The organism is Gemmata palustris (genome assembly GCF_017939745.1).
Taxonomy (GTDB): Bacteria; Planctomycetota; Planctomycetia; order Gemmatales; family Gemmataceae; genus Gemmata; species Gemmata palustris.
The window spans coordinates 3387557-3848929 of sequence record NZ_JAGKQQ010000001.1 but is presented as its reverse complement, the minus strand read 5'-3'; the positions used below and the strand labels follow the sequence as shown (position 1 = coordinate 3848929).

Genomic DNA, 461373 nt, shown 5'->3' with positions numbered 1-461373 from the left:
CACCGTGGTCAACGGGTGCGGCGAGCTCCTGTTGCTGGAACTGGCGGCCGATGCCCCGACCCGGCCCCTGGTCGAAGACATCGTTCGAGCCGGCGCGCGGGGCGCGTCCCTGACCCGACAGTTGCTCGCGTTCGGTCGCCAGCAAATGCTCCGGGTTGAGGTGTTCGATCTGAACCAGGTGCTCCAAGACACGGCCAAACTGCTCACTCGTCTGCTGGGGGAAGATATCGCCCTGAGGACCGTTCTCGGCCCGGAATCGGGGCTCGTAAAGGGCGACGTGGGACAGGTCGAGCAGGTGGTGATCAACCTGGCAGTGAACGGGCGAGACGCGATGCCGCGAGGCGGAACCCTCGTCATCGAAACGGCCCCAGCGGACGTAACCGACGCGACCCTTCCCGACTCCCCCGACGCCCGCCCTGGGCGGTACGTGCGACTGTCCGTCACCGACACGGGCACGGGCATGGGGCCGGACGTCCAGGCCCGGCTGTTCGAGCCGTTCTTCACCACGAAGGACATCGGCAAGGGAACCGGGCTGGGACTGGCTATGGTGTACGGTATTGTCAGCCAGTCGGGCGGGTTCCTGACGGTACTGAGCGAGATCGGTCGGGGCACGACGATCGCAGTTTACCTCCCCCGGTACGAGGACAAACCGTCCGAGGAACCGAAATCCGCTCTGCGCCCGGCCCCGCGGCCGACCGGAAGCGAGACCATCTTGGTGGTCGAGGACGACGAGGCCGTGCGGGCACTCACGACCACCGTCCTGGTGAGACAGGGGTACCGGGTCGAAGCGGCCGAATCTGGGACCGCCGCCCTGGCGACGTGCGCCCGACTACCGGTCCCACCCGACCTGGTGCTGACCGACGTCGTTATGCCGGGAATGAGCGGGCGGGAGTTGGCCGAAGTGTTGACGGTTCAATTCCCAAGGATCAAAGTCGTCTTCCTGTCCGGGTACACGGCAGACGCGGTCCTGCGGCACGGGGTCGAGGAGAAGCAGGTGGCGTTCCTTCAAAAACCGTACACACCGGATGCCCTGGCCCGTTTCGTTCGCGGTGTACTGGACAGGAAATCCGGCGACTCGGTGTGAAACTCGTGTCTCGGTAGCACTGGATCGCTCGTGCGGTAGTCCCGCAGCACTCACCTTGTTGACGTAATGGGAATTTGCGTCCTGAAGTACTGGAAGTAAACAGAGAGAGCGGCACTGTTAGAGCCGCTCCCCCTCGCTCGCGTCATCCCCAGAAGTACCCGTCTTTTGTTGACTTCTCAGAACTCGGTGAACCCCCGTTGTCGTTGTTGCCGAGCCGGTCGAGCTCGTGGGCGTGCCCGTTGGAGCGGCCGTTCTTCCATTCGCGAGCGGCCGCGGGTCGAGGTTAAGTCGCCGGGGCCTGCTTCGGGCGTAGGGTCGCGCGTCTGTCGTGGCTGAGCTTGATCGGATTGCACCGGCGAGCAGCTGGTGCTGCGGTTGGAAGGCGGCCGTGCCGGGACGGGTGGTGCGCGGGAGGCTAACCGATTTGGCCAGTTGCTCCGGACTTGCCTGCGGCAGTAGGAAAACTCTGATGAACGACTGGCGCTCAAGATGCACCGGTCCTCCCAAAGCCTACCAGCGCGATGTCGTCCTGCTGGCTGCGGCCAGCGGCGAACTGTTTCACGACCTTGACTACTTGCTCTCCCAAAGCTTTGGGAGAGTACGCGCCCCCACGCACCGCGGCATACACTCCTTTCATCTGCAACTGAAGATCCTGAACATCCGTGGCCTCTGTGACGCCGTCCGTGAACGCCAGAATGCTGTCGCCCGGCTCCAGGTGAACCTGACATGACGTGTACTCGAAGCCGTCGAGGACACCGAGAGGTAAGCCAGCCACCTCGGTACTGATTGCTTCTCCCGCAGTGCGCGTGCCCCGGTGGTAGATCAGGGGTGATGGGTGGCCGGCGTTGACCAGCGTCACGGTATGTCGAACGGGGTCGAGGACGGCCGCGACCAGGGTCACGAACCGGTCCGCGAGTCCGGACTTGATCATGAGGGCGTTCAGTTTGGTGATCGCGGCCGCGGGGTCGGGCTCCGTTAACATGCAGAACCGCGCGTCGGCGCTGAGCTTGGCCATCAGAAGGGCCGCAACCACCCCCTTGCCGGCGACGTCACCCAATAAGACGGCCACGCGCTGGCCGGTCAGTGGGATGAAGTCATAGTAGTCACCGCCGACCTCGTAGGCCGACTCGTAATGGGCGAAGAACTCGTACCCTGAAACGTCGGGCAAGAACAGCGGCAGGAAGTCGCGCTGTACCTCGCGGGCCAATTCCAGATCGAGCTTCAGCCGCTCGCGCGCCAACTCTAAATCGCGGCTGTATTCTTCGAGTTCGAGTTGGAGCCGGCGGAGCTTGAGATGGGTCTCGACGCGGGCGTGCAGCTCCTCCATCTGGAACGGCTTGGTCAGGTAGTCCACCCCGCCGACCGCGAACGCCTTCACCTTGTCCACCGACTCGGCCAGGGCGCTCAGGAAGATGACCGGGACGCCCTTGAGCTTGTCGTCGGCCTTGAGGTGCGCGCACCTCGTACCCGCTCATCTCGGGCATGTTGATGTCCAGCAGGATCAGGTCCGGGGCTCGCGCCGGGCCGCCAGCAGCGCCAGCTTGCCGCTCGGGACCGGGCGCACCTTGTACCCCCGGTCCTTGAGCATCCCAGCCAGAACCTGCAGGTTCGCCAGCGTGTCGTCCACTACCAAAATACTGGCCGGATATTTTATGCCGCTGTCGGGCTTCACGGGAGTCATGGGAGCTTAGATCCTTGATGAGTCGGGCAGATCGAGTATGGAGTTGGAACATCACCGCTTCTGTTACCTGTTGAAGCGCGCGGTTCGCTTCTGCCTTCGCCTCGGCAATACGTCCTTCAGCATTGAACGGACCAAGCTGACCGAGATCGCAGCGGCCAACTTTCATCGCTTGTCGAGCACCTTGCGGACCTTTTTGCCAGCGTCAACGGGGTGTACGGCTTTTGAAGAAAGGCGACTTCCGCACGGAGGACGCCGTGTTGGATGACGGTGTCGTCGGTGTAGCCACTCAGATACAGCACCTTAAGTTCGGGATACCGAAGGCTCAGTGTCGCGCTCAGCTCTCGACCGCTCATGCCCGACATGTCCACATCCGTCACGAGCAGTTCGATGCACCCCTGGTGTCTCTCGCTGAGCAGTAAGCCCTTTTTCCACTCTCCGCCTGCAGCACGCGGTAACCCTGGGATTCCAGCGCGAGCACGGCAATGGCGCGCACGGCGTCCTCGTCCTCAACCACGAGAACCGTTTCGGTCCCGCCCGGGACGTCTGATGCGCGTCGATCGTAGGGAAGGGGGAACAGTGGCTCGTCAACGGCCGGGAGGTGGATTTTGAAGGTCGTGCCGCGGCCCGGTTCGGTGTCGAGAACGATGCCGCCCCGCTCTGCTGTACGATCCCGTGAACGGTCGCCAGCCCCAGCCCGGTACCCTTCCCCGGCCCCTTAGTGGTGTAAAACGGCTCGAAAACGTGTGGCTTGACGTCGGGCGTCATACCGGTCCCAGTGTCGCGGACCGAACACACCACGTACCGGCCCGGTTTACAATTGTGGCACTGGGCGTCGTCGTCGACTTGGACGTTTGACGTCTCGATGGTGAGCTTCCCGCCTTGGGGCATCGCGTCCCGGGCGTTCACGGCCAGATTCATAAGCACCTGGCCGATCTGGCCGGGATCGGCTTTGATCCGACTCACGTTCGGGTCGAGAACAGTCGTGAGCCAAATATCTTCTCCGATCACCCGCCGCAATAATTTCTCCGTGTCTGCTACAACCTCATTGAGATCCATCACCTTTGGCTCCAGGATCGCCTGGCGACTGAACGAGAGCAACTGGCGTGTCAGCGCCGCGGCTCGCTCACCGGCGTCACTGATCGCTTTGACGGCGTCCCACTTGGGATCGTTCGGGGAGCGTGCCGAGGAGCAGTTCGCTGTAACCGGAAATCACCGTCAAGAGGTTGTTGAAGTCGTGCGCCACCCCGCCCGCGAGTTGGCCGACCGCGTCCATCTTCTGCGCTTGGTGGAACTGCTGCTCTAGGAGCTTCAGCGGGGAGACGTCGGTGAGCACCCCGACGAAGTGCGCGACCCGGCCGTCGGCGCCGGGAATGGGCGAGACCGACAGCCCGTTCCAGAACGTCGTGCCGTCCTTGCGGTAGTTCAGCAACTCCACCAGACAGGGGTGGCTTTCGCGAACCGCGGACCGGACACGCTCGGTCGCTTGCGGGTCCGTCTTCGGCCCCTGGAGGAACCGGCAGTTCCGCCCGATCACGTCCTCGCGGGCGTAACCGGTGAGCGCAGGAAGCTGTCGTTGACGTAGATGATCGGGTTGTCGGGTCGGGTCGGGTCCGTAATGCACAACCCCTGGATCAACGACTCGATGGCCCGGTCGCGCAACTGCAGCACCTGCTCGGCCTGCTTTCGCGCGCTGATGTCCCGGGTGACGTAGGCGAAGCCGATGTGCCGCCCCATGGAGTCGTGGACGTTGGTAATGGTGGCTCGCGCCCAGAACGGCGACCCGCACTTCTTCACCCGCAGGCCCTCTTCCTCGAAGTGCCCGCCCTCCAACGCGATCCGCAACCCCGCTCCGGCTTGCCCGCCGCCGCGTCCTCGGCGGTGTAGAAGCACGCGAAGTGCCGGCCGATGATTTCGGCGGCCGTATACCCTTTGCTCTTCGGGCGCCGGGGTTCCAGGTGGAGACGTTCCCGTCCGGGTCGAGCATGAAGTTGTCGTAATCCTGATACGCTTCGAGTTCGAGTTGGAGCCGGCGGAGCTTGAGATGGGTCTCGACGCGGGCGTGCAGCTCCTCCATCTGGAACGGCTTGGTCAGGTAGTCCACCCCGCCGACCGCGAACGCCTTCACCTTGTCCACCGACTCGGCCAGGGCGCTCAGGAAGACCGGGACGCCCTTGAGCTTGTCGTCGGCCTTGAGGTGCGCACACCTCGTACCCGCTCATCTCGGGCATGTTGATGTCCAGCAGGATCAGGTCCGGGGCTCGCGCCGGGCCGCCAGCAGCGCCAGCTTGCCGCTCGGGACCGGGCGCACCTTGTACCCCCGGTCCTTGAGCATCCCAGCCAGAACCTGCAGGTTCGCCAGCGTGTCGTCCACTACCAAAATACTGGCCGGGCGTCCGGTGCCGCCGTCGGGCTTCACGGGTTTCAAGCGAGCACCTCTTTGGTACGGAACAGGTCGAGCAGGGTCGGGTACTGGAACCCTTCGGCGAGGCGGCGCAGCCCCCGGGCCGTGCGGGGGTCGCGGACTTCAACCTCTTGAATCCGTGCCAGCAACTCGTCCAGATCGGCCGTGATGACGGCCTCGCGCATCGCGTTGATCAGGTCTTGCGACCAGCCGGCCAGCGACTCGGGCGTGAGTTCGGTCGTTTCTTCGGGGACCGCGGCGGGCGGATCGGCGTAAACGTACTCGACGCCGACGTGGTCGTGAATCATCTGGAACAGCTCGGTGTCCCGGAACGGCTTCCCGATGAAATCGTCGGCGCCGATGTCCATCAGCTCGTGTCGGTTCTCGTCCATCGCGCTGGCCGTCACCGCGATGATCTTGGGCGCGCCGCCGCCGGCCAGCGCCCGGATCCGGCCGATCGCCTCCCGGCCGTCCATCACCGGCATGCGGAAGTCCATCAGGATCAGTTGCGGGTGCCACGCCTCGAACTCCCGCACCGCCTCGGCCCCGTCGGTCGCCAGCCGGATCTCGAAGCCGACGAGACCCAGGAGTTGCGACAGCAGTTGGCGGTTGTCTTCGATGTCGTCGGCGATCAGCACCCGGCACGTCTGTCCGGGCTGCAGCCTCAGAACGTGCCGCGGTTCGTCCTTCACCTCCACCCCGTGAGCGTCCCCTTCTTTCAGCGGCAGTTGGATCACGAACACGCTGCCCTTGCCGACCTGACTGGTGAGCGTGATGGTCCCGCCCATCAGGTGAACGAACTCGCGGCTGATGGCCAACCCCAGCCCGGTCCCGGTGCCCGCTTCTTGTCCGGTCTTGGTCTGCTCGAAGTGCCGGAACAGTTTCTCCTGTTCGTCGGACGAAATGCCCGGACCGGTGTCCCGGACCTCGACGCGAAGTACGGGTTCCGGCTCGCTCTCGCGGTCCGCGCGCACGCACAGGACGATGCCGCCCCGCTCGGTGAACTTGACGGCGTTGCCGACGACGTTGATGAACACTTGGCGCAGCCGGTTGATGTCGGTCACGAAGTACTGCGGCACCTCGCCGATCACCTCCACCGAGAACGTCAGGTTCTTCTCGTCGGTGCGCCCGCGGAACATCATCTCCACGTCCTTCAGCAGGAGGCGCAGGTCGAACGTGGACGGGTTCATGGTCGTCCGGCCGGCTTCGATCTTGGACATTTCCAGGATGTCGTTGATGAGCGCGAGCAGGTGCTCGCCGCTGCGGTTGATGGTCCCCAGGTACTGGCACTGCCGGGGGGTCAGGTCGTGGTCGCGGAGCATCAACTGCGAGAACCCGAGGATGGCGTTCATCGGGGTGCGGATTTCGTGCGACATGTTGGCGAGGAAGGCGCTCTTGGCGTGGTTGGCCTGCTGGAGCGACTGCTCGTAGCGCTTGCGCTCGGTCATGTCGCGGGCGGCGGCGAACACGCCCTGGAGCTTCCGCTCGCGGTCGTAGAAGGTGGACGCGTTGTAGGACACGACGGTTTCGCGGCCGTCGCGTGCGCGGGCGGTGAGTTCGTAGTCGGTGAGTTTGCCCTCGCCGAGAACGAGTTTGACGCCGGCCTCGGCGCGCTCCGGGTCGGTGAAATAGCCCTTGAACGGGGCGCCGATCAGTTCGTCCCGCGTACACCCGGTGAGGGCCTCCATCTGCCTGTTGACGTCGGTGATGATGCCGCGCGGGTCGGTCGCGATCAGGGCGTCGATGTTCGACTCGATCAGCGAGCGGGTGTAGAACTGCTGGTCGCGCACCCGCTGGTCGAGGAGCATGCGCTCGGCTTCGATCTGCTGGCGCGCGGTGTTGTCGGTGCCAATAAGCAGGTACCCGATGATCCGCTCCCCGGGGTCGCGCAGGGCGGTGACCGACACGATGGCCGGGAAGCGGCTCCCGTCTTTGCGGATGTAGGTCAGTTCGTAGATGTCCTCGATCCCGCGCGAGGCCTTGAACACCAGCGCCTCGAACCCCGGGGTGATCACGGTCCCGAGTTCGGCGCTCAGGGCTTTGGCGCGCGAGATCACTTCCTGCGGGTCGGAGATGTCGGCAGGCGTGTTCTTGTTCAGCACCTCGGCCGCGGCGTACCCCAGCATCCGCTCCGCGCCGACGTTGAAGATCTGAATGACCCCCCTCTCGTCGGTAGCAATGCTGGAGAAGTTGGCGCTGTTGAAGATCGCGCTCTGGAGCGCGCCGGCCTTGTGCAGCGCTTCTTCCGCCTTCTTGCGCGCCGTCACGTCGTCCATCGCCAGAACGAGGAGTTCGCCGTGGAACCCGGCCTGCAGTTTGCGCGCGTTGAGCAGCATCACCCGGCGGCCGATCACCGGGAACGTGTGATCGAGCTCGAAGTCGTTGAAGACGGAGCTTTTGGGCACAATGTCTTCGAGCAACGTCCGGAGGTCGGGGATGTCCCACTGCCCGTTGCCCAGTTCGTAGATGAGGTGGTTTTCGGTCTCTTCCGGGGTGACCTGGAAGGTCTGGTAGAACGCGCGGTTGGCGGACCGCACGCGCAACGTCGCGTCGAGGATCAACAGTGGGTCGCGCACCGTATCGACGATGTTCATCGCGTAGTTCTGGATGTCTTCGACGCTCGGCTCAGTTTTCATCCGCACGGCCTCTGCAATGTTTCTCGACGTCGAGTTCGTCGGGTCCGCTCGCGAGCGGCTCGTGGATTTGGGTCTGGAGCGCACGACGGACAAATGAACGCGAGAGCTCTCTTCGGGTCGAGCACGCATCTTGGGCCGCTTAAGCGCACGCTCGCTATTAGCACGGGAATCGCAAAACGGTGGAGGATCGCAACAATACGATTCGTCGACAGCAATCCTTTTTCGATCGAACACTTTCCATTGAAAGGCAACTGTGACCTTTTCGCGGAACACAGCGGCGACCAATATCTCGAGAAGTAACTCACCCGGGCTAGCTGCACGAGCGATTGCGTTCATGCTCGAAGGGGCAGGGGCTGGATCGACCACCGAGCTGCCCACATCATCATCGAGCGTCTCCGACTTGATCCTGTCAACTGCCTCAATAGTCTGGAGGCGCTGGCAGGCCAGCCAGGCTTGCAGGCCTAGTTTTTACGTGGATGCTGCGGCCAGCGCCCTCAGCACGGGCATTCGGTTCACCACCCAGTCGATGAGTTGACCGTAGGTGGCCTCGTACTCCGCGAGCGATGCGCCCACCACCGTGATGTGGGAGGAATCGTCGCCCGTTGCGTGCTCCGTCACTTCGACGGCACAATCGTCCGCGACGAACCGGAACACGTCCTTCAAGGCGTCCGGGGATTCTTCGGTGCGGATCGTGACGACCCAGGACAGGTAGCATCGCGTCGGATCGATGTGGGCCAGATCGGGTATCGCGTCGGGTGCGGCGGTGACCTCCAGTACGTCGCCCCGCTTTCCCAGGTTGCGGAGCAGGAGGAGCGGGTCCATCCCGTCCGTCAGGAGCCCCGGGCCGGGCGTCACCGCGACCCGGTACACCCGCAGCCCGGTGGGCGCTGCGATTACGGCGGCGTGTACGACGGCCCGGTGCTCGACCCCGGCCGCCGCGTTCAGCTCTCGGACCATTTCTTCGGGGGCCTCAGCAGCGAGTTGACCCGCGCGCGCCGCGGCAAACATCCCATTCAACCCGTCCACCGCGCGGAGCAGCAGGTCGATCCGATCGCGTGTCGTGGGCAGTTGGCCCTTGCGCAGCCGGTCCAGGAGTTGTTCGAGCGCGTGCGTCAGTCGGGTAATCGCGTCGAACCCGAACACCCCGCTCCCGCCCTTAAGCGAGTGGGCGGCCCGGAACACCGCGTTCAGTAGCTCCAGGTCCGGTGGGCCATCGCCCACCCGCAGCAGTCCGCTCTCGAGGGCGGCGAGGTGCTCGTCCGCCTCGTCCAGAAAGGTATTCAGCAACTCGTCCATTTCGACAGGCATACCGCCCTCGCATTACGGGAGCAGGTCGGAGACGACCTGAATGAGGTGAGCGGCTTTGAACGGTTTGACGATCCACCCGGTCGCCCCGGCCGCTTTCCCCTGCTGCTTCATTTCGGGCTGCGACTCGGTGGTGAGCATCAGGATCGGGGTCTTTTTCAGTTGCGGTTGCGCGCGGGCGGTCTTGACGAACGTGATCCCGTCCATGACCGGCATGTTGACGTCACTGATGATGATGTCCACCCGGGCGCCCTTCAGCTTGTCCAGCGCGTCCTGCCCGTTACACGCCTCGATCACCGTGAACTTGGCGTCGGTTAGGGCCATCACCACCATTTGGCGGAACGTCAGCGAGTCGTCGATAATCAGTGCGGTCTTCGCCACGAGTGTTCTCCTCAAAAGAGTTCAAATGATCCCGGGGCGGAATCCCCTTGGGCTCCCGCGTCATCGGAGCCGTCGGCCGTCATTTGGTCCAGCAACAATCGCTCGGACTGCATGGTGGCCCGCGCCCGCAACTGCCCAACAAGGTCGTCCGCACGGGAGGTGTCCCCGGCCCCCAAGGCGTCGCGGGCTTCCTTCAAGGCCGATACCACGTGTTCGATTTGCTGGTTGACCGCGTCCTGGAACTGGAGCGCGGTCATCGCCTCCTCAATGTCCTCGGCCAACCGCTCGGAGTTCGCCGCGGCCTCCGCCACCTGCCCCTGCATCTCCGCGTGGGCGCGGGCCAAGGCGTCCAAGGCGCGCGTTCCCTCTTCGCGGCTCAGGTCTGCCGCGCGGCTCAGATCGGCTGCCGTCTGGCCCTTTTGCAACCCGGCGCGCATCTGCTGGGTACTGTCCCGGACTTCCTGCCACAGACCGTTCACCATCCCGCGAACCGAGCGCGACGTTTCGCGGATCGTGTTCGCCAACACGCCCGTTTCGGACGCGACGACCCCGAACGCGTTGCCCCGATTGCCGGCACGGGCCGCCTCGATCTTGGCGTTCAGGGCGAGAATCCCCAGCGCGTGGGCGACCAAATCGACCTCCGCGAGCGAGTCTTGAATGCGGTTCACGCGGGTCGCGATCGCCTCGATCCGGCGCAACGTTTCGGCCGACGTGTCGGCGGCCCGTTGGACCTGGTCCATGCGCCCGAGCAAGCCCGAAATCGTGGCCCGGGCGGTGGCCAGGGCGTTCCCGTCGGCCCCGCTCGCGTGGGCCGCGGCGCCGGCCGCGTTCGCTTTCGTCCGGCGCGCGATGCTGGCGAAGCTGGTGCAGACTTGCGCGACCGATTTCTCGACGTGCGCGGCCGTATCGCCCAGCTGAAGGGACAACACATCGAGCACTAGCGCGACCCCGGTGGGACCGCTGGGGCTGGTGCCGGAATTCATGTCGGCCTTAGCCATTAGGGGATTCTGTTGGAGGGACACGGGACACCTCTACGAGCGCAGGATCGCGTCCAGCCCCGCTAGCCGCAGGTACGCGACGGCAGATTCTTGGATGCCTTCGACGACGAACGGGTGCCCGCGCTCGCGGCACGCCCGCTGAAGAGCGATGAGAATCTGGACGGCACCGGTAGGTAAAAAGGCCGGGGCGCTGCAATCGACGCGAACGCCGCTCTCGGAATCGGACGCCGCCCGAGCGGTGACGAGAAACTCAGAGATTTCGGCCAGTTCCAGGCTCTCACCGAGCGTGATCCCGTAAGGCGCGTTGCCCTTACCTTCCGTGTCGGGGCCGGCGGCAGTTTCGTTCATAGTTGAGCTACTACACACTCGACATTGTGGGGCACCGGTCGCGGCCTCGCTAAAGGTATACGTGCGCATTTGGCGGCGTGAAAATCAATTTCTGCCGCACAAAAATTACTTTAATTTGAAACTTTTAAATCAAAGAATTTTTATGTTGTTTATTGGTATTCATTTAAAAATTAACAATTTCTTTTATTTGAGCTTTTTTAATTCAAAATATAAATGTCTTTTCACTAATATTTGTCGGCCCTGAATACAGTGTCCTAGAGTCGGTCATCTCGCCGCGAGCGCACCGCTGCAACCCCAGCGGACCTCTTAGCAAGCGGATTCAGCCGGGCGACGCACCGGCACGTCCTCGTTTCCCTGTCCCCATCCCCACGCTTTGTTCGCACCGGAACGCCGGTGCCGCTCGGAACTTATTTCAGAGGCACGCACATGGCTCGGCTCGCTCCCTCGAACGGCTCCCCGAACAACGGGCACGGCGGCCCGCCCAACCGGTTCGCCCCTACGATCAGTGAAGCGGACGCGCCGCGCCAGCGGGACCAGGCCCGCGACCGAGCGAAGGAGAAAGTCGCGGCCCGGACCGCGGCCAAGCGGCAGCAAGCGTCCGAGCGCATCGCGACCGCGACCGAGCAACTCGCGGCGGGCGTGACCGAGGCGAGCGCCGCGGTCACCCAGCTCGAGCGGCAAATGGAACAAATCGCCAGCGGCGCGGTCGAATCGTCAAAGGCCGCCGAGAGCTGCTTGGCGGCGATCGAGGAGATCAACGCGGCGGCGACCCAGGCGGTCGCCGCCGCCCAGCAGTCGCAGCGCAAGGTGACCAACATTCAGGAGATGGTCCGTGCGGCCGGGGCGGACATCGAGTTGGTCATCCTGGGGGTCGGGGCGTCGGCCAAGGCGAACATGGAGTCGGCCCGGTTGATCGGGGAGCTGGAGCAACAGAGCAGTGAGATCGGGAACATCGTCGAAGCGGTCGTGCGGATCGCGGACCAGACCAACTTGCTTGCCCTGAACGCCGCTATCGAGGCGGCCCGCGCCGGGCAGCACGGCAAGGGGTTCGCGGTCGTCGCCGACGAGGTGCGGAACCTGGCCGAGACGAGCGAGAAGTCGGCCCGGAACATCCGCGATCTGGTGGAGAAGATCCAGGCCGACGTGAAGCTGGTCGCGGCCGACGTGGAGCGGTCCGGCAAGGCCGCGGCCGAGGAGGCCGAGAAGGCGAAGAAGATCACCGCCGACCTGAAGCAGGTGACGACCGAGACCGCCGAACTGCAGCGGGCGTGCGTGGCGGTCAACGAGAACGCCAAGGAATCTGCGACCGGGGCCGAGCAGTTCCAGCAGGGGACTCAGGCGGTCGCCAGCGCGGCCGAGGAGGCCAGTGCAGCCGCCGAGGAGGCCAGCAAGGCCGTCGGCGAGCAGGCCAAGGCGCTGGAGGAAATGACCAAGGGGGCCGATAGTCTCAGCGGGATGGCGGAGGACCTGAAGACCTCGACCAACTCGGAGAAGTCCAGTGAGGAGTTGGCGGCCGCGGCCGAGGAGCTGTCGGCCACGGTCCAGGAGGTCAACGCGTCGTCCGGTCAGATCATGGCCGCGATCCAACAGATCGCCAAGGGGGCCGAGGTCCAGGCCGGGGCGACCAACCAGTGCGGGGCCGCGGCCAAGCAGATCGAGTCGGCCGCCCGCTCGATGCAGCAAAAAGCGACCGAATCGATGGACCGGGCCGACGCGCTGGTCAAACTCTTGGCCGAGAATAAGGCCGGGGTCGAGGCCATGGTTCACGGGATCGTCGAGGCGGCCGAGGCGTCGGCCAAATCGGCGGCCAGCATCAAGGCCCTGGAGGGCCGCACCCGGATGATCGACAAGATCGTGGACGCGATCGTGAACGTCACCATCCAGACGAACCTGCTCGCGGTGAACGGCGGGATCGAAGCGGCCCGGGCCGGCGAGTACGGGCGCGGGTTCGCCGTGGTCGCGGCCGACGTCCGCAACCTGGCCGGGGAGTCGAGCGAGAACGCGGACAAGATCAAGGACCTGGTGCGGAACATCCAGCAGCAGATCGCCGCCGTCGCCGGGGACATCGCCGCGTCCGGGCGGAACGCCGCGGCCGAAGTTCCGAAGGCGAAGAAGACGGCCGCCGACTTGGAGCGAATCGCGGCCGACTTCAACGAGGTCCGGCGCGGGGTTGTGGAGATCAAGACCGGGCAAGACCAAGCACTGCTCGCCATCCAGACGGCGGCCGCAGCGGTTCAACAGATCGCCAAGGCGGCCGAGGAGGGGAGCGCGGTCGCGACCGAGGCGTCGTCCGCCGCCCAACAGGCCGCGAAGGGGATGGAGGAACTGTCCGGGGCGGTCGAGGAGATTTCGGCCCTCGGCGACGAGCTGCAGAACTGATCCACACCCCGAAATGAGGAATCGCTATGTCGGAACAACAGGGCGCCGCGCCCGCACGGGCTGGAGAAGACGAAGGCGACCCGGGGCAACTCGTACCGGACGTCAAACACCCGATCCCCGGCGCCGCGGTAGACGAGGACATCGAACTGGTCACGTGCGTCCTCGGCGGGGTCGAGTTCGGGCTGGACATCAACGCGGTCCAGGAGATCGTGCGGCTCCCGAAGATCACCCCGGTGCCGCGCGCACCGGGGTACGTCGAGGGCGTGGCCAATCTCCGCGGCAACCTGCTCCCGATCATCAACTCCCGCGCCCGGTTCGGGCTGCCGGGGGCGTGTGCCGCGGACAGCAACCGCGTGGTGGTGGTCGAACTGAACGGGCACCCCACCGGTCTGATCGTGGACGCCGTTCGGGAGGTCATGCACGTCAAGCGGAGGGACGTGGAAGACGCCCCGGCCGCGGTCCAGAGCGTGGACGCTCGGTTCCTCAAGGGCGTGGTGAAGTTGAACGGCGGACAGCGCCTGGTACTGCTCCTCGATCACAACTCCATACTCGAGTCCCCCGCTCAGCCGACCGACGCGGGCGCCGCGCCCGGCGCGACCGCGGGCGAGCGACCGGCGGCGGCGGCGGGCGCCGCGACCGAGGAGCACGAGCACCTGGTCACGTTTCGGATATGGGAGGAAGAGTACGGCATCCCGATCATGGAAGTTCAGGAAATCATCCGGGTGCCGAACATCAGCACCATCCCGAACGCCCCGGCCGGGGTCGTCGGGATCGCCAGTCTGCGGAACCGGATCCTGCCGGTAGTGGACCTGCGGACCAAGTTCGGGCTCCGACCACTGAAAGCGGAACTGGAAGCCTTCTGTATCAGGATGCGCGAGTTCGAGCGGGTCCAGGCCGAAATCGTTGAAAAATTGCGGCTCGCCCTATCTTACGGCGGGCATTTCGATCAGGGATTGCTCCGCGCGTCGCGCGACTTCGAACGCGGGCAGGAAGGGATGGCCACGAGCGACCGGCTGTTGCAATCCCTAGTAGCTCCGGTCCGCGAGGCCCTGAAGGACGCGACCGCTCATCTGCGAGCGGCGGTCGCGTTGCTAGGGACCGGGGACGCACTTGCCGCTCGGCACGAAGCCGACGGCCCGCTCCGTCGGGCACATGCCCGCCTCGCTGACGCGTTCGAGAAGATGTACGTCGGGGTCGCGCGCCGGGACGACGAGCGGTGCCTGGTCGTGAGCGTCAACGGTATTTCGCTCGCCCTGCGCGTGGACGCGGTCAATCAGGTGCTGCAGGCCCCGCGGAGCTCGGTCGAGGGACCGCCGGAAATTGTCGCGGGCACCGGCGACGGGCGGGACCAGCTCCGCGGGATCGCCAAACTGAACGAGGGCAAGCGGCTCATCATGCTGCTGGCCGTGGACAAGTTGGTCACCCGATTGGAGGCGACGAGCATGAAGCAACTGACCGATCGCGCGGCGGACGCGGGCGAGCGCGGGCGGGCCGTCGGGGGCGGCGAGTCGGACGAGCGCCAGCTCGTGACCTTCAAGGTCGCGAACGAAGAGTTCGCGGTCGACATCATGCAGGTCCAAGAAATCATCCGCCTGGAGAAAGTCACTAAGGTACCGCACGTCCCGGCGTTCGTCGAGGGCGTTGTGAACCTGCGCGGGAACGTCCTACCGGTGATCGACCTGCGGAAGCGGGTGCACCTTGCGAGTAAGGAGTACTCGGACGCGACCCGCGTCGTGGTGATGGACTTCAAAGGCGTGAAGACCGGGATCATTGTGGACGCCGTGTCCGAGGTAATGCGAGTCCACGGCCGGGACATCGAGCCGGCCCCGGCAATCGTCCGTAGCCGGTACGGTGACAACATCATCGAGGGCGTCGGCAAACTGGACAAGGGGGACCGGATGTTCCTGCTGCTGCGGGCCGAGGAGCTACTCAAGAGCGACGGCGCTCCGACCGACCTCCCGGCGTAACCACCGCGGACCGGTAGCGCCCCGGCTCGCCGTCACTCTCCCCAAAAAGGCTGGACCGAAATGAGGACATACGACCCGACCCGACCGATCCGGGTCGTGCTGGCCGACGACTCGGCGCTCATGCGGAAGAAGATCCGCGAGATCCTGGAGTCGGACCCGGGCATCAAGGTGGTGGCAAGCGCGCGGAACGGCGCGGAGGCGGTCGCCGCGGTCCGGGAGCACGACCCGGACGTGGTCACCCTCGACATTAACATGCCGGTGATGGACGGGGTGACCGCGCTCCAGGCGATCATGCACGAGTTCCCGCGCCCGGTGCTGATGATCAGTTCGCTCACTAAGGAAGGGGCGCTCACCACCTACGAGTGCCTGGAACTCGGGGCGGTGGATTTCGTCCCCAAGATCGGCGGAACGATGTCCGCCGAAATCGAACAGCAGGGTCAAGAGATCATCGCAAAGGTAAAGTCGTCGGCCCGCGCGCGGGTGCGGCGCCCCGGCCGGGTGCCCGCTGCTCCCGCACCGAAGTTGGTGTTCCCGGCGGCCCCGACCGCCGCGGCCCTGGCCGACCGCGTGGTCGCCATCGGCGTGTCCACCGGTGGACCAAAAACCCTTTTGGACGTAATCCCGCTTCTGCCGCCGGACCTGCCGGCCGCGGTCGTCATCGTTCAACACATGCCCGAGTCGTTCACGGCGTCGTTCGCCCGCAGCTTGGGAAAGGCCAGCCGGGTACCGGTGAAGGAAGCCGAGGCCGGCGACGTGCTGTTAAACGGGCACGTCTACGTGGCCCGCGGGGGCAAGCACATGGTGTTCTCCAAGCGGCGGGCCGGGGGGGGGGTGATGGCCCGGTACGTGACGCAGCCGTCGGACTCGCTGCACACTCCGTCGGTGGACGTGATGATGCTCTCGGCGCTGGAGGCCTTCGGCTCTCGGATCGTCGGGGTACTGCTGACTGGTATGGGGGCCGATGGAGCGGACGCGATGGTCGCGATCCGCAAGGCCGGGGGGGGGACTATCGCCGAGGCCGAGAGCACGTGTGTGGTATTCGGGATGCCGGCCGTGGCCATCGCCAAGGGCGGGGCGGAGTACATCCTGCCGTGCGACGCGGTTACCGCGAAGGTCGTTTCACTGGTTCGAAATATCCGCTGACGCCGGAGCTGCAATTAATCTCTCAATGGACGACTTCGTATTGATCCGGGACATGCTCTACGAGCGCACCGGACTGATGTTCGAGGACAAGAAACTAGCCTTCCTGCAACCCCGCGTCGCCCGCCGGGTGAGCACGACCGGGGCCGCGAGCCCGCGGGATTACTACCGGATGCTGAAGTACCAGGATCCGGGCGGTCGCGAGTTTCAATCGCTGGTCGAGCAGGTGACGACGAACGAGACGTACTTCTTCCGCGAGTTTCCGCAGCTCGAGTCGTTTGCCAACGACGCCCTCCCCAAGGTGGCCGAGGCGAAGCGGGCGGCCCGTGACTACACCCTGAACGTCTGGAGCGCGTGCTGCTCGACCGGGGACGAGCCGTACACACTGGCGACCATCCTGAGCGCCTGTCTGGACGATTTCCCGAAGTGGAAGGTGCGGCTGCTGGCCACCGACATCGACACCGCGGTGCTCGACACCGCCCGGGCCGCCGAGTACGGCGAACGGAACGTGAAGGACGTTCCGCCGCCGTACCTGAAAGAGTATTTCACCCGGACCCGGGCCGGGTACCGCGTGAAGGAACCGGTCCGCAAGATGGTCACGTTCGAACACCTGAATCTAATGGACAAGGCGGGAATGCGGAAGCAAAAGGGGTTCGACTTCGTGTTCTGCCGGAACGTCCTGATCTACTTCGACGACGTCTCCCGGAAGCAGGTGCTCGGGCACTTCTACGACGCCCTGGTGCCCGGCGGGTTCGTGTTCCTGGGGCACTCGGAGTCGGTCGGGCGCATCAGCGCGGCGTTCGAGCCGGTAGCGCTGGGCGGCGGGGTGATGTACCGAAAGCCGACGGTCGTTCGGGCAGTACCAGGGGGAACGCGATGACGACAGTGGTGTCCGGGCTGACCCGCGATCTGACCGACCCGGACGAGGCGGTCCGGCGGCACGCGGCCGAAGACCTCGCCGACCTGCGCGAACCGGCCGCAGTGGTGGCCCTCGTGAGCGCGCTGAGCGACCCCTCGGCAGCGGTCCGCGAATCGGTTGTGGACGCGCTCGTGGCGGTCGGCGGGGAGGAAACTGCGACCGCAATCCTGCCGGCCCTGAGCAGCGAAAATCCGGCTCGCCGGAACGCCGCGAGCGAAGCCCTTCGGGGCATTGGTGTCGCGGCCATCGGGCCGTTGGAACACACGATTTTGACCGGTGAACGGGACGCCCGGCTCTTCGCGCTCGACGTCCTCGGACTGATCGGCGGGCCGGGGGCCGGAAAAGTTCTTCCGGTGGCACTGCGCGACCCGGACCCGAACGTGGCGGCCGCGGCCGCGACCGCCCTCGGGCGGGTGGGCGGTCCGGGCGCGGTGCCCGATCTGGTGGCCGCCCTGGCCGTCGACCCGTGGGTGCGCTGCGCGGCCGCAACCAGCCTCGGGCGGATCGGCGGCCCGGCCGCCACGGCCGCGCTGATAGGGCTCCTCGGCGACCCGGACGAAACCGTGGCATACGTTTCTGCCCAGGCGCTCGGCGAGTGCGGAGGGTCCGTAGCGGTCGCCCCGCTCGCGGCGGCGACCGGGTACCAGAGTGTGGCGCTCGCGTTGACCGCGCTGGACGCACTCGACCGGGTGGCCGAACGGCTGACTGCGGCGGAGGTCGAGGCGCTGCGGGACCGGGTCCGGCTCGGACCGGTTCGGGCGGCCCTCTCGACGGACGACCGGGCGGTTCATTCGCAGGCCGTTCGCGTGCTCGGCCGGTTGAGCGCGAAGGGGGCCGGCGACTCGAAATACATACCGCCGGGCGTGCGAGCGCCGGGCGCGCAAGGGGGCGGGTAATGACGACGCGCGTACTCGTGGTCGACGACTCGGAGATGGTCCGGAACCTTCACTCGTTCATGCTCCGCGGGGGCGGGTTCGAGGTCCGGCAGGCCTCGAACGGCAGCGAGGCCCTGGAGGTGCTCTTGACCGAGCGGTTCGACGTGATCGTGTCCGACGTGAACATGCCGAAGATGGACGGGTTGGAGCTAACCCGTCGGATCCGGACCACCGCCGGTTACCAGGACACCCCTGTGATCCTGGTTTCGACCGAGGCGGAGGCGCAGGACCGAGTGAACGGGTTGCGGGCCGGGGCGAACGTGTACGTGGTAAAGCCCGCCCGGGCACCCGACCTGCTACTCAACGTGCGCATGCTGTTGGGCCGCTGACCACCCCAGGATCGAACCCGATGACCCCCGCTGAATCATCCCCCGGGCTCCCCGAAGCCGCGGCGCGGCTCGAACCTCTTACTCCGCGCGATCGAACCCCCGTCGGCCCCCTTGGGCCAGTCGCGGACCGGCTCGAATCTCTTGCCCGCGACTTGTTGAGACTCGAGGATCGCGCGGACCCGGCCACCGCGGTCTCCGCCGCGGACAACTGCGCCTGCCTCGCCCGAGCGACCGCATACGGGCCACCGTTAGTTGCCCGCCTCGCCGCGGCGCTCGCGGCCGCAACGGCCGACATCCGCGACGGGCGGATCGTTTGCAGTAACGGCCTGCCCGAGGCATTAATCGCGGCCTCGGACGCTCTCGCCTCGGCCCTCGGATTGGCCGGCGAAGAGCCCGTCGATGCGGGCGCCGAGGTCGCGCGCACCGCGCTGTCCATTGCCGTGGAGAGGGCGTCCGCCGCCCCCCCCCAACCCGGACCGTCGAACCCGCCCACGGACTGGCCGGCCCCGGGCCAAGGGCTGGCCCCGGACCTGCTCGCGCAGTTCACGACCGAGAGCGCCGACAGCCTCCAGGAGGCGGAGGGCGCGCTGCTCGAGCTGGAGGGCCAGAGCGACCACGCGGACGCGATCAACCGCCTGTTCCGGGCGGTTCACAGTATCAAGGGAACGGCCGGGTACGTCGGACTGAACCAGATCCGCGTTCTGAGCCACAAGCTCGAGAACGTACTGAGCCTCGTCCGCAGCGGCCGCCTGCCACTCGCCGGCGGAGCGTCCGAGTTCGCGTTCCAGGGCGTCGATCACCTGAAGGGGATGGTCGGCGCCCTGACCCCGACCGGTGAACGACCAACGGACCTTAGCGAGTTCATCGCCGTGCTAGACGTACTGTGCGGGCAGGCGACCGAATCCGTCGGCAGTAGCGGGGGCGCCGGCCCCAGTCCCGAGACGGTCTTTCGGGACGCCGCGAGCCAATACTTGGAAGGACTGACCGACGGGCTGAATTCGATCGCCAAGGGGGATTGCACGAACGCGGTCCTGGCGCTGCTCCGCCGATCGGCGACCTCGCTCAAGACTTCGGCCGCGTGCGTCGGCCGAGCGGACATCGGTGCCCCGGCCGACGAGTTGCTTACCGTGCTGGCGCGCCTCACGTCCGCCCGCGACCGGCTCGCCGCGGCTATCGGCGGCCGTGATTCCTTCTCGGCCCCGGCGGCACCACCCGCGCCCGCGCCCGCAGCTCCGACCCCGCCCGTACTCGATGCACCACCCGCGCCAGAAACGGTCCCCTCCCGGGCAGTCAAACCCGCGACGAGCGACGCCGGCCCCGGAGCACGTCCGGCGCCCGGCGGGAAGACGATGCGCGTCGATCAGAGAAAACTTGATGAATACGTGAACCTGGCTGGCGAACTGGTCATCGCCCGCAACTCGCTTGTTCACGCGCACCGCCTGTTCCAAACGGACCGGTCCACCACTCGCGGGCTGAAGGACGCGGTGGACAAGGTGTGCCGGATCATCGGGGACGTGCAGAGTAACGCGATGGGGATGCGGATGGTCCCGGTCGGCACGGTTTTCCAGCGGTTCCCGCGGCTCGTCCGAGATGTCGCCAAGACCCTCGGCAAACAGATCGAGTTGGAACTTCACGGGGAGGACACGGAACTCGACAAGCAGGTAGCGGAGGCCCTGAGCGACCCGCTGGTTCACCTGGTGCGTAACGCCGCCGATCACGGGATCGAGTCGCCGCAGGCGCGCCGCGAGGCGGACAAGCGCGAGGTCGGAGTGATCGCGCTCCGGGCCGGGCGCGAGGGGAACGTGATCGTGATCGATATCCAGGACGATGGCGGCGGGATCGATGCCGAACGGCTCAAGGCGAAGGCCGTGTCCACCGGCGTCATCACCGCGGAGCAGGCCGCGGTGATGACCCGCGAGGAGTCACTTCAACTGATTTTTGCCGCCGGCCTGAGTACGGCCCAGGTGGTCAGCGACCTGTCCGGCCGCGGCGTCGGAATGGACGTGGTCAAGAACAACATTGCGGCCCTCGGTGGGTCGGTCACGATCCGGTCCGAACCGGGACAGGGAACCTGCATCAGATTGGCCCTTCCCCTCACCCTTGCGGTCACGACGGTCGTTCTGGTCGAGGCCGGCGGGATGACGTTCGGTCTGCCAATCGACGTCGTGCAGGAAACCTTAAAAGTTGCACCCGATTCGTTCCACCAGTTGCGCGGCGTGCGCGCGGTAGCCCTTCGGGGAGACATCATTCCGGTGAAGCCCCTGGGCCAGTTGATCGGATTGCCCCCGCCCTCAGTCGAGACCCGTGCCGAGTGCGAACAAACTAACCGCGTGCCGGTCGTCGTTCTGACGGTTGCCGGAACACGATTCGGCGTGGTCGTGGACGCATTGAAGGGGCAACAGGAAATCGTGCTAAAACCGGTGCCGCGCCAGTTGGGTCAGATCGACGGCATCGGCGGGGCGACTATTACGGGGGACGGCGGTATCGTCCTGATCCTCGACCCGGCCGGACTGTATCGAAGGGCGGTGAGCGACAGCACTTCCGTCCTTGACTCACTTACTAAAAGCCAGGGGCCGCCCATCGCCGCCTGCTGAATTCGCTCTTGCAGTTACATCGGCGAGAAGTTCGTGCTGCCACCAGTGAGAGGGGATCGGAGGGGCGTTGCCGAGCAGTATGAGGAAGGAAGAGTGGGAGCCCATTACACCGCCAACAGGGGGCTCAAATGCCTCGAATCCTAGTCGTTGACGACGATCCAGTCCTGCGGAAGGCTGTCCGCCGAATGCTCGAACCCGAGGGCTTTGAGATCGAGGAAGCCGAGGACGGCCGGGACGGGTTGCGGAGGTTTCGCGCCCGGCCGGCCGATCTGGCCCTGTGCGACCTGTTCATGCCCGAGCGAGACGGGCTGGAGTTCCTCCGCGAACTCTCACGCGAGTTCGTTGGGGGGAAGGTCGTTACCATGAGCGGCGGTAACGGCCACGGCACCGTGGACCTGCTACCCCTAGCCAAATTCCTCGGGGCCGACGGCACGCTCTACAAGCCGTTCAAACAAGCGGACCTTCTCAAGGCGATACGACACGTGCTGTCATCGATCCCGAACTGAAATTTATATTTATCACTGTGCCTTTGAATGTTCGTGTACAATCCATTCTCCTCTTGTGAATTCGTCAACTCATTATTTAGGCTCTAGAAGTCCGTGACCCGCATTTCTTTTGCGATTCAGGTCCGCACTTGGCGCCCGGCCACATCGTTCAGTTCGTGATCGAATCCCTAACGATTTCTCGCCCAAGACACTGCGGAACTGGTGTGCTCCTCGTCCCGGCCCGGTCTGTGGGGCGCTGACAGAGGTGAGGAGGCGCGCGCTCGATTCCGCATTCCACAGGCGGGCGGCGCTCCCGGCCCGTGAATGCGAATATGTTCCCGTCGGTCGAAGTCGGTGCGTCACGGTATCGAACGTGCTGGGTAGCTTATCCCGGCCGTCCCGAAGATTTGTCATGGACAATAAAACAATGGCTCTCGAACGGCTGGCCGACACGAAAGACGCACTCAAATCGAGTCAGAAGTGCGAGGATCCAGAGCAGAAATCTCGCGAACTACTGCACTCTTCCGAAGCCGCGCGCCAATTAACCCTTGCTGCAATTAGTGAGCGTGTTGAGTCGCTGAAACAAGAAGCCCACGATCTGGCCGCGGCCGTTGAGTCCACGCGGCTAGATACCAAATCACAGTCGGATCGTAATACGGCCGCGCTGGAACAGAAGGCCCGGGATCTGGCCGAGTACGTCGAGAACTTGCGGGTCCGTACACGATTGCTATCGGACACCAAAATTGCCGAGCTGGGGCACTCGGAGCAGGCTACCAGCAGGCTCAACGAGGAACTGGAACGACGTGTAACGGAACGTACGGTGCAGCTCGAGGCAGCGAATCGAGAACTAGAGGCGTTCTGCTTCTCGGTCAGCCACGACCTCCGGGCCCCGCTACGGGCGCTGGACGGGTTCAGTCAAGAGTTGCTCCAGGGGTATTCCGATAGACTGGACGAAACAGGCCAACACTACCTGCGTCGGGTCCGCGCGGGGACGCAACGGATGGGCCAACTGATCGACGATCTCTTGAAACTGTCCCGGGTGACCCGGTCCGAGATGCGGCACGAACGCGTGGATCTGACGGCAATGGCCGGGGACGTAGTTGCCGAGCTGCGCGAGCGCGAGCCGGGCCGGTCGATCTCCTTCACCGCACGGCCCGGGCTGTCTGCAGTGGGCGACCCGCCGCTGATCCGCGTGGTTCTCGACAACCTCTTGGGGAACGCCTGGAAGTTCACCGCAAAGAACCCAACGGCGACGATCGCGTTCGACTGTGTAGAAGTGCAGGGGCGGCCGGCACTCGTCGTGCGGGACGACGGGGCCGGTTTCGATATGGCATTCGTCGGCAAGCTGTTCGGGGCGTTCCAGAGGCTCCACTCGGACCGGGATTTCTCCGGGACCGGGGTCGGTCTAGCGACCGTTCAGCGCGCCGTCCGGCGGCACGGCGGGGAGATCTGGGCGGAGGGCGCGATCGGTCACGGCGCCGCATTCTTCTTCACGCTACCTGGCATTGAGGACCTCACGTGACCGGGAAAACTATTCTGTTGGTCGAGGACAATCGGGACGACGAAGAGCTCGCCTTACTTGCCTTCAAAAAGGGACAGGTGCTGAACGAGGTGGTCGTCGCCCGGGACGGTGTCGAAGCGCTGGACTACCTGTTCGCCACCGGCCCCCACACCGGACGCGACGTGGCCCTGCCGCAGTTAATGCTGCTCGACCTGAAGCTCCCGAAGGTGGACGGATTGGAAGTTCTGCGACGGGTCCGGGCCGCCCCTCGCACCCGACGGCTCCCGGTCGTGATCCTGACCTCGTCCCGGGAGGAGGAAGATCTGGTGAAGGGGTACGACCTCGGGACCAACTCGTACGTCCGGAAGCCGGTGGATTTCGTTCAGTTCGTCGAGGTGATTCGCCAACTGCAGGTGTACTGGCTCGTGCTGAACGAACTCCCGCCCGTCGCACAAGGGTGAGCACCTATGGGACGGGCGCTGCGCGTACTCATCGTCGAGGACATACTCGACGACGCCGACCTGATGATCCTCGCCCTGCGGCGCGGCGGACTAGACCCGAGCTGGGAACGGGTCGAAACCGCCGCGGGGTTGCGCGCGGCCCTCGCCGCGGGTCCGTGGGACGCGGTCCTGGCGGACCATACCCTTCCGGAGTTCTCTGCGACTGCCGCCCTCAAGGTGGTTCGGGCGTCCGACACGGACCTTCCGTTCATAGTTGTGTCCGGGACGGTGGGTGAAGAGGTCGCGACCGCGATAATGCGGGCCGGGGCGAACGACTACGTCCTCAAACCGAATCTCGCCCGGCTCGCCGCGACCCTGGACCGGGAACTGCGGGAAGCCGACAACCGGCGCGCCCGGCGCGCGGCCGAGCACCAAGCGCACCAACTCGCCGCGATCGTGGATTCTTCCCAGGACGCGATCTTGAGTACGGGCCTGGACGACCGCATCGCGTTCTGGAACCCGGCCGCCGAGCGCCTATTCGGGTACGCCGCTGCAGAGGTGGTCGGTCAGTCGGCGTATCTGCTCGTGCCCCCGGACCTGTTCACCGAGTCGCGCGCGCGGCTCGAGCGCGTTCGCAACGGAGAGCCCGTTCCGCCCTTTGAAACGGTGCGACTACGGAAGAACGGAGCGTCGGTCCCCGTCTCCGTGTCGTTGTCGGCCGTTCGGGCCGGGGACCGGGTCGTCGGCCTCGCGGGGATCTACCGCGACGTTACCGAAAAGAAACGGGCAGAGGAAGCGTTGCGCGAGAGCGAAAATCGACTGCGGCTCATCATCCAGACCGAACCGGAGTGTGTGAAAGTCGTTTCGCGCGACGGTCAGCTCGTCGAGATGAACCCGGCGGGTTTGGCGATGCTCCAGGTCGGTTCACTGGCAGAAGCCCAGCGCCAACCGCTCCTCGAGTTCGTCGCGCCAGCACACCGTGCCGCGTTTCGCGACCTGCACAAGCGCGTCATCAACGGCGCCGACGGGGCGCTGGAGTACGAGATCATCGGTGCTAAAGGAAGGTGCCGCTGGCTCGACACGCACGCCGCCCCGCTGCGCGACGATGCCGGTCGGGTTCAATCGCTGCTCGGTATCACCCGCGACATTACAGAACAAAAGTCCGCCCAAGACACGCTCCGAACGAGTGAGCAACGGTACCGAACTCTTGTCGCCGCGACCGCCGCGATCGTCTGGAACTCCCCGGCGTCGGGAGCGTTCGATTCGGAGCAACCTGGGTGGACGGCGTTCACCGGCCAGACGATCGCGGAGCACCGGGCGCTCGGGTGGCTGGACGTCGTCCACCCGGACGACCGGGAGCACACCGCCCGGGCGTGGGCGGTGGCAATCGCGGAGCGGAGCGCGTACCAAGTGGACCACCGGCTCCGACGGGCGGACGGGGAGTACCGCCACATGTCCGTTCGGGCCGCACCGGTCCTCGACCCGGGCGGAGCGATCCGGGAGTGGGTCGGGGTCCACACCGACGTTACCGAACAGGCGCGGGCCGAGGACGCACTACGACTGCGGGACCGGGCCATCGGGGCCGCGACCCAGGGGCTCATGATCACCGACTCCGCGCCGCCGGACAATCCGCTCGTGTACGTCAGCCCCGGGTTCGAGCGAAACACGGGATACGGGGCGGCCGAAGTGCTCGGCCGCAACTGCCGGTTTCTCCAGGGCAAGGACACCGACCCGGCAGCGGTCGCCCGGATCCGGGCCGCGATCCGGGCCGAGGAGCCGTGTACCGTCGAAATCTTGAACTATCGCAAGAACGGCACCCCGTTCTGGAGCGATTTATCGATCTCTCCGGTCCGTGACACCTCCGGGAGACTGACCCAGTTCGTTGGTGTTCAAACGGACGTGACCGCGCGGCGGGATCTGGAAGGGCAGTTCCATCAGGCCCAGAAGATGGAGGCCATCGGACAACTCGCGGGCGGGGTGGCGCACGATTTCAATAATCTGCTCACCATCATCAACGGGTACAGTGACCTGCTCCTCCAGAGACTCCCCCCGAGCGACCCGTCCCACGAACTGATCACCGAGATCCTCAAGGCCGGGGAGCGGTCGGCCGCGCTGACCCGGCAACTCCTGGCATTCAGTCGCCGACAGGTTTTGGCCCCCCGCGTGCTAAATCTGAACGAAGTCGTGGCCGACACCGACAAGATGCTCCGCCGGTTGATCGGAGAGGACGTTCGCTTGAGCACCACTTTGGCTACCACCCTCTGGGCCGTAAGGGCCGATCCCGGACAGATCGAGCAGATCCTGATGAACCTGGCGGTCAACGCCCGCGACGCGATGCCCCGCGGCGGTCGAGTGACGATCGAGACCCAGAACGTCGAACTGGACGAGGCGTACACTCGGACCCACGCGGACGCGCACATCGGCCCCCAGGTCCTTCTCAGCGTCACGGACACCGGGAACGGGATCCCACCGGAGGTAAGGGCCAGAATCTTCGAGCCGTTCTTTACAACCAAGGGACCCGGCAAGGGAACGGGGCTCGGTCTGGCCACGGTTTACGGCATCGTCAAACAGAGCGGCGGTCACGTTGCCGTGTACAGCGAGATGGGGATCGGGACGACGTTCAAAGTGTACTTTCCACGTGCAGAACTGACGGCCGGTGGCTCGAAGATCCAGACCGGGCTCCGGCTCCTGCCCGGGGGGGCGGAAACGGTCCTGCTAGCCGAGGACGAGGGCGCGGTGCGGGCCTTGATTCGCCGCATTCTGGTCGAACGCGGGTACACGGTACTGGAAGCCGCCGACGGGGACGAGGCGGTACGAGTGGCGGCCGGACACGACGGGCCGATCCACCTTTTGATCACGGACGTCGTTATGCCGGACGTGGACGGGCGGGCCGTTGCGGAACGGGTAGTGCGCGACCGTCCCGAGTTGCGGGTGCTATTCGTGTCCGGGTACACCGACGACGCGGTCATCCGGCACGGCGTGCTGCGCGAGGGCGTGAACTTCCTCCAGAAGCCATTCTCCCCGCTCGTTTTGGCGCTCAAGGTTCGAGATGTACTCGACGCACCGGCGTGACCGACCACCGGACCGCTTGGACTCGACCATGTTTCGAGCCGCCCTGCTCAACAAGCCCTGGCGACTACCGCTCGGGGATGACGAGGTGGTCAAACGGCACCCGGCCAACAGAGCGCGGCTTGTCGAGCCGATCAGCACGGGACATCGCACCGCTAATCTGCTGACACTATAAGTGGATTTGCGGTGTGAGCGACACGGGTGGTCTCACAAACTCCGCGATCCAACTTCACGGTTCACATCCCGACCGGATCGTACCGATGGCCGCACGTAGGGAGGCCGGCGTCCGCGTTTTTTCGAGCCGGTCAAGAAGTCGGGCGCCGTACCGTAGCCGGCACGAGACCGGCCCAAAGCATCACGCTCCCGCTCAAATAGTAGCCGGTTTTTGTGGCACGCGCAACGCAAATGGGGCCGTTTCGACGCTTGCGCCCCGATTCGTCGTCCGGCGAACGACTACTTCAATATTCTAATAAGAACCGACCTGGTTGACTAAAAATTCTCGCGAACGAAACTCGCTATTCGTCACCCCTCTACCTCGCGCAAAACGGTCGCGATGAGTATGGTCACGCCAGCCATTCGCGACCTCGAGTGGCGGCTCATCGCCGTTGAAGCGGCGCGGATCAGCGACCGGCACCGGGGGCATGGTGGGGTCCGTGATCGGGGCGGAGATGCATCTTGCATGTCAGCAGGTTACCGACATCCCCACCAATGGGCTAATACCGCTGGCGTGACACGTGTCACATCACCTCTGCAACCAACTGCCCCGCGCAATTCCGATCGTCCGCCTTACCGGATGGACCCGCGGGGGATCGGGCGCGCACGGTGGCCGATCCCGCACTAACTATAGTGTATGTTGCAACTCAGCACCCAGAGCACCCTGGGCTCGGATGTGTCGGTACCGGGAAAGCACCCCACCAGCTTCAGCGAGATTATCGAGATCAGTACTCACATACAATGCGTTTCTGTGGGCGAACGATTCGATCGTTACTCTATGGTCTCCCCGCCTTCGTTGTGTAGGAAGGTTCGCTCGTGGCCGCTCGGACCGACCGGTACCCGTGCCTACGAGGGCCTGTGAGGGCCAGTTCCAGAAAATGAGACGAATACGCTTGATTGGATAAAATATGTACACTAGTATGCCTTCCGGTCGGTTTATTCGGTTTGTCCGGCTCGGGAGGATGCTGTGGCGCGCCAGTACGCTCCGAAGGCCGTTCTGCGGCACCTCCCGCTCGACCTGATCCGCACGTTCCTCACCCAGAGCGACATCGCCACCGGTACCGATTGGGCGTGCCTGGTCGAGGGCGACACGCGCGCCCTGTGCCAGGCGTGGCTGGATCTCGCGCCCGGGCCGCGCGAGCGCGTCGAGGAGATGCTGCGCCACGTCCACGACATGGCGTCCGACGCGGGCGTCCGCGCGCTCATCGCCGAGATCCTGTACCGGGGCCGGGACGTCACCGAGGATGTTGCCCACCTCCCCGGGCACCACGCCCGCGCCCTATGGGTGCTCCTGAACCACGGCCCCGCGTTCCACACCGCGCGCCAACTGCTCGCGGCCGCGTCCCCGCTGGGGCGGTACTGGAACCTGACCACCGGGTTCGGCGGGCACCCGTATGATGCGTCCCCCCAGGCGGTCCAGCAGCTCCGACTCGCGGTCGCGCGCCTGTACCGGGAGCAGGGGCGCGGGCACCAGTGCTCCCTGGACCGGTACGAGCGCCATGGCTCCCTGTACCTGTTCCTGTACCTGGACGACTACACCCAGACCCACATTGGGCACAACGAGCGCGGGCACCTGGTCCGGTACCCCCTGCGCCCCGCGTTCGAGGTCGTGTACGTGTACGACCGGGTCGAGGGCACCCTGGACCAGTACACGCACGGGGACCGGCGCTGGCGCCACACGGTGCGCGACCTGTTCTGCGAGTACGTACTGCACCGCGACCCACCGCTCGCCGCCCCCGGGCGCCGCTCGTACCAGCTCAACGGGCTCATCGACCGCACGTTCCCGGTGGCACCGGACCCGGCCAACGGGATCAACGGCGTCGCGATCCGGCGCCTGCGCGTCGGGTCCATGTGGACCCCGGAGCGGCGCGTGGTGCTCGAGGCCGACCCGAACCGCGCGGGGGACGTGTACGACATGCTCGACCTGCACTTCCCGATCGACCGCTTCCCGCGCGACGATTTGCGGGTGAGCCAAGTGACGTTCACGGTCCGGTACGTTCCGGCCGGTGCGGAGCGCGAGCGGTCCCGGACGTTCGACGTGTCGGCACCGGACGCGTGCAACCTGAAGAGCATGCCCGACGACCAGCGCGCGATCGGGGAGCGGTGCCTGCGCCGATGGGGCATTCTGGGGGACGCCCGTGACGACGAGTCCGATGACGGCGATACTCGCCCGGGCCGAGTGGCCTGAACCGGTACTCGACGCGCGGGCGGTGGCGCGGTGGCCCACGGGCGCATTCGACGAATTGGTCGCGCGCGGGTTGCTCGCCGAGGTCGGGCCGGCCGGGGCCGTGGTTTGTGATGCGTGCGCCAGTGATCACGTAGAGCCCGTGCGCTGGGTGCGCGCCCCCGACCTTCCTCCGCGCGCGTGCATTTCGTGCCCGGAGTTCGGTGTGGTCTGGTTCGACCCGGCCGACCTGCGCCGGTGGGTCGTTCGGCTCCGGACCCTGGCGCGGCTCGTCTCGGGAGCGCTCGGTGCATCGGGTGAGGTCGTCGAGCGGGTTCCGGGCCGGGTGTGGAAGCTCGGAACGGTGCGCGCGAGTGGGCGGTCTTGGACCGGGTTCCTGGCCGTTGGCCTCACCCGCCCCGACGCCGCGGCGGTCATCGAGTCCGTGCCGGAGCTGTGGTCCCCAAACGCTCTTGTATTCGTCCCATCAGCCGTTCCCGCTTCTTCGCTGTGGGCACCCGACCCCAAACCCACGGTGCTGGCCCTGTGCGATCTACTCGCCCCCGGAACGGACTCGTTCGCACTCGATCGGGATACGTTCACAGCGGCCCTTCCGCCCGGCGAACGGTCCAAATTGAAGGGGCCGGCACGCACGTTCGTCGCGCCGCCCGGCACCACCTGGGACCGGGTCGAACTGCTCGTCGGGGAGCACGACGTCCGGGTCCGGGCCGGCCACCGTCGAGCGGTTCGGGTTCGCCGAAGCCGGGTTCGAGGACGGGCGCAAGCGGACGTGCCCGATGACGTGTGGGCCGTGCTCCGGGTGCTCGCGCGGCTCGGCGGGGCGCTGGGGACCGGGGACCAAATCACCACCAAGGGCAACGACCTCAAACAGAAGGTGAGCACCCTGCGCGAGCGCCTGCGGGCGCTCGTGGGGCTCGACGGCGACCCGTTTCACCGGACGCCCCGCGGGCGCCCGTACCGCGCCCGGTTCGCGATCCGCAGCGCCGGGGCGGCTACGTTCCCCGCCCCGCCCGGCGCGACCTGGGACGACGTCACCGTCACCGAAGTGGAACCCGGAATCCTCGCGATCGCGGTGGCGATTGAGGCGCGGGACCGAGTACGTTCGGGGCGAAGAAGACGGCGATCCCGGCCGGTGGGAAGGCGCGACCGGCGCGCGCGACCACCAGATCCACTACACGCTGGCGGATCTCGGGCTCACTGATCCCAGCGACACCGTGGGGCCGGCCGGCGAAGCGCTGTTAGAACTTTTGCGGCCGCGGGCGGTTACCGCGACCGGCCGGGGACGAGCCTGAGTGCCCTCGGGGACGCCCTGGCCCGATTCTTCCGGTTCGACGGCCCGCCGTTCACGTTCGATCGGAAGCGGCACCAGTGGACCGCCCGGTTCGAGGCCGCGTCACTCGTGCCACCGTTCGATCGGTAATCAATTACCGACGGCCGGTCCGCGTCCCGCCGCATTTTCCCCATTTCTCTGCCGGCTGATTTCGCACTTTTCCCCGGATTTTTCGCTCCGCCCGCGGCCCCGGGCGGCTTTTTTTCTATGCCGGCAAGCCTGACTGGTGGTGCAGAAGGCGTTGAGTGATGATGGGTTGCGCCTCCACGGAGTGTTCGTATGGCCCGTCGCACCTGTCGTCCCGCGCCAACCGCCGAGCAAACGCTGACCCCGGTCGCCACCGCGTGTGTGGCGTGCGGGCATCACCTGTACCTCGACTACTCCAACTTCCGCACCGTCACCACGCTGGCCGGCGTCGCCCGGTACACACTGCGCATCGGCCGCTGCCGTCACCGCCCGTGTGACCTGTATTCGGTCCCGTTCCGACCCGAGGCCGAAGGCCGAATCGCCCTCCCGCACCACGAGTTCGGGCTCGACGTCGTCGCGCACGCCGGCAACCGCCGGTACACCGCACCGGACCGCGCCCGAGATCCACGCCGAACTCGTTGCCCGCGGTGTGGCCCTGTCAGTTCGCACGGTCACCAACCTGCTCCACCGGTTCGACGAGCTGCGCACCTTGGGTGCCACCAACCCGGACCGGATGCGCCCGGCGTTCGAGAAGCAGGGGCGGGTATTACTCGCGCTCGACGGGCTCCAGCCGGACGTCGGGCACGAGGTGCTGTGGGTGATCCGCGACGTGCTCAGCGGGCGTGTGGTCCTGGCCAAGTCGCTGCTGTCGGCGTGCCGGGCGGATCTGGCCGCCTTGCTGGCCCAGGCCGCCGAAGCCGTCGGGGTGCCGATCGCCGGGGTCGTGTCCGACGGGCAGCACTCGATCCGCAACGCGGTGGCCCAAGCGCTGCCCGGAGTGCCGCACCAGTTGTGCCAGTTCCACTACCTGCGGGAGGCGGCCGGGCCGGTTTACGAGGCCGACCGGCACGCCAAGAAGGAGCTCAAGAAGCGCGTCCGCGGGGTGCGCGAGGTCGAGCGTCGAGTCGAGGACCGGAGCGATGCGGAGGCGGAGGTCGTGCGGGTACTGTTCCGCGGTCCGCAGCGCGCTGACCGACGACGGGCGTCCGCCGCTGGACTCGGCCGGGCTGCGGCTGCGCGGGCGGCTCGACGACGCGGTGGCGGGGAGCCTGAAGAAGCTGGGCGCGGGGAAAAAGGGGCGGGCCGGGAGCTGACCCGGTTGCACGGAATGATCACACGCGGGCTCGAAGGGACGGCGGCACTGTTCGCGCCGGTGAAGGAGCTGTTCGATCGGGTGTACCGGGTCGCCCACGAGCTCTCGAACTACGACGGCCGGACCGGGGCCGGGGTCCGCGCCCGTGGGACGAACGGGTCCGGGAGATGGACGCGATGAGCCGACAGCGCCCCGACCTGTCCGAGCCGCTGGATCACTTCGTGAAGGTGAGCCGCAGTTACGAGCCGGGCTTGTTCCACACCTACGACGTGGGGACCTGCCGCGGACCAACAACGACCTGGAGCAACTGTTCGGGAGCCACCGGCACCACGAGCGGCGGTGCAGCGGTCGGAAAGTGGCGTCGCCGGGGCTGGTCGTGCGCGGGAGCGTGCGGCTGGTGGCCGGGCTGATGACGCGGCTGGGCGAGGCGACGGCCGAGGAGTTGGCACCGACGTCGGTGCTCGCCTGGCGCGAGTTGCGAGGAGCTCGGGTTTCGTGAAGCGGCCCGGACCCAACAGCGGCAGTTCCGACGCGATCCCGCCAGCTACCTCAAAAGCCTGGAAAACCTGGCCCGCCAGTCAGGCTTGCCGGCATTTTTTTTGCGCCGTGCGTGATTGATCACCGGTAATTCGCACCGGCCCGCACGCGGCCCCACCCGGTGGCACGCGCCACCGCTCGGGTGCCGAGTACCGCCGCGGGACCGGGTTCCATTTGAGGAATTTTAAGTCATGACGCACGCGACCGACCCGGGAACTGAAGCGCCGACGCCCGGCGCGGAGGGGCTGTTGATCGACATTGGCCAACTGGCGGTGTTGTTGCGCCGCTCGGTGGCCTCGCTCGAGCGCGACCAGGCGGCCGGGCGGCTCCCGGCCCAGGTGTACGTGGGCGGCTCCCGGCGCTGGCGCCGGGCCGAAATCGTGGCATGGGTCGCGGCCGGGTGCCCGACCCGGGACCGCTGGAACGAGATGCGGATCGCGGAGGGGAAATAATCGTGGCCGCCGAATCAACACCGAACCACGAGGACCGGACGAGCCCGCGCCCCGTACCGCCCGCAATACCCGCGCGCCGGAAGTCCCGCCCCCCCGGGCTGCTCCGGCGCGTCGCTGCGGCCCGGTTCTGCGGGGTCGGGGCCTCGACCTGGGACCGCTTGAGTGCGGCCGGGCTGACCCCGGCCCCGATCCGCCTGGGCGGGTCCGTCGGGTGGTCCCGGCGCGCGCTCGCGCTGTGGATCGACCACGGGTGCCCGCCGCGCGCCGAATGGGAGCCCGTCTGGACCACAATCCTGCGCGCCCTCCGGGCCTCCTGACCCGAACCTTTCACCCGAACGAAGCAACAACGGGCCGGGTGCCCGCCAAGACGCCCCGGCCCGTTGGATAGGAACCGACTATGGATAGTGTACCCAACGATCGGGGTTCTGAGGAGCACGGAAGCCCGGCGCTGCTCCCTCAACACCTCGGCGATCTGCGCGCGTCGGGGCTGTCCGACGCGCAGGTCCGGGCCGCGGGCGTGTACTCGGAACCGGACCCGGAGGCCGTCGCCGCACTCCTCGGGTGGAAGCACCCGGCGGCCGCGCTCGGCCCGTGCCTGTGCTTCCCGTTCTTCGACCCGAGCGGAACACCGGTCGGGCACGTGATGGTCAAACCGGACCACCCGCGCCAGAAGAATGGGAAGGCCATCAAGTATGAGTCCCCGCTCGGGAAACCGCTCCGCGCGTATTTCCCACCGAGCACGCGCGCCGCGCTCACCGACCCTTCGATCCCGCTCCTGGTGACCGAGGGAATGAAGAAGGCGCTCAAGGCGGACCAGGACGGATTCCCGTGCGTGGGCCTCGCCGGTGTGTACGGGTGGTGCCGGAAGCGCACGGTGGGACCGGACGGGAAGAAGACCGGGGCGCGGGAACTGATTCCCGATCTGGCCGCGGTCGCGTGGCGCGGTCGCGCGGTCACGATCGCGTTCGACTCGGACCGCGCGACCAACCCGGACGTGGCCCGGGCCGAGCGCCACCTCGCCGAAGCCCTGACCGCGGTCGGTGCCATCGTGCGGGTGGCCCGGCTGCCGGGCGCGCCGAGCGGGGCCAAGGTCGGGCTGGACGACTATTTGGTGGCGCACGCGCCTGACGACCTCCGCGTGCTGATCGACGCGGCCCGCGCACCGGTCGAGCCCGCCGACACGAAGGACGAGGGCGCCAAGCCCCCGAGCACGGCCGACGTGCTGACCGCGATCGGGTTGGAGTTCGAGTTGTGGCACGACCCGACCCGGAGCGCGTTCGCGAGCGCCGGGCCGCACTCCCACGCGGTCCGATCCAAGGGGTTCCGGCACCTGCTGGTCCACGCGTACCGCGTGCGCACGGGCAAGGTGCCCAACGCCGAGGCCCTGTCCGCGGCCCTGGCCGGGATCGAAGCCGCGGCCCTGTTCGACGGACCCGAGCGCACGGCCCATGTGCGGATCGCGGGGCACGCGGGGCGCGCGTACCTACACCTCGCGGACCCGGACGGCACGGTGATCGAGATCGACGGGGACGGGTGGCGCGCGTGCCCGGACCCGCCGGTCCGGTTCCGCAAGCCGGCCGGAATGCTCCCCCTGCCCGCACCCGAGCCCGGGGGCTCGTTGGACGACTTGCGCGCGTTCCTCAACGTCCCGGACGAGAACGGGTTCGCGCTGGTACTCGCGTGGCTCGCCGGGTGCTTCCGGCCCGACGGCCCGTTCCCGGCCCTGGTGCTCCTCGGGGAACAGGGGAGCGCCAAGACCACCACCGGGCGCGTGGTCAAGCGCCTGATCGACCCGAGCGCGGCCCCGGTCCGGTCCGAGCCCAAGGAGGCGCGCGACCTGATGATCCACGCGCGCAACGCCTGGGTGCTCGCGTTCGACAACCTGTCCGGGCTCCCCGGGTGGCTCAGCGACGCGCTGTGCCGGTTGGCGACCGGGGGCGGGTTCTCGACCCGCGAGCTGTACACGAACGACGACGAGACCATTTTCGACGCCAAGCGCCCGCTCGTGGTCAACGGGATCGAGGACTTCATCACCCGGGCGGACCTGCTCGAGCGGTCCGTGCTGCTCCGGCACCCGCCGATCTCGGAAGACAAGCGGCGCCCCGAGTCCGAGTTCTGGGGCGCGTTCGAGGCGGCGCACCCGAAACTGCTCGGTGCGCTGTTGGACCGGGTTTCGGGCGGGTTACGGGAGCTGCCCCGGGTAAAGCTGGACCGGTTGCCGCGCATGGCCGACTTCGCGTTGTTCGCGGTGGCGTGCGAGCGCGGGGCCGGGGAGCCGGACCAGTTCCTCGGGGCCTACGCGGACAACCAGACCGGGGCCCACGAACAGGCCCTCGATGCGTCCCCGGTCCCGGGCGCACTCGTGGCCCTAATGGACGGGCGCACGAGCTGGGAAGGAGCCCCGGCCGAGTTGTTCGTGGACCTGTCCCGGTTCGCACCGGTACCGGTCCCGAAGGATTGGCCCAAGAAACCGAACGTGCTCACGAACAAGTTGCGCCGACTCGCCCCGAACCTGCGCCGGGTCCACGGGCTGTGCGTCGAGGACGGGCGCGCGAGCGGGGGTGCGTCGGGCGGGAAGCGGTCCCGGTTCGTCCACATCACCCGGGTTCCCGAGAGTGGGCGGGAAACATCGTCCCCCGCGTCCCCCGGCAGTCCATCTCGTGGAGATACGTGCGATTCACAGCGTTCGGGCGGGGACGATCCCGGGGGACGGTGCTCCGCCCCTGACGCCGACACCGTCCCCGCGGACCGTCCCCACGAACAAGCCCGGGATCACAGCACCGCGCGCGTCCATCGGGACGACGGGGACGCGGGGGACGATGTTTCCCGCCCACTCTCGGGTCGGCGCTATCGGAACAACGATACCCCATACGAGGCGCGCTGAACCATGAGTACCACCACGATGACCGTATGTACGGCTCGCGCCCTGCTCGAATCGCTCGGGCCGTGTGCGCCGGCACTCGACGGCCCGGACCTGGCACTCGGGCGCGACCCGCCGGACGCGCTCGAGCCGCTGTTACGCGTGCTCCACACAGGCGTTCGTGCCCAACTCGCCGGGCGCACGTGGTACGGGTGCGCGGGCGATACGGGGCGCGTGATCGAGTTGAACCCGGGCCAACCGATTCCGGACGGGATCACGCTCCTGTGCGTCGCAGGCGATGACCGCTGGGACCGGATGAGCCCGGCGGCTCGCATCGACGCGCCCGAACTGTTCGCCCCGTCCGGGTCGTTAGGTTCTTCCCGGCGCTGGCGCGGGTGACACCGTACCGGGAACAGTCCGGGCTAGAGACACAGTAACGGTCCCCACAAGGTCCGAAACAAACTGTGTCCCCGAGCCCGAGTGTTCCCCGTGCGGGCTCATCGTTCCGCCCTCGCGGAAGGACCCGCGAACCGCTACACACCTGGCGCGCACCGTGCGCGTCGGGTATACTCCAACAACCTTTGGTCGGCGTCGGTGGGGTGCGACCTGAGAACCGCACCCACCGCGCCGACCGTTCTCAGAAAGGTACTCGCCACATGGCCTCGCTGTTCAAGCCCACCCGCCCGTACCCGTTGCCCGCGAACGCCGAGATTGTCGAGAAGGACGGCAAGCCGCACGTGCGCCTCAAGGAGCGCGGCAAGTCCGTGCTGTACCCGGTGTCGGAGAGCGGCACCCAGTACCTCAAGCCGGCCGCGAAATGGGCCGCGGACGTGCGGTTCGCGAACGGCCGGCGCAAGCGCGTCCGGTTCAGCCCCAACCGGGACGCGTCCGCCGTTATGCTCGCCGACCTCCTCAGAAAGATCGAGAACGAAAAGGCCGGGGTTCGTGACCCCTTCGAGGCGCACCGTAAACGCACACTTGCTGAACACCTCGGTGAGTGGCTGGCGAGCCTCCGGGCAAACGGGCGCGACGCCGAGTACATCACTTTGAAGGCCAGCCGCGTGCGTGCGGTGCTTGAGGGGTGCGATTGGGTATTCCCGGGTGATGTGACCGCCGATCGCTTGGAAACCTTTCTCGCCGATTCTCGCGCCAGCCGCCCCGTGCTTCCGGCTATCCCAGTCGGGGTGGAGTGGTTTACCGTCAGTGAAGTAGGTCGGTTGCTCGGTGGCGTGGGGGCTCAGGCTGTTGCGGCCCTCGTGCGCCGGCACCGGTTGTCGGCACGGGGCAACGGGCGGGCGCGAAGATTTCCTCTGGAGACAGTGACGTGCCTCCGAGACTTAAGGGACCACGGGCGCTCTTCCCAAACCTCGAACCACTGGCTCCAAACAGTTCGCCAGTTTGCCCGTTGGATGGTCGCCAATTACCGCCTCGACCGCGACCCTTTTGCCCGACTGAAGCCAATGAACGTCAACTTGGACCCGCGCCGACGGCGCGGCGAATTGTCCCCAAACGAACTCCATTCGCTACTCGCAGCCGCGAGCGGAAGTGCGACCGAAGTTCGTGGGTTGACCGGAGCCGACCGTGCGATGCTCTACCGTGTTGCCGTCGGGACGGGGTTCCGCGCCAGTGAACTCGCCGCGTTGGTCCCCGCTTTCTTCGCCCTTGATGCGTCACCGCCCGTTGTGGTTCTCCCCGCCGAGCACACGAAGAACCGCAAGGGCGCGACGCAACCGCTGCCCGCTGCGTTGGTTGTTGAGTTGCGGGCGTACCTCATTGGCCGACCCGGTAAGACGGCCGTGTGGCCGGGGAATTGGTTCGAGAAGGCCGCCGATATGCTGCGGATCGATCTCGCCGTTGCCGGTGTGCCGGTCGAAGTGGATGGACCAGAGGGGACCGAGACGCGCGACTTCCACGCGCTGCGGTCGGTGTACATCTCGAACGTCATCCGCGCGGGGGCGGACTTAAAGCAGGCGATGACTCTTGCCCGCCACTCGGACCCAAAGTTGACCGCGGGTCGATACGCCCGCACTCGGTTACACGACCTCGGCAGTGTGGTGGACAAGCTCCCCGAATCGACCGTGCCGCAGAACCAACCGGCGGTTCTGCGGCTGACGGGGACGGACGACAACGGTGCTATTCAGGAGCAGCCGGGAGCAGCAACGGGAGCAGCAGCGGGCGGTAGCCGGCAGTTACGATTGAGGACGGATGAAGATTCGACCCACCGCCCAGTAGGAACGCAACAAGGCATTAACTTCCCGGATTTACAGGGAATTGGTGGCAAGCGAGAATCTCTGAGTGCGAACGGGGAAGTACCCTCGGCGCGATTCGAACGCGCGACCCCCGGTTTAGGAAACCAGTGCTCTATCCCCTGAGCTACGAGGGCTAATGTCCTTTTTTCCTAGAATTTTCGCAGAAGCCAGTTCCTGCCAGATCCGTGTTTGACACCACTTCTGACACCCGCTATCCTCGCAAGTGGCCAAGGGCGCTAGTAACACCCCCGGCCGAGTCACAACAACCGTTTTCGAGGAACGGCAGCCGTGTCTAAGAGCGATTCTACTTCGGACGGGTTCGCGAGCAAGCCGAACAAGCCCCATCCCGATTTCCCCTTATTTCCGCACGCTACAAAGCGTTGGGCGAAGAAGATCCGCGGGAACATGTGCTACTTCGGGCCGTGGGCCGATCCCGACGGCGCCCTCAAGAAGTACCTCGAGCAGAAAGACGCCCTCCACTCCGGGCGCCGGCTGCGGGAGGTGTCAACAGGTGTCACGGTCAAAGCGCTGTGCAACGCATTCCTGAACCACAAGAAGAGCCTTCTGGACGCGGGAGAGCTCGCCTCGCGCACGTGGATGAGCTGCGAGCAGACCGCAAAACTCATCGTCTCTCAGTTCGGAAAAGGGCGCCTGGTCGCGGACCTCGGCCCGGATGATTTCGCGGAGCTCCGAAAAACGATGGCTAAGACCTGGGGCGCGGTCCGGATCCGGAACTTCGTTCAACAGGTCCGGAGCGTCTTCAAGTTCGGCTACGAGAACGAAATGCTCCCCGCGCCCATGCGATTCGGCCCGGGGTTTTCGGCGCCGAGCCGGAAGACGATTCGCCTCGCGCGGGCCGAGAAAGGCTCCCGGATGTTCGAGGCGGCCGAGATCCGTGCGCTGCTGAACGGGGCCACGGTGGAAGGGAAGAGCGGTGAGAGGACGGTGCGGGCCGGTGTCTCATTGCGTGCGATGATCCTGCTCGGCGTCAATTGCGGTTTCGGCAACGCGGACTGTGGCACACTGCCCACCGTCGCGCTGGATCTCGTAGGCGGTTGGGTGAACTATCACCGGCCCAAGACCGGGATCACGCGACGGTGCCCGCTCTGGCCCGAAACTGTCGCGGCGTTGAAGGACGTGCTCGCCGCGCGAGTTGAACCGACAGATCCCGCCGATGCCGGGTTGTTCTTCATCACCGTGTGGGGCGGAAGCTTCCACAAGAAAATCGACGACAGCCCGGTGTCGAAGGAGATGCGGAAGTTACTCAACGCGCTCGGCATCGGGGGTAAGCGGAACTTCTATGCACTGCGGCACACGTTCGAGACGATCGGCGGGGAGGCCAAGGACCAGGTCGCGGTGGACCACATCATGGGCCACGCGCGCGACGACATGGCCAGCGTGTACCGCGAGCGCATCAGCGACGAGCGCCTAAAGGCCGTCAGCGACTTCGTGCGGAAGTGGGTGTATGGGGAGAAGGAAGACGTGGAGTTGAAGACCGCGTGAAATTGGGAGCGGCCCGGCGCCACCCGTCCGCCGGGCTACTTCTTGGGAGGCTTCTTCTTCGGGGCAGGCTCGGCTTGTGGCTGCTTGTCATCATCCTCGGTGGTGTCAAACTCGTCGATTGAAACGCCGAGGGCATGAGCCAACTTCTTGACCGTCTCCCAGGACGGATCTCCGCCACCCGGTTTCTCGAGCTGAGAAATGGTTTGTTGAGAAACGCCCGACACTTGTGCGAGGCGGTACTTCGTCATCTTCGCTTTTTCGCGAAGTGCTTTCAGGCGATCGCCAAAGGTGTTCGGTTCGGCCACAAGCACCGGAATGCCCTCCCCCCGAAGACGCACAGTGAAAGCCATTGAAAAGGTACTGACGCGCGCGGTGGGATCAATGATCCTCATCGGCATACCGAATAACTTACTTGAATTCCGCGTACTTCGGAGTTATTTAGTACATCGGAAGTCCGAAGTAGCCGAAAAAGAGAAAGCCCGCCAGGGGGTACAAGCTCCTGGCGGGCCGGTCTGAGTGTCCCCACCCTGCAACAGGAGTGAACGACCCATGCCCGCAACTGTACCCGCCTCCGCGATGCGGGGCAAGCCCCCTCGCGCACCCGCGCCCGATCTCGCCTACGCCCTCAAGCTCTGGCGGGCGCTGGCCAAGTCCGATTTCATGACCGACGCGAACGTGATCGCGAAGGCCGCGAAGGAACTGCTCGGGGTGATCGAGCGGTTCATGGAAGAGCACACCCCGGGTTCGCTCATCCATGAACTGAACCGGTCCGGGGTTCGCCCGACGACCGATGACAGTTACCCGGCTTCCCTGGCGAAGAACGTGCTCGGCGACTTGGCCGGCCTCGCCTGGTGCCTCGAGTCCGCGGCCGCGTTCATCACGGCCGAACTGCTCGAGGAACCGCCGGCCGAGCTGAAGGGGGGCGCACGTCATGGCTGATGTCATCCCGTTCGCCGGTGAGCCAAACGCGGCCCCGGCTGATCCGACGCCGTTGCTCGCACTGGCCCGCGCTCCGCTCTCACGGCGCCGGTACTTCCAAGAGTTCTCTCCCGAACACCAGGAGGCGGAAGTTCAACAGCACGCGCGCGGCCTCGCTATCGCGGCCAGCGACATCGGGAAGTCGGCTGCCCGGATCAGCACCGCGTTGCGACTGCTCACCACCGAGGTGCGCCGGTTCCTCGAGCAGTGGCCCGACGATGCCGCGGCTGAAGCTGCGCGACTCGCCGCCATCGTCGCGGCGGGACTGAATCCCAATTCCGAACGGTCCCTTACTGGTTGCGGCCCGGAGCACATTCAGCACACGGTGGAAGAGCTCCGGATCTGGCAACCGGTGCTGAACATCGTGCGGGAGCGGCTGGAGGCCTGCGAGCATCTTGACGTGGTCGGGAGTGAACAACAACGGGACACATCCGACCGGAGGGCAGCATGAAAGCCAAAGTGAAGAAACCAGTGGAACGGAAGCCGCGTTCGCGCGCGGACGTGTTCAGTGCGAGCGGCTCGAACCTCATGGGCGCCGAACTGTGCCAGCTCATCCTCCAGGTCCGCGACAAGCTCAAGGACTTCAAGGAACCCGAGGAGCGAGAGCGGCTCAGAGAAGAGCTCCGCGACGCCGGCCTCGCCCCGGAACTGACCGAGGACGAGGGCATTCGGCTGGACGACATCTTCCGGGGCGCTGGAGCGCTACGCGCGCTGCTGCCCATGATCTACGTCACGATCTTCGACGTGATGTGGGAACTGCCCAAAGCCCCCGACACGCCGAAGAGCAAACCGCGGTTCGCGCGGTGAGCGGGTTGAGTGTAAACTGTGCGAAAACCGCGCCACCGGGAGTAGCTACCCGGTGAAGGCGGCGGCCGAGGAACGGCGGTCTCGTACCCGCCTGCCCGAGGCCGCCGCCGGCGCGGCCACCCTGAAGTACGGGAAAAGATCATGTGGGATGAGTTTGATACGCGCGAACACTTCGTCGAGTTTCCGACATGGGATTGGGGGAACGGTATTTCGAAAACGATTTCCTTCTCCGAGATGATTCGAGAAACCAATCAGTTCGGTCGGCGATTCGGTATCGCTTGCCAGCAAGTGATGCGGGTTGGACGCATCATGAGCGCTTTCGGTTACGATCCAGGCGACTTCTGGCGTATTCCGGATTTGGTTTTTCCCAACTTACGACTTGCGAGAATGAGGTCGGTCCTATACTGGATTGATGATTTCCATTTTCCGCACTTACGCGACTTGTATGATCTTCTTCATGTCTGTCGCGATCACTTCTACTACTACGTAAGTCCAGGAATAAACTGGTATTACGATTCCAATCGCGATGATGCAATTAATGCGGATTTTAAGAAGCTTAGCTTCCTTCTTGATCCAATGCCACCGACCAGCAAACAGGCATCCCGTCTACTGAAATTGCACAAGCGAAGTAAGCGTGCGCCGAGCTCATTAGATCTTGACCTGGACGACGAAAAGCGAGTGCCGCTTTCCGGTGAAATTCAGGAAGCTATCGCAGACATGCTAACCAGTAGCCGCTTTGCGATCCCTAGGCCGCTCGAACTCGGGAATAGGTCACTCGATTTTGGTATGTATCTAATGGTATTGAGCAATTGGGTCTCAGACATAAGAGCAAAAATGCCACTAGACCAGACGATACTTTTTGACCCACAGTTTGAAGAGGAAGAGAGCGAAATCCTGCGATTCGAGTCGCGAGCTTACTTGCGTGGTAGCGCCCGGAACGAGCAATTGCCTGCAACAGCGGCTTTGCTTTCCGACGGCGGAGGTCCCTTGATGACCGCTACAGATCTCGCTCGCGCGGCGGGATGGCCAAGCGGAGCCAAGGATGTGAGCACTTGGCTTTCCCGGTTTCGCAGGCAACCCAAGAATGCCGGTTGCGCGGTTGAAGTGGAGGCGGGCGAAGGTGTCAGGCGATCGCGATTTCTGTACCACCGTTCGATGGTCTGGGACGCGCTCCTCGACTTCGTGAGCAACAGTGGGAAGGCTTCCGCAACTTGCGGAAGAGTTGCGGAAGCAGAAAAAGATCCGGCACAGAAACTCAGTAATTCCTAGGGGTTTCATCTTGCCGCATTGCTGAAGAGTTGCGGAACAAGCTCGTGATCAAGACCACAGTGTACTCTTCGAGCATGAGCAAAAACACTCCATCACTGAAGCTCGCCGACATTCCCCTTTGGCGGTTGCTCATTCACCTCGACGACGCGGAAAGCCGCCTCGGCAGTTCTGCGGACTCGGTTCGCATCTTAACTGCCGAAGTACAAAGGCGATTGCAGCAAGAACGGCCCAAAACTGCTCGCCGCCAGAGTGAGGCAATCGGCGACCACCGCTGAGATACAGGCACACCACGTAGCCCCCTGAATGAACCAAGAACGCGGCACCGACCGCGATCCGGTTCGGATTGATCGATAGGTAATGACGATCGATCATGGGAATTCGATCGGAAAATAAGATGGAGGTCGGTTGTGAACAAGGACGCCAGCCCGAACCACCGCGGCCGCTCCGACTTCGCGGCGTTCATCCCGGCGATTGTTGAGGCCGTGCGTGCGGCCGGTTACGTCACCGGGCGCGGCTTCACCGTCGCGGACCTGGCGAAGCGCTACCGGGTGAGTGAGGACAAGGTCCGCGCGTGGATTCGCGCGGGACTTCTGAAGGGCATCAATACCGCGGACGTGGCGTGCGGGAAGCCGCGCTACATCGTGCTGCCCGAGGCGCTTGCCGACTTTGAGCGCACCCGCTCGACGGCACCACTTCCGAAGGTGCCGCGCCGGCGCCGACCGACGGACCAAATCGACTTCTTCCCAGATTCCGACGCGACATGAAACACCGCAGCCCGTGGGGGTGAGCCCACGGGCCGCAATGCCAACACTATCCATCGAGACACCGCGATCATGGCCCGCAGTTCGACGACGTGCAACCACGGCACCGCCAATTCCGCTCACTTCGGTGGCGCGGGTGGGAGGGTCGCGCCGTGAGTGACGCTCAATCCCGATTCGACAAGTTGAACGCATTCATCGACCACGGGCAGGCACCGCTCCGCGCGGCCGGGTGCGGTGCTGCCGCCGGCCTGTGGCTCACGATCTGGCGGTTCGAGCGTGTGCCGTCGGACTCGGCCTGCGTGAGCGTGCGCACGCTCGCGGAGTGCTACGGCTCGGACACGAAGGCCGTCCGCCGCATGCTCGACCAGCTCGAGGAGCACGGCTACCTGGTGACGCTCCGGGCCGGTGACGTGCGACTCAGCCAGTCGGCCGTGTACCGCCTCGTTGCCAACCCGGGCCTGGGGGCGAGCTGCCCCCAGGGTGATGTCAAGCCTGAGGGCACAGTGCCTCCAGCCCTGGGGGCGCCCTGCCCTCAGCCCTGGGGGCACCCTGCCCTCAGCCCTGGGGGCACAGTGCCCCCAATTCAGAAAGAACAGAAGAAGAATAAAGACAAAGACCCCCTTACCCCCGCAAAGCCGGGGGGACCGGTTTCCGAACGCCGCACCGAAAAATCTGCACGGGGCAAGAGCCGACGAGCCACGCGCACCGAGTCCCTCTCGATTCCCATCCCGGGCATCCTCGACACGCCCGCATTCCGCGAGTGGTGGGCCACGTGGCTGGGGAACCGCAAGAAGCCGGTCACCACCTTCGCTGCAAAGCTCCAACTCGACGACCTGGCCCCGTTCGGGCCGGAATCCGCAGTCGCGGCCATCAAAGCCTCGCTCGCCGCCGGCTGGACCGGGCTCTTCCCGAAGAAACTCGAACCACACACCGCGAGCACCAGCCATGCACCGCACACGCGATCCGGAGCCGGTTCCCTTGGGGGAGGCCATCGCGTCGAGCCTCAACCGGGCAAGTACGTCCGACCTGCCGCCCCTGGCCTGCAAACTCGACGGCCGATCGTACCCGGTGCGATCCGTGCGCCCGAATCATCCACGGGGCCGAGAGGGGCTTTTCCCGGAGCTACTCACGGTGATGCGGGAGCTGACGAGGGGACTTCGCCCGTGGCCGCTTTACCTCTGGAGCCCCGGACCCGGGACCGGGAAAACGTCGGCCGCGCTGACGCTGCTTGACCACTACGGCAGCTCGCACAGCGGATACTCCCCGGACGTGAGCGAGTTCATGAACTACTTCGCCGACTTTGCCGCCCTGCCCGACGTGTTCCGGAGCGCCGAGAAGGGACGGCACTACCGCTCGACTCCTCACGGCTGCGTAACGGTTTGGTCGTCGGACCTGTGGAGCGTCGTGCGACGTGCTCCGATTTTCGTGCTCGACGACATGCGGAAACCGAGCGACCGGGAGCAACGCCTGGGGGACGATCACTACGGCCTGTTCAAGCGCATCCTCGACGATCGCGTCGCGCGCCCGCTGGTGATTACCAGCAACGTCGATCCTTGGGAACCGCCCGGCGGTGGCGTCCCGGAGCTGGTCCGACTGTTCGACGATCGCATCGCGGACCGCATCGTGTGCGGCACCGTGTTCGAGCTCGCCGGCCAGTCGCGCCGGCACGGATGATTGACCAGAACCACCACGGAGCCCGACACCATGCCCGCCGTCCTGACCGTACCGTCCGTGTTCGTTCTGTGGTTCCGCCAGCGCCGCGGCCGGCCGTGGGAGATGGTGGCGCACGTCGGCAGTGAACGTGAGGCGTGGGCGATGATCGGCACCGGCGGGCGCAGGAACGGTGACTGGCTCGCGCTCCCGGCCGATCGGCAGCCGTAACGCGATCCGACACAACCCGTGCTATCAACAACAATTGCAACCGGGCCAGCAGCAAAGGGGAACCTAATGTCGAACGCCAGAGCATCCCTCGCTGAACGCTCCGGCGCTGGTCTATGGGTCCTTCCCCCTCCGGCCCGAAGGGTGCCCCCACGGGGAACAGTCGAACTCGCACACAGAGTAGCACCACAGACAGTCAGACAGACACCGAGGACGTGAGATGACGACAAAATCGAAGCTGACGGACACCGAGCGCGAAATCCTCACGGCCGTGCGCGACCGCATGACCGAAGTGGCGGCCCTGCCCGATCCGCCGAACTGGAAACACTGGCAGGTCGAGGAACTCCGCGAACTCCGCGAGTACGGTCCCCGGTACGCGCCGGCGGACTGGTTCGGGGGCGGGAACCCACTCCCGGAGAAGGTGCGGGTCCGGTACCTGCGTGCGATCAACAAGCTCATGGACACGGGATTCCTCGACGGCACCACAACCGACGGCGGGCGCCTCGCGTGGCTGAAGCTCACCCCGGCCGGGGAGCAGGCCATTACGGGAGGGAAGTGACCATGACCGTCGAACCGACCGACAGCCCGGCAACAGACGCCCCGGTCCCCCCGGACGGGATCGCGTGCCCGCGGTGCAAGGGGACCAAGTGGAAGGTTTGGATGACGCGCACGATGGTGAGCCGCACGGTTCGGGTGCGCGACTGCTCGAGTTGCTTCCTGCGCGTCCGTACCCGCGAAGTGATCGAATCCGTGGTCGGCGAAGCGCCCCGCCGCGCCATCGTCCACTAATGGACGTATCCGGCTCAATCCGTTCCGCGGGCCGGGTTCCGCCCTTCCGACTCACCGGTCGGAGGGTACCTTCAACGTGTCACCCGTTCACACCCTTCACCCGAGAGACCACCGCAATGCTGAACCTCCTGACCAAGATCCACGACGCCGCACGGGGCCGCCGGGCCAACGCCGAGGCGCGCTACACCGCGGCCGTGCGCGAAGCGGCCGAGGGCAAGGAACTCGATCCCGACGACGTGCTCGAACTGCTCCTCGAGCTGGACCGCGGCCCCGAACAGTTCGCGGCCGACACGCAAGCGATCGCCAACCGCCTCGAGCTGCAGGCGAAGCTCGACACGGTACCGGCACTCAAGAACGAGTTCGCCAAGTACGAGAAAGAGACCGCGGACCGGATCGCGGCGTTCAAGCCGATCGAGAAGGAGTACTACGAGCGGATGCGGTTCCTCCAGTTCCACCGCGACCGCGTGGAGAAGCAGATCCGCGAGGCCGAGGGCGCGAAGCAGGAGCTGTACCGGTCGTGCCGCGACCCCGAACTCCTGGCCCGTGCCAGTACGATCCGCGGGGCGATCGACGACCTGGCCCAGCAGCAACAGCAGTGGAGGAAGAGGATCGAAGACAACCGGGCGGCCCTGGAGACCGCAACGGCTCGCAACGAGAGGACGAACACCGGCTTGTACGCCGAGGATATCGCGAACGCGCGCTTCCGTCTGGAGAACGCCACGAGCAAGCTGGCCGAGTTGAACGCCCAGATGGCCCGCCTGGTCGCGGCGATGGAAGCCAACGACGAGGCCATGCGGAAGGTCTGAGCGAACGCCGACCGTGTTCCCGAGGTGAGCGAACTAACGAGGGCCGGGAATGAGCGCGCGACGAGTGACACGACAACCGGTAGCGATCCGCGGCACGAGCGCGGGCACGGGGGCCAATCTCTCGCGCGGCCCCCGGCCCGCCCTGTTCGGCGTCGCTCACGTGTTCGGGACGGACGGGTCGTGCCCGTTCCAGGCGAAGGACGGGACCGATGTGTTCGTGCAGATCGCGAGCGGGGCGTTCAACACCTCGCTCCAGGCGGTCCGAGAGTACAAGCAACCCGGGATACTGTTGCTGATCGATCACGACTACAAGCAGGCCCTGTGCGGCACCTCGGACGGGAGCCTGATCGTCTGGGCGGACCAGAAGGCGGTCCGGTTCCAGGTGAACCCGAACACACCGAACGGACGCCGGGCGATCGAGGCGGCCCGCGCCCGGCCCGACCTGCGCGAGTTATCGATTGGGGCCGTGTCGATCCTGGGTAGCCGTTTTGACCGGCCGGGCCAGCACCCGCTGGTCCTGGCGAACGCATGCACGCTCAAGGAAATCAGCCTGTGCTCCGTGGGCCGCGCCCGTTACCCGCAGACCCGGGCGTTCGTGGCCCGTGACGCATCGTCCTCACGCCCATCACATTCACCGAGGCCCTCTCACATGAACAGTCGTGATCCGAGCCCCGAAGACCGCGCCCTGGTGCGCATCCTGGCCGCCGAGTCCGGGCGCATCGAAACGTCCGTGATGGACGATGGCACCGTTCACGCGCTGATCGCGGCCGGGCTCGTCACCGCGGGCCGCGGTTTGCGGCTCACGAAGGCGGGCCGAGCCCGGGCGCTCACGCTCCCCGGCGCGTCGCAGTTCCGCACCGCGGCGCGCAGCCCACTCATCCTCACCTGACCAACGCTCGCGCCCTTGCGGTGCGCGGGCTCCTACACCTGGGAGATCGATCATGGCCAATTCCGCTGCCGACGTTCGGGCCGGGGGCGCGTTCTACGAACTCTACGGCAAGGACAAACTCACGCCCATGCTCGAGACGGTCAAGAAGAACGCCGAGTCCCTCGGCGGGTTCATGAAGAACGCGGGCAAGAAGGCCGGGGCCGGGTTCGATGCGGTGTTCGGGGGCCTCAAGGGTAAGGCCGCGGAGCTGGCGCTCGAGTTCGTGAAGTTTCAAATCCGGGCCGTCGGTGAGCTGACCACGGACGTGGACAAGCTCCGCAAGGAGTACGAGAAGACGGGCCGCGCGATCGAGCAAGTGAACCAGGCCACGGAACGCAACATGAAGAAGCGCGGGGAGTTGATCGAGGCCGAGATCGACCCGAAGAAGAAGGCCCTCGCGATCGAGAAGGAGATCGCCAAGATCGAGAAGGAGCGCGCGGCCGCGCAGGTCCTGAAGGACCAGTTCGAGGACCAGAAGGACCGGCTCGCGGTGGCCGGGAAGAAGGGCACACTCAAGGAGCGATGGGAGGCCGCGAACATCCAGGGCCACGGGGGGATTTTCGGCGGCCCGGGGCTCGAGGGCATGATTAACGACGTGCAGCAACAGATCGACGCGCAGAACGCGATCCGGGACAAGGCGTTCGCGCAGCTGCAAGAGTTGAGCGAGCAGCGCGGGCGCTTGCTCAACCCGGACAACGACCCGGAGAAGATGAAAGCCGTGGCCGAACTCACGCGCGAGCTGAAGAAGCAGGCCGACACGTTCGGGCAAACGGCCGAACAGATCAAGCTCGCGGAGATGGAGCTGGACAACTTCTCCAAGAAGCAGATCGCCGCGATCGCCGCGGCGCAGCAGCAGTTCAAGTTGCAAATGACCCTCGGCGGGGCCGCGGCCGAGCTCGCCACCAGCGTCGGCGGCACGGCGAAGGATCTCACGGACGAAGTGAAGGAGACCACGAAGGCGCTCCGGGAACAGGCCGAGACGTTCGGCCTGACGGCCGAGCAAGCGACCTTGTACAAGCTCAAGCTCAAGGGGGTGCGTGAGGAGGCACTCGCCGGGGCGCGGGTCGAGGTGGGGCGGATCGAGCTCCTGAACAAACTGGCCGGGGCCGCGGACGCGATCGCGAACGGGGTGGCGTCGGCCGAGCGGCTCACGCTCGCGAGCCCGGGCACGTTCGATGCGGGCAACGCGGCGCAGCGATTCGGTAGCGACACGCTCGCGAAAAAGACGATCAAGGCCGCCGAGGAAACGGCGAAGAACACGAACGCGATGGTCAAGGGGTTGGTGGAGCTGGCGAAAGGGCTCCGGTTCAAGTAATCGCCCGTCTCACCCCGTGCCCCGGAGGGCGCCGCAGCATGACCGCACCCGAGGTCAACGAACTCGTCGAGCAGTGGTGGCCCCTCGCCGGCGGGGTAGCGCGCAAGTGGGGCACCCGGTTCCCGTGGCTCGCGCACGACTTCGAGAGCGCGGCCGGGTACGCCCTGTGGCAACTCGCACGAAAGGTGAGCGGGGAGTCCGACCCGGAGCACGGCGGTCGGTTCGCCGGCCTGGTCCGCCAGGCGGTGCGATGGGCCGTCATCCGGCGACTCGAGCAGGAGCGCGCGAGCAACCCGGGTGCGTTCCAGTCGATTCCGAGGGCGATCGATCCGAAGACGGGAGAAGGCCTCGATCCGCTCAAGAACGCGAAGGGGCGTGAGCGCGAGACCGGGGCCGCGCTCGCCGCTGCGGACGAACTGGCCACGCTGTTCGATCGGGCCGAGCTGTCCGAGCGGTACCGGGACGTGGTGATGCGGCGCCTCGGGCTCGAGGAGCCACGGGAGGAGATTGCGGCGGACCTGGGCGTCAGTGGAACCCGGGTCCGAGAAATGGTGACGATCGCGCGGGGGAAGCTTCAGGCCGTGGCCGAAGTCGGCTGAGTGGCGTGATCGAGTGTGAAGCACGACGGGCCGCCTCAGTGAGGCGGCTCGTGTTCGTTTGAGGCAGACGTTCGCGCTTGCCCCGGGCGCCGGAACGGTCATACTGGGAGCGGTTCCAGAGGGCGACCGATGACCGAAGCGGACTGGTTGTCTTGCGAAGATCCTATGCCGATGCTGAGGCTTCTTGATGGTTGCGGCACGGAACGCAAGCTCCGACTCTTCGTAATAGCTTGCGCGCGACTGGCATGGGATCACCTTACCGATGATGTGATGCGGGAGGCCATCGTTGCGGCTGAACGATGTGCGGACGGGGAGCCGTGGGAGTCCGAGCTGAGACAATTCAGTAACGCCATGTACCGGCTACCCGTCGAGCGCAGCCGTGCATCCGGCGTGAACGGGTTTACCCTCTGGACCCGGGACGAGCGCGCCGCGTACTTCACGGCCTTAAAGACGACCGCTGCCGGATGCGGCCTGGCGAATCTTCCGTCCAGTGTTTATTGGCCGGAAGCGGTTGCCCTCACTGGGGCGCGGCAGCCGGCATTGCTTCGGGACGTTTTCGGGAACCCTTTTCGCCCCGTCACCTTCTCCCCCTCGTGGCGCACTTCCATCGCAGTCGCACAGGGATCCAAGATGTACGAGTCGCGGAACTTCTCCGCGATGCCGATTCTGGCCGACGCGCTCCAGGACGCCGGGTGCGACCGCGCCGATGTACTCGACCACTGCCGCGGACCGGGGCCGCACGTGCGCGGGTGCTGGGTTGTGGACCTGGTGCTCGGGAAGGAGTGAGGGCGCTTGCGGGTTAGAGTGGGGGTGGGTACAGTGCGATTGGCCACGAAGAACCCGGCTCGGACCGCCAGGAGGATTAAAGGTGCGTGCGATTATCCCCGCAGCGATAGTAATGTTGCTCGTCCTCGCCCCCCGGGCGACACCAGACACACCGAAGAGTAACGATCTTAGTGACTCCTTCTTTCACCTGCCTCCAGCCGAGATCGAAGCGGCAAAGTTCGAGAAGTGGCGGGAGGAAACTTCGAAGGAGCGGGGCGTCACATGCACCCGCGTGGAATACGACAAGAAGGTGTTCTGGGTGGTGGACTCCCATACTGGTATGGGGAACTCCTACAAGAAAATCGCCGTCTACGTCCCCAAGAAAGATGGGACGTTCCGCCGGGGTCTACTGGTGGACTTGAAAGGGGCCAATAGTCTCGCCGTCGCGGTGGACCCGAAGACCGGGGTGCTGGAGTGGCGGGAGCAATCGAACAGCGACCTCAAGGGCGAGGTGGTACTGTCCATCAACCTGAAGGTCGCCGGTACCGGCCTGTCACCTTGAGGCCGTATCGATCGCTCCAAATCGTGAAACGACACGGGCCGCTTCAGTGGGCGGCCCGTGTTCGTTAAGGTGAGGGTTCGCGCTTGCACCGGGCGCAGGACCGGCCGTGCTGGATGTCGCTCCAGAGTGCCACGAAAAATTGCTACTGGACCACATGTGAAGAGCGCTCCAGCAGATGCGCGGCGAGAGTTCGCAATAGGTCGGTCAGCACGTCAGGGTCAACGGGTTTAATTAGGCAGTGATCGAACCCCGCCTCCGCCGCGTGCGCCCGGTGCTCCGGTGTGCACCAGCCGGTCATGGCCACAAGCAGGCCGCACCCTGTTGCCCGAACCAGTGGGGCGAGTTCGTACCCGCTCATGCGGGGCATCGCGAGGTCCAGGATCGCCACGTCCGGGCGCCACCCCTCAATCAGTGTCATGGCTTCGGCGCCACTCTCTGCGGATCGGGCCTCGTGCCCGTAGAGCAAGAACAGCTCACGGAACGATTCCGCCGTGTCGTGGCAATCGTCCACAATGAGTACACGGAGAGGGCGCGGGTCCGCGCGCATGTCGGTCCTTCCTAAACGGAACGGAAACCGACATCTCCCGCCCAAGAGCGGGAACGTGGTGCGGGCTTGCGTTAGACTGGTCGTGATCTGTGAGGAAGTGTGTATAGTAACCGGATTCCACCGGGAGTGTGGAAAGATTCCAATCATTTACCGCCTAACACCGCAATCACCGCCGCAGTCCCGGCCCGCACGTACGCAAGTGCCAGGGAAAGAGTCGCGGGCGAAGATTCAGTCGCTCGAATGTCGGATGTTCTCGCCTAGGCGCCGCGGCGAAATTCGCGTATGCGCGAGTAGCTGCAATGCTCGCCCGGTGACCGGGGCGTCAGGCTTCGCATATTAGCCACTGTCATGGGGTCCGGCGTGAGTACCCAACGGTCCCGCACGGGAGTCGCTCCCGGCCCGCAACCGCGCCAGTCCGAGCGCTCCTACACCTTGGGGCGGCTCCGGCCTCTGCCCGGCGGTCGGGCACAAGGGATAACCCAGCCGTTTTCTTCCTGAGAGGTGACTCCGGCCGGGGAATAATCTCTGGCCCATGTTATTGCGTTGGGGCTTGCATTTTATTTTAGCGGGCCAAAACCGCTTGCAATCAGCAATTAAACGGTTGTATGCTGGTTTGGCATGGAAGATTCAATTTGCCCCTTGGTTCTTGTGGTGGATGATGAACCCTCAGTGCGCGAGGTGTTCGGCGTAATGCTCACGCACCTCGGGTACACTCCGCTGTTAGCAAGCAACGGCGAGGAGGGGGTAGACGTGTTGCGCACACGTGCTGGTCGCGTGGCCGTCGCGCTGCTCGATGTACAGATGCCCGGTATGGACGGACCGGCCACTATGGACGCTCTCCATACTCTGGAGCCCGATTTGCCGTGCGTGTTTGTTTCCGGAGAGACCGGCCTTTACACTTCGGCGGCACTGATCGCCCGCGGGGGATTCAGCGTGCTCGCCAAGCCGGTCTTTCTGAAGGAACTCAGGCGGGTATTCGCGCTTGTTACAAACGAAGCCGACTTTATGGGCGCCCACAAGCCTTTTTTCAGCGCGGATTAGCCTCCGGCCGCGAAACGATGAGGTAGTTGCGGTGCGGCTAACGCTATGGGCCGGGGATGATCCCCGGCCCGCTCTGTTCCCGTGGGGTCTACTTCCCGACCTGGGGCGCGGAACGCTTACGGCAACACCAACTCACCCTGGCCGTGGGTGCCGACTCGGGCGCCACGATGAGCCAGCGTGCGACGATCGCGTGAACAACAGCATTTGCATCAGTGGGCCGGAGCGGATTTTTCATCTCAGCGCATCAGGTGTGGTGTGGCGTCGTGCTATTCGCCAGTAGTCCGGGGTGAAGCAGGGGACTTGGGACCCGCCCGGTAGTCGCCAGAGGCGGCCCTCCCACTTGACCCTCAACCACCGGTCCGCCGTGAGCGTGTCTAAGATCACGCCTTCCGGAGGCATCGCAACGGCGATCGGTGTCCAGTCGGACGATGCATCATCCGTGGGCGCCGGTTCCCGTCTCGCTTCGTCGGCAAATGTGTCCTGCCAATCGGGGTCGGTCCACCTGGCCGGGTCTACAGCAGGCGGGCCGCCGTCGTCGGTCATCTGGTGCAGGTCACTGTCGAGCGGGTACCCACCGTCCGCTGGCGGGCTCCGAGTCATGAGGCGGGCCATCTGTGCTCCTGTGTGGGCGCCCCAGCACCGGGGCGGCTCACTGCGTTCCCTTCATACGTGTGGATTAACTTTAATAGCATTCCAATACATAACAATGTCAATCATATCAATTTGAAATTTATCGCATTTGTTTTCATCTTTACGCCAGATGCCGAGTACCATCACATTGCCCACACGGGCCGCCCGGTGTCAGGGACGTCTACTTCCCAACTTGAGCGTTCCGCACTCACGTCCAACAGATCAGCCCGCAGTCCGGGCACTCGTTCTGCTCGACGCGACCGCCCCGTTCCCCAGGCAGAGTGCCGCGACCGAGTCGCGGGTGAAAGCACCTCGCCTGGAGGGCAACGAGAAGAGCGGCCAGCCGGGCGCGCTCCCGATCGATGTTTTCTAACCCCGCGTTGATCTCCAGGTAGCAGTCGCGAATCTCGTCCTGCTCAGGCGTCATCTGTTCCTCTGGGATCGGGAGGCACCCGCGTGCCGATCCTGGCGTTCGGACGCATCATCGTTCTGTCGCGGAGCGACGAACTAAACGCAACTGCGGAAACGGGGACAGGGTAACCGGGTGCCGAGAAGGGCACAAGCGACTTCACGAGTCTGACACCCGTTGACACCCGCGCGAGGGTGCGACGTAGGGCAACTGGTGTCACTAAGAAATGCAAAAACTCCGGGATTCCCGGGGTTTTAAAGCATTTTCGAGTTTTAGGAAACCAGTGCTCTATCCCCTGAGCTACGAGGGCTAATGTCCTATTCCTCAATAATTTGCAACTTTCGGCTCACCTCCAGCTCTCATGCTCGACACCTCGGTACGGACACCCGCTATCTTCGCAAGTGACCACAGGTGCTAGCAACACACATGGTCAAGCCACACCGACCGTTTGTGAGGAACGGCCGCCGCGTCTAAGACCGATTCTACTTCGTCCGAGTTCGCGAGCAAGCCAAACAAACCATACCCCGGATTTCCCACTATTTTCGCACGCTATGAAGCGCGGGGCGAAGAACCCACGGGAAGATGCATTACTTCGGCCCCGGGAACGATCCCGGCGGCGCTCGAGAAATACCACACCCAGAAAAATGCCCTCGCGGGGACTGGTGGAGGATGGCCTTGAGCGGGTCCGCTTTCGTCTCACCAAGTACGGGCCGGGCGTTCTTGGGTCCGCGGGTCTTCTCGGCCGAGCCGTCGGCGCCCTCCTTCTCGAAGGTGTGGATCGTGTTGTGGATGGTGCCCACGGCGCATCCGACGTGCGCGGCGATCCGGGACGGTCGTTGGCCCTCGGCGCTGGCCAAGAGGATCGGGGCGTCGGAGCGTGACCCACTCGCGGCTCCGAAGTCCCGCTTGGAGCGCTCGGCACTCGGCGTCGGACAACTCCCGAACGAACAGAACTGGTTTCATGACCCGTTATTCGGGGCCAACCACCGATTGCCAAGTAACTGAATGAGACTTCACTAGCGCATCGGAGCGGCTTCGACCTCTGCCCGGCGGCCGGGCACAAGGGGCAATCCAGCGACTCTTCACTCCGCGAGCCACCACGTGTGCCGATCTGAGACACAGAAAATTGAGTGGGCGGTAAAATCCCTGGAGTGAAGGGATTCAGGTTGTTTGAAGCCATGGGAACTGGCGAATATGTATTTCTTTCGTCAGATCGTAATGTAGTTAAAGGGGCGGTGAATCGCTTGGAAATAAAGGTGGTTGAGATGATGCTCGGACAACATAGAGAGCGTTTCTAGCGATCATGCAGCGTTAGTGCATACCGAACTGGCTCCCGACGCGCAGCGGACCGATTGGGGCCGAGCCGCACGAGCCGACGCCGCCCCGTACCGGCAACCCGTTCCTCGCTCCGGGTCGAACGAGCCGAGGTGAAAGATTGCGGCGACTTCGTGAACGGCGCATCGCGGAGCGCAGCCGTACCACGTTATCCGCGCCCGCGGATAAGATGCACGCGCCGGGCCGTGTGGCAGTTGAAGAGTGCGACTTCGGCGAGCGACGGTATACTGTCCCGCAGTCGTTCGGCTGGGTAACTCACCGCGGGCGACGCGCGAATCACGTTCCTCAAACGGGAGGGTACCATGACCCGGGTGCTCGTCGTGGGGCTGGTAGCAGCAGTTGGTTGGTGCGCGCCGGCCGGGGCGCTTCAGGGGGCCGAATCTGTCGCGCGGTACGCGGTCGTGGTCAACAAGGACGTCGCGGCCGGGCCGTGGGGCAAGGTCGTCAAGTTCCTCGAAACCAAACACAAGGCGAAGACGTTCGCATACGACAAGTCCCCCGAGGACGTCCGCAAGAGCGTCGGGACGTACCACCCGCGGTACGTCTGTTTCGTGTGCCCGCCGACCGAGAACTTCCCGGCCTTTGCCGTGGTCGCGAACAAGTTCTGCCGCACGCTCGACGACGACCCGTATGTGGACGCAATCTGGGGCATCCTCACCGGGTTCGACGAGGAACACGCGCTGGAACTCGCGAAGGCGGAACCGGTGGTAATCAAGCGCGCGTTCACCAAGACCCTCGGCCCGTGGTTGAACTGGGTGCCGGAGGGGGACTACGTGACCGAGTGGACCCGGGATCGGGGCGAGTTGGGGGGGAAGAAGGCGGGCGCGGACTTCGCGCTGAAATCCGGGGGGCCGACGAGCGACGCGGACGATGCGAAGTACGTTCACACGCTCCTGGCCGAGGACAAGTTCGACCTGATTATCGGGTCCGGGCACGGCGGGCACCACAACTGGATGCTCATGTACCCGAGCGGCAAGGGGTTCCTCACCGCGAAGGACGGCAAGCTCGCCATGACTGCGCCAGGGGTGGACCTGCCGCTCCGCGCGAAGCGCCCCAAGGTCTACTGGGCGGTCGGTAACTGTCTCACCGGGGTCGTGAACGCGGGCCGGAACAACTTCAAGGACTCCTACGCCCTGGCGTGGATGAAGAACGGGGCCTGTCAGTACGTCGGAGCGGTCCAGTCCACCTGGTACGAGCTGAACTGGAACATGGCCGACTGGTTCCTGAAGCAGGAGGGGCGCTGGACGTTCTCCGAGTCGCTGTTTTTGCTCCGTCAGTGGTCCCACTACCTGCTGGCGGAGAACGTCGTGACCGGGCGGGACAAACAGGGCACGGAGTTCACCGACGAAATCTTCGTGCTGTACGGCGATCCGGCGCTGGAAGCCCGCGTAGAGAAGGCCCGCGAGCCGGCCCTGACGGAAACCCTTGAGGTCAGCGAGACCGGGGACAAGGACGTCGTTCGGATGACCTACAAGGTGAAGGTGAACTTCGTCGGAGAGGGGAACAAGCGGACCGCCGAGAAGTACGGCGGGTGGCGCATCTTCTGCCACCTGCTGCCGTACCAGGTGACCGACGTGAAGGTGGAGAAGACCGACTTCGCGAAGGTCGTGTGCCCGGGGGAGACGCTCATCTGGGACGCGGGCAAGGGGCTGAAGGTGGGCGACGAGCGGAGCGTTACCTTTACGGCCAAGCGCGTGAAAGACTGAGAGCCGGCAAGTTCGGGCGCTCCCGGGTCGGTCACTTGCCGGTCCACTCGAGCACGGTGAGCACGGGCCGGTGATCGGACGCGACTTTTTCCTCGATCACCTTCGCCTCGAGCGCCTTGAACGTGCCCCGGAACAGGACGTAATCGATCTGGTGCTTGGGCACGTCCGAGGGGATCGTGAGCAGCCCCTTCGCACCCGGTTCGGTCGCGAACGTCCAGTTCTTCGCGAGAACCTTGATCGGTGCGCTGTCGGGCCGCGCGTTCAGATCACCGGCCAACACAAATGGACCGTCCGCCGTCCCGAACAGTTCGTCGATTTTGGCGACCTGTTTCTCGCGCGTTTCCCCGTCGTCGTGTTGGAGGTGCGTGTTCAGGAACGTGAGTGCGGGGAGCCCGCGCCCCGGTTCGATCGCGGCGCGCATAACAATCCGCGCCTCCTGTTTCTCTTTACCGGGCAGTGGGTCGGTCTTCGTGCTCTTGATCGGGAACCGCGACAGGATCGCGAGGCCGTACTCGCCGCCCTGGAGGTCGATCGCCTTACCGAACGCGACGTTCATCCCGGTCAACTTCCCGAGCTCCGCCGCCTGATCGACCTTCCGGATCCGCGTCGTGTTCCGATCCACTTCTTGGAGGGCGACGAGATCGGGCCTGGTGCCCTTGATGACCTCCGCGACACGTGGCAAATCGAGTTTGTCGTCGGTCCCTTCGCCGTGGTGGATGTTGTAACTCAACACGCGGAGCGATTTGGGCTCGGCTTTGTCAGCGCCAGGGACGAGCCCCACCGAGCCCAGCAAGAGTGACACGACCAGCGCGCGCATGTGACGGTCCCAATTGGGTGGGCGAACGATTTGCTTGATACTCCCGCGCCCCGAATGCAGTTGGGGCGCCTGGATGATATCTGTGGGTATTCCGTATTCAACGGGCACGCGAGTGGAGGTTCGGCAGCAGGGCCGTGAGCAGGCCGATGAGTGGCAGGAACGAGCACACCTTGTACACGTACCCGATGCTCGTCTGGTCCGCGAGCCACCCGAGAACCGCGGCGCCGACCCCGCCCATGCCGAACGCGAACCCGAAGAACAGCCCGGCCACCATTCCCACCCGGCTGGGCAGCAGCTCCTGCGCGTACACCATGATGGCCGAGAACGCCGACGCCAGGATCAGCCCGATCGGAACCGTCAGCACCGTCGTCCAGAACAGGTTCGCGTAGGGCAGCGCCAGCGTGAACGGCAGCACGCCGAGGATCGACCCCCAGATCACCGCCTTGAACCCGATCCGGTCCCCGACCGGGCCGCCGAGGAACGTCCCGGCGGCCACCGCCCCGAGGAACACGAACAGCCGGAGTTGTGCGTCCGCCACGCCCACCCCGAACGAGTCAATCAGGTAGAGCGTGTAGTAACTGCTCAGGCTCGCCATATAAAAATACTTGGAAAAGATCAGACACAGCAGCACCCCGATTGCGAACGCCGCCTGCTTTGTCGAGACGGGCGGGAGGGCAGCGGGTGCCTTCTTCGCCCGCCGGTCCGCCAGGTGCGCGCGGTACCAGCGCCCGACCCGGAACAGGATGACCATTGCGGCTACCGCGGCTACCGCGAACCAGGCGAGGCTGCCCTGGCCCCACGGCACGACCACGAACGCGGCCAGCAGCGGCCCGAGGGCGGAACCCGCGTTCCCGCCCACCTGGAACAGCGACTGGGCGAACCCGTGCCGCCCACCGGACGCCAGCCGCGCGACCCGCGACGCCTCCGGGTGGAACACCGCGGACCCGACCCCGACCAGGGCCGCCGACAGGAGGATCGCGGGGAAGGTGTCCGCGACGGACAGGAGCAGCAACCCGCCGAGGGTGACGCTCATCCCGACCGTCAGCGAGAACGGGAGCGGTCGGCGGTCGGTGTACAGGCCGACGAGCGGCTGGAGCAGGGAGGCGGTGAGCTGGAACGCGAGAGTAATGAGCCCGATTTGCGTGTAAGTGAGGGCGTAGGACTCCTTCAGCACCGGGTACACGGCCGCGATCAGCGACTGGATCGTATCGTTCAACAGGTGCGACACGCTGAGCGCCGCCAGCACCGCGAACGTTGTCACCGCCACGGGTGCCGCTTGTTTCTCTTCCGTCACGACCACCACTCGCCCTCCACAAGAAAGACTGCCCCGCTCGGACACCGCCACGGGCGCCGAAGTTCACCGGAAGCACAAGGATACTCTTTCGCGGTGCAAGAGTTTACAGCCGGAGTGGTATCCCGTGTCGCCCGGCGCTATGAGGAACACCGCGATGGCGCTCGATTGCCTCCCCCTCGGGTATTGCACCAACGTGCACCCCGCTCAGACCTTCGCCGAACTCCTCGGCGGCCTCGACCGCTACACCGTGCCCGTGATGCGCCGCGTCGGGCGCCCGATGGCGGCGGGGCTGTGGCTCGCGCGCCCGGTGGCGGACGAGGTTCTGGTCGCGCCGGACGGCCCCGCGCGGCTGGCCGCCGAACTGAGCGCCCGGGGGCTGACGGTCCACACACTGAACGCCTTCCCGTATGGCGACTTCCACGCCGCGCGGGTGAAGGAGAACGTGTACCTGCCGGACTGGGCGTCGGCGGAGCGACTGGTGTACACGGAGCGGTGCGCCGCGGTGCTCGCCGGGCTCCTCCCCGAGGGCGGGGCGGGTTCGATCTCCACGCTACCGATCGGCTTCAAGGGGTTCGACCGCGCGCCCGGCTTCCTACAAGCCGCCGAACACTTGACCGACTGCGCGCTGACCCTCGCCCGGATCGCCGGGGGCACCGGGCGCACCATCCGCCTGGCGATCGAACCCGAGCCGTTCTGCCTGCTGGAGACGACGGAAGAGACGATCGAGTTCTTTCACGTGCTCTGGGGCGTGGCTTCGGCCCGAGGCGCGGAGGACGTCGTGCGGGAGCACATCGGGGTGTGCTACGACGTGTGCCACCAGGCGGTGGAGTTTGAAGACCCGGCGGCGTGCGTCGCCACCCTGGACCGGGCCGGGGTGCGGGTGAACAAGGTGCAGGTGAGCTGCGCCATCGAACTGAGCGACCCGGCCGATAACAGTGAGGGCCGGGCCGCACTGCGCCGGTTCATCGAACCGCGGTACCTGCACCAGGTGTTCGCCCGGTTGCGCGACGGGCGGACGGTCGGGGCGGTGGACCTGACCGCCGAGTTCCTGGACGCCCCAGGGCCGGAGTTCCGGGCCGCCGAAACCTGGCGGGTTCACTTCCACGTCCCGGTGGACGCGGAGCGCATCGGGGCGCTCGGTACCACCCGGTCGGCGCTGCGGCCCGCTCTGGCGGCGATCGCGGACCTGAACTACGCTCCGCACGTGGAGGTGGAGACGTACACGTGGGCGGTGCTGCCCGGAGAAGGGGCTCACGACTTGGTTACGGGCCTGGCGAACGAAATCAACGCGACGCAGCGGCTCATCGACGAGATTCCCGTTCGATCTACCGGATCGGGCCGGGCCACCCCGGGTGTCGCGGCGCCCTCTTGAACGCCCCGCGCCGGTGCCAGCCGAGATCGTCCGTTTCCAACTTCTGCGGTGGGTCGGCCGTTCGCGGTATTTGTGCAGCGCGCGACGCGAAAAGGAATACGCAAGGCTGGTTGAACCGGCTCAGAACTCGGTGAACCCGTCGCCGCCGCTCCCGTTGCCGCGGCGGTCGAGTTCGTGCGTTTTGCTCAACGCGCGGGCGACCGCGGGCCGGGGCTTAGGGTTCGCGGACTTACTCCGGGGCGCCTTCACGGGTTTTGGGGCGGTGCGTGCCTCGTCGTGCCCGAGCTTGAACCGTGCGACGAGGTCACGCAGTTGAGCCGCCTGATCGGTCAGGGTCTGTGCGGTGGCGGACATTTCTTCGGTCTGTGAGGCGTTGCGCTGGGTGACGGTGTCCATCTGGGACACGGCCTTGTTGACCTGGTCGATGCCCGTGGACTGCTCCTTGCTGGCGGCCGCGATCTCGGTGATGATGTCGGTCACGCGCTTGACCGAGGTCACGATCTCGCCGAGCGTGGAACCGGACTGGTTCACGAGGTCGGTCCCGGCGCCCACCTTCTTGACCGAGTCCTGGATCAAGGCTTTGATTTCCTTCGCCGCCGTCGCGGAGCGTTGCGCGAGGTTGCGGACCTCGGACGCGACGACCGCGAACCCGCGCCCCTGCTCGCCTGCACGAGCGGCTTCGACGGCCGCGTTCAGGGCCAACAGGTTCGTTTGGAACGCGATCTCATCAATCGTCGTGATGATGTCCGCGATCTTCTTGGACGACTGGTTGATCTCGCCCATCGCCTCGACCGCGTGGCTCACCACGGCCCCGCCCTTCTCGGCCACTTCCTTCGAGCTGCTGGCGAGTTGGCGGGCCTGTTGTGCGCTGTCCGAGTTCTGCTTGACGGTCGCGGTGATCTCTTCGAGTGTGGAGGCGGTTTCTTCGAGGCTCGAGGCCTGTTCCTGGGCGCCCGTGGAGATCTCGTCGCTCGCACTGGACAGTTGACCCGACGCATCCGCCAACTGCTCCGACACCTCGCGCACGCCCTCCAGGGCGGTGCGCACCGAGTCGATCGCCTTGTTGAGCGCGACGGCCATCTGGCCCACCGTGTCGGTCCCCAGGTCCGGGGCCTCCTGCGTGAAGTCCCCTGCGGCCAGTGCGTTCACCGATGCCGTGATCGCCGCGACCTTCTGCTGCAGTTCGGCCGCGTCCTCCTTCACCTTCTGTTCCATGTTCTTGGCCGGGGTGATGTCGGTGGCGTACTTGACCACCTTGTAGGGCGTGCCGTTCAAGTCGAGGATCGGGTTGTACGAGGCCTGAATCCACACCTCCTTGCCCCCCTTGCCGATGCGCTTGAACTCGCTCGCGACGGACTCACCGCGGTTGAGGCGCGCCCAGAACTCCCGGTACTCGGGGCTGGACGCGAACGCGGGTTCGGCGAACATGCTGTGGTGCCGGCCCTGGATCTCCGACAGGCTGTAGCCCATCGTGCGCAGGAAGTTCTCGTTGGCGCTCACGATGGTCCCGTCCATCTTGAACTCGATCACCGCTTGGGCCTTACTGATGGCCGCGATCTGGACCGCGAAGTCCGCGTTCTGCACGCGCTGCTTGCCCACTACGTCCCACTGGACCTTGTCTTGTTGGAGCGCCGTGTGGATGCCCTGGACCGTGGCGTTCAGGGCCACGCCCATCTGCCCGAACTCGTCGGTCGAGGTCACGTCGGCTTTCTGGGTCAGATCGCCCGAGGCCACGGCCTGGAGCACTTTGGCGGTGGCGGTCAGTGGGCGCACGATTAGAGATCGGAAGAAGACCCCGAGCGCCAGGGCCGCGAGAACCGCGGCCCCGATCACACCGAACATGGTGGTCCGGGCCGTGGTGTATGCGCTTCGCGCTTGGGCGGCGTCCTGCTCGCCCGCTTCTTTCTGAAGGTCGATGAGGGCGTTCAACGTGTCGCCCATTTTGGTCGCTTGCGCCATCGAATCGAGGCACCGCTTTTCGGCCTTTTCGAGGTCGCCGGCTTTGAGTGCCGCCATCGTCACTTCGTGCGCGCGGCGGAACTCCTCGAGTTGCGGCCGGAACTCGCTCCAGAGGGGCTTCTCTTTCTCGCTCATGGGGAACGATTCGTACCGCGCGTACCCGTCTCGGATGGCGACCCAAGCTTTTTCTAGGCTGGTCGCGGCGCGCCGGTAGGTCTCCTCGTTCTTGCTCCGGGTCGCCAGGATCAGCGTCCGCTCGTTCCGCTGGATCGTGTAGATCCCCTTCGCCCGGATCTCGTTCAGCGCGTTGATCGACGGGATCAGGTTCGCGTTCGCGTTCTCGAGGGCCTCATTCATCTGGCTCATGGACTTGAGCCCGCAGTACCCGACGCCGACGCTGGCCACCGCGAGAAGGAGGAACCCCCCAATGAGTCGGGTACCGATCCCGAGATTGTTGAACTTTGTCCACATGAGAGCTGTGCCTTATATCTGTGCCCCGAACTGCGGTGCGGCCGGTGGCGAAATAGTCAATTTGGCGAGTCTAACAAAATATCTAGTTCGCAATCACTCATGCAACCGAGCCATTCGGTCCGATTGGCGAGTTGTGTTACTGAGGCCGCTGATAAATGAGTTGTGACACGAGCGCCGGGCCATTTGGCGCCGGCGCTCGTGTCACAACACGGTGTCGGGGCGGGTGCTTCCCCTGCTCCCGAAGTTCCAAGCGCCCACCGTATGATACACGATGGGGCGGACATTAGAACTCGGTAAATCCGCCGTCCCCGCCGCTCCCCATGCGGTCCAGGTCGTGCGTCTTGCTCAGCGCGCGGGCGACCGCGGGCCGGGGCTTGCTGCTCGGTTTGCCCCGGGAAGCCTTGGGCGCGGGGCGCGGGGCCATGCGTCCGCTGTCGCTCAGCTTGAACCGGGAGACGAGGTCGCGGAGTTGGCCGGCTTGGTCCGTGAGGGTCTGAGCCGTGGCCGACATCTCCTCGGTCTGCGAAGCGTTCTTTTGGGTCACGGTGTCCATTTGGGAGACCGCCTTGTTGACCTGCTCGATGCCCGTGGACTGCTCCTTGCCCGCGGCCGCGATCTCCGTAATCAGGTCCGTCACGCGCTTCACGCTCGTCACGATCTCGCCGAGCGTGACCCCGGACCGGTTCACGAGCTCGGTCCCGGCGTCCACCTTCTTGACCGAGTCCTCGATCAGGGACTTGATCTCCTTGGCCGCCGTCGCGGAGCGTTGCGCGAGGTTGCGAACCTCGGACGCGACGACGGCGAACCCGCGCCCCTGCTCGCCCGCACGGGCCGCTTCCACGGCCGCGTTGAGGGCCAGCAGGTTCGTCTGGAACGCGATCTCGTCGATGGTCGTAATGATGTCCGAAATCTTTTTGGACGACTGGTTGATCTCGCCCATCGCCTCGACCGCGTTTCCCACCACGGCCCCGCCCTTTTCGGCCACCTCTTTGGAGCTGCTAGCCAACTGGCGCGCCTGTTGCGCGCTGTCCGCGTTCTGCTTCACCGTCGCCGTGATCTCTTCGAGCGTGCTCGCCGTTTCTTCGAGGCTACTCGCTTGTTCCTGAGCGCCCGTCGAGATCTCGTCGCTCGCACTGGACAGTTGACCCGACGCATCCGCCAGTTGCTCGGACACTTCACGCACGCCCTCGAGTGCGGCACGCACCGAGACGATCGCCTTGTTCAGCGTCACCGCCATCTGGCCGACGGCGTCGGTTCCCAGGTCCGGCACCTGTTGGGTGAAGTCCCCCGCCGCCATCGCGTCGACCGTCATCACGATCGTATCGACCTTTTGTCGCAGTTCCGCGGCCAGGGCCGCGTCGCGGTCGGCCTGCTCTTGCTTGATCTTGGCCTCCCGCTCGGCCTGCTCGCGCTTGGTCGCGGCTTCCTTCTCGGCCCGTTCGCGCTCCTTCTCGACCTGGACCCGCTCGACTTCTTTGGCAGCCACGAGCGAGCCGATCGCGGTGTTCAGGGCCACTGCCATGCGCCCGACCTCGTCTTGCGAGTTCACTTCAGCCCGTTTAGTGAGATCGCCCTTGGCCACGCCCTCGAGGACGGCTACCGTCTGCCCGAGCGGGCCGGTCACCGACACCGAAATGGCCAGCCCGAGCCCGATGGCGGCGAGGACGCACCCAGCGATGGTCGCGAAGAGGGTGGACCGCGCCGACGTGTACGAACTGTTGGCCTGCTTGTCCTCATCTTTCGCTATCTCTTCCTGTAAAGCAAGGGCTTCTTGGAGGGAGTCGTTCATTCGGTTGGCCGTTTTTAGCTCACGGAGGGACGCATCCTCCGCCTTTTCATACTCGCGCCGGTCCACGAGGCTGACGATCTCTTCGTGATCGCGCTTCCAATCAGTGAGGGCACTTTGGAGCTCCTTCCAGAGTGCCGCCTCCTTATCGCTCATCGGGAGGGAGCCGTATCCCTTCATGCCTTCTGCGAGCATCTTCCACCCGGCGTCAATGTTACCCCGGGTGGCTTGGACCAGTTTCTCATCATTCCGCTTCGCGACAACAATCAGCGTGCGTTCCCCTCGCTGTACCCGGAGCGCTCCGGCTCGGAACTTGTCGAGGTTGAGAGCCGAGGGCACGAGGTTGGTGCCGGCGTTCACCTGGAACACCCGGATTTCGCTGAGCGCGCCGAGGGCTGTGTACCCGAGGAACGCGCACCCGCAGGCGACGAGGAGGAACCCGGCAATCAGCCGGGGGCCAATGCGAAACTTCATGAGGAAGGCGAGGAGGGGCTGGGGCATGTGCAAGTCATCCTAGGCATGTGGCAACCCGGTGCCGGATCGCGGAATGCGTCGGCTCCCGAATCGAGCAGTCGTATGGGTCAGGAAGCAGATACCGGTGAACCGACCGCGCGCGGCTACCTCCCGCTCGCCCAGTCGCTTTCCGTCGGGTACACGGTGACGTCGCGGCTCGGCGCGTACCCCGAGTGCTACGCGATCGCCCCGTCCGGGGCGGCCCCGGCACAGGTCGGCCCGCAGTTCTACTACAACGGTGGGCTGCTGTACCAAGTCACGCCCAACTTCCTGCTCGACGCCCGGTTCGGCGTGGGGCTGAACAAACAGGCGGACGACTTCTTTACCGGGGTCGGGTTCGCGATCCGGTACGGAGCGCGGCACTCGGGTCGTACTTTTCACGTATTTTGGGGAGCGAGTCTTCCCCATGCTCTTATCGAAACTATAAAACAAGATTTGCGTCGTAACGTCGAAATGTGCCGGTTTTTGTGCGTACAGGTGTGCTGCACAGGCCCGTGCTATAACGAAAATAAGTAGCACTGTTCCAAGTCTGTTTTTATCCAAATGTCCACTTCCGTATAATTGCGCGTGGATCAGGGACGCGGCACGCAACACGGACCCCTTCGGGCGGGAATGGTCGGGATGACGTGTTAGCCAGAGCGGGCGGAGGTGAGCCAATTGTTAGCCAGAGTTAGCCCGCAGCATGGTGATGACCGGGAGAATAACTGTGTCAAAACCCTGAAATCCCAGCAGTTGTTGCGTGTTTCACCCGGTGCGGCACCCAGAAATCTCCCCGCGGGCCGAAAATGTTAGCGAATGTTAGTGCGGCTGGTAAGCAAGAGCGCACAGGGCTTCCGCCCGGTGCTACGAACGCCGGCCCTCCGGGGCGAAGAACGATACCTTCCGGCGCGGAACCCCTAATGCAACATTCAAAGACCACCATCGGGGCCGTGACGCCGTAACTTACTCATTGGGCGGCTGACCCAATGGGAAGTTTGCTTCGGAGTCGATGATGTTGCCACTCGTTCTCGTTCTCACGCTCTCCGCGCCGCCGGGACCGCCCGCGTTCACGGTCGTCGGGAGCGGCGATAGCACACCAACCGGGAAGCTCACGGCGGTGTCGCTCGCGCTCGGCGCGCAGGTCGCGACCCCCGACGGGGCGCAGACCGTGCAGGGATTGGTCGCTCTGCGGAAGCCCGGTGCGGTTCTTCCGCCGTTACCAACGGGAGCACACATCGTCACCGCGGCCGGGGATCGCGTGCCCGGAAAGGTGACCGGCGGCGACGCGAAGGCCCTGCGCTTTACCCACGCGACCAGCGACGAGGGGTGGTCGATCGCGCTCGACGCGGTCGCGGCCGTGTGGCTGAAACCCCCGCCGGCCGATACGCCGCCCGATCCGGCCAAATACACTTGGCTGGCCGGCACGCCGACGCGCGACGTACTGCTCTACCGCAACGGTGACGCCGCACGCGGCACGCTCACCGGGTTTACCGAAACGGGCGTGAAATTCACCCCGGACGGCGGAACCGCGCGTGACGTACTACGGACCGATCTCGCGGCCATCGGCTTCAACCCGCGCTTCGTCCGCCCGCGCAAGCCGAAGGGACCGTATGCGCACCTCGTGCTCTCGGACGGCACGCGACTGAGTGTGAACGACGTCACGTTGAAGGACAACGCGCTCGTTTGCAAAGCGCTCTGCGGCCCGGCGATCGAAGTGCCGCTCGCAAAGTTAGTCGCGCTCGATGTGTTTCAAGGCTCGGCGGTGTACCTCTCGGATTTGAAGCCGAAGAAGGCGGAGACGGTCGGCTTCCTCGGCGACGGCTGGGCGTGGACCGCGGATCGCACCGTTCGCGGCCACCCACTGCGCCTCCTGTCGGACGACGGCGAGGACACGTTTGATAAGGGGCTCGGCACACACCCGAAGACGGTGCTCACCTACGATCTCGCGGGAAAGTACAACCGCTTCGAGGCGATCGTCGGGCTCGATGCCGCAACGGGTCAACGCGGGCGCGCGGACGTGCGCATTCGCGTCGATGGCAAAGAGGTTCCGCTTCCCGAACTGAAGGTGCTCGCGGCCGGAAATGCGATTCCGCTGAAGATGGACGTCCGCGGCGCGAAGGAACTCACGCTGGTGATCGACTTCGGGCCGGCCGGTGACGTGCAAGCGGACGTGAATTGGGGCGGGGCACGACTGGTGGACTAGTACGAAGTCGTGTGTCTTGGCGGCCGGCGTGAGCCGGCTGGTTCTTGCTCCCGTAACGCCAACAGCCGGCACGAGAAGGCTGGTAAGAACTTGGCGCAGTTTGTTGCGCCGGTCTCTCACCAGCCGGCTCACGCCGGCCGTTCGCCGAATACCCGTCAGCGGCCACTCGTGAGAGTGCGTTACCGCTTCGAGAACTGCGTCCCACGGCGGGCGCCGCGGAGACCGTACTTCTTACGTTCCTTCATGCGGGCGTCGCGGGTGAGGTAGCCCGAGTCGCGAAGCTTCTTCACCATGCCACCGGCGACATCGGCCGGGGACGCGGGAGCGGCCGGCGTGGTGGTCGGGATGAGCGGCGTGAGCGGCGCGCCCTCGGCGGGAGCCGCGGCAACGGGAGCGGCCGGCTTCGGCGCGATGGCCTTGGCCTTGGCTTGCTCTTTCTTCTCGTCGCGGAGGGTCTTGATGACGGTCGTCGTACCGAAGACCTTCGCCTTTTGTTCGTCCGCGGGGCTGAACATGGTCTTCATCGCGCGGGCGAGGCCCTGCGACACGGCCCCGGCCTGGCCGGTGATGCCGCCGCCCTTGGCGCTCACGAACACGTCGACCCGGCTCAGTTGGTCGGTGATCTTCAACGGGCCGAGGACCGCGGCGCGGTCCTTGTCCTCGTTGAAGTATTGGTCGAACGGCTTGCCGTTGATGAGCACCTGGCCCTTGCCCTCGGTGACCCGGACCCGGGCCACGGCGGTCTTGCGCCGACCGGTGGCGATGTAGTAGGTGCGGTGGACCTTTGCGGCTTTCGCGGGCTTCTTCTCGGCCATTGTCGGTGAGTCCTTGAACGATGCCGGTGGAGTATCGTGGAGGTCGGAACCGGGCCGGGTTGTTCACCCGCGCCCGCCGAAATCACTTGATTTTGAGTTCTTGCGGTTGTTGGGCCTGGTGCGGGTGCTGGTTGCCGACGTACACCTTCAGCTTGCCGAGCTGCTTGTACCCGAGCGGGCCGCGCGGCATCATGCGCTTCACGGCGCGGCGGATGATCTCTTCCGGCTTCCGGGCGAGCATCTCTTTCGCCGAGGTGATCTTCTGACCGCCCGCGTAGTGCGAGTAGTCCTGGTATTCCTTCTGGTCCCACTTCTTGCCGGTGAACTGCACCTTCTCGGCGTTCACCACGACGACGAAGTCGCCGGTGTCGCAGTGCGGGGTGTAGGTCACCTTGTGCTTGCCGCGCAGGACGTTCGCGATCGTGACCGCGAGGCGGCCGACGACGAGATCGGTGGCGTCGATGACGACCCAGTTCTGTTGGACGGTCGCCGCGTTCGCGAGAGTTGTGGACATCGTTTACAATCCGCTTCCGGCCCGGGCCGGGGTGACAAAAACAGAGTACGCGACGCTTCATCGGCGCCGGAAGACTATCATGCTACGGCACCGGCTCCGGCCGTCAAGTCCGCTACAATGGGTAGTTCCAAGTTCCGAGTTCCGGGTCGAAACGCACGCGCCCCGGCCCGAAGGCCCACGCGGGGTGCTCGAACGCGCCGACCGGAACTCTGAGATTGGAAAGGTTCGATACCCGCGCCCGAATGACTGAGTAGTCGTCCCACCGCGACCCGCTAACGGTCGCCAGGAGTCAATCATGGCCGCTGCGCCCGCTCTCGCTCCGCCGCACGAGTACCCGACGTTCGGCCTCCCGTCGGGTTCGGTCCGCGGCATCTTATCGGTACTGATCTGCTCGTTTTTCTGGATCGTGCTGCTGCACCCGGCCGGCTCCGTCGTCACGGTCCCGCTGGGGCACTTCTTCCTACTCACGCTGGTGTTTTTGGCCTTCGCGTCGCACCCGGGAACGGACTCGCGGACCTCGGCCGTGCTCCCGTGGCTGATGCGCGTGATCTTCGTGGGCGGTAGCGCGGCAGTGGTCGGGTTCGCGATCTGGACCGACACGCACGTGACCGCGGCCCGGCTCACCCCCGGTGCGGCGGAGATCGCGCAGTGGCCGGTGCTCTTGGGCTGTCTGGCGGGCGGGTTCGGGTTCGGGCTGTTCCTCCGGTTCGTGATCGGGCGGAACCACAACCTGTTCCTCACGATCCGCGCCTGGGTGGGGATGGTCGCGATACTCTTGCTGTGCGTGGAAACGATCCTCCAGTTCCTCGTGCTCCCGAACATGGCGGAGAAGAACCTGGAAGCACTGAAAATCTGGGAGGGCATCATCATCGCGGCCGTCGCCGGGTACTTCGGATCGCGCGCCTGACCAGCGTGGCGTGCGGCGTGCGGAACGTGGAGTGAAGGCAAAAACCGGGTCCGCGTTCCGTACTCCACGCTCCGAACTGTGGAGTTTGCGTCCCGCCTGAAACTGTTCTAACGTTGGGCGGAAATCACGTCCCCGCCCGAACGGAATTCCGGGCGGCGGTGTCCCCGCACGCACGGTGAGCGATGTCCGTACCCTCCTCGGTTGAAGAGCTCCTGCAACTGATCCGCAAGAGCGGTATGGTGGACGAGGCGAAGCTCTCCATGTACCTCCAGCGGCGGAACCTGACCCGCGGGGTGTCGGCGGACCCGCGCGAGCTCGCGGACGAACTCGTTCAGGACGGCATCCTGACCTACTTCCAGTCCGAACAGTTCCTGCTCGGGAAGTGGCGCGGGTTCACGATCGGGAAATTCAAGCTGTTGGAGCGCGTCGGCGTGGGCGGCATGGGGCAGGTGTTCCTCTGCGAGCACATGTTCATGCGCCGCCGGGTCGCGGTGAAGGTGCTGCCGCCCGCGAAGGCCGAGCAGCCCGCCGCGCTGGGCCGGTTCTACCGCGAGGCCCGCGCCGCCGGGAGCCTCGACCACCCGAACATCATCCGCACGCACGACATCGACCAGGACGGCAACCTCCACTTCATCGTGATGGACTACGTCGACGGGCCGAACCTGCTCGACGTGGTGAAGAAGTTCGGCCCGATGGACCTCCGGCGCGCGGTGAGCTACGTGCGCCAGGTCGCCGGGGGGCTCGAATACGCCTTCCGCAACAAGCTCATTCACCGCGACATCAAGCCGGGCAACATCCTCATCGACCGCAAGGGCGTGGCGCGCATTCTGGACATGGGACTGGCCCGGTTCCTGAACGACCACACGGACCAGCTCACCATCAAGTACGACGACAAGATCGTACTCGGCACCGCCGACTACGTGGCCCCGGAACAGGTCGCGAACAGCCACTCGGTGGACATCCGGGCGGACATCTACGGGCTCGGAGCGACGTTCTATTTCCTGCTCGCCGGGCACCCGCCGTTCCCTACGGGCACGGTGTCGCAGAAGTTGCTCTGGCACCGAACGAAGGAGCCGACCCCGATCCGGCAGATCCGGCCGGAAGTGCCCGAGGGGTTGGCCGTCATCGTCGGGAAGATGATGGCGAAAGACCCGAAAGCGCGGTACCAGACGCCGGCCCAGATCGTCGCCGAACTGGAAGCGTTCGCGTCGGCCGTGGTGCCGCTCCCGGCGGCCGACGAGATGCCGGTACTCAGCCCGGCCGCGATGGACGGAGTGGCCCACGAAGAAGAGTGCGAAGCGGTCGTTGAAACGCCGCTCAACACGGCCGCAACGCTGAACGCGCCGTCGGGCATTCAGGCTAAAGGGGCGACCGCGGTGATGACCCCTCCGGCCCTGAACCCGTTCGGTGCGCCGAGCGCGTCGCCGTGGGGGACCGGCCCGCGCCTCCCTCCGGTGAACCCGCTCGCCAAGCCCGGTTCGCGCCCCGTCATGGCCCCGCTCCCTTCAGCACCCGCGCGTCCTGATGCGGCCGAGGCGCAAGCGCCCCCGGCTTCGCGCCCGGGGCTGTTCCTCCCGGTCAATCCGTTCGGTGGCGAAGCGAGCTCACAAGCCACTGAACCGCCGGTGAAGAAATCGCCGTGGGCCGTTCTCGGCGCCGGTGCCATCATCGGTGTCGCGATTGTAATCGCCGTGGTGCTCGCCAAACTGTTGTGAGTGATTGCGTTCAGCCCCGCCTCGGCCCACCACTTGAGGCGGGCGCGGGGCCGTGGCGCGCCGTTCGGCCCTCCACATCGGCCCGTGATAATCCGCTCAATCACCCCAACCTTCCGCGCGCGGCTCACGTTCGCACAGATTAGCCTTCCTCGTTTGCCTCTTCGCGCAGTAATCTTTACCCATCCCACCTGCTTTCTCTCGCGCTTCTTTTCGCGGAGACCTTCCTGCCATGCGCACACTCTCCCTTGCGTCACTCGTACTCGTTCTCGCGGGGTTAACGCCTCACGCTCCAGACGCGACCGCGGCTCCCCCACCGGCCCCACCAGAGTTCGCACCCAACCAATCACCCGCGAAGCCGGAACCGTTTCCGGTGAAGATGGTCGACCAGGGGCAATTCGACCCGAAACTCAAAGGCACGTATCTGCCCGAGGGCTTCAAAGCGGAAATCGTTGTTGATGCACCGGACGCGATCAACCCCGTCGGCATGACCTTCGATCCCGAGGGCAACCTGTACGTGATGGAATGGCGCCCCGACGCGGTGACCGGCGACAAGTGGTTCGAGGTGAAAGAAACCTTCCGCTACCGCGACGGCACCGTCAAGCAGGTCGCGACGATGAAGAAGTTCACCACCGACCTCATCAAGATGTTCAAATACTCCCCGAGCACCGGGACGTTCGAGAAGCCGCAGATCATCATCTCGGAAGAACTGCCGTCCAGTATCCTCTACCACGAGGGCTGGCTCTACGTGACCGGGCGCGGGACCGTGCGCCGGTGGAAGCAGTCGAAGCCGAACGGCCCGTGGGACGTGCGCGAAACGATCGCGCAGGGGTTCTGCGGGTTCCACCACCACCAGGTGTCTGGCCTCACCATCGGGAACGACGGGCTGCTCTACCTCACGAGCGGTGACGACGACAACTTCGTAGAAGGCTCGGACGGGAGCCGCGCGACCGTGCTCCGTACCGGTGCGGTTTTCCGGTGCCGGCCCGACGGGTCGAAGGTGGAGACCTACTCCATCGGTTACCGGAACCCGTACCGCGACATCGCCTACGACGACAAATTCAACCTGTTCCACACCGACAACGACCAGGAAGACGGGAGCAAGTTCCAGGGCTGCCGGATCATGCACGTGGCCGAGGGCTCGGACTTCGGCTGGCGCCTCCGGATCGGCGCGCGGTGTTGCCAGACGGACTTCGTTCGCACCGCGGTCGCGGGCGAGTTGCCGGGCAAGGTGCCGCCGATGATTAAGACCGGGCGCGGGTCGCCGGCCGGGATGCTCATCTACCACGACACGCGCATCCCCGAGCAATACCGCGGGCTGATGTACTACCCGGACGTGTACCGGAAGCTGGTTCGCGCGTACAAGGTCGCGCCGGACGGGAGCACGTTCAAGATCACCAACGAGCTCGAGTTCATGAAGAGCGACGACCCGCTCTTCCGCCCGTGCCAGATGATTACCGGGCCGGACGGGGCCATCTACGTCTGCGACTGGCGCACCAACTCCGGCGGCGCCGGCAAGCTCTCCGGCGACGGCATCAACGGCCGGATCTATCGGATCACCTGGGCCGGTACGTCGGACAAGCCCGCACTCGCGCGCCGGGGAATGGATTCGTGGGCGAAGATCGGCAAGCAGTCCGATGCGGACTTGCTGAAAACGCTCGCGGCCCCGGACCTGACCGACCGCGTCGAGGCCCGCAAGGAACTCGTGCGCCGCGGACCGAAGGCGCGCGACCTCGTGTTGAAGAAGTTCGTTTCCGGGGCACTCGACGGCGACGCGCGGATCGTGGCGCTCGGCGTGCTGCAAGCCAACTGGTCGCCCGAAGTCGAAGACCTGTTCCGCCTGCTGATGAACGACGATTCGGCCGACGTGCGCCGGCTCGCGGTGGACGGGCTCGCGTACAACGCGAAGCCGAAAGACCAGCGCGTGTACGAGGCGATTCTGAAGGCGCTCGGGGACCGCGAACCGGCCGTTCGCCGGGCGGCCGCGCTGGGGCTCGGGCGCCTCGGGGCCGACGGCTCCGGGGAAACGCTCGTCAGCTCGCTGCGCCAGGACGCCGAAGCCGACGTGTACCTGAAGGACGCCTACGTCCGCGCGATCGAGCGCCTCGGCAAACCCGGCATCGACGCCCTGCTGACGCTCGCGCAGACCAGCGACAAGGGCACCGACCTCGCGGTCGAAGTGTTCCTCGGGATGCGGACCAAGCCCGCGGCCGACGCGATCCCCGAAATCATGCTGCACCCGCACGTGACACCCGCCCAGCGCGAGGCCCTCGTGCGGTCGTACACGAACTACCACCTCGACCCGCCCGTTTCGCTCGACCCGCTCGCGGACTACCTCACGAAGCGCCCGAACGAGCCGGCGAACGTGCTGCTCGCCGCAGTTGATGTGTTCACGGCGAGTGGCGCTGCCCTTGCTCCCCGTGCGGTGAATCTCGTGCTCGATTTGCTCTCCCGCCCGGACGAAATGACCCGCCTCTCCGCGATCCTCGCGATCGAATCGGCCCGTATCAAGGAGGCGACCCCGAAACTGATCGAGTTCGTCGGCGATTCCAACCGCACGCAGGTCGAGCGGGTCGCAGCGGTGAAGGCGCTCCGCGTACTCGGCGACAGGGCCGCCGTCGGCCCGATCAAGACGGTTCTCGGCGGCCAGCACCCCGCGCTCCTGAAAGCGGAAGCGCTCCGGGCGCTCGCCGCGCTCGACATCGCGTCGGCACGGACCGCGGCGGAACCGCTGCTGGATCAACCCGACCCGACGCTGCTCACGGAAGCCGTCACGGTTCTGGCCGCGACCAAGCCCGGTGCGAAGCTGATCGGCGAGCGGTTCGTGGCGAAGAAGTTGCCCCGCGAGTTCTTCGCGCAGGTGAATGATGCGCTCAACAAGTTCGCGGACGACCCCGCGTTCGCCAAGCTCCGCGCGGACGTGCTCCGCGGCGGGCTGCTACTTTCGCTGGAGCCGGGGCAAGTGGATAAGATCCGCGTTCTGGTGAACTCGAAGGGCGACGCGAAGAAGGGGAAGGAACTCTACCTCAACACGAAAGTGCTCGCGTGCGCGACGTGCCACCGGGTCGAGGGCGTGGGTGGCGCGGTCGGCCCGGACCTGACGCGCGTGTGGGACACGCACACCGTTGAGAAGTTGCTCGAATCGATCGTCGACCCGAGCAAGGAAATCAAGGAGGGCTTCCAAACGTACCGGCTGACGACGACCGACAGCAAGGTGTACACGGGGCTGAAGGTCAAGGACGACGCGAAGGAAGTCATCATCCGCGACGCCAACGGGCGCGACAACCGGGTCGCGAAGGACGAAATCGAGGCGCTGGCACCGAGCAAGATTTCGCTGATGCCGGACAACGTGGTGTCGCAGATCACGTTCGATCAGTTCATCGACCTGCTCGCGTTCCTGAAGAGCAAAGCCGAACAGGAATCGTTACGCGGACTGGTGGTCGATTCGACTGTCGCGGGACCGTTCCCGGCCGATATGACGGGCAGCTCGATCGATACCATCGCGGACGACAAGTGGAAGCCCCTCGCGGCGGAGCCGAACGGCAAAATGGACCTGCGGGCCGCGTTCGCGCCGACGAACACCCCGGCCGTTTACGTGCGGGCCTACGTGTTCGCGCCGAAAAAGCAGAAGGCGGTGGTCGCCCTCGACAGCACGAACCCGTGGCGGGCGTGGGTCAACGGCTCGACCGCGTCCCCCGTGCAATCGTTCGAGGTCGAACTGAAGCAGGGCTGGAACGTGGTCCTGGTGAAGGTAGCGAACAGCGGTAAGCCCGCGACGCTGGGCGTGCGCGTGACCGGCGACGGCCTGCGCACCGCGGCGCGGCCGGACGCGCTACCGAGCGGTGGCGCGGGCGGGCAGTAAACCCCGTTTCGAGTTCCCGTGTCGTGTTCCCCGGAAGACACCGAGCCGTTGGGCTCGTGTTTCGGGAAACGCGACACGGAAAGCTACAAAAACTGGCTTAGTAGATACCGCCGTGGATGCGCTCGGGCGTCAGGTGGCTGGGCTGGTCGTTGAACCAGAACCGGCGCCACTCGTTCTGGATCTGGCGCAAGTCTTCCGATTGATACAACAGTTGTTGCATCCGGATGTTCGGGTCGCTGGAGTACTGGTTGAGTAGGCACCCGCTGTTAGCCGTCAGCGCGGTGGCCGCGATCAACGCCAGCAGTAGTTTGCGGAAGATGAGCTTGCGGACCATGTCCGGCCTCCGTGCGCTGTGTACTTTGCTCGCCGCGTGGCGTCCGCGTCCCCCACGCTGACAACCACCCGGCGAGCCGTGCCCTACTTATCGGCGCCACCCGTCCGGTCCTTGAATCCAATTTTGTTTTTCTGACCCGCGCAATCGGAACGCATTGGGCTCGTGGCGCAAGAGCCACAGGTTCGGGCGGATTTCAGCGCCCACGATCCCGCCACACCAGTTCGCGATCCGTCCGGAGTGGGCCGATCCCGTGAACGCGCGAAAGAACGACGGCTCCCGACCCAGCTTCTCGGAATTCGTTACGCTACCCAAATAGCCAAACAGCCGCTATTTCGCGACCGTTCTCATCAGCGGTGGATTCTGCCGAGGTCGAGCTGTTACGATCACCGGCAGCATTGTCCGCAAAGTGAGGGGCCACTTTCGGTCCAGATCGAACCGGCGGGGAGGGGATATGCTGCTACACGAGAAAGCCGACCAAGCCCAATCGCTCTTGGCCGAGACCGGGCTGGACTGCTGGCTGACCTTCGCGCGCGAGACGGAACTGCACCCCGACCCGGGTATCGAACAGGTTGTCGGAGCGGGCGTGGTACGGAACTCCGCTTTTCTCTTTACGGCCGGCGGCGCGCGCGTCGCGATCGTCGCCAACTTCGACACGTCGGCGATTCGCGCCAGGGGAGTGTTCCGGGAGGTGGTCGGCTACGACGAAGACATTCGTGGACCGCTCTTGGCCGCGCTGCAGCGGCTCGGCCCGATGACGATCGGGCTGAACTACAGCACCGACGACGTGACGGCCGACGGCCTGACCCACGGCCACTGGCTGCTCCTCCAACAACTACTGAGCGGCACCCCGTACCTCGACCGGTTGACCAGCGCCGCGCCGCTGCTGGCCCGGTTGCGCGGGCGCAAGTCGCCGGCCGAGGTCGACCGAATTCGCCGCGCCGTGACCGTGACCGAACGGATCGTCGGCCTGCTCACTCCGCGAATTCGGCCGGGGCTGAGCGAGCGGGAGTTGGCCGCGCTGGTCCACGCGCACTTCGCTAAATTGGGCGTGGCGCCGGCCTGGGCGCTCGAGGGGTGCCCGATCGTCAACAGCGGCCCGGTCTCTGATCTGGGCCACACGTACCCGTCGGACGCGGTCCGCATCGAGCCGGGGCACTTGGTCCACATCGACCTGGGCGTCCGCGTTGACGGTTACTGCTCGGACCTCCAGCGGATGTGGTACGTCCGGCGCCCGGGCGAACCGGGACCGCCCGCCGACGTTCAACGGGCCTTCGACACGGTCGTGCGCGCGATCGACGCCGGGGCCGGGGTTCTGCGCCCCGGGGTGCGTGGGTTCGAGGTGGACGCCGCCGCCCGAGAGGTCGTGGTGGGGGCCGGGTACGCGGAGTTCAAGCACGGGCTCGGGCACGGCCTGGGCCGGGCGGTCCACGACGGCGGCACCATGCTGGGACCGCGCTGGCCGTGCTACGGCCGCAACGTGGAAGCCGCGGTCGAGGCGGGCAACGTCTTCACTCTGGAACTGGGCGTGCCGACCGGGGCCGGAATCGTCGGTTTGGAGGAGGACGTGCTGGTCACCGCCACGGGGTGCGAGTTCCTCTCGTCCCGGCAGCGCGAGCTGATGCTCGTGTGAGGCACGGGAGCTATGTGTGTGCCACTGCGAACGCGATCGCAAGTAGGACAGCTTCATACGTGTGGACGCGGCCGGTTGGCGTGGGAGCGGGTGGAGGTACGGGTTCGTTTTACAAACGCCACAGCATCAAAGGCGAAACCGGCTGCCGCCGATGTGGAAACAATTGCGGAACCCAGCCTCGAGGATTGCGTGAGCGGTTCCATCAACTGGAGAGGCCCGGAAATATTGGAGTTGAGCGAGGTACGGGCTACTGGCCAGCGCTTGTGCGCCGGTCGCATTGATCTCCACGCCCCAGAAATCAAGGACATCAATGTGCGCCGCAGCCGGCCACGTAGCCAGCGCACGGGCGCCCTCTGCACCGAGCTCGGATTCGCGAAGCACGAAGCACGCCGGTGCCCGATCGCCGAACCATTTCAGTAGTGCGCCAAAGTCCTCCTGTGCCAGATTGGTGCCGGCATCAAAATACACGATATCGGCCGGGCGCGGCTCGTTTACCCCGCTACGATGATCCCGAAAGCACTCTAACTCAAGGGGCGACGCAGCGTTGAGTCGGCACTTTGGGAACGCTGCAATGCGCAACCCGCGCGCCATCGAATGTGCCAGTGACTGGTACTCGATGGCCTTCGACTCGATGTGCAGCACAGTCAACCCACACAGCGCCAACGAAGCGAGCAACGCCCCGATCCCGCGGTCGGCGATGCCCGTATCTCCGATGTGCAGTTCGCGAAGAGCGGCAAGCCCGGGCGCGTTTGCGAGTTCCACGGCCTCGCCGTCACCCAGCGCGCCATCAAAGAACGCCAAGACGCGCAACCTCGGTAGCGGGCAAAGCGCCTCAATAGTCGGAGCGGTTCCGCGCCCGTTGAAGCATGCTGCCCGTAACCCGCGGAGGTGTGGCGCGCGGAACAATCGGTCCCGCAAGTCGGCCGGCAACTCGACCGCGGAGTGAATTGATAGCTCGTTCACCCCCGACCAGTGCGGCGAGTCGGCGATCGCGGCCAGCGCCCGCGTACCGTGTTCGTCTCTGGAGCTCACAAAGAGCTTTCGCACGCCTGCCGCCTGTGGGGACGCGGATAGTGCGACGAGCATGTCCGCATGCTCGGGCTTGCTCACATGCACCGACAGGTCGCGGCACCATGCCGCGAGGCCCTTTATGGCCTCGTGCCCCGTCGGCACCAGATCGAAATCGAAGTCGACCCGCACCCGCGGGCACGCCGCGGCCAAGGCCGGTAGCGCCGCGCCGAACTTCTTCCAGTTCCGCACCGTCACCCGAGCCGGGAATCCACGGTCCGTGTCCTCGTCCCAGACGATTCCCGCCGCGCCCGACTTCGGTAGCCCTTTGGTACGAGCTTTTGCCGAAAGCGGCCGCAAGCGCTCGGCGGCGCGGTACAACTCCGCGCGACGCGCCACCGCCGGGAGCGCGCGCGGCCAGCGCACCCAATCGATTGCGAGACGATCCATGCGCTCGCAGTAGTCGAACACTTTTGCCGCAGCGGAATCGTCGTCCCGAAGGCGCGCCAGTTCGCACTCGGTGCGTATGAGCGCGGCCCATGCCGACGGCTCGGCGGTGCTCCGTTTCGCGTCAGGTTCGTTCTCGTCGAGCCAGTCGGCGAACACGAGTCGCGGAGTGTCATCGCCGGGGTGGGCACAGATTGCGGCGAGGAGCGCGCTTCGATCGGACACGGTTCACCGCCGTTCGTAGAAGTTGCCGGGCAGTCGGCGCACAACTTTCTTCAGTTCCAACTGCATGAGCACGCGCGACAGGTCGCCGACCGCCAAACTCAGTTCGCGCGCCAGTTCGTCCGCGTGGCGCTTGGTCGCGAGCGCATCGAACACCCGCTGGTGAGTGGGTTCGAGCATCGGTAACGGGGCAGGGGGTGGGGCTTCGCTGGGCGCTGGGGCCGAACGGGTTCCCCCTTCCGATTTCTGCGCTCTGGCTTCGGAGATCCGGTATTCCGGCGTCGAAATGCCCTTCAGGTCTTCGATCACGTCGTCCGCGTTGCGCACGAGTCGGGCGCCCTTGCGAATGAGTTCGAGGCTGCCCGCGCTGGCGGAACTGTCCACGGCCCCCGGCACGGCAAATATTTCGCGCCCCTGCTCCGCCGCGTGCGTCGCGGTGATGAGCGCGCCGCTCTTCGCGTTCGCTTCCACGACGATGATCGCGCGACCCAGCCCGCTGATGATGCGGTTCCGCGCCGGGAACATGCCCGGCTGCGGTGCCACCGTCATCGGCGTTTCCGTAACTAAACATCCTTGCTTTGAGACTTCGTCCGCGAGTTCGGCGTGTTCCGGCGGGTAGATCGCCGACAATCCGCCCGCGAGCACCGCGATCGTCCGCCCGCCCGCGTCGAGTGCCGCCCGGTGCGCGACACCGTCGATCCCGCGTGCGAGGCCGGAGACGATCGTGAAGCCCGCTCGGACGAGGTCGCGCGCGAGTTGTTCGGCCAGTTTCCGCCCGTAAGCGGTGCAGGCGCGCGAGCCAACAATGCCGATCGCCCTGGTATCGGCTTCCACCCACGCCCCGCGGAAATACAACAAGGGGGGCGGGGCGACCACGGCCGCGAGTGGTGCGGGGTACCCCGCGAAGCCGAGCGGCACCGGTGAAACGCCGTGCTTTTCGAGGAGCGCGCGTTCGGGGCCGGTGTCAATGGCCCGGAGCGCGGCCGCGAGCGCGCCGGCCAGTTTCTCCCCGATGTGCGGTATTTGCAGCAGTTCCGGCGCGGTCGCGCGGAGCGCTGCGGCCGGGGAGCCGAACCGCTCCAGAAGCGCGGCCGTTAACTTCGGCCCGAGTCCGGGCACGAGTGCCAGCGCCAAGTGGTCGTTGAGATCGGACATATCGGCGTGAAATTGAGGGCGTTGGGGCGGCAACGCGCTCGGGGCGAGCGGGCCGGCTTGGGGTTTTCACGATACCCGATAGCCGATATTCCCGACACACCCGATTTTGGTACCCGACGCACCCGATTCCGATTGGGCGCTGGCGGTTGTGTTCCTCGTGGCGCATAATGCGGTTCCGGGCCGTGCCCCGAACCAATTCAGGAGACGGCCGTGTTCGGCAACGGCAACAATCACAAGCTCAAGATCTTCAGCGGGCGCGCGAACCGGCCCCTGGCCGAGGGCGTCGCCAAGGTGCTCGGCGTGCCGCTGGGCAACATGACGCTGGGTGACTTCCCGGACAAGGAGACGAGCGTCCGCATCGAGGAGGACGTGCGCGGCCGGGACGTGTTCATCGTGCAGCCGACGTCCACGCCGGTGAACGACCACCTGATGGAGCTGCTCATCATCCTCGATGCGTTTAAACGGGCGAGTCCCGCGCGCATCACCGCCGTGCTGCCCTATTACGGCTACGCCCGGCAGGACCGCAAGGACAAGGGCCGCGTACCGATCTCGGCGAAGCTCGTCGCCAACCTCATCACAAAAGCCGGGGCCGACCGCGTCCTCGCCCTCGACCTGCACGCCGCTCAGATTCAAGGCTTCTTCGACATCCCGGTGGACCACCTCTACGCGGTCAAAGAAATCGCCAAGCACGTCCGCAGCCTCGGCATCGACCAGAGCGAACTCATCGTGCTCAGCCCGGACGAGGGGAGCATCAAAAAGGCGCTCGACTTCCAGAAGAACGTCGGCGGGAAGATCTCCGTTGCCGACAAGCGCCGGACCAGCGCCACCGAGATCAAGCACGGGCACCTGATCGGTGCGCCGGTCGACGGCAAATCGGTCGTGATCTACGACGACATGATTTCAACGGCCGGGACCATCGTGGGCGCGGTCAACGTGGCCCGGCAGCACGGCGCGAAAGCGGTCTACGTGTGCGCCACGCACGGCGTGCTGTGCGGCCCCGCGATCGAGCGCTTGGGGTCCGCGAAAATCGATCAGATTGCCATCACCGATAGCATCCCGCTCCCGCCGGAGAAGCAGCTCCCGAACATCAAGGTGATTTCCGTCGCGTCGCTGATCGCCAACGCGATCCAGCGGATTCACGGCAACGAGTCCGTCAGCGAGCTGTTCAAGGACGAACCGCCCATCACGCGGGAAATCAACACGAAGTAAAGAACCGGGGGACGAGACGCGGAACTCGTTCCCGGAACTCACTTTTTCTCCCAGTTCCTCACTTCACCAACTCCAATGCCCAACATTCAGGTCACGTGCCCGGAGTGCAAATCGGTGCTGGAGATCGGCGCCGAGTTCGCGGGCCAGGAGATCGAGTGCGGGAGTTGCCTGCACGTGTTCGTTGCGGAACCCCCGCCCGCGCGCCCGGACAGCGCCGGCCGGTCCGGTTTGGGTTCCCGGCGGCGCAACGAAGAGGTGCCCGAAGACCGCGAGCGGAGCCGGTCGTCACGGAGTTCCCGGCGCCAAGACGAGGACGATTACGACCGTCGCCCCACGCGCCGGCGCCGAGACGAGGATGATGAGGACGGCTACGAGCCCCGGCGCCCGAGCACCGGTCCGGGCGCGGCCTCCATTTTCGCGTTCGTGCTCGGCCTGTTGAGCAGTCTCGCCATCCCCGTCACCTGTTGCGGGTGCTGCTCCATGCTCACGTGGCCGATCACGGTTCCACTTGGCATTGCCGCGATCATCACCGGCGCGTTCGGGCTCAAAGATCCGAAGGGTAAGCCCCTGGCGATTATTGGCATCATCTTCGGCGCTGTGGCGCTCGCCTGCGTCTTCCTCCAACTCGTGATCGGTTTCGGTCCGCTTATGGTGCCCCCCGGTGCGCGATAGCTCCGCCCCCGGCGGTGAGTGGTGTGGGATCGGTACAATGCCCGAAGCCCACCCACTGCCGTTCAATCGAGGCGCCTCATGCTCCGCTTCTGTGTTCCGCTCGCGGCTATTGCACTCGCGTTCTGCGGGTGCTTCAACGACCCGAAGCCGGCCCCGACCGCGTTCAAGTCGGAGCCGCACGAGCACTCGCACGAGTTGGAACACATGATGGTCGAGGACGCGGGGCACTACCACGCCGCGCTCACCGCCCACCTCTCCAGCAAGGACGGCAACGAACTCGACGTGTTCTTCCTCGCCGCCGATGACCTCAAGAAATCTGTCGCGTTGCCGATCGCGAAGTTCACCGCGACCGCGAAGACCGCCGACGGCAAAGAGCACAAACTGGAGTTCGAGCCGGCCCCGATGGACGAGCGCAAGGACGATCCCGCCGGGAAGTGTTCGCACTTCGTCGCGAAAGCCGGCTGGATGCAGGCCAAAGACGTGCTGACCGTCTCGACGACGGTGACGATTGACGGCAAACCGACGCCGATCGAGTGGAAAGACTTCAACCCGAAAAAGTATGCGCATCACGAAGATTAGTATTCGGTGGCGTGTTTCCGGGCCGCTCCGCGGCGGCGGGATATAAAACACTCTGCCCAAAACACCAAACACGAAACACCAAGCTCTCCATGCCGCCGCGCGTACTGATTGCTGACAAGTTGGAAGCCCCGGGGATCGAACTGCTTCAAGCAGCCGGGCTCGAAGTGGACAACCGGCCCGGCCTCAAGGCCGACGAACTCAAAGCCGCACTTCGGGGCGCCGACGCGGTCATCTGTCGCTCTCAACCCAAACTCAGTGCCGAATACTTCGAGGACACCGGCAGCCTGCGCGCGATCGCGCGCGCCGGCGTCGGCGTGGACAACATTGATGTCGCTGCGGCTACCCGCAAGGGCGTCGTGGTCATGAACACACCCGGCGGAAACACCGTTTCCGCCGCGGAACACACCATCGCGCTGCTCCTCGCGCTCGCCCGGCGCGTCCCGGTCGCAGATGCCACCATGAAGGCCGGCGGGTGGGACCGCAACAAGTTCGTCGGGACCGAGGTCGCGGGGAAGACGCTCGGCGTCGTCGGGTTGGGGCGCATCGGGCGCGAGGTCGCCCGCCGCGCGAAGGGTATGGACATGAAGGTGATCGCCCTCGATCCCTTCGTCACCGCGGCAAAGGCCGCCGAACTCGGGTACGAGACGGCCGCGAATTTGGACGACCTCTTACCGAAGGTCGATTTTCTCACGCTTCACGTTCCGCTTGGGAACGACACCAAGAGTCTCATCGGGGCGCGCGAACTGGGACTGATGAAGAAAACCGCCCGCGTGCTGAACGTCGCCCGCGGTGGCATCGTGGACGAGAAGGCCCTCGCCGATGCACTTGCCGCGGGCACCATCGCCGGCGCGGGCATTGATGTGTTCACCGTGGAGCCGATCGTCGCGGACAACCCGCTTCTGAAGGCACCGAACATCGTGCTCACGCCGCACCTCGGCGCCTCCACGCTGGAAGCTCAGGAAAACGTCGCGATCGAAGCGGCGCAACTCATCGCCGACTTCCTGCTCAAGGGCCAGGTCGCGAACGCGGTCAACATGGCGGCCGTGAACCCCGCGGAACTCGCGGAGGTGCGGCCCTTCGTCGATCTCGCGCGCCGGCTGGGGTTACTCCAGGCGCAAATCGCCCAGGGAACGATTCGCCGCGCATCGCTCACCTATCGAGGTGAACTCGCGGGTCAGAAGACGCGACTGCTTACCGCCGCGTTCACGGCGGGGATGCTCGAGTACCGCTTGAGCGAGGGCGTGAACCTCGTTAACGCGGAAGTGCTCGCCCGCGAGCGCGGGATCGAGATCGCGGAATCGTCCAACCCCAAGAAGGGCGACTTCGCCGCGCTGCTCCACACGGAAGTCGAAACCGAAAAGGGTACGACGGTCGCTGCGGGCACGCTGTTCGGCGACCAGTACCTGCGGCTCGTGCAACTCGGGCCGTACCGCATGGAGGGGTACCTCGACGGCGTGCTGCTCGTGTTCCTCCACCGCGACGTGCCGGGGCTAATCGGGTTCGTCGGCACGATCTTCGGCACCCACGGGGTGAACATCGCGCAGATGACCGTCGGCCGGCAGGCCCCCGGGGGCGAGGCGATCGGCATCCTGAACCTCGACAACCCGCCCTCGGAGGCGGCGCTCGCCGCGGTGAAGAACCACCCGCAAATCAGCTCGGTTACGATCGTGAAATTACCCGCGGCGGGCGAACTCCCGGCGTGGCTGGGCTGAGCACGAACACCCTCGGAGCCGCCGGCCCGAAAGCCCGGCGGCTCCGAGGGGCGCCTCTTCATTTCACCGGCCGGGCGCCCACGCCCCTGTTCGTCACTCGAATCGGCGCGGCAATTCCGCAGAACAAACTATTGAGCGCGGAACACCAACCCCAGAAGCTCCCATGCGCCAATTTCTGTCTACTGCGTGTTTACTCCTCGCAGGCGCGCCGGGCGCTCTGGCCGCGGACGAAGCGCTCGGCAAGTTGTCCGAGAAGTACGAGTCCGGCGGGCGCGGACCCGGTACCGTTTCTACGGGTAAGGGCGACCCTGGCGGCGTGTCGTATGGCACGTACCAACTCGCATCGAAGATCGGCCGCGCCGACGAATTCGTAAAGAAGCACTACCCCGAAGAGTTCAAGGGACTGAAGGGCGGGAGTGACGAGTTCACCAAGAAGTGGAAGGAACTCGCGGCGAAAGACCCAAAGGCGCTGCACACCAACGAGCACGCCTTCATCAAAGAAACGCACTACGACCCGCAAGTGCGGCGGCTCGAGCGCGACCTGAAACTCGACGTGACCAAGCGCAGTGCGGCGTTCCGCGACGTCGTGTGGTCGGTCGCGGTGCAACACGGGCCGAATACCGACGTGATCGTGACCGCGGTGAAGCCGCTGTTGAAAGACGCGAAGGTTGAAGACGTGACGGACGAGGCGATCATTCGCGCGGTGTACGCGGAGCGCGGGCGCAAGGACAAGGACGGCAAACTCGTCCGGTTCAAGAACGTGGGCGAAGCACTGATTCCCGGACTCACCAAGAGATTTGAGCGCGAGCAGACCGACGCGCTGGAGATGCTGAAGAAGTGAACGAACGGCACGACAAACGATTGCCGCGCGACCCGAACCGGCGCCGGGCGCTGACCAACGTGGGCGGCGCGATCGACACCGAGGGCGACCGCGCGGACGCGGACCGGCTCGCACACGCGCTCGCCGTCCCTCCGGCCACGGACGACGACAACGACCCGGCGCGCTCCCACGTTCACGGGTTCCACACGTACCCCGCGCGCATGCACCCGGGCACGGCCGCGCGCCTCGTGGGGGCGTTCGTGCCCCCGGGCGGGCGCGTACTCGATCCGTTCTGCGGGTCCGGGACCGTGCTCGTCGAGGCCCTCATTGCCGGCCGGAACGCGATCGGTACCGACCTGAACCCGCTCGCCGTGCGCCTCGCGGCCCGCAAGACGCTCCCGCGAACCGCGAACGAACTCGCGCACCTCACCACGCGCGCCGCCGAGTGCGCGGAACACGCCGACACCCGGCGCAAGGCGAAGACCGGCGCGAGTCGGCGTTTCTCTACGGAAGACATGACCATGTTCGAGCCGCACGTGCTGCTCGAGGTCGATTCGCTCCGCGCGAAGATCGAAATGTTCCGTGACGATCCCGCCCGCGCCGATCTGGAACTGGTGCTGTCGTCCGTGCTGATTAAACTCTCGCGCAAGACCGGGGATACTTCTGCCGGGATCGGCACGCGACGCACCGCGGCCGGGTTCGCGGCGCGGCTGTTCGTGCAGAAGGCGCAAGACCTCGTCGCCCGGCTCGCGGCCCTCGGCCGGTTGCTCCCGCAAGCGCCGCCGACCGTGACCGTGATTTCGGACGATGCGACGGTGCTGAAGCATTTGCCGCCCGCTCCGATCAACGCTATCATCACGTCGCCGCCCTACGCGGCCACTTACGACTACCTCGCGCACCACGCGCTCCGGTTGCGCTGGCTCGGGCTCGATGCCGCGCCCCTCGCGCACGGGGAGATCGGTTCGCGGACGGCGTACTCGCGGTTAAAGCCAAAGGACGCGCGCGGGGCCTGGAGCAAGGAACTCGAGCGCTTCTTCCGGGCCGCAGCGCGCGTGCTCCCCCCGGGGGCACCGCTCGTCCTCATGATGGCGGATTCGGCCGTCGGCGATGTGGCGATTCGCGCCGATGAAGTGGTCGCCGAAGTCGGCCGCGTGTGCGGCCTGAATCCCTCCGCTCGCGCGTCCCAGGCGCGCCCGCACTTCCACGGCCCCACCGCGCAGGCGTTCCAAGCCCGCCCGCGGTTCGAGCACGCCCTTCTCCTGCGCAAGTAGGAATAGGAACACAGGGCGCGAGCCCTGTGTACTTTCTTGTGGGCGGTTCGCACCGAATCGGAGTTATTCCCATGCTCGATGGCTGGACGCGGACCACCATCGGCGGGAAGCCGGTCGATGTATTTGATCCGCCCCACGCACTTCCACAAGCACTTCTCTACCTTCACGGTCTCGACGAACGCACCCCCGTAACCGATGTAGCCTTCACCGCGACGCTCCGCGCTCATCGATTGCGGTGCGTTGTGCCCCACGGTGGACAGTGCTGGTGGGCGGATCGCGTGTGCCCCGAGTTTGATGCCGGTCTCGCGCCCGAGGGCTATCTACTGGACGTACTTGCACCGTGGGTGGGCGCCGCGTGGCATTTGGGGCCGCGTGCGCTCGCGGTCGGTGGTGTGGAAATGGGCGGGCAGGGGGCGGTGCGACTCGCGTTCAAACACCCGGAGCGGTTCCCGATCGCCGCGAGCGTCTCGGGCGCGTTTGATTGCCAGGACTGGTACGGGCGCGGGACGCCGCTCGATGAAATGTACGACAGCCGCGAGCGGTGCCGGCAAGACACGGCCGTGCTCCACATTCATGCCCACCGCTGGCCGCCGCACCTGTGGTTCTGTTGCTCCCCAACAGACGCAGCGAATTATCGCGGTAACGATCGGCTGCACGAGAAACTCACTGCGATCGGCGTTCCGCACGCGGTCGATCTCGACACACGGGCGAAGCCCGGAGCTCGATACGAAGAACAGATGGGCGCACCGATGCTCGCGTTCATCGCCGATGCTCTCGCCCGAGAAGCGAAACGGCTGGTGTGAGCATTGGACCTCCGAACACGGCTCAAAACACCGCGCTGGAGCCGCCGCGGGAGTGCGGAGCGTCGTGGGTTTCGGGTGGCTTCGGCGGCGGGATCGAGGGGGCACGAACGCCCGCGAGTGCGGAACGCGGAGCGCCTTTTAGCCCCGCCATCGGCCCGGGCGTCGGGCGGATCTGGTCCGGGTTCGCGCCGTTCGCCCACAGCAGCACGCGCCGGGTCACGTCGGCCGCGATCTTGCTGTTGGTCGCCGGGAGCTCGCCCGGGGGCAACCCCAGTTCCAACCCCAATACGTTTTGCAGGATGGCCGCGACGGAGAGCGCCATTTCGCGGTTGGGTTGGCGCGCCAGCCCGCGGAGCACGTCCACGCCGTCCGGGTCGTGCGGGTTGATGCGCAGCATCTGTTCCGCAGCGAACAGGCGGATCGGACCGGGCTGGTCCATGTTCGTGAGCCGGTCGAGCAGATCGACGGACAGCAGGTTGTGGTCGCGCAACAGGGCCGCGAGTTCGACCCGCAGCGACGGGGCCGCGCCCGTATCGAGCATCATCGCGGCGAGCTGGCTCGCGAGTTCGGGGCGGTCACCGTCGGTCAGGTCGCGGTGGTATTGCTCCATGAGGGTGAGGATCGCGCGCGGCGCGAGCGGGGCGTGCTCTTCGGCCCAGGTAATGAGGTCGGCCAGGGCCGCGGCCGGTAGGCGCCCGGAAGCGAACACCGGGCCGTCGGTGGCGAGGCGCGGGTCGGCGAGCGCGTCGCGAACGCCCTCCCGGGTGAACGGCCACCGCGCGTCCGCGTTCCACAGGAGCGATTCGGACGCGGCGAGCCGCACCTCGGCGGCCGGGTCGCGGAGCAACCGCGCCAACCCGCCGATCAGGTCCGCGGACCCGACCCCGGCCAGCGCGTAGGCGGCCGCGGCGCGCACCGCCGGTTCCGCGCTCTCTTCGGCCGTTTTTAGCACTAACTCAGCTTCCCCCGGCTGCCACTGCGGGCGATACTCCAGCGCCCCGAGTGCGGCGCACTGCACCTCCGGGCGCGGGTCCGCGAGGAGCGCGAGGACCGGGCGCACCTCGTCGAGTGCGGTGGCCCGCAGCGCGACCACTTCGGGCAGCGCGCGGCAATCCGCGAGCTGGAGCGGCCAGTGCGTGCGGGTCACGAGGCGCCCGCACCATTTGTTCGCCCGGCGCAGCGGTTCCGCACCGGTGCGAATGAGGTCGTGAACGGCGGCGAGAGCAACAGCCGTCAGGAGCAGAACGGACTGGCCGACGTGAACCGCCCAGTCGGGCGCCCCGCGCGTCGGGAGCCACACCCACGCGAGCGCGATGAGGTACAGGATGATGAGCGACGCACTGATGGGGGGCCGCCACACGGGGTGCGAGCGCACGAACATCAATACGAAGAGGCCCTGCACGCCCGCACCCGCATACAGCGGGAGCAGTTGCGTGCGGTAGCCGAGGCCGCCCAGCACGGCGCAGGGTAGCAGTAACAGCGCGAGGCTCACGACCCGACCCAAAGGGCCGAGATCGCGGCGCGGCGCCGAGGTAGACCAAGCCATAGCGACCTGACCCGACCGGAGTCGGGGTGACGCTGCGCGGTGAGGGGGCGCACAGCGACCGACCGAACGGGACTTACGGTTCGGCGCGTCAACCCAATTTAACTCGTGTTTCAGCCCGGGGCAAACTTCGCGTCGGAAGTCATAAAGTCGGGAGTCGGAAAAGTCGGCACGGACCGGCTCGATATCTTACGATTTAAGACTTCCGATCCGGGACGGAGGGGACAGGCATGCTCGCCGTGTTCGAGTGCGTGGCGCTGGCGATCCGCGACAAGGGGCTGCGCGGGCTCACCGAACTCGTGCCCGGCGGCCCCTACGTCTTCGAGGTCGCGCAGCAGGCGTACAAGTTGATGCGCGAGCGCCAGAAGGCCGCGGCGCTGCGCGAGGAGATCGCAAAGGTCGCGGCGGCGAGCGCGGAAGATGCGAAGAAGATGGCCGAACAGGTCGCGCGGGAAGTCGTGAACCAGGGGCCGATCGAGGACCGGCTCACGCTCGAACTGTACCTCACACAACTCCCCGGCGCGGTGCGCCAATCACTCAAACGCGCGGACGACCCGACTGGGAAGACCGTGCCGCCAGATTTCGCGGTGGACGAGGCCGAAGACCTCGTCAAAATGCTCCCCGCGCGCGTGCCGCACTTCCGGCCCGGGGGCGACCTGCCCGGGCGCCCGGGCTGGCGCCTCGAGGAACTCCTCGGCGCCGGCGGGTTCGGCGAGGTGTGGCTCGCGCGCCACTCGTTCATTCCGCAACCGCGCGCCGTGAAGTTCTGCACCGATGCGAAGGTGCGGGCCAAACTCACTTCGCACGAGGGGCGCGTAATCGCCCGCGTGATGGAGCAGGGGAACCACCCGAACGTCGTGCCGCTCCTGGACGCTGTTCTCGACGGCGAAACGCCGTGGCTCATGTACGAGTTCGTTGGCGGCGGGAACCTGACCGACCTCATTCACCGCTGGCAGAGCCTTCCCAATGGTGAGTGCGAAGCGCGCGCGGTACTCGCGCTCAAACAGCTCGCGGTGGCCGTTGGCACCTTCCACCGGCTCGCGCCCTCGATCGTTCACCGCGACCTGAAGCCGGCGAACATCCTTTTTCACGTCGAAGGCCACAACGGTTCCGGTCAATCCGAGGATTTTCGACTGCGCATTACCGACTTCGGCATCGGCGGGGTCGCCGTGGACTACCTGCGCACGAACGCGGCCGGGATGTCGATGATGACGGGCTGGCTCGAAACGTCGTTGCGCGGGTCGTACACGCCTCTGTACGCTTCGCCCCAACAGTCGCGCGGCGCGAAGCCGGACCCGCGCGACGACGTTCACGCGCTGGGCGTCATCGCGTTCCAGATGTTGACGGGCAAACTTACCGAGGCTCCCGGAACGCGGTTCGAGCGCGAACTGAAGCGCCGGAACGTGACGGACGCGCTCGTCGATCTCATCGGCGACTGCGTGGACACTGAGCCGAGCGGCCGGCCGAAGGACGCGGTCGAACTCGCGGAGCGCTTGAGCAAGCTCAAAGAGCCGGCGACGCAGAACCTGGCGCCCAAACCGCCGTCTCCAGAAAAGAAGGGAGAGCAAACACCTCCGGTTTCCCCGCCCGCTCCCCAGACGGGTAAGGGGAGCGCTCCCGGAAACGGGGCGGCACCCAAAGCGCCCGCGCTTTCCGAAAAGGGCGCGTTGGATGGCACGTCGGCGCCGGTCACGATCGTCGCCCACGCGGTTCCGGCCGAACCGGAGAAGTGGCTCGTTCCGCTTCGAGGAACGTGGTTCTCGCGCTCGACCGCGACCGCCGATGCGCCCTGGGTTTTGAGTAACGCGAAGCTGCCCGGTGAGGTCGTTGCGAAACCGGGCGAAGCGTACCGCCTCGCGCTCAACCCGGACGCCACCGGCGATGCCGATCTCGCCAAGCTCAAGCCACTCTCCCGGCTTCCGGGCCTAGAAGCCATCGACTTGTCGGGGTGCGTTCGGGTCACGGATGCCGGGGTCATGCACCTCGCGAATCTCCGCGGTCTGAAAGCGGTCGGTCTGGCCGACACGCAGGTGACCGATTCCGGCGTAACGCTCCTCCTCACGCGGTTCCCCGATCTGGAAGCGGTCGGCCTCGCGGGGGCCGCGAACGTGTCGCAAACGGTGGTGCCGTACCTCGCGCGCCTGCGCAAACTGAAGCTCCTCGCACTCCCCCCGCGCGCGGACACCATTGATGTCCGCGTCGAGTTCACGAAGCGCCGCCCCGCGTGCCAGTTGGTGTGATCTGATGGGCGCAGCATCGCGCCCACCGTGTCGGGTAGTCGCACAAAGTGCTACTGGTCAAAGACCACACGAAAACGGAGCACTGAGATGCGGGTGCCGTTTTTTCGGAATGGTGGCGATGAAACCCCAATCGCGTGGTGGGAGTGGTTGTTTTTCCCGTTCTTGGCCGGAGGAGTCCTATTGATTTTGGGCGTTCTGGCGCTGTGTGCGATTCCCTTCCTCGCACTCTACCCCGACCTTCATTACACCAGATATGATGAAGGAACAGAGCGACAGCAGGAAGTGATTCGTCGGTACCGTCGGTTCACCTCCCGCGTCACATTCTGGCGCCGATGCCGGCGATTACTGGCGCGAGTATGGCGGAAGCCACCGGCGAGAACCCCTCGGCGCTGTTTGCGCAACCACCCCAATTAACAGTAAATGAATCGTCTCGGTGCCTAACTTCCTGGTAACCTGGCGCCATGACCAAAACACTACTCGATGATGAGAAGGTGTTTGCGATCGCGGACTTTCTCACCGCGGAGGAGTGCGCGGCGTTCGTCGCTCAGAGCGAGGCCATCGGGTACGGGGACGCGCTGTTCGGTGGCGAAGTCGTCAAGAGCTTCCGCGACAACGAGCGCGTTTTGCTCGACGATCCCGCACTCGCCGAGCGCCTGTTTCTCCGTGCCCAGCCGTTTTTGCCACACGCCATCGGGGAACGCGAACTCGTCGGCTTCAACGAGCGGTTCCGCTTCTACCGCTACGATCCCGGTCAGACGTTTAAGCCCCATTTGGACGGCGCCTACTACCGCATCAAACAGTTCGAGGTCAGCGAACTCACGTTCATGGTTTACTTGAATGATGATTTCACGGGTGGGCACACGAACTTCTTTTCCGACGGCAACTCCTTCCTCTTGTTCGGTGGAGCCCCGCGCCTCCGCGTGAAGCCCGTCCGCGGGACGGCGCTGGTTTTCCTCCACCGGCAGTGGCACGAAGGGGCCGCGGTGGAAACGGGGCGGAAGTACGTTCTCCGCACCGACGTGATGTACGGCCCGGGTGCGAAGTTCGGAACCACCTGACGGCCGGCGCTCCTCAACTGGGTAAATTGGGTAGCCCACATCTTCCCGGGGCGCGTTCTTCTCGCTGTTCACCTCAACTCGAGCAAACTGTGTGGTCGATACCGTGCGTGTCGGATGTGCCGGAGTTCCGGGTTCTGCACGGGTGCGCTAATGCACGGATCAGCACGCTGCCTCCCCTTCGTTGCCGCGTTCGCCCTTCTCGCCCTCCTCTTCGGGCCGGGGTGCTCGCGCTACAACTACCGCGAACGCGCCGATAAGGACGTCGCCGGGATCATTTCGCAGAAGAACGTGTTCCCGGACTGGCAGGTGAAGAAGGACTGGCACGTGTACCCGGACCCGCGGGCGCGGTTCGCGGACCCCACCAACCCGGACCGCCCGCCGTACCCGCCCGATGACTACGCGGCCCGTTCGCTGTCGCCCAACCCGCAGCGCCCGACGAAGAAGTCCGGCGTCGGCCGGCAGGACGGCGACGGGTACGTTTCGCTGCTCCAGCAGTGGGACTCGGAGAACCGGGCCGATGACCCGAACACGTCCACGCGCGTGGCCGCGGCGGGCGCTCCGATCGCGCCGGAACGTGCCGCCGGTCCGCAAAGACCAAACGCCGCCAAGACCACACCGTCCTTTTTCCCGACGACTACGGGGGCGCCCACCGTTGCGCAAGGCGAGCGCCCCGTGCGTCACAGTGTCCCGGCCGCGCTCCCCGGATCGGGGCCGTCCAGCGGACCGGCCCAGGCCGTTCAGACGACTCCGGCCGCGAAGCCCATTACCAACGAGGTCGGGCCGTGGGTCGCGGCCGCGAAACGCGGACCGCAAAATCCGGTTGCTACCAACAACAGCAACAGCGTACCGGCCAAGACCGAATTGCGCCCGCCCGTTGTGACCGTGATTTCCGGCGACGCAGAGTCGACCGGGAAAGCGGTGCCCGCGGTCGCGCTGGTCCCGGTACAACCCGTTCCGGTTCCTCCCATTGATTCTCTACCACCGATCCCGCAGCCGGTTCCCGATCCCAAGCCGCTCGATCTGAAACAACCCCCTGGCCCCGTTGGGCCGGGTAAACCCGTCGACCCACTGAGCAAGGGGCCGCCCGAGCTATACCCGCCGATCCTGACGACCGGTGCGGACCCGGCCGCCGAGTACCTCAAAGCGCTCGAATCCGGGCAGACCGGGTACCGGCTGAAACTCGACCAGACCATCGAACTCGGGTTGTTTAACGCACGCGAGTACCAGGACCGGCGCGAGGACTTGTACCTCACCGCCCTGCCGGTCACACTGGAGCGGTTCAACTTCGCCGCGCAAGCGTTCTTCACGGAGCAGGTGGTCCGCGAATCGACCGGGCGTCAACTCGCCAACGGCGGCGAACGCTGGTCGCTGAACACCGCCGGGGGCATCAACAAGCTGTTCCCGACCGGTGCGATGCTCATGGTGAAGCTCGCGAACCAGCTCACGATCGACCTGTCCGGGGACAAGCCGCAGACGAGCATCAGCAACCTGTCGCTCAGCCTCGCGCAGCCGTTCCTCCGCGACGGCGGGTTCGCGGTCACGCTCGAGGGGCTCACCCAGGCCGAGCGCACGCTGGTCTACGCGATGCGCTCGTACACCCGGTTCCGCAAGCTCTTCTACGTCGCACTGGCGGCCGGCGGGTCCGGCGGCGGGTACACGAACAACCCCTACGGCCTCCAGGGGCTCTCGCCGAACCTCGGGCGCGGCATCGGTGGGAACCTCACCGCGCCGAACGTGGGGTACCTGCCGCTCCTGCAGCAATCGGCGGTCATCAGCAACCAGCGGAAGAACGTCACGTCGCTGGAGCGCCTGCTCCAGTTGTATCAGGCGTTCCGCGAGGGCGGCCAGCAGTCCGATTTGCAGGTCGGGCAGGTGGAAGTGCAGCTTTTGACCAGTCGCTCCCAGCTCCTCGGTTCGTCGAACAGCGGGACCAGCCAGAGCGGGGTCCGCGGGTTCCTCGATTCGCTGGACAACTTCAAACTCCAGCTTGGCCTGCCGATTACGGTGCCGCTGGAACTCGACGACGGCCCGCTGCGCCCGATCCGCCAGCAACTGGGGCGCTACGAAGAGGTCTATGCTCAGGTGCAGCAGACGGAACTGGCCGCGGCGAAGTACGACCCTGCGGCGCCGGTCGCGCAGTTCCGCGCCCGGTGGCGCACCCTGCTCACGGAGTCACCGCTGGCCAAGGGTACGCCGTTCGCGAAGTCGATCGGCGAGCGCCTGGACTCGTGGGCGCCGGCGAAGCTGACGGACGACCAGGCGGCGGCGCGGTTGGCCCAGATCCGCGAGGAGCGGCGCAAGTTGCTCGCCGCTCGCGCCGAGCGGCAATTGAAGGGGCAACCGGAGCCGGAAGCCGAAACCCGGAAGATCGCACTCCTGGAGGACGACATCGACCTGGGTGATTTCGATCGTCTGGTGCGTGTGTACGAGGCCCAGCCGTGGGCCAAACTCATCAACGCCCCCACTCGCCTCGCGGCTCAAGCCGGTGCGTTCCGCGATGTATTTAACGCGTTCTACTTGTTGATCCTGGAGGCGCGGAACGATCGGTTGGTGCTCGTTCGTGCCCAGTGGCCGGACCTGCCGCCGCTATCTATGGGCGACGGCGGGACCGACGCCCTCGCCGCGCCGCTCGACGATGCGTACACGGCGGCCATTCAGACGGCTCTCACAAATCGCCTCGACCTGATGAACGCCCGCGGACAGGTGGTGGATGCGTGGCGCCAGATCGCAATTCAGGCAAATTCGTTGCAAGGCGTGTTCGATGTTCGGTATGATCTAAGCAGCAACACACCGGCCGGTCGGAACAATGGTCTCGCGTTTGCGGCCGACCGCAGTAACCACCAGCTTACATTTAATGCGGAATTGCCGTTAATTCGCCGGGCGGAGCGCAATAATTACCGGGCCGCGCTGATCGGTTATCAGAGGCAGCGCCGCACGCTAATGGCGTTCGAGGATAACATTACCAATGATATCCGGAGCGACCTCCGGGAACTGCGAACCCTTGCCCAGTTGTACCGCATCCAACAGCGGGTGGTGGAACTGGGGTACTCGCAGGTGGACAACGCCCAGGCCATCCTCCTCGCTCCGCCCGCGCCCGGTGCCGCAACCGATGCCGGTAGTGCCGCGGCCCTGACCCAGCAAGTGTTGTCGGCCCAGAGCAATTTGGTGAGTGCCCAAAACACGCTCTACCAACTTTGGGTCGCCTACCAGACCGGCCGGATGCAGTTGTACCTCGACCTCGAACAGATGACCCTCGATGACCGTGGGGTATGGATCGATGAGTTCTTCAACCGAACCGATGCCCAGAACCGATCTCCCGCCGACGGGCAACGGCCCGGCGAACGGCTCCATGCCCCCCAGCCCGTCGGGGCCGGGAAGTAAGCAGCGCAAACTCCCGGCGCGCCGGGGCGGTGGGCGGCTCCTGCCCTTCGCCCTCGCCGGGGCGCTCTTGGGCGCTGCGGGTATCGCCGGTGGGTGGTACTTCTTCCTCCGCGCGGCCCCCGTTCGCGCGGACGTCCTCCTCCACAAAGTCAAGCGCGAGCCGCTCGTCGTTACCGTCGCCGAGAAGGGCACGCTCGAATCGGCCGACAACCGCGACATCGTGTGCGAGGTGCGGGCCGGCACGAAGGGCTTCGCCAGTACCATCAACTGGGTCATCGACGACGGCTCCCGGGTCAAGCCCGGCCAGTTGCTCATGATCCTCGACGACTCTGCGCTGAAAGACCAGGAGGACGAGCAGCAGATCAAGGTGGACACGGCCGACGCCAACAAGGTCAAGGCGGAGAACGACTACGACATCGTGGTCAAGCAGAACGAGATCTCCGTCGCGACCGCGAAGAACGCGCTGGTCCAGGCCGAGATCGACCTGGAGAAGTTCACCGGGCTGAACTACGACCCGACACTGGGCACCCTGGCCGCAGTCGGCGGTGGGATGGCGGCGCTGTCCGAGTCCGGCTCGTTCCGCCAACTGGTGGACGACCAAACCGGGCAAGTAAAACTGACCGAGAGCAACCTCGAACAGTACCGCGAACGGTCCGCGTGGGCGGACCGGATGGTGAAGCTGTCCTACATGAGTGCGGCTCAAGCCCAGGCCGAGCGATCGAAGGTGGAAAGCGCCGTCGAGGACTTGCGCAGCAAACGAGCCAAACTCGCTCAGATGCTCAGCTACGACCGCAAGCAGCAACTCACCGACCTGCGGAGCAAGCGGAACAACGCGCTTCTCGCATACGAGCAGGCGGTGCTCCAAGCGGACGCGAACCTCGCCAAGGCGCTCGCCGAAAAGAAGCGGGCTACGTCCGAGTACATCCAGCAGGACGATAAACGGCGAGACATTGTCCAGCAGCGGACTAAGTGCAAGATCACGGCCCCGGACACGATCGAGCCGGACTCGATGGTCGTTTACTTCCGGAACGAATCGAACCGGTTCGGCAGCAGCACCCAGGGCATGATCGAGCAGGGGGCGCAGGTCAAAGAGGGGCAGAAGATGCTCCGCATCCCGAACTTGCACCGGATGCAGGTGAACACCAAGGTTCACGAAGCGATGGTGGCCCGCATCCGCGGGGACGTGCGAGTGCCCACCTACTTTGTGGACGGCCTCCAGAACACAATGCTGTTCAACACCGATCCGTTCAGCCGTGTGGTGAGTCAGAAGCAGGAGATCATCGACCGGCTGCGTGAAAAATACCGTAACTCCGAGTACAAGAAACTGTCCGACGGGCAGAAGGCCAGCATCCGCGTGGACGCGCTGCCGGACCGCGTGTTCGAGGGCCACGTCCGCACGGTCTCCGCGGTCGCGAGCCAGGCCGATTCGTGGATCTCGGACGTGAAACTCTACCAGACGCTCGTCATGGTGGATTTCGAGTTGCTCCCCGACGGTACCAAGAGGCGGATCGACAATGAACAGCTCAAGCCGGACATGACCGCAGAAGTCACGATCACCGTGGACACCGCGACGGCGCCCGTGCTGACTGTACCGGTCCAGTCCATCCTCGGCGGCACCGAGATGGGGGCCACGCGCAAGATCTACGTCAAGACGGCAACCGGGTACGAAGAGCGTGAGATCAAACTCGGCCTGTACAACGAGAAGTTCGTCGAGATCCGCGAGGGGCTGACCGAGGGCGACGAGATCGTCATGAACCCGAAGGTGATGCTCACCGCGGACGACAAGACCCGGACCCGCGACGGCGACGGCAAGGGTGGCGGGAACAAGGGCGAGGGCGGTAAGGCCATTGAGGGCAAGGGTGACGGAACGAGCGGCGGCCCGGGCGCCGGTGGGGGTAAAGGTGGTGGCGGCAAGAAGAAGGGCGGCGGGGGCGGGCCGCCCCCGGGCGCCGGTCTCTAATCGTCAGAGCGCCGAAGTCAGAAGCTCGGGGCGGAGGTCAGAAGGCAGTGACACTGAGCTTCTGATCGCCCCCGGTTTCTGACTTCGGTCTTTTGATCTCGCGCTCCTGTCCTTTGTCCCCTGGGTTTCTCCCGATGCCTGCCATCGTCAGTGTCGTCGATCTGGTCAAGAACTATTACATGGGGACGCAGACCGTTCACGTCCTCAAGGGACTGAACCTGTCGTTCGACGAGGGCGACTTCGTTGCACTGATGGGGCCGTCCGGGTCGGGGAAGTCCACGCTGCTCAACGTCCTCGGCTGCCTCGACCGCCCCACCAGCGGGCACTACTACCTCGGCGACGTGGACGTGTCCGAAATGGACGACGACCAACTCTCCGAGGTCCGCAGCACCTACCTCGGGTTCATCTTCCAGTCGTACAACCTGCTGCCGCAGTACACGGTCGTCGAGAACATCGAGTTACCGCTGCTCTACCAGGGCATCAAGCTCGACGAGGCGACGAAGGCCCGGTGCGTCGCGCTGGCGGAACTCGTCGGCCTCGGCGAGCGCCTCGACCACCGGCCCCTCCAACTCTCCGGCGGTCAGCAGCAGCGCGTCGCGGTGGCGCGGAGCCTGGTGAACGACCCGCACCTGATCCTGGGCGACGAGCCGACGGGTAACCTCGACTCGAAGACCAGCGTCGAGATCATGCAGATGCTCCGGGAACTGAACCGGACCGGCAAGACCATCATCATGGTGACGCACGAGAACGACATCGCGGCCTGGGCGCGGCGCGTCGTGCGCCTGCGCGACGGGCGCGTCGAATCGGACGTGCGCAACGACACCCGCACCGTCATGGAGATCGGCTGATGTTCGGGTTCAGTCTCTCCGGCAATACGGTCCTGATTATTATCGCGTCGGTGTTCGGGGCGCTGGCCGCGCTGGTGGCCCTCGCGTTCGTGACCGGGGCGACGACGCACCTGCCGTTCGCGGCCAACACCGCGAAACTGCAGCGGAGCGTGTCGCTCGCGGTCAAGAGCCTCTGGCTCCACAAGTTGCGCTCGGTCCTCTCGGTCCTCGGCATCATCATCGGTACGTGCTCCGTCATCTCGCTGATGTCGTTCGGCGAGGGGTCCATGCAGGACGCGCTCGACGACATCAAGCGCCAGGGCGCGACCAACATCATCGTGCGCAGTGCCAAACCGCCGGACGACTCGGCCACCGCGTCGAAGGGGTTCGTCACCAGTTACGGTTTGGTCCGCGACGACCTAGAGCGGTTCAGCACGCTCACCTCCGACGGGGCCGTGACGCGGATCGTGCCCATGCGCGTGTTCCCGAGCGAGGCGCGGTACCTGGAGCGGCTCGTGAACGCCCGCGTGATCGGGACCGTGCCCGATTATCAAATCGTGAACAAACTCGAACTCTCGCGCGGCCGGTTCCTCACCGACAACGACGACAGCGATCTGGAGAACTACTGCGTCCTCGGTTCGGAGGCGGCCGACAAGCTGTTCCCCTACGAGGACGCGCTCGGCCAGACGGTCGGGATGCGCAGCCACTTCTTCCTCGTCGTCGGCGTCCTGAAGGAGCGGATGCCGACCGGCGGGTCCGGCGGGAGTCAGGCCGCGGAGGACTACAACCGCGACATCTACATCCCGATCCGCACCAGTCGGCGCCGGTTCGGGGAGGTGATTTCGATCCGCACGGCCGGCGCCCGCATGAACGAGAAGGTCGAGTACAGCCAGGTCACGCTCACCGTGGACGCGGAAGTCGATACGCCGGCGGGTCGCGCGAAGGTGCAGGCGGTCGGCAACGAGATCAAGGGGATGCTGGAGCGCAAGCACCCCAAGAAGGACTGGGCCGTGACCGTGCCGCTGGACAAACTGGAAGAGGCCGAGCGCGCCCAAACGCGGTTCACGCTCCTCATGGCGATGATCGCGTCCATCTCGCTCCTGGTCGGCGGCATCGGGATCATGAACATCATGCTCGCTACGGTGACGGAACGTACCCGCGAGATCGGGATTCGCCGCGCGCTCGGGGCGAAGCGGAAGGACATCGTCATGCAGTTCCTCGTCGAAGCGGTGGTCCAGACCACCATCGGTGGGCTGTGCGGGGCGGCGCTGGGGGTCGCCTCAGTGTACGCGGTCCCGGCCGTTTGGGACGTGCTCCGGGGCTGGTGGCCCGGTAGTGCCGCGCTGCCGGCAAAGCTCCACGTTCTGTCGATCTTCCTGTCGGTCGGGGTGTCGATCCTGGTCGGGATGTGTTTCGGGCTGTACCCCGCGTGGCGCGCCGCGAAGCTCGACCCGATCGAGGCACTGCGACACGAGTAACCCGTACCCGGCGCGGCACCAACACCGCGCAAGCTTCCCAGCTTAAACCGTTAATCTCGCGGGCGGGGTTGTTCTCCGCCCGTTTCCGCTGGCGGAGGCGCCCGGTGCAGGGGAAACCCGGCCGGGCGTCTCCGTTTTCGAGTTCCGGTAGGTTCACAGGGCTTCTGCCCGGTGCTACGAACGCCGGCCCTCCGGGGCGGAAAGGCATTAGAGGGTATCCATTAGAGGGTATCGGTCTTCGCCCCGGAGAAGCCGCCGGCCGAGGTGCCCATTCCGCGGCAGTGGATGGGTTTTCGGCCCTGGTTCACAGGGCGGAAGCCCTGTGAACCAGGGCCGAAAACCAGTACCTGCAGTGCCTTTCCGCCCCGGAGGGGCCGGCGTTCGTAGCACCGGGCGGAAGCCCTGTGCGCTCTTGTGCGCCCGACGAACCTTCGCGCCCTGTTCGCGGCTGGTACAATTCCCCTGTCACCCTCACCCGACCACCGAACAGGAGCACCCTCATGCCCGCGACCGCGACCGACCGCGTGCCCGTCACCGTACTCACCGGCTTTCTCGGCGCCGGCAAGACCACGCTTCTGAATCACATCCTCACGGCCAACCACGGCAAGCGGATCGCCGTCATCGAGAACGAGTTCGGCGAGGTGGGCGTCGATCAGGATCTGGTCATCAACTCGGAAGAAGAAATCTTCGAGATGAACAACGGGTGCATCTGCTGCACCGTGCGCGGCGACCTCATTCGCATCCTCGGCAACCTGATGAAGCGCCGGGACAAGTTCGACTACATCCTCATCGAGACGACCGGCATGGCCGACCCCGGTCCGGTCGCCCAAACGTTCTTCATGGACGACGAGGTGCAGGCGAAGACCATGATTGATGGCATCGTCACGCTCGTGGACGCCAAGCACGTCCTCTTGCACTGGGACTCGCACGAGGTGCAGGAGCAGATCGCGTTCGCGGACGTGATCCTGCTCAACAAGATCGACCTCGTGACGCCCCACGAACTGGAGAAGCTCGAAAAGCTGATCCGCAAGATGAACGCGACCGCGAAGATCCACCACACGAAGAACGCGGAGGTGAACCTCGACCGCGTGCTGAACGTGAGGGGCTTCGACCTCGACCGCATCCTCGAACACGAACCCGAATTCCTCAAGAACGGTGGTCACAAGCACGAGCACCACGAGCACGCGCACGACGCCAAGGGCCACGAGAACTGCGACCACGATCACGGGCACTGTGAACACGAACACGCGCACGAAAAGGATCACGCGAAGTGCGATCACGATCACGGGCACTGCGAGCACGAACACGACCACGACCACGGTAAGACGCACTCCCTGAAGGTGCACGAAGAGGAAGTGCCGGACCACGTTCACGACTCGTCGGTGTCGAGCGTGGGGATCACGGTCGCGGGCGAGTTGGACGCGAAGAAGCTGAACCGGTGGATGAGCGAGCTGCTCCAGGCGAAGGGGCCGGACATCTTCCGCATGAAGGGCGTGCTGAGCATCAAGAACGAGCCGAACCGGTTCGTGTTCCAGGGCGTTCACATGCTGTTCGACGGCAAGCTCGACAAACCGTGGGGCAAGGCCCCGCGCTCCAATAAACTGATCTTCATCGGCCGCAACCTCGACCGCGAAGCCCTCACGGAAGGCTTCAAGAGTTGCCTGGCGTGATCGGATGTTGATTTCGGATTTGCGCCGGACGGTCGGGAGCGAAGTCGCGCCCCTTTTGTTCCCCACCGTCCGGCGCGAATCTTCATTCTGAAATCTCGGGGCGATATGGCTCGCATCAGCATTTTCGGCAAGGCGGAGAACCGGCTGCGCCCGGTGTGGCAGGCCGCGGTGCCGGACCACGTGATCGCCCTCGCGTGGGCGCCGGACGCCGCGCGGCTCGCGGTCGCGACGGTGAGCGGCCCGGTCACCATTTTCGACGCCAACACGGGTAAGCCGCTCCACGAATTGAAGGGGCACGGGTTCGGCACGGCCGCGCTCGCGTGGCAGCCCACCGGCAACCTGCTCGCGTCGGTGGGGCAGGACAGCAAGGTGCGCGTGTGGGACGGCACGACCGGGGAACCGGCCCAGACGCTCGACGCCGGGGCGTCGTGGGCCGAGAAGGTCGCGTGGCACCCGTCGGGGCAGTTGCTCGCGGCCGCGGCCGGCAAGAAGACGCGGGTGTGGACCGCGGGCGGCGAGTTGGTCCGCGAGCTCCCGGCGCAGGCCGGCACGGTGATGGACCTGAAGTGGCGCCCGGGGACGAACCACCTCACGCTGCTCGCCTACGGTTCGGCCACCACCTACGACCCCGGCGCGAGCGCGGAGCCGGTGCGGGTGCTCGCCTGGAAGGGCTCGCCGCTGGCGATGGCGTGGAGCCCGGACGGGAAGATCCTCGCGCACGGGAACCAGGACTCGACCGTTCACTTCTGGTACTACGACGCCTCGCGCGACCTCCAGATGTGGGGCTACAAGACGAAGGTGCGGGAACTCGCGTGGGACTACACCTCGCGCTACCTCGCGACCGGCGGCGGCCCGGTGGTGTGCATCTGGGACTGTCAGGCGGGTACCAACGGACCCGAGGGCTCCAAGCCGACGATGCTCGTCGGTCACGACGAGGACGCGAACCTGACCGCGCTCGCGTACCAGAACCGCGGGTTCCTGCTCGCGTCGGCGGCGCTCGACGGGAAGGTGCTGCTGTGGCAGCCGACCAATCGCAAAGGCACGCAGGTGGGTGAGTTCCAGTTCCCGGGCGGGGAATCGTCCGCCCTGGCGTGGTCCGCGGACGATAAGTCGCTGGCCGCCGGGTGCGGGACGGGCGCGGTCGCGGTGTTCCGGGCCGGGTGATAAAGAAGACGAATGAAGAAAAGAGCCGCGGATCACGCGGATAAACGCGGATCAGACAGAAAGCCGATTTTAAATCAATCTTCTGTCTGATCTGTGTTATCTGCGTGATCCGCGGCTCTTTCTTCTTTACTTCCACACTCACGTCGCGCTGCCGCAGCGCACTTCCACGCTGCCGTCTGCTGCTTGGACCATGATGGTGTGGGCCATGTTCACGAACAGCCCGGTGCCGACGACGCCGGGAATCGCGAGCATCTTCGTTTCCGTTTCCGCCGGGTCGATGATCGCGGTCGTTTTGCAATCGAGGATGTAGTTCCCGTTGTCGGTCACGACGATCTGCCCGTCTTTCATGCGCGGTCGCGAGGGGTAGCCCATCTCTTCGAGGTGCTTGCGGCACGGCGTCAGTGCGAACGACACCACTTCCACCGGCAGCGTCCCGCGCTCGCCCAACACCGACACGACCTTTTCGGCCCCCGCGAGCACGACGAACTTGCGCGAGTACGCCGCGACGATTTTCTCGCGCACGAGCGCGCCGCCGTACCCTTTGATGAGGTCGCCGTTCGGGTCGATTTCGTCCGCGCCGTCCACGGTCACATCAATGCGGTCGATGTCGTCGAAGGTCACGAGGGGGATGCCGAGTTTCTGCGCCAGCACCGCGGACACTTCGGACGTCGGCAGCCCGCGAATTTGTAAACCGGCTCGCACCTTCGCACCGAGTGCGTGAATGAACGCGGTCGCCGCGCGCCCGGTCCCGAGCCCGACGACCGTGTCCGGGGCAATGAGTTCGACCGCGCGGGCGGCAATGGCGCTGGTGTCGGGCGTGCTCTCGGCCATGAGGGTGGTCCTGGCGGCGTGTGGCGGGACGGAGGGTCATTCTCGCCGCTGGTCGGCGCGGGAACAAGAGCGCCGACCAGCGGCGAACAAATAGACGCTCGTGCCCGCCCGGTATTCGCGCCGGGCGCTGTGACGACGTGCGAGAGTGACGGCCCCAACAGCCAAAAACGTGAAATTGCTCGGTATCGCGACAACGTACTACGGTAGCAGATCGGCGACGCGAATCGTCGCGTTCGGCGCGGCCAGGGGAGAAATGGTGTCGTTCGGGCCGAGGACGGTGTGCGCGCGGTACACTGTTGCGCTCAACTTGGTGGGAAGAGGTTGCGGGGCACGGAAGACGTGGAGTTGTCGGTTCGCCACATCCAACACCCAGTAGTCCCTGATCCCGGCGGTAGCGTAGAGTTCGGCTTTCTCGGTGGTATCTGTGTCGAACGTCGTATCCGATACTTCGATCACGAGAGCGGCCGTGGTCGGGTGATCCAGGTTACCGGTGAGTACACCCGCGATGATAGCGACGTCGGGAACCGGGTCGGTGTGCAGATTGAGCACGAGCGGGAGTTGGATGCGGAACCGCCACCCGGTGCCGAACGCGAGGCGAACCGCGGTGTCCGTGCGCTCGACACCGTTCGCGTGTGGTGCGTCCATTGGACCCTGCTCCAGAATCACCCCGTCCAGAAGGATCGGGCGCCGGCCCGTAAACAGCCCCAGTCTGCAGAGGCGGTGGAATTCGGGAACGGTCCACCGGTGCGGCTTCAGGCGTCGCGGCGCAGCGGGTGTTGCGACTGTGGACATACTTCACCTCCAAATGCAGCGTACCGTCATTTCTTGTCGAGTACGAGGTCAACAGCCCAGCACCCGCGGACGTGAACCTGCTTCGGGTCGCGGCAGTGGGTCAGGATGTCGTCGTTGTCGCACCCGGCGTCCTGGAGCGCGTCCGCGAGGATTGGCATCGCGCTAAAGTCACGCGATTCGTACATTCCGCGCGCGAGTGAAACCGCGGTGCCTGTGTGCCAGCGCTTGTTGACTTTCACAGGGCGAAACGGGTTGCCGAAGATGTCGCGGAGGAGGGCGCAGATAAGCGTATCGGCTTCCTTTTGACCGCCGCGGTGACCGGCAAAGGCCATCGGGTATGCCGTCACACCGAAAGCGGCCGAATAGGGCTTCACGAGCGTGGTGGATACGACCATTGCGACGGCGGCATGGATTTGGGCGTTCGGGTCATCGTCCGAAAAGTCGTGAGCGTTCCTCGGAATCGTGGCCTGCGCGACCGACCCTGCGGCACTCAATTCGGTCGCGGTCGCTTGTCCGTCCGCGAATCGTTCCGCGACCTCCACGGTGTCCCGCAGGCGCGAGTCATCGAGTTGCGGCCAGATGAGCCGGCAACAACCGCAGGCGAAAAGCCGGAGCTTCCGTCGCCCGATTTTCGTTCGGGTGACCGAGGTACCCCCGAGTTGCCAAACCAACTCTTGCGCGTGGGGGTGTTCCTTGAGCCAGTTCGCTTCGCTCATTGCATCACCTCCAACACGAGCACACCAAACGAACGCGGCCGGGTGTCACCCCGGCCGCGTTCTGACTCGCACTCACATCACTTCCCGATTTCCGGCTTGAAGTCGAGCGTCTTCACGAGGAACGCCCACTGGTCGGCGACTTCCTCGATCACCTTCGCGGTCGGCTTCCCGGCGCCGTGCCCGGCCTTCGTCTCGATGCGGATCAGCACCGGGTTCGGGCCGGTGTGGTTCGCTTGCAGCGCCGCTGCGAACTTGAAGCTGTGTCCCGGCACCACGCGGTCGTCGGTGTCGGCCGTCGTCACCATCGTCGGCGGGTACGCCTTCGCGCCGTTCTTCAGGAGCACGTGGTACGGGCTGAACTTGTACAGTTCGTTGAACTCGCTGCTGCTGTCGCTCGAACCGTAGTCGTCCACCCAGAACCGGCCCGCGGTGAACTTCTGGAACCGCAGCATGTCCATCACGCCCACGGCCGGCAGCGCTGCGCCGTACAGGTCGGGCCGTTGCGTCAGGCACGCGCCCACGAGCAGCCCGCCGTTGCTGCCGCCCTGGATCGCGAGCTTCTTCGGCGAGGTGTACTTCTCTTTCACCAGATACTCGCCGGCCGCGATGAAGTCGTCGAACACGTTCTGCTTCTGGAGCTTCGTCCCGGCGCGGTGCCACTCGTCGCCGTACTCACCGCCGCCGCGGAGGTTGGCAACGGCGAAGACGCCGCCCATCTCCATCCACTGCAACCGCGACACCGAGAACCCCGGCGTCAGCGAGATGTTGAACCCGCCGTAGCCGTAGAGCAGGGTGGGGTTCGTGCCGTCCAGTTTGATGCCCTTCTTGTGGGCAATGAACATCGGCACCTTGGTGCCGTCCTTGCTCGCGTAGAAGATCTGCTTCACTTCGTACAACGAGGGATCGAACTTCACCTTCGCCTGGCGGATCAGCTTGCTCTCGCCGGTCGCGGGGTCGTAGCGATAAATGCTCGTGGGCGTGGCGAAGCTGGAGAACGTGTAGAACGTTTCCGTGTCCTCGCGCTTGCCGTTGAAGCCGGTCGCGGTGCCGATGCCGGGCAACTCCACGTCGCGGACGAACTTGCCGTCCACTTCGTGGACCTTCACCGCCGTCTTCGCGTCCTTCAGATAGCTGCAAATGAAGCGGTTACCCACCAGGTCCACGCTGTCGAGGACTTCCTTCGCCTCCGCGATGATCGTCTTCCAGTTCTTCTTGTCGGGGTTCTTGGTGTCGATCGCGATGATCTGGTTCTTCGGCGCGTTGTAGTCGGTCTTGAAGTAGAACACGCCCGCGTCGTTGCCCAGGAAGCTGAACTTGTTGTCGTGGTTGTCAACGAGCTCGACGACCTTGCTGTCGGGGGCGGTGAGATCCCGGTACGCGAGGCGGACCTTGTTGCTGGTGGTGCCGTCGCCGATGGAGATGATGAGGAACTTGCCGTCCTCGGTCACGCCGCCGCCGATGGTCCACTTCGGGTTGTCCGTGCGCTCGTAGACGAGCTTGTCTTCACTCTGCGGCGCGCCGAGCTTGTGGTAGTAAAGCTTCATGTCCACGTTCAGGTCCTGGAACGCGGCGCCGGTCTTCGGTTCCGGGAACCGACTGTAGTAGAAGCCCGCGTTGTCCTTCGTCCACGACGCGCTACTGAACTTCACCCACTTCAGTTCGTCGGCGCGGGGCTTGCCGGTCGCCACGTCGAGCACCTTCCACACGTTCCAGTCCGAGCCGGCTTCGGCGGTGCCGTAAGCGATGAGCTTTGCGTCGTCGCTCACTTCCAGTCCGGCGAGGGCGACGGTACCGTCTTTGGTCCAGGTGTTCGGGTCCATGAGCATCTTCGCGTCGCCGTCGAGCGTGTCCTGGACGTACAGCACGTTCTGGTTCTGGAGCCCGTCGTTCTTGAAGAAGAAGTACCGGCCGCTGTGCCGGGACGGGGCGGAGATCTTCTCGTAGTTCCAGAGGTCGGTGATGCGCTTCTTGATCGCCTCGCGCTCGGGGATCGATTCGAGGAACGCGGTGGTCACCTTGTTCTCGGCTTCGACCCACGCGGCCACGTCCTTCGACTTGCGCACGTCGTCCTCGAGCCACCGGTACGGGTCGGCGACCTTCGTGCCGTGGTACTCGTCTACGACCTCGCCCTTCTTGGTATCGGGGTACTTCAACTTCTTCGGCTCCTCGGCTCGGGTGGTCGAAACCAGTGTCGCGGCGAGTGCCGCGATCGTCGCTGTCATGGCCCAGCGTGTCAGGCGCATGGGATCGCTCCTTTAAAGAGATGAAAGAGAGGATGGGAGAGATTATACGCGGCGCGCGGGAGAAATCGCCCGCGCTAAAGGCTCGCCTTGAGACATGCGGTGTTGAAATCGTGGCGAGCGAACGGCGCGGCGTAAGCCCGCCGGTGGTTTTAGCCACTACCGGCGGGCTTACGCCGCGCCGTTCGCAAGGGTTCAACACAACACGCGAAGCACAACGGGTGGCGGAACGGATCACGTGCCGCGCTCTTCGGCCTCGGCGCCGAGTAATCCGTCGAAGGCCTCGCGCATGATCCACGCTTGGCGCGTGACGTTTAACACTGTGCTCGCGTCCGTGAGGGCGCGGCGCAGGGTGTCTTTGACAGTGTCCGGCGCGGCGGGGCTGTTCACCAGCAATCGGGCGGTGCAGGAGTAGACCTCGTAGCACCCGCGGTGGTCGCCCGCGTTGAAGGCCGGCGCCCCGATGGAGATGGCCATCGAGAGCAGCGCGAGTACCTGGCGCGGGGCGATGTCGCCACCCCCGTCTCCCATTTCGCCGATCGCGTCGAAGGCGTGCCGCATGGCCCACGCTTGCGCGTCCGGGTCGCTCAGCTCGAGGCACTTCGCGAGCGCGTCGCGGAGCTGCGCGGCCGCCGGTTCCGGGAGCTGGTCGACGGTGGCCAGAACCGCCCGCGCGGTGCAGGAGTACACGTCGAAGCACCCCTGGTGGTCCTCGGTGTTGTACGCGGGGGCGCCGATGGAAATGGCCCGGCCGATGAGCGCCTGGGCCGCAGCGAGCGGTTCGGCCGGGAGCGCCCCGTCGGGCGCTTCGGCGTCGCCGAACAGGGACTCGATCGCGTCCCGGAGCGCTTCGTTTTGTGCGTTCGGCGCGCTCTCGTTCTCGGCCTCATCGAGCGCGCGTTCGAGGCGGAAGTCCGCGATTTCGCTCAACCCGCGCACCCGGCGTGCGAGGCGCACGGCGCAGGCGAGCAGGGCGTAACTCCCGGCGTGGTCGCCGGCGCCCGCGGCGCGGGTCGCGAGTTCGCTCGCCGCCGTCAGGAGCGGGCGCGCCGGCCCCAACGGGTCCGGGCCGTCGTCTTCGAAAGATGCCATTGAGGGGCTCTCGTGAACGCGGTCGGGCTCGAACCGCTTCGGGTGACGGTACATCTTACGCGGGCGCCCCGCTCCCGATGGCGGAACTGCGGTTCGGTTCGCCGTGCCAGTGCCCGGAGATTCGAGTCGAGTTGGGTATCAGTTGGGATCGTGGGCGCGGATCGCGGCGCGGACCGTTTCGAGCAAGCGGGCCATTGGGAACGGCTTTTCGAGAAGGGGTTCGTCGGGCGGGAGCGGTTCGGGCGCGAGTTCGGGGCCGCCGGGGAACGCGGACATGAAGAGGACCGGCAGCCTCGGGCGCAGGGCACGCACCCGCGCGGCCAGTTCCACGCCGGTCGCGAACGGCATCACGACGTCGGTGAGCACGAGGGCGAAGGCGTCCGGGGTGGCGACGAACAGGTCGCCCGCGTCGCGCCCGTTGGTCGCGGTGGTGACGGCGAACCCGGCCTGCTCCAGCACGATGCGGACGAACTCGCGCACCGCGTCGTCGTCGTCGGCGACGAGGAGCGCGCGCCGGGACGCACCCGGTTGCGGAACGTGTGGCGCGCGGCTTTTTCTGGGCGGTGGGGTCTGATCAGACGGCATCGCTCACCCGAACTACGTCGTGCTGTTGGGTCGGCGTCGCGGATCAAAAGGCGAAAAGACGAAGCGTGCGTTGTATTCGTATGAAGAACGGGTCCGTCGCGGCAACGGACCCGTTCGAGAATTCATGAGATTCGTTCAGGCGTCAGCAGCACTCACCTAGGATCGCTGCGACGGAGGCCGCGTCCGGGTAGCGCGCGGCGGGGTCCTTCTGGAGCAGGCGCAGGATCATGTCCTCGAGCCAGTCCGGGACCGTGGGGCGCAACCGGCACGGCGGGTCCGGGTCCTTGGTGCAGACCGCGTTGAACACGGCCGCCACGGTCTGGCCCGGAAACGGGACGCGCCCGGTGACCATGTGGTACATCACGCCGCCGAGCCCGAACAGGTCGGACCGCGCGTCCGCGCCGCGCCCCTGGATGGTCTCGGGGGCCATGAAGAACGGCGTGCCGATCAGGGTGCCGTCGGCGGTCACCTTCGCGTCGTCGATCACGCGGGCCAGACCGAAGTCGGTGATCTTGGCGCGCCCGCTCTCGTGCTCGATCAGAATGTTCGCGGGCTTGATGTCCCGGTGGATGATCTGCTTGGCGTGCGCGGCGGCGAGCCCGGCGGCGATCTGGCGCGCGGCGCTCAGTGCGAGCAGGACCGGCATCGACCCGTGCTGCTCGACCCGCGTCTCGAGGCAGCTCCCGCCGACGTACTCCATCGCGAGGTACGGCACCCCGGCCGCCTCGCGCACGGCGTGAATCCCCACCACGTTCTCGTGCTGGATCGAGGCCGCGACCCGGGCCTCGCGCGCGAAGCGCTGGCGCGCGACCGGGGCGGAGGACACTTCGGGCGCGAGCATCTTGATCGCGACGAACCGGTGCAGGCTCGGCTCGAACGCCTTGAACACGATCCCCATCGCGCCGCGCCCGAGGATGCTCTGCAACTCGTAGTCCCCGAGCTTGCACCCGCCCTCGGGCAAGTTCTTGACGAACTCGGGGCGGAACTCGACGGGGCCGGTGGTGCCGCCCGAAGCCGGCACCGGGGTGCGCGGGGGCGGGACGGGCTTCGGTTTGAGCCGCGTCGACTCGTTCGGGCGCATGGTCGTGGCTGATGCGGCCGACCCGCCCAGCCGGTTGCGGCTGTTCTCGACCGTCAGGTTCACGAGCTCGGCGGCGCCCGCGGCGAGCGCCGCGGCGTAGTTCGGGCACTGCCCGATGTCCTGGTTGAGCACGGTCGCGAACGCCTCGATCTTCGGCGCGACGTTCTGGAGGAACGCGATCAGGGCCGGGCGCGGCAAGTGGAACCGGTCCTTCGCCGTGTTCAGCACGCGGTCGAGGAGCTCCGGGTTCTGGGCGACGGTGTCCAACTGAACGAGGTAGTTCGCGAACTGGAGCAGCTCGGCGCGGTTCTGGTGGACCTTACCGCCAGTCGCGGCCAGCGCGGGCTGGTGGTGGTACCGGATCGGCTCCACGATGTCGGGCGGCAGCTTCCACTGTTGAAGGATCTCGGCCGTGATGTCGGCGTGGTCGATCCCGAACGACTCGATCTCCAGGCCGCACGGGTCCTCGACGAGCCGGTCCCCGTAATACTCGACGTGCTTGGCCCAGGTGTCGGGGTACATCTGGCGCAGGAGCAACTCGCCCAGGTCGCGGAGCAGCCCGGCCACGAGGTCGTCGTCGGGGTTGGCGCGGCGGACGAGCACGGCCAGTTCGCGCGCGATGATGGCCCCGCCCACGGAGGTCATCCAGTAGTCGCGCATCGCCGATTCCGCCCCGCGCCCGAACTTCACGGCGGGGATCGAGAGCCCGAGGGCCAGCGAGCGGACGGTGTTCAGCCCGATCACGTGGACCGCCCGCGCGACCGACGCGATCGGCTGCTTCAGTCCGTAAATGCACGAGTTCACGGCCCGGAGGAGTTTTCCGCACAGGGCCGAATCGAGCGCGAGCAGGGTAACGATTTCGGACGGTTCGCAGTCGGGGCGCGACGCCGCGGTCACGACCTGGAGCGCGACCGCGGGGGCGGCGGGCAGCCGCGTCGGGTCGAGAACGGCCGCGAGCACCTCTTCCCGCGCGGCACGGTGACGCGGGGGGAGCTGAGTTATGGGCGGGGGATAGATTGTTGTCGACACCTGACCATCCTTGTGGATTTCGCCCGTGCAGGGGGCTACGGGTCGAAGGATAGCACTGAAATCTGGGTCACGAACGGGGGCGGGTCAAGTTAGGCCGGGTAACTCCGTGGCAATCGGCCGAGCGTCTGCTTTTTCCCGGGGCACAGCGCGCGTGATCGGGGCTCGTTTTGGCGCGTTTGTCGTAACTTTTGCGAGGTTCGGCGCGAAGCCGCCGGCCGCGCTCTTCCGCGTCGCGCCGAATTTTGGGAATTCGGGCCGGGCCGCGCTCCCGTGCCGAAACGAGGTTGCCGGGAACCCCGGGACTCGTAACGGTAATCGCGTTGCACCTCCCGTTTGCTGGGTCCGCAAAATGACGCCCTTCCGTACCAGTCGGGGTCGCCCGCTGCCGCTCGGTCCGTCGCTCACGCCCGACGGGGCGAACTTCGCGCTCCTCTGCCGGCACGGGCAGCGCGTCACGCTCGTCATTCTCCCGGCCGGAGGGGGGAGCACCCCGCTCGCGGAGTTCCCGCTGGACGCCCGCAAGAACCGCACCGGGGACCACTGGCACATCCGCGTTCACGACTTGCCGGAAGCGTTCTGCTACGGCTGGCGCGTGGACGGCCCGCACGGCCCGCGCACGCGGTTCGACCCGTCGCGCCTCCTGCTCGACCCGTCCGCGGTGATGCTCTCGGACGGCGCGGACTGGGCCGGCACGTGCGAAACCGACCCGCAGCGCACGAGCCGCCGGAGCCTGTACCGCCGCGGCACGCGCTACAACTGGGAGGACGACACCCCGCCGCTCACCGAGTACGAGGACTCGCTCATTTACGAGGTCCACGTGCGCGGGTTCACGTGCGACCCGTCGAGCGGGGTCGCGGACCGGGGCACGTTCCGCGGGCTGGTCGAGAAGATCCCGTACCTGAAGTGGCTCGGCGTCACGGCGGTCGAGCTGATGCCGGTGTTCGAGTGGGACGAGTGCGACTGCCCGTTCTTCAACCCGGAAACGGGCGAGAAGATGACCAACTTCTGGGGGTACAACCCGGTTGCGTTCGCGGCGCCGAAGGCCGCGTTCGCGGCCAGCGCCAAACAGTACGGCCAGACGCACGAGTTCCGCGACATGGTGAAAGCCATGCACGCGGCGGGCATCGAGGTGATTCTGGACGTGGTGTTCAACCACACCGGCGAGGGCAACGACGCCGGGCGCACCTTCAACTTCCGCGGGCTCGACAACGAACTCTATTACTTGATGGACGAGCAGGGGAACTACCTGAACTATTCGGGCTGCGGGAACACGGTGAACTGCAACCACCCGATCGTCCGCGACCTCATCATGACGTGCCTGCGGTACTGGGTCGGCGACATGCACGTGGACGGGTTCCGGTTCGACCTCGCGTCCATTCTCGGGCGCGACCGGAAGGGGAACGTGATGGTCGAGCCCCCGGTGATCGAGAGCATCACCGAGGACGGGGTACTGGCGGACACCAAGCTCATCGCCGAGCCGTGGGACGCGGGCGGGCTGTACCAGGTGGGCCGGTTCCCGTTCGGGCGCCGGTGGAGCGAGTGGAACGGGAAGTACCGCGACGACGTGCGCCGGTTCTGGAAGGGCGACCACGGCATGACGCCCGCGCTCGCGGACCGCATCTGCGGGAGCGCCGACCTGTACCAGTGGAGCGGCCGGCTCCCGCGCCACTCGGTGAACTTCGTCACCGCGCACGACGGGTTCACGCTCAACGACCTCGTGAGCTACAACGAGAAGCACAACGACGCGAACGGCGAACAGGGCCGCGACGGGGAGAACAACAACTACTCGTGGAACTGCGGCGCCGAGGGCGAAACGCCCGACCCGGCCGTCCGCGCGCTCCGCGAGCGGCAGGCGAAGAACATGATGGCGACCCTGATGATTAGTCAGGGCGTACCCATGTTACTGGCCGGCGACGAGTTCCTGCGCACGCAGCAGGGGAACAACAACGCCTGGTGCCAGGACAACGAGATTTCCTGGGTGGACTGGAAGCTCGCGGAAACGAACAAGGGGTTCCTGCGCTTCGTGCGCGAGCTGATCCACTTGCGGAAGCGGCACCCGGCGCTGCGGCGCCGGCGGTTCTTCGTCGGCGAGTTCATGCGCGACCCGGCCCGCGAACAGCTCGCGTTCCCCGCGATCACGCCTCCACCGGCCGCGGCGAGCGATTCCGCGAAAGTGGGGCACGGGGGCGACGTGTTCCCGTCCGCCGGGCCGGTGCGCCCGGGCGACGCGGGCCTGCCGCCGGGCGCGGACGCGCACACGTTCGGCGAGTTCGCCCGGGCCGGGCGCGAACCCGTGCCGGGCGTTCTGCCGACGCTGGCCGACATCCACTGGCACGGGACGGAGCCGTACCAGCCGGACTGGGGGTTCACGTCGCGCGCGCTCGCGTTCGCGCTGGACGGCCGGTTCACCGGGCGCGAGCACGACCCCGATTACCACATCGACAACGATTTCTTCGTCGCGCTGAACGCCTGGAGCGAGCCGCTGAAATTCCGCATCCCGCCGGCCCCGACTCGGCGGCGCTGGCGCCGACTGATCGACACCGCGCTGCCGAGCCCGGACGACATCGTCCCGACCGAGAACGGCCCCGCGGTGCCGGAAGGGAGCGTGTACACGGTGGCCGCGTTCAGCACGCTGGTACTGATTTCAGAGGCGTGAGAACGGGCCTATCAGTCTTTCTGATCGAAGTACTCCCGCTCGATTCTCACGTTGTGCCCGCGGCACTTGCGGCACGCCTGTTCGAGTAACTCGCAATACAAGCCAATACTGGAAAGCCGTTTCAGAGACGTCATCCGCGGAGCGGCTTGGGCCAGTTTCTGGGCACCTTCCGGTGAAATGCCGCAGTCGCTGAGTTTGAGAACCTTGAGTTGTGGCAATAGCGGCGAGTTAACGAACGCCTCGACACCAAGGTCGTCGAACACGAGGCTCCAGTCTAATCGGTCGAGGTGGTCGTGTTCGTGAGTGCCCGACGTCCACACTGACAGGTCGAGTGTGTGAAGCGACTTCAGGCGCGGGGACGCCATCAGGTGTTGCAAGCTCCGCCCCGTGAGGTGGCCGTTGAGGTGCAGGCGCTCAACGGTTTCGAGAACGGGAGACGCGGCGAGAGCGACGACTCCCGTGTCCGTAAATTCGTCGGCGAGACTCAACTTGCGAATACTGCGCAGATGATTTGCTTCTGCGAGAGCCTTGAGCCCGTCGTCGCTGAACCCGGCCCACCAGAGTTTGAGGTGGGTTAACTTCGCAAGGGCCGGATTCTCCGCAATTGCTTTCAGACCTCCGTTACCAATAGTAACGAGTTCCTCCCCGTCCCAACCTTGCCCTCGCGCTTGCTCGGTGATGGTGATCCGCCGGAGGTTGACGAACCGACCTTTTTTGAAAAGCGCGATACAGTTCGCTTCGCCAATCGTTTTTTCATCGCCATTGCGGTAAGACACCCAGTAATTGACGCCGGGGGAGGAAACAAGTTGAACGCACTCTGAAGAAGGAGTTCGCTCGTTCTGATCACGACCAAGTGATACGCCGTCGATAACTACCGGGCCGAGTAAGGCCCAGCCTTCTTCGTCTCCTGCGTTGAGCAATTTCGCATCGAACACGTACCCCCAACTCTCGACAAAGCCGCGCTCAAAATCAGCCTCGCCGTGGTTGTCTTCGAGTGTGAAGCCACGCTGGGCGAAGTAATCGCGTATCACCTGCTGGAGTTTCCGATCGCGCTCGTTCATTCCGTCCGGTGGAGTTTCCTTCTCGCGTTGGTACCGTGCGAGTTCGCATTGCAGGCGAATTAGTTCTGCGCGGAGGCGGCTCAGCTCGTCACCGCGCTCGTCGAGCCAGTCGGCAAAGACCAAGCGTGGGGTGTCGTCGTTCCAGTTGTCCATGATCGCCTGATAAAAGGCGCTGCGCTCGTCGGCTTCGGACATTGTGGATGCTCCCTTTCTCGCGCGATTCCTTGCCTCGTGCGCACGGGCGGATTATCACTATGCACGTACCAGAGGCGCCAATCTTACCAGGAGTCCACCCGTGTCGAGCACCCCAGAGAAGCGCGTTCAGGAACTGCACCTCACCCTTCCGCCGGCCCCGAAGCCGGTCGCGGTGTACAAGACCGCGGTCAAGTTCGGTAACTTGCTGTTCGTGTCCGGGCACGGCCCGCTCAAGGCCGACAAGACGCTGATTACCGGGCGCGTCGGCAAGGACCTGAACACCGAACAGGGGAAGGAAGCCGCGCGCCAGACGGGGCTCGCCATTCTCGCGACCATCAAGGAGCAACTCGGCTCGCTCGACAAGGTGAAGAAGCTGCTGAAGACCTACGGCATGGTGAACTGCACCGACGACTACCTCGATCAGCCGAAGGTCATCAACGGGTTCTCGGAACTGATGAAGGACGTGTTCGGCGAAGACGGCGTCGGCGCGCGGAGCGCGGTCGGCCACAACTCGCTACCGGGGAACATCGCGGTCGAGATCGAGTGCATTTTTGAAGTGGAAGCGTAATTCAGGTGTTTCAACACAATCGGCCGGCGCGGGTCGGCTGATAAGAACCACGCGCCCCAGCGCAGCGAGTTCTCATCAGCCGACCCACGCCGGCCGATCACTTGTCCGAAATCAACTTACGACATCGCGGTGACGAACCGACCCACGCCGTCGGCCTCGGTCACGAACTTCGCACCGACGAACTCGGCGAACTTCTCGCGGCCCGCGGTGCGCTCCGCGCCGACCACCACGACCTTGAGGTCGGGGAGCGTTTGCCGCAGTTTCACGCACGCGAGGTACCCGCTCTCACTGCCCGTTTCCGGGATCAGGATCGCGTGCGGATCGGTCTCCGCGGCGGCGGCGTGAACGTCGTGATCGGCGGTAACCGTGTGAACTTCCCAGCCGAGTTTGCGGAAGTGGTCGGCCACCTTCGCGCCGAGCGCGAACCGACCGGCCAGAACGACCCGCTTGGCGGACCGTTGCGGGGCGAGCGTCGCGGTGCATTTGCTACCGATGATAGTCATGATCCTCGTTTCCTTTCCTACCGACTCCAACCAGACAGACACGGTAGTTTCCCATTAGTTCGCGTCCGGTCGGATTAACTTGCGCTCGGCGGCCGAAAATTGGCATTTCTTCGTCCGGATTGTTGCCGTCGGGCGCTTGGGCGTGAAATCGGCGTGCGGTCCCCGGTTACTTCTTGCCAGCGCTGAAAGTCCGGGCTAGAACCGAACTTCCGGCGTCCCCTATCTCATCGCGATTGTCTGTCGAACGCACCAGCATAGAACAGAGTCCCACGCAGAGGGAAAGAGGAACATAGTGGGTGCAACAAGGCGAGTCGAGGTCGGATGGTTTGAGGGACGGCCGCTATAATCACTTACACCGGGTAACCGTTACGCTTCTCCCAATGTAACCAGAGGTTCCGTCATGGCGAAGGCTCGCATCTCGATCGGCACGTGGGCGTATTTATTTAACCAGGAACAGCCGACGAACGACTTCCACGTGATCCTGCACAAGCTCCAAGACCTCGGTTACGACGGCGTGGAACTGGGCAGCTTCGGCCCGCACCCTAGCCCCGTATCGCACCCGACAAAGGCCAGCCGGCAGAAGCTCCGTAAAGAGATCGCCGACCACGGGTTAGCGCTCTCCGGGATCGCGGTGGACCTGTGGGCGTTCAAGAACCCGGGTACCTCTATTGTTGACGAGAACCCGGCCGCGTACCTAACCGCGTTCCTCGGGTGGTGCGCGTTCGCCGCGGACCTCGATGTTAAGACGATCCGGGTCGATACAGTGATTGCGCCGGATTACTTTGAAAAGGACGGAAAAGACCTCGGCGCGGAAAAGGGCCTGGAGCGCATCGCGTCCGTCTGGGACAAGGCGAGCAAAATGGCCGCGGATTACGGCATGAACATTTGCTGGGAATTCGAGCCGGGGTTCGCGTTCAACAAGCCGTCCGAGATCGTGCGCTTGGTGGATCTGGTGCGCGCGAAGGGGAACAACAACTTCGGCGTGCTGTACGACACCTGCCACGCTCACATGTGCGCTGTGGTTGCTGCGAACCAGACCGGTACGAAGGAAACGCTCCCGGGCGGCGAACTGGAGCTGCTCGAGAAACTGAAGGGCAAGATCACCCACGTTCACGTGATCGACAGCGACGGCAGCCTGAACGAGCACAACACCTCGACGCACAACCCGTTCGGCACCGGCAAACTCGACTTCGACAAGCTCGCGCCGGCGCTGCTGAAGGCCGAGGTGCCGCACGACTGGTGGTGCGTGGACCTGTGCTTCTGGCCGCACGCCTGGGACGTGACCGCGCAGAGCAAGAAGTACCTCGACAAGCTCCGCGATAAGTTCGCCGCGGTGTGATACAATCGGGGCCGGCGAGCGGGGGCGTCAAGCCCCCCATTTCTTTCGTTTCGAGGGCCAGCGGATGGCGACGGCGACCGAGGCACCGTATTCCTTCGCAGAACTGCACGCGCGGCTCGGTGGCATCCCGTTGAACCGCATCCGCATGCAGCCGCCACCGAGCTGTGCGACCGAGAGCGATCTGGAGCGCGCGGGCAAGCCGATCTGCGAACTGATCGACGGCGTCCTCGTAGATAAGCCGATGGGGACGTTTGAATCGTTCCTCGGAGTGGAGCTTTCCCGGCCAATCGCGAACCACGTCGAAGCCAACGATTTGGGCGTCACGCTCGGTGAAGCCGGCTTCATCCGGCTCGGTCCCGATCAGGTCCGCGCGCCCGATGTGACGTTTATTCCGTGGGGCGAGTTCCCGAACGATGAGATCCCCGCGGACGAAGCGTTCTGGACGGTCGCGCCGGGGTTGATCGTCGAGGTGCTTAGCCCCGGAAACACGACAGCCGAGATCGACCGGAAACTTGCGGAATTTTTCGCGGTCGGGTGCAAGCTCGCGTGGACCATCGACCCGCGGGCGAAAACGGCGCGGGCCTACACATCTGTGAAGAAGTTTAAGGAACTGGACGAGGCCGGTATTCTTGATGGCGGGAAGGTGCTGCCGGGGTTCACGCTCGGGCTCGCGGACCTGTTCGCTTCGGTGAAGCGCAAGAAGAAAAAGCCGCGGTGAACGGGCTGTAACACGCGGTGGTCGTTCGGCCCGTGCGTTTCAGCTCTCCCGCCGTTGCCGAACGGCGCACGGGTTCGCATACTCGCTCTAAACTACCTCTCTTCACACCGCGATTCGGGCCGTCATGCACCGGGCGTATCACCGCTGGTGGAGTCCGTCACTCCACCGCGACATGGAACTGCTTGAGTTCGGGCACGGCGGGGCGCGGGTGATCGCGTTCCCCACGTCGCGCGGGCACTTTTTCGAGTGGGAGAACCGCGGGCTGGTCCGCGCGCTCGGGCGCGCGCTCGAAAACGGCTGGCTGCACCTCGTCTGCGTGGACGCCGTGGACGCCGAGAGCTGGTACGCCTACCACGAGCACCCCGGCGCCCGGGCGTGGCGCCACGAGCAGTACACGAACTACGTCATGAACGAGGCGCTCCCCTGGGCGCGCGGGCGCAACGACCACCCGTTCACGATCTTCGCCGGGGCGAGCTTCGGGGCGTTCCACGCGCTCTCGATGGGCCTCCGGTTCCCGGACCGCGTGAACCGCATCCTGAGCATGAGCGGGCTGACCGACATCAAGATGTTCACGAGCGGGTACCACAACGAAACCGTGTACCTGCAAAATCCGGTGGACTTCATTCCCAACGAGCACGATGCTTGGCGCCTGGACCGGCTCCGCGAACAGAACCTGATCCTCGCGGTGGGGCGCGAGGACCGGCTGTTGAACCAGAACCGCGAGCTGTCGAGTAAACTGTGGGCCAGGGGGATCGGGAACGCGCTGCGCGAGTGGGACGGCATGGCCCACGACTGGCCCGTGTGGCACGACATGGTGAACCGCTACATCGGTGGGCACGACTGAGCGCCCGGGTGCGGTCCGGGTGGCGCGTGTTTTGTAGGTTTTTGTAGGGTGGGTCAAGGCTCTGCGCAGGCCCACCGTCTTCGTGTCGCAAAGGTGGGCCTGCGCAGAGCCTTGACCCACCCTACAAGAAGGCATCCATGAAACGTGTCGGCGTCATCGTGGGTCGCGAGTGGTCGTTCCCGCCGCGGTTCATCGACGAGGTGAACGGGCGGAACGCGGGCGTCGTCGCGGAGTTCGCCAAGCTCGGCGGCACCAAGATGGACGAGCGGGTGCCGTACAGCGTGATCGTGGACCGCATCTCGCACGAGGTGCCGTACTACCGGAGCTACCTGAAGCACGCCGTGCTCGAGGGCGCGACCGTCATCAACAACCCGTTCATGTGGACGGCCGACGACAAGTTCTTCGGCGCGTCGCTGTGCGCCAAGCTCGGGCTCGCGCACCCCAAGACGATGGCGCTGCCGAACAAGGACTACGTCCCCGGGATCGTGAAGACCGAGAGCCTGCGGAACCTCGAGTACCCCATCAACTGGCAGGGGATCGTGGACTACGTCGGGCTCCCGTGCATCCTCAAGGACGCGCACGGCGGGGGCTGGCGCGGGGTGTACGTGTGCCATAGCGTCGAGGAACTGATCCGCTACTACGACAGCTCCGGGCTGCTCACGATGATCGCCCAGGAGTTCATCCAGTGGGACCAGTACGTCCGGTGCATGTGCCTGGGCCGGAACCTCGTGCTCCCGATGCCCTACGACACCAACAACCGCCGGTACATCCCGGACGCGAACTACCTCACCCCGGCGCTCCGCAACCGGGTGATCGACGACTCGCTGAAGCTCGTGGACGCGCTCGGGTACGACATGAACACCGCGGAGTGGGCCATCAAGGACGGCGTCCCCTACGCGATCGACTTCATGAACCCGGCGCCCGACATGGACGTGAACTCGCTCACCCCCGAGTACTTCGAGTGGGTCGTGAAGCACATGGCCGATCTGGTCATCGACCAGGCGCTCAACCCGCGCCCCCAGCTAACGGAACTGAAGTGGAGTAAACTGTTCTGAGACCGACAGAAAAACAATGATGGCCACAAAAAAGCACAAAGGGCACAAAAGAAAACCAAGGGCAGAGAACGGAATTTGAATTCGATCTTTCTCTTCTGTTTTCTTTTGTGCCCTTTGTGCTTTTTTGTGGCCAACCCTTCTTCGCGTTTTGGGGCGAATCATGTCCGACGCCGTTTCCTGCTACCACGATCTGCTCGCGTCCGGGTCGGCGCTCGCGGCCGATTCGCAGGCCGCGCTGGAGAAGGTGCAGCAGATCCGCGGGCTGCACTTCGGAACGCGCCCCGTGTGTACCGTGCTGCGCCCGCGGTTCCTGACGCCGGCGCAGTACCACTTGCTGCACGAAACGGTGAACGTGCTGCTCCCCGCGTTCCACGCGATGTACGAGCGCGCCCTCGCCGACCCGATCTTCCGCCAGCAGTTCCGCATGCTCGACTGGGAGGAGCAACTGCTCGGGATCGATCCCGGGTTCCGCGACCCCAGCCCGACGAGCCGCTTCGACACGTTCTTCGCATCGGACGACGAACTGCTGTTCACCGAGTTCAACACCGAGACCCCCGCCGGGGCCGGGTACTCCGACGCGCTCGCCGAGCTCTTCTACGGCGTGCCGGTGTTTCAGGAGTTCCAGCGCCGGTTCCGCGTGAACCCGATCCCCGCGAAGCCCGGCGTGCTGCACGCGCTCACGGACTCCTTCAAACAGTGGCAGGGGCACACGTCCGACGCGCCCCGGATCGCGATCCTGGACTGGCGCGAGGTGCCGACGTTCAGCGAGTTCGTGCTCTTCTACGATTACTTCAAGGCGATGGGCATCGAGGCCCGGATCGTGGACCCGCGCGAGGTGGAGTACCGCGCCGGCAGACTCATGGCCGGCGACTACCACATCACGCTGATCTACAAGCGCGTGCTGATTAGCGAGCTGATCGAGCGCGGCGGGATCGATCACCCCGTCGTGCAGGCGGTGCGCGACCGCGCGGTCTGCATGGTGAACTCGTTCCGGTGCAAGATCCTGTTCAAAAAGGCGTCGCTCGCGGTGCTGTCCGACGAGCGCAACGCAGCACTATTCACACCAGTACAGCAGGCCGCGATCGCGCGCCACATTCCGTGGACCCGCGTGGTGGAATCGCGGAAGACTACCATTGAGGGCGCGGAGATCGACCTCGTACCGTGGGCGTCGGCGAACAAGGACCGGCTCGTGCTGAAGCCGAACGACGACTATGGCGGGAAGGGGATCGTGCTCGGCTGGCTCGTGGACCAGCGCACCTGGGACGACGCGATCCAGACCGCGCTCGCGCTGCCCTACGTCGTACAGCAGAAGGTGAAGCTCCCCTACGAAGCGTTCCCGAGCTTCGAGAACAACTCGCTGCAGGTCATCGACCGGATGCTGGACACGAACCCCTACGTCGCGTTCGGGGCGTTCATGCACGGGTGCCTCACGCGCATCTCGACCGAGGAACTCGTGAACGTCACCGCGGGCGGCGGGTCCACCGTGCCGACGTTCCTGGTCGAACCGCGATAGCGCAAAGAGCAGAAAATCCGCCGCAGATGAACGCCGATAAACGCGGATCAGACAAGAATCGAGCTGAAGAGCAGTAGCATTTCGCCTCGCGGTTTTGAACAATCTCTTCTGTCTGGATCGGCGCCTTTCGGCGTTCATCTGCGGCGGATTTTCTGTTTTTTCTTTTGCCCGGGACACTCATGAAAGCCCCGTCGCTCACGCTCGGCATCGAGGAGGAGTACCAGATCATCGACCCCGCGACGGGGGAGCTGAAGTCGTACATCACGCAGATCCTGGACGAGGGCAAGGTCACCCTGAAGGAGCAGATCAAGGCCGAACTGCACCAGTCGATGGTGGAAGTGGGCACCGAAATCTGCCAGACCCCGAACGACGCGCGCAACGAACTTGTGAAACTGCGCCGGAGCATCAGCGAGCTGGCGGGGCGGCACGGGCTGGTGATCGCCGCGGCCGGCACGCACCCGTTCTCGAACTGGGAGAAGCAGGAGATCACGCCGTTCGAGCGCTACCTCGGCGTCCAGAACGACATGCAGGATCTCGCGCGCCAGTTGCTCATTTTCGGCACCCACGTTCACATCGGGATCGAGGACCGCGACTTCCTCATCGACGCGATGAACGTGTCCCGGTACTTCGCGCCGCACATTTTGTGCCTCAGTACGTCGTCGCCGTTCTGGACCGGGCGCAACACCGGGCTGAAGAGCTACCGCTCGATCATCTTCCGCCACTTCCCCCGGTCCGGCGTCCCGCCGCTGTTCACCGACTGGAGCGAGTACAGCGGCATGGTGGACACGATGACGCGGACCGGGTGCATCCCGGACGGGTCCAAAATCTGGTACGACGTGCGCCCGAACCACCGCTACCCGACGCTCGAGTTCCGCATCTGCGACGTGTGTACCAAGGTGGACGAGGCGGTGTGCATCGCGGCGCTGTTCCAGGCGATCATCGCGAAGTTGTGGAAGCTCCGGCGCGACAACATGACGTTCCGCGTGTACCCGACCGAGCTGATCGAGGAGAACAAGTGGCGCGCGGTGCGGTACGGTCTGGACGGCAAGTTGCTCGACCTGGGCAAACAAAAAGAAGTGCCGGTCCGCGAGCTGATTCACGAACTGATCGACTGGTTCCTGCGCGACGTGATCGACGAACTCGGGACGCGCAAGGAGATCGAGTACGCCTACAAGATCATGGAGAGCGGTTCCAGCGCCGACCGCCAACTGAAGACCTACACGCACACCGGCACGACGCGGGCCGTGGTCGATCAGTTGGTGCGGGAGACGCAGGAGGGCGTCGAGTAGTCGCAGTCGTAACGCGCGAAGGCGCCCGCCGGTTTACGACTCGCGGCCGCAGAACTTGTAACTGAAGCAGACACGCCGAAGAACAACGGAATCGATCTCCGGAGCTAAGGAATGGCCGCAAAGAGTTTCCTGGACAGCCTGACACCGACACAGCGAGTCATAGCCGGTGTCGTGATTCTCGTTGTCGCCGGTGTCGTTGCGCTGGTGCGCTCGCGCCAGGAGGGGCACCCACCCGGTCCGCAGGGCGATCAACTAACGCTCGAAAACCGCAACGTGCGGTTCGGGATGCCGGCGGACGCCAAGCACGATCCGGCGAGCCGCGAAGCGTACCTGATCGAGCGCCCGCAGTACGTCCTCTCGTACAACGACGCGACGCGGAACCCGAACTGGGTGTGCTGGAACCTGTCCGCGGGCGACATCGGGACCGCGGAGCGCGACACGAGCTTCGAGCCGGACCCGGACCTGCCGAAAGACTTCTACCGCGTCAAACCTTCGGATTACACCGCGTCCGGGTTCGACCGCGGGCACATGTGCGCGTCGAAGGACCGCTCGAACTCAAAAGAAGATAACGAAATCCTGTTCTACATGACGAACATCGTTCCGCAGGCGCCGAGCAACAACCAGAAGGGCTGGCGCCTGCTGGAAGAGCACTGCCGCTCCCTCGCGAAAAAGGGAGACGAACTCCACATCGCGTGCGGGCCGCACGGTCAAGGCGGGTTCGGCAAGGATGATGTGAAACACCTGACGATCGGGAAGGCGCACCCGATCGCGGTACCGGAGAGCGTGTGGAAAGTGGTTATGGTGCTGCCGAACAAGACCGCGGTGCCGAACACCGATACGCAGGTCTTCGCGGTGTGGATGCCGAACGACCAGACGGTCGGGAGCGACTGGAAAAAGTACGTCGTGCCCGTCAGCACGGTCGAACAGCGCACCGGCTACAAGTTCTTCCCGCTCGTGCCCGACGACGTAGCCGGTCCCATCAAGAATCACGCCGATCGCGTTCCGTAAGCGTTCGCCGGTGTATCACCAACCCTCGTCCATCGGCGGCGGGACGTAGGCGCCGGGCTTCAGGCGCTCGCCGTACCGGTTCAACTGGCGCCAGTACAGAATGCCGCAAACGAGCGCGATCGGGAACGTGAGGAACGCGGGGTAGAACCACATCCCGGGAATCAGAAGGGCCACGGTCGCCAGGCCATAGCCGCGGCCGTAGCCCTCGTCGGGAGCGTCCATTCCCCGCGAGCGGAACTCGTTCCGCAGCGACTCCGCCACGCGCTCGACCGTGACTGCGGCCCACACGAGGTTGAAGACCGGGATCAGGTTCAGCCACACCTGCGCGGGCTCCATCCGCCGGTTCTCCGGTGCCACCCGGCGCAGCGCCCGCCCGATCGCCGACAGGAACGAGAGCGAAAGGGTGAACGTCAGCACGAACGCGGTGACGCCGACCCCCAGCACGAGCAGTATTTCGAGAAACTGGTTACGGTACATTCGCCCCTCGTGCCGCACCCGGTACGCACGCGAGTAAGACGCCTACCGGTTCCCGCGATCCCACGGTTTCCGGTCGCCGCCGCGATCGTTATCGTCTTCGTCGTCGTACCGATCGTCTTCGCGGGGCCGGCGTGTCGGTCGGTCGTCTTCGTAGCGCTCGTCATCGCGGTCCCGGCGGCGCGGCGCGGGGCGGTCGTCTTCGTCGGCGTACCGATCGTCCTCGTCGTACCGGTCGTCGTATTCCCGGGCCACGAGTTGGCCGCTGTAGCCCGCGATCTTCACCCAGTACATGATCCAGCAGACCAGCCCCGCGATTGAGAATATGGCACCGCAGTACGGGATGACGCCCGCGACGAACAGTGAACAGTACGCGACCCCCAGGCTCTTGCCGTAATCCTCCCCGCGCCGGTGCCGGCCCCGGTCGTAGAACTCGTTGTCCAGCGATTCGGTAATGCGCGAGACGGTGATGAACATCCACACGAGGCCGAAGAGGGGGATCAGGTTGAGCCACACCATTCCCGGTTCCATCGTCCGGTTCCGCCGCCGGCACCGCGAGAGCGCCTTCTGGAGCGTGAGGAGGTAAAAGATCTGGGGCAGCAGGCCCACGAGGACGAGGGCGATTATGAACACGACCAGGAAGAGGACGAACGCTTCGGGCGCTCCCCCTTGTGCTTGCGCGAGAACGAGCGACGGTGACATCGTGGGCCTCGGTTTGGCGTTCCAGGAGCAGCGGCCCCGCTCGGGCGCGCGGGGCCGGTGGATTTACTTCGCCGCGAGCAACTGTCGTAGGACGTAAGGCAGAATACCACCGTTCTTGTAGTACTGCACCTCTTGCGGCGTATCAATTCGGCACACCGCCTTGAACGCGACCGTCGTCCCGTCGGGGCGGGTGGCGGTCACGGTGAGTTCGCGGCTCGGGCCGTCGAAGTTCTTGTCCAGGCCCGCGATCAGGCCGTCGATGTTGAACACCTCTTCGCCGGTCAGCCCGTGGCTCGCGGCCGACTCACCCGCCTTGAACTGGAGCGGCACCACGCCCATGCCCACGAGGTTGCTGCGGTGGATGCGCTCGTAGCTCTCCGCGAGCACGGCCTTTACCCCGAGCAGGTTCGTGCCCTTCGCGGCCCAGTCGCGCGACGACCCGGACCCGTACTCCTTGCCGCCGATCACCAGCAGCGGCACGCCGTCCTTCTGGTACGCCATCGCCGCGTCGTAGAGGCTCACGACCTCGGCGCCCGGCAGGTGCCGGGTGAACCCGCCCTCCACGCGCGACCCGTCCTCGCGCGGGGGCACCAGCAGGTTCCGTAGCCGGACGTTGGCGAACGTCCCGCGCATCATCACCTCGTGGTGCCCGCGGCGCGCCCCGTACTGGTTGAAGTCCTTCTGCTCGACGCCGTGGGCGAGCAGGTACTTGCCCGCGGGCGCGTCCTTCTTGATGTTGCCCGCGGGCGAGATGTGGTCCGTGGTGATGCTGTCGCCGAGCAGCGCCAGCACGCGCGCCCCGGTGATCTCGGCGATGGCCGGCGGCATCACGCCCATCCCGCGGAAGTACGGCGGGTTGGCGATGTACGTGGAACTCGCGCTCCACTCGTACAGATCGCCCGTGGGCACGCGCAGTTCCTTCCAGCGCGAATCGCCCTCGTACACCGCGCCGTAAATGCGCTCGAACGACTCCTTCTTGATCGAGCTCCCGACGGCCGTTGAAACTTCTTCGTGCGTGGGCCAGATATCTTTGAGGAAAACGGGAGTCCCGCTCGGGTCCGTGCCCACCGGCTCGGTGTCCCAATCGATGTCGACGCGCCCGGCCAGGGCGTATGCGACCACGAGCGGCGGCGACGCGAGGTAGTTCGCCCGCACCTCGGGGTGAACGCGGCCCTCGAAGTTCCGGTTGCCCGAGAGCACCGCGGACACGACCAGCCCCTCGCCCGCGATCTCGCGCGACACCGCGTCCGGGAGCGGCCCGGAGTTCCCGATGCACGTCGTGCAACCGTACCCGACGACGTTGAAGCGGAGCTTTTCGAGATCGGCCAGCACGCCCGCATTGGTCAGGTAGTCGGTCACGACCTGCGAGCCGGGCGCGAGGCTCGTCTTCACCCACGGTTGGGTGCTCAGGCCGCGGGCGACGGCCTTCTTCGCCAGAACGCCCGCGGCCATCATGACCGAGGGGTTCGAGGTGTTCGTGCAGCTCGTGATGGCCGCGATCACCACCGAGCCGTCGTGGAGCGCCCCGGCCGGCACTTCGGGCGCGGGCGCCGGTTCCTTCGCGCCGAACGGCCCCGACGCGGGCGCGGGGGCCGCGGCCACCGGCAGCGGGACCGAGGTCGGCTTCTTCACCCCGGCCTTGAGTTTCGGCAGCGCCTCCGCGAAGGCCGGCTTCATGTTCTTGAGCGCGATCCGGTCCTGCGGGCGGGTCGGCCCGGCGAGGCTCGATTCCACGGTCGAGAGGTCGAGCTCGAGGGTGTCCGTGTAGCTCGCTTCGGGCGTGTTGGCGTCGTGGAACAGCCCCTGTTCCTTGTAGTAGGCCTCGACGAGTGCCACGAGATCGGCCGGCCGGCCCGTGAGCGCGAGGTAGCGCAGCGTTTCCGCATCGACCGGGAAGATGCCGCACGTCGCGCCGTACTCGGGCGCCATGTTCGCGATCGTCGCGCGGTCCGCGAGCGGCAGGTCCGCGAGCCCCGGGCCGAAGAACTCGACGAACTTCCCGACCACGCCCTTCTTGCGGAGCATCTGCGTGACGGTGAGCACGAGGTCGGTCGCGGTCGCGCCGGGCGCGAGGCGCCCCGAGAGCTTGAACCCGATGACCTGCGGAATGAGCATCGACACCGGCTGGCCGAGCATCGCGGCCTCGGCCTCGATCCCGCCGACGCCCCAGCCCAGCACGCCCAGGCCGTTAATCATGGTGGTGTGACTGTCGGTGCCGACGAGCGTGTCCGGGTACGCCGCGCCGTGCGCGTCCACGAACACGCTGCGCGCGAGGTGCTCGAGGTTCACCTGGTGGCAGATCCCGGTGCCCGGCGGGACGACCTGGAAGTTGCGGAAGGCGTTCTGCCCCCAGCGCAGGAACACGTACCGCTCCTGGTTGCGCTCGTACTCCAGGTTCACGTTGTCCGTGAAGGCGTGCCCGGTGCCGTACTCGTCCACCTGAACGGAGTGGTCGATGACCAGTTCGACCGGCACGAGCGGGTTGATCCGCGACGGGTCGCCGCCGAGCGTCTTCATCGCGTCGCGCATGGCCGCGAGGTCCACCACGCACGGCACGCCGGTGAAGTCCTGCATGAGCACGCGGGCCGGCGTGAACGCGATCTCCACGTTCGGTTCGGCCTTCGGCTGCCAGAGGGCGAGCGCGTCGATGTCCGCCTTGCGCACCGCGAGGCTCACGCCCTCGTTGCGCAAGAGGTTCTCGAGAAGAATTTTGAGCGAGAACGGGAGCTTTTTCGCTTGCGGGTGAACGGTTTCGACGGCCGCGAGCCGGTGAATCGTGTACGGCTTACCGCCGACAGAAAGGGTGGAGAGGCTTCCGAAGCTATTTGGCATGAGAGTACCCGCAAACAGGAAGGATTCGCGCTGATTCAGGTATTGTTGGAGTTGTGAAGGGGTAATCAAGACGGGCGGCGCGTTCGGTGCGGAACCGCGCGCCCGCGGGGCGCGCGTTCGGTGGGGCAAAATCGCGCCCCGGCGCCCGCACGCGCTTGTTGCCGGGTCCGGGCCGTTCGTACCCGGTGGCGCGAGGTGTTAATCTGATTTTTACATAATCAATACGGCCGTGCGACCAAAGGCGTGTGTGGGGTAGTGGGACGGCGGAATATTAGAATGGCGGAGAAACAGACCGCTCTTGTCGATATGTGCATTTTTGAAGTATTTTCTCTTGCTCCTTCGCCGCCGCTAGGCGAAAGTGAAGGGGTTCTCTTTCGGTGGCGCCCGCTCTAATAAAAACGGTGCCACCGCCTTTCTTGTTAGTTCCATTCTGTTTCGGTCAAGGAGTCTCCCCTCGTGCCTGAACTGAACGTCCGCAAGGGTCGGCGTGGATTCACGCTGATCGAACTGCTGGTGGTCATCGCCATCATCGCCATTCTCATCGGTTTGTTGCTACCCGCCGTGCAAAAGGTGCGCGAAGCCGCCGCACGCATGAGTAGCCAGAACAACGTCAAGCAGCTCGGCATCGCGGTCCACAGTCACAACGACGCGGTCGGGTTCATCCCGGCCAACTGGGACAGCTACGGTGCGGGCGGCAACTGGTCCCAGCACGGGCGCCTGCTGCCGTACATCGAACAGAGCGCGGTCGCGAACGCCGGGCAGACCTGGTCGGTCGCGAACGGGAACCAGGACCCCCACAACACCGGCACCTACGCCTCGGCGGTCATCAAGACGTTCTGCTCGCCGCTCGACTCGTCCACCCCCGGGTACCTCGTTTACGGGTACTGGGCGGTGTCCAACTACGCCGCGAACCACGCGGTCTTCGGTGCCCCGAACATCAGCTGGAACCCCAAGCGCCGGCTCCAGTCGATCGGCGACGGCACCTCGAACACCGTACTGTTCGCCGAGAAAATGGGGACCTGCGGCGGGAACGGCAGCCTGTGGGCGCACGGCACCTGGAACTGGCCGTGGATGTCGATCTTCGCGATCAACGCGGACAACCAGACGCCGCAACCGCGCCCGACGGTCGCGGCCTGCGACCCGGGGCGCCCGCAAGCTCTGACGGCGGCCGGCTGCACCGTCGGGCTTTGTGACGGCAGCGTTCGGACCGTCAGCACCAGTATCAGCCTCGCAACGTGGACGAACGCCTGCTACACGGACGACGCCAACGCCCTCGCCAGCGCTGGGTGATGGGGCGGTAAGGTTTTTTCGGGGGGGAGGCGCGCGACCGGGTCGCGCGCCTGCCTCATTTGGTCCGATCTTATTCTTTACTCGTGAGGTTCTCCCCGTGCCGCTCCGCCTGACTCGTTTCGTCCTGTTCCTGCTAGCCGTATGTGCCTGTTCGACCCTGGGGTGCTCGGGAAAGAAGACCGCCACCGTGAAGGGGACCGTGAAATATAAGAACGAGCTCCTGAAGTCCGGCACCGTAAAGTTTTTCGGCGCCAACGACGCCACCTCCTCCTGCACCATCCTGGGCGATGGCACCTTTACTTGCGAGGGCGTGCCGATGGGTGAGGTGCGGGTGACGGTCGAGCAGATCACCGGGGGGCTGCCCGGGGGCCTGAAGGACGCCGGGAAGAGTGGGCTCTTCATTCCGGGCCAGGACAAAAAATCGACCGGGGGCGGTCCGCCCCCCAAACTCGCCGTTCCCGAAGGGGCGTCGACAATCGGGAGTAGCGCGAACTTGCCCGCCACGCTAAAGAATCCGGACACGTCCGGACTCAAATACACGATCGATGTCCAAATCAAGGACATCGAAATCATCATCCCGTAACGCCCCGCGCCCCGCACGTGCGGGGTGCCGACTCGTGCCATTCCGAGCCCCGCTCCCGCACTTCGCCCATCGCCCACACCTCTGTCGCCCGTGCCCGCCGGCGCCGTGCTCGTCGGGCGTCACCCGCGCAAGAGCTTCAGGTACTCCCGCATCCAGGCGGGGTTGTCGTGCCAGGTGCGGCACGTCACGAGGTTCCCGCTCACGACCACTTCGCGGTTCACATAAATTCCGCCCGAAAATTCACAGTCCAGTTGGCACTTCGCGACCGTCGTCACCTCGCGCCCGCGGATCACGTCGGCCGCGGCGACGATCTCGATGCCGTGGCACACGCTCGCGACCGGCTTGTTCGCCGCGAACAGCGCTTTCGTGATGCGCATCAGGTCCGGGTCGTACCGCAGGTACTCCGGGGCGCGCCCGCCGGTGATGACCATCCCGGCGAGCGCCCCGGGGTCCACGTCGCGGAACGCGATCTCGGCGGCGAGCGCGTACCCGGGCTTCTCTTGCGTGACGTCCCACCCGTCGGGGCGCTCGTGCAGCACGAGGTGGTAGGCCCGCTTCTCCGGCCCCGCGACGAGCACCGTGTACCCCTCTTCGCGGAGCCGGAACAGGGGGTAGTACGTGTCCAGCACTTCCGCGGCGTCGCCAATTGGCAGGAGAATAGTTTTCACACCGCACCCGTGGAATGAACGAACGCGGGGCGCCCAATGTGTCGGGTTTCGCCGCGGCCCACGAAGAGTGTAGCCGAATTTCGCGTCTTTTCCCGGCGCGCGGGCCGTTTTAAAAGTAAGCACCCCTAGGTGCGGATCGGACGCACGTCGCCCGGTTCGATCAGAAATTCCAGTCGCGAGTGAAACGTTTACATTGCATACTCTGAAGTGATTGCAATGGTGAATATGTGATTAAACCCAACGGCCTCTCATAGTTTTATCTTTTTAATTATTGTGTGCGATCCGCGGAACTTTTTGGACCCGGGCGTTTTCAAACAGTAACGGCGCATTGCCGGCGCGGGGATCGGGCGGAGCGCCCGGGACCGCGTTCGCGCCCGAGTCACGTGTTCCGATACCCGCTCGTGCGGCGCGAGCGGAGCGCCACTCAAGTGGCACCGGCCCTGTACCCCACGGGGCCGTGCGCTCGTTCCTTTCTGTTACTTGGTTCGACCGAGGGAGTCTCTCCATGTCTGTGTCGAAGGTCCGTTCCGGGCGACGCGGGTTCACACTCATTGAGCTGCTGGTGGTGATCGCGATCATCGCCATCTTGATCGGGCTCCTGTTGCCCGCGGTGCAGAAGGTGCGCGAGGCGGCCGCGCGCATGTCGTGCAGTAACAACCTCAAACAATTGGGGCTCGGCGTTCAGAACTACGCCAGTTCGTACTCGGACGCGCTGCCCAACATCACCACGGCCGTGAACGGGTCGCCGCAAGCGCAAACGCACGGGGGGTCGATCCACTTCTACCTGCTGCCGTTCATCGAGCAGGACGCCATTTATAAGGCCGGGTTCGCTCCGATCGTCGGGACGTACAACGGGACGTCGTACAGTTCCCCGTGGGAGGGGCCGATCGCGGGCAACGCGAGCAAGCCCCAAGTGCTCTACCAAACCGTCAAACCGTTCCTGTGCCCGTCCGACGCGACCCTGAACAGCGGGTACCCGAGCAACCGCGGCCAGGACTGGGCCGGCACGAGCTACGCGGCCAACTACGCGCTCTTCGGGAAGACCCGTGTCAACAACGCGGACCAGGCGGGGTTCAAAATTGGCAACATCCCGGACGGCACCTCGAACACGCTGACGTTCGCGGACAGCTACGGCGGGCGGACGTCCGACCACGGGCAACTGTGGGCGTACCCGGGGTGGGACTGGGCGGGCGACGGCAAGTACTCCGCCGTGTTCGGGTGGGGCGGGGTGAACGGCAACCGGTTCGGCGCCAACGCCGGGTGGGGGAGCTGGAACCAGCCGCCACTGTTCGGGGTTACGCAAACCGCGGCGACGGACCGGTCCCGCGTGTACGCGAACCACACCGGCGGCTGTCTGGTCGCCCTGGCCGACGGCAGCGTCCGCAGCGTCAGCTCCGGCGTGTCGCAACTGTCCTGGCAGTACGCACTGACCCCGGACGACGGTCAGGTTCTGTCGAGCGACTGGTAAACCGAGCCGCGCGTTTCGGCTCGAACGAGCCGCGACCGCAAGGGGGCGGGAGGCGCTACCACGCTCTTGGCCGTTCAACGTACACCGGGAGCCCCGCTCCCTCGCGGTCGCGGCTCGTTCGAGCCGCTCGAATTACCGCCCCCGCCCGCTTTTTCGGGCGGGGGCTACGATTCCATACGCTTGCTCCCACCCATCAGGAATACCCATGCCTCACATCATTACTCTGCCGAAGGTTCCGTTCGCGGGCCGGTGGTTACCGGTGCTCGGCCTGTTTTGCGTGACACTCGGTCTCGCGGGCTGCGGAAGCTCGGGGGATAAGGGCACCGTCACGGGGAAGTTGACCGTGAAGGGCGCGGCCCCGGCGCCGGGAACGCTCATCAAGTTCATTGGGGCCGACGGCAAGGAATCGAGTTCGATCGTCAACGCGGACGGTACTTATACCGTCAACGAAGTGCCGCCTGGAGACACGAAGATCGTCGTCACAGGCTCGGGGCCGGTCAAGGTCGTCGGCCAAACGGCGGCGATGCCCGGTATGCCCGAAGCCGGCAAAGGTGCGGCCATCCCGAAGAAGTACGCGACGGCCGGCGCGATCCCGAGCTTCGCGGTCAAGAAGGGCAGTAACACGCACGACGTTGACCTGCAGTGACGCGCCGACTTGGGCGGCGCTGCAGGTCAACGTTCTCGCACAAGGCCGCTCGTTCACACTCGCCGTTCACTTGAGATTGTGACGAATGGCGGGCGTTAACGAGCGAGTAGGTACCTCACGAAAACTCAGCGACGTAGGAGTGCAGGGCCAAATTGAGTTGATTTTGTTAATGTGTACACTATAATCTATCCGTGGCCCTGGCGAGCCGCGAAGGGTGAATGGGAGCTTGCTTGAGTAAGGGTCGGAGGGCACCAACATTCGTGGTGGGAACTATTCCAAAACCGGTAAAAACTGGCTCCGGTGTCAGCAAATGTTAGCCTCCGACACGGGGCCAGAAAGCGGCAGGATCGCTCTAAGGTATTGCCGGTGAAGGAGATTCGTGCCGCACTCGCGCGGTAGGTGGCACGCGCCGGCCAAAATGTTAGCAAATGTTAGTCGTGCCCGCGTGGGGCGCTGGGGTGAGTCATTTCTACACCGTTAACCGGCCCTTCAGGACGCCGCCCTTCAGTCCGCAAACGGTCAAGAGCATCTGCCTCTTCACTGGTGGTATCCACGGCATCAGCGGGAGCGCGATGTCGCGTCCACAAGCCAGTACGCGCCAGCCGGACTGGAAGAACGGCGATAGGAGCCACGTGATGGTGGAGTAGTACCGCAAGTAGTCACGCTGCGCTTTGACGAAAGCCGTGAACGCAGCGGCCGGCGAGTCCGCGGTCCGCAAGCACGCGGCCAGGCGCCACGCATCCACCAGCGCGAGGTTGATTCCCTGACCCAAGTGCGGGCTCATCGCGTGGGCCGCGTCGCCGATGAAGATCACGCGCCCGTCGTGCGTGCGCCGGAGGTGAACGTGCCGGTAGGTCGTGTGGATGAGCTGGTCGAAATCGTGGAGGAAGTCGAGGGCCGGTTCTGCTTCGGGGCAGAACGCACGCATTTCGTCCTTCAAAGCGTCCAGCCCGCGGGCTTTCACCGCCGCGACCGTGTTGTTCGGTAGCCCCCAGTACAGACTCACGAGTCCGTCACCGAGCGGGAGCAGACCGAGCAACTGGCTTGTTCCGCGAACGACCTGGAGCAACTTCCCGGGCTCGCCCGTGCCGGGTGCAGTAACCCAGAGCGTGCCGTGGTCGTATTTCAGAACCGAAGCCCGGAAGCCGAACACTTGGCGCAGGTGGGAGCGCGAACCGTCGCCGCACACGACGCAGTCGAACGGGCCGTGGCTCCGGCCGCGCGAGTCGATAAGCCGGACTTCGCCGAAGGGCGTCCACTCGCGCGCCACGACTTCGTGGTTGAGGCGCACATCGACCGGTTGCGTGTGAACGAGATCCCGCACGGCGCGGAACAGCACCCCGCGATGCACACCATAGGCGCGGAAGCCGGGCGCGTAGTCGCCGTAGCGCGTGCGGACGAGCGTGCGGCCCCCGGGCGCGTGCCGCGCGTGGAGTTCTTCGATGGGGGCGCTGTGTGCAAGTACCTGATCGAGAACGCCGAGGTGGTCGAGAACGGCCTGACCGGAGCGCTGGAGCAGCACGCCCGCGCCGATGGGATCGGCCACGGGCGCGCGTTCGAGCAGGGTGACCGCGTGGCCGTCGCGCGCGAGCAGGTACGCGGTGGTCGCGCCCGCGATCCCGAAACCGACGACCCCGACGCGGAACTTTCGGGCCACGGGCGACCTCTTGGCGGACGGCCCGTCACTCGATTGGGCGCGGGGCCACCAATTCAATGGTTGAGTGGCGCCACGATTGTGGACGGCGTAGGGGAGTTGTACTCGGGTATTTACGGACTTTGAAGCCGGAACGAGCTACTTCTTGGCAGCGGTGGCGGTGATCTGGAGCATCGCGCGGGTTTCCCGCAGAGCTTCAATAACCGTTTTGGAGAGGGATTTGCGGATCGACTTGATCGTCTCGAGGCCCGCGCGCTCGTGGAGCCGCAAGAAGCCGGGGCATTTTTCCATCTGGTAGTTGGTCAACTTCCGCTCGCGCTGAACGTGGTTGGCGAGCCCGTCGGCCGCCGCCGTCAGCGCGACGAGGAGCGGGTGGTCCTTCTCCGCTTGGGGGAAGTGGTGGTTCAGGATCGCGTTCGTGATCGCCGGCGAGAGCTTGTTCGCCTTGGCGAACCGGACCCCGATCTCGCAGTGGTCGAGTTGCAGCACGTCGCGCTCGCGCCCGAGCACGCCGCCGTCCTCCTGGAACGTCATGGGATCGGCACACGCGAACGCTTCGGGCGCCCGAACGCACACGATCACCCGGCCGATGTCGTGGAGCAACCCGGCGGTGAACTCTTCCCCGCGGAACCCGAGGTTCCCCGCGGTATTCAACCGGGACGCCAGTGTAGCCGTGAAGAGCGCGTGCCGCAGCAGCCCTTCGCACATGATGCCGGCTTGGGGCGTACTGTACTTGAAGACCCCGCCCACCCCGACGGCCGCGATCACCTGCTGGCACCGGCGCATGCCCAGGCGCACGGTTGCTTGCTGGACGTTCTCGGTGGCGCGCTTCCCGCGGAACGCGGCCGAGTTCGCGACCTTGAGCACGGACACGGCAAGAACCCCGTCCCGGCGGACCAGTTCGGCCAGGTTCGCGAGGGTTGCGTTCGGGTCGCTCGCGAGAGCCAGCGCGCGCACGGTCGTATCGGAGAGCGTCGGGAAGGACTCGACCTTTCCGAGATCCCGGACGAGCGCGGGCAGAGCCAGCAAGTTCGGCGTCTCGCGGCGGAGGAGCCGCGTAAAAGCTTTAAAGAACATGGAAGGCTCGGGAAGCGGGAGCGGGTATCTGATACCTTCCTATAGGACGTGAATTGACCTTCTGTCGGCCAATAGAGATTATCGGCTACATGTGAGAGTTCAGGCCGGCGAACGGAAATTCGGGTTGTGGCATGAAGATCGGCGGTATCGTGCTGTGTGGCGGGAAGTCGTCGCGTATGGGGCGGCCCAAAGCGTGGCTCCCGTTTGCCGGGGAATTCATGCTCCAGCGTGCGGTTCGCGTTCTGCGCGAAGTCGTCGACCCGGTCGTCGTGGTCGCGGCCCGGGATCAGGACGTACCGCCGCTCCCAGCAGAAATAGTTCTCGTGCGAGATGAGATCGATGAAAACGGGCCGCCAGCGGGTCTCGCCGCAGGGCTCGTCGCGCTCGCGGGGACGTGCGACGCGGTGTACTTGTCCGCGTGCGACGTGCCGTTTCTGAAGCCCGAGTTCGTGCGCCGGGTGATTGCGTTTTTGGGGGAACCTAACCCCCTAACCCCCTTCCCTAAGAAGGAAGGGGGAACAGAACCATCGGCTGTTTTAAGCCCCTCTCCCCTTGGGGGAGGGGTAGGTGCGGCGGTTCCGCGTGTCGGCGGGTTCCTTCACCCGCTCGCTGCGGTGTATCGCGTGGACGTCTTGCCCGTGGTACGCGCGATGCTCGCTGAGGGGCGCCTTCGCGCTGTGGACCTCTTTGACCGCGTGCCGACGCGCGTGATCGAGCCCGAAGAGTTAATTGATGTGGACCCCGAACTCGTCTCTCTCCGTAATCTGAATTCGCCGGGAGACTACGAAACCGCGTTGCGGCTGTTGCTGACCGGTTCCGAGGAGCGCCCGTGAGTCCGCGTGCCGGTCTCGCGGTGCCGGTTCCCGAAATTCTGTCCTCTGACTTCTGGTTTCTGATATGCACCCACACAAGCCGCACTACGATCGCCATGCCGGTACCGACGCGAACAAGGACTTCTTGCACCGGATCAGCCGCGAGCGGATCGACCCGCCGGCGGTCGCGGGCGGCGCGAGTGCGGCCGACCTGATCGACGGCGCGTTCCTGTCTTACAACAGCGGCCGGCTGCGCGAGGGCTGCCAGTTGTTCGTGCGAAAGATGCTCGCGAACAACGGCACCATCGGCCTCGCACTCTCCGGGGCACTTACACCCGCCGGGTTGGGGATGTCGTGCTTGGTGCCACTCGTGGAAGCCGGCTTCGTCGACTGGATCGTTTCGACCGGCGCGAACCTGTACCACGACACGCACTACGCGCTCGGGATGGACCTGTACCAGGCCGGGCCGAGTTTGCCGGACCTGGAACTGCGAGAGAACCAGGTCATCCGCATTTACGACATCATTTTCGACTACGAGAACCTGCTCGGAACCGACAAATTCTTCCGCACGCTCTGTCGCGGCGAAGCATTTCAGCAGACAATGGGGACGGCCGAGTTCCACAACCTCGTGGGCAAGTACCTTGCGGAGCGTGAAGACCAGACCGGGCACCGCGGGAAGAACCTGCTCGCCGCCGCGTACCGCCACGGGGTGCCGATTTTCACCAGCTCGCCCGGCGACAGCTCGATCGGCATGAACCTCGCCGCGCTCATGCTCGAAGGCGGGAAGCTCCGAATCGACCCGTTACGAGACGTGAACCAGTCGGCCGCGGTGGTGTGGGACGCGAAGGCGTCGGGCGGTACGAGTTCGGTGCTCATCCTCGGAGGGGGAAGCCCGAAGAACTTCATGCTCCAAACGGAGCCGCAAATTCAGGAAGTGCTCGGGCTGCTCGAAGCCGGGCACGACTACTTCCTACAGTTCACCGACGCGCGCCCCGACACCGGCGGCTTGAGCGGCGCGACGCCGAGCGAAGCGATGACTTGGGGCAAGGTCGATCCCGACAAACTGCCGGACTCGGTCACGTGTTACGTCGATTCGACGATCGCACTTCCTCTCCTGACCGCGTATGCACTGACGCGCACTGAGAAGCGCGTGCCGAAGCGCCTGTTCGACAAGTTCCCGGAGTTGACCCGCCGCCTCGAAGAAGGGTACGCTCGGACGGTTGCCAAGCGCGAGGAGTGACGGAATGCGACCACGTCTCATGACAGGAACCACCGTGCGCCGGGCCTTCCTGCCGGTGGTGTTCGTTACGTTTGCGTTTGCCGCCCCCGCGCCGGCGCAGCAGTTGCGAACGGAAGCGCCGCGCGAGCCGAAGTACATCGACGACGATGAAATGTACAAGCAGTTCTACGACAAGCTCGAAGAACTCGCGAAGGCCGGCAAACTACTGGCGCACGACAAACTCGTCGCCCGAATGAAGTCCGGCCCCGCGAAGGTCGCGACCACCAAACCCGGCGACAAGGTGCTGGCGCCGGAAGACGTGTACAAGGCCGCCGTTCGCAGCGTGTTCATTGTCGGGAGCGTCTACCCGGACAAGGACGGGAACTGGGAGAGCGGCACTTACGCGACCGCGTGGGTCGCCGCGGCCGATGGCGTGCTGGTCACCAACTGGCACGTGTTCGAGGATCTGAAGCCGGACGAAGTGTTCGGCGCTGCGGACCGCGACGGGAACGTGTACCCCGTCACCGACTTCATCGGCGGCGACAAGACGGCCGACATCGCGGTGTTCCGCATCGCGGCGAAGGGGCTCACCCCGCTGCCGGTCGCGTCGGGGCACGCAGAGGTCGGATCGTGGGTCGGGGTCATCAGTCACCCCGGCGATCTGTTCTACTTGTACACGCAGGGGACCGTCACGCGGTACAGCACGAACACCAACGAAGACGGCAAAACCGAGAAGTGGATGGGTATTTCCGCCGAGTACGCGAGCGGATCGAGCGGCGCGCCGGTGCTGAGCAAGTACGGCGCGGTGGTCGGCATGGCGGCACTCACACTCAGCCTCGACGCGGGCGACGACGGCAAGAACCCGGCGCGCCGGATTCGCGCACTCAAGGTGCCCAAGAAGGGCGCCTCGCGCGCGGACGATAAGAAGGGTGACAAGAAGGACGATAAGCCGAAAGACCCGGCCAAACCCGAACCGCACCCAAAAGGCTCCACGCTCCAGATGGTGGTGAAGATGGTCGTTCCCGGTTCCACAGTCCTCAAGTGGATCGGCAAGCAAGAATGAAGCTGAATTCAAAAGGCAGATTGGCCACAAAAAAGCACAAAGGGCACAAAAGGAAACCAAAAGCGCAGAACTGAGATCATTCAGGTTTCGCTTCTACTCTTCTGTTTTCTTTTGTGCTCTTTGTGCTTTTTTGTGGCCAACCTGCCTTTTGAATTCACGAAGGTTCCTACTTCTCCTTGATCCACTCCGCTCCGAATCGCGCCAGCGTGAGTCGGCCGTAGTTCGTGCCCTTTTCGCCGGCACGCTCGTAGAAGAGCAGCACGGTTCCGTCCTTCGCGAGCGCGAGGTCCGAATAGGCGCTGAAGCCGGTTTCGACGCTGCGCTTCGCGGTCCACGTCTTGCCGTCATCTTCACTCAATCGCACGGTCACGTTCTTGCGATCGCGACCGCTACCGGGTGTGGGCGGAGCTTTTGCGCCGGCCTTTTCCAAGTTGTCGGGATTGCTGAAGAGTAACAGCGGCTTCTTGCCCGGGACCGCGAGCAAACTGCCCACGCAGACCGGTTCCGTGAGTGCGTCGTCGAACGCAGGCTTGCTCCACTTGGTCGCGCCATCAGCGCTCAGTGTCACGAGCCGGCGGTTGTTCTTCGATTCGCTCCGCGCGTTCAGCATCACGGTGCCATCGGACAGTTCCGCAACGCACGACTCGTTGGGGTTCACTGACTCGGCCGCGTGTGGGATCGCGATCTCGCCGGGCTTCCAGGTTTTGCCCAGATCGTCGCTGTAGATCGTGGTTACGATGCTCGGTCGGTGGGCGTGGCCGCCGGTGCCGAGCGAGAGCCACACGGGGCAGAGCAGCCGACCGCTTTTGAGTTGAATGCCGTGGCCGGGGCCGGTGGCGAGTACCTTCCAGTCGTATCCCTTCTTGATGGGATCAAACGCGCTCGCGGTGATCTCGACGGGTGCGGTCCACGTCTTGCCGTCGTCGTTGGATCGGGCGTAAAAGCACCGCATGTATTCGAGGCAGAAGAGCAGGTGAACCGCGCCCGATTTATCCGCGATCATGACAGGGTTGTTGTACGTCACGTCGTCCTTGTTCGCGAGTTTCTGCGCGAGCGCGACGGGGTTCTTCTCCTTCGGCCCGGGTACGTCTGCGATCTTCTTCGGCTCGTCCCAGGTCTTACCGCCGTCTGTGCTGCGCCGGAGCAGAATGTCGATCGCGCCCCAATCACCGCGTGTGCTCTTGCGCGCTTCGCAGTACGCAAGCACAGTGCCCGATTTCGTGACCACGATTCCGGGGATGCGGTACTGCTTGTACCCGCCCCGGTCGGCTTCAAAGAGGTCGATCTTCTCTGGTTCGATGGCAAACACGGGCGAAGCAAATGCAAATAACACGAGCGCGAGAGCGAGAGCGAGACGGATCACGACGCAATCTCCACGAATTCGATACAACCAGAGCAACTCGCAGGGCGGCTCTAAAGCACCTCAATTACGAGTTCAAAGTGCTCTGGACACCGGCACATCGCGACCGGAAAAGTAGAATACCTGCCCGGTCCTCAAGAGGTTATGCCGATGTATCGAGTGCTGTCTCTGATCGCACTTTGTGCGCTGCCGACGGTAAGTTTCGCACAGCCCACTGCCGCACCCTCCGCTCCCGGGCTGAGCGGGAAGTGGTCCGGGTACTGGGTCAGCGACAAGAACGGCCACACCGGGCCGCTGCACGCGACGTTCACCCCGCTCGGTGATGATGCGTACCGCGTGAAGTACCGCGGGCGGTTCGCGAAAGTGATCCCGTTCCGATACACGACGACGATGGACGTGGTCGGAACGGGGGACGGTGTGGTTGTGCTCTCGGCCGAGAAACCGCTGGGACCGTTCGGCACGTTCCGCACAACAGCTACCGCGACGAACACGAACTTCGACGCGACGTTTACCAGCCGCCGCGACTCCGGCCGGTTCGTGTTGAACCGACGGTGAAGCAAACCCCGCCCGCAAGGGCGGGACGGGGGCACCCGACTTCAGCCCACCTTCTTCAGCAGCGTGATGCGTCCGGTGCTGACCCACTCGACGACGAAGATGTTGCCGTCCTTGTCGAAGGCGGCGTCGTGCGGGTGGACGAACTTGCCCGGGAGCCACTCCTTCGGCTGTGAGCGCACCTTGAAGCCATCGAGCACCTTCTTCCGCCATTCCGCGTCGTCGCCCAGGTGAACGATCGGCTTGTTCTCCTTGTCGAACAGGCTCACGCGGGCGTGCAGGTCGGGGACCAGGAGCACGTCGCCGCGCGTCTTCGCGTGCGCGGGGAACAGGACCACTTTGCCGGATTCGGTGGCGTCGATCGGCGTGCCGTCCAACTGGAAGCGGCTGAGGCGCGCGTTGGCGCGGTCGCACACCACGAGCACCGGCTTGTCCTTCACGCGATCATCGACCCACTGGCCGTGCGGCGTTTGGAGTTTGCCCTTGCCGTTTCCGCTGCCGCCGAACACCTTCACGAGCTTCCCGTCCTTGTCGTAGTTGAGCATGTAGTTGGAGCCGTACCCGTCGCCGACGTTGAACCCGCCGTCCGGCAGCCAGCAGATGTTGGTCGGGTTGTACGCGGGGGTGACGGTTTTGGTCGCGTCCTTCGCGTCGGGGCGCGGGGCGTATTCCGGGCACTCCGGGCGCCCCTTCTCCCACACCGTTTCGCCCTTCAGGTTGGTCTTCACGAGTTTCTTGGTTCCGGTCCAGGTGTTCGAGAAGTAGATGAACTCCTCGCTCCCCTCCTTGCGGATCTCGACACCGTGGCCGCCCTCGTGCCAGTCTTTGCCGAACGAGCGGATGTACTTGCCCTTCGGGTCGAACACGAACACCGTGTCCATGCCCTTTTTGTTTTTCAGCCCCTGGTGCGTGATGTACACGTTGCCTGCGCCGTCGAGCGCGACGTTGTGCGTCGTCTGCCACTCGAACTCGCCGGGCAGTTCGCCCCAGTTGTGAACGCACTCGTACTTGTGGCCCTCGACGCCGATGACCGGCTTCTTCTCTTCGGCCTTCTTGGTCGTGCCGAGCAAGATCGGTCCGGTGGATGCGACGGCAGCGGTAGCGATGAATTCGCGGCGATTCATTGTGGAGAGTGGGTGTGAGGTACGGGCGGGGGTAACGAAGCGTTGAGTTTACGCAGGCGAACGGCCGAACGCAACGAGGCATCTTGAGGCTCGGGGGATCGAGCCGTTAAGCTCTCGTGAGTGATGGAGTTCATGGTGCTCGGGCGAACCGCGAGTGCCAATAAGCGGGTGAAGTAACACTTTTGGTTTGAGATTGACCGCGTGGGGCGTTGCGGTCATACGGCTCGACATTCCGCACCGCCACGTTCGTTGCCAAAGCGCCAAGCCCGAGAGGGGACATGAACCGAGCTCGCGCCCTCGTTGTTGGCGGTTTTTTGGCGCTCGCGGTAAGCGGGTGCGCAACCGCCATCGAAAATTCGATCGTGTTCCAACCGCGAAAGTACCCCACGGGCGATTGGGCGCCGACGCCCGGCATTGAGGACGTGTGGATCGAGTCGTCGGACGGGGTTCGCCTGAACGGGTGGCTCGCGCGCGCCGAGCGCCCGCAAGCGGTCGTGCTGTACACGCACGGGAACGGCGGAAACATCACGACCCGGCGCGAGGTGCTGCGGCTCTTCCGCGACCAGCTCGGCGCTTCGGTCATGGTCTTTGATTACCGCGGGTACGGTAAGAGCGGCGGCGCCCCGACCGAAACCGGGGTACTCGACGACGCCCGCGCCGCCCGGCGGTATTTGGCCGCGGCGTGTGGCGTTCGCGAGAGCGATGTGGTGCTGGTGGGGCACTCGCTCGGGGGCGGAGTAGCGGTGGATCTCGCCGCAGCAGACGGCGCACGCGGGCTGATTCTGGAGGGCACCTTCACCTCTCTGCCGGACGTGGCCGCGAGTCACGTCCCGCTGCTGCCGGTGCGCGCGGTGATGCAGTCCAAGCTCAACTCAGTGGACAAGATCCGGAACTATCGCGGTCCGCTCTTCCAGGTTCACGGGGACGCCGATCGCATCGTTCCGTATTCGCTGGGCCAGAAACTCTTCGCTGCTGCAAACGAACCAAAGCAGTTCATGACGATCCCGGGCGGCGGGCACTCTGACCCACCGACCCCGGAGTACGTTGCGGCCTTGAAGCAATTCCTCGCGACACTTCCGTAACACGATTCCGTTCGCTCGATCGCGCTTCTACCTACTCTGGGAGCACGCAGAACGACTTTGTGGAATGCGGCCCGAACCGCGCCGTCTTACTGGACGAACGGGCCAATGAGCGGTCGACAAACGAAGATGCCATGTTCTACATTTCCTTGCCCTTTGCCCTGATTGTTCTGTTGGCTGCGCACGCCGCAGCTCGCCCGCACCCGCACCCGATTCGCTGGGCTCGGTTCGCTCTGGGAAGTATGTTCCCGGCCTTCTTCTGCCTCCTTGGTCTTTTGCCGGTGGTAGCCGGGTTGTGCTTGCTACTGGCTATGGCCCTTGGGGTGTGGCCCCGGGTGCGTCGGCGTGTGCCCACCTTCTTACCACTCTCGACTGCGGCTGCGCTAACGGCCTACGGGATTGCCGGGTGGTTTGCCTTGGAGGATCAGGCGACTCGTGACCGCCTCCGACAGAAATACCCGTTTGAATCAATGGTGGATCGAGTGGCCGAGCCATCGGGTACTTTTCGGCGCCCATTGATCGGCACCACGGCCGAGCAGTTGGACGGGTTTGAACAGGCGGTGCAGAGTGAAGCCGGTGTCACGCTTCGGGAGTACCTGTTAGGACGACTGCACGAGGATACCGTTGAGGCGTTCGTCAACAGTCCCGGCTTCGGGGTGGCGCGGGGGGTAGGTTTCCCGACGGAGGAAAGGCTAAAACCCCGGTTGGAGCGGGGGGATACTCCAGTTCAGCCCGGGCCGCCGGTGATCTGGGGGTACGGGGAGCCGTTTGGGACAGTCCCGGACACGGACCAGAAGCGCCTCGCCGGATTGCATGCGAGCGGGCTACTGGATTTTGTGAACGCGCGGGAATGGGGGTACGTTCAGTCTCGGTCGCGCGTCGCCGGGTTCCTGTCTCACCGGTTCAGCCGAGTACCCGAAATCGAAACTTGGCGGGTGCAGCGAATCGAGTTGGTTGGCCTTCTGAAGCACCCGGAGCCGGTGGTGTACGTGTCCGATCGGCTCCCGGCGATGATCGAACTGCCGAGCGTGCCGACGCGCCCGTTAGACACGTTCGAGGAAGCGGGGTTGGGAGCCGTTCGCCGCGGGGAAGACGGCTTCGCCGCTCGGCGGGGAGATGTGATCCGGTTTGTGGGTGGGATTCGTAGCGCGCGACAGTGTGTTGAATGTCACGGGGGTGAGCGCGGTGACCTGCTCGGCGCGTTCTCTTACGCGCTCCTACCGGCCAGAACGCGCCCGTGATTCGTTCACTTACTTGCTCGCGAGTTCGACCCACCGGGCTTCGAGGAGTTCGGAATACTCCATCGATTCCAGACCGTAGGGGTTGAGCGAATAACCATCGTTCACTTCTACCAGCACCGTCCGGCCGGTCGTTAACACACCGAAATCGATGCCGTAACCGGCCGGGGCGATGGGGCCGTGGTCCGCAATCGCGTTCTTGATGATTTGCGGATCGGGGTAGCGAAACACGTCGCCTTGATAGCGGCACACGTCGAGCACCTGCCCGCTGCGCACGAAACACCGCCACTCCGAAACGAACGTGACGTACTCTGACACGAGCACCTCGTGGCCGTCGGGCAGGCGCACCGCGTCCGGCATGTCGTCGGCGTCGTAGACCGCGACCGAGGGGAAGCCCTTGTTCCGACGCAGTGGCTTCACCCAGAGCGGTTCGCTCAGCGCCTTTTGGCCGTACTCGGAACGCAGTGTGCCCCACGTCGAGGGCCAGACCTTGCGTCCGCGGTACTTGGCCAAACACGCGGGGAGATTGTCCGCCACGGGAACCGGTACACCGAGTTTTGTCAGTGCGGCTTCAACGATTGGCACCCCACCGGCTACCAGTGTGTCGCGTGCGAGCGGCAGTGCTTCGAGTTGCGACGGCTCGAACAACTCGCACCGGACGCCGCGTTTGCAGAAACCGTCCCACGCACGGTAGAAGGAGTCCGTTGCGGGAATACCGTTCTGGGACTGGATGTAAACGAGCTTGATTGACATGGAATCGTCCTCCGGGGCGTTCGGAATCGTCCGTCGTGGTCATTGTACCGGCTTCTTCAACCCGAAAATCAACACGGCCCGCCGAATGGATTTCGTTCCACTCGGCGGGCCGCGTGCAGTTTACTGTTGCTGTTTTCGGTCCCGATTACCCCGGAATCCACGGGAGGAAGACGGTCGTCACCCCGGGGCGGCTGATAACACCGCTCGCGGGATTCAGGAAGGTGTTTTGCGCGGGATTGAAGTACAGCCCGGTGCCCGGAGCGTAGGCGCCGGTAAAGGTGGGCAACCCGCTTCCGGGAACGCGGAAGAACGTGTTGCCGTCCGCGGTGCGGGCAATCCCGCTGAGCGGCCTGTAGACCGTGCCCGAGATCGGGTTCACTTGCAGATCCGGTCCGCGCCACATCAATTGACCGGGTTGCTGGATCGCGATCGGCGGTGTGGAGGTCGCGAACGGCCTGAACGGGTTGTTGAACGGATTAATCGCAAACGGGTTGTTGAATGCGTTCGGAACAAACGGGTTCGGTGCAAATGGGTTATTGACGAACGGGTTGTTCGGCGCGAACAGCGGATTAAACGGGTTCAGCACGAACGGGTTGTACGGCACAAATTGGGTCTGGTTCAACCACGGGTTGTTGAGTGCCGGGTTGAAGAACGGACCGGGGTTAAACGACGGCGGATAAACCACGGACGCGGGGATGCCCGGCATCGTGTTGATTTGCGGGTGAACGATGACGGCCGGCGCCTTTTGGCCGGCGTTCGGTTGCGGGCGGAACCCCCCGCCGACCTGCGGCTGAACTTGCTGCGCCTCAGCCCGCGTTGCGGGCGCGACGGCCGCGAGTGCAGCGAGCACGCGGAACGACCACTTGAGAGCGATCATGGCAGTCCTTTCGGTGCAACTCTTCCCCAGACGCTTGAACGCGCTTCGGGCCGTGGCGTTTGTAACTTGATGTGGCGCTACCTGATGGGTGGTAGACCCGCGCCTGCCACCCACTCATGAAACGCTCGGAGCGGTCCGACTTGCGCGCCGATAGAGAAACAGTTTGACGAGCCCGAACGCGACCAGCCCCGGTCCCTCGCCCGCGGTCCACCACCAGGGGACGCCCGCGTTCAGATCCACGATCAGCAACCCGACCCCCAGAACGGCGTGGAGCCACGCGAGGACCGGCACGAGTGGTCGGTAGCGCTTCCAGTCGAAGGTGATCGCGAGCACAATGGCCCCGTGCATCGCGTACACGAGCGAGAGCGACCGCGTCATGTACCGCGTGATGACGGCGTCCGGGAGCGGACCGAGCCCGAGCCAGTCGCGGTGAACCGTGTCCATCCACTCGAACGGCAGAAACGCACACGGAAACGCGCACAGCACGACGCCCGCGTCGATCCGCATGAGCCATATCAAGAGTCGGTCGGCGGTCATGGAGACCCAGTAGAAGCGGTGAAGTGGAAGCGCTCACCGAACCGGGCGCGGAGCGCGTCTACCGTTTCCAACGAAAGCGGATTGTAATTGAGCCAGAAATTTTCCATCTTTTCGGGATCGATTGCGTCGGCAAGTGCCAACGCACCAGTGTCGGTGATGTTGCTACTGCACAAGCAGAGGTCGGTCAGTCGGGGAACGAGCGGTAATAAACTCCGCACGCCCGCGTCAGTGAGTTGATTGTACCCGAGGTCCAGTGATCGCAATTTGGGCCACACGACTGCCGCAAGTGCCCGTGTCCAGTCGCCTTCGAGGTAGCCCAGGGACAGATTCAGCTCTTCCAGGTTCGGCCGAAAGGTAGCGCTGGCGATAGCGCCGGTTGCTTCGGGCGTCAGGCGACCGCACGTGCGGAACCTGCGAAGGTTCGCGATTTGAGGTAAATGAGTGAGTGGGCGAATGTCGGGCTGTTCGATCATTAAGGATAGTGAGTGGATGTTGGACAAGAGCGGCGAATGAGCCAATTGCTCAATGCACTCGTGTGATTCCGGTTGGAAATGGTTCCCCGCGTGCCAGAGCCCCAGGTGCTTAAGCCCCGACCAGTGCTGACCGTGGAGGATATCTTCGACCACTTTGATGGTCTGTCGGTTGCGCTCGTTTGACATCTCAACGGTCAACGATTCCGAGCGAGCGAGACAGGGCTTGTTTAGGCGGCTCCATTGGTCGAAATTATCGGCGGCCGCAATCCGTAGACTGTTTACCGGCTCTCGTCGGAATGCGGCAGCAATGTCGCGGATCGGGAGCCGCGCCTCGAGAGAAATCTGCAAAGAACTGACGAAGCCACTCCACAAGTCGAGAGTTCTAATAAGCTCGTCGGATCTCCCTTCAATGCAGACACGGCCGAAGTGCAAATACTTAAACAGTTCACCCACTTGATCTGTCTGGCTGCCAGTGACGCGCCGCCACAAGCGCGACGACCAGGGTTCCCGGCGCGCGGGTGGGAATTCCGCTCCGAGTGCCTGGTAGAACGGTCCGAGCCAGGTCGCGCCGCACGACGTGAATAACTTTTGGATGCGATTTTGCAGCGTTAGGAGATGTTTACTTGGTTGCCGAATACCCTCCAGCTCGCGCTGCCCCGTCATCAGTTCGTGTAACAGGCGCACGAACTCGGCGCGGTCCTCTTCGCCGTTCTCCTGTAGCCAGTCGGCGAACGCCAGCCGGACGGTGTCGTCGGCCGGGTTCGCCGCGATCGCTTCGATGAACGCCTCGCGCTCAGTCACGGCGCCACCTTTCCCCCGGAGCCGAACCACCGGCGGAGTAAGGCGTGCTGTTCGCTCACTTCGCGGTCCTTGTAGCCCGTTGTAATGCTGTCGCGCTCAGTTGTGGTGAGGTACCAGTTTAGTGAAGCCGGTCGGCGCAGTTCCAGCCACGCGGTGTAGAAGAACTGGCTCGTCGCGGGCATATCGCCTGGACAGGTGTTGAACGCCCGGTGGAGCGTTTCGACCTGCTCGGCGTTGCGGAAGAAGGCGGCGTTGGCGCGGGCGGAAAACAGCGCTTCGGCCGGCGCGCTGGCGGACGCCAGGATGTCGGCGAACAGGTCACCTTTAAGCGGTTTGGCCACGAGCTTGCCGGTGTCCGGGTCGAAGGACGCGAACTTGTTCCGGGCGTCGTGGAGCGGGAACGCGCGGATCTGCACCAGTGCGACCCCCGACGTGTACTTGAGGACCGCGTCCTTGTTCTTCAGGAGCCACAGCGCGGCCACGTTCACCCCGTAGTTGTCGTAAATCCCGGCGTCCACGAGGCGCCGGGGCGGGACGGTCGGGAGACTCACGGCCGGGCTGATGACCGGGAACGTGGCGTTCATCCGGGCCGCGGTCACCACGCGGAAGTCCGCCGACGAGCGGAGTTTCCCCACGGCCTCGCGCCGCGGGTCGGAAGCCGATTCACCGGGCGGGAAGTATTCGAGAAACTCGTCGGGCGGCAGGTCCGGGAAGAGCCGGTGGAACTCGACCGCCGAGCGCCCGGCCGTTCCGTGCGGGCCGGTCGCCACGCTCACGTCCGCCAGGTCGGTCGGGTCGTCCAGCCCGCTCAGTTCCAGGTTGCTAATCAACAGGCGCCGGGAGTCTTCGACCATGAGGGGCGAGTAGATCATGGACGGGCGCTTGCCCTGGCGCTCCAGCACGCGCAGGTCCGCGAACGTTTTCCGCCACGGGTTCTGCCACGCTGTGCTCGCGTCTTTCTGGAGGTGCTGTGCCGCGTTCAGTTCCCACATCCATTCGAGGGTACGCCCGCGGTCCCAGGTGGCGTGGTTCCAGGGGGGGACGGCAATGGTGTTCCACGTCATGTCGCGCAGGACGAGCGACTGGCCGGTGCGCGTGAGCGAGTCCTCGGCCAGCGCCTTGATGTGCCCGTCCCCGAACCCGGCCGGGTTCTCGAAATCGGCGACGTACAAGGTCGCCCCGACCATTCCGCCACTCGCCCCGGTGAACAACCGGATGTGGTCCCGGAACCCGGGGAGGGCGGAGTCTTTATCCAGTTCGTTCAGCACGACACCGGTCCAGACTGCGGCCCGAATCCCGCCGCCGCTCGTGCAGACAATCACGATCTTCGGTTTTTCCTTCTCGCGGCCGGGTTGCGCCTTCCATCGCTCGCACATTTGCCGGAGCGGTTCGTCCGCGGGGATCAGGTACGCTTCCGCGTAGTTGCTCGTGGCGTCGAGCACCGCCTCCACGTCGCGCCCGCCGTTTTTCTGCTTGGGATCCCACAGTGGCAGGTTCACGCCCTCGTTCTCGCGCGTTCCTTCCAGTCCCGGGAATTGCAGCTTGAAGTGGTTCCTGCCGTAGCCGTCCCCTGCCTTGAAGAAGTCGGTCGAGTTCCACACGAGGAGCAGGAGGGCGCCCCCGATGAACGCGAGGCGCTGGACGCGGAAATGGGACTCGAAGAACCCGTACAACATGCTCATCACGATGAAGATCAGGCACACCAGCGAAATAAGACCGGTGAGCGAGTAGCCGGGTGCCCAGCGGTCCAGCACGTACACGATCGCGAGCAGTGCGACGATAATGGCCAGTGCCATCCCCATGACAAGCGTCGCGATCCCGTGGAGCGAAACGGCCTCTTTGGGAACCGGGTTGCGATCCCGCCCGATGAGGTACTCGCGCACCGTGTCCCAGGGCGTGCCCGACGGGGAGGTGATACCGGGTGGGATGATGCGCAGGTCCAGCAGCCAGTCCCGGAGCGCCGGGCACGCGGGCGCCCGGTGCCCCTCATCGAAGTAGTACGTCACGCGCGCGAACAGCCCCGCCAGCACATACCCGAGCACGAACGGGAGCAGCCAGAGCCGGTCGTTCAGGTAGTCCAGCCAGGGGCGCTGGGGTGCGAGTGCTGCGGCTTCGCCCTCGACGGCGCCGGTCGCCGGCGGCGCGGAGGCGGCTGCGAACAGTTTCGGGACGACGATCAGCGCGAGGACGAGGAGCATCCCCCACAACAGGAACCGCCCGAGCACGCGCACTTCCGCGTCCGCGCTGGGAATGAGCGTTCCGGGGAACCGGAGGAGAATGCCGGGGCGCTTCGGGTCGGGCGGGTAGGCGCCCACGAGCCAGTCCGGGCGGAACAGGATGTAATTGAGGAACAGGAACACGCCGACGAACAACCCGACCGAGACCCCGGTGCCGAGTTGGACCAGCGGGCGCTCGTGCCAGAACAGGTGCTCGGCCCCGAGGTCGCCCCCCACAACGCCCCACGCCGCGAGCACCAGTACGACCAACTGCGCCAGAAACAGTGGGTACGCGGTGAGCCACCGGAGCACCGCTTCCAGTGCTTCCAGGGTGCCCGCGCCGAGGAGAACGAGTTTGCGGAACCACCCGGGGGGCGGCGGAGCAGGGGGGCCGGGCGGCGTGCCCGTTTTTGGCGGCGGGCCGGGGTCGTTTCCCGAGGCGCTCGCACTCACGTTCTGTGGGGCGACCATAAATCCCTCGCGCGCGGAAGATGCACAAAGTCCAATAGTCTTTCGCCGAGTGTACCATTCGGGCGCCGGGAATCCCACGTCCGAAAGCGGCGATTTCACCGGCGCGCTTGCCCGGCGTTTCCGCTGTGCGTAAAGTCTGCGGTGCGTCCCCGATTGACTCACACGAGCGTAACCTCTTCCCCAGTACGAGGCAGACCGATGGGATTCGCGCAGACCGTAGACAGCGAGGGCAAGCCCGCTCACCGGCCCGGTAAGGGCAGTTACCACCAGATCGGCCTCGTGCGCGGGCAGTTCGGGGGCGTGCCGGAGGCCGAGTGGATCAAGTTCATCGCGGGCGCCGGGTTCGACGGGTGGGAGGAAGCGTCCTGGGAACTGGATTTGCGCCGGTGCGACACCGACGCGGGCGCGGCCGAATACGCAAAGGAGCGCGTGGCCCTCGCCAAGCCGCACGGGATGGAAATCTTCACCGTCGCGACGCACCTCCAGGGGCAGGTGCTGGGCGACGAGCCGAGCGCCAAGACGCTCAACTTCTGCTCCGGTAAGGGCGAAGCGAAGGCCGCGTACAAGGCCTGGCGCGCGGCGGGCAACAACCCGCCGCGGACCGACCCGTTCTTCGTGCCGGCCGAGGTGGGCAAACTGATGCACGCCGAGGCGAAGAAGGATCTTCTCGCGGCGACCCGGTACGCCGGGCACCTCTCGAAGCTCCAGAACCGCAAGGTCGCGCTGCCCGGGTTCGTCGGCAGCCCGGCGAACTGCTGGAGCCACTGGTTCCTGTTCCCGCCGTTGCCGAGTTCGATGGAGGGGTACGACATCCCGGACGTGTGGAAGGTGTCGCTGGAGCTGATCGCCGAGCGGTTCGGGGACGTGTGGAAGCTGTGCAAGGAGTACGGGGTCACGTTCGACCTGGAGTGCCACCCGTCCGAGCGCGCGATGGGCGACCTCGAGAGCGCCGGCGACTACATCTCGTTCATGAACAACGCCGGGTTCGAGGGCACGGTCGGGTTCAACCTCGACGGCTCGCACATGGAATGGCAGAACGTGTCGGTGATCCAGTTCATCCGTGAGTACGGGAAGTACATCCACTGCGCGCACGTGAAGGGCGTGCAGGTGGAGCGCGAGCACTGCCGCGGCGGGTTGCTGGGCGGGCACCGGTGGATGGGCCACTGGACCAACGGCTGGAAGTTCGTCACCCCCGGCACCGCGCGCGACGCGAACAGCCTCGAAGAAATCTTCATCGAGTTGAACCGCGTGGGCTTCGAGGGCGCGGTGTCGATCGAGTGGGAGGACAACGACGCGGACAAGTTCTCGGGCGCGAAGGCCGCGCTCGCGAACTGCCGAAAGGCGGACCTGCCGCCGAGTTGGGGCAAGCACGACGACGCGCTGAAGGGCTGATCGGCGGGATTCACAGGGTTCTCGTAGCACAGGGCTTCCGCCCTGTGCTACGTCCGCCGGCCCCTCCGGGGCGGAAAGGCATTGGAGGTATTGGCCTTTGCTCTGAAGGGCCGGCGGACGTAGTGCATCGACTTCGGGTGGTTGGTGGTTTTTGCTTTCGCCCCGGAGGGGGCCGACTGACGTAGCACAGGGCGGAAGCCCTGTGAACCCAAGGATTCCCGCCCGAGCCGCGCCCTTCCCATCCCGCGGTCGGCGGGGTACTCTATCGCTTCTCCGAACCCGCCAGGAACTCCGCGGCATGTTCCCTACGCTCGATAACATTAGCGGGCTCCAGGGCGCGCTCAAGAATGATTTACTCGTATTCTTGCCGGAACTCGCGATCTGCGGGGGGATCGTTGCACTTCTGCTCGCGCGGCTAATTCCCGTACTGGACCGCGTTCACCTCGGGAGCGTGGCGCTTGTTGCGCTCGCCGTTTCACTGTTCGCGGGCGGGTACCAGGTTCACGACGGCTCGTGGGCCGGGCCGTATTTCGGGGGGATGCTCGTCGCCGATGCGTGGGGCGGGTTCGTGCGCCTGATCGTGCTCGCCGCGGCGCTGATTACGGTCATCCTCTCACTACTCACCGGCATTCCCGATAAGGACGACTCCGCGGATTTTTACGTGCTCCTCCTCGGTGGCACACTCGGCATGACGCTGATGACGTCCGCGGCGCACTTGCTGATGGTGTTCATCGCGGTGGAGATGGCGAGCTTGCCCGGGTACGCGCTGGCCGGATTCCTGAAGGGAAAGCGGAGCGGGAGCGAGGCCGCGCTGAAGTACGTGGTTTACGGTGCCGCGGCGAGTGGGGTGATGTTGTACGGCATCACGCTGTTGGCGGGCACGTTCGGCACCGGAGCGCTTCACGATGTAGCTGCTGGTATCGCGCAACGCGGACTCGATTTGCCCGTGCTCGCGGGCCTGGCGTTTGTGCTCGTGGGTTTGGGGTTCAAGCTCGCCGCGGTGCCGTTCCAGTTCTGGTGCCCGGACGTGTTTGAAGGCGCTGCCGCGGAAGTGGCCGGGTTCTTGTCGGTCGCATCGAAGGCGGGCGCGATCGGGCTGACCGGCCGCGTATTGCTCACGCTGCACGCGGAACAGCACGGCGGTTGGGCGATTCCCGCGAGCCTCGGTATCGGAGTTGCTGTCGTTGCGATGATTACGGTCACGTTCGGGAATCTTGCCGCGTTCGCTCAAACGAACCTGAAGCGACTGCTCGCGTACTCAACCATCGCGCACGCGGGGTACATGCTGATGGCCCTCGCGTGCGTGACGCCCGAGGGGGCGTCGGCGGTGTTGTACTACCTCGCGGCATACGTCGCGATGAACCTCGGCGCGTTCGGCGTTGTCGCTCTGGTGCGGAACGCGACCGGCAGCGAGGAGATTAGCGCCGTGCGCGGGCTTGTGCGCCGAAGCCCACTGCTCGCGGTCGCGATGACGGTGTTCCTGGCGAGCTTGCTCGGGCTCCCGCCTCTGGCCGGTTTCGCGGGTAAGTTTCAGGTGTTCGTCGCGGTGTACCAAGCCGCGAAAGCCGCGACCGCGTCCGGTCCGCCGGGACTCGGTGTGGTGCTCTTCGTGCTGCTCGTGGTGGGCGCTGTGAATACGGCGATCAGTGCGTACTACTACCTGAAGATCGCGCGCGCGATGCTCCTGGACGACCCCGCGGAAGGCACGGCCGCGACCGCAACGAGTTCCCCGGTTGCTGGGCTGTTTTTCGTTGCTCTGGTGGCGTTCCTGTTTGCGGCCGGTGTGATGTGGGATCCGCTGATGAGCGAAACGGTCCGCGCCGCGAGCGCGTTCGGCGTGAAATGAACCCACGGGCTCGCTGCGAAATAGAATGCGTGTTTATTCTCTGACCACCCACATTCGCACCATTCATGCTGATCGATACCCACACGCACCTGTTCGATGACCGGTTCCGTAAAGACCTCCCGGCGGTGCTGGAGCGCGCGGCCGCGGCCGGGGTGGAGCGCGTGATTTGCCTCGGGATCGACCTCGAATCGTCCCTCGCGGCCGTTGAGATCGCGAACACTTACCCGCTCGTTGTTGCCGCGGTGGGCATTCAGCCGAACCACACGTCCGAAGCCAAAGCCGGTGACTGGGACGCCATCGTGAAACTTGCGGGGAGCGAACCGCGTGTCGTCGCGATCGGTGAGACGGGGCTCGATCGCTACTGGGACCGCGCGCCGTTCCCGGTTCAGGAAGATTACTTCGCTCGTCACATCCAACTCGCACGCGACCTGGGAAAGCCGTTCGTGATCCACTGTCGTGATGCCGAAGCGGACGTGGTGAAGGCTCTACGCGGGCAGGAGGCCAACGGACCGCTTCGTGCGGTGATGCACTCCTTCAGTGGCGACGCGGCTACCGCACGCGAGTGTTTAGAGATGGGGCTATATGTGTCGTTTGCGGGGATGGTAACTTATCCGACAGCGCAAAATTTGCGCGACATCGCGAAAGACGTGGCGCTCGACCGGCTCCTCGTGGAAACCGACTGCCCCTATCTCGCTCCGCAACCGGTCCGCGGGAAGCGCAACGAACCTTCGTATGTCGCGCACACGGCCGCGCTACTCGCCCAGGTGAAGGGAGTGAGTGTCGCCGAGATCGAAGAGCACACCACGCGGAACGCGAAAACTCTTTTCGGGCTGTAACCGCAGATCTGGGACCGCGAGTTTTGGTCCAGTGAGACATTTCCTTCACTCCGATCTCATGTCTGTTTCTTGAATCGGTGGCATTCTGATATCGGTTGCTGAGCGGAACCTTCGCCCTTGTGCGGGGGTTGGATCTGGTATCGTTCGCTCGCACCCGTGAGGGTTTGCCAATGCGGTTCCGTCCACTGGCCCTGTTCGCGCTAACCGCCGGATTCGTTGCGCTGATCGGCGACTTCTCGCCACTCGACGCGCAGGAGAAGCTCGGGAAGAAGGGCAAGAAGTTCGTGCCGCCCGCACGCCCCACTACCAAGCCCGAAGTTAAGCCGGTTGCCGAGAAACCGACCACACCAACACTACCGACTCTCGCGACGCCGAAAGCCAAGGACGCAGTCGCGCTCGCAAAAATTATTGACACCGAAATCAATCGTCAACTCGCGGACGCGAAACTGACCGCGTCCACGCAGAGTTCGGACGAAGAATTCCTGCGCCGCGCGTCGCTCGATATCACGGGCGTCATCCCGTCGGCGGAGCGGGCGAAAGCCTTCCTCGACTCGAAAGAGGCCGACAAGCGGGCGAAGCTCGTCGACGAGTTGCTCGCCGATCCGCACTTCGGCCGGCGCATGGCGGACATCTGGACCGCAAAATTGTTCCCGCGCGACTCCGGGAACCGCTTCGTTCTGAAAGACCCGCTCTACAAGTGGCTGGAAGACGAGTTCAACAAGAACCCCGGCTGGGACAAGCTCGTGACGGGCCTCGTTACCGCGACCGGAACCGTTGCGGACAACCCCGCGGTGACGTACTTCCTCGCGAACCGCTCGGTGGACAAGCTCACTGACACCACCACGCAGCACTTCCTGGGTGTCCAGCTCCAGTGCGCCCAATGCCACAACCACCCGTTCACGTCGTGGAAGCAGACGGAATATTGGGGGATGGCCGGCTTCTACAGCAAGGTGAAGGCGGACAACCCCAGGAACGGGAACAAGGGCGGCGACAATACCACGATCGGCGTGACCGAGGGCAACGGGCGCACGCGCCAGCGGGACTTCTTCCCCGAGTCCGCCAAAACCGTGCCGACGAAGTTCCTCAGTGGCGAGGAGCCGAAGCTGGGTGCCAGTGAACCGTACCGCCCGGCGCTCGCGAAGTGGATGACCGGCCCGAGCAACCCGTTCTTCGCGAAGGCGCTCGTGAACCGCACCTGGGCGCACCTGTTCGGGCGCGGGATCGTGAACCCGGTGGACGACATGCTCCCGGAGAACGAGCCGACGCACCCGGACCTCCTCGCCGCGCTCGCGCACCACGTTTCGACCGCGGGCGAGTTCGACCTCAAGTACCTCTTCAAAGCGATCTGCCTGAGTGATGCGTACCAGCGGACCAGCAAGCCCACCGCGGACAACAAGAACGACAAGGCGCTCTACAGCCACATCGCGGTGAAGGTGCTCTCGCCCGAACAACTCTACGATTCCCTCGCACAAGTGACCGGGGGCGCTCGTGTGGTAGACATGCGGGGGGCGCGAGGTATGGTCGGGGCCGCACGCGGGGCGCGAGTGGGCGGGCGCGATCAGTTCGTGAACTTCTTCCTCGCGGGAGCGGATTCGACCAGTGCCCTCGATTACGAAGCCGGTATCCCGCAAGCGCTTCGGCTGATGAACGCGCCGATCGCGAACAGCCCGGCCGCGGCGCGGGGAATTATTGGCTCGACGACGAATCCCGAAGAAGCGATCGAACGCATCTACCTCGCCGCGCTCTCCCGGCGCCCGACGAGCGAGGAAACGAAGAACCTGACCGCTTACGTGAAGCGCACCGGCGCCCAAACCGCTTACAGCGACATCCTCTGGGCGGTGTTGAACAGCAGTGAATTCACATTGGTTCGTTAGTTCCTGGTGCCGACGAGCCGCGACCGCAAGGGAGTGGGAGGCGCTACGAGCTACGTGAAGCGCTTCGCGTGGTCTCTGGTTCAGTGGCACGGTCCCCTTGGCCTGTGGCGCGAGTAACACCGGGAGCCACTGCTACCGCTCCCTTGCCAGTAGTTTCAAGTGATTTGGCAGTGCCGCATGGGAGTTCCTAAGTTCAAGGTTCTCAGGCACTTGAACGGGAGCCTCCCATGCGACGTGGTTACTCTACGATCACCCCGGCGGTGGTCCACGCACTGACGCGCCGAACGTTGGAACGGGCCCTGGGTTGGACCGACTACAAGCGGTCGGTCACGCGCACCCAGTTGCTCGACCTGGTGCTGTTGATCGCGGGCACCACCCGCACGTTGTTCGCGGTAGTGACCCGGTACTTCGGGTTCTCCCACGAGACCGCGCGACAGGCGATGCACGCCAACCGGGGTTCCCGGGACCAACTCACGGCCCGGTTGGTGGATGCCCTTCACCAGGTGGCGGGGTTCACGCGCCGGGACCGGAGGCGCCGGTGGACGTGTGCCATCGATGTGCATTACGTCCCCTTTTATGGGGATCGCAGCACCCCGGGGATCATCGGCGGACCCAAGAAGGCCGGGACCTCGTTCTTTCACGCGTACGCCACCGGGGTACTGATTCACAAGCACCGGCGGTACACCGTGGGGCTGATGAGCGTGACGAAAGGAACCAAGCCGCACCAGCAGGTGCAGACCCTTCTGGACCAGGTGGCGGCCCGCGGGCTCACGGTCCGCGGGGTGGTTCTGGACGCCGGGTTCGACAGCGGGGAGACCCTGTTGCTGTTGCAGGAACGGAACCTGAGCTACACGGTCCCGATGCGCAAGAAGGGCACCGGTACCAACCGCCGCAACGCCAGCTACACCCAACCCCACGGCACCATCACCACCATGGAGTGGGTCACCGAGAAGAGCCGCAAGGCGGTATCGACTCGGGTGCTCGTGTGGCAACGGAAGGGCGAATCGCACGCCCGGGTGTACGCGTTCCGCGGGTGGGGCGATGCGACCGCCGTGTCGGAGGCGAACCGGGCTCGGTTGGGGCGCCGGCGGTACCGAGAGCGGTTCGGGATCGAGACCAGCTATCGGCAGAAGAACCAGGCCCGCGGGTGGACCACCAGCACCAACCCCGAGTACCGGTTGCTGCTCGAGGGCGTGGCCCTGCTGTTGCGCCAGGTGTGGGTGTACCTGACGCTCCGGATCGCTCGGGCACGCGGGCTCGCGCCGACCGCCTGGGTCGCCCAGTTCCCGTTGGCCGAGATGCTCGACTGGCTCACGCAACGGATCCGCTCACGATACCCACGCACACGATGTATTACCCTGCCACACAATACACTTACAACCAACGCAACGCCTTGAAACTACTGTTGCGGTCGCGGCTCGTTCAAACCGACCGAACCTTACCCTACCAGCCGGTATCAGCCGGCCGTTCGCCCAACATCAAATATTCGGAGACGGTCATGTTCTCGACGAAACTGCAAGAGAAGACCCGGCGCGACGTGCTGAAACTGGCCGCGGCCGGTGTGTTCGCGCCCTCGCTGTCCGGTTGGTTCCCGGCGCTGGCGAAAGCCGCTCCGACCGGCGGGAAGGGGAAGGCTAAGTCGTGCATTCTTTTGTGGATGGACGGCGGACCGAGTCACAAGGACACCTGGGACTTGAAGCCCGACAGCAAGGGCGCGGGCGAGTTCAAGGCGATCAAGACGGCGGCCCAGGGGGTCGAGATTAGCGAGCACCTGCCGAACGTCGCGAAGGTCATGAACCACGGCCTCGTCGTTCGCGGGATGACGACGCCCGAAGGCGCGCACCCGCGTGCGAAGTATTACATGCACACCGGCTTCCGCGAGGGGCAGGGGGGCGTCACCTATCCGTCGCTCGGCTCGATCGTGGCGCAGGAAGCGGGCAAGTCCGACAGCCCGATGCCGAACTTCGTTGCTATCGGTGGGCGCACTTACGGTTCCGGGTTCCTCGGGCCGAAGCACCAACCGCTCCTCGTCACCGATCCGAACCGCGGTGTGGAAGACCTGAAGTCGGCCGTCTCTGCCACACAACTCGGGAACCGCGTGGGGCTACTCGAACAAATGGACAAGGCGTTCCACCGCGAGTACGGCGCGGATTCCATCACCGACCACAAGACGACCTACGAGCGCGCGGTCAAGTTGATGCAGTCGAAGGAGGCGAAGGCGTTTGACATTTCGTCCGATTCGACCAAGAGCAAGTACGGTTCCGGGCGCTTCGCCGAGGGCGTGTGCATGGCCCGCCGGTTGGTCGAGGTCGGGGTGCCGTTCGTCGAGGTTGCGCTTGGCGGATGGGACACGCACCAGGACAATTTCCGGCGCGTGAAAACGCTCTCCGAGCAAGTTGATTCGGCGCTCTCGGCGCTGGTCACCGATCTGAAGGATAAGGGGCTACTCGATAGCACGCTGATCGTGTGGATGGGCGAATTCGGGCGCACCCCGAACATCAACACGCGCGGCGCGAACCCGGGGCGCGACCACTTCCCGCGGGCCTGGAGCCTCGCGATGTTCGGCGGCGGGCTGAAGGGCGGTCAGGCACTCGGTAAGACCGACAAGGAGGGCGCGAGTGTGGTCGATCGTCCGACCACCGCTCAGGATTTCCTCGCGACCGTGTGCGAGTTGATGGGCATCGACCACACCAAGAAGAACGAGACCCCGACCGGGCGCCCGATCCAGATCGTGGAGAAGCCCAAGCCGTTCACGAAGGACGTGGTGTAAGGGTTGTGAAGCCGAAACGACACGGCCCGCACCGAAGTGCGGGCCGTGTCGTTTCGGCGCTCGTGTCGCTTCGTTATCGGTTCTGGAACAGCACATCCATCGGCTTGCCGGCGCAGACTTGCGACGGGCGGTTCTGCGAATCGCGGATCTCGCTGTCCGGGGCCACTCCGAGCGCTTGATAGATCGTCGCGCCGATATCGAACGGCGTGTACGACGTGGTGACCGGTTGTGCCCCGACGCGGTCGGACTTGCCGATCACCCGTCCGCCGACCACCCCGCCGCCCGTAAACAGCCCCGAGTACACGTGTGCCCAGTGGTCCCGGCCCGAGATCTTCTCTCCGGGCAGCGTGGAGATCTTCGGCGTGCGGCCGAACTCGCCGGACACCACCACGAACGTTTCGTCCAGCAGTCCCTGCGTATCGAGGTCGTCCGCCAGTGCGGTGATCGCCTGGTCGAGCCACGGGAGCAACCGGGTCTTCAACACCCCCCAGTTATCCACGTGCGTGTCCCAGGTCTGCACGATCCCCATGTTGGCCTGCACGATCGGTACCCCGGCTTGCGCCAGGCGCCGGGCGAGCAGCAACGACTGCCCGAACTGATTCCGGCCGTAGCGGTCGCGGACCTTCACGGGCTCGCGATCGAGCTTGAAGGCGCCCGCGATCCGCCCAGAGGCGAGTAGCTCGAAGGCGTGGCGCTGGTGCTCGCGGAACGCCGCGTCCCCGCGCCCCGGGGACTCCAGCCGTTCGAGAAGGCTACGCCGGTCGTCAACGCGGATCTGGTCGATGCCGCCCGGGAGGGCGAACGTATCCATCGTAAAGGTCGGGGAATTGGGGTCCTGCGTCACCAGCATCGGGTCGTGGGTCGGCCCGAGGAACCCGGCGTGCTGTCCCGGCCACGTGAGCGGGCCTTCGATGAGCGCGTGCGGCAGCGTGACGCCGTTCGGGATGCCGTCCTGTCGCGGTCGGATCTGGTTTAGGGCGGCCGCGTAGCACGGCCAGTCGCGCCGCGACAGCACGTTGTCGAGGTCCGTTTGCCGCTGGTTCGGCATCGTCGCGCCGGTTAACAAACGGTGCGTACCGGGGAGGTGGCCGTTCTCGCCGTGCGAGAGCGACCGGACCAGCGCCCACCGGCGCATTTGGGCCGCCAGTTGCGGGAGGTGCTCGCAAATCTGGATGCCGGTCACGGCGGTCGAGATCGGCTTGAACTCCCCGCGGATCTCGGCCGGCGCTTCCGGTTTCATGTCCAGCGCGTCAATGTGACTCATCCCGCCCGTCAGATTGACGAGGATCACGGACCGCGTTTTTGTCTTCGTGCTTCCGCGATCCGCTGCGGCTTGTGAGGTACCCGGCGCGCGGAACCCGAGGCCGATCGCGGCGCTGGCCCCGATCTGGAGGAACTCGCGGCGTGCAGGTAGTGATGAGATGGGCATCCGGTGCTCTCGGCGTGGAAAGAGCTAACAGGCGGGCTGAGGTAGGCAGGTGTGGGTATGGTACCCGGAAGGAGACGATCGGAGCAAGCTTTTTACGTGTTGAGATCGGGTGCGGAGGTCATGAACGGCTTTGCCATGTGAAGTTCGCGTGCGTAGATCGTCGGGGACGAATCCTCGGTTCGGTTCGGTCGTAACTCGCTGAGAGGACGCATCATGGCCCGTCGCTCGTTCGGTGACACGGCCCGGGACTCGATGCCGACTTCGACATGCTGGAGCAAATCGCCCGGCCGTGCCTACCGCCGCCTGACCACGCACAAAGCCGTTCATGACCTCCTGTTCCGGTCCACGGACCGGAACAGACGCGCGTAATGGGCCGGCTCCAGTTCCTGAAGTTTTACGTTAGTGGCCACCTGGCGGAGCCCGCGCTCCGCATGTGCGCTCTCGCGGTCCGCGGGCCGTGGATGGAGATGCTCTCGTTGATGCACTTGAACGCGCAGGGGCTACTTGCTCGCAGCGACAGAACCCCCGGATCGTTAACATGGTGTCCGATAGCGGTGCTGGAACAGTGGCCCCCGCGACGAGTGGGGCGGAATGCGCTCGGCTGACGCAACATCAGCCCGTCGCTCTGCGACGGGCTAAACCGACCACGGGAACAACACACCGTCTACTGACTTAGAACCGAATTGAGAGCTTCCAGTACCTGCGTTACTTGGTTCTGCCAGTTCAACACCTGCTGAGTGTACCTCGGGCTCTCGTCCGAGGATTGCATTTTCGACTGAACAACTAGGAGGCTCAGCCCGTTCACCAGCGCCGCCTGGAGGTGCAGAGACAGCCTTTCGTACTCGGTCATGCCCGTCCCCTTATGATGAGCGTCTCGAAACTGGCATGGCCCGCGCATCATTGCAGAATCCCCGGACGATAGCTAGACGGTAGGCCTCGTTCTGGGCGCACGCGACTTGGCGGGCCTCGGGGCGCCGCTGTACGGCGCATTCAAGCAGCAAGCGCGTTGCCGATAGGTGTTACGCAGTCCGCATGTTTGGGAAGCAAATATGAGGTCGCGTGAGGTAGCTGCGGACCGCGTCTCGAATGATGGCGGTCTTGGCTTCCACCCAACTGACGCCACGGGCGAAGCAGTGGGCCTCGAACCGGAGGAACGCGCGCAGGGCCAACCCGATGTGGTTCCGCTGCGCGCGGGCCGTTCGGCACTGGCACCGCTCGATCCCGGTGCATTGTTTGATCCCTCGGTGGTAGTTCTCGATGGCCCAGGAGAAGTCCGCGAGCTGCAACCGCGCCAAGTCCGTCATCGCCAAATCGTTGGTGGCCCAGTACGCGGTGCCACCGTTTGGGATGGCGATCCCGAATACCTTCACCAACCCGAACCCCGGCAGCCACACCTCCGTGCCCGTGGCTGCAATGGCCGTGTCCGCCAGGGCTCGCGTGCCCCGACGGTCGAGGTTTACCAGCCGGTTCGACTTGAGCCGGGTGAGCCACGTCCACCCGCAGTCGCGTATCAATTTGAGGTTGTCCAAACTACTGTACCAGCCGTCGAATACGACGCACCGGGGCTTGAACCGGCGCGCGTAGGCGGTCCGGATCATGTCCCCGAAGTGGTCGTTCTTGGTGCGCCCGTCGCCCGTGTCGTACACCCGGTAATCGCACGGGATATGGCGATCCCCGTCGGTCCACAGCAAGGACACCAAGTTGATCCCCTGGACGACCGCGTGGTGCTTGCCGGACCAGTGCCGGGTCACCAGTTCGATGGCCTTGGCGTAAGGCTTGTCGAGGGTCGAGTCATCTATGACAAGGACACCGCCGGCGCGCCGGACTTGGGTTGCGGCTTCGGCCCAAAGGGTGCTCGGGTCCGGCTCCAATCGGGTCAGCAGGCGAGTGAAGGCGTCGTGGGCCGGCGGGTCCGGGACCGCCGGCTGCACCCGCGCGGCTTCCGCCCCCGAGCACGCCTTCGGGGTCGCGATCAGGAACTCGATGTAGTCGCGCGGGAACACCTTGGGTACGCTCATGGGCCGATCGTAGTACCACACCGGCACCCGCGCAAGCCCCAAAAACGCCGCACTGCGTAACACCTAGCCGAAAGAGCATTGTGGAAGAAGCGATCAGCCACAGGTTATTATCCTCTGTATCGAACCCAGGAAACGGCACGATCGCTACCGGCCTCTCCTTTCGATCAGCACTCGTCGAGGGCTCCCGACTCATGTGGAATTCCCTGCGCTCCGTGTCGCGGCGCGACTTCTTCCGGGCAACAGCGGTGGGCGGGTCCGTGGCCGCACTCCACCTGGGCGGGTTCGCCCAACCGGGCGGTGGGCCGCGCGCGGACGAGTCGTCCACTTCGCGCTCCGATTCGGGCGCCGAGTTCATCACACCCGAGACACAATCGGCCATCGACCGCGGGCTCGCGCTGCTCGCACAGAGCCAGGGAGCCGACGGGTCGTTTGGGAGCCACATTACCGGGGCCGCGGCGGGCATCGCGGGGCTGAGCGGGCTGGCCCTGCTCGGGGCCGGGCACCAGCCCGGGCGCGGGAAGTACGGGAAGAACGTGAGCCGGGCGGTCGATTACGTCACGGGGCTGGTGGCGGGCACCAACCCCGGGTTCCTGAGCGACACCCCACTCGCGCGGGTCAGCACCCAACCCCGCGCGATGTACAGCCACGGGTTCGCGAGCCTGTTCCTCGCGGAAGTGTGCGGGATGCTCCCGGAGGCCCAGCGCCAGAAGCGCGTGCGCGCGGTGCTCGAGAAGGCGACCGCGTTCGGAGCGAGCACGCCGAACACCGAGGGCGGGTGGCGGTACGAGCCCAACGCCCCGTTCGCGGACGTGTCGGTGACGGTCGCGATGATGATGGGCCTGCGCGCGGCCCGGAACGCGGGCGTGTTCGTGCGCAAGGACGTCGTGCGGCGCGGCGCGAAGTACATCCGCGAGTGCCAAGTGGCCGACGGCGGGTTCTGCTACATCAAGGGCGCGGGGCCGTCGGCGTTCGCGCGGAGCGCCGCGGCGGTCGTCGGGCTGTACAGCGCCAGCATCCCCGAGGACGAGCGCGTGAACGGAAGGGCCATCGAGCGCGGGCTGCAGTACCTGCAGCAGTTCACGCCCAACCACTCGTTTAACCCGCGCCCGGCGATACCGGCGGACTATTACTACTACGGCCAGTACTACGCGGCCCTGGCGATGTGGTCGGCCGGGGGCGACTACTGGCGCACCTGGTTCCCGGCGATCCGCGACGAGCTCCTGGGCCGCGCCCGGGCCAACGGCGGCACCTGGGGCGATAACCGCCACGGGTCCGCATACGCCACCGCCATGAGCCTGATCGTGCTCCAGTTGCCCAATAACTATCTTCCCATCCTGCAGAAGTAACCGCGGCCACTTATCCGGCAATCACTGGATGAAAATTAAGGGCGCGGCGCTCGCTCGCAGTCGCGCACACACGGCTGCGAGCAGGTACCGCCGTCGCACAGACAGATTGTGTCCTGTTCGTTCTGCGTAATATTTGACTACATGGCCGGCTTTGCGCCGGGGTTGAAAACTCGAACTTCGCTTGCAATCGGCCGCTTTACCCGCGTCGCAGGGCGGACTTTCGGGGCCGAGCGATTTGTTTTCCTACCGGCCATGACTTAAGTACAGATTGCTTAACGGTCACCCCGACCTCTGCCCGAGCCCGCGCGCGATTCGAGCGCGCGGGTTGCTCATTTGCATGCCCAACGGAGTTCTCGATGCTGCTGACGCGCTGGATGAAAGCCCTGGTCGGAACCCCCTCACTGTCCCCGAAAGGAGCGCCGACGCGGCGCGGTAAGTTCTGGGTCGAGGTTCTCGAGGACCGGGCACTACTGACCGGCAACTTCGCCACCGGCGCTGCGTTCGGTGAGGCCCCGATCGTGCGCGTGTTCGACGGGAACACCCAGCAGCAGGTCGCGACCGTCCAGGTCTTCGACACCGGGTTCAAGGGCGGGGTGAACGTGGCGATGGGCGACGTGACCGGGGACGGGGTGAACGACGTCATCGCCGGGTCCGCGCTCGGGTTCTCGCACGTGAAGGTGTACGACGGGGTCACGTTTCAAGAGGTGCGGAGCTTCCTGGCGTTCGCCGGGTTCACCGGCGGGGTGAACGTCGCGGCCGGCGACATCGACGGGGACGGTAAGGCGGACATCGCCGTCGCCGTGGCGAACGGGGGCGGGACGCACGTCAAGGCGTTCAGCGGGGCGGACAGCTCGGAGCTGGCCAGCTTCTTCGCCTACGGCCAGGGGTTCGTCGGCGGGGTCCGGGTGACGCTCGGGGACGTTGACGGGGACGGCAAGGCGGACATCGTCACCGGGGCCGGGCCGGGGTCCGGCGGGCACGTGAAGGTGTTCCAGGGCGGGACCGGGACCGAGCTCCGCAGCTTCCTCGTGTTCGACGGGTTCTCCGGGTCCATCGACCTGGCCGTCGGCGACCTGAACGGGGACGGTAAGGCCGAGGTTCTGGTCGGGGCCGGGCCGGGGGCCGGGCCGCACGTGAAGGCCTACGACGGCGCGACCGGCGCCCTGAACGAGAGCTTCTTCGCCTTCGCCCAGGCGTTCCTCGGCGGCGTGTCGGTCGGCGCCGATGCCGACGGCAACATCCTCGTGGCCGGGACCGGGCGCGGGCACGTGAAAACGTTCGACGGCGTCACCGGCGCGGAGCTGACCAGCTCCCTGGTCGCCGGCTCCGCGAGCGGCCGGCTCGGGACCGCCCCGGAACCCACCCGGCCCCTGGTCATCACGTCGGGCGCGACGGCCAGTGCCGCGGAGAACCAGACCGCGGTGACTACGGTCACCACCACCGGCGGCGCCGGCGCGGCCGTGACGTACAGCATCGTCGGCGGGGCCGACCAGAGCCTGTTCGCCATCAACCCGACCACCGGGGCGCTGACGTTCCTGAGCGCGCCCGATTTCGAGGAGCCGGCCGATGCCGGCACGAACAACGTGTACGACGTCACCGTACAGGCGTCCGACGGCACCCGCACCACGACCCAGGCCGTCACCGTCACCGTCACCGACGTCAACGAAGCCTCGCCCCTGGTCATCACGTCGGGCGCGACGGCCAGTGCCGCGGAGAACCAGACCGCGGTGACTACGGTCACCACCACCGGCGGCACCGGCGCGGCCGTGACGTACAGCATCGTCGGCGGGGCCGATCAGAGCCTGTTCGCCATCAACCCGACCACCGGGGCGCTGACGTTCCTGAGCGCACGGAACTTCGAGTCTCCGGCCGACGCCGGCACGAATAACGTGTACGACGTTACGGTTCAGGCGGCCGACGGCACCTTCACCACGACCCAGGCCGTTGCCGTCACCGTGACCGACGTCAACGACGCCCCGGTCGGTGTGGCCAACTCGGTGATCGCGTTCACGGATGTCGCCTACCCCTTCTCGGCGTCGGACTTCGTGTTCACCGATGCCGACAGCGACGCGCTACTGGCGGTGAAGATCACCACCCTGCCCTCACTCGGCACGCTGACGCTGTCCGGGGCGCCGATCTCGGCGGGCGCCGTCATCGCGGTAGCGGACATTGGCACTCTGCAATACAACCCGCCGGTCGGCGCGTACAGCGGGCTCATGACGCCGTACACCACCTTCACCTTCCAGGTGCAGGATAACGGCGGCACCGCGAGCGGGGGCGTCGATCTGGACCCGACCCCGAGGGCCATGAGCATTTATATCGACGCCGTGTAACCGCCCGGCACTTGCGGGAACCCGTGGGGTGCTCCGATACGAAGATCTGGAGCGCCCCCACGATTAAGGGGCGCCGTTCTGTGGTGCGCCCGCCCGAACCTCTTACCACTTGTGAGGGAACGCCCGTCTCGGCCGCGCGCGAGGTACAAGCTCCGCACGTTCCATGTAACGAAATCCGGGTTCCTTGTTGATCTTCCCTTCGTGGTGCGTCCATAGTGGTAAGGGCTTTCGTTCTTACTGGGGCCACCAATGCACGCCGCAGCCGCCGCCATTGCTCTCGCGGTCCTGGCGACACCCGCGCCCGAGCAGGGCACAAACGATGCCGTCCGAAACGGGCTGAAGTGGCTCGCCGCGCAACAGAAAGATGACGGCACCTGGGAGGGGCTCAACGGCGTCTCCCCCACCACGATTACCACGATGGCCGGGCTCGCGCTCCTGATGGAGGGCAGCACGCCGAAGCACGGCGCCTACGCGCCGCACGTCCGCAAGACGGTCGCCTGGCTGGAGGCGAACACGAGTGACAAGGGGTTGCTCGCCAGCAACTCCCCGAACGAGATGTACCAGTACATCCAGAGCCACGCCCACGCGCTGCAGTTCCTCGCCTGCGCCTACGACGCGGACGACGACACCGACCGCCGCAAACGGCTCGTGAACGTGCTCGACAAAGCGACCGCGTTCCTCACCGAGCGCCAGCACGCGAGCGGCGGGTGGGGGATCGTCGCCACGAGCGAGAACGGCGGGTACAGCGACAGCCAGTCCACCGCGCTCGCGCTCCAGGCGCTTCTCGCCGCCCGAAAGGTCGGCATCAGCGTGCCGAAAACCGTGACCGACAAGGGGTTCCAGTACCTCGCCCGGGCGACCAACAAAGAGGGCGGGATCGTTTACAGCATCGCGAACGGAATGCTCCCGGCGGGTAACGACGGGCAACCGATGTTCAGCGCGATGGCCGCGGCCGGGGTGCTCATGCAGGACGGGGGCCGGCCCGAGTCCCTGACGAAGTGGGTGCAGAACGCGAACAGCACGAACGCCACACAACAACTCCGCTTCCTCCGCGACGGCGGGGTGTACGCGATGTTACAGCAGTACCAGTTCGCGCGGGTCGCGTTCGCACTGGGCGAGAACGGGCACCGCAAGATCGACGCCGATACGGGCGCCCAAAATCTTCTGCGCTGGTCGACGACCCGCCCCAAACTGTTCAAGGAACTCAAGAACATGCAGGCCAAGGACGGGAGCTGGGCCGACGCCAACTTCGGCCCCAACTATTGCACCGCCGTCGCGCTCGTGATCCTGCAACTCGACAACGACTACCTCCCCGCGCTCGCGCGCTGAGCGAAACGCGCAAGCGGTCACACCACCACGAGCGAGAAGGCGAGGGGATCGGCCACCAAAAAGCGCGCGGGGCACAAAAGAAAGTCGAGGAAAAGAGTTGTCCTGATTCCGCTCTTTGCCCACGGGTTTCTTTTGTGCCCCGCGCGCTTTTTGGTGGCCGATCCCCTCATCTTCTCGGAATCTGCCTTTGGCATTGAACGAGTCCGCTCTTCACGATTCCTTCAATTCCCTTGCTTTCCTCCCGCCCTCCGTGAAGAATGACCACGGAGTTCAAGGATCGATTCATGTTCATCTACCCGGCAATTGATCTCCTTAATGGCCGCGCCGTGCGGCTGAAGCAGGGCGATTACTCGCAAAAAACCGAATTCTCGGACGACCCGGCCGCGGTCGCGCGCCGGTGGGTCGAACTCGGCGCCGACCGCATCCACGTTGTCGACCTTGATGGCGCGAAGGCCGGCAAGCCCGTCAACGGCGCCGTCATTCGTGCGATCGTCGAGGCCGCGGGCGTTCCGGTGCAACTCGGTGGCGGCTTGCGCACCGACGCGGACCTCGAAACCGTCTTCGGGTGGGGCGTGCGGTGGGCGGTGCTCGGCACCCGGGCGCTCCAGGCGCCGGACTGGACCCGCGCGGTTGCCACGCGCTACCCGGACCACATCGTTCTGGGCGTGGACGCGAAGAACGGGTTCGTCGCGACCGAGGGGTGGCTCGAAGTTTCCCAGGTCAAAGCCATCGACCTCGCGAAGCAGGTCAGTGACGCGCCGCTCGCCGCGGTCGTTTACACGGACATCGCGAAGGACGGGATGATGAGCGGCCCGAACTTCGCCGGGCTCGCCGAGATGAAGGCCGCGGTCCCGCTCCCCGTCATCGCCAGTGGAGGTGTTTGTACTCTCGATCACGTGCGCCGACTGATTGATGAAGGGATTCCGGGCTGCATTATCGGCCGCGCACTTTACGAAGGGAGTCTGGACCTCGCAGCCGCTCTCGCACTGACGCGGCCACCTCAGTAGAGGCGACCACTTAACGCGCCAGTGTGCTCCTCCTCTCTCCAATTGGAGTTCACGTCATGGCCGTAAAACATGTGGTGGAAAACGTAAGGGACATTGCACTCGTCGGGCACCGAGCCGCGGGCAAGTCCAGCCTGGCCGATGCCCTCCTCTTCGACGCCCACGCGGTCGACCGACTCGGGAGCGTGGACGACGGGACGTCGGTCGCCGACTCCGACGACGAGGAACACAAGCACCACTTCTCCATCGACACCCACGTCCTCCACGCCGACCACGACGGCAAGCACCTCAACATCCTGGACGCCCCCGGCTCCCCGGACTTCATCGGCGCCGCGCTCGAAGCGCTCGCGGCCGTCGAGACCGCGGTGATCGTCGTCTCCGCGGTCAACGGCGTGGAGATGAACACGCGGAAGATGTTCCAGGAGGCGACCGCGCTGGGCCTGTCGCGGGCGATCGTCATCAACAAGCTCGACGCCGACAACATCGACCTGCCCGGCCTGGTCGAGGGCATTCAATCGGCGTTCGGGAAGAACTGCGTGTTGTTCAACATCCCGGACCGGACCGGACCGGGGATGCGCGAGATCCACTGCCTGCTCGACCCGCGGCAGATCCTCCCGCCGTCCGTCCCGGTGGACGCCGCGGCCGCGCGGAGCCAGCTCATCGAAGCGGTCGTCGAGTCCGACGAGGCGCTGCTCGAGAAGTACCTGAGCGAGGGCAAGGTCACACTGGCGGAACTGGAGGCCGACATCACCCGGGCGATGGACACGGGCACGCTGATCCCGATCTTCTGCGCGTCCGCGAAGAAGGACAAGGGCGTGAAGGAACTGCTCGACGCGCTCAGCCGCTACGGGCTGTCGCCGACGTTCTCCCGCAAGCGCCTCGAGGGGCTGCAGATCGGGTCGAACGGGTCCACGCACCAGCTCGAGCCGACCGAGTTGGAGGATTTCGTCGCCCAAGTGTTCAAGGTGGTCAACGACAAGTTCGTGGGGCACCTGAGCTTCGTCCGCGTGCTCGCGGGTAAGCTCCAGCACAACCACAACGTCGTGAACCTGCGCAGCGGGCAAACGCTCCGCGTCGGGCACCTGCTCGAGGCCCAGGGCAAAGCGACCACGCAGGTCCACGAGGCGGGGCCGGGCGACATCGTCGCGATCGCGAAGGTCGAGGGGCTCGAGATCGGCGACACGATCGCGTACACGAACCACGCGCCGAAGCTCCCGCTCCCGCACTTCCCCACGCCGATGTTCGGGCTCGCGATCGAGCCCAAGACGCGCGGCGACGAGCAGAAGATTTCCGTCGGGCTGCACAAACTCGCGGCCGAGGATCCGACCGTGAAGGTGAAGCAGGACGCCCAGACGCACGAGCTCGTCATCAGCGGCGTGAGCCAACTGCACCTGGACATCATCCGCGAGCGCCTCAAGGCCCGGTTCGGCGTCGAGGTGAACACGAAGGAGCCGAAGATCCCGTACCGCGAGACGATCAACGGCGAGGCCCCGGGCGACCACAAGCACAAGAAGCAGACCGGCGGGCGCGGGCAGTTCGCCGAGGTCCACATCCGCATGTACCCGCTGTCGCGCGAGATCAAGGACCAGGCCCAGTGCGAGTCCGAGTTCGCGAACAAGAGCCGCTTCGAGAAGCTCCGGAGCGTCCACTACGACCCGGCGTTCAACTTCGCGTTCATCGACCACATCGTCGGCGGCACGATCCCGAACAACTTCCTCCCCGCGATCGAGAAGGGGTGCAAGGAGATGCTGGAGCGCGGCGTTCTGGCCGGGTACCGCATCCAGGACTGCGCCGTGGAGGTCCACTTCGGCAAGTACCACGACGTGGACTCGTCCGAGGCCGCGTTCAAAACGGCCGCGCGGCACGCCTTCAAAAAAGCCTTCATGACGGCCCGGCCGTCGCTGCTCGAGCCGATCGTGAAGCTGGAAATCACCGTGCCCAGCAAGTACACCGGTGCGGTTCTCGGTGACCTCCCGACGAAGCGGGCACACGTCGAGAACCAGGACAGTTTGCCCGGCGACATGACCGTGATTTACGCGCGGGCGCCGCTCGCCGAGGTCGCCAAGTACGCGGCGCAACTGGGCGGCATGACGCAGGGGCAAGGTTCCTACGCGATGGAGTTGAGCCACTACGACATGGTGCCCGCGAACGTGCAGCAACAAATCGTGAGCAAAGCGCAGCTCAAGGACGCCGAGGAGGATTAGTCCGGTTTCGAGCCGCGGCCGCACGGTCGCGGCTCGTTCACCCCGCTTCGCCGATGTGATCGGACCAGTGCCCGCGCCAACCGACAACGCGCCATCCGCGCAACCCGCGCCGGCGGCACGCGGTCGGGTCACGATGAAACGAAACACTTGTGGAAGACCCCGCCGAAGAACGATAATCCTAGATGTACCTCACGTCGCGCGCACCCTGGGAACCACCCGCATGAACGCGGTTTACGATTTCTTCATCAAAGAGTGGTACTTCTCGATCCCGCTCGTGATTATGTCGCTGATCGCGGCGGCGCTGGTCATCTGGCGCCTGTTGCTGAACAACACCGCGAACACGGACATGGACGACTTCCTCCCGCTGTTCCAGCAGACGCTCCGGAAGGGCGGGATCAAGGCCGCGGTAGCTCTTTGCAAAGAAGAGAAGGGATTGATCCCGAACCGGCTCTTCATCGCGGGCCTGGAAGCGGCCGACCAGGGGGCCGCGGCGATGCGCCGGAGCATGGCGAACGAGAACGAACTGGAAATCGTCCCTCGACTCCACTTCCTCCTGGCGCCGATTCTCGCGATCGCGAAGATCGCGACGATGGTGGGGCTGTTCTTCACCGTCATCTCGATGATTAACACGTTCAACGCGATCGGCGAGGGCGCGTCGAGCGGGAAGGCGAAGGAGATCGGCGGCCACGCCTCCAAGATCGGGCTGGCCCTGTTCGCCACCGCGCTCGGGCTGTTCACCGCGATCCCGCTCGTGTTCAGCCACGTGCTGTTCAAGGAGTGGATCGCGAAGTTCGAGATCCGGGTGAAGGCGTCGTCGCAAAAACTCATCACGCTCGTGACCAACTACAAGAAGGACCCGAAGCTCCTCGATCAGAAGGAAAAGGAGCCCGAAGACGCCGATGATGACGATGAAGAGGACCGCGCGCGCCGGGCCAAGCGGAGAGCGCGAGCGGATTAAGGCTCCCGGGCCAACGCCCGCCGGTCACGTCCCGTTGTAGCTCAGTGAATCCCTTGGTGCGACGAGCATCAAGGCGCTCCGCCGCGGTCCCGAGATTACCAGCGAGTTCCGCCAATGGCCGCGATTCCGAAGGCGTTCGACGTGTGGTTCGTCGCCGCGAACACGGTCTACAAGGCCGTCCCGTACAACATCGTCGCCGACTGGACGCAGCAGGGCCGGCTCTCCCGCTCCGACAAGGTGCGGCCGGCCGGCACGACGACGGCGTGGGTCGCGGTCGGCGATAACGAACTGCTCGCCGACTACCTCGCGCGCCCGTCGGCCGCGATCACCGCGCCCGCGGCTCTCCCCGTGCCCGAATCTGAAGATGCCGCGCCTGCGGAGGCGCTGCCCGCGGAAGCCGCGCCGGTCGAACTGCCCGACCCGGAACCGGGGGCGCGCGTCCGCCGGCCGGAAGACGATGACGAAGTGGACATGATCCCGCTCATCGACATCAGCATGGTGCTGCTCGTCTTCTTCATCATGATCCAGGCGTCCGGCGCGCTCGCGCCCGTGGACGTGCCGGAGATGAAGTACGCGGGCCAGCTCACCAACGACCCGGACGCGATCACGATCACCATCGAGAAGCTCAACACCGAGGACGTGTACTACTCGGTGCGCGTCGGCAACGTGGCGCCCAAGCCGAGCCAGGACATGCTGCAGCGGCCGGAGGACGCGCTCAAGGCGCTCAACGAGGCGCTCGTCGGCACCACGCGGCCCCCCGAGGTGCGCATCGCGTGCCGCAAGGATTTACCGCGCGAGCGCGTCTACGAGTTGCGGCGCGAGCTCGAGCCGCTGCGCAAAAAGGGCATCATCAACTCCACCGTCGCGACCGTCGTTGAGGCACCCGAAAAATGAGCGCGTGGCACGTGCGCAAGGAAGGTTCACCGGACGTACTCGCTCTCCCGACCGCGGGAGAAGTCCTTACCGGGCTGCGGGACGGGAACTTCCTCCCCACCGACGAGGTGCGGGGTCCGACCGACATGGTGTGGCACGCGATCGAGGTTCACCCCACCTTCGCGGAGGCGGCCCAAGACATCGACCCTCCTCCGTCGGAGGAGGCCGACGACACGCACCTCGACATGAACCCGCTCATCGACGTGTGCCTCGTGCTGCTCATCTTCTTCATCCTCACGATTACCTATGCCTCACTCGAGCGCGCGCTCGACGTGCCGCCGGACTCGGCCGAGGACAAGGGCATCCCGCAAATCTCCAAAGAAGAGTTGAAGGACCGCGTGTTCAAGGTGATCGTGAAGATGGACGGTGAGCGCCCGGTCATCAAGATCGAGGGCAAGGAGGTGAGTCAGGAGCAGATATTCACCGAGATGCAGAACGTCATCAACGCGACCGGGCGGAAGGAGATCCTCCTCGACATCGATAAGAGCGTCCCCTGGGGCGTCGAGACCGCGATCCTCGACGCCGCGAAGGGCAACAAGGTCCACAACATCATCAACAATCAACGCAGCCGGTAACAGGTTCTCACCGCGACCCATTTTCCCTGCGGTACCGGAGCTCGCCCAGCTTCGCGCCTCCGATCCGCCCAATCCGCAAAATCGGCTCAAGTCTCCAGGCCCGACCGGTCGATTACTGGCGATAGGGGGACGGAACCGGCTTCGGGAACCGGTTCCCGCTGGTGGCGCGACTGGGGAGAGGTGCCGTGAGCGATACGCGAGGTCTGCTCGATCGAATTTCCGCGTTCCGGCAACGGCTCGACGCGACGCCGCAACTCATCCCGGACGCGCTCCTAGTCGACCCGGGGGACCACATCGGGATCGTGTCCGAGGCGGAGACGTTCCGCTTGTCCCTCAAGCGGATCGCGGGCGGCGACCCCGAAGTCACCGAAAAGCCGCGGCCGCAACCACAATTCACGGAACGCGCCCAGCGGCTCCTCGCGCGGGCGAAAGAGCTCCTCGACCGCCAGCGCAAGTTCACGGAAGACCCGCTGTTCGCCGCGTATGCCGGTGGGACCGAGCCGGACGCGCTGGTGGACTACCACCGGGAAACGGTGGGCGTGCTCGATTCGAGCGTGCGGCTCGCGCAGGCGTTCCCGGACTCGGCCGGCGCGCAACTGAAGATGTGCGAGGGGCTGACCGGGTTGCTCGCGGTCGTCCAGGACCGCTTATCGATTCAGGAGCGTGTCCTCGCCGAGCGCCGACGGGATTCCGACCGCATCGACCGGCTCGCGGGCTTCTTCGCCGCGCTCCACTGCAACCTCCCGACTACTCTGGAGGCGGTCGCGGCGCTCGCGGAAGAGGTGCTCGAGGACGCCCGGCTCGCGAAGCCGATCCGGTTCGTGTCCGCGCCGGTCGATTCGGCCCACGCGCCCGGCGGCGCGGTCGCGTTCCCGGTGCCGGCCCGGTTCGTCGCGGCCCACGCGCTCAACGTCGCGCAGGTCGTGGCGCGGATCGTGCCGTTCGACTACGAGTGGGCCGCGCGCCCGCTCGCGCCGGTGGTCGCCGCGCTCCTCATGGACTGCGGAATGGTGACCGTGCCCTCCGCGCTGCTCGCGAAGACGGACCCGCTCACGCCCGACGATCGCCGGGTTCTGGAAGCGCACCCGAAACTCGGTGCGGAACTGCTCCTCTGGCGGTTCCCGAACCTCGCCGGCCCGCTCGCCGCGGCCATCGCCACGCACCACGAGCGCGCGGACGGGACCGGGTACCCGGGCGGGCTGCACGGGTCGCAGGTGCCCCCGCTCGGGCGCCTGCTCCGTGTCGCAGACGTGTACGCGGCGCTCAGCGAGAACCGCCCGCACCGCCCGGCGGCCGACCCGCGCGCCGCGCTGACCGAAGTGCTCCTGATGGCCGAACAGCGGCAGATCGACCGCGACTTCGCCGAGTACCTGCTGAACCTGTCGTACTACCCGGTGAACACCGTGGTCGAGCTCACCGACGGGCGGACCGGGGTCGTCGTCGCGAACCACGCCAACCGACTCGACCCGCGCGCGCCGGGGCGCCCGGTCGTCGCGGTTCTAACGGACGCAGAGGGGGCGATGCTGCCCCGCGCCGAGCACCTGGACTTGTCGGCCGCGGACCACGGCAGCATCGTGAAAGCAGTCCCCGCGGCACGGCGCCGAGAACTCCTGGGGAGCCGGTACCCCGACTTGGTTTAGGGGGCGGACGGCGGGCGGCCGAGGCAGTGCGCTGTCTTTGCCGCTAGCCGGCCGCCGTCTTTCGACCCATGAAGTCTTACCTCTTGGCCACGCGCCACCCGTGGGTGTGCTTCCTGTTCCTGGTGCCGCTCCTCGTGGCCTACGAGGGCGGGCTGTTCTGGCTCGGCGGGGACCAGGCCGCGCGGTTCCGTAACGGCGCGGACGCCTGGTTCCGCTGGGCGCTCGAAGTGTTCGGCGCGGGCCACGTCTTGATCGCGCCGGCCATCGTTCTCGGCGTGATGCTCGTGTGGAGCTGGTGGCGCTGGGCCGACCGCCCCGAAGACCCGGTGACCGCGTGGTTCGGGATGGCGTTCGAGAGCGTACTGTTCGCGGTCGTGTTGTGGCAATTCAGCCGGAACTTCGGGCCGATCATTGACGGCCTCGGAATCAAACTCCAAATCACGGTCCGCACCGCCCCACCGACCCAGATCCTCACGTTCATCGGCGCGGGCATTTACGAAGAAGTGCTGTTCCGGCTCGGCTTGTTCGGCGGGCTGGTGCTCGTGCTGCGCACCATCGGCATCCCGGGACTCGTTGTGGTTCCGGCGGCCGCGTGTGCGGCGGCCCTGGCGTTCGCCGCGGCCCACCACATCGGCCCCTACGGGGAACCGATGCGGGCGGACTACTTCGTGTTCCGAACCACCGCCGGGCTGTACTTCACCGTCTTGTTCGTGGCACGCGGGTTCGGGATCGCGGTCGGCGCGCACGCGGGGTACGACGTGCTCGTGGGCGTAGTGGTAGCGTGACCGCTGTGCGCCTTTACGGGAATAACTTTTTCACCTGATCGAGCAAGTCGGCTTCGGTTTTGTCCGACCACGGGTAGATCACGGGCAGCCCGACAGCGGACGGATCGGTGCCGGGCAAGCGCGGCCGCTCCGCGAGCAGGTACGCGTCCCGGTTCCCTTCAAAGTGCGAGGCCGCGTCCTTATTCAACAGGAGCAGGTACCGCCCCGGCCCCGCGTACCCGACGCAGTCCGGCAAATTCGCGACGCCGATCTGAGCCTCCGGCGCCGGGCCGTCCTTGAGCGACTGGAGCACTTTCACGACGATCGCCGGCCGGTCGGCCTTCTCGCTCAGCGCCAGCGGAAACGCGCCCTGCTGCGGAACTTGGCGGATCAGGTGAACGACGCGGCCGTCCTCACCGGTCGTCAGGTCGGCCACAACGACGACGGTCGCCCCGGCCGCTTGCGCGCGAGAGATTATGGGGGCGTGGCTCTTCGTGAGGGCCGTAGCACCCAGCCACCCGAGCCACCCGACGAAGAGAACCGCGGCGACGATCAGCCGAATCCGTTTACTCATGATGGCTGCCACAAACTCCGCCAAAGGAATACGAAACCCCGCCGACCGGCTCACCGGTCCCCGCGCTTGGCCACGTCACCGAGCGTGATCTCGAACCCGTCGCGGAGCGTTTGGGAGATGTCGAACAGGTCGTGGAAATCGTCCGGGTCGTCGCGGTCGGACTTGCTCAGGCGCTGCACTTTGATGAGCTTGAACACGATCTCGCCGACGTGGTCGGTGGTCTTGATGCCCCACTGCTTGAACACGACCTGGGCCATCATGCCGAACTCGCGGAGCGCGAGCGCGCACGTGCCGTTGAGCAGTTCCGAGCCGCTCACGTGCCGGTCGTCGCTCTCCTCGTCGTGCTCCACCGCGGCGCGGCCGAGACGGTCCTGGGTGAACGTGACCGCGTCGCAGACGAACTCGTAGGCTTCGTAAGCGAACCGCGGGTCTTCGCGGCACAGGTCAAGAATCCGAGGGTCCACAGTTTCTCCTGCTGACGAACGGCCGGTGGGCACCGACCGATGAAACCGACGCGAACCCGCTGGGCGATGTTCTCACCGGCGACACCATCTTACAACCTTGTCAGCACCTCGTCGGCGGCAACGGGGAGCCGGCGCCCGTCCTCGAACTCGATGAGCAGCCGGCGCGCGAGGATCTCGTGCGCCAGCACCTTCCCCTGTCCCTTCGCGGTGACCACGCGCACGCCGATCGGCGGCAGCTCCTTCTGGAACTCTTCGTAAACGTCCTGCTCGAACCGGAGGCAGCACTTTAGCCGCCCGCAGCGCCCGGAAATCTTCGTCGGGTCGAGCGTGGACTTCTGCAGTTTCGCCATCCGCATGCTGACCGGCGGCATCACCACCATGTGCGTGTTGCAGCACACCGGCTTACCGCAATCGCCGTAGTCCGCGAGCAACTTCGCTTCGTCGCGCACCCCGATTTGACGCAGCTCGATGCGGGTGTGGAACTCGCGGGCCATGCTCTTCACGAGTTCGCGGAAGTCCACCCGCCCCTCGGCGAGGAAGTAGAACACGAGCCGCTCGCCGCCGAAGATGTACTCCACGTCCACGATCTGCATCGCGAGCCGGTGCTGGTTCACGAGCTTGGTGCCGGTCTCGTACTGCTGCTTCTGTTGGAGCGCAATGTTCGCGATCTTCGCCCGGTCCTCGACCGTGGCCACACGGACGAGTTCCCCGTGCGTCGGCTCCGGGATCGCGGCGAGGGCTTGCGGCGTGGCCGGGCACAACACTTCGCCGCTCTCCAGCCCGCGCTCGGTGCGCAGAATGGCCACGTCCGCGCGGCGCACGATCGCGTTATCGGGCGCGGTGAACGCGCCGATGAACCGCATCGACCCGTGCCGGACGAGGTAGGGCGTCGGCGGTGCAGTGGTTGGAGTCATGACGATATCATCGCGCGAGAGGTCGGAAGTTTCAACGCGAAGCCCCTCATAGGCGCACAGGGCTTCCGCCCTGTGCTACGGAAGCCGGCCCCTCCGGGGCGGAAACGCACTGGCAGTACCGATCTTCACCCCGAAGGGACGGCCCACTGTGGCCGTTGGTATTTTTGCCTTCGCCCCGGAGGGGCCGGCTTCCGTAGCACAGGGCGGAAGCCCTGTGCGCCCTCTTACGTGTGTAACTCAACCACGTCCTTGTCGTGCAGCACGTGGTCGCGGCCGACGGTCTGGCCGTCGTGGACCGCGGTGCCCCACACGCGGGCCGACTTCACCGTGTCTTCGAGGTCGCGGTGGACCTTGCCCGCCAGTTCCGCGACCGTTGCGCCGATCGGCGGCGTGAACGGGCTGGTCATGTCCGCCGGCTTACCCGGTTGCTTCGTGTAGATCCGCATCACGCCGAGGGCGCCGTAAATCGCCTTGCGGAGTTCCTCCAAACCGTCGCCGCGCTCGCTCGAGACGACGAACAGAGGGAACTGCGTGCCGAACTCCTCGCGTGCGATCTCCAACCGAATGTCGGCGGCCTCGTCATCACTCTTGTTTGCTACGAGCATCGCGGGAATCGCGTACACGGTGGGGTCGTCGATGGGCGGACTTCCCGGCGGCACGAGTTCCCGGCGCGCAAGTTTTAGTCGATCGATGGCTGCACGAGTCGCGGCCGGGCCGTCGTCGTCCGCGAGGTCGAGGAACAACAGTGCGGCGTCCGCGGCGCGGGTGATGTCCGTGACGAAGGTCTCGTAGTGGTCCGCGGTGATCGGCGGCAGGTCGATCAACTGCACGCGGACGTCCTCGTAGTCCATCATCCCCGGCGCCGGTTCGCGCGTCGTGAACGGGTACGGTGCGACCGCCGGCGTCGCCTTCGTGAGCTTCGTGAGCAACTGCGACTTACCCGCGTTCGGCGGACCGAGCAACACCACCTGCCCCGCCCCCTGGCGCGGGAACTTGAACGTGCCCGGCGCGGCCTTTTTCGGCCCCTGCTTGGCCTGCTCGATCTGGTCCGTGAGTTCGGAAATCTTGGTCTTGAGTTCGGCCTGAACCTTCTCGCTCGCCTTGTGTTTGGGCAGGAGCACCCACATCTCTTTGAGCGCGACGAGTTTGTCTTCGGGCGTTTGAGCCTTCTTGTACCGAGCGTCGGCGTCGTGATAGTGCGGCGGCAAGTTGACTGCCATGATTACTCCGGTCCCTGTTCCCGCGGTGGCGATGCGAGAGTCAGTGTACGATCCGGCCGAAGTGCGGGTGCCCGGTCCCACCAACCGACCCGGGCGCGGCTAACATTCGCTAACATTTTCGGGGGCCGCGATTGTTAGCCAATCGACGCAATTGTCTGCGAAACAAGGCGTTGCGAAAAGCGCTCTCAACTCGTCGAAACCGTGTTTCAGACGCAGAAGGCCCGCGCGACGAACTGCTCCAAAGACAACCTACCCCCCGTCCCCCTCCCTGAAGGGAAGGGGAGCAGGCGCGCAAAACCTCTGAGCTTGGTATCACGCCAGTTGGCTGTGAACCGCCTGCACCCCTTCCCTTTAGGGAGGGGGACGGGGGGTAGGTTCTTCACCCTGCACAAGTGTGCGATTACCCAGAATAATACCACATACTGAACACACGAACAAGTTCTTTGTACCTAATCCGCCCCGGAATTCGCCGCCGCTAAGCGCGAGGGGGATCGTACAACAACACCCGACCCCACACCCGGAGCCCCCATGTCCACCGCGCTGTACGACCAGATCCAGGAAGCCGCCGCGTTCGTTCGGGCGAAGTGGAAGCACGCGCCGACCGCGGGCATCATCCTCGGCACGGGTCTGGGCAAGTTCGCCGAAGACGTGGAGACGGACGTCGTCATCCCTTACGAGGAGATCCCGCACTTCCCGCGCTCGACCGCGCCCTCGCACAAGGGGCAACTCGTTTGCGGCACCCTTGCCGGCAAGAAGGTCGTGGTGATGGAGGGGCGGTTCCATTTTTATGAGGGGTACTCGCTGCAACAGGTCACGTTCCCCGTGCGCGTGATGAAGGCGCTCGGGGCCAGCGCGCTGGTCGTGAGCAACGCCTGCGGGGGGATGAACCCGCAGTGGGGTCGCGGGGACATCATGCTCATTGAGGACCACATCAACTTGCTCGGCGACAACCCGCTAATCGGGCCGAACGACGACCGGCTCGGCGACCGGTTCCCGGACATGTGCTTCCCCTACGACCGGGAGTTGCTCAAAATCGGCCGGCGCGTCGCGCTGGAAGAGCAGATCGTCTGTCACCAGGGCGTGTTCGTCGCGGTGAGTGGGCCGAACCTCGAAACGCGCGCTGAATATCGCTTCCTACGAACCATCGGCGCGGACGTCGTGGGCATGTCCACGGTGCCCGAGGTGATCGTCGCGGTTCACGCCAAGATGCGCGTGTTCGGGATCTCCGTCATAACCGACGTGTGCCTCCCAGATTCGCTAGAGCCCGTCAGCCTTCCCGAAATCATCGCGACCGCAAATGAAGCCGAGAAGAAATTGCGCGTGTTGGTCCGTCGCGTGGTAGCTGAAATTTAAAAAATGGCGCGAGTTCGTGGCGGAGTGGTGAGAAGCGAACTACGCTTGGACAGAAATCCGTAGTCCCTGCCCTTACTGCTCCTTTTCGTGACGCGAACAACACCACACACAACCGACAAGTTGCGCTGCGCCGGGTGGTACCTGGCGGGCGTGTTCGCGGTCGCGATCGCGTACTACGCGACGGCCCGGGTCGGGTTGCTGTTCTCGGTCGAGGGCACGCACGTCGCGTTCATCTGGCCGCCGACCGGGATCGCGGTGGCGGTGCTGTCCCGCGCCGGCCGGAAATTCTTTCCAGGAATATTCTTAGGCGCAATCGCGTGCGAGTTTCAACTGTTCCCCTGGTGGGTCGCACTGTGTGTTTCGGCCGGTAACGCGGTCGGGCCGCTCATCGCCGTCGAAATCCTCCGCCGCTTCCGGTTCAACCCGACGTCCGCCGGGCGCCGGGACCTATACGCATTCCTTCTGGCCGGACTCGTGGGGATGACCGCGACGGCGACCAACGGCGCCCTCTGGCGCATGCTCGGCGGCCTTCCCCCGATCGAACTCGTTCCGGCATGGCTCGTCTGGTGGCTCGGCGACACGGCCGGGTTGCTCATCGTCGCGCCGCCTCTCCTCACCGCGGTCCGCCCGCGTATGAACCGCAGCGCGATCCGCCCCACACTCGTATTGCTCCTCACCACCGTGCTGTGCGGGATCGCGTTCACGAACGCGGCCGCGGCCCCGGTGCGCAGCTTGATGGTGTTCCCGCCGTTCATGCTCCTCATCTGGGTGGGGATGAACGAGCGGCTCCGCGTCGGGTCGCTGCACGTGCTCATCCTGGCGGCCTTCGCGGTCGCGGGCACGTCCGAAGGGGTCGGCGCGTTCGGGCACCTAGCCCCGATGACCAAGATGCTCATGGTTTGGGCGCTCGCGATCACCGCGGCGCTCATCACCCTCGCGATGACGACCACGCTCGCCGAGCGCGAGCGCGCGGAAGCGGCCCTCACCACCGCGGCGCGCGAGTACCAGAACCTCGTGGACAGCACCCCGGCGGCCATCGTGCGGTACACGCCCGAGGGCAAACTCACCTTCGTGAACGAGACCCTGTGCCGGTTGCTCGGGTACCCGCGCGACCTGCTGATCGGGCAATCGGTGATGGAATTCATCCCCGAGATGCCGCGCGAGGAAATGGTCGCCGACCTGCCCGTACCGCAACCGATTACCGGCCCCGCGTCGGGCGCGTCCGGGATGATCCGCAAGCCCGACGGCTCGTGCCTCTGGTACCGCTGGACCGCCCGGCACATCACCACCGGTGACGGGCGGAGCGAGATCCAGGCGGTCGGCATCGACCTCACCGAGCGCCGGCTCGCGGAAGCCGAGCGGACCGCGCTCGAGCGCAAGATGCAGGACACGCAGCGCCTCGAAGCGCTCGGCGTCCTGGCCGGGGGCGTGGCACACGACTTCAACAACCTGCTCGCGGGGATACACGGGCACGCGGAACTGGCGGCCGGTTTGCTCCCGGAGGGGCACCCGGCCCGCGACCACCTCGCCACCGTGTTGAGCGGCGTCGCGCAGGCGGGCGGGCTGACGCGCCAGTTGCTCGCGTACTCGGGTAAGGGCCGGTTCCTGCTCCGCACGATCGACCTGAACGAGCTCATCAGCCAGACCACGGAACTGCTGCGGGTGACCCTGCCCAAGAAGGTGCAACTGAACCTGCACCTGTCGCCGACGCTCCCGCTTATTACGGGCGACGACGGGCAGCTCCGGCAGGTTCTGATGAACCTGCTCATCAACGCCGGCGAAGCCATCGGCGACCGGGCCGGGACCGTGACCGTGACCACGACCGCGCACGACCTCGCACTCGAGGCGGTCAGCGGCGGGGTGTACAGCCCGGCCGCGCCGGGGCAGTTCATCGAACTCATCGTGTCGGACACCGGGTGCGGGATGGACGACGCGACGAAGGCCCGGCTCTTCGACCCGTTCTTCACCACGAAATTCACCGGGCGCGGGCTCGGGATGTCCGCGGTCCTCGGGATCATTCGCGGGCACGGCGGCGGCATCCGCGTGGACAGCCGCGCGGGATTCGGAACCCGGTTCACCGTCCTGCTCCCGGTAACAACCGAAGCGCTGCCCGAAGCCGTGACCACGCCCGCGCCGATGGACCCGCTGCTCCGCACCCCGCTCGAATCCCCCCCGCGCCACCGCCGCGGGCGGCGCACCGAATCCATTCCGCGGCCCCAACCGCGGGCGACCCCGGCCCCGGACCCCCGGCCCGCGCCGGCGGCCGTCGCCGAGGCGCGCGGGCTCGCGCTCGTCGCGGACGACGAACCGATCGTCCGGCAGGTCGGTGAACTGATGCTGAAACAGATGGGGTACGAGGTGCTCACCGCGTGCAACGGCGCGGAAGCCGTGGCCCTGTTCGTGGCCCACGCCGATCTCGTGCGGGTGGTGCTGCTCGACCTGATGATGCCCGTCATGGACGGGGCGGAGGCCCTCGCCGCGATCCGCGACCGCTCGACCGTTCCCGTCATCCTGTGCAGCGGGTACACCGCCGAAGCGGTGCCCGAAGACCTCGCGAGCGACTCGGCCACCGGGTTCTTGCAAAAACCATACGCCCGCGGCGATCTCCAATCGGCGCTCGCGGCCATCGGCGCGTAACGCGACCCCTTCAACGGTTCGCGGTCAACCCCAGACCGATCCCGGCCCCCACGAGCAGCGTTCCCGCGGCGCGATCGGCCGTGGCGTGACACCGGGGCGCTTCGCCCAGTGCGACAACCGGCCCGCCGCGAACCCGTACCCTGCCAGCACAACGAGCTCCGAGGCAACCGACGTGAGCGCCAGGAGCGCGATCTGAAACGGCACGTTCCAGAGGCCCGGGCCACGATACAAGTTTCAGCTAGCCTTACGACTTCGCGGCGCCCTCTTTCTTCGGGCCGCGCAGCTTCATGTTGACCATTTCCACGATCAGCGCGAACGACATCGCGACGTAGATGTACCCCTTGTCGATGTGCTGCCCCAAGCCCTCCGCGACCAGCATCACGCCGATCAGGATGAGGAAGCTGAGCGCCAGCACCTTGATCGTCGGGTGCTTCTCCACGAAGTGCGCGATCGGCCCGGCAAAATAGAGCATCACGAGCATCGCGATCACCATCGCCACGATCATCACCCACACCTGCTCGACCATCCCGACCGCGGTGATGACCGAGTCGAGCGAGAACACGATGTCGATGACCGCAATGGTCACGATGACGCGGGCGAAGCTTACTACTTTTGTGGGCGCCGACGGCGCGGCCCCGTCCTGTTCCGCCTTCGCGTGCTCCATCTTCTCGTGAACCTCGAACGTGCTCTTCCCGATCAGGAACAGCCCGCCGGCGAGCAAGATGAGGTCGCGCCACGACACCTCTCGGGCCTCGAGATCGTGCAGGAGCCCGAGTTCCGGGAGCGTGAAGAGCGGCGTCGTGAGGCCGAGCAGGAACGACAGCGAGAGTAGTAACAGGAGGCGCGTGCCCAGTGCCGCGGCGAGGCCGATCTTGCGCGCCCGCGGGCGCTGGTCGGCGGGCAGTTTGTCCGCGACGATGGCCAGGAAGATCACGTTATCGATGCCCAGCACGATCTCCATTGCGGTGAGCGTGAGGAGGCCCAACAGGATCGCGAGCAGCGAGAGGTGCTCGTCGCGCACGACCTTGATTTCGCGCACGTCCGCCTTCTTCCACGGGGCGTCGACGCCGTCCACTTCGACCACGAACTGTTCCGCGGTCACGTGCCCCCTCACGATGGACTTGTCCGCGAGCTGAACGGTATCGTTCGATTTGCTGTCCGGGTCGCCCTGAAACGTGATCCGCTTGACGTGCTGCATCCCGATGGTCGTGGTGCCGGTCTCGGTCCTCAGCGTGACCGCCGAGAGCTTCAGCTTCCGCGTGGCCGTGGGGCCGGAAACGGGCTTGATCTCGACGGTGGGGTACTGAGTCGGGTCGTCCGCCGGCACCGCGTCCGCGTGCGCGAACACGGGGCGGAACGCGGTGAACAGTACGAGACCGACCCCGACCGACAGAACGATGAGCGGGAACGGGCGGCGGCGCATTGGCAGCGTCCGAATTGAGGATTGGGCGCGGGCACGACGTGAGAAGTGTATTCAAGGCGCGTGCCGGGCGGGAGTCGGCACCGGCATTTCAGCCCGCGCCGGGGGCTCGGCTCGGCCCGAGGAACCGGCGCTCGACGACCCGGTGGAAGGCGTACCCCAGCCCCGCAGCCGAAACCATACAAAGTGGCAGCGTGACGAGAACCGTCAGGGCGGGCGTGGCCACCCCGGCACGGGAGCACATCCACGCGATCGGCACCGCGACGAGCGGGTGCGTGAGGTACAGGCTGTAGCACATGCGCCCGCAGAACCGGAGCGGGGCCGTCCATCGGCTTGTTGCCAGGGCCGAGTCGAAGCGCCTGAGCCGGCACAGTAACACGGCGAACCCGCACGCGACCGCGTTGTATTTCGCGAGCGTCTGGCGCGTGTCGAACGGGTCCGCCTCCCCCGCGAGCGCGGTGGCTCCGAAAATCAACAGCGCGAACTCGATGCTCGCGCCCGTTGTGGCCGGCGCGTGGATCAGTCGGTAATACACCGCGACCCCGGCCGCGAACGCGATCCACAAGCCGTCGGTGAACAGCCCGGCGGGTCTAACCGGGTACGGGGTCAGTGACGACAAATTGAACAGAACGAGCGCGGTCACCAGCCAAACCCCGGGGAAGAACCAGCGCCGCGCGATCAGGAGAATCGCGCCCATCACGATGTAAAACTGCTCCTCGTAGCACAGCGTCCACAACTGACCGAGCACGTAACCGGTCGGGCCGCCCGCGAGCGCGGCGCGCCACGATTCGGTGAGCGTCGCGTTGCCGACCCACTGCCACACGGTCAGGTGCGCGGGCGGCGCCAGCGGAACCGCTCCTTCGGACGTTGGGGCGGGCTGCGCGAAGGGGGGGAGCAGAAACATTACCGCGACCGCCAGTACGAGCGCGGCCCATAGTGGCGGATAGATGCGGCGCGCCCGGCGCACGAAGTAGCGCCCCACGCCCCCGGGCCTCGCGCGCACCGCATCGGCACTGGCGGCGATGCAGTAGCCGCTGATTACGAAGAACAACGGGACACCGATCCACAACCGCCCGGCCGCGACGAGCACCCATTCAAAGACGGACCCGCCTTCGGAACGCACGCGCGCGTCAAAACTTTCGTTCGCCGAGTACACCGTCGCGTGAAGCGCTACGACCAACAGGCACGCGGCGCCGCGCCACACGTCGAGCGATTCGTACCGGGAGGGGGACGGTGGCGGTGCCATGCCCCAACAATAGTTCACGGTTCGTGTTGCGTCCAAACTGAGCGGGACCGTTGCCGTTTGGCCCGAATTGCGGAAAATCCGCTGCATGAGCCGTGAACAAGATTTGCAGCGCGTGACCGATTGCGGCATCGTCGCTGTCGTTCGTTTCTCCTCCCCGGAACCGCTCGTCGAGGTCGTGAAGGCGCTCGCCGACGGGGGCGTGACGGTGGCCGAAGTCACCCTCACCGTGCCGAACGCGCTCGACGTGATTCGCGCCGCCAAGAAGCACCTCGGCGACCGCGTGCTGCTCGGTGCGGGCACCGTGCTCGACCCGGAAACGGCCCGCGCCGCGCTCCTCGCGGGCGCGGAATTTATCGTCGCGCCGAGTTTGAATCTGGACGTCATCAAAATGTGCCGGCGCTACGACAAGCTCGTGATGCCGGGCGCGTTCACCCCGACGGAAGTGCTGGCCGCGTGGGAGGCGGGTGCGGACATCGTGAAGGTGTTCCCGGCCGATGTGGTCGGTCCCGCGTTCTTCAAAGCGCTGCGCGGGCCGCTCCCGCAAGTGAAGCTGATGCCCACGGGCGGGGTCGATCTGACCACCGCGCCCGAGTTCCTGAAGGCCGGTGCGGTGTGTTTGGGCGTCGGCTCGCAGATGGTGGAACCGAAGGCGGTCGCGGCCGGCGACTTCGCCCGTATCACGCAACTGGCGAAGCAGTACGTCGAGGTCGTGAAACAACACCGGAAGTAAACTCAGAAGCGCACAGGGTGGAAGTACGCGCCGCGCGACGGCAGACGGTTCCCTGCCTCCGCCCCGGAGGGGCCGGCGTTCGTAGCACAGGGCGGGAGCTCTGTGAATCCTCGATTTAAACGGCCCGCGGGACGGGAGATGAAGAGTCGAATGTGAACGGCGGATCAGTTTGTTCGGGACCGTTTCATATGCGGCCCCGGTCCGGTTCCAATGCCCCAGGACCGGCCGCCGGTGCCCTTCTGAAGACCTCGGCAGGGGTACGACTTCACCCGGTGTGACGAGCAGATATCGTGGGGCGAAAGGCGGTTCAGAGGGCAAGCGATGACCGAAGCGGAATGGCTGGCCGCGACCGACCCGCAACCAATGCTGGAACATGTGAAGCCCGACGAGGAGGCCCGAAAGACTCGTCTGCTCAAGTGTGCTTGCTGCCGGTATGTTTGGCACTTATTGACAGACGCTCGAAGCCGCAAGGGGATTGAAGTAGCAGAGCGTGCCGCAGACGGTTCGGCCGACTCGGTAGAAATTGAGCACGCCGCCCACGGGACAAACGCAGTGAAGGAGAGCGAGCGGTTCTGGAATTGTCGCGGGCCGCATGACCCCCTGTACGCACTACACACGGCCGCCGATGCCGCAGACTCCGCCACCCGGAACACGGGATTCATTGCTTTGGGTATTGTCCGGTGGGTAGGCAATGCGGCGGGGAGTGAAGCTGAGGCGGCGGGAAAAGGCAGACCATACGGCAAGGAAGGCAAAGCACGGTTTGAGAGTGCCAAGCAGCAGGCGTTCTTTACTATCGCTTCCCTATTCCGCGACATCTTCGGCAACCCCTTCCGTCCCGTCGCCGTTGAATCGTCTTGGCTCACGTCCGACGTGCGCCCCCTCGCAGAAGGCATCTACCAAGACCGCGCCTTTGATCGGATGCCGATCCTGGCCGACGCGCTTCAGGATGCCGGGTGCGATAACGACGACATCCTGAACCATTGCCGACAACCGGGCGAGCATGTGCGGGGGTGCTGGGTGGTGGACATGCTCACTGGGCGAAAGTGATCGAGTCGCACAGGTTTTTGACCGTGACACCCGCGGACACCTCGCGCGGCTTCCGCCCGGAGTGGGGCGCGCCTTTTTGTTCCTCGTACTTCTTGAAGACACCGTCGTGGGCGCTCCGGGGCCGAAGTAATTCATCTTCCCGCGAATCTTCTTCGCCCAGTGATTCGTGGCGCGGGCGAAGAGCGGGAACGCCGGGCGCGTTTTGTGTCGTTTCTTTGGCTTGTTCGTGAACCCGGGCGCTATAGAATCGCTCTTAGACATGACCGCCGGGCCTCGAAAACGGTTGTTGTGTTCACGGTCACGGGTGGTTAAAACACTCACGGCGGGGTTCAGACAACGAGTCGCGAAAGACTTGGAAGTAAAGGATCTTGCTCGCGTAGCTCAGTGGTAGAGCAGCGGTTTTGTAAACCGCTGGTCGTGGGTTCAACTCCCTCCGCGAGCTTTTCACTGCTGCAGTCGGGTCATACAATCAGGAGAGCACGCGAGTCGGAGTTGGTGACGGTTCACGGGTAGGTGGCAGAGTGGTCAATTGCACCAGACTGTAAATCTGGCTCCTTCGGGATTCGGGGGTTCAAATCCCTCCCTACCCACTGGTTCGTGTGGTTCTGAGTGAGAAAGGGCGCGACGGGAATAGAAAAATAGGGAAGAAGGCGAGTCGGGTTCGCGAGTTCGGTCGGGTGGGCCTTCTTTTTTGGCTCTGTTCTTTCCGCTCGGTCTTCGCGTGTGCGGGTGTAGCTCAGCGGTAGAGCTCTTGCCTTCCAAGCAAGATGTCGTGGGTTCAAATCCCATCGCCCGCTCTGGCCGGGGAACTGGAACGGGAAAAAGTTCAAAGGAAAGTGCCGCCCCCGGTCGTCCGCCCCCTTCACTTTCGGTCCGAATCTTTTACCCTTTACCTGGGTATGCTGCTGTAGCTCAGTTGGTAGAGCACCTCCTTGGTAAGGAGGAGGTCATGGGTTCAAGTCCCATCAGCAGCTCTCTCGGACCGAAACGGGAAGACGGCCGTTCGGCCGCGACCCCTGCAATCACCACGTTTAACCGTCGAGGAGTGAGGAGCGATGGCAAAGGGGACATTCGAGCGCACCAAGCCGCACGTCAACGTCGGGACGATCGGTCACATCGACCACGGCAAAACGACCACGACCGCGGCGATCATGGCTCGCAACGCGTATGTGAACAAGATCAAAGAGTTCAAGACCTACGCGGAAATTGCCAAGGGTGGCATCGTTCGTGACGCGAACAAGACTGTCACCATCGCCGTCTCCCACGTCGAATACGAATCGAACGACCGCACCTACGCCAGCCAGGACGCGCTGCCGTACAAGGATCTGCTCGACTACCCGGGCATGGAGAAGATCGACTACTCGCAGGCGATCAAGGGGCGGCACTACGCCCACATCGACTGCCCCGGGCACGCCGACTACATCAAGAACATGATCACCGGTGCCGCCCAGATGGACGCGGCCATCCTGGTGGTCGCCGCCGACGACGGCCCCATGCCGCAGACCCGCGAGCACATCCTGCTCGCCAAGCAGGTCGGCGTGCCGAACATGGTCGTGTACCTCAACAAGTGCGACAAGGCCGACCCGGAGCTCATCCCGCTCGTCGTGATGGAGCTCCGCGACCTGCTCAATAAGTACGAGTTCAAGGGCGACGACATCCCCATCGTCTACGGTCGGTCGAAGGAGGCCCTCGAGAACGCGACCTCCGAGAACCAGGGGTCGCTGTCGGTCGACGCCCTCATGTTCGCGCTCGACACCTACGTGCCGCTGCCGCAGCGTGAAGAGGACAAGCCGTTCCTCATGTCGATCGAAGACGTGTTCTCGATCAAGGGTCGTGGGACGGTCGCCACGGGCCGCGTCGAGCGCGGGACCGCGAAGGTCGGCGACGAAGTCGAGATCATCGGGCTCCGCAAGGACAACGTGAAGACGGTGCTCACGGGCATCGAAATGTTCCAGAAGACGCTCGACCGGGCCATCGCCGGCGACAACGTCGGGGCGCTGCTCCGCGGGATCGATCGCGACGGGATCGAGCGCGGTCAGGTGCTCGCCAAGCCGGGCAGCATCACTCCGCACACCAAGTTCGAGGCCAACATCTACGTGTTGTCCAAGGACGAAGGCGGGCGCCACACGCCGTTCTTCAAGGGCTACAAGCCGCAGTTCTACTTCCGCACCACGGACGTGACCGGTTCGATCACGCTCCCGGCCGAAGTCGAAATGTGCATGCCCGGTGACAACGTGAAGATCACCGTGGAGTTGATGGACGGGATGCCCGTCGCGATGGACGAAGGTCTTCGCTTCGCGATCCGCGAAGGTGGCAAGACCGTCGGTTCCGGCGTCGTGACGAAGATTCTTGTCTGAGCCGTTGGTCGTTAGCTCTCGCTGCTACCCGAGTCGGGCGAGATCGGCGCGTGTCGCTGTCCCCTTTTGGTTAGCAGCGAATCGTCGAGAGCTAACGGCGCCTACGAGCGTAGCTCAACGGTAGAGCAACGGTTTCCAAAACCGTCGGTTGGGGGTTCAAATCCCTCCGCTCGTGCTGTCGCGGGGTTCGGTTCGAGTGCGCTCCTCGCGGGGCTGCGAACGGCGGGTGGCGGAACGGCGAGGGGAGACGGGTGGAGCCCGGCAACCTTCGAGCAGCGGTCGATAATTAGCGGGACGATTTAGGCGAGTGGGCGAGGCGTCGGGCCGTTGATCTGAATGGTCGCGGAATGAGTGGATCGCGGCGCCCGAAGTCTCAGTAAATGCAGTCGATACGCAACCGGCCGCCGAACAGGGGATTCGCCCGGTTCAGCGGCCGGTTGGCTCATGTGGACCGGTTCGAGACGCCGGCGGACACACAGGACACGAACGAAACACGCCCGTTCCCGTTGCGACAATGCCTCGCAATTCAGGGACGCACCCAAGACGGGATGGAGAGGACGGAGCATGGCGACCGCCATTGAACCCAGTTCCGCGCCCAGTACGCCGGGCCAGTCACTGAGCCTGCCGATCGCGAGCCTCTTCGGTGCGATCTACGTTTGCGCCGCACTCGCGATCGTGTTTTACCTGCTCCCGGTGACGTGGGCCGAATACGTAACGCCGAACCTCGGCAACAAGCCGGCGGATTACTTGTTCTGGTTCATCGCCGAGGTCGCTGCGATTGCGGCGCTGGCGTGGTTCGGCTCCAAGATTGCCGGGGACGCGCCGAGGGGCGTACACGGCGGCATCTTCCTGATGATCTCCGCGATTATCACGATCTTCTTCGTCGCCCGAGCGTTCGCGATGAACATCGAGGGCACGGCGGGGATGGCCGTCAGTGGCGCGGTTGCCATCGGGCTCGCGTTCCTCGCGGTGCGATTTTTTACCAGCACGACCGGTTCGCGCTGGATGATCGCGATGGAAGAACAGGGGTGGTTCTCGTCGCACCAGTACAAGCGATCGCTCGGGGTGAAGGTGCGCCGGATCACCATCCTCGGCGTCCTGCTGATCGGCGGGTCCGGGGCGTGGTCGCTTTACGTTAACGGGCTCGTACCGGCGCAGTTGACGCTCGCGATGCCGTTCGGGATCCAGTCGATCCCGCTAATGAACGGCTTCTTGCTGAGCATCGGGGCGAAGGTCGTGGTGCTCGTGCTCATCATCGCCGTCACGTTGTGGATCGGGTTCCGGGCGGTGAACGTGCCGGACTTCGCCGAGTTCCTCATCGCGACCGAAGCGGAAATGAACAAAGTGTCGTGGTCCACCCGCAAGCGGTTGGCCCAAGATACCGTCGTGGTGCTCATCACCACGCTTCTCATGACGCTGTTTCTGCTCGCGGTCGACCTGTTCTGGGGTTGGTTGCTGAGTCGTCAAACGGTCGGTGTGCTCCCGGCCCGCGTGACCAACCCGGACAAGGCCGGTCAGGTTCAACAAGAACAAAAGTGGTAACGCGGGACTCCGCGAGGCAGCCGTAAGGCTGATCTAACATGACCGAAGAAACCGCCGCAGAAACGCCACCGATTGACGGGGCCAATCCCGCCGATCCGGTTGTCGATGCGAACACGAACGATGCCGTTTCCGCTCCCGCTCCTTCCGAGAGCGATGTGCAGGCGTTGATTGAGCCCGGCGAGTCTCCTTCGGAGTCGCCGGAGACGGAGGAGGCTGCCGAGAGCGAGGCTGCGGACGAGGGCGAAGCGTCGTCCACTACCGCGAAGAAGTCTCGTGGCACCCGATCGAAGTCCGATGCGGATGCGGAACCTGCGGTCGCGTCGGGCGATGACGAGCCGGCGGCCGAGCCAGCGCCTGAGACCAAGAAGAAGTGGTACGCGATCAAGGTCCAGAGCGGCCGCGAAGACACCATCAAGGCCGCGATCCTGCGCAAGGTCGCGATCGAGGGTCTTGAAGAGTATTTCGGCCAGATCATGATCCCGTTTGAAGAGGTGATCGAGAAGAAGGCGGTCAAGGTCAAGGACAAGAAGACCGGCGACACCGTGACGGTGGAGCGGAAGGTTACCCGGAAACGGAAGAAGTTCCAGGGGTACCTGTTCGCGGAGCTGGAGTTCAACGACCGCATTCTGTACCTGTTCCGCGAAACGAGCGGCGTCGGTGACTTCCTGAACTTGCGCAACAAGTCCAACGAGTTGCCGACCCCGGAGCCGATGTCGGAACACGAAGTTCAGCAGATGCTCACCGGCGAAAAGCAGGCCGGCGGCCCGGACAAGGGCAAGAAGATCAAGATCGAGTTCGAGAAGGGCGATCGCGTGCGCATTCGCGAGGGCTCCTTCGCCAACTCCGAGGGCGAAGTGACCGCGATCAGCGAGCCGAAAGACCCGACCGACGCGCCGAAGATCACGGTGGTCGTCACGTTCTGGGGGCGGCCGCTGCCCGTCGAACTCGAATACTGGCAGGTTGCCAAAGTGTAACGCGCCGGCCCGCCGCGCCCGTGCTCCGGGGGCGGTTGTGGACACTGCCGCGTGCGAACGCTACAACAGTTAATTCTACAAAGACCATCCGTTCTAGGTGCAGCAATGGCGAAGCAGGTGACGGGCCAAGTGAAGCTCCAGTGCCCCGGCGGGTCGGCCACGCCGGCGCCGCCCGTCGGCCCGGCGCTCGGTGCCCACGGTGTGAACATCGGTATGTTCGTGAAGCAGTTCAACGACAAGACGAACAAGCCCGAAATGAAGGGGCTGATGCTGCCGGTGGTCATCACCGTGTACTCGGACAAGAGCTTCGAGTTCAAAATCAAGAGCCCGCCCGCCGCGATCCTCCTGAAGCTCGCGGCCAAGATCCCGCACGCGAAGAAGGCCGGCAAGGAAGTGATCCCCGCCGACTCCAAGAAGGGCGGCAAGTACAAGGGGTTCACCGTCACCAAGAAGCAGGTGAAGGACATCGCGACCCAGAAGCAGGCCGACCTGAACGCCCGCGACGTCGATCACGCCTCCCGTATCATCGAGGGCACGGCCCGGAGCATGGGCATCGTGGTGGTCGAGGGCTAATCGGCTCTCCGTGAAACGGTTCGGCGGAATGAGCACGTGGCTCGTTCCGCTGTGCTTTTTCCCGGACCGCGGAAACTGTTGTCAAGAGAAATCCGGCACGTCCCCGTTGCCGACAATCGCTTCGTGTTGTAATCGTTATCTCCTCACTCACTGCCGCGCCCCGAGTGCGGCGGTAGGGGCCGTAGTCGCCAATCGCGACGAACCCCGACTCGAGAGGTTTTGGGATCATGGCAAAAGAAAATGACCAAGAGTCGGCACCGGTGACCGAGCCGACCGCGGCTCCCGTAGCCGAGCCCGCAGCGGTCGTCGCCGCGGCTCCGGCCCCGGTCCCCGTTGCGGCCGAGAAGAAGATCGACGTCGCCGAGACGCCGCAAGTCAAGAAAAAGCCCGGCATCCCGCCGCGCCGCGGTAAGAAGCTCCGCAACCACCTGAAGAACGTGGTGAAGAAGCTCCACGACGCGGGTCCGATCGGCGTGAAGCAGGCGGTCGCCGAACTCAAGAAACTCAAGCGCGCGAAGTTCGACGAGACGGTCGAAATTCACATCAACCTCGGCATCGACCCGACGCAATCGGACCAAATGGTCCGCGGGGCGATCCCGCTGCCGCACGGTATCGGTAAGAGTGTCCGCGTCGCGGTGTTCTGCCAGGGCGACAACGTCGAGAAGGCCAAGGCCGCCGGTGCGGACGTGGTCGGCGGGGCGGACCTCGTCGAGAAGGTGCAGAAGCAGGGGTTCCTCGAATTCGACGTGGCACTGGCGTCCCAGGACATGATGGGCCAGGTGTCGCGGCTCGGTAAAGTGCTCGGGCCGCGCGGCCTGATGCCGACCCCGAAGGCCGGTACCGTGGTACCGGCGACCGGCGACCTCGCGAGTGTGGTGCGCGAGTTCAAGGCCGGCAAGGTCGAGTACCGGTCCGACAAGACCGGGCAGATTCACGCGGGCGTCGGCAAGATGAGCTTCGACGAGCAGAAGCTCATCGAGAACATCACCGCGTTCGTCGAGCAGGTGCGGTCGGTCAAGCCGTCCGGCGTCAAAGGCAACTTCATCAACGGGGTGGTCCTTTCGGCCACCATGTCGCCGGGCATCCGGCTGGCGATCTGAGTTGTGTTCGCGTTTAGTGCTTGGTGCTTCGTGTTCGGGAAGAGGTTCGGGGCCGGGTTTTCGGCCCCGTGGACGCTCCCAAATGCGAACCGCTGAGGCTAAACACCCACCACTAAACACCAAACACGAGCCGACGCGATGAGCAAGAAGATCAAAGAGCTGGAACTGAACGACCTCCGCAAGACGTTCGAGGGCGTGCGGGACTTCGTCCTGCTCGAGCCGCTGAAGCTCGATTCGGCCGCGGACTACACGCTGCGGAAGGGTCTGCGCGACAAGAAAGTTCGCGTGAAGATGGTCAAGAACAGCTTCGTCAAGAAGGTGTTCGGCGAGAACGGCATTACGGTCGAAACGGGCTCCGGCCCGACGCTCCTCTGTTGGGGCGCGGACAGCGTGAAGGCGCTCAGTACCGCCGTCGATACGGTGCTGAAACAGCTCCGCCCGGACCCGAAGCTGCCGGCCAAGATCAAGGAAAAGACTGCGGTCGCGGACGGCACGCCGGTCACGCTCGAAGAAGCCAAGAAGATCCCGACCAAGCAAGAGGCGATCGCCAGCCTCGTGTCCGCGATCCTGGCCCCCGGGTCCGCGCTCGCGGGCGCCCTGGATGCTCCGGGTGCGCAACTGGCCAGTATCCTCAAGACCATCGAAGACAAGGTTCCGGCCGCCGCGGAAGGTGCTCCGGCTCCTGCCGCGGGTTGAACCCGCTCGCCGGTTCTGGCGTCTGTTGTTATCCGGGGCGGTGCCCCGGACTGAGAAATTGAGCGGATCGCGACCTTTCGAGGTCCGATTCCGCGGCCCGGAAATGCCGGGCTTTAACCCGACCAGCTATTACGCTCCTAGCCGGATTGCTTCACCCGGCGCAGCTTTTTAAAAGGAACTCTAATCATGGCTAGCATTGCTGAACTTGGTGAACAACTCGCCGGTCTGACCCTCATTCAAGCCGTTGAGCTGAAGAACCTGCTCAAGGACAAGTACGGCATCGAGCCGGCCGCTGGCGGCGTTATGATGGCGGCGGGTCCGGCGGTTGCTCCTGAAGCCAAGAAGGAAGAGCCGACCGAGTTCAACGTGATCCTCGAGAGCTTCGCCGACAAGGTGAAGACGATCAAGGTCGTCCGCGAGCTGACCGGCCAGGGCCTGGGTGAAGCCAAGGCGACCGTCGAAGGCGCGCCGAAGTCCATCAAGGAAAACGTCGACAAGAAGACCGCTGAAGATGTGAAGAAGAAGCTGGAAGAAACCGGCGCGAAGGTCACCATCAAGCCGGCCGGCTGAGTATGAACCAGCGTTCCGTCTGTAAAGACTGGGCGTTTTTGGTAGACTGCAAAAAAAATGCCCAGGTGGGGTGACTTTTCGGTCCCGCCTGGGTATTATTATTTTACAGCGGGTTTCCCGCTTTCGCTCTGTTACGACCCTAGCGTTCCCGCTCCGCTCTCTCTTCTTCACATGATGTGCAGGAAGCGGGTGAAGTGGGGCGATTCCGCGTAGCCAGTGGTGAAAATGCACACAACCCACTCGCTCCGATGTGTCGTACCTTCTCGATTCAACACCATGCCGATGCCCGTTGACATCCCTCATCCGAACCCGACAGCTACTGTGGCGGGTCTGTATGGGGGAGTCGTGTTTTTTGTGCCCCCAATAGGCGCGACGCGCGCCGGGGTCGCCTACATCGTCATTCAATAACGCCCGCTGCTCAACGACGCAAGGCCCGTTGCCACCAGGGGCGACGGTGGCCCATACGTCGCGCCATCGTTTCAACCTGGGTAAGGAGCACACCGATGCCGATCCCGGCCCAGCGGATCATCACGCCGGAAACCGTTCGCAACTTCGGTCGTTTCGGCGACGCCGTGGACGTCCCCGATCTCACCGACGTGCAGACCCGGTCCTACGACCGGTTCCTGCAGCTCGACACCTCCTACGACCGGCGCACGCATACCGGGCTCGAGGGCGTGCTGCAAGAAATTTTCCCCATCGAGAGCTACGACAAGCGGATCTCGCTGGAGTACCTGCGGTACGAACTCGGCAAGCCGCGCTACGACGCCGACGAGTGCCGCCAGTTACGCCTCACCTACGGGCGCCCGTTCCGCGTGTGGCTGCGCCTGCGCAAGACCGAGGGCGAGCCCGTCGAGGAAGAGGTCTACCTCGGCGACATGCCCATCATGATCGGGGGCGGCGAGTTCATTATTAACGGGGCCGAGCGCGTCGTCGTATCTCAGTTGCACCGCTCGCCCGGTGTGGACTTCGTCGTCTCTCGCGAGGCCGACAAGGACCTGCACTCGTGCCGGATCATCCCGGAGCGCGGGAGCTGGATCGAGATCAACGCGACCAAGAAGGACACGCTCGGGGTCCGCATCGACCAGTCGGGCAAGTTCTCCGCGGTCACGCTGTTGCGCGCGATGGACCCGTCGTACTCCTCGACCGAGAGCATCCTCAAGGAGTTCTTCGCCGACGCCATCGAGAAGGTGAAGGTCCACACCAAGGAGGCCCGCGCGAAGCTCGTGGGCGACCCCGAAGCCAACGTGATGCCGTACATCGCGGTGGAAGACGTGATCGACCCGGAGAACGGCGAGGTGTACCTCGACTCCGGCAAGCCGTTCACCTCCGACAAGTTCGACAAGATCTCGGCCTCGCAGGTCGGCACCATCCAGGCGATGCCGTACCCGAAGGACCCGATCATCCTCAACGCGATCACCGAGGACGTCGGCACCTCGCACGACTCGAAGGACTCGCACGAAGGCGCGCTGCTCAAGATCTACCAGCGGCTCCGGCCCGGCAACCCGCCGCAACTCGAAAAGGCCAAGGAGCTCTTCAAGGAGAAGTTCCAGGACGCGAACCGCTACCGCCTCGGGCGCGTCGGGCGGTTCCGCATCAACCGCAAGTTCGACCAGACCGTCGCCGAAACGGAGATGACGCTCCGCAGCGTGGACTTCGTCAACTCGGTGAAGTACCTGCTCGACCTCCGGGCCGGTAAGGGCCACGTGGACGACATCGACCACCTGGGCAACCGGCGCCTGCGCACCATCGACGAACTGGCCGCCGACGAGCTCCGCAAGGGGTTCCTGAAGCTCCGCCGCACCGTCCAGGAGCGCATGGCGATCCGCGACCAGCAGGACATGAGCCCGCGGTCGCTCATCAACCCCAAGAGCGTGTCCGCCGCGATCGAGTACTTCTTCGGGCGGTCCGAACTGTCGCAGGTCGTGGACCAGACGAACCCGCTCGCGCAACTCACGCACGAACGGCGCCTCTCGGCCCTCGGGCCGGGCGGTTTGAACCGCAAGCGCGCGGGCTTCGAGGTGCGCGACGTTCACATCTCGCACTACGGCCGCATCTGCCCGATCGAAACGCCGGAAGGGACGAACATCGGTCTCATCTCGTCGCTCTCGATCTACGCGGAAATCGACGAGTACGGGTTCCTCATCACGCCGTACAAGAAGGTCAAGACCAAGAAGCTGACCGACGAAGTGGTGAAGCTCCGGGCCGACGAAGAGGCCGACGCGGTGCTCGCCCCGGCCGACACGCCGACCGAGGGCGACCGGGTCACCGCGGAGCGCGTCAGCGGCCGGCAGAGCGGCGAGTTGATGATGATCCCGGCCGAGAAGGTCGAGTACATCGACGTGTCGCCGAAGCAGATGGTCGGCGTCTCGGCCGGGCTCATCCCGTTCTTGGAGCACGACGACGCGAACCGCGCGCTCATGGGGTCCAACATGCAGCGCCAGGCGGTGCCGCTGTTGATCCCGGAACCGCCGCTCGTGTCCACCGGGCTCGAGATCGACGTCGCGCGCCACTCCGGGATGCTCGTCCGCGCCCAGGAAGAGGGCACGGTGGTGTTCGTGGACGCGGAGCGCATCAAGCTCGAGGAGAAGGACAAGATCGTCCGCGAGTACGTGCTGCGCAAGTACCACGGCCTCAACGAGCGCACCTGCTTGAACCAGAAGCCCATCGTGAAGATGGGCCAGAAGGTCAAGAAGAACGAGATCATCGCGGACGGCGCCGCCACCAAGAACGGCGAGCTGGCCCTCGGGCGCAACGTCCTGGTCGCGTTCATGTCCTGGGAAGGGTACAACTTCGAGGACGCGATCATCATCTCGGAGCGGCTCGTCAAGAACGACACGTACACCTCGATCCACATCGAGGAGTTCGACATCGAGATCCGCGAGACGAAGCTCGGCAAGGAAGAGTTCACGCGCGACATTCCCAACGTGTCGCCGAAGGCGCTGGCGAACCTGGACGAGCACGGCGTGGTCCAGATCGGGACCTACGTGCGCCCCGGCGACATCCTCGTCGGCAAGGTGTCGCCCAAGTCGCGCTCGGAGCTGACGCCCGAAGAGAAACTCCTGCACGCGATCTTCGGCCGCGCGGGTGAGGACGTGAAGAACGACTCGCTCGAGGTGCAGTCCGGCACGGAAGGGATCGTCATCGCGGCGCACCGGTTCAGCCGCCGGGCGCACATGACGGAAGACGAAAAGAAGCAAATCGACAAGGAGCGCAAGGACATCGAGACGCAGTTCAACAAGAAGATCGCGGAGCAGTTCCGCGAGTTCGTGAAGGCGCTCGAAGAGGTGCTCGACAAGAAGGAACTCAAGGACCCCAACACCGGCAAGCAGCTCGCGTCCGACAAGGACGACAAGGTGGTGGCGGAGCAGGCGAAGGAGTTCAAGCTCGACAAGCTCGACATCCGCTCGCCGGACAACCAGAAGAAAGCGCACAAGATCCACGGGCGCCACTGGGAGCGCATCCAGTTCTTCATCGACGAGCAGGAGCGCAAGCTCAACTCGCTCAACCGCGGGGACGAGCTGCCCAGCGGCGTGCAGCAGATGGTGAAGGTGTACGTCGCGACCAAGCGCGTGATCTCGGTCGGCGACAAGATGGCCGGGCGCCACGGGAACAAGGGCGTCATCTCGAAGGTGCTGCCGGAAGAGGACATGCCGTACCTGAAGGACGGCACGCCGGTGGACATCCTCCTGAACCCGCTCGGCGTGCCGAGCCGCATGAACGTGGGCCAGATCCTCGAGACCCACCTCGGGTACGCCGCCGCGAAGCTCAAGTTCAAGGCGGTCACGCCGGTGTTCGACGGCGCGAGCGAGGAGGAGATCACGGCCTCGTTGGAAGAGGCCGGCATCCCGACGACCGGCAAGAGCGTGCTGTACGACGGGCGCACCGGGGAAGCGTTCGACCAACCGGTGACGGTCGGCTACATCTACATGCTCAAGTTGCACCACTTGGTTGATGACAAGGTTCACGCCCGGGCCACGGGGCCGTACTCGCTCATCACGCAGCAGCCCCTGGGCGGTAAGGCCCGGTTCGGCGGCCAGCGGTTCGGTGAGATGGAAGTGTGGGCGCTCGAGGCCTACGGCGCCGCGTACATCCTCCAGGAGCTGCTCACGGTGAAGAGCGACGACGTGGAGGGGCGCACCAAGATCTACGAGAGCATGGTGAAGGGCGAGAACACCCTGGAAGCCGGCACGCCCGCCAGCTTCGACGTGCTCACGCACGAGATCCGCGGCCTGGGATTGAACATGTGCCTCGAAAAGAAGCGAGTGTAACCACGGGTGCCCGGGGCGCTGCCCCGGGCCGAGGAGCCTCGCCCCTTCGGGCCTAAAAATACGCCGGTGCGGGCTGTAAGCCCGCGATTTCTCAGCCCGGGGCCGCGCCCCGGGTTTGGGTACAGAACGCGACCTCCTGCCGCAAAGGGGATTCGATATGTCCACCGTGAACAGCAAAAGCGCCGACGCTTCTGAGGGCACCAGCTACGAGCGGATCAACGATTTCGGGGCCGTGCGCATCTCGCTCGCCAGCCCGCAGGACATCCACTCGTGGTCCCACGGCGAAGTGAAGAAGCCGGAAACGATCAACTACCGCACGTACCGGCCGGAAAAGGACGGGCTGTTCTGCGAGAAGATCTTCGGGCCGGAAAAGGACTGGGAGTGCTCCTGCGGCAAGTACCGCGGGATGAAGTACAAGGGCATGATCTGTGACCGGTGCGGCGTGAAGGTCACGCACTCGCGCGTGCGCCGCAAGCGCATGGGCCACATCCAGCTCGCCGCGCACGTCGTCCACATCTGGTTCTTCAAGGCCATGCCGTCCCGCCTGGGGACGCTCCTGGACATGAAGACCACCGCCCTGGAAAAGATCATCTACTTCCAGGACTACGTCGTCATCAACCCGGGCGACACGGAAGTCACCAAGCTCAAGGAGCGCGAACTGCTCAACGAGGAGCAGTACAAGGAGAAGCGCGGCGAGCACGGCGACATGTTCGAAGTGGACATGGGCGCCGAGGCGATCAAGAAGCTCCTCGAGCGCCTCGACCTCGTCAAGCTCTCGGTCGACCTGCGCGAGCGCCTCGACAAAGAAGTGGCCCGCGGCGAAAAGAAGTCCAAACAGCGCGAAAAGGAACTGGTCAAGCGCCTCAAGACGGTGGAGGCGCTGCGCGACAGCTCCAACAAGTGCGAGTGGATGGTGCTCGAGTGCATCCCGGTCATCCCGCCGGACCTGCGCCCCCTCGTGCTCCTCGACTCGGGCAACTTCGCGACCAGCGACCTCAACGACCTGTACCGCCGCATCATCAACCGGAACAACCGGCTCAAGAAGCTCGTCGACCTCAACGCGCCGGAAGTCATCATCCGCAACGAGAAGCGGATGCTGCAGCAGTCCGTGGACGCGCTGTTCGACAACAACCGGTGCAAGCGCCCCGTGCTCGGGAGCAGCAACCGCCCGCTGAAGTCGCTCACGGACATGATTAAGGGTAAGCAGGGCCGGTTCCGCGAGAACTTGCTCGGCAAGCGCGTGGACTACTCCGCGCGGTCCGTGATCGTCGTCGGCCCGGAACTCAAGCTCCACCAGTGCGGGCTCCCGAAGAAGATCGCGCTCGAACTGTTCCAGCCGTTCATCATCCGGCGCCTCAAGGAGCTGAACCACGCGGACACGATCAAGTCCGCGAAGAAGATGCTCGAGCGCAAGGACGACGTGGTGTGGGACATCCTCGAAGAGGTGACCCGGAGCCACCCCGTCATGCTCAACCGGGCGCCGACGCTGCACCGGATGGGCATCCAGGCGTTCGAGCCGGTGCTCATTGAAGGGAACGCGATCCGCATCCACCCGCTCGTCTGTAAGGGCTTCAACGCCGACTTCGACGGCGACCAGATGGCCGTTCACCTGCCGCTCTCGATCGAGGCGCAGGTCGAGGCGACCGTGCTGATGATGTCCACGAACAACATCTTCAGCCCCGCGAACGGCAACCCGATCATCACGCCGTCCCAGGACATCGTGATGGGGTGCTACTACCTCACCGCGACCCGCGGGGCCGAGGACGAGGCGGTCGAGGCCGGCGACGGGATGGTGTTCCACAGCCCGCTCGAACTGTTCCGCGCGCACGCCGAGCACAAGCTCGGGATGCACGCGAAGGTCCGCGTGCGCCTGCCGATCGAGAAGAAGGTCATCAGCGAGGTGAAGGACGAGAAGGGCAACCCGCGGGCCGAGGAGCTCCCGCGCAAGCCCAACGGCCTCGTCCGCACGACGGTCGGGCGCGTCATCTTCAACGACATCCTCAACGCGAAGATGGCGTTCTACGACCTGCCGCTCGGGACCAAGTACCTGAGCCGCATCATCGCGGACTGCTACCAAATACTCGGGCGCCGCGAGACCATCTCGCTGCTCGACCGGATGAAAGAGACGGGGTTCCGCCAGGCCACGCGGAGCGGCCTGTCGTTCGCCTCGAGCGACCTGCGCACGCCCGAGAACAAAGAGGGCGTGCTCCGGGACAAGGACAAGGAAGTCGAGAAGGTCCGCAAGAACTTCGACCGCGGGATCATCACCGAGGTCGAGCGCTACAACAAGGTCATCGACTTGTGGATGGAGGCCCGCGACCTCATCACCAAGCGGATGATGACGGACCTCCGCGACGACCGGCGCATCGACCAGGTGACCGGCAAGATGGTGCCGTACCTGAACCCGATTTACCTCATGGCCCACTCCGGTGCCCGTGGCGGTATCGAGCAGATCCGCCAGTTGGCCGGTATGCGCGGGCTCATGGCCAAGCCGAGCGGGGCGATCATCGAGACGCCCATCAAGTCGAACTTCCGCGAGGGCCTCACGGTGCTGGAGTACTTCTCCAGTACGCACGGGGCGCGTAAGGGCTTGGCCGACACCGCGCTCAAGACCGCCGACTCCGGGTACCTCACGCGCAAGCTGGCCGACGTCGCCCAGAACGTCGTCATCACGATGCACGACTGCGGCACCACGCAGGGCATCAGCAAGGGCGTGATGTACAAGGGGGACGAGATCGACCGGTCGCTGTCCGACGCGATCCGCGGGCGGGTGAGCCGCAACACGATCACCCACCCGACGACCGGGGCGGCGCTCCTGGCCGAGAACGAGATGATTACCCCGGCCAAGGCGAAGGAGCTGGAGAAGATCGGGATCGACAAGATCACGGTCCGCAGCCCAATGACCTGCCAGGCCCCGCTGGGCGTGTGCCGGTTGTGCTACGGGATGGACCTCGCGACCGGGACCATCGTCGAAGACGGCATGGCGGTCGGGATCATCGCGGCCCAGTCGATCGGCGAACCGGGTACGCAGCTCACGATGCGCACCTTCCACATCGGTGGGGCGGCCCAGTCCCGCGGGAACGTCGGCGACAACGAGCACAAGTCGAAGAAGGGCGGGATCGTCCAGTTCGAGCGGGTCAACATCGTCACCAACGACGGGGGACAGAGCATCGCGCTGGCCCCGCGGACCGGTGAGGTGCTCGTGCTCCGCGGCAAGGACGGCCCGATCTCCGAGCGGTACGGCGTGCCCCACGGGGCCGAACTGCTCGTCACCGAGGGCCAGGAAGTGCTGCCGGGCACCGCGCTGGTGAAGTGGGACCCGCACTCGGTGCCGCTCATCGCCGAAGAGTCCGGGATCGTCCGGTTCAAGGACATCAAAGAAGGCGTGACCGTCCGCAAGGAACTCGACCGCGCCACCGGCGTCGAGCGGTTCACGATCATGGAGCACAAGGGCGACCTGCACCCGCAGATCGTCGTCGAGACCGGGAAGGGCAAGGACGACCGGGTGTACTACATCCACGAGCGCGCGAACCTTCAGGTGGTCAACGGCCAGAAGGTGTCGGCCGGGTCCATGCTCGCGAAGACGCCGCGCGAGGTGTCGCAGACGCAGGACATCACCGGCGGTCTGCCGCGGGTCACGGAGCTTTTCGAGGCCCGGCGCCCGCGCAACCCCGCGGTGATGGCGGAAGTGGCCGGGCGGGTGCGCATCGACCCGACCCGTAAGCGCGGCAAGCGGATCATCGAGATCATCCAGGAGACCGAGGACGGGAAGTCGCAGGGCTCGGCCCGCGAGCACCTGGTCCCCGCAAGCGCGCACGTCCGCGTTCACCCGAGCGAGTACGTCAAGGAGGGCGACGCGCTCGTCCACGGGCCGCTGGTGCCGCACGACATCCTGAAGATCCGCGGCGAGGTGGAGGTGCAGGAGTACCTGGTGCGCGAGGTGCAGTCGGTGTACCGCTCGCAGCGCGTGGACATCGACGACAAGCACATCGAGATCATCGTCGCGCAGATGCTCCGCAAGGTGAAGGTGATCGGGACCGGCGACACGGGGCTCCTGCCCGGCGCGGTCATGGACAAGTTCGCCTTCGACGAGGTGAACCGCCGGCTCACCGAGGAGTGCGTGAAGGTGGTCAGCGAGGGCGACACGACGCTGGTCCCGGGCCGCGTGTACAGTCGCGAGGCGTTCGAGGAAGAGCGGGCGCTGATCGAGAAGGACAAGAAGAAGAAGCAGCCGACCTTCACGACCCCGGAACCGGCCGACCGCGAGGTGCAGCTCCTCGGGATCACGAAGGCCGCGGTCCAGTCGGACAGCTTCATCAGCGCCGCGAGCTTCCAGGAAACGACGAAGGTGCTGACCGAGGCCGCCCTCGCCAGCAAGGTGGACTACCTCGTCGGCCTCAAGGAGAACGTGATCCTGGGGCACTTGATCCCGGCCGGTACGGGGTTCAAGACCCACCAGGAAGCCGAAGTGAAGATCAACGCCCCGGGCGAACTGAGCCCGGCGCTGGCCGCGACCAGCGCGCCGCCGACCCCGGACTCTTCGGGGGCGTGATCTTGAGGAACGGGGAGTTCGGATCGCGGAACGCGGAACTGGAGACAAAACGTTCGCCGACGTGTGCCTCATTCGTTCCGCGTTCCGAACTCCTCGTTTCGCGCTTTTTTGAGTGGGGGACTTCCCGCTCGCGGGCGGGACACTAACATACTTATTCCCGTTCGGCCGCCGCCGACGGTTGAACAGGACCAGACGAATGCCGACGATCAACCAGTTGATTAAATCCCCGCGGGTTCCGCAGCGGTCGAAGCCGAAGCACCCGGCCATTCAGGGGTGCCCGCAGAGGCGCGGCGTGTGTACCGTCGTCAAGACGATGACCCCGAAGAAGCCGAACTCGGCCCTCCGGAAGGTGGCCCGCGTGCGCCTGTCCAACGGGATCGAAGTCACCGCGTACATCCCCGGTGAGGGGCACAACCTGCAAGAGCACTCGATCGTGCTCGTCCGCGGCGGGCGCGTCCGCGACTTGCCGGGCGTCCGGTACCACATCGTCCGCGGCGTGCTCGACTCGCAGGGCGTGCAGGACCGTAAGCAGGCCCGCTCGAAGTACGGCACGAAGAAGGAAGGCAAGTAACTGCGGTAGGGTGGGTCGAGCCGGCTTTGCGGCGAAGGCCCACCAGAACCGTTGACGTGGATCGGTGGGCCTTCGGCTCGAAGACTCGCCTCGACCCACCCTACAACTGAGAAGATAATGGGCTCCAAAACACGCACGGCCAGCTACGACAAACTCGCCCCGGACACCCGCTACGGGTCGCTCCTGTTGAGCAAGTTCATCAACTGCCTGATGCACGACGGCAAGAAGTCCGTCGCGACGCGGGTGGTCTACGACGCGCTCGACCAGATCAAGAAGCGCATGCCGGACGCCGACCCGATCCAGGTGTTCACCGAGGCCCTGGGTAACGTCAAGCCGTCGCTCGAGGTGCGCTCGCGGCGCGTCGGCGGGGCCAACTACCAGGTGCCGATGCAGGTGAAGCCGAAGCGGGCCGAGAGCCTCGCGATCCGTTGGATCCTGTCGGCGATCCGCGCGAAAGCGGGCCGCCCCACGCACCTGCGGCTCGCCGAAGAACTCATGGCCGCCTACCAGCGCCAGGGCGAAGCGATGAGCAAGCGCGAACAGACCATCAAGATGGCCGAAGCGAACAAGGCGTTCAGCCACTTCGCTTGGTAATCTGCGGGGCCAGCTATCAGTGGTCAGTGGACGGTGCCGCGAACCCGGTGCCGACCACTGACCACTTTCCTTTTGTCCGCTGTGGCTCCGTAAACTGAGAACTGGGCACTGAGAACCGAACACGGGTGCTGTCATGGCCAAAAATACGGGTGTTGACCTGACCCGCGTGCGGAACCTCGGGGTCATCGCGCACATCGACGCGGGCAAGACCACGACCACCGAGCACCTGCTGTACTACGCCGCCGCCAAACACAAACTCGGCGGCGTCGACGAGGGCACGACTGATACCGATTACGACCCCGAAGAACAGGCCCGCGGGATCACGATCTACTCCGCGTGCGTGCCGTTCGAGTGGGCCGGGCACACGATCAACCTCATCGACACCCCGGGACACGTCGACTTCACCGCGGAAGTCGAGCGCTCGCTCCGCGTGCTCGACGGCGCGGTGGTCGTGTTCGACGGTCAGAAGGGCGTCGAGGCGCAGTCCGAAACGGTGTGGCGCCAGGCGAACCGGTACGGCGTCCCGCGCATGGTGTTCGTCAACAAGATGGACGTCGTGGGCGCGAACTTCGCGCGCACGCTCGATTCCGTGCGCTCGCGGCTCACGCCGAACCCGGAAGAGCAGGGGCGGCCCGTTCCGATCATCATCCCCATCGGCTCGGGGGGCGCGGCCGACAGTCGCACGCCGTTCAGCGGGGTGATCGACCTCATCGAGATGAAGGCCAAGTTCTTCGACGCGGGCGATCTCGGGAAGACCGTGCGCGTGGCCGACATCCCGGAAGAGAACCTGGACGAGGCCCAGGAGTACCGCGAGCGCCTCTTCGACGCGCTCACCGCACACGACGACAAGGATCTCATCACCTCCGCGGTCCTCGACGGCAAGGACCCGGACCCGGTGAAGGTGCGGCAACTCGTCCGCGAGCAGTGCCTCGCGCGCACGATTTACCCCGTGCTCGCCGGGAGCGGGCGCGAGCACATCGGCATTCAGCCGCTGCTCGACGCGGTCACGCTCTACCTGCCGAGCCCGCTCGACCGGCCGGCCGTGGTCGGCACCGACCCGAAGGGCAAGGAGCAGAAGCGCAAGCCCGACCCGAAGGAGCCGTTCTGCGGGCTGGTGTTCAAGGCGTCCTGGCACCCGAACGGCAACCGGTTCTTCGTGCGCGTGTACTCCGGCGTGATGAAGCCGAACATGCGGGCGTACAACCCGGGCAAGGACATCAAGGAGAACGTCGCGAAGCTCTTCCACGTCCACGCGGACCCGGCCCGCGGGCTCGAAGAGGTCGAGAACGGACCGGCGGGCGACATCGTGTGCGTCGTGGGGCTGAAGGACACGGTCACGGGCGACACCCTGTGCGAGACCGCGCACCCGATTCTGCTCGAAGCGATCACGTTCGCGGAAGCCGTCGTGAGCCAGTCGATCGAGCCGGAGAGCGGCGCGGACAAGGACAAACTCGCGCTCGCGCTCGAAGTGCTGCAACTCGAGGACCCGACGTTCAAGCTGAAGGTGAACGAGGGGCAGACCGTGATGAGCGGGATGGGCACGCTCCACCTCGAAGTGAAGCGCCACCGGCTCGAGCGCGACTTCCGGCTCAAGGTACGGGCGTACCCGCCGCGCGTGAGCTTCCGCGAGATGCTGAAGGCCCCGCGGACGGTCGACGCGAAGGTCGAGAAGCTCGGCGACCGGCCCGCGTCCGCGGAACTGAAGGTGTCGTTCACCAACTTCAAGACCGACAAGCCGGTCGCGGTGTTCAACGTCGTGAACACGGACGCGAACCCGATCCCGGTGGCGTTCCTCGCGGCGGCAGAACGGGCGCTCTTCGATTCGCTCCAGACGGGCGAACTCGGGTACCCGATGGTGAACGCCCAGGCCCGGATGCTGGACGCGAAGTTCGATCCGCAACTGTCCACGGAAGACGCCTTCGTAGCGGCGGCGATCAAGGCGTACCGCGAAGCGACGCAGGGGAACGTGCAACTGCTCGAACCGATCATGAAGGTGACGGTGACGACGCCGAGCCAGTTCGTCGGCTCGATCCTCGGCGACCTCACGCGCCGCGGCGGGCAGATCGACGCCCAGGAGATGAGTCCCAATGGCGACATGGTGGAACTCATCGCCCGCGTTCCGCTGCGCGAACTGTTCACCTACGCGAACGAGGTGCGCAGTTTGAGTCAGGGCCGCGCCGCGATGGGCATGGAACCGCACAGCTACGAACCGGCCCCGGACGCGGTCCTGCGGCAACTGATGGGCGAGTAATCTCACGTCATACGACGTAGCGATCGTCTGCAACCGGTTACTGCTTGGTTGTGAGTAACTGTGGTTCTTGGTCTGGTGGCACAGGCCTCTGGCCTGTGTGAGCGCCTCCACAGGCCAGAGGCCTGTGCCACCAGCAAAAGCACAAATCCACAACACCTTCGAGAGAGGCGAACACCGATTTGCCGTCTCGCGTTTGCGCTCACTCCGGCCGCTCCGCAAGTAACAGCCAGCCGTAGGCCCGCAGCGCTCGGGGCCAGCCCGCGCGGCGCCCGTCGATGGTCAGCGGGAGGCCGTCGAGTGTGCGGAACCCCGCCTCCCACAACATCGTGACCGCCTCGCGCTTCATGAAGTGGTGCAGCGTGAGCGGCGCGCCGCCGTAGGCTTGCGACATTGAGATGTCGCCGGCGGACGGGCGCCCGAACAGTGTGCTAAAGAACTGCCCGCACACCCGGGATAGCCCCAGCCCGCGGAACCAGCGGTTGTGGACGTGCAGCACGAACCGGCCGCCGGGCTTCAGTGTGCGGAACACATTCGCCAGCACTTTTGCCCGGTTTTCTGAGCCGCGAACCATACCGAGCGTGCTGAACAGGCACGCCGCGAAATCGAACGACGCTTCGGGTAGCGCGGACAAATCGACGAGGTTCGCGTTCCGCCATTCCACGTTAACGTTCGCGGCTGTTGCGTTCACTCGGGCCTTCGCGAGCATTTCGTCCGATAAATCCACGCCGACGCAGTCGAACCCCTTCGCCGCGAAGTGCAAACACAGGCGCCCGGTGCCGCACCCCAAATCCACGAGCTTTCCGGGGGCGGGGAAGCTCCGCTCGCAGAACGCGACGTCCGCCGACGCGAGCGGCGAGGCGCGCATCTGCTCGTCGTAGTTCGCCACCATGTCGGCGGCGTGGAAGTAGTCCCACAATCCTCGGTCCACGCCCGGGGGAAGTTGCCACTCGGGAACACTCATTGGCCATTAGTCCTTTGTCCGCGGTCGGTCCGTGCGCATACTGAGCAATGTACCGGCCCCCCTCCCTCCGGTACACGGGACCAACGACGAAGGGCCAGTGACGTGCGCAGCACCGATATTCGTATCCGCGACGTGTACTTCGAGTACGAGGACTTCCGCTACCGCTCGCCGATCAAGTTCGGCGGCATCGCGCTCGACCGGGTGACGATTCTGAACGTGCGAATGGAGGTCGAGAGCGGGGCCGGGAAGACCGCCATCGGCTCCGGTTCGATGCCGCTCGGGAACGTGTGGGCGTTCCCGTCGCGCGTGCTCACCTACGACCAGACGCTCGGCGCGATGCGGTACCTGGCGTCGCGGGTCGCGGCCGATTACAAGCAGTGCGGGCTGAGCGGCCACCCGATCGACATCACGCACCGGCTGGAACCGGAACTGTTACTCGCGGGGAACGACTTCACCGCGCTGCACCAGTGGCCGGAACCGGTGCCGAAGCTCGCCGTGCTCGTCGTCGCGTCCACGTTCGATGCGGCCCTTCACGACGCTTACGGCAAGCTCCACGGGCTGAACTGCTTCCACACGTACAGTCGGGAGTTCCTGCCCAACGACCTCGATCACTACCTCGGCGCGGAGTTCGACAACCTGCACCTCAACGATTTCGTGACCCGAGAACCCAAGCCCGGGATGCCGCTGTACCACCTCGTCGGCGCGCTCGATCCCGTGACCCCCGCGGACGTGACGAACCCGGTCGGTGACGGGTTGCCCGAGCACCTCGGGGAGTGGATCGCGCGCGACGGGCTCACGCACCTGAAGATCAAGTTAAACGGTGACGATTTGCGGTGGGACGTGGATCGCGTAGCGGCCGTTCACCGCGTCGCGCAGGAGGTGCAGCGGAAGCGGGGCGTGTCGAAGTGGTGGTACTCGCTCGACTTCAACGAGCGGTGCAAGGACGTGAACTACCTGCTCGACTTCATCTTGCTCGCCAAGATCGGCATGAGCCAAGAGGGGTTTGAGCGCATCCAGTACATCGAGCAACCGACCGCGCGCGACCTCAAGGCGCACCCCGAGAACAAGATGCACGCCGTGGCGAAGGAAGTGCCCGTGGTGATTGACGAATCGCTGCTCGATCTCGAATCGTTGAAGCTCGCGATGGAGATGGGCTACACCGGCGTAGCGTTCAAGGCGTGCAAAGGTCAAACCCAGACGTTGTTGCTCGCCGCGGCTGCGCAGAAGTACGGGCTGTTCCGGTGCGTGCAAGACCTGACGTGCGTGGGGGCGTCGCTGATTCATTCCGCGAGCATCGCCGCACACATTCCGGGCGTGGCCGCGATCGAATCGAACGGGCGCCAGTATTGCCCCGCCGCGAACGAACCGTGGAAGTTGAAGTTCCCCGGGGTGTTCGCCATCAAGGACGGCGTAATGAACACCGCGATCCTCAACGGCCCGGGGCTGGGCGCGACGTGAGAACTGTTATTCCTTGCGCTCGCGGGCGCGCCCGTCGGGGATGACGGTCCAGTTTTCAGCGTCCCGCGCGATCGTCTCGCCCCCGTTTACGGTGAGGGCGGCCCGGAGTGCTTCGGGTGTGGTTTCTTTAGACAGACGAAGGATCGAGCCTTCGGTGGTGACGACCCCGGGCTTTTTGTACCAACTGCTCACGCCTTCGGGTGTGTCGACGCGGAAGTCCATCGTGTCGAAGGTGAGGTCGCGTGGTTCCATCCAGTGGACGCCGAGCCCGTTGTTCTCGGCGATCAGAATCGTTTGGCTCGTATCGTCTTTGATCTCCTCGCGCTTGCGCCCCTTCGTGCCCGGCCACATCGTATTCGTGCCCACGACCGCGAGGTAGTTCGTTGTTGTGGTCGGGAGTTTCGTGTCGTGGAACACGAGCGTTTTTGGTATTCGGAACGCGAGCTGACTGTTGTTCGGCCCGTTCCACGGCTCATTGAACCGGTACGACTCGAAGAGCCCGTTTTGCTCGATGTACGGCAAGATGAGGACGCGCCAACTGTGCCACGGTTTCTTGTCCGGGCCGAGCGTGTACGCAGGTGGGAAGTGCCCGTTCGCGTCTGTGTAGTTGGCGACCGCCAACCCCAGTTGCTTGAGGTTTCAAAGGTCCGACGTGCTGCGGGCGGCGTCCCGGACTTTCTGCACGGCGCGGACTAGTCCGTACCCGCCCGCGCCGAGGGCACCAGTGACCGATAGCCCGATGAACTGCCGGCGCGAGATCGGGAGCGACATTAGTTGACCCCTGGAGCGAACCCGGGGCCATTATCGCGTTTGTCGGATCGTCGGTCAATCCGTTGGGGCGGGTGATTCAGGGCGTTGGGTTGTGTTGAGAACTCCACCCGTTCGTTGACACGCGCGGTTCGCCTGGAACCTCTCGGCGAAGCGCGCGTGTCAACGAGCGGGTGGTTCCCGTCCCGGCCAGCGCTCACCCTTACTCAACGTCGAGGATCAGGTCCGGTACCCAGCACCCGGGCGCGTGCGCGCCCTCGTGCGGGTCGCGACAGTGCGAAAGGATCTGTTCGTCCTCGCACCCGGCGTCCTGGAGTGCGTCCGCCAGAATCGGCAGCACGCTGAAGTCGCCGAGTTGGGCGAGCCGCGCCAGTGCGAGTACGTCCTGTGTGCGCCACTCGGGGGCGAATGCGGGTGCGGTCTCGGATCGGGCGATTGCCGCCCGTGCCCAAACCCACTTCGCGGGGACGGGCGGAGCCGCTCCCCCGATCCCAAGTGCCCACTGAACGGCCCCGGCCGCGGTGTGTGCTCCCCGAGACGCTTCGCGCGCGTCGCCCGCCCGCAACCCCTCGAAGATGCTCCAGACGTCCGAAACGGCCCGTCGGCCGGCTTCCGTCGCGCCCGTTTCGGCCACGCGCAGTGCCGCCACGAGCGCGGAGAGCGGGGCGAGTCGGTTGCTGTAGGCGCGGCCGACGTCCAGCAACTTTCGCACGCGGTAGTCGGTGTACAGCCCGAGCGCGTGCCCCGCGCACCGGCACGCGATCGCCATTCGTTTGCGCTTGGTCGCGAGCGGGCCGTATTCGCACAGCGCGGTGTGCGCCTCTCGGTCGCCGGCCTTCCGGCCGGGTGTCGTTGGTGCGAGTAACATGTCAGCGCCTCCGTTCCCACACGCGGCGCGGGGCCGCAGTTGCGCGGGAAGAACCCGAGGATGGGAAAACCGGAACGGGCGCTCACGCGCCGCACCCCGGAAACGGGTTAACGGAAGGCTCTAACAGCGCAGACGTGCGCAAAGTGCGGCAACGGAGGTGTGGCGCGTGCTAACGTCGTCGCGGACAGAACGGGCGCCGTGGGCCGGGGCGGAACGCGCGGGACTGTTGCAATCGAGAGCGGGACGTTCGGTATTGAGGGCTTGGCGGCCCGTCGGCGCGGCGAGTTCGACCTCGCGGCCGTCGTCCTGGTCTTCGTTCGGGGCGGATTCTGAGGTGGTGTGCGCCAGCGGTTCCGGCGCGGTCAAAATGACCGACGGGACCAGGAGGACCAGAGCCAGCGCGATTTGCGCGAGGCGGTACAGCCAGGGAGAGGGCATATCTAATTATCGGCGCGCATATGTCTCATGTCTAATGGATTCGTTTGGAAATCGCCGATCTTGAGCCGGATCGCGAGAAACTTGGGTTACACGCGGGTTGCAGTAATGATTTTTAGAGCGAGCGGTACTTCGTGATTAGCCCGCACCGGCCCGCGACCTATGGTATCGGGTTGGTTTTACCGATCCCCGCTCGTATTTTTTGCTGTGGGGCTACCTCTCTCGGCCCCGCGGAGAGCCGATACTTCAATGAGTACGCACCTGCCAGGGACCGGCCTCGACGACAAGCCCGTCACTGAGAGCGACCTGATCGATTACTTCCGCGAGGGCGCGAAACCGCCTTCTGCGTGGCGCGTCGGTGCGGAATTCGAGAAGATCGCCGCCGATCGTTCGACCGGCCGGCAAATCGGCTTCGACGACGGCATCGAAACGGTTCTGCGCGCGCTCGCGGTCCTATTTTCCTGGGAACCGCATTACGAATCGGGGCGGCTCACGACGCTCACGCGCGGTCGATCTACAGTTTCCGTGGAACCCGGCGGGCAGCTCGAACTGTCCACCGCGCCCTCGGCACACCTCGCAGAATTGCGGTCGGAACTCGACACCCACTTGAACGAACTGCGGGCGGTGACCGACCCGGCGCGGGTCGCGTGGATCGCGAGCGGCGTCACGCCGGTCAGCACGGTGGCGGAGATCCCGCTGAACCCGCGCCCGCGGCACCGATTGATGGCGGAGTACCTGCCGACCCGGAGTGCGTTCGCGCTCCACATGATGAAGGCGACCGCGAGCACGCAGGTCACCTTTGATTACGCAGATGAAGCGGACGCCGGGCGCAAGTTCGCGCTGGCCCTCCGGCTCGGCCCCGTTGTGAACGCGCTGTTCGCGAACGCTCCGATGTTCGCGGGGCGGCACACGGAGTTCGTGTCGTACCGCGGGCACGTCTGGCACGGCATGGACCCGGACCGCAGTGGGCTCCTCACCAACCTGCTCGCGGGCGAAGTCACGTTCGCGCGCTGGGTGCAACTCGTTCTCGACGTGCCGCTCCTGCTGCTCACCAGCGGCGAATCGCTCCTCCCCGCGCCGGGCGTGACGTTCCGCACGTTCCTGAACCGCGGCATCGACGGCCGGTTCCCGACGCGGCACGACTGGGACGTTCACCTCTCGACGATGTTCACCGAAGCGCGCCTGAAGCGCTTCCTCGAGGTGCGCGGCGCGGACGCGACCCCGGCCCCGCTCGCGCTGGCGGTACCTGCGATCTGGAAGGGGCTGCTCTACGACGCGGACGCACTCGGCGCCGCGACCGAACTCGCGCGGCACTTCAAACCCGAAGAACTGCGCCCGCTTTCGGAACTGGCTTCGCGCGCGGGATTGCGTGCGGAATACCGCGGGAAGCCGCTGACGGACTGGTGCCGCGAAATCGTGGCGATCGCGGACGCGGGTCTGAAGCACCAGGGCGAGGACGCAACGTTCCTCGACCCGCTCCGCGCGGTGCTCGCGTCCGGGCGCTCGCCGGGCGACGTGTGGCCGAAGGGTGGCGCGCCCGAGGTGCTCGCCGCGTGCGAATATGGGGGGTGATGGCCCGAACCCGTTGGGGAACCGGATGCCTCGGCCCCGAACCCAGGGCGTTGCCCCGTCCGTCGCGCCCGGGGGACCGCCCAAACCTGTGTGTGTGATATCCCCGCCCGTATCCCAGGGCGTTGCCCTGGGCTGGGGAATCCCACCCCGTTGGGGTGAATTATCGGGCAGGCCGAAGGCCTGCGATTCCCCAGCCCAGGGCAACGCCCTGGGTACGGGCGGGGACATCGCCTCGGGGATGCGGGGCCGGGAACAACGCCCTGGGTTCCGGGCCGGGCACCACACACGGATTTGGGCGAGGTGCGGGCAATGCCCCGGAACACGGGGGCAACGCCCTGGTTTTCGTGTGGGTTGGCGCCACAAACAATATCAATCCCAGACGGCCCGTTCGTCACATTCCTCGCCGGCGCGGTGGAGCAGGCCGCGGAATTCGTCCTGGAATGGCTGCTCGGCGTGGTGCTGCGGCTGGTTCGCGATGTACGCGGAGACCCGCGGCACGTTCTGCGGGCTGACCGAGAACGCGCCGTAACCGTTCTGCCAGTAGAAGTTGCTCGGTCCACCGTTCTCCTTGGCCCACTTCGATGATTGCTTCTTGAGTTCCTCGACCGCTTTGCACAGCGCGACCGTTTTGTGCAGCGCGAACAGAATGTGAACGTGGTCCGCGATCCCGCCCGCGATGATCGCCGGGCAGTCGATCCCGTTCGCCGCGCCGATCAGGTACGCGAACATCGCCGGGTACAGGTCGCCGGTGATGAGCGGTTCGCGGTACTTCGTGCTGAACACCAGGTGAATCAGGTTGCGGGCGACGGATTGCGACACAGCGTTGGTCCTCGCGGGAACCTGGAACCCAGAGCGTTGCCCTGGGCTGAGGAATCGCAGACCTACGCCCTGCATTGGAGGGCGTTATTCGTCCTTCCACACCGCGATTTGCCCGCTGCGCACGGATTGGTTCGCGAGGTGGGCGGCGCTCGCCGCGCTCACGCCCGCTTCCGCGGGGCAGGCCACCCTCTTTGACCGGTCGCGGATGCACTCGATCCAGTTCGCTAAGTGGAGCAGTTCGCCGTCTGGTTTGTCGTAGAAGTCCAAACCCTTGCGCGGATCAGTCCCGAGGACCAGTGCCGACGGCTCGGGTTTCTTCTTGTCGCGGTCCGGGATGATCTCGTAGCGTCCGCGGTCGAGGTACAGAGTGCCTTCGGTGCCCATGAATTCGCACATCGAACCGTTGCGGTTGTTGCTGAACGTCCCCTCGAAGTACACCTGCGCCTCTTGCTTCGGGTAGCGCAGAAGTGTTTGCACCGTGTCCGGCGTTTCCCACACGTTCTTCGCCGCGAACCAGTCGCCCACGCTCGCGGCTGACGCCGGGTGATCGAGGTCCAGGAACCAGTGGACCACGTCGATCCAGTGAACCATCAGGTCGGTGAAGATCCCGCCACCGAAGTCCCAGAACCAGCGCCACTGGCGGAACTTGTAAGCGTCGAAGTCCTGGGCCTTTGCTGCGCCCAGGAACCGCTTCCAGTCCACCTTGCCGGCGTCGAGCGGGTCTTTGCCGCGCTGGAAGCGGTTCGCGTTGCGGTTCCAGGTGCAGTGGACCTTGTGGACCTTCCCGATCGTACCGGCCTTTAGCAACTTGTAGGCTTCCAGAATGTGCGTCATGCTCCGCTGCTGCGTCCCGACTTGCACCACGCGATTGTTATCGTTTTGAGCCGCGATCACGGCTTTGCCTTCAGACAAATCGTGCGTGAGGGGTTTCTCAACATACACGTCCTTGCCGGCCTTGCACGCATCCACCGTGAGCGGGACGTGCCAGTGATCCGGGGTGGCGATCAGCACCGCGTCCACGTCCTTGCGCGCGAGCAGTTCTTCGTGCTTCTTCGTGGCGAACGCTTTCGGGTCGGCGAGTTTCCGGGCCGCGTCGAGGTTGTCGTCGAACACGTCGCACACGGCAGTGATCTTCACGTTCGGCAGCGCGGGGAAGGACTTCAGCAAGTGCTTGCAGCGCCCGCCGACCCCGATCAGCCCGACCTGGAGCGTGTCGTTCGCGGCGAACCCGCGCGAGCCTTCGACGAGCAGGCCGGCGGTGGCGAGAGCGGAAGAGGTGAGGAACGTGCGGCGGTTAGAAGACATCGGCGCAACCTCAGTGGGGAGAAGGTGCCCCCACAATACGCCGCGTCGTGTGCCGGGAAAAGAAAAACCCCCGCGGGCAGGCCGCGGGGGCTCGGATGAAGGCGACCCATCCGTTGAATGGGGAGAATAATCTGTCTCACTTATAGGAAGACAAATCCCTGAATGAAATCGGGCAAAACAAATCCGAAGTTCGGCACTCCGGGCGGTGATTCGCTGGCAGGCGAGTCAGCAAATAGTAGCTACTTCCTTCTTACTTCTCGATCTGTCGAATAGTTTCACGCACTTTCATTTTCGCTGGAAAAGACGGATCAAACTATTCGATTGTGAAGGAGAAATGAGATCGCAGCAGAAGTGTTTTCTAATGTGTCGCGGCGCCCGCGGATTTCCGTTTTTGGCGGATTGTTGATTCGCGCGGGCTTATCGCTCAACTGTGTAGCTCAGAAGCCGAACTTCTTTTTGAGTGCGTCTGCGGCCCCCGCGAGCGGATTCCCACCGTCCCCGCCGCCGGACAACAATCCCTGGAGTTGCTCGCCGACGACCGGCACTTTGTTCTTCACGAATTCCACCACGCTGTTCACGGCGGCTTTCGCCTGTTCCGGGTTGATGCCGGCCTTTTCGCTCACGGTCTTGATGAGTTCGTCCACGGCAGACCTCCAGATGTGTGGCTACTACCAGCACCGGTGCCGAATGCACCGGCGGATGATCGCTTACTCTTTGGGGAACCGTTTGCTCGCGGTCGCGACGGGCTTCTCGTCCTTGTCCAGCACCACGATGTAGGTCGCGGCGCCGGGGGTCTCTTCGACGAGTTTCAGAGCCTGCTCGGGTGGGAGCACGCTCACGGCTTTGGTCATGCTATCCGCCGCGGTGCCGTTGGGCGCAATTACTGTCACGCTGCGCCGACCCGTGAGCCCCAAGCCGGTCTTCGGGTCGAGCACGTGCGAGTAGCGCACGCCGCCGATTTCGACGAACTGTTCCAGGTCGCCTGATGTGGAGACGGCCGCGTTCGCGAGCTTAAGTGGGCGCGGTTTTTGGCTCTTCGCGATGGGGGCGATGTCCACCTTCCACCCGTCTTCGCCCGGCGGCGGATCACCGCACGCGATGTCACCATACGCGGCAACGAGAGCCTGTTTGATGCCGAACTTGTCGCGGAGCAGTTTCAGGGCTTCGTCGGCCGCATAACCCTTCGCGATGCCGCCGAGGTCGAGCTGCATTCCCGGTATCAGGAGCTGCACGGTCTGTTTCGTCGCGTCCAGTTTCACCTTCATGTAGCCGACTTTGTCGCGTGCGGTGGCGAACTCCTTCGGGTCGGGTAATTGCTGCGTGCGCCGGGCGAGCCGCCAGAGTTGCACCACTGGCCCCACCGTCACGTCGAACGCACCGCCGGACTTCTTCGACAACTCGTCCGCCTTGCGCAGCACGAAGAACAGATCGTCGCCGACCTTCACCGGGGCGCTGACTTCCGTTGCGAACGTCTTGCACAGAAGCATGAGTTCGCTGTCTTTTTTGTAGTCGCTCATGATGCCGTCGAGTTCGCCCACTCGCGCGAACGCGGCGTCCGACGCTTTCTTGGCCGCATCTTTGTCGGGCGCGTACAGCACGATGCGGAACGTTGTGCCCATGTGCTTCGACTCGAACTCGAAGCGGAGGGGGGCAGCAGAACCTAACCCCCCAACCCCCTTCCCTAGAAAGGAAGGGGGGGCAGATCCGAAAACCGCCGCTGATTGTTTTGTGTCTGCTGCATTTGGTTCTGTTCCCCCTTCCTTCTTAGGGAAGGGGGTTAGGGGGTTAGGTTCTGCTACTGCCCCCACCGCGCCGGAAAGGGGTTGGGGGAGGGCGGCCGCCGTCATAAGATGGCACAGTATAGCGCCCGCTACGCAGTAGTTCATTTTCAACCCAATCGTTGACAGTAACTCTCTCTTCGGAGAATCTAGCAGAATGCCGCTCCGAAACACCTTCGCCGTTGTGCTCTGTGCCGCGGTCCCATTGTTCGCGGTCGCCACCGCACCGGACGAGAAATCCGCGAACAAACCGGCAGACAAGGCACCCGAAACTCCCAAGCCGGCCAAACTGGAGCCGAAGAAGAACTTCGTCGAGAAGACGAAGGGCTTCAAGACCGTCGTGGACGACCCCGACAGCGAGCCGCCGAAGACGCACCGGGAAGACCTGAAGGCGCAGTTCGAGATGGTCTGGGTTCCGGGCGGCGAGTTCACGATGGGTAGCCCCGACGCCGAAGTCGGGCGCGAGGCGCTCGAAGGCCCGCGCCACAAGGTGAAGGTCAACGGGTTCTGGATGGCGAAGGTCGAGTGCGGCTGGGACGAGTACGACACCTTCTGGTACGACGAAAACTACCTGAAAGCCGACGACACCGCGGCGAAGAAATTCGGGCCGGACGCGATCACGCGGCCGACCAACGCCTTCGTCGACGCGACTTACGGCCACGTGCGCGAGGGGCACCCGGCCCTCTGCATGACGCACCACGCCGCGATGATGTATTGCGAGTGGCTCCGCAAAAAGACGGGCCGCGCGTACCGCCTGCCGACCGAAGCGGAGTGGGAGTACGCGGCCCGCGCCGGGAAGGACGATGCGTACAGCTTCGGCACCGACCCGAAGGGCCTCGGCGAGTACGCCTGGTACAAGGACAACTCGGCCACCGACGCGAAGCCGGCCGGCACCACCCACAAGAGCGGCACCAAGAAGCCGAACGCCTTCGGCCTGTACGACATGCACGGGAGCGTGTGGGAATGGACCCTCGATCAGTACGATGAGAAGGCCTACGAGAAGGGCGCGAAGAACCCGCTCAGCCTGCGCCCGGTGACGGTGCCAACCGACGAGAAGTGGTCGCACGTCGTTCGCGGGGGCTCGTGGGCGGACAAAGCCGACCGGTGCCGCAGCGCGGCGCGCCGGGTGTCGGACAAGAGTTGGATGAAGTGGGACCCCCAGGAACCGCAGAGCATCTGGTGGCTCACGCGGATGGACGTGATCGGGTTCCGCGTCGTGCTCGCAGAGGAAGAGCAGCCCGAACTCGCCGACCTGAAGCCCAAAGTCATCAAGAAGTCCGAGTAAATTTCTTGCGGCGAGCGCGAACGCGCCCGCCGATACTGAAAGCACCGTTGATGCCATTTTTCGTGGGGCGGGCTGCCCGCCCCACAATGCCTTTCCCGGCGGTGGGCGCTGCCCACCCTACTCAAGAGGCTCTCCCCATGTCGAATCGTCGTGACTTCCTGAAAGCGACCGCCGCGGTGGGCGGGGTCGCAGCAGCCAGCAGTTTCGCGAGCGCGTTCGCCGGCGGCGGCGACACGATCAAGGTCGGTCTCGTCGGGTGCGGCGGGCGCGGGATGGGGGCCGTCAAGGACATCCTGAACGCCGAAGAGAAGATCAACGGCTCCGCCGGGAAGGTCGAAATCGTCGCGGTCGCGGACGTATTCAAGAACAAGTCCGAGAACGCGGTCAAGACGTTCACCAACGAGAAGAGCAAGGACTACGGCCGGTTCACGAAGAACGTGAAGCTCACGCCGGACACCACGTTCAGTGGGCTGGACGCCTATCAGAAGCTCCTCGCGACCGACGTGAACCTCGTCATCCTCGCCACGCCCCCGGGCTTCCGCCCGTACCACCTCGAAGCCGCGGTGAAGTCCGGCAAGAACATCTTCTGCGAGAAGCCGGTCGCGGTGGACGCCACGGGCGCCCGCAAGTGCTACGAGTTGGTGGAAGAATCGAAGAAGAAGAACATCGCGATCGTGGCCGGGACGCAGCGCCGGCACCAGAAGGGCTACATCGAGACCCTGAAGCAGGTCCGCGACGGCGCGATCGGCGACATCCTCTCCGCCCGGTGCTCGTGGAACGGCAACGAGCCGTGGTTCCACAAGCGCCCGGAGGGCATGGCGGACAGCACGTACCAGCTCTACAACTGGTACCACTACCTGTGGCTGTGCGGCGATCACATCGTCGAACAGCACGTCCACAACCTGGACGTCATCAACTGGGCGATGGGCGGTCCCCCGGTCCGGGCGGTCGGGTTCGGCGGGCGCGCGGTCCGGCACCCCGGTGCCCCGAAGGACGCGGGCCAGATCTGGGACCACTTCGCGGTCGAGTACGAGTACAAGAACGGCGTGCGGCTCTCGAGCTACTGCCGGCACCTCCCCGGCGACGACGACGTGTCCGAGACGCTGTACGGCTCGAAGGGCACGTGCTACACGCGCGACGGGTACTACGAGATCAACAAGAAGCCGTCCGGCTCGGACAACATCTCGGCCTACGTGCAGGAGCACATCGACCTGCTCAACAGCATCCGCGCCGGCGCCCCGCTGAACGAACTGAAGAACGTGACCGACTCCACGTTCACCGCGATCTTCGGCCGTAACGCTTGCTACGGCTGCAAGACGTTGAACTGGGAAGACGCACTCGCGTCGTCGGAAGACACGATGCCGAAGGACTACGCGCTCGACAAGCCGCTGGACGCGACCCGCGCCCCGGTCCCGGGCACGTGGAAGCTTCCTCCCCGAGCGTGAGCTCCGCAGCATTAACGCAATAAAGCCCTGAAGGGGCGGCAGAACCTCTCTTGAAAGGTGTTCTGCCGCCCCTTCAGGGCTTTGTCCGCTGGAGAATCGCACAGGGCTTCCGCCCTGTGCTACGTCAGAACGGCCCCTCCGGGGCGAAGACTAGTACATTCAATGCCTTTCACGCCGCGGAGCGGCCGGCGTTCGTAGCACAGGGCGGAAGCCCTGTGCGCTCTTGTGCTAGATCAAAGACCCAGGACTTTGTCCATTTGCGCGGAGACCTTCTTGAGGTGCTCCTCGCCGCCCCCGCCGACCTCGGACGTGGCCCAGCCGTTGTAGCCGATCTCGGCGAGCGCCTTCAGGATCTCGGGCCAGTCCTCGTCGCCCTCGCCGATCGCGACCCACTGCTTGGTCTTGCTGTAGCCCTTGAAGTCGAACTTGAGCATCCGCTTACCGAGCTTCCGAATCCAGTCCGCGGACGGGACGCCGTACTTGACCATGTTCGAGCAGTCGAAGTACGCGCCGACGAACTCGCTCTTGAAGTCGTCGACGTACTGAACGAGCTGCTCGGGCTTCGTGATGAAGTTGTTCCACACGACCTCGATCGCGATCTTCACCTTCAGCTTTTCGGCGAGCGGCAGCACCTTCCGCACTTCGGCCTGGGAGCGCTCGTAGCACTGCTCGTAGTTCACCTCTTTGTTGACCACGCCGGGCACGAGCAGCACCGTGTCCGCGCCGACGGTCTTCGCGTCTTCGAGCGCGCCCTTGAGCGCTTCCAGCCCCTTCGCGCGGACCTTCTCGTCCGGGCTGGAGAGCGTGTCGGTCCAGTGGACCGAGTCGATGACGCCGTGGACCGCGACGCCGGTGTCCTTGCTCGCTTTCACCAGTTCGTCGAGCTTGGTCGTTCCCGGGCTGTCGATTTCTACCCCCAGGAACCCGCACTTCTTGGCGAGTTCGAGCCGCTCCTGGTGCGTCCCCTTGAGCTGAATCATGCCGTACTTCACGGCCTTTTTCAGTTTCGGCTTCTTCTGCTCGGCCGAGAAGAGGTACGACCCGGTGACCGCGGTGGCGGTCACGGCCGCGGTGGTGTGCAAGAAATCACGGCGCCCGAGTGGACGGTTCATAATAGTGGTCCCGTACCAAGGTTTGCGGCGTCCGTTCCGTGTCTCTCCGTCGCGAGTAAATGGAGACGTCCCGGCGCTCCGCACCGGTTGGCCGAATTGTGACGGTTGCAAGAGCGTTCCGCAAGCGCCAGGTTAGAGAAATTAGGTTGGTGCCAATCCGGGTGGTTTAGGTGAAGCCGCCGGGGGCCGGGTTCACGCACGCCACTCGACCGTTGCGGACTGCCCGGGGGCCTCTTCGACCTCGACCCGCAGCACTTCCGGCGTGAAGTTCTCGTTGGTTCGGAGTGATTCCCAGAGGCGCCCGGCGATGTATCGCGCGAGCAGTTCGGCGGTAGTGTTCTCGATGGGGAGCAGGATACAGTCGCCGCGCGGGAACTGCCACTCGCGGTCCTCGTATTTCACGCGCACGCACCGGGGCGTGTCGTCGACCGCGATGACCGGGTTGCGCGTGGCGAGTAGCATGTGGTGATCGAGTTCGTCGGTAATTTCCTTCGTGCGCTTTTTGAGGGCGATGAAGTCGAAGACGTAGTAGTCCTCTTGCAGCACCCCCTCGACCTCCACCGCGGTGCGATAGTTGTGGCCGTGGAGCCGCTCGCACTGGTGCCCGCGGTAGCTGATGAAGTGCCCGCAGCAGAACGTCAGGTGGTCTTTCGTAACGCGGACTTTGAAGCGCTCGCTCGGCATGATTACAACCAATCCGGAACGTGCCACCGGAACGGGGCGGAGGGAGTCACCTTATTCTCCCGCAACGCGACGAACAGGCACGCCGTAATCAGGTCGGCCGTTGTGCCGGGGTTCAGCTTATTGCCGTCGCTGCGCAAGTGCTTGTCGAGGGCCACCCCCACAGCGCGCCCCTCCGGGGTGGCGATCCCACCCACACGCAGCACTTCTGCCGCCCGCTTTTGCACGTCTTCGGCGACCGCGGGGCCGTTTTTACGTGCGATCAGCGAATCCGGGTACTGCGCGAGCCACCGCAGTTGCGAATCGATGATGGCCTCTTCGACGCTGCCGAACCGCGCGAGCGCGTCCAGGAACGCGGGCACGCCGAAGTCGAACACGTCCGCGAAGTCGTTCGCGTACTGCCGCGCGACCATGTCGCGGTCCGCGGCCAGTTTCATCGCTTCGAGCAGCGTGACCGTGGGCTCGTCGCGGACGTCTTGTTCGGGCGCGTCGCCCAATCCACCGGGCTTCGCGATGCGGATGGCCTCGTAGACGTGTCGCGCATCTTCGATCGAGAGTTTCGCGAGAACCCGCGCGAGTTCCGCGCGCCCCGCCGGTACGTGTGTCGCTTCCCAGGTCGATGCCAGCGGCGCGAGGAGGAGAATGATCCCCAAGTTGGTGTTGGTCCCAACGGCTTCGCGCACGTGCCTTACGGCGAAATTGATCGTCTCCCCGACGCACCGGGTGCTCGGAGCGTTTCCAAAAACACCCATGATCGCGCCGGCGGACAGGACGAAATCGAGGTAGCTCGTATCGGCGAAATCCGCGAACCGGTGGACGTTACCAATCTTCCGGCTGGTGGCCTCCCAGACGCAGGCCGTGTGAACGGAAATTTCTATCCGTGTGCGGTCGTACACGCCCATCTCACGTGCCCTCCGCCAGGAACCGCACGACTTCCTTCGCGACGTCCACCCCGCACGTCGGCGCGAGGGCCTTCCAGCCGGGGACCGCGTTCACTTCAATCACGAACATTTCGCCGTTGGGACCGGGGAGTAAATCCACGCCCGCGATCGGGCAACCAACCACTTCCGCCGCACGCAGCGCGAGCGCCGTATCGCTGGCGCTCAGCACGACCGGTTCGGCGGTGCCGCCCTGGGCCACGTTCGTGCGCCAGTCGTTGACGGCCGTTCGGCGCATCGACGCGACCACGCGGTCGCCGATGACGAACGCGCGGAAGTCTCGCCCGGGGTGCCGGACGAACTGCTGAAGGTAAATCACCTGGCCCGTTTGTTCCAGCACGCGGAACGTGCGCCACGCGGTTTCGGGGTCGGTGATGCGACACATCCCGCGCCCCTCGGACCCGAACAGCGGTTTCAGCACCACGTCACCACCCAGGTCCGCGAAACAGGTCATCGCGTCGTCGCTCTTTTGGCACACGGCGGTGGGGGGAGTCGCGATGCCAGCGCGAGCGAGGCGGGCCGTCGTCAGGTACTTGTCCACACACACTTCTATCGCGCGCGGCGGGTTCAGTACGGGCATTCCGCGCGCTGCGGCCTCGTGTAACAGGTCCATCCGCAACACGACCTGCTCAAGCGACCCAGCCGGCATCGTGCGCACGAGTACCGCGTCGAACGTCGCGAGCGCATCGCTCGCGCAATTCACGCCCGCGGACAATCCGCGGAAGTCGAGGGGGCGCGCGTCGTGCCCGAGTTCGCCCGCAGCGCGCACGAGATCCTGAACGTGCCAGCCGGTTCCGCCGGAGAGGATGGCGATCTTCATTCGCTGTACCCGAACGACTTGCGCAACAGCTCGGGCTCGATTCGGCCGAACCGGTGACAGCGCCCGGTCTTCAGGTTTCGGAACTCGATCTCGGCGGGTGAGAACAATAGCGGATCGATCTTGTAGAAGTCGCCGTTGTAGCGCGCGAACACCTCCGCGAACGGGCTCCCGTGGTCCTTTGACGCGGACGAGGGCACTTTGGGGCCGATGTGTTCGAGCATCTCGTCGTCCGCTCGCACCCAGAGCACGACCTTCGCGCCGTAGAGAATCGCGTCGTTCGTGCGCCCGATGGCCTGAACGAAGTCGGTCGCGACCGGCGGGAGCGGGGCGATGCCGTACCCGCTGACGACCTGGTTCACGTCGAACTTCAGTTCGTGGAGCTTGTGCAGGGCCGTTTCAACCGATCGCGCGACGATCTGCGTCGTGCCCGCGATGCTGGTGGTGGGCGCAACGAGTAGCGTGAGGTGTTCCGCGACCAGCGGCAACTTCGCGACAATGGTCGCGATCACGTCCTCGGTCGGGTGCTTGTGCGTTTCCAGCACGCCGACCGCGAACGGGGATTCTTCCTTCGCCGAGATGTGTTGGAAGATTTCTTCGCGGGCCGCGAGTGCCCGCATCGGGCCGGACCCCATCGCGAAGAACTTGCCCGCGGTCACCTGCCAGCCCGCGTACTGTGACGCGAGACACGCACGCACCGGATCGTCCGTGGTCACCTGGACCGCGGGGCCACCGATCTCGGGCACCGGGTAGGGGACGTAGGCGACCTCGCCCGCGTCCGCGAGGCACGCCCGCGCGAGCAGCAACCCGGCCGCGAGGCTCCCTTGAACCGCGCCGCCGCAATCGATCACGCGCGCGCCAGCAACTTTCGTCACATGCACGCGCAGCCGGACGGCGTTGCGTTCGACTTCGTCGGCGATGAGTTGGGCGCGTTCGTTGAGTGTCATGGAGAGTGCTCCGCGAAGAGGCGATCGAGTTCCATCGCGCGTGATTGTAGCCGCTTGCGGACCTCGGCGGGTGTGCTTCCGGTCACAAAGAATGTGAGCACGGGCCAGCCCGTTTCGATTGCGCTGCCCGGTTCGGGGATGTCCGCGAAGCCCGGCACGCGCCAGGGATCGAACACGCCCGCGAGGTCCGCGTCCCACGACCCCCGGGGAGGGAACGTGATCGCGCGGGGGGCGTAGTAGATCGCTTTGCCGATGGTGGGCGAACCTACCCCCCCGTCCCCCCTCGCTCCTGGTGAGGGGGAACCCCCTGCGGGTTCCCCCTGCGGGTTCCCCCTGCTAGGGAAGGGAGAAAATCCAAGACAACCTACCCCCCCCGCCCCCCTCCCTAAAGGGAAGGGGGAGCAGGCACGCGATATCGCTATCGCTGTGCTTGAGTCTGTGTCGGCCGACAATTCTTTCTCCCCCTTCCCTTCAGGGAGGGGGGACGGGGGGGTAGGTTGTCTTTGTCTCTTCCCTTCAGGGAGGGGGGCCGGGGGGGTAGGTTGCCCCCACTCCAGCACCTCGACCGCGGCCGTGTAGCGCGGGTTCACTTCGAGTGGGAAGGGCACGGCCCCTGCAAGAATGAAGTCCAACCCCCAGGTGCCGCGTAACTCCATCTCAGTGGCGAGCACGTTACCGAGGCGCGCGATTACGCTTACCGCCTGCGAATCGATGGTGATCGGGCCGATATTCCCGCAATACGCGAATGGCGCCGCGTGCAGCCACGGTTCGCCGATGAGCTGCTGCGTGACGCCGATTAGTTCGCCGTCGGTGTAGATGGCAGATAGTGCCGGGCCGTCGATGAATTCCTGGAAGTAGTGGTGTGGTGATGAGGGTTCGCCCGGTTGGGCGAAGCGAATACCGAGCCCGCCGCCCGAGTGTAATGGCTTGCGGAGCCAGCGCCCTTCCGATGGACACGGTTCGCTGGATGGGATGAGTCGGGGTACCGCAAAGCCGGCCGCCGTGAGAGCCACGGACAGCGCGAACGGATCGCGGACGCGCGCGAGAACTTCGGGCGGGTTGCCCCAAAGTTCGCGCGTGCGTGCGATCTCCGCGACGATGTGCGGATGGTTTTCGAGGCCGCCGGTGTAGAGGACCGGGCCGGGCGGGAATTGCGCTGCGAGCTCCGGCAGCGCGTCGGGGTAGCGGTCGTGCGGGCAGACCGCGCACGCGGCGACGCGCTTCAGGTCGCGGTCGGCGAACTGATCGACCGCCCACGCGCGAAAACCGGCGCGGGCGAGCGAATGGACCGCAGACCGCGCACTCGCTCCGATGACGCCCACCACCGTCACCGTTCCACCGGCGTCTTGAGCCCGAAGAATTTGCGGACCGCTTGAAGCTCCGGGATCATCATCACCCGCATCACGTCGGCGAAGTCATCGGTCCACGCGGGCACGTCGGGGTTCAGTTCCACCGAGCGGAACCCGAACCCGGTTTCCTCTTGCAGCACGGTCATCGTCGTGGCGAACGCCGTGTGCTTGCGGACCAGGGCCGCGTACTGCTGCGACTGCGCATCGGTCCGCTTGTCGAGGTACTCGAGCACCACGTCCTGCTGCTTGAGCGGGGAGCGGTCGAGGATCGGGCCGAGTTCGGGATAGATGACCCGCAGGACGCGGACCAGTTGGGCGCCGCTCCCGTAGGTGTCGACCAGTTCCGCGAGCGGCGAGCCGATCCGGTCTCCCAGGTCTTCGGTCTTCCGGGCCAGGACCACCCAGCTCGAACCGGTCTTCCCCGGGCGCCCCTCCGCGTCGTCGGCCCACACCCGGGCCACGAGGTTGTGCTTCTCGGCGATCGCGGCGACGACCGGCTCCAACTTCACGTACTTGTTGGAGATGTGCAGCGCGAGGATGCCGTCGTCGGTGAGCCGGTCCAGGTACAGTTGCACGGCCTCGGTGGTCAGCAGGTGAACGGGGATCGAGTCCGAGCTGAACGCATCCACGAGCAACAGCGAATACTTACGGTCCACGTCCTCTTTCAATTTGAGCCGGGCGTCGCCGAGGCGGAAATCGAGCTCCGCGCCGCGGGTCCGCGCGTCCGTGACGTAGGTGAAGTATTCGTCCGTGTCCGCGACCAGGCGCTTCACGGCCGGGTCGATTTCGTAGAAGGTGAGCTTCTGACCCTTGACCGCGTAGCACGACACGCTGCCGGTGCCGAGCCCGACCATCGCGACGTGCGACCGGGCGTCGGCCCCGCCCTTGCGCGTGCGCAGTTCGCTGAATATCGCACCCACGGGGCCGGTACGGTGGTAGTACGTCAGCGGCTCTTCGCGCATGTTGAAGTTCGTGAGCGTCCCGGTCACCGCGATGTTGTTCCACGGGTCCAGCGTGGACATGAACAGCAAGTCTTTGGGGCGGTTGCTCAGCTTCTTGGCCTGGGTGCCGTGCAGCGTCGTGCCGTGGACGAGACGCAGGTACTCGAACCCGCCCCCGTAGATCGGCTTCCCGTCCGGGTCTTTGAAGGATGACTCAAAGTACGTCTCCTCCTTATCGATCTTCAGAATCCCGAAGAAGCTCCGCTCGGTGCGCACCACGTCGCGATTGTTCTCGCGGGCCACGCTGATGCCCAGGATCGCGCCCACGCAGAGCGCGAACCGCAGCGGGCGGTCCACGAAGAAGAAACAGACCATCACCGGGAGCGCGAACGAGAAGATGACGTGGATCGTGTTGTCGCTGATTTCCAGGGACCGGGCCAGGCCCCGGACGGCGTTGACATACGTCTGAAACCCGCCGGCCTTTTGCAACTGCCAGAACGCGAGCGCGACCAGCCCCGGGATCACGATGTCCAGTATGAGCCCCGTGCGCCGGGTGCTGTAATTCGGATCGCCCTCTTCTTCCGCGGCCAACCGCGGCACCATGAGGCACGAGACGATCAGAACGAGCTTGTACTCGTAGTCGTCGGTGAAGAGGATCGGCGCGAGGAGCGAGTTGAAGATGCCCCCGAGCACGCCCCCGAACGACATGACGAGGAAGTACGTCGTGAGGTGCTGCGGGCTCGGTCGGTCGCGTGCGAGCTCGTAGTGGCACATCAGGGCGGCAGCGAAGAACGTGAGCAGGTGCAACAGCAGGCTCAACCCCACGCCGGGGTTCACGCCCGAAATGAGCAGGAACACCAGCAGCAGGATCATCACCGGCGCGAGGTTCCCGATCAGGATGCGGAACCACGCGGGGACGCGGCTGAACGCGATAATGAACGTGACGAGGTACAGCGCGAGCGGGCCGACCCACAGGAGCGGGATGCTCGCGATGTCGGTCGTCATGTGGAACGTGACCCCGAGCATCAAACTACTCGGCACGAACGCCAGTGCGGTCCACTTCGCCATGCGCGCCCAACTCGGGGGCGGCTCGCCGGCGGCTCGCGCCGTAACGGGAGCGGCGGGTTTTTCAACGATTTTCGCGGTCGGGGGGACGCCGAGCGGGTTCGCGGCAGCCTTTCCGCAGAGCGCGATCAGCCCGGCGAGCGCGATGAACCCGACGGCCCAGAACCACGTCTGCGCGCCCTGCGCCATGTACGGCTCGATGAAGAACGGGTAGCCGAGCAGCGAGATCAGGCTGCCGAAGTTGCTCGCGGCGTAGAGAAAGTACGGGTCGCGCGCGGACGGGTGCCCGGTGTAGGTGAACCACTTCTGGAGCAGTGTCGCGGTCGTGGAGCAGACGAAGAACGGGATCCCGATCGCCACCGTGAGGATCGCCAGCACGCTCACGATCGGGCTGGACCCCTCGTTCGGCGCGAGCGCCTCGATCACGGCGATCGGGGTGTGTTTGGAGCTGAACAGGGCGGCGAGCACGAACGCGATCACGGGGAGCGCGAGCACCACGAGGTGGATCGCCCACTGCTCGCTCGTGCTGGTGCGCCGGGTGAGGCGGTCGGCGTACAGGTAGCCCAGGAGCAGGAGCGCCTGGAAGAACACCATGCACCCGTTCCACACCGCCGGGCTGCCGCCCAGGAGCGGCAGAACGGCCTTGGCGACCATCGGCTGGACCATGAACAATAGCGACGCGCTCACGAACATCGTGACGGCGAACAACAGCGGCACGGGTGCAACTCCGGGAGCGGGCGCGAGTACGCGAGGCGGATTCCTCGAAGTGTATCGAACCCCCGAACGTGCGAGTAGTTTCGAGAAGTGAGAAGCCGCGATTGGGGGCGAGGTCACTCCACCCGCTCGTGAACACTCGCGGTTCGCCAAGAGACTTGGGCGAACGGCCGGTGTGAGCCGGCCGGTGGAGCGGCAACCAGACGCGAAACGCTGGTTGTTGGTGAACCCCGCCCGCAAGAGCGGCGGGTCGTTCGGCCCCCACTCGGTTCGGTGATCGTGTCCGGTACGTCCACCCGTCGCCCTTGCGGGCGGGGTTCACCAACAACCTCGCCCGCAAGGGCGACGGGTGTTCCCCGGCCGGCTCACACCGGCCGTTCGCCCGATTAGTATCGGTTCCGCCGCCGGGCTACTGTCCTACCGTCGCATCGTTTGGCACGTGCGTGCAACCTGTGCGTCCGCACGTGTCAAACATCGAGCTGACCGGCACTGCGAACCACCCGCGGCGTAGCGCCGCAGAAAACGCTAACTCCAGTGACGGCGGAACCGATGTTTCAGGAAGCACAAGAGCGCACAGGGCTCCCGCCCTGTGCTACGAACGCCGGCCGCTCCGCGGCGGAAAGGCATTGAACGTATTGCTCTTCGCCCCGGAGGGGCCGTCTTCCGTAGCACAGGGCGGGAGCCCTGTGCGCCCTCGGCGCGGGTGTCTCAAAAAGGTGCCCCGACCGCACCGGCTACTTGCTTCGTACCGCAGTTGAATGCCCATATGCGTAGCACTGCGAAGCAAGCGGGCATTCAACGGAAACCGTCGGGCACCAGAACTCGTCCGCGGCGTAGCGCCGCAGGAACCGCTAACTTCGGGTGCGATCGGGGCATTGACTGTGAGCCGTTCGCGGCCGGCTACTTTCGTCCTTCGGCACGCCTCCCGGCATGCTGCTGATCTGTAGTAGCGGGCCAGGAGGACAATTGAACTGGTCGGCACTGAGAACCACCCGCGGCGTAACACCGCAGTTTGCGCTAGCTCGTGCGACCGCGAACGACTCGATTTTCACTCTACCCGCGATTTCCGCGTCCGCCAACCCGGGTGGGTAAATAAGTCGGCCGCGCCGTGTAGATACGGGTAAGAGATGGGATACGCGGCCCGTTCGGGACCGATTGACGGCGCCGGTGTACACGTTCCGGAGGAGATCCCGTGAACCAATTGCTGTCAATGCTCGGAATCCGTCTGCCGATCATTCAGGCTCCGATGGCCGGCGTTTCGACCCCGGAGATGGCCGCCGCCGTGTCGAACGCGGGCGGGCTGGGTTCGATCGGGGTTGGGAACGTGGACGCGGGTGGCGCCCGGGCCATGATCGCGGCCGTTCGCGCTCGAACCGCCGGCCCACTCAACGTGAACCTCTTCTGTCACGCCCCCGCCGTCTCGAATCCGGCACGAGAGGCCGACTGGCTCACCCAACTCGGGCCGCACTTTACCCGATTCGGCGCGACACCGCCTGGAGCGTTGCGCGAGATCTACAAGAGCTTCGTCGAAGACGACGAAATGCTCGCGATGCTCCTCGCCGAGCGCCCCGCGGTCGTGAGTTTCCATTTCGGGCTGCCGTCGGCCGACCGGATTCGCGCACTGAAGCAGGCCGGCATCCGGTTGCTGGCGTCGGCCACCAACCTCGCCGAAGCGCACGCGATCCGTGACGCCGGCATCGATGCCGTGGTCGCTCAGGGTTACGAGGCCGGCGGGCACCGCGGGGTGTTTGATCCGCACGCACCGGACGAGCGACTCGGAACGATGGCGCTCACGCGCTTACTCGTCACGAACCTTTCGCTTCCGGTTATTGCGGCCGGGGGGATCATGGACGGGGCCGGGATCGCGGCCGCGCTCGCACTGGGAGCAGAGGCCGCGCAACTCGGGACTGCCTTTGTCCTCTGCCCGGAGTCCGCGGCCGATCTCGGCTACCGACGGGCGATGACCGAGCGCCCGACCCGATCCACTATCGTGACGAGTGCCATTTCCGGTCGCCCGGCCCGCTCGCTGTCGAACCGATTCACTGCGTTGGGCGAGGAACTCGGTCGCGACGGTGTCCCGGACTACCCGATCGCTTACGACGCCGGGAAAGCGCTCCACGCGGCGGCGAAGTCGACGGGCGAGTACGGCTACGGCGCTCAGTGGGCCGGTCAGGGCGCGGGACTGGCGCGAGAGAAACCCGCGGGCGAACTCGTCGAACTGCTGTGGCAGGAGGCCCGAGGCGCGATCGCACGAATGACCCTCATCGAGAACCAGTGACAGGACGGTCCTTTGATTCACGAAATCGCTACACTTCTCGCCGGTCCGGTGCCGCGCCCGGTTCGGCCCGGCTCCTCAATCCGTGACGTTAATCCATGACGTTTGCGATCATGTCCGCCAGTTCCTGGGGCGAACACCACTCACGCGACTCGGCGCAGACCTTGGTTAACCACTCCCAGATGTTGGAGAAGAGTTGGTACGATGGCCAACCGGGCGACTCGGCCCGACCTCGCCATGTCAGATGGGCTACGCACACCTGTACGGTGACAGCCCCATTCGCGACCACGAACCCGGCCACCTCGTCCATGTGTTGAGCTTCGGCGAACGGAAGGAAATCTTGAACCGGGATTGACCCACCATCGACTTCGGCGAGGAACTCCCGCCGCAGTCCGGTCGCCCGGTCAGCGGTGTCCAGGCAGTGCCACGGAGTGAAACCGCGGAACCCATGAGCCCGAAGCCAACGGTAATCGGTTGGGTAATCGTGCCCGCTGAGCGACAGCAGGCACCGCTCGTAGTCATGCCGGAGGTACACCGGTCGCATCCTGTTGCCTCCTGTTGCCGAACAACCAGGCTACCGGCCTGGCCCGGGATACCAACCAGCCTACACGAGCAACCGGCGAGCGGCGGGAAACAATTTACGTGGCCGGGTCCGGTGCAGCGTCCGGTTCGGCGCGACCACTCGCCCCGTAGTTGAAATTGCCGATAGTCAGGTGCAACGGTGGATCGGGGCACCGCGGCAGGCCCAACGTCTCGCGGACCGCCAGTGCCTCTGGGCACTCCACCGGGCACCACACGAACCCGCCGGTCTCCCGCACTACCGAGTCGTACTCGAACTCCACTGCGGCCCCATCGAGCTGACCCCATGCTGCTGGGTCGGGCGGCTCGTTCCCCCGAATCACCGAGATATGTGGTCCCCACAGCGGTTGCTGCAGCGACCGCGTCCGGTAGTGTCCGACGGTGAATAGGTGCCGCAGGTATCGCCCCAGGTCCGGGTCGCAGTCGATGATCAGCCACCACCGGGTGCTCCCGCCGTCCCGCCGGCCGTGCGACCCCGTGCGGACTTCGGGGCTGAACCGATATGTGCCGATTGACCGCATGGGAACTCGCCCGCCGCCGAACACCACGCTCACCTGCTGCGGGGACAGCAGAAAGCGGTGAAGATTCAGAAATCGGTCCCGCCCCCGCAGTCAGGTGCAGCGCCCGGTTCGGCATATGGGGCGATGGGGATGTGGGTCAGCCCGACGAGCGCCGGTCGCACCTCCCACCTGAACTCTCCGCCGCTGAATATACACCTCACCGGCCGCGCACGCCGCGACACAGTCTACCAGTACACACTCTACAGCGGTCCGGGAAAGTGTAGCGGTGGTGGTTCACGCCGGATTTGAAGGGCGTGATATTTTGTTCGTATTTTGTCGGGAAAGATATTGCTAAACCGAAGTAATTTTGATAATTTGTCCACTATGTGGCGGGAGGGCGTCTCGCCTGTATGTGACGCACCGTGCGCGGCGGGTCGTCGAGCTGTGCTCGACAGGATTTCTGCGACAAAATGTGGGTGCGTACTTCGTGACGGCTCGACGCAGAACTACAAGCCCCGGAACTGTGAAATTTTGTAGCGCAACCCGTCCAAAAACGACGCGACCGACGGGTTTGCGGTGCTTGAAAGGGGCGAAATCAGGAGAGATGTTACCCAATGTCAGTGGGCGAATTGCGTTTTCCCGAGGATTTCTACTACCAGAGCTTGGTCTCCAGAAATGTTAGCGAATGTTACCCGGGGCCGGTCCCGGTCCGGGAGGTCGGAGGATTCACCCGGAATTCGCCGCTGATCGCTGGTTCGCAGAGGCGTCGCGCTTGCTTCTGGCCGCGTGCTGTTCGATAACTACGCCACACGCTTTCGCCGGAGAGTCATCGACATGGTGCGCATCGGTATCGTCGGCATCGGGTTCATGGGCCGGATTCACTTCCTCGCGAGTCAGCACCTCACGGGCGCGAAGGTCACGGCCATTTGCAGCCGCGACGCGGCCAAGCGCGCGGGCGACTGGCGCAACACGCGCGGGAACTTCGGTCCCGAACCCGGGCAGGTCGATCTGAGCGGTGTGAAAGCCTACGCGGAACTGAGCGAGATGCTCGCGGACCCCGACATCGATCTCATCGACGTGTGTACGGTCACCGACCAGCACACGCCGATCGTGCTCGCGGCACTCAGGGCCGGCAAGCACGTGCTCGTCGAGAAGGCGATCGCGCTGTCGCCACAAGACGCCGACGCGATGGTGGCCGCCGCGAAGAGCGCGGGCAAGCTCCTGATGGTCGCGCACGTGTTGCCGTTCTTCCCGGAGTTCCGGTTCGCGGCCGAGGTCATTTCCGGCGGGCAGTACGGGAAGGTGGTCGCGGCGCACTTCAAACGGGTGATCGCGAAACCGGACTGGTCCGCGGACATCGGCGACGCGGCGAAAACCGGCGGACCGGCCGTTGACCTGCACATCCACGACACGCACTTCATCGGCCTCGTGTGCGGCGTGCCCAAACACGTGTTCTCGGTGGGCACGGTCGAGAGTGACGCGGTGACGTACCTCACCACGTCGTACCTCTACGGTCCGGGCGGTCCCGCGGTGACGTGTTCCAGTGGGGCGGTCAGCATGAGCGGTCGCCCGTTCGCTCACGGCTACGAGATCTATTTGGAGAAAGCGACCCTGCTGTACGACTCCGGTGGCGTTCCGCTGACGCTGCTAACAGCGGACGGGAAGTCTACGCAACCCGCGCTGTCCGGCGGGGGCGACGCGCTCTCGGCGTTCTCGGACGAACTTCAAACCGCGGTGACCGGCGTAACGACGGGGAAGGAGCCGGCGCTGTTGAGCGGGCAACTGGCGCGGGACGCGCTGGTGTTGTGCCACCGGGAAATCGAGTCCGTGAAATTGGGTAAGCTGGTCGCCATCAGTTAGTTACCCAGAGTACCCATTTGCGGTAACCGTAACGAACCGCGCCGGTTCTGTGATATTGCGACTTGTTAAGCTGCAACGGTTCTCGCGGTCTCGCGAGTTCTGCCGATCTGAAGAGGCAGAGCCGAAGAGTCAAGCGCGAGGGACCGGTGATGAATAAGCGCTCCTGGGTAAGTGGTGCGATCCTGGCAACCGTGCTGGCGAACACCGGGTGCGTTTTGTGCTGCACCAAGGGGTACGAGAAGTCACTGAAGAACGGTGCGGATTTCGACCTCCCGACGCAGTGCCGGAACGAAGTCCACGTGTTCATGATGCACGGGCTCACGCCGTCCACGGATTGCGGACTGAACGCGCTGCGGTTGAAGCTCGGTGACAACGGCTTCGCCAAAGTGGGTATGGGCGAACTGTGTCACGCGGGGTGGGTGAAGTCGGAGATCGATTGCATTCGGCGCAACGACCCGGACGCGCGGTTCGTGCTCCTCGGCTACGACCTCGGGGCCGCGACCGCGGTTTCGCTCTCCCGCGACCTCGCCGCGAAGGGAATCCCGGTTGAGGCCGTCGTGCTGCTCGACCCGATGGGCTGCTCCGCGGAGCCGTGTGGTGCCCGCACGCTGCTCATCACGAGTGGAATGGGTGCCGCGAGCGTCCCGCACTCCGGGCGGGTCGTGGTGGCTACCGCCAGCCACTTCGGGCTACCCGCGCACCCAACAACGGTGGCGGTCATCACCGACCTACTCAGCGATATCGCGACTCAAAACTGTGAGCCGCCGCTGGAGATGATCCCGGACCGTAACGACCCCAATGCGGTCGCCCGGCGCGCCCCGAACCAACAGTCGGGCGGCGAGTGGGGCTTCCTCTCCGACCGCGGTCCCGTGCGTGCGATCGGCGCCCGCGTGACCGCTCAACCGGCACCGTCGGCTCCGGGTGCCGTTGTGTTGAAACCGTGATTAGGCTCGTCCGGTTTCCGGAACGAGCCGCGACCGCGAGGGAGCGGGTGGCGCCCACTCGTTTCACTGGAACCGTTGCCATCAGGGAGTGCTTCCCGCTCCCTCGCGGTCGCGGCTCGTTAGCCCCTGAAATGAGATTAGGCTCGTCCGGGTGTGGCCGCGCTGCTTCAATGAGCACATGAAACTGAAGCAGCAGCCGGAGGACTTCCGGGTCGAAGAACTGACCGACACCGTGCCCGCGGACGCGGGCGACTTTGCTCTCTATCGGCTCGACAAGACCGGTTGGACCACGCCGGATGCGCTCGCCGCGATCCGCCGGCGCTGGCAACTCGACCTCCGCCGATTGAGCTACGGCGGGCTAAAGGACCGGCACGCGGTGACGTCGCAGCACATCACCGTGTTCCGCGGGGCGAAGCGGAGCCTGTCGCACGAGCGCGTGACGCTCACGTACCTCGGTCAGTGCGCGGAGCCGTTTACCGCGGCCAACATCCGCGCGAACCGCTTCACGATCGCGCTCCGCTCCCTGAGTGCGAGTGCCGTTACCCACGCGGAAGGGGCGCTCCGCGAAGTCGCCGGCGCGGGGCTGCCGAACTACTTCGACGATCAGCGGTTCGGCTCGGTCGGGGAGGCAGAAGAGTTCGTCGCGAAGGAGATGGTGTTCGGGCGGTTCGAGCGCGCACTGTGGCTCGCGCTCGCGGCCCCCTACGAGTTCGACCGCGCGGACGCGAAGCGCGAAAAGGCCACGCTCATCGAGTTCTGGGGCAAGTGGCCCGAGTGCCAGGCCAAACTCCCGAAGGGCCACGCCCGCAGCTTGGTCAGCTACCTCGCCGCGCACCCGACCGACTTCAAGGGTGCCGTCGCACGACTGCGGCCGGAACTTCAGGGGCTTTACCTCTCCGCGTACCAGAGCTACCTCTGGAACAAGATGCTGGCCGCGTGGCTCACTTCGACGCTCGGCGCCGAGAATCTCACTACGGTGGAACTGAAGCTCGGTCGCGTGCCCGCGCCGGTGCGCGTGTTGGAGGAGCACCGCGCCGCGTGGGAATCGCTCACACTTCCGCTCCCCTCCGCGCGCGTGAAGCCCGACGCCAATGCTCCGTGGTTGCCCACCGTCGAAGAGATGCTGAAAGCAGAGGGTTTGACGCTCGCGGAACTGAAAGTAAAGGGGATGCAGAAGCCGTTCTTCTCGAAGGGGGATCGCGCCGCCAGTGTGCGCCCGGAGAACCTGAGCCACACTGCGGAGGCGGATGAACTGAACCGGGGGCGCAGGAAACTCGTGCTCCGTTTCGATCTCCCGCGCGGCAGCTACGCGACGATGCTGGTGAAGCGCGTTACTTCCCCTTCACCAACTCCTTGAACGCGCCGCAGATGATGGGAGCGGCCTCGGGACCGACGCTGTTCATCTCGCCGTACTGTGACTTCTTCAGCCCGTAGCAGAACGGCGCCTTGTCGTCCCACTGCCGTTTCGGGATGAAGTACCCCAACTCGTCGTTCGCGAGGCCGATCAGCATCCGGTGCTTGCCCTTCAACTGCTCATAGATCGCCGGTTCGATGGGGGCGTCGGGAAAATCCGCTCCGGGATCGGCCGGGTTCTGGACCTTCCCAAGCACCAGTTCGGGGTAGATTTCGCCCGGTATCGCTGCGACTTCGAGTTCACCGAGCTTCAGGTACCCCACTTCCGTTTTGACCGCGACCGGCTTCGCGATGTCTTTCGTCGCAACGAACTTCTTCGGTGTGGGCGTTCCTTCCCAGGAGTACATCGTGCGGTCGAGCGTGCCGAAGGACCATGCGAGCCGGTAAACGTTGTTCTCGACCGGCACCAAGAGTTCCTGTGTGCGGATCGCGAACGGCGTCAGCGTAACGGGTGCGGCATCCTTCAGTGCCTTTTCTGCAAGCGCTCCCACGAGCCGACCGTAGCGCTCCGTTTTCTCGAACGTGCCGTCGGCAAGTTCCTTGCCCTTTTCGTCTTTGATCGGCAACTTCAAGGTGGTCATCAACCCACCAACCGTACCGGTGAAGTACGCGACGGGGCACTTTTGCGACTCCCGCAAGTGCTTCACCGTGTAGTAGATGAAGTCCGCGGAGACCTCCGTGTTTCGCGAATCGAGCGATTCCGGGTGGCAGTTCCACTGCACCAGTACGCCGAGTGGTTTGTCGGTCTTTGGCTCGCGAAACTGCAACACCACCAATTCGTCGTGCTTCACGACCGGCTTACGGTTGTCGAGGAGCAACTCGGGGGCACTTGCCTTCCCGATGCGCACGGTGGCCGGTGTACGGGCTTTGTCTGCGGCCCTGACCGCGTTCGCGCAGCCCGTTTCCACTTTCTTCTGGTAGTCAGCGTCGATTCCCGTTTGAATCGGCGTCGGCCCCCAAAGCCCGAGCGTATCCGGACCTTCGTGGTTGTGGGTCGCAGAAACGAGTATGTACTTGAACCCGGTCACCTTCTCGCGGATTCGCTCGACGCTCGGGAGGAACAGCCCGATCACGTCGACCGATACGAACGCGATTTTCTCGTCGCCGTCGCCCATCACGACGGCCCGCGCCGTGATCGGGTCGTGGACCTTCGTCGCCTTGCGGTTCTGGCCGAACCCCGCGAGATACACCGGTTTCTTCCCGACCTCGGGCGTGACGTCCACTTCACTGAAGCCCACACTGAACTCGCCCGCGGAGGCGTGAAGGGCGAAGGAGAGGAGCACGCACAGCGCGGAGGCGAATCGCATGAGAAGTCTCTTCCAAAGGCCGGAGGCGGAACCGCGGATCATGCAGATAGCGCGGATCAGAACAGAAGACAGAGATCAGAGGCCAGAAGGCAGATTGGCCACAAAAAGGCACAAAGGGCACAAAAAAGAACAGAAATCAGAAGGCAGAGATCAGAGAGCAGAACGCGGAAGACAGTAGGGCAGAAAGCATAGATTTAGCCTCGAGTGGGGCTAGAAATTGTTTCCTCATCTGATCCGCGGAATCTGCGTGATCCGCGGTTCTGCCTTCTGTCCGCTGTTCTCTGTTCTGCGGCTCTTCGTAACTTCCTACCCCGCGCATTCGCGCATGTAGCGGATGCTGTCGCGGGCGATGGTATCGGGGTCGGGGGAGTAGTCGAATACCTCGACCGATACCCAGCCGGTGTAGTTCACATCTTTGAGTGCCTGGAAGATGGGCTTGAAGTCGGTACTACCGAAGCCCGGTCCGCGTTTGTTCGGGTCGTTGGCGTGGAAGTGGTGCATGTACTCGCGGTTGGCGCGGATCACGTCCGGCGTGGGTGATGATTCCGCCGCCATCGCTTTCACGTCGAGGTGCAGTTTCACGAACGGGTGCGCCAGTTTCCGCGCGAGGCTGACGCCCTCTGCCGCGGTGGTCATGAAGTTCGTTTCCGCCGGCGTGAGTGGTTCGAGGCACAGGTACACGCGATCGCGTTCCAGTGCCGGGAGACAGTGTTTTAGCGTATCGAGAGCGAACTCCTCGCCCTGCTCGCGCGTGATCCCTTCGCCGAGGTTGCGCTGGAAGGGCGAGCCGAGTACGAGGATATCACCATCCATATCTGCCGCCGCGTGCGACAGCTCGGCGAGGTACTCGCCCGTCCGCTTGCGGGTTGCGGCGTCGGGCGAAGTGAGGTGGAAGCCTTCCGTTTTCGCGAGCAGCCAGTGGAGCCCGATGAGCTGTATGCCCTCGACCTCGGCTTGTTTGCGCAGTTCGGCGCGCTGAGTTGTGCTCACGTCCGTGATGCGCGGGGCCAGCGTGAACGGTGCCACTTCGAGCCCGGTGTACCCCAGTTCCGCGACACGGGCGCAGACGCGGGCGTGCTCCCAGCCCTCGAACGTTTCGTTGCAGATGGCGTACTTCATGGGAAGCTCACTTCGCGCTCCGGGCGCTTCGCTTCGGTCGGGTCGATAACGGTCAGTTTGATGGCCTTTTGCCCCTTCGCGGCGGCGTAGAACTCGCCGGGGCTGGTCACGGCCTTCCCGTTTATGTGGGTAATAAGCCACCGCTTCTGCGGCTCGTCGCCGAGCTTCTTGAACGCGGTCTCGGCGGGTGAATTCGGTGCGACCTCGTAGATCGATACGCCCGACGGGACGTTCTTGGGGGCGGTGATTGGGGCTTTTTCACCGACGGTTTGCGCGAGGATACTGTCGTGATCGACTCGCAGGCCGAACACAGGATCGGGGCGCACGGACGCGATCACCGGGCGCGCGTGCTGCCATTTACCGAGGGTGAGGGCGACGTCGCTCGTGTGGTTAATGGTGAGCGTCACTTTCGTACCGGCGAGCGCGGACCCGATGTGGCCCAAGAGCTCGTCGTAATTTTTGACCGGCGCGCCGTTGACGTGTGTGATGACGTCGTTCGAGAGGACGCCGGCTTTTGCGGCCGGACCGAGCGGGACGGTGCCGCGCACCCGGACCGATTCCGAAGCCGTATCCAGTGAGACACCGAGGAAGCCGATTTCGACCTCTTCCCCGCGCCGCAGGACGTCGATCACGCGGAGGCGCTGGTCGGTCATGGGGAACGCGTACTCGGGCTGTTTCTCCCCGACCCCCGGAACCAGCGCGGTCGTCGTCAGCCCGATCATTTCGCCATCAAGGTTCAGGAGCGCGGCGCCGCTGATACCCGTATTCAATTTGGCCTCGTGCTCCAGAAACGGGCCGTACAAGTAGTAATTATCGAGCCGCCGGAGCTGCCGATCGAGCCCCTCAATGGGGAGGTGGTGGCGCACGTTCGTCACGCTGCCGAGCGCGACACTGGGCTTGTTGATCGGGAAATTCGGCACGTAAGGGCTCGCGACCAAAACCGTGAGCTTGCCGACCGCGACGTTACCCCGTTGCCCACCGCGCTGCGGGAGCCGCACGTCTGCGAATTTAATTGCTTTCAACCCGGCGGGCGGGGTGATGAGCCTCAGCGCCGCGAGGTCGTTGCACGCATCAGCCGCGTGAATATCGGCGTAAGACCCGACGCCACCGGATAAATGAACGTAGATCTTGGTCGCGCCCTCAACGACGTGAAAGGGGGTGAGAACGAGCCCCTTGTTATCGATGATGACGCCACACGCGAAGCCGTGGTCGGGGATGCTATCCGTTCGCGACAGATCGAGTAATTTCGCGAGTGCGGCGCTCGCTTGAGGTTGGTCTTTGCGGAACTGCACCGGGTCGAAGGCACCGAGTGTGCCCGGCACGTCGCTCGCGCTGGCCGGTTTCGGGTACTTCTCGCTCCGCGATACGACCACGCACGCGACGCACGGCCCGGCAGTTTCGTTCGCGGCCTGGAGCTGCTTCTCGATTGCGAACAGGAGTTCGTTTTTGGTCGGTTCCCGGTCTTGGGCGGGGGCGACCACCGTGAACGCGGACAGCGCCAGCAGCAACGACACAGCAAATCGCATGGACCGCCTCCGGGCGGAAAGGTGACTCCGTTGTAACCGCCCGGGGGCACGAATGCCAGAAGCGTCGGCGCCTACATCCCTGCTCGCGCCGCGTTCACGTAGGCCTCGAAGTTCGCGACCGGCGTACCCTTGTCCACACCGTGGTTCAGGTTCATGATGTGGCGCTCCCCGCCGCCGGCCCGGAGGCACGCCTTCACCGCGTCGCGCACTTGGTCCGGGGTGCCGCCGCGGAGGATCTCTTCATCGACGTTCCCCTGGAACGCGAGGTTGGGGTACTTCTGGCGCGCGGCGGCGAGATCGTGAGTGCTCCCCAAACTGATGACTTCCGCGCCCGAGTCGCACATCCGGTCCAGGTACGGGCCTTCCTTCACGAAGAGGATGCGCGGGACGCCCGTGGCACGGGTGATGATGTCCGCGTGGAACGGGTGCGCCCAGCGGTCGTACTCGTCCGGCGCCAAGCCGCCGGCCCACGAGTCGAAGAGCTGATAGGCGTCCGCGCCGTCGGCGATCAGCGTGCGCAAGAACCGGACCGTGGCCCCCGAGAGGCGTTCGAGTAGCCCGTTCCACACGGCGGGTTCTTCCGCGGCGAAGCGCCGGGTCGCGTCCATGTCTTTGCCCGTGCCGATGCAGTACGTCGCGACCGTGAACGGCGCCCCCGCGAACACTAGCACCGGCAGATCGCCTTGCAACTCGTCCTTGACGCGCTTGAGTAGCGCGCGGATGTGTGCATAAGACTCCGGCTGTGGGTGGGGCTCGAGTCGGTCGAGGTCCGCGCGCGTGCGGATCGGGCGGTCCGGCACCGGTCCCGCGCCGGGCTGCAACTCGAACGGGAGGCCCATTGCGAGCGGCAGCGTGGTGATGTCGTAGAAGAGGATGATCGCGTCTACACCGAAGCGCCGCGGGCACAGGGACGCCCGGGCGGACGCCTCGACGTCCGCGGAGAACTCGTAGAACGTTTTGCCGGCGCGGATCTTTTGGAACTCCGGATCCCAGCGCCCGGCCTGGCGCATGGCCCATACCGGCGGCCGCTCGACGCGCTCCCCGCGGGCCGCGCGAACCAGAAGGTGCTTGTCGTGGAATGAATCGGGCATGAGTCTTTGGTGATTGTAACGGGGCGGGTGGGCGCGGCCCGCTCACACTCGCGGTTCACCCGGCCCGGCATCCCAGGCGCGCGCCGGCTTTACACCAACATACAGAGTCGCGACCCCGAAGGTGAACGGCACGTACTTCACCTCACCCAATCCCGCCGCGCGCATCTTGTCCGCGAGCGCGTCGTAGTCGGGAAATTTCAGCACGCTCGCGGGGAGGTAGCGGTACGCGCTTTCGCCGCTGCGCGAGATCAGTTGCCCCACCAGCGGCAGTAAATAACGGAAGTACCAGCCGTAGAGTCGGCCCAGGATCGGGTTGCGCGGTTTCGAGAACTCCAGCACCGCGACGCGCCCGCCCGGGCGCGTCACGCGGACCATTTCGGCCAACCCCTTATCGGTGTCGGTGATGTTCCGCAGGCCGAATGCGTTCGTGACGAGCTGAAACGTGTCGTCGGCGAACGGCAGCGCCTGGGCGTCGGCCTCCACGAACCGCACCCGGGCGCTTGCGCCGGCGTTTTCGGCCTTCTTCGCCGCAAGAATCAGCATCTCATGGGCGAAATCGGCCCCGATGACGGGCACCGCGCCTCGGGCGTCGCGGTCGTAAGTGAGCGCGAGGTCGCCCGTGCCGGTGCAGAGGTCGAGAACCGGACCGAGGCCCGCGGGTCCGGGCGGGACGAGCCGCGCGGTGCGGTCCCGCCACTGCTTGTCAATGTTCAACGAAAGCAAGTGGTTCAGGAAGTCGTACCACGGCGCGATTTGGCCGAACATGCGCCGGATGCGAACTTCCCGCTTGTCGAGCAGTTGTGAAGACACGTTGTGATCCCGGAAACGCCGGTAGCCTTGAGAGCGCTGGTTTATAACTTCAACCGAGATCCGGCTCCCGTGATAACACCCGCCACTCGAGGAGTGCTCCGTGCTGGAACGGGAGACGCTGGTCGTCAAACAGAGGGTGAAGACGTTTTCCTCACGCGCCTCGTTCGAGATCCTTGACGAGAACGGCACGGTGGTCGGCACCGCCGAACAGTCTACAAGCGCGCTCGCGAAGGTCGTGGGCACGGTACTGGGAGCGCCGGCCACGCAGATCGAGTTCCGCGAGAAGCCGGACGATTCGCTCGTGTTCACCGTGCGGCGCCGGGGCCTGCTCCTCAAGAAGGTCGAGGTGGTGGACTCGCAGGGAGCGGTAATCGGTCTGTACAAGGCGAAGAAATTCAGTCTGGCCGGCGGGTTCCACGTGTACGACGGGGCCGGCAAGCACGTCGCGGAGATCCGCGGTAAGATGCTGAAGTCGGAGTACACGTTCTTCCAACCGGACGGGAAGACGGAAATGGGGAAGGTGTCGAAGAAGTGGGCCGGGGCGATGAAGGAGATGTTCACCTCAGCCGACACCTACGCGGTCCAGATCGCCCCGCAGTTCGCGGACCAGCCGACGGTGAAGATGTTGATCCTCGGCGCGGCCGTCGCGATCGACTCGCTGATGAGCACCAAGGGCGGCGGCAGCGGGGGCGGGGAGAGCGACGACGAGTAAGCTTTGGGCGCTGTAGTTAACGCGGTGTTGCGTCCCGAATCGCGCGGTTCTTCCTGAGCCGTGCGATTCGGGGCCGGTTCGATGTTCGGGGTCACACGTTAGGAAGATCCACCAATGCTCACCGCCGAAGGTTGCAAAACACGCCGCCAGCGCTTTCTGGAGCGCTTAAAGCCGTCGCACCCGGTCGTGCTCGCGGACCCGCTTCACCTGCGGTACTTCGCTAACTTTTACGTTGACGGCGTCAGTTCGAGCGCCGACTTCGGCGCGCTGTTGGTGATCCGCGAAGACGGACACGCCACGCTCTACCACGACAACAAGCTCCCGAAGGGCGTCGAGTTCGCGCAGGTCGATGAGCGCAAGCCGCTCGCATGGTACAGCGGCCAGGAACCGGAACTCGCCCCGCGCCGGCTGGTCCTCAAGCCCGCGCTCGAAGCCAACGGCGGGCGCATCCACGATTCCATCGCCGATCCCCTCGGTTCTCAGGTAATCGGTATCATCACCGACCTGCGCCGGCGGAAAGACCCGGACGAAGTCGCGCTGCTGAAAACGTGCATGAAAGCGTGCGACGCGGGGCACGCCTGGGGGCGCGCGAACATTCGCCCCGGGGTGACGGAACTCGAAGCGTACTCGGGCGTCGCGAGTGCGGTATTCGCCGCGCTGGGCCACTGGGCGGTCGTGTACGGGGATTTCACGATATCGGTCGGGGGGAAGAAGCGCGGAGGGCCGCCAACGCCACACAAACTTGAAGCGGGCGAACTGTTCATCCTCGATTACTCGGTGATCGTGCAGGGCTACCGCAGCGACTTCACGAACACGATCTGCGTGGGCGGGAACCCGACCGCCGACCAGCAAAAATTGATGGATTTGAGTTTGTCCGCGATCGCCGCGGGTGCGAAGGAACTGAAGGCCGGCGTGACGTGTCAGCACGTCTACGACGCGATGCGGAACGTGTTCTCGGGCGCGGGGATGGCTGATTACTTCACCACGCACGGTGGGCACGGTTTGGGCATCTCGCACCCCGAACCGCCGTACATCGTGCGGCACTCGACCGAAACGCTGGTCGCGGGCGACGTGGTGACGCTGGAGCCCGGGCTTTATGTTGACGGCGTGGGCGGGCTCCGCATCGAGCACAACTACCTGGTGACCGATAACGGGAGCGAGCAGTTGAGCAACCACACCATCGCACTGGTGTAGTCGAAGGGTGAACCCCGCCCGCAAGGGCGGTGGGTAGTACGCGAACGGAAGATCTGGCACTGCTCGCACCCGCCACCCTTGCGGGTGGGGTTCGCCAACATGTTTCCCGTGGGTCGTTCGCAACTTCGCTCAAGGTGTCGCTGCCGGTAGTTATTTCAGCTTCTTCACCATCACGTCTTTGAAGTGAACCTCCGTGCCTTCCGATTGCAGCGCGATGCGCCCCTTCGTCAAGTTGCCGTTCTTGCCTTCGTTCACCTTCGTGCCGTTAATCACGAGAGTAATGTCGCCGCCCTTGCAGGTGATTTCGTACTCGTTCCATTCACCCAGCTTCTTCTCGACCGGGTCTTTCGTTTCCAACCGGAAGAACTGGCGATCGACCTTGGGGTTCTGGCGGCTCTTGTCCGCGTCGAGTTTCGCACCGGGCGGGTTGGTGAGGAAGATGTCCCCGGCGCGGCCGGTAAGGAGCTGTGCCTCAATGGACGTCGGCCAGTATTTTTCGTCTTGGACGTGGAGCAGCACGCCCGTATTGCCGCCTTTACCGTCCGCGGGGAAGCGCCACTTCACACGCAGAACGTAGTCCGAAAACTCGTCCTTGGTCACCATGCAGCCGTTCGGTTTGCCCGTGCAGCGGATGGTACCGTCGGTCACGCTCCAGGTGGTTTTCGGGTCGGCTTTCTTGCCCTCTTTGTCTGGCTTCACGATGAACGTCCAGCCGTCGAGCGTTTTGCCGTCGAATAGTGGTGTGAAGCCGTCGTTGTCGGCCGCGGTTGCGGGCGCAGCGAGCGCGAACACGGCAAAACCGAGCAGAGTGCGCATGAAGAAATCCGGTCAATGGAAGAGTTTCGTGATCGGGGTGCCTGTAACCGCGCGGTACGGGCGGTCGGTGGCATCGGTGTAGTGCGCGTCCGGTTCGACGCCGAGGGCGTGGAACATCGTCGCCGCGAGATCGCCCGGAGTGGTTGGCTCCGCTTGAGGGTAAGCGGCGATGCGATCGGATTTCCCGTACAGCGCGCCGGGCACGATCCCCGCGCCTGCCAGTAGTACCGAGTAGCACGCGCCCCAGTGCTTGCGCCCCGGCGATCCGCGCCCGGCGAATGACTTTTCCACGGCCACGAGCGGCGCGCGCCCGAACTCGCCCATCACCACGACGAGGGTGCTTTCCAACAGTCCGCGAACCGCCATGTCTTCGAGGAACGTGGACACCGAGTGATCGAAGCGCGGGAGCAGGTGCGCTTTCAGTGAATCGAAGATGTCGTTGTGCGTGTCCCAGCCGTACTCGTCGGTATCGTCGGGGTGGTCGTCCTGCCCGCGAATGCCGTGGTTAAAGAACACCGTGGTCCACGGCACCCCGGCTTCGACCAATCGGCGGGCCATCAGACACGCTTGCCCGGAACGGTGTCGACCGTACCGGTCGCGGAGTTTTTCGGGTTCGCGGTCGAGATCGAGTGCCGCTCGGACGCGCGGCGCGTTGACCAACTCGAACGCCTTCCGAGTGAGTGGATCGGCTTTCGTGCCGGGATCGAGTTTGGCGAGCAGATCGCGGCGCGAGTGGAGGCGCTCGACGGGCACGTCCGGGGGTAAACTGAGCGACGCGACCAACCGATCGGTGTCGGTCACGTTGCCGAGTTCGGCCGGCTCGTACCCGCGCCCGAGGAACCCGCCGTACTGCCCCGGGCTGACCTCGATCGGCGCGAGCAGCGGACCGTTGACGTGAACTGCGGTGTGCGGGAAATGCTCCGCGGGCCGGATGCGCTTCAACACCGCGCCGAGGGCCGGGAAGTCCGTGGGGCGCGGGGGCGGGTTGGATGACCTCTGCGGGTGGAACTGGCCCGTGAGCGCGAGATAGCAGGCGGAGCCGTGGTCGAGGTCGTTGTGCGTCATGGACCGCAGCACGGCGAAGCGGTTCGCGAGTGCGGCCATCCGGGGTAAATGTTCGCAGACCCGCAGTTCCGGGTTGGCCGTCTGAACGGTGCGGAACGCGCCGCGAATTTCCGCGGGGGCGTCCGGTTTCGGGTCCCAGGTGTCGAGTTGGCTCTGCCCGCCGCTCGTGAAGATCACGACCACGGACTTCGCGCGGCCGAAACCGGGACCGGTCGTTCCGGCAGACGGTTTCGCACCCGCCCTCGGGAGCGTCAGCCCGAGGGACGCGGAAACGCCGATCCGCAGCCAGTCGCGGCGCGACGGTAGAACCGAATTGCGGGTAACGGCGGGTTCGCGGGGCATGACTCCGTTATCTCTGATACCGGGCGGTCACGGCAAGCGGTTTCTTCCCGGTCGCGTTCTTATAATCTCGGAATGCTGTTCGACCAGATTACCATCATTGGCGTCGGGCTGATCGGCGGCTCGGTCGGTCTCGCTACCAAAATGCGGGGCGTGGCCGGGCGCGTCGTGGGCGTGGATCGCGACGAGGCGACACTCGCGAAGGCGATCCAACTCGGCGCGCTCGATGCGGGAACCACAAGCATTGCCGAGGGCGTCGCGAACTCGTCTTTGATCGTCGTGTGTACCCCGGTGGACCGGATCGCGGACGTGATTCTGGCCGCCGCGCCGCACGTGCGCCCCGGCACGCGCTTCACGGACGGCGGGAGCACGAAGGCCGGTATCGTCTCCGCGCTCCACGGGAAACTGCCGCCGGGCGTGGAGTACATTGCCGCGCACCCGCTCGCGGGTTCTGAAAAAGCGGGCGCGGAGCACGGCCGCGCCGATATGTTCCAAAACCGCGTGACGGTTGTCATTATCAGCAAATTCGGCGCGGACTGGGAGCGGACGGTCGCGGTGGGCCGGTTCTGGGAGGCGCTCGGTTCCCGCGTCGTGCTGATGAACGCCGAGGAGCACGACCGGACCGTCGCGGTCACGAGCCACTTGCCGCACGCGGTCGCGTCGGCGGTTGCCGCCGTGACGCCGACCGACTGGCTCCGCCTTTCCGCGGGCGGGTTCCGCGACGTGACCCGCGTGGCCGCGGGCGACCCGCAACTGTGGGCCGCAATCTTTGAAGCCAACCGCGACGCGACCCTTTCCGCGCTCGCCGCGTTCACGGACCGATTAGACGCATTCCGCAAGGTGCTCGAAGCCGGCGACCACGCCGGACTCGTGCAGTGGTTAACCGAAGGGAAAAAGGTACGCGATGCTCTGGGAACTTGAAATTCGCCCGCTCGGTAAGGACGGCGAGCGCGAGCGCGTGTGTGACGAGTTCGACCTGCTCACGCACGCGGAGCGCGGCGGCGACCACATCAGCGCGTCCGCGCGGGGGTTCTTGCTCGAGGGCGACCTGACCGACGAGCACCGCGCGCGCCTGACGAGCGAGGTGCTCGTCGACCCGCTCGTAGAAGTGGGCGAATTCGCCCCGATCGGCACGCGGGCCGCGCACTCGTACACGGTGCTCCTCAAACCCGGCGTGATGGAACCGGTCGCGCAAACGGTCCTCGAAGCGGTCCAACTGCTCGGCATCCCCGTAACTGCGGTGCGCACCTTCCGCCGTTATTTCGGCCCACCAGAACTCCCGTCACTCGATCGCGACGTCCTGTTCCGCAAGGTGCTCGCGAACGACGCCATCGAGCAAATCGTCGTCGGTCCGGTCAAGGCAGATCACCTCGGGTTCGGCGCGCCGTACAAGTTCGAGCTGCGCACGGTACCGGTCCGGGATCTCGATGACGTGGGGCTGGTAAAGCTCAGCAAGGACAACACGCTCGCGCTCTCGCTCGACGAGATGAAGGTGGTTCAGGCGCACTTCCGCGACTTGAACCGCGAACCGACCGACGCGGAACTCGAATCGATCGCGCAGACGTGGTCCGAGCACTGCTCGCACAAGACCCTCAAGGGCACCATCACGCTCCGCGATCACTCCACCGGCGAAACGCGCACGTACAAGAACCTCCTCAAAGAGACCGTGTTCGGCGCGACGCAGACCATTCGGCAGCAACTCGGTGCGGACGACTGGTGCGTGAGCGTGTTCGCCGACAACGCGGGCATTGTGAAGTTCGATGACAACTTCCACATTTGCATCAAGGTCGAGACGCACAACCACCCGTCCGCGATTGAGCCCTATGGCGGCGCGAATACGGGGCTCGGTGGGGTCATTCGCGACCTGCTCGGGACCGGTCTCGGGGCGAAGCCGGTGTGCAACACCGACGTGTTCTGCTTCGCCCCGCCGGACTTCGATCCGAACCAGCTCCCGCAGGGCGTGTTGCACCCGCGGCGCGTGATGCGCGGCGTCGTGGCCGGGGTGCGCGACTATGGCAACCGGATGGGCATCCCCACGGTCAACGGCGCGATCTTGTTCGACGAGCGCTACCTCGCGAACCCGCTCGTGTTCTGCGGCACCGTCGGCACGATCCCGTGCGATAAAGCGTTCAAGAAGGTTTACGACGGCGACCTGATCGTCGCGGTGGGCGGCCGCACCGGGCGCGACGGGATTCACGGCGCCACGTTCTCCAGCCTGGAACTTACACACGAGTCGGAAACGGTGAGCGGCGGGGCGGTGCAGATCGGCAACGCGATCACCGAGAAGAAGGTTCAGGACGTCATCATTCAGGCGCGCGACCGCGGGCTGTTCACCGCGATCACCGATTGCGGCGCGGGCGGGTTCTCGTCGGCCGTCGGGGAGATGGGAGCGGACCTCGGTGCGACGGTGCATTTGGACAAGGCGCCGCTCAAGTACGAAGGGTTGAGCTACACCGAAATCTGGATCTCGGAATCGCAGGAACGGATGGTGCTGTCCGTGCCGCAGGAGAAGTGGCCGGAACTGCAAGCACTGTGCGAGAGCGAGGACGTCGAGGCCGCCATTCTGGGCACGTTCGAGAACAGCGGGCGCCTGAAATTGTCGTATCGGGGGGACGTCGTCGCCGATCTCGACATGCACTTCCTTCACGACGGGCGCCCCACCGTCGTCAAGAACGCGGAATGGGCGCCGGCGGAACCGGTCCCGGCCCAGCCGAGCGCCCCGGCCGCACAAACGCCGCAAGACGCGCTCGTCGCGATCCTGGGGCACTATTCGGTATGCTCGAAAGAATGGGTCATCCGCCAGTACGACCACGAGGTGCAGGGGGGCAGTGCCATCAAGCCCCTCGTGGGCGTGATGAACGACGGGCCTTCGGACGCTTCGGTCGTGATACCGGTGCTCGGTTCCTGGACCGGCGCCGCGGTCGGGTGCGGGATCAACCACCGGTTCGCCGATCTCGACCCGTACTGGATGGCGGCAGCCGCCATCGATGAAGCCGTGCGCAACGTGGTCGCGGTGGGTGCGGACCCGAAGCGGGTCGCGATCCTCGACAACTTCTGTTGGGGGAACATCCACGATCCGAAGGTGCTCGGCGCGCTCGTTCGCACCGCGGAAGCGTGTCGCGACGTGGCGGTCGCGTTCGGTACGCCGTTCATCAGTGGTAAGGACAGTCTGAACAACACGTACACCGGCAAGAACGGCGAGCGGCTCGACATCCCGCACACGCTCTTGGTGACCGCACTCGGGCGCGTACCGGACGTTCGCAAGTGCGTCACAATGGACCTGAAAGAAGCGGGCAACGCGCTCTATCTCGTGGGCGCCACGAAGGACGAACTCGGCGGTTCGCACTTCAACCTCGTGACCGGGCGCACCGGGGGGAATGTGCCGAGGGTCGATCTCGCCGGTGCGCCCAAACTGTTTGCCGGCGTGCATTCGGCCATCGCTCAGGGACTGGTGCGATCGTGCCACGACTTGAGTGAGGGCGGGTTCGCGGTCGCGGCGGCAGAAATGGCGTTCGCGGGCGGGATCGGGGCCGACATCAATTCGCTGCCCGGGAACCTGTCCGATGAGGTGAAACTGTTCAGTGAGTCGCCGAGTCGCTTCCTCATGGAAGTGAAGCCGGAACACGCTCCGGCGTTCGAGGCGTCTTTGGCCGGTGTGCCGGTTACGCGGGTGGGTACCACCGTGTCGGACCCCCGATTGCGCGTCGCCGGCGCCAACGGCGAATGGCTCCTCTGGGTTAAACTGGGGACACTCAAAGAAGCGTGGCAGAAACCGCTGCGGTGGTGAGTGTATAATGGGCGTTAAAGTCGACCCGGCCCTCCGAACCCGCCCGGCGAATGCGGGGGCGCGGAGGGCGGGCTGTTGGCGCCCGGAGGTTCCCGATATGACCCGTTCGCTGTTGGCCGTTGGCCTCGCGCTCTGCGCCGGGTTACTCCTCGTTTCCCCCACGCCCACCGTTGCACAACCCGCGCCGCCCCCGCCGAAGGCCGCGAACCCGGACGGCGAACTCGTCGACAAGGTGAAGACGGCCATCGATAACGGCGTGGGGTTTCTCAAAAAAGAAGCCGCGAAGAACAACGGGAACTGGGAGGGGCTCATCCTCAAGTCCCTCGTGGACATGGACGGCGGACCCACCGCGCTGGCCGTGCTCGCGCTGCTCAACTCCGGCGTCAAAGTCGATGACCCGACCGTCAAGGGCGGACTCGACTACCTCCGCAAACTCACCCCGGCCAAGACCTACGTCGTCGCGCTCCAAACGATGGCGCTGGCCGAAGCGATGATCGCCTCGCGGGACAAGAAAGACCTCCCCAAACTCGCCCAGAACGTGGAGTGGTTCAAGGACAAGGCGCTTCGACGGGGGGGCAAACTGGAGGGCTGGAGCTACCCCGGCAACCAGATCGCCGACAACTCCAACACGCAGTACGCGCTGCTCGGGTTGTACGCAGCGAAAACCGCGGGGGTGAAGATCGAGGACCAACTTTGGAAGGACATTCAGGGGTATTACTCGCGCACGCAGCAGCCGGACAAGCTGAACCCGAAGGCCGGGTACTGGATGTACCACAACGCCGGCGGGGAGGGGCCGAGTTTCACCATGAGCGTCGGCGGCGCGTGCGGCCTGCTCATCGCCAACATGGGCCTGGACCAGAGCGAGCAGGAACTCAACCCCGCGACCGGCGTCGCGGCCAAGTGCGGGATCTACGCGGACAACACCGAACTCGCGAAGGGCATGTTCTACATCGGGGCCAACTTCAACTTCGAGGAAGGCAAGTCGTACTTCTACAACTACTACGGCATCGAGCGCCTCGGGCGCCTCTCGGGGCAGCGGTTCATCGGCAAGATGGACTGGTACCGCGCGGGCTGTGTGTCGCTCTTGAAGCTGCAGCAGATCGACGGCTCGTTCGCGTACACCGGTAACACCGCCAAGGGCATCGACAGCAACTACCCGGTCATCACGACTGCGTTCGCGCTGCTGTACCTGTCGAAGGGGCGCACCCCGGTGCTCGTGAGCAAGTTCGCGTGGGGGAACCACATCCGGGGCGAGGTGGGCAAAAGGGACCAGGCGATCCTCACCGAGCGCAATCCCGATGACACCATCACCAGCGTCCCGAACTGGAACCGCAAGCACAACGATTGCCGCAACGTGGTCGAGTTCGCCCAGCGCGAGATCTTCGACGGCGCCCCGCTGTCGTGGCAGGTGTACGACCCGCGCCTCCAGGACCTCTCGACGCAGGAGAAGATCGACTCCGAGGTCGGGCTGCTCCTGCAATCGCCCGTCGTGTACCTCAACGGGCACGGCCCGATGCCGTTCGTGACGCGCCCGACCGATGCGACGCTCTCGGTCTCCGAGCAGATCCTCAAGCGGTACGTCGAGGAGGGCGGGTTCTTGATGGCCGAGGCGTGCTGCGGGGACAAGGAATTCGCGGCGTCCTTCGAGGGCCTCGTGGGGCGCATCTTCCCCGGTAACGCGCTGAAAAAGGTGCCCCCGGAACACGCGATCTGGCAAATGTTCCCCGGGGTGAGCCCGGGCGACTTCCCGGACCTGATGTACCTGGACCGCGGGTGCCGCACGGTCGCGATCTTCAGCCCCAGCCCGCTCGCCGGGTACTGGGAGGAGCGCCGGTTCATGCCGGTAGACGGGCGCGACCCGAAGAACCGCGGAGAGAAGGCGTTCTGTTTGGCTCGCAACATCATCGCCTACGCGACCGGGATGGAACTCCCCAAGCCGAAGCTTACGAAGACGATCCTCGTGGCGGCCGACAGCGGGGGCATCGCGCGCAGCAAGTTCCGCGCACTGCAACTGAAGTACGTCAGCGACGCGAGCGTGCAGCAACCGCCGGCGTCGGACGCGCTGCGGAACCTGATGTCGTACCTGGGGCAGCACGCGAAGCTCGATGTGGCGCTCACGAGCGAGGTGCTCGCGCCGTCCGACGACAAGGTGACCAAGTTCAAGTTCATGTACCTGCACGGGCGCAAGCCGGTCCAGTTCACCCCGGACGAAGCGGACAACGTGAAGGCGAACCTGCAAACGGGCGGGCTGCTGCTCGCGGACGCGGCGTGCAACGACATCAAGCAGTGGCGCGCCTTCGACCTGTCGTTCCGCGATTCAATGGGGAAGATGTTCCCGGGCCAGAAGCTCGTCCCGATCCCCCCGTCCGAGCCGCTGTTTCAGATCGCGACGCAGGCCGGAATCGATTTGCGCAGCGTGAAGTGCCGGCGCGAGAACGCCGAGGGAACCGGGCCGGAAAAGGAACTCCGGACCTACCCGGTGGAACTCGAGGGCATCAAGCTCGACGGGCGCTGGGTGGTGGTGTACAGCAAGTACGACATCGGGTGCGCGATCGAGGGGCACAAGTCCGCGGACTGTCTGGGCCACGACAAAGAAAGCGCGCTCCGCATCGCAAGTGCGATCGTGCTGTACTCGCTGCGAAGGTGAGTGAGGTGAAACCGCGCGAACCGCGCGGCGAATGCTCACTGGCGTTTGAGGCGAACGGCCGGTGTGAGTGATACGATCTCGTTTTGATTTTCTGTAGCCGGTCTCCGTGAGGCCGAGATATCCACGGTCGGTGGCTCCCCGGCCTCACGGAGGCCGGCTACAGAAGACAAGTCATCCGCACGATTCGGTATGAGATCGAAAGAAGACTTCTGACAAGATGAACGGGATGAACAGGATTTAGAAAGCATCTCGTGTTGAGTTCGCATCGGGTTCCGATGGGGCTTCGCCGGGTTCGACTTCGCTCGCGACGTCCGTTCGCAAGCGCTACGATTTCAGCGCCGCGAATTCACGCGCGATTGTTCCTAATCCTGGGCGGTTCCCGCTGCTGCATGAAACGCCAGCCACACGGTCGGCCGCGTCTCGTCCGTCCATTCGACGCGGTGCCGCAGGTGGGCCGGGAGGAACACCCAATCGCCCGGTCCGAGTTCGCGCGCAGTGGGTTCGCCCTCGATATGAAGGCGCGCTGCGCCCGCGAGCAGAATCACCCATTCGTCGGTGCGTTGGTCGAACCACTCGCCGGGCGCTGTTGCGTGCCCCCACGACGTAATGCGCTCGATCTTCCAATTCGGGTGCTGCAGCAGCGTCTCGAACAGCTCGCCCGCGGGCCGTTCTGCAGGTAAATCGGCGAAGATGTTTCCGGCGTCTCTCATCGGTGCTCACTCGCTCGGCGCTCGTGCCCGGTTCGGGCTCCCCCGCGGGACCGGGCTCGCGAATTCACTTACCTGACCACCGCCACGCGCTCAGCCCGTTCAGGTCGCGAATGAAGATCTCGTTGCCACAGACCGCGAGGTGTGCCCAGGTCTCGGATTCCGCGACCTTGCGTTTTTCGATCAGATCGAATTCCTTCGCATTGGCCTTTAACAAGTACAGTATCCCGCGGCTGTCGAGGGCGAGAATTCGGTCCTTGTTCGCGATCAAGCTCCAATAGTCCCCGAACCGGTCGTCGGTGCTCCACGCCTCCTTGCCGGTCTTCACGTCGACGCACACCAGGCGCTTGTCCTTGCCCAGAACGTAAGCGTGCCCGTCCACAACGACCGGCGTGGACATGTAGCCCTCGTACCGCAGTGCCCACGCATCACTCGTGTCGAACTTCCCGTCCGCGCTTTTCACGCGCACCAGGCGCGTGTTGCCGCCGTAGGTGCTGGTGAGGATGCCGTCCGCGCCGACGGGCACCGGCGTGAGAATGTTCATCCCGCGGAACGACGGAACCTCCTTGGCCCACAGTTCCTTGCCCGTGTCCCGCTCCACGCCGGCGAGTTTCGTCCGCGTCTGCACCACCACCTGATCCGCGCCCGCGAGCTTGGCGAACACGGGCGAGGAGAAGGCCGAGCCCATCGTCCCGCCGCCGTCCTTGAGCACGCGCCACAGAACCTTCCCGGTTTTCTTGTCCACCTTCACGAAGCTGCCGCCGGCCTGCACGTACACGCCCGCATCATCGACCAGCGGCGAGCACACGAACCCGAAGTCCGGCAACGGAGTGCCGAACTCTTTGACGAAGTCGAGCCGCCACGCTTCCTTTCCGGTGCCCCCGTCCAGCGCGACTAGCACGTCCGTGATGCCCGCGATGAACAGTGTTTTGCCGTCGAACGCGGGCGTCGAACGGATCCAGCTCCCGTTCTTCGCGGCGAAGAACGGGACCGTAATGGAGCCCTCCCAGCTCGCTTTCCACAACTCCTTGCCGGTCTTGCGGTCGTGCGCGGTCACGACTTCGGTTTTCTTGTCCACGGTCTGCGTCGTGAACACGCGGTCCGTTGCAACGATCGGCCCGGAGTAACTGGGGCCGAGTTTCTCGACGCGCCAGACCCGTTCGAGCGCACCACCCTCGAGCTTGTCCGGCCACGCCGGGCCGGTAACGGTGCCGTCGCGGGCCGGGCCGCGCCACTGCGGCCACTCGGCCGGGTCCGCGGCGGGCGCGAGTGAAGTGAGCAGGAGTACGGCCGCGAGCGCGCGTATGGGGTACATCTGGTGCCCGAGGTAATGGGGTGAATCGTCAGCGGGACGAAAGCTCTACGCACCAGACACTGGTGCGGATTCACTCATTCCGCTGTCACGGGAAAAGCCCGTTCTGCGCCGCGCGTTCTTCATGTCCCCATCAAATTTCATTTCGGGGCCTCGCGGCACCTCATCACGGTCTGCGGCTGAGTCACAGGGAGCCACAGCATTTTCCTCCCCAGACTCGTTCATTGTGTCTGTCCCGCAACAAATTCCTCAGCCTATTCCTGAACATTCTCGCGACGGCGCAATGCCGCGGCTTCTTGACCCATGTTCACAGTTAATTACACCTTCGCTCCCTTCAATCGCGCGTGGCATGAACTACGGTCCGGGCAGACTCGTGACATGCGCCCGGTCCCGCCCTCGGCCACCGACATCGCTGTGAACACACCGCAGTGGTCGACATCGTGTCAGAAAGTGGTTAACGAGATGAAGTGGATTAACTCGATTCTGCAGCGCCTTGGCGCCCCCGCCCGTCTCAACCGGAAGAGCCGTCGGGTGCTCGCGCAGCGGCTCTCGCTGACCTGTTTGGAAGACCGCGTCACGCCGAGCACCGTGACGTGGACCGGCGGGGGCGGTGACAGCAACTGGACGACCGCCGCGAACTGGGGCGGGATGGTCCCCACGGCCGGCGACGATCTGGTCTTCGCCGATCTGAGTGCGCCCGTAACCACGGTCAACGACTTCGCCGGCGGGACCAGCTTCAGTTCGATCACCGTCCAGGGGGCCAACTACACGATTGTCGGTAACGGAATCGATCTGAGCGGGGACGTGAGCACGACCTACACGTCGGGCTTTTCGGCCTTCTTGCTCGATACGGTTCTCGGTGGCGGGGACGTGGTCGTCGCGTCGGGCGGGGCACTCGATTTCGGTGGGGCTATCTCGGGTGTGGCGGGTTTGACCGTTTCCGGCGGGGGGACGCTGCTGCTCTCCGGGAGCGGGAGCAACACTTACACGGGTACAACGCTCCTCACCGAGGGAACGCTCGGACTGAACAAGACCGGCGCCACGGCCGTGGCCGGGGACCTCACCGTTGGGGACGGGGACGGCGGCGAACTGGTTCAGCTCCTGGCCGCGAACCAGATCGCCGACGGCGCGACCGTGGCCGTCGGCGAGGGCGCGGTCTTCGAGCTGAACGGCATGTCCGAGGCGGTCGATGCCCTCGTTATGCAAGGGTCCACGGTGAGTATTGGGACGGGGGGAACTCTGACTCTCTCTTCGAGCATTTCGTCCTTTGACGCAGGTAACGACACTACCGCACTGATCCAGGGGGGCACCCTCGACCTGAACGGATCAGCAGCGTTCTCGATGGTCGTGAACGACGATCCCTCGAACTCGACCGAGATGCGGATCACTTCGGTGATCGCGAACGGCGGGATCACCAAATCGGGCACCGGTACTCTCGCGCTCGCGGGGGCCAACACTTACGCGGGTGCGACCGCGGTGAACGCCGGTGTGATTCAAGCGGAAAGTAATGCCGCCCTCGGAACAACGGCCGCCGGCACCACCGTGGTCAGTGTCGCCAGCGTGTTCTTCAGCGGATCGAACCTGACCATCGCGGAAGGGTTTGCGGTATCCGGCGACGGCTACCTGTCCGGGGGCGTGCTCGCGGTTCTCAACGGGGCCGCGACGATCACCGGGAACGTGAACCTCGTACTCGGCAGCCGGATCGGGGCGCGGGCCGGTGCGACGCTGACGATCACCGGTGTCATCGGCGACGGTGGCGGGGTGTCCGACCTCGTTGTTTCTCAAACGGGTGACGGCCGAACGGTCCTGAGCGGGGCCAACACGTTCGACGGGAACGTGGTCGTCCTCGGGGGCTTCCTGCGGGCCGCCAGCGCGAGCGCGCTCGGTGCCCCCGGCACCGCCGCAACGATCGACGTGGGCTACGGAGCGACTCTCGAACTCTCCGGCGGGATCACAGTTCCCGTGACCAAGACCCTCGACATCTCCGGGGTTCCCGTCCCGGCCTTCAGCAAGATCATGAGCGTCGCGGGCGCCAACACGATCCTGGGCGATATCGGGATCACCGGCATCAACAACGTGGCCTTCGATGTCGCCGCCGGCACGACCTTGACGCTCCCCGGCGCCATCAGCGGCTCGTGGGACTTCGACAAGAACGGCCCCGGCACGCTGGTGCTCACGGGCACGAGCACGCACACCGGGACCGTAAACGCCTACGGCGGCGAGTTGATCGTTAACGGCTCGCTCGCTACCAGTCAATTGGCCATTGTCGAGAGCACGCTGAGCGGTTCGGGCACGCTACCGGCCGTGAGTACCGGGTCCGGTACCATTGCCCCGGGCGGTCCGCTGGGGATCATCAGCACGGGCGGTTTGACCTTGGATTCGGGCGCGACTGTGAGTGTGGACCTGAACGGCACCGCGGTCGGCACGCAGTACGATCAGGTGAGCGTCACCGGTTCGGTGTCCCTGGACGGAACGCTCTCGGTCACCCTCGGCTTCACCCCGGCCCTGGGCAGCACCTTCACGATTATCGCGAACGACGGTACCGACGCGGTGACCGGAACGTTCATCGACCTCGCAGAAGGGGCCGTTTTCTCCGTCAGCGGGCAGGCCTTCCGGATCAGCTACGCCGGTGGAACCGGTAACGATGTGACCCTGACCGCCCTCGAATCTCCCACCGCGACCGTGACGTCTTCGGTGAACCCGGCGGTCTTCGGACAACCGGTGACGTTCTCGGTGACCGTCGCGGGGAGCGGGGCCACTCCAACAGGGAACGTCACGCTGGTGATCGACGGTTCGACCGTTGAAACGGTGGCACTGATCGGTGGGACCGCTACGTTTACGGCAATTTCTTCACTGAGCGCCGCCGCGCACACGGTCGATGTGAACTACGCGGGGGCGGGCATTTACGACACCTCTTCGGGGAACTTGAGCGGGGGGCAAATCGTCTCCCAGGCGAGTACGACCTTGACGGTGGTGTCTTCGGACCCGACGACGGCATTCGGTGAGGCGGTGACGTTCACCGCAACGATTACTCCGGTGGCCCCGGGAGCGGGCGCGCCGACCGGCTCGGTCTCGTTCTTCGACGGGGCCACACTGCTGGGCGCCGGTACCCTCAGTGCGGGCGTCGCCACACTGACCACATCCACCCTCTCGGGCGGATCACACACCGTCACTGCAGTCTACGGCGGGGACACGAACTACGCGGGCAGCACATCGGCACCGGCGACGCAGGTCGTGGCCGCCGGCGGCACGACAACCGCACTGACCACGAGCGATTCGGAAACCGACTTCCGCGACGCGATCACCTTCACGGCAACGGTCTCCTCCGCGAGCGGCGCGCCGACCGGAACCGTAACGTTCAGTGTCGACGGTACGGTTCTGGCTACGGTCAGTGTGAACGGGTCCGGGGTGGCCACCTTCTCGACCGCGGCACTCGCCTCGGGCACGCACACGATCACGGCGCGTTTCACCCCCGTCGGTGGCAACTTCCTCGCCAGTGTGGGAACGGTGACTCAAACCGTTCGGCCGACGCCCGGCAACGATGTGAACGCCGACGGCCGCGCCGATATCATCGTCGGCACGGCGAACACGAGTTCGCACATCAAGATCTTCAGTTCCGCGGACGGTTCCCTTATTCGCAGCTTCCTCGCCTTCGACGGGTTCCAGGGCGGGGTGGCCAGCGCGGGCGGCGACACCAACGGTGACGGGTTCACCGACGTAATCGCCGGGACATCGGCCACGGGTTCGCACGTCAAGGCCTTCGACGGGGCCACCGGGTCTCTCCAGCGCAGCTTCATCGCGTTCCAGGGTTTCCAGGGCGGGGTCGATGTCGCCAGTGGTGATGTCGATGGCGACGGGTTCGACGACGTGATCGTCGGAACCCGGACGGGCGGTTCGCACGTCAAAGTGTTCAGCGGTGCCGACGGGAGTGAGATCGGCAGCTTCATTGCCTTCCAGGGCTCCCGGGGCGGGATCGATGTCGCCAGTGGTGATGTCGACGGCGACGGGTTCGATGACGTGATCGTCGGCTCCCGAACGGGCGGCTCGCACGTCAAGATATTCAGCGGGCGCGACGGTTCGTTGCTCCAGAGCTACTTCGCTTTCCCGGGCTACCTGGGCGGGGTGACGGTCGCGGCGGGCGATCTGAATGGCGACGGTCGCGTTGATGTCGTTGTCGGGGCCGCAACTGGTAGCTCGCACGTGAAAGTGTTCAGCGGGCTCGATCAGTCCGAACTGCGGAGCTTCCTGGCACTGCCGGGCTTCACGGGCGATCTCACGGTCGCGGTCGCCGACGTGAACGGGGACGGCGTTCTCGACATCGTTGCTGGCTCGAGGACCGGAACGTCGAGCGTCACGTCGGTCGATGGTACCAGTATGGACGCGACCGGCTCGTTCCTCGCGTTCGGTGGCTTCCTCGGTGGCGTCGAAGTGGGCTAATTGGCCGTAAGCACCAGGGCTCAACATTATCTCAGTGGCTCGTTGGGATGAACTGATTATTGGAAAATTGTAGCCGCTATTCGCGCTGCCTGGGTAGGCTCCCGGAGTAAGACCAACCTTATCCGGAAGCTTCGTAAGTACACGGGCGTGAACTGCTAATGGCCTGTTTAATCGATACCGCGGCGTTTCCGCCCACAGGTCGATACCGCCACACGGTTCGACACTAACATTTGCTAACATTTCGGGCCGGAGGGGACTGCGTGACACGGAGCGGTGGCCGCCCGCGCTCGCAAACTGCTTGGTTTTCAAGTTAATTAACACCGTCTCCCCCTCTCTACTACCCGCCCGAACCGCCGATTGGGGCTAACATCGGCTAACATTTTCGCGCTTCCGCACCCGTGTTTGTACCCGAACTGCAAATTCCATTACCCGACACGTGGTGCGCCCACTCCATTATACGCGATAGTGGTCAAAAGTACAAAATTCAATGTCAAATGTGGCCGCGAATTGCACGCGGAGACAGTGCTTTGACACGGCGCCGTTCCTCTTAAGACGCGCGAACCGGTCGGCGAGTGTTGCCCAGCGGATCGGGTTGATCTCCTCTGGGGTCTGCGCCCGAACCTGCGCGGGCGAGTAGTCCCGGCTGTTCACCCAGTGAACGGTGCCCCGAAACGAAGCGAACCGTGCGGGCGCGTCCGCGGGGTGGAATCGTCGGAGGTGAATGGGGGCGCTCATCGTGACCTGCCTTGCTCTTGTGGTTCTGGCGAGATGTCGCGTGCGGTACGGTGCCCGCGCGGTACGGTGCCCGCGCGGGCCGTTCTTCGGGTAACCACGTGCCTCACCTACCGAGATTACGGTGCCCCCAAGCCGGCGTTAAGATGACGGAATGGGGGACGCGCGTATAGATGCGGTCGGTCGGGGATCGAACCTCCGACCAATCAACCGATTTGATAGTACATCAAGGGTTTCAGCGCTCGACGTGATCGAACCGGACGCCGACGATCTTGCGGCCCTGTCGAATCCGGCCACGGAGTTCATTTCGGACCGCACCAAATCCGTCGTCTCCGAAAACGATAGCCCCGATGTCGGCTTCCGTTACAGTTTGAACCCGTACCGCGGGTGCGAACACGGGTGCTCGTACTGCTACGCGCGCCCGACGCACGAATATTTGGGTTTCGATGCGGGGTTGGGGTTCGAGACGAAGATCGTCGTCAAACACGATGCGCCGAAGCTGTTTCGTGCGTTTCTGGCGCGCGACGGGTGGGTGCCGGAGCCGATCGCGCTTTCGGGGGTGACCGATCCGTACCAGCCGTGCGAGCGCCGGTTGCGACTCACGCGCCGGTGCCTCGAAGTCGCGGCCGTCTCGAGCCAGCCCGTGAGCATCATTACTAAAAACGCGCTGGTGCTGCGCGACCTCGACCTGTTGGCTCCGATGGCCGCCGACGGGTTGGTTCACGTGAACATCAGCGTTACGACGCTCGATGCCGCACTCGCGCGGTCAATGGAACCGCGCGCGTCCGCGCCGCTCGCCCGGCTTCGAGCGGTCCGCGAACTGTCGGCCGCCGGGGTGCCCGTGCGGGTACTCGTGGCTCCGGTCATTCCGGGCCTCAATGATGCGGAGATGCCGACCGTTTTGGAGGCGGCTAAAGTCGCGGGCGCGGGGGCCGCGGGGTACGTGATGCTGCGGCTACCGCTGGCCGTTGCGCCGGTCTTTTTGGACTGGATGGCGAGAACGTTTCCAGAACGGGTGAGCCGCGTTGAGGGGCGCGTGCGGGACGCACGAGGTGGTCGGCTCAATAACAGCGCGTTCGATCAGCGGATGACCGGAACGGGTGAGTACGCGGGCTTCATTCGGAAGGTGTTCAAGGTGTTCTCTCGGCGGCTCGGTCTGGACGGCGGGCTACCGCCTTACGATTGCTCGAAGTTTCGGCCGCCGCCCGACGCGAACGGGCAGGGGCGGCTGTTCTAATTCGGATACGATATCGGCACTTTGCGTCGCCAGTGAACGGGCTCAATCGCGGATCGCGATTCCGCACCGGTATACCTTTGGTGTTCGGGCCGCGTGCGACTGTTTCCGCTGGTAGTGATCGGCACAGTAGAAGCGTTCACCCGCCAACCGAACCGCCGGCGCGTTGCAGCGCACGCACACGCGACCAGCGAACACCTCGGTCATCCGCGCCTTCGTTTCGGGGGCCAGTTCAAAGCTGGCGTAGTGATTGACTTCGTACATGGCCCGATCCTCTGGGTCGATGTGAGTGGGGGAATGAGAGCCGACTTATGCGGCCGGTTCCAGCGGTGTACTCGCGCCGGACGGGGTGCAGAACGCATCGTCCTCTTGCGAATCGTCCGCGGCGACGGCCATCAGCACTTCGACGAACAGCACCTTCGCGAGTTGGTCTTCAGCGCGGGCAACAGACATGGGTCGTTCCTCTACTCGGCACGTGGTCGCGTGTGCCTCACCTGACTGTTAAGCAACGGCGGTGCCGTTCGCGTGCGTGAGCGCGGCTCGGCGCAATTTCACTGGGGCGGGCGTGGAGAACTGGCGCGACTGGATCAATTGTTAGGCTGCACGAGGCGAAGCGTATTTCACTCCAAGTAGGTTGGCCGGCCTTTGACTCGGCCCCGGGAGCGATTACCCGGCACACTTAGGCAAGTTGAGTTGAAAAGTGGGACCGCGGGTGCCCGGCGTGCGCGGCTTTCTGCGCGGATTTGGGACGATATTGCTCTGACGGTAGGCTTCATTTACCCGGTTCGGGAGATTGATCCTCGCGTGGGGCTGGGATTTTTACCGGTATTGGTCGTTTGTGCAGGAGAGATGTACCCAGAGTGTCATTCCGATAGAGTCCGTCACCGAAGCCTTGTGTATCAATTGCACGAGACCACCGCGGACCAGGACCGCACGTGCGCGAGCGCTGGGTGATCGATTTGGTGCTGAGGAAGCAATAGTCGGTGTCGAGAATACGTTCGTTGTGCGGAGTGAGGTGCGGGTACGATGTACGGTGTCCTCTCTCCAGGAGCCCACAATGCAACGCGACTGTACCCGCTGCCGGCGCCCGTTTACCCTCACCGATCTCAGCCGCGAAGAGACGGGGAACTTGGAGTCTCAGCGAAAGGCGAACGGGCTGGAGGGGGTCAAGTTCTTGTACTTCCACTGCCCCGCCTGTGAGATGAACGACATCTTTGTGGCCATCCTCCCGTTGGCGACGGAGTTCGCCGAGGACTACGAGGCGCGGCGCGAGGCGATGGAGAAGGTCGTTCGGGATTTGCACGCTACCGATGTCGAAGCGGTCGTCGTCCCGCTCAAAGTGCCGTAAACACCCGCGCCACCCGGCCGGCCTTCCTCTTCGCCCGATCTCAACCGCACGTCCACATCCTTTCGCCTCTCGCGACACTCGTCTAAAATCGCGCCCGGAGTGGCTGGACTGTGCGCTCCATACTGGCTGCCATCGGTCAAGAAGCAACGGCGCGTAGCGCTCGATGCTACGCGCCGTTGCTCGGGAAGAGCATTCTGGAAGTCGGCTACCGGCGCTGCGCAACAACTCTTTCAACCAGTCCGAATAGTGCTTCGATCGCGATCGCGAGGAGCGCGGCGGGGATCGCCCCTTCGAGCATGAGGGGGATGTCGAATTTGTCGATCCCGCGCAGGATCGGTCGGCCGTACCCGCCCGCGCCAATGAACCCACCGAGGGTCGCGGTTCCGACGTTGATGACCGCGGCCGTTCGCACGCCGGCCAGGATCGTCGGGGCCGCGAGCGGCAATTCGATTCGCCATAGAATCGCGAACGGCGGGAGCCCCAGCGCCTCGGCCGACTCGCGGAGCGGCGCCGGGATGCCGGTCAACCCGGCGTAGGTGTTACGGACGATCGGGAGCAAGCTGTAGAGGAACAGCGCCGCGATTGCGGGGGGGGCGCCGGTACCTTCGCCGACCAACCACATCATCACCGGGATCATGAACAACAGGAGCGCTAACGAGGGAATCGTCTGGAGCACACCGGTGGCCGCGAGAACGACTTTACCTAATACCGGATGGCGCACGGCGAGGATGCCGAGCGGTATCGCGGCGAGTACCGCGGCCAGGAGTGATGGGACGACGAGTCTGAGGTGCTCGTAAGTGGTGACGAGCACGCGCCCGGTGCGGGTACCGTCCGAAGAACTGGTGCTGATGCCGAGTTCGGCCTTCAGGAAATCGCTCGCGACCGCGCCCTCTTCCTGCTTACTCTCTTGCACCGCGGCGTTCATCCGCTGCATCATCGGTTCGGTGATGCGGCCCTCGAGCCGCCGGAGCTGATCCACCACGGCCGGGTGGCGCTCGCCGAGGTCCGCGCGGTACAACCAGACCGCTTCGTATGTGGGGAAGAAGTGCCGGTCGTCTTCGAGTACCAGGAGGTCGTACTGGGCGATCTCGCCGTCGGTGGTGTACAGCTCGGTCACGTCGATCGCCTTATCGACGAGCGCGCGATAGGCGAGCGTGTGGTTCATGCTGGCGACGTTTGTTTGCGGTAGACCGTAGTGCTGCTTGAGGCCGGGCCACCCGTCCGGGCGGTCGAGGAACTCGTGGGTGAACTTGCCCCTCAACTCGGGGTGCGCGCGGAGATCGGAGATTTTCGAGATGCCCTTTGCGACCGCCACATCCTTTCGCATACCGAGCGCATAATTGTTCCTGAACCCGAGCGAGCGACTGACACGGACCCCGTGCGCGGCCAGGGCTTCGGTGAGGTCGGCCGGGTCATCCTGCAGGATCTGCCGCTTGATGGTGCCGGTGTATTCGACATAGGCATCAATGTCGCCCTGCTCGAGCGCACGCCACAATACCGGCGTACTCCCGAGGTCGTCGCGGCGCGCCTCGGCGCCGGAATGACGCGCGAGCTGGGTACCCATTTCTGCGAGGATGACCGACTCGGTGAACTTCTTCGCGCCAATCACCACCGGCTTGTTCGCCGGCCGCGAGCACCCGGGCACGAGTAGGATCATTACGGCGAGTGCCGCGCACACGGCCACCGGAACAGCGGAGAGTACGTTCGGCCGACTCACGCGGGCACCTCTGGCCCGCGCTGGGCCTGAACGAATCGGGTGACGAACGGGTCCGCGGCGCGGTGCCACAAGTCTGCGGCGCTGCCCTGTTGAACGATCCGCCCGTCGCGCAAGAGCACAACGCGGTCGGCGAAGAACGCCGCTTCGCCCAAGTCGTGCGTCACCATGACCACGGTTTTGCGGAGCGAACGGAAGATGTCGCGTAGTTCCGCTTGGAGATCCGCGCGCACGAGCGGGTCGAGCGCCCCGAGCGGTTCGTCGAGCAGGAGCGCGTCCGGGTCCAGCATCAAGGCCCGCATCAACCCGACGCGCTGGCGCTGGCCGCCCGAGAGCTGGTGCGGGTAGCGGTCCAATCCGTCCGCGGGGAAGCGCGTGAGTTCGGCGAGTTCGTTGACTCGTGCTTGGATCGATTCTTGTGGTCGGCCGAGGTGCCGGGCCATCAGGGTGACGTTCCCGCGTGCGGTGAGGTGCGGAAACAGTCCGCCGTCCTGGATGACGTACCCGACCCGCAGCCGAACGGCGCGGGCGCTATCCGGCGTGACCGGCGCGCCGTCGAAACGGACCGTACCCACATCCGGCTCGACCAGCCCGATGAGGAGCCGCAAGAGCGTGGATTTTCCGCACCCGCTCGGGCCGATCAGCACCGTGGTCCGGCCGGCCGGGACGTCGAGTGAGAGCGGGCCGAGTGCCGCGCGCCCGGCGAACACTTTCGAGACGTCGGTCAGCGCGAACATCAGGCGGTCACCGTTACGCCCTTCCAGAACGCGATGTAACCGGCGATGTTCTGCGCCTCGGCCTTCGGGTCCGGGTAGTACCACGCCGCGTCCGGGTTCCGCTGGCCGTTTGCCACAACGGTGTAATAGCTCGCGGTCCCCTTCCAGGAGCACACGGTGTGCGTCGCGCTCGGCTCGAAGTGCTCCGTGCGGATCGCGGTCGGCGGGAAGTAATGGTTCCCCTCGACCACAACGGTTTGGTCCGATTCGGCCAGCACGGTCCCGTTCCACGTCGCCTTCATAGTGCGTTCTCCGGGGGGCGCGTTTGTTATCGTGCGGTCAGGTACAGCACGGCGAAGTAGTTCTGGTCGTCGGTCCACGTCTCGTCCAACCGCAACCCGCACGCGGCCGCGCGCGCCGCGAACTCGGGCACGGCATACTTGTACGAGTTCTCGGTGTGGATCGATTCACCCGCGCGGAAATCGAACGCCGCCGACCCGACGCGCACGCGCTGGGCGGTGGTGCTCACGAGGTGCATTTCGATCCGTGATAGTTCGTGGTTGTAGAACGCGCGGTGCCGGAACATGGCGGGATCGAAGTCCGTGCCCAACTCGCGGTTGATCCGCACCAACAGGTTGTGATTGAACGCCGCGGTCACGCCGGCTGCGTCGTTGTACGCCCGCTCGAGGACGGCGGGGTCTTTACGCAAATCGACCCCGAGGAGCAGTCCGCCGCCCGAGCCCACCATTCGCGCGACGCGGCGGAGCAGGGCGTCGGCTTCATGGGGATCGAAGTTACCGATGGTCGAACCGGGGAAGTACACCACGCGCCGGGCGGCGGATACCGGCGGGAGATCGAAGGGCGATGTGAAGTCCGCAACGACCGGCGCAACGTCGAGCGCGGGGTAATCCGCGGCGAGTGCGGTCGCGGCCGCGCGGAGGTGCTCGCCGGACACGTCCACCGGCGCGTACCCGGCCGGTCGATCGAGCCGGTCCAGCAGCAGGCGCACCTTTGTTAAACTGCCCGCGCCGAGTTCGATCAACAGGCACCGCGGTCCGCACCGCGCGGCCATCTCGGTGGCGTGCGCGGTCATGATGCCGAGTTCGGTGCGCGTCGGGTAATACTCCTCTAGCTCCGTGATCTCGTCGAACAGCCGCGACCCGGCCGCGTCGTAGAAGTATTTGGCCGACAACCGTTTCTGCGGAAGGGACAGGCCGGAGAGCACATCGGCCCGGAACCGGCGGTTCGGGCACGCGAGTCGTGGGGTGTTCGTCATGTGAGAGCGTCCTTCGCGAGTCGGAGGCCGGAGAACTGCCAACGGGCGTCGGGCGGGAAAAAGTTGCGGTACGTCGGCCGGACGTGACCCGCGGGCGTAACGCACGACCCGCCGCGGAGTACCATCTGGTTGCACATGAACTTCCCGTTGTACTCGCCCAGCGCGCCGGCCGCCGGGCGGTAGCCCGGGTACGCCACATACGGGCTGGCGGTCCACACCCACGCGCCGCCGTACATCGAACCGTCGTTCACGGGGTGAAAGTAACCGGACTCGAGGAAAGTTCCGCGCACCTCCCGCGCACGCGCTGCGGTTTCCCATTCGGCCTCGGTCGGCAGGCGAGCGCCGGCCCAGCGCGCGAACGCATCGGCCTCGTAGTAGTTGATGTGACACACCGCTTCGTCCGGAGCGAGCGCCCGCGCCCCCCGGAGCGTGAACAGCTCCCACGAATTCCCCTCGCGGTGCCAGTGTAACGGTGCGGTCCACCCGTTTTGCTGTCGCGCGGCCCAGCCGTCCGAGAGCCACCATTCTGGACGGTCATACCCGCCGTCTTCAATGAACCTTAAGAACTCGCCGTTGTTCACCGCCCGCGACGCGATCTCGAACGCGGACACGAACACGTTGTGAACCGGCCCCTCGTTGTCGAACGCGAACCCGGCGTTGCCGTGACCCATCTTGCTCACCCCTGTTTCATACGGTTCCCATTTCAGTGGGGGCGCGGGTTCACTCGGGGCGGTAACGCGCGGCGGGGCGTATGCCGGGCGCAGCGGGTTCAACCCGAAGGCGTGCTTGAGATCGGTGAGTAGTAGTTCCTGGTGCTGCTCTTCGTGGTTCGCCCCGAGTTCCAGGACCGGAGCGAGCGCCGCGAGCACGCGGTCATCGGCCGATGCGATCAGTGCAAGGACGTGCTCATCGACCGCGTGGCGGTAGGCGTACACCTCGGCGACCGTGGGGCGCGAGAGCAGCCCGCGTGCGGGGCGCGGCCAGCGGGCACCGACGGCGTCGTAGTAGGAGTTAAACAGGTAGCCGAAGTGCGGGTGATACGGGCGGTAATTCGGTACGTGTTCAGCGAGTACGAACGTCTCGAAGAACCACGCGGTGTGCGCCAGGTGCCACTTCGGTGGGCTGCAATCGGGCATCGACTGGAGCTGATAATCTTCCGGCTCCAACAGCGCACACAACGTCTCGGTCGCTCCGCGTGTGGCGCGATAGCGGGTCGCGAGCGCGTGTCGGCCGGCCGGTGAGTGGTCGGGCATCCGCCCTCCTGGGAATCGGTCACGTCCGCGTCGGTGTTACCGGTCGGGAGCGATTCGCCCTGAGAAGCAATATACGCGCCGGAGCAGAAACCGTGTTCACGTGTGCCGTGCGAAGGGACGGGATTGCGGACCCGCTGTGAGACGCGCGGACCGGAAGTGAGTTACAGAAAACAGCGCGACGCGGTCACGGTACCCGCGGATGGCGAACGGTTTCCGATGGGCGGCGCCGGAGGTTACGGTTTGTTGTTGGGGACCGGGGATTGCCGGAACTGCACCGCCAGTGCCCGCACGTCGGGGTCCGGGAGCAGGTTCGTCGCGAGCACATCGACCTGAGACGAGTTCCCGTCGCGGAGCAGGAACCGGGTGCTAATCGCGAGGCGCTCACCGGGAGTGGCCAGAACCAGCTCCAACCAGGCGGTTACGTCCTTGCGATCGTCCGGGTGGACCGAGCCCCAAAGGTCCGTGCCCGAAAGTTCCTCGACCGCGAGCCCGAGCAGGCGCGCGGTGGCCGGGTTCGCGTACCGCACCGTCCCATCGGCCCCAACAAGAACTTCGCCGTCCGGGTTCCGCTCCACTAACCCCCGGAACAATAACCGCGTCGTTCGGAATTGTTCCATCAGGCGCTTCGAGTCATCAATGTCCGTACACGTGCCGAACCACCGCACCACGTTCCCATCGAAGTCGCGGACGGGCTCGGCGCGGATCAGGAACCACCGGTACTCGCCGTCGTGCCGCCGGAGCCGGTGCTCGACCTGGTGCGGCGTGCCCGCGCGAACGGACGCGGTCCACACTTCGAGCGTTTCGGGGAGGTCGGACGGGTGAACGACCCACCCCCAGTCCCAGCCGAGCAGGTCGTCAATGGGCAGGCCGGAGTATTCCGCGCACCGGCGGTTCAGGTACTCGAGGGTCCCGTCCGGGCCGGCAACCCAGACCAATTGCGGGAGCGCATCAATGGCCTGACGGTAGTGGGAGGGCTCGGTCATGAGGAGAGGTCCAGATGGGGACGGGAGAATTAATCATAGACCATTCGTCTGACTACCGTGAGCGGAATTGCCGGCGGCGGTGTCGAACCCTGTGAAGGGACCGCGAGAGCTGAAACGTATCGGTCTTGCTTATCGAGCGAGAAAGTTGCGCGAATTTGTGTGAAGGGTATTGACAGGCGCAAACGGGTCGGGGAGACTGGCACTACTAACCCGATGACCCCTCACCCAAAGAGTGCGGAATCGGGAACAAGGCGGCCCGGGAACTCTCTCACCGGACCGTAAAATACGCCACCCGGGCTTGTGCCAGTCTCTCCCTACTGACACAAAACCCGGGTGGTGTTTTTTATAGTCCGATGGACTTTGTTTTTGAGCCCGGCCCGTCGTGCAGAACGCCTCTCCCCTCGCCCTACACGACGAACCGTCTCGTAACGAACGAATGTAAATGCAGGCCCCGCGCCAATACCTTACACGCCCCGATAAATTTGTCGCAAAGCCTTGTGGCCGCTGAGTTTCGAGTATCGATATTTTTCGACCGACCCGGGCCGCCGGGTTTTCACTGCTTGCAATTCTCGCATCCACGAATCCCGCTGCCCGTTGTCACGGCATCCGACGCCGCACTGTCAATCGAATGCTTTCGTCTCTGGTGCAGTAGCAACAGCACGAATTGGTCTCGCCTAACTTTGTTTTTCAGGTCCACTCAATTCGTGCGGCGCAAGAGGTGTGAATTTTTCACCGACGGGAGCGAGGAGCGACGGGTGATGAGAACGCGATGGGAAGTCGGGGCGACGGGTGCCCGGCCATCAGGAACCGGCTAAAAATGAGGGGATAACCCTCGCCCCGAGGTTCTGATGCGCACGCTGCTTTCCGCAACGATAACTTTGTGGCTGTCACTTCCGGCTCTCGCCGCGCCAGTTCCCGCACCCGCGCCGCGACCCGTCGTGCAAGCCGTGGTTGAATCGTCGCTCACCACCGCGGGGGGCCGGATTCGCCAGTTCGCGTTCGACGGCGACCCGTCCACGTACTTCGCTTCCGAGCGCAACCCGACCAAAGCCGACCACCTCACGTTGACGTTCGATCGCCCCGTTACTCTGAAATCGGTCGCCGTTGTGACGGGTCGGCCGAACGGTGACGACGCGCTCGCCGACGGGGTGCTGGAAGTGTCCGTTGACGGGACCGCGTTCGAGTCCGCCGCCACGTTCGAGAAGGGGAAGGCCACGGCCGACGTCGGCCGATCGGTCAAAGCGGTTCGTGTTCGCCCGACCGCGGACCTGAAGACGCCGCTCGTCGTCCGTGAGATCACGATCAACTCGGAGGCCCGTGTCGCCACGTTCCGGTACCCGGTCGAGTTCACACTGGACGTGACCGATGCCCCGGAGATGCGGGAGTGGGCCGAAAAAGTGGTTCGGGTCTGCGAGCGCCAGTACCCGATGATCTGCGACCTACTGGCGAGCGACGGGAACCGCCCGCCGACGCAGATCCGAATGACTTTCCGTGCGAGCTACAACGGGGTGGCCGAAGCCGGCGGCGGGCGGATCACCGGCTCGGTGAAGTACTTCAAGTCTCACCCGGAAGACGTCGGCGCAATGGTCCACGAAACCGCGCACTGCGTTCAGAACTATCGCGCACGCGGGCTGCCGGGGTGGTTGGTCGAGGGGATCGCGGACTACGTGCGGTTCTGGAAGTTCGAGCCGGGCACGGCCGGCCGCTTGAACCCCGAGCGGGCCAAGTTCGATGCGAGCTACCGGACGTCGGCCGCGTTCCTGGCGTTCGTGGCGGACAAGTACGATTCGCAAGTGGTGACCAAGTTGAACGCGCTCATGCGCGAGGGGAAGTACAGCGTGGGGGCGTGGAAGACATTGACGGGCAAGACGGTCGAGGAACTCAACCAGGAGTGGCGCCAGTCGCTCGTCCGGTGACGCGGGTGATGCGGCGCGGGCGATTCGAGAGCGTCCATGCTTCGTTTCGTCCGCGCCGCACGGCGATTACTATTTCTTGGGTTTCTCAGACTTCTCCGCTTCTTCCGCGCTCAGCAGCCCGTCCTTGTCGAGATCGAGCTTGTCGAACACATCGGCCGGCCCCGTGAACTCGCGCCGGGACACGTCCCCGTCGCCGTTACGGTCCATCGAGCGGAACCACGCCGGTCCGCGGCGCGCGTCGAGTGCCAGCGTTTGCGGGTACCCGCGACTCGCGGCGACCAGGAGCACGTTCGGCAGCGCCTTCGGGTCGAACGCACCGGTGGTCACGCACCCGGCACTTTTCAAGCGATCCCACGCGCCGCGGAGTTCGCGCGACGACAGTGCGCCGTCGTGGTTCGTGTCCAGTAACTCGAACAACCCCGCGCCGTCGAGAACGGTGAGCAGCACTTGACCGCGGGCGACTTGCGCCTGGAGATCGAGCCACGCATCGAGTTCCTTGCGGTCGAGATTCCCGTCCCCGTTTAAGTCAGCGATCGGGGCGAGCCAGGCCAGACTACCGCCGCGCCGTCGGGCGCCGGCGCCCTCTTCGGGTGCGGGCGCATCGAGTTGGGCGACGATCTGCTTGCTCGCGGTCGCCAGGGCCTCGCTCACTTTTCCGCTCGCGATCCAACCGTCCACGCGAAACCGCCCGCCCGTGAACGCGAACCGCTCCGGGGTGCCCGGCTTGTCGGAGAGCTTGACGACCCAGCGCGCGTCCGGCTCGCGCTTCCGCCATGCGGAGAGTTCCGCGGCCTTGAAGTGCTTGTTGCGCTGGGCGATCTCGGTTGTCCAGTGTGCGTCCTTCGGGTCGGCCGGGAGCAGCACGAGCGGGAGCTTCGCGAGCACATCGGGAACCGTGGTGTTAGCCGCTGGAGGTGTGAGCAGAACCGTTCCCGCCGCGCCGGGGTAAACCACCTTCGGCACGAGTTCGCCCGCACCGATCAGTTCGTCGTCGTTCTTGTCGAGCTTCTTCAGCACATCGGCGGCCGCGCCCCACTCCTTCTCGCTCACTTTCCCGTCGCCGTCGGTGTCGAGGTTTTTGAGCAGCGCGGCGGCGAGTTCCGCACTCGCGGGCAGCCGGCCGACGCCGATCTGCACGGTCCCGGCGCCGGCCGCGCGGTAGCACGCGGCGAGTTCCTCCGGCGTCACTTTCCCGTCGCCGTTGCGGTCCAGTTCTGCAAACGTTGGTGCCGCGCCGACGGGGGGCGTGAACCCGTTACCCATCGCCTGCCGGAGCGCGCGCACGGACGGGAGCCGCGCGGCTTCCTTGGTGTCGAGCGCGCCATCGTGGTTGCGGTCGAAGAACGCAAAGAGCTTGGCGAACGTTTCGTCCCAGATCGCGGAAACCGAAACGCCGTCCAGTTCGGCCCGGAGTTCGATGCGGGCGAGTTTGTCTTCGCCCAGGAGTGCGAATTCGAGTGGTACGGTCGGGCGCTTTGTGGGGGCCGGGTCCGCCGCGGGGGAAAATCCGAACGCGGCGAACGCCAGAGCTAGCGTGCAGAGAGTCGTGCGAATCACAGTAGCTCCTTGATCGGCTTGGCGACCGGGTCGGCGAGGCGGATGGGCCGGCTCACGTTCGACATGTTCTGCTTCATCGGGTCGAGCCCGATGGCCTTTACGACAGTCGCGATCAGGTCCGGCGTCCGGGTCGGTTCGCTTTCGACCGCGGTGCCGTCGGCGCTCGTCTTACCGACCACCTGCCCGCCCTTAATTCCCGCACCGGCGAGCACCGCGGCCCACGACGTGGGCCAGTGGTCGCGCCCGGTCTGGCCGTTGACCTTCGGCGTGCGGCCGAACTCGCCCTGGCACACCACGAGCGTGCTATCGAGCAGCCCGCGGTCCTTCAGGTCGGCCAGTAGCGCCGCGAATGCGGTGTCGAGCGTGCCGGAAAGCGTCTTCACGCGCTCGAAGTTGTTGTTGTGCGTGTCCCACCCGTCGAGCGTGACCTCGACGAACGAGACCCCGCGCTCGACCAAGCGCCGGGCGAGCAGGCACCCCTGTGCGAACGTGCCGCGGCCGTAGGCTTCGCGCACGGCGGCCTTCTCGTCCTCGAGTCGGAACGCGGCGGCCGCTTCCGGGCGCATCAGGCGCACGGCGCGGTCGGTCGCGGCCTTCATCGTTTCCGCGACCGGGTGCCCCTTACCGGGCGCGAAATCCTTCTCCAACCCGGAGAGCAAGTCGAGGCGCTTCGTGTGGACCTCGGTGGTGACGCCCGCGGGGCGCTCCAGGTCCGGCACCTTCAGTTCCGTGGCCGGGGCGCCGAAACCGCGGTCGCCGCCCACGACGAGCGGCGCGAACCGCGGCCCGAGGAACCCGCCGCCGATGTCGCCCGTGCGCCCGCCGACGCTCACGAACCCCGGCAGATCGGCTCTGGGGTCGTCGAACTCGTGCGCGACGAGCGAGCCGAGCGCGGGGAACTGAATCGCGCCTTGCGGCGTGTACCCGGTCAGGCCGACGAGCCGGGCGCGGGCGTGATCCCCCTCACGGGTCGCCATCGAGCGGACGATCGCGAGTTCTTTCGCGCGCTTCGCCAGGTTCGGCATGTGCTCGCTGAACTTCACCCCGGGCGCGGCCGTGTCGATTTCCTTGAACGGCCCGCCGTTGTCGTGGCCCGGCTTCAAGTCCCACATATCGATGGTGGCCGGTCCGCCGTTCATCCACAGCAGAATGACCGACTTGTGCTTTTTCGGGGTGGCCGTGGCGTCGGCCGCGAGCGCTTGCAGCCAACCGGATTGTGACGCGCCGATGGCACCAAGAGCGGAGAGGCGCAAGCAGTCGCGGCGCGACGGCCCGGCGCGAAGGGCGGAACGCGGGACGCGGAGTGAAAACATGAAATCGCTCCTCATTTGGTTCAGTTATCAGTGCGGAATCGCGGGCGTCAAACCCTCGCGGTTCCGTGCTGGCGGTTAATGATTCGTGTTGAACTCGGTGCTGTTGACGAGCGCCCAGAACACGTCGCCGAGGGCGCGCTCGCGTTCCGATTCCGTGGATCCTTCAACGAAATCGATCATGGTCTTCGATTCCTTCGCGGTCGGCTCGCGCCCGATTGCCGCCAGGAACAGTGTTTCGACCTTGCCCCGCGTGTCGAGGAACGGGGCGCTGGCCACCCCGCCGAGGGTCGGGTTCTTCGTGAGGTCCGTGAGGTCGGTCGTGAGTCGGCCGTTCATCATCGAGAGGGCCTGTGTAATCGACCGCTCGGCCGTCACCGGGCGCTCGACGCGGAACTGCGCCGCGAACCTCTTACGTCCCTCCAGACCCAGTCCGCGCCCCGTATCCGCGCGCTCCGGCGGGAGCCCCGCGGCCGTGCGGAGGCTGTCGTAGAGCTGCTCGCCCGTTAACCCGCGAATGGGCATTCGTGCGAACAGCCGCGGGTCCGCGGGGGCGTCTTCGCGGGTCAGTGCGGAGAGCTGGTACGCTTTCGTGAGCACCAGCGCGCGGGTGATGTACTTCAGGTCGAACCCGCTGGTCGCAAACGCATCGGCGAGTTCCTTCAGTAGTTCCGCGTGGTAGCCGGTGTTGCCGCTGTCGCCGCTCAGGTCGTCGAGCGGCTCCACAAGCGCCGTGCCGTAAATGTGCGCCCAGAGGCGGTTCACCGCGTTCCTGGCGAAGTACGGATTGTCCTTCGCGGTCAGCCAGTCCGCGAGCAGCTTGCGCCCGGTGTCGGACGCCAGTGCCTCCGGCCACTTCACCTCCGCGCCGTCGAGCAGTTCGGGCGCGAGTGACTTCTTCGTGTTGGGGATCATCAGTTCCGGGGGCACCGCCTTGCCGGACTTGTCCTTCGTCGGCGGGGCGAAGAACGCGGCCGTCTGCCAGAACTGGTCGCGGGTCCAGCGCGCGAACGGGTGGTTGTGGCACTGCGCGCAATCGAGGTTCACACCCAGGAAGGACCGCGTGGCGTTGGCCGCGAGGTTTTCCGGCTTGCTCTCGCTGGCCGCGTAGAACCCGACCGGGGTGACCGCGCCGCGCCGGTTCCCGGCGGACTCGGGGAGCGTGAGCAGCTCGCGCACGATGCGGTCGTAGGGGGCGTTTTCTTGCACCCGCGCCGCGACCCACGACTCGAAATCGTCCGCGAGCCGCGCGAACTCCGCGGTGTCGGCTTGGGGCACCCAGGTGCGGCGCCAGAACGTGGCCATGTGGCGCGTGTGGCCGCCGGAGTCGATGAGCCGGGTGGCGAGTTTCGCGCGCTTGTCGGGGGAAGTATCCGCGAGGAACTCGCGCACTTCCGCCGCGGTGGGGATGCGCCCGCTCAAATCGAGCGTGGACCGGCGCAGAAAGGCCGCGTCGTCAATGACCGGTGCGGGCTTCACGCCGGCCTTCTGCCATTCGGAACTCAGGCGCCCGTCAATGAGCGCCGCGAGCTTCGCCGGGTCCGGTGGTTCCGCCGCGCCGAGTGCGGCCGGCCACGCGACCGCGGCGACGAGCGGGAGCAGGTATCGGTGGTATCGCATTGGTGCGCCGGTCTCCGGTTCGCCAGTGGAGTGCATCGAAGTTAGAAATCGTTCGAGACTGAATCGCGTTTAACGAGCCGCGACCGCAAGGGAGCGGTCTGCGACTACGAAGTACCTGAATCGCGTTCAACGAGCCGCGACCGCAAGGGAGCGGTCTCCGACTACGAAATACCCCGCTCCCTTGCGGTCGCGGCTCGTTCGGTCGACGCCGTTTCCGAACGCGCACTAGTAGTCGTTCGGGGAGATCAGGTGCCCGTCGTCGCGGAGCGTGAGGTACGCGAACGTGAGCGGGTCGAGCTTCGTGCCGACGAACCGCACGGCCCCGTCGCACATCAGCACGTTCGCCCCGGCGGTGTGGAACCCGTAGACCCCGAACCAGTTGTTGCAGTTGACCGTGCAGTCGGTGGAATCCCCCCGGCCCGGGTTCTCGCCGGTTTTCGCGTCGGCCGGCCCGAACGCGATCGACCCCCACCCGGCCCACGCGCCGCGGGCGTTCGGGCTCATCCCGAACTGGCCGTCGCTGTCCTTCTTCTTCCCGTTGCGCCACACGTTCGGGCGCCCGGCTTGTTCGATCAGGAGCAGCGTACACGACAACCCGTCGGTGACCTTCGCGAGCGGCACGAAGTCGTTGTCGCTCATCGGCTGGCGCTGGTTGCCGATCATCTGGTCGGTGGTGTTCGCGTTCAACCCGTACCCGCCGCGGGTCATCAGCACGCCGTTGGACGAGATGTAGTCGCACGCCGCGGCCTTCGTGGTAAAAACCGTGTCCTTGTCCGCGTTCTCGGACTTCGTGGACGCTTGCGACTGGATCGTGATCGTGCGCTCGCCGGGGGACGCGGGGCACAGGAACGGCTTCACTTGCGTTTCGGCCGCGGCCTTGTTCGCGGGATCGAAGAAGTCGACCTTGGGGTTGTACTTCTTCGCGACGGATTCTTCGCCGAGGTACGGCAGGATGTAGGCCCCCCACCCGCTGTACGGAGCGCCGTTGTTGAACCCCCCGCGGCGCGGGGGCAACCCGCCGTGGACCTTCTCGAACTCCGCGAAGCCCTGCCCGAGTCTGCGGAGATTGTCCGTACACTGGGTGCGGGCCGCGTCCGCACGGGCCGCCTGCAACCGCGGCAGGAACAAGCCCGCGCTTAGAAGAAGCATCCCCGTCGTCGCGACGAGTTCGATTCGAGTGAGACCTCTGCGCATCGTTCGTGCTCCCGTAATACTTAATCGATCTTGAACGGCTCGAGCTGGTTGTCGCCTTCTTTGATCGTGATCTTCCACTTGCTCTTGGCCGGGTCGTTGTACTTGTTCCGCCAGCGGTCCACCTGGAGGTCGCCCTCGTCCGGGTTCTTCGTCGGTTCTGGCCACGTGAAGGTGACCGCGTACTCGCCGACCGGGGCGCCGTCCGACGGGCCGGCCGAGCCGAGTTGGAACCGCCCCTCTTTATCGGTGGTCGCCCCGGGCGCGAACTTCACCGCGCCGACATCGAACTGCGGGTGGAACACCACGCGGGCGCCCGCAACACCTTTCCCCTGCACCAGAATCTGTCCTTTTACTGGCGTCGTCGCGGGCGTGGGCGGCGCTTTGGAATCGCACCCGAAGTTCGTGAGGATCGCGCACCAAATCACATTGCCGAACAGTCGCCTCGTCATTGAGGAATGCCCCACAAGCGTTAGAAGTTATTGAGGACTTCGCCGTCGTCGCGGATGAGCAACTGGCCCATCGTGCGCCCGCTCACGCTGGAGTTCAGGAAGCGCACCGAGCCGTCGCCGAGGAGGACGGTCGCCCCCTGGCCGTGGAAGGAGTAAATGCCCTGCTGGTTGTCGCAGTTGATGACGCACGAGAGGAGGTCGCCGGCCGTGGGGGAGTTCGCCGAGGTCTGTGTCATGAGTCCGGTTGTGGCGTCCAGGCTGCCGGGGTTGTAGGTGTAGATGGCGATCGACCCGTAGCCGGCCCAGGTGCCGCGGGTGTTCGACCCGGCCGGTGAGGTCTCGTCGCCGTACTTCTTGCCGCGCTGCCACTTCTGCGGGCGCCCCGCCTGCTCGAACACCACGACCGTGTTCGACAGCCCGTCGCTGATCTGCGAAATCTTGATGTAAACGTCGTCGTCAACGGCTTGGTGTCGGTTGGAACTGACGGTCGGGTCCCAGCCGGTTCCGTAGCCGGTGGTCGGCATCGTGAACCCGTTGGACGTCATGTAGTCGTTCGATCCGGCGGTGGCGGTGTAGACCACGCCGCCGTCGGTCCCGTACCGGGCGGACGCGGCCGTGGCCTTCGCCGAGATGCTGACCTGGCGCGGTCCCGGCGCGGTGGACGGGCACTGGAACGTCTTGATCTGGGGCGTGACGAGGTTCGCGTTGATCGGGTCGTAGTAGTCGTACTTCGAGTTGTACGCCTGCGCGATCGCGTTCTGCTCGATGTACGCGAGGATCAACAGCCCCCACCCGCCGCACGCATGTTGTGTCGCGCCGGAAGGTGAGCCGGAGCCGAAACCGAGGCGCCGGGAGGGGAACCCGCCGTTGGTGCCCTCAAAGTTGTGAAACGCGAGGCCGATCTGCTTCATGTTGTTGCTGCACGACATCCGGGCCGCGGCCTCGCGCACCTTCTGGACCGCGGGGAGCAACAACCCGATGAGGATCGCGATGATCGCGATCACCACCAATAACTCGATCAGTGTAAACGCGCGGCGATCGGGCCGATTCATGAGCCACTCCACGTCACGAAAGACGACACGGGGTCCGTCGAGCTGCGTTGCGGGACGTGGAAGCGTCCGCGGCGGAGCAAACTCTCAAATGGTGAATGTTCTTGGTTGAATGCAAACGCCGGACCAACCCCGCTTACGAGCAAAGGGCTGGTTTTCGGCTCGTTTCTGAGCCACCTCCGAAATCACTCGGCCCTCTGGCGGGCATTATTTGCCCACTGCTGATTTCCGCACATTCGGTACTCTCCGACGGAAACTTCGGTCGCGTGGAGCCGCGAGTTAGTAGTTCCCGGTCACTTCCCCGTCGTCGCGGGTCACGAGTTGGGCGAGCGTCCGCGGGGAGAGTGACGACGTGACGAAGTGAACCGAGCCGTCGGCGAACACGACGTTCGCCCCGCCCGTGTGGAAGGCGTACACGCCCTGGCTGTTGTTGCAGTTGATCGTACACGAGAGCGCGGACCCGAGCCCCGGCTGGCTTCCAGATGTGATTAACCCGTCCGCGGTGTACGTCCAGTAGGCGTGCATGTTGAACGACGCCCACATGCCCCACCAGTCGGCGTTCGACAGCCCCGTGTTGGTCGCCTGTTTCTTGCCCAGGATGTAGTGGTCTGGGCGCCCGGCCTGTTCGGACACGAGCCAGGTGTTCGAGGTGCCGTCCGAGATCGCGGTGAGCTTGCAGATCACGCCGTCGTTCATCGCTTGCCGCGTGTTCTGGCTGTACGGCCAAATCGGGGTGCCGTCCGAGTTGTTGCCGATGGCGACGCTGTTCGGGGCGAAATAGTCGCTCGCGGCGCCCGTGCAGGTCATGGGGGTGGACTTGTCGGGGTTGGCGGACGGTGCGGACGCGGCCCGCACGAGCGTAACGGTGCGGGTCCCGCCCGGAGCGGACGGACAGAAATAGAGCTTGAGCGGGTTCACGACGGCGGCCTGGTTGACCGTGTCGTAGAAGTCGTACTCCAGTTTGAAGATGTTCGCGAGGTTGCCCTGTTCGATGTACGGGAGGATGATCGACCCCCACCCGTGGTTCGGTTTGTTTCCCCACCCCGGGGCGAGCCGGCGCGGGGGCAACCCGCCGTTGGCCGACTCGTAATTGTGCATCGCCAGCCCGATCTGCTTGAGATTGTTCTGGCAGCTCATCCGGGCCGCGGCTTCACGAACCTTCTGGACCGCGGGCAGGAGTAAGCCGATGAGGATCGCGATGATCGCAATCACTACCAACAACTCAATGAGCGTAAAAGCGCGGCGAGTACGCCGATTCATGAGCCACTCCACAAAAACGATGGTTCATCAAGAGCTGCATAGCGGGACGGGGGAGGCGTCCGGGGCGGAGCAAACTCGATCGGGTCAGGCGAGTCATGAAGGCAAACGCCGGACCAAGATTTCCCACGAGCAAAAAGCCTGATTTTCAGACGCTTTCAACGCCACGATTCTGTGGGGTGCGGCGTCGCGTGCGCACTGTTTTTCCACTGCTGGCTACGGAGTATCCAGGATCGTCGGGCGACTTCTCCCACTAATCCCCGCCTCGCCAGATCCCACAGAAGCCCCGAAACGCGGGTTTTGCGTTTGCACAGGTCAATTTACCCCGGTCGGTTTATCTTTTGGGATCAGTGCATTCGGCATCAAGGAGCGGATCGGCGCAATCCGATTAATCATTAAACGTGGAGTTTCGTGCGGCTGGAGAACCGATGATGGCGAATCGGAAGTGGTCGCTGCGGGCCGTTCAATTGGCCGGGGCCGCGGCCCTGACCGCGACCGGCTGCATGTACCGCACGCCGCCGGTCGGGTACCTCCCGGACGCGAGTTCCGGGTTCGATGCGAGAACGGCCGCGCTTCTTGCGCCGGGCTCCGCGCCGAAGATGACGCCGCCCGTACCGCCGGGCGGGGAACCGGGGAAAGTCCCCCGCGCCTTCGAGTTGCCTCCCGGGTTCCCCGGCACCGAAGTACCGCCGTTGCGCCCGCCGAAGCTCACCAAAGACACCCCCCCCGCGGACCGGCTCAAACTGGTGCGCGAGGCGTACCCGGAGGCCGTCCCCGTTGGGAGCATCGAAGCCCCGGGCGGCGCGCCGCTCACTCTGGCCGATCTCCAGCAAACGGCACGTGCGAACAGCCCCGTTCTGAAACGCGCGAGCGCCGACGTCGGGGTCGCGTATGGTCAGATGATCCAGGCCGGGCTCCACCCGAACCCGACCCTCGGGTACGAGGCCGACCAGGTGACTCCCGGTCCGCACGCCCCGGCGAACAACGCGGGGCAGCAGGGCGCGTTCGTGAATCAGCTCATCAAGTTCCCCGGCAAACTGAGCCTGGCGCAAGCCGTGGCCCGGTTCGACTACATCAACGCTTACGTCGCCGTCCGCAAGTCCGAAATGGACGTGTCCACGGCCGTCCGCTCGAGCTACTTCCAGGTGCAACTGGCCCGCAAGGGCATCGAAGTGAACACGGCGCTGGTCGCGATGGCCGACGAAGTGTACCAGCTCCAACTGCGCCAGGTGGCGGCCGGGGAAGCGGCCGGGTACGAGCCGCTCCAGTTGTACGCACAGGCGGTTCAGGCGCGGAACGCACTGGCGCTTGCCAAAGCCAATTACCGCGCGAACTGGAGGCAACTGGCGGCCGCGCTGGGGCAACCGGACCTGGCCCCGGCCGCGCTGACCGGGTCGGTCGACCTGCCGCCCCCGGTCATTGACGCGGCCGCCGCCCGCGTCCGTATCGCGGAGGCGCACACGGACATTCTGACCGCTCGCAACCGTCTGCTCCAGGCGCAAACTAATCTTCGGCTCCAGCGCCTCAACCGGGTGCCGGACATCGCGACCAACCTCGTCGTCCAGTACGACAACCTCGCGCGGTTGAATCAGTTCAACCTCCAGGTCGGGTTGCCGATGCCGGTGTTCGACCGGAACCAGGGGAACATTCGATCGGCCGAGTTCCAGATCGCGTCGAACACGGCCGCGCTCACCGCGACGGAAAACGACCTCGTGAGCCGGCTGGCGGACGCGCTGGGGCGCTACGAGTCGAACCGGGTCGCGGCGGCGAACCTGCGCGAGAAGGTGCTCCCGGCTCTCACGCAGGTGTACCAGGGGGTGATTCGCCGGTACCAGCAGGAACCCGACGACGTACCCCGCGGGAAGATATCCTTCAACGACATCGTGGTGGCGCAGCAGAACCTCGTTCAGGCGCTCCAGAATTACCTCACCGCACTGACCGGGCAGTGGCAAGCGGTGGTGGACGTCGGGAACCTGCTCCAGTCGGACGAACTGTACTTTACGCCGCCAGGCCCGCGCCCCGAGGCGAGCGAGAAGAAGTAACCGCGGGATGACTGTTGCGCGGTGGCGTGACGATCTCGCGAACCGCGCGCCATTTCTGCTGTCGCGGCCGGGTCCGCGTGTTTGGCGCTGGGACGGTCGAGTGCGGGTGAAGGAATTGCGGTCAGAACTGCGGGTACCGAAAAGGCGCCGGCGGGATGGGGCCGCGCCGGCGCCTGCCGACTGAACTCGCCTCCCAGCCGGCGCGTAAAGGTACTACGGATTCTCGCCGCGTATCAACCCCTATTTGATTCCGGTTGCCGTGTCACCGTTGGACGACGCGCCGGACGGTCTTTTGAGTCGGCTTCAACTCTCCACTTGTCACTTCTGGTCGAATACCCGCTGAGACCGATTGCGCTTTAACTGTCGCTAGCAGGGGCGATGATTAATGAAGCCCCGGTAATGACTTGCGTTCGCGGGTGCGGCCGCAATTTGAGCGCGGACCCGGCTCTCGCGGGGCCGCGTCAAAAATTCCGTAACACTCATTCGGGCGTTCCGCTCAACCAAGTAGACCGGGCACTCCGCTCGGTCTCACTGAAAATAAAAGGAGGAAGTCCGATGAGGACTTTACTTGCAAGTTTGCTGGCAACCGGGATGGTTGCTGGGACCGCGGCGGCCGGCTCAAAGGGCTCGAGTGGCGGCGGGGGCGGGCACTCCGGTCCGATCGGGATCTCCAAGCCGTCCGGGGGATTTAAACCCGGGGGCAGCCCGTTCGGGGGGCAGGGCCGGCCGGTTCAGTCGATCGGGAACCATCACCAGACGTTCGGGAACTACCACCAGAAGTACGGTAAGTCGTTCGGCGGCGGGTATTACTACCCCGGTCGATCCCACTCTCACTGGTCGTATTGGGGCTACTCGCAGCGGTACGGCTGCAACTGTTACTGGTGCCCGTCGACGAGCTGCTACTACTACTGGTGCCCGTCGGCGTCGTGCTACTACCCGGTTAGCTACTACGCATCGGCCCCGCCCGTCGCGGTTGTCGCGCCCGTGCCGGTTCCGGTCGCCGTCGCCCCGGTGGTAGCCCCGGTTGCAATTGCGGCACCGGTTGGGATTCCGGCCCCGATCCAGGTCCAAACGCAGACCCAGACGCAAACGCAAACCCAGACCCAGACGCAAGTGCAAGGGCCTCCGGTCGGCGTTCCCCCGCTGCCGTAACCGTCGCGGCCTCGTGCTCGTGGTTGCGTAGGCTCTCGATCAGTTTCGTTCGGGATTGACCGGCACACGACACGAGATCGCTCCGCCCCTTCCAGATTGGCAGGGGCGGAGCTTCGCGCGCGGTTCGGGATCGGCGTGTGGTCAGGCTTCCTCGCCCGGGCCGAGTAGTTCTTGCAAGCGGTGAACGAGGCGCGTGAGCAGTACCCGCGTGGCAACGTCCGATTTGTTCAGCCGAGCGGCCACGTCTTTGGTCGGGAGGCCCTCGACGTACCGCAACCGCAGCGCTTCGCGGTGCTCTTCCGGTAAAGTCGCAATTGCCGCCCGGAGCCGGACCTCGCGCTCGTCGCGCACGACCGCTTGGGTCGGGGTGGTGATGCTGGCCGCGAGGAGGGCGATGAGATCCGGGCTCCCCTCGCCGGCCGGGACGTTTCCGGGTTGCTCGCGCTCGGCGGCCCGTTTGGAAGCCGCGAAGTGCCGGTGGGCGTCGATCACGCACTGTTCGGCCAGGTGGCACAGCCACCCGAACGGGTCGCGATCGCCGAGTTCCGTTTGGGGCAGTTCCCGCAGCGCCTTGATCGCGACTTCCTGGGCAATGTCCTGCGGGTCCAGTTTGCCGCGCAGGGTTGCGCCGAGGCGCCCTTCAACGAACGCGACCAGGGCCGGGCGCCGGTGCTCGAGGAACGCGGCGAGGGCCGCCGGGTCGCGGTGGAGAACATCGGAGAGGGGGACATCGCTCATGGCGGAAGCTCCGGGGCGGGTGGCGGCCGTTCCTCTCGGGGGCGATCGGGTGTATTGTAACCGCTCGCCCGCGCCGCGGCGCCGATCTGGGTCCACCATGCTCTCGACCACCGGGCACTCGTTACCCGCTTCAACGACCCGAATCTGGGACGTGATTACGGAGCGCCTCGAGGCCTTCGCGCGCGCGTGGGAGTCCGCCGGCGCGCCGCCCGAGCTCGCGGCATTTCTCCCGATCGGGTGGCCCGACGCGCGCGGGTTGCTCCTGGTGGAACTCATCAAGTTCGATCTCGAGACCCGGCTCCAGCGCGGGCTCGACTGCGCGCTCGAAGACTACATTCGGCAGTTCCCCGAACTGGACCGCGCCGGGCCGCCGGCGGACCTGTTGTACGAAGATTTCCACCTGCGCCGGCGCGCGGGGCGCGCCCCCCAACCGAGCGACTACTTCGACCGCTTCCCGGACCGGGCCGACGAACTGGCACGGCTCCTGGGCGGTACCGCGGTGGCCCGTTCCACGTCGGTGCTCGCGTCGCGGACCGCGGTCTCGGTTCGGGCGGGCGACCGGCTCGATGATTTTGATCTGCTCACGCTGATCGGGGAAGGGCAGTTCGCGAAAGTATTTTTGGCCCGTCAACTGACCATGCAGCGGCTCGTTGCTTTGAAAGTAACGGCCTCGCGCGGGATGGAGGCTCAGACTTTGGCCCAATTGGATCACCCGCACATCGTCCGGGTGTACGACCAGCGGGTGCTGAACGAGCGCGGGCTCCAGTTGGTGTACATGCCGTACCTGCCGGGCGGGACGCTCCTGGACGTGATCGCGCACGCCCGGACCGTTCCCGCCGATCAGTGGACCGGGCGCACGCTCCTCGACGCGATCGACGCGGTCCTGGTGCGGCGCGGCGAAGTCCCGTCCGCGGCGTCGCCGGTGCGCCGGCTGTGGGCGGAGCGCGACTGGGCGACGACCGTGTGTGCGATCGGCGCGAAACTGGCCGCGGCCCTCGACTACGCCCACGCGCGCGGCGTGCTGCACCGGGACGTGAAACCCGCGAACGTGCTCCTGGCGGCCGACGGGGAACCGCTGCTGGCGGACTTCAACGTCGGGTGCTGCTCCAAACTCGACGGGGCGGGACCGGTCGTCTTGTTCGGCGGCAGCCTGGGGTACATGGCGCTCGAACACCTGGAAGCGTTCGACCCCTCGCACCCGCGCGCGCCGGAAACTCTTGACGGGCGGGCCGATGCGTTCAGCCTCGCCGTTACGCTCTGGGAACTGGCCACGGGGAGCCGCCCCTTCGGGCCGGAGCGCGTGACCCCCGACCGCCAGGAAACCGTGAGGGGGTTGGCCGCACAGCGGCGGACCGGTCCGCCGCCGGAAGCCGTGGCCGCGTTCCCGAGCGGGGGCGCGCCGGGGTTGCGCGACGTGCTGCTCTCGTGTTTGCAGGCCGATCCGGACCGGCGACCGGCGACCGTTGGGGAATTGGGGCGGGAACTCGAACTGTGCCTCCGCCCGGCCGCGCGCGCCTTGGTCCGACCCGCACCCGGCGGGTGGCGCGAACTCGTTTGCCGGTACCCACTGCTGACCGTTTACCTGTTTGCGGTGATCCCGAACATGTTGGCGTCGGCGTTCAACATCGCGTACAACCGGGCCGAAATCATTGCGCAGTGGTCCGCCGCCGAGAGCGTGTTCGATCAGGTGATTTTGGCCGTGAACGGGGTGTTCTTCCCGCTCGGAATGGTCGCGTCCTGGTTGGCACTGCGGCCCGTGTTGCGCGGGTTGCGGCACGTTCGGCGGGGGAACCGACCGGTGCCCGACGATCCGGCCCGCGGGCGCTGCCTCCAGTTCGGCGCGATGACCGCGGGGATCTCTGTGGTGTGCTGGACGCTGGCCGGGGTGCTGTGGCCCATCATTTTGCGCGCGACGGCCGGTCCGCCGCCGCAAGGCGAGGAGGCTTACGTTCACTTCCTGCTCTCGCTCATCGTTTGCGGACTGATGGCGGCCGTGTACCCGTACTTCATGGTGACGTGTTTGTCCGTGACGGTCCTGTACCCGGCCCTTCTCGGCTCGAGTGGCTTCGGCCCGGACGATCGGGCGGCCCTCCGACGGGTCGAGAACTCCCTCGGGCGCTACCGAGCGGCTGCGACGGCGGTCCCGCTGATCGCCGTCGCGATTTTGGCCTCCCGCGGGGCCTCGAACCCGCCCGCGGTGGCCGCCATGAGTGTGGCGGGGTTGGTCGGGGTGGCCCTCGCGTTTATGCTCGAGAGCCGGACCCGCGCGGCCCTTGCCGCGCTGATCGATTTGCCGGCCCGCGAGCGCGACTCGTGATCGGTGCGCGGCCCGCGGCCGGTACGAGAATGTGTGGGTTAGAGGGAGCGCATCGGCCGGCGTTATCGCGACCCTCGTGAGCTCGTGTGGGGGAGTGATTTTCAGTTGCTTCCGGCGGCGTGCTTGCGTAGATTCGGAGTGTTCGAGCCTCGCGTTAAGAATTTGATGCTCTCCCACTCTCTCATCCGCCGTTGCGGGTGGGCCGTCGCGCTCGTCGCGGTCGCCTGCCTGTCTCCGACCCGTGCTGAAGCGCGGTGCGGGGGGCATTCGTCCGGGGGATTCTCGCCCCTCATCGAATTGGAATCGCAATCCGCACAATCCGGGCCGGCCGAACGCCACAACTCGGCGCCGTGTCGGGGGCCGAACTGCTCCGGTGCTCCGGTGCGCGAGTCGCTCCCGGTGCCGCCGGTTCCGTCCGTATCGACACAGGTGAAGGACCAAGTTCGGTGCTTCACTCTGTCCGAAGGCGGTGCTCCGGCTCCGTCCTTTGATCGCGAATCGTCATTTCCGCGACCGATTCTTCGGGCGCCCTCGGTCTTCCACCCACCGCGACTCGGCTGAACTCGTCAACTGCGCCCGTGTTGCGCGCTCCCACGCCCACTGCACGGTGTGGCGCTTTTGACGGTCGGTGTTGGCACGCATTTGGTGCCGAAGCGTAGCCAACCTCGGCGCGCCCGTTGGGGCGCGCCCAATCGCTGTTGGTGTCTTGTACTCATTCTTCCCAAGACCGAGCCCTCATCATGGATCGTTCATTCGCCCGCAGAGCGGGCTTTACGCTGATCGAACTCCTCGTCGTTATGGCCATTATTGCGATTCTCATTGGGCTATTGCTCCCGGCCGTTCAGAAGGTGCGCGAGGCGGCGGCCCGGATGAAGTGCCAGAACAATCTCAAGCAGATCGGGCTCGCGCTGCACAACTTCCACGACACCGCCGGCAAGTTCCCGAGCGGCGGGCTCGCGCCGACCGTGACGCCCGGCTCGCAGTTCTCCGCGCTGACCCAGATCCTGCCGCAAATGGAACAGGACAACGTGTACAAGCTGATCGATTTCCGCGCGCCGCCGACGGACGCCGCGAACACCACCGCGCGCAACACGGTGATCGGCGGGTTCCGGTGCCCGTCGGACCGCGACAACCCGATCCCCGCGTCCGGGGCCGCGACCAACTACATGGCCAACACGGGCACCATGCCGTTTTTCGTGATCCCCAACCCCGCACTCTACAACGGCGTGTTTTACGTGAACACGGCCGTCGGGTTCGGGGACATCACCGACGGAACGAGCAACACCGCGTTCTTCAGCGAGCGGCTACTGGCCGACGGCAGCAACGGGATCATCAGCCCGATCGAGGACGTGTTCTTCAACCCCAGCGACCCGGCGAACGCGGACGCGGCCCACGCCACGTGTTTGGGCGTGGACACGGCGAACCTCGCCAACCAGTTCCCGCTGTTCATGGGGGCGCCGTGGATGCACCACCAGCACCGGTACCAGCACATCTCGCCGCCCAACGGCCGCTCGTGCGGGTTCTTCGTGGTCGGCAAGTCGACCATGCCGCCGAGCAGCCGGCACACCGGCGGGGTGAACGTATTGATGGGCGACGGCGGGGTGCGGTTCGTTCGCGACAGCATCGATCTGCAAACGTGGCGCGGACTCGGCACGCGCGCGAACGGGGAGGTGCTCGGTGATTTCTAAACTCGCGCGCTGCGCGGTATTCGTGCTCGCGTGCTGGGCCGCGGTCGGGTGCTCGAACGGCCCGCGGCGCGCTGCGCCCGTGGAGTCGGACAAGGCGCTCGCCGCCCTCCGCACCGCGCTCGACGCCTGGAAAGCGGGGCAGAAGATCGAGTCCCTGGGCCAGTCGACGCCGCCCATTGTCGCCCAGGACTTCGACTGGATGGCCGGGGCGAAGCTCACGGAGTACAAGCTCCTGAGCGACGGAACGCCCGAGGACGCGAACCTGCGCGTGCAGGCCCAAATCACCGTTCGCGACGCGCAGGGGCGCGCCGCGACCAAGACCGTTACCTACATCGTCGGCACGGACCCCAAACTGACGGTGTTCCGCGCGATGGAATGACCGCGCCCGTTCGTCTCGATCACCCGGAGGTTCATCCCATGCGGACTCGATTCTTCGCAGCGCCGGTTCTGGCCGCGCTGCTCATCGCACCGGGGCCGGCCGCGGACGCGCCGAAACCGGTGGTACTGCCGAAACTCGACCCGGACAAACTCGGTGACGCGAAAGAGGCCGCGGCCGCGGTGGAACTCGTCGAGAAGCACTTCGCGGGCGCGCCGCAACCCGAAGCGGCGCGGATGCTCGTCGCGATCCTGAAGGGGTCGCAGTTGAACGGTACCGACGGCTGGTTCGGCCCGTCCGAGTCGCGGTACACCTGGAAATGGCTGGTCGAACACAGCGGGCTCGACGCGAAGATTACTGCGATCCCGCGGGACAAGTTCCGCGGATCGGCGGCACTGTTCGATGCGCTCGACCGCGACGGCGACGGGAAGATCGCCCCCTCCGACCTCGACTGGTCGGACCGCAGCCCCTACGTGCAACAGGCCAACATGCTCTCGCGCATGTTCCGCCGGTTCGATGTGTCCGGTGACGGGCGCCTCACGCGCGAGGAACTCGACGAGGTGTTCAAGCGGCTCGCGAGCGGGAAGGACCACTTCACCGCCGACGACTTCCGCCGCGCGATGATCCCGCGCGGGCCGGCCGGGTTCGCTCCGGGCGACGGCCCGACGGTTCCGGTACTGGTGAAGGGGCTGTACGCGGGCGAGATCGGGTCCATCCAGGAAGGGCCGAAGGTCGGCACTCTCGCGCCGGACTTCACGCTCAAGTCGGTGGACGGCAAGGAAACGGTGCAGCTCTCGAAGGAGACCGGCAAGCGCCCCGTCGTACTGGTGTTCGGGAACTTCACCTGCGGGCCGTTCCGCGCGCTCTACCCGGACGTGGACGCGCTCTTCGAGCGGTACAAGGACAAGGCCACGTTCATCATGGTCTACGTGCGCGAAGCGCACCCGACGGACGGCTGGAAGATGGAATCGAACGCCCGGCTCGGCGTCGCCGTGAAGCAGCCGACTACCACCGAAGAGCGGGCCGAAGTGTGCGCGCAGTTCCGCAAAAAGCTAAACCCGGGACTGCCCGTGTTCGTAGACGAGATCAGCGACCCGGTCGGTAATGCGTACAGCGGGATGCCGGCGCGCCTGTACGTGATCGACGCGGGCGGGAAGGTCGCGTACAAGAGCGGGCGCGGGCCGTTCGGCTTCAAACCGGGCGAAATGGAGCAGGCGCTTCTCATGAGCCTCATTGAATCCGCGCCCGTGAAGGCGCCGAAGACCGATGTCGGCGTGATTCCCCTGCCGAGTGATAAGGACACATGGGCGAAGCTGCCGAAGGTCGAAGCGGGAGGGGACGGACCGCTGCCGAACTGGGTGAAGGCGGTCGCCGGGCACTTACCGCGGACCGCGGCCGCGATGCTCGTACTCGACGAGGCGCACCGGACGAAAAGTCCGCTGGACCCGGCGCTCCGAGCGAAAATGCGCTGGGCCGTCGCCCGGGCGAACCGGTGCGAGTACACCGAACTGACCGCGCTCGCCGACCTCAAGCGAGTGGCCGGCGCCGAGGCCGTAACTGTGCTCACGGGCGCCCCGGCCAAGTGGCCGACCGAGGACCGGGAACCGCTCGAGTTCGCCCGGTTGTTGACGCTCGCCGCGCCGACGATCACGGACGAGCAATTTGCCACGCTGCGGAAGCGGTTCGGCGACAAGAAGGTCGCGGCGATGGTGCTGCTCGCGGCTTACGGCAACTTCCAGGACCGACTGATCCTCGGGCTGGGCATCCCGCTGGAGGCGGACGGGCCGGTGGCCCCGCTCGGCGTGAAGTTCGCCGCTGATGCACTGCAAGTCGCTCCGATTCTGCCCGAGCAGAAGGAACTTCCCGCGCTCCTCAAATCGGGCGAGACGGTCGTCCCGCGCGACCCGGAGTGGTCGAAGCTGACGTTCGACGACCTCCAGAAGCGCCTGGAAAAGCAGCGGGACCGGACCCCGCGGTTGCCCGTCCCGGAGTGGGAACAGGTGAAGGCCGCGCTGCCGCCCGGGTACGCGACGCGGCCGACGAAGATCGTCTGGAGCCTCGTTTGCAACGGCTACGTGCCCGAACTGGCCGTCCCGTGGAACGTCGCGACGCGGACCATGTGGGCCGAGTCGAAGCAGGACCGCGTGTTCGAGGAGAGCCTGTTCTGGGTTCAGACCCGGAGCATCCAGTGCAACTACTGCATGGGCCACTGCGAAATGCTCCTGGAAGTGGCCGGGCTGGACAAGAAGGCCGTCGCCGAGCGCACCCGGCGCCTGGCCGGGGACGACTGGTCCTGCTTCCCCCCCGCCGAGCAACACGCCTACGCCTACGCGCGGAAGCTCTCGCTCGCTCCGTGGGATCTGAACGCGGCCGATTACCGGACGCTGGAAAAGCAGCTCGGACCCGATAAGGCTCTGTTCACGTTCTGGTGGCTGTGCCGCGGACTGTATATGACCCGCATTTCCGACGGGTTCCAACTGCCGCTGGAGCGCGAAAACGTGTTCGCCAGCCCGCCGAAAAAGCCCGAGGAGAAATAGGAGTAACCGGGCGAACGATGTTTGAGTGTGATAGAGTGGGCGCGTTTCGCAGGGACGCGCCCACGCCCGAAGGTGGCGCAGCACTCGCACTGCGTGCCGTCGGTTCGGGTGCGAATCGAACACCGGCTCCCAACCCGGAGCGGGTCCGGGTCCGCGACATCCGCGGCCGACCCGCCGGGAGAGCATATTCACCAGGAGATTGGCAATGGCGAACGACGAAGTACTCGCGAACCAACGAACGATTCTGGGGAACCAGCAGCAGATCTTGACCAACCAGGCGAAGATCGAGGCCAACCAATCGGTGATCCTGGCTAACCAAGCGAAACTCGACAAGATGTTGGCGAACCAGGAAACGATCCTGGCGAACCAGGAAAAGATTCTCAAGAAGTGACCGCGCCCCGCCCGTCGGAACGGCTCCGGCGGGCGGTATCATGACACGGGTACTCAACGGCCGCACCACACGAGACTTCACGATGACCAGTACACCCGCGCCCCGCCGGCCGCGCACCCGGTTCCTTCTCGCGGCGCTGTTCGGCGCGGTGGGACTCGCGCTCCTTCCGGTCGGGTGCGGCAAGAGCGACTCGACCGGCGGCGACCCCGGCAAGATCAAGGTCGCGTACCTCGGGCTGACCTGCGAGGCGCCGATCTTCGTCGCCCAGGAAAAGGGGATGTTCACCGAACAGGGCGCCGACGTCGAGATCGTGAAGACGGACTGGGACGGGCTGCGCGAGGGGCTCGCCAGCGGCCAGTTCCACGCGAACCACACGCTCGTGATGTACATCCTCAAGGGCGTCGAGAAGGGGAGCGATTTCAAGATCACCGCGGGCGTCCACACCGGCTGCCTGCGGGTGCAGGTGCCCCCGAACTCTCCGATCAAGAGCGTCGCGGAACTGAAGGGCAAGCGGATCGGGGTGCCGTCGAACATCGGCAGCCCGCCGGCCATGTTCGCCAGTCGCACGCTCGCCGCCGTCGGCATCGACCCATCGGTCGAGGCCAAGGAGGTCACCTGGGTCGCGATGGAACCGGGGCTGCTCGGGCAGCGGCTCCAACAGGGCGAGCTCGACGCGATCGCCACGGCCGACCCGATCGGCACCATCCTGGAAGGGAACAAGATCGTCCGAACCATCGCCGATCAAGCGACGGACCAGCCGTATGCCGACGAGTATTGCTGTGCGGTGGTCGTGAACGGCGAGTTCGCGCGCAAGTACCCCGCGGCCGCGGCGAAGGTCACCAAAGCCATCCTGAAGGGCGCGAAGTGGGTGCAGGAGAACCCGAAAGCCGCGGCCGAATTGGGCGTCGAAAAGAAGTACATCGCGGCCAAGGTCGATATCAACACTCAGGCGCTGATGCAGTTGAAGTACATGCCGGGTGTGGCGAAGGGGAAACGGAGCGTCGAGCAGGCGGCCGAGGACATGAAGAAGGCCAAGCTGCTCGGGGCGTCGACGGACCCGGCGGCACTGGCGAAGCGGGCGTGGATCGATCTCGAAGGGGTCACCGACGAGTGGGTCAGCGCCCAGAATGTCGAGCACATCGAGGGCGCCCGCCCGCTGCGGCTCAGGCCCGATCTGTTCGCGGCGCTGTTCGACGGCGGGAAGGGGAGCTGCCTCTGCTGCACCCGCTGTTGCATTGAGTGACCGGTCCGACACGGTTTTGTTCTGGAGATTGCTTGATGGCTTCAAACCTCGCCGACCCTCAGGCGGGTGTCGCCGCGCCGGTAACCGACCGGCGCGGCGCCGGCACCATTGGCCCGACGCTCAGTGTTCTCTCCCCCGTCTTCGTCGTCGCCGCGGCCCTGGTCGTTCACCAGTTCCTACCCACCGAGCAGCTCCCGCCCCTCACGTGGTTGGACGCGCTCCCGGAGTGGCGCCACCCCTATCCCGTGGCCCTCGCCCTGGTCGCACTCGGCGCTCTGCTCGCCGCGCTCGCACACGCGGTGGTCCCGGCGCTGCGGGCGGTGGTGCGCCACAACGCGCCGCTCGTCGCGGGGGCGGTCGGCGTCGCGGCCGTATGGGAACTCGTGACGACGAAAATGAACTGGCTCCACCAGCCCTTTTTCCCGGGTCCGAACGAGGTGCTCGGGGCGATCATTGAGGACCGCGTGCTGCTGCTCGAAAGCGCGTGGCACTCGCTGCGGCTGCTCCTCGCCGGCTACGCGGTCGGGGCCACCGCGGGGCTGGTCACGGGGATCGTCGTCGGTTGGTTCCCGCGCGTGCGCTACTGGGCCATGCCCGCGCTGAAGTTCATCGGCCCGATTCCCGCTACGGCACTCATCCCGCTCGTGATGACCATCTGGAAGGACTCGTTCACCTGCGCGGTCGCGCTGATCGGGTTCGCGGTCTGGTTCCCGATGACCATTCTCACGTCGTCGGGCATCGCCAACGTGCGGTTGTCGTACCTCGACGTCGCGCGGACGCTCGGTGCCGGGCGGTTCTACCTGATCTTCCGCGTCGCCGTGCCCGCCGCGATGCCGAACATCTTCATCGGCCTGTTCATGGGGCTGGGCGCCTCGTTCCTGACCCTGATCGTCGCCGAAACCGCCGGCGTACCGGCCGGCCTCGGGTGGTACCTGAGCTGGCAAAAGGGGTACATGGAGTACGCGAAGATGTACGGCGCGCTGGTCCTCAGTGCGGTGTTCTTCTCCACCCTGATGACGCTCCTGTTTCAAGCGCGCGACCGGGTTCTGAAGTGGCAGAAGGGGGTCATCAAGTGGTGAGCGACGCGGTCGGAGCGGGGGAGGGTGCGGCCCTTCGTGCCCGTTCGCTGGGTAAGACGTTCGCCACCGCTGAGGGGGGGCACGTGGTCGCACTCGATAGCGTGGCGCTCGACGTCGGGGCCGGGGAACTGGTGTCGCTGGTCGGGCCGAGCGGGTGCGGGAAGTCCACGCTCCTGCGCCTGGTCGCGGGACTGGATCGACCGACCGGGGGCGAATTGTGGGTCGGCTCCGAACCGATTACGGGGCCGAGCGCCGACCGGGGCGTCGTGTTCCAGGACCCGAGCCTGTTCCCCTGGCTGACGATTCGGCGGAACATCGAGTCCGGGCTCGTGGCCCGCGGCGTGCTTCGGAGCAAGCGGCACGAAGTGGACGAGTACCTGCGGCTCGTCGGGCTCGAGGGGTTCGCGAACGCCTACCCGCACCAGCTCTCCGGCGGGATGGCGCAGCGGGCGGCGCTGGCCCGGGCACTGATTAATCACCCCCGGGTGCTGCTGCTCGACGAGCCGCTCGGCGCGCTCGATCAGTTCACCCGGATGCGGATGCAGGACGAGATCCTGCGGGTGTGGCAGGCGCGCGGGACGACGATGCTACTCGTCACCCACGACATTGATGAAGCGCTCTACCTCAGCGACCGGATCGCGGTCATGACCCCGCGCCCGGGGCGGATCGATCGGGTACTGGACGTGGACCTCCCGCGCCCGCGCCAGCGCAACGACCGCCGGTTCCTCGAGTACCGCGCCCGGCTCCTCGAGTTGCTCCAACTCACCGGCGGAATCGAGGCCCCGTTCGACCCGGGCGCGTAGTCCCGGTCCGGTTCGCCGCGATCACGTTTTCGTCAAAACGGCCGGTGCCATTGCCGGTACCGGTTCGGACACCTCTTCGGGCGCGGGTGCGACCGCGCGTTTGGCGCGCCGCTTCCGGGCGCGGTCGGCGTAAATCTCCACCAAATTGGCCGCCGGGCCGACGACGAACAGCGCGTGGTAGAGCGAGTGAACGTCCTTGAACACCAGTCGGAAGAACGTCTCGGCCGCGGCCACAAGGACCGCGACGAGAACCTGGGGCCCGCGCCCCCGGACGGTCGTCTTCGGGTCGGTAATCATGAAGAAGATGTAGAGCTGGAACATCGGGCTCGTGATCGGCGCGAGTTCCGCCTGCCATTTGTGGCCGGTGATTTCGCTCCGCAGGAACGCGAGCGGGACGAACGCGATGATGAAGGCCAGGGGGATGTGGAACCGGCCGAGCTTGTACATAATCATGCCGCCGAGCACCCAGATCGTCGCCACCGCCCAGCCGTTGTTCCCGGCCTGGACGCTGAGGCTCGCGACGTACTGCGGGGCCAGGAACAGCATCACCGTCATCCCGAGGTTCGTGGGGTTCCACAGGTGCCGGTTGCTCACCCGCAGAACGTACTTCGAGGTGATCGAGATCAGCCCGCACAGGACGAACGGCCACAGGAGCGACGACTTCACCAGGATGCCGGCGCTGATCCCGGAGATGTACGCGCTCGCGAGGTTCGGCCACTTGCCCCACATGAACCGCCCGAGGATCAGTTCGCACAGCACCGTGGCCGCCATCGTCAGGAACGTGGGGGAGTATTCCAGGACCATCCCGTCGGTCCACGACACGAGCCACGGCGGGGCGGGGTGGTTCTCCAGGAGCCCGAACGAGGCGTCGCTGAGCGCGAGGATGGCGGTAATCAGGATCGGGGCGTGGAACCGCGGGTCGCGCGACACGACCTGCCACCAGACCGCGAGCAGCGCGACGAGCAGGAGCGAGATCGCCGCCACGCGCGTGGTCGCCGGGTCGCCGGCCCCGGCGAAGTGCTCCAACAGTGCCCCGCGCGCGATGTAGAAAACGCCGACCAGGGCCGCGGTCGCGCCGGCGCGCCACGCCAAACCGGACCAGGATTGGGCCGGGCCGTGCGGGGGGCGGGGACTCACCGGGGGGAGAGGGGGAGTCATGATCCAGGTTCCTCGACGCGATGGATAATGCCGGCCTTCGGAGAATGAATCGTTTGAGTTCGGCCCGAGGGCCAGATGATGTCGGCCTTCTCGATCCTGGCGCCGGTGCCGAGCCCGAAGTGCAGGCGGAACATGTTCTGCGAGGCGTAACCGTCGCCGGCGGTGATGACCTGGAGCTGTTCCTGGAGCGGCCCGTCGCCCTGGCGCCACGCCAGGCGCACCTGGGCGCCGATGGCGCTGCGGTTGCTCCACCCCTTCTCGCGCCCGGGGCGGGCGCCGCCCGTGAGCGCGAACTGGACCCAGCCGCGGCCCGGGGCCACGGTGTTCTTGTAGAGCAGGAGCGGCCCGTTTTGGTTGGCGACCGCGACGTCCACGACCCCGCGGTTGAACAGATCCCCCAGCGCGACCGCCCGGCCGTCGAACGTGTCCGCGACGCCGACCGCGGCGCCCACATCCGTGAAGCTGCCGCCCTTATTGAGCCAGAGGCACTTCTGCTGGTAGCCGCTGAGACTCTGGTCGCCGATCGGGGGCCAGAATTGCGCTTCGCGGATCAGCCCCTTCAGCCCGCCCGCGATCTTGCCGTAGTCGTACCAGTAGCTCTTCCCCTTCGCCGCCGAAACGTAGCCGTTGGTCAGGTACAGGTCGAGTCGGCCGTCGTTGTTCAGGTCGCCGAACTTCGCCCCCCAACTCCACCCCCCCTGTTCGACGCTGAGGGTACCGGCCTGATTGAGGTAGCGGGGGCGCCCGGTCCGCGTTTTCCCGGTCGGCACCCACAAGTTGTTGCCCTGAACGAGGTTCCCGGCCTCGGTGATGTTCGAGATGTAGATCGCGAGCTGGCCCTTATTCAGCACGTCACCCAGGGTCGCGTTCATCCCGCTTTTCGGGGCTAGACCGATACCGGTTTCCTGCCCGACTTCCTCGAACCGCTCTCCGCCCTTATTGGCGAAGAACTCGGAGATGCCGTAGTCGTTCGCCAGCACGATGTCCGGGTACCCGGTGCCGCACAGATCGGCCGCGACTACGCCGAGCGTCCAACGGGTGCTCTTGATGCCCACTTTCGCCGTCACGTCCTCGAACGTGCCGTCCCCGCGGTTCCGCAACAGGTACTTGCGCCCGCCGTTCTCGGCGAACTCGAACGATTCGGGCATCACCTGGGTCGTTTTCAGGTTCCACAAGTCGATGCCCTCGGGCCAGTACCCGGCGATGAACAGGTCCGGTAACCCGTCCCGGTCGTAGTCGAGCCAGCACGCGGAGTTCGCGTTGACCCACGCCGGCAGCCCGGCCCGGTCGGTGACGCGCTCGAACCCCTTCCCCTGCTTGTTCCGAAAGAGTTCGGGCTTGCCCCACTTGTAGACGAACAGGTCCGGGAACCCGTCGTTATCGATGTCCGCCCAGATCGCGCCCATGCACGCGCCGGTTCCGGGGCGGTTCAGGTCGGCCACGCCCAGCGCGCCGGCCACGTCCTCGAACGTCCCGTCGCCGCGGTTGCGGTACAGGTGGTTCGGCTTCCCCTCTTTGCTGTTGACCGCGTACACGTCGAGCAAGTCGTCCCCGTCGAAGTCGACGAGCGAGACGCCCGCCCCCATCGCGGCCACGATGGGCATGATGTGTCCCAGCTTCGGGTCGAGGACCGGGGACTCGTGCCGGAAGGTGATCCCGGACCGTTCCGCGGACTCGGTCAGGTGGAACCCGTACCGCTTGAGTGATTCCTCCGCGGCGAGCTGCTCCTCCGAGGGCCGGTTGGTGCGGTTCAAGACGACCACCAGCCCCAGCATGCCGATGAACAGGACGGTCACAATGATTTGCTTGATCGCATTCATGGTTGTTCCCCCCGGCGCTTGAAGGCCCGCAGCCCGCGCTCGTAGGCGTCCGGGGTCACGTACCGGGTGTGGAAGTCGGTCCAGTCTTTGCGGTGCCGGCGGTACACCGGATCGTTCTCCAGTGTGGTCGGCGGGACGTCGTAGCCCGCCATGTTGTGCGCGGGGAGCGGCAGCACCGTCTTCCCGAACCGCGTGTTGAGGTCGCCGTCCTTCACCCAGCCGTCGCTGACCCAAACGAAGTCGCGTTTCCAGCCCTGGGGCGGGTCGGGCGGGGCGGTGAACCGCAGCACGATTTCGTCACCCGCTGTGAGGATTGCGTACCGGTCGTCTGTTTTCGTGAGCAGTTCTCGGACGTCCCCGAACCGCGTGTGGTACCCGATCAGATCCCGCCACGGCTGCCCTTGCGAAACGAGTCGGTCGTAGTGGGGCAACTCGGGCGAGCTGCGGTTGGCCTGCGTCATAGCCACGATACCACGGAACCGCAGGTCCGCGACAGTGGGGAGCAGCTCCTTCTCGGCGAGTTGCGCGTCACCGGCGCCGCGCGCGTAGTGCAGCGCGTCCCAGAAAATCTCCATGTTCGTGCGGAGCCGGAACCGCCGGGCGACGCCCGGGCCGTCCAGTCCGTCGAGGCGCAAGAGGACACTTTTATTCTTCCCGGCCGGGAAGCCGATTTTGTCGCGGGCCACCTTCCAGCCGCCCTTACCGTCGGGCACTTCCAGCGTCAACGCCCGCGGGCGCGTGTTCTTCCCCTGTTCGAGTGCGAAGTTCACCGAACTGTCGGTCGGGTGAATCCACCCGTGGGCGACGAGCCAGACCGGTCCCTCGGTCGGGGCGTCGGCCCCCAGATCCACCTCGACCCAGTGGTCGTTCGTGATGCCCTGGTACAGCCCGCGTCCGGCGCGGTCCAGGTACTCGCCGTCGACCGCGCGCACGATGCCGGTCACGTCCGCGCCGTGGTGGTCCCGCGCCTGGGCGACGGGTCGGGTCGGGTGCGTGAGGTGGAACGCGGGCTTGGACGGTTCCAGTGCGAACCGCTCGTCTACGTACAGATCCGTATTTTGTGGGTGATCGATAACACGCAAAGAAAGGTGGTCGAAGTAGTGCGTCTCCCAGAGGTTCGCGTTCACCCGGACCTCGTAGTGCCCGTCGCGCGGGACGAGCTGGTCGCCACGGATCTTCACCCACTCGGTCGTTTGCAGGAACCCGCCCTTGTCCTGGGCGTTGATGTACATGCCCAGCGGGGTGCTCCACATGAAGTCGGTCACGAAGACGAACCGCTCCCCGTTCCAGGTGAACAGAAACGGGCACGACCCTTTGAGGCGCTGTTCGGCGACCACGGTCTGGTCGATGCCGCGCGCGAATTCGAGTTGCGGGGTGCCGTTGGGCCACTGGATGCGGAGCACATCGCACTTGGTTCGGGTTCCCAACCCGAAGTGGATCCCGGGGCCGGTAATCGGGCGCTTCACGACGCAGGTGCCGGTGCGGAACTCGATCTCGCCCCCGACGCCGAAGGTGTTCATGCGGTTGTCGCCTTCGGTCGGCCCCGGTGCCGCACGGAACCGAACCGTTTGCCAGTGGTAATCCTTCTTGCCGACAATGCGGGTGCGGACGGGGTGCCCCTCCGCGTCGAGTGCGAGCAAATCGAGCCGCCCGGTGCCGGCGAGGTCCGCGACCGCGCACACACGCGGGGGAAGAGCCGCCGGCAAGCGCTCGAACTTTCCGCCCCCGGAACCCAACCACGCCGCACCGCCGGCCGACCCTGATACGATCAAGTCGGGCACCCCGTTGTTGTCGAGGTCCGCGGTAAGTACGTGGATGGTGCCGAGTTCCGCGCCGGCCACGTTGTCCCAGCGCCCGAGTTCGGCCACGTCCCAACTCGTCCGCTTGTTTCGGTCCGAGATGCGGAGGAGTGTTCCGTCCGCGCGGAGCGCGACGAGATCCAGCACCCCGTCATCATCGGCGTCCGAGATCGCGACCGCGCGGAACGATTCGGCCGGTGGTTTCACGGGCCACGGCTTGAACTGTCCCGAGCGCTCGCTGGCGAAGACGTGGAGCCGGCCGGCGGCGTCGAGGACCACGGCGTCCGGGGCGCCGTCGTGGTCGAGATCGGCCCAGGCGAACGCCCGTGCGTCGGCCACCTCCGGGAAGATCGGCACCACCGCGAACGTGCCATCGAGGTTGTTGCGCAGGAGGACCGGCGCGCCCGTTCGTCGGGCGAGGATGATGTCCAGGTCGCCGTCCAAGTCGACGTCGGCCGCCAGCGCCGCGGCGAAATCGCCCTTGAGTATTTCGGGCGGGAGCTTGGTCTTCGCGGTCACATCGGTGAAATTGCCGTCCGGCCCTTGTTCGTAGAACAGCACCCCTTTGGGGCCGACGAGGAGGAGATCGGTGCGGAAATCATTGTTCCAGTCGAGCGGTACGAGGCCATCCGGCGCGACCGGGATCGAGGGAAGGGTGGCCGGCGAACCGACGCGCCGCAACTCGCGCGCGTTGGCCACGAACACGACGGGCGCGCCCTCTCCCGTCAGCCAGACCGGGACCGCGACGTCCCAGTGCCCGGCGGGCGCATCTGTCAGAGGCTCGGGGGCGAATGTCAGTTCGGTATCCGGTGCGGCGGGGGAGTGGCGCGCGGGGGCGAGCCGGCGGAAGGTGTGGAGCGGGTTACCGCGGAACCCTCCCGGCGGGCTGACCTCGTTCGCGTCGCGGGCGTACCCCGGCTCGGCGCGGAAGAAGTTCGTGAAGACCTGAATGGAACCGAGCACGGCGTCGCCGAGCGGCCCGGCCGCGGCCTGTTCCAGTTCCCCGAAGAGGGTTCGGGTCTCCTCGCGCCCCCAACTCGGCGCGAAGGCCCGCAACCGAGCAAGCGTATCGTTGACGGCCGCGCGATCGTCCCGCCGCGCCGCGGTCCGCAACCGTTCGGTCAGCACGTGCCGGTTGGTGGGCCGGACGGCGAGGACGTCTTCCATCAGACGTTGGTACTCCGCGTCACTGTCCGGCTTCTGTTCCTTGTTGATGACCTGGGCGAGAAAGTAGAGCGTTTCCACGTCTTCGGGGTCTTTCGCGGTCCCCTTGCGGAGGCTCGCTACGGCCTCGGCGAACCGCCCGCGCCGCTCGTCCAGCACGCCGCGCAGTTTCGCGATGTCGGGGTCGTCCGGGGCGAGGCGCTCCGCTTCTTTCAGGTCGCGCTCGGCTTCCGGGAGCCGGGCCGTTCGGAGGTTCAGCAGCGCGCGGTTCGCCCACGCCGCGGGTTCTTGTGGGACCAGCCCGACCGCTTGATTGAGGTTCGTTTCCGCCACGTCCCAGACGTCCACGTCCAGGGCCGCGCTCCCGAGTTCAAAGGTTTCCACGAATTGTTCGTAGACCGGCTCGCCCGGAGCGGGCAGGCGCGACTGGCGCTTCCACGTGAAGAACGTCGCAACCGCGCCCGCCACGAGAAGAACGAGAACTGCGGCAATCAGTTTGGACCTGTGCCGGCGCAAAAATGAGGACATGACACTTCCGTTGACGGGTGAAACTCAACGAAGCGGGGAGAGGCTTCCGGTGTACGGGTACATGTTGCACCGGTCGGGATCGCACAACCCGCACGAATTGTACGGCGCGAGCAACTCCCGAACTTCGGCCGCGAACCGGTCCGCGTCCGCCGCGGGGAGCCCGGCGCCCTTACGGAATATGTGTTCGGCGACCGCACGGTACTCCGCGTGGTCGGTCAGCAGGAAGGCGTCGTCGGGGGTGGCGAGACCGGCCCGTTCGCGCTCCTCGCAGTAGATCGCGGCCACGAAGTACAGCGCCGCGACCGACACGAGTACGGGGAACCGATCGAAGCAGGCGAAGCACGTCCCGGTGATCTCGTCCACCCACGCGAGTTCCCGCAAAACCGTTCGGCCGTACTCGTTCAGGCGCTGTTCGCGCCCGGGGCCAGCGCGCTCTTCGGCCAAAATGCGCCCGAGCCGGTTGACCGCGAAGAGCGTTTGGGCGATGCCCGGGCTGAGCCAGGCGTCCAGAAACCCGGCGCCGTGTGGGAGCAACGCCCAGTCCGCGCCGGCCGCTTGCGAGAGCCTGCGCTGCAACCGGCCGGTGCGCACGAACGGGCGCACGGGAACGGCCCGCGCGAATTGCCGTGCGAGCGACGGGTACGTGTTCAGTAACCGCGTCCACTCGGCTTCGGGGGATTCGCCGGGAACCACCGGGTGCGCGCTGGGGTCGAGGGAGAACCCCGCGCTGGTGATGCCGTTCTCGAAGCGGAGCACCCACATCCAGCCGTTATCGATGATCTGGTGGAGCGCGGCGGCGTCGCACGGGAACGGGTGCCCGGCGGTCGCGGCCGGTCCGTACTGTTCTTCGAGCACGGATTGCCAGGGCGCGACGCCGGTGAAGTGCGAATACAACGCGCGCGATTTAGCCCGGAGGTTCGTGGGATCGACCGATTCGATCCCGAGCGCGCCGGCTATCACTTGCCCCGTCCCGGTCGCGTCGATCAGCATCCCGGCGCGGACCGCGACGGCCTCGGCGCCCCGGGTGCCGTCCAGTTCCCACCCGCCGGGGCCGTGGCGCACCGCGTGCGTTTCCAGGTTGTCGAGGTACGGAACTCCTGCTTCCACCGCGCGGTCGACGAGGTGCGAATCGAAGTCCGCTCGAAACCAGTGTGTATCAGCCGTCTCGTTGTTGGGGCTGGCCGCGACGATCAGTGTGTTCGCGTTGTCGTCCCGCGGGGTGAACGGCTGCCCGCGCTCGTGGCGGAAGAAACTGAACCCGCGCTTCAAACCGCACGGTAAGTGTGGGTTGGTCGCTTTCCAGGGGCCGTATTTGGCGAACGGTCGGAGCCAATCGAGTCCGAACCGGTTCGCGATGTCCGCGAGTTTGAAGTCGGCGAGCGGGGTCGAGGATTCCCCGATGGCGAACCGCGGGTGTTGGCCGCGCTCGAGCAGCGCGACCGAGTACCCGAGCTTCCGGGCGATGATGGCGAGGAGCGTGCCACCGAACCCGGAGCCGAGAATCGCGAGATCACAGTCGAATCGGGTCACGGTACCGGTTCCGGATCAAGGCTCGAGGCGCTGCGACACGTTCATTCGGGCGAGTCGGGCCACCCGCGCGGCGCGATCGGGCGCATCGGGAGAGACTTTGGCGATGTCCCACAAATCGAGGAACACGCGCCCCGCGCGCAGCGCGAGGCCGTACTCCAGGGCACGTTCCAGTGTTTCCAGGGCGGGCGGCGCAAAGTGCCCGGCCCGAGCGAGTTCTTCCATTGCCCCGTTGCCGTCGCGCGTAGGAATCAGGCTACAGCATTCCGCGCCGTGCGCGAACGCGAAATCGAGCGAGCGCTTGGCCCACTCCAGCCCCTCGTCCTCGGTAAGAAACGGCGGGCGTACCATAATGAAAGCCCGGACCGCGATCCCCTCGGTCCGCAACGCGCGGGCCGCCTGCGCGAAATCGTCCGTCGTCATTCTTTTGTTCAGTCGGAGCAGCACTTCGGGGTGGACCGTCTCCAATCCGAGCGCGACTTCCAACTTCACCCCTCGGTCCGCGAGCAGCGCGTTGAACGCCCAACACCGAGTACCCACGAGTTTGGGGTGGCACTCGACGATCACTCGCTCGAACGGGGCCGCGAGTCGTGCGATTGCGGGATAATCCTCCGGTGGAATCGCACGCGGATCGAAGAAGCTCCCCGCGTTGTAGAGCTTCAGGTGCTGCGCCGGCGGTAGTTGCGCGAGTGCCCAACGAATCTGTTCGGGTATCTGGCCAACAGCGACCGATTCCGGGAGCGTGTTCTTCCACAAATCGCACATCACGCAGCGGAACGGGCACTCGCGGTTGGTCAGGAACAGGGTCGCGACGTCCACGAGCCGCCCGGCGCCCGCCGGTTCGGGTTCGACGAGCCAGGCATACGGGCGGTCCGCAGGCAGCGAATTCCGGGCGGGCCGGTGGGCCAGCACCCAGTCATCCGTGAAGAGCGGCACCGGCGTCATAGACCCTCTGGAAGATCCGGCGGTACGCGGCCGGGCTCGTGGGGAACAGATCCTTGGGCTTGGTCGTTGCGCCGTGCTGGAACCGGCGCTTCGGGAACACCGGCATGTCCAGACCGGTCACAGCTTTAACGCCCGCCGCAACGACTTGGCCCTTCAGTGCGTAGAGCTTTTCGTGGTCCCAGTTCGTCAGTTCGATGAACGGAATCCCCTCCGCCACTTCAATCACCGAGGGGCACACAAAGGGACTGAGGCCCGTGAAGCCCGTGACCGCGAGCGGGGCGTAGGTCCGGGCGTACCCGCGGCTCTGCCCGCCCGAGTACGTCAGCGAGTGCTTGATCGCCTGGACGCCCCAGCCCTCCTGGTACAGCATCAGGTTGTTCAGCACGCTCCGAATGGTCAGTTCCGGGTTGTCCTCGATCGGGTAGTCCTTGAGGTTCTCGTCGCCCCCGTCGCCGTCGAGTAGGTACTTCCATTCCGGGTACCGTGCCCGGATGCCGCGGCACATCGCCAGGGCCATCGCCGCGGACTGCACGTCGAGCGGCTTGTAGTCCTCGATTACCCGGATCGCGTCTTCGATCTGTACGTCCGCTCCGCGGACCGAGATCGGTTCGAGGAAGAGGTCTAATCCGAGCCGGCCGAGGAACGCGCGGGCCTGTTCCAGGTCCGGGCTGGCGCCGTCCACTTCGAGCGTGAACGCTTTGAGGCGAGACGGGCTGTCGCCGCGCCGGAGCAGCGCGTGGTAGGTGAGCAGGAAGACCGAGCCGCTATCGATCCCGCCGGAGAAACAGACGCCGATCGGTTCCCGCGCCGGGACGCGATCGAGCCAGCGGACGATTTCGTTGTAGGCCGCGCCGATGTAGCGCTCGCCGATGGCGGTCGGGTCCGCGGGGAGCGAATTGCGTGTCGGGGCGAAGAAGCGGTCGCAGGTGGGGCTCGGGTCGGGGCACCCAACGAGTTCGAGCCGCATGAGGTGGTGCGCGGGCACCATCCGGGTGTAGGACGGGTGGAACTGGTCGCCGAGCCCCAGCTCGTTCAACTGGTCGCGAATGGCGTCGATCCGGTCGGCCACGATCAGGATCGGCCCGTCGTGCCATTTGGCGATGAAGTACCGCAGCAGGCGGCCGATGGTGCGGGCGAAGAACACCGTGCGCCCGCGGTGCCCGAAGAGGGCGAACTCGCCCTCGATGCGCCCGACCGCGGTGGCGTCGCCGCTGGCAACGAGTTCGCGCGCCTCGTCCACCGTCATGTTGTAGACGCGGTTTCCGTCGGCGCTGGTGAGGTCGATGATCCGCGAGAGGGGGAGAGTGCGGTGCATGCGTCCGGCCTTTGATGAGCCCGCAGATGAATCACAGTAGCCAATATAGCGGTACTGAGACGGTGACAAGAGTGCGAGATCGACCGCCGCTGCGGTTCGTGTCGGGTATCTGTATCGGCGACTTCGTTCGTAGTGGAATCAGCTCAGAACCTCTTTCACGACCCTGCCGTGAACGTCGGTGAGGCGGAAATCGCGGCCCTGGAACCGGAACGTCAGTTTCGTGTGGTCCAGGCCCATCTGGTTGAGGATCGTGGCCTGAAGATCGTGGACGTGGACCTCGTTCTCGACCACGTTGTAACCGATCTCGTCGGACTTGCCGTACAGCGTGCCGGGCTTGAACCCGCCCCCCGCGACCCACATCGTGTACGCATCAATGTGGTGGTCGCGCCCGATCGTCTCGCGGCTCTCGCCCATCGGCGTGCGGCCGAACTCGCCGCCCCACACCACGATCGTGCTGTCGAGCAGTCCGAGGCGCTTGAGATCCTTGATGAGCGCGGCGCACGGCTGATCGACTTCCTTGCAGATGGTGTCGAGTGGCTTGGTGAGGTCGAGGGGGCCGCCGTGGTGGTCCCAGTCGGTGTGGTACAGTTGGATGAACCGCACCCCGCGCTGCACGAGTCGGCGCGCGAGCAGGCAGTTCGCGGCGAAACTCGGTTTGCCTTTGACGGCGCCGTACAAATCGAGCGTCTTCTGGTCCTCTTTCGCGAGGTCCATCAGTTCCGGCGCGCTGGTCTGCATCCGGTAGGCCATTTCGTAGGCCGCGATCCGCGTTTGGATCTCGGGGTCACCGGTCTGTTCGTGCCGGAGCTTGTTCAGGTCGTTTACCGTATCGACGAATTCGCCCTGATCTTTCGCGCTTACTTTCGGTGGCGGGGCGAGGTCGAGTATCGGATTCGGGCCTTTGAGGAACGGAACGCCCTGGTACACACTGGGCAGGAACCCGGAGCCGTAGAGCGATGCGCCCCCGCGCGGACCGCGCGGACCGGACTGGAGCACCACGAACCCGGGCAGACTGTCGCTCTCGCTCCCGAGCCCGTAGGTGAGCCAGGCCCCCATGCTCGGTCGGCCGAATTGCGGCGACCCGGTGTTGATGAAGCACTTCGCCGGGCCGTGGTTGAACACGTCCGTCTTCATCCCGCGGAGCCAGCACACCTCGTCCGCGATCTCGCGGTGGTGCGGCAGCAGTTCGCTGATGTCCATGCCGCACGTACCGGCCTTCTCGAACTTGCGCGCGGACCCGAGCAATTTCGCGTCGCCCTTGATGAACGCGAACCGCTTGCCCTTCGTGAACGATTCGGGCACCTTCTGGCCGCTGAGCTTGTTCAGTTCGGGCTTCGGCTCGAACAGTTCGAGTTGGCTCGGCGCGCCGGCCATGAAAAGGTAGATGACGGCTTTCGCTTTGGCCGGGAAGTGTGGCTTCCGGGGCGCGAGCGGGTCGGTTCGCTCTTTGGCGTGCGTGTCGCGCGCGAGCAGCGAGCCGAGCGCCATCGCGCCGACCCCCAAGCCGCAATCACGGAAGAAGTGCCGCCGCGTGCGTGCGAGGGTTAGGGCACTGTCAAGGGTGTGTGGGGTCATTCAAAGCTCTCGCGTCCGGTACCAAGTTTGCAGTCGCCGAATGCGCGTTCCAACAACTCTGAAGTTAAGTCCGGGCCTTTGGTGCGCCACCAGTATGGCACGTCTTCGGTTGGCTGCATGTAGTCGCGAATCGCCACTAAACCAAGGAGTTCGATCGGGTTGTCTGCACAGAAGTAGAAGTCGTCTTTTTCGGCAATCCAATGGCAATCCGTGGGGTACTGCCCCTCTTCTATCACCTCGCCGGTTACTCGAAGTGTGTACCCACGCGCGTCCAGGATACGCAGGCAGGTGTTGTGAACGTTTGAGTGACTGGCGAGTCCCATAGCTCCCTCACTCCCGCGTGATGAACTCGTCCAAATTCATCAGCACGCGAGCGACGGTCGCCCATGCGGTTTTCGGGTCGGCTTTGCGCCTAGCGTCGAGGTATGTCTGCACGCGAGCCGCTTCGATGGTCGTCGGCGTGCGCGCGAAGCATACGCGGAACGCGAACGCGATTCGCCCCGCGTCGTCGGACGGGCCTTCCGATTCGATGCGCGTGCCGAGGGCGTTGGCGAACTCCACGAACACCGGGTCGTTCGCCATGTGCAGCGCTTGCAGCGGCGTGTTGCTGCGGTTCCGCTTCGTGCAAGCGACTTGAGCGTCGGCCGCATCGAACGTGGTGAGCAGCGGGTGCTGCGACTGCCGCCAGATGTACGTGTACATCCCGCGCCGGTAGCGGTCCGGTCCCTTGCTCTCCACCCACGGGTGGTTGCTCTGGGTGAACGCGAACACTTCCTTCGGTTGCGGCGGGAAGACGCCCGGTCCACCGAGCGTCGGGTTGAGCACCCCGCTCGCGGAGAGCGACACGTCGCGGATGATTTCGGCTTCGAGTCGCAGGCGCGATTGTCGGCCGAGGAGCAGGTTACGCGGGTCGCGCTCGGTGACGTCCTTGCGCATCGCGGAGGACTGCTTGTAGGTCTCCGCCGTCACGATGAGCTTGTGGAGGCGCTTGAGCGACCAAGAACCTAACCCCCCGGCCCCCTTCCCTAAGAAGGAAGGGGGAGCAGAACCAAATACCGAAGGTGGCGCAACGGCTTCGGTTTTAAGCCCCTCTCCGTTTAGGGGAGGGGTTGGGGAGGGGTTCACCCATTCCACCGCGAGCCAATCGAGCAGTTCCGGGTGGGTCGGGAAGTTCCCTTGCAGCCCGAAGTCGTTCTCGGTTTCGACCAGTCCGCGCCCGAAGAACTTTTGCCACTCCCGGTTCACCGTCACGCGGGCCGTGAGCGGGTTCTCCGCGCTCGTGAGCCACTTCGCGAGATCGAGTCGCGTCAGGCGCTTGGCCGCTGGTGCTGCGTTGATCGCGCTCGGGTACGCGGGCTGAACTTCGTCACCCTTGCGAAGAAAGTCGCCCCGAACCTGCACGAACGTTTGACGCGGTTTCGGCCGCTCGCGCATCACGAGCGTCGTCGGCGCTTGGCCCTGAACTTTCTTGAGTTCCGCGATGAGTTTCTTCGCGTCCTCGTCCGTACCCGCGAGTCGCGCCGCCGCTAACTTCGTCTGAACGTCCGCGATCTGCTTTTCCAGGTCGGGCGGGCCGCCGAGCGGGAGCGTCGGTTCGTCGCACGAGTCGAAGAAGGCGTACAGCCGGTAATAGTCCTTCTGCGAAACGGGATCGTACTTGTGGTCGTGGCACTGCGCGCACCCGGCCGTGAGCCCGAGCCACACCGCCGCGGTGGTGTTCGCGCGGTCCACCGTGCGCTCGACGCGGAACTGCTCCGCGTCGGTGCCGCCTTCCTCGTTGAACGAGGTGTTCCGGTGGAACCCGGTCGCCACCTTCTGTTGTGTCGTCGCATTCGGGAGGAGATCCCCCGCGAGCTGTTCGATCGTGAACTGGTCGAACGGCACGTCCGCGTTGAGCGCGCTAATGACCCAGTCGCGGTAGGCCCAGATTTGTCGCGGGCCGTCGATGGTGTAGCCGTTGCTGTCCGCGTAGCGCGCGAGGTCGAGCCAGTGTCGCGCCTGGCGCTCACCGTAGTGCGGGGACGCGAGCAATCGATCGACGACTTTCTCGTAAGCTTGAGGCGATTCATCCTTGAGGAAGTCGTCCAGTTCTTTGGGTGAAGGTAGAAGTCCCGTGAGGTCGAGCGTGACGCGCCGAATCAGCGTCGTCTTATCTGCCTGCGGTGACGGCGCGAGCCCTTCTTTCTCCAGTCGCGCGCGAATGAACGCATCAATCGGATTCGGAGCGGGTTGTTTTGCGCTTGGTGGGACCGGGCGCTTGGGAACCACGAAGGCCCAGTGCGGTGTGTACTCCGCGCCCTGATCGATCCACGCTTTCAGCTTCGCGATTTGGTCCGGCGAAAGTCGGTCCGCGACGCCCACCGGCGGCATCCGGCCCTTCTCGTCGTCCGCGAGCAGCACGCGCACGAGTAGTTCGCTGTCCGCGTGCTTACCGGGAGTGATCGTGCCCTTCTTGACGGCCGCGTCGCGCTCGTCGAGGCGCAGTTTCCCCTTCTGCACGGCCGGGCCGTGGCACTTGAAGCAACTGTTCGACAGGATCGGGCGGATGTCGCGCGCGAAATCGATCTTCTCCGCGGGCGGCGCGGCGCGGCCACTCTGCGGAACGAAGGCGGAGAGCGCGAAGATCGCAAACAGAGCGCGGGTCAATGGCATGACGGCTCCGGTGGCAGCCCGAAGCAGGAGAGCTTCTGAGGTGGTGTGATTGTCGCTGATTTAGCCGGAGAGGGCAAGCAAAAGGCGCGGGTTATCAGGCCCGTTTGATGTGCGAATGTAGGGTGGTTGCTCCACCCGCTCGTTGACACTCGCGGTTCGCCAAAAGACGCGGGCGAACCGCGAGTGTCAACGAGCGGGTGAGGCTTCCCACCGCGCAAAGGCTAACTCAGGGCGCACGCGGCACGAATGTCTCGTCGACACTCGGGCGGTTTTCCGCGCCGCGCTGGAGGCGCTCTTGTTCCCGAACGGCCTTGTCTTCGGGGTTCGATTTGAAGAGCTGTGCCCCGGGGATGAAGTCGGTCGCGTTCCTGAACACGTCCGCGGTGACGTGGCCCACGTCGTTGATCCGGTCCGCGATCGCCCCGCAAGTGGACTTCGTGCCCTCTTTGAACCGTTGCAGCCCTTCGGGGATACCGGTGCGCTGGACGAAACTCCGGGTCTCGGCTTTTGTGGAGGCGATCTTCTTGTGGGCAGTCTCGCCCGCGTTGGTGGATTGCGAGTACCGCACGCGCGGGTTCCCGCAGTGCCCGAAGACCAGCGTCACCGATTGCGGGCCGAAGTCGTAGCGGATCGAGTCGTCGGTGTACGTCACGCGCGGCGCGCCCGGCGGGAGCGTGACCGGGACGTACACGCGCTCCAGTGTCTTCGGGTGGTTGGTGGACACGATGACCGGTCCACCGGTGAGCATCGGCCCCTGGAACGTGCGGTTCCCTGTGTAGTAGAACTTGTGAACGAGTACGGTTGGCGGGACGTCGATTTGTTGCTGCGGCGCGGACGCGGGGAGCACGGCACACCCCGGCGCCGAGCCGAGCGGCGCGAACGAAGCCAATCGGACCGTGGGTTTACCGGTCGGGTCCACGTTGGGGTCGAGGATCTCGATTTCTTGCCCCGGCGGGACCGGCGCCGAGGCCGCGCGCAGGGCTTCGCCGGGCCGCCGCGTTTTCACGCTGGTGGCGTCGGTCTGCGTCGCGCACCCCGATACGGTCGCGACGAACAGTACCGCGAGCCCCCTCCACCCGCGCCCGTGCCTCCGCATGGCCGCTCCTTCGTCTCGCCGGGCTCGCGGGGCGCTGTTGGCCGACCAACAGAATCGCTACCCGCGGGCGCCGGAATTTACTTGTACGTGAACTCGACTTCGATCCGGTCGATCAGTGGGAAATACTTCGCCACTGCCGCCGCGTTGCCACTGAACGTCTTGCTCGCCGGTTCGCCCCGCTGGACCACGAACTCCATCGGCGGGAACTCCACGACCACCGGCGCGCCCGGGAACAGGTTCGGCCGGGCCTGGTTGATCGGCGCGGCCGCGAACCCGCGAACCTTCACAATGAACGTGTTCCGCTTCAACTGCGTCGTCTGGAGCGGCACGTCGAGCCGCTCGCCCGGTTTCAGCGGCGAGCGGATGTCGTCCCCCGGTTGCGGGTTCTGGTCCGCCCGGAAGCTGATCTGGAACTCGCCGTTCTCGTGGAACGCCACCGCCACCCGCGACAGGAAGCAGTGGTCCACCTGCATCCGCGCCTGAACCAACTGGTACGCCTGTGTCGCTAGCCGCGCCGGTTGACTGGGCGCGGGCGCCGGGGTCGCGTTCACCTTTTCCAAACTGACCGCGGTCGCCGTGGGCGCCGGGCGCACCTCGGCCGGTCGGTAGTCGTACCCGGGTATACCGGGCAGTGGCTTCGGCTTCGCCACGTGCCGCGGGAACTCCGCACGCCCCGCCGACGCGCACGCTCCCGCGCCCAGTGCCACCCACGCGAACGTTTTCAGTGCCCGCCACCTCATGGTTCGCCTCCGTTGCCGGGGTTCTCGTCCCGTCCGGCAACTTCGTCATCCGCGGCCCGGGGCGCCCGCTCTATATCCTCGAGTTCGCGCGCCCCGCGGGGCCTGGTGCTGGCAGTGATGCAAGATTCCCTACAGTCGTTACTTCCCCCCCGTTGGGGGCGGTGTGGGGGCCGGCAACTGGGGCAATGTTGGTGGTCGGGTCGGTGCGAGCGGCTGTTCTGGCGTCGGGGGCGCGAGCGGCATGGGGTACGTCGCCGGCGTGCCCAGGTTAATGACCGGCGGTTGGCTCGTGGCCGGGAGCTCGGTCGGGCGCGCCGCGGGCGTCGTTACCGGTGGCGTTGTGGGTTGCGTTATCGTCGGTATCGGCGCTGTGAGTGTCGGTGTTGGCGCAGCGGGTATTGGTGTCGGAGCTGCGGGTGTCGTCGTCGGGGGCGTTGTCGGGAACGACGGCGCGTACGGTACGGGTTTCCCAACGCCCACGGGTCCGAAACCCGGGACAACCATTGTGGACGGCCCCGGTCCCGACTTGATCGGCGTCGGGGCGCGAAGGCCGGGGGGGCGTGCGTTCCCTTGGTACGGCGTGCCCGGGGGCGGTTGCGGGATCGTGTGCGGCGGGTCGAAGGCCGGCGCGCCATACGGCGCGTTCGGGTTGTAGGGCTTGGAGCGCCCTTCCGGAGAGGTTCCGGGCGCGAACTGCGTTTCGGGGAACGCGACGGTCGGATCGTAGCCCTCTCGCAGAATGCCGTCGTGGAGCCGCAGACCCACGCCGCTGTAGCCGTTCGGGTGGCGCCACGGGAGTGTCATCGGCGGGTAGTACAGATCGTACCGGCGCTCGCCGGTGGGGGTCCGGAGCGCGTCATCCACGCGGGTGGCCCCGATGCCGTAGATCCGCTGTTCGACGTCGAGGCGCCGGTACCGGGCCGCGAACTCGGCCATCCGGTCCGCGAGCGGGTCCAGGTCCGCGACGGCGGGGGCGTACCGCAGGCCCATCAGGTCGAAGAGCGTCGGGAAGATCGTGGCCTGGGAGTAAATCAGGTTCTGCTGGAGCGACGCGCTGGCGCTCGGGAGCGGCCGGAACAGCACGCCGACGCCGGGGAGATCCTGAAGCAGTTGCACGCCGCGGCCGGTGCGCGCGACCTTGATCGACACCATGTACTTGCTGATTTCGCGTAGCTCGAAATTGCCGAGCTGCACGTCGGTGTGGAGGAAGTGCCGGCGGACGCGGCCGAGGTGCTTTTCGTCGGCCCGCACGGGTTCGCGCACGTCGGTCGTGTACAGGTAATCGAAGCCGAACACGACCGCCTGCCCGTCGGGGCTGAGAACGGGCCGGATCTCGTAGCCGGTGCCGGTCTCGAACTTGTAAATCGCCGGGTCCGGGATCAGCCCGTCGAGCGCGGTCCCGAACGGCTTCTGCCCCGGTCCCGCTTGCGTCATCATCCGCTCGTCGGGCGTGGTCCCGAGCCCGGGGAGCACGTTCCGCACCGCCGCCAAATCCCCGCCGCCGCCCTGCATCATGGACAGCGGGTTGCCGCTGTAGATCTTGGCCAGCGCGAGGAACGACGGGTCGTTCATCAGCGCGCCGTACTCGTCGAACAGGGCCTTCGCGGACCGGAACCCCTCGGTGAGGAGCACGTCGCGCTTGGGCAGGTCGAACTCGAACGACGCGGCCGGCGACACCTTGCCGAGCGCCCGGTTGTTGGTCAGCACGGACGTGGTTTCGATCTGCGCCAGGGTCACGTCCCAGAACCGGCTCGCCTCGCGCGCCCGGCGGAACGACGGCAGGTAGTACTGCGTGTTGAAGTCGTCGTCGAGCGCGGTCGTGACGCTCTTGAGGTAGTTGTCCACGTTCGAGGTGCGCGCCCGCATCCCCTCGAGGATCTCGACGTACTTGTCCTCCATCTCGTCCACGAGCAGGTCGAGCAGCTTCTTCTCGTCGAGCGGGCGCCGGGCGTCGCGGGCGTTCTTGAGCGCGACCTGGTGGTTGACGACCGCGGCGGCGAGGGTACCAAAGACCGGGTCCGTTTGACTGAACAGGGTGCTCGCCTTCGTTCGGTAGGGCTGCCCGACGCGCAGTTTACTCAGCAGGTCGTCGCGGAAACTCGTGTACAGGGCCTGGGCCCTTGCGGGGTCGGGTTGGGTGCCCGTTAGTTGGGTGTTGATCGCCTGGATTTGTGCTTTCGCCGCAGCGCCCTCGCGCTGAAGGATGGCTAGCAGGGCCGTAACGATCGCACGGAATTCCTTCCTGTCGTCGGTGGTCAGCACGGGGTTTTCGCGGAACTCGTCCATCAGTTTCTTGTATTCGTCGTAGACCGCCTTTGTCGCGGGGCTCAGGTAGTTGAACTCGTCCGCGATCCTCTCGACGCGGTCGAAGGTCTCGAACAACTCTTTGGGAATATCAATGTTCCCGCTCGGGCGCCGAACGAGTTTCCCGGACGTTTCGCGCAACGTAACGGTCACGTCGGGGACGCGAGCGTCCGCGAGCCGGTCCAGCGCGTCGAGTACCACAACGAGCTGCCCCGTGGACTCTTCCCACGCGCCCAGTGCCGCGAGGATCGTTTGGATCGCGAGCGTCGCCTGTGCGGAAGACTTTTGGAGCGTGTCTTGGACCTTCGCCAATTCGCCCTTAGCCATGTCCTCGAGGGCCTTCGCTTTGCGCAGCTCGTCGAGGTAGTTCGTGTTGATGCGCTCCTCCAGGAGCGAGCGCTCCATCACGCGCTGGCGCAACTGCATCTCGGTCACCATCTGCGCCTTGAAGATCTGCGCGAGGCGGATGAACTCGCGCTGGAGCGGGTTGAGCGTATCGGACCCGGTCACCTGGGCGTTGAAGAACCCGACGAGCGACTCGAAGGGCGAGTTGCTCGCCAGCAGGTACTCCCTTTTGTCCTTGCACGCATCGCAGTGCTTCGGTTGCGAGATCCCGATCGTGTAGTACCGGGCCTCCGCTTGGGGCAGGTCGCGCTGGACGGTCGCCAGGAACTCCTGGACGATCTCCGCCCGCACGTCGTTCTTCGCCAGGGCCATCAAGAACAGCGCCGACGACAGGCTCGTGCTGTCCATCGAGTTGAGCGCGAGGAGCTTGTTGCCCGTCTTGAGGAACTCCGAGTCGAGTTGCGTCAGTTCGTCGGTAAAGTCCTTGCCGAAGAAGGCGTACAGGTACTTCTGGTCGCGGTCCCACTGGGTGCAGCCGGGGGCCAGCGTCGCGGCGGCTTCCGCGGCCTTGCGCCCGGCGACCGACGTGACCGCGTTGCGGAGCATCTGGCTCGATTGGGCCGTGAGGAACCGCGAGTGGTCCAGGTACCGCTGGATGTTGGCGACGACCTTTTCCATGCGGTCGGCGCGCTCGCCGTTGACTTGCAGGGTGTGGACGGCCACGCGCACCTGGCCCACCGGCGCGTCGATCTGGTTCAGCATCGTGCGGATGACGTTCAGCCCCTTGACCGGCCCGCGGAGCTGGATCAGCCCCTCGCCGATGACCGCGACCGACACGCGCATCACCGGGTCGTCGGAATCGGGGCGCCCCGGCGCGTAAGTGTCGGGGTCCGCGGTGGACGCCGCGACCTCGACGCGGAACTGGTTCTCCCGGAGCCGCCGCTCCTCGAACTCCTTGACCATCCACGCTTCAACGGCTTTGGCTTCCATCTCGCGCTTCGCCGCGACGTTGCCCTGGGCGCGGGCGATGTCGGCCGGCCCCTGCCGGTCGATCGTGTCCGCCGCGGTCAGGGCGCGCTCGATGGTCTCCGCGTCGGCCTGGAGCCCGGCGATTTCGGCCGCCGGGCGTCCCAGCCGTTTGGCTTCTTCGATCTCGTTCCGCTTCTGAGCCAGGCTCCGCCGCGCTTGTTCCGCGGTGCCGCGTGCGGCCCCGACGCGGTTCTGAAGGTTGTTCAGTTCGGCTTCCGCGGTCCGGGCGTCCTGTGCGGCTTTAACGGAGAGGAACTCGAGGCGCTTCCGCTCGTCCTCGGCTTTGTTGGCGTCGTCGCGCCCCCGGTTCGCCGCGCGGCGCTGGACGTCCACGGCCGCCGAGTTGTACGACTTCACGGACCGGTTGATGAGCTGCGCGACGCGGTGGGCGTCGCGGTAGTAGTACAGCCGCGCGACCCGGGACTCGACCCGGTCCGACGGGTTGAACCCTTCGTCGTACACGGGCGGTTTGAGGAAGATGCGGAAGTCCACCGGCGGGCCGGTCTGGAGCGTCACGCCGGGCGTCTGGACCGGGACGGCTTTGTCCGCGCCCGCGCCCTGGGTCGAAACGACGGCCTCGAACGAGTTGGCCCCGTCCTGGACGTCCGGTGAATCGGGGAGCGCGTTCCCGAACACGTCGGTGATCTTGTTCTTCAGGATCGCGACCGTGTACGTGCCGGGCAGGATCTCGCTCACGTTGAGGGTGACGCTGTTGGTCAGCTTGTCGTACACGGGCGTGCCGATTTTCAGGGTGCCGCGCTGGGCCCGGTTCTCGTTATGGGACACCCGGAACGTGTCGGGTTTGAACGCGGAATCGAGCGGGCTCTTGTTGCTGAAGCGGACGACGATCTTTTCGGTCCCGACCCCGTTCGACTGACCGAACCCCGGTTGCGGGGCCACGCTCTCCACCACCGGCACCGCGGTCGAAACCATGAGCTTGACCTGCGCGGCGTCGCCGACGAACGCGCCGCGCGCCGCGGCGACGCGGATCACGTGGTCCCGCCCGCTCCCCACGTCGAGCTTCTGGAACGCGACCTTGCCGTCCCCGCCCGGCGCGGAGGGGGCACTCGCTCCGGGGAAAATCGGTGCGCTGTCGACGAAGGCGACCAGCACTTGCGCGTTCCGCGGGGGGACCGCTTTCAGATCGAACTTCGTTCCGTTCGAGTAGTACGCCGGGAGCCCGGGCGTGGCGAAATCGATCGCGGGGGAAATGACCTTCCCCTCGGACGACGCGGGCGCGTCGAGGGCCGGGGCCTCGATCGATTCGGGGATGTAGTTGAACCGGAGCGGGACCGGGGCCACGAAGTACAGGCGCGAGTTGCCGAACTCCACACGCACGAACAATTTGGCTTTCGCGAGATCATCGAGAACCGGCAACCGCACGCGCGCGTCCCAGGCGCCCGCGGCGTTGTGCCCGATGTCCGCGTCCACTTCGGTCGCGGTTCCGGCATCGGGCTGCAGCACGAACCGGAAGTTCGCCGTGCCCCTCAATTGGCCGAAGAGCCGCAAGTACGGTTCGTACTGGATTTTGCCGTAAACATCGGCCGGGGCCGATGCGGTGAGCCCGGAGACCGGGGACGGGCGCAGGTACGGCGACGTCGTGTACTCGGTCACCTGACCCGAAATGGTGTCCGAGGGCTCCGACGGGGGCAGGATCGTGAACTTGTACGGGTCGGACGTTTGGGGGCCGACACTTTTCACGCGCAACTCGAAGTTGATCGTGCCGTCGCGGGCCTTCATTTTTGTCAGGTCGAGGGCGACGACGGTCGCGCCGTTCTCGTCGGTCCGCTTCGCACCCAACACTTCTTCGATCGGCTTTTCCCGGAGGTCGTCGGTGCTCAGGAGGAGCTGGTCCGCAACGACGCGCTCCAACCGGACCTTCACGATGGTTCCGAGCGCCGCGATACCCGTGGGGGGGGCTTTACTCAGATCCCATACCACCCCCTGCGCGTCTTCGAGCCGGACGCCCCGGACCGCGTCGGGTTTCGTGTCGTCCGTGAGAGCGCTGGCTTGGCGCACGTTGCGGTCGCGGCGCGCGGGCTCCCCGGCGCGGGGCTTCGCGACGAGATCGGGGGGCAGTGCCCCCGGGGGCGCACTGGGCGCGCCGGTGCCCGTGGCTTTCGCGTCGGGGGCGGCCGGTTCCACGCGGATACGAAGATTCGTGCTGCCGTACATGACGACCGCACCCAGGGCCAGACACAGGAACATTACCCCGGCGTTGCGAACCATGCCCGTCGCCCCCGTGTCACTCGCGGCGCAATGCGCCCGGCGAGCGTGTACGGAACAATCTCTGTGCGAGTTATCGACGGGCCAATAATGCCGACTTTACCAGTTGCGCCATCTTTCCGGGTCAGCGCGAATTTGTGGAAATGACTCAACCGGATGAGAAAATGAGACGACCGCGGCGCACGGGGCCGCGGTCGGATGTGAGGGCGGGGCGCTCAGCGGTTCGGGTCTTCGATGGCCACCGGCGTTCCGAACCGAGCGGTCCCGGTGCGCGTGATGACCCACTTATCATCAATCTTCGCCTTGAGAGTCGCCGTCTGTCGGTCCCACTGCTTGGGGGGGATCGCTTGCTTCGGGTCGACGAACAGACTGGAGTACCCCCGGTGCGCGACGTGGAACGTCCGCGGGGCCGGGTCACCGGGTTTGGCGTCGCGGGGCGGTTCCATTCGGATCATCGGGAGCGTGAGCTTGTACTCCTCCTTCCCGTCCGAACTGGTGAGTGTCAGTTGCAGGCGCAACAAGACCGGCATCGCGGGAACGGTCGCGGTGAACGTCAGGTCGTAGTTCCCGCTCTTCGGGTCCACGTGGAACCGCATCCCTTCGTAGATCACCAGTCCGTCACCCTCGACGGGGCAGCCGTTCAGATCGTACCGCGGGTACGGGACGTGCGCCGCGGAGTGAAACTCCTTGACCCAGGTGAGGCCCTTCGTGGCCCCGCTGGCTTCCGAATCGCACGTGCAGACGGCCACCGGGCAGACTCGCGGCTGCTTCTGGAACGGCTGGAGCGCCGGTCCCGCGCAGTGGCCGGTGGGGAACATCCGGTCCCACGTCGAAGTGGCCGGGACGGGAGGGGTGAGCGGGCGCCCGGAGAAGTCGGGCGCACCAAGCGGCGGGCCGAACGGGTCGCTACCGGGAGCGGCGAGTAGCAAGAGAAGTGGAATCATGGCCGTCCTCCGTGACGCGGGTGCAATGACCAAGTGTTCCCGCGCCATTGTGAGCGTGCCCGACCGAAGCGATTCGCGGGGCGTTTCCCGCTTCGTCTCAGGGCATTCCACCCGCACAGGCGCTACGGCCGGCCGCCCGCCCAAAAATCTCCCGTAATATCTCCCGCGTAAGCGGTACACTTCATCTGTATCGCTGCACCGCGCCCGGAGCACACCGTGACCCTGCTCGCGTCGTTCAAGTTGGCCAAGCGCGTTCTGCTGGAAACCGACAAGCGGCTCCTGTGGAAGCTCGCTTACAACATGGGCTTTAAAGGGGCTTTGTCCGTTCACCGGCACAAGTTGCGCCTGAAGCGCGGGCAGGTGTTCCCGCCGTTTTTGTACGTCAGCATCATCAACACGTGCAACTTGCGGTGCCAGGGGTGCTGGGTCGATGTGAGCATGAAGCAGGAGACGATCAAGCCGGCCGCGTTCCACCAGCTCGTGCGCGAAGCGAAGCAGATGGGGAACGTGTTCTTCGGGATCGTCGGCGGCGAGCCGTTCATGCACCCGAATTTACTGGAGATGCTCGCGGAGCACCCGGACTGTTACTTCCAGATCTTCACGAACGGCCACTTCATTACGCCCAAACGCGCCAAACAGATGTGGCGCCTGGGGAACGTGACGCCGCTCATTTCGGTAGAAGGCACGGAGATCGTTTCGGACGAGCGCCGCGGGCGCGGGAACGTCCTGAGCAAGACGATGCAGGGGCTCCACAACGCGCTCGACGCGGGCGTGTTTACAGGCGTTTGCACCAGCCTCGCGCGAAGCAACATTGATGACTTGCTCCGCGAAGAGTGGATCGACCGGCTCGTGGAAATGGGCGTGCTTTACACGTGGTTTCACGTGTACCGACCGATGGGGCCGAACCCGAACCCGGCGCTGTGCCTGACGTCCGAGCAGGCGATTCGGGCACGGAAGTTCGTAGTGGAGATGCGCGCGAAGAAGCCGATTGTGATCGTTGATGCGTACCACGACGGCGAGGGCAAAGCGCTGTGCCCGGCCGCGACCGGGATCAGCCACCACATCAACCCGTGGGGCGACATCGAGCCGTGCCCGATCGTGCAGTTCTCCACGGAATCGATTCACTCCACGACCGACACGCGACCACTGAAACAGAAGTTCCTGCGGTCCGCGTTCCTGGCGGACTTCCGCAAGCTCGCCGCCGAAACGACGCGCGGGTGCATTGTGTTGGAGCGCCCCGACCTGCTGAAGAAACTGGTCGAAGCTCACGGGGCGAAGGACGCGACCGCCCGAAAGACCGCGCTCGCCGAACTCGACGCGATGACGGTCCGCACGTCGCAATACGCCCCGGGAACGGAGATCCCGGAGAAGAACGTGTTTTATCGGCTGGCGAAGCGGCTGTTCTTCAACGATTTCGGCGCCTACACCGGGCACGACGCCCGCCACGCGCAGGACTCGGCCCCCGCAGTGCTGGGAAGATAAGATCGAACTATCAAATTCGTAACTGTGGTTCCGAAATGACAGAGCTTGGGGCAGGCTTTTTGCGACAGCCTACCTCAATAAACCCACCGAGTCACCGCTTCACTCGTATCATCGTGCCGCTCCCACTGCTCCCGTTGTGCTGCCAGGTGAACACGAGATTGGCCCCCGAGAGTTTGACCGCGATGGTTGCCCCGCTGGGCCACGGTCGGGGCGGTTGTTTATCGAAGTTTTGAACGAACGTGAGGGTGCGGCCGGACATTTGTGTGTCCGAACCGACGAAAGTTCCGACCTCCTCCACGCCGTCGAATAACCGGCCCTCAATTTCCCATTTGCCGGCAACGGAGCGAATGGTCCACACGTCGATCAGGCCGTCAACTTGGCGGGTCCACTGGCCAACCAAACTGGCGCCGGATGGGGGCGGGGGCAGGTCCGGTGCATCGACAGCGGGCGGCACCGCACGCGGTGCGTCCGCTCCGTGATCGGCGCCGACGGGAGGCCGGACACCGGCTCCGCCTGGCGTGGTCCCTCTCGCCATCTGACGGCCGTGGTCACCGGTCTTCTGTTGTGCCGAATCCGCTCCTCTTCTGCTCCCGGTTACGATCAGTACCACGATTAAGGCACCAGCGATCAGCGTGCCGATCGCGCCCGCGATGATGGCAATGATCGGCCCGGTGTGGTCGTCCTTTCTCCTCGCGCTCCTGTACTGTCGCCTCGGCCGGTCAAAATATTCCACTTCGGGGGCTTCGTACTCCCTTGGCGGGTTCCTTTTACGGGGCTTCCTCCGTGGTTCCTCCCAGAGGGTGCCGGACGAAATAACCGTGCCGCCCGTGCCCGGCGCGCCGGCCGTTCGCGGCTCCTCGTCAGGTGGCTCGGCCGGCCTAACGGTGACGACCGGCATCGAGTGGAGTACCCGCGGTTCGCTTGGCGCGGTCGGTGGCACAGCCGGCGGCGCGGCACGGTACCCCCCGCGCGAACCGGGGCCTTTCAGCGCGCGGGTCACCCACGGATCGGAGGCTTCAACCCGCGCCCCGGAGGGAGGTGGCACGCTCGGCGGTGCGACCGAGGACAGTCCCGTGGGCAGTTCCAGGATTTCGTGCAAGTGGTTGGCGACTTCCGCCGCGGTCTGCGGCCGCTCCGCTGGCGACTTCGCAAGCAGCCAGTGGATCAGCTCCCACAGCGGCAGGGGCACGTTGGGATTCAGCACGTACACGGGCTTCGGCTCCTCGGTGCCCAGTGCCATCAGCACGGCCACAACGCTCGCCCCTTGGAAGGGGAGCTGGCCCGTACAGAGCCAGTAGAGGACCGAGCCCAGTGAGAAGAGGTCGGTGCGGTGGTCCACCCGCTCGCCGAGCGCTTGCTCCGGCGACATGAACGCCGGTGTGCCGATCACGGCGCCGCTTTTGGTGAGTTCGTTGTCCACACCGTCGGGCCGGGCCAGGCCGAAGTCGAGCAGCTTCACCCGGCCCTGGGGCGCCTCCAGCCACAGGTTCGCGGGCTTGATGTCGCGGTGTACAACGCCGAGCCGGTGCGCCGCGGCCAACCCCAGGGCCGCCTCCCGCGCGATCCGCACGGCGCTGCGCAGCGAGGGCGCGCCCTTGAGGGCAAGGAAGGCGTCCAGCGGGTACCCCCGGAGGAGCTGCATGGCGATGTACGGCGTGCCGTTGCGCTCGTCGGCCTCGTAGACCGTGACGACGTTGTCGTGGTCGATCCGGGCCGCGGCCTTTGCTTCACGGAGGAACCGTGCCCGCCCCTCCGCGTCGGCGGCGAACTCGGGCCGCATCACTTTCAGCGCGAGGCTACGGTCCAGGCGCGTGTCCAGCGCCTCGAAGACTGCGCCCATACTGCCTCGGCCCAGTTCTTGCACGACGCGGTAGGGGCCGAGCGTTCCCACTTCGCCTGCCACCGCGGGCGGGCCGAAATCGAGTGTATTTTTTGCGACGGAGGGGGAACTCGCGCCGAATGGCCCCCGCGCGGAAACCAGCAGGCTCCCCAGGCGCGGGTCGATAATCTGCGGCGGATCGTTCGGATCGGGCATGGGCGATTCCGGGGGCGGACCGAATCTGTAAGCCCAGCCCGCTCGTCGCGGGTAGGGGCGATTACCTTTTAATGTTTTCCCGCCTTTTTGGGAATGTCTAAATTTACAATGATACTGTTTGTCAACGCAGTAATGTCCCGCTTGTCACAAACTCGCACTTGTTAGTATCTTTTATTGGTACTGGCCACGCGGTCATAATGTGCCATATGCGGCGCAGTTAGAAGAGCGGAGAATTCAAACCGATAGGGCTGCCGATTTGACCACTCGGGTGGGGTACGGATCGTTTTAGGAGATGCTGCGCGAACAACGGTTTTATTCGTCGTTCGCGTCTTCAATGGTGCCGGAAGACGTGGCCTTACACGTCCAGCGTGAGCAGCGCCTTACTGGTGTGCGGGTCGAAGGGCACCGAGCAGTGCTCGTGGACGATGCGCCATTCGCCCTCGACCTTCCGATAGCACCCGGTCAGGCGCATCCAGTTCTGCAGCGCGGGGTGATCCTTGTCCGGGCCGGTGAAGCGGAACAGCCAGTGCGCGAACGCGGCGGTGCCGCTCACCGTCAGGTGCAGGTCGCGCGCTTCGATCGCGAACGTTTCTGGGAAGTGCGGCAAGCACGACGCCCACGTTTGGCGCCAGGCGTCCGCGCCCTTCGTCTGGAACGGCGGGATCGCGTCGAACGCGACGAACTCGGCCGCGTAGGGCCGCATCAACTGGTCGATGTTCTTCGCGCAGATGGCTTTCATCTGGTCCGCGATGAGTTGCCGAACCACGGCCTCGTCCGTGAGGGCCATCAGGTAGTCGTCCATGCAGTCGAAGCTGGAGTTCCACCCGCCCTCCACGCCCATCGCCGCGTGCTTGTTCTTGTCCTCGATGGTCGCGTGGCTGATCGTGAGCGTGAGCCGCGTTCGTGTGCCGAGCGCATCGAACACCGCGGTCGCGACGATACCGCTCGGCAGGTCGATCGGTTGCGGCGGCTTCCACCCCTCATCGAACTCGTCCGTTGTCACGATCCGCTGCGGCGGAATCACCTCGCGGAACACCCCGCGCACCGGGTACTCGGCCCCGTCCGGGCCGTGCATGACGTAGCGCCACTTACCGCCGGGTCGCAGGTCCATCTCGGTGACGGTCGTGTTGAACCCGCGCGGCCCCCACCACTGCGTGATGTGTTCGGGCTGCGTCCACACCTTCCATACTAACTCGCGCGGCGCAGCGAACTCGCGCGTGATGACGATTTCGCGGTCCGACGCCGAATCTTGATTCGTGGCCATGAGATCGGTTCCTGTGAAGTTGAAACGGAATGCCGGTTGAGGACTATCGCAGTGGGACGAGAGCCCGGAGGCGCGGCTTGCGCAGGTACAGCCCCAACCAAACCAGAACGCCGAAGCCGACCCCGAAGGCGATGGAGAACGCACTGCCGCCGACCCGAACGTGAGTGGCGACGGCCCCACCGAGGTAGCCCGTGAGCAGGATCGCGCCGAGGACCGCCGTCCGCGGAATCAGGTAGAGGACCGAGCACGCAGCCAGTGTGATCCCGAGCGGGACGATCACGTCCTCGGGGTACCCGAGTTTCACCGTGCCCTCGACGACCTGCACGGGCTTGAACAGTTTGGCGACGCCGTCCAGGAGCAGGAACGCACCGACTAATCCGCTCAGGACGTGCCCGGCCCAGCGCGCGCCCTTCGATGGCGGCGCGGGCGAGTGAGTTGACATCAGCTACTTCCTCCGTGTGGGGAACTGGAGCCCGGCGTGAGGACTCATCGCACTCGCGCCGACTACGAAATCACAGCGATGCGAGGTGCGCGGCGAGCCGGTCAAAGTTCTGCTCGTTCGCCGGGACGATGAAATCTTTGACTTTTGCGAACTCCGACGCGGACTCGAAGACCATGCGCCAGGTGAGCCGCGTTCGGTCACCTTCCGCGGCGAAGGTCATTTCCATTGTGAACCGGTGAACCGGCTCGCGGTGCTCGAACACGACGCGCTCCGGCACCGACACCTCGGTGAAGACGCTCTCGTTGTGGTAGTCCGCGCCGTCGGGTCCGTGCATGGTGAGGCGCCAGGTGCCGCCCGGGTACAGCTCGAACTTCTCGATCGTGTTCGCGAACCCGTTCGGTCCCCACCAGTATTTCAACTGGTCCGGGTTCGCGAATGCTTGGAACACGCGCTCTTGTGGCGCTTCGATGATGCGCGTACTGGTGATCGTGCGGTCCGAAACGGTTCCGGTTGATCCGGCGAGGTGCTCGGCGAGCCGCGCCAGTGTTTGCTGGCCGCCCTCGACGGCGCCGTACTCCCGCGCCACGCGGTCGCGCTCCTCGGCCGACGGGAACACCGCCCGCATCGTGACGCGCGTCTTGCCGTTCACTTCGGTGAAGGTCACGGTCGTGTGGAAATCGACGGGTTCGAGTTCCACTTCGCCGCCGTGCTTGTAGACGAGGCGCTCGGGCCGCGCGACTTCGAGGTACGAGATCCTGTTCGGGTAGTTGCGCCCGTCCGGGCCGTGCATGATGAACCGCCACTCGCCGCCCGGCCGCACGTCCATTACGTGTGTGGTCGTGGTGAAGCCGTTCGGCCCCCACCAGTTCGAGACGTGCTTCGCATCGGTCCACGCCGCGAACACCAGCTCGCGCGGCGCGTCAAAATCGCGCGTGGTGACGATCTCGCGGTCCGCGGTGTGTGCCGCGGGTTTGCTACTCGCCGTCATTCGGTTTCTCCTGTGACTGGAGTTCCTTGAGGTACTCGTCCAACCGGTCCAGGCGCTCGTTCCAGAGCCGCTCGTAAACCTTGACCCAATCGTGAATCGGTTTCAGCCCCGCGGCGTTCAGCGCGTAGAACCGCTGGCGCCCGGACCCGCGCACGTTCACCAGCCCCACTTCTCGCAACACGGCCAGGTGCTTGGACACCTGCGGTTGCGTGAGTTTGAGAGCCGCCACCAGGTCGTTCACCGACCGCTCGCCCCGCGCGAGCAGGTCGAGAATGTCCCGGCGCCGCGGTTCGGCGACCGCGTTGAACGCATCCGAGGTAGTGGGTGACCGGGCCATGAGGAATATATATTCCCATATCGGCATATCTCAAACTCAGTAGCTACTGCGAGTGCGCTTTTCTTGGCGTCGGGGGAAGGAGAATGCGATTCGTTCGCTACACGCGACCGGCGCGGGCGAGTTCCGACAAGAAATCCGTTCGCGGTTGGCTCACTGTTGCACTCGGTCCGCGGATCGGGTCGAATATGGCGACGCCAGCCTTCCGCCGAACTCGCCTCCTGTGACTCGTGCCCGCGAAGCACTCGCGTGAAGTGCTTTCCACCCGCCTGCTTTGACCGTTACGCGAGAAAATCCATGCCAGCCCCCACGCGCCGTCACGCGCTCGCGCACCTCAGCGCGGCAATCGCTCTCGGAGAGGCGACACTTTCGGCAGGTGCGAGTGACCCGAAGCCCGGAGGGACGCGCATCAAGATCGGGCAAATCGGCGTCGGGCACGCCCACGCGAGCAAGCTGTCGGTGTACCGTGCCTCGCCCGATTACGAAGTGGTCGGCGGCGTCGAGCCGGACGCGGAACTCCGCAAGCAAGCCGAGAATTCCCCGACCTATCGCGACCTGAAGTGGCTCACGCGCGAACAACTCCTCGAAACACCTGGGCTTCAAGCGGTGCTTGTGGAGACGCGCGTGCGCGACCTGCTCGACAACGCCGAAGCGTGCGTTTCTGCCGGGATGCACGTGCATATCGACAAGCCGGCCGGTGAATCGCTGCCGCAATTCAAACGCATCCTCAGCGCTGCAGCCAAGAAGAAGTTGCTCGTGCAAATGGGCTACATGTACCGCTACAGCCCGGCGGTCGTTCTGCTCCGCGAGTTCCTCAAGAAGGGCTGGCTCGGTGAGGTGTTCGAGGTCCACACCGTGATGAGCAAGGTTGTTGCGCCGGCCGAGCGGAAGCGGCTCGCCGAGTACCGCGGCGGGATCATGTTCGAGCTGGGCTGTCACGTCCTCGACTTGGTGATCGGCGTGTTGGGCAAACCGAAGGACGTCGCATCGTTCCCGCTGCACTCCTCAACGCTCGACGACAAACTTCTCGACAACACGCTCGCGGTACTGAGTTACCCGCGTGCGACCGCGAGCGTGAAGTCGAGCGCGATCGAGGTCGAGGGCGGCGACCGTCGGCACCTCGTGGTGTGCGGGACCGAGGGCACGTTCCACATTCAACCGCTCGACAACCCGGCCGCGCGCGTCTCGCTGTCGAAAGCACGCGGGGAGTACAAGAAGGGCACGCAGGACATCACGTTCCCGAAGTACACGCGGTACGTCGGTGACGCCGCGGACATGGCCCGCGTCATTCGCGGAGAGAAGGGCGCCGATTTCTCTTACGAACACGATTTGACCGTGCAGGAAACGCTCCTGCGCGCGAGCGGGCTCCCGCTGAAGGATTGACCGGCCCGGGTAGCGACTTCGTGAGTGGGAACAGCGTGCAGTCGGCTCGCCTTGGGTCATCAGTGAGGGTGCGGTCATGATGCGTCCGGTTCTGCTCCTGTACTTTGCGTTCGGCTTGCCCGGGTGCGGGGAACTGAAGCCGTCGACAAACTCCCCGGCCCCAATCGCACCTCCACCAACACTCCCAGAACCGGCCAAAGCTGGGGCGCTCTTCGCCGGGGTCGCGAAAGTCGAGATCACCAACAAGAAGATCCTTCCGCTCAACGATCCGCTATTCGTAAAGGCTCTCGTTCTCAAGAACGGCGCGACGACGGCGGTCCTCATCACCGTCGATGCCGTTGCCATCGGCGAGATTGGTCACATCGGCAACGACTACCTCGGTAACGTGCGCGCCCGGGTTCAGAAGGAACTGAAGATCGCGCCCGAATACGTAACGATTAACGCGAGTCACTGCCACGGGATCGTCTGCGCTGATGTCGGTGAGAAGACGTTCGAGGCCGTGAAGATCGCGACCGAGAACATGGTTCCGGTGAACGTCGGTGGGGGCGTGGGGAGCGAGTCCCGCGTGTCGGAGAACCGCCGACTCAAACTGAAGAGCGGCAAAGAAGTGGACGTTCGACACGCCTACGCACTTCCCCCTGATGAGGAGGTGGCGAGTGTCGGTCCCATCGATCCGCAGATCGGAATCCTGCGCCTGGACAAGAAGGACGGGCAGACGCTCGCGGTGGTGTACAACTTCGCGTGCCACCCGATCATGGGCGTTCTGGGGGATGGGAACACCGCGGACATTGTTGGTTTCGCGTCGAAGGTGATCGAGGACAATCTGCGTGCGGGCGCGGTCGCCCTGTTCGTCCAGGGGTGCGGCGGGGACATCAACCCGGTGCGGTACAAGGACGTCCACCAGCCGCGCCATGCCGAACCACTGGGCGACATGCTCGGTCTCAGCGCGCTCCAGGCGATCCGGAAGATCACGTGCCGCGCCGATGCGCCGTTGAAGGTACTCAACGAGACGATCCAGCTCCCGCGTGCGGACCATTCTGAGCGCATCGAAGCGCTGATCGCGGAACAAGCGCGCTTGGTGAAGTCGCTCCAGGGAACGAGCCTGAACTTCAAGACGTTCCTCGAACTGGCGGGGAAGTACAACCTGTCGAAGGAGTTCCCCTCATACTCCTCGCACCTCTACCTCACGGAGAAGGCCCAGGGGCGCTCCGACCTGCTCAAGCTCGACGACACGAACCGGAGGAACCTGCGCGCGTACCTCAGCAACATCGAAGTGATGGAGCAGATCACGCGCGTGCAAACCAACCTCGCGCTCCTTCAGAAGCACCAGGCTGCGAACCTCGCGGCCGGGCGCAAGCCGCTCGAAGTGGAAATGACCGCCTTGTGCGTCGGCGACTTCATACTCGTCACCTTCCCCGGCGAACTGACGGTCGAGATCGGGCTGAACGTCAAGAAAACCTCGCCGCACAAGTCGACGTTCGTGGCCGGTTACACGAACGGGTACATCTACTACACCCCCACGGCGCAACAGCTTCGGAACGTGGGCGGCGCCCAGGAAGACAGCGATTGTCGGCTCGCCCCCGAATGGGAACAGCTCTTCTACGCCAAAGTCACGGAACTGCTGAAGAAACTGTGACACGAGAAAGGACCACATGCTCACGCGACGAGATTTCCTGGGTGCGGTCGGGGCCAGTGCTCTCGGTGCCGGCGCCTTCAGTGCGGACCCGGGTCCGCGGAAGAAAATGGCGGTCGTCACGACCGAGTGGCGTGACCGGTCGCACGCCTGGCACATGGCGGAGCGGTTCCTGGCCGGTTACCCCATCAAGGGGAAGTGGCGCCGGCCGGCGATTGACGTGGTGGCCGCGTATGTCGATCAGTTCCCGAAGAACGACCTGAGCCGGGACCGCGCCCGCGAATCCGGGTTCACGATCTACAAGTCCGTCGCCGAAGCCCTGCGCTGCGGAACGGACAAGCTCGCGGTCGATGCGGTGCTGATTATCGGCGAGCACGGGGACTACCCGGACAACGAGTTCGGGCAGAAGAAGTACCCGCGCTACGAGTTCTTCAAGCAGGTCGCGGAGGTCTTCAAAAAGGACGGCCGCGCTGCGCCCGTGTTCAACGACAAGCACCTCTCGTGGAAGTTCGCGTGGGCGAAGGAGATGGTCGATACGGCGCGCGAACTCAAGTTCCCGTTCCTCGCCGGATCGTCGCTCCCGGTGACGTGGCGCATGCCGGCGGTCGATATGCCGCTCGGGGCCGAGGTCGAAGAAGTGATGTGCGTGGCGATGGGCGGCGTGGACAGTTACGACTTCCACGCGCTCGAGGTGATTCAGTGCATGGCCGAGCGGCGGAAGGGCGGCGAAACGGGTGTGGTTGCGCTCCAGGCGCTGCGCGGCGACTCGGTTTGGAACGCGCTGGAAGCCGGTTCGTGGAAGGCGGGCGGGTGGAACCCGCAACTGTTCGATGCCTGCCTCTGCCGCAGTCAGACGCTCGCGCAAGCGCCGACGTACAGTCACCGGTTCCCGACCGTGAAGCAGATGCGCGAGTGGGTGAAGGTGCCCGTCGCTTATCGTTTCGAGTACGCCGACGGACTGAAGGCCACGATGCTCCTGATGAACGGGCTCGTCGGCGATTTCACGTTCGCCGCGCGCGTGAGGGGAGAGGCCGAACCGCTCTCGACGCTGTTTTATCTTCCGCCGAACCCCAACGTCGTCTATTCGGCCGCGCTCATGTCGAAGGTCGAAGAGACGTTCCTGACCGGGCGGGCGCCGTACCCGGTCGAGCGGACGCTGCTCACATCGGGGCTGGTCGAAGCCGGCACGCACTCGCTTTCCAAGGGGCAGAAGCGCCTGGAAACGCCGCACCTCGCGGTGCGGTACCAGGCCCCGCGCGAATCCACGTTCTGGAAAGATTGAACCACGGAGGTCCGCCATGATCCGCAGCGCGAGCGCCAGAATGTTCGTGAGCCTGCTCGGTGGGATATTCACACTGACGCACTGCGTACCCGCACGCGGTGCGGAGCCCGCGGTTCCGCTCATCGGGTACACGGAGCTCAAAACGAACCTCCCCGGCGGTCGGCACGCGAACGTGCGCACGATGCGCGCCGCGGTCGTCAAAGCCGACGGCACGGGTCCGCGCCTGGTCGCTGAAGAACTGGCGAAGGAACCCGACACCTGGACCCAGTTCGCGGGCTGGGCGCCGGACGGTAAGGCCGCAATCATCGGCGCCGGCTGGCAGTCGCCCGAAAATGCGAAATGGGAAGACGAGAACAAACAATTCCGCATGGAAGAGGGCAAGTGGAAGCTCGATTCGTGCTTGCTCGATCTCGCTTCGGGGAAAGTCGCGAACGTGACGGGAGTGGATCGCGTCAGCCACTACAACGGCGGGCTGTTCTTCCTCCCGGACGGGCGCGGGCTCGGTTTCACGCCGCTCATTAAGGGCGTCTCAAAGCCCTATCTCATGGACCCGGACGGGCGCAACAAGCGCGACGTGTCGGGGAAGGGCGGTGGGTTCGCTTACGGGTACAGCGCGTCGCCCGACGGCAAGTTCATCTGCTACCACGAGAACTACCAGCTCCACGTTTCCGACGCGGACGGCGCGAACAAGAAGCACATCAAGACGGGCCACGCATTCGACTTCGCCCCGAAGTGGGCGCCGGACGGGAAGTGGCTGCTCTTCGTGAGCGGCGAGCACTACAACTGCCACCCGCACATTGTGCGGCCCGACGGCACCGGGCTGAAGAAGCTCGCCGATCGCGGTGGGTATCGGGGCGTGATCGAGTTCCTGGACGTGTTCGATTTCCACGGCGGCAGCAGCGATACGCCGGTGTGGTCCGTTGACGGCGCGCTGGTCTATTTCACGGCGAAGGTCGGCAAGAGCGTGGAGCTGTTCCAGACGACACTCGACGGCACGGCCACGCAACTCACCAAGTCCGCCGACGGTTCTTTACACTACCACCCGCAGCCGTCGCCGGACGGGAAGTGGATCATCTACGGCTCGATGCGGGACGGGGTTCGCAACATTTACGTCATGAACCTGTCCGATCGAACCGAAAAGCGGATCACAGGTTTGAAGGCCGGCGCCGGCGCCATGTGGCCCCACTGGCAACCGGTCGGCGCCGGGCGGTAAGCTCTCCCAGGTGAAACGATGTCGAATACCAGTTCCGAGATTCGGTACCAAGTTCGTGATCTGATCGAGTACGCCACCGCACTTTTTGCCGCGGCCGGCTGTGACGGCGACAAGCCGGCCGCCATCGCCGCGGGGCTGGTCGAGGCCGATTTACTCGGCCACACCACGCACGGGTTGCAACTGGCCCCCACTTACCTCGGCGAATTGGAATCCGGAGGGATGATCCCACGCGGCGAACCGGAGGTGGTCGCGGATCGCGGTGCAACCGTGACCTGGGACGGGCGCCGGCTCCCGGGTGTGTGGCTCACCGCGAAGGCCGTGGACCTCGCGGTGGAACGCGCGCCGACCTACGGGGTCGCGACGATCGTCATTCGGCGGAGTCACCACATCGGTTGTTTGGCCGCGTTCCTTCAGCGTGCGACCGATCGCGGGCTGATGATTACGATCGCCAGTTCCGACCCTGCCGTGGCCAGTGTCGCTCCATTTGGCGGGCGAAAAGCGGTGTTCACCCCGGATCCGTTCGCGGTCGGCATCCCGACCGATGCTGACCCGATCCTGATCGACATTAGTGCGTCGATCACCACGAACGGAATGGCGGGTCGGCTCCGGCGCGAGGGGAAGACGTTCCCCGGTGCGTGGGCGCTCGATGCCGCGGGCGCGCCGACCGATGACCCGAACGCCCTGTTCTCCGACCCGCCGGGTTCGCTTCTTCCGCTCGGGGGAGCCGAATACGGGCACAAGGGTTTCGGGCTGGCGCTGATGGTCGAGGCTCTCACGCAAGGGCTGAGCGGCTTCGGCCGGGCCGAGGCGCCGACGCAGTGGGGTGCATCGGTGTTCGTCCAGGTGATCGACCCCACCGCGTTCGGTGGACGTGATGCGTTTCAGCACGAAACCGGGTGGCTCGCGAATGCGTGCCGCGACAGCCCGCCGGTCCCCGGGGTCGATGCGGTCCGCGTACCGGGCCAGCGCGGTCTCGCGCACAAGAAACGCGCACTGGCAGAAGGCGTTGTGCTCTATCCCGGCATTGCGGACGCCCTCGCCCCGCACGCGACACGCCTCCGCGTAACGCCCCCGCGCCCAATTGGGGCGTAAATCGTGCCGTATTTGCGTTATTTGCGCGGGCACTTGTTTCGGCGGATACCAGCCTTCCAGCCCGATGCGCCCCACCAGTTTCGGAGCTGTTGACAGGCGGGCGGAGGGAAGTGGCGCGAGAACTTCAAACTGATGCGCCCGCCCTGGCGCACCACGGCCCAAACGGTCCCCGTGGCGATGCGGTGTTCGGACGCGACCTCTTGGACCCGCTGGAGGAACGGCGCGGTCACGGTTCCCGTAGCGGACCGTGCTTCACCGCGTGTAATGCGGACCGCGAAGTACGGGGCCGGCTGACCCGCACGCCAGAGGCCCCAAACGACCGCTCCGACGATAACGAGCACCAGACCCTGGGCGAACAGTTCCATGCGGCCCCCGAACGCGGCTCAACCGACCTCGGGTGTGAATGTTAAGCCGAATCGGACGGGAGTTCAACAGTTCGATGACTCGGGCGCTCGTGCGGTGCCCGGCCCGGCTCATATGCCGCCGTCGCCCATGTTGACGTCGGCGATGTAGCTCTCGTAGCGGTTGTACTCTTTCCGCCACGTGAGCGTGATTTCGCCCGTCGGTCCGTTGCGCTGCTTCGCGATAATCACCTCGAGGACGTTGTCTTCCTGGCCCTCGAACTTGCCCGGGCGGTGCAGCATCATACAGGTGTCGGCGTCCTGCTCGATCGAGCCCGATTCGCGGAGGTCCGAGAGCCGCGGCTTGTGGTCCTGGCGGTCCTCGGACGCCCGGTTCACCTGGGCGAGCGCGATCACCGGGATTTTCAGCTCGCGCGCGAGGAACTTCAGCCGGCGGCTGATCTGCGCGACCTGCTCCTGGCGCGGGTCGCGGCGGTTCTCCGGCTCGATGAGCTGCAGGTAGTCGATCACGATGAGCTTCAGCCCGCCGTCCCGTTCGTGCTTCTTCTGCAGCCGCCGGGCGCTGGCCGCGATCTGGATCATCGTGCGGCTCGGCGTGTCGTCGATGTAGAGCCGGCACCGGCGGAGGATGTCGCCCGCGTCCATCAGTTTCTGGAGGTCGTCCGAGTTGAGGTGTCCCTTGCGCACGTTGTGGCTGCCCACGCGCGACTGGCAGCACAAGAGGCGCTCGGCCAGTTCGATCCGGGCCATTTCGAGGCTGAAGAACATCACCACCGGCGACTGACCTGATGAGACCCCTTCGACGATGATGTTTCTGACGACGTTCAGTGCGAATGCCGTCTTACCGACGGACGGGCGCGCGGCGATGATGACGAGTTCGGTGTTGTGCAGGCCCGCGGTCATGTTGTCGAGGTCGACGTAGCCACTGGGCAGCCCGCTGATCGCGAGGTTGTCCTGGCCGATGCGCGAGTCGAGCCGGTCGAACGCTTCCTTGACCACGGTCGAGAGCACCGCCGTTTCGCCCACCATCCCCTGCTTCGCCACCTCCATGATCTTGCGCTCGGCCTGCGCCACCAGTTCGTCGCCCGACTGTGTGCGGTCGTAGGCGTCGCGCAGGATCTCGTTGCTGGCGTGGATCAGCCCCCGCACCATTGCGGTGTCCTTAACGAGTTTCGCGTGGTACTCGGCGTTGGCCCCGGTCGGCACCGCCTCCCACAACTCGACCAGGTACGCCTGTCCGCCCACGTCTTCGAGCTGCTTGTTCTTTCGGAGCCGGTCGTACAGCAGCACGAGGTCGATGGGTTGCGCGTCGGTCGCGAGGTCGCACAGCGCCTGATAGATCTTCTGGTGCGCGTCGAAGTAAAAGTTGTCCGTGACGATGTGCTGTTGCACGGTCGGCAGCGTGTCGGGGTCGCGCAGGATGCCGCCGAGGACGCCGCGTTCGGCGTCGCGGTTCTGGGGCGGGAGGCGGTCGGTCAATTGTTGATCGTTGGACATTGCGAGTAGCTCACGACTTACGGCGAATCAGGCGCGCGGGCTCGGGAGCACGCACTCGGGGTCAGCGCGATTGATAACGGACGGCGCGGAAAAATGGAAGGCCGCCGCCGCTGGGTTGGGAAAGGGATGGTCGCGGCGCGGAATGGGTCGTCGGGGCGGGGCCGGAAAGTACGGGAAGGGCGCTTCCGCGGGTGCGCGATTACTCGGCACCCAGTGCTTCGATCCGCGCCCACAGATCATCCGGCACGGGCATCACGGAGAGTCGCGCCTGCTTCACGAGTTCCCACGAGGCAAACGCCTTGTCCGCTTTGATCGTGGCGAGCGTAACGGGTGAAGCGAGCTTGCGAAGTGGTTTGACCGTCACCGCGACGCACTTCCCGGCGGGGTCGGCCGGGTCCGGGGTCGGGTCGGCGGTCACCTCCATCACGCCCACAACCGACTTCAACTTGCCGGTCGCGTAGAAGAACACGTGATCGCCCTTCTTCACCGCGCGCAAGTGCTTCTGCGCGAGCGCGTTGGCCACGCCGCTCCAGGTGGTGGAGCCGTCGCGCGCGAGGTCCGCGAAGCTGTACGCCTCCGGTTCTTCCTTGAACAGCCAGCGTGCCATGAATTGAGCGCCTCGCGGAGCAAGAACGGGTGTCCGGTTGCGTAGAATTGGGTGGCGTGGTCCCGGCTGTTCGCTTCTGTGCTTTCACACCATGAGGGCCGGGGCCACGTCGCAAATCAGGTCAAGCGGAAAAACCCCCAGAGCCTTGTAAACGTAGTGTTTACAGCGCCCCGGGGTCCGTTGCAAGCAATTACTTTCTCCGCATCCGTGCGTAGGCAATTCGGGAGTCCGGTGGGGTTAACGGGAGTAAACGGGAGGGCGACTGGTGTCCATACTGTGGACACCAGTCAGAGTAGAGTCAGCTCTTCTTCTTGCGGGGGATTTTGGCCATGTTGAACGGCTCGACTTTCAGGAACTCGGGCACGTGGTTCGGGCGACAGTTCACCATCAGGTCAACGATGTCGTAGAGGGCACTGCTGACCGATATGCGTTCGTCCTCGGCGAGCGCGCGGGCGAGTTCGGAGTCTTGGTTGTTGAGTTGCGCCTCGACGTGTTCGATCTCTCCGAGCGTGCGCGCCAGCCAGCCCGTGAGCCGGTCGCGGAGCCAGGCGCTCTCCTTCTCCTGGTGCTTCTCGATCGCGAGGTTCTTCCAGTAGCTGAGATCGCTCAGGATGTCGTCGGCGTCAACGACGTCCGGTGCGCGGAGCTTCTTGAGCTTGGTCTTCCGTGTGTCAGCCATGCTTGTCCCTCAACATGCGTGGTGATGGGAGAGTGAACTTAACCGCAACGTCGCGGTCGAGTTCGCCGTCAATGAATCAAGCCAGTTCGATGACGAGAGGTCCGACCTGCAGCACGCGCAGGGCCGCCTCGTTGCTGTGGTGGAAGCACCAGCCGGCGCGCTTCAGAGTGACCGTGAACCATTCCGAGCGGATGAGCGCAAGCACGTGAAAGCCTCCGGGAGCAAGCGGCCAATTGGCCGCTTGCTCGGTCCTGGGAACCTTCTGCAAATTTGCGGAAGGTTTAGATGCGGTTGGCTTTGACCAATTCGTGAATGCTGGCGAGGTGTTTACAGCGGCCCGTCGAGTAGAACCCTTTACACTCACAGTGGCCGACGCCGTCACTGCCGATGAAGCAGGCGTAGCGGTCCTCGGTGACGTCGGTGCCCGGGGTCTTCTTGAACAGCATGAACCCGCGGCCACAGTCGCAGGGGAATTCCTCGACGTCGTAGATGGCGAACGACCGGGTGCCCATGATGGTGAGCGTGCCGGATGAGTTGGTGAAGTCCGTGCTCCCGGACGTGAAGATGAAACTGCCGTGCTTTTCGCTCTTGGTCGGCTCGAGAAGTTCTGTAAAAGTGGTCATTGCTCAGCTCCTGGTCAAATCAGGGGTTGGGAAGCGACCTGCATCAAGGACAAGTTGATGCAGGTCGCGTCATTTACTCACGCCAGTTTCAGTTCGCCCGTCTCCGGCTCGGCCCCGATCTCCGCTTCCAACTCGACCGGCTGGGGCAGCGGCACCTTCACCGTGATCTTCACCAGCCGCGACGCCTGGCCCGCGGGGGCCTGCAGTTCCTCGGCGTCCTTCGACACCTCGAACTCACCGTCACCGTTCACCATCACCCACACCTCGATGTCGATCAGTTCCATTTCCGTCTCCCGTTGGTGTCTCGTTCGCGTCACACCGGCATCTTACCATACGCGTCATACGTGTCAACTAAATCTTTTCAGAAATACGAGTCATCAATACTTGGCACGTAGAGAGGCGTGGGGCATACTGAGGTAGTTCCAAAAGCGGAAGGGATTTACAATGCTCGGCATGGCGACAAAGAAAGATGCGGCCAGCGCTGACGATGACGCGAAGCCAATCAGTTACCGCCCCTCCGCGGATGTGGGTGCGGCAATGCGGAAATACCGCGACCAGTTCAAAGCGAAGCCCACGAAGACCGCGGTGATTGAGAGGGCCCTTCGCGAGTTTTTCAAGGCGGAAGGGATCGAGATCGACCTCGAGCAGAGTGACGATTAAACCCGGCCGTCGAGAGGATGAAATGATGACGCCTTTTCAGGAAGCGGCAGCCCGTGTTTACGGCCATGCCACGCGAGTGGAGTCCGCAATTCAAGCGAGCCCGGCGCGTACCGACGCCGAAATAGCGTCGGAGACTGGTCTCAAGCCCGGTTTCGTCCGTATGATCCGGTCCGACAAATGGAAGTCGGTCGTGAAGAAGAAGTTCAAGGCGTAACCGAACTCCCACGTGGCGAGCGGCCCTAGCGCTTCGCTAAGATGCCTGCGAGTGATCCTCGCGGGCTCTTTCACGTTGGAGCGGTCTCATGCGCGCTGTCGTCGTCCTGACGCTGTTTCTGAGCCTGTCCACGGGGTGCAACAAAGAGGGCGGCCCGACGGTGTATCGCGACCCGGTACTGCCCGGCAAGGGGCCCGCGGCAGTTGAGCCCCACTCCGATGGCAAGGTTCCTCCTCCCCACGAACCCTCGAAGAAACTCACTCTGAAGGAGGCTCGCGAGAAGATCGTTCAGAGTGCCGGCAACGAGGGGCTGAAGCGCGACGAGGTGAAGAAACTCCTGGGCGCACCCGACGAGACGCAGGAGAGTAAGTTCGGTCCCAACAAGTTCTTCTCGGACGTGTGGATCTACCGCAACCAGACGGTGATTTGGGACGGTGCCTCAGAGAAGTTCTACCCCCTCATCCGCATCACGTTCATTCGCAACGTGGACCGCCCCGCCCAGGAACTGCGCATCGACTGACGCACATCACGCGGGCAGTCTCACGGGCGTGAGCACCTGGAGTTGCCCGCCCGCCAGTCGCACGTTGAACCCGGAATCCGCCCTCCAGAGGTCGAGCCGGTACGTGCTGAAGGCGAGGGCGCTGGTCTGCGCGCGGGTGAGCGCGACCGTCAGCGTGTACGCCCCGTCCGTGTCGGGACCGCCCACGGTGACGTTCGTGGTGGAGATGAGAGGCGGGTCCTGTTCCACGTACTGCGAAACCGTAACGACGAGTGCCCAGCCCGTGGGGTCGGTCGTGCCCGCGCCCGTGAGGACGATGGGCGCATCCTCGCCGCGGTAGATGGACCAACTCTGGCTCTGTGCTCCACACATGTTCTGACACCTCACGACAGCTTGCGGTAGCCCATCCAAGTGGCGGTTTGGTTCCCGCTCACGAGATCTTCCAGTACCGCAACCGGGTGACAGACGAGTTGCTGTACCCGTCGATGATCGACGTTCCAAAGTTCGGCCCGCGGAACACTTCGAGGCGGATCGTCTTGGCGCCGGCTGCCGTGTGGTTGAAGCCGAACGTTGTGGTGGCGCGAACAACGGCAACGGTGGTTTGGGGCTGAATCAGGAAGGCGATCGACGGGTCGGCCGGGTTCAGGTCGGAGTTATTGGTCACGTCCCACAGGCGCGCGGCGATGTAACTCGTGGCGCCGACCACGGACACGCCGCCGCGAGCCGTGGCCGTGCATTCCAGCGAGTACGTGCCGGCGCTCGGTAGCGAGATGCTGAGCGTCGAATCGAACCACGTGAAGTCCGCGGTGATGGTGTAAAGGGAGAGAGTCGACTCGCCGTACACCGGCGTGGGCGCGCTGCCCCCCGGCTCGTACTGGAACTCGTAACACACTTGGCCGCCCACCGACCCCGCCTGCCGCGCGAGCACGATCGTACCCGTGGGCACGTCGGCGTTGTTCACCTCGCGGGCCGGCGCCACGGTTGTCGTGCCCCGGAGCGGCGAGATCGGCGCCTGGAAATCCCCCGTGGTGTAGTTCCGCTCGCGCTGTTCCCAGGCGTAGTAGATGCGCCCGCTCACCGTGGCCTTCGCGGTGAGTTCGATGGGCATCAGGGCTTGTAGCGCGGCGATCGGTCCCAACGGGTTCATATCGGCCCTGCCGGTTGCGAGAGCATCGGGTCGGTGAAAAACAACTGGAACGGGAACGACTCGAACGTGGCCTTCTTCACGGGCTCCGTCGCGCCCTCGCCCACCGCGTAGTAGAACTTCCGGTCCGCGAAGTTCGGCAAGCAGTTATGGCCCGCCGCGACGTTGTTCTTGTTCGTCAGGAGCGCGTGCGAGGATTGCGGCACGTCGGTGCCCACTCGCGCCGTGTGGAGGAACCGCAGCTTTACGTTACAGAGCAGGTTCTGGTCCAGCCCCACCGCGAGCGCGTTCAACAGTTTCTGGATCTTCGGCGACGCGGGGAGGTAGCTCGTGGGCGTCGCGCCGAGGTACAGGAGCGAGCCCGCCGCGTAGCCGTTCCAGTCGCTCTGGTTCACGGTGCTGACGAAGCGCGTGAGGTAGCTGCGCTGGGTCCCGAAGTCGAGCAGGTAGCGGTACGGCACCTGGTACCACGTGATTTCGATGACGCTGTTCTGCAGGCTCATGAACACGGTGTTCGGGTACGGGAACGAGTCGGGATCGGCTGCGGTGTCTGTCCGGAACGTCATCATCCCCGTCGTCGCGTTCGCGAAGTCGTTGGATGGCACCCGGGTCGTGCTCGTGAACCGCCGCCACTCGTCGGCGTACAGGTAGCTCACGCTCGTCCCGTCGGGCTTGAAGTACGTGCCGTTGGTGACGTTGATCTTCTCGTTGGGGAGCAGGAAGTACGGGCGCTTGGCGAACCGCACCTTGTAGTCGTACTGGGCGTACAGCGGGAACTGGTCCGTCACAGGCGGCAACCCGAACACCTGCACCGAGGTGCCCGGGAACTGCTGGCCCACGCCCACCATGCCCGTGACGCCGGCGGCGCTCAGCTCAGGGCGGAACGGGTGAACCGGCGGGAGTGTGCGGTCGATCTTGCCCGCGTTGTTCGTCCCGCTGCCGACGACCTTGGGTTCCAGGTTGTTCACCCCGCCCGTGAAGTAGTCGAACACGGAGGAGATTGCCGCCACGGTTGGGGGGGTGTCGCTCGCCGCCGGCGGGTACCGGTACGGGACCTCCGCGCCGCCCTCCTCCTGGGTGATGGCGGTGACCATCCCGCCGCCGCCGTTGTCCGTCAGTTCCAGCAGGTTCAGAGCCATCAGTTGCCCCCTAATGCGGTGTGGGTGCGCCGGTTGAACCAGGCGCGCCCGTCGCGGTACAGGTCGCCCACCGCGGTGAGCGCCTTATCGCCCAGTCCCGCAGACTCGTCGCGCACGAATGCCAGTCCCTGACCCGCGGGGCTGCGCTGGAACTCCGCGGCCGCGGCCGCCCGGATGCCGTCCCGGACGCCGTCGGAAATGATCTGGGGCAGGTTCTTGATCGGCTCCTTCTGGATCTCGCCCACGGTCTTGAAGATGTCTTCCAGGAACTCGGTTTCGCTCTTCTGCGTGTTCCCGGCCCCGGCGGTCGCGGCGAAGGCGCGCTCGCTCATCTTCCGGGCGATGTCCTCGATACCGCTGACCCCCGCATCCGTGGGTGCCGCCAGGAGCCCGCGCTTCGGGTTCTTGCGGCTCTCGATGGCGTCCCCGAGCGAGTCCCGGAACTTCTTCAAGGCGTCGGCCCCGCCCAGCGCCCCGATGAGGCGCGCGGTGAGGATGGTGACCGCGGTGATGAGGCGTTTGAGCCCGTCCGCGTAGCTATTCGACAACGTGACCCACAGTTGAATCGCCCCGCCGAACTCGACGGCGACGGCGACCACGGACGCGATCACTTCCAGGAGCGCCCCCCAGGCAGCCATGTTACTTTCGATCGTCCCGACGAGCGGGGTCAGTACCTTCGCGAACCCTTCCATCACTCGCGCCACGGTCCGCACCGCGCCGAGGAACACGCCGGACACCGCGGCGCTGATGCGCTCCACGAGGGGGCGCAGCATCTGGATGGACGGCAGAAGAATCCCCGCCCAGTCGCGGACCGCCTTGGTCGCGTACTGGACGATCGGCACCAGCCCGTACCCGATCGTGGCGCGCAGGTTCTGTACCTCGCGCTCGTACTGTTCGACGAGGTACGGGTTCAGTGCCCGGACGAACGAGGCGGCGACTTTGACGATGCTCGCCAGCGCGAGGGGCAGCGCCGTGACCGCCCCGATGATGCCGGCCACGACGGCGCTGATGGTCCCGATCGCCTTGAGCGTGCTCTTGAGCCCGTACTGGAGTTGCGAGAAGAAACTGGGGGCGCGCTTCTTCGGTCCCGGGGGCGCGCCCGGCCCGCCCGCCTTCATGTCCTTCAGTTGCCCGGAGATGCGGCCGACCAGCGGCGTGAGCGTGCGCAGGATGCCCCGCACGTCGCCCACCTGCCGGTTCAAGATCACGAGCAGGTCATTGGTGCTGTACGCCACTGTTGAGGGCCTCCAGGCGCTGTTTGACCCGCTCCACGTCCTCGGGCTTCATGTGGAAGATCTGCGACATCGCGAGCAGCTGGGTCAGTTTCGTGCGATCGTCCGCCGGAGCGCTCACGGGTGCCGGACCCTGAATCACCCCGTCCTTGTCGCGCGGGTGGAAGTACACGCTGTGGATCTGGCGCGCGGTGAGGTCGTAGATCTCGGGGAGGGTGAGTTCAAACTCACTCACCAGGACCGCGAACTGCGCGGTGAGTACGCCCTGCGTTACGACCTGCCCCGGTTGCGGCGCGCCAGGTTCGGCGCCGGGGCTTTGGCTTTTGGGCGTTTGTCCACCGGGAACGAGTCCTCCATTGCCTCGTTCAGAATCTCCTTCACCTGCTGTGATTTGTGCGTGAGCAGGTCCATGATCTCGCCGCTGTCGGCGGACATCATGCACGAGAGCAGGACTACGGTGCCTTGCGTGGTCTGCAGGAACTCCATCGTGCGCTCGGACTCGAACGAGTAGTATCCGTCCTCGCGCTGCTTACGCAATTCATCGGCACGCTTCACGTACTCCGCTTCCGGGTACACGTCGCGCAACTCGAGTAGCGCCGCCTTCGCGCGGTCGTACAGTTTCTGTTCCACCGCGAGCATGGTGCCCTGCGTGAGCACCGGTGCCACGGTGAAGGTCTTGCCGTTGTGCTCGATGGTCTTGGGCGGCCCTTTGATGCCCAGGGCCGCGCTTCGCTCGCTCATGTGGTCCCGCCTGTTACGTGAAGATGATGCTGAACTCGCCATCGCTCTCGAAGGTGCAGGACACCATTCCGGGGTCGCCGCCGGCGCTGATCTCGGCGGAGTATTCCACGCTCGAGAGGCGCGCGTTCAGGGCGAGCTCGATGCCCGCCGCGAACCCCAGGTGAAGCTCGTACAGCGCGTTCACGGTCAGGGGCATGTTGCCGGCGTTGTAGGCGCCATCGACCACGGGTGTGGCCGCGACCCCGCCCGCGGTGGTGCGCTGGAAGTTGTGGCCGAACGCGAAGAACTTCTTCACCCCGCCCTCGACCGGCAGCCGCCACTTGCCGAACTCGTAAGACTGAGCGCCGAGCCTCACGTAGCTGTTGTTCCCGCTGATCCAGTTGTCTGCCACGGCTGTTACCTCACAAGGTGCTGCCGACGATCACAACCGTGACGTCGATGGATGTTGCCCCGGTGTTCGCGAACGTCATCGTCTTGTGGGTCGCGTCCACGGTGATGCCGCTGCCCGCGGGGTCGCCCGCCTGACAGAACGACTCGCCCGCGCGGAGCACGTGGCCGTCGGTCGCGCCCGCGAACCACACGAGCCCGTTGCTCGCGCCCGGGGTGATCTTGAGCACGCCCGACGTCCCCTCGACCTTCACCACGATCCCGAGCGCCTTGGTCAGCGCCACGGACTCGCCCGCGAGGTTGGTGAAGCTCTTCAGGTCGACGGTGGTCGAACCCGCGGACGCGATCGTGAGCACCGCGGCATACGCCTGGTTCCACGCGGCGACGTCCAGCCCCGAGAGGTTGAACGTGACCTGGTTGTCGCCCTGCGCGAGATCCGCCCAGTCGGTGACGGTCTTCGTGAAGGCGAACGTGTTGTTCGCGAGCAGGTTGAACGACGAGAGCGGCATTACAGGTCCAGGAGTACGCGGATTTCGATGTTGGTCGCCGCCGTGGTCGTGACGAACGCCGTAGTCACAGCGCCCGCGGTTCCGGTGAACGGGTACGGCACGCCGGAACCCTTGAGCCACACGAACGGCACCCCGGCCGCGAGGGTGATGGTGTCCGTGGGACTCCCGGAACTGTTGATTTTCAGCGTGCAGTCGAGGTCCGTTTTGATGAAGACGGACAGCAGTTTCGCCTGCGCCCACTGCAGGTCCACCGCCTGGTTGGTGACGGTTCCCAGGGTGAGCGACGAGTTCTGTTCCACGCTCCCCGTCTTCGTGCTCTGAACGGCGACCTGGCTCGAGCCGGCGCCCCAAACCTGACTGACCGTGTGCGTGATGCTCATGAGCGCCTCTCGAAGGTGTAAATCTGTAGCGCGATCTGGTCGAAGTCGTAGCCGTCGGCGAGCGTCGAGCGGTCCAGGAACAGGCTGTCGATGATCTCCACCTGCTTCACCGCGCTCACCGCGATCGGGTTCGGCTTCATGTACCGCGCGCGGGTGGCCTCGCGCCAGGCCGCGATGGTGTCGATGTTCGTCAACTGGTCTCGGTCGTTCGGGGTGATGAGAGTCATCTCCACCCGGTACCCGACCTTGAACACGTTCCCGAACGCGATGCGGACGATCTGGTCCGCCTGCTCCGCGGCGCTGATCGTCACCTGGAAGTGATCGTCGACGCCCTCTTCTTTCTTCGGGAGCTTGCGCTTCACCACGCGGAGGCACTCGGTGCCGATCTTGAGTTTCGCCGCCTTGTGATCGGCAACGACCGCGTCGAGGATGTCGTTGAGCACACTCACAGGATCTGCGCTCCGTGGCGTTTGATCGCGACGACCCGGTACCGCTGCGGCCCGTTCGCGTCCCGGTCCACGACCCGGACCGAGTCTACAACCCACACGGAGAACTCGTCGTAGCCCGCGTCGGCGTAGGTCGCGGGGACCGCCGGCGAGCCGTCGGGTGGCTCGAACCAGGTCAGCACTCCGTCAGTGATCTTGTCCCCGATCTTCGGCACCAGCACGCCCGACGGAGCGACCGAGGCGGGAGCGATTCCCCGGAGCTGAGCCGTCCACATGTGGAAGACGGTCGCGTCCTTCTGGAGCAGGTTCGGGTTGTTGTCCTGCGCGCGCCGGAGGTCCTCTTTCGTCATCTCGTTGCGTTGCACGTACTGCACGCGCGACACGTCCGCCCAACACGACTCGCCCTTCTTCGAGGCGATGCCCAGCGTGAGCGGGTCGTCGATGAGCAGGTAGTCACGGGACAGGTCCAGTGCCATCAGAGCACCATCTTCGTGGACACCACGTAGGGGGACTGAGCGTTGACGGTCTTCTGCAGCGCGGTGATGAGCCGGGCGAGCCCCTCTCGCCACTCGTTGCGGCTCACGGTCTTGCCGTCGAGCGTGTACGTGGGCTGCGGGTTGACCGAGTCGGCCGCGAGCGCCGTGGCGTACCCCGCGATGGTGGTGTTCAGGTTCTCGGCGACGGTCGGCATAGTGCGGCTCCGCGCCGGTGGTGGCAGATCTGCCATGTCCGGCGAATTCGGCTTACGGGTCGTTAGTGACTGTCCCATATGCCTCGAAATCGCCGTATTTTCGAGTTGTCACCCACGATTTCTCAGGCTTTTTCGCACATATGGGACAGTCACTTACTCCTTCGTGCCGCGGTACACGAATCGCGGCTCCTTCACGAAGGGGACGCCGTGCTCCCGGGCGACCCAGATGCCGACGATGTCGCGCCGCGCGTCCTCGCTCGAGAGCGGGGCGCTGTTGACCTGGAAGGGGATGATCTGCCGGTAGCGGAAGGCGCGCTTGAAGTCGCCCATGTGCCAGCGCTCGGGCGCGTTCGTCGTGTTGACGGAAGCCGCGATGAGCCGGTTGTACCAGATGCGCGACACGACGATGGGCGCGATGGGCCGCACCAAACTGCGGGGCGTTTGCGTGAGCGTGTTCCCGGTGTCCGTCGCCCGGCGGATGAACTCGGGGTACAGCACGCTCTCGAGGTTCATCTGGCGCTGCGGCATCACGAGCAGTTGCGGCGCGGCGACGGTGATCTCGAACCCGGTGCCGGGATCGGTGTTGCCTTCGAGGATCTGGAACGCGCTGTCGATGCTGGCGTAGTTGGTGAGCTGGTTCGTGCTCGAGTTCGTGTAGTTGTTCGGGATCTCGCCGTTCGTCGTCAGGTACGTGTTCGCGGCGTTCCCGTCGCGGCTGTACGTGTTCGTGATCCCGAGCACGCAGTCCGCCTGGCGCTGTTCCTTCTTGTACGCGACCGCGGTTCCAGCGCTCTTGCACGCGCTCTCGATCATGTCGGTGCGGTCGTAGATGAACACCTTTTCGTTGAGCTGGATCACGTTCCCGAATCGCTGGTTATCGGGCACCTCGACGTAGGTTTCCTTTAGCCCCACGGTCGGGTACGGCTCGGCGTCGTTCAGGTTGTCGCTCACACCGCCGTCGTTCATGACGCCGATCATCTTCCCGCCGTTCACCCGCTCCTGCTTCACTTCCATGAGCGAGTCGCCGATGAACTCGGGCGCGGTGTACGCCTCCATCGTGAGCGCATCGACCAGCCCGGCTACAGTGTCCGTGAACGCGCTGATCTTGGCGAAGTGCGAGGGCAGCACGACCGCGCCTTCCGCCTCCTGGAAGCTGCCGTACTGCTCGCGGAGCGCGAACGCCCGGCGCACGTCGGACGGCCCGGCGTTGCGCCCCAGGAACGTCACTGCGATCTCGCGCGCGTCCAGGTGGCGCGGGTCGATGAGCCGCTCGCCTCGGTTCACGAGCGGCAGCCCGTCGTCGTCTTCGGAGATGCCGAACATCTCGCGCAACTGCCCGCGGTACCCCGCCAGGCCGCGCCCCTCGTTCATGTTCTGCTCGAGAATCTTCTTGAGCTTATCGGCCAGGAACGCCATCGGAGGTACCTCGGAACAGTGTGTTGGGGTGGGCAGTCATCAACTTCTGGTTGACAACTGGGTGAGCGGTTTACGCCATCGCCTGCGGACCGGCTTGCGTGGTGGTGAGGTTGCCGGCGAGCTCGAAGTACAGGAACGTGTCACCGGTCACGGCTGCGCGCGACAGGCGGCCGAACGCCAGGTTTGGCGTTGCGACGATGGCCACGATCTGGTCGGCCACGCCCACGAGACCGCCGGACCCGGTGCCCGCCGGACCGACGTAAGCGCCGATGTCCGAGCCCGAGCCGAGCGCGGCGCACGGGTACTTGCACTCGCCCGCGCTGGCAATCAGGATGTCTCGCGTGTCGCCCGCGAGTTTGGCGTCGAGCGCCACACCCAAGAACACGTCGTGTGCCTGTTCCTGGTTCTGGGCCAGCGTGCCCGCGTCGCCCAGCGCGCTGATGGGGCTCGCCTTCGAGGACACGAGCGCCACGAAGTCACCGGCGTAGATGGCACTGGCGACGGTACCCGCGACGCGCTTCGCGCGAGCGTTGCCGCCGATCAGTCGCCCGGCGTTGCTGTAGAGTGCGTCTGCCACGGGTTCGGCTCCTTGTGCATGAACGGGTGATTGTCACGGCGCCGTGACAGTTGGTTAACTGCGGAGCCACTTCTTGAGAGCGGCTTTGTCCTTGGGCGGCGCGTCCACGGGTGTGGCGTCCGTTTGTTCGGTGAGCGTGGTTGCGGTGCTGCTCGCCGCGGTGACATACTTCTTCGGCTTCTGCAGCGCCGCGACGGTCTTGGTCAGGCTCGCGACCTGTTCCGTGAGCGACTTGACCGGGTCCGCGTCCGTCTGCTCCTTCACGGGTGCCGTCGACGAGACGAGCGTTTGCAGCTTCGCCTTCTTGCCGGCGTTGTCGAGCGACTCATCGTTGAGGACCGCGAGCACGGACTCGCAGAAGGTGTCAGTCGCGGACGACATGTCCACCACAATGGTGTCGGCTTGCTCCATAAGCCCCGTGACGGTCGCCGGGCCGCTTACGACGTCCACGGAGGTGACCTTGCTGATGTTGGTGACCATCTTCACGCCGTCCTTCATGTAGAAATCGCCGTCGGCAACGTGCGACAGCCCGAAGAAGTTGAGTTTGCGCTCGATGTCCTCTTTGAGCATCGAGGTGAGTTGGGCCTGCGACTTCAGGTACACGAGGTCGCCGCGGACCTTCTTTTCCGACTCGACGAACCGCACGTTGCGGAGCCGGCCGTAGCGCTCCCGTGTGGCGCGGCTCTCGCCCTTCTTGCCGTGGTTGTCGTAAACCTCGGCGCCCTCGTAGAGCGGCACGGCCGAACGCATCGCGGTGTCCGTGTAAACCCGTTTGTTCTTGCTGCGCTGACCCAAGATCACGACGTTACGCAGGACGCCGTCCTCGTTGAAGTCGGTGCCTTCCCACAGCGTCGTTTCGATGAGCTGAGCCATTACGAATCGCCCCCCTGGTCGCGCTTCATCTGCCCGCCCGCGGTCTGCGGTTGCTTGGCAGCGAGCTCGGCAGCCTGTTCTTCCGGCGACGGCCCGGCCGCGGTGAAGTTGGCCTGTTCCTTTTCGTAGTCGAGGCCCTCTTCCGCGCTGATCGTCTGCGGGCTCTTGATCTTGGCAAGCCGCAGGATCTCGTTGCGCTGAGCCTCTTCGAGCTTCTGGCGCACCACCGGCACGGTGTAGTTCACGTGCAGGTCGATCTGGTCGAGCACGTCCATCGGGATGTTGTCCCGCTCCTGCTCCGCCGCGATCTCGATGACCGCTGTGAGGACCGCATCGACGTACTCCGCCAGCACGCCCTGCTCACCCTCCACGAGCTTGATGAACGGACTCTCCGCCGTGAGCGACGATGCGTAGCTGGACGCGGTGGAGTCGCCGGAGATGAGCCAGTACGGGCACTCCAGTGCTGCCGCGGTCGCCTCGAGCGAGAGGCGCACCGACATCGCGGCCGCTTCGGAGTTGGGCGACGGGGGAGGCGGTTGGTACTCCAGCCCCTCGGGAATGTCTTGAACGGTGCCCGGTTCGATGAGCTGGTACGTGATGTCGTGCGTGCCGTTCTGCGTGGCGACGGAGTACGTACCGGCGGCGTTGGCGCTCTGCAGCGACTGGATCGCGCCCACGGGTGCTTGTGCGTGCTGGCGGACGTAGGCGATGGACGCCCGGATCTTCTCGCCTTCACGGGAAGCGTGGCGCAGCTTCTGCCCGCCCTGTAGTTCGTCGATGCACGCGGTGAGCGCCGGCAGCCCGCGCTTCTGGTTGAGGTTCGAGCCGCGCTTGAGGTGATGCACAAATTGTGCTGGTACCCGACGCTCGGTATTCGTGCTATAGTCGCGGACGTTGTAGGCGACGGGTACGCCCGGACGGTCGCGGTCGGTGAGGATGCCCCACGACCACGGACCCTCGAACGACTCACCGGACGGGGGTACGATCGCGTCGGGTTCGATGAACCGCATCGCGGTGATGCCGTCGTCCATCGGGGTGAGCTGGATGAAGCACTCGCCGTCCGTCAAGTACCGGCGGTAGATCTCCCGCTCCACGATCCGCCAGCAGCACGCCTTCTTGAACTCGTCGAGCAGCGCGAGGATGGCTTTGGACAGGCTCTCTGGGGCTTCGGCGTCCGGGTCGGTGGACTGCACTTCCTGCGCGCTACCGGTGCCGATCGTGTACCGGCCCATGCCGTTGATGCCGCCCGAAGCGTTGGGGTTGCGCTCGTACAGGAACCGGCTGACGTGGCGAAGGCGGTTGAGCTCTTGAAGGGTGCGGACGGTCTGCAGCTTGTCCTGGAAGAGTTCCGGCCCCCAGATGGGCGTCAGGGGGCGGTTGTTCCAGTAGTTGAATTCAGCGTCGCTGACCGGCGTGCCGTAGATGTCCTGCGCGGTCGCTTCGGTCAGCGGACCGCGGAACCAGTTGCGGGGGTTCAGGCGCGAAAAGAACGACATATGACATAATCATACCTCGTTATGTAACCGCGCGCAATTGAGGTGCGCTCATATTCGTAGGACTTTCTGCTGTTGTGGGCGCTTTGTACCGGTGAGCAGTACGTTCAGCGCCTGTGTCGCCAGCTCCACCGCGTCAGGTCCGTCATCGTGACTTCCGTTTGGTAGCTCTCGCGTCTGCTGCACCGTGAGCTTGTTCGCCCGCGTCTGCCCCACGAAATGCAGTCGCTTTTGCGCGAGGAACGGGGCGAGCGATACCTGAATGCGTGCGTGCTTCGACTGGTCGGAAGGCGTCTGGTGCAGATCAATCGGGATGTCGAGACCGGCCGCACGTAGGTGCTCCTGGATAGCGAGTCCGACCGCTTCTTGGAACATCGTCGCTTCGCAGATAAGGCGGTGGAACGGTCGCCCCTCACGCTTCGCGTTGCCCACGATCGCGACCGCGCGGGCGTATAAGGCGGGCAGCGGCTCGCGCTCGAGGTGCATCGTGGCGTAGAGGTGCCTGTCGCTTAATAACGTCATGTCACAAAAGGCAGCGAAATCAGACGACGAGGCGCCGGTCTTGCTCTTGCTGGGGTCGAGCGCTAGCACCCGGAACTGCTCGGGGTTGCGGTGGCCGATGGGCAGTTCATCGACCCACAACCACGGGCCGAAGTAGTCGTCTGGGAACGCGCGTAGCGAACCGTCACCGGTCGGGTTGCACTGGTACAGGGCGTCCCAGAGGTACGAGAGCCCGCGCTGCTCGAACTTGTCCCGCGTCTGCTCGTACCACCCATCGCTATACCGCTCCGGAAACAGCGGCTCGCCGGGTGCGCGACCGAGCACGTCGTTCTCTTCCGCCAGCGCGGGGAAGCGTAGCACTATCCAGTCATCTGCCTCGGTCTCGAGGAGCCGCCCGCGGAGGTCGTCAATGCTCCACGGCGTCCCCACGAGCGCGACCCATCCGTCTGGGGCGAGACGTGTTTCGGCAACGCTGGTGTATGTAGTCCATACACGGTCCTTGATGGTCGGCGAACTGCTATCCTCGCTGCCCTTGAACGGGTCGTCGATTATCACGCCGTCGGCCGCGAGTCTGGTAACGCTGCCCTGGATGGACGCGGCCCGCATGTAGCCGCCGTGATTGGTGTACCACGCATTACGCGCCTTCGCATCCTTCTTCAGTTCGAGCGAACCATTCGGACACAGGTGCGCGCCGAACTCCAACACGCGGTCACGAGCGACCTGGGAGTGAGCGGCGGCGAGGTCCGCGGAGTACGAGAGCAAAATGAGCTTGATGGCGGGGTTGTACGCCATCGCGCACGCGGGGAAGAGCTGGCTCACGATGGTGGATTTTCCGTGCTGCGGCCCGACGCACACCATCAGCCGCTTACACAGCTTGCCCGCTTTCGGGTGCCCGGGTGGGAACCGCAGCTGCTTCGTCAGCAGCCGCATCAAGTGGCTTTGCAAGACCTGATGGAACCTCCCCCAGATGTGGTACGGGTGGGCGAGCCGTCCCAGCGCGATGGGTGTGAGTACCGGCAACTGCGGCATCGAAGGCGAGCGCGGCGTCGAGCACGTTGGGGTCATTGATGGGCTGCGTGTGCGGTTGGGGCGCCGGGCGGTTCAGGTCGATGGACGTGGGCAGGAGCTTCAGCCACATCTTCTCGTAAAAGAGCGAAAAGTTATCATTGGATGACTGCGCCCACGCGATGAGGGCCGGCACGCCACCGAGCCCGTGGAACGCCATTTCGAGCGCTTCCTTGACGACCACAGTGGTGCGGTTCTTCGATCCCTTCTTGCGCCCAGAACCCGCTGCAGGGGGCTTTTTCACAACAGACTCCAACAGAATAGTGCGGTCACGCCGCTTGTAGCTGATGCCGAGCGCGGACGATGGCGAGAGCCTCGTTGCGCGTGCGCCGGACCCAGTCACGGTTACGGCAGTACTTCACCGCGAGCTCCTTGTCGTTCATCGGCGGTAGGGGCTGGCCATCCACCTCACGGGGGGTGAATGGAGCGAGCAGGATATCGCGCTGCAGTGGGGTGAGGTCGCCAAGTAGCCGCTCGACTCGCTCTCTCGTCTCGAGCGCGTCATCAGGTGCCGGCTCGCGGGACGGCGGATCGGCCAAATCGAAGTGGCTGCTCTCAGACCGCAGGTGAGTAAACCCCGAGAGGGAAGGGGCGAACCAGTCGCCAGTTTCCGTGTAGCTCCAGTTCGGCAGGGCACGCGAGCTACGAACTTTTTTGCTGATGCAGGTGTAAGCGTAGGTGGCGAACTTGACCCCCATCGCGGTGTCGTAGCCACGCGCCGCATAAATGAGCCCCAGGAACGCATCGGAGAGGATCGAATCACGGTCGATGTGGTAGACGCACGCCCGAATCAGGCGCGACGTGTACTCCCCGGCAATGCGGTGCGCCATCGGGATACACGATTCGGCCAGCTCGCGCTGCTCGTCGGTCAACCGGGCCTGCTCGAAGGTCAGACCTTTCACGAAACACCTCCGGTCGGGACCAGGCGCCTCGCGGGTACGAGTACCTCGCGCCACGAGTCGCCGTACCGCTCCTGGTACCACGCCACAACCTTTCGGGCGCACTCGGTCGGTGTGGGGCTAGACCCGGGCAACCGGATCAGCACGCCGTTGAGCCTAATCTTGGCGATGAACAGCCGCCGGCGACCGCGGCATTTGTGCCCGCTGTCGAAAACGCCCATCGCTTCTTCATCACGATGCGATTCATAAACGTGACGGTACCCGGTCGGGTTGCGCAGAGACTTCAGCAGTTCGACGTCCGCAATGGTGATTGCTGCAGCCACGGTTCCTTCCCCCGAGTGGTTGCACAGGTTATCACACGATTATACCTCGCTGAACGCCCGCGCGCAATTGAAGGCTAAACGAACAAGGAAGGTTGTGCGAGTTTGGGGTTGCGCAATTCGGCCAGCCAGAAAGAACCATTGCCTTGGATTCGGTGTATGGCTTCGGCATGCGAACACGGTTCGCCAACCTTCCGCCACTTCGCTGCCTTCTCGATCGGCTTAAACCACAGTTGGAACAGGATGCGGGCAGGCTGTTCGTCGTTCGGGCTCATGGGGGTGACTCTTGGGGTGGAAACTGGAACGGGTTGGCACGCGTTCCAAAGCAGTGCGGCTCGCACTATAGCGCTACTAATGCTCTAACACATCAGATAATAAATCCTTCTCAATACTAGACTGCGCTGGAGTGGTACACGTTCCAGCCCGTTCCACGGGCTCTTCGGCGTCGCCCCAATCGGCACGAGCGCGGATACCGATACCATTGTAAAACCGAACACGCTTGCCACTCACACGCGGTTGCGAAGTCGTGATGTGGGGGAACGCAGCGCGAAGATCGCGACCGAAGACATTGTCATCGCTACATTTTTTGTTGCACGACTCGTTCCAGTCCTGCCACTCGTGACAGAGTTGGTGAATTGCCACATCGTACTGAGGGCCGATGCTGCAGCGCTCCCTGACGAACGCTTTGACGGGGGAGGACAGGTCTTCCACTTCGCGATGGAAACGAGTCGCCGCTTCGTTCTGGGTAAACGCCATCCGGTTGGTACAGAGGCGAACGAACCCACGAGCGGCCCACGCGAGGATGGCGGGGAGTTCGCGCGTGAGTTTCTGGTCGAGGTCGGGATCTTCGCGACCGAGGAACGAATTCGGAAAGCTCAGAATGTGGAACCGCGAAGCGAGCGCTCCGGAAGCATCAGGGAGTTGCGGAACTTCGTTCGTCGCGATAACGAACCGCACCTTAAGGAAAGTGCTAATGCAGGGCCTGCCCTTACGATTCACGCTCTGCTGGTCGTTACCGCTGATGCTGAGCAAGCGCTCGACCACGGCGGGCAGGTCGGCGCGGCCGGCGAGGCGCGCATCAGGGATCGTCGCGATGCGCTTACCGAGCAGCGGGGCGAGCCCGAAACTTTCACCTAACCGGCTGAACGTAGTCGATGCAATGTTCGCCTCGCCGATGAGCTGCGCCATGAGACGGAGCACGGTCCCTTTGCCGCTACGAGGCGGACCAATCAGCATGAGAATTTTGTTCGCCGCTGTGCTCGCGCTGAGCATGTAGCCGAGCCATTCCTGAAGACCGAGGATGGATCGGGAGTCACCGTTGAACCATTGCTCCAGAGCGCCCAACCAGACTGTGGGCAACTCAGGTTCGCCGACAGGAACCTCGAAGGGCAGCGCGTTGAACGAGAACAGTCGCGGCGTCGGCGGCTCGAACGGCGGGCGCCCGGTCGCGATGTCGGCAAGCGTGAACAGCCCGTTGGGTGCCGCGATCACGTGGGCTGGATCATGGGTCACATTGCCCCACAACCAGAACGGAGCATCCGCCCCGGTGTCTGGTTGATTGACCATGCCCGACAGGTTGACCTTCACGTCGCTCTTCGTCTTGGTCGTGACCGGGAACAGAGTAGGTGGCTTGCCCTTCTTGTCTTCGAGCGCGACGGCCTGGGCATGGACCGCGAGGCGAACGGGGAAGTCAATCTCGAAGACGTGCCGCGCGTGGCGCGCAACATGAGCGTCCAAGTCCGAGTCTGGGACCGGGCGCCAAGCAGTTTGCCACCTGTGGTAGTCGTCTCGCCATTGGAGAAAGGTGGAGTGCCCCTCGAGCGTGCGAGTCTCATCAACCAGCAGGCGCGCGAGACGGTGCGGGTCGTTCCACGCCTCGCCCGGATTGGGGCACGGGAAGCGCGGTGGGGCGTCGGGTGGGGGAGTCGGGAGAATCCGCGGCGGGCGGGCGGGACGCGATGCCCCGTCGATCAGCGTTCGCAGCGCGTCCACACCATGAGTCACAAGAAAATCATCGAGTCCGAGCTTGGAACCGTCCGCCGCGCATGGGAGGCGCGCAACGCGAATGGTAGCGCCCGCCTGGTGCAACGTAACCGCCAAGTGCCATTCAGCCAGCCTGACGTTCGGGTTCGTCGCGGCATCGGAGTCGTAGATAATTGTGACGGGGCGGGACTGCCACGATATGGCGGCCAGCTCGTCAATCAGAACCCGCGGACCAGTCGGTTTGCCGCCCACTTTCGGGCGCGCCTTCTGGAACGAGTACACGCCACTGAGACCAATCGTAGCGATGCCGTCCTGATCCGCAGCGAGACACTTTTTGATGCCCTCGGTGATGACGAGCGGCGCGAGCGGGTCCGCGATCGCCGCGATGGTGCGCGGAGGGAAATAAGCCCCGCACGGCCGCCCTTTCGGGCACTCATATTTTCGCGCCTTACCCTTCGCGTTAACGAGTGGTGCGTCGGGCTTGAGGGTCGCGTAATCGCGCGGCTGCCCATCAATGCCGACATGTGGGAACACCAGACACGGACCGAGGCGGTCGGCGCGCCTCCAATTAATAAGACGAGCCACGGCGACGGGATCGGACTCGGTGTGGATCGCCGCGGCTACGATCGTCTCATCGCGGAGCCCGGAAGCGCGGAGGTCCGCCAGATGTCGCGCGCTGAGAGGTGATTGCGCGTCGGCGGAGGATGGCACAGCGGACATGTGGTGCGAAACCTGGGGGTGGGGGGGGGGGGGACAGGAGGAACCTTCCCGCAGTTGCGGGAAGGTGGTTGGAAACAACGGGGCACTACGAGGAGATCGCGAAGCCGCCGCCCTTGGGCTGGAGTCGCGAGAGGAGTTCTTTCACTTTGTCTGCGCTGACCTGGACATCCACCAACTGCTTGCCGCTTGTGAGCGTGAAAGTCACCATCTGAGACCCATCTCCACTGACGGAAGAAATCGACGCCGCCGCGATCTGGTCGAACCGCAAGAAGTGTTCGATACCGTCGGATTGGAAGGCGAAAAACATCGGCGGAACTCCAACTAGGGAAAAAGGGTGAACATCCCGGTGACGTCACCGGGATGTCCGGGAACAGCTACACTTTTGCGTTACGAATCAGACTAGCGGCCATACGAATACCGCTGGCGAAGCCGTAGCTGTAATCGTTCTTGCCGTAAGTGCGCTCGTAATATTCGGCGGACTTATCGAGCGACTCAACCACAGCGCCGAAGATGCCCTCGACGACTGGCTTTACGACGCGGTCCCATTTGTCCTGACCGGGTTCGCGTCCGTGAATCGAACTCGGAGGAGTGGCGGCCGTGAAGAGCCGCTCGCAATTGTCGCATCCATACTTGATGATGGGCGACGAGACATTGTCAAAAATGAAACACTCACCCGCCCGCCCGCAGAGTGGACAGGTGATATGCACGATGTAGTCGCCGGGGTCAGACGCGGGCTTCCATCCGATCGTCCCGGTCTTGGGGCGAGCTTTGGTCTTGGTCGGCTTCTTCGCCTTGATCACGGTCTTCGGTTTCGTCGGCATCAGCTGATCGTCCTTAACGTCCGGGGAGTGAAGTTAGGTACGTAGCCGCCCGGCCGGTACGCACCTTCTACGAGGACCCGCAACGAAGCGCGTCAGAGTATGTTGGGTTTGAGATTGGTCGTTAGCCGGCAGCCAGTAGCGCGCCCAGTTCGGAGTGCGCGCGGGCTGCTTCACGCGAAGCCTTCGCGGGACTGGCGGGTGCAGGAGAGTCGGAGGCGGGAGCGCTGAGCTTGGCTAAGAACCTGGTTATTGCCTGCTTGGTCGTCAAAAGGCGAGCACCTGAACGGATGTGCTCAAGCCGCACGGTCTGCCCGTTCTGGTCCTTGGCGCCGCGGAGGGCGTGACGAGTCGGAGTCGCAGGCGATTTCGCGCCGGTGATCTCCGCAGCCTGAGTCATTGTTAACAGGGGCGGCTCGCCAAGAAGCCGTTCGACGACGCCAGTAGCGTCCAGTTCTGTATCCGTGGACATGCGCGACCCTTCTTAATGAGGGGCGCGAAACGGCTTGACCTGCTTACGCATCTCGCGTAAATAGAGCAGCGTTCCGGCCCCGCCTCACGGTGGGACAGTTACACGGGGTGCGGGGGTACTTTCTCACGGTGGCCCCCGCCCTCGTCCTTCTTCGTCCAGCGCATTTACCCGAGCTTATTGTTCGGTGTAAATAGCAACATTGCACTTTTAACCGGTCATTTTTTCACATCGAGAACAAATTACATATCGGCACGTCAGCCGAGTGATTCGCGTTCTGAAGCCAAAATTCGTTTTTCCTGAACTTTCTACAACACCCACGACATCGCCAATTAAACAACTCTCCGGGGGAACTCGGGGAAATTTTATCCACTTTTTTAAGTCGTTGGCGCGAAACAATTTGCGACTTCCAATATCGTGTCAAGCTCACTTTCGATAGTTATCGGACGTGACGAGGCTCTGGCAGTGAAGTTGCTCGTCACGTCCGGCTTAAACGTCAATCGCGCTCATCCCACCTCACGGGCGACTTTCAGCGCGAGGGAGGTGTCGCGTTCGGCGTAGATCTCGGTGACGCTGAGTTTGCTGTGGCCGAGGATCGCGCCCGCCGCCTCGATCCCGAACTGCCTGCGGACGTCTGTCGCTTTCGTGTGCCTTAGTTGATTAGGAGCCCAGCTCGCGACGCCGGCACGCTTCGCGGCCCGACGCACGTTCGAGTCGTAGACGACGACGGAATACCGATCGCGGGTGGCGCCGCGCTTCCGCTTCTTGGCCTTCTCGCGCATGGGCCAGTCGCATTTTGCCTTGGCGCGTGCCGTCGCGAACCGCTCCTTCTCTGCCTGCGCCGGGCTGAACAATGGGGCGGTCGCGGACCAGTCGCGGTCTTTCATGAAGGCTTCGAGCACTTGGCGCGCTTTGGGACCGATCGGGATGACGCGCGACTTCCCGCGGTGCTTGGTCTTGTGCTGGCGCGGCTTGTAGAGCCACAACTCGCCGTCGGTGACGACCTGGTCCATGCTGAAGGCGCAGGCCTCGCCCGGCCGCATCCCCGTGTAGAGTTGCAGTTCGACCATCGCGCGGACCTGCGCGCACATGTGGGGGAGTGAGGCTTGGATGACTTCGAGCGGGACTGGTTTCACGGGTTCCGATTCGCGCGCGGTGGTGCGCCCCTCCTGCAGCCCGGTGAGCGTGCGGAGCGCTTCGTACACAGAGACCGGGATCAGTTCCTGACTCGTCGCCCACTTGAAGGCGCGCTTGAGCCGATCGACCCGGCGGTTAATGAGGGTTCGGCACCAGTTCGCGGAAATCATCTCCTGACGGATCGCGGCGAGCGCGAGGGGGCCGAACTCGCGGGCCGCAGTGTGGCCGTAAGTTTTGTGCAGGAAGACCATCGATCGTTTTATTTCCCGCACCTCATCGGTTTGTTTGCCGTCGGGGGTACGGTAATGGACTTTCGCGTGTTCGAGGTACCGGAGGCAGAGCTGGTCAACGGTGAGGCGCGGTTCCGTAACCTGCGGGCCGGATGGTTTGGGTATTAGGCCGGCCGCGTGTTCCGCACAGACGCGCGCGAACTCGTTACGACTCTCCGGGGAGCCGTATTTTCCGAGTGTGATCCACTTTCCGTTGACCCAGCAGCGGGCCAGCCCGGTAGTCTTGTGGAGCTTGTAGACGGGTGCTTGGTTCTTCGGACGAGCCACGAGAGCGCTCCCACGAGGATTTACGGGAGTAGTCCCGTAAACTCGACTCTGGAGGTTGCTCTCCGGAACGCCCGGAGGTTAGCCGATCTGCTTCAACCGTAATGGTTTATATCGCACGCCCCGCCCGGGCGCAAGCCATAAAGCGGGCGGGGCCACGTCACTCGTTATTTTGCCTGGCGCTTTAAGAAGTTCGAGCGGGCGGGGGCGGGCGGTTCACCGAACAGGATCTTTCGTGCTGTGTCCACGTCCTCCGTTGACCAGCGGGTGAGCTTCCCTTTCGCCAGTTCGAGGATCGTCTTCGCGGTCGCGGCGTTTTCCATCGCGTCGAAGTGACTGACCTGCGCGATTACGGCCGGCACGCCGAGCTGCTGAAGGTCTTCGGGCCACTGGCTGCGAACGAGTACGAGACCGTCCGTGTCCCCGCGCTTCAGTCGGCACACCACGCACGCGAACTCGGCGTCCGGGCTCAGAGCGAACTTGCTGCCCCGCATCGCTTCTTTCCGAGCTTCGGGGGCGAGTGACTTCACAAAGGGCGCCTGGACCTTCGGGTAGCCGATGTTGAGCGTGGCCGCTTCCGCACCTGCGAACGGCGCTGCGATCGCGATCACACGCGACACCCCCGCGTCCGGGTTCTGCTCCACGAAATGACGACTGATGACGCCGCCGGCGGAGTGGCCGACGAGGACGATTTCGGTGTAGCCGGACTTGCGGAGGTTCGCGACCGCGTCGCGCAGCCCGGGGCCTTGAGCCACTTCATCGGCACTCACCGTTTGCGAGTACCCGAAGGCGAAGACGTCGAAGTCTTTCGCCAGCGTCTTCACGAGTTCGCTTTTGGGTTGCTGCCAGTCGCGGAGTTCCGGCTTGGTCGCTTTGGCCGGGCGCAGCGGGTGAACGTGCAACCCGGGAATCAGCACCAGTGCCCGCTTCTTCTCGCTCGGTTTGTCGGTCGCGGTCCACACCTTCGCGCTCGTGCCCGGCGCGACCTGCCAGATTTCCGTGGACAGTTCGGGGACGAGTGCGGGCGCGGCAGTGGCAAGGGCGATCACGAACAGGGTGGACGTCATCGCGGTCCTCGCTGTCGACGGTCGTGAGTGTGTGCTTGTTGTATCGGTTCGGTCGACCACACCGCTACCGCAGTTTTGAACAGATCGGACCGGCCGGGAGGTTCTTGCGCGTTTGCTTATATCCCGACCGCGAAAGTAGCCGATAATCGATTGGACCCGTTGTGGAGGAAGGGATGGGCGTGCTACCCGACTGGATGATCGAGCGCGACGTGAAGATCGTGCCCTTCGCTCCACAGCAACACCGACCCGGTATCATCTCTTACGGCGTAACGAGTTACGGTTACGACGTGCGCGTGGACCGGCACTTCAAGGTGTTCACCAACGTGTGGGGGAGCACGGTCGATCCCAAGAACTTCGACCCGAAATCGTTCGTCGATGTCGAAGCGGACTTCTGCATCATCCCGCCGAACAGCTTCGCCCTCGCGGAGACGGTGGAGTACCTCGAAATCCCGCGCGACATTCTGTGCGTGTGCTTGGGCAAAAGCACTTACGCGCGGTGCGGGATCATCGTGAACGTGACGCCGTTGGAACCCGAGTGGCGGGGCCGGATCACGATCGAGATCAGCAACACAACTCCGCTCCCGGCCAAGATCTACGCGAACGAGGGCATCGCGCAGATCCTCTTCTACAAGGGCGAAGCCGTCTGCCACACGAGCTACGCGGACAAGAAGGGCAAGTACCAGGACCAAGCCGGGTTAACGCTGCCCTTTGTGCCGGGCACGGGCACCTGAGATCGCGAAATTTCCACGAACGCGGCGAGTACCCGTCGGGGTGCTCGTCGCGTTCTTTTGCGCGCGTTTCGCGGTTTATTTGGAACGCACCAATCTTGACAGCGTAGTGAATAGTGGAATAGTGTTCACAATCGGCGTAGAATGAATTTGGGGGTCTGTGCCGATTATTCTGGAGGCGCACGAGGCGCCTCGGTAGCCCCCCCAATCTTGGTCGTGACTCGGTGACTTCGTCTGCCGATCAAGTCCAGGCGACGCGATCATGAAGACCGGTTCACGGACGGGCCGATCTTCCTCGCTCAATAATCTTGCCGGACCCCGCTATGCAGATCACCCGCAAATTTACCCGAGAGGGTCAGGACCCGTTCGCCGGCATCGAGTTCGCGCCGCGTACCTCCACGATCCGCAATCCCAACGGCTCGGTCGTGTTCGAGATGACCGACGTGATGGTCCCCGCGAAGTGGTCGCAGGTCGCGGTCGACATCCTCGCGCAAAAATATTTCCGCCGGGCCGGGGTGCCCGAGCGCCTCGCGCACGTTGCCGAAGAAAACGTCCCCGCGTGGATTCAGCGCAGCGCGCCCGACGCTCCGAGCACCCCGACGGGCGGCGAATCGGACTCGCGCCAGGTGTTTCACCGGCTCGCGGGCTGCTGGACGTACTGGGGGTGGAAGGGCGGGTACTTCACCTCCGAGCGTGATGCGCGTGCGTTCTACGACGAAACGTGCTTCATGCTCGCCATGCAGATGGCGGCCCCGAACAGTCCGCAGTGGTTCAACACCGGCCTGCACTGGGCCTATGGCATCGAAGGCCCGCCCCAGGGCCACCACTTCGTCAACCCGCTCACGGCGCAACTTGAACGCTCTACAAGCGCTTACGAGCGACCAGCGCCCCATGCGTGTTTTATCCAGCATGTGTCAGATGATTTGGTGAACGACGGCGGCATCATGGACTTGTGGGTGCGTGAAGCCCGCATCTTCAAGTACGGCAGCGGCACGGGATCGAACTTCTCGTCGCTGCGCGGTGAGGGCGAGCCCCTTTCGGGTGGTGGCAAGTCGTCCGGGCTGATGAGCTTCCTAAAAATCGGCGATCGGGCGGCCGGGGCGATCAAGAGCGGTGGGACGACGCGCCGAGCCGCGAAGATGGTCGTGCTCGACCTCGACCACCCGGACATCGAAGAGTTCGTCAACTGGAAGGTGACCGAGGAGCTGAAGGTCGCGGACCTCGTGACCGGCTCGAAGTTGCTGAACAAGCACCTGAACGCGGTGATGAAGGCCATTCACGGCCACGCGGTCGCCGAAGAGCGGTACGACCCGGCGAAGAACGCGGGGCTGCGCAAAGCCGTACTCGAGGCGCGCGCCGCGATCGTGCCGGAAAACTACATCGCCCGCGTGCTGCAACTCGCGCGTCAGGGGTGGAAGAGCATCGAGATTGATGAGTACGACACCGACTGGACGTCGAAGGCGTACTACACCGTTTCGGGGCAGAACAGCAACAACTCGGTGCGCATCCCCAACGACTTCATGAAGGCCGTTGAGACGAACGGCCCGTGGCACCTGTACTGGCGCACGGAACTGGAAAAGGCCAAGAAGGAGAACCGCGCGCCGAAGGCCAAGCGGACGATCCCGGCCCGCGACTTGTGGGAGCAAATCTCCTACGCCGCGTGGAGCTGCGCCGACCCCGGCGTGCAGTTCCACACCACCATCAATGAGTGGCACACGTGCCCGCTCGACGGTGAGATTCGCGCGAGTAACCCGTGCTCCGAGTACCTCTTCCTCGATGACACGGCGTGCAACCTCGCGTCGCTGAATCTCACGACGTTCTTCGACGTGAAGACCAACAAGTTCGACATCGAAGCGTACCGGCACGCGGTCCGCATCTGGACGATGATTCTGGAAGTCAGCGTGTACATGGCGCAGTTCCCGAGCCCGTCCGTCGCGCAGAAGTCCTACGACTTCCGCACGCTCGGCCTCGGCTACGCGAATCTGGGCGCGCTGCTGATGGTGCAGGGCATCCCCTACGACTCCCCCGAGGGCCGCGCCCAGTGCGGGGCGCTCACCGCGATCATGCACGCGGGCGCTTACGCCGCCAGCGCGGAAATGGCCGCGGAGGTCGGGCCGTTCGTGCGGTACGCGGCGAACCGCGACCACATGCTGCGCGTGATCCGCAACCACCGCCGCGCCGCGTACAATGCCGCGCCCGCGGAGTACGAGGGGCTGGCCGTGTTCCCGGTCGGCATCGACGCCCGGTACTGCCCGGCGGACCTGCTCGCCACCGCGCGGCGCGAGTCCGACCGGATGCTCGAACTCGGCGAGCGCCACGGGTACCGGAACGCGCAGGTCACGGTCATCGCGCCGACCGGAACCATTGGCTTGGTAATGGATTGCGACACCACCGGCATCGAGCCGGACTTCGCACTGGTGAAGTTCAAGAAGCTCGCCGGCGGGGGGTACTTCAAGATCATCAACCAGTCGGTGCCGCCCGCGCTCGCGAAGATGGGGTACGCCCCGTGGCAGGTCGAGGACATCGTGCGGTACAGCCGCGGCGCCGGCACGCTCAACGGGTGCCCGCACATAAACTCCGCGGTGCTCAAGGCGAAGGGGTTCACGGACGAAGCGCTCAAGAAGATCGAAGTGCAACTCCCCGGAACGTTCGAGCTGCCGTTCGTGTTCAACTTGTGGACGCTGGGCGAGGAGTTCGTCAAGAACACGCTGAAGGTTCCGGCCGAGGCGCTCGCGAACCCGACGTTCGACCTGCTCGCGCACCTGGGTTTCAGCAAGCAGCAGGTCACGGAGGCGAACTCCTACGTCTGCGGCACGATGACCATCGAGGGCGCCCCGCACCTGAAGGCCGAGCACTACCCGGTGTTCGATTGTGCCAACAAGTGCGGCAAGATCGGCAAGCGGTTCCTGTCGTGGGAGGCGCACATCCGCATGATGGCCGCGGCGCAGCCGTACATCAGCGGGGCCATCTCGAAGACCATCAACATGCCCTACGACGCGACCGTCGAGGACGTGAAGAAGGCGTACCTGCTCTCGTGGCAACTGATGACCAAGGCCAACGCGCTCTACCGCGACGGCTCGAAGCTCAGCCAGCCGCTCAACTCGGTGGCCGATTCGCCCGAGGCCGCGCTGCTCGCGTCGGTCACCCCGGAAGCGGAGAAGGCCGAGCCGAAGGCGGTCCCGGTGCAGATCGCGGAGCGGATCACGGAGCGGATCGTTCACCGGTACATCGCGAAGCGGCGCCGGCTCCCGGACCGCCGGGCGGGGTACACGCAGAAGGCCCGCATCGGCAGCCACAAGATGTACATCCGCACGGGCGAGTACGAGGACGGCACGCTCGGCGAGATCTTCATCGACATGCACAAGGAGGGCGCCGCGTTCCGCAGCATGACGAACTGCTTCGCCATCGCGGTGTCGCTCGGGCTCCAGCACGGGGTGCCGCTCGAAGAGTACATTGATGCGTTCCTGTTCACGCGCTTCGAGCCGAACGGGGTGGTGCAGGGGAACCCGTACATCAAGATGTCCACGTCGATCATCGACTACATCTTCCGGGAACTGGCGATCACGTACCTGGACCGCAAGGACCTGGCCCACGTGCTGCCGGAAGACCTCCGCGGGGACTCGCTGCACGACGAGGAGGACGACTTCGAGGGCGAGGAAGTGGTGAGCACGCGGACGGTGGACCCGAAGGCGCCCGCGAAGTCCGAAATCGCGCACCCGCGCTCCGCCCATTTGAAGCCGAACGGCAACGGGGGCCAAAAGCCCGGCAGCGACGCCGTGCAATCGCCCCCGCCGCGCGATACGAACGGCAACGGGCACGCGAACGGAAATGGGAACGGGAACGGCCATGCGAAGGCGACCAACGGAGCCGCCGTGCTCCCGCCGCGGAACAGTTACACGCCGGTGGCCGGGTCGCAGTCCGATCGGATTCGGGCCGCACGCCTCAAGGGTTACGAGGGCGACCCGTGCTCGAACTGCCAGCAGATGACGCTCGTGCGCAGCGGCGCCTGCATGAAGTGCGACACCTGCGGTGAAACCACCGGCTGCGGGTGATCGGGGATAGGTAGAGTGAAGAACGGCAACGAGCCGCAGGTATTCCTGCGGCTCGTTGCCGTTTCAATGGTCAAATGTTACCGGGGTATCGGCGCCCGGTCGGGCGCAGCGCGGACCAAACACCGCTGCGGCACTACACGCCCGTGCCCAAACGTAAGTTGGGCTGCTCCTCGCCGGAACCGCGGCGCGTTGCAGTCCGGCCGAAGGTCGCGGATAATCACCGCCGACCTCTCCGCGCCATAACCGAGGTTCCGAGAATGTTGCGTTCGGCTTTGTTGCTGGTCGGCCTTTTAGTAATCGGGTGCGGGAAGAAGAACCGGGACGCCGAGGTGCCCGCGGCCCCACCGGGACCGCGGGTGGTGGCCCCGCCGCCGCAAGACAGCGGAGCGGACAACGCGCCGGGGGCCATGCGCCCGGGCGAGGAGAACGGGGAGGGGCGCGGGTACCCGAACCGGCTCCTGGCCAAGTTTTGGCGCGCCGTGCGGGACGACGTCGTGGTCTCGGCCGAACCGTTCGGCAGCACGGACGGAGAGCGGTTCATGGTCATGGTTTGGGTCAAGAACCGGAACAAAAACAAGCCGCTCCAGTTCGCGAACTGGACCCAACCGGGGCAGGTGACACTGAAGGACCAGACGGGCAAGAGGTACCCCCTGGTTCCGATCCCCGAAAACCTCGAACAGGTCATGCGCAAGTCGAAGGCGCCCGAACCGAACTCGGCCTACGGCTCCGGGCCGGTCACCACCGATCTGAAGCGGTTCGGGTTACTCGAATTCGACCGGGCGGCGCTAACCGCCGAGTACCTGGACCTGGACCTGGACGGCGCGCCCGTTGGGTTCGCGGACCCAATCCTGTTCCGCATCCCCAAAGACATGATGACGCAACCGAAGAAGTAGCGGCCACACGTGGTCGGCCCGCGCCGCGAGCTTCTACCCGGTGCCCCAAAGGGTGCGACCGGGCATTTCGCGCTTCACGGCTCGTATTTTTTAATGTGGCATCATTCGTGCAATGCTGATTTCAAGGCGTCACCGGTGGTAAAACGCCTATCTTTGCCGGCCAAATGATCGCCGGTGGCCCGCGCCCAATTGGTGTTGATCGAAAAACGCTCGAACTGTACCGTCTGTGGACTGAGAGGCTATTGAACCCGCTGACCGAGTAATTTGAGCGTTGACCGTGTCCGGTCGCCGTCGACCGGTCGGGCCGTGCCCGAGACCCTCCACGCAACGCACCGTCTCGCGGAACCTTCCGCACCCGCTTTGCCCGCAGGACTCGCGACGGATCGGTCGTTCCTTCATCAACTCACGCGCGCAATCGCCGCTTGACGTTTGCCACCGGAGTGCTGCCGTGCTCGCACAGTTGGAGAGCAAGTTTCACGATTTGTACCTGGAATATTTCCACAAAGCGGAAGCGCACCGGCGCTGGAACGTTTTGAACGACGTGCCGTGGGAGCAAATCACCACCACCCCGAACCCGGAAATCGCGTCGGTCATTCAGACGTTCATGGCCGTGGAGATGTTCCTGCCGGACTACACCTCCAAGATCATGCACCTCGTCCGGTCGAGCCGCGGGCGCGCGTGGTTCCAGGCGAATTGGGGGTACGAGGAATCGAAGCACTCGCTCGTGCTCGAAATGTGGATCACGAAATCCGGGGCGCGCTCGGTGGAGCAGGTCCACGCATTCCAGGACGACGTTCTCAGCCGCGAGTGGGACCTGCCCTACGAAACGCCCCTGGAGATGATCCTTTACACGACGCTCCAGGAGTTCGCCACCTCGGTGAACTACCGCGGGCTGCGCCGGGTCGCGCAGGCGTCCGGCGACGGCGCGCTCCACAAGGCCCTGACGCTGCTCGCACGCGACGAGACCGGGCACTTCGAGTTCTTCAAGAACGGCGCCAAGCTGTTCATGGACCGGGACCGGGATCACGTGCTCGAAGCACTCAACAAGGTGATTCACACGTTCAAGATGCCCGCGCAAACGCTGATCCCGGATTTCGGCCCGCACGGGAAGTTGCTGCAAGAGCTGGGCATTTTCGACGACCGCATCTACATCCGCGACGTGGTGCGGCCCGTCCTGAAAGCGCTGGGCGTCGAACCCGAAGAGATGCGCGAGGCCCGTCAACGACTGAGGGCCGCGGCCTGACGCACAGCGCGTTTCCTCCGCCGGTCACCGGTGCCGGCGGAACGGGCGAATCACCACTTGGCGTCGTCGTCGAAGGCGCCCCACCGCGGCCCCTCGGGTTCGCCGGCCGATTTCGCAGCGGTGCGAGCTTTTAGCACCGCGTCGGCGAGTTCCATGTCGTCTTTTGTTGTGATTTTGAAGTTCACCGGCGCGCTGGGCACGACCACGACCGAGTGCCCGAGCGCTTCGATCAGTTGGGCGTCGTCCGTAATCGGGACGCTCAATGACGCGCGGCGCGCGTAAGCCTCGACGAGCCAGTCGCGCCGGAACACTTGGGGCGTCTGGGCCTGCCAAACGCCCGCTCGGGGCACGGTTCCCGTGATGCGGTTGCTTTCGGGGTCGACCTGTTTCAGCGTGTCCGCGACCGGAACCGCGAGCATCGCGGCGCCCTGCTCCGTGGCCGCGCCAAACACCGAATCAATCAGTGCGGGTGTGATAAGTGGTCGGACCGCGTCGTGGACCGCGACCAGCGAGACGCTTTCCGGTACGCGGGCCAGTGCGTTCGCGACCGACTCGAAGCGCTCGGTACCGCCCTCAACGATCTCCACATTTTCGACGAACAAGAGCCGGGATTGGAACCGCGCGCGGAAGTCGTCGCGGTCCTCGGGCGCGATCACCAGGTAGACCTTGCTCACATCGGGCCGCGACCGGAAGGCGTCCACCGTGCGCAGCCACACCGGGCGCCCGTCGAGCGACACGAACGGCTTTTTCTCCATCCCGCCGAACCGCGACGACCGACCCGCCGCCGGGATAATTACCGCGCACTGAGGCATGGCGCACTCTTCGAGCTAAAGGGAGTTCGGGACGCGACCGCTGGAGCGATTTCGTGCTCATCGTAGTAGCTCGAACGAGCCGCTCCCTTGCCAGTAGTTTCAAGTGATTTGGCAGTGCCGCATGGGAGTTCCTAAGTTCAAGGTTCTCAGGCACTTGAACGGGAGCCTCCCATGCGACGTGGTTACTCTACGATCACCCCGGCGGTGGTCCACGCACTGACGCGCCGAACGTTGGAACGGGCCCTGGGTTGGACCGACTACAAGCGGTCGGTCACGCGCACCCAGTTGCTCGACCTGGTGCTGTTGATCGCGGGCACCACCCGCACGTTGTTCGCGGTAGTGACCCGGTACTTCGGGTTCTCCCACGAGACCGCGCGACAGGCGATGCACGCCAACCGGGGTTCCCGGGACCAACTCACGGCCCGGTTGGTGGATGCCCTTCACCAGGTGGCGGGGTTCACGCGCCGGGACCGGAGGCGCCGGTGGACGTGTGCCATCGATGTGCATTACGTCCCCTTTTATGGGGATCGCAGCACCCCGGGGATCATCGGCGGACCCAAGAAGGCCGGGACCTCGTTCTTTCACGCGTACGCCACCGGGGTACTGATTCACAAGCACCGGCGGTACACCGTGGGGCTGATGAGCGTGACGAAAGGAACCAAGCCGCACCAGCAGGTGCAGACCCTTCTGGACCAGGTGGCGGCCCGCGGGCTCACGGTCCGCGGGGTGGTTCTGGACGCCGGGTTCGACAGCGGGGAGACCCTGTTGCTGTTGCAGGAACGGAACCTGAGCTACACGGTCCCGATGCGCAAGAAGGGCACCGGTACCAACCGCCGCAACGCCAGCTACACCCAACCCCACGGCACCATCACCACCATGGAGTGGGTCACCGAGAAGAGCCGCAAGGCGGTATCGACTCGGGTGCTCGTGTGGCAACGGAAGGGCGAATCGCACGCCCGGGTGTACGCGTTCCGCGGGTGGGGCGATGCGACCGCCGTGTCGGAGGCGAACCGGGCTCGGTTGGGGCGCCGGCGGTACCGAGAGCGGTTCGGGATCGAGACCAGCTATCGGCAGAAGAACCAGGCCCGCGGGTGGACCACCAGCACCAACCCCGAGTACCGGTTGCTGCTCGAGGGCGTGGCCCTGCTGTTGCGCCAGGTGTGGGTGTACCTGACGCTCCGGATCGCTCGGGCACGCGGGCTCGCGCCGACCGCCTGGGTCGCCCAGTTCCCGTTGGCCGAGATGCTCGACTGGCTCACGCAACGGATCCGCTCACGATACCCACGCACACGATGTATTACCCTGCCACACAATACACTTACAACCAACGCAACGCCTTGAAACTACTGTTGCGGTCGCGGTTCGTCATACCTTGCGCCCGCTCTTTGGCGGTCGCGGCCCACGACAAAGAACCGAAACGAGGCTAATCTCGTTTTAGCAGCCGCTCCCATTCCGCGAACAGCACGCGCCATCGCGCCACGGCCGACGCGCGCTCCGCCAACTCGCGCTCGACGGACGCGGTCAACTCGTCCGCGGCGCGCAGGCGCGCGTGCCAGTCCTCCAACCGCCCGTCGATCCGGTTCAGCGCCGGGGGCAGTTCGCCCTCCCCGGCCGACGGCGCAACGGCGCGCTCCCAGCGCTCCTCGCGCCGGTCGAGCGCGCGCGTCGCGGAGAGGAGGGACGCCTCCATTCGGTCGAGCGCGTCGTTCCACGGAACAATCGGGAGCGGCCCCATCGGTACCCTTTCGCGCGAGTGCGCAAGCTGGGTAGCCCGTACCCCCGTGCCCGTGCGACCGCAAGCCGAGTTTGAGGACTTTTTTGCTTGCATAGCGCGCACGCGGTTGTTATTGCCCCCTCTCGGAGTGTGGGGAGCTCCACCGCGCGGATTCCGACGGGGGTCGGGGTGCGCCGGGAGAACAATTCGGGGGGGACGCGCTCGGACCCGTTGGGGTGCTGCGCGTGGGGAGGATTCACCGTGTACGTTGCCTGCTCGACGCTTAGCTTCAGCAAGGTGTCGCTGGAGGACGCCCTTCGCACCGTTCGCGAGATGCGGTTCACGAAGGCCGATCTCGCGATCCATGATGGCAGTCCGCAGCTCACGCCCGCGGAAGTGGCGGCCGATATCGGGCGGGTGGCTCAGCGCCTCAAGGCCGCGAACCTCCCGCTCGCGGCGATCCACCTCGTGATCGGGACGCCCGACCCGGTCGAGGCCCGCACGCAGTTCCGCGCCGTGTGCCGGCTGGCGCGCGTTTCGACCGTGCCGCTGATTACGATCCCGGCCGCGCCCCTGGGCAGCGACCTGGACGCCGAAGTCGCGCGGTTACAGGAGTGGGTCCGCATCGGTGAGACCGAGGGCGTGATCCTGTCCGTCGAAACGCACTCCGCAACGGTCACCGCGGACCCGCTCGGCGCGGCGGAACTGTGCCGCCGCGTGCCCGGCTTGGCGCTCACGCTCGACCCGAGCCACTACCACGTCGGCCCGCACGCAAAGGCTGGATACGACAGCCTTTATAAGTACGTGCGCCACGTCCGGGTGCGAGACACCGGCAGCATGCCCGACCAGTTCCAGGTGCGCATCGGGCAGGGCGAACTCGAGTACGGTAAGGTGATCTCGCAACTCGATCGGTGCCGCTACGACCGGGCGCTGACGGTCGACATTCGCGACGTGCCCGAGAGCTCGTTCCCCGTTGAACCGGAAGTGCGCAAGTTGAAGTACCTCCTCGAATCGCTCGTGTGACCTGCTGTGTCGGGCGCTGCGAGGAGTCGATACTTCGAGGCCGGATATTTTAAGGCACGGGCAGAGCGCCCGTGCCTTACTGCTTTGAATGCCGTGGCTGTTCTGGTCCGCACTGAGCGGCGATGTCTTATGTACTTAGTCTTCTCATAGCTTGCGTCGGACCACTCGTCCGTCCGGCCCCACGATCACCGACAACCACTCGCTATCCATCGCCGGGTTAGCCGAGCTCAGTGCGGGAACGATCACGACCAATCAGGTTCACGAAGTGAGCCATCCGCCTCCTCCGGCGATACATTGTCGGGACCGGGCTTTGGGAGCGGACATGCAGACGTGTGATTTGGTCGTGGTTGGGGGCGGGATCGTCGGGCTGGCAACGGCCTACCAGTTCACCAAACGGTGCCCCGGCAAGCGGGTCGTGGTGCTGGAAAAAGAGGACCGGGTCGCGGTTCACCAGACCGGCCACAACTCGGGCGTCCTCCACTCGGGCATTTACTACAAGCCCGGTTCACTCAAAGCGATCAACTGCCGCGCGGGCAAGAAGGCGATGGAGGCCTTCTGCGTCGAAGAGGGCATCGCCCACGAGATTTGCGGCAAAGTCATCGTCGCGGTGTCCGATGCGGACATGCCCGCGCTCAACCGCATCCACGAGCGCGGCCTCGCTAACGGCATCAACTGTTTGCTCATCGACAAGGCCCGGCTCGCGGAACTGGAACCGCACGCGAACGGGATCGCGGCGCTTCACGTTCCCGAAGCCGGCATCGTCAACTACCGCCAAGTGTGCGAGCGCCTCGCCGAGAAGGTGCGTCAGGCCGGCGGTGCGGTGGTGTTCGGCGCGAAGGTCACCACCGTGCATCGCAAGTCGGACGCTGTGACGGTCGTGAGCAGCGCGGGCGAGTTCACCGCGCTCCAACTGGTGAACTGTGCCGGGTTGCACTCGGACCGCGTGGCGCGGCTCACGGGTCAAAATCCCGGCGCACAGATCGTGCCGTTCCGCGGCGAATACTTCGCGCTCAAGCCGTCCGCGCACCGGTTGTGCCGCAACCTGATTTACCCGACGCCGGACCCGCAGTTCCCGTTCCTCGGCGTCCACTTCACGCGGATGATCGACGGGTCCGTCGAGTGCGGTCCCAACGCGGTGCTCGCGTTCGGGCGCGAGGCGTACTCGTTCTTCCGGCTGAACCCGCGCGACCTATTTGAAACGCTCACGTACCGCGGCTTCGCCCGGATGGGCCTGAAGCACTGGAAGATGGGTCTGGGCGAGATGTGGCGGTCGCTGAACAAGGCCGCGTTCGTCCGCGCGCTCCAGCGATTGGTGCCGGACATCACGGCCGCGGACATGGAGCCGGCGCCGGCCGGCATCCGCGCCCAAGCCGTCGCCCCGGACGGCGGGCTGGTGGACGACTTCCTCATTCAAGAAGCCGAGCGCGTGGTGAACGTGTGCAACGCGCCCTCTCCGGCGGCCACGGCGTCGCTCCAGATCGGCGAAACGATCGTGGACCGGCTCGCCCCGCGCTTCGCGTAAACGGGTACCGATGATGAGCGATGAAGCAGTAACGTATTTCCCGATTGAGCGCCTACGAGAGTTCAGCTCGCGCACGTTTCGGCACTTCGGCGTTCCCGATGCTGATGCGGACCGGGCGGCGGAAGTGCTCGCGGCCAGCGACCTGCGCGGGGTGGACTCGCACGGCGTCGCCCGGTTGCACACGTACTTCGACATGCTCACGCTGGGGCGCATCAACCCCCGCGCGAACGTAAAAATCGTCCGCGAACTGCCCGCCACGGCCACCGTGGACGGTGACAACGGGCTGGGATTGGTTGTCGGCCCGAAGGCGAACGCGATCGCGCTCGAAAAGGCCGAGGCAGTCGGCAGTGCGGTCGTGAGCGTGTGCAACACGAACCACTTCGGCATGGCCGGGTACTACCCGCTCAAGGCCCTCGAGCGCGGGCTCATCGGGTGGGCCATGTGCAACTCGACCAAGCTCGTCGCGCCGCTGTGGGGCGCGGAGCGGATGCTCGGCACGAACCCGATCGCGATCGCGTTCCCGTGCGCGACCGAACCGCCCGTGGTGATCGATCTGGCCTCGAGCGCCACCGCTTACGGCAAGATCGAGATCGCCAAGCGGAAGGGCGCGCCGATCCCGGAGGGGTGGGCCATCGATAAGGACGGCAACCCCGCGACGCGGCCCGAGCAGATGATCGAGGGCGGCGCGCTGCTGCCGCTCGGTAGCACGCGCGAGGCCGGCGGGCACAAGGGGTACGGGCTCGCCGCGATGGTGGACATCCTCAGTTGCGTTCTGAGTGGCGCGAACTGGGGGCCGTTCGCGCCGCCGTTCGCGCTGCGCCAGGAGATCCCGGCGCGGAGCGTGGGCAAAGGTATCGGCCACGCTTTCGGGGCGATGCGGATCGACGGGTTCATCGACCCCGCCGAGTTCGGCCGGCAGATGGACGACTGGGTGCGGACGTTCCGCGCGACGAAGCCCGCACCGGGCACCCCGGGCGTCGTCATCCCCGGCGATCCGGAACGCATCGCCGAGGCCGAGCGCCGAAAGACCGGCATCCCGCTGTTGGCCGCGGTCGTGGCGGACCTGCGAGACATTTCCCAGAAGACCGGCATCCCGTTCGAGTGATGGGGACTCGGTACGTGGGTTCGCACGCGCGGCCAACCCACTGCGATCAGGAGCCCGATGTCTGCCGACCGCGACCCCACCCCGTGTCCCACCTGCCGCCTTCACAAATGGCTGTGCCTGTGCGCGCAGGCCCCGCAGGTCACGACCCGCACCTCGCTCCTTCTGGTCGTCCACGTCCACGAGTTGGGCCGGACGAGCAACACGGCCCGCCTCCTCGCCCTGGCGGTTCGCGGCGCCGCGCTCGTCGGTCACGGGGGGCGGGAACCTCCGGCCGACCTGCTGTCCCACGTGCCCGCGGGCGCGACCCCGGTCGTGCTCTACCCCGGCCGCGGGGCGCGGACGCTGACGCCGGAACTCGTCGCCACACTTCCGTCGCCGCTGGCACTCATCGTCCCGGACGGCAACTGGAAGCAGGCGGGCCGCATGGTGAAGCGGATACCGGTCCTCGACGGCGCCATGAAGGTCGCGCTCCCGACCCGCGCCTTTGAAGGCTCGGCCTTGCGCCGCAACCGCCCGGGGCACCGCATGTCGACCTACGAGGCCGTGGCCCAGGCGCTCGGCGTCCTGGAGGGCGAGGCGGTCGCCGGGCCGCTCCTCGATTTTTACCGGCGGGCCACCGACCGCATGCTGCTCGTCCGAGGTAAACTCAAGATCGGTGATGTGTACGGCGGTGTCGTGGACTCGCCTCCAGGGAGCGTTCCCCCATCCCGCTCACCGGACCCCGGCCCGGGTTGAATCGGGTTACCCTCGGTTGAGTGACAGCGGCCTTGACTGTAGAGGGGCAGGGGGTAAGATTCGGGACGTTCAGCCACCCTTGTTCGCAATGGCGGGTGTTGCCAGCAGGCAGCCCCGTAGCGGACAAACAGGGTGGCTTTTTTCGTTTTTATGCCCGAACCGGAGCCGCGCGTGCCGACGAAATCGGACTACCTGCACACCACCGTCGAACACATCGACGTCACGAAGTTCAACCCGGTGCCGCTGGTCGAAGCGATGAGCAAGACCGCGTTCACCGCGCGCGATTTGGCCCGCGCTGCCGACATCACGCATCGGATGGTGGAAGACAAAGATTGCGGCGTGATCCTGTGCCTGGCCGGGTCGCTCGTGAGCGCCGGGTTGAAGAAGGTGTTCGTTGATGCGATCCGGTGCAACATGGTGGACGCGATCGTCTCCACCGGCGCGAACATCGTGGACCAGGACTTCTTCGAGGCGCTCGGGTTCCGGCACTGGGTCGGTGAGGAGAAGCTGCGTTCGGGGATGTTCGACGCAGAACTGCGCGACCTGCACATCGACCGGATCTACGACACGCTCATCGACGAAGATCAACTGCGCATCTGCGACGACACCACGCGCGTGATCGCGGACGAACTGGAGCCGCGCCCGCACTCGTCGCGCGAGTACATCCGGGCGATGGGCGCGTACCTGGAGAAGAACGGGTGCAAGACCCCGGACAGCATCGTGTTCGAGGCGTACAAGGCGGACGTGCCGATCTTCTGCCCGGCGTTCTCGGACTGCTCCGCGGGGTTCGGATTGGTCGCGCACCAGCACGCGCGGGGCGACGGCCCGAAGCTCTCGCTGGACAGCGCGAAGGACTTCTACGAACTGACCCAGTTGAAAATCGCGAACCCAACGACGGGCCTGTTCATGGTGGGCGGCGGGGTGCCCAAGAACTTCGCGCAAGACATCGTGGTCGCGGCCGACGTGATGGGCCAGGAAGTGCCGATGCACAAGTACGCGGTGCAGGTGACGGTAGCGGACGTCCGCGACGGCGCGCTCTCCGGGAGCACGCTGAAGGAAGCATCAAGTTGGGGGAAGGTCGATCTCGCGTTCGAGCAGATGGTCTACAGCGAAGCAACGCTGGCGGTCCCGCTGATCTTCGGGTATGCGTACCACAAGGGTTCGTGGAAGGCCCGCACCGGTCGCAAGTGGAACCGGTTACTCGAACCCGCCGCCGTTTCGTGACCCGAAGGAGTTGTCGTGCCCGTTCGACCCCTGGACCTGAGCCAACTGAAGGTATTCCCGCTCGCCCAGCGCGAAAGCCTGACCCGCGCCGATGACATCCTCATTAACCCGGACGCGGAGCCGAAGCCGTGTTCCGAGGAGAACGCGGTTCTCGTTCGCGAATGCGCGGAACGAATCAAAGCGGCTCGCGCTCGCGGCGCGAGTGTGATGCTCATTTACGGGGCGCACCTGCTCCGTAACGGGGCCGCGAGCATTCTCGAACGAATGATGGCTGCGGGGTGGATCACGCATCTGGCGACGAACGGCGCGGGTACGATTCACGACTGGGAGTATGCGTGGTTCGGCGCGAGCACCGAGAGCGTCGAAATGGGCGTCGCGGGCGGGCACTTCGGGACGTGGCACGAGACCGCTTCGACCATCCACCTCGCGATCATGGCCGGCGCGCTCGATGGGCTCGGCTACGGCGTATCGCTTGGCAAGCTGATCCACGAGGACGGTGTTACGCTCCCCACGACCGAGGAGTTGACGCGACTCATCGCGGCGGACCCCGCGCACCCGCTCACCGCGGCGCGGGCGGACTTGCTGCGTGCGATGCGCGAGCAGAATTGGGCGCCGGGGCGCGTGCAGATCGACCACAAGTGGAAGCACGCATCGATTTTGGCTCAAGCGTACCGTCACAGCGTTCCGGTCACGGTTCACCCCGGTATCGGGTACGACATCATCTCGAACCACCCGGTGTTTAGCGGCTCGGCGATCGGGCGCGCCGCGGAGTGGGATTTCAAGCTGTTCGGCGGCTCGGTGGACGGGCTCGATGGGGGCGTGGTGCTCTCGGTGGGTTCGGCGATCATGGGGCCACAGGTGTTCGAGAAGAGCATCAGTTGCGTGAACAACTTGCGGCTCCAGAGCGGGCGCGACGTGGTGAAGGGCCACGCGATCTTCGTGGTCGATCTCCAAGACGGCGGAAACTGGGACTGGACAAAGGGCGAACCGCCGAAGACCAACCCCGCGTATTACCTGCGATTCTGTAAGAGTTACTCGCGCATGGGCGGTGCCATGCACTACCTCCAGAACGACAACGCCGGTTTCATTCACACCCTTTACCGCGAGCTGCGTTCAGCGAATTGAGCGCGGCGTTCACGCCAGTTTCACCCGAACTTCGCGGTTACCACAGCGCGGCCTCATAGCCTTTCGGTACTCGTTCCCTTCGCCCGAGATGCTGCCATGCTGGACCTGTCGAACCTGCGCGCCGCGGTGCGTTCCGAGGGCGGTGTTTCGCGCCGCCTGTTCCTCGCTTACGGCGCAGCACTGGCCGCGCTCCCAACAGTCGGTGCGCGTGCGTTCGGGCGCGTCGCCCGGCAGCCGAAGTTCACCGCGGACCCGTTCACGCTCGGGATCGCATCCGGCGATCCGACCGACACGGGCGTGGTGCTCTGGACGCGGCTCGCCCCGAAGCCGTTGGACGAATTTGGCGGGATGACCGGCGAGAACGTCGAGGTGCGGTGGGAACTGGCCGACGATGAGGGGATGAAGACCGTACTGAAGACCGGCACCGCGGTCGCGACCCCGCAACTGGGGCACTCGGTTCACGTCGAGGTCGAGGGGCTGAAGCCGGACCGCTGGTACTTCTACCGGTTTCAGTGTGGCGGCGCGACCAGCCCCGTCGGGCGCACCCGCACCACGCCGGAACGGTCGAGTACGCCCGAGAAACTGAAGTTCGCGTTCGCCTCGTGCCAGCACTACGAGCAGGGGTTGTTCACGGCCTACGAGCACATGGCGAAGGACGACCTGGACCTCGTGTTCCACCTGGGCGACTACATCTACGAGTACCCGAACCGCGAAACCGCGAAGGTGGTGCGCAAGCACGTCGGGCCGAAGGACGGCAAGATCAAGACGCTCGAGGACTACCGCAACCGGCACGCCCAGTACCGGACCGACCCGCACCTCCAGAAGACGCACAACCGGTTCCCGTGGGTCGTGACCTGGGACGACCACGAGTTCGACAACAACTACGCCAACGACATCCAGGAAGAACAGCCGAAGGGGAAAATGAAGGCGGACCCGGCCACGTTCCTCGAACAGCGGGCGAATGCGTACCAGGCGTACTACGAGATGATGCCGCTGCGCAAGGGGTGCGTGCCGAACGGCCCGGACCTGAAACTGTACCGCTCGATCGCGTTCGGGCGGCTCGCGGAGTTCCAGGTGCTCGACACACGGCAGTACCGCACGGACCAGCCCAACGGGGACAAGTCTTCGGAACTCAACGAGGACGCGCTCAACCCGAAGAACACGATCCTCGGCACCAAACAGGCCGGGTGGCTCCGGTCCGCGCTGCTGAAGTCTTCGAGCACCTGGAACGTGCTCGCGCAGCAAGTCATGATGGGCATGGCGGATCTCGCGGCCGGCGAACCGAAGAAGTATTCGATGGACCAGTGGCCCGGGTACGCCCACGAGCGCATGAAACTCATGCAGTGGATCGCGGACCGAAAAGTCTCGAACCCGGTGGTGCTGACCGGGGATATTCACTCTAACTGGGTCAACGACCTGCGCGTGGACGACCGCAAACTCGACACCCCGGTGGTCGCGGCCGAGTTCGTCGGCACGTCGATTACCAGTGGCGGGAACGGGGTGAAGGAGCCGAAGGGCCTCGACACGCTCTTGGCCGAGAACCCGTTCATCAAGTTCCACAACCGCCAGCGCGGGTACGTGCGCTGCGCGGTCACGCCCAAGGAGTGGCGCAGCGACTACGTCATCGTGGAGGACGTGCTGAAGCCCAGCGCCCCCGCGGACGTGCGCGCGTCGTTCGTCGTCGAAGCCGGGAAAGCCGGTGTCACGAAAGCGTGATGAAAAGCGATGGGGCCGGCGCGATTCGGAGTAAATCGTTACGACGCGCCGGCGCCTTTGTGTTCGGCGCGTCGGCCGTTTTTGATAGGCACGATTCTCATTTTCGAGATCCACGTAACGATCACACGAGCCGCGACCGCAAGGGAGCGGGGCTTCCTGTGCGTTGAACCGTGACGACAAACGGGCGCGCCTCCCGCTCCCTTGCCAGTAGTTTCAAGTGATTTGGCAGTGCCGCATGGGAGTTCCTAAGTTCAAGGTTCTCAGGCACTTGAACGGGAGCCTCCCATGCGACGTGGTTACTCTACGATCACCCCGGCGGTGGTCCACGCACTGACGCGCCGAACGTTGGAACGGGCCCTGGGTTGGACCGACTACAAGCGGTCGGTCACGCGCACCCAGTTGCTCGACCTGGTGCTGTTGATCGCGGGCACCACCCGCACGTTGTTCGCGGTAGTGACCCGGTACTTCGGGTTCTCCCACGAGACCGCGCGACAGGCGATGCACGCCAACCGGGGTTCCCGGGACCAACTCACGGCCCGGTTGGTGGATGCCCTTCACCAGGTGGCGGGGTTCACGCGCCGGGACCGGAGGCGCCGGTGGACGTGTGCCATCGATGTGCATTACGTCCCCTTTTATGGGGATCGCAGCACCCCGGGGATCATCGGCGGACCCAAGAAGGCCGGGACCTCGTTCTTTCACGCGTACGCCACCGGGGTACTGATTCACAAGCACCGGCGGTACACCGTGGGGCTGATGAGCGTGACGAAAGGAACCAAGCCGCACCAGCAGGTGCAGACCCTTCTGGACCAGGTGGCGGCCCGCGGGCTCACGGTCCGCGGGGTGGTTCTGGACGCCGGGTTCGACAGCGGGGAGACCCTGTTGCTGTTGCAGGAACGGAACCTGAGCTACACGGTCCCGATGCGCAAGAAGGGCACCGGTACCAACCGCCGCAACGCCAGCTACACCCAACCCCACGGCACCATCACCACCATGGAGTGGGTCACCGAGAAGAGCCGCAAGGCGGTATCGACTCGGGTGCTCGTGTGGCAACGGAAGGGCGAATCGCACGCCCGGGTGTACGCGTTCCGCGGGTGGGGCGATGCGACCGCCGTGTCGGAGGCGAACCGGGCTCGGTTGGGGCGCCGGCGGTACCGAGAGCGGTTCGGGATCGAGACCAGCTATCGGCAGAAGAACCAGGCCCGCGGGTGGACCACCAGCACCAACCCCGAGTACCGGTTGCTGCTCGAGGGCGTGGCCCTGCTGTTGCGCCAGGTGTGGGTGTACCTGACGCTCCGGATCGCTCGGGCACGCGGGCTCGCGCCGACCGCCTGGGTCGCCCAGTTCCCGTTGGCCGAGATGCTCGACTGGCTCACGCAACGGATCCGCTCACGATACCCACGCACACGATGTATTACCCTGCCACACAATACACTTACAACCAACGCAACGCCTTGAAACTACTGTTGCGGTCGCGGCTCGTTCGACCCATGACACGGATCTCGAGTGCCAACGAGCGGGTGGTACCTTCTGGCCGCATCTTGCACCCGCCCGCTCCTCGTGTCAAACTGCCATTCTGCCCGTGCGACAAACGGCCGCGTGCTGTTTGTTGTCCCCGCACTCCCCCACTGGTCTCCACGATGACGCGCGCTGTTGCTCTCCTATTTCTCGTATTTGCTCCCTCTGCGCTGTTCGCTGCTGATCCACCGAAGACCGGGCCGTGGGACGTGGCCGCGCTCGGTCGAGCCGAGGTGAAGCCGGAGTGGGGCAAGGAAGTCGGGAAGGCGCGCGAGGTGTATTATCCCGGTGAACCGTATCGGGGAAAGCCGACGCGCGTGTTCGCGTACTATGCCCGCCCCGCGAAGGGCGACGGGCCGTTCCCCGCGGTGCTGCTCGTTCACGGTGGGGGCGGGAAGGCGTTCCAGGCGTGGGCCGAGCACTGGGCCGCACGCGGGTACTGCGCGCTCGCGATGGACCTGGCCGGCAACGGGCCGAACGGGCGGCTCGCGGACGGCGGACCGGACCAATCCGACGACGCGAAGTTCCGCGCCTTCGACGACAAAACCGTTGGCGACATGTGGACGTACCACGCAATCGCGGCTGTGATCCGCGGGCACAATCTGTTGCGCTCGTTCGCGGAAGTGGACAAGGATCGGGTCGCGGTGACCGGCATCAGTTGGGGCGGGTACCTCACGTGCATCGTCGCGGGGGTCGATGACCGGTTCAAAGCCGCCGCGCCGGTCTACGGGTGCGGGTTCTTGCACGAGAACAGCGCGTGGAAGGAGGCGCGTTTCGACAAAGTCGATGCGGACCGGCGCAAGCGCTGGGTGGACACGTTCGACCCGTCGAAGTACCTGCCGAACGTGAAGTGCCCGATCCTGTTCCTGAACGGCACGAACGACTTCGCGTACCCGATGGACAGTTACCAGAAGTGCTACGAACTGGTCAAAGGGCCGCGCACGCTGTCCGTCCGCGTGCGGTTGCCGCACGGTCACATCTGGACGTTCGGCGAAGTGGATGCGTTCATCGACACGCACCTGAAGAAAGGCGACCCGCTTCCGTCTATCAGCGGCGTGATGCGCGCCGGTGATACCGTGAGCGCGAAGGTGTCGAGCAAGGTGAAACTGAAGTCCGCACATCTACACTACGCGGTCGCGGAAGGGCCGTGGCAGACGCGCGACTGGAAATCGATCGACGCGGAAATCAAAGACGGGGTGGTGACTGCGAAATTACCCGCGGACCGGCCGCTGGTGTACGAACTCGCGGTGACCGACGAGCGCGGGCTGGAAGTCACCGCGCCGCACGCGGTTCTTGCCGCCGATCCGCGGCCCGTGGCGCCCGCTCCGGCCATCGCGCGCACGGCGGCGAACGTCGCATACGGCACGCACGAGCGCCAGGTGCTCGATTTCTGGAAGGCCGAGTCGAAGTCGCCCACACCGGTCGTGTTGCTCATTCACGGCGGCGGGTGGGTGAACGGTGATAAGAGCGGCTACCGTAACGGCGTAAAACGCTACCTTGATGCGGGTATTTCGGTGGTCGCGATCAACTACCGGCTGGTCACGCAAGCGGACGCGGCCGGCATCAAACCGCCCGTTAAGTGGCCGCTCGAAGACGCAGCCCGGGCGCTGCAATTCGTGCGCGCGAAGGCGGCGGAATGGAACCTCGACAAAACGCGCATCGGCGCGACCGGCGGATCGGCCGGCGCGTGCTCGTCGCTGTGGCTCGCGTTCCACAACGACCGCGCCGACCCCAAGAGCGCTGATCCCATCAGCCGCGAATCGACGCGCCTGTCGTGTGTTGCCGTCAATGGCGCGCAAACGACGCTCGACCCCAAAGTGCTGCGAGAGTGGATGCCGAACGCCCGCTACGGCGGTCACGCATTCGGCGTGCGCACCCCCACCAACCGCGACGGCGCGTTTCAGGCGTTCTTCGAGCAGCGCGAAAAGTTACTCCCGTGGATCGAGGAGTATTCGCCGATCACGCACGTCACGAAGGATGATCCGCCGGTCTTCATGGAGTACCCGTCGCAAAAGAAGTTGCCGGTGAAGGGCGAGAACCAGGACGATCCGACGCACTCCGCTCTGCTCGGCATGATCCTCGAAGAGAAGCTGAAGGCAGAGGGAATGGAGTGCGTGTTGGTCTATCCCGGCAAGGCGCACCCGAAGTACAAGACCTCCGCCGACTTCCTCATCGAGCGCCTCAAATCGAAGTGATGGTTGGAGCCGGATTTGTGGCCGGGCGATCCCCTCACCGCGGTGGCTACCGCGGGTGCGCGGGGCCGGCCGTTCGTTCGGGCGCATCATTCTGCTAAAGTAACGGCTCCCAGAGAGGCCCGGCGAATGAGTGCGTCTGATATTCGGTCCGATCTCGCGTCCAAGTACATCGAGCAGCTCCCGTACCCGCCGTACCCGGTGCAGGAGGAGGCCCTGCTCGCGTGGTTCACGGCGGAGCAGGGGGTGATGGTCTGCGCGCCGACCGGGACCGGTAAGACGCTCATCGCGCACGCGGCGCTGTACGAGGCGCTCCACACGAACACCGTTGCGTACTACACCACGCCGCTCATCGCGCTCACCGAGCAGAAGTTCGCCGAAATGCAGGCCGCGGCCGTTCGGTGGGGGTTCAAGGCCGAGGACGTGGGGCTGGTGACGGGCAACCGCCGCGTGAACCCGAACGCGCGCGTGCTCATCGTCGTGGCCGAGATCCTGCTGAACCGGTTACTGCACGCAGAGGGGTTCGATTTTCAGCACACGTCCGCGGTGGTGATGGACGAGTTCCACAGTTTCGCAGACCCCGAGCGCGGGATCGTGTGGGAACTGTCGCTCAACATGCTGCCCAAACACATTCGGCTGCTGTTGCTCTCCGCGACCGTCGGCAACGCGGTCGAGTTCACGAACTGGCTCGACCGGTGCCACGGGCGGCAACTCGAACTCGTCGAGGGGCGCGAACGGAAGATCCCGCTGACGTATCGGTGGGTGCCGGACCAGTTCCTCAACGAACTGCTCGTGGACATCGCGAAGGGCGACGACGCCACGCGGAAAACCCCCGCCCTGGTGTTCGCGTTCAACCGCGACGAGTGCTGGAACGTGGCCGAGCAGTTGAAGGGGTTGGACCTGATGAACGCGGCGCAGAAGACCGCGCTGAACAAGGAGTGTGACAAGCTCGAATGGCCCAACGGCGTCGGGCCGAAGCTCAAGCAGATGCTCCGGCGCGGGGTCGGCGTTCACCACGCCGGGCTGCTGCCCAAGTACCGGCGCGTGGTGGAGGAACTCTTCGAGAAGAAGCTACTGTCGGTTGCTCTTTGCACGGAAACGCTCGCGGCGGGTATCAATCTTCCCGCGCGGTCGGTGGTACTCACGTCGCTCGTGAAGGGGCCGTTCGGCAAAGAGAAACTGATCGACCCGAGCACCGCACACCAGATCTTCGGCCGCGCCGGGCGCCCGCAGTACGACACGGAGGGGTACGTCTTCGCCTACCCGGAAGAGGACGACGTGCGCATCCTCCGCTGGAAGCAGCAGTACGACCAGATCCCCGAGAACACGAAGGACCCGGGCCTGCTCAAAGCGAAGAAGGCGCTGCTCAAAAAGAAGCCGACGCGGAACTCGCAAAAGAAATACTGGACCGAGACGGACTTCGAGCGCCTGAAGAGCGCCCCGGCGGGCCGGCTCTACAGCAAGGGGCCGCTCCCGTGGCGGCTGCTCGCGTACCTGCTGAAAGTGTCGCCGGACGTCGAGAAGATTCGCAGCGTGGTCCGCAAGCGGCTGCTCGATCAACCGCGCATCGAAGCCGGGATGAAGCAACTCACGCGGATGTTGACCACGCTGCACGAGAACGGGTTCGTGAAGCTCGATCCAGAACCGCCGTCAAAAGAGGAACTTACCCCTCCGTCCCCTCTCCCCGAAGGGAAGCGGGAGAAGGCGGTACTTGATCTCACGATTTCTAACAAGGGAGGAGCCGCGCCGCTTGCTCGTCCCGAACCGCCTCTCTATACGCCGCTCACCGCGACGCCCACGCTCGAACTCGACAAGCTGCTCGTGTTCCGCGCGTGCCACCCGCTGTACGGGGCGTTCTTGATTGATTTGCTCGGCGTCGCGAACCGCGAAGAGCGCCTGCAGTTGCTCGAAAGCGTCCTCGAACTCCCGCGCCCGCTGCTGAAATTCGTCCGCGTGCCCTTTGATCTTTCTCCCGGTCCGCTGCAAACGGAGAAGCTCGACCCGGAGTTGATCGCGAAGGGGCTGATCGTTGCCAAGGCGCCGAAGGTGGAGGGCGAGGAAGAGGAAGAAGAGGAGTGGGTGCCGTGGGACGAGCGCCCGCCGGTGCTGGCGGACAAGGCGCGGATGCTCTTCGACTCGAAGTACCCCGAAGTGGGCGACTTCATCACGCAGGGCGTGTGGGCCGCGAACGAGGTCGTGAATTACGGCAACTTCAACACCTACGTCACGACCAAGGATCTCACGAAGCAGGAAGGCTTGATTTTCCGCCACCTTCTGCGGCTCATTCTGCTGACGCAGGAGTTCGAGCAACTCACGCCGCCGGGTCTCACGGCCGAGGATTGGAAGAAGGAGCTGTCCGAGATTTCCGACAAGCTCACCGACATTTGCCGCGTGGTGGACCCGACGAGCACGGAAGAGGCCATCAAGCGCGCGCACGGGGCCGACGTCGTTGAGGGCGAGGAGCACGCAAAGGTCGTCACCGCGAAGGCCCCCGAACCGGCCCCGCCGACCGGCATGACCGCGGAGGAAGAAGAGGACTTCAGTTCGGGACTCGCGGAATGACTCGTGCCCGGAACTGAGTCTGTAGGGGTTTCCGGGACGCCTGTGCGGTCCCGGCTTGATAGATTGCCGACTGAAAACTGAGCACGGAACACGGCTTGCGAAACCTATGAAGAACACTGCCGTACTGCTGATTACCTGTCCCGACCGCAAGGGGATCGTCGCCGCGGTCGCGGAGTTCCTCTACAAGTTCGATGCGAACATTCTGCACGCGGACCAGCACCAGGACGCGCAGGGGAAACTGTTCCTGATGCGCGTCGAGTGGGATCTCACGGGGTTCGCGCTCGACCTCGCGGAGTTCTCCCGGCGCTTCTCCCCGCTCGCCGATCGCTTCGAGATGCGCTGGCGGCTCGAGGACTCGCGCCACCCGCTGCGGGTCGCGCTGTTCGTCTCGAAGTACGACCACTGCTTGATGGACCTGCTCTATCGCCACAAGACGGGCGAACTGCCCTGCGACATCCCGCTCATCGTCGCGAACCACCCGGACGCACAGAAGTGGAGCGACTTTTACGGCGTACCCCTTCACCTGATCCCGGTCCCGGCCGGCGCGAAAGACGAGGCCGAAAAACAGCAACTGGACCTGCTCGCCGCCGAGAAGATCGACCTCGTGGTGATGGCGCGGTACATGCAGGTGCTGTCGAAGAACTTCGTCTCGAAGTACCCGCACCGGGTCATCAACGTTCACCACTCGTTCCTGCCCGCGTTCGTGGGGGCGAAGCCGTACCACCGGGCGTTCGAGCGCGGGGTGAAGCTGATCGGCGCCACCAGCCACTACGCGACGGAAGATTTGGACGAGGGGCCGATCATCGAGCAGGACGTGGTGCGCATCTCGCACCGCGACGGCCTCGAAGACCTGCTGGAGAAGGGCCGCGACCTGGAAAAGATGGTGCTGTCGCGCGCGGTGCGGTGGCACATCGACCACCGGATCCTCGTCTACGACCGCAAGACGGTCATTTTCGACTGATGCGCCCGGTTATTCCTGCGACAATACGGCCGAACCGCGAACCGAACTCGTGACGCGGCGCGTCCCGTCGCGTATCATCGTCCGCCATGCAGCACACACAACCGCAGTCACTGCCGCGCGTGATCGGCCCGTGGATCGCGACCGCGATCATCGTCGGCACCGTCATCGGGTCCGGGGTGTTCGTCAAGGGCCGCAAGGTCGCGGACAACGTGCCCGAGTTCGGGCTCGCGATGTCCGTTTGGGTACTCGGCGGGGTGCTCGCGCTGCTCGGCGCGCTCGCGCTCGCCGAGATCGCGGTCCTGTTCCCGAGGGCCGGCGGGAACTACGTGTTCTTGCGCGAGGGGTACGGCCGAATGGCCGGGTTCCTGTGGGGGTGGGTCGAGTTCTGGATCATCCGCGCGGCGTCGGCCGCCGCACTCGCCACCATGTTCACCGAGTCGTTCCATGACGTACTGCGCCAGACACTTTACCCGGGGCAGACGGTCGAAGTTTTGTCGTTCTGGATACGCCAACTGCTGACCGCGTCCGTCATTATGGGGCTCGCGTTCGTGAACGCCCGCGGGACGCTGCTCGGCGGGCGCGTACAGTTCGCGATCACGGTTCTGAAAGTCACTTCGCTGCTGTTTATCATTGTGCTGCCGTTCGCGGTGTACGCGATGGTCGCCGAGCCGACACACCCGCCCAAAGTCTCGCACCTCAGCCCCACGTGGCCGCCCGGTGTGTTCGGGATCAACTGGAGCGGGTTCGGGGTCGCGCTGGTCGGCGTGCTGTGGGCGTACAACGGCTGGATGAACATCGCCCCGGTTGCCGGGGAAGTAAAAGAACCGCACCGGAACATCCCGATCGCGCTCCTGGCCGGGGTGTTCATCCTGATCGCGCTCTACTGCGGGGCGAATTTCGCGTACCACCTCGTGTTGCCGCGCGACGAGATCATCGCGAAGAACGCGGCCGGCGAACTGTCGAAAACGCCGCTCGCCACCGAATTTTGTGCGGTCCTGCTCGGACCGTTCGGGGTACTCCTCGCGTCCGCGATCGTGATGACGTCCGTTCTCGGCGCGCTCAACGGGAACCTGCTCGTCGGCCCGCGCCTGCTCTACGCGATGGGCGAGGACCGGCTCGCGCCCGCGAAACTCGCCGCGATCCACCCGCGGTACAAGACGCCCGCGCTCGCGACAATCGTCGTGGCGACCTGGTCGGCGCTGCTCGTGCTGTGCGTCGGCGCACTCACGCAGTACCGCGTTCCCGTGGTGCCCCTCGGGTTTACCGAACTGGACCTCAACGTGCCGCCCGGGAAGTCGCCGTTCGACATCATGACGGACTTCGTGATCTTCGGCTCGGTCACGTTCGAGACGCTGGCGGTGGCGACGATCTTCACGTTCCGGCAGCGCATCCCGGTCACGCCCGAGAACCGGCCGTACCGCTGCTGGGGCTACCCATTCGTGCCGGCGCTGTACATCGCGATCATGGGGTTGGTTCTCCTGAACTTCTTCGTGAACCCGGAATCGCGAACGGAAGCGTTCGTCGGGATGGGCTTCATCGCGAGCGGCGCGGCGGTGTACGGTCTGTTCTTTCGGAGCCCGAAACCGTGACGTGGCGCGAGCCCCTCGAACGTGATGGCTTCACGTTTCTCCGTAATGTGTTCGCCCCCGAAGCCGTCGCCGCCGCGCTCGCGGAATGGGAAGAGATCACCCGCCGGCACGCGGACGACGGTGCCGTTCTCACGGGGGAATCCGGGCCGGCGTATGGCGCGCGCAACTTGCTCGATCTGTGGCCGGGTGTGGTGGGCCTCCTTCGCGTCGAACCGCTGCTCGGCGCGTTACTCGATGTGCTCGGGGCGCACGCGGGCGTGGTGCGGGTGCTGTACTTCGACAAGCCGCCCGGCCACTCGTGGGCGCTGCCGTGGCACAAGGATTACAGCATCGCCGTGCGGGCACCAGGCGGACCGGCGCTGTTCACCAAGCCCACGGTCAAGGCCGGAGTGCCGCACGTGATCGCGCCGCAAAGTGTGCTCGATCGGGCGCTCACGGTTCGCATCCACCTCGACGACATGACGCCCGATAACGGGCCGCTCCGGGTGATTCCCGGTTCGCACCGCTTCTACAACCAAACCAACGACGAACCCCGCGATCCGGTGACACTCGAATGTCGCGCGGGGGACGCGCTGCTGATGCGCCCGCTCGTCACGCACGCGAGCGGCCACAGTAAGACCGATGCCGGATTACACCGGCGCATCGTGCATCTCGAATGCGCCGCGGACGCGACGTTACCGGACGGGTACGAGTGGAAGTGGTACGCGCGGTTAAATGACCGGGGACTGGGTGGTTAATCTGTGGACTGAACGAGCCGCGACCGCAAGGGCGCGGGCTTCCAGTGTGTTGGACCGCGACGACAAACTGGGCGCGCTCGTTACAAGCCGAACCCCGCGTTCGTCGTAGTGTGTCGAACGAGCCGCGACCGCGAGGGCGCGGGCTCCCAGTGTGTTGGACCGCGACGACAAACTGGGCGCGCAACCCGCTCCCTTGCGGTCGCGGCTCGTTAAAAGCTGGGCGCGCCTCCCGCTCCCTCGCGGTCGCGGCTCGTTACGAGTCCAAGCTGCGTTCGGGCGGGTATTGGCACAGTCACTTCTTCTTTTTCTTCGGTGACTTCTCTTCGGGTTTCTCGGTCTTGGCGTCGGGCTTTTCTTTCACGATGGGCCGGATCTTCGCGGGCGGCGGCGCGGTCGTGGACGGGGTGACCACGAACCCGGCGTCTTTCAGCGGGGCGACGAGCTTCTCGGCCTCCGCGCGGGCTTCGGGGCCGTCCACGCGCGCCAGCGCGATCACGGCGTACCAGTAGCGCTCGCGGTCCCGGGGCGAGAGCGTGTCCGGGTCGGCGCCCGCCTCGCGCCCGAGTTCGGGATCGTAGCGGAGCGTTTTGAGGAGCGAAGCGAGCGCGCGCCAGGTGACGCCGGTGGAGAGCTTCGTCCCGTCCGGCTTGCTGATGGTGCGCCCGATGGCGATGTGAAGCAGCCCGCGGAACCGGCCGGTTGTGAGCCCGGCCGCGCGCGCCGCTTCCAGCAACTCTCGGATGCCGTCCATTCCGTGACCCCGTACCCGGTCGGCGACCCGATCCCGCTCTGAACCGGGTGTGATGATCCGGGCCGCTCCCGGTATTACACTCGGCGGTACAGTCGGATGCAGATCGCCCATTTTACCAACTCACCGAGTTTATACCCAAAGGTGCTATCCCGCCGCATCTTTTCGTCTCGGTGAGGGGGAATGTTGCAGTCCGGCTCGGTGATCCTGCCGCTTTTTCTCGTCCACCCGCGTTACAACCCGCGGCGCGATAGAGAGTTAATCCGGAAGTGCCGCTTTCAACAACCGGGCCGCTTGTTCCGGGTCTTCGGCCGTCGAAATCGCCGAACTCACCGCGACCCGATTCGCGCCCGCCGCGATTACCTCGGCAATGTTTGTGGAACTGATCCCCCCCAGCGCGAACGCGGGTATCGAAGACTCCGCGCACGCGGCCCGAACAAACTCTAAACCCGGGAAGTGCTCGAACGTTTTGGTGCGCGACGGGAACGTCGGTCCGGTGCCGATGTAGTCCGCGCCGTCCAGGACCGCGCGCCGCAATTGGTCGATCGAGTGCGTACTCACACCAATGAGTGCGTCCGGGCCGAGGATTCGGCGCGCGTCCTTCACGCTCAGGTCGTCTTGCCCCAAGTGAACGCCGTCGGCCTCGCACAGTTTCGCGATGTCGGGGCGGTCGTTGATGATGAAGAGCGTGTTGGTTTCGCGCGTCCACTGGCGGACGTTGCGGGCACACGCGATCAATTCGCGATCGGGCAGTGCTTTTTCGCGGAGCTGGAACACGTCCGCCCCCCCGCGTGCGGCCTCGCGAATGGTCCAGTCGAGTGCGCAAACGCACTGCGCGCGCGTGAGAAGCACGTACAGGCGCGCTGATGCGAGGCGTTCTCGACTCGCGGCGCCGAGCGAAATGGCCCGCTCGAGCGTGTACGTGCGGTAGCGGAGCGCTTCGAGATCGCGCCCGAGTTCGGGGCCGAACACTTTGCCGAACTCTTCGAGGCTGCGGAGCGATTCCTGGAGCCGCTTCAGGTTCACGAACGCGACGTGTGCGGGTGATGTGCGCTCGTACTCGCTCCCGGCGGTCGCGGTCGTGCCCACGTCGCGCAGCGTTTCGCGTGCGGCGAGCAGCGTTCGTTGCGGTAGTTTCTGGGACGCGGACGCCAGACCGTGTCGGAGTTCCTTTACTTGTTGCGTGAGGAACCGGTCGTCGAGTACGAACCGGCAGTAGTCTTCCAGTACACGGGCGGCTTCGCGCGCGCGGTTGAAGCTCGCGTCCAGGACGCGCCCCGCGTCTATTTCGGCCGTCGCGTTAGGCACCTCGAACACGGCCAGTTGTGCGTCCGGTTCCTGTGTGGAGGGGGCCGTTTTGGTCAGGATTCGCTCAAGTAACTCCGGCCCGAAGCCGGCGGCGGTCGCCTCCGCACGGAACGCGGGGTGCGCGTTCAGTACCGCGATCAGAAACGCATCGGTCAGGAACTCGGGATCGTGTCGGTAGGCGATCGACCACGCCCGCGCCGCGTTGAAAAAGACGGAAATCTCGGGCGCAACGGGACTTTCGGTCCGTTCGAGGCGCTCGCGCACGTGCGGAACGGACAGCCCGATGTGCTCGAGGAGCACCGCCGGGCGCCCCTCGTCCTCATCGAGCAGTGCCAACACGTAGTGCGCCAGGCGCACCCGTTCCGAACCGAGCCGATCGGCCCACACGCGCGCCCCCGCGACTGCTCGTTCCACGCCCGGACTGGTCTGGTGCATAGCTCCGTTCTCTGGTGCGATACCCTCATTGTACCACTCCAGGCGTTACAGCCGGAGCGACCCGTATCGCGGGGGCGGATCGTGTCGGTTCGTGGGCCATACCGGTCCAGCCCGGTTGAGCCAGGGACGATGAAAGTGGGGACGAACGGACTCGTCATCTTTGAAGGTGCCAGGGGACGGACATGCAACTGCCAGCACGAACTCCCAAACTCGCCGTCCGGCTCCTGGCCGGTCTCGCCCCTCTGTCGTTCATGGTCGGGGCCACTCTCAACGCTCAGCCCAAGCAGAACCCGTTGCCCGCGCCCGCCCCGGTCCCGGTTCAACCGGACGCCGGTAAGAACGGGGCCGACAAGTACGCCGACGTCGGACCGGAACTGTCGCTCGCCGAGTGCATCGCGATCGCACTGGAGCGCCAGCCGTCGCTCAAGGCCGTCAAGGAGAGTGCCGCGGCGACCGAAGCGGGGTACCGCGCGCTGAGCAACTTCGGCACCGCGAGCACCCTCATCAGCCCCGACGTGGAGATCCGCAAGCAACAAGCGAAGCGCGGGCTGATGGCCACCTCCGCGGAGTACCAGAAGCTCCACAACGAGGTCGTGCAGGATGTCACCCGGCTCTATTACAACTCGGTCTACGCCAAGCAGCAATTGCAGCTCGCGGACCGGGTCGTGTTCCGCATCGCCACGCTGGTCGCGGTCGCCGAGGCGTTCCTGAAGGAGACCCCGGCGAAGGACCTCGGCGATTTCAACCTCGGCAAACTCCAGTTCATGCAGAGCGGGCTGCTGGACGCGAAGAAGCTGCAGGCGTCCGCGCGGATCGGTCGGCAGAAGGCGCTCGCGGGGTTGCGCGAGGTGATGTCCGTGGACGCCCGCACGTTCCCGTTCCAGGTGAAGGATAAAGAACTGCCGATCATGAGTCAGAAGGAGCCGCTCACGTCGGACCGCGTGGTGGAACTCGCGCTGGAGCGGCGCCCGGAACTCGTGCTGGCCGCGGCGGGCGTGGATGCGTTCCGGCTCGAAGTGTACGCGCAGGGCAAAATCCCCTTCAAGCGGGTGGTCCCGACGCTCGCCTCGGGCGCGGACATCAAAGCGAAGGAGATCCCGCAAGCGAACCGCGGGACGGACTACCGCCCCGGTGGGATCATCCCCGAGATGCCGGCGCAGTTGGTCGGGAGCAAGTTCGATCGCGTGTGCCGGGCGATGGCCTTCGCCCGGCGCGCGGAATCGGTTTACGAGAAGGCGTACTATCTCATCAAGCTCGAGGCCCAGATCGCGTACTTCGACTTTGAAGTCGCGTCCGAGCGCCTCGCGTATTCGATCTTGCAGTTCAAACTGAGCAAAGAGATTCAGGAGAACGCACGGGCGTCCGCGGAGATCGTCAAGTCGAAGGATCAGCTCGTTCAGGCCGAAGTGATCGCGGCGCGGGCACAGTCGGAGTACGTCGAAGCGGTGTACCAGTACCTCCTCGCGCTCGCGGCGCTGGAGCGGGTCACCGCGGGCGGCATCCACCCGGAGTTCCCGGACCGCTAGCCTCGTAGCGGGTTTCACGAGCCGCGCCGGTTTTTACGAGCCGCGACCGCAAGGGAGCGGGCTCCCAGTGTGTTGAACCGTGAGGACAAACGGGGGCGCCTCAGTGCGTTGAACGAGCCGCGACCGCAAGGGAGCGGGCTCCCAGTGCGTGGAACCGCGACGATAAAAGGGGGCCTCCCGCTCCCTTGCGGTCGCGGCTCGTAAAAAGCCGGTTGCGCCTCGTGAAAAGAAAACCGAAGTCGGATTAACGCACACGTTCTGGTTCCACCTCGAGCGAAGACACCACGTGCGGAACGAACCCGCGCCGGCAATCGGTGCGGGCGGGATTTGGTTCTGGATCAGAAACACTGAGACCGGGAATTGGGCGGTCGGGGCTCGGGACTCGAAACTTCCGAAATAAGGGGTGTCACGTGGGGCGCGTTTACGGGTCGTTACTCGGTTTCCTGCTCCCGATCGCGGTGGCGGTGGTCCCCGCCGCGCCGCTCGTGGGCGCGGCGGAGCCGGCGCCGCTGAAGATCGGGTTGCCGGAGAGCATGTTCAGCGGGCTCCCGCAGGCGGTGGTGCAGCGGGCCTCCCGGCCGTTCCAGGTCATGTTCGAGAAGCAGTCCGGGCTCAAGGGCGAGATCGCCGTGGGCCGCGACTACGCGGACCTCGCCGACCAACTGCGGGGCAACAAGATCGACGTCGCGGTGCTCCACGGGTTCGAGTACGCCTGGGTCAAGCAGCACCCGGAACTCGTGCCGCTCGTTGTCACCGTGCCGGGCAACAAGATCCAGGCGGTGCTCGTGGTGAACGCGAACTCGAAGGTGGAATCCGCCGCGGGGCTGAAGGGCGATTCGGTCGCGATCCCCAACGGCACGAAGGCGCACTGCCGGCTCTACTTCGAGCGCCTCAAAGAGGCGCTGCCGGACGGCACCTGCGGCGTGGCCGCGCTCAAGGGCAAGTCGGTCGAGGACGCGCTCGACGCGGTTTCCGACGACACGTGCCCGGCCGCGCTGGTAGACGCGGCGGCCCTCGTCACGTATCAGAAGCTGAAGCCGGGCGCGGGGGCACAGTTGAAAGTCCTCGCCCAGTCCGAAGCGTTCCCGTCGGGCGTGGTGCTGTACCGGAAGGACGCCTTCACCGCCGCGACTGCCAAAAAGGTCCGCGACGGGCTGATTAAGGGTGTGGACACCGCCGAGGGGCAACTACTCACGAGCCTGTGGCGGCTCAAGGGGTTCGAGGAAGCGACCCCGCAATACCAGGCGGAGCTGGAGAAGTGCCTGAAGGCGTACCCCGCGCCGAAGCAGAAGTAGCCCTCTCCCCGACCGTAACCGCGCACAATTCGCCAAGCCCCACGTGCGCCGCGACCGCTACACCAGGCGCCCCCTTTCAACCCTCGCACCCGCGGGGGTTGTTCGCGCTTCCGGGGAACCTTCCAACCTTCCGCTTTTTGCCGGATCGGGTATATTGTGTTAAAGTGGTCGGGCGTTCAGTTTGATTGAAGAGCCGACCCAACCCCCATTCCCTTCTCCTAAAAAGAAGGGGAGCAGGACCAGAAGGCCAATCCCCAAACGAGTTTCCGTTTTAGCCTCCTATTTTGAAGGAGGGCGTTGGGAGAGGTCTCGGAGAGCGCTATGGCCGAGTCGATCGAAACTGTTTCCATTGCGAGTGAAGTGCGGACCCGGTTCCTCACCTACGCGATGTCCGTGGTGAGCGGGCGCGCGCTGCCGGACGTGCGCGACGGCCTCAAACCCGTTCAGCGCCGCATCCTCTATGCGATGTCGAACGACCTGAACCTGAGTTTCGATCGCAAGGCGCTGAAGTGCGCCAAGATCGTCGGCGAGGTGATGGGCAACTACCACCCGCACGGCGACGGCGCGCTCTACGAGGCGCTCGTCCGCATGTCGCAGAGCTGGGTGCTGCGGGTGCCGCTCGTGTTCGGGCAGGGGAACTTCGGCTCGGTCGACGGCGACCCGCCCGCGGCGTACCGGTACACGGAAGCGAAGCTCACGCGGCACGCCGAGATGCTGCTCGACGAACTCGGGCAGCAAACGGTCGATTTCAACCCGAGCTACGACGGCACCCGCCAGGAACCGAGCGTGCTCCCCGCGCAGTTCCCGAACCTGCTGGTGAACGGCACCGCGGGCATCGCGGTGGGCATGGCGACGCAGATCCCGCCGCACAACCTCGGCGAAGTGCTCCGCGGGTGCGTGCTCCTGATCGACAACCCGGACGCGAGCGTCGCGAACCTGCTCGACAAGATCAAGGGGCCGGACTTCCCGCTCGGCGGCAAGATCCTCGCGGACCGCGCCGCCCTGCGCAAGATCTACGAAGAAGGCACGGGCACGATCAAGGTCCAGGCCGAGTGGAAGGAAGAGGAGTACGAGCGGGGCAAGTCGCAGATCGTCGTCACGTCCATCCCCTACGGCGTGAACAAGGGCGACCTGGAAAACACCATCGGCTCGATCATCGATCAGCGCAAGTTGCCGCAACTGACGGGGCAGGCGAACGAGTCCAACGAGAAGGACGGGTTGCGGCTCGTACTGGAAGTGAAGGCCGGCACCGATCCCAACCTGGTGATGGCGTACCTGTACAAGCACACCGAGTTGCAGAAGTCGTTCTCGTACAACATGACCGCGCTCGTGCCCAACTCGGACGGCACGCGGATGGTGCCGAAGGACGGTTTGAGCCTCCGGGAACTGTTGAAGCACTTCCTCGACTTCCGGCTCGCGACCGTGCGCCGGCGGTTCGAGTACCAGTTGCGGCAGCTCCGCAAGCGGATTCACATTCTCGAAGGGTTCGCGATCATCTTCAACGCGCTCGACCGCGCGATCAAGATCATCCGCGAATCGAGCGGCAAGTCGGACGCCGCCGAGAAACTGAAAGCGGCGTTCAAGCTCGACGACGAGCAGGTGACCGCGATCCTGGACTCGCAGCTCTACAAGATCGCGCAGATGGAGATCCAGAAGATCCTGGACGAACTCGCGGAGAAAAAGAAGCAGGCGAAGGAGATCGAAATCATCCTCGCGTCGGAAAAGAAACTGTGGGGCGTCATTCGGGGCGAGTTGGAAGCGCTGATCGAAAAGTTCCCCGAGCGCCGGAAGACGCGGATGGCGTCCGACGAGGACGTGCTCACGTTCGACGAAGAAGCGTACATCGTGCGCGAGAATACCAACGTCGTGCTCACGCGCAACGGGCGCATCAAGCGCGTCGGCCGGTTGGCCGCGGTCGAGAGCACGCGCGTCGAGGAGGGCGACGAGGTCGTCGCGGTCATCCCCGGGAGCACGCTCGATCACGTCGCGTTCTTCGCGGACGACGGCGCCGCGTACTCGATGCGGATCAACGAGGTGCCCGCGACCGCGGGGTACGGCGAGCCGATCACCAAGTTCTTCAAGCTCAGCGACGGCGTGAAAGTGGTGGCCGCGGTGACCACCGACCCGCGCTTCACGCCCGCGGACGCGGCGCCCAAGGGCGACACCCCCGGCGGCCCGTTCCTGGTCGTCTGCACGCGCAACGGGTTCGTGCTGCGGCTCCCGCTGACCACGTTCCGCACGGAGTCCACGAAGGTCGGTCGGCGCTTCGTGAAACTCGAAGCCGGTGATAAGGTGGTGATGGTGCGGCTCGCCGGCGCGGAAGAGAGTTTGATGCTCGCGACCGCCGGCGGGTACGTGACGCACTTCCCGCTGGACCAAGTTTCGATCCTCTCCGGCGCGGGCAAGGGCGTGATCGGGATCGAACTGGACCCGAAGGACGACTGCTTGGGCGGCGTGTTGGTCGGCGGCCGGTTCGATAAGCTCGTCGTCGAGACCGAGAACGGGAAGAGCCAGGACTTCGGCCCGGGGGCGATCAAGGTCCGGAAGCGCGGGGCGAAGGGCGAGAAGCCCGGTCTGCGGACCAAGTTCGCGCGCGTAACCCCGCCACCAATTGAGTTGGCCGACTGGGACGCGGTCGAGGGCAAGAAGTCCTAGGACGAAACGAAATCGGATCGGGGTGAATTCATCCGGCGGGTCGTGCCCGCTGCGTAATATAGTGGGCCGCGCCCACTCACCGGGACACGCAACAGACAGAGTGGGGATCGAATCACAATGAGCGCACTTACCGTTGGCCGGTCGGCGTACACCACGGCCGAATCCATTCAGGTGCTCGAAGGGCTGGAGCCGGTCCGCAAGCGCCCCGCGATGTACATCGGCGGCGTCGACGGGAAGGGGCTGCACCACCTCGCGTGGGAAATCCTCGACAACGCCGTGGACGAGTACATCAACGGGTTCGCGGACCACATCACGCTCACGCTTCACAAGTCCGGGCACGCGATCACCGTTACCGACAACGGCCGCGGCATCCCGGTGGATACGCACCCGAAGCACAAGAAGACCGGGCTGGAACTCGTGTTGACGGTGCTGCACGCGGGCGGCAAGTTCGGCGAGTCCGACAGCGGGTACATCAACTCCGGTGGGTTGCACGGCGTCGGCGCGTCGGTCGTGAACGCGCTCTCGAAAAAGCTCGTCGCCACCGTGCGGCGCGACGGGTTCGAGTACCGCCAGGAGTACGCGAAGGGCACGCCGCTCGCGAAACTGGAAAAGGTCGGGCCGTTCCGCGGGCACGGCACGAGCATTTATTTCGAGCCGGACGACACCATCTTCAAGACGGTGCGCTTCGACCCGGACACCATCAAGGCGCGCCTGGAAGACACGTCGTTCGTCCACAGCGGGTTGAAGATCACGTACAAGAACGAGGTGAGCGGTGAGACGCTCGAACTCGCGAACCCCGGCGGGTTGCCCGCGTTCCTCACGAAACTCGTGACGGACGGGCAGAAACCGTCGGTAACCGAAGCCGGTTTCTCGGCCGCGCGCGAAACCGGCGACCGGGTCGAGGTCGCGCTCCAGTGGACCGAATCGACCGAAGAAACGTACCGCTCCTACGCGAACGGCATTCGCACGCCCAGCGGCGGTACCCACGAGAACGGTCTGAAGAGTGCGCTCCGCAAAGCGATCAACGGCTACATCGAAACGCACGACGTGAAGGTGAAGGGGCTGAAGATCACGGCCGACGACATCCGCGAGGGCGTGGTCGCGGTGCTCTCGGTGTTCGTCCGGGAACCGCAGTTCGAGGGCCAGACGAAGCAGAAACTCAACAACCCGGAGATCGAAAGCACCGTCGACAACTTCGTGCGCCCGGCGCTCGAAGCGTGGTTGAACAACAACAAGACCGCGGCCGACTCGATCGTCGCCCGCATCGTGATCGCGGCGCGCATGCGCGATGCGTCGCGCGCCGCGAAGGAAGAGGTGAAGCGCAAGACGCCCGGCAGTAAGCGCCTGAGCCTTCCCGGGAAACTCGCGGACTGCAAATCGACCGACCGCGACAAGACCGAACTGTTTATCGTCGAGGGCGATTCGGCCGGCGGATCGGCGAAGCAGGGGCGCAACAACGACACGCAGGCCGTTCTGCCGCTCCGCGGGAAGATCCTGAACTGTGAGGACCTGGTGACCTCGAAGGCGCTCGGGAACCAGGAGATTTCCGATCTCGTGACCGCGATCGGCACCGGGGCGGGCGAGAAGTTCAACATCGACGGCCTCCGCTACGGCAAAATCATCCTGCTCATGGACGCCGACGCCGACGGGTGCCACATCAGCACGCTGATGCTCGATTTCTTCTTCCGCCACATGCGGAAACTGATCGAGCAGGAGCACGTTTTCATCGGGCAGCCGCCGCTGTACCGGGTAAATGTCGGGAAGGAAATTCACTGGGTTCAGGACGATAACGCGAAGGAAGAACTGGTCGAGAAACTGCAGAAAGCCAACCGCAAGTTCGAGGTGACGCGGTTCAAGGGATTGGGCGAAATGGACGCGAAAGACCTCGCCAGCACGACTCTCGATCGGAAGACGCGGACGCTTCTGAAGGTGAAGATCGAGAACGCCCTGGATGTGGACCGTGTGTTCGTGGAACTGCTCGGTAAGGACGCGGGCTACCGGTACGATTTCATCATGGAGAAGGCGGAGCAGACCGTCGCCGAAGATCTCGACGTGTGACGCGCGGGACGAGGGCTCACTTCGCGCGAACGCTCGACAGGCCGCCGTCGACACTGAGCACCTGACCGGTAACCCATGTCGTTGCCGGGTCGAGCAGCCACGCCAGCACGGAAGCCACGTCGCCGGGTTCGCCGATTCGACCCAGGGGGTGCATCGCGGTGGACGCTTTCAGGGTGGCTTCGCTCGATGTCAGCCGCTCCGCGAGTGGCGTGCGAACCAGCCCCGGGGCGACCGCGTTCACGCGAATGTTGCGGGCCGCGTAGGTCGCCGCGGCGGAGATTACCAGCCCGTTGATCCCGCCCTTCGCTGCGGCGATGGCTTCGTGGTTCGCCAGGCCGATCTTCGTAGCGACGGTGGACATCAGGACCACCGACCCGCCGCCCGTCAGCGCTTTCGCTGCGGCGCGCAAGACGTGAAACGCCGTGAGGAGGTTCACCGCGAGCGTGTCGCCGAACTCCTTGTCTGATGTCAGGTGGGCCGGCTTCAGCAGGATCGACCCGCAGAGGTTCGTTACGCCGTGGATCGTGCCGAAAGTGGCCGACGCGGCGGCAAAGAGGGCATCGACGGCGCCGGAATCGGTCGCGTCCGTGACGCGGGTGACGATTTCCGCGTCCCCGTTGATCGCGCGAAGTTCGTCCGCCAGGCGTTCCAACTTATTGGGATCGCGGGCGGCGAGTACGATTTTACACGGCCCGCGCGACACGAGCCGCCGGCACAGATCGGACCCGATTCCGCCGGACGCGCCGACGATGACGTAAGCGGGAGCGTCGGACATGGTGTTACTTCGCCTCGCGTGAAGTTAAGTTCGCCGGGTGCGTGCGGCCCTTCCACGCGACCGGCTTGCCGGCCAGCGCGCGGAAGACGGCGTACCACTGAACCGCGAGCAGCAACACGATGGCAACGGGGTGGATGAGCCATCCGAGCCACGATTGCCGGAACCGCACGGCAGTGTGCAGGCGCGGTAGCAGGGACAGCAGACACGCCGCACCCAGCAGTGTCAACACGAACGGCCGTGTGGTACGTTCAATCGCACGCCCGAGTGGATCATAGCCGAACTCAACGTCGCACGCCGCGGTCGCAACCACCAGGACGAGCAGCAGCACCGGCAGCACTTGGCCACACAGTAGCACCACGGTCCAGAACCCAATCTGCCCGGTCGCGGCCATCCCCTCGCGAGCGTTCTTCGCGAGCCCGAACCACACCCCACTGGCCGAACGATACATCCGGCACGCGGCGAGATCGGTCGCGTCACACACATCGGTCCAGAACCCTGCTTTACGGTACGCACGCGGCAACGTGAGCCCGTCGTGGAACGAGGTCTTCACCGCCGCATGTCCGCCAACCTTTTCGTAAGCCGCGCGGGTCGTCATGAACCACTGCCCGCACCCGGCGCCGAACGCCGGCCAACGGAAGTGCCGCATCCCCCACAGTGGCAGGAAGCACAGCAACAGCCAGTTGATGAGCGGGATGAGCAGCTTTTCGAGGAGAGTGCCGGTTTCCTGTTTGGGGAACCCGCTGACCAGATCCGCGCCGTTCGCGCGAAGGAACAGCGACATTCGCGCGAGTGCGTCCGGGCTGAGCCGCACATCGGCATCGAGAAACGTGAGCGTGTCGAAGCTCGCCAGCTTCGAGAGCACGAAACAGGCGTGCTGTTTGCCCGACCAGCCGTCGAGGAGCGGCGGCGCGGCTTCGACCCGCACGCGCGCGTCGGTCGTTGCGATCGCGCGAACGATTTCGGCAGTACGATCGGTGCTGGCGTCATCGAGTACGATCACTTCGAGTTCGATGTATTGGGACGCCAGCACGGATCGCACGCAGGCTTCGATCCCGAGTTCTTCGTTTCGGGCCGGAATGAGAATGGAGATCGGCGTCAGTGGCACCGTGTTGTCAATGACGGGCGGCGCGCGGAAGAGGAATGCGTTCTGCAAATAGAGCAGGGCGGGGACCGCCGCGCAAACGAGCCCGACCCACGTGAGCGCGAGCAGCGTCATCACGACTTTGCTCCCGGTTGAGCTTCCCGTGCGGATTGATCGTGTGCCGGGTCGAACTTCCGTCCGCGTGCCCACGACTTCAATCGGCGCCACGAATCGTACACGCCGCCCACGCCGGTTTCCCCTGTGAGCAACTCCGTGAATGCGGCTGGGTCGCGTCGCATCGTTTCGGCGTTCAGAGCGTCCAGATTGTGCGTGAGTGCTGTTTCAATAAGCGCGGTCCACTCTTTGCCGCTCAAGCCCGGGTGCTCCGCGACTTTGAGCGGCTCACCGACGCGCACGAGTGCCTCCGGCGTGCGCTCGGTCCAGAAGGCGTACTCGATCGCGATCGGGAGCACGGTGGCCGCGTTCAAGCGCGCGGCGAGGTGCCCAACCCCCGACTGCAACCCGAGCGGGCGCTCGCGTGCATCGGTGAATCGGCCCTGGGCCGTGACCCAGAACACGCGACGCGGCTGCGAGAGAATCGCAGCGCCTGCGCGGAGGAACTCGACGGCGCCGCGCAGCGACTTGGTATCCACTCCCACGAACCCGAGGCGCTGGAAGAACCGGTACTGCTGCACCGCGACGGCGTCGATGGCCGCGAACTGGTCGCGGTCGATAAACGCGCGGCTCAGCACGATCCCGATGAGCGGGTCCCACCACGAGGGGTGGTTCAGCACGACGAGCAGCGGGGCGTCGCCGGCTTCCAGCGAGTGTCCAGACTTCGACAGGCGCACCGCGTGGAAGTTCTTGCGCACGTAGCGGCAGGCGTACCGGCGGAACCCACGGATGAGCCACGGCCAGCGGTGGGGAAGGTCCGCTCCGCGTTCGGCGATCCCTCGACGCATGTCACACCCGGGCCGGCTCGGGTTGCTGCGTTGGGGGGACGGTTTGCGGGCTTCCCTTTGGTGCAACGGCGTCCTGGTCGAGCACATCGGCTGCGATCCAACCGGACATCAGTACCATCGGCATTCCGGGGCCGGGGTGTGCTGCGCCTCCTGCGAGGTACAATCCCTTCACGTCAGGTGAGCGATTCGCGGGCTTGAACGCGCCGTTCCACTTCCCGTGACTCGCGAGGCCGTAAATCGCGCCGTTCAGCACGCGGTACCGGTCGTGGATGTCCTGCGGTGTGAGCGCGGATTCGTAGACGATGCGGTCTTCGATGTCCGGCATTTGCCCGGTCGTCTTCAGCTTGTTGATGATGACGTTGCGGTACTCCGGGAGCATCCGCTTCCAGTCGTGGTGCGGGCGCAGGTACGGCGTGTGAACCAGCACGTACAGCGCGTCGCCGCCGGGCGGGGCCGTTTCGGGCTCGGTGCGGGCCGTGGACGCGATGTAGCACGTCGGGTCCGCGGCCGGTTCGCCTCGACGGTAGATGTCATCGAACTCCTGGTGCGGGTCCGCGGAGAACACGAAGTCGTGGTGAAGCAGGTGGTCGTAAGCCTTGTTTAGCCCCAAATAGAGCACGACGCCGGAGCACGCCGGCTCGTAGGTCCGGCGCTTCTCGAAGCGCTTTGCGGCGCGCGGTGCAGTTTCAGGAAGGAGTTCGCGGTGCGTTCGCGCACTGTCCGCATTCGAGACCACGGCCGCGAGTTCGATCACCTCGCCGCTCTCGGTTTCCACCCCACAAACGCGCGTCCCGTTCTCGTCGGTCAACACGCGCCGAATGCCGGTTTCCGTGCGGAACTCGACCCCCAACTCTTCCCCGAGTTGTACCAGCGCCTCGGGCACCGCGCGCGTTCCGCCCTTCGGGTACCAGATGCCCTCGGTCGTCTGCATGTGCGCGATGCCGCACAGCACCGCGGGCGACGACTCGGGGCACGACCCGACGTACTGCGTGAAGTGGTCGAGCATCTGCGCGACGCGCGGGTCCGGCACGAACTTCCGCACGGTGCCCGCGACCGATCGGCCCATCCGCATGTTAAACACGTCGCCCATCAACTGCGCCGAGAACCCGGCGCGCCAGTCGATCATGTCGCGGACGCCGCCAATGGACTTCCAAAAATAGTGGCGGTTGGAAACCTGGTGCAACCGGTCCGAGAGCGCGTGGAACCGACGGTAGCCGTCCGCGGAGTTGGTGCCCGGCGCGTAGGCGTCGAGCTTCGCGGCCATCGCGTCCACGTCTTCGATCAGGTCGAGCGACGTGCCGTCGGTGAAGAAGCACCGCCATTGCGGATCGAGGCGGACCAGATCGAGGTAGTCTTCCATCTGCCGGTCGGCTTCGCGGAAGATGCGGCGCAGCACCGACGGGATGGTGAGGATCGTCGGACCCATATCGAAGCGGAACCCGGCTTCGTTCAGAACGGCCGCCTTACCACCGAGCCAGGGGCTTTTCTCGAACAGCGTGACCGCGTAGCCGCGCGCGGCCAGCACGCACGCTGCGGCCAGTCCACCCAGCCCACCGCCGATCACCCCCACGCGATTCCGTTCGGTGTTCCGTGTCATAGCTTCCCGTTGGTGTGGTTCAGTGTCTTCTTGTAGGGTGGGTCCAGGCTTTGCGCAGGCCCACCATTTCCCCCGCGAGCGCGAACGGAAGCCGCGCCCGGATCATCCAGCCAGCCAAAGACCCGACTACAAGAGCGCGGACCCGCTAATGCGCGACCGCGGCGGGCTGCTCTGTGGCCCCCGGCGCGCCGAGCCATTCCGTGTCGTGGGCGAAGTCTTCGAGCAGCAAGCGACTGGTGATGCGGGCGGATTCGTAGATCACCGGCAGCCCGCTGCCGGGGTGCGTTCCGCCGCCCACGAGGTACACGCTTTCGAGTTCGTCGAACCGGTTCCGCGGGCGCAGGTGGAGCATCTGCCCCCACGAGTGCGCGAGGCTGAACGTGGCGCCGCGGTACACGTTGTATGTGTGCTCCCAGTCCGCTGGCGTGACGATCTTCTCGAAGCGAATGCGCTTCTCCACCCCCGTCAGCCCGACCTTCTCCAACTGCTTCAACAGCTTCGCGCGGAACGCGGGCGTTTCCTTCGCCCAATCGACGTTCGGGTGCTGGTGCGTGACCGGCGCGAGCACGTAGAGCGTACTCATTCCGGGCGGCGCGAGGCTCGGGTCGGTGGGCGTCGCGTTTTGCACATAGAAGGAAGGGTCGTCGGAAAGCACGTGCCGCTGTTCGATGTCCGCGAGGTTCTTCACGTAGTCCGCGGCGGTGTGAATCGTGTGGTGCGGGACGTCGTCGAAACGGCCCTCAATCCCGAGGTACATCATGAACGTCGAGCACGAGAACTTCTTCTTCTCGATCTTCTCGTCGGTCCACTTCCGGCGGAGGTGGTTCGGCACGAGCTTCGTCATCGCGTGGGCAAAGTCCGCGTTGATGACGAGGGCGTCCGCTCGGTGCTCGCCGCTCGGGGTGCGGATGCCGACGGCCTTTCGGCCATCGAACAGCACCTCTTTCACGTCTTCGTTCAGCGTGATCCGCACGCCCATTTCGCGCGCGACGCGGGCCATCCCCTCGGACACCGCGGCGCACCCGCCCATCGGGTGCCACACGCCGTACTCGTACTCGAGGAACGAGAGGATCGAGAACAGGCTCGGGCAGTTGAACGGCGACATGCCCAGGTATTTGGACTGGAACGAGAACGCGAGCCGGATGCGCTCGTCCTTGAAGTACCGGCCCAGTTCCGCATCAAGCGAGGCCCACGGGCGCAGCGTCGGGAACAGCTTGATGAGCTGCCAGCGGACGAGATCGCGCCAGCCCGAGAAGGGCCGCTCCAGGCACGGCCGGAACTGCTCCATCTTCACGCGGTTGTCGTCCAGGAACCGGCGCACGTTCTGCGCGTCGCCGGGGCTGAGGCGCGCGACTTCGGTTTCGAGTTGCTCCAGGTTCGGGGTGCAGTTCAACTCCCCGCCACCGCCGAACGCGATGCGGTACTGCGGGTCGAGCCGGACCATCGGAATTTCGGTCCGCAGGTCGCGCCCGATCAGCTTGAAGATGCGCTCCAGAACGCGGGGGTAGAGGAAGAACGTGGGGCCGAGATCGAACCGGAAGCCCTGCTCTTCGATTGCGGAACACCGCCCGCCGACGCGCGGCATGCGCTCGACGACGTGGACATCCAGCCCGGCCTTTGCCAGTAGGAGTGCGGCCGCCAACCCGCCCGGACCCGCGCCGACGATCAGGACCGTGTTCGGGCGGGGGGCACGATTCGAGTGGCGCGTGCGGGTCGGGGCCGTATCAGAAACCGTCGAGGTCATGCGCGAATCCTTGCGGTGTGCCGGCCGATCCGGTGGCGCGTCGGTGACAGTGTACCGGATCGGAAGTGTCCGCCAAACAAATAGCCGGACGGGACGCTCGCGCGCCTTCTCCGGCTATACGTTCGACCGCATTCTACGCGCGGATTCAACACCCTCTCTCAATTTCGGGGCGGCGAATGTAGCCCGGGGCAAAGAATGCACCGGGCTTCCGCCCGGTGCTACGAACGACGGCCCCTCCGGGGCGAAGACCGGGAACCGTCTTCCGCCGCGGAGCAACATGCGCAGGCCGCCACCCAATTTCGGGCCAGTGCGGTTCCGCGGGCTTACCATGACACCACACCTTCTGGCTCGCGGAGACGTGACCATGCCCGATCCGATACTCACGCCGGCGGACGTGCGCGCGGCGGTGGCGCAATTGCCCCGCGAACGGCTCGCCCACTTGCCCACGCCGCTCGAAGAGATGCCGCGCTTCGCCGCGAAGATCGGCGGGGGCGTGCGCGTCTTCATCAAGCGCGACGACTGCACCGGACTCGTGCTCGGCGGGAACAAGGCGCGCCACAACGAGTTCCTGCTCGGCGACGCACTCGCGAGCGGCGCGGACATGTTCGTGTGGGGCGCGCTGGTCCAGTCGAACAACTGCCGGCAAACCGCTGCGAGCTGCGCGAAACTCGGATTGGAGTGCCGGCTCTATCTCTCGAAGGCCCATCAGAAGACGGAGCCGCAGGGCAACTTGCTGCTCGATTACCTCGTCGGCGCGCACGTCGAGTTCACAGATGCGAAGATCGGGCCGGAACTGAACGCGCTCCTCGCGTCGAAGGCCGAAGAGTTCCGCAGCGCCGGGCGGAACCCGTACTTCTGGAACCCGCCCCGCGTGGTGCCGCTCGCGGCCGTCAGTTACGCGCTGTGCATGGCCGAGATCGCGGAGCAACTGACCGCGCTGAACGTCGCGCCGGCGGCGTTCTACGTGTCGTCCGCGGGGGCGACCGGGGCCGGAGTCGCGCTGGGGAAGGCGCTGCTCGGGTTCCAGTGCCCGGCCCGGCTCATCTGCCCGATGCCCTGGCCCTGGCACATCCCGACACAGATGGCCAGTGACGCGAACGCCGCTGCCGAGCGATTGGGGCTCCCGCACCGACTGAAGCCCGAAGATTTGGACGCCGACGAGTCGTTTATCGCGCCGGGCTACGGGCTCCCGTCTCGGGCGGGACAGGAGGCCATGCACCTCCTCGCCACGTCGGAAGCGATCCTGACCGATCACGTGTACACGGCGAAAGCGCTCGCGGCGCTCATCGCCGATGTGCGCGCGGGCAAATACCCGCGCGGGTCGTCGGTGGTGTTTATTCACACGGGCGGCGTGCCCGCAATTTTCGCCGAGCCGGATAAGGTGTTGCCCGGGATGTGACCGGTCGCGTAGGCTTGAAGCCGTCTCGCAATGCGGAGTGGTGCCATGATTCGCCGAGCCGTGCCGGTCGCGCTGTTACTGCTGTTGCTCGCGGTCTCGAACCGCGCGACGGCGCAGCGGAAGTACGCGGACCCCGAACTGAAGGCGCAGGACCGGGCGCACTGGTCCTTCGTGCCCCCCAAGCGCCCACCGGTTCCCGAACCGCGAACTCTGAAGAACGAATCGCGGAACCCGATCGATGCCTTCATTCTCGCGCGACTGGAGAAGGAGGGGCTGAAACCCTCTGCACCGGCCGACAAACTCACGCTCTTGCGCCGGGTGACGCTCGACCTGACGGGCCTCCCGCCCACGCCCGCGGAAGTCGATGCGTTCCTGAAAGATGATGCGCCCGATGCTTACGAGAAGGTCGTCGATCGGTTGCTCGCGTCCCCGCACTTCGGCGAGCGCTGGGCGACGCACTGGCTCGACGTCGTTCGCTTCGCGGAGAGCAACGGTTACGAACTCGATGCGGAGCGCCCGCACTCCTGGCGCTACCGCGACTTCGTGGTGAGCAGCTTCAACGCGGACAAGCCCTACGACCAATTCGTCAAAGAGCAGATCGCCGGCGACCTCATTTGGAAGGACGAGCAGCAGCGAAAGGTGGCCCGATCGTCCGGGTGGTCCAAGCTCTCGGCGCTCTTCGCGCACCCGTCCTCCCACGACACCCTGATCGCGACCGGTGTTCACCGCTGCGGGCCGGTTCACGTGGTGAGTGGGAACCTCGATGCGGACGTGCTCCGGCAGGAAACGCTCACTGAGATGGTGAACGGTGTGGGGGCCGCGTTCCTGGGGCTCACGTTCGCCTGCACGCGCTGTCACGACCACAAGTTCGATCCTCTCTCGGCCGGGGATTATTACCGGCTCCAGGCGTTCTTCGCCAGCGCCAAGTACGCCGATGTGAATTTCGCCACACCCGCGGAGCGCGAAACGCACACCAAGCGAATGGGCGAGATCAACACGAAGACGGCGCCGATCAAGAAGCAGATCGCGGAGTTGGACAACCCGGTTCGCACGAAGGTGAACCAGGAGAAGCGCGACAAATTGGAGCCGAAGTACCGCAAGGCCCTCGATACGCCGGCCGACAAGCGGACCGAGGAGCAGAAGACGCTCGCAGCGCAGGCCGGGACGCTCATCCACGTGAGCTGGGACGAGGTTCTCGCCGCAATGTCCCCTGCGGACCTCGCGAAGCGGGCGCAACTCCGCGAACAGTTGCACGCGATCGACGCGCGAACCCCGCCGCCCGCGCCCGCTGCGTGGGCCATTGAGAACGCGGGCGACGAAAAGACGTTTGTTCTGAATCGCGGCGAGGTGAGCCAGAAAACACTGGAGGTGCAGCCCGCGTTCCCGCGCGTCCTGGTGCGCGAAGGAACGCCCGTGCCCACCTCGCGACGCGAACTCGCGGACTGGCTCACCAAGCCCGATCACCCGCTCACGGCGCGCGTGATCGTGAACCGCGTGTGGCAGCACCATTTCGGGCGCGGGATCGTCAACACGCCGAACGACTTCGGTACCCGTGGCGACCTGCCCACGAACCCGGAGTTGTTGGACTGGCTGGCGTGCGAGTTGGCGACCCCGTCCGTAGGGGCGGGTTCCCCCTGGGCGCTGAAACGCATCCACCGGCTGATCGTGACGAGCGCCACGTACCGCCAGTCCGCAACGACCGCACACGGCGCGAAGGCGGACCCCGACAACAAGCTCCTGTGGAAGATGAGCCGTCGGCGCCTCGAGGCCGAAGCGGTCCGCGATTCCGTACTCACCGCAGCGGGTACGCTGAACCGGCAAGTCGGCGGGCTGTCGGTGAAGGTGCCGCTCGAACCCGAAGTGTACGACCTGATTTTCACCGAGGGCGAACCGGACGGGCTTTGGCCGGTCACGCCCGATGTGAAGCAGCACACGCGCCGGTCCGTGTACCTCTTCAACAAGCGCAACGTGCGCCAGCCGATCCTCGAAGCGTTCGACCAGCCCGATACGCTCAACGCCTGTGCCGTGCGCCCGGTGAGTACGTTCGCGCCGCAAGCGCTCATCCTGATGAACAGCCCGTTCGTTCACGAGCAGGCCAAAGCAATGGCAGTGTCACTGCTAACTGAAGCAGGCACCGATACCGAGAAGCAACTGAACGCGCTGTATCGCAGGGCGACCGGCCGAGTACCGAACGCGACCGAGCGCAAGCTCGCGACCGAGTTCTTGAAGGACCAAACCGCCATCGTCCGTGACCGCGTTCGTGCGAAACAAGACATCGGTATTGATGCGACTTCGCTACCCGCTGGCACGGACGCGGCACACGCCCGCGCGCTGGCCGACCTGTGTGTGGTGCTGTTCAACACGCACGAGTTCGTCTACATCCCGTGATGTTTTACTCTCGCTTTGGGTCAACGAGCCGCGACCGCAAGGGAGCGGGGCTTCCTGCATTAAATCGCGATCGCGAGGCACTCGTTGCGCCTCCCGCTCCCTGGCGGTCGCGGCTCGTTCGGTCGCGACTGATCTCGAAGCGAAACTAACTCGCGGGGCAGAATGCGGCTCGGATGAGCCGCGACCGCGAGGGAGCGGGGCAACGGCTTCCTGTGGGTTGGATTGTCGCTGAGCGCGTGTTGCGCCTCCCGCTCCCTTGCGGTCGCGGCTCGTCCTGGAAGGTGAACCCCGCCCGCCAGGGCAGTGGGTGGCATCGTCACTGCGCGCACCCCACCGCCCTGGCGGGCGGGGTTCGCCTACTCGATCACGAACGTGGCGAGCTTGTCCAGGTTCACCTGATCGGGCGGGTAGTCCTTGCGGGTCGGCATTCGGGGGTACACTTCGGGGAAGGCGTAGCGCCCCGCGGGCCATTCCAGCGGCCAATCGTCCGGTAGCTCTGATGCGGTAAAACGCTGTTCGCCAGATGGTGGCACCTTTCGGCCGTCCGCGCCACGAAGGGGCGTGCCGACGAGCACGCGCCCCGCGCCGGGTTCGGTGGGCAGTGCCTTCGTGGACACCACCGAGGACACGTTGAAGAACTGGTGCTGCAACCCGTCGCGGTCCGTGGCAAAGCGCTCGACCATTCGGCGCGTGAGCAACTGCATCCGGTCGCGGTCGAGCGGGTGAACGAGGTCCAGTTTGGGCGCCACGAACGCGAGTCGCGTGATCCACCCCGGGCGCCACTGGTGCGGCAGGAACACCTTGCTCAGCCCGCGTGCGACCGGTCCGAACAGCTTGTTTTCGCCGGGCGCGAGCACGTCGAAGAGGTCGCGCACGATTTGCCGGTTGTCGTCGTACATGCCCACACCGCCCGCCAGCAGCATCGTCACATCGACCAGCACGATGAGGGACGTACACGAGCGGTACGCCGCGATCGTGGGCACCACCACTTGCTCGACGTACAGGTTGTAGCGCGACGAAAACGACTCGAACAACTCGGTCCCGTTGCGCCGTAATTCGGCGGGCAGCGGGCAGAACTGGTTCTGCTCATCGACGCCGCAGTGTCGGGCGGCCGCGAGTTCCTCGGGCGCCGCGGGGCGCGCCGGCTGGCCCTTCAGATCGAGCAGGAACGTGGAGGGCGAAATGAGCGGCTTGAAGTTCAGGATGAGGTTCGCGAGCGACACGCGGTACGCCGTCAGTAGCTCGGTTTCGGTCGCGCCGGGCTTCTTGATCGCGTCCAAAAACGGGGCCGAACAGGTGCGGTACGTGGAGTCGTTCACGAACAGGCTCAGCATGCGCTCGGACCACGCGGTGAAGTCGCGCCCGAGCATCCCGGCGTCGGCGATGCGCTCCCCCGGCAGGTCGTACAGCTTCAGGAGGCAGTCGCTGAAGGTCCAGTCGGAGCGCTCGAACTGACAGACGAACTGCGCGCGGTCGGTCGTCTTGGACGGCCACCGACCGTAGTTCACCAGCGCGTCGCGATGCCCGGAATAGTTGAACGGTGCCCACCCGCGATCGGGTTCCTTCACGGTGAATTTGCGCAGGTGCGTACCGGGCTTCCCGAGCGGGAACCGGTCCGAGTCGTGGTCCTGAAGGTGATTGATGAGCGAGGTGAGCAGCACGGTTTTGCCGGCACTGTAAAGCCCGACCACGCCGACGCGGGCCTCGGTCGTCTTCACGCGGAACACGCTCATGTGACTCGACCCTCAGCGACACGCAGAAGCCCGCCTCCCTCATTTTTAGGGAAGGGCGCCGGTTCTTCATTCGGGACTTCCCGTGAGTGGTATTCGCTGCACCCCCGGCGCACATTGTGATGTTTTCACTGCTCGGCTCAGCAACGCGCTGCGCGGCGCGCCCGCACAATGCGCGTGCGCCGCGCAGTCGGGACAGTGTTTGTATTCTTGTGTCCACTTGCGTATAATTGGCAGTGTCCAGGTATTGCGGGTGTGCTCGGGGTACGAGTGCGAGCGGGCTCGAAGTGTTAGCCCGAAACGGCCAGAAATTGCGGCGATGTTAGCGGTTGTTACCTGCCGGCGAGGGTGAGTCGGAACGATGATTGTGTCTTAACTACCTGTAGTGTCAGTAGTTGAGTCGCTAGTTGCTTGGCGATTTGCCCCGGTGACGGCCCGAACCCCGAAAATGTTAGCAATTGTTAGCCGGCCGGGGTTTGGGCGGGTCAACGGAGCGGCTGTGGTATCGCGCGGTGTGAGCGCAACTTCATCGCCATGGGAGAGATGCGATGGCGGGATTGAACGTGACTCACCTCGACCACTGTTCCGTGCTCATTACGGACGTGGCGCAGGCGCGGGCGTTCTACGCGGGCGTGTTGGGGTTGAAGGAGATCCCGAAGCCGAAGACGTTTGATTTCGTCGCACTGTGGTTCCAACTGGGTGACGGGCAAACGCTGCACCTGCTCCAGAAACCGCAGCCCGATTCGCGGAGCCCGCGGCACTTCGCCCTTCGTGTGCCGGATGTCGCGCAGGCGCGTGAGCACTTCCGCACACAGCGCATCGAGATTCAGGAAACTGGGCCGATCCCCCACTGCGACCGGTTCTTCGTGAGCGACCCGGACGGCAACCGGATCGAAATCATTCAGTGGCTTGAACCTTACGATCCCGCAGCAAGCGGCGCCGGACAACTCGACACTTAATCTTCGCTCTGGTAAGTTCCCGCGGATTGCGTGGCGGGTCGGTACTCACGCCCCCTTTGTTTTTGTGTCGAGGGCATACAGTTTGCATTTTTCTCACGAGCGCCCCGCTCACATGAGTGAATCCGACAAAAGATTCCGAACGATAGCTGAATTCTTTACCCGGTAAGGAATTTCGCGATCGCGGTTGGGAAGGGAACTGCGCAATGGTGGCACCATTCGTGCGCGATCGCATGGCCGAAGATACCAAAATGACGTGCGTCTGCTGTCACTGCCGGCGCGAGAGGACGGCCGCGGACGAGTGGCGCGACCGCACTCCCGTGGCCGGCGAACGGCTCACGCACGGCATCTGCCCGGTCTGCTTGTACGAACTTTATCCCGATCTCGCGCCCCTCATCCGCCCGCGCTCGTAACTCCCTCCAATAGCGTGGGAAGATTTGCCGCCAACGGGTACAATGCGTGTACCCCTGTTCCGGTGGATGCTTCCCATGATCGAAGATCCGATTCCCCCCGTCAGCGAGCAAACACCCGATCCGCGCGACCCGGCCGCGAAGGTCCGCGAGTTCCCCACCACGTCCGGCGTGTACCTGATGAAGGACGCCGGCGGGAACGTCATTTACGTCGGCAAGGCGAAGAACTTGCGCGGCCGGGCCTCGTCGTACTTCAGCAAAGAAGCCCTGAACGATGCCCGCATCCGTGACTGGATGCCGCTCGTCAAGGACGTGGACTTCATCGAGACGACCGACGCGATCCAGGCCGTGTTTACCGAAGCGCGGATGATTAAAGACCTGCGCCCGAAGTTCAACAAGGATCTCAAGGACGACAAGACGTTCCCGTACCTGCAGATCCGCACGCGCGAAGAGTTCCCGCGGGTCGAGATCACGCGCAAACCGCGGCGCAAGGGCGTCCGGCTCTACGGGCCGTTCACGAGCACGAAGCCGCTGCGGATCGCGATGGACGTGCTCCAGCGGTTGCTCCAGTTCCGTACTTGCACGCTCGACATCAAGACCGGCGAGGACCGGTGGAAGTGGTTCCGCCCCTGTCTGTTGCACAGCATCCGGCGCTGCACCGCGCCGTGCAACCTGCGCGTGTCGCGCGAGGACTACCGCGCGCAGATCAAGAAGCTCATTTTCATTCTCGAAGGCAAGACCGCGAAGCTCGTGCGCCGCATGGAGCGCGAGATGACCGCCGCGAGCGAGGAGCTGAATTTCGAGAAGGCCCGGCGCATCCGCGACGAGATCGCGGCCATCCAAAAACTCGACATGCGCGGGGACGCGAACAAAGACGTGCAGCCGGAAGTGTTCCCCATCGACCCGAAGAAGGGCCTGATCGGGCTGAAGAAGGTGTTGGGCCTCGCGAACACCCCGCGCACGATCGAGGGCATGGACATCGCGCACCTCAGCGGGCAGGACACGGTCGCGTCGCTGGTGTCGTTCCTGGACGGGGTGCCGTTCAAGCCCGGCTACCGGCGGTTCAAAATCAAGTCCGTAGAGGGTGTGGACGACTTCGCGAGTATGCGCGAGGTCGTCACTCGGCGATTCCGGCGGTTGCGCGACGAGGACGAGGTGTTCCCCGACATCCTGCTCATCGACGGCGGGAAGGGGCAACTCAACGCGGCGCTCGATGCGTTTCAGACGCTCGGAATCACCCCGCCGTGCCTGATTTCTCTCGCGAAACAGGAGGAGGAGATTTTTCGCCCCGGCGCGGACGAGTCCATCAAACTCAGCAAGCACTCGGCCGCGCTGCGACTGCTCCAGTACGTCCGCGACGAATCGCACCGCTTCGCGCAGCACTACCACCACATGCTCCGGCGGAAGCGGTTCACGGAGGATTGAGGGCGGGGCGTGTCGAAATTGAACTGCCCACGAAGATCGGCGTGATTGCCCGGCGGCGCGTTGTTCGGCCGCGCCGCTGCCATCAATCGTTGTGACATCTTTGTGCTATTACTTCATTCACATCACCAGCGTCGGGCGGGCGCACCCGGGCACTGTGAAAATTCGTGCCACAAGGCCACGTGCGCTTACATTCGATGATCGGTCGGCACCACACCCGCGGCTGACGCGCGCGTCGTTCGGCCCTGGTGGGGAAATCGGCTCCCACGCGGAGGCGGGTCACTTCGTGTAGAACATCACGAACACAGGTCGGGTGTCGAGGGAGCTATTCGTGGTCATCGTTCTCTTTCTGCAGCTACTCCCTTTACTCGCGCCCGCGCAGAAGGCTAACGACCGCGAGCCGCTGACGACCGCGGCCGCCGTCCGCGCGTTGACCCCGGATGAGGCGAAAGCGCCCCGCTTCATCCAGATCACCGGGGTCGTGACCCTCTCCCACGCGCGCGGTTCAGAGCTGTTCGTTCAAGACGGGACCTCGGGCATCTACGTGCAAGCACGCGCGCTGCCGGCCGGGGTGAGGCCGGGAACGCGCGTTCGTGTAACGGGCCAGTCGCGCGCGGGGTGGTTCTCACCGTTCGTGGTGGGCGTCACCGTCGAGGCACTGGGAACCGAGCCACTACCGACCGCGCTGCCGTTCAATTTCTCGCAACCCGAGGCCCGGTGGCTCGACGCCCAGTTCGTCCAAGTGTACTGCCTGGTCCGGGACGTGAGGGCGGTGAAGGGCGGCGCGGGGCTCCTTGTTGAAGGGACCGCGGGGCTGGGAATACTCGCGTTCCGTGAACCCGTTCCAGAAGAGGACCTGCGCCGCCGGGTCGGGTCGGTCGTCCGCGCGCGCGGGGTGTGCGTGCCCGAATTCGATCCCGCCGGGCGGGTCACCGGGAACGTCCGCGTGCTGCTCCAGTCGTTGAACGAAGTGACCGCGGTTGAATCGGCCACGCCCGTTCGCACGATCCAGTACCTCCGGCGGTTCCTGCCGGGCGTGTCGCCGATCCCGTTGGTGCGGACGACCGGGGTAGTTACCGGACGGTTCGCCGACGACGTGCTGCTCGTCCAGGACGATACCGGCGGGTACACGGTCCGGCTCCGAACGGAGGCGCCCGCGGACATCGGTCCGGGCACGCGCGTGGAAGTGAGCGGCTTTTTAGCCTGGAACGGCGACCGCATCGCCGTGCGGAGCGCCGACGTGACCGCGCTCGGCACGGCCCCGCTGCCCGAACCGCGGGACATCGCGTCCGAGCCGGATCTCGCGGCGGCGGACGCCTGTCGCGTGCGCTTTCAGGGGCGCGTGACCGAGGCGAGCGCGGGCCGACTCACGCTCGTGCGGGACGGCATGACCGTGTCGGTGCGGGTGCCCGCCGATTGGGGGCCGGGGGCGGAAGTGGAGAGCGTTGTGACGGTAACCGGCGCGCTCGCCAGCCGGTTCGACGTGTCCACGGGCCTGATTATTCTGCCCCTCGCGCCGGCCGACGTGGTCGTGGTCGCGCCCCCCGATCGCCCCCGAATCACCCGGGGCCAGGTGGCGGTGGCGCTCGCCGCCGGAACGGGCGTCGCGCTGGTGGGCACGGTGTGGGTGCTCGCCCTCCGGCGCGCCGTCCGCACGCGCACCCACCAGCTCCGGGAATCCGAACAGAAGTTCGCGACGGCCTTTCACGCGAGCCCGGACGCGGCCGTGCTCGCGCGGGTCGCCGACGGGAAATTCTTGGAGGTGAACGACGGGTTCTGTCGGCTCATCGGCTACAGCCGGGAACAGGTGCTCGGCCGGTCCGTCACCGAGGAGAACTGGTTCGACCCCGAGTCCCGTACCCGGGTGCTCGACGCGGCCCGCTCGGGTGAGATCGTCCGGGACCAACCGGCAACCGTGCGCGACGCGACCGGGCGCGCGCACGAGGTGGCGATCTCGTCCATTCCCGTGACCGTCGGCGGCGACCGGTGCCGCCTCGACATCATCCGGGACGTGACCGAGCAGAACCGGGCGGAGCGGGCCGCGCGCAACGAGAAGCTGTTCACCGACACCATCATCGAGAGCATGCCCGGCATCCTCTACTTCTACGATGCCCAGGGGCGGTTCCTGCGCTGGAACCGGAACTTCGAGACGGTCTCCGGCTACTCGGCCGCGGAGGTCGCGCACATGCACCCGCTCGACTTCTTCTCCGATCAGGATAAGGCGCTCGTGGCCCAGCGGATCGCGGCGGTTTTCGAGACCGGGGAGGCGTTCATCGAGGCCCCGTTCCTGTCCAAGGACGGGCGCACCGTGCCCTTTTATCTCACCGGTCGGCGCGTCACATTCGAGGGGCAGGCGTGTCTGGTCGGGATCGGTATCGACGTCTCCGCGCGCCAGGCCGCCGAGACGCGCCTGGCGGAGAGCGAGCGCGAGTACCGTGAACTGGTGGAACTCGCCAACAGCATCATCCTGCGCTGGAACCCGGAGGGGCGGGTCACGCTGCTCAACGAGTTCGGCTTGCGCTTTTTTGGCTACGCGGCCGAGGAGATCGTCGGGCGCCACGTGATGGACACGATCGTGCCGTCCACCGAGAGCACCGGGCGCGACCTGCGGGACCTGATGGCCCACGTGTGCGCGGACCCGAAATCGTTCGAGCAGAACGTCAACGAGAACGTGCGCAAAAACGGCGCGCGCGCGTGGATCGCGTGGACCAATCGCATCATATTCGACGCCCAGGGGCGGGTCGTCGAGATCCTGAGCATCGGCACGGACGTCACCGCCCAGCGGCGCGCGGAGCAGGCCCTGGCCGCCTCCGAGCGGAAGTTCGCCGCGCTCTTTCACATGGCCCCGATGGCCCTGTCGCTCTCGACGGGGGCCGGGGAACTGGTGGACGTGAACCAGGCGTTTACCGACCTGTACGGCGTGCCGCGCGAGCACGTGGTCGGGCGCCGGGCGGTCGACGTGCCCGGGCTTTACACCTCACCAGATGACCGGGCCGAATTGTACGAGGTGCTGCGCCGCGACGGGCGCATCCGGAACCTCGTGCGGACGCGCCCGCGCGCCGACGGGACGCCGGTAACCACCATCGCCTCGGTCGAGTTGATCGATCTCGACGGGAGCCCGCACGTCCTCACGGCCATCGCCGACATCTCGTCCCAGAAGCAGGCCCAGGAAGCGCTCCGCGAGGCGAACGCGACACTCGAGCGGCGCGTCGCCGAGCGCACGGACGAACTGGTTGCCGCGAACAACGAACTCGAGGCGTTTTGTTATTCGGTTTCTCACGACCTCCGCGCCCCGCTCCGCTCCATCGACGGGTTCAGCCAGGCCGTGCTGGAGGACTACCAGGACCGATTGGACCCCGAGGGCGCGAGCTTCCTGCGGCGGATCCGCGCCGCGGCCGGGCGGATGGGCGAACTCATTGACGATTTGCTGACCCTCTCACAGGTGACACGGGCCGACTTGCGCCGCGAGCGCGTGGACCTGTCCGCGATGGCGTCCGAGGTCGTCCGCGCGCTGCAGCACGCGAGCCCCGAGCGCGCGGTCGACGTGTCCGTCGCCCCGGGGCTGGGCGCCGACGGGGACCGGAACCTGTTCCGCATCCTGCTCGACAACCTGATCGGGAACGCCTGGAAGTACACGGGTAAAACGCCCCGCGCGCGGATCGAGGTCGGGTGCGAAGAGCGCGACGGCGCGCCCGCGTTCTTCGTCCGCGACAACGGGGCGGGGTTCGACCCGGCCTACGCGCACAAACTGTTCCAGCCGTTCCAGCGGCTGCACCGGGCGGACGAGTTCCCGGGCCACGGCATCGGGCTGGCCACGGTCCTCCGGATCGTCCGGCGGCACGGCGGAACCGTTTCCGCGTCGGGTTCCGTTGGAACCGGCGCCCGCTTTTGGTTTACAATGACGAAACACGATTCCGGGACGGCACTATGAGCACCGCGAGCATCCTCCTCGTCGAGGACAACGAAGACGATATTGCCCTGACGCTCAGGGCGTTCCGTAAGGCGAACATTGCCAACTCCGTCGTCGTGGCCCGCGACGGGGTGGAGGCGCTCGACTACTTGTTCGGAACGGGGACGCACGCGGGGCGGGACGCGACTCAACTGCCCGCCGTCATTCTCCTGGATTTGAAGCTGCCGCGCGTGGACGGGCTGGAGGTGCTCCGGCGGCTGCGGAGTACGCCCGCCACGCGGATGATCCGCACGGTCATCCTCACGTCCTCCAAGGAGGAACAGGACGTGTCCCAGAGCTACGAACTCGGGGCTTGCAGCTACATCCGCAAGCCGGTCGATTTCGATAAGTTCCTCCACGCCGTGAGTACCCTCGGCGTGTACTGGTTGCTGCTCAACGAGACCCCCCCCATTCCCCGACCCACTCTATGAATTCGCCCCGTTCGTTGAACGTTCTGCTCGTTGAAGACAACCCGGACGACGAGCTCCTCATCTCCCGCGAGTTGCGGAAGGGCGGGCTGGCGTTCGGGGCCGAGCGGATCGCCACCCGCGACCAGTTCCACGCCGCCCTCGACCGCGGCGGCTGGGACATCATCCTCGCGGACTACGCCCTGCCCGGGTTCAGCGGGCTGGAGGCCCTGTCCATTTTGCGGGCGCGGGAGTCGCGAGTGCCGTTCATCCTCGTGTCCGGTACCGTCGGCGAGGAAATTGCGGTCGACGCGATCCGGGCCGGGGCGCACGACTACCTGCTGAAACAGAACCTGATCCGACTGGTGCCCGCGGTCACCCGCGCGATCCGGGAGGCGCACGAGCGCCGGCAGCGGGAGGCGACCGAGCACGCCCTTCAGGAACACCGCGAGCGCCTGGAACTGATCTACAACAGCGTGTCCGGGTTCCTCGCCTTCCTGACCCGTACCCCGGAGGGCCGGTGGTTGTACACGAGCGTCAACCGGGCGTTCGTGCTGAAACTGGGAGAAACCGGCCAAGCCATTCCGGTCGACCGGCTGTTGGGGCGCGAGGTCGAGGACGTTGAAGCGAACGAGTTCCGCCTGGACGCCGAGACGATCCGCTGGTTCGCCGAACTCCGGCACCGGGCGATCGGTGCCGGCCGCCCGGTTACGGCCGAACGGGAACTGCGACTGGTGGCGGGCGTGTTCGTCGGGGAGTTCACGTTCATCCCCGTCGTCGGCCCGGACGGGGCGTGCCGCCACCTGTTGATCGACGGGCGGGACGTGACGGCCCAGCGGCGCGCGGAAGAGCAGGACCGCCGGATCCGCGACCACATGATTCAGGCCCACAAACTCGAAGCCCTCGGTACCCTCGCGGGCGGGATCGCTCACGATTTTAATAACATTTTGACCGGGATCTTCGGGTTCGCCGAACTCGCGAAAATGGCCCCCGACCTGACCAGCGCCCGGCGCCAATCCGAGGAGATCATTCGGGCCGCGCACCGGGCCAAGGAACTGGTCGGGCGGATCCTCACGTTCTCCCGCCAGCAGCCGACCAACCGGCAACCGGTTCCCCTGACCGACGTGGTGCGGGAACTCGTTCCCCTGATGCGGGCGTCCTTTCCGAAGTCCGTCGAACTCGCCGTTCGGCTCCCGGAACCGGGGGCCGGGCCGGGGGTGCTGGCCGACAGCGGGCAGCTCCAACAGGTGGTTCTGAACCTGTGTACGAACGCGACCCACGCCATGCCCGCCGGCGGGCACCTGGTACTCGCGGTCGAAGCCGCCGCCCTGACGGACCCGGTTCCCACCGATCTCGCGCCACTCGTCGCCGGCCCCCACGCCAAACTCACCGTCTCGGACACCGGTGCGGGCATGGCGCCCGATACGCTCCGCCGGGTGTTTGAACCGTTCTTCACCACCAAACCGGTCGGCCAGGGCACGGGGCTCGGCTTGTCCGTCGTTCACGGTATCGTCCGGGATCACCGGGGGGCGATCCGGGTGACGAGTGCCGTCGGCCGGGGGACGACGTTCGAGATCTTCTTGCCGGTGGTGGCGGGGTCGAGGGCCGAGGACACCCCGGCGCCGCCGGTCCCCACCGGCCGGGGCGAGCGGGTGCTGTGCGTGGACGACGACCCGGTCCTGGTGGCCGTGACCGCTCACCTGCTTACGGAACTGGGTTACGAACCGGTACCGTTCACCGATCCGGTGGCCGCGTTCGCCGAGTTCTCTGCCGGGCCGGCCGCATTTGCCGCGGTCCTCACGGACAACCGGATGCCGACGTGGTCCGGTGTGGAGCTCGCGCGCCGGGTGTCTCAACTGCGGACCGAGCTGCCCATCGTTCTCGTTTCCGGGGCAGTCGATCCAGAGGCCCTCTCGTCCTTTCAGGCGCTACGGTACCGGCACCTGTTGGCCAAGCCGTACACGCTCGCGCAACTGGCGCAAGTGATGAGCCACGCGGTCGGGCGCGGCGGTTGATGGCCCGGGTCGTTCACCCGCGCATCATCACCTGTGCGGGATTGATGGCCTTGTACTTCCCCTTTTGCGCGGTGATCTCGAACGCTCGCGGGACCGCGCCGATGCCGGACAGAACGTGCGTGATGGTCGGTTTGAGGCGCACGCGCCCGGACGCGACCAGCCGCACGGTGTGTTCGAGGTGGCCGAGCGTGCTGATGTCCGGGAACAGGTAACGCAAGCTGCGCTCCCGGAGGTAGTCGATGTTCACTTCGAGCGGGCCGCCGAACCACGATACGCCGATGACCTTCCCGCCAGAGCGGACCGCGTCGAGTGCGTTCAGGAGCGACCGGTTCCCCGCGAGTCCCTGTTTCGGGCTTCCCCCCGCACACTCAAAAACTACGTCCGCTCCGTTGCCTTCGGTCAGGTCGCGTATGGCCGCGACCACGTCGCCCGCGTTCGCGTTGAGCGCGTGATCCGCACCGAGTTCGCGCGAGACCGCGAGCGCTTCGTCCCGCACGTCCACGGTAATGATGCGCCCCGCGCCGCTGATGCGGGCGATCTGCAAGCACTCCAACCCCATGCTCCCCTGACCGAAGATCACGACCGTGTCCGCCACTTGGAGCCCGGCCGTCTCGACGGCCGCGACGCTATCGCTCAGCGATTGCAGGCACGCGGCTTCGCTGTCGGAAATGCGCTCGTCCACGAGTGTCAGCGCGATTTCCGGGATGAGCGCCCGTTCCGCGAAGCACCCGGGGAGATCGAACCCGATGACCGGCCCCTTTCGGCACAGTGTGCTGCGTTCGGAGAGGCAGAGCGGACACTGGCCGCACGGTAGTTTCGCGCGCGCCGCGACGCGGTCACCCGGCTTCACGCGCGTCACGCCGGGGCCGACTTCGAGCACCCGCGCGCAGAACTCGTGGCCGAACAACTGGAGCGGGGCTTCGGTTTCGAGCCGCCGCTTGACGCGATCGTAGGCGAGCGTGGGAATGCCCTGCGCGAGCTGCGCTTCGGTGACACTCGGCTGCACGCAGATCGGCTCAACGAGGACGTGCCCCGCGGCGGCCGTGGGTTCGGGTACGTCGTCGAGGCGCAGGTCGCCGAATGCGTGGAATCGCCAGGCTTTCATGGGTGCTCCTGTGTACGCGGACCCCGCCCGCAGGGGCGGGTGACTGGTCCGCAAGGGCGAGGTGCCTCGGCTGTCAAACGACCCGCTGCCCTTGCGGGCAGGGTTCACCGAATCTCTGGAGCGCGTGACAGTCCGGCGACACGAGCCCGCGGTTGCCACCCGCGGACCAGGCGACTTCCGTCACGTACACGGCGCCGCGCGAATCCACGCAGATGTCGTGCGGGGCGAAGAAGTCGCCCGGCGCGGTCGGGTTGTCCCCGCCGCCCCAGCGCGCGATCAGGTTGCGGTTGGCGTCGAAGACGCTCGCGCGGCCCCCGGTCGCGTCGGGTGTCGGGGCGGTGGTGCCGAGCCACATCCCGGCGCGGTAGCCCAGTTCCGCGACGAAGTACCGTCCGGCGCGGTCGATGAAGATCTGCGACGGGCGCGCGAGGTCGGTCCATTGCGAGATGAACGCGCCGGTCGACGCGAAGGACTGGATGCGGCTGTTTTCGCGATCGGCGACGTGGACCACACCGTCGCGATCGACCGCGATTCCGTGCGGTACATGGAACTGGCCCGGTCCGCTCCCCGGTTCGCCCCACGAGAAGAGTAGCGTGCCGTCGGGACCGAACTTGTGAACGCGGGCGTTACCGTACCCGTCGGTGACGTAGAACTCGCCGGTGGGCGCGAGCGCGAGGTTGGTCGGGTAGTGGAACGGCGGCCCTGCGAACTTGATCGTGCGGAAGTCGATGCTGGTCGCGCCGGTGTCGGACGGTTGGGCGTGCGTGCCGAGCGTGAACAGGAGCGTGCCGTCCGGCGCGAACTTCCGAACGGTGTGCCCCATGTCGTCGGTGCAATAGACGGCGTCATCGGGGCCGATGGTGATGCCGTGCGGCCGCACGAACATCGTCGCGTCCCACTCTTCGAGGAACGTGCCGTCGGGCGCGAACACCATGAGCGGGTGCTCGCCTCGACTAAACACGAACACGCGGTCGCGCGAATCGGTCGCGACCGCAGCCACTTCCTTCCAGTCGAAACCGGGCGGGAGCTTCGCCCACTGGTCATCGGGCGCGTAACCGAACTCGCGGCAATCGGTGGACATGGGAGAGGTCCGATTGGGGTTTCGTAACACCCGCTTGTGGCCCGTGCAACAGACGGTGCTGTGTAGGGTGGGTCAAGGCTTTGCGCAGGCCCACCAGCCCGTCTTCGGCAGAAAACGAAACCCGCGGCGGAATCGGGGTGGTCTTCGCACGACGTGGTGGGCCTGTGCCGAGCCTGGACCCACCCGGCGAGCGACTAAACTTCGTCCGGCGGCTCGGGCAGCAGCAGCGCGACGGCTGCCGCGGGGATGAACAGGAAGCCCGCCGCGAGCAGCGCGAGGCGGTAGTCGCCGACCGGCGCGAACAGCCCGAATAGCACCGTTCCGATCCCCGCCGCGATGCGGCCGAAGTTGTAGCAGAAGCCCGCGCCCGTCGTGCGCAACAGCGTCGGGAATAGAGGCGGCATGTACATCGTGAACAGCCCGAACAAGCCCTGGCTCAACCCGATCGCGATGAACCCGAGCCACAACGAATTGTGGTCGCGCGGCACACCGTAGGTCGCGGTCATCGCCGCGCAGTACGCGAGGCACAGCGTCACAATGGCCCACCGGTAGCGGACCCAGTTCGCGAGCGCACCGGCCATGAAGTTCCCGACGATCGACGTGCCGATCACGACCCACATCGCGGTCGCGGCCAGTTCGCTCCGCGCGCCCGCGGTCCACTCGGCGAGTTCGGGCATGTTGCGGAGGTGCTGCAGGTACCAGAACAGGAACGCCCAGTGCGCGGTGAGCGCGCAGGAGCACACGAGCAGCGTGAGCACGGTGATTCGGCGCACCGGCGGGCGGAACAGGTCGGAGAACCGCGGTAGGTTCGCGGCTGCAGCCTGCTTCGCCCCGGCCCACTCCTCCGGTTCCGGTACCGCGCGGCGAATCCACAACACAATGAGCGCGGGGGCCACACCGATCAGGAACACGTAGCGCGGCGGGAGGTCGGCCATCAGGAAGACGGCCGCCGCCGCGATCATCACCCCGATGTTCACGGCACTTTGGAGCACGGCCGCGATCCACGGGCGCCACTTCTTCGGCCAGGTTTCGGAAAGTAGTGATGCGCCAATGGCCCACTCGCCGCCGATGCCCAGCGCCGCGAGGAACCGGAAGATCATCAACTGCCACCACGTTTGCGCCGCGGCCCCCAGGCCCGTGAACGCCGCGTACATGAGAATGGTGAGGACGAGCGCGCGGCTGCGCCCGATGCGGTCCGCGATGCGGCCGAAGAACGCGCCGCCGAGCGCCCACCCGAACAGGAACGCGGCCTGGATCCACGATCCGTAGAACCCGACGTCCGGGTGCTTCGGGTCCGGCTGCATGATGAGTTCGGCGACGAACGGCGTGGCCACGAGCACGTACAGGTGCATGTCGAGGCCGTCGAACATCCAGCCCAGCCACGCGGCGGCGCCGGACTTCCACTGCTGCGGGGAGATGTCGCGCAGGCTGGTCGCGTCCTTCGTTGCCACCGGTGCAGGAAGGTTTTCGGGGGAGGGTTCTGGTGTTCCCATGCGGTCACGTTCCGATCGTCAGCATTTACCGAGGAGAAGATCAACGACCCAGCACCCGCGGACGTGCGGGGTGGTACTATCGCGGCAATGGTTCAGGATATCGGTGTTTTCGCAACCGGCGTCCTGAAGTGCGTCGGCGAGGATCGGCATCGCGCTGAACTCGCGCGATTCGTACATCTGTGCGGCGAGCGCGCGAGCCGTTTCCGTGCGCCACTCCGGGGCGAGCACGACCGGCCGAAACGGGTTCCCGAAGATGTCGCGGAGCAGAGCGGCTTGTGTAACATTGAACGCGCCTGTTGCTGCTTCAATATCTGCGAAGAGCGCTTCGAGATTGAATTCAGCTTCATAGCTGCGAATGAAGATTGCCCTGCGTATCAGTCTTGTGAGTGCGACCCAGGTACCCCACGCGGCGGTGTACGCATTCTCGTGGATTAGGATGCTGGGTAGGTCGCCGTTCTCGGGATCGACTATCAGGTCTTCGTATCGGGTGCCGTCTTCACTGGAATGTTTCGCGCTCTCGAGTGTGCCGGGAGTCATTTCGCCCCAAGGTAGCCAGGGCGAAAATGGACGGATGTAATTCAGGCAAAACTGCCCCGACGCGAACCGTAGCTTCCTATCGCTTGCTTTGTCCCGCAGAACCTCGAGCATGGTTTCTGGATCGGAGCATTCCAGCCACTTATCCTCCGTCATGCCAGAATCCCCTTCACGACGTGCGCGTCCTCGACGCCGGTGAGCTTCTCCTTTAGTCCGTTTTGCTCGATGAAGAGCTGCTCGTGGTTCATTCCGAGCAGGTGCAGGATGGTCGCGTGCCAGTCACGGACACTCACGCGGTTCTCCACCGCGTTGAGCCCGAGTTCGTCTGTGGCGCCGTAAGTGAGGCCCGGTTTCGTTCCCCCGCCGGCCATCCACGAACAGAAGGCGTTCTTGTTGTGATCGCGCCCGGCCTTGCGTTCGTCCTTGTCGGGCGGAAGTTGCGCGATTGGCAACCGCCCGAACTCGCCGCCCCAAACCACGAGCGTGCTGTCGAGCAACCCGCGGTCCTTGAGGTCGCGGAGCAGCGCTGCGGTGGGCTTGTCGGTGCGGTCGCACGCGGACTTCAGTTCGGCCGCGATGTTGCTGTGCGTGTCCCAAATGTGGCTGTTGATGTAAAGCTGCACGAACCGCACGCCGCGCTCGATCAGGCGCCGGGCGATGAGGCACCGGCGCCCGTAAGAGTCCGTCGGCTCCTTCCCGATGCCGTACATCTCCTGCACGCGGAGCGGTTCTTTCGAGATGTCGAGCGCGTCCGTGGCTTCGAGCTGCATCCGCCCGGCCAGTTCGTAAGAGGCGATCCGCGCATCGAGCGTCGGCTGGTTCGGGCGGTCGCGCTTGTGCATCGCGTCGAGCTTGGCGAGCAGCTCACTTTCGGCCCGCGCAACGGGCACGGGGCGCTCGGTGTCGGGCTTCAGGTTCAGCACGGGCGAACCGGTCGAGCGGAACCGCGTACCCTGGAACATCGGCGGCAGGAACCCGGACTGCCAGTTCTCCACGCCGTTTACGGGCAGGCCCTTGGGGTCGTCGAGCACCACATACGCGGGGAGGTTCTGGTTCTCGCTGCCGAGCCCGTAAGTCACCCAGGCGCCGAGGGTCGGTCGACCCGGAGTGATCTTGCCCGATTGAATCATGTACACGGCGGGCTCGTGCGTGATGCTCGTCGTGTGCATCGATCGGATGAACGTAACGTCATCGACCGCCCCGGCGAAGTGCGGCATCGCGTCGGAGACCGGCGCCCCGCACTTGCCGTGCTTCGCGAACTTGAACGGGCTGCGCATGATCGCGCCCGCGCTCTTCACGAACTCGATTTCGCCCGCGAGTTTGTCTGCGTAGGACTTCCCGTGGAGCCGGTCGAGTTCCGGCTTCGGGTCGAACAGGTCCATCTGGCTCGGCCCGCCGTTCTGGAACAGGTGAATGACGGCCTTCGCCTTTCCCACGAAGTGTGGTTTCCGGGGCTTGAGGTCCGCGAACGGCGCGGAGTCTTCCGCGCGTGCGTCATCGGCGCCGAGGAGCGATGCGAGTGCAGCGCCAAAGATCCCGCCAGGGATGCTGTGGAACAGATCGCGCCTGTGGAGCAGTGAAGCACGCATCGGGTGGCCCCGTGTTGTCTGACAAACTGCGACGGCAAGGGCGGGTTCTTGATCCTGGGACCGCTGAGGCACCTTCCATTCGTTCCGGTCCCATCTCGTTTTAGCGCTGTCGGTCTCATCGTAACGGATCGAACGAGCCGCGACCGCAAGGGAGTGGTGCCGCGGCTCCCCGGTGTGTCGAACCGCGCCGGCTGGGGCTATTGCGCCTCCCGCTCCCTTGCGGTCGCGGCTCGTAAACCCCCGGTCGCAGCGGATCGAACGAGCCGCGACCGCAAGGGAGCGGTGCTGTGGCTCCCCGTGTGTCGAACCGCGACGGCCGGGGCTATTGCGCCTCCCGCTCCCTTGCCAGTAGTTTCAAGTGATTTGGCAGTGCCGCATGGGAGTTCCTAAGTTCAAGGTTCTCAGGCACTTGAACGGGAGCCTCCCATGCGACGTGGTTACTCTACGATCACCCCGGCGGTGGTCCACGCACTGACGCGCCGAACGTTGGAACGGGCCCTGGGTTGGACCGACTACAAGCGGTCGGTCACGCGCACCCAGTTGCTCGACCTGGTGCTGTTGATCGCGGGCACCACCCGCACGTTGTTCGCGGTAGTGACCCGGTACTTCGGGTTCTCCCACGAGACCGCGCGACAGGCGATGCACGCCAACCGGGGTTCCCGGGACCAACTCACGGCCCGGTTGGTGGATGCCCTTCACCAGGTGGCGGGGTTCACGCGCCGGGACCGGAGGCGCCGGTGGACGTGTGCCATCGATGTGCATTACGTCCCCTTTTATGGGGATCGCAGCACCCCGGGGATCATCGGCGGACCCAAGAAGGCCGGGACCTCGTTCTTTCACGCGTACGCCACCGGGGTACTGATTCACAAGCACCGGCGGTACACCGTGGGGCTGATGAGCGTGACGAAAGGAACCAAGCCGCACCAGCAGGTGCAGACCCTTCTGGACCAGGTGGCGGCCCGCGGGCTCACGGTCCGCGGGGTGGTTCTGGACGCCGGGTTCGACAGCGGGGAGACCCTGTTGCTGTTGCAGGAACGGAACCTGAGCTACACGGTCCCGATGCGCAAGAAGGGCACCGGTACCAACCGCCGCAACGCCAGCTACACCCAACCCCACGGCACCATCACCACCATGGAGTGGGTCACCGAGAAGAGCCGCAAGGCGGTATCGACTCGGGTGCTCGTGTGGCAACGGAAGGGCGAATCGCACGCCCGGGTGTACGCGTTCCGCGGGTGGGGCGATGCGACCGCCGTGTCGGAGGCGAACCGGGCTCGGTTGGGGCGCCGGCGGTACCGAGAGCGGTTCGGGATCGAGACCAGCTATCGGCAGAAGAACCAGGCCCGCGGGTGGACCACCAGCACCAACCCCGAGTACCGGTTGCTGCTCGAGGGCGTGGCCCTGCTGTTGCGCCAGGTGTGGGTGTACCTGACGCTCCGGATCGCTCGGGCACGCGGGCTCGCGCCGACCGCCTGGGTCGCCCAGTTCCCGTTGGCCGAGATGCTCGACTGGCTCACGCAACGGATCCGCTCACGATACCCACGCACACGATGTATTACCCTGCCACACAATACACTTACAACCAACGCAACGCCTTGAAACTACTGTTGCGGTCGCGGCTCGTAAACGGCTAATCCACGAACAGGAACGCGGCGGAATTCAGTACCGTGTGGCAGTAGGTCGCCAGTGCCTTGAGTTCGACGGTATCGCTGGCGGGTTTGCTCGCGGCGAGTTGTTTGCTCCAGGTATTGGCCAACTCGCGGATCGCGTCGCGGCCGAGCTGCTTCTCCTCGTCGGTCGGCAACCGGCTCAGCGCGATCAGGTACACGGCTTCGACCTGCTTCCCGCGATCGTCACCCGCGACCCGGCGCACGCGCTTGGCGAACTCGGTCGCGAGTTGCTCCACCATCCCGTTGTTCATCAGGTGGAGGGCTTGCGGAGCAACGGTCGAGTCGCGGCGCTCGATGCAGTTCGGGTTCATTTGCGGGAAGTCGAACGTTTCGGCGTGCGTGGCCGGCTGCTTGCGCGTTTGCTGCACGTAGACGAGTCGGCGCCAGCCCTTCGCGTTCCCGCCGGGGGTCACGAGGCCGTCTTTGCGCACTTGCACCGCGTCCGCAGGGCCGCCGCGGGTTTCGTCCAGTTTGCCCGCGACCAACAGGAGCGAATCGTAAAGCGCTTCTGCGTCGAGCCGGACGAGCGGCATGCGCGAGTAGAGCGCGTTCGCGGGGTCGAGCTTTTTCGCTTCGGGCACGATCGCGGATGATTGCCGGTAGGTGGTGCTCGTCATGATGAGCCGGTGCATCGCTTTGATGCTCCAAGGGGGAGAACCTACCCCCCCGGCCCCCCTCCCTGAAGGGAAGGGGGAGGAAGAACCAGCAGTTGTTTTAAGCCCCTCTCCGTTTAGGGGAGGGGTTGGGGAGGGGTTAACAAACTCGCGCGCGAGCCAATCGAGCAATTCGGGGTGCGTGGGCGGGGCGCCGGCTTTGCCGAAATTCGCGAGCGTGGGCACGATTCCGGTGCCGAAATGGTGCTTCCAGATGCGGTTCACCATCACGCGGGCCGTGAGCGGGTGATCGGGTCGCGTGAGCCACTTCGCGAACGCGAGCCGCCGACCGGTCTGCTTCGCGCCCGGCCACGGCGGTTTCACCTCGAACGGCGTCTTACCGTCCGTGAGGACGGACGGCACACCCGGCCCGACGAGCGCGCCGGGCATCAGGTAATCGCCGCGCCGGTAGATGTACGTCGGTGACGGTTCCCCGCGGTCCCAGATCGCCTGGACCTTCGGTTCCGGTGTCGGCTTCGCGCCGGGCTTGCCGTTCTTTGCTTCCCACACCTTGCGCTCGGCCGTGGTTACAAGGGAGAGCAGGCGCGGGGGAGCAACGTCGATGCTCTCGGGGCCGATACCGGGGCGAATTTCCGGCTTGAGCCAGTCGTATTCGTCGAGCGCACCTTTAAACACCGCGACGAGCCGGTAATAGTCGCGGTGCGGGATCGGGTCGAACTTGTGGGTGTGGCACCGGGCGCACTTCATCGTGAGGCCCATCAGCGCGGAGCCGAGAACGTCGATCTGGTCGGCCATCACCTCGATGCGGTCCGGGACGAACCCGGTGATGTTCGCCCAGGTCGCGTCCGGCGTCATTCGGAGGAACCCCGTGGCGACGAGATTGTCATAAATCTGCGGCGTGATCTCCTTCGTGCTCATGTAGTCCGCGAGTTCGTCCCCCGCGAGCTGTTCCTTCAAGAACTGGTCGTAGGGCTTGTCCGCGTTGAAGCTCTTGATGACGTAATCGCGGTAGCGCCAGGCGTGCGGGCGCGGGAGGTCTTGTTCGCGTTTACCTTCGGAGTCCGCGTAGCCCGCGAGGTCGAGCCAATAGCGCCCCCAGCGCTCGCCGTAGCGCGGCGAAGCGAGAAGCTTGTCGACCAACTTCTCGTAAGCGTCCGGCGCTTTGTCTTCGAGAAATGCCTTCACTTCGGCCGGTTCGGGTGGCAGACCGATGAGGTCGAAGTACGCCCGGCGCACGAGCGCTGCGCGATCGGCATCTGGCGCGAGCGAAAGACCCTTTGCTTCAAGCTTCTGAAGGACGAACGCATCGATCGGGCTGCGGACGCGGGTGCCGTTTCGCACCGCGGGCACCTTCACCGGTTGCGGCGGGCGGAACGCCCAGAAGTCCCGGTCCTTATCGGTGACGAGCGCGTCGGGCGTCGTGGTTGCGGTGTCCGGTTGCACGTCCACGACCGGCGCGCCGGCGGCGATCCACTTCGTGAGCGTCTCCAGTTCGGTCTTGTCCACCGGCTTCACGCACGCTTCGACGAGCTTCGTTGGGGGGGGCATCTGATCGGCCGCGATCCGCTTGATAATCAGGCTCTCGGCCGGTTTGCCCGGTACGAATGCGGGGCCGGATTTCCCGCCCTTCAGCATCGCTGCCGGGGTCCGCAAGTCGAGGCGCGCTTCTTGCAAGTGCCGACCGTGGCACGCCGTGCAGTGTCGCAGCATGATCGGGATCACGTCGTGCTGAGTCAGCTTCGCTTCCGCGATGCCGTCGGGCACCTTTGCGCCGGCCGCGATCCACCGTCGGAGCGTGTCAACTTCGGTCACCGCGAGCGTGTCTTTCTTGCCTGGAGGCATCGCGCCCTTGTGGACCATCTCGTAGAGCGGGCTTTTCTCCGGCTTGCCGGACACCACCGTGGGGCCGGATTCGCCGCCCTTCAGTACCCCGGCGGGTGTGCTCAGATCGAGATCGCCTTTCTTCACTTTCTCGCCGTGGCAGCGCACGCACTTCGCGCTCAGGAGTGGGGCCACGTCGGTCGCGAACGACGGGGTGGGGGGATCGGCCGCGAACGCGGGGCCGCCACCGGTCAGGAGGACCGAGCTGACGAGCCAGACCGGGAATCGCGTGTGGCGCATGAAACCCTCGACGCGAGCGCGGTGGGAGAAGGTAGGCGAGGACTGCCTCCAGTGTACCGAGCGAAGTGGCGGGAATCGAACTCTATAAGTTGCCGGGACGTGCGAATGCGCGTGTCGCAGGCCGTCCGGGGATGGATTCTGCGGTTGGTGCGGTGTTCGTAGTACGAACACCGGTCTGGTTCCGCGCCGGCAACAGATCAGGGCGCGTGCTGAGAAGCACCCTCATTCGGGGACCGCGAGCGCCCTGTCCGCGGTCCCCGAATGAGGGCACTGTGGGATTTCTAATGTTGCCCCGTGCGGGCCGACTTACCCACCGACACACCCGAAGGCTGGCCCTGGACCGGCGCGGGTTCAGCCGAGATGAGCTCGTCGTAGAGCTTCTCTCCGCGGCGCGGAACCAGCAGCTTCGCCACGAGCGCCGTCCAACCGGTCTGGTGGCTCGCGCCCAGGCCCGCACCGTGGTCGCCGTGGAAGAACTCGTGGAACAGCAGGTAGTCGCGGAAGTGCGGGTCGCTCTGCATCTTCGCGTACTTGCCGAAACACGGGCGCAGGCCGTTCGCGTCGCGCAGGAACAGGCGGGTGAGGCGCCGGGTGATTTCCACTCCCGCTTCCAGTACCGTGATCTGCTTCTCACTGCCCAGCGGGAACTCGATCTTGAAATCGGTGCCGTAGTAGTGGTGGAACTTCTGCAAGCTCTCGATGATGAGGAAGTTGACCGGGAACCACACCGGCCCGCGCCAGTTCGAGTTGCCGCCGAACATCCCGGTGTCCGAGTCGCCCGGCACGTACCCCACCGAAACCGTGTGGTCGCCCATGCGGAACGTGTAGGGGTGGTCGCGGTGGTAGCGCGAGAGCCCGCGCACCCCGAACGCGCTGAGGAACTCGTTCTCGTCCATCACGCGCGAGAGCAGCTTTTTGATGCGGTGCCCGCGGAGCAGCGAGAGCAACCGCCGCTCGCCGCGCCCCGGCTCGAACCAGCGCGACACCAGCCCGGCCATGTCCGCGCGGTTCTCCAGCACCCACCGCAAGCGCGCCGCGAACTCGGGCATTTTTGCGAGCAGCTCCGGCTCCAGAACTTCCACCGCGAACAGCGGGATCAGCCCCACCATCGAGCGCACCTTCAGCGGTTCGACGCGGCCGTCCGGGAGCGTGAGTTCGTCGTAGTAGAACCCGTCGTCCTCGTTCCACAGCCCGACGCCCTTGCCGGCCATGTCGGTCATGGCCTTCGCGATGCCCAGGAAGTGCTCGAAGAACTTGATCGCGATGTCTTCGTACACGGGGTTGCGCGTCGCTAATTCGAGCGCGATGCGCATGAGGTTCAGCGCGTACATCGCCATCCACGCGGTGCCGTCCGCCTGGTTGATGAACCCGCCGGTCGGGAGCGGGTGGCTCCGGTCGAACACCCCGATGTTATCCAACCCCAGGAACCCGCCCTGGAACACGTTCCGCCCCTGTGCGTCCTTCCGGTTCACCCACCAGGTGAAGTTAATCATCAGTTTGTGGAACACGCGCTCCAGGAAGCCCCAGTCCGCGTCCGCTTCGCACTCCTCGGGTTTGCCGTGCGATTCGTGTCCCCCGGTGCGGAGCGTGTGGCGGTGCTTGCGGTCGATCTGGAACACGCGCCACGCGGCCCAGGCGTGAACCGGCGGGTTCGCGTCGGAGAAGTTCCACTCGTAAGCGGGCAACTGGCCGTTCGGGTGGGTGTACCACTCGCGGCACAGCAGCAGGAGTTGGTCCTTGGCGAACTCCGGGTCGAACGGCGCGAACGCGACCGCGTGGAACGCGGTGTCCCACGCGCAGAAGTACGGGTACTCCCATTTGTCCGGCATCGAGAGGATATCGGCCGCCTTGAAGTGCTGCCAGTCGCTGTTGCGCGCGTACCAGCGCTGTTCGGGCGGCGTGATGGTGGCCGAGTCGCCCTTCAGCCAGCGGTACGTGTCGTACTGGTAGAACTGCTTCGTCCAGATCAGCCCCGCCACGGCCTGGCGCTGCACGCGGCGCGCGTCCGCGTCCGGGATGTCCTGCTGGAAGGTCTCGAAATACTGGTCCGCTTCGGCGATGCGGTCCGCGAACACCTGATCGAACGCGACGAACGGGTTGTCGGGGCCGTCGGAGGCGTGTCGGAGCCGGCACCGGACCGTGACCGACCCGCCCGCCGGAACGGTGAACGTATAGTGCGCCGCGGTCTTGGTGCCCGAGCCCTCCGGGTTCACTGCGGCCCGGTTGCCGTTGATAACGTACTCGTTAAACCCGTCCTTGAAATACCCCTCGCCCGGCGTGTTGAAGAGCGCGGGCGCGTTCGTTTCGTTGTCGGTGAACAGGTACCCGACGCGATCGAGCGGCGGGACGCTCTCGTTGAACGTTTCGCCGGACTGCTGCGCGTCGCCGGCCCAGAACCGGTACGCATCCCATTCCGGGTGGAAGACCTTGAGCCCGCCGTGCGATGAGGGCAGGAACGCGGGGCGCGGTTGATCGGGCTTCCAGGCCCAGGTGTTGCGGAACCAGAGCGTCGGCAGGATGTGGAGGTCGGCCGCGTCCGGCCCGCGGTTGTGCGCGGTGACGCGCATCAGGATGTCGCGCGGCCCGGCCTTCGCGTACTCCACGAACACGTCGAAGTACCGGTTGTCGTCGAAGGTTCCGGTGTCGAGGATCTCGTACTCGGGGTCGTGGCGCCCGCGGCGCTTGCTCTCGTCGTGCAGTTGCTCGTAGGGGAAGCGCGCCTGCGGGTACTTGTAGAGCATCTTCAAGTACGAGTGCGTCGGCGTGGCGTCGAGGTAGTAGTACAGCTCCTTCACGTCCTCGCCGTGGTTGCCGTCCTCGTTCGGCAGCCCGAACAGGCGCTCTTTCAGGATCGGGTCCGCGCCGTTCCACAGCGCGAGCGCCAGGCACAGGTACTGGCTGTCGTCGCTGACGCCGGCGAGCCCGTCCTCGCCCCACCGGTACGCGCGCCGGTGCGCGTGCCAGAACGGGAAATAGCCCCACGGGTCGCCGGTGGGCGAGTAGTCCTCGCGCACGGTGCTCCACTGCCGGTCCGCGAGGTACGGCCCCCACCGCCGCCACGCGGGGAGCTCGTTGGTATCGTTCAGCCGATCGTGTTCGGGATTCGTTGTGGACATGAGAGGACTTTCCAGAAGAACCTACCCCAAACCCCCTTCCCTAAGAAGGAAGGGGGAGCCGGATGAAGCCCTCCCGAATTTCAGGGAGGGTTGGGGAGGGGGTGTCTCGTGCCCACAATGTACCTGCGCGCGGAGCGCTTGTCCGTTGTAACCCGCATATCTTCTGGGTAGTCTGAACGGGCTCACCCGCTCAACCGGAACCCTCCCCATGCGTACTCGTCTGCTGCTCGCTGCCTTCAGCCTCTTCACTTGCCCGCAACTTTATGGCGCGGATTCGTGGCCCGGGTTCCGCGGCCCCACCGCCGACGGACACGCCACAAGTAAGAACGCGCCCACAAAATGGAGCGAAAAGGAGAACGTCGCCTGGAAGACCGCGATCCACGGGAAGGGCTGGTCGTCGCCGGTCGTACTCGGGGATCAGGTGTGGGTGACGACGGCCGACGAGGTGCTCGACCCGAACCCGAAGCCGGTGAAGGGCGGCCCGCCGGCGAACCCCGTAAAGGAAGTGAATTATTTTGCGGTGTGCGTGGACCGCAAGAGCGGGAAGGTGTTGCACGACACCAAACTGCACACCGACCAGAAGCCCCAATACTGTCACCCGTTCAACAGCTTCGCGTCCCCGACGCCGTTCATCGAAGGGGACCGGCTGTACGCACACTTCGGCAGCCCCGGAACGTTCTGCGTCGACACCGGAACCGGTAAGGTGCTGTGGGAGCGGACCGACCTGAAGTGCGACCACTTCCGCGGCGCCGCGTCGTCGCCGGTCGTGTACGGCGACTTGCTGTACCTCGTCTTGGATGGGGCCGATTTTCAGTTCGTCACCGCGCTCGACAAGCGGACCGGCAAAACGGTGTGGACCACCGATCGGAAGATCAAGTATTCGACCGACAACGGCGACTACAAGAAGGCCTATGGCACGCCGGCACTGTTCGCCGTCGGTGGGCAGCCGTGGTTGGTGTGCCCGTCGGCCGAATGCACAATGGCCTACGACCCGAAGACCGGCGCGGAACTGTGGCGCCTCACGCACGGTGGGATGAACGGCGCGGCCCGGCCGGTGATGGCCAACGGGCTGATGTACCTGACCAGCGGGCACACGGGTAAGCTGTTGGCCGTGAAACCCGAGGGGCTGTCCGGCCCGGTGTCGAAGGACGCGGTCGCGTGGCAACTCGCGAAGAACGTGTCCACGCGCCCGTCGCTCCTGGTGGCCGGCGATCGGCTGTTCATGATTTCCGATAATGGCATCGCGTCGTGCGTTGAAACCGCGACCGGCAAGGTGGTGTGGAGCGAGCGGCTCGACGGCGAGTTCTCGTCGTCCCCCGTGCTGGCTGGAGGAAACGTGTACTTCTGCAACCAGATCGGCAAGACCTTCGTGGTGAGGGCCGACGCAGACTCGTACACGCTCGTTACGGAGAACCGGCTCGACGGCGGGTTCATGGCGTCGCCTGCAATGGCGGGCGATGAACTGTTCCTGCGAACGAAGACGCACCTCTACGCGATCGGCAAGAAGTGAGGTCTCTCTGGGACCGCGGGCGTCTTGCCCGCAGTCCCAGGGGAATGCCGCGCTGCGGAATTCACTTCACCTTTGACCCGTGGCCGCGCTCGCGCCACGCCCAGCGGTACAGGTTCCGCGCGTCCGCGTATCGGCTATCGTTGGACGTGCAGCCCAGAACGACCACGAGCAAGTGATCGGACTCGTACCGCCCGCTCGAAACGAGGCACGAACCGGCCGCAGTCGTGGTGCCCGTCTTCACGCCCTCGTACCCCTCGATGTCGAGCAGCTTGTTGGTGTTGCCCCAAGTCACCTCGCGCTTCTTGCCGTCCGCATCGATCACTTCGCACGTGTGGCGCCGGGTCCGCACGTACTTCGCGAACGTCGGGTTCTTGAGCGCGGCGAACGTCAGCGCCAGGAGGTCGCGCGCGCTGGCGACGTTCTTGCTCAGGCCGTGCGGGTCGAGGTACTTGGTGTCCCCCATCTTGAGGGCCTGCGCGGTGCGGTTCATCTCGGCGACGAACCGCGCCACCGCGTCGTCGGCCTTGCCGTCACCTTTGAAGCGCTTGCCGAAGTGCTCGGCGAACGCGGTCGCGGCGTCGTTGCCGGACGGCAGGAGCAGCCCGTAGAGCAGGTCGCGCACGGGCACCTTCTCCCCGGCCTTGAGGTCGGAAGAACTGCCCGGGGTTTTGTCCGCGGCCTCGGAGAACGTGACCACCTCGTCGAGCACCTTCGCGTCCTCGGCCGCGAGGCGCAGCACGATGTACGCGGTCATGATCTTCGTCGTGCTCGCGATCGCGAGCGGCTCGTGCTCCTTCGAGCCCCACAGCACCTTGCCCGTCTTGCCGTCGGCAACGGCCCACGCCTTCGCGCTCACGACCGGCGGGCCGTCGATGTTCTCCGCGGGCGCCTTCGCCGGGAGCGGCTTTTCCTGCACCGGGCGCGCGGGCGCGAGTGCGGCCGAGAGCGCAAGAATCACGAACGCGAACGAGCGAGACCGTCGGTGCATGGTCGTCTTCCAGAGGAACCGGGGGCGTGTAACAGCGCACGATGTTGGTGCAGGCGCGGGTGCCCGCGTGCCGTTATCATCGGGAGCGCGCTGCGAAACGACACTACCCGATCCCGGCCCCGCGGGGCACCCTTTTGGAGAGTTCCCATGAAGAAGTGGCTGTTGGTGGCTCCGGTCGCAGGCGCTTTGGGACTCGGAGCGGGTGTGGGCGCGGACAAACTCCTGAGCGCCGCGGGCGACGCGAAGCAAGACCTCAAACCCGCGACCACACTCCCGCTCACGCGGGTGGTGCTGTTCAACAGCGGCGTCGGGTACTTCTCCCGAAGCGGCGAGGTCGAGGGCGAAGCGCGAGTAGACCTCACGTTCCCCGAAAGTGACGTGAACGACCTGCTCAAGAGCATGGTCCTCGAAGACTTCGGCAACGGTCGCATCAGCGCCGTGTCCTACGACTCCCGCGAGCCCATCGCGCGCACGCTCGGTTCGTTCGCGATCAACCTGAACAACAACCCGACGTTCGCGGGGATCATCAGCCAGTTGCGCGGCGAGCGCATCGAAGTTGCGGTCAGCGCGACCGCCGCGAACCAGCCGGGCAAGCTCACCGGCACGATCGTCGGGGTCGAGAAACAGAAAGCCCCGGCCGGCACTCAAACGACCGAGATCGAGATTTTGAATATGTGGTGCGCGGAGGGTATGCGTGCCATCAAGATGACCGATGTCCAATCGCTGCGGTTCAGCAACCCGGTCATCGAGAGCGAGTTCCGTCGCGCCCTGGAAGTCCTAGCACTGAGCCATGATTCTCAGAAGAAGGCGGTTCAGTTGCACTTCGCGGGCGAGGGCAAGCGCAAGGTCCAGGTCAGGTACGTCATCGATGCTCCCATCTGGAAGACCAGTTACCGGCTGTTGATGAACGAGAAGGAGAAGCCGTACCTGCAGGGCTGGGCGATGGTCGAGAACCCGACCGACGAGGACTGGACCGGGGTCAAGATGGCACTCGTGTCGGGGCGCCCGATCTCGTTCAAGATGGACCTCTACAACCCGCTCTACATCAACCGGCCCACCGTTGAACCCGAATTGTTCGCATCGCTGCGCCCCGTGACGTATCGCGGAGATATGAGCGGGCGCGCCAAGGGGTTGCAACAGGCGAAGACCGATCGTGAAGAGTTCCTCCTCAAGAGCATGAATGACGCCGAGAAAATGGGGCGGCTCGTTACCAATGACGATCCTGTTGCGGTGCAATTGTGGGCGTCTCAGCGCGCAGGTGCGCGCGGATTGGTCCCGGATTCCAAAACCCTGGGTGGTTCGGGAATGGGGGGCGCGACCGGTGAATCGCTTCGGAGGTTCGCCGAACATTGGGGCGAACTGGACGCAGTCCAGCGGGCCGCGATCGTCCGCGATCTCAACAGTAGTTTGCCCGACAAGTACCGCCCGATGATTAACAACTATTTCGCGGCGCTGGACCGGTCACACGGGTACGTCAATCGGATCGATGCGGGCGCGGTTGCGAACGCCGCGACCGGGGCCGCGCTGGGTGACTTCTTCCAGTACACGATCGACCACCCGGTTTCGCTCCCGCGCCAGAAGAGCGCGCTGTTGCCCATTGTGGGCAAGGACATTGAGGGCACGCGGGTTTCGATCTACAACCCCGCGGTGCAGGCCAAGCACCCGCTGCTCGGGCTGCGGTTCAAGAACACGTCCGGCGCGCACTTGAACCAGGGGCCGATCACCGTGTTCGAGGGGAGCGTGTACGCGGGCGACACCCGCGTGCTGGACGTTCAGCCGAACGAAGAGCGCCTGCTGAGTTACGCCATCGACCTGGGGACCGAGGTCGATCCCAAGGCCGGCGCCGGCGCGCAGAAGATCACCAGCGTGAAAGCCGTGAAGGGCATCGTCACCACCGCGACAAAGGTCACGGAGGAAACGACCTACAAGGCCGCCAACCGCTCGCAAACGGACCGCACGCTGTTGATCGAGCACCCGAACCGCACGGCCCAGCAGTTCAAGCTCATGGGCACCGATAAACCCGCGGAAGAGACGCCCGACGTGTTCCGGTTCCAAATTCAGATCAAAGCGGGCGAGACCAAATCGTTCACGGTCAAGGAAGAGAAGGACGTGACCCGAACCGTCGCGCTCACTAATGGCGCGGAAGACCAGATCCGCTACTTCATCTCGCTGAGTGAGGCCGGCCCCGCTCTCAAGCAGAAGCTTGAAGCCGCGCTGAAGCTGAAGGGCGAGTGGGACGTGGTGCAGCGCGAACTGAACCAAGTTGTGGCCGACCTTCAGCGGTTCACGGTCGACCAGGACCGTATTCGCAAAAACCTGCGCGAGACGCCTAAAGAGGCCGAAGTTTACGCCACCTACCTCAAGAAGCTCTCCGACCAAGAGAAGGAGATCGACACCCTCACCACGAAGCAGAAGACGTTGACCGCCGACGAGTTCAACGCGCGCAAGAAGTACGAAGACTTCCTCGCCAACATCAACGACTAATTCCCGTGGCGAACGCACTAGCACCCGCAGGCGTACTCTGGTGAGAGCTGTGTTGTTTTGGCTCGTGGCGTGCCAGCGACATTCGGCGCGCCGCCACAAAGACCGCGCTTTCACCAATCGGTGCCGGCCGTTCGCTCTTGAGTGCGCGCCATGAAAATCTGGGAGAGTTCCGCATCTCTGTCGGATCGCTTCGCCGGGTGCTTGCTCGGGTTGGCCGTCGGGGACGCGGTCGGCGCGCCCTACGAGGGGCTCACGCACGCAGACATCTTCTTCCAGTTCGGCACGCCCGATAAGCTCGTCACGAACCCGTCCGGCGACGCGCTCTTTTACACCGACGACACCGAGATGATGATCGGCGTGGCGGAAACGCTCGCCGAGTGCGGGCACATCGACGAAGCGCGCCTGTGCCGCGCGTTCGCGGAGAACTACCACCCGGAACGCGGCTACGGCCAGGGCGCGCGGCGCGTCATCGAGACGATGGCGCGAGGGGCCGACTACCGCACACTCGCGGCGAACATTTTCCCCGGCGGTTCGTTCGGTAACGGGGCCGCGATGCGCGTCGCGCCGATCGGGTTGCTGTTCGCTGATGAGCTGGACGAGGGGTGGGAGCAAGCGCGACTCTCGGCACTCCCGACGCACACGCACCCGCTCGGGATCGAGGGCGCGCAAGTGCTCGCCCACGCGACCGCACTGGCTCTGCACGCGACCACATTCGACCGAAAACAGTTCTACCGCGAGCTGCTTTCGCGCGCAACCACCGAAGAATTCCGCTGGCACCTCTCGATAGCCGCGAAGCTGAAGTCGGGCGATTCGTTATCCGGGTTGGGGAGCACGCTGCACGCCCACCGGTCTGTTGTGACGGCGATCGCGTGTTTCGCGGCCACCCCGAGCGATTTCGAGATGGCAATCGCCCGCGCGATCGGTTTGGGCGACGACACGGACACGGTCGCGGCGATGGCCGGTTCGCTGGTCGGGGCGTTCGCGGGGGTGGGTGCGATTCCGCCCGCGCTCCTGGAGAAGCTTGAGGACGGCCCCGCGAAGGGCCGCACACACATCACGCAATTGGCCGCGGAGTTGGTCACTCGGTACGAGCTACGGCGCGCGACTACGACTTCCTGAGTATCTGGGGCCGGAGCGTAGTCCGCTCGCTCCGCGAGCGGTTCGGCTCCCGGCATAGTTGCGCCTTCTCGTATTCACAGGGAACCAAGCCTCCTCATCGCGGAGCGAGCGGACTGCACTCGGGCATTTCGAGTTGTGAAAGCCGGCGGCGCGGGCCGCGTCTTATCTGTGGGCACGAACCAACGAGTGGGTCGGTGTGTCGTTTCACGAGGAACGTGTTCGAGCCCATTTCAGAAAGAGCCCATTGTGTCCGAACTCACACGCGAAGTCAGCCCCGCGTTCGTGGCGTTCAAGGCGTTCGCCGCAGACGCGCTCGCGCGCGAACCTGGCTTGAGGCGCCTGGACTGTTTGAACCCCGTCAAAGCCATCGCCCACGACTTCGATTTCTCATTTCCGCCTGAAATTACGCTCGAACACGCCTGGCGCCAGTACCTCAGCGTGCGGTTCGCACACAGTTTCCGCTCCGCCGGGGTACGCGACTCGCTTTTCAAGCTTTTCGCCGGCCCGCTCAACGATCGCTTTCTTTCGATTCCCGCGGACGTGTACCCGGTCTACCTGATGATCGCGCAGAAGGCCGGCGCGCGCTTCGAGACGTACCCGACGCTACCCGCGTTCGACATCGAAGGCGCGCTCCGCACCGACACCGTGCTACTAACGGCTCCACTCACCCCACTCGGCCGCGACCTCACCGAGCACGAGCTATCGGTCCTGCTACGATGGCTGAGCGCGGACACGAACCGGCTCCTGGTGATTGACCGCGTTTACGACTACGCCAATACCGCACGTCTTCAGCCGCTCATCGACACGAACCAAGTCATCGTCTGTTACTCCCTGTCGAAGAGTCACCTGGCGCCGATCGTGTCCGGGTTCGTGATCGCTCCCGAGCGCTTTGCGGTCCCCTCCGCGGACACGCCCGATGTCGACAAAGCGAAGGTGCTACTCACCCGGTACCGGCACTTCCCGCGCACGCAGCGGTCGATTTTCCGCTCGCGCTGGGACCGGCTTGCTGGCAGCATCCGCGCACTCGATGCCACCTGGCTGCCACCCGAATCGGGGTACCTGTCCGTAGTCAAAGTCCCGCACGCGGAGTTGCTGAACCGCGGCGTGCTGGCCGTTCCGGGCGACGTGTACGGGACGAGCAACGACACCTCGCTCGTCACCTGTTTGCACGAAACCAACGCAGACACGGAACTGGACGTGGTGGACCGGTTCCACGTCACCGCGCTGTCGAACTTCGCCCGCGGGTACGACAAGTATTCGCGCACCTACAGTAAGGCGAACATCCCCGAATCCACGTACCCCGACCAGTTCTACCTGCTCGCAAACGATCAACTCGATATCGGCTTCGCTAAAGTGCGAAAGCTGCTCCAGAAAACGGCCGCACGCGACCGGGCGATCGTGCTCCACACGCGCGTCGCGCGGCACGAACTCCGCGCCAACGAGCGTACCGGGCTGGGCGCGTACATCGAGCAGAATCGCGTCCGCGTGGTGCGGCTCCTGGACGACACCCTGAACGAACTCCGCATCGAAGACGCACTGGCCGCGTCGCTGGAACTGAACGGGAACCTCCGCGCCTGGGCCGACGTCAACCCGCGCTCGCTCTCGGTGCTGCCGATCGCCCGCGCGTGTCAGGCGAAGTGCGACTTCTGTTTCTCGCATTCGTCGATTTCCGATGAACAGGACCAGGGGCGGCTCGTGTTGCCGCGCTTTGAGGCCGCGTGCGTTGACAGTCGCGCGCGAGGCGCCGAGCGGCTCGTGATTACGGGCGGCGGCGAACCGACGCTCCTCGCGCACCACAAGTTGCTGGAAATCATGCGGATCGGCGCGAAACACTTCCGCAAGATCGTGATGATTACCAACGGCTACAAGCTCGGCCACGCGGACCCCGCCGACCGGCTGCGCACCCTACGCGACTACCACGAGAGCGGGCTTACGGTGCTCGCGCTCTCGCGCCACAGTCACGATCGCAACGCCGACATCATGCACCTGGAAACCCACTCCGAGTTGGTCGCGCGGACCTGGCAAAGTCACCGCGACGTGTTGCCCGGGTTGACGCTCCGATGGGTCTGCGTGCTGCAAAAAGCGGGCGTTTCGGACGAGCGAACGTTGCGCGACTACCTCACTTGGGTCACCGAGACCGGTGGTGAAGAGGTCTGCTTCAAAGAGCTCTACGTCGCGGCGAGTAACGAATCGGTTTATCACGACAGTACCTATAACTCGTGGTCCGCGGATCAGCAGGTGCCGCTGAGTCTGGTGACGGAGTTCCTTCGCAACAACGGTGCGGAGCGGGTCGGCGAATTGCCGTGGGGTTCGCCCGTCTATCGGCTCCGCTGGCGCGGGAAGGAACTGACCGTCGCCGCGTACACGGAACCGAGCGTGTTCTGGGAGCGCGCGAACGGCGTCTGCCGCAGTTGGAACCTCATGGCGGACGGAACGTGCTACGCGAACCTGGAAACGACGAGTAGCCTCATCGAGATCGGCCGCAACACGCACCCACTTCCGCTGCTCGAAACCGCTGATACCGTTCACGCGCCGCGCTGAGTGAATACCCGACCGCGCATCGGTGCCACCATTCGAGACACCGGTTCCTCGGTTCGCTGAACCGCACATCCCACCTCTGCAGACCCGACTCTGTGGCGCGGGCATTCTTGCTCGTGTCTCCCAATTGCGCACCGGGTCGTTCCTCTCGAGTGCGTTAGTGGTTAGAATACCGCCACATTTGCGGGCTCTGACTTTATCTCGAATGGAGGCGTGCTCATGCGCTGGTGTTACCTTTTGGTGCTCCTCCTCGGGGCGCTGGGCGCCTCGATCGCACCCGCGGCCGATCCGAAAATCGAGGCCCGCGAAGCGCTCTGGGCCGCGGTCCGCGCGGGAGACGAGAAGGTGATCGCGGCCGCTCTCGATAAGGGGGGCGACGTCAACGCCAAGAACGAGTACGGCATCACCGCGATGTGGATCGCGGCGAGCAAGGGGAAGACCGAGGTCATCGAACTGCTCCTCGCACGCGGGGCCGATCCCAGCGCACGCGACGGCATCTGGTATCAGACGCCCCTCAGCCAGTCCCTCAACAAACTGGAGAACGTGAAGGTGCTCCTCAAGGCCGGCGCGAAGGACGTCGATGCCGCCGTCATTGCGGCCGCGGGGCGCGGGAACCTGCCGATCCTCCAAGCGGTCCTCGATGGCGCGAAGGCGAAACAGGAGACGCTCGACGCCGCGCTCTTCGCGACCGCGGAGACGCAGAAGGAGATCCGCGCCGCGCTCACCAAGGCCGGCGCGAAACCGCTGCCGGTGGTCGATCAGAAGGACCGCGACGCCTGGCAACAGTTTGCCGGCAGTTACGAGAGCGAGTACGGCGGGGTGCTGAAGGTCGAGGTCAAGGACACCGGGCTGGTGACCGTTTCGGGCACGAGTCGCGTCGCGTACAAGCCGACGGGTCCGGGGGCATTCGCCCCGCTCGGTGTGGAGGAGAGTTCGCTTACGTTCGAGCGCAAGAGTGAGAAGGTCGTGCGGGTCATTTCCAGGCGGTTCACGGCGGAAGCTGCGTACTTCCCGCAGGGATCGAAGCCGGTCCCGAAGGAACCAGTCGCGCCCAAAGAGATCGCCGGCGCGAAGGTCGTCACGCCGGCGAACTGGCCGCAGTTCCGCGGGATCGATTCGACCGGCGTGGCCGACGGGCAAGACCCGCCGCTGACGTGGGACGCCAAGACGGGCACGAACATCCTGTGGAAGACGCCGGTCCCCGGACTCGGCCACTCGTGCCCGGTGATCTGGGGCGATCGCGTGTTCCTCACCAGCGCCGTCGGCGGGAACACCGAACTGAAGACCGGTAACTACGGCGACCCGAACTCGGTGAAGGACGACAGCAAGCTCGCGTTCCAGGTCGTCTGCCTCGACCGAGTCACGGGCAAGATTTTGTGGACGAAGACCGCGTTCGAGGGCGTGCCGAAGATCAAGCGGCACCTGAAGGGCAGCCACGCGAACTGCACCGCCGCGACCGACGGCCGGCGCGTCGTCGCGTGCTTCGGCTCGGAAGGGCTGTACTGTTACGATTTCGACGGCAAGCTGTTGTGGACGCGCGACCTCGGCACCCTCGATTCCAGCTTCGCGCTGGAGCAGCAGTACGAGTGGGGCTTCGCCGCCTCGCCGATCATCCACGAGGACCGCGTGATCTTGCAGTGCGACCTGAGCCGGGACTCGTTCATCGCCGCGTACAGCCTCGCTGATGGGTCGCGCCTGTGGACGACCCCGCGCGACGAGATCCCGTCGTGGAGCAGCCCGGCCGTGTGGCGGAACGCCAAGCGCGTCGAGATCGTGACCAACGCTTCGCAGTTCGCCCGGGGGTACGACCCGGCGACCGGGAAGGAGTTGTGGCGCCTCGACAAGAAATCGGAGGCGACCGTCCCCACGCCCGTACTCACGCCCGAGTTGGCGTTCGTGGTGAGCGGTAACCGACCCATTCAACCGCTGTTCGCGATCAAGCCCGGCGCGACCGGTGACATCTCCCTGAAGGCCGACGAGTCGGCGAACACCCACGTGGCGTGGGGCAAGTTGCGCGGCGGGCCGTACATGCCCACGCCGATCGTGTACCAGAAGTACCTCTACACGATCGGGAACGGGGGCATGGTGACGTGCTACGAGGCCGCGACCGGCAAGGAACTGTACAAGGAGCGCGTCGGCGGCACGAGCTACACGGCCTCGCCGGTCGCGGCCGACGGGCGCCTGTATTTCACCTCGGAACAGGGTGAGATTCGGGTGGTGAAGGCCGGCCCGGAGTTCGAGTTGCTGGCGGTCAACAAGATGGGCGATGTGTGCATGGCCACGCCCGCCATTTGCGGCGGCGCACTGTTCGTGCGAACGAAAGACGCTCTCGTCGCCGTTTCTCGAAAATGAGTCAGCAGAACTCAGTTGGGCCATATGATCGCCCTGTGAAACAACTTAGCTCCGCGCTTTTGGGGCGCGGGTAACATTCGCTAACATTTCGGGCCGGTGGGGAAGGGGACGCGGCCCGAAATCGCCCAAGTGCTGTGATTTCAAGTGCAATCGCGCTACCCCGTGCTCTGTCATCCCGTGCCGTTGGCTAACGTTCGCTGACAATTTCGCCGCCCGTGTCCCGTTTTTGCGCGCAGGTCACCCGCCCACAAACACGCCGAAATACGGTCGTGAACGGACACTTGGCGGTAATGATATTTTAGTGTACGGAATGTCAGAAATCAACTTTCACACGAGGTTCCTGGGGCGCTCGGAATGCCCTGTGTGCGCGTGGGGTTCCCGGGGTTGGTGCCGGTGGCGGCCCGGGTGCGCACGGGGTTCCCAGGGTGCGCGTTCCGCGACCCTGGGCTGAGCAATCTAACCCCTTCGGGGTACAAACCAAGCGCAGAGGGGCGCGCGGAGATATGGGGTACCGACGGTCCCACGTGCGTGGGTGAACCCCGCCTGCCAGGGCGGTGGGTGATGTCCACACACAATCGGGTGCCGGTGCGTGCGATGGGCCTACCCCGAAGGGGTTAGACTCCTCAGCCCAGGGTCGCGGCGCAGACGCGCACCCTGGGAACCCCGTGCGCACCACCCTGGCTGCCACCGGCACCCGCCCTCGGGAACCCCACGCGCGCCACCCGGCCTCTACCCGGTCCCCGGCGCGCGCTCCCTGATTTCCACTGGCGCCCACCGGCCGGGGCCATCGGCGCGCCACGTCTCGTGTGTGGCATACGGATTGCCTCATTGCGCCATCGTTCGCGTTCCTGACGGGAATGTGGGCCGCACTGCGCACCGACGCACCCACTCGCGCGACCCCGCGTTCCCGTCGTCCCGGAGACCACGATGCGCACACTTTTCCTCTCGCTCGGCGCGCTGACCTTCAGCGCTGTCCCGGTGATCGCCGCCGATCCGCCCGCCCCGCCCGCGCTGCCGCCGCCGTTCGAGACCAAGTCCGTCGTCAAACACCCGAAGGTGATCGGCTGGCCCGCCGGGAAGACGCCCACTGCCCCTGCGGGCTTCGCGGTCACGCTGTTCGCCGAGAAGTTCGATAGCCCGCGCTGGCTCTACGTGCTGCCCAACGGCGACGTGCTCGTGGCCGAAGCGCGCACGCTCCCGAAGAAGGACGCGAAGCCCGAAATGAAAGCGGGCCTGAAGGAATCGAAGACCGTCACGGGTAGTTCCGCGAACCGCATCACGCTGCTCCGGGACGCCGACAAGGACGGTACCCCGGAAGTGCGCGAGACGTTCCTGAGCGACCTCAACCAGCCGTTCGGAATGGCCCTCATCGGTGACCAGCTCTTCGTCGCCAATACCGACGGCGTGCTCCGCTTCCCCTACAAGGCCGGCGACACGAAGATCACCGCGAAGGGCACGCCGATCCTGCACCTGCCCATCGGCGGGTACAACAACCACTGGACCCGGAACATCGTGGCCAGTGCCGACGGGTCGAAGCTGTACGTCACGGTCGGGTCGGCGAGCAACGTCGGCGAGAACGGGATGAAGGAAGAGGCGCTGCGCGCCAACATCCTCGAAGTGAACCCGGACGGTACCGGGCTGCGCGTGTTCGCCGCGGGGCTGCGCAACCCGGTCGGCACCGCGTGGGAGCCGAGCAGCAAGGCGCTGTGGACCGCGGTCAACGAGCGCGACGAACTCGGCGACGAACTGGTGCCCGATTACATCACGTCCGTGAAGGACGGCGGGTTCTACGGGTGGCCGTACTCGTACTTCGGCAAGAACGAAGACCCGCGGCGCAAGGGCGAGCGCCCGGACCTCGTGGCGAAGGCCACCGCGCCCGATCTGGCGATCGGCTCTCACACCGCATCGCTGGGGCTGTGCTTCTGCACCGGCGCGGCGTTCCCGGAGAAGTACCGGGGCGGGGCGTTCATCGGCCAGCGCGGGTCGTGGAACCGGTCGAAGTTCGCGGGGTACCGGGTCGCGTTCGTGCCGTTCAAGGACGGCAAGCCGGCGAGCGGCCCCGAAGACTTCCTCACCGGGTTCATCGCCAACGACGACGAAGTGTACGGCCGACCGGTGTGCGTGTGCGTGGCGCCCGACGGCGCGCTTCTGGTCACTGATGACGTCACCGACCGCATCTGGCGCGTCGCCCCGGTGAAGAAGTGACGCGCCCGCGCGTACCCCGGGCGTTCACACTGATCGAACTGTTGGTCGTGATCGCCATTATCGGGGTGCTGATCGGACTGCTGCTGCCGGCCGTGCAGAAGGTGCGCGCGGCCGCGGCCCGGCTCTCGTGCCAGAACAACCTGAAGCAGATCGGGCTGGCACTGCACAACCACCACTCCGCGCTCGGCCGGTTCCCGGCGGGGCGCGGAACGCCCACTCCGGCCATCTTCTCGCCTCACGCCTACCTGCTCCCGTATCTGGAGCAAGACAATCTGCGCGGGCTAATCGACTACACCGCACCGCCTGCGGCGTTCACGGTGCCGCCCGCGACCGTGTACGACGGCTCGCGCAACTACCCCGCGGCCACGACGCTGGTTCGCACGTTCGTGTGCCCCGCGGACCCTTCTGACGGGCGCGTGCCGGGGTCACCCTTTGGCGGCACGAGCTACGCCGCGAGCGCCAGCAGCGGCGCGAACTCCGGCGCACTGGCGAACGCGGACGGGGTGTTCTTCCTGGGTTCGGCGGTGCGCCTGGAGGACATCGCCGACGGCACCTCGAACACCGCGGCGTTCTCCGAACGGACGATCGGGCCGGGCGCATCAAACACGAGTGACGTCCAGCGCGTGATGCTGGAGCTTCCCGGCGCGGGCGACACGACCGCGGCGACGTGCGCGCCCGCGAACGGGTCGTGGAACGCGGAGCGCGGGGCGAAGTGGATCGTGGGGAACTACGGGAACACGCTGTACAACCACGCCGAGACTCCGAACCCGCCCGGATGTGACTGCCTGAACGCGACCCAACAGAAGGGCCGGCTCGCGGCCCGCAGCGCCCACACGGGCGGCGTGAACGTGGTGCTGTGCGACGGGAGCGTGCGCTTCGTGCGCAACGACATCCCGCTCGCGGCGTGGCGCGCCCTGGCGACCCGCGCGGGGGGCGAAGTGGCAGCGGGGGAGTAGCTCGGCACAGAGCCAGTAGCTTCGCGTTCGGCGCGGGGGTAGAATCGCGCAGCACTGATCCCGGTCTCTCTGGCATCGAATCTCGGGGAGATGAGATGACACTTCACTTCGCCGGGTGCTTCGCGCTCGTGACGGCCCTTTCGGGTCCCACCGCGGCCCCGGTGCCGAAGGGCGCGGGGGCGACGATCTACTTCCCGATCACCCCGGGGGCCAAGTGGGTCTACGAGAAGCACGGCGGCGGCGAAGAAGCGGTGGTGGTCTCCGGGGTGGAGAAGGTCGGCGACGATCTGGTGGTGTCGCGCGCCGGGGTGGACGGGAACGGGGTGAATTACACGAAGATGCTCGTGTCGACCGAAGGGTTACGGCAACCCCGAGAGGGCGCGGACGGTAAGCCCGCGTGGCTGCTCAAGAGCGGGCTCCGGTCGGGCGACGCCTGGGACGTCCCGGACGGGAGCAAGCGGACGGTGTACGGCCCGGAGCCGATCGAGGTGCCGGCCGGGAAGTTCACGGCCCTCCGGGTGGTGTGGGAGTACGAGGGCGGGCGGATCACCTCGTGGTACGTGGCCGGGGTCGGGGAGGTGAAGCGCGTGCAGAAACTGGCCGGCGGGAAAGAGACTGTGAACCGGTCGCTAAAATCCTTCCAGGTGAACGAGAAGAAATAGCCGGCGCCCTAAAACGAGCGGGGACCGAGGCACTGAAACACCTTCTGAAAGGGAACGTGATGCGCGCGATGCTGATGGGAACGCTGGCGGTGCTGGTGTGCCACCCGGCGCTGGCAGAAGACAAGAAGGACGAGAAGATCGACACCGCGAAACTGGTCGGCAAGTGGGAGGCGAAGGACAAGATGGAATCGAAGGTCGTGCTCGAGTTCGCGAAGGACGGCAAGGCCCTACTCACCGTGACCCGGAACGACATGGAGTTCAAGGGCGAGGGCAGTTACAAGCTCGACGGCAACAAGATCTCCCTGACGATGAAGCTGGGCGACCAGGAACAGAAATCGGTCCGCACCATTACCAAGCTGACCGACACGGACATGGTCACCACCGACGAGAAGGGCAAGGAGCGCGCGTTCGTCCGGCTCAAGGACAAGTAAGTCGCACGGCCGGGCGAGCCGGCATTTGGCGAACGGCGCGGCGTGAGCCCGCCGGTGGCGCATCACCCCGCGAGCGCGGCACTTGGCGAACGGCCGGTGTCAGCCGGCCGGTGGGTGCGGCGCCAACCCCGGATCACTCATCGTTGCCGGTGCTCGCCCCGCAACGGTGCAGGTGGCACCGTGTGTAGCTCTCACCGGCCGGCTGACACCGGCCGTTCGCCCGGGAGCGCCGCAGGGACGCAGAGATTCGCGAACGACATTTGTAATGGAGGGGCACGGGGTTCGCTATCTCCCTTTGCTAGACCAGTGTGTGACGCGACAAAAGCCCGTCCGCGCCTGCACTTCGAGCGAACGAGACAACTCCATGTCCACTTTGGCCACTTCCGCACCAGGCTTCTTCGACCGCCAGCGCACCATCGCCCCGCCGGGATTCAACCGGTGGCTCGTACCGCCCGCGGCGCTGGCGATCCACCTCGCCATCGGCGAAGCCTATGCGTTCAGCGTGTTCAAGCTCCCGCTCACGAAGCTCGTCGGGATCACGGACCCCGCGCCCGGCGACTGGAGCCAGCCGGACGTGGCGTGGGTGTTCAGCATCGCGATCGTGTTCCTCGGGCTCTCCGCCGCGCTGTTCGGCTCGTGGCTCGATCGGGTCGGGCCGCGCAAGGCGATGTTCGCGTCGGCGGTCTGTTTCGGCAGCGGGTTCCTGGTGTCCGCGGTCGGCGTGTGGATGCACCAGCTCTGGCTGCTGTACCTGGGGTACGGCGTGCTCGGCGGGATCGGCCTGGGGCTCGGGTACATCTCGCCCGTGTCCACGCTCATCAAGTGGTTCCCGGACCGGCCCGGAATGGCGACCGGGCTGGCGATCATGGGGTTCGGCGGCGGGTCCATGATCGGCGCGCCGCTGTCGCGCGTGCTGATGGCCCACTTCCGCACGCCGGAATCGATGGGCGTGCGGGAAACGTTCCTGGTGATGGGCGTCGTGTACTTCGCCTTCATGATGTTCGGCGCGCTGACGGTGCGCATCCCGGCGCCCGGCTGGAAGCCGCCCGGCGCGGTGAAGAAAACGGTCTCGAGTGTCCCGAGCGTGACGCCGAACGCCGCGATCCGCACGCGGTCGTTCTGGCTCCTGTGGGCCGTGCTGCTCCTGAACGTGACGGCCGGGATCGGCGTTCTGGAACAGGCGTCGCCGATGATTCAGGAGATGTTCCCCGGGCACGTGCTGGAGGCCGCGGCGACCGGGTTCGTGGGGCTGCTGAGCCTCTTCAACATGGCCGGGCGGTTCGCGTGGTCGTCCACGTCCGACGCGCTCGGCCGCAAGCCGACCTACGCGATCTTCTTCGCGCTCGGCACGGTCCTGTACGCGCTCACGCCGACGACCGGGCACCTGGGGAACGTGGCGCTGTTCGTGCTGTGTTACGGGGTCGTCATCAGCATGTACGGCGGCGGGTTCGCGACGATCCCCGCGTACCTCCGGGACCAGTTCGGCACGGCGCAGGTCGGCGCGATCCACGGCCGGCTATTGACCGCGTGGTCGCTGGCGGGCGTGGCGGGTCCGGTGCTGGTGAACTACATCCGCGAGCACCAGATCAACAGCGGCGTGCCGAAGGCGGACGCGTACACGCTGACGATGTACCTGATGGCGGGGTTGCTCATCGTCGGGTTCGCGTGCAACCTGTTCGTCCGCCGAGTCGTGCCCGCTCAGCCGGCCGCAGCGGGCACCACAACGCAAGCCGCGACCACCCCATCCGAAGCGACTGCCCCGGTCGCGTTCGACTGGCCCACGCTGGCGTTCCGGTGGGCGTGGGTCGGGGTGCCGCTCGCGTGGGGCGTATCGCAGACGGTGATTAGCTCGCTCGCGCTGTTCACCCGGACGGGGTCGTAGCGGGCACGGGGCGTTTATTTCTTGCCTAACAACCAGTCCAGGATCAAACAGCGCTGCGTGTGCCGGCGCTCGTGCCGGAAGTGATCGAGGACATCGCCGTCATCGCACCCGGCTTCTTCGAGGGCATCGGCCAGAATTGGCATCTGGTCGAACGCGCGGTTCGCGTCGATACTTTCGGCGATGGCGGTGACATTGGGAGTTAGCCACGCCGAACTTTCAGAAAACGGCACCCGGGCCTGACCGCAAAAATCGTAGGGGACGTGGCCATAGTCAGTGGCTGTCCACATTTGCCACTGATAGTCGCCGAGAACGCGTATATCGCCGAACGACATGTGTTCCCTGTGGCCATTGTAAAATCTATTCAGGTAATATGATAAATCATGAATAATATCAAATAAATGGCATAAGTTATAATTATCAATTCCTGCTTTGTCACCTGCAATGGTTGCGTTGACGTACCAAAATTCTGTGTTATCAAACGGCAATTCAGGAGGCAGCCAAAGCAGTGATAGGTCATCAGTATGGCCTTTGTATCCATTCCAGTCCTTACCTCGATAATAACTTGTCTCGTAGGAGTATCCATAAAATACAGTATTTTCCAACACGTCTCCGACCCAAGCGCCATACGTGATCGCGCTGTTCTGTTCCAATCGGCGCTCGAGCCACTGCCGCTCACCGAGGTACACGAAGCCCCATTGTTCCTCTGCGTTCCGCAACGTCGCTAGGCGCGCGTCGATTTCGGCGCGGGAAATGTCAGCGCGCTCGATCAGGCTCCCGTGAGACAGGTTCGCCTTGAGTGCCCGGTACTCCGGCCACGGCATGTATCGGCGGATCGCGGTCGAAAACGGATCACTCACGCCGCACCTCGTAACCCTTTCATGACATCCAGTCTGTTGTTCCCGCCGCTCCGACGGTCATTCAATTCAGATTTGGATTTTACCCCGAAGGAGTTGCACATCACAGCCCAGGGTCGCAACGCGCACCCTGGGAAACAATGGTTCAACGGCAATGCCGCAGCGTGCCGCTTGTTCCCCAGGGTGCGCTCGCCGAGCTCGCGACCCTGGGCTGAGGATGTACAATCCCTTCGGGGTACCGAACACGGAGGTGGAATGCTCCTCGCCCGGTCCCGACCGCGACTCGGCGCTGCGAACCACGAGAGGCGAACCGCCAGTAACGCTCGCGTAACAGTTCCCGTAGTCGGCGCCTCGAAGAGTTATCATGGCCTCACCGTCCACCGGAGGCCGACCCGATGCTCGCACTCGCCGCGCTCACCATTCTACTTGCCGCCGATCCGAAAGCGGACCAACCGGTCGTCGTAACCAAGGGAGACGCGTTCATCGTTCATGCGCTCGCGAATTCCGCCCGACAAATATTGTTCCGTGAGTACCCGCCCGCCGCTCCGCTCCTCATGCACACCGCCCTCCCGAGTGGGAAGTTGACGGTTCTCTTCAGGTCCGGCACGACGATCGGCATTCCCATCCCGATGGGGCTCAACCGTACCCCGTACTCCCAGACCCGTATCGTTGGCGTCACGGCCGATGCCGAGCGCCTGTACGTGCTGGTGTGGTCCGCGAGTTGGAAGGTCGAGGATTTTGGGGGCGCCCCGCCCATCAAACCGCCGGAGTCCGACTCCTACGCGGTGCGTGTGTTCTGGTTAGCGGACGGCTCGGAGGTGGGGAACGTCCCTCTTGGTGGGAGCAAGCGCCCAAAGAACATTCCCACGGAATCAATGGAAGCCGGCCCGTTGGCCTCGGAGAAACCCGGCAGCGTGAGCGTGTACGGCGAGACGCTCCGGTTTAGGGGGAAGGAACTGCAGAAGTAAGTGCTTCAACCTGGACACGGTGGTAGTGCCACCCACCCTCTTGCGGTCGCGGCTCGTTGGGTCGCTACGGAAGCGCGACACGTATCTCGTGGTCGCGATTGAGCACTGGAAGCCCCGCTCCCTTGCGGTCGCGGCTCGTTCAGTCGCTACACGGATCTCAATACGGACGATTCGTGTAAATTGGAGGCGCGCGGTTCCCGGTGACCCGAAATGTTAGCGACGCGGCCGCGAGAATCGGAGGTTCGGCTCGGGATGCTGCCGAAGGGGAATGCTCGAAGAAAACCACTGCCCGTTAGAGCAATAGTACCTCATGGTCGTGGGGTGGTATTCACCGGTGTTCGTTTTTTCGTTCCCCTTCCGCTCACTTCCGCATAAAGTTGGGAGCCTGCGTTCCCGAACTTCCCACAGGGTGCTGTCATGCGGATGATTCGATGCGTTCTGGCGGTGTCGCTCTTCGCCGGCGTCGTCCCGGCGGTTCCGGCCCAGCCAGCCGGTATCGCCTTCGGCAACGACATGAACGTCCTGTTGCCAACCAATGCCGCACTCCAGGCCGAGATCAAACTGACCGCCGAGCAAAAGGGGAAGCTCAAGCCCGCCGCCGATAAGCAGGCCGCGTTCAACAAGGAATTCACCGACGCATTCGGCCCGAACGCCGCGGGCGGCTTCAGCCCGGACAAATTCGACGAGATGCGCGAGAAACAGGCGAAGTTGGCCGAGGAGGTCAAGAAGGCGGTCGATGACGTGCTGACGGCCGACCAGCGGAAGCGGCTCAAACAGATCGCGATTCAGGCGATAGACTTCACGGTCTTCAACGACCCGGATGTGGCCCCCGGGGGTTTTGAGTATCCCGAGTCCCAGAAGGGGGCCATGAAGGAAATCGGCGCGGCCCTGAAACTGAGCGACGAACAGAAGAAGACCGTCAAGGACATTGCCGACGGGGTCCGAAAAGAGAGCCGAAAGATTCGCGAGGACGCGGGCCTCGGGGGGCTCGTCCCCGCCGGCACGGTACCGGACCCGGAGAAAGTGGTTGCCGCCAATGAGAAGATCGACGAGGTCCGCAAGGAGGCGTGGGTGAAGGTCGTGGCGGCCCTCGATGAGACCCAGAAGAAGACCTGGAAGGGGCTCGTCGGTGAGCCGTTTGACCTGGCCAAACTTCGCCCAACCCCGAAGAAGTGATGACTCGGGCGCTCTCAAAGAGCTGAAGCGTGCCGAGGGTAGGGGTTAGTCTCGTTCCGGGATCGCCGTAGCGGGTCGGACGAGCCGCGACCGCAAGGGAGCGGGACTCCCAGTGTGTTGAACCGCGACGATAAACGGGGTGCCTCCCGCTCCCTTGCCAGTAGTTTCAAGTGATTTGGCAGTGCCGCATGGGAGTTCCTAAGTTCAAGGTTCTCAGGCACTTGAACGGGAGCCTCCCATGCGACGTGGTTACTCTACGATCACCCCGGCGGTGGTCCACGCACTGACGCGCCGAACGTTGGAACGGGCCCTGGGTTGGACCGACTACAAGCGGTCGGTCACGCGCACCCAGTTGCTCGACCTGGTGCTGTTGATCGCGGGCACCACCCGCACGTTGTTCGCGGTAGTGACCCGGTACTTCGGGTTCTCCCACGAGACCGCGCGACAGGCGATGCACGCCAACCGGGGTTCCCGGGACCAACTCACGGCCCGGTTGGTGGATGCCCTTCACCAGGTGGCGGGGTTCACGCGCCGGGACCGGAGGCGCCGGTGGACGTGTGCCATCGATGTGCATTACGTCCCCTTTTATGGGGATCGCAGCACCCCGGGGATCATCGGCGGACCCAAGAAGGCCGGGACCTCGTTCTTTCACGCGTACGCCACCGGGGTACTGATTCACAAGCACCGGCGGTACACCGTGGGGCTGATGAGCGTGACGAAAGGAACCAAGCCGCACCAGCAGGTGCAGACCCTTCTGGACCAGGTGGCGGCCCGCGGGCTCACGGTCCGCGGGGTGGTTCTGGACGCCGGGTTCGACAGCGGGGAGACCCTGTTGCTGTTGCAGGAACGGAACCTGAGCTACACGGTCCCGATGCGCAAGAAGGGCACCGGTACCAACCGCCGCAACGCCAGCTACACCCAACCCCACGGCACCATCACCACCATGGAGTGGGTCACCGAGAAGAGCCGCAAGGCGGTATCGACTCGGGTGCTCGTGTGGCAACGGAAGGGCGAATCGCACGCCCGGGTGTACGCGTTCCGCGGGTGGGGCGATGCGACCGCCGTGTCGGAGGCGAACCGGGCTCGGTTGGGGCGCCGGCGGTACCGAGAGCGGTTCGGGATCGAGACCAGCTATCGGCAGAAGAACCAGGCCCGCGGGTGGACCACCAGCACCAACCCCGAGTACCGGTTGCTGCTCGAGGGCGTGGCCCTGCTGTTGCGCCAGGTGTGGGTGTACCTGACGCTCCGGATCGCTCGGGCACGCGGGCTCGCGCCGACCGCCTGGGTCGCCCAGTTCCCGTTGGCCGAGATGCTCGACTGGCTCACGCAACGGATCCGCTCACGATACCCACGCACACGATGTATTACCCTGCCACACAATACACTTACAACCAACGCAACGCCTTGAAACTACTGGCAAGGGAGCGGGGCCGAGGTTTCTCGGTGTTGCGCCGGGCTGTGAATCGCGGTAGCGCCTCCCACTCCCTTGCGGTCGCGGTTCGTTACAGAGAGCTGGAAACTGGAGTAGTGCTTCCGGGTCGTTGAACGTGTGGATGTGGTCAAGGGATGTTAGCGCCACCCGCGCGTTGACACGCGGGTGGGCGTTCCCATTCACAAACGGAGTTGGAGGGCCGGTGCCCTTACACCCCGGCGGCCTTGCGGAGCGCTTCGGCCTTGTCGGTCTTCTCCCACGAGAACTGCGGGAGTTCGCGGCCGAAGTGCCCGTGGCGGGCCGACTCGCGGTAGATCGGCCGGCGCAGGTCCAGCGACCCGATGATGCCCTTCGGGGTCAGCTCGAAGTGCGTGCGGATCAGGTCGATCAGCTTCGCTTCGGGGACCTTCGAGGTGCCGTTCGTGTTCACCCAAATGTTCAGCGGGTCCGGGTACCCGATCGCGTAGGAGAGCTGGACCTCGCACTCGCGGGCCAGCCCCGCCTTCACGATGTTCTTCGCGATGTACCGGCACACGTAGGCCGCGCTGCGGTCCACCTTGGTCGGGTCCTTGCCGCTGAACGCGCCGCCCCCGTGCCGCCCCCGGCCGCCGTAGGTGTCCACGATGATCTTGCGCCCGGTCAGCCCGCAGTCGCCGTGCGGCCCGCCCTGGAGGAAGCACCCGGTCGGGTTGATGTGGCACGCGATGTCGTTCTCGTCCAGCTTCGGCGCCTTCTTGCCGGGCTGGATCATCACCAGCTTGCCCTTGATGAGATCCTTTCGGTCCGCTTCGAGCGTGGGCCGGATGAGCTGGTCGATAATCATCTGGCGCGCGTCGTCGGTGAAGTAGTCGGCACCGTCCTGCGTCACCATCACTTCGCGGGTGTGCTGCGTGCTGAGCACGACCGTGTGGATGCGGTGCGGGGTGCCGTCGGTGTTGTACTCGACCGTGACCTGGCTCTTGGCGTCCGGGCGCAGCCACTTGAGGGGGCCGCTGCGGCGCATGTTCGCGTGCTTCTCGACGAGCCGGTGCGCGAGGTCGATCGGGAGCGGCATCAGGGTCGGCGTTTCGTCGCAGGCGAAGCCGAACATGAGCCCCTGGTCGCCGGCGCCGCCCACGTCCACGCCCTGGCTGATGTGCGGGCTCTGGGCGTGGATGCGGCAATCGATCTGGCAGGCGTCCGCGGTGAACCCGATCTCTTCGCGCTCGGCCTGGTCCTTCGCCACGTAGCCGATCTCGGTGATGACCTCGCGCACGAGCGCGTCAACGGCCTGGCGGGTGAGCGCGGCCTTCGTGGTGATCTCGCCGGCCACCACCGCGAGGTCGGTCGTTACCAAGGTTTCGCACGCCACGCGGCTCGCCGGGTCCGCCTTCAGGCAGAAGTCGAGCACGGCGTCGCTGATCTGATCGGCCACCTTGTCGGGGTGCCCCATCGATACGGATTCGCTGGTGAACAAGTAGCGGTTCGTGGACACGTTTATCCTCTCCGGGATCGGGGCAATTTCCGCGCGCACGTCCTGCGCAAAAGGGGTGAACGTGTTATACGTTAGAATGTGAATCGGGGCAATTCGAGTGCGCCGGTGTTCGCCCGCACCGCCCCTCCCTAAAACGCCGGTCTCGCCCGGTTCCACGTCCGTGAGGTTGCTCTCAAAATGCCCGACCCGCATTCTCTCCCCCCCGGCGCCCGTTCCCCGCGCGCCGGGTTCACGCTGATCGAATTGCTGGTGGTGATCGCGATCATCGCGGTCCTCATCGGCTTGCTCCTCCCCGCGGTGCAGAAGGTGCGCGAGGCCGCCGCGCGCATGAGTTGCCAGAACAACTTGAAACAGATCGCGCTAGCGTGCGCGAATTACGAGGTCCGCGTCGGGAAGTACCCGCCGTCCAACACACTCGCCGCGCCGTTCCACGGGTGGCCCGCGCTCGTCCTCCCGGACATCGAGCAAGAGAACGTCCGCAACATCTATGTGATGACCGCGAACTGGTACGATTCCGCGAACGAGGTGGCTCGCAACAGTCGCGTGAAGACGTTCCTGTGCCCGAGCGCGAACGGCCAGCGGATCGGGCAGGCGGCGGTCCCGGGCACGTCGGGGTCGCCGTTCTCGGGCGCCGCGTGGGACTACACGAACGTGGCGGTCGTGGCGCAAACGCTGCTCGCGTACCTCAACTACCCGGACCCGGCCAGCTACGGCACCGTCTGGCGCGGGGTGATGAGTTCGCAGGGCTCGACGGTCGCGCAAATCACCGACGGGCTGTCGAACACGATCCTCATCGCCGAGGACGCGAACCGCCCCGAATACTGGGTGAAGGGCAAGCGCGTGACGGGCCGCGAACCGCCGTTCGGCGGCGACGGGACCGGCACCGGGGGCGTGACCGGGGGCGTGTGGGCGGACCACCAGAAGGGGTTCGGCGTCGAGGGCACGTCGCCGGACGGCAACACGCTGGTCGGCGAGTGCGCGATCAACTGCAACAACTCGTTCGAGGTCTACGCCTTCCACACGGGCGGCGCGAACGCGGCGATGGCGGACGGCAGCGTCCGGTTCCTGCGCGAGAGCATGTCGATTCGCACGCTGGCCGCGCTCTGCACCCGCGCCGGCGGCGAAGTGATCGCGAACGACTGATACCAAATCGTATGGAAGAGTGGTCCTTCTGCAGCCGACCGCTGCCAACGAATTGCAAGCGTGGGCACCGATTCCGCTTTGGGCTGTGCCCTCTCCCCTTGCGGGAGAGGGGCGCCGCGCTTCGCGGCGGGGTGAGGGGTGCTTCCACATTCAGGAGGTTACCCCTCACCCGGTTCGCAAAGCCTCACCACCCTCTCCCGCAAGGGGAGAGGGCAAAACCAATACCCTGGCTCGCGGCCCGGCTCTTGGGTATGACGGATAGTAGCCAGGGGTGACGCGCCACACGAGTGCGACCCCTGGCGGACTCACGCCGGCCGGTCGCCCGCGGCGAACACGACTTGCGGCTTGAGCAGCCCGCGCTCGAAGACGCCAATTCCCACCAGCTCCGCCTGATCGCCGAGAATCGCCAGCTCCTCGCCCTCCGGGGGCACGCGGTCCGCGGGCAAGCTGATGAACTGACCGCAGCGGAGCCGCGCGACCTCGTCCGCGTTGAGCCGCACCTGCTTCATGCCCGTGAGCACGTCCATCATCGGGAGCAGCGTCACTCGCGCCGGGACCGCGTCCACGTTCACCCCTTGCTCCGCGCGGAACGGCCCGACCCGCGTGCGCCGGAGCGTCTGCACCAACCCGCCGCACCCGAGTGCAGCGCCGAGGTCGCGCGCGATGGAGCGAATGTACGTCCCCTTCCCGCAATCGACTTCCACGTCGAGGTACGGCCACGCGAAGCCCGTCACGCGGATCGCGTAGATCGACACGGCGCGGGCGCTCGGCTTCGGTTCCAGTCCCTTGCGCTCCAGCTTGTGAGCGCGGACGCCGTCGATCTTCAGCGCGGACACGGCCGGCGGAACTTGCTCCACGTTCCCGATGAACCCCGCGAGCGCGGCGTCGATCTGCGCGCGCGTGGGAACGGGCGCGTTCGGGGTCTCGGTCACTTCGCCGTCGGCGTCGTCGGAGTTACTCGTCGCGCCGAGCCGGACGCGCGCCGAGTAGCTCTTCCCCATCGCCTGGACGTAGTCCGCGAGCCGCGTCGCGGCGCCGATGCACACCACGAGTACCCCGGTCGCGAGCGGGTCGAGCGTACCGGTGTGCCCGATCTTCGTCTTCCGCGGGAACCAGCGCTGGACGCGGTTGACCGCGTCGCGCGAGGTCATTCCGCCCGGTTTGTCGATCACCAAAAGGCCGTTCATGTGCCACCACCGGCCGGCTCACACCGGCCGTTCGCCCAAAGTCATACGTTCGGGTTGTCGCCCAAAATGAGGGACACGATAACGAGGTCGGTGCGTTCGCGCCCGCCGACCCGATTCCAGAACGCGAGCCCCGCCGCGTTGTCCGCCTTCACCGAGAAGTTGATCTTCTCGATCCCCTCGGCCTTCAGCGCGGCCGCACAGCGCTCCACGAGTTCGCGGCCCAACCCCTGTTTGCGACAGTGGGGTGAAACCGCGACGTGGTGCAGATACCCGCGGCGCCCGTCGTGCCCCGCGAGGCTCACCCCGATCAGCGCGCCGGCTCCGTCGAGAGCGACGAAGCTGCACCCCGGGTTGCGCCGGAGGTACTTCGCCAGTGACGCGGGGTTGTCCGCGTCGCGCAGCCCGATTCCGGGCAGCCCTTGCCAAAGAGCGAGCGCCGCCGGTATGTCTTCCTCACCCATCGGACGAAGTGTGAACATCGCTGCGACCCGCGAGGCCGGATGCACGCCACCTGTGTGATTTACAACCCGGCCGCCGGTCGCGGAAGGGCCGAGCGCTTATTGAAAGCGCTGCCGCCCGCCCTCGCCGCGAGTGTGGAGTTACGACCCACTACCTGCGCCGGCCACGCGACCGAACTCGCGCGCGACGCGGCCAATGAGGGGTTCGCGAAGGTCGTCGCGGCCGGCGGGGACGGCACCGCTCACGAGGTCGCCAACGGCGTACTCCAAAGTGACCGGCGCGACACGGTCTTCAGCGTGTGGCCCGTCGGCTCGGCGAACGACTTCGCGTTCACGCTCGGCATGAATCGGTGGTGGGCACTACGCGAACGCACCGGCGCCACGGACGTGCTCGATATCGATGTCGGGCGCGTCACGACGGCGAACCGCGCGGTCTACTTCCTGTGCAACTTGGGCGTCGGTTTCAACGGAATGGTGAACGGCGAAGCCCGGCGCACGCGCTGGTTAAAGGGTTTACCGCTCTACGCTTGGGCGTTCCTCAAGTCTCTGGTGAAGCACTTCGACCGCCCGACGATGACGATCCGCTTCGATGAGCGCGAAGTCACGACCCCCACGCTCGCGCTCTCCGTGCTGAATGGCCAGCGCGAAGGGAACTTCCCACTGCGCCCGAACGCGAGCCTGACCGACGGCCTGTTCGACTACATGCACGCGACGCGCCTCACGCGCCTGCACCTGCTCCGCTATCTCCCCGCGATGGCGCGCGGGAGGCTCCCGGAGAACCACCGGCTGGTCGGACTCGGGCGGGCGCGGCGAATTGAGGTGCGGTGCGAAACGCCGCTCTGTGTTCATGCGGATGGTGAATTCGTGTGTGTGCCGAACGAGGGGGTCAGGGAGATTTCGTTAGAAGTGCTGCCGAAGCGTCTGCGCGTTGAGGTGTATCCGCCCGCGATTTATGGTGGCTGGAAATAACAAAACCCACCCGCAATGGGGTGGGTTCGAGATCGTGCCGGAGGGCGACTTAGTTGTGCGGGATCTCGACGCGGCACCAGCCGAGGTCGAGGAAGGTGGCCTTGGAGCTATCGTTGTGGAAAACTTTCGGGTGGAGCGAATAAATAACGAACCGACCATCTTTAATGTCTTCCACCAAACCTGCGAGCCGCAGGACGCCGAGGTGGTGTGACACGTTTACGATTTCAACGTCTAGCGCCTTCGCGAGTTGCGTCACGTTCATCGACCCGGTCCGCAGGCATTCGATGATCCGAATCCGGTTCGGTTCCGCGAGCGCCTGGAGCATGGTCGCGCATTCTTCAGCTTGCTTCTTTTCGGTCATGGTGATGCCCCTTGCAGCACATTGATGGAGGGAGTGGCACGGTCACCTCGGCGGAACTGAATACCCTGTAAGGACATGCGGGATTCTTAACAGAGTTATTCAATCATTGTATTTATACACCTAACCGCCCCAAAGACAAGTCCGTGCGGTGGAACATTCAGGAGTATACCACCGTAATTACGGACCTTTACGACCGCACCACGACGCACCGCACGGCGGGCCGTCCCCGCGGCAATTCGTCGCCGAACTGCCCTCCGTCACGCGCCCCGGCGCGGGCAAGCCGATGAGTTGGTCCAGGTCCGAACTCGCGCACTTCGGGCACGTCACCGCGACCGCGACGCGCGAGGACACGAGCGCTTCAAAGGTGTGCGCGCACTTTTGGCAGGTGTATTCGTAAAGCGGCATGAATTCCTCGGATACCGAAGTTAGACGCGGGCACCGTTCGCGCTCTTCACGAGCCGGCGAACTTTGCTCCGGTTTATGGGTGGGTCGGCGCTACTTCCGGCGCTTCTTGTACACTTCGCCCGCCCGGTAGAAGATCGCCCGCTCGTCGGGCGTGAGGCTGTCCGGGCCGTACTTGGTCACCTTCTCCAGCACCGCGTCGAGCTTCGCTTCGAGCTGCTCGTCGGGCGCGCCCGTTCGCGGCGCCGGGGCCTCGACCGCGGCGCTGACCGACTCGGACGGCTCCTCGATCGGCGGCACGATCACCCGGAGCCGCGGGCGCGCGCGGGTCTTGGGGGCTCCCGCGAACAGGTGGCTGAATTGCACCCCGCTCTGGAAGTAGAGCAATCCGAATGCCGCACCGCCCAGGTGCGCGAAGTACGCGATCCGCCCGCCCCCGCCCATTGCGGACAGGGCGTCGAACCCGACGAACAGGACCACCATCAACCAGACCGGCATCGGGATGAAGAAGTACAGCCGCACCTGCGTGTGCGGGAAGTGGAACGCGAACAGGACCAGCGTGGCCGTCACCGCACCACTCGCGCCGATGGCCCGGCCCGCCGGGGTCAAATCGGCCAACTGAGCGCCGAGGTAGAACAGGTGCGCGCCCACCGCACTCAAGAGGTAGAACAGCACGAACTCGCGCGGGCCGCGCACCGCCTCGACGCTCGACCCGGCCCAGTGCAGAACGAGCATGTTGAGGAACAGGTGCCACAGCCCCGCGTGCAGGAACGCGGACGTGATGAGGCGCCACACTTCCCCCCGGAGGATCGCCTGTGTGTCGAACGCCCCGTACTCCACGAGCGGGCTGATCCCCCCGCGCGGCCCCCCGGACAGGATCTGCCCGAAGAACACGCCCACCGTGATCGCGATCAGCCAGACGGTCGCCCCTTGCTGGCTCACGCGGTCCAGAAAGCTGGGGCCTTCGCGATAATAATCACGATCCTGAATGCCCATGAGCCGCACCCCGCGCGCCGCGATTCTGACGTATTCTCTTACATTACCAGACGGTACACGGAACGGGAACGAACAGCTTCACACTCTGTGACGAGCGAGACACCACCCGCATCGTAACCGTCGCAGTTCGCCAAGTGCCCCGGCGAACCGCGAGTGCCAACGAGCGGGTGGGCCTTCCCGCACTTGCGCAGTTCGCATTGACCCTTAACTCATCAGTCGTTAATCCCCGCCGTCCATCTACAGATATTCCCGGATGCCCACCGATGCCGCACCGCCGCGGGCCGTCTCTCCGTTTCCTGGCGCTGACGCTGTGTGCCCTCTCCGCACGCGCGGGCTCGGCTCAGGAACCACCGGCCCCTCTACCGTCTGTTGTGCCCGCGACCGGCGCCGTGCCCGCTGGGGGCGAAGCCGCTCCGCCGCCCCCGCTTCCCGCCGCGCCGAGTGACCCGCTCACCGACCTCATGAAGCGCGTCACGGACCTCGAGGGCGAACTCAAGAAGTCCAAGCAAAAAGCAGCCGACGCCGCGAAAAAGCCGACCCTGAACTGGATGCTCCAGATCCAGGCGGACTCGGTCTGGTCCGATCAGGACGCCGCGAACCGCGCCGCGGTGGGCAGCATCCCGGACGGCACCGCGTTCCGCCGCGCCCGGTTCGGGGCGTTCGGCGACTACGGCTCCATCGAGTACCGGCTCGCGATGGACTTCGCGCTCCCCGGTCGGCCGTCGTTCATCGACGTTTACGTCGGCCTCAACGACATCCCCGGGCTCGGCCGCGTGCGCGTGGGGCACTATTTCGAGCCGTTCAGCCTGGAACAGTACAGCCAGAACCGGTTCGTCACGTTCATGGAGCGCTCGCTCCCGACGGAACCGATCGCGCCGGGGCGCAACTTCGGCGTGATGGCGAACAACACCTTCGCCTCCGAGCGCGGAACCTGGGCACTCGGCGTGTTCCACACCGATAGCGACGTGTTCGGCGACGACAGCGGGAACGATTTTCGCGCCGCGATCACCGGGCGCGCGACGTTCCTCGCGTGGTACGACGATGAAACTGCGGGGCGCGACATGCTGCACCTCGGCGTCGGGTACTCGGCGCGGGCCACGAAGAACGACCAGGTGCAGTTCGCGGTGCGCCCGGAAATGCGCATCGGGTCGGCCACCCCGAACGTTCCGAACTTCGTGGACACGGGCCGCATCGCGGCGAGCTTCTACCAGCTCGTGGGCCTGGAAGCGCTGCTCGTGCGCGGGCCGCTCTCGGCGCAATCGGAGTACGTGCTCGTGCCCGTGGACACCAATAAGAGCGGCGCGGTCTACTTCCAGTCGTGGTACGCGACGGGGAGCTGGTTCCTCACCGGCGAGCACCGCCCGTACCGCAAGAGCACGGGCACCCTCGAGCGCATCGTCCCGCTCCGCGACTTCGTGCGCCCGGACGTGCGCGGGTTCGGGAGCGGGCCGGGCGCGTGGGAACTGGCCGTGCGCCTCTCGCACCTCGACCTTAATAATGGCGGCATCCGCGGCGGTCGGCTCACGGACCTGACCGTCGGCCTGAACTGGTACCTGAACGCCTACACCCGGTTTACAGCGAACTACATTCGGGCGTTCCAGACCGCGAAGACCGGTCGGGAAGGCACCGCCGACTTCTACGGCATCCGCGTCGGCTATGATTTCTGAACTCATGTGTCTGGCTGTAGTTAGGGCCTCTGGTTCACAGGGCTTCCGCCCTGTGCTACGGACGCCGGCCCCTCTGGGGCGAAGACAACAAACCATCCGCCACCCGGTCGCATTCTCTCATTCATATGGCAGTGAAGGCCAATGCGTTTCCGCCCCGGAGGGGCCGGCGTTCGTAGCACAGGGCGGGAGCCCTGTGTTCCCATCTCTCGGCCGCGCCCACAGCGCGCAGTCGCCGGGCGTGACCGCGCATCGGTTCGATTATTGCCCTTCAAACGCTGCACTTGAGCATAGTCCGCTGGACTACAGGACAGTATCTTCGCGCGCCCGTAAGAAAGCCCCGCGCCGGGAGTATAAAGGTAACTTGGGCGCAGCGCCCGGCGCGCCCGTTGTATCCCACCCCCGCTCCCGCCGAGGGACCACGCATGTACCACCGCCGAATCGGGCTGAGCGCCGTTCTCCTCGCGGCGGCGAGCGCCCTGGCCGGGTGCCAGCCCGCGAAGCCCGAGGCGCCGAAGTTCCCCCCGCCCGTGGTCACCGTCATTCGCCCCGCGGTCGTGCCCGTCCGCGACTACTGGGTCTACAACGGGTACCTCGATACCACCAAGGCCGTCGAAGTGCGGTCCAAGATCCGCGGGTTCCTTAAGGACGTCAAGTTCACCGAGGGGGCCGAGGTCGCGGTCAACACCCCGCTCTACACAATCGACAAGCTCGAGTACGAGACCTCCGTCAAGAAGGCGTCCGCGGAGCTCCTCAAGAGCGAGGCGCAGATCAAGAGTTGGGACGCGCAGATCATTCAAGCGCGGGCCGATTTGGAGCGCGTGAACCGGCTCGGGGCCACCGGGACCGAATCGAAGTTCAAGGAAGAGGAGGCGCGGGCCACGCTCGACGTGCGCATCGCCGAACTCAAGGCGGCGGAGGCCAACCGCGACGCCGCGAAAGCCGCGCTCCACTCCGCCGAGATCCTCCTGGGCTACACCGACATCCGGGCTAAGATCGGCGGGCGCATCAGCCGCACCCTCGTGGACGAGGGGAACCTCGTTCAGGCCGACACCACGCTTCTCACGACCATCGTGCAGGTGGACAAACTGTACGTGTACTACGACGCCCCGGAAACCGACTTCCTGGCGTACCAGAAGACGCTCATTAGATCGTCGAGCCCGAGCATGAGCACGCAACAGATCGGGCTCGAGGTCGGGGTCGGGGACGAAATGGACTTCCCGCACGAAGGGGCCATCGACTTCCGCGAGAACCGCGTGGAGACCGCGACCGGGACCATCCGCGTGCGCGGGCGCCTGGACAACCCGCTCCTCACGAACGGCGTCCGGTTGCTCTACCCCGGCATGTTCGCCCGCATCCGGGTGCCGAAGAGCGACAAGGTGCCGACGCCCGTGATCCCCGAGGACTGCCTCCTCAGCGGTCAGGAGGGGCGGTTCGTCTTCGTGGTGAACGCGGAGGGGATCGTCAAGAAGCGGCTCGTCACGGTCGGCGCGAACTTCTGGAAGGTTCCCGCCGCGGAACCGGGGGTGGCCGCGCCGAGTTGGGTCGCGGTGAACCCGAAGCCCGCGCCCCCGAAAGAGGGCCAGCCGCCCGCGGAGACGCGCAAGAACATCAAGTCCGTCGTCGCGATCACGGCCGGGCTGAAGCCCGACGACCGCGTAATTCTCGCCGGCCTGCACGCGGTCCGGCCCGATGCGCCGGCCGTGCCCGACGAGTGGGTGTTTAACCCGCCCGCGGACGGCGCGAAGAAGTAGTGCCGGATCGCCTGAATGACTTTCTGGAACTGACTCTGTCAACGGATTGCAAACGTGGGGTGCGCCAGCGGTTTTGTTTGTGCCCTCTCCCCTTGCGAGAGAGGACAAAGCACGAAAGGCACGCTGGTGCTTGGGTTTTGCCCTCTCCCCTTGCGGGAGAGGGTCGCCGCGCTTCGCGGCGGGGTGAGGGGTTGCTTCCCGATACAGGGGCCACCCCTCACCCGGCTCGCCGAGCCTCGCCACCCTCTCCCGCAAGGGGAGAGGGCAAAGCACGAAATCGGCTCCTACCAACGGTTGCGGCCGGCGGTGTGGAGCCGGCTACAGAAAGATGGCTCCTTCACGCGATTTGGTATGAGTCCGCCTCGCCTCAACCCTTGTGGTCCCGCGTTGAAACGATGCGTTTGAGTTTTGATTTCGTGACACGCGGTTCCAACATCGGTCCGCAGGCAGTAAGAACAGTCGCCCCGCAGAACTTAGCTTAACCGGCTCGCGCCTCGCCCCAACCCCCACGCGGTCGCCGCATGATTTCGCGCTTCTTCATCGATCGCCCGATTTTCGCCAACGTGCTCGCCGTCCTCACACTCGTGTTCGGGTTTGTGGCGCTGAAGCGGTTGCCGGTCGAGCGCTACCCACCGATCACCCCGCCCACGGTGCAGGTGAGCGCCAACTACCCCGGCGCGAACGCGAAGGTGGTGACCGACACGGTCGCCTCGCCGATCGAGCAGCAGATCAACGGCGTGGAGAACATGATGTACATGTCCTCCACCAGTTCCGCGGACGGCTCGTATGGGCTCACGATCACGTTCGAGATCGGGACCAACCTCGACGACGCGCAGGTTCTCGTGCAGAACCGGTTGAGCGTGGCCGAACCGCAGTTGCCCGAAGAGGTGCGCAGACAGGGCGTGACGGTCCGCAAGCAGTCGTCCGCCATCATTCTGGCGATCTCCCTGACCGCGCCGCCGCCCAAGGACCGCTACAACCTGACGCTCGACCCCGTGGCCCTCCGGGAAACCGGGGTGACACTCGAACAGGCGCTCGCGGCGATCGCGGCGGCCGGCGCGCGGGCCGAACCGCACGCGAACAAGCAGCCCCTGTGCTACCAGATCGTGGCGCCGGACGAGTTCGCCGACAACGGCCCCGCGGGGGCCGACAAGCTGCGCCAGATCGCCCTGGCCCCGGCCGGGCGCGCGACCGTCCCGCTCTCGGACGTGGGGCGCGTGGACGAGCTGCCCGGCGCCTACGATGGGCTGTTCCTCTCGAACTACGCGACCCTCCGGTTGCGCGACGACCTGAGCCGCGTGCCCGGGGTGGGCGACGTGATCGTGCGCGGGGTCGGCTCGTACTCGATGCGCGTCTGGCTGAACCCGGACAAGCTTGCGGCCCGCAAACTCACCACCGAGGACGTGCTCGGGGCGCTGCGGCGCCAGAACGTGCAGGTCGCGGCCGGGCAGGTGGGCCAGCCGCCGAACCCGTCGGGCCAGCGGTTCCAGTACACGGTCACCACGCTCGGGCGCCTGAGCGACCCGGACGAGTTCAAGAACATCATCGTCAAGTCCGGGGCGGCCGGGCAGCTCGTGTACCTGCGCGAAGTTGCGGACGTGGAACTCGGCGGGCAGTCCTACGACTCGTTCGCGTCGCGCAGCGCGTACCCGTCCGCCAACCTGCTCGTGTACCAGCTCCCCGGGTCCAACGCGCTCGACGTGGCGAAGGGCGTGCGGGCCGCGATGGAGAAGGTGAAGCCCTCGCTCCCGCCCGGGATGGAGTACAGCATCCCGTTCGACACCACGAAGTTCGTGGAGGCCGCGATCGACGAGGTGTACATCACGCTGTTCGAGGCCGGCGCGCTGGTGCTCATCGTGATCCTGGTGTTCCTCCAGAGCTGGCGCGCGCTGCTCGTGCCCGCCACCACGGTGCCCATCACCATCATCGGCGCGTTCGCGTTCATGCTGATGCTCGGGTTCTCGGTGAACCTGCTCACGCTGTTCGGGCTGATCCTGGCCATCGGGATCGTGGTGGACGACGCCATCGTGATCGTGGAGAACGCCTCGCACCACATCGAACAGGGCATGGCGCCGCGGAGCGCGACGATCCAGGCCATGAACGAGGTCACGGGGCCGGTCATCTCCATCACGCTCGTGCTGATGGCCGTGTTCCTCCCGACCGCGTTCCTCGGCGGGATCACGGGCCAGCTCTACAAACAGTTCGCGCTCACCATCGCCGCCACCGCCCTCATCAGCGCGGTGAACGCCCTCACGCTGAAACCCGCGCAGTGCGCGCTGTGGCTCAAGCCGGTGGCGAAGAAGGGGTGGTTCTCCAAACTGTTCGACGCGGTCTACAAGCCGATCGAGGGGGCCTACGCCTGGTCCATCAAGATCCTGCTCCGGGTGTGGTGGCTCGCGCTCGGGGCGTTCCTCGCGCTCGCGGTGGGGACCGGCGTGTGGTACCAGAAGACCCCGGCCGGGTTCCTCCCGGACGAGGACCAGGGGTACGTCATCATCGCGGTGCAGCTCCCGGACGCCGCGTCCATCGACCGGACGCGCGAGGTGGTGGACAAGATGAACGGCGTGTTCCGCAAGACGGAGGGCGTCGAGAACTGGTTCGTGCTGGGCGGGTTCTCGCTGCTCGACGGGACCGCGGCGCCGAACTCTGCGACCGCGTTCGCCGCGTGGAAGGACTGGAAGTACCGGGAGCGCCCGGACCTGGCGCAAGAGGCCCTGGTCGCGAAGCTCCAGCGCGAGTTCGGCGGGTTCCGCGACGCCCGCATCTTCGTGCTCGTGCCGCCCTCGATCCAGGGGCTCGGGTTCGTGGGGGGGTTCCAGATCCAGATCGAGGACCGCGAGGGCGTGGGGACCGATGTGCTCCAGGAGCGCGCGACCGCCGTCGCGACGGCCGCGGGCCGCAACCCCGAGATCGACGCGATGAAGACCGCGAGCACGTTCCGCGCGGGCGTGCCGCAGATTTATCTCGACATTGATCGCGAGAAGGCCGAGAAGATGGGCGTGAAGATGGACGACGTGTTCGCCACGCTCCAGGCGAACCTCGGGTCCGTGTACGTGAACGACTTCAACAAGTTCGGGCGCACGTACCAGCTCCGCATCCAGGCGGACAGCCGGTACCGGGGCGACACGAACGCGATCAAGCGCCTGGAGGTGCCCGGGCGCGACGGGGGCGTGAACCCGGACGGCTCGACGCGCGTGGGGCCGCGCCCGCGGGTGCCCCTGGGCACGCTGTTGAAGGACGAGATCCGCATCGGGCCGCAGTCCATCATCCGCTACAACCTGTACCCGACCGCGCAGATCCCGGGCCGGGCGAACCCGGGCGTCAGCTCCAGTGACGCGATCAAGGTGATGGAAGAGGTGGCGACGCGCGAGCTCCCGCCGACGATGGGGTTCGAGTGGACCGGCCTCTCGTACCAGGAGAAGCGCGTCGGCGGGGCGGCGTTCAACCTGTTCGGCAAGCCGATCACCGAATCGTACATCGTGTTCGCGCTGGCCGTGTTCATGGTGTACCTGGTGCTCGCGGCGCTGTACGAGAGCTGGCTGCTGCCGTTCGCGGTGATCCTGGTGGTCCCCCTCGGGCTGCTCGGGGTGGTCGCCGCGGTGAACGCGCGGATCTGGCTGCACGAGTTCTACGTGCGCGCTCAGGCGGCGATCGCGAAGGGGGAGGGGACGTGGTTGGACCAGCACTTCCCGAACGTGAGCACGATGGACAACAACATCTACACGCAGATCGGCGTGGTGCTCATCATCGCGCTGGCGTCGAAGAACGCGATCCTCATCGTGGAGTTCGCCCGCGAGCTGCGGTTCGCGGGGCGGAGCGTCCGGCAGGCGGCGCTGGAGGCCGCGCGCATGCGGTTCCGGCCGATCATCATGACGAGCTTCGCGTTCATTTTGGGCGTGGTGCCGCTCGTGTTCGCGACCGGGGCCGGGGCCGCGAGCCGGCAGTCGCTGGGCACCGCGGTGTTCGGCGGGATGTTGACCTCGACCGTGCTGGCGGTGTTCTTCGTGCCGGTCTTCTACATGGCGATTCAGGGGCTGATCGAGTTGAAGAACGGCCCGCCGAAACCGCCCCCGGGCGAAGAACTGCCCGTCGCCGGGGGCGAATCGCACGGCGGGCACGGCGCCCATGCGGTCCACGCGCCGGCCGCGAACCCACCGACAGCACAGGTGGCAGAGCCTCCAATGGCGGAGGCCATCGTGGAGGAACCGCACGAGAACGGTAAGCCCATCGCGGACGAAGGAGACCAGCCGGCCCAAGAAGCTCCCCCACCGGAAGCGAAGTAGGCACCGCGCCGATCCAGCCACCCCCGTGGCGCCGACCAGAGTGGTCGGTGCCACGGGGGTTTTGTGTTGGGGCGCTGGGGCTCCCGCCCTGTGCTACGAACGCCGGCC

Annotated in this window: 369 protein-coding genes, 6 tRNA genes and 8 pseudogenes (1 of these 383 running past the window's edge); 203 read left to right on the top strand and 180 right to left on the bottom strand. The window is 65.3% G+C overall.

The window, feature by feature from the left end; translation table 11 throughout:
• A protein-coding gene (locus J8F10_RS15835; RefSeq protein WP_449267459.1) for a PAS domain S-box protein crosses the window boundary here: on the top strand, nt 1-1084 show its 3' end. It extends 2855 nt beyond the left edge of the window; only the last 1084 of its 3939 coding nucleotides appear in the window; its start codon lies off the left edge, out of view; it ends in the stop codon at nt 1082-1084.
• 484 nt (nt 1085-1568) lie between these two features.
• Here J8F10_RS15835 and J8F10_RS15830 read toward each other — a convergent pair whose 3' ends face one another.
• From J8F10_RS15830 to J8F10_RS15775, 12 genes are all read right to left on the bottom strand, one after another.
• Nucleotides 1569-2483, bottom strand: a complete 915-nt coding sequence (locus J8F10_RS15830) for a SpoIIE family protein phosphatase (RefSeq protein ID WP_246524301.1) — start codon at nt 2481-2483, stop codon at nt 1569-1571.
• A 102-nt stretch (nt 2484-2585) separates the two neighbouring features.
• A complete protein-coding gene (locus J8F10_RS15825) occupies nt 2586-2765 on the bottom strand; it encodes a hypothetical protein (RefSeq protein WP_210655147.1) in 180 nt (59 codons plus the stop codon).
• A gap of 116 nt (nt 2766-2881) precedes the next feature.
• The gene (locus J8F10_RS15820; protein ID WP_246523370.1) at nt 2882-3118 is read right to left on the bottom strand and encodes a hypothetical protein; all 237 of its coding nucleotides are present in this window, start codon (nt 3116-3118) and stop codon (nt 2882-2884) included.
• Nucleotides 3066-3653, bottom strand: coding sequence for an ATP-binding protein (locus J8F10_RS15815; RefSeq protein WP_246524300.1), 588 nt, complete (start codon nt 3651-3653; stop codon nt 3066-3068). Before J8F10_RS15815 ends, J8F10_RS15820 begins: the two co-directional genes overlap by 53 nt.
• 244 nt (nt 3654-3897) lie before the next feature.
• Complete coding sequence (locus J8F10_RS15810) at nt 3898-4299, bottom strand: PAS domain-containing protein (protein ID WP_210655141.1); 402 nt, start codon at nt 4297-4299, stop codon at nt 3898-3900.
• Nucleotides 4296-4607, bottom strand: a complete 312-nt coding sequence (locus tag J8F10_RS15805; RefSeq protein ID WP_210655139.1) for a PAS domain S-box protein — start codon at nt 4605-4607, stop codon at nt 4296-4298. The genes J8F10_RS15810 and J8F10_RS15805 overlap by 4 nt, the downstream gene beginning before the upstream one ends.
• Nucleotides 4608-5010: 403 nt before the next feature.
• The gene (locus J8F10_RS15800) at nt 5011-5190 is read right to left on the bottom strand and encodes a hypothetical protein (RefSeq protein ID WP_210655137.1); all 180 of its coding nucleotides are present in this window, start codon (nt 5188-5190) and stop codon (nt 5011-5013) included.
• Nucleotides 5187-7802, bottom strand: coding sequence for a PAS domain S-box protein (locus J8F10_RS15795; RefSeq protein ID WP_210655135.1), 2616 nt, complete (start codon nt 7800-7802; stop codon nt 5187-5189). Before J8F10_RS15795 ends, J8F10_RS15800 begins: the two co-directional genes overlap by 4 nt.
• A 468-nt stretch (nt 7803-8270) precedes the next feature.
• Complete coding sequence (locus tag J8F10_RS15790; RefSeq protein WP_210655133.1) at nt 8271-9110, bottom strand: Hpt domain-containing protein; 840 nt, start codon at nt 9108-9110, stop codon at nt 8271-8273.
• A gap of 12 nt (nt 9111-9122) precedes the next feature.
• Nucleotides 9123-9488 carry a response regulator gene (locus tag J8F10_RS15785; RefSeq protein WP_210655130.1) on the bottom strand — a complete coding sequence of 122 codons (366 nt, stop codon included), beginning with the start codon at nt 9486-9488 and terminating at the stop codon, nt 9123-9125.
• A gap of 11 nt (nt 9489-9499) precedes the next feature.
• On the bottom strand, nt 9500-10486 hold the full coding sequence (locus J8F10_RS15780; RefSeq protein ID WP_210655128.1) for a methyl-accepting chemotaxis protein: 987 nt from the start codon (nt 10484-10486) through the stop codon (nt 9500-9502).
• Nucleotides 10487-10519: 33 nt separating this feature from the next.
• On the bottom strand, nt 10520-10834 hold the full coding sequence (locus J8F10_RS15775; protein ID WP_210655126.1) for an STAS domain-containing protein: 315 nt from the start codon (nt 10832-10834) through the stop codon (nt 10520-10522).
• Nucleotides 10835-11260: 426 nt separating this feature from the next.
• On the opposite strand from J8F10_RS15775, the gene J8F10_RS15770 reads away from it, so the two are divergent.
• The 19 genes and pseudogenes from J8F10_RS15770 to J8F10_RS40840 form a co-directional block, all read left to right on the top strand.
• Nucleotides 11261-13213, top strand: coding sequence for a methyl-accepting chemotaxis protein (locus J8F10_RS15770; protein ID WP_210655124.1), 1953 nt, complete (start codon nt 11261-11263; stop codon nt 13211-13213).
• A 26-nt stretch (nt 13214-13239) separates the two neighbouring features.
• A complete protein-coding gene (locus J8F10_RS15765) occupies nt 13240-15180 on the top strand; it encodes a chemotaxis protein CheW (RefSeq protein WP_210655122.1) in 1941 nt (646 codons plus the stop codon).
• A gap of 60 nt (nt 15181-15240) precedes the next feature.
• On the top strand, nt 15241-16323 hold the full coding sequence (locus tag J8F10_RS15760; RefSeq protein ID WP_210655120.1) for a protein-glutamate methylesterase/protein-glutamine glutaminase: 1083 nt from the start codon (nt 15241-15243) through the stop codon (nt 16321-16323).
• Between the two features lie 25 nt (nt 16324-16348).
• Nucleotides 16349-17200, top strand: coding sequence for a CheR family methyltransferase (locus J8F10_RS15755; RefSeq protein WP_246523368.1), 852 nt, complete (start codon nt 16349-16351; stop codon nt 17198-17200).
• Nucleotides 17197-18135, top strand: coding sequence for a HEAT repeat domain-containing protein (locus J8F10_RS15750; RefSeq protein WP_210655118.1), 939 nt, complete (start codon nt 17197-17199; stop codon nt 18133-18135). The genes J8F10_RS15755 and J8F10_RS15750 overlap by 4 nt, the downstream gene beginning before the upstream one ends.
• Nucleotides 18135-18503, top strand: coding sequence for a response regulator (locus J8F10_RS15745; RefSeq protein WP_210655116.1), 369 nt, complete (start codon nt 18135-18137; stop codon nt 18501-18503). The genes J8F10_RS15750 and J8F10_RS15745 overlap by 1 nt, the downstream gene beginning before the upstream one ends.
• Nucleotides 18504-18523: 20 nt before the next feature.
• Nucleotides 18524-21097, top strand: coding sequence for a chemotaxis protein CheA (locus tag J8F10_RS15740; protein WP_210655114.1), 2574 nt, complete (start codon nt 18524-18526; stop codon nt 21095-21097).
• Nucleotides 21098-21225: 128 nt separating this feature from the next.
• Nucleotides 21226-21603 carry a response regulator gene (locus tag J8F10_RS15735; RefSeq protein WP_210655111.1) on the top strand — a complete coding sequence of 126 codons (378 nt, stop codon included), beginning with the start codon at nt 21226-21228 and terminating at the stop codon, nt 21601-21603.
• Nucleotides 21604-21994: 391 nt separating this feature from the next.
• Nucleotides 21995-23104, top strand: a complete 1110-nt coding sequence (locus tag J8F10_RS15730; RefSeq protein ID WP_210655109.1) for a sensor histidine kinase — start codon at nt 21995-21997, stop codon at nt 23102-23104.
• Nucleotides 23101-23544, top strand: coding sequence for a response regulator (locus tag J8F10_RS15725; protein ID WP_210655107.1), 444 nt, complete (start codon nt 23101-23103; stop codon nt 23542-23544). The genes J8F10_RS15730 and J8F10_RS15725 overlap by 4 nt, the downstream gene beginning before the upstream one ends.
• Before the next feature lie 6 nt (nt 23545-23550).
• Nucleotides 23551-26595 carry a PAS domain S-box protein gene (locus J8F10_RS15720; RefSeq protein WP_210655105.1) on the top strand — a complete coding sequence of 1015 codons (3045 nt, stop codon included), beginning with the start codon at nt 23551-23553 and terminating at the stop codon, nt 26593-26595.
• A gap of 1177 nt (nt 26596-27772) precedes the next feature.
• Nucleotides 27773-28993 (top strand): hypothetical protein, encoded by a 1221-nt coding sequence (locus J8F10_RS15715; RefSeq protein ID WP_210655103.1) that lies wholly within the window; start codon nt 27773-27775, stop codon nt 28991-28993.
• On the top strand, nt 28944-30191 hold the full coding sequence (locus tag J8F10_RS15710; protein ID WP_210655101.1) for a hypothetical protein: 1248 nt from the start codon (nt 28944-28946) through the stop codon (nt 30189-30191). The genes J8F10_RS15715 and J8F10_RS15710 overlap by 50 nt, the downstream gene beginning before the upstream one ends.
• Before the next feature lie 495 nt (nt 30192-30686).
• Nucleotides 30687-32213, top strand: a pseudogene (locus J8F10_RS15705) (ISNCY family transposase).
• Between the two features lie 114 nt (nt 32214-32327).
• Nucleotides 32328-32588, top strand: coding sequence for a helix-turn-helix transcriptional regulator (locus J8F10_RS15700; protein WP_210655098.1), 261 nt, complete (start codon nt 32328-32330; stop codon nt 32586-32588).
• 2 nt (nt 32589-32590) lie between these two features.
• Nucleotides 32591-32905 carry a helix-turn-helix transcriptional regulator gene (locus tag J8F10_RS15695; RefSeq protein ID WP_210655096.1) on the top strand — a complete coding sequence of 105 codons (315 nt, stop codon included), beginning with the start codon at nt 32591-32593 and terminating at the stop codon, nt 32903-32905.
• 80 nt (nt 32906-32985) lie between these two features.
• Nucleotides 32986-35472, top strand: a complete 2487-nt coding sequence (locus J8F10_RS15690) for a DUF3854 domain-containing protein (protein ID WP_210655094.1) — start codon at nt 32986-32988, stop codon at nt 35470-35472.
• A gap of 3 nt (nt 35473-35475) precedes the next feature.
• On the top strand, nt 35476-35847 hold the full coding sequence (locus tag J8F10_RS15685; RefSeq protein WP_210655093.1) for a hypothetical protein: 372 nt from the start codon (nt 35476-35478) through the stop codon (nt 35845-35847).
• A 257-nt stretch (nt 35848-36104) separates the two neighbouring features.
• Nucleotides 36105-37466 (top strand): annotated as a pseudogene (locus tag J8F10_RS40840) (hypothetical protein); the annotation flags it as partial.
• Nucleotides 37467-37758: 292 nt separating this feature from the next.
• Here the strand turns inward: J8F10_RS40840 and J8F10_RS15675 are convergent.
• Nucleotides 37759-37831, bottom strand: a tRNA-Arg gene (locus tag J8F10_RS15675).
• A 154-nt stretch (nt 37832-37985) separates the two neighbouring features.
• Between J8F10_RS15675 and J8F10_RS40340 the strand changes: the two genes are divergently transcribed.
• Entirely contained in the window at nt 37986-39200 is a 1215-nt protein-coding gene (locus tag J8F10_RS40340; RefSeq protein ID WP_210655091.1) for a tyrosine-type recombinase/integrase, read from the top strand.
• 35 nt (nt 39201-39235) lie between these two features.
• Here the strand turns inward: J8F10_RS40340 and J8F10_RS15665 are convergent, their stop codons facing one another.
• Nucleotides 39236-39598 (bottom strand): helix-turn-helix domain-containing protein, encoded by a 363-nt coding sequence (locus J8F10_RS15665; protein ID WP_210655089.1) that lies wholly within the window; start codon nt 39596-39598, stop codon nt 39236-39238.
• 151 nt (nt 39599-39749) lie between these two features.
• Here J8F10_RS15665 and J8F10_RS15660 point away from each other — a divergent pair, with 151 nt between their 5' ends.
• From J8F10_RS15660 to J8F10_RS15580, 17 genes are all read left to right on the top strand, one after another.
• Nucleotides 39750-40139 (top strand): hypothetical protein, encoded by a 390-nt coding sequence (locus tag J8F10_RS15660; RefSeq protein ID WP_210655086.1) that lies wholly within the window; start codon nt 39750-39752, stop codon nt 40137-40139.
• Nucleotides 40132-40629 carry a hypothetical protein gene (locus J8F10_RS15655; protein WP_210655084.1) on the top strand — a complete coding sequence of 166 codons (498 nt, stop codon included), beginning with the start codon at nt 40132-40134 and terminating at the stop codon, nt 40627-40629. Before J8F10_RS15660 ends, J8F10_RS15655 begins: the two co-directional genes overlap by 8 nt.
• On the top strand, nt 40626-40985 hold the full coding sequence (locus J8F10_RS15650) for a hypothetical protein (protein WP_210655082.1): 360 nt from the start codon (nt 40626-40628) through the stop codon (nt 40983-40985). Before J8F10_RS15655 ends, J8F10_RS15650 begins: the two co-directional genes overlap by 4 nt.
• 141 nt (nt 40986-41126) lie before the next feature.
• Entirely contained in the window at nt 41127-42254 is a 1128-nt protein-coding gene (locus J8F10_RS15645) for a hypothetical protein (protein WP_210655080.1), read from the top strand.
• Between the two features lie 44 nt (nt 42255-42298).
• Entirely contained in the window at nt 42299-42529 is a 231-nt protein-coding gene (locus tag J8F10_RS15640; RefSeq protein WP_210655078.1) for a hypothetical protein, read from the top strand.
• Between the two features lie 132 nt (nt 42530-42661).
• The gene (locus J8F10_RS15635; protein WP_210655076.1) at nt 42662-43018 is read left to right on the top strand and encodes a helix-turn-helix domain-containing protein; all 357 of its coding nucleotides are present in this window, start codon (nt 42662-42664) and stop codon (nt 43016-43018) included.
• A gap of 149 nt (nt 43019-43167) precedes the next feature.
• The gene (locus tag J8F10_RS15630) at nt 43168-44247 is read left to right on the top strand and encodes a hypothetical protein (protein ID WP_210655074.1); all 1080 of its coding nucleotides are present in this window, start codon (nt 43168-43170) and stop codon (nt 44245-44247) included.
• 49 nt (nt 44248-44296) lie between these two features.
• The gene (locus J8F10_RS15625) at nt 44297-44689 is read left to right on the top strand and encodes a hypothetical protein (RefSeq protein WP_210655072.1); all 393 of its coding nucleotides are present in this window, start codon (nt 44297-44299) and stop codon (nt 44687-44689) included.
• 30 nt (nt 44690-44719) lie between these two features.
• Nucleotides 44720-44896 (top strand): hypothetical protein, encoded by a 177-nt coding sequence (locus J8F10_RS15620; protein WP_210655070.1) that lies wholly within the window; start codon nt 44720-44722, stop codon nt 44894-44896.
• Between the two features lie 217 nt (nt 44897-45113).
• Nucleotides 45114-45452, top strand: a complete 339-nt coding sequence (locus J8F10_RS15615; protein WP_210655068.1) for a hypothetical protein — start codon at nt 45114-45116, stop codon at nt 45450-45452.
• A 2-nt stretch (nt 45453-45454) separates the two neighbouring features.
• Nucleotides 45455-45682 carry a hypothetical protein gene (locus tag J8F10_RS15610; RefSeq protein WP_210655066.1) on the top strand — a complete coding sequence of 76 codons (228 nt, stop codon included), beginning with the start codon at nt 45455-45457 and terminating at the stop codon, nt 45680-45682.
• Between the two features lie 116 nt (nt 45683-45798).
• On the top strand, nt 45799-46488 hold the full coding sequence (locus J8F10_RS15605) for a hypothetical protein (protein ID WP_210655064.1): 690 nt from the start codon (nt 45799-45801) through the stop codon (nt 46486-46488).
• Nucleotides 46489-46537: 49 nt separating this feature from the next.
• Nucleotides 46538-47377 carry an HK97 family phage prohead protease gene (locus J8F10_RS15600; protein ID WP_210655062.1) on the top strand — a complete coding sequence of 280 codons (840 nt, stop codon included), beginning with the start codon at nt 46538-46540 and terminating at the stop codon, nt 47375-47377.
• Nucleotides 47378-47429: 52 nt separating this feature from the next.
• A complete protein-coding gene (locus J8F10_RS15595; RefSeq protein ID WP_210655060.1) occupies nt 47430-48731 on the top strand; it encodes a hypothetical protein in 1302 nt (433 codons plus the stop codon).
• Nucleotides 48732-48769: 38 nt separating this feature from the next.
• On the top strand, nt 48770-49330 hold the full coding sequence (locus tag J8F10_RS15590) for a sigma-70 family RNA polymerase sigma factor (RefSeq protein WP_210655058.1): 561 nt from the start codon (nt 48770-48772) through the stop codon (nt 49328-49330).
• Nucleotides 49331-49960: 630 nt separating this feature from the next.
• Entirely contained in the window at nt 49961-50116 is a 156-nt protein-coding gene (locus J8F10_RS38945; protein WP_246523366.1) for a hypothetical protein, read from the top strand.
• Nucleotides 50117-50198: 82 nt separating this feature from the next.
• On the top strand, nt 50199-50657 hold the full coding sequence (locus J8F10_RS15580) for a hypothetical protein (protein ID WP_210655056.1): 459 nt from the start codon (nt 50199-50201) through the stop codon (nt 50655-50657).
• Between the two features lie 142 nt (nt 50658-50799).
• Here the strand turns inward: J8F10_RS15580 and J8F10_RS15575 are convergent, their stop codons facing one another.
• Nucleotides 50800-51204, bottom strand: coding sequence for a response regulator (locus J8F10_RS15575; protein ID WP_210655054.1), 405 nt, complete (start codon nt 51202-51204; stop codon nt 50800-50802).
• A 618-nt stretch (nt 51205-51822) separates the two neighbouring features.
• Between J8F10_RS15575 and J8F10_RS15570 the strand changes: the two genes are divergently transcribed.
• On the top strand, nt 51823-52245 hold the full coding sequence (locus J8F10_RS15570) for a response regulator (RefSeq protein ID WP_210655052.1): 423 nt from the start codon (nt 51823-51825) through the stop codon (nt 52243-52245).
• A gap of 838 nt (nt 52246-53083) precedes the next feature.
• Here the strand turns inward: J8F10_RS15570 and J8F10_RS15565 are convergent.
• Entirely contained in the window at nt 53084-53302 is a 219-nt protein-coding gene (locus J8F10_RS15565) for a hypothetical protein (RefSeq protein ID WP_210655050.1), read from the bottom strand.
• 569 nt (nt 53303-53871) lie between these two features.
• The gene (locus J8F10_RS15560) at nt 53872-54141 is read right to left on the bottom strand and encodes a helix-turn-helix domain-containing protein (protein ID WP_210655048.1); all 270 of its coding nucleotides are present in this window, start codon (nt 54139-54141) and stop codon (nt 53872-53874) included.
• A gap of 780 nt (nt 54142-54921) precedes the next feature.
• On the opposite strand from J8F10_RS15560, the gene J8F10_RS15555 reads away from it, so the two are divergent.
• Entirely contained in the window at nt 54922-56325 is a 1404-nt protein-coding gene (locus J8F10_RS15555; RefSeq protein WP_210655046.1) for a hypothetical protein, read from the top strand.
• Nucleotides 56326-56356: 31 nt separating this feature from the next.
• Here J8F10_RS15555 and J8F10_RS15550 read toward each other — a convergent pair whose 3' ends face one another.
• Nucleotides 56357-57142 (bottom strand): endonuclease/exonuclease/phosphatase family protein, encoded by a 786-nt coding sequence (locus J8F10_RS15550; RefSeq protein ID WP_210655044.1) that lies wholly within the window; start codon nt 57140-57142, stop codon nt 56357-56359.
• Between the two features lie 97 nt (nt 57143-57239).
• A complete protein-coding gene (locus tag J8F10_RS15545) occupies nt 57240-58445 on the bottom strand; it encodes an MFS transporter (protein ID WP_210655042.1) in 1206 nt (401 codons plus the stop codon).
• Nucleotides 58446-58560: 115 nt separating this feature from the next.
• Between J8F10_RS15545 and eboE the strand changes: the two genes are divergently transcribed.
• Nucleotides 58561-59808 carry a metabolite traffic protein EboE gene (gene eboE / locus J8F10_RS15540; protein WP_315854113.1) on the top strand — a complete coding sequence of 416 codons (1248 nt, stop codon included), beginning with the start codon at nt 58561-58563 and terminating at the stop codon, nt 59806-59808.
• 120 nt (nt 59809-59928) lie between these two features.
• Here the strand turns inward: eboE and J8F10_RS15535 are convergent, their stop codons facing one another.
• Nucleotides 59929-62238 carry a methyl-accepting chemotaxis protein gene (locus J8F10_RS15535; protein WP_210655040.1) on the bottom strand — a complete coding sequence of 770 codons (2310 nt, stop codon included), beginning with the start codon at nt 62236-62238 and terminating at the stop codon, nt 59929-59931.
• Between the two features lie 283 nt (nt 62239-62521).
• Nucleotides 62522-64525, bottom strand: coding sequence for a methyl-accepting chemotaxis protein (locus J8F10_RS15530; protein WP_210655038.1), 2004 nt, complete (start codon nt 64523-64525; stop codon nt 62522-62524).
• Nucleotides 64526-64600: 75 nt separating this feature from the next.
• On the opposite strand from J8F10_RS15530, the gene J8F10_RS15525 reads away from it, so the two are divergent.
• Both J8F10_RS15525 and J8F10_RS15520 read left to right on the top strand, forming a co-directional pair.
• Nucleotides 64601-65053 carry a transporter gene (locus tag J8F10_RS15525; protein WP_210655036.1) on the top strand — a complete coding sequence of 151 codons (453 nt, stop codon included), beginning with the start codon at nt 64601-64603 and terminating at the stop codon, nt 65051-65053.
• Between the two features lie 472 nt (nt 65054-65525).
• Nucleotides 65526-66719: an NPCBM/NEW2 domain-containing protein gene (locus J8F10_RS15520; RefSeq protein ID WP_210655034.1), complete on the top strand. Its 1194-nt coding sequence runs from the start codon at nt 65526-65528 to the stop codon at nt 66717-66719.
• 179 nt (nt 66720-66898) lie between these two features.
• Here J8F10_RS15520 and rpsI (J8F10_RS38940) read toward each other — a convergent pair.
• The 3 genes and pseudogenes from rpsI (J8F10_RS38940) to rplM all read right to left on the bottom strand — a co-directional run.
• Nucleotides 66899-67000, bottom strand: a pseudogene (gene rpsI / locus J8F10_RS38940) (30S ribosomal protein S9); the annotation flags it as partial.
• A 207-nt stretch (nt 67001-67207) separates the two neighbouring features.
• Nucleotides 67208-67534 (bottom strand): annotated as a pseudogene (gene rpsI, locus J8F10_RS38935) (30S ribosomal protein S9); the annotation flags it as partial.
• Nucleotides 67535-67616: 82 nt separating this feature from the next.
• Nucleotides 67617-68048, bottom strand: coding sequence for a 50S ribosomal protein L13 (gene rplM / locus J8F10_RS15510; RefSeq protein ID WP_210655030.1), 432 nt, complete (start codon nt 68046-68048; stop codon nt 67617-67619).
• Nucleotides 68049-68343: 295 nt separating this feature from the next.
• Here rplM and J8F10_RS15505 point away from each other — a divergent pair, with 295 nt between their 5' ends.
• The 3 genes from J8F10_RS15505 to J8F10_RS15495 all read left to right on the top strand — a co-directional run bounded on the left by J8F10_RS15505 (nt 68344) and on the right by J8F10_RS15495 (nt 74529).
• The gene (locus J8F10_RS15505) at nt 68344-68955 is read left to right on the top strand and encodes a hypothetical protein (protein WP_210655028.1); all 612 of its coding nucleotides are present in this window, start codon (nt 68344-68346) and stop codon (nt 68953-68955) included.
• 182 nt (nt 68956-69137) lie between these two features.
• Complete coding sequence (locus J8F10_RS15500; protein WP_210655025.1) at nt 69138-70670, top strand: serine/threonine protein kinase; 1533 nt, start codon at nt 69138-69140, stop codon at nt 70668-70670.
• 229 nt (nt 70671-70899) lie between these two features.
• A complete protein-coding gene (locus J8F10_RS15495; protein ID WP_210655023.1) occupies nt 70900-74529 on the top strand; it encodes a PVC-type heme-binding CxxCH protein in 3630 nt (1209 codons plus the stop codon).
• A gap of 97 nt (nt 74530-74626) precedes the next feature.
• Here the strand turns inward: J8F10_RS15495 and J8F10_RS15490 are convergent, their stop codons facing one another.
• Nucleotides 74627-74863: a hypothetical protein gene (locus tag J8F10_RS15490; protein ID WP_210655021.1), complete on the bottom strand. Its 237-nt coding sequence runs from the start codon at nt 74861-74863 to the stop codon at nt 74627-74629.
• A gap of 451 nt (nt 74864-75314) precedes the next feature.
• Between J8F10_RS15490 and J8F10_RS15485 the strand changes: the two genes are divergently transcribed.
• Nucleotides 75315-76493, top strand: coding sequence for a M24 family metallopeptidase (locus J8F10_RS15485; protein ID WP_210655019.1), 1179 nt, complete (start codon nt 75315-75317; stop codon nt 76491-76493).
• Between the two features lie 126 nt (nt 76494-76619).
• Here J8F10_RS15485 and J8F10_RS15480 read toward each other — a convergent pair whose 3' ends face one another.
• Together J8F10_RS15480 and dprA are read right to left on the bottom strand one after the other, a co-directional pair.
• Nucleotides 76620-78173 carry a TIGR02996 domain-containing protein gene (locus J8F10_RS15480; RefSeq protein ID WP_210655017.1) on the bottom strand — a complete coding sequence of 518 codons (1554 nt, stop codon included), beginning with the start codon at nt 78171-78173 and terminating at the stop codon, nt 76620-76622.
• 3 nt (nt 78174-78176) lie between these two features.
• Nucleotides 78177-79325: a DNA-processing protein DprA gene (gene dprA / locus J8F10_RS15475; RefSeq protein ID WP_210655015.1), complete on the bottom strand. Its 1149-nt coding sequence runs from the start codon at nt 79323-79325 to the stop codon at nt 78177-78179.
• A gap of 210 nt (nt 79326-79535) precedes the next feature.
• On the opposite strand from dprA, the gene J8F10_RS15470 reads away from it, so the two are divergent.
• The 7 genes from J8F10_RS15470 to J8F10_RS15440 all read left to right on the top strand — a co-directional run bounded on the left by J8F10_RS15470 (nt 79536) and on the right by J8F10_RS15440 (nt 86391).
• A complete protein-coding gene (locus J8F10_RS15470; protein ID WP_210655013.1) occupies nt 79536-80534 on the top strand; it encodes a ribose-phosphate diphosphokinase in 999 nt (332 codons plus the stop codon).
• Nucleotides 80535-80609: 75 nt separating this feature from the next.
• Nucleotides 80610-81206 (top strand): DUF4190 domain-containing protein, encoded by a 597-nt coding sequence (locus tag J8F10_RS15465; RefSeq protein ID WP_210655011.1) that lies wholly within the window; start codon nt 80610-80612, stop codon nt 81204-81206.
• A gap of 78 nt (nt 81207-81284) precedes the next feature.
• Nucleotides 81285-81785, top strand: coding sequence for a hypothetical protein (locus tag J8F10_RS15460; protein WP_210655009.1), 501 nt, complete (start codon nt 81285-81287; stop codon nt 81783-81785).
• Nucleotides 81786-81874: 89 nt separating this feature from the next.
• Nucleotides 81875-83497, top strand: a complete 1623-nt coding sequence (serA, locus tag J8F10_RS15455; protein ID WP_210655007.1) for a phosphoglycerate dehydrogenase — start codon at nt 81875-81877, stop codon at nt 83495-83497.
• 163 nt (nt 83498-83660) lie between these two features.
• On the top strand, nt 83661-84338 hold the full coding sequence (locus tag J8F10_RS15450) for a VgrG-related protein (protein WP_210655005.1): 678 nt from the start codon (nt 83661-83663) through the stop codon (nt 84336-84338).
• Nucleotides 84335-85588: a DNA methyltransferase gene (locus tag J8F10_RS15445; RefSeq protein WP_210655003.1), complete on the top strand. Its 1254-nt coding sequence runs from the start codon at nt 84335-84337 to the stop codon at nt 85586-85588. Before J8F10_RS15450 ends, J8F10_RS15445 begins: the two co-directional genes overlap by 4 nt.
• 71 nt (nt 85589-85659) lie before the next feature.
• Entirely contained in the window at nt 85660-86391 is a 732-nt protein-coding gene (locus J8F10_RS15440) for an alpha/beta hydrolase-fold protein (protein WP_210655001.1), read from the top strand.
• Nucleotides 86392-86413: 22 nt separating this feature from the next.
• Here J8F10_RS15440 and J8F10_RS15435 read toward each other — a convergent pair whose 3' ends face one another.
• A complete protein-coding gene (locus J8F10_RS15435) occupies nt 86414-87937 on the bottom strand; it encodes a HEAT repeat domain-containing protein (RefSeq protein WP_210654999.1) in 1524 nt (507 codons plus the stop codon).
• 227 nt (nt 87938-88164) lie between these two features.
• Here J8F10_RS15435 and J8F10_RS15430 point away from each other — a divergent pair, with 227 nt between their 5' ends.
• The 8 genes from J8F10_RS15430 to J8F10_RS15395 all read left to right on the top strand — a co-directional run bounded on the left by J8F10_RS15430 (nt 88165) and on the right by J8F10_RS15395 (nt 101712).
• Nucleotides 88165-90174, top strand: a complete 2010-nt coding sequence (locus tag J8F10_RS15430; protein ID WP_210654997.1) for a protein kinase domain-containing protein — start codon at nt 88165-88167, stop codon at nt 90172-90174.
• A gap of 461 nt (nt 90175-90635) precedes the next feature.
• Nucleotides 90636-91232: a prolyl hydroxylase family protein gene (locus J8F10_RS15425; protein WP_210654995.1), complete on the top strand. Its 597-nt coding sequence runs from the start codon at nt 90636-90638 to the stop codon at nt 91230-91232.
• Between the two features lie 150 nt (nt 91233-91382).
• Complete coding sequence (locus tag J8F10_RS15420) at nt 91383-94613, top strand: TolC family protein (RefSeq protein ID WP_210654992.1); 3231 nt, start codon at nt 91383-91385, stop codon at nt 94611-94613.
• A complete protein-coding gene (locus J8F10_RS15415) occupies nt 94510-96573 on the top strand; it encodes a hypothetical protein (RefSeq protein WP_210654990.1) in 2064 nt (687 codons plus the stop codon). The genes J8F10_RS15420 and J8F10_RS15415 overlap by 104 nt, the downstream gene beginning before the upstream one ends.
• Before the next feature lie 134 nt (nt 96574-96707).
• Nucleotides 96708-97421: an ABC transporter ATP-binding protein gene (locus J8F10_RS15410; RefSeq protein WP_210654987.1), complete on the top strand. Its 714-nt coding sequence runs from the start codon at nt 96708-96710 to the stop codon at nt 97419-97421.
• Nucleotides 97421-98878, top strand: a complete 1458-nt coding sequence (locus tag J8F10_RS15405) for an ABC transporter permease (RefSeq protein WP_210654985.1) — start codon at nt 97421-97423, stop codon at nt 98876-98878. The genes J8F10_RS15410 and J8F10_RS15405 overlap by 1 nt, the downstream gene beginning before the upstream one ends.
• 500 nt (nt 98879-99378) lie before the next feature.
• A complete protein-coding gene (locus tag J8F10_RS15400) occupies nt 99379-100548 on the top strand; it encodes a CobW family GTP-binding protein (RefSeq protein ID WP_210654983.1) in 1170 nt (389 codons plus the stop codon).
• A 105-nt stretch (nt 100549-100653) separates the two neighbouring features.
• Nucleotides 100654-101712 carry a WD40 repeat domain-containing protein gene (locus J8F10_RS15395; RefSeq protein ID WP_210654981.1) on the top strand — a complete coding sequence of 353 codons (1059 nt, stop codon included), beginning with the start codon at nt 100654-100656 and terminating at the stop codon, nt 101710-101712.
• Nucleotides 101713-101850: 138 nt separating this feature from the next.
• On the opposite strand, the gene rpiA is transcribed toward J8F10_RS15395, so the two are convergent.
• From rpiA to J8F10_RS15360, 7 genes are all read right to left on the bottom strand, one after another.
• Nucleotides 101851-102543 carry a ribose-5-phosphate isomerase RpiA gene (gene rpiA / locus J8F10_RS15390; protein WP_210654978.1) on the bottom strand — a complete coding sequence of 231 codons (693 nt, stop codon included), beginning with the start codon at nt 102541-102543 and terminating at the stop codon, nt 101851-101853.
• A 198-nt stretch (nt 102544-102741) separates the two neighbouring features.
• Nucleotides 102742-103335: a Uma2 family endonuclease gene (locus tag J8F10_RS15385; protein ID WP_210654976.1), complete on the bottom strand. Its 594-nt coding sequence runs from the start codon at nt 103333-103335 to the stop codon at nt 102742-102744.
• 26 nt (nt 103336-103361) lie between these two features.
• Nucleotides 103362-104051, bottom strand: a complete 690-nt coding sequence (locus J8F10_RS38930; protein ID WP_246523364.1) for a hypothetical protein — start codon at nt 104049-104051, stop codon at nt 103362-103364.
• Between the two features lie 77 nt (nt 104052-104128).
• Nucleotides 104129-106294 carry a prolyl oligopeptidase family serine peptidase gene (locus J8F10_RS15375; protein ID WP_210654974.1) on the bottom strand — a complete coding sequence of 722 codons (2166 nt, stop codon included), beginning with the start codon at nt 106292-106294 and terminating at the stop codon, nt 104129-104131.
• A 231-nt stretch (nt 106295-106525) separates the two neighbouring features.
• On the bottom strand, nt 106526-107383 hold the full coding sequence (locus tag J8F10_RS15370) for a hypothetical protein (protein WP_210654973.1): 858 nt from the start codon (nt 107381-107383) through the stop codon (nt 106526-106528).
• 138 nt (nt 107384-107521) lie between these two features.
• Complete coding sequence (locus J8F10_RS15365) at nt 107522-107968, bottom strand: response regulator (protein ID WP_210654972.1); 447 nt, start codon at nt 107966-107968, stop codon at nt 107522-107524.
• A 142-nt stretch (nt 107969-108110) separates the two neighbouring features.
• Entirely contained in the window at nt 108111-110078 is a 1968-nt protein-coding gene (locus tag J8F10_RS15360; protein ID WP_210654970.1) for a protein kinase domain-containing protein, read from the bottom strand.
• A 349-nt stretch (nt 110079-110427) separates the two neighbouring features.
• Between J8F10_RS15360 and glgX the strand changes: the two genes are divergently transcribed.
• On the top strand, nt 110428-112734 hold the full coding sequence (gene glgX / locus J8F10_RS15355) for a glycogen debranching protein GlgX (RefSeq protein ID WP_210654968.1): 2307 nt from the start codon (nt 110428-110430) through the stop codon (nt 112732-112734).
• An 11-nt stretch (nt 112735-112745) separates the two neighbouring features.
• On the opposite strand, the gene J8F10_RS15350 is transcribed toward glgX, so the two are convergent.
• Nucleotides 112746-113990 (bottom strand): TIGR02996 domain-containing protein, encoded by a 1245-nt coding sequence (locus tag J8F10_RS15350; RefSeq protein ID WP_210654965.1) that lies wholly within the window; start codon nt 113988-113990, stop codon nt 112746-112748.
• A gap of 100 nt (nt 113991-114090) precedes the next feature.
• Here J8F10_RS15350 and J8F10_RS15345 point away from each other — a divergent pair, with 100 nt between their 5' ends.
• On the top strand, nt 114091-114558 hold the full coding sequence (locus J8F10_RS15345; RefSeq protein WP_210654963.1) for a RidA family protein: 468 nt from the start codon (nt 114091-114093) through the stop codon (nt 114556-114558).
• A 116-nt stretch (nt 114559-114674) separates the two neighbouring features.
• Here J8F10_RS15345 and J8F10_RS15340 read toward each other — a convergent pair whose 3' ends face one another.
• On the bottom strand, nt 114675-115061 hold the full coding sequence (locus tag J8F10_RS15340; protein ID WP_210654961.1) for a hypothetical protein: 387 nt from the start codon (nt 115059-115061) through the stop codon (nt 114675-114677).
• Nucleotides 115062-115461: 400 nt separating this feature from the next.
• On the opposite strand from J8F10_RS15340, the gene J8F10_RS15335 reads away from it, so the two are divergent.
• The 7 genes from J8F10_RS15335 (at nt 115462) to J8F10_RS15305 (ending at nt 122827) form a co-directional block, all read left to right on the top strand.
• Complete coding sequence (locus J8F10_RS15335) at nt 115462-116400, top strand: sugar phosphate isomerase/epimerase family protein (RefSeq protein WP_210654959.1); 939 nt, start codon at nt 115462-115464, stop codon at nt 116398-116400.
• Nucleotides 116401-116464: 64 nt separating this feature from the next.
• A complete protein-coding gene (locus tag J8F10_RS15330) occupies nt 116465-117118 on the top strand; it encodes a Uma2 family endonuclease (protein ID WP_210654957.1) in 654 nt (217 codons plus the stop codon).
• Between the two features lie 124 nt (nt 117119-117242).
• Nucleotides 117243-117962 carry an esterase family protein gene (locus tag J8F10_RS15325; RefSeq protein ID WP_210654954.1) on the top strand — a complete coding sequence of 240 codons (720 nt, stop codon included), beginning with the start codon at nt 117243-117245 and terminating at the stop codon, nt 117960-117962.
• Between the two features lie 137 nt (nt 117963-118099).
• Complete coding sequence (locus tag J8F10_RS15320) at nt 118100-119017, top strand: ATP-grasp domain-containing protein (RefSeq protein WP_246523362.1); 918 nt, start codon at nt 118100-118102, stop codon at nt 119015-119017.
• Nucleotides 119018-119177: 160 nt separating this feature from the next.
• Nucleotides 119178-120530, top strand: coding sequence for a hypothetical protein (locus J8F10_RS15315; protein ID WP_246523360.1), 1353 nt, complete (start codon nt 119178-119180; stop codon nt 120528-120530).
• A 179-nt stretch (nt 120531-120709) separates the two neighbouring features.
• Complete coding sequence (locus tag J8F10_RS15310; protein WP_210654952.1) at nt 120710-121819, top strand: carboxylate-amine ligase; 1110 nt, start codon at nt 120710-120712, stop codon at nt 121817-121819.
• A 111-nt stretch (nt 121820-121930) separates the two neighbouring features.
• Nucleotides 121931-122827, top strand: a complete 897-nt coding sequence (locus tag J8F10_RS15305) for a DNA/RNA non-specific endonuclease (protein ID WP_210654950.1) — start codon at nt 121931-121933, stop codon at nt 122825-122827.
• A 15-nt stretch (nt 122828-122842) separates the two neighbouring features.
• Here the strand turns inward: J8F10_RS15305 and J8F10_RS15300 are convergent, their stop codons facing one another.
• The 3 genes from J8F10_RS15300 to acnA form a co-directional block, all read right to left on the bottom strand.
• The gene (locus J8F10_RS15300) at nt 122843-123304 is read right to left on the bottom strand and encodes a DUF4328 domain-containing protein (protein ID WP_210654948.1); all 462 of its coding nucleotides are present in this window, start codon (nt 123302-123304) and stop codon (nt 122843-122845) included.
• A 42-nt stretch (nt 123305-123346) separates the two neighbouring features.
• Nucleotides 123347-124003, bottom strand: coding sequence for a hypothetical protein (locus tag J8F10_RS15295; RefSeq protein WP_210654946.1), 657 nt, complete (start codon nt 124001-124003; stop codon nt 123347-123349).
• Between the two features lie 63 nt (nt 124004-124066).
• Complete coding sequence (gene acnA / locus J8F10_RS15290; RefSeq protein ID WP_210654944.1) at nt 124067-126835, bottom strand: aconitate hydratase AcnA; 2769 nt, start codon at nt 126833-126835, stop codon at nt 124067-124069.
• Between the two features lie 456 nt (nt 126836-127291).
• Between acnA and J8F10_RS15285 the strand changes: the two genes are divergently transcribed.
• Both J8F10_RS15285 and J8F10_RS15280 read left to right on the top strand, forming a co-directional pair.
• Complete coding sequence (locus tag J8F10_RS15285; RefSeq protein ID WP_210654942.1) at nt 127292-128125, top strand: DUF1559 family PulG-like putative transporter; 834 nt, start codon at nt 127292-127294, stop codon at nt 128123-128125.
• Between the two features lie 97 nt (nt 128126-128222).
• Nucleotides 128223-128708, top strand: a complete 486-nt coding sequence (locus J8F10_RS15280) for a hypothetical protein (RefSeq protein WP_210654939.1) — start codon at nt 128223-128225, stop codon at nt 128706-128708.
• Between the two features lie 119 nt (nt 128709-128827).
• Here the strand turns inward: J8F10_RS15280 and J8F10_RS15275 are convergent, their stop codons facing one another.
• Nucleotides 128828-129376 carry a DJ-1/PfpI family protein gene (locus tag J8F10_RS15275; RefSeq protein ID WP_210654937.1) on the bottom strand — a complete coding sequence of 183 codons (549 nt, stop codon included), beginning with the start codon at nt 129374-129376 and terminating at the stop codon, nt 128828-128830.
• A 505-nt stretch (nt 129377-129881) separates the two neighbouring features.
• On the opposite strand from J8F10_RS15275, the gene J8F10_RS15270 reads away from it, so the two are divergent.
• Together J8F10_RS15270 and J8F10_RS15265 are read left to right on the top strand one after the other, a co-directional pair.
• The gene (locus tag J8F10_RS15270) at nt 129882-130844 is read left to right on the top strand and encodes a DUF1559 family PulG-like putative transporter (protein ID WP_210661959.1); all 963 of its coding nucleotides are present in this window, start codon (nt 129882-129884) and stop codon (nt 130842-130844) included.
• Between the two features lie 205 nt (nt 130845-131049).
• Nucleotides 131050-131490 carry a carboxypeptidase-like regulatory domain-containing protein gene (locus J8F10_RS15265; RefSeq protein WP_210654935.1) on the top strand — a complete coding sequence of 147 codons (441 nt, stop codon included), beginning with the start codon at nt 131050-131052 and terminating at the stop codon, nt 131488-131490.
• 469 nt (nt 131491-131959) lie between these two features.
• Here the strand turns inward: J8F10_RS15265 and J8F10_RS15260 are convergent, their stop codons facing one another.
• Together J8F10_RS15260 and J8F10_RS15255 are read right to left on the bottom strand one after the other, a co-directional pair.
• Complete coding sequence (locus tag J8F10_RS15260) at nt 131960-133147, bottom strand: FAD-dependent oxidoreductase (protein WP_210654933.1); 1188 nt, start codon at nt 133145-133147, stop codon at nt 131960-131962.
• A 135-nt stretch (nt 133148-133282) separates the two neighbouring features.
• Nucleotides 133283-134221, bottom strand: a complete 939-nt coding sequence (locus tag J8F10_RS15255; protein ID WP_210654931.1) for an HDOD domain-containing protein — start codon at nt 134219-134221, stop codon at nt 133283-133285.
• A gap of 131 nt (nt 134222-134352) precedes the next feature.
• On the opposite strand from J8F10_RS15255, the gene mobA reads away from it, so the two are divergent.
• The 3 genes from mobA (at nt 134353) to J8F10_RS15240 (ending at nt 137315) form a co-directional block, all read left to right on the top strand.
• Nucleotides 134353-135054: a molybdenum cofactor guanylyltransferase gene (gene mobA / locus J8F10_RS15250; RefSeq protein WP_210654929.1), complete on the top strand. Its 702-nt coding sequence runs from the start codon at nt 134353-134355 to the stop codon at nt 135052-135054.
• A gap of 64 nt (nt 135055-135118) precedes the next feature.
• The gene (locus J8F10_RS15245; RefSeq protein WP_210654927.1) at nt 135119-136273 is read left to right on the top strand and encodes a homospermidine biosynthesis protein; all 1155 of its coding nucleotides are present in this window, start codon (nt 135119-135121) and stop codon (nt 136271-136273) included.
• 4 nt (nt 136274-136277) lie between these two features.
• The gene (locus J8F10_RS15240) at nt 136278-137315 is read left to right on the top strand and encodes a S1 family peptidase (RefSeq protein ID WP_210654925.1); all 1038 of its coding nucleotides are present in this window, start codon (nt 136278-136280) and stop codon (nt 137313-137315) included.
• 166 nt (nt 137316-137481) lie between these two features.
• On the opposite strand, the gene J8F10_RS15235 is transcribed toward J8F10_RS15240, so the two are convergent.
• Nucleotides 137482-138678, bottom strand: a complete 1197-nt coding sequence (locus tag J8F10_RS15235) for a sialidase family protein (RefSeq protein WP_210654923.1) — start codon at nt 138676-138678, stop codon at nt 137482-137484.
• A 156-nt stretch (nt 138679-138834) separates the two neighbouring features.
• Between J8F10_RS15235 and J8F10_RS15230 the strand changes: the two genes are divergently transcribed.
• Entirely contained in the window at nt 138835-139230 is a 396-nt protein-coding gene (locus J8F10_RS15230) for a hypothetical protein (RefSeq protein ID WP_210654921.1), read from the top strand.
• Between the two features lie 41 nt (nt 139231-139271).
• Here the strand turns inward: J8F10_RS15230 and J8F10_RS15225 are convergent, their stop codons facing one another.
• Entirely contained in the window at nt 139272-140351 is a 1080-nt protein-coding gene (locus tag J8F10_RS15225; RefSeq protein WP_210654919.1) for a peptidase, read from the bottom strand.
• A gap of 278 nt (nt 140352-140629) precedes the next feature.
• Here J8F10_RS15225 and J8F10_RS15220 point away from each other — a divergent pair, with 278 nt between their 5' ends.
• Together J8F10_RS15220 and J8F10_RS15215 are read left to right on the top strand one after the other, a co-directional pair.
• Complete coding sequence (locus J8F10_RS15220; protein ID WP_210654917.1) at nt 140630-141433, top strand: alpha/beta hydrolase; 804 nt, start codon at nt 140630-140632, stop codon at nt 141431-141433.
• Between the two features lie 479 nt (nt 141434-141912).
• Nucleotides 141913-142671, top strand: coding sequence for a hypothetical protein (locus tag J8F10_RS15215; protein WP_210654915.1), 759 nt, complete (start codon nt 141913-141915; stop codon nt 142669-142671).
• A gap of 9 nt (nt 142672-142680) precedes the next feature.
• On the opposite strand, the gene J8F10_RS15210 is transcribed toward J8F10_RS15215, so the two are convergent.
• The 5 genes from J8F10_RS15210 to J8F10_RS15190 all read right to left on the bottom strand — a co-directional run bounded on the left by J8F10_RS15210 (nt 142681) and on the right by J8F10_RS15190 (nt 148796).
• A complete protein-coding gene (locus J8F10_RS15210) occupies nt 142681-143421 on the bottom strand; it encodes an ATP-grasp domain-containing protein (protein ID WP_210654913.1) in 741 nt (246 codons plus the stop codon).
• Between the two features lie 145 nt (nt 143422-143566).
• Nucleotides 143567-144298, bottom strand: coding sequence for a hypothetical protein (locus J8F10_RS15205; RefSeq protein ID WP_210654911.1), 732 nt, complete (start codon nt 144296-144298; stop codon nt 143567-143569).
• A gap of 114 nt (nt 144299-144412) precedes the next feature.
• Nucleotides 144413-144835: a hypothetical protein gene (locus tag J8F10_RS15200; RefSeq protein WP_210654909.1), complete on the bottom strand. Its 423-nt coding sequence runs from the start codon at nt 144833-144835 to the stop codon at nt 144413-144415.
• The gene (locus J8F10_RS40335; RefSeq protein WP_210654906.1) at nt 144832-146109 is read right to left on the bottom strand and encodes a TIGR02996 domain-containing protein; all 1278 of its coding nucleotides are present in this window, start codon (nt 146107-146109) and stop codon (nt 144832-144834) included. The genes J8F10_RS15200 and J8F10_RS40335 overlap by 4 nt, the downstream gene beginning before the upstream one ends.
• On the bottom strand, nt 146106-148796 hold the full coding sequence (locus J8F10_RS15190) for a patatin-like phospholipase family protein (RefSeq protein WP_210654904.1): 2691 nt from the start codon (nt 148794-148796) through the stop codon (nt 146106-146108). Before J8F10_RS15190 ends, J8F10_RS40335 begins: the two co-directional genes overlap by 4 nt.
• Nucleotides 148797-148994: 198 nt before the next feature.
• Here J8F10_RS15190 and J8F10_RS15185 point away from each other — a divergent pair, with 198 nt between their 5' ends.
• The 6 genes from J8F10_RS15185 to J8F10_RS15155 all read left to right on the top strand — a co-directional run bounded on the left by J8F10_RS15185 (nt 148995) and on the right by J8F10_RS15155 (nt 157514).
• A complete protein-coding gene (locus J8F10_RS15185; protein WP_210654903.1) occupies nt 148995-150188 on the top strand; it encodes a sugar phosphate isomerase/epimerase family protein in 1194 nt (397 codons plus the stop codon).
• Between the two features lie 298 nt (nt 150189-150486).
• Nucleotides 150487-152034: an NADH-quinone oxidoreductase subunit N gene (locus tag J8F10_RS15180; protein WP_210654901.1), complete on the top strand. Its 1548-nt coding sequence runs from the start codon at nt 150487-150489 to the stop codon at nt 152032-152034.
• Between the two features lie 65 nt (nt 152035-152099).
• Nucleotides 152100-152870 (top strand): TatD family hydrolase, encoded by a 771-nt coding sequence (locus J8F10_RS15175; protein WP_210654899.1) that lies wholly within the window; start codon nt 152100-152102, stop codon nt 152868-152870.
• Nucleotides 152871-153040: 170 nt separating this feature from the next.
• Nucleotides 153041-154744 (top strand): DUF1549 and DUF1553 domain-containing protein, encoded by a 1704-nt coding sequence (locus tag J8F10_RS15170; RefSeq protein ID WP_210654896.1) that lies wholly within the window; start codon nt 153041-153043, stop codon nt 154742-154744.
• Between the two features lie 227 nt (nt 154745-154971).
• Nucleotides 154972-156141, top strand: coding sequence for a transposase (locus tag J8F10_RS38925; protein ID WP_246522717.1), 1170 nt, complete (start codon nt 154972-154974; stop codon nt 156139-156141).
• A 101-nt stretch (nt 156142-156242) separates the two neighbouring features.
• On the top strand, nt 156243-157514 hold the full coding sequence (locus J8F10_RS15155; protein ID WP_210654894.1) for a DUF1501 domain-containing protein: 1272 nt from the start codon (nt 156243-156245) through the stop codon (nt 157512-157514).
• Between the two features lie 73 nt (nt 157515-157587).
• Here the strand turns inward: J8F10_RS15155 and J8F10_RS15150 are convergent, their stop codons facing one another.
• The 3 genes from J8F10_RS15150 to J8F10_RS15145 all read right to left on the bottom strand — a co-directional run bounded on the left by J8F10_RS15150 (nt 157588) and on the right by J8F10_RS15145 (nt 160961).
• Nucleotides 157588-158943: a DUF1501 domain-containing protein gene (locus tag J8F10_RS15150; protein WP_210654892.1), complete on the bottom strand. Its 1356-nt coding sequence runs from the start codon at nt 158941-158943 to the stop codon at nt 157588-157590.
• 92 nt (nt 158944-159035) lie between these two features.
• Nucleotides 159036-159158, bottom strand: coding sequence for a hypothetical protein (locus J8F10_RS39875; protein WP_261363060.1), 123 nt, complete (start codon nt 159156-159158; stop codon nt 159036-159038).
• Nucleotides 159159-159962: 804 nt separating this feature from the next.
• Nucleotides 159963-160961, bottom strand: a complete 999-nt coding sequence (locus J8F10_RS15145; protein ID WP_210651976.1) for an IS701 family transposase — start codon at nt 160959-160961, stop codon at nt 159963-159965.
• Between the two features lie 191 nt (nt 160962-161152).
• Here J8F10_RS15145 and J8F10_RS15140 point away from each other — a divergent pair, with 191 nt between their 5' ends.
• The 10 genes from J8F10_RS15140 to J8F10_RS15095 all read left to right on the top strand — a co-directional run bounded on the left by J8F10_RS15140 (nt 161153) and on the right by J8F10_RS15095 (nt 174068).
• Nucleotides 161153-162307: a prenyltransferase gene (locus J8F10_RS15140; RefSeq protein ID WP_210654890.1), complete on the top strand. Its 1155-nt coding sequence runs from the start codon at nt 161153-161155 to the stop codon at nt 162305-162307.
• 356 nt (nt 162308-162663) lie between these two features.
• Nucleotides 162664-164640 carry an FG-GAP-like repeat-containing protein gene (locus J8F10_RS15135; protein ID WP_210654888.1) on the top strand — a complete coding sequence of 659 codons (1977 nt, stop codon included), beginning with the start codon at nt 162664-162666 and terminating at the stop codon, nt 164638-164640.
• Nucleotides 164641-164889: 249 nt separating this feature from the next.
• A complete protein-coding gene (locus J8F10_RS15130; RefSeq protein WP_210654886.1) occupies nt 164890-165969 on the top strand; it encodes a prenyltransferase/squalene oxidase repeat-containing protein in 1080 nt (359 codons plus the stop codon).
• Nucleotides 165970-166253: 284 nt separating this feature from the next.
• Nucleotides 166254-166976, top strand: coding sequence for a 1-(5-phosphoribosyl)-5-[(5-phosphoribosylamino)methylideneamino]imidazole-4-carboxamide isomerase (gene hisA / locus J8F10_RS15125; RefSeq protein ID WP_210654884.1), 723 nt, complete (start codon nt 166254-166256; stop codon nt 166974-166976).
• 56 nt (nt 166977-167032) lie between these two features.
• Nucleotides 167033-169177 carry an elongation factor G gene (locus J8F10_RS15120; RefSeq protein WP_210654881.1) on the top strand — a complete coding sequence of 715 codons (2145 nt, stop codon included), beginning with the start codon at nt 167033-167035 and terminating at the stop codon, nt 169175-169177.
• A gap of 220 nt (nt 169178-169397) precedes the next feature.
• Complete coding sequence (locus J8F10_RS15115) at nt 169398-170135, top strand: MotA/TolQ/ExbB proton channel family protein (RefSeq protein WP_210654879.1); 738 nt, start codon at nt 169398-169400, stop codon at nt 170133-170135.
• Between the two features lie 114 nt (nt 170136-170249).
• Nucleotides 170250-171029, top strand: coding sequence for an ExbD/TolR family protein (locus J8F10_RS15110; protein ID WP_210654877.1), 780 nt, complete (start codon nt 170250-170252; stop codon nt 171027-171029).
• On the top strand, nt 171026-171643 hold the full coding sequence (locus J8F10_RS15105) for an ExbD/TolR family protein (protein ID WP_210654875.1): 618 nt from the start codon (nt 171026-171028) through the stop codon (nt 171641-171643). The genes J8F10_RS15110 and J8F10_RS15105 overlap by 4 nt, the downstream gene beginning before the upstream one ends.
• A gap of 185 nt (nt 171644-171828) precedes the next feature.
• On the top strand, nt 171829-173283 hold the full coding sequence (locus tag J8F10_RS15100; RefSeq protein WP_210654873.1) for an HD-GYP domain-containing protein: 1455 nt from the start codon (nt 171829-171831) through the stop codon (nt 173281-173283).
• A gap of 68 nt (nt 173284-173351) precedes the next feature.
• Complete coding sequence (locus tag J8F10_RS15095) at nt 173352-174068, top strand: CPBP family glutamic-type intramembrane protease (protein WP_210654871.1); 717 nt, start codon at nt 173352-173354, stop codon at nt 174066-174068.
• A 13-nt stretch (nt 174069-174081) separates the two neighbouring features.
• Here J8F10_RS15095 and J8F10_RS15090 read toward each other — a convergent pair whose 3' ends face one another.
• The 4 genes from J8F10_RS15090 to J8F10_RS15075 form a co-directional block, all read right to left on the bottom strand.
• Nucleotides 174082-174621 carry a hypothetical protein gene (locus J8F10_RS15090; protein ID WP_210654869.1) on the bottom strand — a complete coding sequence of 180 codons (540 nt, stop codon included), beginning with the start codon at nt 174619-174621 and terminating at the stop codon, nt 174082-174084.
• A 50-nt stretch (nt 174622-174671) separates the two neighbouring features.
• Entirely contained in the window at nt 174672-175085 is a 414-nt protein-coding gene (locus J8F10_RS15085) for a Minf_1886 family protein (RefSeq protein ID WP_210654867.1), read from the bottom strand.
• A gap of 89 nt (nt 175086-175174) precedes the next feature.
• Entirely contained in the window at nt 175175-175999 is an 825-nt protein-coding gene (locus J8F10_RS15080; protein ID WP_210654865.1) for a PSP1 domain-containing protein, read from the bottom strand.
• Nucleotides 176000-176223: 224 nt separating this feature from the next.
• Nucleotides 176224-177219, bottom strand: coding sequence for a GTPase (locus J8F10_RS15075; protein WP_210654863.1), 996 nt, complete (start codon nt 177217-177219; stop codon nt 176224-176226).
• Between the two features lie 528 nt (nt 177220-177747).
• Here J8F10_RS15075 and J8F10_RS15070 point away from each other — a divergent pair.
• The gene (locus J8F10_RS15070) at nt 177748-178572 is read left to right on the top strand and encodes a purine-nucleoside phosphorylase (RefSeq protein ID WP_210654860.1); all 825 of its coding nucleotides are present in this window, start codon (nt 177748-177750) and stop codon (nt 178570-178572) included.
• 87 nt (nt 178573-178659) lie between these two features.
• A complete protein-coding gene (locus tag J8F10_RS15065) occupies nt 178660-181209 on the top strand; it encodes a hybrid sensor histidine kinase/response regulator (protein WP_210654858.1) in 2550 nt (849 codons plus the stop codon).
• 244 nt (nt 181210-181453) lie between these two features.
• Here the strand turns inward: J8F10_RS15065 and J8F10_RS15060 are convergent, their stop codons facing one another.
• Together J8F10_RS15060 and J8F10_RS15055 are read right to left on the bottom strand one after the other, a co-directional pair.
• Nucleotides 181454-182632 carry a TerC family protein gene (locus J8F10_RS15060; RefSeq protein WP_210654856.1) on the bottom strand — a complete coding sequence of 393 codons (1179 nt, stop codon included), beginning with the start codon at nt 182630-182632 and terminating at the stop codon, nt 181454-181456.
• An 88-nt stretch (nt 182633-182720) separates the two neighbouring features.
• Nucleotides 182721-183875 (bottom strand): acyltransferase family protein, encoded by a 1155-nt coding sequence (locus tag J8F10_RS15055; protein ID WP_210654855.1) that lies wholly within the window; start codon nt 183873-183875, stop codon nt 182721-182723.
• A gap of 85 nt (nt 183876-183960) precedes the next feature.
• Between J8F10_RS15055 and J8F10_RS15050 the strand changes: the two genes are divergently transcribed.
• From J8F10_RS15050 to J8F10_RS14960, 19 genes are all read left to right on the top strand, one after another.
• The gene (locus tag J8F10_RS15050; RefSeq protein WP_210654853.1) at nt 183961-184605 is read left to right on the top strand and encodes a bifunctional 4-hydroxy-2-oxoglutarate aldolase/2-dehydro-3-deoxy-phosphogluconate aldolase; all 645 of its coding nucleotides are present in this window, start codon (nt 183961-183963) and stop codon (nt 184603-184605) included.
• 321 nt (nt 184606-184926) lie between these two features.
• The gene (locus tag J8F10_RS38920) at nt 184927-185652 is read left to right on the top strand and encodes a hypothetical protein (RefSeq protein WP_246523354.1); all 726 of its coding nucleotides are present in this window, start codon (nt 184927-184929) and stop codon (nt 185650-185652) included.
• 370 nt (nt 185653-186022) lie between these two features.
• A tRNA-Thr gene (locus tag J8F10_RS15040) sits at nt 186023-186094 on the top strand.
• A 65-nt stretch (nt 186095-186159) separates the two neighbouring features.
• Nucleotides 186160-186242: transfer RNA gene (locus J8F10_RS15035), tRNA-Tyr, on the top strand.
• A 135-nt stretch (nt 186243-186377) separates the two neighbouring features.
• Nucleotides 186378-186449, top strand: a tRNA-Gly gene (locus J8F10_RS15030).
• A 104-nt stretch (nt 186450-186553) separates the two neighbouring features.
• Nucleotides 186554-186626 (top strand) — tRNA-Thr (locus J8F10_RS15025).
• Between the two features lie 81 nt (nt 186627-186707).
• Nucleotides 186708-188009 (top strand): elongation factor Tu, encoded by a 1302-nt coding sequence (gene tuf, locus J8F10_RS15020; RefSeq protein ID WP_210654851.1) that lies wholly within the window; start codon nt 186708-186710, stop codon nt 188007-188009.
• Nucleotides 188010-188112: 103 nt separating this feature from the next.
• Nucleotides 188113-188184 (top strand) — tRNA-Trp (locus tag J8F10_RS15015).
• 389 nt (nt 188185-188573) lie between these two features.
• Nucleotides 188574-189551 (top strand): preprotein translocase subunit SecE, encoded by a 978-nt coding sequence (gene secE, locus J8F10_RS15010; RefSeq protein ID WP_210654849.1) that lies wholly within the window; start codon nt 188574-188576, stop codon nt 189549-189551.
• Between the two features lie 38 nt (nt 189552-189589).
• A complete protein-coding gene (gene nusG, locus J8F10_RS15005; protein ID WP_210654847.1) occupies nt 189590-190525 on the top strand; it encodes a transcription termination/antitermination protein NusG in 936 nt (311 codons plus the stop codon).
• Between the two features lie 105 nt (nt 190526-190630).
• Nucleotides 190631-191098 carry a 50S ribosomal protein L11 gene (gene rplK / locus J8F10_RS15000; protein WP_210654845.1) on the top strand — a complete coding sequence of 156 codons (468 nt, stop codon included), beginning with the start codon at nt 190631-190633 and terminating at the stop codon, nt 191096-191098.
• Nucleotides 191099-191358: 260 nt separating this feature from the next.
• The gene (gene rplA / locus J8F10_RS14995) at nt 191359-192198 is read left to right on the top strand and encodes a 50S ribosomal protein L1 (protein ID WP_390891141.1); all 840 of its coding nucleotides are present in this window, start codon (nt 191359-191361) and stop codon (nt 192196-192198) included.
• 138 nt (nt 192199-192336) lie between these two features.
• Nucleotides 192337-192894 (top strand): 50S ribosomal protein L10, encoded by a 558-nt coding sequence (gene rplJ, locus J8F10_RS14990; protein ID WP_210654841.1) that lies wholly within the window; start codon nt 192337-192339, stop codon nt 192892-192894.
• A gap of 186 nt (nt 192895-193080) precedes the next feature.
• Nucleotides 193081-193464 carry a 50S ribosomal protein L7/L12 gene (gene rplL, locus J8F10_RS14985; RefSeq protein ID WP_210654839.1) on the top strand — a complete coding sequence of 128 codons (384 nt, stop codon included), beginning with the start codon at nt 193081-193083 and terminating at the stop codon, nt 193462-193464.
• A gap of 503 nt (nt 193465-193967) precedes the next feature.
• Nucleotides 193968-197732 carry a DNA-directed RNA polymerase subunit beta gene (gene rpoB / locus J8F10_RS14980; RefSeq protein ID WP_210654837.1) on the top strand — a complete coding sequence of 1255 codons (3765 nt, stop codon included), beginning with the start codon at nt 193968-193970 and terminating at the stop codon, nt 197730-197732.
• Nucleotides 197733-197889: 157 nt separating this feature from the next.
• Complete coding sequence (gene rpoC / locus J8F10_RS14975; RefSeq protein WP_246523352.1) at nt 197890-202284, top strand: DNA-directed RNA polymerase subunit beta'; 4395 nt, start codon at nt 197890-197892, stop codon at nt 202282-202284.
• Between the two features lie 196 nt (nt 202285-202480).
• Nucleotides 202481-202855, top strand: coding sequence for a 30S ribosomal protein S12 (gene rpsL / locus J8F10_RS14970; protein WP_210654835.1), 375 nt, complete (start codon nt 202481-202483; stop codon nt 202853-202855).
• 117 nt (nt 202856-202972) lie between these two features.
• A complete protein-coding gene (rpsG, locus tag J8F10_RS14965) occupies nt 202973-203449 on the top strand; it encodes a 30S ribosomal protein S7 (RefSeq protein WP_210654833.1) in 477 nt (158 codons plus the stop codon).
• A gap of 133 nt (nt 203450-203582) precedes the next feature.
• A complete protein-coding gene (locus J8F10_RS14960; protein WP_210654831.1) occupies nt 203583-205700 on the top strand; it encodes an elongation factor G in 2118 nt (705 codons plus the stop codon).
• 199 nt (nt 205701-205899) lie between these two features.
• On the opposite strand, the gene J8F10_RS14955 is transcribed toward J8F10_RS14960, so the two are convergent.
• A complete protein-coding gene (locus tag J8F10_RS14955) occupies nt 205900-206661 on the bottom strand; it encodes a class I SAM-dependent methyltransferase (protein ID WP_210654829.1) in 762 nt (253 codons plus the stop codon).
• A 102-nt stretch (nt 206662-206763) separates the two neighbouring features.
• Here J8F10_RS14955 and J8F10_RS40330 point away from each other — a divergent pair, with 102 nt between their 5' ends.
• Complete coding sequence (locus J8F10_RS40330) at nt 206764-208119, top strand: enolase C-terminal domain-like protein (protein ID WP_210654827.1); 1356 nt, start codon at nt 206764-206766, stop codon at nt 208117-208119.
• Nucleotides 208120-208125: 6 nt separating this feature from the next.
• Here J8F10_RS40330 and J8F10_RS14945 read toward each other — a convergent pair whose 3' ends face one another.
• The 4 genes from J8F10_RS14945 to J8F10_RS14930 form a co-directional block, all read right to left on the bottom strand.
• Nucleotides 208126-208746, bottom strand: coding sequence for a DUF1559 domain-containing protein (locus J8F10_RS14945; RefSeq protein ID WP_261363189.1), 621 nt, complete (start codon nt 208744-208746; stop codon nt 208126-208128).
• Nucleotides 208747-208758: 12 nt separating this feature from the next.
• Nucleotides 208759-208890 carry a twin-arginine translocation signal domain-containing protein gene (locus tag J8F10_RS14940; protein ID WP_210654823.1) on the bottom strand — a complete coding sequence of 44 codons (132 nt, stop codon included), beginning with the start codon at nt 208888-208890 and terminating at the stop codon, nt 208759-208761.
• 199 nt (nt 208891-209089) lie between these two features.
• The gene (locus J8F10_RS14935; protein ID WP_210662345.1) at nt 209090-209755 is read right to left on the bottom strand and encodes a hypothetical protein; all 666 of its coding nucleotides are present in this window, start codon (nt 209753-209755) and stop codon (nt 209090-209092) included.
• Between the two features lie 120 nt (nt 209756-209875).
• Nucleotides 209876-210193, bottom strand: coding sequence for a hypothetical protein (locus J8F10_RS14930; RefSeq protein WP_210654821.1), 318 nt, complete (start codon nt 210191-210193; stop codon nt 209876-209878).
• A 246-nt stretch (nt 210194-210439) separates the two neighbouring features.
• On the opposite strand from J8F10_RS14930, the gene J8F10_RS14925 reads away from it, so the two are divergent.
• Nucleotides 210440-211762, top strand: coding sequence for a glutamate--cysteine ligase (locus J8F10_RS14925; RefSeq protein WP_210654818.1), 1323 nt, complete (start codon nt 210440-210442; stop codon nt 211760-211762).
• Between the two features lie 369 nt (nt 211763-212131).
• On the opposite strand, the gene J8F10_RS14920 is transcribed toward J8F10_RS14925, so the two are convergent.
• From J8F10_RS14920 to J8F10_RS14905, 4 genes are all read right to left on the bottom strand, one after another.
• Complete coding sequence (locus tag J8F10_RS14920; protein ID WP_210654816.1) at nt 212132-212581, bottom strand: transposase; 450 nt, start codon at nt 212579-212581, stop codon at nt 212132-212134.
• Between the two features lie 84 nt (nt 212582-212665).
• Nucleotides 212666-213886 (bottom strand): Gfo/Idh/MocA family protein, encoded by a 1221-nt coding sequence (locus J8F10_RS14915; protein ID WP_210654814.1) that lies wholly within the window; start codon nt 213884-213886, stop codon nt 212666-212668.
• A 437-nt stretch (nt 213887-214323) separates the two neighbouring features.
• Nucleotides 214324-214530 carry a hypothetical protein gene (locus J8F10_RS14910; protein WP_210654812.1) on the bottom strand — a complete coding sequence of 69 codons (207 nt, stop codon included), beginning with the start codon at nt 214528-214530 and terminating at the stop codon, nt 214324-214326.
• 63 nt (nt 214531-214593) lie between these two features.
• The gene (locus J8F10_RS14905; RefSeq protein ID WP_210654809.1) at nt 214594-215505 is read right to left on the bottom strand and encodes an FAD:protein FMN transferase; all 912 of its coding nucleotides are present in this window, start codon (nt 215503-215505) and stop codon (nt 214594-214596) included.
• Between the two features lie 316 nt (nt 215506-215821).
• Between J8F10_RS14905 and J8F10_RS14900 the strand changes: the two genes are divergently transcribed.
• A complete protein-coding gene (locus J8F10_RS14900) occupies nt 215822-216949 on the top strand; it encodes a formylglycine-generating enzyme family protein (RefSeq protein WP_210654807.1) in 1128 nt (375 codons plus the stop codon).
• Nucleotides 216950-217086: 137 nt separating this feature from the next.
• Entirely contained in the window at nt 217087-218394 is a 1308-nt protein-coding gene (locus tag J8F10_RS14895; protein ID WP_210654805.1) for a Gfo/Idh/MocA family protein, read from the top strand.
• 233 nt (nt 218395-218627) lie between these two features.
• On the opposite strand, the gene J8F10_RS14890 is transcribed toward J8F10_RS14895, so the two are convergent.
• The 7 genes from J8F10_RS14890 to J8F10_RS14860 form a co-directional block, all read right to left on the bottom strand.
• Nucleotides 218628-219506, bottom strand: coding sequence for a sugar phosphate isomerase/epimerase family protein (locus J8F10_RS14890; protein WP_210654803.1), 879 nt, complete (start codon nt 219504-219506; stop codon nt 218628-218630).
• A gap of 192 nt (nt 219507-219698) precedes the next feature.
• Nucleotides 219699-220190: a 6-pyruvoyl trahydropterin synthase family protein gene (locus tag J8F10_RS14885; RefSeq protein ID WP_052559687.1), complete on the bottom strand. Its 492-nt coding sequence runs from the start codon at nt 220188-220190 to the stop codon at nt 219699-219701.
• 2 nt (nt 220191-220192) lie between these two features.
• Entirely contained in the window at nt 220193-221083 is an 891-nt protein-coding gene (locus J8F10_RS14880) for a triphosphoribosyl-dephospho-CoA synthase (RefSeq protein WP_210654801.1), read from the bottom strand.
• 7 nt (nt 221084-221090) lie between these two features.
• Nucleotides 221091-221945 (bottom strand): ATP-grasp domain-containing protein, encoded by an 855-nt coding sequence (locus J8F10_RS14875; protein ID WP_210654799.1) that lies wholly within the window; start codon nt 221943-221945, stop codon nt 221091-221093.
• Nucleotides 221942-222889, bottom strand: coding sequence for a methenyltetrahydromethanopterin cyclohydrolase (mch, locus tag J8F10_RS14870; RefSeq protein ID WP_210654797.1), 948 nt, complete (start codon nt 222887-222889; stop codon nt 221942-221944). The genes J8F10_RS14875 and mch overlap by 4 nt, the downstream gene beginning before the upstream one ends.
• On the bottom strand, nt 222886-224214 hold the full coding sequence (locus J8F10_RS14865) for an ATP-grasp domain-containing protein (RefSeq protein WP_210654795.1): 1329 nt from the start codon (nt 224212-224214) through the stop codon (nt 222886-222888). Before J8F10_RS14865 ends, mch begins: the two co-directional genes overlap by 4 nt.
• Nucleotides 224215-224216: 2 nt before the next feature.
• Nucleotides 224217-226961, bottom strand: coding sequence for a fused MFS/spermidine synthase (locus J8F10_RS14860; RefSeq protein WP_210654793.1), 2745 nt, complete (start codon nt 226959-226961; stop codon nt 224217-224219).
• A gap of 1207 nt (nt 226962-228168) precedes the next feature.
• Here J8F10_RS14860 and J8F10_RS14855 point away from each other — a divergent pair.
• Nucleotides 228169-229236, top strand: a complete 1068-nt coding sequence (locus tag J8F10_RS14855) for an NAD(P)H-dependent flavin oxidoreductase (protein WP_246524277.1) — start codon at nt 228169-228171, stop codon at nt 229234-229236.
• A gap of 88 nt (nt 229237-229324) precedes the next feature.
• Here the strand turns inward: J8F10_RS14855 and J8F10_RS14850 are convergent, their stop codons facing one another.
• Nucleotides 229325-229777, bottom strand: coding sequence for a hypothetical protein (locus J8F10_RS14850; RefSeq protein WP_210654790.1), 453 nt, complete (start codon nt 229775-229777; stop codon nt 229325-229327).
• Between the two features lie 94 nt (nt 229778-229871).
• Nucleotides 229872-230333: a hypothetical protein gene (locus J8F10_RS14845; protein WP_210654788.1), complete on the bottom strand. Its 462-nt coding sequence runs from the start codon at nt 230331-230333 to the stop codon at nt 229872-229874.
• Nucleotides 230334-231146: 813 nt separating this feature from the next.
• Here J8F10_RS14845 and J8F10_RS14840 point away from each other — a divergent pair.
• The 3 genes from J8F10_RS14840 to truD all read left to right on the top strand — a co-directional run bounded on the left by J8F10_RS14840 (nt 231147) and on the right by truD (nt 234473).
• Nucleotides 231147-232172, top strand: a complete 1026-nt coding sequence (locus tag J8F10_RS14840; protein ID WP_210654785.1) for a Gfo/Idh/MocA family protein — start codon at nt 231147-231149, stop codon at nt 232170-232172.
• A gap of 149 nt (nt 232173-232321) precedes the next feature.
• Entirely contained in the window at nt 232322-233116 is a 795-nt protein-coding gene (locus J8F10_RS14835) for a hypothetical protein (protein WP_210654783.1), read from the top strand.
• Between the two features lie 178 nt (nt 233117-233294).
• Nucleotides 233295-234473 (top strand): tRNA pseudouridine(13) synthase TruD, encoded by a 1179-nt coding sequence (gene truD / locus J8F10_RS14830; protein WP_210654781.1) that lies wholly within the window; start codon nt 233295-233297, stop codon nt 234471-234473.
• Here the strand turns inward: truD and J8F10_RS14825 are convergent.
• The 5 genes from J8F10_RS14825 to ubiE all read right to left on the bottom strand — a co-directional run bounded on the left by J8F10_RS14825 (nt 234448) and on the right by ubiE (nt 240382).
• A complete protein-coding gene (locus J8F10_RS14825) occupies nt 234448-235836 on the bottom strand; it encodes a neutral/alkaline non-lysosomal ceramidase N-terminal domain-containing protein (RefSeq protein ID WP_210654779.1) in 1389 nt (462 codons plus the stop codon). The two genes, truD and J8F10_RS14825, sit on opposite strands and share 26 nt — an antisense overlap.
• Nucleotides 235837-236142: 306 nt before the next feature.
• Complete coding sequence (locus tag J8F10_RS14820) at nt 236143-236955, bottom strand: sugar phosphate isomerase/epimerase family protein (protein ID WP_210654777.1); 813 nt, start codon at nt 236953-236955, stop codon at nt 236143-236145.
• Nucleotides 236952-238481, bottom strand: a complete 1530-nt coding sequence (locus tag J8F10_RS14815; RefSeq protein WP_210654775.1) for a PDZ domain-containing protein — start codon at nt 238479-238481, stop codon at nt 236952-236954. Before J8F10_RS14815 ends, J8F10_RS14820 begins: the two co-directional genes overlap by 4 nt.
• 71 nt (nt 238482-238552) lie before the next feature.
• The gene (locus J8F10_RS14810) at nt 238553-239572 is read right to left on the bottom strand and encodes a uroporphyrinogen decarboxylase family protein (protein WP_210654773.1); all 1020 of its coding nucleotides are present in this window, start codon (nt 239570-239572) and stop codon (nt 238553-238555) included.
• A gap of 42 nt (nt 239573-239614) precedes the next feature.
• Nucleotides 239615-240382, bottom strand: a complete 768-nt coding sequence (gene ubiE, locus J8F10_RS14805; protein ID WP_210654771.1) for a bifunctional demethylmenaquinone methyltransferase/2-methoxy-6-polyprenyl-1,4-benzoquinol methylase UbiE — start codon at nt 240380-240382, stop codon at nt 239615-239617.
• Nucleotides 240383-240482: 100 nt separating this feature from the next.
• On the opposite strand from ubiE, the gene J8F10_RS14800 reads away from it, so the two are divergent.
• Both J8F10_RS14800 and J8F10_RS14795 read left to right on the top strand, forming a co-directional pair.
• Entirely contained in the window at nt 240483-241094 is a 612-nt protein-coding gene (locus J8F10_RS14800) for a phospholipid scramblase-related protein (protein ID WP_210654769.1), read from the top strand.
• A 114-nt stretch (nt 241095-241208) separates the two neighbouring features.
• The gene (locus J8F10_RS14795) at nt 241209-242288 is read left to right on the top strand and encodes a M24 family metallopeptidase (protein WP_210654767.1); all 1080 of its coding nucleotides are present in this window, start codon (nt 241209-241211) and stop codon (nt 242286-242288) included.
• Nucleotides 242289-242438: 150 nt separating this feature from the next.
• On the opposite strand, the gene J8F10_RS14790 is transcribed toward J8F10_RS14795, so the two are convergent.
• Nucleotides 242439-243104: a 3-keto-disaccharide hydrolase gene (locus J8F10_RS14790; protein ID WP_210654765.1), complete on the bottom strand. Its 666-nt coding sequence runs from the start codon at nt 243102-243104 to the stop codon at nt 242439-242441.
• A gap of 12 nt (nt 243105-243116) precedes the next feature.
• Nucleotides 243117-244511, bottom strand: a complete 1395-nt coding sequence (locus tag J8F10_RS14785) for a DUF1501 domain-containing protein (protein ID WP_210654763.1) — start codon at nt 244509-244511, stop codon at nt 243117-243119.
• A 72-nt stretch (nt 244512-244583) separates the two neighbouring features.
• On the opposite strand from J8F10_RS14785, the gene J8F10_RS14780 reads away from it, so the two are divergent.
• From J8F10_RS14780 to J8F10_RS14770, 3 genes are all read left to right on the top strand, one after another.
• On the top strand, nt 244584-245429 hold the full coding sequence (locus J8F10_RS14780) for a prephenate dehydrogenase (protein WP_210654760.1): 846 nt from the start codon (nt 244584-244586) through the stop codon (nt 245427-245429).
• Nucleotides 245413-248295: a phosphoribosylformylglycinamidine synthase subunit PurL gene (purL, locus tag J8F10_RS14775; RefSeq protein WP_210654758.1), complete on the top strand. Its 2883-nt coding sequence runs from the start codon at nt 245413-245415 to the stop codon at nt 248293-248295. Before J8F10_RS14780 ends, purL begins: the two co-directional genes overlap by 17 nt.
• Before the next feature lie 97 nt (nt 248296-248392).
• Nucleotides 248393-250942 (top strand): DUF4159 domain-containing protein, encoded by a 2550-nt coding sequence (locus tag J8F10_RS14770; protein ID WP_210654756.1) that lies wholly within the window; start codon nt 248393-248395, stop codon nt 250940-250942.
• Between the two features lie 362 nt (nt 250943-251304).
• Here the strand turns inward: J8F10_RS14770 and J8F10_RS14765 are convergent, their stop codons facing one another.
• Nucleotides 251305-251652: a cupin domain-containing protein gene (locus tag J8F10_RS14765; RefSeq protein WP_210654754.1), complete on the bottom strand. Its 348-nt coding sequence runs from the start codon at nt 251650-251652 to the stop codon at nt 251305-251307.
• 64 nt (nt 251653-251716) lie between these two features.
• Nucleotides 251717-252964 (bottom strand): PQQ-binding-like beta-propeller repeat protein, encoded by a 1248-nt coding sequence (locus tag J8F10_RS14760; RefSeq protein ID WP_210654752.1) that lies wholly within the window; start codon nt 252962-252964, stop codon nt 251717-251719.
• Nucleotides 252965-253423: 459 nt separating this feature from the next.
• Here J8F10_RS14760 and J8F10_RS14755 point away from each other — a divergent pair, with 459 nt between their 5' ends.
• Nucleotides 253424-257398, top strand: coding sequence for a beta strand repeat-containing protein (locus tag J8F10_RS14755; RefSeq protein WP_210654751.1), 3975 nt, complete (start codon nt 253424-253426; stop codon nt 257396-257398).
• Nucleotides 257399-258284: 886 nt separating this feature from the next.
• A complete protein-coding gene (locus J8F10_RS14750) occupies nt 258285-259367 on the top strand; it encodes a PA0069 family radical SAM protein (protein ID WP_210654748.1) in 1083 nt (360 codons plus the stop codon).
• Between the two features lie 42 nt (nt 259368-259409).
• On the opposite strand, the gene J8F10_RS14745 is transcribed toward J8F10_RS14750, so the two are convergent.
• A complete protein-coding gene (locus J8F10_RS14745; protein ID WP_210654746.1) occupies nt 259410-259628 on the bottom strand; it encodes a hypothetical protein in 219 nt (72 codons plus the stop codon).
• A gap of 45 nt (nt 259629-259673) precedes the next feature.
• Nucleotides 259674-259817, bottom strand: a complete 144-nt coding sequence (locus J8F10_RS14740; RefSeq protein WP_210654744.1) for a hypothetical protein — start codon at nt 259815-259817, stop codon at nt 259674-259676.
• 604 nt (nt 259818-260421) lie between these two features.
• Here J8F10_RS14740 and J8F10_RS14735 point away from each other — a divergent pair.
• The gene (locus tag J8F10_RS14735) at nt 260422-260712 is read left to right on the top strand and encodes a hypothetical protein (RefSeq protein ID WP_210654742.1); all 291 of its coding nucleotides are present in this window, start codon (nt 260422-260424) and stop codon (nt 260710-260712) included.
• 205 nt (nt 260713-260917) lie between these two features.
• Here the strand turns inward: J8F10_RS14735 and J8F10_RS14730 are convergent, their stop codons facing one another.
• From J8F10_RS14730 to J8F10_RS14705, 6 genes are all read right to left on the bottom strand, one after another.
• Nucleotides 260918-262369, bottom strand: a complete 1452-nt coding sequence (locus tag J8F10_RS14730; protein WP_210661955.1) for an ABC transporter permease/substrate-binding protein — start codon at nt 262367-262369, stop codon at nt 260918-260920.
• A 56-nt stretch (nt 262370-262425) separates the two neighbouring features.
• Nucleotides 262426-263163, bottom strand: a complete 738-nt coding sequence (locus J8F10_RS14725; protein WP_210654740.1) for an ATP-binding cassette domain-containing protein — start codon at nt 263161-263163, stop codon at nt 262426-262428.
• Entirely contained in the window at nt 263163-263444 is a 282-nt protein-coding gene (locus J8F10_RS14720; protein ID WP_210654738.1) for a DUF427 domain-containing protein, read from the bottom strand. Before J8F10_RS14720 ends, J8F10_RS14725 begins: the two co-directional genes overlap by 1 nt.
• Before the next feature lie 26 nt (nt 263445-263470).
• Entirely contained in the window at nt 263471-264418 is a 948-nt protein-coding gene (gene egtD / locus J8F10_RS14715; RefSeq protein ID WP_210654736.1) for an L-histidine N(alpha)-methyltransferase, read from the bottom strand.
• Nucleotides 264415-265671, bottom strand: coding sequence for an ergothioneine biosynthesis protein EgtB (egtB, locus tag J8F10_RS14710; RefSeq protein ID WP_210654735.1), 1257 nt, complete (start codon nt 265669-265671; stop codon nt 264415-264417). Before egtB ends, egtD begins: the two co-directional genes overlap by 4 nt.
• Nucleotides 265672-265904: 233 nt before the next feature.
• Nucleotides 265905-266654, bottom strand: coding sequence for a PAS domain-containing protein (locus J8F10_RS14705; protein WP_210654733.1), 750 nt, complete (start codon nt 266652-266654; stop codon nt 265905-265907).
• Between the two features lie 848 nt (nt 266655-267502).
• Here J8F10_RS14705 and J8F10_RS14700 point away from each other — a divergent pair.
• A complete protein-coding gene (locus J8F10_RS14700; RefSeq protein WP_210654732.1) occupies nt 267503-268570 on the top strand; it encodes a basic secretory protein-like protein in 1068 nt (355 codons plus the stop codon).
• Nucleotides 268571-268639: 69 nt separating this feature from the next.
• Here the strand turns inward: J8F10_RS14700 and J8F10_RS14695 are convergent, their stop codons facing one another.
• The 7 genes from J8F10_RS14695 to J8F10_RS14665 all read right to left on the bottom strand — a co-directional run bounded on the left by J8F10_RS14695 (nt 268640) and on the right by J8F10_RS14665 (nt 277009).
• Nucleotides 268640-270127: an EF-hand domain-containing protein gene (locus J8F10_RS14695; RefSeq protein WP_210654729.1), complete on the bottom strand. Its 1488-nt coding sequence runs from the start codon at nt 270125-270127 to the stop codon at nt 268640-268642.
• The gene (locus tag J8F10_RS14690; RefSeq protein ID WP_210654727.1) at nt 270124-271440 is read right to left on the bottom strand and encodes a DUF1501 domain-containing protein; all 1317 of its coding nucleotides are present in this window, start codon (nt 271438-271440) and stop codon (nt 270124-270126) included. The genes J8F10_RS14695 and J8F10_RS14690 overlap by 4 nt, the downstream gene beginning before the upstream one ends.
• Before the next feature lie 75 nt (nt 271441-271515).
• Nucleotides 271516-273057, bottom strand: a complete 1542-nt coding sequence (locus J8F10_RS14685; RefSeq protein ID WP_210654725.1) for a DUF1549 and DUF1553 domain-containing protein — start codon at nt 273055-273057, stop codon at nt 271516-271518.
• Between the two features lie 225 nt (nt 273058-273282).
• Nucleotides 273283-274251: a DUF1559 family PulG-like putative transporter gene (locus J8F10_RS14680; RefSeq protein ID WP_210654723.1), complete on the bottom strand. Its 969-nt coding sequence runs from the start codon at nt 274249-274251 to the stop codon at nt 273283-273285.
• Between the two features lie 20 nt (nt 274252-274271).
• The gene (locus J8F10_RS14675) at nt 274272-274700 is read right to left on the bottom strand and encodes a carboxypeptidase-like regulatory domain-containing protein (RefSeq protein ID WP_246523348.1); all 429 of its coding nucleotides are present in this window, start codon (nt 274698-274700) and stop codon (nt 274272-274274) included.
• A gap of 20 nt (nt 274701-274720) precedes the next feature.
• Nucleotides 274721-275752 carry a DUF1559 domain-containing protein gene (locus tag J8F10_RS14670; protein WP_210654721.1) on the bottom strand — a complete coding sequence of 344 codons (1032 nt, stop codon included), beginning with the start codon at nt 275750-275752 and terminating at the stop codon, nt 274721-274723.
• A 276-nt stretch (nt 275753-276028) separates the two neighbouring features.
• Entirely contained in the window at nt 276029-277009 is a 981-nt protein-coding gene (locus J8F10_RS14665) for a DUF1559 domain-containing protein (protein WP_210654719.1), read from the bottom strand.
• A 425-nt stretch (nt 277010-277434) separates the two neighbouring features.
• Between J8F10_RS14665 and J8F10_RS14660 the strand changes: the two genes are divergently transcribed.
• Together J8F10_RS14660 and J8F10_RS14655 are read left to right on the top strand one after the other, a co-directional pair.
• On the top strand, nt 277435-279048 hold the full coding sequence (locus tag J8F10_RS14660; protein ID WP_210654717.1) for a TolC family protein: 1614 nt from the start codon (nt 277435-277437) through the stop codon (nt 279046-279048).
• Between the two features lie 555 nt (nt 279049-279603).
• Nucleotides 279604-280200, top strand: coding sequence for a hypothetical protein (locus tag J8F10_RS14655; protein WP_210654715.1), 597 nt, complete (start codon nt 279604-279606; stop codon nt 280198-280200).
• A 141-nt stretch (nt 280201-280341) separates the two neighbouring features.
• On the opposite strand, the gene J8F10_RS14650 is transcribed toward J8F10_RS14655, so the two are convergent.
• Nucleotides 280342-280938: an RNA polymerase sigma factor gene (locus J8F10_RS14650; RefSeq protein ID WP_210654712.1), complete on the bottom strand. Its 597-nt coding sequence runs from the start codon at nt 280936-280938 to the stop codon at nt 280342-280344.
• A 97-nt stretch (nt 280939-281035) separates the two neighbouring features.
• Here J8F10_RS14650 and J8F10_RS14645 point away from each other — a divergent pair, with 97 nt between their 5' ends.
• The 8 genes from J8F10_RS14645 to J8F10_RS14610 all read left to right on the top strand — a co-directional run bounded on the left by J8F10_RS14645 (nt 281036) and on the right by J8F10_RS14610 (nt 291372).
• On the top strand, nt 281036-283255 hold the full coding sequence (locus tag J8F10_RS14645) for a serine/threonine-protein kinase (protein WP_210654710.1): 2220 nt from the start codon (nt 281036-281038) through the stop codon (nt 283253-283255).
• A gap of 740 nt (nt 283256-283995) precedes the next feature.
• Nucleotides 283996-284943, top strand: coding sequence for a DUF1559 domain-containing protein (locus J8F10_RS14640; protein ID WP_210661951.1), 948 nt, complete (start codon nt 283996-283998; stop codon nt 284941-284943).
• Complete coding sequence (locus J8F10_RS14635) at nt 284933-285322, top strand: hypothetical protein (protein ID WP_210654708.1); 390 nt, start codon at nt 284933-284935, stop codon at nt 285320-285322. Before J8F10_RS14640 ends, J8F10_RS14635 begins: the two co-directional genes overlap by 11 nt.
• A 38-nt stretch (nt 285323-285360) precedes the next feature.
• On the top strand, nt 285361-287856 hold the full coding sequence (locus tag J8F10_RS14630) for a deiodinase family protein (protein WP_210654706.1): 2496 nt from the start codon (nt 285361-285363) through the stop codon (nt 287854-287856).
• Nucleotides 287857-288061: 205 nt separating this feature from the next.
• Nucleotides 288062-288247 (top strand): hypothetical protein, encoded by a 186-nt coding sequence (locus tag J8F10_RS14625; protein WP_210654704.1) that lies wholly within the window; start codon nt 288062-288064, stop codon nt 288245-288247.
• Nucleotides 288248-288329: 82 nt separating this feature from the next.
• A complete protein-coding gene (locus J8F10_RS14620; RefSeq protein ID WP_210654702.1) occupies nt 288330-289490 on the top strand; it encodes an ABC transporter substrate-binding protein in 1161 nt (386 codons plus the stop codon).
• A gap of 35 nt (nt 289491-289525) precedes the next feature.
• On the top strand, nt 289526-290569 hold the full coding sequence (locus J8F10_RS14615) for an ABC transporter permease (RefSeq protein WP_210654700.1): 1044 nt from the start codon (nt 289526-289528) through the stop codon (nt 290567-290569).
• Complete coding sequence (locus J8F10_RS14610) at nt 290563-291372, top strand: ABC transporter ATP-binding protein (protein WP_390891108.1); 810 nt, start codon at nt 290563-290565, stop codon at nt 291370-291372. The genes J8F10_RS14615 and J8F10_RS14610 overlap by 7 nt, the downstream gene beginning before the upstream one ends.
• 21 nt (nt 291373-291393) lie before the next feature.
• On the opposite strand, the gene J8F10_RS14605 is transcribed toward J8F10_RS14610, so the two are convergent.
• The 13 genes from J8F10_RS14605 to J8F10_RS14540 all read right to left on the bottom strand — a co-directional run bounded on the left by J8F10_RS14605 (nt 291394) and on the right by J8F10_RS14540 (nt 314539).
• On the bottom strand, nt 291394-292530 hold the full coding sequence (locus J8F10_RS14605; RefSeq protein ID WP_210654696.1) for a hypothetical protein: 1137 nt from the start codon (nt 292528-292530) through the stop codon (nt 291394-291396).
• Nucleotides 292527-294350, bottom strand: coding sequence for a CRTAC1 family protein (locus J8F10_RS14600; RefSeq protein ID WP_210654694.1), 1824 nt, complete (start codon nt 294348-294350; stop codon nt 292527-292529). The genes J8F10_RS14605 and J8F10_RS14600 overlap by 4 nt, the downstream gene beginning before the upstream one ends.
• A complete protein-coding gene (locus J8F10_RS14595) occupies nt 294347-297841 on the bottom strand; it encodes a CRTAC1 family protein (RefSeq protein ID WP_210654692.1) in 3495 nt (1164 codons plus the stop codon). The genes J8F10_RS14600 and J8F10_RS14595 overlap by 4 nt, the downstream gene beginning before the upstream one ends.
• 24 nt (nt 297842-297865) lie before the next feature.
• On the bottom strand, nt 297866-299371 hold the full coding sequence (locus tag J8F10_RS14590) for an NAD(P)/FAD-dependent oxidoreductase (protein ID WP_210654690.1): 1506 nt from the start codon (nt 299369-299371) through the stop codon (nt 297866-297868).
• A 15-nt stretch (nt 299372-299386) separates the two neighbouring features.
• Entirely contained in the window at nt 299387-300313 is a 927-nt protein-coding gene (locus J8F10_RS14585) for a radical SAM protein (protein ID WP_210654689.1), read from the bottom strand.
• Nucleotides 300285-301628, bottom strand: coding sequence for an asparagine synthase-related protein (locus J8F10_RS14580; protein ID WP_210654687.1), 1344 nt, complete (start codon nt 301626-301628; stop codon nt 300285-300287). Before J8F10_RS14580 ends, J8F10_RS14585 begins: the two co-directional genes overlap by 29 nt.
• A gap of 138 nt (nt 301629-301766) precedes the next feature.
• Nucleotides 301767-303203 (bottom strand): DUF1501 domain-containing protein, encoded by a 1437-nt coding sequence (locus J8F10_RS14575; RefSeq protein ID WP_210654685.1) that lies wholly within the window; start codon nt 303201-303203, stop codon nt 301767-301769.
• Nucleotides 303200-303526, bottom strand: coding sequence for a hypothetical protein (locus J8F10_RS14570; protein WP_210654683.1), 327 nt, complete (start codon nt 303524-303526; stop codon nt 303200-303202). Before J8F10_RS14570 ends, J8F10_RS14575 begins: the two co-directional genes overlap by 4 nt.
• 7 nt (nt 303527-303533) lie before the next feature.
• Nucleotides 303534-305855, bottom strand: coding sequence for a PSD1 and planctomycete cytochrome C domain-containing protein (locus J8F10_RS38910; RefSeq protein ID WP_246523347.1), 2322 nt, complete (start codon nt 305853-305855; stop codon nt 303534-303536).
• A 226-nt stretch (nt 305856-306081) separates the two neighbouring features.
• The gene (locus J8F10_RS14555) at nt 306082-306951 is read right to left on the bottom strand and encodes a hypothetical protein (protein ID WP_210654681.1); all 870 of its coding nucleotides are present in this window, start codon (nt 306949-306951) and stop codon (nt 306082-306084) included.
• Nucleotides 306952-307028: 77 nt separating this feature from the next.
• Nucleotides 307029-307691, bottom strand: coding sequence for a hypothetical protein (locus J8F10_RS14550; RefSeq protein ID WP_210654679.1), 663 nt, complete (start codon nt 307689-307691; stop codon nt 307029-307031).
• A 138-nt stretch (nt 307692-307829) separates the two neighbouring features.
• Nucleotides 307830-313598, bottom strand: coding sequence for a hypothetical protein (locus J8F10_RS14545; RefSeq protein ID WP_210654677.1), 5769 nt, complete (start codon nt 313596-313598; stop codon nt 307830-307832).
• Between the two features lie 212 nt (nt 313599-313810).
• Complete coding sequence (locus J8F10_RS14540) at nt 313811-314539, bottom strand: hypothetical protein (RefSeq protein ID WP_210654675.1); 729 nt, start codon at nt 314537-314539, stop codon at nt 313811-313813.
• Nucleotides 314540-314755: 216 nt separating this feature from the next.
• On the opposite strand from J8F10_RS14540, the gene J8F10_RS14535 reads away from it, so the two are divergent.
• A complete protein-coding gene (locus J8F10_RS14535; protein WP_210654673.1) occupies nt 314756-316021 on the top strand; it encodes a radical SAM/SPASM domain-containing protein in 1266 nt (421 codons plus the stop codon).
• Nucleotides 316022-316112: 91 nt separating this feature from the next.
• Here the strand turns inward: J8F10_RS14535 and J8F10_RS14530 are convergent, their stop codons facing one another.
• The 7 genes and pseudogenes from J8F10_RS14530 to J8F10_RS14510 form a co-directional block, all read right to left on the bottom strand.
• The gene (locus J8F10_RS14530; protein WP_210654671.1) at nt 316113-318056 is read right to left on the bottom strand and encodes a serine/threonine-protein kinase; all 1944 of its coding nucleotides are present in this window, start codon (nt 318054-318056) and stop codon (nt 316113-316115) included.
• 355 nt (nt 318057-318411) lie between these two features.
• Nucleotides 318412-318828 (bottom strand): annotated as a pseudogene (locus J8F10_RS40835) (YybH family protein); the annotation flags it as partial.
• A gap of 75 nt (nt 318829-318903) precedes the next feature.
• A pseudogene (locus tag J8F10_RS40830) lies at nt 318904-319320 on the bottom strand (SRPBCC domain-containing protein); the annotation flags it as partial.
• Between the two features lie 43 nt (nt 319321-319363).
• Nucleotides 319364-319762, bottom strand: coding sequence for a DoxX family protein (locus tag J8F10_RS14520; protein WP_210654667.1), 399 nt, complete (start codon nt 319760-319762; stop codon nt 319364-319366).
• 70 nt (nt 319763-319832) lie between these two features.
• A pseudogene (locus J8F10_RS40825) lies at nt 319833-320240 on the bottom strand (SRPBCC family protein); the annotation flags it as partial.
• 27 nt (nt 320241-320267) lie between these two features.
• Nucleotides 320268-320750: pseudogene (locus J8F10_RS40820) on the bottom strand (SRPBCC family protein); the annotation flags it as partial.
• Nucleotides 320737-321087: an ArsR/SmtB family transcription factor gene (locus J8F10_RS14510; RefSeq protein WP_210654663.1), complete on the bottom strand. Its 351-nt coding sequence runs from the start codon at nt 321085-321087 to the stop codon at nt 320737-320739. The pseudogene J8F10_RS40820 and the gene J8F10_RS14510, both read right to left, overlap by 14 nt.
• Before the next feature lie 294 nt (nt 321088-321381).
• On the opposite strand from J8F10_RS14510, the gene J8F10_RS14505 reads away from it, so the two are divergent.
• From J8F10_RS14505 to J8F10_RS14485, 5 genes are all read left to right on the top strand, one after another.
• Nucleotides 321382-322467, top strand: coding sequence for a Gfo/Idh/MocA family protein (locus tag J8F10_RS14505; RefSeq protein WP_210654661.1), 1086 nt, complete (start codon nt 321382-321384; stop codon nt 322465-322467).
• A 76-nt stretch (nt 322468-322543) separates the two neighbouring features.
• Nucleotides 322544-324103 carry a hypothetical protein gene (locus tag J8F10_RS14500; protein ID WP_210654659.1) on the top strand — a complete coding sequence of 520 codons (1560 nt, stop codon included), beginning with the start codon at nt 322544-322546 and terminating at the stop codon, nt 324101-324103.
• Nucleotides 324104-324119: 16 nt separating this feature from the next.
• Nucleotides 324120-325382, top strand: coding sequence for a twin-arginine translocation signal domain-containing protein (locus tag J8F10_RS14495; RefSeq protein ID WP_210654657.1), 1263 nt, complete (start codon nt 324120-324122; stop codon nt 325380-325382).
• 16 nt (nt 325383-325398) lie between these two features.
• The gene (locus J8F10_RS14490; protein WP_210654655.1) at nt 325399-326595 is read left to right on the top strand and encodes a PD40 domain-containing protein; all 1197 of its coding nucleotides are present in this window, start codon (nt 325399-325401) and stop codon (nt 326593-326595) included.
• Between the two features lie 18 nt (nt 326596-326613).
• Entirely contained in the window at nt 326614-327687 is a 1074-nt protein-coding gene (locus tag J8F10_RS14485) for an Ldh family oxidoreductase (RefSeq protein ID WP_210654653.1), read from the top strand.
• A gap of 17 nt (nt 327688-327704) precedes the next feature.
• On the opposite strand, the gene J8F10_RS14480 is transcribed toward J8F10_RS14485, so the two are convergent.
• The 7 genes from J8F10_RS14480 to J8F10_RS14455 all read right to left on the bottom strand — a co-directional run bounded on the left by J8F10_RS14480 (nt 327705) and on the right by J8F10_RS14455 (nt 331739).
• Nucleotides 327705-328052, bottom strand: coding sequence for a DUF3634 family protein (locus tag J8F10_RS14480; RefSeq protein ID WP_210654651.1), 348 nt, complete (start codon nt 328050-328052; stop codon nt 327705-327707).
• A gap of 108 nt (nt 328053-328160) precedes the next feature.
• Nucleotides 328161-329546: a replicative DNA helicase gene (gene dnaB, locus J8F10_RS14475; protein ID WP_210654649.1), complete on the bottom strand. Its 1386-nt coding sequence runs from the start codon at nt 329544-329546 to the stop codon at nt 328161-328163.
• Nucleotides 329547-329745: 199 nt separating this feature from the next.
• Complete coding sequence (locus J8F10_RS14470) at nt 329746-330153, bottom strand: EVE domain-containing protein (protein ID WP_210654647.1); 408 nt, start codon at nt 330151-330153, stop codon at nt 329746-329748.
• Between the two features lie 298 nt (nt 330154-330451).
• Complete coding sequence (locus J8F10_RS14465) at nt 330452-330832, bottom strand: hypothetical protein (protein WP_210654645.1); 381 nt, start codon at nt 330830-330832, stop codon at nt 330452-330454.
• A gap of 76 nt (nt 330833-330908) precedes the next feature.
• Nucleotides 330909-331037 (bottom strand): hypothetical protein, encoded by a 129-nt coding sequence (locus J8F10_RS39870; RefSeq protein ID WP_261363059.1) that lies wholly within the window; start codon nt 331035-331037, stop codon nt 330909-330911.
• Between the two features lie 76 nt (nt 331038-331113).
• Nucleotides 331114-331455 carry a hypothetical protein gene (locus J8F10_RS14460; RefSeq protein WP_210654643.1) on the bottom strand — a complete coding sequence of 114 codons (342 nt, stop codon included), beginning with the start codon at nt 331453-331455 and terminating at the stop codon, nt 331114-331116.
• A 77-nt stretch (nt 331456-331532) separates the two neighbouring features.
• On the bottom strand, nt 331533-331739 hold the full coding sequence (locus J8F10_RS14455; protein WP_210654641.1) for a hypothetical protein: 207 nt from the start codon (nt 331737-331739) through the stop codon (nt 331533-331535).
• A gap of 169 nt (nt 331740-331908) precedes the next feature.
• Here J8F10_RS14455 and J8F10_RS14450 point away from each other — a divergent pair, with 169 nt between their 5' ends.
• The 3 genes from J8F10_RS14450 to J8F10_RS14440 all read left to right on the top strand — a co-directional run bounded on the left by J8F10_RS14450 (nt 331909) and on the right by J8F10_RS14440 (nt 332849).
• Complete coding sequence (locus tag J8F10_RS14450; protein WP_210654639.1) at nt 331909-332115, top strand: hypothetical protein; 207 nt, start codon at nt 331909-331911, stop codon at nt 332113-332115.
• A gap of 22 nt (nt 332116-332137) precedes the next feature.
• Entirely contained in the window at nt 332138-332329 is a 192-nt protein-coding gene (locus J8F10_RS14445; RefSeq protein ID WP_210654637.1) for a hypothetical protein, read from the top strand.
• Nucleotides 332330-332417: 88 nt separating this feature from the next.
• Entirely contained in the window at nt 332418-332849 is a 432-nt protein-coding gene (locus J8F10_RS14440) for a hypothetical protein (RefSeq protein ID WP_210654635.1), read from the top strand.
• A gap of 6 nt (nt 332850-332855) precedes the next feature.
• On the opposite strand, the gene J8F10_RS14435 is transcribed toward J8F10_RS14440, so the two are convergent.
• The 26 genes from J8F10_RS14435 to J8F10_RS14310 all read right to left on the bottom strand — a co-directional run bounded on the left by J8F10_RS14435 (nt 332856) and on the right by J8F10_RS14310 (nt 353389).
• Entirely contained in the window at nt 332856-333200 is a 345-nt protein-coding gene (locus J8F10_RS14435; protein ID WP_210654633.1) for a hypothetical protein, read from the bottom strand.
• A gap of 58 nt (nt 333201-333258) precedes the next feature.
• Nucleotides 333259-333975 carry a hypothetical protein gene (locus J8F10_RS14430; RefSeq protein WP_210654631.1) on the bottom strand — a complete coding sequence of 239 codons (717 nt, stop codon included), beginning with the start codon at nt 333973-333975 and terminating at the stop codon, nt 333259-333261.
• Complete coding sequence (locus J8F10_RS14425; RefSeq protein ID WP_210654629.1) at nt 333972-335111, bottom strand: hypothetical protein; 1140 nt, start codon at nt 335109-335111, stop codon at nt 333972-333974. Before J8F10_RS14425 ends, J8F10_RS14430 begins: the two co-directional genes overlap by 4 nt.
• Complete coding sequence (locus tag J8F10_RS14420) at nt 335111-336346, bottom strand: hypothetical protein (protein ID WP_210654627.1); 1236 nt, start codon at nt 336344-336346, stop codon at nt 335111-335113. Before J8F10_RS14420 ends, J8F10_RS14425 begins: the two co-directional genes overlap by 1 nt.
• Nucleotides 336327-336578 (bottom strand): hypothetical protein, encoded by a 252-nt coding sequence (locus tag J8F10_RS14415; protein ID WP_210654625.1) that lies wholly within the window; start codon nt 336576-336578, stop codon nt 336327-336329. Before J8F10_RS14415 ends, J8F10_RS14420 begins: the two co-directional genes overlap by 20 nt.
• A gap of 35 nt (nt 336579-336613) precedes the next feature.
• Nucleotides 336614-337084: a hypothetical protein gene (locus tag J8F10_RS14410; RefSeq protein ID WP_210654623.1), complete on the bottom strand. Its 471-nt coding sequence runs from the start codon at nt 337082-337084 to the stop codon at nt 336614-336616.
• Between the two features lie 13 nt (nt 337085-337097).
• On the bottom strand, nt 337098-337475 hold the full coding sequence (locus J8F10_RS14405; RefSeq protein WP_210654622.1) for a hypothetical protein: 378 nt from the start codon (nt 337473-337475) through the stop codon (nt 337098-337100).
• Nucleotides 337476-337485: 10 nt separating this feature from the next.
• Nucleotides 337486-337980, bottom strand: coding sequence for a hypothetical protein (locus tag J8F10_RS14400; protein WP_210654619.1), 495 nt, complete (start codon nt 337978-337980; stop codon nt 337486-337488).
• Nucleotides 337980-338360 carry a hypothetical protein gene (locus J8F10_RS14395; RefSeq protein ID WP_210654617.1) on the bottom strand — a complete coding sequence of 127 codons (381 nt, stop codon included), beginning with the start codon at nt 338358-338360 and terminating at the stop codon, nt 337980-337982. Before J8F10_RS14395 ends, J8F10_RS14400 begins: the two co-directional genes overlap by 1 nt.
• On the bottom strand, nt 338357-338809 hold the full coding sequence (locus J8F10_RS14390; RefSeq protein WP_210654615.1) for a hypothetical protein: 453 nt from the start codon (nt 338807-338809) through the stop codon (nt 338357-338359). The genes J8F10_RS14395 and J8F10_RS14390 overlap by 4 nt, the downstream gene beginning before the upstream one ends.
• The gene (locus J8F10_RS14385) at nt 338806-339282 is read right to left on the bottom strand and encodes a hypothetical protein (RefSeq protein WP_210654612.1); all 477 of its coding nucleotides are present in this window, start codon (nt 339280-339282) and stop codon (nt 338806-338808) included. Before J8F10_RS14385 ends, J8F10_RS14390 begins: the two co-directional genes overlap by 4 nt.
• The gene (locus J8F10_RS14380; RefSeq protein ID WP_210654603.1) at nt 339282-339497 is read right to left on the bottom strand and encodes a hypothetical protein; all 216 of its coding nucleotides are present in this window, start codon (nt 339495-339497) and stop codon (nt 339282-339284) included. Before J8F10_RS14380 ends, J8F10_RS14385 begins: the two co-directional genes overlap by 1 nt.
• A 153-nt stretch (nt 339498-339650) precedes the next feature.
• The gene (locus tag J8F10_RS14375) at nt 339651-340913 is read right to left on the bottom strand and encodes a phage major capsid protein (protein WP_210654601.1); all 1263 of its coding nucleotides are present in this window, start codon (nt 340911-340913) and stop codon (nt 339651-339653) included.
• Between the two features lie 70 nt (nt 340914-340983).
• Entirely contained in the window at nt 340984-341490 is a 507-nt protein-coding gene (locus J8F10_RS14370) for a hypothetical protein (protein ID WP_210654599.1), read from the bottom strand.
• A gap of 54 nt (nt 341491-341544) precedes the next feature.
• Entirely contained in the window at nt 341545-342363 is an 819-nt protein-coding gene (locus J8F10_RS14365) for a hypothetical protein (RefSeq protein ID WP_210654597.1), read from the bottom strand.
• Nucleotides 342363-343859: a phage portal protein gene (locus J8F10_RS14360; RefSeq protein WP_210654595.1), complete on the bottom strand. Its 1497-nt coding sequence runs from the start codon at nt 343857-343859 to the stop codon at nt 342363-342365. The genes J8F10_RS14365 and J8F10_RS14360 overlap by 1 nt, the downstream gene beginning before the upstream one ends.
• Nucleotides 343860-343907: 48 nt before the next feature.
• Nucleotides 343908-345287 (bottom strand): hypothetical protein, encoded by a 1380-nt coding sequence (locus tag J8F10_RS14355; protein ID WP_210654593.1) that lies wholly within the window; start codon nt 345285-345287, stop codon nt 343908-343910.
• A complete protein-coding gene (locus J8F10_RS14350; RefSeq protein ID WP_210654591.1) occupies nt 345223-345666 on the bottom strand; it encodes a hypothetical protein in 444 nt (147 codons plus the stop codon). Before J8F10_RS14350 ends, J8F10_RS14355 begins: the two co-directional genes overlap by 65 nt.
• 25 nt (nt 345667-345691) lie before the next feature.
• Complete coding sequence (locus J8F10_RS14345) at nt 345692-346324, bottom strand: sigma-70 family RNA polymerase sigma factor (protein ID WP_210654589.1); 633 nt, start codon at nt 346322-346324, stop codon at nt 345692-345694.
• Nucleotides 346321-346644: a hypothetical protein gene (locus J8F10_RS14340; RefSeq protein ID WP_210654587.1), complete on the bottom strand. Its 324-nt coding sequence runs from the start codon at nt 346642-346644 to the stop codon at nt 346321-346323. The genes J8F10_RS14345 and J8F10_RS14340 overlap by 4 nt, the downstream gene beginning before the upstream one ends.
• A gap of 74 nt (nt 346645-346718) precedes the next feature.
• Nucleotides 346719-346916, bottom strand: coding sequence for a hypothetical protein (locus J8F10_RS14335; RefSeq protein ID WP_210654585.1), 198 nt, complete (start codon nt 346914-346916; stop codon nt 346719-346721).
• Nucleotides 346917-346992: 76 nt separating this feature from the next.
• Nucleotides 346993-349422 (bottom strand): phage/plasmid primase, P4 family, encoded by a 2430-nt coding sequence (locus tag J8F10_RS14330; protein WP_210654583.1) that lies wholly within the window; start codon nt 349420-349422, stop codon nt 346993-346995.
• Nucleotides 349423-349429: 7 nt separating this feature from the next.
• Nucleotides 349430-349651, bottom strand: coding sequence for a hypothetical protein (locus J8F10_RS14325; RefSeq protein ID WP_210654581.1), 222 nt, complete (start codon nt 349649-349651; stop codon nt 349430-349432).
• Between the two features lie 67 nt (nt 349652-349718).
• On the bottom strand, nt 349719-350165 hold the full coding sequence (locus J8F10_RS14320) for a hypothetical protein (RefSeq protein ID WP_210654579.1): 447 nt from the start codon (nt 350163-350165) through the stop codon (nt 349719-349721).
• A gap of 972 nt (nt 350166-351137) precedes the next feature.
• Nucleotides 351138-352325, bottom strand: coding sequence for a tyrosine-type recombinase/integrase (locus J8F10_RS40325; RefSeq protein WP_210654576.1), 1188 nt, complete (start codon nt 352323-352325; stop codon nt 351138-351140).
• A gap of 164 nt (nt 352326-352489) precedes the next feature.
• Nucleotides 352490-353389 carry an esterase/lipase family protein gene (locus J8F10_RS14310; protein ID WP_210654574.1) on the bottom strand — a complete coding sequence of 300 codons (900 nt, stop codon included), beginning with the start codon at nt 353387-353389 and terminating at the stop codon, nt 352490-352492.
• 173 nt (nt 353390-353562) lie between these two features.
• Between J8F10_RS14310 and dcd the strand changes: the two genes are divergently transcribed.
• The 4 genes from dcd (at nt 353563) to J8F10_RS14290 (ending at nt 360305) form a co-directional block, all read left to right on the top strand.
• Nucleotides 353563-354120: a dCTP deaminase gene (gene dcd / locus J8F10_RS14305; protein ID WP_210654572.1), complete on the top strand. Its 558-nt coding sequence runs from the start codon at nt 353563-353565 to the stop codon at nt 354118-354120.
• A gap of 320 nt (nt 354121-354440) precedes the next feature.
• Nucleotides 354441-358169: a vitamin B12-dependent ribonucleotide reductase gene (locus J8F10_RS14300; RefSeq protein WP_210654570.1), complete on the top strand. Its 3729-nt coding sequence runs from the start codon at nt 354441-354443 to the stop codon at nt 358167-358169.
• Between the two features lie 257 nt (nt 358170-358426).
• Nucleotides 358427-359062, top strand: a complete 636-nt coding sequence (locus J8F10_RS14295; protein ID WP_210654568.1) for a hypothetical protein — start codon at nt 358427-358429, stop codon at nt 359060-359062.
• 448 nt (nt 359063-359510) lie between these two features.
• Nucleotides 359511-360305, top strand: coding sequence for an acyl-ACP desaturase (locus J8F10_RS14290; RefSeq protein ID WP_210654566.1), 795 nt, complete (start codon nt 359511-359513; stop codon nt 360303-360305).
• Between the two features lie 50 nt (nt 360306-360355).
• Here J8F10_RS14290 and ispD read toward each other — a convergent pair whose 3' ends face one another.
• Nucleotides 360356-361117, bottom strand: a complete 762-nt coding sequence (ispD, locus tag J8F10_RS14285; protein WP_210654564.1) for a 2-C-methyl-D-erythritol 4-phosphate cytidylyltransferase — start codon at nt 361115-361117, stop codon at nt 360356-360358.
• A 171-nt stretch (nt 361118-361288) separates the two neighbouring features.
• Between ispD and J8F10_RS38900 the strand changes: the two genes are divergently transcribed.
• A complete protein-coding gene (locus J8F10_RS38900; protein WP_246522717.1) occupies nt 361289-362458 on the top strand; it encodes a transposase in 1170 nt (389 codons plus the stop codon).
• Between the two features lie 82 nt (nt 362459-362540).
• Here J8F10_RS38900 and J8F10_RS14270 read toward each other — a convergent pair whose 3' ends face one another.
• Nucleotides 362541-362852 (bottom strand): hypothetical protein, encoded by a 312-nt coding sequence (locus tag J8F10_RS14270; RefSeq protein WP_210654562.1) that lies wholly within the window; start codon nt 362850-362852, stop codon nt 362541-362543.
• A gap of 240 nt (nt 362853-363092) precedes the next feature.
• Here J8F10_RS14270 and J8F10_RS14265 point away from each other — a divergent pair, with 240 nt between their 5' ends.
• From J8F10_RS14265 to J8F10_RS14200, 13 genes are all read left to right on the top strand, one after another.
• A complete protein-coding gene (locus J8F10_RS14265; RefSeq protein ID WP_210654560.1) occupies nt 363093-363854 on the top strand; it encodes a sugar phosphate isomerase/epimerase family protein in 762 nt (253 codons plus the stop codon).
• Nucleotides 363855-364176: 322 nt separating this feature from the next.
• Entirely contained in the window at nt 364177-365376 is a 1200-nt protein-coding gene (gene lhgO, locus J8F10_RS14260; protein WP_210654559.1) for an L-2-hydroxyglutarate oxidase, read from the top strand.
• Nucleotides 365377-365386: 10 nt separating this feature from the next.
• Entirely contained in the window at nt 365387-366481 is a 1095-nt protein-coding gene (locus J8F10_RS14255; RefSeq protein WP_246523346.1) for an Ldh family oxidoreductase, read from the top strand.
• 57 nt (nt 366482-366538) lie between these two features.
• On the top strand, nt 366539-367216 hold the full coding sequence (locus J8F10_RS14250; RefSeq protein WP_210654557.1) for a tRNA-uridine aminocarboxypropyltransferase: 678 nt from the start codon (nt 366539-366541) through the stop codon (nt 367214-367216).
• A 171-nt stretch (nt 367217-367387) separates the two neighbouring features.
• On the top strand, nt 367388-368440 hold the full coding sequence (locus J8F10_RS14245) for a 1,9-bis(guanidino)-5-aza-nonane synthase (RefSeq protein ID WP_210654555.1): 1053 nt from the start codon (nt 367388-367390) through the stop codon (nt 368438-368440).
• A gap of 15 nt (nt 368441-368455) precedes the next feature.
• Nucleotides 368456-369565, top strand: coding sequence for a hypothetical protein (locus J8F10_RS14240; protein WP_210654553.1), 1110 nt, complete (start codon nt 368456-368458; stop codon nt 369563-369565).
• A gap of 96 nt (nt 369566-369661) precedes the next feature.
• Nucleotides 369662-371281, top strand: coding sequence for an alkaline phosphatase D family protein (locus tag J8F10_RS14235; RefSeq protein ID WP_210654551.1), 1620 nt, complete (start codon nt 369662-369664; stop codon nt 371279-371281).
• A gap of 285 nt (nt 371282-371566) precedes the next feature.
• Nucleotides 371567-372736: a transposase gene (locus J8F10_RS38895; protein WP_246522717.1), complete on the top strand. Its 1170-nt coding sequence runs from the start codon at nt 371567-371569 to the stop codon at nt 372734-372736.
• 182 nt (nt 372737-372918) lie between these two features.
• Nucleotides 372919-374991 (top strand): alpha/beta hydrolase family protein, encoded by a 2073-nt coding sequence (locus J8F10_RS38890; RefSeq protein ID WP_246523345.1) that lies wholly within the window; start codon nt 372919-372921, stop codon nt 374989-374991.
• Nucleotides 374992-375117: 126 nt separating this feature from the next.
• Complete coding sequence (locus J8F10_RS14215; RefSeq protein ID WP_210654549.1) at nt 375118-377550, top strand: DEAD/DEAH box helicase; 2433 nt, start codon at nt 375118-375120, stop codon at nt 377548-377550.
• 106 nt (nt 377551-377656) lie between these two features.
• Entirely contained in the window at nt 377657-378511 is an 855-nt protein-coding gene (gene purU / locus J8F10_RS14210) for a formyltetrahydrofolate deformylase (protein WP_210654547.1), read from the top strand.
• Between the two features lie 86 nt (nt 378512-378597).
• Complete coding sequence (locus J8F10_RS14205; protein WP_246523343.1) at nt 378598-380100, top strand: APC family permease; 1503 nt, start codon at nt 378598-378600, stop codon at nt 380098-380100.
• A complete protein-coding gene (locus J8F10_RS14200) occupies nt 380097-380837 on the top strand; it encodes a phytanoyl-CoA dioxygenase family protein (RefSeq protein ID WP_210654545.1) in 741 nt (246 codons plus the stop codon). Before J8F10_RS14205 ends, J8F10_RS14200 begins: the two co-directional genes overlap by 4 nt.
• Before the next feature lie 292 nt (nt 380838-381129).
• On the opposite strand, the gene J8F10_RS14195 is transcribed toward J8F10_RS14200, so the two are convergent.
• Together J8F10_RS14195 and J8F10_RS14190 are read right to left on the bottom strand one after the other, a co-directional pair.
• Nucleotides 381130-381588, bottom strand: a complete 459-nt coding sequence (locus tag J8F10_RS14195; RefSeq protein ID WP_210654543.1) for a hypothetical protein — start codon at nt 381586-381588, stop codon at nt 381130-381132.
• Nucleotides 381589-381843: 255 nt separating this feature from the next.
• Nucleotides 381844-383328 carry a thiamine phosphate synthase gene (locus J8F10_RS14190; protein ID WP_210654541.1) on the bottom strand — a complete coding sequence of 495 codons (1485 nt, stop codon included), beginning with the start codon at nt 383326-383328 and terminating at the stop codon, nt 381844-381846.
• A 182-nt stretch (nt 383329-383510) separates the two neighbouring features.
• Between J8F10_RS14190 and J8F10_RS14185 the strand changes: the two genes are divergently transcribed.
• The 4 genes from J8F10_RS14185 (at nt 383511) to J8F10_RS14170 (ending at nt 390862) form a co-directional block, all read left to right on the top strand.
• Entirely contained in the window at nt 383511-384854 is a 1344-nt protein-coding gene (locus J8F10_RS14185) for a TolC family protein (protein ID WP_210654539.1), read from the top strand.
• 410 nt (nt 384855-385264) lie between these two features.
• Nucleotides 385265-386149: a phosphate/phosphite/phosphonate ABC transporter substrate-binding protein gene (locus tag J8F10_RS14180; RefSeq protein WP_210654538.1), complete on the top strand. Its 885-nt coding sequence runs from the start codon at nt 385265-385267 to the stop codon at nt 386147-386149.
• A 321-nt stretch (nt 386150-386470) separates the two neighbouring features.
• Complete coding sequence (locus J8F10_RS14175; RefSeq protein ID WP_210654536.1) at nt 386471-388804, top strand: DNA gyrase/topoisomerase IV subunit A; 2334 nt, start codon at nt 386471-386473, stop codon at nt 388802-388804.
• Nucleotides 388805-388921: 117 nt separating this feature from the next.
• Nucleotides 388922-390862 carry a DNA gyrase/topoisomerase IV subunit B gene (locus tag J8F10_RS14170; protein ID WP_210654534.1) on the top strand — a complete coding sequence of 647 codons (1941 nt, stop codon included), beginning with the start codon at nt 388922-388924 and terminating at the stop codon, nt 390860-390862.
• A 16-nt stretch (nt 390863-390878) separates the two neighbouring features.
• On the opposite strand, the gene J8F10_RS14165 is transcribed toward J8F10_RS14170, so the two are convergent.
• The 5 genes from J8F10_RS14165 to crtI form a co-directional block, all read right to left on the bottom strand.
• A complete protein-coding gene (locus J8F10_RS14165) occupies nt 390879-391637 on the bottom strand; it encodes an SDR family NAD(P)-dependent oxidoreductase (RefSeq protein WP_210654532.1) in 759 nt (252 codons plus the stop codon).
• A 4-nt stretch (nt 391638-391641) separates the two neighbouring features.
• Nucleotides 391642-392853, bottom strand: a complete 1212-nt coding sequence (locus J8F10_RS14160) for a glycosyltransferase family 2 protein (protein WP_246524251.1) — start codon at nt 392851-392853, stop codon at nt 391642-391644.
• Entirely contained in the window at nt 392853-393680 is an 828-nt protein-coding gene (locus J8F10_RS14155; protein WP_210654528.1) for a lysophospholipid acyltransferase family protein, read from the bottom strand. The genes J8F10_RS14160 and J8F10_RS14155 overlap by 1 nt, the downstream gene beginning before the upstream one ends.
• A 1-nt stretch (nt 393681) precedes the next feature.
• Nucleotides 393682-395277 carry a phytoene desaturase family protein gene (locus J8F10_RS14150; protein WP_210654526.1) on the bottom strand — a complete coding sequence of 532 codons (1596 nt, stop codon included), beginning with the start codon at nt 395275-395277 and terminating at the stop codon, nt 393682-393684.
• A gap of 145 nt (nt 395278-395422) precedes the next feature.
• A complete protein-coding gene (gene crtI / locus J8F10_RS14145) occupies nt 395423-397021 on the bottom strand; it encodes a phytoene desaturase family protein (protein WP_210654524.1) in 1599 nt (532 codons plus the stop codon).
• Between the two features lie 364 nt (nt 397022-397385).
• Here crtI and J8F10_RS14140 point away from each other — a divergent pair, with 364 nt between their 5' ends.
• Together J8F10_RS14140 and J8F10_RS14135 are read left to right on the top strand one after the other, a co-directional pair.
• The gene (locus J8F10_RS14140) at nt 397386-398420 is read left to right on the top strand and encodes a 1-aminocyclopropane-1-carboxylate deaminase/D-cysteine desulfhydrase (protein WP_210654522.1); all 1035 of its coding nucleotides are present in this window, start codon (nt 397386-397388) and stop codon (nt 398418-398420) included.
• Between the two features lie 45 nt (nt 398421-398465).
• Nucleotides 398466-400808, top strand: coding sequence for a DUF1549 and DUF1553 domain-containing protein (locus J8F10_RS14135; RefSeq protein WP_210654520.1), 2343 nt, complete (start codon nt 398466-398468; stop codon nt 400806-400808).
• Nucleotides 400809-401164: 356 nt separating this feature from the next.
• On the opposite strand, the gene J8F10_RS14130 is transcribed toward J8F10_RS14135, so the two are convergent.
• A complete protein-coding gene (locus J8F10_RS14130) occupies nt 401165-402541 on the bottom strand; it encodes a YcjX family protein (protein WP_210654518.1) in 1377 nt (458 codons plus the stop codon).
• Nucleotides 402542-403086: 545 nt separating this feature from the next.
• On the opposite strand from J8F10_RS14130, the gene J8F10_RS14125 reads away from it, so the two are divergent.
• From J8F10_RS14125 to J8F10_RS14100, 6 genes are all read left to right on the top strand, one after another.
• A complete protein-coding gene (locus tag J8F10_RS14125) occupies nt 403087-403497 on the top strand; it encodes a VOC family protein (RefSeq protein WP_210654516.1) in 411 nt (136 codons plus the stop codon).
• 203 nt (nt 403498-403700) lie between these two features.
• Nucleotides 403701-403907, top strand: coding sequence for a hypothetical protein (locus J8F10_RS14120; protein WP_210654514.1), 207 nt, complete (start codon nt 403701-403703; stop codon nt 403905-403907).
• A 75-nt stretch (nt 403908-403982) separates the two neighbouring features.
• Nucleotides 403983-405329 (top strand): excinuclease ABC subunit UvrC, encoded by a 1347-nt coding sequence (locus J8F10_RS14115; protein ID WP_210654511.1) that lies wholly within the window; start codon nt 403983-403985, stop codon nt 405327-405329.
• 328 nt (nt 405330-405657) lie between these two features.
• Nucleotides 405658-409257: a PAS domain-containing sensor histidine kinase gene (locus J8F10_RS14110; protein ID WP_210654509.1), complete on the top strand. Its 3600-nt coding sequence runs from the start codon at nt 405658-405660 to the stop codon at nt 409255-409257.
• Complete coding sequence (locus J8F10_RS14105; protein ID WP_210654507.1) at nt 409254-409706, top strand: response regulator; 453 nt, start codon at nt 409254-409256, stop codon at nt 409704-409706. Before J8F10_RS14110 ends, J8F10_RS14105 begins: the two co-directional genes overlap by 4 nt.
• Complete coding sequence (locus J8F10_RS14100; RefSeq protein ID WP_210654505.1) at nt 409703-411697, top strand: hybrid sensor histidine kinase/response regulator; 1995 nt, start codon at nt 409703-409705, stop codon at nt 411695-411697. Before J8F10_RS14105 ends, J8F10_RS14100 begins: the two co-directional genes overlap by 4 nt.
• A 13-nt stretch (nt 411698-411710) precedes the next feature.
• On the opposite strand, the gene J8F10_RS14095 is transcribed toward J8F10_RS14100, so the two are convergent.
• The 5 genes from J8F10_RS14095 to J8F10_RS14075 form a co-directional block, all read right to left on the bottom strand.
• A complete protein-coding gene (locus J8F10_RS14095) occupies nt 411711-412802 on the bottom strand; it encodes a zinc-dependent alcohol dehydrogenase (RefSeq protein ID WP_210654503.1) in 1092 nt (363 codons plus the stop codon).
• Nucleotides 412803-412875: 73 nt separating this feature from the next.
• Nucleotides 412876-413883 (bottom strand): peptidyl-alpha-hydroxyglycine alpha-amidating lyase family protein, encoded by a 1008-nt coding sequence (locus J8F10_RS14090; RefSeq protein ID WP_210654501.1) that lies wholly within the window; start codon nt 413881-413883, stop codon nt 412876-412878.
• 194 nt (nt 413884-414077) lie between these two features.
• Nucleotides 414078-415376 (bottom strand): MFS transporter, encoded by a 1299-nt coding sequence (locus tag J8F10_RS14085; protein ID WP_246523341.1) that lies wholly within the window; start codon nt 415374-415376, stop codon nt 414078-414080.
• An 18-nt stretch (nt 415377-415394) separates the two neighbouring features.
• The gene (locus J8F10_RS38885) at nt 415395-416066 is read right to left on the bottom strand and encodes a hypothetical protein (protein ID WP_246523333.1); all 672 of its coding nucleotides are present in this window, start codon (nt 416064-416066) and stop codon (nt 415395-415397) included.
• Nucleotides 416063-417499, bottom strand: a complete 1437-nt coding sequence (locus J8F10_RS14075) for a DUF1501 domain-containing protein (protein WP_210654499.1) — start codon at nt 417497-417499, stop codon at nt 416063-416065. The genes J8F10_RS38885 and J8F10_RS14075 overlap by 4 nt, the downstream gene beginning before the upstream one ends.
• A 426-nt stretch (nt 417500-417925) precedes the next feature.
• Here J8F10_RS14075 and J8F10_RS38880 point away from each other — a divergent pair, with 426 nt between their 5' ends.
• Nucleotides 417926-419095, top strand: coding sequence for a transposase (locus J8F10_RS38880; protein ID WP_246522717.1), 1170 nt, complete (start codon nt 417926-417928; stop codon nt 419093-419095).
• Nucleotides 419096-419126: 31 nt separating this feature from the next.
• Here J8F10_RS38880 and J8F10_RS14060 read toward each other — a convergent pair whose 3' ends face one another.
• Both J8F10_RS14060 and J8F10_RS14055 read right to left on the bottom strand, forming a co-directional pair.
• Entirely contained in the window at nt 419127-421901 is a 2775-nt protein-coding gene (locus J8F10_RS14060) for a PSD1 and planctomycete cytochrome C domain-containing protein (RefSeq protein WP_210654496.1), read from the bottom strand.
• Nucleotides 421902-422182: 281 nt separating this feature from the next.
• On the bottom strand, nt 422183-425017 hold the full coding sequence (locus J8F10_RS14055) for an MGH1-like glycoside hydrolase domain-containing protein (protein ID WP_246523331.1): 2835 nt from the start codon (nt 425015-425017) through the stop codon (nt 422183-422185).
• Nucleotides 425018-425225: 208 nt separating this feature from the next.
• Between J8F10_RS14055 and J8F10_RS14050 the strand changes: the two genes are divergently transcribed.
• Nucleotides 425226-426527 carry a PQQ-like beta-propeller repeat protein gene (locus J8F10_RS14050; protein WP_210654494.1) on the top strand — a complete coding sequence of 434 codons (1302 nt, stop codon included), beginning with the start codon at nt 425226-425228 and terminating at the stop codon, nt 426525-426527.
• Nucleotides 426528-426588: 61 nt separating this feature from the next.
• Here J8F10_RS14050 and J8F10_RS14045 read toward each other — a convergent pair whose 3' ends face one another.
• Nucleotides 426589-427515, bottom strand: coding sequence for a D-alanyl-D-alanine carboxypeptidase family protein (locus J8F10_RS14045; RefSeq protein ID WP_210654491.1), 927 nt, complete (start codon nt 427513-427515; stop codon nt 426589-426591).
• Nucleotides 427516-427662: 147 nt separating this feature from the next.
• Between J8F10_RS14045 and J8F10_RS14040 the strand changes: the two genes are divergently transcribed.
• The 9 genes from J8F10_RS14040 to J8F10_RS14000 all read left to right on the top strand — a co-directional run bounded on the left by J8F10_RS14040 (nt 427663) and on the right by J8F10_RS14000 (nt 442144).
• Complete coding sequence (locus J8F10_RS14040) at nt 427663-429999, top strand: DUF4139 domain-containing protein (protein WP_210654489.1); 2337 nt, start codon at nt 427663-427665, stop codon at nt 429997-429999.
• Between the two features lie 150 nt (nt 430000-430149).
• Nucleotides 430150-431118: an ADP-ribosylglycohydrolase family protein gene (locus J8F10_RS14035; protein ID WP_210654487.1), complete on the top strand. Its 969-nt coding sequence runs from the start codon at nt 430150-430152 to the stop codon at nt 431116-431118.
• A 246-nt stretch (nt 431119-431364) separates the two neighbouring features.
• Nucleotides 431365-433659, top strand: coding sequence for an aminotransferase class I/II-fold pyridoxal phosphate-dependent enzyme (locus J8F10_RS14030; protein WP_210654485.1), 2295 nt, complete (start codon nt 431365-431367; stop codon nt 433657-433659).
• A gap of 216 nt (nt 433660-433875) precedes the next feature.
• Nucleotides 433876-436008, top strand: a complete 2133-nt coding sequence (locus J8F10_RS14025; protein WP_210654483.1) for an outer membrane protein assembly factor BamB family protein — start codon at nt 433876-433878, stop codon at nt 436006-436008.
• A gap of 927 nt (nt 436009-436935) precedes the next feature.
• Nucleotides 436936-438213 (top strand): PQQ-dependent sugar dehydrogenase, encoded by a 1278-nt coding sequence (locus tag J8F10_RS14020; protein ID WP_210654481.1) that lies wholly within the window; start codon nt 436936-436938, stop codon nt 438211-438213.
• The gene (locus J8F10_RS14015) at nt 438210-439169 is read left to right on the top strand and encodes a DUF1559 domain-containing protein (RefSeq protein ID WP_210654478.1); all 960 of its coding nucleotides are present in this window, start codon (nt 438210-438212) and stop codon (nt 439167-439169) included. The genes J8F10_RS14020 and J8F10_RS14015 overlap by 4 nt, the downstream gene beginning before the upstream one ends.
• Nucleotides 439170-439264: 95 nt before the next feature.
• Nucleotides 439265-439831, top strand: a complete 567-nt coding sequence (locus tag J8F10_RS14010) for a hypothetical protein (protein ID WP_210654477.1) — start codon at nt 439265-439267, stop codon at nt 439829-439831.
• Between the two features lie 59 nt (nt 439832-439890).
• Nucleotides 439891-440262, top strand: coding sequence for a TIGR03066 family protein (locus J8F10_RS14005; protein ID WP_210654475.1), 372 nt, complete (start codon nt 439891-439893; stop codon nt 440260-440262).
• A 364-nt stretch (nt 440263-440626) separates the two neighbouring features.
• The gene (locus tag J8F10_RS14000; protein WP_210654473.1) at nt 440627-442144 is read left to right on the top strand and encodes an L-lactate MFS transporter; all 1518 of its coding nucleotides are present in this window, start codon (nt 440627-440629) and stop codon (nt 442142-442144) included.
• 14 nt (nt 442145-442158) lie between these two features.
• On the opposite strand, the gene J8F10_RS13995 is transcribed toward J8F10_RS14000, so the two are convergent.
• A complete protein-coding gene (locus J8F10_RS13995; protein ID WP_210654471.1) occupies nt 442159-443001 on the bottom strand; it encodes a hypothetical protein in 843 nt (280 codons plus the stop codon).
• A gap of 392 nt (nt 443002-443393) precedes the next feature.
• On the opposite strand from J8F10_RS13995, the gene J8F10_RS13990 reads away from it, so the two are divergent.
• The 3 genes from J8F10_RS13990 to J8F10_RS38875 all read left to right on the top strand — a co-directional run bounded on the left by J8F10_RS13990 (nt 443394) and on the right by J8F10_RS38875 (nt 446550).
• A complete protein-coding gene (locus tag J8F10_RS13990; protein WP_210654469.1) occupies nt 443394-443966 on the top strand; it encodes a hypothetical protein in 573 nt (190 codons plus the stop codon).
• A gap of 417 nt (nt 443967-444383) precedes the next feature.
• Nucleotides 444384-445142, top strand: a complete 759-nt coding sequence (locus J8F10_RS13985) for a hypothetical protein (protein ID WP_210654467.1) — start codon at nt 444384-444386, stop codon at nt 445140-445142.
• Nucleotides 445143-445380: 238 nt separating this feature from the next.
• Complete coding sequence (locus J8F10_RS38875; RefSeq protein ID WP_246522717.1) at nt 445381-446550, top strand: transposase; 1170 nt, start codon at nt 445381-445383, stop codon at nt 446548-446550.
• A 232-nt stretch (nt 446551-446782) separates the two neighbouring features.
• Here the strand turns inward: J8F10_RS38875 and J8F10_RS13970 are convergent, their stop codons facing one another.
• Complete coding sequence (locus tag J8F10_RS13970) at nt 446783-448048, bottom strand: methionine adenosyltransferase (RefSeq protein WP_210654465.1); 1266 nt, start codon at nt 448046-448048, stop codon at nt 446783-446785.
• 177 nt (nt 448049-448225) lie between these two features.
• On the opposite strand from J8F10_RS13970, the gene J8F10_RS13965 reads away from it, so the two are divergent.
• A complete protein-coding gene (locus tag J8F10_RS13965; protein WP_210661939.1) occupies nt 448226-449191 on the top strand; it encodes a DUF1559 domain-containing protein in 966 nt (321 codons plus the stop codon).
• Between the two features lie 305 nt (nt 449192-449496).
• On the opposite strand, the gene truB is transcribed toward J8F10_RS13965, so the two are convergent.
• Together truB and J8F10_RS13955 are read right to left on the bottom strand one after the other, a co-directional pair.
• Nucleotides 449497-450378, bottom strand: coding sequence for a tRNA pseudouridine(55) synthase TruB (gene truB, locus J8F10_RS13960; RefSeq protein ID WP_210654463.1), 882 nt, complete (start codon nt 450376-450378; stop codon nt 449497-449499).
• A 41-nt stretch (nt 450379-450419) separates the two neighbouring features.
• Nucleotides 450420-450857, bottom strand: coding sequence for a GNAT family N-acetyltransferase (locus tag J8F10_RS13955; RefSeq protein WP_210654461.1), 438 nt, complete (start codon nt 450855-450857; stop codon nt 450420-450422).
• Between the two features lie 21 nt (nt 450858-450878).
• Here J8F10_RS13955 and J8F10_RS13950 point away from each other — a divergent pair, with 21 nt between their 5' ends.
• Nucleotides 450879-451805: a diacylglycerol/lipid kinase family protein gene (locus tag J8F10_RS13950; RefSeq protein ID WP_210654435.1), complete on the top strand. Its 927-nt coding sequence runs from the start codon at nt 450879-450881 to the stop codon at nt 451803-451805.
• A gap of 49 nt (nt 451806-451854) precedes the next feature.
• Here the strand turns inward: J8F10_RS13950 and J8F10_RS13945 are convergent, their stop codons facing one another.
• The 3 genes from J8F10_RS13945 to J8F10_RS13935 all read right to left on the bottom strand — a co-directional run bounded on the left by J8F10_RS13945 (nt 451855) and on the right by J8F10_RS13935 (nt 453564).
• Nucleotides 451855-452166, bottom strand: coding sequence for an ArsR/SmtB family transcription factor (locus tag J8F10_RS13945; RefSeq protein ID WP_210654433.1), 312 nt, complete (start codon nt 452164-452166; stop codon nt 451855-451857).
• 177 nt (nt 452167-452343) lie between these two features.
• Nucleotides 452344-452571, bottom strand: a complete 228-nt coding sequence (locus J8F10_RS13940; RefSeq protein ID WP_210654431.1) for an FmdB family zinc ribbon protein — start codon at nt 452569-452571, stop codon at nt 452344-452346.
• A gap of 90 nt (nt 452572-452661) precedes the next feature.
• Nucleotides 452662-453564 carry a rhomboid family intramembrane serine protease gene (locus J8F10_RS13935; protein ID WP_210654429.1) on the bottom strand — a complete coding sequence of 301 codons (903 nt, stop codon included), beginning with the start codon at nt 453562-453564 and terminating at the stop codon, nt 452662-452664.
• Between the two features lie 263 nt (nt 453565-453827).
• Between J8F10_RS13935 and J8F10_RS13930 the strand changes: the two genes are divergently transcribed.
• From J8F10_RS13930 to J8F10_RS13920, 3 genes are all read left to right on the top strand, one after another.
• Nucleotides 453828-455231 carry an OprO/OprP family phosphate-selective porin gene (locus J8F10_RS13930; protein WP_210654426.1) on the top strand — a complete coding sequence of 468 codons (1404 nt, stop codon included), beginning with the start codon at nt 453828-453830 and terminating at the stop codon, nt 455229-455231.
• Nucleotides 455232-455653: 422 nt separating this feature from the next.
• Nucleotides 455654-456982 carry an efflux RND transporter periplasmic adaptor subunit gene (locus tag J8F10_RS13925; RefSeq protein ID WP_210654424.1) on the top strand — a complete coding sequence of 443 codons (1329 nt, stop codon included), beginning with the start codon at nt 455654-455656 and terminating at the stop codon, nt 456980-456982.
• Nucleotides 456983-457503: 521 nt separating this feature from the next.
• Entirely contained in the window at nt 457504-461265 is a 3762-nt protein-coding gene (locus J8F10_RS13920; RefSeq protein WP_246523329.1) for an efflux RND transporter permease subunit, read from the top strand.
• Nucleotides 461266-461373 lie beyond the last annotated feature (108 nt).

Coding starts and splice junctions, on each gene's coding strand:
- J8F10_RS15825 (WP_210655147.1), bottom strand. CDS start 2,765: ATGACTCCCGTGAAGCCCGACAGCGGCATAAAATATCCGGCCAGTATT.
- J8F10_RS15820 (WP_246523370.1), bottom strand. CDS start 3,118: ATGAGCGGTCGAGAGCTGAGCGCGACACTGAGCCTTCGGTATCCCGAA.
- J8F10_RS15815 (WP_246524300.1), bottom strand. CDS start 3,653: ATGCCCCAAGGCGGGAAGCTCACCATCGAGACGTCAAACGTCCAAGTC.
- J8F10_RS15795 (WP_210655135.1), bottom strand. CDS start 7,802: ATGAAAACTGAGCCGAGCGTCGAAGACATCCAGAACTACGCGATGAAC.
- J8F10_RS15790 (WP_210655133.1), bottom strand. CDS start 9,110: ATGCCTGTCGAAATGGACGAGTTGCTGAATACCTTTCTGGACGAGGCG.
- J8F10_RS15780 (WP_210655128.1), bottom strand. CDS start 10,486: ATGGCTAAGGCCGACATGAATTCCGGCACCAGCCCCAGCGGTCCCACC.
- J8F10_RS15775 (WP_210655126.1), bottom strand. CDS start 10,834: ATGAACGAAACTGCCGCCGGCCCCGACACGGAAGGTAAGGGCAACGCG.
- J8F10_RS15770 (WP_210655124.1), top strand. CDS start 11,261: ATGGCTCGGCTCGCTCCCTCGAACGGCTCCCCGAACAACGGGCACGGC.
- J8F10_RS15765 (WP_210655122.1), top strand. CDS start 13,240: ATGTCGGAACAACAGGGCGCCGCGCCCGCACGGGCTGGAGAAGACGAA.
- J8F10_RS15760 (WP_210655120.1), top strand. CDS start 15,241: ATGAGGACATACGACCCGACCCGACCGATCCGGGTCGTGCTGGCCGAC.
- J8F10_RS15755 (WP_246523368.1), top strand. CDS start 16,349: ATGGACGACTTCGTATTGATCCGGGACATGCTCTACGAGCGCACCGGA.
- J8F10_RS15750 (WP_210655118.1), top strand. CDS start 17,197: ATGACGACAGTGGTGTCCGGGCTGACCCGCGATCTGACCGACCCGGAC.
- J8F10_RS15745 (WP_210655116.1), top strand. CDS start 18,135: ATGACGACGCGCGTACTCGTGGTCGACGACTCGGAGATGGTCCGGAAC.
- J8F10_RS15740 (WP_210655114.1), top strand. CDS start 18,524: ATGACCCCCGCTGAATCATCCCCCGGGCTCCCCGAAGCCGCGGCGCGG.
- J8F10_RS15735 (WP_210655111.1), top strand. CDS start 21,226: ATGCCTCGAATCCTAGTCGTTGACGACGATCCAGTCCTGCGGAAGGCT.
- J8F10_RS15730 (WP_210655109.1), top strand. CDS start 21,995: ATGGACAATAAAACAATGGCTCTCGAACGGCTGGCCGACACGAAAGAC.
- J8F10_RS15720 (WP_210655105.1), top strand. CDS start 23,551: ATGGGACGGGCGCTGCGCGTACTCATCGTCGAGGACATACTCGACGAC.
- J8F10_RS15700 (WP_210655098.1), top strand. CDS start 32,328: ATGACGCACGCGACCGACCCGGGAACTGAAGCGCCGACGCCCGGCGCG.
- J8F10_RS15690 (WP_210655094.1), top strand. CDS start 32,986: ATGGATAGTGTACCCAACGATCGGGGTTCTGAGGAGCACGGAAGCCCG.
- J8F10_RS15685 (WP_210655093.1), top strand. CDS start 35,476: ATGAGTACCACCACGATGACCGTATGTACGGCTCGCGCCCTGCTCGAA.
- J8F10_RS15665 (WP_210655089.1), bottom strand. CDS start 39,598: ATGCCGATGAGGATCATTGATCCCACCGCGCGCGTCAGTACCTTTTCA.
- J8F10_RS15660 (WP_210655086.1), top strand. CDS start 39,750: ATGCCCGCAACTGTACCCGCCTCCGCGATGCGGGGCAAGCCCCCTCGC.
- J8F10_RS15655 (WP_210655084.1), top strand. CDS start 40,132: ATGGCTGATGTCATCCCGTTCGCCGGTGAGCCAAACGCGGCCCCGGCT.
- J8F10_RS15650 (WP_210655082.1), top strand. CDS start 40,626: ATGAAAGCCAAAGTGAAGAAACCAGTGGAACGGAAGCCGCGTTCGCGC.
- J8F10_RS15645 (WP_210655080.1), top strand. CDS start 41,127: ATGTGGGATGAGTTTGATACGCGCGAACACTTCGTCGAGTTTCCGACA.
- J8F10_RS15625 (WP_210655072.1), top strand. CDS start 44,297: ATGAACTACTTCGCCGACTTTGCCGCCCTGCCCGACGTGTTCCGGAGC.
- J8F10_RS15620 (WP_210655070.1), top strand. CDS start 44,720: ATGCCCGCCGTCCTGACCGTACCGTCCGTGTTCGTTCTGTGGTTCCGC.
- J8F10_RS15615 (WP_210655068.1), top strand. CDS start 45,114: ATGACGACAAAATCGAAGCTGACGGACACCGAGCGCGAAATCCTCACG.
- J8F10_RS15610 (WP_210655066.1), top strand. CDS start 45,455: ATGACCGTCGAACCGACCGACAGCCCGGCAACAGACGCCCCGGTCCCC.
- J8F10_RS15605 (WP_210655064.1), top strand. CDS start 45,799: ATGCTGAACCTCCTGACCAAGATCCACGACGCCGCACGGGGCCGCCGG.
- J8F10_RS15600 (WP_210655062.1), top strand. CDS start 46,538: ATGAGCGCGCGACGAGTGACACGACAACCGGTAGCGATCCGCGGCACG.
- J8F10_RS15595 (WP_210655060.1), top strand. CDS start 47,430: ATGGCCAATTCCGCTGCCGACGTTCGGGCCGGGGGCGCGTTCTACGAA.
- J8F10_RS15590 (WP_210655058.1), top strand. CDS start 48,770: ATGACCGCACCCGAGGTCAACGAACTCGTCGAGCAGTGGTGGCCCCTC.
- J8F10_RS38945 (WP_246523366.1), top strand. CDS start 49,961: ATGTACGAGTCGCGGAACTTCTCCGCGATGCCGATTCTGGCCGACGCG.
- J8F10_RS15575 (WP_210655054.1), bottom strand. CDS start 51,204: ATGCGCGCGGACCCGCGCCCTCTCCGTGTACTCATTGTGGACGATTGC.
- J8F10_RS15570 (WP_210655052.1), top strand. CDS start 51,823: ATGGAAGATTCAATTTGCCCCTTGGTTCTTGTGGTGGATGATGAACCC.
- J8F10_RS15565 (WP_210655050.1), bottom strand. CDS start 53,302: ATGACGCCTGAGCAGGACGAGATTCGCGACTGCTACCTGGAGATCAAC.
- J8F10_RS15555 (WP_210655046.1), top strand. CDS start 54,922: ATGACCCGGGTGCTCGTCGTGGGGCTGGTAGCAGCAGTTGGTTGGTGC.
- J8F10_RS15550 (WP_210655044.1), bottom strand. CDS start 57,142: ATGCGCGCGCTGGTCGTGTCACTCTTGCTGGGCTCGGTGGGGCTCGTC.
- J8F10_RS15535 (WP_210655040.1), bottom strand. CDS start 62,238: ATGTGGACAAAGTTCAACAATCTCGGGATCGGTACCCGACTCATTGGG.
- J8F10_RS15530 (WP_210655038.1), bottom strand. CDS start 64,525: ATGCCCCAGCCCCTCCTCGCCTTCCTCATGAAGTTTCGCATTGGCCCC.
- J8F10_RS15525 (WP_210655036.1), top strand. CDS start 64,601: ATGGGTCAGGAAGCAGATACCGGTGAACCGACCGCGCGCGGCTACCTC.
- J8F10_RS15520 (WP_210655034.1), top strand. CDS start 65,526: ATGATGTTGCCACTCGTTCTCGTTCTCACGCTCTCCGCGCCGCCGGGA.
- rplM (WP_210655030.1), bottom strand. CDS start 68,048: ATGTCCACAACTCTCGCGAACGCGGCGACCGTCCAACAGAACTGGGTC.
- J8F10_RS15505 (WP_210655028.1), top strand. CDS start 68,344: ATGGCCGCTGCGCCCGCTCTCGCTCCGCCGCACGAGTACCCGACGTTC.
- J8F10_RS15500 (WP_210655025.1), top strand. CDS start 69,138: ATGTCCGTACCCTCCTCGGTTGAAGAGCTCCTGCAACTGATCCGCAAG.
- J8F10_RS15495 (WP_210655023.1), top strand. CDS start 70,900: ATGCGCACACTCTCCCTTGCGTCACTCGTACTCGTTCTCGCGGGGTTA.
- J8F10_RS15490 (WP_210655021.1), bottom strand. CDS start 74,863: ATGGTCCGCAAGCTCATCTTCCGCAAACTACTGCTGGCGTTGATCGCG.
- J8F10_RS15485 (WP_210655019.1), top strand. CDS start 75,315: ATGCTGCTACACGAGAAAGCCGACCAAGCCCAATCGCTCTTGGCCGAG.
- dprA (WP_210655015.1), bottom strand. CDS start 79,325: ATGTCCGATCTCAACGACCACTTGGCGCTGGCACTCGTGCCCGGACTC.
- J8F10_RS15465 (WP_210655011.1), top strand. CDS start 80,610: ATGCCCAACATTCAGGTCACGTGCCCGGAGTGCAAATCGGTGCTGGAG.
- J8F10_RS15460 (WP_210655009.1), top strand. CDS start 81,285: ATGCTCCGCTTCTGTGTTCCGCTCGCGGCTATTGCACTCGCGTTCTGC.
- serA (WP_210655007.1), top strand. CDS start 81,875: ATGCCGCCGCGCGTACTGATTGCTGACAAGTTGGAAGCCCCGGGGATC.
- J8F10_RS15450 (WP_210655005.1), top strand. CDS start 83,661: ATGCGCCAATTTCTGTCTACTGCGTGTTTACTCCTCGCAGGCGCGCCG.
- J8F10_RS15440 (WP_210655001.1), top strand. CDS start 85,660: ATGCTCGATGGCTGGACGCGGACCACCATCGGCGGGAAGCCGGTCGAT.
- J8F10_RS15435 (WP_210654999.1), bottom strand. CDS start 87,937: ATGGCTTGGTCTACCTCGGCGCCGCGCCGCGATCTCGGCCCTTTGGGT.
- J8F10_RS15430 (WP_210654997.1), top strand. CDS start 88,165: ATGCTCGCCGTGTTCGAGTGCGTGGCGCTGGCGATCCGCGACAAGGGG.
- J8F10_RS15425 (WP_210654995.1), top strand. CDS start 90,636: ATGACCAAAACACTACTCGATGATGAGAAGGTGTTTGCGATCGCGGAC.
- J8F10_RS15420 (WP_210654992.1), top strand. CDS start 91,383: ATGCACGGATCAGCACGCTGCCTCCCCTTCGTTGCCGCGTTCGCCCTT.
- J8F10_RS15415 (WP_210654990.1), top strand. CDS start 94,510: ATGAGTTCTTCAACCGAACCGATGCCCAGAACCGATCTCCCGCCGACG.
- J8F10_RS15410 (WP_210654987.1), top strand. CDS start 96,708: ATGCCTGCCATCGTCAGTGTCGTCGATCTGGTCAAGAACTATTACATG.
- J8F10_RS15405 (WP_210654985.1), top strand. CDS start 97,421: ATGTTCGGGTTCAGTCTCTCCGGCAATACGGTCCTGATTATTATCGCG.
- J8F10_RS15400 (WP_210654983.1), top strand. CDS start 99,379: ATGCCCGCGACCGCGACCGACCGCGTGCCCGTCACCGTACTCACCGGC.
- J8F10_RS15395 (WP_210654981.1), top strand. CDS start 100,654: ATGGCTCGCATCAGCATTTTCGGCAAGGCGGAGAACCGGCTGCGCCCG.
- rpiA (WP_210654978.1), bottom strand. CDS start 102,543: ATGGCCGAGAGCACGCCCGACACCAGCGCCATTGCCGCCCGCGCGGTC.
- J8F10_RS15385 (WP_210654976.1), bottom strand. CDS start 103,335: ATGTCCACAGTCGCAACACCCGCTGCGCCGCGACGCCTGAAGCCGCAC.
- J8F10_RS38930 (WP_246523364.1), bottom strand. CDS start 104,051: ATGAGCGAAGCGAACTGGCTCAAGGAACACCCCCACGCGCAAGAGTTG.
- J8F10_RS15375 (WP_210654974.1), bottom strand. CDS start 106,294: ATGCGCCTGACACGCTGGGCCATGACAGCGACGATCGCGGCACTCGCC.
- J8F10_RS15370 (WP_210654973.1), bottom strand. CDS start 107,383: ATGGCATCTTTCGAAGACGACGGCCCGGACCCGTTGGGGCCGGCGCGC.
- J8F10_RS15365 (WP_210654972.1), bottom strand. CDS start 107,968: ATGCCGTCTGATCAGACCCCACCGCCCAGAAAAAGCCGCGCGCCACAC.
- glgX (WP_210654968.1), top strand. CDS start 110,428: ATGACGCCCTTCCGTACCAGTCGGGGTCGCCCGCTGCCGCTCGGTCCG.
- J8F10_RS15350 (WP_210654965.1), bottom strand. CDS start 113,990: ATGTCCGAAGCCGACGAGCGCAGCGCCTTTTATCAGGCGATCATGGAC.
- J8F10_RS15340 (WP_210654961.1), bottom strand. CDS start 115,061: ATGACTATCATCGGTAGCAAATGCACCGCGACGCTCGCCCCGCAACGG.
- J8F10_RS15335 (WP_210654959.1), top strand. CDS start 115,462: ATGGCGAAGGCTCGCATCTCGATCGGCACGTGGGCGTATTTATTTAAC.
- J8F10_RS15330 (WP_210654957.1), top strand. CDS start 116,465: ATGGCGACGGCGACCGAGGCACCGTATTCCTTCGCAGAACTGCACGCG.
- J8F10_RS15325 (WP_210654954.1), top strand. CDS start 117,243: ATGCACCGGGCGTATCACCGCTGGTGGAGTCCGTCACTCCACCGCGAC.
- J8F10_RS15320 (WP_246523362.1), top strand. CDS start 118,100: ATGAAACGTGTCGGCGTCATCGTGGGTCGCGAGTGGTCGTTCCCGCCG.
- J8F10_RS15315 (WP_246523360.1), top strand. CDS start 119,178: ATGTCCGACGCCGTTTCCTGCTACCACGATCTGCTCGCGTCCGGGTCG.
- J8F10_RS15310 (WP_210654952.1), top strand. CDS start 120,710: ATGAAAGCCCCGTCGCTCACGCTCGGCATCGAGGAGGAGTACCAGATC.
- J8F10_RS15305 (WP_210654950.1), top strand. CDS start 121,931: ATGGCCGCAAAGAGTTTCCTGGACAGCCTGACACCGACACAGCGAGTC.
- J8F10_RS15300 (WP_210654948.1), bottom strand. CDS start 123,304: ATGTACCGTAACCAGTTTCTCGAAATACTGCTCGTGCTGGGGGTCGGC.
- J8F10_RS15295 (WP_210654946.1), bottom strand. CDS start 124,003: ATGTCACCGTCGCTCGTTCTCGCGCAAGCACAAGGGGGAGCGCCCGAA.
- acnA (WP_210654944.1), bottom strand. CDS start 126,835: ATGCCAAATAGCTTCGGAAGCCTCTCCACCCTTTCTGTCGGCGGTAAG.
- J8F10_RS15270 (WP_210661959.1), top strand. CDS start 129,882: ATGTCTGTGTCGAAGGTCCGTTCCGGGCGACGCGGGTTCACACTCATT.
- J8F10_RS15265 (WP_210654935.1), top strand. CDS start 131,050: ATGCCTCACATCATTACTCTGCCGAAGGTTCCGTTCGCGGGCCGGTGG.
- J8F10_RS15255 (WP_210654931.1), bottom strand. CDS start 134,221: ATGTTCTTTAAAGCTTTTACGCGGCTCCTCCGCCGCGAGACGCCGAAC.
- mobA (WP_210654929.1), top strand. CDS start 134,353: ATGAAGATCGGCGGTATCGTGCTGTGTGGCGGGAAGTCGTCGCGTATG.
- J8F10_RS15245 (WP_210654927.1), top strand. CDS start 135,119: ATGCACCCACACAAGCCGCACTACGATCGCCATGCCGGTACCGACGCG.
- J8F10_RS15240 (WP_210654925.1), top strand. CDS start 136,278: ATGCGACCACGTCTCATGACAGGAACCACCGTGCGCCGGGCCTTCCTG.
- J8F10_RS15225 (WP_210654919.1), bottom strand. CDS start 140,351: ATGAATCGCCGCGAATTCATCGCTACCGCTGCCGTCGCATCCACCGGA.
- J8F10_RS15220 (WP_210654917.1), top strand. CDS start 140,630: ATGAACCGAGCTCGCGCCCTCGTTGTTGGCGGTTTTTTGGCGCTCGCG.
- J8F10_RS15210 (WP_210654913.1), bottom strand. CDS start 143,421: ATGTCAATCAAGCTCGTTTACATCCAGTCCCAGAACGGTATTCCCGCA.
- J8F10_RS15205 (WP_210654911.1), bottom strand. CDS start 144,298: ATGATCGCTCTCAAGTGGTCGTTCCGCGTGCTCGCTGCACTCGCGGCC.
- J8F10_RS15200 (WP_210654909.1), bottom strand. CDS start 144,835: ATGACCGCCGACCGACTCTTGATATGGCTCATGCGGATCGACGCGGGC.
- J8F10_RS15190 (WP_210654904.1), bottom strand. CDS start 148,796: ATGGTCGCCCCACAGAACGTGAGTGCGAGCGCCTCGGGAAACGACCCC.
- J8F10_RS15185 (WP_210654903.1), top strand. CDS start 148,995: ATGGGATTCGCGCAGACCGTAGACAGCGAGGGCAAGCCCGCTCACCGG.
- J8F10_RS15180 (WP_210654901.1), top strand. CDS start 150,487: ATGTTCCCTACGCTCGATAACATTAGCGGGCTCCAGGGCGCGCTCAAG.
- J8F10_RS15175 (WP_210654899.1), top strand. CDS start 152,100: ATGCTGATCGATACCCACACGCACCTGTTCGATGACCGGTTCCGTAAA.
- J8F10_RS15170 (WP_210654896.1), top strand. CDS start 153,041: ATGCGGTTCCGTCCACTGGCCCTGTTCGCGCTAACCGCCGGATTCGTT.
- J8F10_RS38925 (WP_246522717.1), top strand. CDS start 154,972: ATGCGACGTGGTTACTCTACGATCACCCCGGCGGTGGTCCACGCACTG.
- J8F10_RS15155 (WP_210654894.1), top strand. CDS start 156,243: ATGTTCTCGACGAAACTGCAAGAGAAGACCCGGCGCGACGTGCTGAAA.
- J8F10_RS15150 (WP_210654892.1), bottom strand. CDS start 158,943: ATGCCCATCTCATCACTACCTGCACGCCGCGAGTTCCTCCAGATCGGG.
- J8F10_RS39875 (WP_261363060.1), bottom strand. CDS start 159,158: ATGATGCGTCCTCTCAGCGAGTTACGACCGAACCGAACCGAGGATTCG.
- J8F10_RS15145 (WP_210651976.1), bottom strand. CDS start 160,961: ATGAGCGTACCCAAGGTGTTCCCGCGCGACTACATCGAGTTCCTGATC.
- J8F10_RS15140 (WP_210654890.1), top strand. CDS start 161,153: ATGTGGAATTCCCTGCGCTCCGTGTCGCGGCGCGACTTCTTCCGGGCA.
- J8F10_RS15135 (WP_210654888.1), top strand. CDS start 162,664: ATGCTGCTGACGCGCTGGATGAAAGCCCTGGTCGGAACCCCCTCACTG.
- J8F10_RS15130 (WP_210654886.1), top strand. CDS start 164,890: ATGCACGCCGCAGCCGCCGCCATTGCTCTCGCGGTCCTGGCGACACCC.
- hisA (WP_210654884.1), top strand. CDS start 166,254: ATGTTCATCTACCCGGCAATTGATCTCCTTAATGGCCGCGCCGTGCGG.
- J8F10_RS15120 (WP_210654881.1), top strand. CDS start 167,033: ATGGCCGTAAAACATGTGGTGGAAAACGTAAGGGACATTGCACTCGTC.
- J8F10_RS15115 (WP_210654879.1), top strand. CDS start 169,398: ATGAACGCGGTTTACGATTTCTTCATCAAAGAGTGGTACTTCTCGATC.
- J8F10_RS15110 (WP_210654877.1), top strand. CDS start 170,250: ATGGCCGCGATTCCGAAGGCGTTCGACGTGTGGTTCGTCGCCGCGAAC.
- J8F10_RS15105 (WP_210654875.1), top strand. CDS start 171,026: ATGAGCGCGTGGCACGTGCGCAAGGAAGGTTCACCGGACGTACTCGCT.
- J8F10_RS15095 (WP_210654871.1), top strand. CDS start 173,352: ATGAAGTCTTACCTCTTGGCCACGCGCCACCCGTGGGTGTGCTTCCTG.
- J8F10_RS15090 (WP_210654869.1), bottom strand. CDS start 174,621: ATGAGTAAACGGATTCGGCTGATCGTCGCCGCGGTTCTCTTCGTCGGG.
- J8F10_RS15080 (WP_210654865.1), bottom strand. CDS start 175,999: ATGACTCCAACCACTGCACCGCCGACGCCCTACCTCGTCCGGCACGGG.
- J8F10_RS15075 (WP_210654863.1), bottom strand. CDS start 177,219: ATGGCAGTCAACTTGCCGCCGCACTATCACGACGCCGACGCTCGGTAC.
- J8F10_RS15070 (WP_210654860.1), top strand. CDS start 177,748: ATGTCCACCGCGCTGTACGACCAGATCCAGGAAGCCGCCGCGTTCGTT.
- J8F10_RS15060 (WP_210654856.1), bottom strand. CDS start 182,632: ATGCGCCGCCGCCCGTTCCCGCTCATCGTTCTGTCGGTCGGGGTCGGT.
- J8F10_RS15055 (WP_210654855.1), bottom strand. CDS start 183,875: ATGGCACCGCCACCGTCCCCCTCCCGGTACGAATCGCTCGACGTGTGG.
- J8F10_RS15050 (WP_210654853.1), top strand. CDS start 183,961: ATGAGCCGTGAACAAGATTTGCAGCGCGTGACCGATTGCGGCATCGTC.
- J8F10_RS38920 (WP_246523354.1), top strand. CDS start 184,927: ATGACCGAAGCGGAATGGCTGGCCGCGACCGACCCGCAACCAATGCTG.
- tuf (WP_210654851.1), top strand. CDS start 186,708: ATGGCAAAGGGGACATTCGAGCGCACCAAGCCGCACGTCAACGTCGGG.
- secE (WP_210654849.1), top strand. CDS start 188,574: ATGGCGACCGCCATTGAACCCAGTTCCGCGCCCAGTACGCCGGGCCAG.
- nusG (WP_210654847.1), top strand. CDS start 189,590: ATGACCGAAGAAACCGCCGCAGAAACGCCACCGATTGACGGGGCCAAT.
- rplK (WP_210654845.1), top strand. CDS start 190,631: ATGGCGAAGCAGGTGACGGGCCAAGTGAAGCTCCAGTGCCCCGGCGGG.
- rplJ (WP_210654841.1), top strand. CDS start 192,337: ATGAGCAAGAAGATCAAAGAGCTGGAACTGAACGACCTCCGCAAGACG.
- rplL (WP_210654839.1), top strand. CDS start 193,081: ATGGCTAGCATTGCTGAACTTGGTGAACAACTCGCCGGTCTGACCCTC.
- rpoB (WP_210654837.1), top strand. CDS start 193,968: ATGCCGATCCCGGCCCAGCGGATCATCACGCCGGAAACCGTTCGCAAC.
- rpoC (WP_246523352.1), top strand. CDS start 197,890: ATGTCCACCGTGAACAGCAAAAGCGCCGACGCTTCTGAGGGCACCAGC.
- rpsL (WP_210654835.1), top strand. CDS start 202,481: ATGCCGACGATCAACCAGTTGATTAAATCCCCGCGGGTTCCGCAGCGG.
- rpsG (WP_210654833.1), top strand. CDS start 202,973: ATGGGCTCCAAAACACGCACGGCCAGCTACGACAAACTCGCCCCGGAC.
- J8F10_RS14960 (WP_210654831.1), top strand. CDS start 203,583: ATGGCCAAAAATACGGGTGTTGACCTGACCCGCGTGCGGAACCTCGGG.
- J8F10_RS14955 (WP_210654829.1), bottom strand. CDS start 206,661: ATGAGTGTTCCCGAGTGGCAACTTCCCCCGGGCGTGGACCGAGGATTG.
- J8F10_RS14940 (WP_210654823.1), bottom strand. CDS start 208,890: ATGTCGCTCCCGATCTCGCGCCGGCAGTTCATCGGGCTATCGGTCACT.
- J8F10_RS14935 (WP_210662345.1), bottom strand. CDS start 209,755: ATGTTACTCGCACCAACGACACCCGGCCGGAAGGCCGGCGACCGAGAG.
- J8F10_RS14930 (WP_210654821.1), bottom strand. CDS start 210,193: ATGCCCTCTCCCTGGCTGTACCGCCTCGCGCAAATCGCGCTGGCTCTG.
- J8F10_RS14925 (WP_210654818.1), top strand. CDS start 210,440: ATGAGTACGCACCTGCCAGGGACCGGCCTCGACGACAAGCCCGTCACT.
- J8F10_RS14915 (WP_210654814.1), bottom strand. CDS start 213,886: ATGTCTTCTAACCGCCGCACGTTCCTCACCTCTTCCGCTCTCGCCACC.
- J8F10_RS14905 (WP_210654809.1), bottom strand. CDS start 215,505: ATGGGCACAACGTTCCGCATCGTGCTGTACGCGCCCGACAAAGATGCG.
- J8F10_RS14900 (WP_210654807.1), top strand. CDS start 215,822: ATGCCGCTCCGAAACACCTTCGCCGTTGTGCTCTGTGCCGCGGTCCCA.
- J8F10_RS14895 (WP_210654805.1), top strand. CDS start 217,087: ATGTCGAATCGTCGTGACTTCCTGAAAGCGACCGCCGCGGTGGGCGGG.
- J8F10_RS14890 (WP_210654803.1), bottom strand. CDS start 219,506: ATGAACCGTCCACTCGGGCGCCGTGATTTCTTGCACACCACCGCGGCC.
- J8F10_RS14885 (WP_052559687.1), bottom strand. CDS start 220,190: ATGCCGAGCGAGCGCTTCAAAGTCCGCGTTACGAAAGACCACCTGACG.
- J8F10_RS14875 (WP_210654799.1), bottom strand. CDS start 221,945: ATGAAGATCGCCATCCTCTCCGGCGGAACCGGCTGGCACGTTCAGGAT.
- mch (WP_210654797.1), bottom strand. CDS start 222,889: ATGACACTCAACGAACGCGCCCAACTCATCGCCGACGAAGTCGAACGC.
- J8F10_RS14855 (WP_246524277.1), top strand. CDS start 228,169: ATGCTCGGAATCCGTCTGCCGATCATTCAGGCTCCGATGGCCGGCGTT.
- J8F10_RS14850 (WP_210654790.1), bottom strand. CDS start 229,777: ATGCGACCGGTGTACCTCCGGCATGACTACGAGCGGTGCCTGCTGTCG.
- J8F10_RS14845 (WP_210654788.1), bottom strand. CDS start 230,333: ATGCGGTCAATCGGCACATATCGGTTCAGCCCCGAAGTCCGCACGGGG.
- J8F10_RS14840 (WP_210654785.1), top strand. CDS start 231,147: ATGGTGCGCATCGGTATCGTCGGCATCGGGTTCATGGGCCGGATTCAC.
- J8F10_RS14835 (WP_210654783.1), top strand. CDS start 232,322: ATGAATAAGCGCTCCTGGGTAAGTGGTGCGATCCTGGCAACCGTGCTG.
- truD (WP_210654781.1), top strand. CDS start 233,295: ATGAAACTGAAGCAGCAGCCGGAGGACTTCCGGGTCGAAGAACTGACC.
- J8F10_RS14825 (WP_210654779.1), bottom strand. CDS start 235,836: ATGCGATTCGCCTCCGCGCTGTGCGTGCTCCTCTCCTTCGCCCTTCAC.
- J8F10_RS14820 (WP_210654777.1), bottom strand. CDS start 236,955: ATGAAGTACGCCATCTGCAACGAAACGTTCGAGGGCTGGGAGCACGCC.
- J8F10_RS14815 (WP_210654775.1), bottom strand. CDS start 238,481: ATGCGATTTGCTGTGTCGTTGCTGCTGGCGCTGTCCGCGTTCACGGTG.
- J8F10_RS14810 (WP_210654773.1), bottom strand. CDS start 239,572: ATGCCCGATTCATTCCACGACAAGCACCTTCTGGTTCGCGCGGCCCGC.
- J8F10_RS14795 (WP_210654767.1), top strand. CDS start 241,209: ATGCTCACCGCCGAAGGTTGCAAAACACGCCGCCAGCGCTTTCTGGAG.
- J8F10_RS14790 (WP_210654765.1), bottom strand. CDS start 243,104: ATGCGCACTCTGCTCGGTTTTGCCGTGTTCGCGCTCGCTGCGCCCGCA.
- J8F10_RS14785 (WP_210654763.1), bottom strand. CDS start 244,511: ATGCCCCGCGAACCCGCCGTTACCCGCAATTCGGTTCTACCGTCGCGC.
- J8F10_RS14780 (WP_210654760.1), top strand. CDS start 244,584: ATGCTGTTCGACCAGATTACCATCATTGGCGTCGGGCTGATCGGCGGC.
- purL (WP_210654758.1), top strand. CDS start 245,413: ATGCTCTGGGAACTTGAAATTCGCCCGCTCGGTAAGGACGGCGAGCGC.
- J8F10_RS14770 (WP_210654756.1), top strand. CDS start 248,393: ATGACCCGTTCGCTGTTGGCCGTTGGCCTCGCGCTCTGCGCCGGGTTA.
- J8F10_RS14765 (WP_210654754.1), bottom strand. CDS start 251,652: ATGAGAGACGCCGGAAACATCTTCGCCGATTTACCTGCAGAACGGCCC.
- J8F10_RS14760 (WP_210654752.1), bottom strand. CDS start 252,964: ATGTACCCCATACGCGCGCTCGCGGCCGTACTCCTGCTCACTTCACTC.
- J8F10_RS14755 (WP_210654751.1), top strand. CDS start 253,424: ATGAAGTGGATTAACTCGATTCTGCAGCGCCTTGGCGCCCCCGCCCGT.
- J8F10_RS14750 (WP_210654748.1), top strand. CDS start 258,285: ATGGGGGACGCGCGTATAGATGCGGTCGGTCGGGGATCGAACCTCCGA.
- J8F10_RS14745 (WP_210654746.1), bottom strand. CDS start 259,628: ATGTACGAAGTCAATCACTACGCCAGCTTTGAACTGGCCCCCGAAACG.
- J8F10_RS14740 (WP_210654744.1), bottom strand. CDS start 259,817: ATGTCTGTTGCCCGCGCTGAAGACCAACTCGCGAAGGTGCTGTTCGTC.
- J8F10_RS14735 (WP_210654742.1), top strand. CDS start 260,422: ATGCAACGCGACTGTACCCGCTGCCGGCGCCCGTTTACCCTCACCGAT.
- J8F10_RS14730 (WP_210661955.1), bottom strand. CDS start 262,369: ATGATCCTACTCGTGCCCGGGTGCTCGCGGCCGGCGAACAAGCCGGTG.
- J8F10_RS14725 (WP_210654740.1), bottom strand. CDS start 263,163: ATGTTCGCGCTGACCGACGTCTCGAAAGTGTTCGCCGGGCGCGCGGCA.
- J8F10_RS14720 (WP_210654738.1), bottom strand. CDS start 263,444: ATGAAGGCGACGTGGAACGGGACCGTGCTGGCCGAATCGGACCAAACC.
- egtD (WP_210654736.1), bottom strand. CDS start 264,418: ATGACGAACACCCCACGACTCGCGTGCCCGAACCGCCGGTTCCGGGCC.
- egtB (WP_210654735.1), bottom strand. CDS start 265,671: ATGCCCGACCACTCACCGGCCGGCCGACACGCGCTCGCGACCCGCTAT.
- J8F10_RS14705 (WP_210654733.1), bottom strand. CDS start 266,654: ATGACCGAGCCCTCCCACTACCGTCAGGCCATTGATGCGCTCCCGCAA.
- J8F10_RS14700 (WP_210654732.1), top strand. CDS start 267,503: ATGCGCACGCTGCTTTCCGCAACGATAACTTTGTGGCTGTCACTTCCG.
- J8F10_RS14690 (WP_210654727.1), bottom strand. CDS start 271,440: ATGTTTTCACTCCGCGTCCCGCGTTCCGCCCTTCGCGCCGGGCCGTCG.
- J8F10_RS14685 (WP_210654725.1), bottom strand. CDS start 273,057: ATGCGATACCACCGATACCTGCTCCCGCTCGTCGCCGCGGTCGCGTGG.
- J8F10_RS14680 (WP_210654723.1), bottom strand. CDS start 274,251: ATGCGCAGAGGTCTCACTCGAATCGAACTCGTCGCGACGACGGGGATG.
- J8F10_RS14675 (WP_246523348.1), bottom strand. CDS start 274,700: ATGACGAGGCGACTGTTCGGCAATGTGATTTGGTGCGCGATCCTCACG.
- J8F10_RS14670 (WP_210654721.1), bottom strand. CDS start 275,752: ATGAATCGGCCCGATCGCCGCGCGTTTACACTGATCGAGTTATTGGTG.
- J8F10_RS14665 (WP_210654719.1), bottom strand. CDS start 277,009: ATGAATCGGCGTACTCGCCGCGCTTTTACGCTCATTGAGTTGTTGGTA.
- J8F10_RS14660 (WP_210654717.1), top strand. CDS start 277,435: ATGATGGCGAATCGGAAGTGGTCGCTGCGGGCCGTTCAATTGGCCGGG.
- J8F10_RS14655 (WP_210654715.1), top strand. CDS start 279,604: ATGAGGACTTTACTTGCAAGTTTGCTGGCAACCGGGATGGTTGCTGGG.
- J8F10_RS14650 (WP_210654712.1), bottom strand. CDS start 280,938: ATGAGCGATGTCCCCCTCTCCGATGTTCTCCACCGCGACCCGGCGGCC.
- J8F10_RS14645 (WP_210654710.1), top strand. CDS start 281,036: ATGCTCTCGACCACCGGGCACTCGTTACCCGCTTCAACGACCCGAATC.
- J8F10_RS14640 (WP_210661951.1), top strand. CDS start 283,996: ATGGATCGTTCATTCGCCCGCAGAGCGGGCTTTACGCTGATCGAACTC.
- J8F10_RS14630 (WP_210654706.1), top strand. CDS start 285,361: ATGCGGACTCGATTCTTCGCAGCGCCGGTTCTGGCCGCGCTGCTCATC.
- J8F10_RS14625 (WP_210654704.1), top strand. CDS start 288,062: ATGGCGAACGACGAAGTACTCGCGAACCAACGAACGATTCTGGGGAAC.
- J8F10_RS14620 (WP_210654702.1), top strand. CDS start 288,330: ATGACCAGTACACCCGCGCCCCGCCGGCCGCGCACCCGGTTCCTTCTC.
- J8F10_RS14615 (WP_210654700.1), top strand. CDS start 289,526: ATGGCTTCAAACCTCGCCGACCCTCAGGCGGGTGTCGCCGCGCCGGTA.
- J8F10_RS14605 (WP_210654696.1), bottom strand. CDS start 292,530: ATGACTCCCCCTCTCCCCCCGGTGAGTCCCCGCCCCCCGCACGGCCCG.
- J8F10_RS14600 (WP_210654694.1), bottom strand. CDS start 294,350: ATGAATGCGATCAAGCAAATCATTGTGACCGTCCTGTTCATCGGCATG.
- J8F10_RS14595 (WP_210654692.1), bottom strand. CDS start 297,841: ATGTCCTCATTTTTGCGCCGGCACAGGTCCAAACTGATTGCCGCAGTT.
- J8F10_RS14585 (WP_210654689.1), bottom strand. CDS start 300,313: ATGACGCCGGTGCCGCTCTTCACGGATGACTGGGTGCTGGCCCACCGG.
- J8F10_RS14580 (WP_210654687.1), bottom strand. CDS start 301,628: ATGCACCGCACTCTCCCCCTCTCGCGGATCATCGACCTCACCAGCGCC.
- J8F10_RS14575 (WP_210654685.1), bottom strand. CDS start 303,203: ATGACCCCACACACCCTTGACAGTGCCCTAACCCTCGCACGCACGCGG.
- J8F10_RS14570 (WP_210654683.1), bottom strand. CDS start 303,526: ATGGGACTCGCCAGTCACTCAAACGTTCACAACACCTGCCTGCGTATC.
- J8F10_RS38910 (WP_246523347.1), bottom strand. CDS start 305,855: ATGCCATTGACCCGCGCTCTGTTTGCGATCTTCGCGCTCTCCGCCTTC.
- J8F10_RS14555 (WP_210654681.1), bottom strand. CDS start 306,951: ATGCGGAGGCACGGGCGCGGGTGGAGGGGGCTCGCGGTACTGTTCGTC.
- J8F10_RS14550 (WP_210654679.1), bottom strand. CDS start 307,691: ATGAGGTGGCGGGCACTGAAAACGTTCGCGTGGGTGGCACTGGGCGCG.
- J8F10_RS14545 (WP_210654677.1), bottom strand. CDS start 313,598: ATGGTTCGCAACGCCGGGGTAATGTTCCTGTGTCTGGCCCTGGGTGCG.
- J8F10_RS14540 (WP_210654675.1), bottom strand. CDS start 314,539: ATGATTCCACTTCTCTTGCTACTCGCCGCTCCCGGTAGCGACCCGTTC.
- J8F10_RS14530 (WP_210654671.1), bottom strand. CDS start 318,056: ATGCCCGATCCGAACGATCCGCCGCAGATTATCGACCCGCGCCTGGGG.
- J8F10_RS14520 (WP_210654667.1), bottom strand. CDS start 319,762: ATGTCAACTCACTCGCCCGCGCCGCCATCGAAGGGCGCGCGCTGGGCC.
- J8F10_RS14510 (WP_210654663.1), bottom strand. CDS start 321,087: ATGGCCCGGTCACCCACTACCTCGGATGCGTTCAACGCGGTCGCCGAA.
- J8F10_RS14505 (WP_210654661.1), top strand. CDS start 321,382: ATGCCAGCCCCCACGCGCCGTCACGCGCTCGCGCACCTCAGCGCGGCA.
- J8F10_RS14500 (WP_210654659.1), top strand. CDS start 322,544: ATGATGCGTCCGGTTCTGCTCCTGTACTTTGCGTTCGGCTTGCCCGGG.
- J8F10_RS14495 (WP_210654657.1), top strand. CDS start 324,120: ATGCTCACGCGACGAGATTTCCTGGGTGCGGTCGGGGCCAGTGCTCTC.
- J8F10_RS14490 (WP_210654655.1), top strand. CDS start 325,399: ATGATCCGCAGCGCGAGCGCCAGAATGTTCGTGAGCCTGCTCGGTGGG.
- J8F10_RS14485 (WP_210654653.1), top strand. CDS start 326,614: ATGTCGAATACCAGTTCCGAGATTCGGTACCAAGTTCGTGATCTGATC.
- J8F10_RS14480 (WP_210654651.1), bottom strand. CDS start 328,052: ATGGAACTGTTCGCCCAGGGTCTGGTGCTCGTTATCGTCGGAGCGGTC.
- dnaB (WP_210654649.1), bottom strand. CDS start 329,546: ATGTCCAACGATCAACAATTGACCGACCGCCTCCCGCCCCAGAACCGC.
- J8F10_RS14470 (WP_210654647.1), bottom strand. CDS start 330,153: ATGGCACGCTGGCTGTTCAAGGAAGAACCGGAGGCGTACAGCTTCGCG.
- J8F10_RS14465 (WP_210654645.1), bottom strand. CDS start 330,832: ATGGCTGACACACGGAAGACCAAGCTCAAGAAGCTCCGCGCACCGGAC.
- J8F10_RS14460 (WP_210654643.1), bottom strand. CDS start 331,455: ATGACCACTTTTACAGAACTTCTCGAGCCGACCAAGAGCGAAAAGCAC.
- J8F10_RS14455 (WP_210654641.1), bottom strand. CDS start 331,739: ATGGAACTGATCGACATCGAGGTGTGGGTGATGGTGAACGGTGACGGT.
- J8F10_RS14450 (WP_210654639.1), top strand. CDS start 331,909: ATGGCGACAAAGAAAGATGCGGCCAGCGCTGACGATGACGCGAAGCCA.
- J8F10_RS14445 (WP_210654637.1), top strand. CDS start 332,138: ATGATGACGCCTTTTCAGGAAGCGGCAGCCCGTGTTTACGGCCATGCC.
- J8F10_RS14440 (WP_210654635.1), top strand. CDS start 332,418: ATGCGCGCTGTCGTCGTCCTGACGCTGTTTCTGAGCCTGTCCACGGGG.
- J8F10_RS14435 (WP_210654633.1), bottom strand. CDS start 333,200: ATGTGTGGAGCACAGAGCCAGAGTTGGTCCATCTACCGCGGCGAGGAT.
- J8F10_RS14430 (WP_210654631.1), bottom strand. CDS start 333,975: ATGAACCCGTTGGGACCGATCGCCGCGCTACAAGCCCTGATGCCCATC.
- J8F10_RS14425 (WP_210654629.1), bottom strand. CDS start 335,111: ATGGCTCTGAACCTGCTGGAACTGACGGACAACGGCGGCGGCGGGATG.
- J8F10_RS14410 (WP_210654623.1), bottom strand. CDS start 337,084: ATGAGCGAGCGAAGCGCGGCCCTGGGCATCAAAGGGCCGCCCAAGACC.
- J8F10_RS14400 (WP_210654619.1), bottom strand. CDS start 337,980: ATGCCGCTCTCGTCGTTCAACCTGCTCGCGAACAACACGTTCGCCTTC.
- J8F10_RS14395 (WP_210654617.1), bottom strand. CDS start 338,360: ATGAGCATCACGCACACGGTCAGTCAGGTTTGGGGCGCCGGCTCGAGC.
- J8F10_RS14385 (WP_210654612.1), bottom strand. CDS start 339,282: ATGGCACTGGACCTGTCCCGTGACTACCTGCTCATCGACGACCCGCTC.
- J8F10_RS14380 (WP_210654603.1), bottom strand. CDS start 339,497: ATGCCGACCGTCGCCGAGAACCTGAACACCACCATCGCGGGGTACGCC.
- J8F10_RS14375 (WP_210654601.1), bottom strand. CDS start 340,913: ATGGCGTTCCTGGCCGATAAGCTCAAGAAGATTCTCGAGCAGAACATG.
- J8F10_RS14365 (WP_210654597.1), bottom strand. CDS start 342,363: ATGGCTCAGCTCATCGAAACGACGCTGTGGGAAGGCACCGACTTCAAC.
- J8F10_RS14360 (WP_210654595.1), bottom strand. CDS start 343,859: ATGTCGTTCTTTTCGCGCCTGAACCCCCGCAACTGGTTCCGCGGTCCG.
- J8F10_RS14355 (WP_210654593.1), bottom strand. CDS start 345,287: ATGCGGCTGCTGACGAAGCAGCTGCGGTTCCCACCCGGGCACCCGAAA.
- J8F10_RS14335 (WP_210654585.1), bottom strand. CDS start 346,916: ATGAGCCCGAACGACGAACAGCCTGCCCGCATCCTGTTCCAACTGTGG.
- J8F10_RS14325 (WP_210654581.1), bottom strand. CDS start 349,651: ATGTTTTTCGCCTTCCAATCCGACGGTATCGAACACTTCTTGCGGTTC.
- J8F10_RS14320 (WP_210654579.1), bottom strand. CDS start 350,165: ATGCCGACGAAACCGAAGACCGTGATCAAGGCGAAGAAGCCGACCAAG.
- J8F10_RS14310 (WP_210654574.1), bottom strand. CDS start 353,389: ATGACGTCCACCCTGTTCGTGATCGCCCTTGCCACTGCCGCGCCCGCA.
- dcd (WP_210654572.1), top strand. CDS start 353,563: ATGGGCGTGCTACCCGACTGGATGATCGAGCGCGACGTGAAGATCGTG.
- J8F10_RS14300 (WP_210654570.1), top strand. CDS start 354,441: ATGCAGATCACCCGCAAATTTACCCGAGAGGGTCAGGACCCGTTCGCC.
- J8F10_RS14295 (WP_210654568.1), top strand. CDS start 358,427: ATGTTGCGTTCGGCTTTGTTGCTGGTCGGCCTTTTAGTAATCGGGTGC.
- ispD (WP_210654564.1), bottom strand. CDS start 361,117: ATGCCTCAGTGCGCGGTAATTATCCCGGCGGCGGGTCGGTCGTCGCGG.
- J8F10_RS38900 (WP_246522717.1), top strand. CDS start 361,289: ATGCGACGTGGTTACTCTACGATCACCCCGGCGGTGGTCCACGCACTG.
- J8F10_RS14270 (WP_210654562.1), bottom strand. CDS start 362,852: ATGGGGCCGCTCCCGATTGTTCCGTGGAACGACGCGCTCGACCGAATG.
- lhgO (WP_210654559.1), top strand. CDS start 364,177: ATGCAGACGTGTGATTTGGTCGTGGTTGGGGGCGGGATCGTCGGGCTG.
- J8F10_RS14255 (WP_246523346.1), top strand. CDS start 365,387: ATGATGAGCGATGAAGCAGTAACGTATTTCCCGATTGAGCGCCTACGA.
- J8F10_RS14250 (WP_210654557.1), top strand. CDS start 366,539: ATGTCTGCCGACCGCGACCCCACCCCGTGTCCCACCTGCCGCCTTCAC.
- J8F10_RS14235 (WP_210654551.1), top strand. CDS start 369,662: ATGCTGGACCTGTCGAACCTGCGCGCCGCGGTGCGTTCCGAGGGCGGT.
- J8F10_RS38895 (WP_246522717.1), top strand. CDS start 371,567: ATGCGACGTGGTTACTCTACGATCACCCCGGCGGTGGTCCACGCACTG.
- J8F10_RS38890 (WP_246523345.1), top strand. CDS start 372,919: ATGACGCGCGCTGTTGCTCTCCTATTTCTCGTATTTGCTCCCTCTGCG.
- J8F10_RS14215 (WP_210654549.1), top strand. CDS start 375,118: ATGAGTGCGTCTGATATTCGGTCCGATCTCGCGTCCAAGTACATCGAG.
- purU (WP_210654547.1), top strand. CDS start 377,657: ATGAAGAACACTGCCGTACTGCTGATTACCTGTCCCGACCGCAAGGGG.
- J8F10_RS14205 (WP_246523343.1), top strand. CDS start 378,598: ATGCAGCACACACAACCGCAGTCACTGCCGCGCGTGATCGGCCCGTGG.
- J8F10_RS14195 (WP_210654543.1), bottom strand. CDS start 381,588: ATGGACGGCATCCGAGAGTTGCTGGAAGCGGCGCGCGCGGCCGGGCTC.
- J8F10_RS14190 (WP_210654541.1), bottom strand. CDS start 383,328: ATGCACCAGACCAGTCCGGGCGTGGAACGAGCAGTCGCGGGGGCGCGC.
- J8F10_RS14185 (WP_210654539.1), top strand. CDS start 383,511: ATGCAACTGCCAGCACGAACTCCCAAACTCGCCGTCCGGCTCCTGGCC.
- J8F10_RS14175 (WP_210654536.1), top strand. CDS start 386,471: ATGGCCGAGTCGATCGAAACTGTTTCCATTGCGAGTGAAGTGCGGACC.
- J8F10_RS14170 (WP_210654534.1), top strand. CDS start 388,922: ATGAGCGCACTTACCGTTGGCCGGTCGGCGTACACCACGGCCGAATCC.
- J8F10_RS14165 (WP_210654532.1), bottom strand. CDS start 391,637: ATGTCCGACGCTCCCGCTTACGTCATCGTCGGCGCGTCCGGCGGAATC.
- J8F10_RS14160 (WP_246524251.1), bottom strand. CDS start 392,853: ATGACGCTGCTCGCGCTCACGTGGGTCGGGCTCGTTTGCGCGGCGGTC.
- J8F10_RS14155 (WP_210654528.1), bottom strand. CDS start 393,680: ATGCGTCGAGGGATCGCCGAACGCGGAGCGGACCTTCCCCACCGCTGG.
- J8F10_RS14150 (WP_210654526.1), bottom strand. CDS start 395,277: ATGACACGGAACACCGAACGGAATCGCGTGGGGGTGATCGGCGGTGGG.
- crtI (WP_210654524.1), bottom strand. CDS start 397,021: ATGACCTCGACGGTTTCTGATACGGCCCCGACCCGCACGCGCCACTCG.
- J8F10_RS14140 (WP_210654522.1), top strand. CDS start 397,386: ATGCCCGATCCGATACTCACGCCGGCGGACGTGCGCGCGGCGGTGGCG.
- J8F10_RS14135 (WP_210654520.1), top strand. CDS start 398,466: ATGATTCGCCGAGCCGTGCCGGTCGCGCTGTTACTGCTGTTGCTCGCG.
- J8F10_RS14130 (WP_210654518.1), bottom strand. CDS start 402,541: ATGAGCGTGTTCCGCGTGAAGACGACCGAGGCCCGCGTCGGCGTGGTC.
- J8F10_RS14125 (WP_210654516.1), top strand. CDS start 403,087: ATGGCGGGATTGAACGTGACTCACCTCGACCACTGTTCCGTGCTCATT.
- J8F10_RS14120 (WP_210654514.1), top strand. CDS start 403,701: ATGGTGGCACCATTCGTGCGCGATCGCATGGCCGAAGATACCAAAATG.
- J8F10_RS14115 (WP_210654511.1), top strand. CDS start 403,983: ATGATCGAAGATCCGATTCCCCCCGTCAGCGAGCAAACACCCGATCCG.
- J8F10_RS14105 (WP_210654507.1), top strand. CDS start 409,254: ATGAGCACCGCGAGCATCCTCCTCGTCGAGGACAACGAAGACGATATT.
- J8F10_RS14100 (WP_210654505.1), top strand. CDS start 409,703: ATGAATTCGCCCCGTTCGTTGAACGTTCTGCTCGTTGAAGACAACCCG.
- J8F10_RS14095 (WP_210654503.1), bottom strand. CDS start 412,802: ATGAAAGCCTGGCGATTCCACGCATTCGGCGACCTGCGCCTCGACGAC.
- J8F10_RS14090 (WP_210654501.1), bottom strand. CDS start 413,883: ATGTCCACCGATTGCCGCGAGTTCGGTTACGCGCCCGATGACCAGTGG.
- J8F10_RS14085 (WP_246523341.1), bottom strand. CDS start 415,376: ATGGGAACACCAGAACCCTCCCCCGAAAACCTTCCTGCACCGGTGGCA.
- J8F10_RS38885 (WP_246523333.1), bottom strand. CDS start 416,066: ATGACGGAGGATAAGTGGCTGGAATGCTCCGATCCAGAAACCATGCTC.
- J8F10_RS14075 (WP_210654499.1), bottom strand. CDS start 417,499: ATGCGTGCTTCACTGCTCCACAGGCGCGATCTGTTCCACAGCATCCCT.
- J8F10_RS38880 (WP_246522717.1), top strand. CDS start 417,926: ATGCGACGTGGTTACTCTACGATCACCCCGGCGGTGGTCCACGCACTG.
- J8F10_RS14060 (WP_210654496.1), bottom strand. CDS start 421,901: ATGCGCCACACGCGATTCCCGGTCTGGCTCGTCAGCTCGGTCCTCCTG.
- J8F10_RS14055 (WP_246523331.1), bottom strand. CDS start 425,017: ATGTCCACAACGAATCCCGAACACGATCGGCTGAACGATACCAACGAG.
- J8F10_RS14050 (WP_210654494.1), top strand. CDS start 425,226: ATGCGTACTCGTCTGCTGCTCGCTGCCTTCAGCCTCTTCACTTGCCCG.
- J8F10_RS14045 (WP_210654491.1), bottom strand. CDS start 427,515: ATGCACCGACGGTCTCGCTCGTTCGCGTTCGTGATTCTTGCGCTCTCG.
- J8F10_RS14040 (WP_210654489.1), top strand. CDS start 427,663: ATGAAGAAGTGGCTGTTGGTGGCTCCGGTCGCAGGCGCTTTGGGACTC.
- J8F10_RS14035 (WP_210654487.1), top strand. CDS start 430,150: ATGAAAATCTGGGAGAGTTCCGCATCTCTGTCGGATCGCTTCGCCGGG.
- J8F10_RS14025 (WP_210654483.1), top strand. CDS start 433,876: ATGCGCTGGTGTTACCTTTTGGTGCTCCTCCTCGGGGCGCTGGGCGCC.
- J8F10_RS14020 (WP_210654481.1), top strand. CDS start 436,936: ATGCGCACACTTTTCCTCTCGCTCGGCGCGCTGACCTTCAGCGCTGTC.
- J8F10_RS14010 (WP_210654477.1), top strand. CDS start 439,265: ATGACACTTCACTTCGCCGGGTGCTTCGCGCTCGTGACGGCCCTTTCG.
- J8F10_RS14005 (WP_210654475.1), top strand. CDS start 439,891: ATGCGCGCGATGCTGATGGGAACGCTGGCGGTGCTGGTGTGCCACCCG.
- J8F10_RS14000 (WP_210654473.1), top strand. CDS start 440,627: ATGTCCACTTTGGCCACTTCCGCACCAGGCTTCTTCGACCGCCAGCGC.
- J8F10_RS13990 (WP_210654469.1), top strand. CDS start 443,394: ATGCTCGCACTCGCCGCGCTCACCATTCTACTTGCCGCCGATCCGAAA.
- J8F10_RS13985 (WP_210654467.1), top strand. CDS start 444,384: ATGCGGATGATTCGATGCGTTCTGGCGGTGTCGCTCTTCGCCGGCGTC.
- J8F10_RS38875 (WP_246522717.1), top strand. CDS start 445,381: ATGCGACGTGGTTACTCTACGATCACCCCGGCGGTGGTCCACGCACTG.
- J8F10_RS13965 (WP_210661939.1), top strand. CDS start 448,226: ATGCCCGACCCGCATTCTCTCCCCCCCGGCGCCCGTTCCCCGCGCGCC.
- truB (WP_210654463.1), bottom strand. CDS start 450,378: ATGAACGGCCTTTTGGTGATCGACAAACCGGGCGGAATGACCTCGCGC.
- J8F10_RS13955 (WP_210654461.1), bottom strand. CDS start 450,857: ATGTTCACACTTCGTCCGATGGGTGAGGAAGACATACCGGCGGCGCTC.
- J8F10_RS13950 (WP_210654435.1), top strand. CDS start 450,879: ATGCACGCCACCTGTGTGATTTACAACCCGGCCGCCGGTCGCGGAAGG.
- J8F10_RS13945 (WP_210654433.1), bottom strand. CDS start 452,166: ATGACCGAAAAGAAGCAAGCTGAAGAATGCGCGACCATGCTCCAGGCG.
- J8F10_RS13940 (WP_210654431.1), bottom strand. CDS start 452,571: ATGCCGCTTTACGAATACACCTGCCAAAAGTGCGCGCACACCTTTGAA.
- J8F10_RS13935 (WP_210654429.1), bottom strand. CDS start 453,564: ATGGGCATTCAGGATCGTGATTATTATCGCGAAGGCCCCAGCTTTCTG.
- J8F10_RS13930 (WP_210654426.1), top strand. CDS start 453,828: ATGCCGCACCGCCGCGGGCCGTCTCTCCGTTTCCTGGCGCTGACGCTG.
- J8F10_RS13925 (WP_210654424.1), top strand. CDS start 455,654: ATGTACCACCGCCGAATCGGGCTGAGCGCCGTTCTCCTCGCGGCGGCG.
- J8F10_RS13920 (WP_246523329.1), top strand. CDS start 457,504: ATGATTTCGCGCTTCTTCATCGATCGCCCGATTTTCGCCAACGTGCTC.